This window comes from Pseudomonas sp. LTGT-11-2Z, from assembly GCF_003691445.1.
GTDB classification, from domain to species: domain Bacteria; phylum Pseudomonadota; class Gammaproteobacteria; order Pseudomonadales; family Pseudomonadaceae; genus Aquipseudomonas; species Aquipseudomonas monteilii.
This window is the reverse complement of record NZ_CP033104.1, coordinates 2,525,121-2,983,139: the sequence shown is the minus strand read 5'-3', so window position 1 is coordinate 2,983,139 and position 458,019 is coordinate 2,525,121. Positions and strand designations below refer to the sequence as shown.

The 458,019-nt window shown below is 62.2% G+C and carries 402 protein-coding genes, 1 tRNA gene, 26 pseudogenes and 1 riboswitch (2 of these 430 running past the window's edge); of the genes and pseudogenes, 230 read left to right on the top strand and 199 right to left on the bottom strand.

From position 1 onward, the window contains the following. The 4 genes from D8767_RS13910 to D8767_RS13895 all read left to right on the top strand — a co-directional run. A protein-coding gene (locus D8767_RS13910; RefSeq protein ID WP_016714007.1) for an efflux RND transporter permease subunit crosses the window boundary here: on the top strand, window positions 1-2,252 show its 3' portion. The gene continues 928 nt to the left of window position 1, outside the view; only the last 2,252 of its 3,180 coding nucleotides appear in the window; its start codon lies beyond the left edge, outside the window; it ends in the stop codon at window positions 2,250-2,252. Continuing rightward, window positions 2,249-3,664, top strand: a complete 1,416-nt coding sequence (locus D8767_RS13905) for an efflux transporter outer membrane subunit (protein WP_016714006.1) — start codon at window positions 2,249-2,251, stop codon at window positions 3,662-3,664. The genes D8767_RS13910 and D8767_RS13905 overlap by 4 nt, the downstream gene beginning before the upstream one ends. 188 nt (window positions 3,665-3,852) lie before the next feature. After that, a complete protein-coding gene (locus D8767_RS13900) occupies window positions 3,853-4,908 on the top strand; it encodes a tetratricopeptide repeat protein (protein ID WP_016714005.1) in 1,056 nt (351 codons plus the stop codon). Window positions 4,909-4,987: 79 nt separating this feature from the next. Beyond that, window positions 4,988-6,604, top strand: coding sequence for a response regulator (locus tag D8767_RS13895; protein WP_122048307.1), 1,617 nt, complete (start codon window positions 4,988-4,990; stop codon window positions 6,602-6,604). A 6-nt stretch (window positions 6,605-6,610) separates the two neighbouring features. Here the strand turns inward: D8767_RS13895 and D8767_RS13890 are convergent, their stop codons facing one another. Then, window positions 6,611-8,674, bottom strand: coding sequence for an ATP-binding protein (locus D8767_RS13890; protein WP_016714003.1), 2,064 nt, complete (start codon window positions 8,672-8,674; stop codon window positions 6,611-6,613). Between the two features lie 194 nt (window positions 8,675-8,868). On the opposite strand from D8767_RS13890, the gene D8767_RS13885 reads away from it, so the two are divergent. Next, window positions 8,869-9,555: a type 1 glutamine amidotransferase domain-containing protein gene (locus tag D8767_RS13885; protein WP_016714002.1), complete on the top strand. Its 687-nt coding sequence runs from the start codon at window positions 8,869-8,871 to the stop codon at window positions 9,553-9,555. A 133-nt stretch (window positions 9,556-9,688) separates the two neighbouring features. Next, complete coding sequence (locus D8767_RS13880; RefSeq protein ID WP_016714001.1) at window positions 9,689-10,495, top strand: CSS-motif domain-containing protein; 807 nt, start codon at window positions 9,689-9,691, stop codon at window positions 10,493-10,495. Between the two features lie 22 nt (window positions 10,496-10,517). Here D8767_RS13880 and hppD read toward each other — a convergent pair whose 3' ends face one another. Continuing rightward, window positions 10,518-11,594 (bottom strand): 4-hydroxyphenylpyruvate dioxygenase, encoded by a 1,077-nt coding sequence (hppD, locus tag D8767_RS13875; protein WP_016714000.1) that lies wholly within the window; start codon window positions 11,592-11,594, stop codon window positions 10,518-10,520. 299 nt (window positions 11,595-11,893) lie between these two features. On the opposite strand from hppD, the gene D8767_RS13870 reads away from it, so the two are divergent. Then, window positions 11,894-13,480, top strand: coding sequence for an EAL domain-containing protein (locus D8767_RS13870; RefSeq protein ID WP_016713999.1), 1,587 nt, complete (start codon window positions 11,894-11,896; stop codon window positions 13,478-13,480). A 33-nt stretch (window positions 13,481-13,513) separates the two neighbouring features. Further along, complete coding sequence (gene rarD / locus D8767_RS13865) at window positions 13,514-14,401, top strand: EamA family transporter RarD (RefSeq protein ID WP_028698882.1); 888 nt, start codon at window positions 13,514-13,516, stop codon at window positions 14,399-14,401. On the opposite strand, the gene D8767_RS13860 is transcribed toward rarD, so the two are convergent. After that, window positions 14,364-15,935 carry a TerC family protein gene (locus tag D8767_RS13860; RefSeq protein ID WP_016713997.1) on the bottom strand — a complete coding sequence of 524 codons (1,572 nt, stop codon included), beginning with the start codon at window positions 15,933-15,935 and terminating at the stop codon, window positions 14,364-14,366. The two genes, rarD and D8767_RS13860, sit on opposite strands and share 38 nt — an antisense overlap. Window positions 15,936-16,205: 270 nt before the next feature. On the opposite strand from D8767_RS13860, the gene D8767_RS13855 reads away from it, so the two are divergent. Beyond that, window positions 16,206-16,787 (top strand): LysE family translocator, encoded by a 582-nt coding sequence (locus D8767_RS13855; RefSeq protein WP_029380292.1) that lies wholly within the window; start codon window positions 16,206-16,208, stop codon window positions 16,785-16,787. Here D8767_RS13855 and D8767_RS13850 read toward each other — a convergent pair. The 3 genes from D8767_RS13850 to D8767_RS13840 form a co-directional block, all read right to left on the bottom strand. Beyond that, the gene (locus D8767_RS13850) at window positions 16,780-17,568 is read right to left on the bottom strand and encodes an AraC family transcriptional regulator (protein WP_028698879.1); all 789 of its coding nucleotides are present in this window, start codon (window positions 17,566-17,568) and stop codon (window positions 16,780-16,782) included. The genes D8767_RS13855 and D8767_RS13850 overlap by 8 nt on opposite strands. A gap of 42 nt (window positions 17,569-17,610) precedes the next feature. Beyond that, a complete protein-coding gene (locus D8767_RS13845) occupies window positions 17,611-18,729 on the bottom strand; it encodes a glycosyltransferase 61 family protein (RefSeq protein ID WP_016713996.1) in 1,119 nt (372 codons plus the stop codon). 73 nt (window positions 18,730-18,802) lie between these two features. Next, entirely contained in the window at window positions 18,803-19,957 is a 1,155-nt protein-coding gene (locus tag D8767_RS13840; protein ID WP_016713995.1) for a hypothetical protein, read from the bottom strand. A 457-nt stretch (window positions 19,958-20,414) separates the two neighbouring features. Between D8767_RS13840 and D8767_RS13830 the strand changes: the two genes are divergently transcribed. The 3 genes from D8767_RS13830 to D8767_RS13820 all read left to right on the top strand — a co-directional run bounded on the left by D8767_RS13830 (window position 20,415) and on the right by D8767_RS13820 (window position 23,857). Next, window positions 20,415-22,034 carry an NADP-dependent glyceraldehyde-3-phosphate dehydrogenase gene (locus tag D8767_RS13830; protein WP_016713994.1) on the top strand — a complete coding sequence of 540 codons (1,620 nt, stop codon included), beginning with the start codon at window positions 20,415-20,417 and terminating at the stop codon, window positions 22,032-22,034. Between the two features lie 110 nt (window positions 22,035-22,144). Further along, window positions 22,145-22,612, top strand: coding sequence for a VOC family protein (locus D8767_RS13825; protein WP_016713993.1), 468 nt, complete (start codon window positions 22,145-22,147; stop codon window positions 22,610-22,612). A 63-nt stretch (window positions 22,613-22,675) separates the two neighbouring features. Further along, window positions 22,676-23,857 (top strand): hypothetical protein, encoded by a 1,182-nt coding sequence (locus tag D8767_RS13820; protein ID WP_028698876.1) that lies wholly within the window; start codon window positions 22,676-22,678, stop codon window positions 23,855-23,857. A gap of 109 nt (window positions 23,858-23,966) precedes the next feature. Here the strand turns inward: D8767_RS13820 and ilvA are convergent, their stop codons facing one another. Then, window positions 23,967-25,526: a threonine ammonia-lyase, biosynthetic gene (gene ilvA, locus D8767_RS13815; protein WP_016713991.1), complete on the bottom strand. Its 1,560-nt coding sequence runs from the start codon at window positions 25,524-25,526 to the stop codon at window positions 23,967-23,969. A gap of 181 nt (window positions 25,527-25,707) precedes the next feature. Continuing rightward, window positions 25,708-26,139, bottom strand: coding sequence for a PACE efflux transporter (locus D8767_RS13810; protein ID WP_016713990.1), 432 nt, complete (start codon window positions 26,137-26,139; stop codon window positions 25,708-25,710). Between the two features lie 193 nt (window positions 26,140-26,332). Here D8767_RS13810 and D8767_RS13805 point away from each other — a divergent pair. The 3 pseudogenes from D8767_RS13805 to D8767_RS13795 form a co-directional block, all read left to right on the top strand. After that, window positions 26,333-26,760: pseudogene (locus D8767_RS13805) on the top strand (glycosyltransferase); the annotation flags it as partial. 148 nt (window positions 26,761-26,908) lie between these two features. Further along, a pseudogene (locus tag D8767_RS13800) lies at window positions 26,909-27,592 on the top strand (DUF4434 domain-containing protein). Window positions 27,593-27,597: 5 nt separating this feature from the next. Continuing rightward, window positions 27,598-27,798, top strand: a pseudogene (locus tag D8767_RS13795) (GGDEF domain-containing protein); the annotation flags it as partial. Here D8767_RS13795 and D8767_RS13790 read toward each other — a convergent pair. Further along, window positions 27,773-29,071, bottom strand: coding sequence for an ATP-binding protein (locus tag D8767_RS13790; RefSeq protein ID WP_016713987.1), 1,299 nt, complete (start codon window positions 29,069-29,071; stop codon window positions 27,773-27,775). The pseudogene D8767_RS13795 and the gene D8767_RS13790 sit on opposite strands and share 26 nt — an antisense overlap. 6 nt (window positions 29,072-29,077) lie before the next feature. After that, a complete protein-coding gene (locus tag D8767_RS13785) occupies window positions 29,078-29,779 on the bottom strand; it encodes a response regulator transcription factor (protein WP_016713986.1) in 702 nt (233 codons plus the stop codon). 159 nt (window positions 29,780-29,938) lie between these two features. On the opposite strand from D8767_RS13785, the gene D8767_RS13780 reads away from it, so the two are divergent. The 5 genes and pseudogenes from D8767_RS13780 to mobA all read left to right on the top strand — a co-directional run bounded on the left by D8767_RS13780 (window position 29,939) and on the right by mobA (window position 35,868). Then, a complete protein-coding gene (locus D8767_RS13780) occupies window positions 29,939-31,114 on the top strand; it encodes an efflux RND transporter periplasmic adaptor subunit (protein ID WP_122048306.1) in 1,176 nt (391 codons plus the stop codon). A gap of 11 nt (window positions 31,115-31,125) precedes the next feature. After that, window positions 31,126-34,272 (top strand): efflux RND transporter permease subunit, encoded by a 3,147-nt coding sequence (locus D8767_RS13775; RefSeq protein WP_016713984.1) that lies wholly within the window; start codon window positions 31,126-31,128, stop codon window positions 34,270-34,272. A 43-nt stretch (window positions 34,273-34,315) separates the two neighbouring features. Beyond that, entirely contained in the window at window positions 34,316-34,585 is a 270-nt protein-coding gene (locus tag D8767_RS13770; RefSeq protein ID WP_016713983.1) for a hypothetical protein, read from the top strand. Continuing rightward, window positions 34,582-35,022 (top strand): annotated as a pseudogene (locus tag D8767_RS29455) (Fic family protein); the annotation flags it as partial. The gene D8767_RS13770 and the pseudogene D8767_RS29455, both read left to right, overlap by 4 nt. Window positions 35,023-35,283: 261 nt before the next feature. Next, on the top strand, window positions 35,284-35,868 hold the full coding sequence (mobA, locus tag D8767_RS28925) for a molybdenum cofactor guanylyltransferase MobA (protein ID WP_033740241.1): 585 nt from the start codon (window positions 35,284-35,286) through the stop codon (window positions 35,866-35,868). A 67-nt stretch (window positions 35,869-35,935) separates the two neighbouring features. Here mobA and D8767_RS13760 read toward each other — a convergent pair whose 3' ends face one another. The 5 genes from D8767_RS13760 to peaA form a co-directional block, all read right to left on the bottom strand. Further along, window positions 35,936-37,609: a fatty acid CoA ligase family protein gene (locus tag D8767_RS13760; RefSeq protein ID WP_028698872.1), complete on the bottom strand. Its 1,674-nt coding sequence runs from the start codon at window positions 37,607-37,609 to the stop codon at window positions 35,936-35,938. Between the two features lie 139 nt (window positions 37,610-37,748). Further along, entirely contained in the window at window positions 37,749-38,870 is a 1,122-nt protein-coding gene (gene peaD, locus D8767_RS13755; RefSeq protein WP_016713981.1) for a quinohemoprotein amine dehydrogenase subunit beta, read from the bottom strand. Window positions 38,871-38,902: 32 nt separating this feature from the next. Continuing rightward, window positions 38,903-39,226: a quinohemoprotein amine dehydrogenase subunit gamma gene (gene qhpC / locus D8767_RS13750; protein WP_016713980.1), complete on the bottom strand. Its 324-nt coding sequence runs from the start codon at window positions 39,224-39,226 to the stop codon at window positions 38,903-38,905. 1 nt (window position 39,227) lies between these two features. Further along, entirely contained in the window at window positions 39,228-40,658 is a 1,431-nt protein-coding gene (gene peaB, locus D8767_RS13745; protein ID WP_016713979.1) for a quinohemoprotein amine dehydrogenase maturation protein, read from the bottom strand. A 48-nt stretch (window positions 40,659-40,706) separates the two neighbouring features. Beyond that, window positions 40,707-42,272, bottom strand: coding sequence for a quinohemoprotein amine dehydrogenase subunit alpha (peaA, locus tag D8767_RS13740; RefSeq protein ID WP_028698870.1), 1,566 nt, complete (start codon window positions 42,270-42,272; stop codon window positions 40,707-40,709). 448 nt (window positions 42,273-42,720) lie between these two features. Here peaA and D8767_RS13735 point away from each other — a divergent pair, with 448 nt between their 5' ends. Together D8767_RS13735 and D8767_RS13730 are read left to right on the top strand one after the other, a co-directional pair. Continuing rightward, a complete protein-coding gene (locus D8767_RS13735; protein ID WP_016713977.1) occupies window positions 42,721-44,214 on the top strand; it encodes an aldehyde dehydrogenase in 1,494 nt (497 codons plus the stop codon). A gap of 92 nt (window positions 44,215-44,306) precedes the next feature. Continuing rightward, window positions 44,307-45,620: a hypothetical protein gene (locus tag D8767_RS13730; protein ID WP_016713976.1), complete on the top strand. Its 1,314-nt coding sequence runs from the start codon at window positions 44,307-44,309 to the stop codon at window positions 45,618-45,620. Window positions 45,621-45,726: 106 nt separating this feature from the next. On the opposite strand, the gene D8767_RS13725 is transcribed toward D8767_RS13730, so the two are convergent. The 34 genes from D8767_RS13725 to mdcA form a co-directional block, all read right to left on the bottom strand. Continuing rightward, window positions 45,727-47,019, bottom strand: coding sequence for an NAD(P)/FAD-dependent oxidoreductase (locus D8767_RS13725; RefSeq protein ID WP_029380291.1), 1,293 nt, complete (start codon window positions 47,017-47,019; stop codon window positions 45,727-45,729). Then, the gene (locus D8767_RS13720; protein WP_016713974.1) at window positions 47,012-47,689 is read right to left on the bottom strand and encodes a peptidase S8; all 678 of its coding nucleotides are present in this window, start codon (window positions 47,687-47,689) and stop codon (window positions 47,012-47,014) included. Before D8767_RS13720 ends, D8767_RS13725 begins: the two co-directional genes overlap by 8 nt. Next, window positions 47,679-49,412: an ABC transporter ATP-binding protein gene (locus D8767_RS13715; protein ID WP_016713973.1), complete on the bottom strand. Its 1,734-nt coding sequence runs from the start codon at window positions 49,410-49,412 to the stop codon at window positions 47,679-47,681. The genes D8767_RS13720 and D8767_RS13715 overlap by 11 nt, the downstream gene beginning before the upstream one ends. 3 nt (window positions 49,413-49,415) lie before the next feature. Further along, a complete protein-coding gene (locus D8767_RS13710; protein WP_016713972.1) occupies window positions 49,416-51,326 on the bottom strand; it encodes a sigma-54-dependent Fis family transcriptional regulator in 1,911 nt (636 codons plus the stop codon). 218 nt (window positions 51,327-51,544) lie between these two features. Then, window positions 51,545-52,396, bottom strand: coding sequence for a CsgG/HfaB family protein (locus D8767_RS13705; protein WP_016713971.1), 852 nt, complete (start codon window positions 52,394-52,396; stop codon window positions 51,545-51,547). Window positions 52,397-52,430: 34 nt separating this feature from the next. Next, window positions 52,431-52,844 carry a curli assembly protein CsgF gene (locus D8767_RS13700; RefSeq protein ID WP_016713970.1) on the bottom strand — a complete coding sequence of 138 codons (414 nt, stop codon included), beginning with the start codon at window positions 52,842-52,844 and terminating at the stop codon, window positions 52,431-52,433. Continuing rightward, window positions 52,841-53,236 (bottom strand): curli production assembly/transport protein CsgE, encoded by a 396-nt coding sequence (gene csgE / locus D8767_RS13695; protein WP_122048305.1) that lies wholly within the window; start codon window positions 53,234-53,236, stop codon window positions 52,841-52,843. The genes D8767_RS13700 and csgE overlap by 4 nt, the downstream gene beginning before the upstream one ends. Then, complete coding sequence (locus D8767_RS13690) at window positions 53,233-53,760, bottom strand: type II secretion system protein (protein ID WP_016713968.1); 528 nt, start codon at window positions 53,758-53,760, stop codon at window positions 53,233-53,235. Before D8767_RS13690 ends, csgE begins: the two co-directional genes overlap by 4 nt. Further along, window positions 53,735-54,109 (bottom strand): type II secretion system protein, encoded by a 375-nt coding sequence (locus D8767_RS13685; RefSeq protein WP_016713967.1) that lies wholly within the window; start codon window positions 54,107-54,109, stop codon window positions 53,735-53,737. Before D8767_RS13685 ends, D8767_RS13690 begins: the two co-directional genes overlap by 26 nt. A 5-nt stretch (window positions 54,110-54,114) precedes the next feature. Next, on the bottom strand, window positions 54,115-54,594 hold the full coding sequence (locus tag D8767_RS13680; RefSeq protein WP_016713966.1) for a type II secretion system protein: 480 nt from the start codon (window positions 54,592-54,594) through the stop codon (window positions 54,115-54,117). After that, a complete protein-coding gene (locus D8767_RS13675) occupies window positions 54,591-56,456 on the bottom strand; it encodes a secretin N-terminal domain-containing protein (RefSeq protein WP_016713965.1) in 1,866 nt (621 codons plus the stop codon). Before D8767_RS13675 ends, D8767_RS13680 begins: the two co-directional genes overlap by 4 nt. Next, complete coding sequence (locus D8767_RS13670; RefSeq protein ID WP_016713964.1) at window positions 56,453-56,962, bottom strand: hypothetical protein; 510 nt, start codon at window positions 56,960-56,962, stop codon at window positions 56,453-56,455. Before D8767_RS13670 ends, D8767_RS13675 begins: the two co-directional genes overlap by 4 nt. Next, on the bottom strand, window positions 56,962-57,522 hold the full coding sequence (pilO, locus tag D8767_RS13665) for a type 4a pilus biogenesis protein PilO (RefSeq protein WP_016713963.1): 561 nt from the start codon (window positions 57,520-57,522) through the stop codon (window positions 56,962-56,964). The genes D8767_RS13670 and pilO overlap by 1 nt, the downstream gene beginning before the upstream one ends. Next, the gene (locus D8767_RS13660; RefSeq protein WP_016713962.1) at window positions 57,509-58,051 is read right to left on the bottom strand and encodes a PilN domain-containing protein; all 543 of its coding nucleotides are present in this window, start codon (window positions 58,049-58,051) and stop codon (window positions 57,509-57,511) included. Before D8767_RS13660 ends, pilO begins: the two co-directional genes overlap by 14 nt. 1 nt (window position 58,052) lies before the next feature. After that, window positions 58,053-58,832 (bottom strand): hypothetical protein, encoded by a 780-nt coding sequence (locus tag D8767_RS13655; protein ID WP_016713961.1) that lies wholly within the window; start codon window positions 58,830-58,832, stop codon window positions 58,053-58,055. Continuing rightward, a complete protein-coding gene (locus tag D8767_RS13650; RefSeq protein ID WP_016713960.1) occupies window positions 58,816-60,489 on the bottom strand; it encodes a GspE/PulE family protein in 1,674 nt (557 codons plus the stop codon). Before D8767_RS13650 ends, D8767_RS13655 begins: the two co-directional genes overlap by 17 nt. 60 nt (window positions 60,490-60,549) lie before the next feature. Then, a complete protein-coding gene (locus D8767_RS13645) occupies window positions 60,550-61,083 on the bottom strand; it encodes a response regulator (protein WP_016713959.1) in 534 nt (177 codons plus the stop codon). 249 nt (window positions 61,084-61,332) lie between these two features. Next, a complete protein-coding gene (locus tag D8767_RS13640) occupies window positions 61,333-61,974 on the bottom strand; it encodes a SurA N-terminal domain-containing protein (protein WP_016713958.1) in 642 nt (213 codons plus the stop codon). A 12-nt stretch (window positions 61,975-61,986) separates the two neighbouring features. Next, window positions 61,987-63,504, bottom strand: coding sequence for an ABC transporter substrate-binding protein (locus D8767_RS13635; RefSeq protein WP_230852984.1), 1,518 nt, complete (start codon window positions 63,502-63,504; stop codon window positions 61,987-61,989). A 5-nt stretch (window positions 63,505-63,509) separates the two neighbouring features. After that, a complete protein-coding gene (locus tag D8767_RS13630; protein ID WP_016713956.1) occupies window positions 63,510-64,175 on the bottom strand; it encodes an SCO family protein in 666 nt (221 codons plus the stop codon). Further along, window positions 64,172-64,828 (bottom strand): SCO family protein, encoded by a 657-nt coding sequence (locus D8767_RS13625; RefSeq protein WP_016713955.1) that lies wholly within the window; start codon window positions 64,826-64,828, stop codon window positions 64,172-64,174. Before D8767_RS13625 ends, D8767_RS13630 begins: the two co-directional genes overlap by 4 nt. Then, entirely contained in the window at window positions 64,825-66,801 is a 1,977-nt protein-coding gene (locus D8767_RS13620; protein ID WP_016713954.1) for a cytochrome D1 domain-containing protein, read from the bottom strand. The genes D8767_RS13625 and D8767_RS13620 overlap by 4 nt, the downstream gene beginning before the upstream one ends. Window positions 66,802-66,819: 18 nt before the next feature. Further along, window positions 66,820-72,675: a manganese-oxidizing multicopper oxidase MnxG gene (mnxG, locus tag D8767_RS13615; protein WP_122048304.1), complete on the bottom strand. Its 5,856-nt coding sequence runs from the start codon at window positions 72,673-72,675 to the stop codon at window positions 66,820-66,822. Window positions 72,676-72,951: 276 nt separating this feature from the next. After that, complete coding sequence (locus D8767_RS13610; RefSeq protein ID WP_016713952.1) at window positions 72,952-73,167, bottom strand: DUF6708 domain-containing protein; 216 nt, start codon at window positions 73,165-73,167, stop codon at window positions 72,952-72,954. Then, window positions 73,100-73,291, bottom strand: a complete 192-nt coding sequence (locus D8767_RS29640; RefSeq protein ID WP_085985037.1) for a toxin VasX — start codon at window positions 73,289-73,291, stop codon at window positions 73,100-73,102. Before D8767_RS29640 ends, D8767_RS13610 begins: the two co-directional genes overlap by 68 nt. Window positions 73,292-73,722: 431 nt before the next feature. After that, a complete protein-coding gene (gene madM, locus D8767_RS13600; RefSeq protein WP_016713951.1) occupies window positions 73,723-74,487 on the bottom strand; it encodes a malonate transporter subunit MadM in 765 nt (254 codons plus the stop codon). Window positions 74,488-74,489: 2 nt separating this feature from the next. Continuing rightward, a complete protein-coding gene (gene madL, locus D8767_RS13595) occupies window positions 74,490-74,912 on the bottom strand; it encodes a malonate transporter subunit MadL (protein ID WP_016713950.1) in 423 nt (140 codons plus the stop codon). A 65-nt stretch (window positions 74,913-74,977) separates the two neighbouring features. After that, complete coding sequence (gene mdcH / locus D8767_RS13590; protein ID WP_016713949.1) at window positions 74,978-75,898, bottom strand: malonate decarboxylase subunit epsilon; 921 nt, start codon at window positions 75,896-75,898, stop codon at window positions 74,978-74,980. Next, window positions 75,895-76,509, bottom strand: a complete 615-nt coding sequence (locus tag D8767_RS13585) for a malonate decarboxylase holo-ACP synthase (protein ID WP_016713948.1) — start codon at window positions 76,507-76,509, stop codon at window positions 75,895-75,897. Before D8767_RS13585 ends, mdcH begins: the two co-directional genes overlap by 4 nt. A 1-nt stretch (window position 76,510) precedes the next feature. Next, entirely contained in the window at window positions 76,511-77,302 is a 792-nt protein-coding gene (gene mdcE / locus D8767_RS13580) for a biotin-independent malonate decarboxylase subunit gamma (protein ID WP_016713947.1), read from the bottom strand. Continuing rightward, a complete protein-coding gene (locus D8767_RS13575) occupies window positions 77,299-78,147 on the bottom strand; it encodes a biotin-independent malonate decarboxylase subunit beta (protein ID WP_016713946.1) in 849 nt (282 codons plus the stop codon). Before D8767_RS13575 ends, mdcE begins: the two co-directional genes overlap by 4 nt. After that, the gene (locus D8767_RS13570) at window positions 78,140-78,439 is read right to left on the bottom strand and encodes a malonate decarboxylase subunit delta (protein ID WP_016713945.1); all 300 of its coding nucleotides are present in this window, start codon (window positions 78,437-78,439) and stop codon (window positions 78,140-78,142) included. Before D8767_RS13570 ends, D8767_RS13575 begins: the two co-directional genes overlap by 8 nt. A 1-nt stretch (window position 78,440) precedes the next feature. Then, window positions 78,441-79,346 carry a triphosphoribosyl-dephospho-CoA synthase gene (locus tag D8767_RS13565; RefSeq protein WP_016713944.1) on the bottom strand — a complete coding sequence of 302 codons (906 nt, stop codon included), beginning with the start codon at window positions 79,344-79,346 and terminating at the stop codon, window positions 78,441-78,443. After that, entirely contained in the window at window positions 79,346-81,007 is a 1,662-nt protein-coding gene (mdcA, locus tag D8767_RS13560) for a malonate decarboxylase subunit alpha (RefSeq protein WP_028698856.1), read from the bottom strand. Before mdcA ends, D8767_RS13565 begins: the two co-directional genes overlap by 1 nt. Window positions 81,008-81,261: 254 nt before the next feature. Here mdcA and D8767_RS13555 point away from each other — a divergent pair, with 254 nt between their 5' ends. Then, on the top strand, window positions 81,262-82,332 hold the full coding sequence (locus tag D8767_RS13555) for an enoyl-CoA hydratase/isomerase family protein (RefSeq protein ID WP_016713942.1): 1,071 nt from the start codon (window positions 81,262-81,264) through the stop codon (window positions 82,330-82,332). A 16-nt stretch (window positions 82,333-82,348) separates the two neighbouring features. After that, window positions 82,349-83,500: an acyl-CoA dehydrogenase family protein gene (locus D8767_RS13550; protein ID WP_016713941.1), complete on the top strand. Its 1,152-nt coding sequence runs from the start codon at window positions 82,349-82,351 to the stop codon at window positions 83,498-83,500. A 139-nt stretch (window positions 83,501-83,639) separates the two neighbouring features. On the opposite strand, the gene D8767_RS13540 is transcribed toward D8767_RS13550, so the two are convergent. Next, on the bottom strand, window positions 83,640-84,572 hold the full coding sequence (locus D8767_RS13540) for a LysR family transcriptional regulator (protein ID WP_016713940.1): 933 nt from the start codon (window positions 84,570-84,572) through the stop codon (window positions 83,640-83,642). Between the two features lie 126 nt (window positions 84,573-84,698). Between D8767_RS13540 and D8767_RS13535 the strand changes: the two genes are divergently transcribed. Continuing rightward, window positions 84,699-84,959, top strand: a complete 261-nt coding sequence (locus D8767_RS13535; protein WP_016713939.1) for a DUF2790 domain-containing protein — start codon at window positions 84,699-84,701, stop codon at window positions 84,957-84,959. A gap of 1 nt (window position 84,960) precedes the next feature. Here D8767_RS13535 and D8767_RS13530 read toward each other — a convergent pair whose 3' ends face one another. Then, window positions 84,961-85,653, bottom strand: a complete 693-nt coding sequence (locus tag D8767_RS13530) for a tRNA (adenine(22)-N(1))-methyltransferase TrmK (RefSeq protein WP_025752497.1) — start codon at window positions 85,651-85,653, stop codon at window positions 84,961-84,963. Between the two features lie 137 nt (window positions 85,654-85,790). Here D8767_RS13530 and D8767_RS13525 point away from each other — a divergent pair, with 137 nt between their 5' ends. Then, window positions 85,791-86,171 carry a RidA family protein gene (locus D8767_RS13525; protein ID WP_016713937.1) on the top strand — a complete coding sequence of 127 codons (381 nt, stop codon included), beginning with the start codon at window positions 85,791-85,793 and terminating at the stop codon, window positions 86,169-86,171. Window positions 86,172-86,292: 121 nt separating this feature from the next. Continuing rightward, window positions 86,293-88,293 (top strand): U32 family peptidase, encoded by a 2,001-nt coding sequence (locus D8767_RS13520; protein WP_016713936.1) that lies wholly within the window; start codon window positions 86,293-86,295, stop codon window positions 88,291-88,293. Window positions 88,294-88,439: 146 nt separating this feature from the next. Here the strand turns inward: D8767_RS13520 and D8767_RS13515 are convergent, their stop codons facing one another. Beyond that, on the bottom strand, window positions 88,440-89,765 hold the full coding sequence (locus D8767_RS13515) for a sigma-54 dependent transcriptional regulator (RefSeq protein ID WP_016713935.1): 1,326 nt from the start codon (window positions 89,763-89,765) through the stop codon (window positions 88,440-88,442). Between the two features lie 342 nt (window positions 89,766-90,107). On the opposite strand from D8767_RS13515, the gene D8767_RS13510 reads away from it, so the two are divergent. Continuing rightward, window positions 90,108-90,374, top strand: a complete 267-nt coding sequence (locus D8767_RS13510) for a hypothetical protein (RefSeq protein ID WP_013972506.1) — start codon at window positions 90,108-90,110, stop codon at window positions 90,372-90,374. A gap of 100 nt (window positions 90,375-90,474) precedes the next feature. Here the strand turns inward: D8767_RS13510 and D8767_RS13505 are convergent, their stop codons facing one another. The 4 genes from D8767_RS13505 to cobW all read right to left on the bottom strand — a co-directional run bounded on the left by D8767_RS13505 (window position 90,475) and on the right by cobW (window position 96,987). Beyond that, on the bottom strand, window positions 90,475-91,041 hold the full coding sequence (locus D8767_RS13505) for a VWA domain-containing protein (RefSeq protein WP_016713934.1): 567 nt from the start codon (window positions 91,039-91,041) through the stop codon (window positions 90,475-90,477). A 101-nt stretch (window positions 91,042-91,142) separates the two neighbouring features. Further along, complete coding sequence (locus D8767_RS13500) at window positions 91,143-92,153, bottom strand: ATP-binding protein (RefSeq protein ID WP_016713933.1); 1,011 nt, start codon at window positions 92,151-92,153, stop codon at window positions 91,143-91,145. Window position 92,154: 1 nt separating this feature from the next. Beyond that, a complete protein-coding gene (gene cobN, locus D8767_RS13495; protein ID WP_063977482.1) occupies window positions 92,155-95,916 on the bottom strand; it encodes a cobaltochelatase subunit CobN in 3,762 nt (1,253 codons plus the stop codon). A gap of 3 nt (window positions 95,917-95,919) precedes the next feature. Continuing rightward, the gene (cobW, locus tag D8767_RS13490) at window positions 95,920-96,987 is read right to left on the bottom strand and encodes a cobalamin biosynthesis protein CobW (RefSeq protein ID WP_003247913.1); all 1,068 of its coding nucleotides are present in this window, start codon (window positions 96,985-96,987) and stop codon (window positions 95,920-95,922) included. Window positions 96,988-97,086: 99 nt separating this feature from the next. Continuing rightward, a riboswitch (cobalamin riboswitch) is annotated at window positions 97,087-97,301 on the bottom strand. A 100-nt stretch (window positions 97,302-97,401) separates the two neighbouring features. On the opposite strand from cobW, the gene D8767_RS28740 reads away from it, so the two are divergent. The 3 genes from D8767_RS28740 to D8767_RS13480 all read left to right on the top strand — a co-directional run bounded on the left by D8767_RS28740 (window position 97,402) and on the right by D8767_RS13480 (window position 99,111). Beyond that, window positions 97,402-97,578, top strand: a complete 177-nt coding sequence (locus tag D8767_RS28740) for a glyoxalase superfamily protein (RefSeq protein ID WP_162998273.1) — start codon at window positions 97,402-97,404, stop codon at window positions 97,576-97,578. Then, window positions 97,575-97,937 carry a hypothetical protein gene (locus D8767_RS13485; RefSeq protein ID WP_016713930.1) on the top strand — a complete coding sequence of 121 codons (363 nt, stop codon included), beginning with the start codon at window positions 97,575-97,577 and terminating at the stop codon, window positions 97,935-97,937. Before D8767_RS28740 ends, D8767_RS13485 begins: the two co-directional genes overlap by 4 nt. A gap of 154 nt (window positions 97,938-98,091) precedes the next feature. Beyond that, window positions 98,092-99,111: a branched-chain amino acid aminotransferase gene (locus D8767_RS13480; protein ID WP_016713929.1), complete on the top strand. Its 1,020-nt coding sequence runs from the start codon at window positions 98,092-98,094 to the stop codon at window positions 99,109-99,111. 80 nt (window positions 99,112-99,191) lie between these two features. On the opposite strand, the gene D8767_RS13475 is transcribed toward D8767_RS13480, so the two are convergent. Continuing rightward, complete coding sequence (locus D8767_RS13475; RefSeq protein ID WP_016713928.1) at window positions 99,192-99,620, bottom strand: multidrug/biocide efflux PACE transporter; 429 nt, start codon at window positions 99,618-99,620, stop codon at window positions 99,192-99,194. A gap of 92 nt (window positions 99,621-99,712) precedes the next feature. Here D8767_RS13475 and D8767_RS13470 point away from each other — a divergent pair, with 92 nt between their 5' ends. Then, window positions 99,713-100,567, top strand: a complete 855-nt coding sequence (locus tag D8767_RS13470) for a LysR family transcriptional regulator (protein WP_028698851.1) — start codon at window positions 99,713-99,715, stop codon at window positions 100,565-100,567. Between the two features lie 157 nt (window positions 100,568-100,724). On the opposite strand, the gene D8767_RS13465 is transcribed toward D8767_RS13470, so the two are convergent. Further along, the gene (locus D8767_RS13465; protein ID WP_080578110.1) at window positions 100,725-101,771 is read right to left on the bottom strand and encodes an RHS repeat-associated core domain-containing protein; all 1,047 of its coding nucleotides are present in this window, start codon (window positions 101,769-101,771) and stop codon (window positions 100,725-100,727) included. Window positions 101,772-101,999: 228 nt separating this feature from the next. On the opposite strand from D8767_RS13465, the gene D8767_RS13460 reads away from it, so the two are divergent. The 3 genes from D8767_RS13460 (at window position 102,000) to D8767_RS13450 (ending at window position 106,948) form a co-directional block, all read left to right on the top strand. Then, complete coding sequence (locus tag D8767_RS13460; RefSeq protein ID WP_027614937.1) at window positions 102,000-103,745, top strand: hydantoinase B/oxoprolinase family protein; 1,746 nt, start codon at window positions 102,000-102,002, stop codon at window positions 103,743-103,745. A 13-nt stretch (window positions 103,746-103,758) separates the two neighbouring features. Beyond that, on the top strand, window positions 103,759-105,843 hold the full coding sequence (locus D8767_RS13455) for a hydantoinase/oxoprolinase family protein (RefSeq protein WP_016713924.1): 2,085 nt from the start codon (window positions 103,759-103,761) through the stop codon (window positions 105,841-105,843). A 148-nt stretch (window positions 105,844-105,991) separates the two neighbouring features. Further along, window positions 105,992-106,948, top strand: coding sequence for a helix-turn-helix domain-containing protein (locus tag D8767_RS13450; RefSeq protein ID WP_016713923.1), 957 nt, complete (start codon window positions 105,992-105,994; stop codon window positions 106,946-106,948). A gap of 33 nt (window positions 106,949-106,981) precedes the next feature. On the opposite strand, the gene D8767_RS13445 is transcribed toward D8767_RS13450, so the two are convergent. From D8767_RS13445 to D8767_RS13435, 3 genes are all read right to left on the bottom strand, one after another. Beyond that, a complete protein-coding gene (locus tag D8767_RS13445; protein WP_016713922.1) occupies window positions 106,982-107,875 on the bottom strand; it encodes a DUF2950 domain-containing protein in 894 nt (297 codons plus the stop codon). Beyond that, window positions 107,872-109,251 carry a DUF3300 domain-containing protein gene (locus tag D8767_RS13440; protein WP_028698848.1) on the bottom strand — a complete coding sequence of 460 codons (1,380 nt, stop codon included), beginning with the start codon at window positions 109,249-109,251 and terminating at the stop codon, window positions 107,872-107,874. The genes D8767_RS13445 and D8767_RS13440 overlap by 4 nt, the downstream gene beginning before the upstream one ends. Window positions 109,252-109,399: 148 nt before the next feature. Beyond that, on the bottom strand, window positions 109,400-110,059 hold the full coding sequence (locus D8767_RS13435; RefSeq protein ID WP_016713920.1) for a VIT1/CCC1 transporter family protein: 660 nt from the start codon (window positions 110,057-110,059) through the stop codon (window positions 109,400-109,402). A 120-nt stretch (window positions 110,060-110,179) separates the two neighbouring features. Here D8767_RS13435 and D8767_RS13430 point away from each other — a divergent pair, with 120 nt between their 5' ends. Both D8767_RS13430 and D8767_RS13425 read left to right on the top strand, forming a co-directional pair. After that, a complete protein-coding gene (locus tag D8767_RS13430) occupies window positions 110,180-110,431 on the top strand; it encodes a hypothetical protein (protein WP_016713919.1) in 252 nt (83 codons plus the stop codon). 81 nt (window positions 110,432-110,512) lie between these two features. Then, window positions 110,513-111,232 (top strand): TorF family putative porin, encoded by a 720-nt coding sequence (locus D8767_RS13425; RefSeq protein ID WP_016713918.1) that lies wholly within the window; start codon window positions 110,513-110,515, stop codon window positions 111,230-111,232. Here the strand turns inward: D8767_RS13425 and D8767_RS13420 are convergent. Both D8767_RS13420 and D8767_RS13415 read right to left on the bottom strand, forming a co-directional pair. Continuing rightward, window positions 111,229-111,371 (bottom strand): annotated as a pseudogene (locus D8767_RS13420) (EamA family transporter); the annotation flags it as partial. The gene D8767_RS13425 and the pseudogene D8767_RS13420 sit on opposite strands and share 4 nt — an antisense overlap. Window positions 111,372-111,400: 29 nt before the next feature. Continuing rightward, window positions 111,401-111,814, bottom strand: a complete 414-nt coding sequence (locus tag D8767_RS13415) for a RidA family protein (protein ID WP_016713916.1) — start codon at window positions 111,812-111,814, stop codon at window positions 111,401-111,403. 189 nt (window positions 111,815-112,003) lie between these two features. Between D8767_RS13415 and D8767_RS13410 the strand changes: the two genes are divergently transcribed. Continuing rightward, window positions 112,004-112,327, top strand: coding sequence for a hypothetical protein (locus D8767_RS13410; protein WP_063977449.1), 324 nt, complete (start codon window positions 112,004-112,006; stop codon window positions 112,325-112,327). 44 nt (window positions 112,328-112,371) lie between these two features. On the opposite strand, the gene D8767_RS13405 is transcribed toward D8767_RS13410, so the two are convergent. Both D8767_RS13405 and D8767_RS13400 read right to left on the bottom strand, forming a co-directional pair. Next, entirely contained in the window at window positions 112,372-112,584 is a 213-nt protein-coding gene (locus tag D8767_RS13405) for a PLDc N-terminal domain-containing protein (RefSeq protein WP_016713914.1), read from the bottom strand. A gap of 88 nt (window positions 112,585-112,672) precedes the next feature. Then, window positions 112,673-113,140, bottom strand: a complete 468-nt coding sequence (locus tag D8767_RS13400; protein ID WP_016713913.1) for a hypothetical protein — start codon at window positions 113,138-113,140, stop codon at window positions 112,673-112,675. 157 nt (window positions 113,141-113,297) lie between these two features. Here D8767_RS13400 and D8767_RS13395 point away from each other — a divergent pair, with 157 nt between their 5' ends. Then, a complete protein-coding gene (locus tag D8767_RS13395; protein WP_016713912.1) occupies window positions 113,298-114,305 on the top strand; it encodes a GlxA family transcriptional regulator in 1,008 nt (335 codons plus the stop codon). Between the two features lie 7 nt (window positions 114,306-114,312). Here the strand turns inward: D8767_RS13395 and D8767_RS13390 are convergent, their stop codons facing one another. Further along, window positions 114,313-114,984 carry a TetR/AcrR family transcriptional regulator gene (locus tag D8767_RS13390; protein ID WP_016713911.1) on the bottom strand — a complete coding sequence of 224 codons (672 nt, stop codon included), beginning with the start codon at window positions 114,982-114,984 and terminating at the stop codon, window positions 114,313-114,315. 138 nt (window positions 114,985-115,122) lie between these two features. Further along, entirely contained in the window at window positions 115,123-116,004 is an 882-nt protein-coding gene (locus tag D8767_RS13385; protein WP_121757675.1) for a hypothetical protein, read from the bottom strand. A gap of 197 nt (window positions 116,005-116,201) precedes the next feature. Here D8767_RS13385 and D8767_RS13380 point away from each other — a divergent pair, with 197 nt between their 5' ends. From D8767_RS13380 to D8767_RS13365, 4 genes are all read left to right on the top strand, one after another. After that, window positions 116,202-117,182 (top strand): aliphatic sulfonate ABC transporter substrate-binding protein, encoded by a 981-nt coding sequence (locus D8767_RS13380; RefSeq protein WP_016713910.1) that lies wholly within the window; start codon window positions 116,202-116,204, stop codon window positions 117,180-117,182. Between the two features lie 16 nt (window positions 117,183-117,198). Then, window positions 117,199-118,590, top strand: a complete 1,392-nt coding sequence (locus D8767_RS13375; RefSeq protein WP_016713909.1) for an LLM class flavin-dependent oxidoreductase — start codon at window positions 117,199-117,201, stop codon at window positions 118,588-118,590. 106 nt (window positions 118,591-118,696) lie between these two features. Next, a complete protein-coding gene (locus tag D8767_RS13370; protein WP_013972924.1) occupies window positions 118,697-119,533 on the top strand; it encodes a bifunctional allantoicase/(S)-ureidoglycine aminohydrolase in 837 nt (278 codons plus the stop codon). Between the two features lie 90 nt (window positions 119,534-119,623). Beyond that, the gene (locus tag D8767_RS13365; protein WP_016713908.1) at window positions 119,624-120,223 is read left to right on the top strand and encodes an START domain-containing protein; all 600 of its coding nucleotides are present in this window, start codon (window positions 119,624-119,626) and stop codon (window positions 120,221-120,223) included. Between the two features lie 443 nt (window positions 120,224-120,666). Here the strand turns inward: D8767_RS13365 and D8767_RS13360 are convergent, their stop codons facing one another. Beyond that, window positions 120,667-121,089 carry an Lrp/AsnC family transcriptional regulator gene (locus D8767_RS13360; protein WP_016713907.1) on the bottom strand — a complete coding sequence of 141 codons (423 nt, stop codon included), beginning with the start codon at window positions 121,087-121,089 and terminating at the stop codon, window positions 120,667-120,669. Between the two features lie 183 nt (window positions 121,090-121,272). Here D8767_RS13360 and D8767_RS13355 point away from each other — a divergent pair, with 183 nt between their 5' ends. Beyond that, on the top strand, window positions 121,273-122,325 hold the full coding sequence (locus tag D8767_RS13355) for an ornithine cyclodeaminase (RefSeq protein ID WP_016713906.1): 1,053 nt from the start codon (window positions 121,273-121,275) through the stop codon (window positions 122,323-122,325). A gap of 242 nt (window positions 122,326-122,567) precedes the next feature. Here D8767_RS13355 and D8767_RS13350 read toward each other — a convergent pair whose 3' ends face one another. From D8767_RS13350 to pobA, 3 genes are all read right to left on the bottom strand, one after another. Further along, window positions 122,568-123,449 carry a LysR substrate-binding domain-containing protein gene (locus D8767_RS13350; RefSeq protein ID WP_025752552.1) on the bottom strand — a complete coding sequence of 294 codons (882 nt, stop codon included), beginning with the start codon at window positions 123,447-123,449 and terminating at the stop codon, window positions 122,568-122,570. Window positions 123,450-123,493: 44 nt separating this feature from the next. Next, window positions 123,494-125,284 (bottom strand): gamma-glutamyltransferase, encoded by a 1,791-nt coding sequence (ggt, locus tag D8767_RS13345; RefSeq protein ID WP_028698841.1) that lies wholly within the window; start codon window positions 125,282-125,284, stop codon window positions 123,494-123,496. A 61-nt stretch (window positions 125,285-125,345) separates the two neighbouring features. Further along, window positions 125,346-126,533: a 4-hydroxybenzoate 3-monooxygenase gene (pobA, locus tag D8767_RS13340; protein ID WP_016713903.1), complete on the bottom strand. Its 1,188-nt coding sequence runs from the start codon at window positions 126,531-126,533 to the stop codon at window positions 125,346-125,348. Between the two features lie 172 nt (window positions 126,534-126,705). Between pobA and D8767_RS13335 the strand changes: the two genes are divergently transcribed. The 7 genes from D8767_RS13335 (at window position 126,706) to D8767_RS13305 (ending at window position 135,024) form a co-directional block, all read left to right on the top strand. Continuing rightward, window positions 126,706-127,584, top strand: a complete 879-nt coding sequence (locus tag D8767_RS13335; protein ID WP_016713902.1) for a helix-turn-helix domain-containing protein — start codon at window positions 126,706-126,708, stop codon at window positions 127,582-127,584. 72 nt (window positions 127,585-127,656) lie between these two features. Then, entirely contained in the window at window positions 127,657-128,055 is a 399-nt protein-coding gene (locus D8767_RS13330) for a MerR family DNA-binding transcriptional regulator (RefSeq protein WP_016713901.1), read from the top strand. A 19-nt stretch (window positions 128,056-128,074) separates the two neighbouring features. Next, on the top strand, window positions 128,075-128,974 hold the full coding sequence (locus tag D8767_RS13325) for a hydroxymethylglutaryl-CoA lyase (protein ID WP_016713900.1): 900 nt from the start codon (window positions 128,075-128,077) through the stop codon (window positions 128,972-128,974). A 636-nt stretch (window positions 128,975-129,610) separates the two neighbouring features. Continuing rightward, on the top strand, window positions 129,611-129,850 hold the full coding sequence (locus tag D8767_RS13320) for a DUF3203 family protein (protein WP_016713899.1): 240 nt from the start codon (window positions 129,611-129,613) through the stop codon (window positions 129,848-129,850). 121 nt (window positions 129,851-129,971) lie between these two features. Next, complete coding sequence (ccoG, locus tag D8767_RS13315; protein ID WP_016713898.1) at window positions 129,972-131,375, top strand: cytochrome c oxidase accessory protein CcoG; 1,404 nt, start codon at window positions 129,972-129,974, stop codon at window positions 131,373-131,375. Between the two features lie 50 nt (window positions 131,376-131,425). Continuing rightward, entirely contained in the window at window positions 131,426-132,835 is a 1,410-nt protein-coding gene (mapR, locus tag D8767_RS13310) for a GntR family transcriptional regulator MpaR (RefSeq protein WP_016713897.1), read from the top strand. A 122-nt stretch (window positions 132,836-132,957) separates the two neighbouring features. Beyond that, window positions 132,958-135,024, top strand: a complete 2,067-nt coding sequence (locus D8767_RS13305) for a PAS domain-containing sensor histidine kinase (RefSeq protein ID WP_016713896.1) — start codon at window positions 132,958-132,960, stop codon at window positions 135,022-135,024. A 9-nt stretch (window positions 135,025-135,033) separates the two neighbouring features. Here the strand turns inward: D8767_RS13305 and D8767_RS13300 are convergent, their stop codons facing one another. Both D8767_RS13300 and D8767_RS13295 read right to left on the bottom strand, forming a co-directional pair. Beyond that, entirely contained in the window at window positions 135,034-135,780 is a 747-nt protein-coding gene (locus tag D8767_RS13300; RefSeq protein ID WP_016713895.1) for an SDR family oxidoreductase, read from the bottom strand. Window positions 135,781-135,898: 118 nt separating this feature from the next. Then, entirely contained in the window at window positions 135,899-136,816 is a 918-nt protein-coding gene (locus tag D8767_RS13295; protein ID WP_016713894.1) for a LysR substrate-binding domain-containing protein, read from the bottom strand. A gap of 194 nt (window positions 136,817-137,010) precedes the next feature. On the opposite strand from D8767_RS13295, the gene D8767_RS13290 reads away from it, so the two are divergent. The 4 genes from D8767_RS13290 (at window position 137,011) to D8767_RS13275 (ending at window position 141,030) form a co-directional block, all read left to right on the top strand. Further along, window positions 137,011-137,760 carry an SDR family NAD(P)-dependent oxidoreductase gene (locus tag D8767_RS13290; RefSeq protein ID WP_016713893.1) on the top strand — a complete coding sequence of 250 codons (750 nt, stop codon included), beginning with the start codon at window positions 137,011-137,013 and terminating at the stop codon, window positions 137,758-137,760. Between the two features lie 99 nt (window positions 137,761-137,859). After that, window positions 137,860-139,158 carry an MFS transporter gene (locus D8767_RS13285; RefSeq protein ID WP_016713892.1) on the top strand — a complete coding sequence of 433 codons (1,299 nt, stop codon included), beginning with the start codon at window positions 137,860-137,862 and terminating at the stop codon, window positions 139,156-139,158. A 19-nt stretch (window positions 139,159-139,177) separates the two neighbouring features. Then, window positions 139,178-140,026, top strand: coding sequence for a transketolase (locus D8767_RS13280; RefSeq protein ID WP_016713891.1), 849 nt, complete (start codon window positions 139,178-139,180; stop codon window positions 140,024-140,026). Further along, window positions 140,023-141,030, top strand: coding sequence for a transketolase family protein (locus tag D8767_RS13275; protein WP_016713890.1), 1,008 nt, complete (start codon window positions 140,023-140,025; stop codon window positions 141,028-141,030). The genes D8767_RS13280 and D8767_RS13275 overlap by 4 nt, the downstream gene beginning before the upstream one ends. A gap of 64 nt (window positions 141,031-141,094) precedes the next feature. Here D8767_RS13275 and D8767_RS13270 read toward each other — a convergent pair whose 3' ends face one another. The 5 genes from D8767_RS13270 to D8767_RS13250 all read right to left on the bottom strand — a co-directional run bounded on the left by D8767_RS13270 (window position 141,095) and on the right by D8767_RS13250 (window position 146,510). Beyond that, a complete protein-coding gene (locus D8767_RS13270) occupies window positions 141,095-142,630 on the bottom strand; it encodes a DHA2 family efflux MFS transporter permease subunit (protein WP_016713889.1) in 1,536 nt (511 codons plus the stop codon). Continuing rightward, window positions 142,627-143,820, bottom strand: coding sequence for an HlyD family efflux transporter periplasmic adaptor subunit (locus D8767_RS13265; protein ID WP_016713888.1), 1,194 nt, complete (start codon window positions 143,818-143,820; stop codon window positions 142,627-142,629). The genes D8767_RS13270 and D8767_RS13265 overlap by 4 nt, the downstream gene beginning before the upstream one ends. A 30-nt stretch (window positions 143,821-143,850) precedes the next feature. Then, window positions 143,851-144,324, bottom strand: coding sequence for a MarR family winged helix-turn-helix transcriptional regulator (locus D8767_RS13260; RefSeq protein ID WP_016713887.1), 474 nt, complete (start codon window positions 144,322-144,324; stop codon window positions 143,851-143,853). A 136-nt stretch (window positions 144,325-144,460) separates the two neighbouring features. Beyond that, window positions 144,461-145,090: a response regulator transcription factor gene (locus D8767_RS13255; protein ID WP_016713886.1), complete on the bottom strand. Its 630-nt coding sequence runs from the start codon at window positions 145,088-145,090 to the stop codon at window positions 144,461-144,463. Between the two features lie 13 nt (window positions 145,091-145,103). Further along, window positions 145,104-146,510: a sensor histidine kinase gene (locus tag D8767_RS13250; protein WP_016713885.1), complete on the bottom strand. Its 1,407-nt coding sequence runs from the start codon at window positions 146,508-146,510 to the stop codon at window positions 145,104-145,106. Between the two features lie 195 nt (window positions 146,511-146,705). Here D8767_RS13250 and D8767_RS13245 point away from each other — a divergent pair, with 195 nt between their 5' ends. The 3 genes from D8767_RS13245 (at window position 146,706) to D8767_RS13235 (ending at window position 151,394) form a co-directional block, all read left to right on the top strand. Beyond that, complete coding sequence (locus D8767_RS13245; RefSeq protein ID WP_016713884.1) at window positions 146,706-148,328, top strand: acyl-CoA synthetase; 1,623 nt, start codon at window positions 146,706-146,708, stop codon at window positions 148,326-148,328. 72 nt (window positions 148,329-148,400) lie between these two features. Next, a complete protein-coding gene (locus D8767_RS13240; RefSeq protein WP_016713883.1) occupies window positions 148,401-150,170 on the top strand; it encodes an acyl-CoA dehydrogenase C-terminal domain-containing protein in 1,770 nt (589 codons plus the stop codon). Window positions 150,171-150,386: 216 nt separating this feature from the next. Continuing rightward, window positions 150,387-151,394, top strand: coding sequence for a FecR family protein (locus tag D8767_RS13235; protein ID WP_016713882.1), 1,008 nt, complete (start codon window positions 150,387-150,389; stop codon window positions 151,392-151,394). A 13-nt stretch (window positions 151,395-151,407) separates the two neighbouring features. Here the strand turns inward: D8767_RS13235 and D8767_RS13230 are convergent, their stop codons facing one another. Beyond that, window positions 151,408-152,727: a Na+/H+ antiporter family protein gene (locus tag D8767_RS13230; RefSeq protein WP_016713881.1), complete on the bottom strand. Its 1,320-nt coding sequence runs from the start codon at window positions 152,725-152,727 to the stop codon at window positions 151,408-151,410. Window positions 152,728-152,951: 224 nt separating this feature from the next. Here D8767_RS13230 and D8767_RS29635 point away from each other — a divergent pair. The 8 genes and pseudogenes from D8767_RS29635 to D8767_RS13190 all read left to right on the top strand — a co-directional run. Continuing rightward, window positions 152,952-154,238 (top strand): annotated as a pseudogene (locus tag D8767_RS29635) (HAMP domain-containing protein); the annotation flags it as partial. 102 nt (window positions 154,239-154,340) lie between these two features. Further along, window positions 154,341-155,096 (top strand): methyl-accepting chemotaxis protein, encoded by a 756-nt coding sequence (locus D8767_RS29630; RefSeq protein ID WP_371058886.1) that lies wholly within the window; start codon window positions 154,341-154,343, stop codon window positions 155,094-155,096. Window positions 155,097-155,191: 95 nt separating this feature from the next. Further along, window positions 155,192-156,208 (top strand): ABC transporter substrate-binding protein, encoded by a 1,017-nt coding sequence (locus tag D8767_RS13215; RefSeq protein ID WP_016713879.1) that lies wholly within the window; start codon window positions 155,192-155,194, stop codon window positions 156,206-156,208. Next, on the top strand, window positions 156,205-157,053 hold the full coding sequence (locus tag D8767_RS13210) for a proline/glycine betaine ABC transporter permease (protein ID WP_016713878.1): 849 nt from the start codon (window positions 156,205-156,207) through the stop codon (window positions 157,051-157,053). Before D8767_RS13215 ends, D8767_RS13210 begins: the two co-directional genes overlap by 4 nt. A 70-nt stretch (window positions 157,054-157,123) precedes the next feature. Next, on the top strand, window positions 157,124-157,987 hold the full coding sequence (locus tag D8767_RS13205) for a LysR family transcriptional regulator (RefSeq protein WP_016713877.1): 864 nt from the start codon (window positions 157,124-157,126) through the stop codon (window positions 157,985-157,987). 124 nt (window positions 157,988-158,111) lie between these two features. Beyond that, window positions 158,112-159,029, top strand: a complete 918-nt coding sequence (locus tag D8767_RS13200; protein ID WP_016713876.1) for an AEC family transporter — start codon at window positions 158,112-158,114, stop codon at window positions 159,027-159,029. 32 nt (window positions 159,030-159,061) lie between these two features. Beyond that, window positions 159,062-159,673 (top strand): cell wall hydrolase, encoded by a 612-nt coding sequence (locus tag D8767_RS13195; RefSeq protein ID WP_016713875.1) that lies wholly within the window; start codon window positions 159,062-159,064, stop codon window positions 159,671-159,673. Window positions 159,674-159,969: 296 nt separating this feature from the next. Beyond that, a complete protein-coding gene (locus tag D8767_RS13190; RefSeq protein ID WP_016713874.1) occupies window positions 159,970-160,821 on the top strand; it encodes a CAP domain-containing protein in 852 nt (283 codons plus the stop codon). A gap of 44 nt (window positions 160,822-160,865) precedes the next feature. Here D8767_RS13190 and D8767_RS13185 read toward each other — a convergent pair whose 3' ends face one another. Beyond that, window positions 160,866-161,840 carry a GlxA family transcriptional regulator gene (locus D8767_RS13185; protein ID WP_020371274.1) on the bottom strand — a complete coding sequence of 325 codons (975 nt, stop codon included), beginning with the start codon at window positions 161,838-161,840 and terminating at the stop codon, window positions 160,866-160,868. A gap of 105 nt (window positions 161,841-161,945) precedes the next feature. On the opposite strand from D8767_RS13185, the gene D8767_RS13180 reads away from it, so the two are divergent. Beyond that, window positions 161,946-162,557, top strand: coding sequence for a LysE family translocator (locus D8767_RS13180; protein ID WP_016713873.1), 612 nt, complete (start codon window positions 161,946-161,948; stop codon window positions 162,555-162,557). A 9-nt stretch (window positions 162,558-162,566) separates the two neighbouring features. Here D8767_RS13180 and D8767_RS13175 read toward each other — a convergent pair whose 3' ends face one another. Both D8767_RS13175 and D8767_RS13170 read right to left on the bottom strand, forming a co-directional pair. After that, window positions 162,567-163,766 carry an MFS transporter gene (locus D8767_RS13175; RefSeq protein ID WP_016713872.1) on the bottom strand — a complete coding sequence of 400 codons (1,200 nt, stop codon included), beginning with the start codon at window positions 163,764-163,766 and terminating at the stop codon, window positions 162,567-162,569. A gap of 111 nt (window positions 163,767-163,877) precedes the next feature. Further along, window positions 163,878-164,777: a LysR family transcriptional regulator gene (locus tag D8767_RS13170; protein WP_025752583.1), complete on the bottom strand. Its 900-nt coding sequence runs from the start codon at window positions 164,775-164,777 to the stop codon at window positions 163,878-163,880. A 117-nt stretch (window positions 164,778-164,894) separates the two neighbouring features. Here D8767_RS13170 and D8767_RS13165 point away from each other — a divergent pair, with 117 nt between their 5' ends. From D8767_RS13165 to D8767_RS13155, 3 genes are all read left to right on the top strand, one after another. Then, window positions 164,895-165,245: a cupin domain-containing protein gene (locus tag D8767_RS13165; RefSeq protein ID WP_016713870.1), complete on the top strand. Its 351-nt coding sequence runs from the start codon at window positions 164,895-164,897 to the stop codon at window positions 165,243-165,245. A 219-nt stretch (window positions 165,246-165,464) separates the two neighbouring features. After that, window positions 165,465-167,882 carry a glucose/quinate/shikimate family membrane-bound PQQ-dependent dehydrogenase gene (locus D8767_RS13160; protein WP_016713869.1) on the top strand — a complete coding sequence of 806 codons (2,418 nt, stop codon included), beginning with the start codon at window positions 165,465-165,467 and terminating at the stop codon, window positions 167,880-167,882. Window positions 167,883-168,007: 125 nt separating this feature from the next. Beyond that, window positions 168,008-169,276 carry a carbohydrate porin gene (locus tag D8767_RS13155; protein ID WP_016713868.1) on the top strand — a complete coding sequence of 423 codons (1,269 nt, stop codon included), beginning with the start codon at window positions 168,008-168,010 and terminating at the stop codon, window positions 169,274-169,276. Between the two features lie 33 nt (window positions 169,277-169,309). Here D8767_RS13155 and argE read toward each other — a convergent pair whose 3' ends face one another. Further along, window positions 169,310-170,470, bottom strand: a complete 1,161-nt coding sequence (argE, locus tag D8767_RS13150) for an acetylornithine deacetylase (RefSeq protein WP_016713867.1) — start codon at window positions 170,468-170,470, stop codon at window positions 169,310-169,312. Then, window positions 170,463-171,140, bottom strand: coding sequence for a DUF1028 domain-containing protein (locus D8767_RS13145; protein ID WP_016713866.1), 678 nt, complete (start codon window positions 171,138-171,140; stop codon window positions 170,463-170,465). Before D8767_RS13145 ends, argE begins: the two co-directional genes overlap by 8 nt. 339 nt (window positions 171,141-171,479) lie before the next feature. On the opposite strand from D8767_RS13145, the gene D8767_RS13140 reads away from it, so the two are divergent. Both D8767_RS13140 and D8767_RS13135 read left to right on the top strand, forming a co-directional pair. Further along, complete coding sequence (locus D8767_RS13140) at window positions 171,480-172,799, top strand: NAD(P)/FAD-dependent oxidoreductase (protein ID WP_016713865.1); 1,320 nt, start codon at window positions 171,480-171,482, stop codon at window positions 172,797-172,799. After that, the gene (locus tag D8767_RS13135; protein WP_016713864.1) at window positions 172,799-173,215 is read left to right on the top strand and encodes a RidA family protein; all 417 of its coding nucleotides are present in this window, start codon (window positions 172,799-172,801) and stop codon (window positions 173,213-173,215) included. Before D8767_RS13140 ends, D8767_RS13135 begins: the two co-directional genes overlap by 1 nt. Here the strand turns inward: D8767_RS13135 and D8767_RS13130 are convergent. Genes D8767_RS13130 through D8767_RS13115 form a run of 4 tightly spaced genes read right to left on the bottom strand, consistent with a single transcriptional unit; the run spans window position 173,206 to window position 176,985 of the window. Then, window positions 173,206-174,033, bottom strand: coding sequence for a sugar phosphate isomerase/epimerase (locus D8767_RS13130; RefSeq protein ID WP_016713863.1), 828 nt, complete (start codon window positions 174,031-174,033; stop codon window positions 173,206-173,208). The two genes, D8767_RS13135 and D8767_RS13130, sit on opposite strands and share 10 nt — an antisense overlap. Further along, a complete protein-coding gene (locus D8767_RS13125) occupies window positions 174,030-174,770 on the bottom strand; it encodes an SDR family NAD(P)-dependent oxidoreductase (RefSeq protein WP_016713862.1) in 741 nt (246 codons plus the stop codon). The genes D8767_RS13130 and D8767_RS13125 overlap by 4 nt, the downstream gene beginning before the upstream one ends. Then, a complete protein-coding gene (locus D8767_RS13120; RefSeq protein ID WP_016713861.1) occupies window positions 174,767-176,116 on the bottom strand; it encodes an MFS transporter in 1,350 nt (449 codons plus the stop codon). Before D8767_RS13120 ends, D8767_RS13125 begins: the two co-directional genes overlap by 4 nt. Before the next feature lie 41 nt (window positions 176,117-176,157). Beyond that, window positions 176,158-176,985 carry an amidohydrolase gene (locus D8767_RS13115; protein WP_016713860.1) on the bottom strand — a complete coding sequence of 276 codons (828 nt, stop codon included), beginning with the start codon at window positions 176,983-176,985 and terminating at the stop codon, window positions 176,158-176,160. A 147-nt stretch (window positions 176,986-177,132) separates the two neighbouring features. On the opposite strand from D8767_RS13115, the gene D8767_RS13110 reads away from it, so the two are divergent. After that, window positions 177,133-178,071 carry a LysR family transcriptional regulator gene (locus D8767_RS13110; protein ID WP_016713859.1) on the top strand — a complete coding sequence of 313 codons (939 nt, stop codon included), beginning with the start codon at window positions 177,133-177,135 and terminating at the stop codon, window positions 178,069-178,071. Window positions 178,072-178,110: 39 nt separating this feature from the next. Here the strand turns inward: D8767_RS13110 and D8767_RS13105 are convergent, their stop codons facing one another. The 4 genes from D8767_RS13105 to pgm all read right to left on the bottom strand — a co-directional run bounded on the left by D8767_RS13105 (window position 178,111) and on the right by pgm (window position 183,752). Then, window positions 178,111-180,516 carry a TonB-dependent receptor gene (locus D8767_RS13105; RefSeq protein WP_029380289.1) on the bottom strand — a complete coding sequence of 802 codons (2,406 nt, stop codon included), beginning with the start codon at window positions 180,514-180,516 and terminating at the stop codon, window positions 178,111-178,113. Between the two features lie 66 nt (window positions 180,517-180,582). After that, entirely contained in the window at window positions 180,583-181,527 is a 945-nt protein-coding gene (locus tag D8767_RS13100) for a FecR domain-containing protein (protein WP_016713857.1), read from the bottom strand. Continuing rightward, window positions 181,524-182,036, bottom strand: a complete 513-nt coding sequence (locus D8767_RS13095) for a sigma-70 family RNA polymerase sigma factor (protein ID WP_016713856.1) — start codon at window positions 182,034-182,036, stop codon at window positions 181,524-181,526. The genes D8767_RS13100 and D8767_RS13095 overlap by 4 nt, the downstream gene beginning before the upstream one ends. Window positions 182,037-182,114: 78 nt before the next feature. Continuing rightward, window positions 182,115-183,752 carry a phosphoglucomutase (alpha-D-glucose-1,6-bisphosphate-dependent) gene (gene pgm / locus D8767_RS13090; protein ID WP_016713855.1) on the bottom strand — a complete coding sequence of 546 codons (1,638 nt, stop codon included), beginning with the start codon at window positions 183,750-183,752 and terminating at the stop codon, window positions 182,115-182,117. A 129-nt stretch (window positions 183,753-183,881) separates the two neighbouring features. On the opposite strand from pgm, the gene D8767_RS13085 reads away from it, so the two are divergent. The 3 genes from D8767_RS13085 (at window position 183,882) to D8767_RS13075 (ending at window position 185,956) form a co-directional block, all read left to right on the top strand. Continuing rightward, window positions 183,882-184,529: a DUF1345 domain-containing protein gene (locus D8767_RS13085; protein ID WP_016713854.1), complete on the top strand. Its 648-nt coding sequence runs from the start codon at window positions 183,882-183,884 to the stop codon at window positions 184,527-184,529. A 163-nt stretch (window positions 184,530-184,692) separates the two neighbouring features. Beyond that, window positions 184,693-185,403, top strand: a complete 711-nt coding sequence (locus D8767_RS29625; RefSeq protein ID WP_080578109.1) for an RHS repeat-associated core domain-containing protein — start codon at window positions 184,693-184,695, stop codon at window positions 185,401-185,403. Between the two features lie 292 nt (window positions 185,404-185,695). After that, window positions 185,696-185,956: a DUF1652 domain-containing protein gene (locus D8767_RS13075; protein ID WP_016499326.1), complete on the top strand. Its 261-nt coding sequence runs from the start codon at window positions 185,696-185,698 to the stop codon at window positions 185,954-185,956. Here the strand turns inward: D8767_RS13075 and D8767_RS13070 are convergent. The 9 genes from D8767_RS13070 to D8767_RS13030 all read right to left on the bottom strand — a co-directional run bounded on the left by D8767_RS13070 (window position 185,953) and on the right by D8767_RS13030 (window position 202,013). After that, entirely contained in the window at window positions 185,953-188,040 is a 2,088-nt protein-coding gene (locus tag D8767_RS13070) for a bifunctional diguanylate cyclase/phosphodiesterase (RefSeq protein ID WP_063977420.1), read from the bottom strand. The genes D8767_RS13075 and D8767_RS13070 overlap by 4 nt on opposite strands. 150 nt (window positions 188,041-188,190) lie before the next feature. Next, window positions 188,191-189,681, bottom strand: coding sequence for an efflux transporter outer membrane subunit (locus tag D8767_RS13065; protein WP_016713852.1), 1,491 nt, complete (start codon window positions 189,679-189,681; stop codon window positions 188,191-188,193). Then, window positions 189,678-192,785 carry an efflux RND transporter permease subunit gene (locus D8767_RS13060; protein ID WP_019098361.1) on the bottom strand — a complete coding sequence of 1,036 codons (3,108 nt, stop codon included), beginning with the start codon at window positions 192,783-192,785 and terminating at the stop codon, window positions 189,678-189,680. The genes D8767_RS13065 and D8767_RS13060 overlap by 4 nt, the downstream gene beginning before the upstream one ends. Further along, window positions 192,782-195,880 (bottom strand): MdtB/MuxB family multidrug efflux RND transporter permease subunit, encoded by a 3,099-nt coding sequence (locus D8767_RS13055; protein WP_063977421.1) that lies wholly within the window; start codon window positions 195,878-195,880, stop codon window positions 192,782-192,784. The genes D8767_RS13060 and D8767_RS13055 overlap by 4 nt, the downstream gene beginning before the upstream one ends. After that, window positions 195,877-197,187, bottom strand: coding sequence for an MdtA/MuxA family multidrug efflux RND transporter periplasmic adaptor subunit (locus D8767_RS13050; protein ID WP_016713848.1), 1,311 nt, complete (start codon window positions 197,185-197,187; stop codon window positions 195,877-195,879). Before D8767_RS13050 ends, D8767_RS13055 begins: the two co-directional genes overlap by 4 nt. Before the next feature lie 260 nt (window positions 197,188-197,447). Next, window positions 197,448-197,948 carry a thiol peroxidase gene (gene tpx, locus D8767_RS13045; RefSeq protein WP_016713847.1) on the bottom strand — a complete coding sequence of 167 codons (501 nt, stop codon included), beginning with the start codon at window positions 197,946-197,948 and terminating at the stop codon, window positions 197,448-197,450. A gap of 166 nt (window positions 197,949-198,114) precedes the next feature. After that, entirely contained in the window at window positions 198,115-199,395 is a 1,281-nt protein-coding gene (locus D8767_RS13040; RefSeq protein ID WP_016713846.1) for a serine/threonine transporter, read from the bottom strand. Window positions 199,396-199,602: 207 nt separating this feature from the next. Further along, entirely contained in the window at window positions 199,603-200,799 is a 1,197-nt protein-coding gene (locus tag D8767_RS13035) for an amino acid aminotransferase (RefSeq protein WP_016713845.1), read from the bottom strand. A 188-nt stretch (window positions 200,800-200,987) separates the two neighbouring features. Continuing rightward, window positions 200,988-202,013, bottom strand: a complete 1,026-nt coding sequence (locus D8767_RS13030; protein WP_016713844.1) for an Ldh family oxidoreductase — start codon at window positions 202,011-202,013, stop codon at window positions 200,988-200,990. A 142-nt stretch (window positions 202,014-202,155) separates the two neighbouring features. On the opposite strand from D8767_RS13030, the gene D8767_RS13025 reads away from it, so the two are divergent. The 11 genes from D8767_RS13025 (at window position 202,156) to D8767_RS12975 (ending at window position 214,552) form a co-directional block, all read left to right on the top strand. Next, window positions 202,156-203,028 (top strand): MurR/RpiR family transcriptional regulator, encoded by an 873-nt coding sequence (locus D8767_RS13025; protein WP_016713843.1) that lies wholly within the window; start codon window positions 202,156-202,158, stop codon window positions 203,026-203,028. A 22-nt stretch (window positions 203,029-203,050) separates the two neighbouring features. Continuing rightward, window positions 203,051-203,803 carry a transporter substrate-binding domain-containing protein gene (locus D8767_RS13020; RefSeq protein WP_028698823.1) on the top strand — a complete coding sequence of 251 codons (753 nt, stop codon included), beginning with the start codon at window positions 203,051-203,053 and terminating at the stop codon, window positions 203,801-203,803. Window positions 203,804-203,888: 85 nt separating this feature from the next. Beyond that, window positions 203,889-204,608 (top strand): ABC transporter permease, encoded by a 720-nt coding sequence (locus D8767_RS13015; protein WP_016713841.1) that lies wholly within the window; start codon window positions 203,889-203,891, stop codon window positions 204,606-204,608. Beyond that, complete coding sequence (locus tag D8767_RS13010) at window positions 204,605-205,315, top strand: ABC transporter permease (RefSeq protein ID WP_016713840.1); 711 nt, start codon at window positions 204,605-204,607, stop codon at window positions 205,313-205,315. Before D8767_RS13015 ends, D8767_RS13010 begins: the two co-directional genes overlap by 4 nt. A 16-nt stretch (window positions 205,316-205,331) precedes the next feature. Next, window positions 205,332-206,576 carry an FAD-binding oxidoreductase gene (locus D8767_RS13005; protein WP_016713839.1) on the top strand — a complete coding sequence of 415 codons (1,245 nt, stop codon included), beginning with the start codon at window positions 205,332-205,334 and terminating at the stop codon, window positions 206,574-206,576. Window positions 206,577-206,598: 22 nt separating this feature from the next. After that, window positions 206,599-207,381 (top strand): amino acid ABC transporter ATP-binding protein, encoded by a 783-nt coding sequence (locus D8767_RS13000; RefSeq protein WP_016713838.1) that lies wholly within the window; start codon window positions 206,599-206,601, stop codon window positions 207,379-207,381. Between the two features lie 357 nt (window positions 207,382-207,738). Further along, window positions 207,739-208,548, top strand: coding sequence for a gamma-glutamyl-gamma-aminobutyrate hydrolase family protein (locus D8767_RS12995; RefSeq protein ID WP_016713837.1), 810 nt, complete (start codon window positions 207,739-207,741; stop codon window positions 208,546-208,548). A gap of 360 nt (window positions 208,549-208,908) precedes the next feature. Next, window positions 208,909-209,820, top strand: coding sequence for a 5-dehydro-4-deoxyglucarate dehydratase (kdgD, locus tag D8767_RS12990; RefSeq protein WP_016713836.1), 912 nt, complete (start codon window positions 208,909-208,911; stop codon window positions 209,818-209,820). A gap of 103 nt (window positions 209,821-209,923) precedes the next feature. Then, on the top strand, window positions 209,924-211,288 hold the full coding sequence (locus tag D8767_RS12985; protein ID WP_016713835.1) for an MFS transporter: 1,365 nt from the start codon (window positions 209,924-209,926) through the stop codon (window positions 211,286-211,288). Window positions 211,289-211,366: 78 nt separating this feature from the next. After that, window positions 211,367-212,920, top strand: a complete 1,554-nt coding sequence (gene garD, locus D8767_RS12980) for a galactarate dehydratase (protein ID WP_016713834.1) — start codon at window positions 211,367-211,369, stop codon at window positions 212,918-212,920. A gap of 51 nt (window positions 212,921-212,971) precedes the next feature. Then, window positions 212,972-214,552: an aldehyde dehydrogenase (NADP(+)) gene (locus D8767_RS12975; RefSeq protein ID WP_016713833.1), complete on the top strand. Its 1,581-nt coding sequence runs from the start codon at window positions 212,972-212,974 to the stop codon at window positions 214,550-214,552. 74 nt (window positions 214,553-214,626) lie between these two features. Here D8767_RS12975 and D8767_RS12970 read toward each other — a convergent pair whose 3' ends face one another. Beyond that, window positions 214,627-215,376 carry a FadR/GntR family transcriptional regulator gene (locus D8767_RS12970; RefSeq protein WP_016713832.1) on the bottom strand — a complete coding sequence of 250 codons (750 nt, stop codon included), beginning with the start codon at window positions 215,374-215,376 and terminating at the stop codon, window positions 214,627-214,629. A 185-nt stretch (window positions 215,377-215,561) separates the two neighbouring features. On the opposite strand from D8767_RS12970, the pseudogene D8767_RS12965 reads away from it, so the two are divergent. Both D8767_RS12965 and D8767_RS12960 read left to right on the top strand, forming a co-directional pair. Beyond that, window positions 215,562-215,696, top strand: a pseudogene (locus D8767_RS12965) (DUF998 domain-containing protein); the annotation flags it as partial. 140 nt (window positions 215,697-215,836) lie between these two features. Then, on the top strand, window positions 215,837-216,166 hold the full coding sequence (locus D8767_RS12960) for a hypothetical protein (RefSeq protein WP_016713830.1): 330 nt from the start codon (window positions 215,837-215,839) through the stop codon (window positions 216,164-216,166). A 65-nt stretch (window positions 216,167-216,231) separates the two neighbouring features. Here the strand turns inward: D8767_RS12960 and D8767_RS12955 are convergent. After that, window positions 216,232-216,384 (bottom strand): annotated as a pseudogene (locus D8767_RS12955) (LysR family transcriptional regulator); the annotation flags it as partial. Between the two features lie 58 nt (window positions 216,385-216,442). On the opposite strand from D8767_RS12955, the gene D8767_RS12950 reads away from it, so the two are divergent. Then, window positions 216,443-217,351, top strand: coding sequence for a LysR family transcriptional regulator (locus D8767_RS12950; RefSeq protein WP_016713828.1), 909 nt, complete (start codon window positions 216,443-216,445; stop codon window positions 217,349-217,351). Here the strand turns inward: D8767_RS12950 and D8767_RS12945 are convergent, their stop codons facing one another. Next, on the bottom strand, window positions 217,352-217,870 hold the full coding sequence (locus D8767_RS12945; protein WP_016713827.1) for a DMT family transporter: 519 nt from the start codon (window positions 217,868-217,870) through the stop codon (window positions 217,352-217,354). Window positions 217,871-218,095: 225 nt separating this feature from the next. Between D8767_RS12945 and D8767_RS12940 the strand changes: the two genes are divergently transcribed. The 9 genes from D8767_RS12940 to D8767_RS12900 are packed head-to-tail and all read left to right on the top strand — an operon-like array spanning window position 218,096 to window position 228,085. After that, on the top strand, window positions 218,096-218,575 hold the full coding sequence (locus D8767_RS12940) for a MarR family winged helix-turn-helix transcriptional regulator (RefSeq protein ID WP_177412721.1): 480 nt from the start codon (window positions 218,096-218,098) through the stop codon (window positions 218,573-218,575). A 36-nt stretch (window positions 218,576-218,611) separates the two neighbouring features. After that, complete coding sequence (locus D8767_RS12935; RefSeq protein WP_016713825.1) at window positions 218,612-219,541, top strand: GNAT family N-acetyltransferase; 930 nt, start codon at window positions 218,612-218,614, stop codon at window positions 219,539-219,541. A gap of 50 nt (window positions 219,542-219,591) precedes the next feature. Further along, window positions 219,592-220,458, top strand: a complete 867-nt coding sequence (locus D8767_RS12930; RefSeq protein WP_016713824.1) for a class I SAM-dependent methyltransferase — start codon at window positions 219,592-219,594, stop codon at window positions 220,456-220,458. Further along, window positions 220,448-222,085, top strand: coding sequence for an FAD-binding oxidoreductase (locus D8767_RS12925; RefSeq protein WP_016713823.1), 1,638 nt, complete (start codon window positions 220,448-220,450; stop codon window positions 222,083-222,085). The genes D8767_RS12930 and D8767_RS12925 overlap by 11 nt, the downstream gene beginning before the upstream one ends. Further along, window positions 222,082-222,846 carry a hypothetical protein gene (locus tag D8767_RS12920; protein WP_016713822.1) on the top strand — a complete coding sequence of 255 codons (765 nt, stop codon included), beginning with the start codon at window positions 222,082-222,084 and terminating at the stop codon, window positions 222,844-222,846. Before D8767_RS12925 ends, D8767_RS12920 begins: the two co-directional genes overlap by 4 nt. Before the next feature lie 20 nt (window positions 222,847-222,866). Then, a complete protein-coding gene (locus tag D8767_RS12915; protein WP_016713821.1) occupies window positions 222,867-223,505 on the top strand; it encodes a peroxiredoxin-like family protein in 639 nt (212 codons plus the stop codon). Window positions 223,506-223,560: 55 nt separating this feature from the next. Further along, on the top strand, window positions 223,561-225,225 hold the full coding sequence (locus D8767_RS12910; RefSeq protein ID WP_016713820.1) for an NAD(P)/FAD-dependent oxidoreductase: 1,665 nt from the start codon (window positions 223,561-223,563) through the stop codon (window positions 225,223-225,225). Continuing rightward, entirely contained in the window at window positions 225,225-226,712 is a 1,488-nt protein-coding gene (locus D8767_RS12905; RefSeq protein WP_063977423.1) for an amidase, read from the top strand. Before D8767_RS12910 ends, D8767_RS12905 begins: the two co-directional genes overlap by 1 nt. A 23-nt stretch (window positions 226,713-226,735) precedes the next feature. After that, entirely contained in the window at window positions 226,736-228,085 is a 1,350-nt protein-coding gene (locus tag D8767_RS12900; protein ID WP_016713817.1) for a cation:proton antiporter, read from the top strand. Between the two features lie 2 nt (window positions 228,086-228,087). Here D8767_RS12900 and D8767_RS12895 read toward each other — a convergent pair whose 3' ends face one another. Then, window positions 228,088-228,669: a hypothetical protein gene (locus D8767_RS12895; RefSeq protein ID WP_016713816.1), complete on the bottom strand. Its 582-nt coding sequence runs from the start codon at window positions 228,667-228,669 to the stop codon at window positions 228,088-228,090. Between the two features lie 215 nt (window positions 228,670-228,884). Between D8767_RS12895 and D8767_RS12890 the strand changes: the two genes are divergently transcribed. From D8767_RS12890 to D8767_RS12845, 10 genes and pseudogenes are all read left to right on the top strand, one after another. Then, a complete protein-coding gene (locus tag D8767_RS12890) occupies window positions 228,885-231,017 on the top strand; it encodes a TonB-dependent siderophore receptor (RefSeq protein ID WP_029380286.1) in 2,133 nt (710 codons plus the stop codon). 200 nt (window positions 231,018-231,217) lie between these two features. Further along, window positions 231,218-231,517, top strand: a complete 300-nt coding sequence (locus tag D8767_RS29210) for a hypothetical protein (RefSeq protein WP_016713814.1) — start codon at window positions 231,218-231,220, stop codon at window positions 231,515-231,517. Between the two features lie 291 nt (window positions 231,518-231,808). Continuing rightward, window positions 231,809-234,799, top strand: coding sequence for a T6SS effector BTH_I2691 family protein (locus D8767_RS12880; protein WP_121757676.1), 2,991 nt, complete (start codon window positions 231,809-231,811; stop codon window positions 234,797-234,799). Between the two features lie 2 nt (window positions 234,800-234,801). Then, the gene (locus D8767_RS12875) at window positions 234,802-235,692 is read left to right on the top strand and encodes a DUF6708 domain-containing protein (protein WP_122048303.1); all 891 of its coding nucleotides are present in this window, start codon (window positions 234,802-234,804) and stop codon (window positions 235,690-235,692) included. Between the two features lie 74 nt (window positions 235,693-235,766). Further along, window positions 235,767-237,206 (top strand): annotated as a pseudogene (locus D8767_RS12870) (hypothetical protein); the annotation flags it as partial. A 4-nt stretch (window positions 237,207-237,210) separates the two neighbouring features. Further along, window positions 237,211-238,104 (top strand): DUF6708 domain-containing protein, encoded by an 894-nt coding sequence (locus tag D8767_RS12865; RefSeq protein ID WP_122048302.1) that lies wholly within the window; start codon window positions 237,211-237,213, stop codon window positions 238,102-238,104. Between the two features lie 74 nt (window positions 238,105-238,178). Then, a pseudogene (locus tag D8767_RS12860) lies at window positions 238,179-239,660 on the top strand (hypothetical protein); the annotation flags it as partial. Window positions 239,661-239,662: 2 nt separating this feature from the next. Further along, window positions 239,663-240,553, top strand: a complete 891-nt coding sequence (locus D8767_RS12855; protein WP_122048301.1) for a DUF6708 domain-containing protein — start codon at window positions 239,663-239,665, stop codon at window positions 240,551-240,553. Continuing rightward, on the top strand, window positions 240,550-240,807 hold the full coding sequence (locus tag D8767_RS12850) for a PAAR domain-containing protein (protein WP_016711089.1): 258 nt from the start codon (window positions 240,550-240,552) through the stop codon (window positions 240,805-240,807). The genes D8767_RS12855 and D8767_RS12850 overlap by 4 nt, the downstream gene beginning before the upstream one ends. 231 nt (window positions 240,808-241,038) lie before the next feature. Beyond that, complete coding sequence (locus D8767_RS12845; protein WP_371059045.1) at window positions 241,039-242,328, top strand: MFS transporter; 1,290 nt, start codon at window positions 241,039-241,041, stop codon at window positions 242,326-242,328. 106 nt (window positions 242,329-242,434) lie between these two features. On the opposite strand, the gene D8767_RS12840 is transcribed toward D8767_RS12845, so the two are convergent. The 3 genes from D8767_RS12840 to D8767_RS12830 all read right to left on the bottom strand — a co-directional run bounded on the left by D8767_RS12840 (window position 242,435) and on the right by D8767_RS12830 (window position 245,248). After that, window positions 242,435-243,250, bottom strand: a complete 816-nt coding sequence (locus D8767_RS12840) for a sugar phosphate isomerase/epimerase (RefSeq protein ID WP_016711091.1) — start codon at window positions 243,248-243,250, stop codon at window positions 242,435-242,437. Window positions 243,251-243,279: 29 nt separating this feature from the next. Further along, window positions 243,280-244,332 (bottom strand): Gfo/Idh/MocA family protein, encoded by a 1,053-nt coding sequence (locus tag D8767_RS12835; RefSeq protein WP_016711092.1) that lies wholly within the window; start codon window positions 244,330-244,332, stop codon window positions 243,280-243,282. A 139-nt stretch (window positions 244,333-244,471) separates the two neighbouring features. After that, window positions 244,472-245,248 carry an IclR family transcriptional regulator gene (locus D8767_RS12830; RefSeq protein ID WP_016711093.1) on the bottom strand — a complete coding sequence of 259 codons (777 nt, stop codon included), beginning with the start codon at window positions 245,246-245,248 and terminating at the stop codon, window positions 244,472-244,474. A gap of 195 nt (window positions 245,249-245,443) precedes the next feature. Between D8767_RS12830 and D8767_RS12825 the strand changes: the two genes are divergently transcribed. The 3 genes and pseudogenes from D8767_RS12825 (at window position 245,444) to D8767_RS29200 (ending at window position 247,951) form a co-directional block, all read left to right on the top strand. Beyond that, window positions 245,444-247,156: an FAD-dependent oxidoreductase gene (locus D8767_RS12825; protein ID WP_016711094.1), complete on the top strand. Its 1,713-nt coding sequence runs from the start codon at window positions 245,444-245,446 to the stop codon at window positions 247,154-247,156. A gap of 15 nt (window positions 247,157-247,171) precedes the next feature. Beyond that, window positions 247,172-247,579: pseudogene (locus D8767_RS29205) on the top strand (sigma 54-interacting transcriptional regulator); the annotation flags it as partial. 144 nt (window positions 247,580-247,723) lie between these two features. Then, window positions 247,724-247,951, top strand: coding sequence for a helix-turn-helix domain-containing protein (locus D8767_RS29200; protein WP_256127568.1), 228 nt, complete (start codon window positions 247,724-247,726; stop codon window positions 247,949-247,951). 3 nt (window positions 247,952-247,954) lie between these two features. Here D8767_RS29200 and D8767_RS12815 read toward each other — a convergent pair whose 3' ends face one another. The 9 genes from D8767_RS12815 to D8767_RS12775 all read right to left on the bottom strand — a co-directional run bounded on the left by D8767_RS12815 (window position 247,955) and on the right by D8767_RS12775 (window position 261,612). Further along, entirely contained in the window at window positions 247,955-250,840 is a 2,886-nt protein-coding gene (locus D8767_RS12815; protein WP_121757681.1) for an HD domain-containing phosphohydrolase, read from the bottom strand. Window positions 250,841-251,193: 353 nt separating this feature from the next. Continuing rightward, on the bottom strand, window positions 251,194-252,879 hold the full coding sequence (locus tag D8767_RS12810; protein ID WP_016711098.1) for a thiamine pyrophosphate-binding protein: 1,686 nt from the start codon (window positions 252,877-252,879) through the stop codon (window positions 251,194-251,196). A 25-nt stretch (window positions 252,880-252,904) separates the two neighbouring features. After that, the gene (locus tag D8767_RS12805; RefSeq protein ID WP_016711099.1) at window positions 252,905-254,101 is read right to left on the bottom strand and encodes an FAD-binding oxidoreductase; all 1,197 of its coding nucleotides are present in this window, start codon (window positions 254,099-254,101) and stop codon (window positions 252,905-252,907) included. Window positions 254,102-254,128: 27 nt separating this feature from the next. Then, a complete protein-coding gene (locus D8767_RS12800; protein ID WP_016711100.1) occupies window positions 254,129-254,941 on the bottom strand; it encodes an NAD(P)-dependent oxidoreductase in 813 nt (270 codons plus the stop codon). Window positions 254,942-254,966: 25 nt separating this feature from the next. Then, window positions 254,967-256,169, bottom strand: a complete 1,203-nt coding sequence (locus D8767_RS12795; protein WP_016711101.1) for a pyridoxal phosphate-dependent aminotransferase — start codon at window positions 256,167-256,169, stop codon at window positions 254,967-254,969. 3 nt (window positions 256,170-256,172) lie between these two features. Next, complete coding sequence (locus tag D8767_RS12790; protein WP_016711102.1) at window positions 256,173-257,837, bottom strand: hydantoinase B/oxoprolinase family protein; 1,665 nt, start codon at window positions 257,835-257,837, stop codon at window positions 256,173-256,175. Window positions 257,838-257,861: 24 nt separating this feature from the next. Further along, window positions 257,862-259,937 (bottom strand): hydantoinase/oxoprolinase family protein, encoded by a 2,076-nt coding sequence (locus tag D8767_RS12785; protein ID WP_085985027.1) that lies wholly within the window; start codon window positions 259,935-259,937, stop codon window positions 257,862-257,864. Between the two features lie 177 nt (window positions 259,938-260,114). Next, a complete protein-coding gene (locus tag D8767_RS12780; RefSeq protein WP_016711104.1) occupies window positions 260,115-260,870 on the bottom strand; it encodes an SDR family oxidoreductase in 756 nt (251 codons plus the stop codon). Continuing rightward, entirely contained in the window at window positions 260,863-261,612 is a 750-nt protein-coding gene (locus D8767_RS12775) for an SDR family NAD(P)-dependent oxidoreductase (RefSeq protein WP_016711105.1), read from the bottom strand. The genes D8767_RS12780 and D8767_RS12775 overlap by 8 nt, the downstream gene beginning before the upstream one ends. An 84-nt stretch (window positions 261,613-261,696) precedes the next feature. Here D8767_RS12775 and D8767_RS12770 point away from each other — a divergent pair, with 84 nt between their 5' ends. From D8767_RS12770 to sfnR, 4 genes are all read left to right on the top strand, one after another. Further along, entirely contained in the window at window positions 261,697-262,287 is a 591-nt protein-coding gene (locus tag D8767_RS12770) for a TetR/AcrR family transcriptional regulator (protein WP_016711106.1), read from the top strand. 250 nt (window positions 262,288-262,537) lie between these two features. After that, window positions 262,538-263,098 (top strand): FMN reductase, encoded by a 561-nt coding sequence (msuE, locus tag D8767_RS12765; protein WP_016711107.1) that lies wholly within the window; start codon window positions 262,538-262,540, stop codon window positions 263,096-263,098. 9 nt (window positions 263,099-263,107) lie between these two features. After that, a complete protein-coding gene (locus D8767_RS12760) occupies window positions 263,108-264,295 on the top strand; it encodes an acyl-CoA dehydrogenase family protein (protein ID WP_016711108.1) in 1,188 nt (395 codons plus the stop codon). A 9-nt stretch (window positions 264,296-264,304) separates the two neighbouring features. Continuing rightward, on the top strand, window positions 264,305-265,405 hold the full coding sequence (gene sfnR, locus D8767_RS12755) for a sigma54-dependent transcriptional activator SfnR (RefSeq protein ID WP_016711109.1): 1,101 nt from the start codon (window positions 264,305-264,307) through the stop codon (window positions 265,403-265,405). A gap of 22 nt (window positions 265,406-265,427) precedes the next feature. Here sfnR and D8767_RS12750 read toward each other — a convergent pair whose 3' ends face one another. Beyond that, window positions 265,428-266,054, bottom strand: a complete 627-nt coding sequence (locus D8767_RS12750; protein ID WP_016711110.1) for a glutathione S-transferase family protein — start codon at window positions 266,052-266,054, stop codon at window positions 265,428-265,430. Window positions 266,055-266,347: 293 nt separating this feature from the next. Here D8767_RS12750 and D8767_RS12745 point away from each other — a divergent pair, with 293 nt between their 5' ends. Then, window positions 266,348-266,665, top strand: coding sequence for a DUF2388 domain-containing protein (locus D8767_RS12745; RefSeq protein ID WP_016711111.1), 318 nt, complete (start codon window positions 266,348-266,350; stop codon window positions 266,663-266,665). Between the two features lie 61 nt (window positions 266,666-266,726). Here D8767_RS12745 and glcC read toward each other — a convergent pair whose 3' ends face one another. Beyond that, window positions 266,727-267,491: a transcriptional regulator GlcC gene (gene glcC / locus D8767_RS12740; RefSeq protein WP_016711112.1), complete on the bottom strand. Its 765-nt coding sequence runs from the start codon at window positions 267,489-267,491 to the stop codon at window positions 266,727-266,729. Window positions 267,492-267,685: 194 nt separating this feature from the next. On the opposite strand from glcC, the gene glcD reads away from it, so the two are divergent. The 7 genes and pseudogenes from glcD to D8767_RS12705 all read left to right on the top strand — a co-directional run. Beyond that, entirely contained in the window at window positions 267,686-269,185 is a 1,500-nt protein-coding gene (gene glcD / locus D8767_RS12735) for a glycolate oxidase subunit GlcD (protein ID WP_016711113.1), read from the top strand. Then, window positions 269,185-270,237, top strand: a complete 1,053-nt coding sequence (glcE, locus tag D8767_RS12730; protein ID WP_016711114.1) for a glycolate oxidase subunit GlcE — start codon at window positions 269,185-269,187, stop codon at window positions 270,235-270,237. Before glcD ends, glcE begins: the two co-directional genes overlap by 1 nt. A 9-nt stretch (window positions 270,238-270,246) precedes the next feature. After that, window positions 270,247-271,482, top strand: coding sequence for a glycolate oxidase subunit GlcF (glcF, locus tag D8767_RS12725; protein ID WP_016711115.1), 1,236 nt, complete (start codon window positions 270,247-270,249; stop codon window positions 271,480-271,482). Further along, window positions 271,475-271,873 carry a heme-binding protein gene (locus D8767_RS12720; RefSeq protein ID WP_016711116.1) on the top strand — a complete coding sequence of 133 codons (399 nt, stop codon included), beginning with the start codon at window positions 271,475-271,477 and terminating at the stop codon, window positions 271,871-271,873. The genes glcF and D8767_RS12720 overlap by 8 nt, the downstream gene beginning before the upstream one ends. 52 nt (window positions 271,874-271,925) lie before the next feature. Further along, window positions 271,926-274,097 (top strand): malate synthase G, encoded by a 2,172-nt coding sequence (locus D8767_RS12715; protein WP_016711117.1) that lies wholly within the window; start codon window positions 271,926-271,928, stop codon window positions 274,095-274,097. 203 nt (window positions 274,098-274,300) lie between these two features. After that, on the top strand, window positions 274,301-274,639 hold the full coding sequence (locus D8767_RS12710; RefSeq protein WP_016711118.1) for a hypothetical protein: 339 nt from the start codon (window positions 274,301-274,303) through the stop codon (window positions 274,637-274,639). Window positions 274,640-274,775: 136 nt separating this feature from the next. After that, a pseudogene (locus tag D8767_RS12705) lies at window positions 274,776-275,063 on the top strand (PLP-dependent aminotransferase family protein); the annotation flags it as partial. Here the strand turns inward: D8767_RS12705 and D8767_RS12700 are convergent. Both D8767_RS12700 and D8767_RS12695 read right to left on the bottom strand, forming a co-directional pair. After that, window positions 275,056-276,252, bottom strand: a complete 1,197-nt coding sequence (locus D8767_RS12700) for a cyanate transporter (protein WP_016711120.1) — start codon at window positions 276,250-276,252, stop codon at window positions 275,056-275,058. The pseudogene D8767_RS12705 and the gene D8767_RS12700 sit on opposite strands and share 8 nt — an antisense overlap. Window positions 276,253-276,466: 214 nt before the next feature. Further along, window positions 276,467-277,477: an AraC family transcriptional regulator gene (locus D8767_RS12695; protein ID WP_016711121.1), complete on the bottom strand. Its 1,011-nt coding sequence runs from the start codon at window positions 277,475-277,477 to the stop codon at window positions 276,467-276,469. A gap of 168 nt (window positions 277,478-277,645) precedes the next feature. On the opposite strand from D8767_RS12695, the gene D8767_RS12690 reads away from it, so the two are divergent. Genes D8767_RS12690 through D8767_RS12680 form a run of 3 tightly spaced genes read left to right on the top strand, consistent with a single transcriptional unit; the run spans window position 277,646 to window position 280,286 of the window. Then, complete coding sequence (locus D8767_RS12690) at window positions 277,646-278,830, top strand: acetyl-CoA C-acyltransferase family protein (RefSeq protein ID WP_016711122.1); 1,185 nt, start codon at window positions 277,646-277,648, stop codon at window positions 278,828-278,830. Window positions 278,831-278,843: 13 nt separating this feature from the next. Beyond that, complete coding sequence (locus D8767_RS12685; RefSeq protein WP_016711123.1) at window positions 278,844-279,692, top strand: 3-hydroxybutyryl-CoA dehydrogenase; 849 nt, start codon at window positions 278,844-278,846, stop codon at window positions 279,690-279,692. A gap of 12 nt (window positions 279,693-279,704) precedes the next feature. Next, entirely contained in the window at window positions 279,705-280,286 is a 582-nt protein-coding gene (locus tag D8767_RS12680; protein ID WP_016711124.1) for a TetR/AcrR family transcriptional regulator, read from the top strand. Window positions 280,287-280,334: 48 nt separating this feature from the next. Here the strand turns inward: D8767_RS12680 and D8767_RS12675 are convergent, their stop codons facing one another. Genes D8767_RS12675 through D8767_RS12655 form a run of 5 tightly spaced genes read right to left on the bottom strand, consistent with a single transcriptional unit; the run spans window position 280,335 to window position 286,822 of the window. Next, window positions 280,335-280,712: a response regulator gene (locus tag D8767_RS12675; protein WP_016711125.1), complete on the bottom strand. Its 378-nt coding sequence runs from the start codon at window positions 280,710-280,712 to the stop codon at window positions 280,335-280,337. A 44-nt stretch (window positions 280,713-280,756) separates the two neighbouring features. Beyond that, a complete protein-coding gene (locus D8767_RS12670) occupies window positions 280,757-281,983 on the bottom strand; it encodes a hybrid sensor histidine kinase/response regulator (protein WP_016711126.1) in 1,227 nt (408 codons plus the stop codon). Continuing rightward, complete coding sequence (locus tag D8767_RS12665) at window positions 281,977-282,552, bottom strand: chemotaxis protein CheB (protein ID WP_016711127.1); 576 nt, start codon at window positions 282,550-282,552, stop codon at window positions 281,977-281,979. The genes D8767_RS12670 and D8767_RS12665 overlap by 7 nt, the downstream gene beginning before the upstream one ends. After that, complete coding sequence (locus D8767_RS12660; RefSeq protein ID WP_016711128.1) at window positions 282,549-283,370, bottom strand: protein-glutamate O-methyltransferase CheR; 822 nt, start codon at window positions 283,368-283,370, stop codon at window positions 282,549-282,551. The genes D8767_RS12665 and D8767_RS12660 overlap by 4 nt, the downstream gene beginning before the upstream one ends. Further along, window positions 283,367-286,822 (bottom strand): response regulator, encoded by a 3,456-nt coding sequence (locus tag D8767_RS12655; protein ID WP_029380178.1) that lies wholly within the window; start codon window positions 286,820-286,822, stop codon window positions 283,367-283,369. Before D8767_RS12655 ends, D8767_RS12660 begins: the two co-directional genes overlap by 4 nt. Before the next feature lie 247 nt (window positions 286,823-287,069). Between D8767_RS12655 and D8767_RS12650 the strand changes: the two genes are divergently transcribed. Beyond that, window positions 287,070-287,420, top strand: coding sequence for a response regulator (locus D8767_RS12650; protein ID WP_016711130.1), 351 nt, complete (start codon window positions 287,070-287,072; stop codon window positions 287,418-287,420). A 15-nt stretch (window positions 287,421-287,435) separates the two neighbouring features. Here D8767_RS12650 and cobF read toward each other — a convergent pair whose 3' ends face one another. Beyond that, window positions 287,436-288,188, bottom strand: coding sequence for a precorrin-6A synthase (deacetylating) (gene cobF, locus D8767_RS12645; protein ID WP_016711131.1), 753 nt, complete (start codon window positions 288,186-288,188; stop codon window positions 287,436-287,438). 134 nt (window positions 288,189-288,322) lie between these two features. On the opposite strand from cobF, the gene D8767_RS12640 reads away from it, so the two are divergent. Continuing rightward, the gene (locus D8767_RS12640; protein ID WP_016711132.1) at window positions 288,323-289,933 is read left to right on the top strand and encodes a metallophosphoesterase; all 1,611 of its coding nucleotides are present in this window, start codon (window positions 288,323-288,325) and stop codon (window positions 289,931-289,933) included. A gap of 42 nt (window positions 289,934-289,975) precedes the next feature. Here the strand turns inward: D8767_RS12640 and D8767_RS12635 are convergent, their stop codons facing one another. Further along, the gene (locus D8767_RS12635) at window positions 289,976-291,265 is read right to left on the bottom strand and encodes an OprD family porin (protein ID WP_016711133.1); all 1,290 of its coding nucleotides are present in this window, start codon (window positions 291,263-291,265) and stop codon (window positions 289,976-289,978) included. Between the two features lie 361 nt (window positions 291,266-291,626). Between D8767_RS12635 and D8767_RS12630 the strand changes: the two genes are divergently transcribed. The 3 genes from D8767_RS12630 (at window position 291,627) to D8767_RS12620 (ending at window position 293,079) form a co-directional block, all read left to right on the top strand. Continuing rightward, complete coding sequence (locus tag D8767_RS12630; RefSeq protein WP_016711134.1) at window positions 291,627-291,986, top strand: histone-like nucleoid-structuring protein, MvaT/MvaU family; 360 nt, start codon at window positions 291,627-291,629, stop codon at window positions 291,984-291,986. Window positions 291,987-292,211: 225 nt separating this feature from the next. Then, window positions 292,212-292,739 (top strand): lactoylglutathione lyase, encoded by a 528-nt coding sequence (gene gloA / locus D8767_RS12625; protein WP_016711135.1) that lies wholly within the window; start codon window positions 292,212-292,214, stop codon window positions 292,737-292,739. A gap of 97 nt (window positions 292,740-292,836) precedes the next feature. Beyond that, window positions 292,837-293,079, top strand: coding sequence for a hypothetical protein (locus D8767_RS12620; RefSeq protein WP_016711136.1), 243 nt, complete (start codon window positions 292,837-292,839; stop codon window positions 293,077-293,079). A gap of 56 nt (window positions 293,080-293,135) precedes the next feature. On the opposite strand, the gene D8767_RS12615 is transcribed toward D8767_RS12620, so the two are convergent. Continuing rightward, entirely contained in the window at window positions 293,136-293,957 is an 822-nt protein-coding gene (locus D8767_RS12615) for a shikimate 5-dehydrogenase (protein WP_016711137.1), read from the bottom strand. A 161-nt stretch (window positions 293,958-294,118) separates the two neighbouring features. Here D8767_RS12615 and D8767_RS12610 point away from each other — a divergent pair, with 161 nt between their 5' ends. Together D8767_RS12610 and D8767_RS12605 are read left to right on the top strand one after the other, a co-directional pair. Continuing rightward, complete coding sequence (locus tag D8767_RS12610) at window positions 294,119-294,463, top strand: hypothetical protein (protein ID WP_029380179.1); 345 nt, start codon at window positions 294,119-294,121, stop codon at window positions 294,461-294,463. Between the two features lie 94 nt (window positions 294,464-294,557). Beyond that, window positions 294,558-294,740, top strand: coding sequence for a hypothetical protein (locus D8767_RS12605; protein WP_016711139.1), 183 nt, complete (start codon window positions 294,558-294,560; stop codon window positions 294,738-294,740). Between the two features lie 75 nt (window positions 294,741-294,815). Here D8767_RS12605 and D8767_RS12600 read toward each other — a convergent pair whose 3' ends face one another. Further along, on the bottom strand, window positions 294,816-295,130 hold the full coding sequence (locus D8767_RS12600) for a hypothetical protein (RefSeq protein ID WP_016711140.1): 315 nt from the start codon (window positions 295,128-295,130) through the stop codon (window positions 294,816-294,818). 164 nt (window positions 295,131-295,294) lie between these two features. Between D8767_RS12600 and D8767_RS12595 the strand changes: the two genes are divergently transcribed. Beyond that, window positions 295,295-296,119: a S24 family peptidase gene (locus D8767_RS12595; protein ID WP_016711141.1), complete on the top strand. Its 825-nt coding sequence runs from the start codon at window positions 295,295-295,297 to the stop codon at window positions 296,117-296,119. A 37-nt stretch (window positions 296,120-296,156) separates the two neighbouring features. Here D8767_RS12595 and D8767_RS12590 read toward each other — a convergent pair whose 3' ends face one another. Next, entirely contained in the window at window positions 296,157-296,483 is a 327-nt protein-coding gene (locus D8767_RS12590; protein WP_016711142.1) for a DUF1654 domain-containing protein, read from the bottom strand. Window positions 296,484-296,721: 238 nt separating this feature from the next. Here D8767_RS12590 and D8767_RS12585 point away from each other — a divergent pair, with 238 nt between their 5' ends. After that, window positions 296,722-297,396, top strand: a complete 675-nt coding sequence (locus D8767_RS12585; protein ID WP_016711143.1) for a polysaccharide lyase family 7 protein — start codon at window positions 296,722-296,724, stop codon at window positions 297,394-297,396. 392 nt (window positions 297,397-297,788) lie between these two features. After that, complete coding sequence (gene pbpG / locus D8767_RS12580; RefSeq protein WP_016711144.1) at window positions 297,789-298,715, top strand: D-alanyl-D-alanine endopeptidase; 927 nt, start codon at window positions 297,789-297,791, stop codon at window positions 298,713-298,715. Window positions 298,716-298,757: 42 nt separating this feature from the next. Here pbpG and D8767_RS12575 read toward each other — a convergent pair whose 3' ends face one another. Beyond that, entirely contained in the window at window positions 298,758-299,192 is a 435-nt protein-coding gene (locus D8767_RS12575) for a hypothetical protein (protein ID WP_016711145.1), read from the bottom strand. A gap of 201 nt (window positions 299,193-299,393) precedes the next feature. On the opposite strand from D8767_RS12575, the gene D8767_RS12570 reads away from it, so the two are divergent. From D8767_RS12570 to D8767_RS12530, 9 genes are all read left to right on the top strand, one after another. Then, window positions 299,394-300,728, top strand: a complete 1,335-nt coding sequence (locus D8767_RS12570) for a lysine N(6)-hydroxylase/L-ornithine N(5)-oxygenase family protein (protein WP_016711146.1) — start codon at window positions 299,394-299,396, stop codon at window positions 300,726-300,728. 177 nt (window positions 300,729-300,905) lie between these two features. After that, complete coding sequence (locus D8767_RS12565) at window positions 300,906-302,099, top strand: PepSY domain-containing protein (protein ID WP_016711147.1); 1,194 nt, start codon at window positions 300,906-300,908, stop codon at window positions 302,097-302,099. After that, window positions 302,096-302,635 (top strand): hypothetical protein, encoded by a 540-nt coding sequence (locus D8767_RS12560; RefSeq protein WP_016711148.1) that lies wholly within the window; start codon window positions 302,096-302,098, stop codon window positions 302,633-302,635. The genes D8767_RS12565 and D8767_RS12560 overlap by 4 nt, the downstream gene beginning before the upstream one ends. After that, window positions 302,632-302,952: a hypothetical protein gene (locus D8767_RS12555; protein ID WP_016711149.1), complete on the top strand. Its 321-nt coding sequence runs from the start codon at window positions 302,632-302,634 to the stop codon at window positions 302,950-302,952. Before D8767_RS12560 ends, D8767_RS12555 begins: the two co-directional genes overlap by 4 nt. After that, window positions 302,949-303,518 carry a DUF6162 family protein gene (locus D8767_RS12550; protein WP_016711150.1) on the top strand — a complete coding sequence of 190 codons (570 nt, stop codon included), beginning with the start codon at window positions 302,949-302,951 and terminating at the stop codon, window positions 303,516-303,518. Before D8767_RS12555 ends, D8767_RS12550 begins: the two co-directional genes overlap by 4 nt. Window positions 303,519-303,536: 18 nt before the next feature. Beyond that, window positions 303,537-304,439 (top strand): metal ABC transporter substrate-binding protein, encoded by a 903-nt coding sequence (locus D8767_RS12545; RefSeq protein ID WP_016711151.1) that lies wholly within the window; start codon window positions 303,537-303,539, stop codon window positions 304,437-304,439. Further along, window positions 304,436-305,185 carry a metal ABC transporter ATP-binding protein gene (locus tag D8767_RS12540; protein WP_016711152.1) on the top strand — a complete coding sequence of 250 codons (750 nt, stop codon included), beginning with the start codon at window positions 304,436-304,438 and terminating at the stop codon, window positions 305,183-305,185. Before D8767_RS12545 ends, D8767_RS12540 begins: the two co-directional genes overlap by 4 nt. After that, window positions 305,182-306,081 (top strand): metal ABC transporter permease, encoded by a 900-nt coding sequence (locus tag D8767_RS12535; RefSeq protein ID WP_016711153.1) that lies wholly within the window; start codon window positions 305,182-305,184, stop codon window positions 306,079-306,081. The genes D8767_RS12540 and D8767_RS12535 overlap by 4 nt, the downstream gene beginning before the upstream one ends. Further along, a complete protein-coding gene (locus D8767_RS12530) occupies window positions 306,078-306,941 on the top strand; it encodes a metal ABC transporter solute-binding protein, Zn/Mn family (RefSeq protein WP_016711154.1) in 864 nt (287 codons plus the stop codon). Before D8767_RS12535 ends, D8767_RS12530 begins: the two co-directional genes overlap by 4 nt. 15 nt (window positions 306,942-306,956) lie before the next feature. Here D8767_RS12530 and D8767_RS12525 read toward each other — a convergent pair whose 3' ends face one another. From D8767_RS12525 to D8767_RS12510, 4 genes are all read right to left on the bottom strand, one after another. After that, window positions 306,957-308,009, bottom strand: a complete 1,053-nt coding sequence (locus D8767_RS12525) for a DUF1615 domain-containing protein (RefSeq protein WP_016711155.1) — start codon at window positions 308,007-308,009, stop codon at window positions 306,957-306,959. 134 nt (window positions 308,010-308,143) lie between these two features. After that, on the bottom strand, window positions 308,144-308,863 hold the full coding sequence (locus D8767_RS12520) for a thioesterase II family protein (protein ID WP_016711156.1): 720 nt from the start codon (window positions 308,861-308,863) through the stop codon (window positions 308,144-308,146). After that, complete coding sequence (locus D8767_RS12515; protein WP_016711157.1) at window positions 308,860-309,081, bottom strand: MbtH family protein; 222 nt, start codon at window positions 309,079-309,081, stop codon at window positions 308,860-308,862. The genes D8767_RS12520 and D8767_RS12515 overlap by 4 nt, the downstream gene beginning before the upstream one ends. 90 nt (window positions 309,082-309,171) lie before the next feature. Further along, a complete protein-coding gene (locus tag D8767_RS12510) occupies window positions 309,172-309,573 on the bottom strand; it encodes a hypothetical protein (RefSeq protein WP_016711158.1) in 402 nt (133 codons plus the stop codon). Window positions 309,574-309,784: 211 nt separating this feature from the next. On the opposite strand from D8767_RS12510, the gene purU reads away from it, so the two are divergent. The 10 genes and pseudogenes from purU to D8767_RS12460 form a co-directional block, all read left to right on the top strand. After that, entirely contained in the window at window positions 309,785-310,651 is an 867-nt protein-coding gene (gene purU, locus D8767_RS12505) for a formyltetrahydrofolate deformylase (RefSeq protein ID WP_016711159.1), read from the top strand. Then, complete coding sequence (gene folD / locus D8767_RS12500) at window positions 310,648-311,559, top strand: bifunctional methylenetetrahydrofolate dehydrogenase/methenyltetrahydrofolate cyclohydrolase FolD (RefSeq protein WP_016711160.1); 912 nt, start codon at window positions 310,648-310,650, stop codon at window positions 311,557-311,559. Before purU ends, folD begins: the two co-directional genes overlap by 4 nt. Then, the gene (locus D8767_RS12495) at window positions 311,541-312,782 is read left to right on the top strand and encodes an FAD-dependent oxidoreductase (RefSeq protein ID WP_016711161.1); all 1,242 of its coding nucleotides are present in this window, start codon (window positions 311,541-311,543) and stop codon (window positions 312,780-312,782) included. The genes folD and D8767_RS12495 overlap by 19 nt, the downstream gene beginning before the upstream one ends. Window positions 312,783-312,794: 12 nt before the next feature. After that, window positions 312,795-313,100 (top strand): sarcosine oxidase subunit delta, encoded by a 306-nt coding sequence (locus D8767_RS12490; protein ID WP_016711162.1) that lies wholly within the window; start codon window positions 312,795-312,797, stop codon window positions 313,098-313,100. Further along, the gene (locus D8767_RS12485) at window positions 313,097-316,000 is read left to right on the top strand and encodes a 2Fe-2S iron-sulfur cluster-binding protein (RefSeq protein WP_121757683.1); all 2,904 of its coding nucleotides are present in this window, start codon (window positions 313,097-313,099) and stop codon (window positions 315,998-316,000) included. Before D8767_RS12490 ends, D8767_RS12485 begins: the two co-directional genes overlap by 4 nt. Before the next feature lie 3 nt (window positions 316,001-316,003). Then, window positions 316,004-316,609, top strand: coding sequence for a sarcosine oxidase (locus D8767_RS12480; RefSeq protein ID WP_016711164.1), 606 nt, complete (start codon window positions 316,004-316,006; stop codon window positions 316,607-316,609). A 115-nt stretch (window positions 316,610-316,724) separates the two neighbouring features. After that, window positions 316,725-317,147 carry a nuclear transport factor 2 family protein gene (locus D8767_RS12475; RefSeq protein ID WP_016711165.1) on the top strand — a complete coding sequence of 141 codons (423 nt, stop codon included), beginning with the start codon at window positions 316,725-316,727 and terminating at the stop codon, window positions 317,145-317,147. After that, window positions 317,144-317,230, top strand: a pseudogene (locus D8767_RS12470) (short-chain dehydrogenase); the annotation flags it as partial. The gene D8767_RS12475 and the pseudogene D8767_RS12470, both read left to right, overlap by 4 nt. 21 nt (window positions 317,231-317,251) lie before the next feature. Beyond that, window positions 317,252-317,482, top strand: a pseudogene (locus D8767_RS29195) (FAD-dependent oxidoreductase); the annotation flags it as partial. Between the two features lie 139 nt (window positions 317,483-317,621). Further along, a pseudogene (locus D8767_RS12460) lies at window positions 317,622-318,098 on the top strand (DUF1365 domain-containing protein); the annotation flags it as partial. Between the two features lie 123 nt (window positions 318,099-318,221). Here the strand turns inward: D8767_RS12460 and D8767_RS12455 are convergent. Further along, window positions 318,222-319,106: a LysR family transcriptional regulator gene (locus tag D8767_RS12455; RefSeq protein ID WP_033723881.1), complete on the bottom strand. Its 885-nt coding sequence runs from the start codon at window positions 319,104-319,106 to the stop codon at window positions 318,222-318,224. 146 nt (window positions 319,107-319,252) lie between these two features. Between D8767_RS12455 and D8767_RS12450 the strand changes: the two genes are divergently transcribed. Continuing rightward, window positions 319,253-320,272: an alpha/beta hydrolase gene (locus D8767_RS12450; RefSeq protein ID WP_016711170.1), complete on the top strand. Its 1,020-nt coding sequence runs from the start codon at window positions 319,253-319,255 to the stop codon at window positions 320,270-320,272. 40 nt (window positions 320,273-320,312) lie between these two features. Here the strand turns inward: D8767_RS12450 and D8767_RS12445 are convergent, their stop codons facing one another. The 3 genes from D8767_RS12445 to D8767_RS12435 form a co-directional block, all read right to left on the bottom strand. After that, window positions 320,313-320,705, bottom strand: coding sequence for a hypothetical protein (locus tag D8767_RS12445; protein ID WP_231115689.1), 393 nt, complete (start codon window positions 320,703-320,705; stop codon window positions 320,313-320,315). 135 nt (window positions 320,706-320,840) lie between these two features. Next, on the bottom strand, window positions 320,841-321,227 hold the full coding sequence (locus D8767_RS12440) for a hypothetical protein (protein WP_231115690.1): 387 nt from the start codon (window positions 321,225-321,227) through the stop codon (window positions 320,841-320,843). Next, complete coding sequence (locus D8767_RS12435; protein WP_016711172.1) at window positions 321,214-322,278, bottom strand: polymorphic toxin type 44 domain-containing protein; 1,065 nt, start codon at window positions 322,276-322,278, stop codon at window positions 321,214-321,216. Before D8767_RS12435 ends, D8767_RS12440 begins: the two co-directional genes overlap by 14 nt. Window positions 322,279-322,505: 227 nt before the next feature. Between D8767_RS12435 and D8767_RS12430 the strand changes: the two genes are divergently transcribed. Further along, window positions 322,506-323,228, top strand: coding sequence for a pirin family protein (locus D8767_RS12430; RefSeq protein WP_016711173.1), 723 nt, complete (start codon window positions 322,506-322,508; stop codon window positions 323,226-323,228). Between the two features lie 52 nt (window positions 323,229-323,280). Here the strand turns inward: D8767_RS12430 and D8767_RS12425 are convergent, their stop codons facing one another. Further along, the gene (locus tag D8767_RS12425; RefSeq protein ID WP_016711174.1) at window positions 323,281-323,574 is read right to left on the bottom strand and encodes a DUF1330 domain-containing protein; all 294 of its coding nucleotides are present in this window, start codon (window positions 323,572-323,574) and stop codon (window positions 323,281-323,283) included. 78 nt (window positions 323,575-323,652) lie between these two features. Between D8767_RS12425 and ribBA the strand changes: the two genes are divergently transcribed. From ribBA to D8767_RS12385, 8 genes are all read left to right on the top strand, one after another. Then, the gene (gene ribBA / locus D8767_RS12420; protein ID WP_016711175.1) at window positions 323,653-324,774 is read left to right on the top strand and encodes a bifunctional 3,4-dihydroxy-2-butanone-4-phosphate synthase/GTP cyclohydrolase II; all 1,122 of its coding nucleotides are present in this window, start codon (window positions 323,653-323,655) and stop codon (window positions 324,772-324,774) included. A gap of 263 nt (window positions 324,775-325,037) precedes the next feature. Beyond that, a complete protein-coding gene (locus tag D8767_RS12415; RefSeq protein WP_016711176.1) occupies window positions 325,038-326,063 on the top strand; it encodes an ABC transporter substrate-binding protein in 1,026 nt (341 codons plus the stop codon). Beyond that, window positions 326,060-326,977 (top strand): ABC transporter permease, encoded by a 918-nt coding sequence (locus tag D8767_RS12410; RefSeq protein WP_016711177.1) that lies wholly within the window; start codon window positions 326,060-326,062, stop codon window positions 326,975-326,977. Before D8767_RS12415 ends, D8767_RS12410 begins: the two co-directional genes overlap by 4 nt. A gap of 5 nt (window positions 326,978-326,982) precedes the next feature. Continuing rightward, window positions 326,983-327,792 carry an ABC transporter permease gene (locus D8767_RS12405; RefSeq protein WP_016711178.1) on the top strand — a complete coding sequence of 270 codons (810 nt, stop codon included), beginning with the start codon at window positions 326,983-326,985 and terminating at the stop codon, window positions 327,790-327,792. 19 nt (window positions 327,793-327,811) lie between these two features. After that, window positions 327,812-328,960 (top strand): ABC transporter ATP-binding protein, encoded by a 1,149-nt coding sequence (locus D8767_RS12400; protein WP_016711179.1) that lies wholly within the window; start codon window positions 327,812-327,814, stop codon window positions 328,958-328,960. Between the two features lie 98 nt (window positions 328,961-329,058). Next, window positions 329,059-330,366, top strand: a complete 1,308-nt coding sequence (locus tag D8767_RS12395) for a substrate-binding domain-containing protein (protein ID WP_016711180.1) — start codon at window positions 329,059-329,061, stop codon at window positions 330,364-330,366. Window positions 330,367-330,532: 166 nt separating this feature from the next. Further along, a complete protein-coding gene (locus D8767_RS12390) occupies window positions 330,533-331,594 on the top strand; it encodes a TerC family protein (RefSeq protein ID WP_016711181.1) in 1,062 nt (353 codons plus the stop codon). Window positions 331,595-331,736: 142 nt separating this feature from the next. Beyond that, the gene (locus D8767_RS12385; RefSeq protein ID WP_016711182.1) at window positions 331,737-333,089 is read left to right on the top strand and encodes an SPFH domain-containing protein; all 1,353 of its coding nucleotides are present in this window, start codon (window positions 331,737-331,739) and stop codon (window positions 333,087-333,089) included. 69 nt (window positions 333,090-333,158) lie between these two features. Here the strand turns inward: D8767_RS12385 and D8767_RS12380 are convergent, their stop codons facing one another. After that, window positions 333,159-334,391, bottom strand: a complete 1,233-nt coding sequence (locus tag D8767_RS12380) for an acyl-CoA dehydrogenase (protein WP_016711183.1) — start codon at window positions 334,389-334,391, stop codon at window positions 333,159-333,161. A 140-nt stretch (window positions 334,392-334,531) separates the two neighbouring features. Between D8767_RS12380 and D8767_RS12375 the strand changes: the two genes are divergently transcribed. Together D8767_RS12375 and D8767_RS12370 are read left to right on the top strand one after the other, a co-directional pair. Next, on the top strand, window positions 334,532-335,458 hold the full coding sequence (locus D8767_RS12375; RefSeq protein ID WP_016711184.1) for a LysR family transcriptional regulator: 927 nt from the start codon (window positions 334,532-334,534) through the stop codon (window positions 335,456-335,458). 187 nt (window positions 335,459-335,645) lie between these two features. Then, on the top strand, window positions 335,646-336,800 hold the full coding sequence (locus tag D8767_RS12370) for a cysteine desulfurase family protein (RefSeq protein WP_016711185.1): 1,155 nt from the start codon (window positions 335,646-335,648) through the stop codon (window positions 336,798-336,800). Between the two features lie 60 nt (window positions 336,801-336,860). On the opposite strand, the gene D8767_RS12365 is transcribed toward D8767_RS12370, so the two are convergent. After that, complete coding sequence (locus D8767_RS12365) at window positions 336,861-337,514, bottom strand: oxygen-insensitive NAD(P)H-dependent nitroreductase NfsB (RefSeq protein ID WP_016711186.1); 654 nt, start codon at window positions 337,512-337,514, stop codon at window positions 336,861-336,863. Window positions 337,515-337,617: 103 nt separating this feature from the next. Here D8767_RS12365 and D8767_RS12360 point away from each other — a divergent pair, with 103 nt between their 5' ends. Together D8767_RS12360 and D8767_RS29185 are read left to right on the top strand one after the other, a co-directional pair. Then, the gene (locus D8767_RS12360; protein ID WP_016711187.1) at window positions 337,618-338,541 is read left to right on the top strand and encodes a LysR family transcriptional regulator; all 924 of its coding nucleotides are present in this window, start codon (window positions 337,618-337,620) and stop codon (window positions 338,539-338,541) included. Window positions 338,542-338,653: 112 nt separating this feature from the next. After that, window positions 338,654-339,706 (top strand): annotated as a pseudogene (locus tag D8767_RS29185) (TonB-dependent receptor plug domain-containing protein); the annotation flags it as partial. A gap of 81 nt (window positions 339,707-339,787) precedes the next feature. On the opposite strand, the gene D8767_RS12350 reads toward D8767_RS29185, so the two are convergent. Then, complete coding sequence (locus D8767_RS12350; protein WP_177412720.1) at window positions 339,788-340,747, bottom strand: hypothetical protein; 960 nt, start codon at window positions 340,745-340,747, stop codon at window positions 339,788-339,790. A 71-nt stretch (window positions 340,748-340,818) separates the two neighbouring features. On the opposite strand from D8767_RS12350, the gene D8767_RS12345 reads away from it, so the two are divergent. Continuing rightward, a complete protein-coding gene (locus D8767_RS12345; RefSeq protein WP_121757667.1) occupies window positions 340,819-341,802 on the top strand; it encodes an IS5-like element IS2000 family transposase in 984 nt (327 codons plus the stop codon). Between the two features lie 27 nt (window positions 341,803-341,829). Here D8767_RS12345 and D8767_RS12340 read toward each other — a convergent pair whose 3' ends face one another. Further along, window positions 341,830-343,314: a hypothetical protein gene (locus D8767_RS12340; protein WP_256658607.1), complete on the bottom strand. Its 1,485-nt coding sequence runs from the start codon at window positions 343,312-343,314 to the stop codon at window positions 341,830-341,832. Between the two features lie 737 nt (window positions 343,315-344,051). Between D8767_RS12340 and D8767_RS12330 the strand changes: the two genes are divergently transcribed. Continuing rightward, a complete protein-coding gene (locus tag D8767_RS12330; RefSeq protein WP_016711191.1) occupies window positions 344,052-344,348 on the top strand; it encodes a chorismate mutase in 297 nt (98 codons plus the stop codon). 56 nt (window positions 344,349-344,404) lie between these two features. Here the strand turns inward: D8767_RS12330 and D8767_RS12325 are convergent, their stop codons facing one another. Continuing rightward, window positions 344,405-345,052, bottom strand: a complete 648-nt coding sequence (locus D8767_RS12325) for a calcium-binding protein (RefSeq protein ID WP_016711192.1) — start codon at window positions 345,050-345,052, stop codon at window positions 344,405-344,407. Continuing rightward, window positions 344,947-356,016, bottom strand: coding sequence for a peroxidase family protein (locus D8767_RS12320; protein ID WP_163002507.1), 11,070 nt, complete (start codon window positions 356,014-356,016; stop codon window positions 344,947-344,949). Before D8767_RS12320 ends, D8767_RS12325 begins: the two co-directional genes overlap by 106 nt. 543 nt (window positions 356,017-356,559) lie before the next feature. On the opposite strand from D8767_RS12320, the gene D8767_RS12315 reads away from it, so the two are divergent. The 5 genes and pseudogenes from D8767_RS12315 (at window position 356,560) to D8767_RS12295 (ending at window position 361,874) form a co-directional block, all read left to right on the top strand. Next, complete coding sequence (locus D8767_RS12315) at window positions 356,560-358,296, top strand: type I secretion system permease/ATPase (RefSeq protein ID WP_016711194.1); 1,737 nt, start codon at window positions 356,560-356,562, stop codon at window positions 358,294-358,296. 6 nt (window positions 358,297-358,302) lie between these two features. Beyond that, a complete protein-coding gene (locus D8767_RS12310) occupies window positions 358,303-359,643 on the top strand; it encodes an HlyD family type I secretion periplasmic adaptor subunit (RefSeq protein WP_016711195.1) in 1,341 nt (446 codons plus the stop codon). Between the two features lies 1 nt (window position 359,644). Next, a complete protein-coding gene (locus D8767_RS12305) occupies window positions 359,645-360,973 on the top strand; it encodes a TolC family outer membrane protein (RefSeq protein WP_016711196.1) in 1,329 nt (442 codons plus the stop codon). 49 nt (window positions 360,974-361,022) lie between these two features. Continuing rightward, window positions 361,023-361,118, top strand: a pseudogene (locus D8767_RS29180) (diguanylate cyclase); the annotation flags it as partial. Window positions 361,119-361,205: 87 nt separating this feature from the next. Then, entirely contained in the window at window positions 361,206-361,874 is a 669-nt protein-coding gene (locus tag D8767_RS12295) for a bifunctional 2-polyprenyl-6-hydroxyphenol methylase/3-demethylubiquinol 3-O-methyltransferase UbiG (RefSeq protein ID WP_016711197.1), read from the top strand. Between the two features lie 29 nt (window positions 361,875-361,903). On the opposite strand, the gene quiC is transcribed toward D8767_RS12295, so the two are convergent. Then, window positions 361,904-363,811: a 3-dehydroshikimate dehydratase QuiC gene (quiC, locus tag D8767_RS12290; RefSeq protein ID WP_016711198.1), complete on the bottom strand. Its 1,908-nt coding sequence runs from the start codon at window positions 363,809-363,811 to the stop codon at window positions 361,904-361,906. 288 nt (window positions 363,812-364,099) lie between these two features. Here quiC and D8767_RS12285 point away from each other — a divergent pair, with 288 nt between their 5' ends. After that, window positions 364,100-365,473, top strand: coding sequence for an MFS transporter (locus D8767_RS12285; protein ID WP_016711199.1), 1,374 nt, complete (start codon window positions 364,100-364,102; stop codon window positions 365,471-365,473). Window positions 365,474-365,508: 35 nt separating this feature from the next. Here D8767_RS12285 and D8767_RS12280 read toward each other — a convergent pair whose 3' ends face one another. From D8767_RS12280 to D8767_RS12260, 5 genes are all read right to left on the bottom strand, one after another. Beyond that, window positions 365,509-366,921, bottom strand: a complete 1,413-nt coding sequence (locus D8767_RS12280) for a DOPA decarboxylase (RefSeq protein WP_028699883.1) — start codon at window positions 366,919-366,921, stop codon at window positions 365,509-365,511. Window positions 366,922-367,002: 81 nt separating this feature from the next. Further along, window positions 367,003-367,947, bottom strand: coding sequence for a LysR family transcriptional regulator (locus D8767_RS12275; protein ID WP_016711201.1), 945 nt, complete (start codon window positions 367,945-367,947; stop codon window positions 367,003-367,005). A 96-nt stretch (window positions 367,948-368,043) separates the two neighbouring features. Continuing rightward, on the bottom strand, window positions 368,044-368,754 hold the full coding sequence (locus D8767_RS12270; RefSeq protein WP_016711202.1) for a YebC/PmpR family DNA-binding transcriptional regulator: 711 nt from the start codon (window positions 368,752-368,754) through the stop codon (window positions 368,044-368,046). A gap of 97 nt (window positions 368,755-368,851) precedes the next feature. Further along, entirely contained in the window at window positions 368,852-370,243 is a 1,392-nt protein-coding gene (locus tag D8767_RS12265) for an FAD-dependent oxidoreductase (protein ID WP_016711203.1), read from the bottom strand. Window positions 370,244-370,257: 14 nt separating this feature from the next. Further along, a complete protein-coding gene (locus D8767_RS12260) occupies window positions 370,258-371,574 on the bottom strand; it encodes an MFS transporter (RefSeq protein WP_016711204.1) in 1,317 nt (438 codons plus the stop codon). 243 nt (window positions 371,575-371,817) lie between these two features. On the opposite strand from D8767_RS12260, the gene D8767_RS12255 reads away from it, so the two are divergent. Continuing rightward, complete coding sequence (locus tag D8767_RS12255; protein ID WP_028699885.1) at window positions 371,818-372,687, top strand: LysR substrate-binding domain-containing protein; 870 nt, start codon at window positions 371,818-371,820, stop codon at window positions 372,685-372,687. A 76-nt stretch (window positions 372,688-372,763) separates the two neighbouring features. Continuing rightward, the gene (locus D8767_RS12250) at window positions 372,764-373,135 is read left to right on the top strand and encodes a DUF2784 domain-containing protein (protein WP_016711205.1); all 372 of its coding nucleotides are present in this window, start codon (window positions 372,764-372,766) and stop codon (window positions 373,133-373,135) included. Here the strand turns inward: D8767_RS12250 and tam are convergent. Further along, a complete protein-coding gene (tam, locus tag D8767_RS12245) occupies window positions 373,125-373,907 on the bottom strand; it encodes a trans-aconitate 2-methyltransferase (protein ID WP_016711206.1) in 783 nt (260 codons plus the stop codon). The genes D8767_RS12250 and tam overlap by 11 nt on opposite strands. Before the next feature lie 182 nt (window positions 373,908-374,089). Between tam and D8767_RS12240 the strand changes: the two genes are divergently transcribed. Continuing rightward, window positions 374,090-374,269, top strand: a complete 180-nt coding sequence (locus tag D8767_RS12240) for a hypothetical protein (protein ID WP_028699887.1) — start codon at window positions 374,090-374,092, stop codon at window positions 374,267-374,269. A gap of 3 nt (window positions 374,270-374,272) precedes the next feature. Here the strand turns inward: D8767_RS12240 and D8767_RS12235 are convergent, their stop codons facing one another. Beyond that, window positions 374,273-375,685, bottom strand: a complete 1,413-nt coding sequence (locus D8767_RS12235; RefSeq protein WP_016711208.1) for an amino acid permease — start codon at window positions 375,683-375,685, stop codon at window positions 374,273-374,275. Between the two features lie 325 nt (window positions 375,686-376,010). Between D8767_RS12235 and D8767_RS12230 the strand changes: the two genes are divergently transcribed. Then, the gene (locus D8767_RS12230; protein WP_028699888.1) at window positions 376,011-377,435 is read left to right on the top strand and encodes a PLP-dependent aminotransferase family protein; all 1,425 of its coding nucleotides are present in this window, start codon (window positions 376,011-376,013) and stop codon (window positions 377,433-377,435) included. Between the two features lie 46 nt (window positions 377,436-377,481). On the opposite strand, the gene D8767_RS12225 is transcribed toward D8767_RS12230, so the two are convergent. Then, a complete protein-coding gene (locus D8767_RS12225; protein ID WP_029380183.1) occupies window positions 377,482-377,766 on the bottom strand; it encodes a type II toxin-antitoxin system RelE/ParE family toxin in 285 nt (94 codons plus the stop codon). 119 nt (window positions 377,767-377,885) lie between these two features. Between D8767_RS12225 and D8767_RS12220 the strand changes: the two genes are divergently transcribed. Next, complete coding sequence (locus D8767_RS12220) at window positions 377,886-378,428, top strand: WYL domain-containing protein (RefSeq protein ID WP_016711211.1); 543 nt, start codon at window positions 377,886-377,888, stop codon at window positions 378,426-378,428. Between the two features lie 9 nt (window positions 378,429-378,437). Here D8767_RS12220 and D8767_RS12215 read toward each other — a convergent pair whose 3' ends face one another. Together D8767_RS12215 and D8767_RS12210 are read right to left on the bottom strand one after the other, a co-directional pair. Continuing rightward, the gene (locus D8767_RS12215; protein WP_016711212.1) at window positions 378,438-379,160 is read right to left on the bottom strand and encodes a hypothetical protein; all 723 of its coding nucleotides are present in this window, start codon (window positions 379,158-379,160) and stop codon (window positions 378,438-378,440) included. A 77-nt stretch (window positions 379,161-379,237) separates the two neighbouring features. Beyond that, on the bottom strand, window positions 379,238-379,540 hold the full coding sequence (locus D8767_RS12210) for a DUF3077 domain-containing protein (RefSeq protein ID WP_016711213.1): 303 nt from the start codon (window positions 379,538-379,540) through the stop codon (window positions 379,238-379,240). Window positions 379,541-379,738: 198 nt separating this feature from the next. Here D8767_RS12210 and D8767_RS12205 point away from each other — a divergent pair, with 198 nt between their 5' ends. Beyond that, the gene (locus D8767_RS12205; protein ID WP_016711214.1) at window positions 379,739-380,362 is read left to right on the top strand and encodes a glutathione S-transferase family protein; all 624 of its coding nucleotides are present in this window, start codon (window positions 379,739-379,741) and stop codon (window positions 380,360-380,362) included. Window positions 380,363-380,414: 52 nt separating this feature from the next. On the opposite strand, the gene D8767_RS12200 is transcribed toward D8767_RS12205, so the two are convergent. Next, window positions 380,415-381,584 (bottom strand): MFS transporter, encoded by a 1,170-nt coding sequence (locus tag D8767_RS12200; RefSeq protein ID WP_016711215.1) that lies wholly within the window; start codon window positions 381,582-381,584, stop codon window positions 380,415-380,417. A 94-nt stretch (window positions 381,585-381,678) separates the two neighbouring features. Here D8767_RS12200 and D8767_RS12195 point away from each other — a divergent pair, with 94 nt between their 5' ends. Next, on the top strand, window positions 381,679-382,590 hold the full coding sequence (locus tag D8767_RS12195) for a LysR family transcriptional regulator (protein ID WP_016711216.1): 912 nt from the start codon (window positions 381,679-381,681) through the stop codon (window positions 382,588-382,590). 6 nt (window positions 382,591-382,596) lie between these two features. Here D8767_RS12195 and D8767_RS12190 read toward each other — a convergent pair whose 3' ends face one another. Beyond that, window positions 382,597-383,082 carry a hypothetical protein gene (locus D8767_RS12190; protein WP_016711217.1) on the bottom strand — a complete coding sequence of 162 codons (486 nt, stop codon included), beginning with the start codon at window positions 383,080-383,082 and terminating at the stop codon, window positions 382,597-382,599. Window positions 383,083-383,491: 409 nt separating this feature from the next. On the opposite strand from D8767_RS12190, the gene D8767_RS12185 reads away from it, so the two are divergent. From D8767_RS12185 to D8767_RS12165, 5 genes are all read left to right on the top strand, one after another. Beyond that, on the top strand, window positions 383,492-383,737 hold the full coding sequence (locus D8767_RS12185) for a hypothetical protein (protein WP_016711218.1): 246 nt from the start codon (window positions 383,492-383,494) through the stop codon (window positions 383,735-383,737). Between the two features lie 58 nt (window positions 383,738-383,795). After that, window positions 383,796-384,827: a 5'-nucleotidase gene (locus tag D8767_RS12180; protein WP_016711219.1), complete on the top strand. Its 1,032-nt coding sequence runs from the start codon at window positions 383,796-383,798 to the stop codon at window positions 384,825-384,827. 120 nt (window positions 384,828-384,947) lie between these two features. Further along, window positions 384,948-385,718 (top strand): SDR family NAD(P)-dependent oxidoreductase, encoded by a 771-nt coding sequence (locus tag D8767_RS12175; RefSeq protein ID WP_016711220.1) that lies wholly within the window; start codon window positions 384,948-384,950, stop codon window positions 385,716-385,718. A gap of 284 nt (window positions 385,719-386,002) precedes the next feature. Continuing rightward, window positions 386,003-387,280 carry a bifunctional O-acetylhomoserine aminocarboxypropyltransferase/cysteine synthase gene (locus tag D8767_RS12170; protein ID WP_016711221.1) on the top strand — a complete coding sequence of 426 codons (1,278 nt, stop codon included), beginning with the start codon at window positions 386,003-386,005 and terminating at the stop codon, window positions 387,278-387,280. 64 nt (window positions 387,281-387,344) lie between these two features. After that, window positions 387,345-388,109 carry a hypothetical protein gene (locus D8767_RS12165; RefSeq protein WP_016711222.1) on the top strand — a complete coding sequence of 255 codons (765 nt, stop codon included), beginning with the start codon at window positions 387,345-387,347 and terminating at the stop codon, window positions 388,107-388,109. Window positions 388,110-388,138: 29 nt separating this feature from the next. Here the strand turns inward: D8767_RS12165 and D8767_RS12160 are convergent, their stop codons facing one another. Further along, the gene (locus D8767_RS12160; RefSeq protein ID WP_016711223.1) at window positions 388,139-388,594 is read right to left on the bottom strand and encodes an anti-virulence regulator CigR family protein; all 456 of its coding nucleotides are present in this window, start codon (window positions 388,592-388,594) and stop codon (window positions 388,139-388,141) included. 142 nt (window positions 388,595-388,736) lie between these two features. Then, window positions 388,737-389,645, bottom strand: a complete 909-nt coding sequence (gene glsB / locus D8767_RS12155) for a glutaminase B (protein WP_016711224.1) — start codon at window positions 389,643-389,645, stop codon at window positions 388,737-388,739. Window positions 389,646-389,857: 212 nt separating this feature from the next. Between glsB and D8767_RS12150 the strand changes: the two genes are divergently transcribed. Then, window positions 389,858-390,895 (top strand): sensor domain-containing diguanylate cyclase, encoded by a 1,038-nt coding sequence (locus D8767_RS12150; RefSeq protein WP_016711225.1) that lies wholly within the window; start codon window positions 389,858-389,860, stop codon window positions 390,893-390,895. A gap of 66 nt (window positions 390,896-390,961) precedes the next feature. On the opposite strand, the gene D8767_RS12145 is transcribed toward D8767_RS12150, so the two are convergent. Further along, window positions 390,962-391,831, bottom strand: coding sequence for a DMT family transporter (locus D8767_RS12145; RefSeq protein ID WP_016711226.1), 870 nt, complete (start codon window positions 391,829-391,831; stop codon window positions 390,962-390,964). Between the two features lie 121 nt (window positions 391,832-391,952). Here D8767_RS12145 and D8767_RS12140 point away from each other — a divergent pair, with 121 nt between their 5' ends. Continuing rightward, window positions 391,953-393,335, top strand: coding sequence for a PLP-dependent aminotransferase family protein (locus D8767_RS12140; RefSeq protein WP_016711227.1), 1,383 nt, complete (start codon window positions 391,953-391,955; stop codon window positions 393,333-393,335). An 8-nt stretch (window positions 393,336-393,343) separates the two neighbouring features. Here D8767_RS12140 and D8767_RS12135 read toward each other — a convergent pair whose 3' ends face one another. From D8767_RS12135 to D8767_RS12115, 4 genes are all read right to left on the bottom strand, one after another. Then, entirely contained in the window at window positions 393,344-395,467 is a 2,124-nt protein-coding gene (locus tag D8767_RS12135; protein ID WP_016711228.1) for a PAS domain-containing sensor histidine kinase, read from the bottom strand. Window positions 395,468-395,980: 513 nt separating this feature from the next. After that, window positions 395,981-397,555, bottom strand: coding sequence for an aldehyde dehydrogenase (NADP(+)) (locus tag D8767_RS12125; RefSeq protein WP_016711230.1), 1,575 nt, complete (start codon window positions 397,553-397,555; stop codon window positions 395,981-395,983). Window positions 397,556-397,644: 89 nt separating this feature from the next. After that, on the bottom strand, window positions 397,645-398,634 hold the full coding sequence (gene araD1, locus D8767_RS12120; protein ID WP_016711231.1) for an AraD1 family protein: 990 nt from the start codon (window positions 398,632-398,634) through the stop codon (window positions 397,645-397,647). A 40-nt stretch (window positions 398,635-398,674) separates the two neighbouring features. Further along, window positions 398,675-399,970: an MFS transporter gene (locus D8767_RS12115; RefSeq protein WP_016711232.1), complete on the bottom strand. Its 1,296-nt coding sequence runs from the start codon at window positions 399,968-399,970 to the stop codon at window positions 398,675-398,677. A 185-nt stretch (window positions 399,971-400,155) separates the two neighbouring features. Between D8767_RS12115 and D8767_RS12110 the strand changes: the two genes are divergently transcribed. After that, window positions 400,156-401,889, top strand: coding sequence for an IlvD/Edd family dehydratase (locus D8767_RS12110; RefSeq protein WP_063977621.1), 1,734 nt, complete (start codon window positions 400,156-400,158; stop codon window positions 401,887-401,889). Window positions 401,890-402,304: 415 nt separating this feature from the next. Further along, a complete protein-coding gene (locus D8767_RS12105) occupies window positions 402,305-403,027 on the top strand; it encodes a FadR/GntR family transcriptional regulator (protein ID WP_016711234.1) in 723 nt (240 codons plus the stop codon). Between the two features lie 452 nt (window positions 403,028-403,479). Here the strand turns inward: D8767_RS12105 and D8767_RS12100 are convergent, their stop codons facing one another. Continuing rightward, the gene (locus tag D8767_RS12100) at window positions 403,480-404,142 is read right to left on the bottom strand and encodes an HD domain-containing protein (protein WP_016711235.1); all 663 of its coding nucleotides are present in this window, start codon (window positions 404,140-404,142) and stop codon (window positions 403,480-403,482) included. A gap of 395 nt (window positions 404,143-404,537) precedes the next feature. On the opposite strand from D8767_RS12100, the gene D8767_RS12095 reads away from it, so the two are divergent. The 7 genes and pseudogenes from D8767_RS12095 to D8767_RS29620 all read left to right on the top strand — a co-directional run. Next, window positions 404,538-404,894: a metalloregulator ArsR/SmtB family transcription factor gene (locus tag D8767_RS12095; protein ID WP_016711236.1), complete on the top strand. Its 357-nt coding sequence runs from the start codon at window positions 404,538-404,540 to the stop codon at window positions 404,892-404,894. A 29-nt stretch (window positions 404,895-404,923) separates the two neighbouring features. Next, window positions 404,924-406,207 (top strand): arsenic transporter, encoded by a 1,284-nt coding sequence (locus D8767_RS12090; RefSeq protein WP_016711237.1) that lies wholly within the window; start codon window positions 404,924-404,926, stop codon window positions 406,205-406,207. Window positions 406,208-406,221: 14 nt separating this feature from the next. Then, window positions 406,222-406,692, top strand: coding sequence for an arsenate reductase ArsC (locus tag D8767_RS12085; RefSeq protein WP_016711238.1), 471 nt, complete (start codon window positions 406,222-406,224; stop codon window positions 406,690-406,692). A 23-nt stretch (window positions 406,693-406,715) separates the two neighbouring features. Continuing rightward, on the top strand, window positions 406,716-407,429 hold the full coding sequence (gene arsH, locus D8767_RS12080; protein ID WP_016711239.1) for an arsenical resistance protein ArsH: 714 nt from the start codon (window positions 406,716-406,718) through the stop codon (window positions 407,427-407,429). 4 nt (window positions 407,430-407,433) lie between these two features. Next, the gene (locus tag D8767_RS12075) at window positions 407,434-407,937 is read left to right on the top strand and encodes a dual specificity protein phosphatase family protein (RefSeq protein ID WP_029380184.1); all 504 of its coding nucleotides are present in this window, start codon (window positions 407,434-407,436) and stop codon (window positions 407,935-407,937) included. Between the two features lie 25 nt (window positions 407,938-407,962). Further along, entirely contained in the window at window positions 407,963-409,045 is a 1,083-nt protein-coding gene (locus tag D8767_RS12070) for an ArsO family NAD(P)H-dependent flavin-containing monooxygenase (protein ID WP_016711241.1), read from the top strand. A gap of 118 nt (window positions 409,046-409,163) precedes the next feature. After that, window positions 409,164-409,277 (top strand): annotated as a pseudogene (locus D8767_RS29620) (GFA family protein); the annotation flags it as partial. Window positions 409,278-409,312: 35 nt separating this feature from the next. Here D8767_RS29620 and D8767_RS29175 read toward each other — a convergent pair. Next, window positions 409,313-409,501: pseudogene (locus tag D8767_RS29175) on the bottom strand (hypothetical protein); the annotation flags it as partial. 83 nt (window positions 409,502-409,584) lie between these two features. On the opposite strand from D8767_RS29175, the gene D8767_RS12055 reads away from it, so the two are divergent. Further along, window positions 409,585-410,070, top strand: a complete 486-nt coding sequence (locus D8767_RS12055; RefSeq protein WP_016711244.1) for a GNAT family N-acetyltransferase — start codon at window positions 409,585-409,587, stop codon at window positions 410,068-410,070. A 3-nt stretch (window positions 410,071-410,073) separates the two neighbouring features. Here the strand turns inward: D8767_RS12055 and D8767_RS12050 are convergent, their stop codons facing one another. Beyond that, window positions 410,074-410,265 (bottom strand): hypothetical protein, encoded by a 192-nt coding sequence (locus tag D8767_RS12050; protein ID WP_016711245.1) that lies wholly within the window; start codon window positions 410,263-410,265, stop codon window positions 410,074-410,076. Between the two features lie 252 nt (window positions 410,266-410,517). On the opposite strand from D8767_RS12050, the gene D8767_RS12045 reads away from it, so the two are divergent. Then, window positions 410,518-411,111, top strand: coding sequence for a hypothetical protein (locus D8767_RS12045; protein ID WP_016711246.1), 594 nt, complete (start codon window positions 410,518-410,520; stop codon window positions 411,109-411,111). 366 nt (window positions 411,112-411,477) lie between these two features. Here D8767_RS12045 and D8767_RS12040 read toward each other — a convergent pair whose 3' ends face one another. Beyond that, a complete protein-coding gene (locus D8767_RS12040) occupies window positions 411,478-411,774 on the bottom strand; it encodes a hypothetical protein (protein WP_026020376.1) in 297 nt (98 codons plus the stop codon). Window positions 411,775-411,884: 110 nt separating this feature from the next. Between D8767_RS12040 and D8767_RS12035 the strand changes: the two are divergent. After that, window positions 411,885-413,408, top strand: a pseudogene (locus D8767_RS12035) (DNA cytosine methyltransferase). A 30-nt stretch (window positions 413,409-413,438) separates the two neighbouring features. On the opposite strand, the gene D8767_RS12030 reads toward D8767_RS12035, so the two are convergent. The 3 genes and pseudogenes from D8767_RS12030 to D8767_RS29610 all read right to left on the bottom strand — a co-directional run. Then, window positions 413,439-413,618 (bottom strand): hypothetical protein, encoded by a 180-nt coding sequence (locus D8767_RS12030; protein WP_016711251.1) that lies wholly within the window; start codon window positions 413,616-413,618, stop codon window positions 413,439-413,441. Between the two features lie 135 nt (window positions 413,619-413,753). After that, window positions 413,754-414,185, bottom strand: a pseudogene (locus D8767_RS29615) (methyl-accepting chemotaxis protein); the annotation flags it as partial. Between the two features lie 105 nt (window positions 414,186-414,290). Continuing rightward, window positions 414,291-415,067: pseudogene (locus D8767_RS29610) on the bottom strand (PAS domain-containing protein); the annotation flags it as partial. Between the two features lie 780 nt (window positions 415,068-415,847). Here D8767_RS29610 and D8767_RS12015 point away from each other — a divergent pair. Further along, a pseudogene (locus D8767_RS12015) lies at window positions 415,848-416,273 on the top strand (site-specific integrase); the annotation flags it as partial. A 181-nt stretch (window positions 416,274-416,454) separates the two neighbouring features. Here the strand turns inward: D8767_RS12015 and D8767_RS12010 are convergent. The 9 genes from D8767_RS12010 to thrS form a co-directional block, all read right to left on the bottom strand. Further along, window positions 416,455-416,531, bottom strand: a tRNA-Pro gene (locus D8767_RS12010). A 105-nt stretch (window positions 416,532-416,636) separates the two neighbouring features. Continuing rightward, window positions 416,637-416,993 (bottom strand): MerR family transcriptional regulator, encoded by a 357-nt coding sequence (locus tag D8767_RS12005; RefSeq protein ID WP_003250681.1) that lies wholly within the window; start codon window positions 416,991-416,993, stop codon window positions 416,637-416,639. Beyond that, window positions 416,974-417,276 (bottom strand): integration host factor subunit alpha, encoded by a 303-nt coding sequence (ihfA, locus tag D8767_RS12000; protein ID WP_003250679.1) that lies wholly within the window; start codon window positions 417,274-417,276, stop codon window positions 416,974-416,976. The genes D8767_RS12005 and ihfA overlap by 20 nt, the downstream gene beginning before the upstream one ends. A gap of 4 nt (window positions 417,277-417,280) precedes the next feature. Then, entirely contained in the window at window positions 417,281-419,662 is a 2,382-nt protein-coding gene (gene pheT / locus D8767_RS11995) for a phenylalanine--tRNA ligase subunit beta (protein ID WP_016711337.1), read from the bottom strand. Window positions 419,663-419,695: 33 nt separating this feature from the next. After that, on the bottom strand, window positions 419,696-420,712 hold the full coding sequence (pheS, locus tag D8767_RS11990) for a phenylalanine--tRNA ligase subunit alpha (RefSeq protein ID WP_003250674.1): 1,017 nt from the start codon (window positions 420,710-420,712) through the stop codon (window positions 419,696-419,698). Window positions 420,713-420,821: 109 nt separating this feature from the next. Beyond that, window positions 420,822-421,178 (bottom strand): 50S ribosomal protein L20, encoded by a 357-nt coding sequence (rplT, locus tag D8767_RS11985; RefSeq protein ID WP_003250671.1) that lies wholly within the window; start codon window positions 421,176-421,178, stop codon window positions 420,822-420,824. Between the two features lie 27 nt (window positions 421,179-421,205). Continuing rightward, window positions 421,206-421,400, bottom strand: coding sequence for a 50S ribosomal protein L35 (gene rpmI, locus D8767_RS11980; RefSeq protein ID WP_003250667.1), 195 nt, complete (start codon window positions 421,398-421,400; stop codon window positions 421,206-421,208). Between the two features lie 62 nt (window positions 421,401-421,462). After that, window positions 421,463-422,014, bottom strand: a complete 552-nt coding sequence (gene infC / locus D8767_RS11975; RefSeq protein ID WP_016711338.1) for a translation initiation factor IF-3 — start codon at window positions 422,012-422,014, stop codon at window positions 421,463-421,465. Beyond that, a complete protein-coding gene (thrS, locus tag D8767_RS11970; protein ID WP_016711339.1) occupies window positions 422,014-423,936 on the bottom strand; it encodes a threonine--tRNA ligase in 1,923 nt (640 codons plus the stop codon). The genes infC and thrS overlap by 1 nt, the downstream gene beginning before the upstream one ends. A gap of 336 nt (window positions 423,937-424,272) precedes the next feature. Between thrS and D8767_RS11965 the strand changes: the two genes are divergently transcribed. Then, window positions 424,273-424,578, top strand: a complete 306-nt coding sequence (locus D8767_RS11965) for a hypothetical protein (RefSeq protein WP_016711340.1) — start codon at window positions 424,273-424,275, stop codon at window positions 424,576-424,578. A 162-nt stretch (window positions 424,579-424,740) separates the two neighbouring features. Further along, complete coding sequence (locus tag D8767_RS11960) at window positions 424,741-424,953, top strand: cold-shock protein (RefSeq protein ID WP_003250656.1); 213 nt, start codon at window positions 424,741-424,743, stop codon at window positions 424,951-424,953. A gap of 77 nt (window positions 424,954-425,030) precedes the next feature. Here D8767_RS11960 and D8767_RS11955 read toward each other — a convergent pair whose 3' ends face one another. Further along, window positions 425,031-425,351 carry an I78 family peptidase inhibitor gene (locus tag D8767_RS11955; RefSeq protein ID WP_016711341.1) on the bottom strand — a complete coding sequence of 107 codons (321 nt, stop codon included), beginning with the start codon at window positions 425,349-425,351 and terminating at the stop codon, window positions 425,031-425,033. 257 nt (window positions 425,352-425,608) lie between these two features. On the opposite strand from D8767_RS11955, the gene D8767_RS11950 reads away from it, so the two are divergent. Next, a complete protein-coding gene (locus tag D8767_RS11950) occupies window positions 425,609-425,821 on the top strand; it encodes a hypothetical protein (RefSeq protein ID WP_016711342.1) in 213 nt (70 codons plus the stop codon). Here D8767_RS11950 and D8767_RS11945 read toward each other — a convergent pair. The 7 genes from D8767_RS11945 to D8767_RS11915 form a co-directional block, all read right to left on the bottom strand. After that, window positions 425,793-426,794, bottom strand: a complete 1,002-nt coding sequence (locus tag D8767_RS11945; protein ID WP_016711343.1) for a nucleoside hydrolase — start codon at window positions 426,792-426,794, stop codon at window positions 425,793-425,795. The genes D8767_RS11950 and D8767_RS11945 overlap by 29 nt on opposite strands. 154 nt (window positions 426,795-426,948) lie before the next feature. Next, window positions 426,949-427,347 carry a D-ribose pyranase gene (rbsD, locus tag D8767_RS11940; protein ID WP_016711344.1) on the bottom strand — a complete coding sequence of 133 codons (399 nt, stop codon included), beginning with the start codon at window positions 427,345-427,347 and terminating at the stop codon, window positions 426,949-426,951. Then, a complete protein-coding gene (rbsK, locus tag D8767_RS11935) occupies window positions 427,344-428,252 on the bottom strand; it encodes a ribokinase (RefSeq protein ID WP_016711345.1) in 909 nt (302 codons plus the stop codon). The genes rbsD and rbsK overlap by 4 nt, the downstream gene beginning before the upstream one ends. Before the next feature lie 15 nt (window positions 428,253-428,267). Beyond that, window positions 428,268-429,290 (bottom strand): LacI family DNA-binding transcriptional regulator, encoded by a 1,023-nt coding sequence (locus tag D8767_RS11930; protein WP_016711346.1) that lies wholly within the window; start codon window positions 429,288-429,290, stop codon window positions 428,268-428,270. 4 nt (window positions 429,291-429,294) lie between these two features. Further along, a complete protein-coding gene (locus D8767_RS11925) occupies window positions 429,295-430,290 on the bottom strand; it encodes an ABC transporter permease (protein WP_016711347.1) in 996 nt (331 codons plus the stop codon). Then, window positions 430,287-431,840: a sugar ABC transporter ATP-binding protein gene (locus tag D8767_RS11920; protein ID WP_016711348.1), complete on the bottom strand. Its 1,554-nt coding sequence runs from the start codon at window positions 431,838-431,840 to the stop codon at window positions 430,287-430,289. Before D8767_RS11920 ends, D8767_RS11925 begins: the two co-directional genes overlap by 4 nt. A gap of 21 nt (window positions 431,841-431,861) precedes the next feature. Beyond that, window positions 431,862-432,818 (bottom strand): sugar ABC transporter substrate-binding protein, encoded by a 957-nt coding sequence (locus tag D8767_RS11915; RefSeq protein ID WP_016711349.1) that lies wholly within the window; start codon window positions 432,816-432,818, stop codon window positions 431,862-431,864. 314 nt (window positions 432,819-433,132) lie between these two features. Here D8767_RS11915 and D8767_RS11910 point away from each other — a divergent pair, with 314 nt between their 5' ends. Next, window positions 433,133-434,221 carry an asparaginase gene (locus tag D8767_RS11910; RefSeq protein WP_016711350.1) on the top strand — a complete coding sequence of 363 codons (1,089 nt, stop codon included), beginning with the start codon at window positions 433,133-433,135 and terminating at the stop codon, window positions 434,219-434,221. A gap of 61 nt (window positions 434,222-434,282) precedes the next feature. On the opposite strand, the gene hpaR is transcribed toward D8767_RS11910, so the two are convergent. Next, window positions 434,283-434,711: a homoprotocatechuate degradation operon regulator HpaR gene (gene hpaR / locus D8767_RS11905; RefSeq protein ID WP_100213974.1), complete on the bottom strand. Its 429-nt coding sequence runs from the start codon at window positions 434,709-434,711 to the stop codon at window positions 434,283-434,285. A 201-nt stretch (window positions 434,712-434,912) separates the two neighbouring features. On the opposite strand from hpaR, the pseudogene D8767_RS11900 reads away from it, so the two are divergent. From D8767_RS11900 to D8767_RS11845, 11 genes and pseudogenes are all read left to right on the top strand, one after another. Further along, window positions 434,913-435,212, top strand: a pseudogene (locus D8767_RS11900) (NAD(P)/FAD-dependent oxidoreductase); the annotation flags it as partial. A 105-nt stretch (window positions 435,213-435,317) separates the two neighbouring features. After that, window positions 435,318-435,560: a DUF1654 domain-containing protein gene (locus D8767_RS11895; RefSeq protein ID WP_016711353.1), complete on the top strand. Its 243-nt coding sequence runs from the start codon at window positions 435,318-435,320 to the stop codon at window positions 435,558-435,560. 6 nt (window positions 435,561-435,566) lie between these two features. Beyond that, window positions 435,567-435,938: pseudogene (locus D8767_RS11890) on the top strand (endonuclease); the annotation flags it as partial. 129 nt (window positions 435,939-436,067) lie between these two features. Then, the gene (locus D8767_RS11885; RefSeq protein WP_016711355.1) at window positions 436,068-437,219 is read left to right on the top strand and encodes a site-specific integrase; all 1,152 of its coding nucleotides are present in this window, start codon (window positions 436,068-436,070) and stop codon (window positions 437,217-437,219) included. Beyond that, a complete protein-coding gene (locus D8767_RS11880; RefSeq protein ID WP_020371259.1) occupies window positions 437,203-439,371 on the top strand; it encodes a hypothetical protein in 2,169 nt (722 codons plus the stop codon). Before D8767_RS11885 ends, D8767_RS11880 begins: the two co-directional genes overlap by 17 nt. Before the next feature lie 43 nt (window positions 439,372-439,414). Then, on the top strand, window positions 439,415-441,340 hold the full coding sequence (locus D8767_RS11875; protein WP_157782262.1) for a tyrosine-type recombinase/integrase: 1,926 nt from the start codon (window positions 439,415-439,417) through the stop codon (window positions 441,338-441,340). Then, window positions 441,337-441,906 (top strand): hypothetical protein, encoded by a 570-nt coding sequence (locus tag D8767_RS11870; protein ID WP_016711358.1) that lies wholly within the window; start codon window positions 441,337-441,339, stop codon window positions 441,904-441,906. Before D8767_RS11875 ends, D8767_RS11870 begins: the two co-directional genes overlap by 4 nt. A gap of 531 nt (window positions 441,907-442,437) precedes the next feature. Continuing rightward, window positions 442,438-442,911 carry a hypothetical protein gene (locus tag D8767_RS28730; protein WP_155738438.1) on the top strand — a complete coding sequence of 158 codons (474 nt, stop codon included), beginning with the start codon at window positions 442,438-442,440 and terminating at the stop codon, window positions 442,909-442,911. Between the two features lie 476 nt (window positions 442,912-443,387). Further along, complete coding sequence (locus D8767_RS28725; protein ID WP_155738439.1) at window positions 443,388-443,624, top strand: hypothetical protein; 237 nt, start codon at window positions 443,388-443,390, stop codon at window positions 443,622-443,624. 582 nt (window positions 443,625-444,206) lie between these two features. Beyond that, on the top strand, window positions 444,207-445,187 hold the full coding sequence (locus D8767_RS11850; protein ID WP_003117291.1) for an IS5-like element ISPa41 family transposase: 981 nt from the start codon (window positions 444,207-444,209) through the stop codon (window positions 445,185-445,187). An 89-nt stretch (window positions 445,188-445,276) separates the two neighbouring features. After that, a complete protein-coding gene (locus D8767_RS11845; RefSeq protein WP_016711364.1) occupies window positions 445,277-445,951 on the top strand; it encodes a sensor histidine kinase KdpD in 675 nt (224 codons plus the stop codon). Between the two features lie 193 nt (window positions 445,952-446,144). Here D8767_RS11845 and D8767_RS11840 read toward each other — a convergent pair whose 3' ends face one another. The 4 genes and pseudogenes from D8767_RS11840 to D8767_RS11825 all read right to left on the bottom strand — a co-directional run bounded on the left by D8767_RS11840 (window position 446,145) and on the right by D8767_RS11825 (window position 447,919). Then, a complete protein-coding gene (locus tag D8767_RS11840; protein ID WP_029380190.1) occupies window positions 446,145-446,417 on the bottom strand; it encodes a PepSY domain-containing protein in 273 nt (90 codons plus the stop codon). Between the two features lie 57 nt (window positions 446,418-446,474). Then, complete coding sequence (locus D8767_RS29605) at window positions 446,475-446,909, bottom strand: NUDIX domain-containing protein (RefSeq protein WP_016711366.1); 435 nt, start codon at window positions 446,907-446,909, stop codon at window positions 446,475-446,477. Window positions 446,910-447,131: 222 nt separating this feature from the next. Then, window positions 447,132-447,359: pseudogene (locus D8767_RS11830) on the bottom strand (hypothetical protein); the annotation flags it as partial. 239 nt (window positions 447,360-447,598) lie between these two features. Continuing rightward, on the bottom strand, window positions 447,599-447,919 hold the full coding sequence (locus D8767_RS11825) for an NUDIX domain-containing protein (protein WP_016711368.1): 321 nt from the start codon (window positions 447,917-447,919) through the stop codon (window positions 447,599-447,601). A 127-nt stretch (window positions 447,920-448,046) separates the two neighbouring features. Here D8767_RS11825 and D8767_RS11820 point away from each other — a divergent pair, with 127 nt between their 5' ends. From D8767_RS11820 to D8767_RS11810, 3 genes are read left to right on the top strand one after another with little or no spacing between them, the layout of a single operon-like run. Further along, window positions 448,047-448,364, top strand: coding sequence for a transposase (locus D8767_RS11820; RefSeq protein ID WP_009405708.1), 318 nt, complete (start codon window positions 448,047-448,049; stop codon window positions 448,362-448,364). Next, entirely contained in the window at window positions 448,361-448,696 is a 336-nt protein-coding gene (tnpB, locus tag D8767_RS29170) for an IS66 family insertion sequence element accessory protein TnpB (RefSeq protein ID WP_009405710.1), read from the top strand. Before D8767_RS11820 ends, tnpB begins: the two co-directional genes overlap by 4 nt. A 49-nt stretch (window positions 448,697-448,745) precedes the next feature. Then, window positions 448,746-450,308 carry an IS66 family transposase gene (locus tag D8767_RS11810; protein WP_009405712.1) on the top strand — a complete coding sequence of 521 codons (1,563 nt, stop codon included), beginning with the start codon at window positions 448,746-448,748 and terminating at the stop codon, window positions 450,306-450,308. A 333-nt stretch (window positions 450,309-450,641) separates the two neighbouring features. Here the strand turns inward: D8767_RS11810 and D8767_RS11800 are convergent, their stop codons facing one another. After that, window positions 450,642-450,947, bottom strand: coding sequence for a PadR family transcriptional regulator (locus tag D8767_RS11800; protein WP_009405714.1), 306 nt, complete (start codon window positions 450,945-450,947; stop codon window positions 450,642-450,644). A 10-nt stretch (window positions 450,948-450,957) separates the two neighbouring features. Beyond that, window positions 450,958-452,163: a chromate efflux transporter gene (gene chrA, locus D8767_RS11795; RefSeq protein WP_029380191.1), complete on the bottom strand. Its 1,206-nt coding sequence runs from the start codon at window positions 452,161-452,163 to the stop codon at window positions 450,958-450,960. An 80-nt stretch (window positions 452,164-452,243) separates the two neighbouring features. Between chrA and D8767_RS29165 the strand changes: the two genes are divergently transcribed. The 4 genes from D8767_RS29165 (at window position 452,244) to D8767_RS11770 (ending at window position 454,928) form a co-directional block, all read left to right on the top strand. After that, window positions 452,244-452,609 (top strand): hypothetical protein, encoded by a 366-nt coding sequence (locus D8767_RS29165; RefSeq protein WP_013970866.1) that lies wholly within the window; start codon window positions 452,244-452,246, stop codon window positions 452,607-452,609. Continuing rightward, entirely contained in the window at window positions 452,609-452,809 is a 201-nt protein-coding gene (locus D8767_RS11785; protein WP_016711371.1) for a hypothetical protein, read from the top strand. Before D8767_RS29165 ends, D8767_RS11785 begins: the two co-directional genes overlap by 1 nt. 479 nt (window positions 452,810-453,288) lie before the next feature. Further along, window positions 453,289-454,227, top strand: a complete 939-nt coding sequence (locus D8767_RS11775; protein WP_016711372.1) for a bestrophin family protein — start codon at window positions 453,289-453,291, stop codon at window positions 454,225-454,227. Window positions 454,228-454,544: 317 nt separating this feature from the next. After that, window positions 454,545-454,928, top strand: a complete 384-nt coding sequence (locus D8767_RS11770; RefSeq protein WP_016711373.1) for an NUDIX domain-containing protein — start codon at window positions 454,545-454,547, stop codon at window positions 454,926-454,928. A gap of 126 nt (window positions 454,929-455,054) precedes the next feature. Here D8767_RS11770 and D8767_RS29160 read toward each other — a convergent pair whose 3' ends face one another. Beyond that, window positions 455,055-455,366 carry a hypothetical protein gene (locus D8767_RS29160; protein ID WP_016711374.1) on the bottom strand — a complete coding sequence of 104 codons (312 nt, stop codon included), beginning with the start codon at window positions 455,364-455,366 and terminating at the stop codon, window positions 455,055-455,057. Between the two features lie 280 nt (window positions 455,367-455,646). Between D8767_RS29160 and D8767_RS11760 the strand changes: the two genes are divergently transcribed. The 3 genes in view from D8767_RS11760 to D8767_RS11750 are tightly spaced (at most 32 nt apart) and all read left to right on the top strand, a layout consistent with a single transcriptional unit that may run on beyond the window. Continuing rightward, window positions 455,647-456,849 carry a zinc-dependent alcohol dehydrogenase gene (locus D8767_RS11760; RefSeq protein WP_016711375.1) on the top strand — a complete coding sequence of 401 codons (1,203 nt, stop codon included), beginning with the start codon at window positions 455,647-455,649 and terminating at the stop codon, window positions 456,847-456,849. A gap of 12 nt (window positions 456,850-456,861) precedes the next feature. Beyond that, a complete protein-coding gene (locus tag D8767_RS11755; RefSeq protein WP_014859183.1) occupies window positions 456,862-457,095 on the top strand; it encodes a PLD nuclease N-terminal domain-containing protein in 234 nt (77 codons plus the stop codon). Window positions 457,096-457,127: 32 nt separating this feature from the next. Further along, window positions 457,128-458,019, top strand: partial view of an SDR family oxidoreductase gene (locus tag D8767_RS11750; RefSeq protein WP_016711376.1) — the 5' portion only. Its footprint extends 434 nt past the window's final position; 892 of the gene's 1,326 nt are visible here — the first part of the coding sequence; its start codon is at window positions 457,128-457,130; its stop codon lies off the right edge, out of view.

The following is a 458,019-nucleotide window of genomic DNA, read 5'->3' as shown; positions in this document are numbered from 1 at the left end:
GGGCGAAAATGGCCGAGCTGAAGAAGGACTTCCCGGAAGGGATGGACTACAGCATCGTCTATGACCCGACCATCTTCGTGCGCGGTTCCATCGAAGCGGTGGTACATACCCTGTTCGAAGCACTGGTGCTGGTGGTGCTGGTGGTGATCCTGTTCCTGCAAACCTGGCGTGCCTCGATCATCCCGCTGCTGGCTGTGCCGGTGTCGTTGATCGGTACCTTTGCAGTCATGCACCTGTTCGGCTTCTCGCTCAACGCCTTGTCGTTATTCGGCCTGGTGCTGGCCATCGGGATCGTGGTGGACGACGCCATCGTCGTGGTGGAAAACGTCGAACGTAATATCGGGCTGGGCCTGAAACCGCTGGAAGCCACGCAAAAGGCCATGAGCGAAGTGACCGGGCCGATCATCGCCACGGCGCTGGTGCTGTGCGCCGTGTTCGTGCCGGCCGCGTTCATTTCCGGCCTTACCGGGCAGTTCTACAAGCAATTCGCCCTGACCATTGCCATTTCCACGGTGATTTCGGCCTTCAACTCGCTGACCCTGTCGCCGGCCCTGGCTGCGGTGCTGCTCAAGGACCACCACGCACCCAAGGACCGTTTCTCGCGCATCCTGGAAAAACTGCTGGGCAGCTGGCTGTTCGCGCCGTTCAACCGCTTCTTCGACCGTGCCTCGAACCGCTACGTCGGTGGCGTACGCCGGGTCATCCGCTCCAGCGGCATCGCGCTGTTCGTGTACGCCGGCCTGATGGGCCTGACCTACCTGGGCTTCTCGTCCACCCCGACCGGTTTCGTGCCGGCGCAGGACAAGCAGTACCTGGTGGCCTTCGCCCAACTGCCTGACGCCGCCAGCCTTGACCGCACCGAGGCGGTGATCAAGCGCATGAGCGAAATTGCCCTGAAACAACCCGGTGTTGCCGACTCGGTAGCCTTCCCGGGCCTGTCGATCAACGGTTTCACCAACAGCCCGAACAGCGGCATCGTATTCACCCCGCTCAAGCCGTTCGATGAGCGCAAAGACCCGAGCCAATCGGCGGCAGCCATCGCGGCTGCACTGAATGCACAGTTTGCCGACATTCAGGATGCCTACATCGCCATCTTCCCACCGCCGCCGGTACAGGGCCTGGGTACCATTGGTGGCTTCCGCCTGCAAATCGAAGACCGTGGCAACCTGGGTTACGAAGCGCTGTACAAGGAAACCCAGAACATCATCGCCAAAAGCCACAACGTGCCAGAGCTGGCAGGCCTGTTCACCAGCTACCAGGTCAACGTGCCGCAAGTCGATGCCGCCATCGACCGGGAAAAGGCCAAGACCCATGGCGTGGCGATCACCGACATCTTCGACACCCTGCAGGTTTACCTGGGTTCGCTGTACACCAACGACTTCAACCGCTTTGGCCGCACCTACCAGGTCAACGTCCAGGCCGAGCAGCAGTTCCGCCTCGATGCCGAGCAGATCGGCCAGTTGAAGGTGCGTAACAACCTGGGCGAGATGATCCCGCTGGCGACCTTCCTCAAGGTCAGCGACACCTCCGGGCCAGACCGGGTCATGCACTACAACGGCTTCATTACCGCAGAAATCAACGGTGCCGCCGCCCCGGGCTACAGCTCTGGCCAAGCCGAAGCTGCGATCGAGAAACTGCTGAAAGAGGAACTGCCCAACGGCATGACCTTCGAGTGGACCGACCTGACCTACCAGCAGATCCTCTCGGGCAATACCGCACTGCTGGTATTCCCGCTGTGCGTACTGCTGGCGTTCCTGGTACTGGCTGCCCAGTACGAAAGCTGGAGCCTGCCACTGGCGGTGATCCTGATCGTGCCGATGACCCTGCTGTCGGCCATAACCGGTGTGATCGTGTCGGGTGGCGACAACAACATCTTCACCCAGATCGGTTTGATCGTACTGGTGGGCCTGGCGTGCAAGAACGCGATCCTGATCGTCGAGTTCGCCAAGGATGAACAGGCCAAAGGCCTCGACCCGCTGGCTGCGGTGCTGGAAGCCTGCCGCCTGCGTCTGCGGCCGATCCTGATGACCTCGATCGCCTTCATCATGGGTGTGGTGCCACTGGTGTTCAGCTCCGGTGCAGGTTCCGAAATGCGCCATGCCATGGGTGTGGCAGTGTTCTCGGGGATGATCGGCGTGACCGTGTTCGGCCTGTTCCTGACCCCGGTGTTCTTCTTCCTGATTCGCCGTTTCGTCGAGCGTCGCCAGGCCCGCAAGGCCGAACACGTTCAAGTGCTGGAGAACCATGCATGAACCTGCTCAAACCCCTGACCCCAAGCCTGCTGGCACTGGCCCTCGCGGCCTGTGCGGTAGGCCCGGACTACCAGGCCCCGGCCACCGAACCTGCGCAACTGAACAGCGACGTGCAGGCCAAGGCCTACGACCGTAGCCGCTTCGAAAGCCTGTGGTGGAAGCAGTTCGATGACCCGGTGCTGAACCAGCTGGTGCAGGCCTCGCTCGACGGCAACCGTGATTTGCGCGTGGCCTTCGCCCGTTTGAGATCGGCGCGTTCGATCCGTGAAGACGCCGAGAACGATCAGTTCCCGGTGGTCACCAGCCGCGCCAGCAGCGACATTGGCAAGGGCCAGATCCCTGGCCAGACCACGCAGCGGGTGAACAGCGAGCGCTATGACCTGGGCCTGGACATGGCCTGGGAGCTTGACCTGTTCGGCCGCATCCAGCGCCAGATCGAGGCCAGCGAAGCCCAGGAAGCGGCGGCCGCCGCCGACCTGCAGCAGTTGCAGGTGAGCCTGATCGCCGAGCTGGTCGATGCCTACGGGCAGCTACGCGGTGCCCAGTTGCGCGAGAAGATCGCCCTGGCCAACCTCAAGACCCAGCAAGAATCGCGGACCATTACCGAAACCCTGCGCGATGCCGGTGTGGGCAACGACCTCGACGTGGTGCGTGCCGATGCACGCCTGGCCGGGGTCGAGGCCACTGTGCCGCAACTGCAAGCTGAACAGGCTCGGGCGCGTCATCGCATTGCCACCCTGCTCGGCCAGCGCCCAGAGGCACTCAGCGTAGACCTGTCGCCCAAGGCCCTGCCGGCCATCGCCAAGGCGTTGCCGGTAGGCGATCCGGGGGAACTGCTGCGCCGCCGCCCGGATATCCGCAGCGCCGAACGCCAACTGGCGGCCGCCACCGCCAACGTAGGCGTAGCCACGGCAGACCTGTTCCCCCGCGTCAGCCTCAGCGGCTTCCTGGGCTTTACCGCCGCGCGTGGCTCGCAGATAGGCTCCTCGGCTGCCAATGCCTGGGCACTGGGCCCAAGCATTACCTGGGCGGCCTTCGACCTGGGCAGCGTGCGGGCCCGCCTGCGCGGCGCCAAGGCCGATGCCGAAGGGGCGCTGGCCAATTACGAGCAGCAGGTATTGCTGGCTCTGGAAGAGTCGGCCAATGCCTTCAGCGATTACGACAAGACCCAGCAGCGGCTGCTGTCGCTGATGCGCCAGAGCGATGCCAGCCGCAAGGCGGCAGAGCTGGCCTCGATCCGCTATCGCGAAGGGACGGTCGACTACCTGGTGCTGCTCGATGCCGAGCGTGAGCGGTTGAGCGCAGAAGATGCGCAGGCTCAGGGCGAAGTCGAGCTGTACCGCGGCATTGTCTCGATCTACAAGGCCCTGGGCGGCGGCTGGCAACCGGAAACCGTGGCCAGCGCACACTGATACCCCCTGTTTCAACGACTCCTTTGGTTGGCTCCTCCCCCAACCGTTTGCCCCGCTGGCCCTGGTCTGCGGGGCTTTTTTATTGTGGATAAGCATTGGCGCCGTTTTGCCGCCAAACTACAAGGGCGTGGTTGCATTTACCCCCCGTCTGGCCCAAGCTCTGCCCCTTCGCCGCCACGGATCGTCCGATGCCCAGACGCAACCGCTACCTGATCGCCTTGCTGTTGTTGATCCTGGTATCGGCCCTGTTCGGCTACCTGTGGCGCGACACCCCACCAGCCGCACCGACCTTGCCGGCGCACAGCTACGCCAAGGCACTGCGCCAGGCCCACGACGGCCAGCCCGGTGCGGCACGGGTGCTGTACCAGCAATTGCAACGTAACGACTTGCCCGCCATCCGGCGTGCGGCACTGTACGCCGAGTTGCCCAACTACCCCTCGCCACTGGCATTGAAGCTCGCCCGCCAGGACCTGGAGCATGCCGACCCACTGGTGCGCCGAGCGGCCATTGCCGGTATCCGCCGCCTGTTACCGGCGGCGCAGCGTAGCCTGGTGCTCGGCCCGCTGCTGGACGACGACGAGCAAAGCGTGCGTTTTGCCGCCGTGGATGCCCTGCTGGGCCTCGACCCCGACGCCATTGGCCTGTATTTCGGCCCGCTGCAAGCAGCCCTCGAGCAATACCAGCAAGCGCTGGAGCAACAGCCCGAGGATGCCGATGCCCAAGTGCACCTGGCACGTCTTTATCTGCATGAAAACGACTACACCCAGGCCGCCACAGCCCTGCAACGAGCGCTGGCGGTCGCCCCTGGCAACCTTGACGCCCTGGCTACTCAGGTACGCCTGCTCGAGCGCCAGGGGCATCACGATGCCTCGCGCCAGGTGCTGGGCCAAGCCTTGGCGCTAAGCCCCGACTCGTCCTTTCTGCAGTACGAGCTAGGGCTTTGGCTGAACCGCCACGAACAGCGCGAATATGCCTTGCTGGCCCTGTCCCGCGCCGTCGAGCTGGAGCCGGACAACGCCGACTACCGCTATACCCTGGCAGTTACCCTGCACGAGCTGGGCCAACTCGACGCCGCACAGAAGCAACTGGAAACCGTGCTCAATCGCCAGCCTGCCAACCGCCGGGCGCGGGTGCTGCTGATTCAGTACTGGAAAGAGTCCGGCCAGCTGCAGAACGTGCAGGTGCTGCTGGCCGAGCTGGAGCGGCAAAACCCTGACGACCCCGTGCTGCAACAGGGCTTGTAGGTAACGACTGACTTTTGTTGAACCCTGAGTCTGTGCCCAGTGTCCAGTGAATATCAGGTCACCCTACAGGAGAGTCGTGTTGGCCAATTCATTGGCGCTGGACGAACGTGCCTTGATCCTGGCACCCCCGACGCTGGCGGCGGATACCTCGCGTCTACTCGCCTCCGCCGGCATCGATAGCCTGTGCGCAGTCGACCTGGCCAACCTGCAGGCGCGCCTGGCCGAAGGTGCAGGGTTGGCGATCATCGCCGAACAAGCGTTCAGCCAAGGCCCGAGCGCATCGCTGCAGGCCTTCATCGACCAACAACCGAGCTGGTCGGATTTGCCTATCGTACTGGTTACCGAGGGCGCCTGGTCGGCCAGTGGCGTTAGCAACCATCCAGTGGGCAACCTGGTATTGCTGGTGGCACCCTTTGAAAACGCCCAGCTGTTGCACATGACCCAGTCCGCCCTGCGCAATCGGCGCAGGCAGTACCTCACACGCGACCAGTTGCACGGCCTGCAGCAACGCCTGGACACCCGACGTCCGCCACCAGACGACGAACCGGAACGCGGCGAGTTCGCCCGCTACCAGGCACGCAAGATGGAAGCCATCGGCCAACTGGCCGGCGGCGTTGCTCACGACTTCAACAACCTGCTCACCAGCATTGGCGGCAGCTTTGAACTGATCGACCGACGCCTGCGACAGGGCCGTAGCGACGGTCTGGACGGGGTGCTGCGCATGGGCCACGAGGCCGTATCACGGGCCGCGCGCCTGACCCACCGCCTGCTGGCTTTCTCGTCGCGGCAATCGCTGCACAGCCAACGCATAGACCTGCATACCCTGCTACAGGCCAAACGCCTGAAAGCCTGCCTTAACCCGGCGGTATCCCTTCAGGTACACATGGCCAAAGGCCTCTGGGCCGTGCAGGCTGATAACCAGCAGCTGCACGAAGCCCTGGACAACCTGACGGCCAATGCCTGCGAGGCCATGCCCAGCGGCGGCCTTTTGCGCATCGAAGCAAGTAACCTGCACGTCACCTCTGGCCAGCTCGCCAGCGGCGCCCTGGCCAATGGCGATTACGTGCGGCTGCGTATCATCGACGACGGCCAAGGCATGGCGCAAAGCACACTGGAACATGCATTCGAGCCATTTTTCAGCACCAAAGCGATAGGCCAAGGCATCGGTCTTGGCCTATCGATGGTGTACGGTTTCAGCAAGCAGTCACATGGGCATGTGACCCTGCACAGCCAGATCGGCCAGGGTACCCGGGTAGACCTTTACCTGCCGCGTCATACCGGCCCGGCCAGGCAATCGTGCCAGCCGGCGCAACCTGCGTACCCTGACGGCGGCCGACATGTACTGGTCGTCGAGGACGACCCGCATGTGCGCCACTTGCTGTGCCAAGCGCTGCGCGACGACGGCTTCACCTGCCACAGTGCCGCTAACGGCAACGAGGGGCTGAAGGTGCTGCGCTCGGCGCAAAGGGTAAATTTACTGATCAGCGATGTCGGCTTACCCGCTATGAACGGCCGGCAACTGGCCGAGATAGCCCGCACCCTGCGCCCACAGCTGCCGGTGCTGTTCATCACCGGGTACGCCGAAACGGCCATGGCCCGAGCCGACTTTCTGGGGGCAGGCATGCACTTGATCTGCAAGCCATTCGAGCTGAAGCAGCTGCAAGCACAAGTGACGCAGATTCTTGGCAAACCGTAATGGGCACTATGCATCAAGCATGCGCAGTGCCTGGTCAGCAAGCTCTGCCAGCAGGAACGGCTTGTTCATCAACGCGGTGCCCGCTTGATCAAGCAATTGCGCTTCGATGGGCTGGTCCCCATAACCGGTGATGAACAGGATTTTCTGTTGCGCAATCTGCATGCGCATGGCCCTGGCCACTTGCCGGCCACTGAAGCCACCCGGCAAGCCGATGTCGGTGATCACCAGGTCGAAGGGGCCATCATGGCGGAAGCGTTCCAGGGCAGTATTCGCATCGCCTGCTACCGTCACGTCGAAACCACGCTCGGCCAGGTACTCATGCATGACCGCGCGCAAATTCACCTCGTCATCCACCAGCAGCAGGCGTTCGCCCCGGGCCACGCGCTGCGGTGGCGGTAAGGGTTTGGGCTCTTCAAGGACCCGCTCATGGCACCTTGGGAAAAGCATGGAAACCGTCGTGCCCTGCTCCGGGACAGACTCGATCCAGACATACCCGCCCGATTGGCTGACGAAACCATACACCATTGACAACCCCAGCCCGGCCCCACGCCCGACGGGTTTGGTGGTGAAGAACGGTTCAAAGGCCCTGGCTATGTCCGCTGCCGACATGCCATGGCCGTCATCCTCGACATACAAGGCTACGTAGTCGCCAGGTGGCAGGCCTCGCGCATCCGGAAAAGCACTGGTCAAGCGCTTGTTGACGGTACGCAACGTGACACTGCCCTGCGTCAGGCACGCTTCCCGGGCATTGGTGCAAAGGCTGATCAAGGCATTTTCAAGCTCACGAACGTCCAGTTTTACCGCCCACGGCACGACATCCAGCTGCCAGTGCAAGCCAACCTCCGCGCCCAACGTCTTCAGCAGCAGTGGCTCGCAAAGGCGTAATTGCCGATTGAAGTCCAGCGGCCGGGTGGCCAAGGGTTGAAGGCGCGAGAGCGCCAGCAGGCGGTGGGTCAGTTCCATGGCGCGTTGCACCGACTCGCGGGCTACTTCCGCGTAGGCCTCCACGCGCTCCAGCCGCCCCTCTCGTAGGCGTCTTTGCAACAACTCAAGGCTGCCGCCAACGCCGGACAGCAGGTTATTCATTTCGTGGCCCATGCCCCCCGCCAACTGGCCTACCACCTGCATACGCTCGCTGTTGCGCATCAGCGCCCTGGACTGACGTGCAGCCTCCTCGCGGTCTTCGGTAATGTCCCGGCCAACCGCCGTCAGCAGGCTGCCATCAAACCGCGCGCTCCAGCGAAACCAGTGGTAGTGACCATCACGGTGCCGCAGGCGGGTCTCGATCTGTTCCGTGTTGCTGTCTTGCAACAGCCCGGACACTGCCACCTGCACGTCCGCGCGATCGGCCGGGTGCACCAGTTCCATTACCGGCATATCCTGCACCTGCTCTTGGGTCCAGCCCAGAATGCGGTACCAGGCCGGGTTGACGGCATGCAGTTTCAGTTCCGCAGTCACCGTCATCATCGCGTCGCGCGACAGTTGCCAGAACTGTTCGCGTTCAGCCACATGGCGTTCGATCTGCTGCTCAAACCCCAGCGCCTGCGCGCGCCAATGGCGGTGCGCCTCGACACTGGCCGTCGTTTCGATCACCGTATGCAGAAAACCCGCCACATTGCCAAGCTCATCATGCAACGGTGCAAAACCGAACGCGCACCATATCGGCTCTTCGTCCTCGACGCCGGGAACACTCAGGGGGGGATCCTCGACAAAACTCGAGCGCCCCTCCAATGCCTGGAACACACGGGGTCCCACTGCCGGCCAGACATCGTGCCAAAGCCTATCGAACGCTGTACCCAAGGCATCCGGCACTGCCCGCAGCGCCCTGTAGCCTTCGTTGTGCACCACAAAAAGGTCAGCCCCCCAGACCACGGCACAAGGGAACGGTGACAAATGCATCATGTCGACGGCAATACGCAAGGAAGCCGGCCAGCGCGGCAATGGCCCGAGCGAAGTACGCCCCCAGTCGAACCGTGCAATCCGTTGCGCCATCAACTCGACCGGCTGCGAAACAGACGGCTGCAGCATGACCGGCTGCGAAGGCCCGCGTGGCGTACTGTTTGCGACCAATATCGTGACTCCAGCAATGTTACGGGTTGGCCACAGTGCTACCTGAACAGACAGGGTCACTCGTGGAATGTGTTCAAGTTAGCACAGTACGCACCACGTACCATGGCGCACCTGCAGGGGGCAGCTATGCTGATTAGGTTTTCCCTTGGGCCAGGGAGCATCGGCCTATCCAGGTTGCCGACAGGAGCACGGTCATGAGCAAGAAAATGCTGGTAGTGCTGACCAATACAGCTAAGTACCCAGCCCTCAAGCGGGCGACCGGGTTGTGGCTGGGAGAGGCCGTGCACTTTGTCGAGAAAGTCGAAAAGGCCGGCTACAGAGTCGATTATGTCAGCCCACAGGGCGGCTACGTCCCCATCGACCCGCACAGCCTGCAGATGGCGCCGGACCTGGACTGGCAATGGTATGACGACAAGCGCTTCATGACGCGCCTGGGCACCACCTTGAGCCCTGGTCAGGTAAAGGCCGACGACTACGGCGTCATCTACTACACCGGTGGCCATGGTGTGATGTACGACTTTGTCGATAACCCGCCACTGCAGGAGCTGGCACGCGAGGTCTACGAAAAAGGCGGCATTGTAGCGGCGGTCTGCCACGGCGTGGTTGGCCTGCTGAACATCAAACTCAGCGACAACTGCCTGTTGCTCAAAGGCCGTAAAGTGACCGGCTTTTCCAATATCGAGGAAAAACTGGTTGAGCTGGACACCGTGGTGCCTTTCCTGACGGAAAACGAACTGGGTGGCCGCGGCGGCGAGTACAGCAAGCATGATGATCCGTGGATGCCGCACGTGGTCGAGGATGGTCGATTGATCACTGGGCAGAACCCGGCCTCGACCGCCCTGCTCGCCGAACACGTGCTGGCAAAACTCAAGGCGAGCTAAAGCCTGACATCAGCCTTGTAGTTTTCCTCTACCGCACGCTGCACAAGGACTACAGCCGACCGGTCATTGAGTGCATAGGCTCAGGGTTCAGTTGTTCACCCCGAACAGCTTCGGCCCGGAGAGCGATTGCCCTATGTTGAAAATCCTGAACTCAGGACACCGCCCGCGAGAGCTGCTGCTGCTCTGCACGGTGTGCCTCGTGCCTGTGATTTCCGGTTTGCTGGTAATGGTTGTTCAACTGGAAATGAAACTCGCGGAAAACGCAAACATCTCAGTGCAGGAAGCGGTTTTCAGTGTCGATCAGGCGCTGAACCGAATCCATGAGGCTGCCCAACGCGCTATGCCGCTTGCAGGCAAACCCTGCGAAAATGTCAAAGACGTTCTACAGGACCAGGTTGTGAGCCGCTCCATGCTCAGGTCGTTGACCTTGGTAGAGGGCAGCGAAGCCTACTGCAGCAGCGCCTCGGACTCTCTGGAGTACTTGTCATCTTTCGCGTTGTCGGGCCAACAGGTCGAACTGTCTCATGGACAACCCGATAGCCGCCCCAAACTGCTGGTCAACTTCTACCTGCAAGGCAAAGGGGTCGGTGTAATCGTGACGGCGTATGCCATTCAGTTGCGCAACGAACTGGATGGTTTCCAGGATGGGCTGACACTGCTGCTGGAGTTCGATGACCGCTATATCTGGAGCAATGGCGATAGCCGTGACGCACAACGCCCATCGCAGTCAGAGTTCCTGGCACATGCCTTCTCGGCCAGGTACGGGTACCGGGTTAAAGGCGGATATGCGCAGGGTTTCACCGCTCAGGAAATCCGCCAGTCCATACTGCAAATCCTGCCGTCGCTGGTGCTGGTAGGGATCGTGACGGCATCGATCGTTTATCTGGCTTTGCTCAGGGCACGCTCCCACGGGCGTGAAAACGCCGCCGCGCGTGCATGACGGCGGCGGCGTCCAGGCCGCATCAATCGGTGCTCAGCACACCACGGCGTACCTGGTCACGTTCGATGGATTCGAACAACGCCTTGAAGTTGCCTTCACCAAAGCCATCATCACCCTTGCGCTGGATGAACTCGAAGAACACCGGGCCAAGCAGGGTTTCCGAGAAGATCTGCAGCAGCAGGCGCTTATCTTCAGGCTGCGAAGCGCCATCGAGCAGGATGCCACGCGCTTGCAACTGATCCACCGGCTCGCCGTGGCCAGGCAGGCGCTCTTCGAGCATTTCGTAATAGGTCTGCGGTGGCGCCGTCATGAAGCGCATGCCGAAGCCCTTCAGGGCGTCCCAGGTCTTGAGCAAGTCGTCGGTGAGGAAGGCTACGTGCTGGATGCCTTCACCGTTGAACTGCATCAGGAACTCTTCGATCTGCCCGGCACCCTTGGACGACTCTTCGTTGAGCGGGATGCGGATCATGCCATCGGGCGCAGTCATGGCCTTGGACGTCAGGCCGGTGTACTCACCCTTGATATCGAAGTAGCGGATCTCACGGAAGTTGAACAGTTTCTCGTAGAAGCCGGCCCAGTAAGCCATGCGCCCGCGGTAAACGTTATGGGTGAGGTGGTCGATGATTTTCAGGCCGGCACCTACCGGGTTGCGATCCACGCCTTCGATAAAGTTGAAGTCGATGTCGTAGATCGAACTGCCTTCGTCGAAACGGTCGATCAGGTACAACGGCGCACCGCCAATGCCTTTGATTGCCGGCAGGCGCAACTCCATCGGGCCGGTTTCGATTTCTACCGGCTGGGCACCCAGTTCCAGGGCACGGGCATAGGCTTCATGGGCATTGCGCACGCGGAACGCCATGCCGCACACCGAAGGGCCGTGTTCCGCCGCGAAGTACGAGGCGATGCTCTTGGGTTCGTTGTTCAGGATCAGGTTGATGCCACCCTGGCGATACAGGTGCACATCCTTGGAGCGGTGGGTAGCCACCTTGGTGAAACCGAGTATCTGGAAGACCGGCTCGAGTACGCCAGGCGTAGGCGAAGCCAGCTCAATGAACTCGAAGCCCATCAGGCCCATTGGATTGTCGAAGATATCAGCCATGTTCGTGTCCTCATCTGCAGCGAAAAATTATTGATTGCGTGGGATGTGGAACAGAAACGGCGGTGAGCACGGGATGCCCCGCACGCTGCGGGCGAGGAAGTCACCTATGATCAGCTTGAACCCATGGTATGTCATATGGACCCATTCTCGGCGGGCTTGATCCTTCGGAGTTGAAGGACCTTATTGTTGTATTCGTAAACGGATTCTACATTGCGTAAAATGGTTTGTCGCGTTTTAGTTGGTCGTGAGCGCCGACAAACGGCTATTCTCTCGGTATCACTCATCGTAGCCAGATCAGCATGCCCCTTACCGTAAAACGCCGCGCCGCATTCAGCTGGCGTACCCTGTTGCCCTGGGGCGTCGGTGTGCTGCCAGTGGTGTGCGGCCTGGCCATCATGAACTGGCAGGTCGAGCGCGAGATGCAGGCCAGCAGCCAGGCCACCACCCGCCAGGCGGTGGAGCACGTCGAGCGCATCCTCGACAACCTCTCCAGTGCTGCCAATGCGCTGCTGCCCTTGGCAGGCAGCCCCTGCGACCAGGCCCAGCTTACGCTGCGTGCCCAGGTGACCCGCAACGCCTTCGTACGCTCGACCAACCTGTTCAGGCACAACAACCTGTATTGCACCTCGCTGTTCGGCGAGTTCGACGAACCGGTCAACGCCAGCGACTATACCGACGGCAAACTGTGGCTGATGGACGGCAACTCGGTCACCCCGGGGCACGCGCTGCTGGTGTACCGTGCCAGCGAGGGCGACAAAGGGGCAATCACCACGGTGGATGGCGACCACCTGCTAACGGCACTGCGCCTGATCGGCCCTGACGAAGACTTGCAAATCCGCGTGGGCGATGCCTGGATGGGCAAGGACGGTGTCGTGTACAAAGGCGTACCACCTGCCGCCGCCAGCGCCAACGTACTGCTGGGTTCGACTCGTTACCCATTCAGCGTGCAGGGCGGCTACAGCACCGGCAAACAGGGCCAGCTGTTACGCAGCCACTACCCTGCCCTTATCAGCTTGCTGCTGGTGCTGGGTGCCGTGGCGGCGCTGGTATGCCGCTGGCAGATTCGCCGTGCCACCTCACCCCGGGCCGAGCTGGACCGGGCGCTGCAGGCGGACGAGTTTCTGCCGTATTTCCAGCCTGTGGTACGCAAGGGCGACTACCGCTGGGCCGGTGCCGAAGTGCTGATGCGCTGGAACCACCCGCGCGAGGGCCTGGTAAGGCCCGACCTGTTCATCCCTTATGCCGAGCACAGCGGGCAGATCGTCGCCATGACCCGGGCGCTGATGATGAATACCGCGCAAAGCCTGGCACCCTATGCCGGGCTGCTGGAGGACGGGTTCCATATCGGTGTCAACATCACCGCCGATCATTGCCGCGACCTCAGCCTGCTGGACGACTGCCGCACCTTCCTGCAGCACTTTCCGCCGGGCCGGGTGGTGCTGACCCTGGAACTGACCGAGCGCAAACTCATCGAGCCTACCCCGGTGACCCTGGAACTGTTCGAAAAGCTCCACGCCATGGGCGTGATGATTGCCCTCGACGACTTCGGCACCGGCCAGTCGAGCCTCAACTACCTGCGCCAGTTCCAGGTCGACTACCTGAAGATCGACCAGAGCTTTGTCGCCATGATCGGCGGCGATGCGCTGTCCGTGCACATTCTGGAAAGCATCATCGACCTGTCGGCCAAGCTGGGCCTGGGTATCGTGGCCGAAGGTGTGGAAACGAACACCCAGCGCGACTACCTGGCCTGCCATGGGGTGGACTTCCAGCAGGGCTACCTGTTTGCCAGGCCCATGCCGGCCGCCCAGTTCCTGGAGGCACTGGCCACACGCCCGGGCGCTGCGCAGTTGCCGCAAGGCGCGGCCCCTGAGATCATGCGCGGCTGATCCACCCGCTCAACTCCCCTATTCGAGGCACTCGTGTCAAAAGGCATCGTTTCATCGGTCATGGCGTCCTGTCTGTTCGCTGTGATGTACTTCTATACCTCGCTGCTCAAGCCACTGGATGGCGAAGAGATCTTTGGCTGGCGCACCCTGCTGACGCTGCCCTGCCTCACCTTGTTCATGCTGGTCTCGAAAGACTGGAAGCGGGTGGGCGAGCTGCTGGCCCGGGTAAAGCGCACGCCTGTGCTGTTGCTGGGCATGGTCGGCACGTCGTGGCTGATGGGCGTACAGTTGTGGCTGTTCCTCTGGGCCCCCTTGCATGGGCGCAGCCTGGAAGTGTCGATGGGCTATTTCCTGCTGCCATTGGCCATGGTCCTGACCGGGCGGCTGGTGTACGGCGAACGCCTGTCACGCCTGCAAAAGGTGGCCGTGGCCTGTGCCGCACTGGGCGTGGGCCACGAGCTGTACCAAAACGGCAGTTTTGCCTGGGAAACCCTGTTGGTGACGATCGGCTACCCGATCTATTTCGTGCTGCGCCGACGCTGCCGCACCGACCACCTGGGCGGCCTGTGGTGCGACATGTGCCTGCTGCTACCGTGGGCGTTGTACTTCGTTATCCAGGGCCCGCTTTCCAGCGCTGACCTGCAAGCCCACCCAGGGCTGTATGCGTTGATCCCGATCCTTGGGGCGATCAGCGCCTCGGCCCTGATCGCCTACGTGCTGGCCAGCCGAATGCTGCCATTCAGCCTGTTCGGCCTGCTCAGCTACGTCGAGCCCGTGCTGCTGGTGGGCGTGGCGTTGCTGCTGGGCGAAACCATCGGCCCGGATCAGTGGCTGACCTACCTGCCGATCTGGGCCGCGGTGCTGGTGCTGGTGCTCGAGGGTTTCAAGCACCTGCTGCGTCAACGTCGCCGTTCGGTGTAAGCCGAACCTGGCGCACCCGCCGCTCTTCCACCGCCTCCACGGTCAGCATCCAGCCATTCCAGGCCAGGCGGTCACCCACAATCGGCAGGCGGTCGAGCAAGCTCATCACCAGGCCCGCGAGGGTCTGGTAATCCTCGGTAGCACGGGCACTGAAGCCGGTACGCGCCTGGACCTGGCTCAGGTTCAGTGCACCACTGACCACGAAGCCCTCGCCCTCCTGGACGATGCCGGGGCCTTCAACCTCGCTCGCATCCGGCAGTTCACCGGCAATCGACTCAAGGATGTCGGTCATGGTCAGCAGGCCGGTGAAGTCACCGAACTCGTTGACCACGAAGGCGATGTGAGTCGACTGGCCACGCATCTGCTCCAGGGCGTTGAGAATGCTGAAGCTCTCCAGCAAATTCAGCGGCACACGCGCCATGCCTTCCAGGTCCGGCTGGCTGCCCGACAGCAGCTCCTTGAGCAGTTCCTTCTTGTGCACGAAGCCCAGAGGCTCGTCGACACGGCCATTGCGGATCAACGGCAGGCGCGAGTACGGCGAGTTGGCCAGGGCCTGGGTAATGGCGTCGGCCGGTTGCGCCAGGTCGATCATGTCGACCTCGGTGCGGGCGGTCATCACCGTACGGATAGGCCGCTCGGCCAGGTTCAGCACGCCACTGATCATCACCCGCTCACGGCGGTCGAACAGCACCTGCTCCTCACCACCCTCGACCAAGTCGGCGATTTCCTCACCCACTTCGTCAGCCTCGACACGGCGGCCACCCAGCAGGCGTAGCACGGCATGGGCAGTGCGCTCACGCAACGGCCGGTGCTGCTGCAAGCTGCGCTTGCGGCGGGCACGGGCCAGCTGGTTGAACAGCTCGATAAGGATCGAGAAGCCGATGGCCGCGTACAGGTAGCCCTTCGGGATATGGAAGCCCAAACCTTCGGCGGTCAGGCTGAAACCGATCATCATCAGGAAGCCCAGGCACAGCATGATTACCGTGGGGTGGGCGTTGACGAAGCGGGTCAGCGGTTTGCTGGCAACGATCATGATACCGATCGAGAAGATCACTGCGATCATCATTACCGACAGATGCTCGACCATGCCCACCGCCGTGATCACAGCGTCCAGCGAAAACACCGCGTCAAGCACCACGATCTGCGCAACGATCGGCCAGAACGCCGCATGACGTACCGCGCCACTGGCCTGGGTTACATGGCCCTCAAGGCGTTCATGCAGTTCCATGGTGGCCTTGAACAGCAGGAACACACCACCAAACAGCATGATCAGGTCACGGCCAGAGAAGCTCTTTTCGAACACTTCGAACAGTGGCGCGGTGAGGGTGACCATCCACGAGATGCTCGCCAACAAGCCCAGTCGCATGATCAAGGCCAGGCTCAGGCCAATCACCCGCGCGCGGTCACGCTGATGCGGCGGCAGTTTGTCTGCCAGGATGGCGATGAACACCAGGTTGTCGATACCCAGCACCAGCTCAAGGACGATAAGCGTCAACAGGCCTAGCCAGGCCGTGGGATCGGCTAGCCATTCCATTAGCGGGTACTCACCGGGGAAGCGTCACGAGGACGGGGGAAGGATGGCCAGAACGGCCGAAAACTGGGGGGCTCCGCGAAGGTGCTCATATAGACCTTGTTAACAAATTGGGAAAATGATCCTACAAGCAGCACTGGTTTCTCTGATAGCGCAAAACTATTACAAAACCTGTATCAGGTGTGAGGTGGCATTTGGGGGGTACTTTTCTTCAATACCCTCGACAGCCAACGGCTGAAAATCACGGTTTCTTCCAGCCACCGGATCTTTCTCATGAGCCTGTCCCTGTCCATGGCCGCCTTCGCACTGGCGGCGTCGATTTCCCCCGGCCCGGTCAACATCATTGCCCTGAGCAGCGGCGCCAACCATGGCTTACGCGCCAGCCTGGCGCATGTGGCCGGCGCCACGCTGGGCTTCTGCCTGTTGCTGGTGCTGGTCGGGCTGGGCCTGCATCAACTGCTGCTGCGCTGGCCGCTACTGGGCATGCTGTTGCACTGGAGCGGGGTCGCATTTCTGCTGTACATGGCGTGGAAGCTGGCCAGCGATAACGGCCGGCTGACCAACACACACTCGACAACAGCGCCTTCAGCCTGGCACGGCGTGGCGATGCAATGGTTAAACCCCAAGGCTTGGCTGGCAGCAGTGGCCGGGGTCGGCGCTTACACGGGGGGTGAGCAGCACCTGCTGTGGCTCTTTGCCTGGATATATGGCCCGATCTGTTTTGTTTCGGTCGCGTGCTGGGCATGGGCCGGGAGCATGATTCGCCAGTATCTGGGCAACCCACGGCACGTGCGCTTGCTCAATCGAGGGTTGGCGGTATTGCTGGTGGGCAGTGCGGGCTACCTGGTTATCTGACGCCAGCGGCATTGCGGTAATGCCCCGGTGTCGCCGCCAGGTGCTGCTTGAATGCCCGCTGCAGGTGCGCCTGGTCGGCAAACCCGGCCTCCTGCGCAACCTCGGCAATCGCGCGGCCTTGGCGCAGCTGCGCCCTGGCCAGCTGTACGCGCTGGTCGAGCAGGTAGCCATGCGGCGTCAGCCCGAAGCGTTGGCCAAATGCACGAATCAGGTAGGAACGTGACAGGCCGCAGGCGGTGCAGATGTCTTCCAGGCTCAGCGGATCGCTACGATGGGCACGTATGAAGGCTGCCGCCGCGTCCAGCCGTGGGTTACCTGCTTCACCCGCGCCAGTTTCACCCGAGAGAAAGCCCGGCAATGCACTAAACAGGGTCGCCAGGCGCGCCTCCCTGTCAGGCACGCTGGCGTCGAACAGGTCGGCAAAGGCCTGCATCAAACGTTGGTACAACGCAGGCGAGCTACTCCAGGTTTGCGTCGGCAAGGTGAAACCCAGCGCCTGTAGCCAGGGCAAGTCGACGAACAGCATCAGGTAGGACCAAGGCTCGCCATCGATGGGATTGCAGGTATGCACCACGCCCGGGTTCATCAGCACCGTGGTGCCGGCCCCCACCTCAATGCGCAGGCCCCCGTTCAGGTAAGTGCTGCGCCCACCGGTGATCACACCGATGGAAAAGCTCTCGTGGGAATGTGCGGCATAACACACCTGCCGCCCGTCCCCTACCCGCCGGGCTTCGACAAAGGGCAAAGCAGGGTCACGCCAGAACCGTGATACCTCGATCATCCCCTCGCCCACACGTTGCTCAGATGCCCCGATACTACACGGTTATCGCGCAAACAGATCGAGCGTGCGTTCCACTTCACCAATATCGATCCTGAAACCATCGCCCTCCGGTATCCCCACCACAAAGCCGAACTGCTGGTGGTCGCGGTCCGTCAGGTATTTGTAGTAACTGACAAACCGGTTAGGCGGCTGCAAGGTCAGCAGGCTACCGCCAGGCTGCAACACATTCACACCATGCACCAGTTGGCTACCCTCTACGCCAATGACCACGTTTGCCCCGGCACAGGCTGCGACAATACTCGGTACATCAGACTTCAGCGGGTTGACCACGCGAAACCCACGGGTAACCCGCAAATGCTCGGCAAGCTCCAGCTCATTGCGCAGCAGGCGCAGGTCGCCGTCGCCGCCCCGCAGCAGGAACACGCCTGGGTGTGGGGCGTGCGACACATGCGACAGCAGCTTGTCCCCCATGGCCCTGTAGCGGGCGTGACGGCTACGGTTGTTGCTCTGATCGTCGAACAGCACCAGCTCACGGAAAAACGCACTGCGCAGGCGCAGCGGCTTCATGTCCAGCCAGTCTTCATAGGCGGGGGCCTGGGTAAACAGCGGGTACTTGGCCGAGGGGGCGGTGGTCACGGGGATGCCTTCATTACAGGCCAGCGCATAGGTCGGGCAATCTTCCATCAGCCAGGTGCCAAACCAGGAATTGCCGTTTTGCGTGCAATAAATAGCTGCACGGTCAATTTCGTTGTCCACGATGATGCCCGGAAAGGTGCTGGGTTTCAGTGACAACCAATGGCTGGCCTTGCCCTTGTACAACGCACCATCGACCAACCACACATTCTTGATCAGGTAGCCCCGGGTTGGCCCTTGCACCGTACTGATGCCGCCCTCCATGGTGCGCGCAGGGTGTACGTAGGGGTAAAAACGCTTGCCCTCCCAGCCCGTCACCCGCTCCAGCTGGCCGGGCAGGTAGATGGCCGGTGGCGACACCGTGGTCTCGCCCGGCGCAATGTCCCAGCTCTTGGTGGCCACACTCTTGAGGTCGATGGCCGTGTTCTTGCCTAGGCGCTTGCGGGCCATGTAGCGGTAGGCAGCCAGTGTCCAGGTGTGCTGCCTGGCTGCAAGCGATGCAATGAACTGCGAGATGTCGCTTCCCATGAAGCGTCCTCCCTTGGTAACGAAATCAGAAACCGGGCGCATCGCGCCCTCTCTACGCATCCCTGGCTAACACTCAGTTGGACATCACCCTTTCCATCGCGGGAGGGGATTGCAGGTTGGCATACCGGCTGCGCAGCGCTTCCACGAACGGTTCGCCTGCGCCGTTGCCGCCATACAGGTAAATCTTGTGCAGCCCGCCAAACACCATTTCATGGTAGCGGCTGGCAAATTCTTCTTCACTCGGCCCCTCGGGCAACCCCAGGTGCAACGTGAGCTTATCGCCTTCGACCGCGAACATCGGCGTGTCCCACAAAAACTTCGCCGTGCCGGCCTTGGGCAAGCGAACGAACAGGTAGGCATGGTTGCCCAACGAGTCGATATCGCCGCCACGCCGGCGCTTCCACTTCAACAGCCCGTCATCTGGCCGCGCCAGGCACAGGCCAATGTCGTAATAATCGAAGCCCTGTTCCAGCGCCCACTCAAGGGCCATGAACGTGGTGATGGAGTTCACTTCGCGCAACTTCTTGGCATCGGAAAACACCGCTTCGCAATAGCCAAAGCGCAAGGTGCTCCAGTAGCGCTTGCCGCCGCGCACCACTTCGCACCCCAAGTGGCAACCGATTACCTCATCGCCCAAGGTAATCAGGTCGAGCCGGCCAACGCTCTTGGCAATCCGGAACACTTCGTCCGTGGGGAACTGTGCCGCATGTATGCCTTGCCTGGCCGTGGCATAGGGGCGCAGCAGGTCCCGGTCAGCCATGGCGATCTCGTCGTCCGAGAGGGTTTTACGCATCTGGTAAAGCGGGCGGTTCTTGCGGATGCTGCGGCGCAGTTCGCTGTCGTAGCGGGCCGTGATGTCTTCCAGCGGCCGCCCCAGCGGAACCACGGCACTCAGGTAATGCGGCACCGACAACGCGCCCGTCGTGGGCATTTCGCTAATCACCACAACATGGTTGGCCGCCGCAGTCGCGCTTGCACCCTCCACGACCGATGCGCTGCCCTGACCCTTGCCGCCAATCAGCAGTTTGGCCATTTCCCGTTGCTGCTTGCGCCCTATGTAGAGGATTTCGTACGGGCTTTCCTGCTGCATCCGGAACCTGGCAACTTCCCAACGCCAGAAACAGGCACGCGCCAACACTTCACGCACCTTGCTGGCCAGCAGCCTCATTTCGTAGCGCATGGAGGGCGACAGGAATTTTCGCGCCACAGCCGTCAAGGTCTCTTTCATTTCTTCTTCGACGCCCTTTGAAGTGCTCTATGGTCTATCGGAAAAAGAGAAAAAATCAGCAAAAACACCTAACGTCTTGATTTTTATAGTATGAACTCAAACTTCTTTATCACATTCAGTAACAATTTAAGATGCCTGCAAACGCTTTGGCAAGCGGTTCCCCGCTAACTTTAGATCAAGTTTAATGGCGTCAAAATTCCTGCATGAAGTGCATGCCCAACAAGCACTTTGCTATAACCGTGCCCGGCGCGCGCCGCTGCAATTATCACTTCGCTATCAATCGATAACCCTTGATGCCGTCTTTGCATAACAGTCCTTGAACCCTAAGGTGACCTGTCGACAAGCACGAGGGGCCACGTTGAGCCAGACTGGTGTTTTTTCGGCAGCCGGTGCATGCTCGCAGCTGAAGCGATTCACCCGGCTTGAAAACCGCCCTGCCAAGTGAGGTGCAGTACCCATGGACCGTCTGCTCGATTCACTCTTCCCCAACGCCGAAAGCATCCCGCAAATCTGGCGCCTGGAAGCCCCCCTGGAACAACGTGATTACCTGGTGAACGGCGAGCTCAGGCGCTGGGACGGCGCCCTGGCCACGGTACGCAGCCCGGTCTGGCTCAAAGAAGGCGGCGAAGAACGCCAAGTGGTGCTGGGCAGCACCCCACTGCTTGATGCCGACACCGCCCTTACCGCGCTCGACGCTGCGGTTCAGGCCTACGACAAGGGCCGTGGTGCCTGGCCGAACATGCGTGTGGCCGAGCGTATCCAGCACGTCGAAACCTTCCTGGCACGCATGCACGAGCAGCGCCAGGCCGTGGTCAAGTTGCTGATGTGGGAGATTGGCAAAAACCTCAAGGACTCGGAAAAGGAATTCGACCGCACCTGCGACTACATCGTCGACACCATCAACGCCCTCAAGGATCTCGACCGCCGCTCCAGCCGCTTCGAGCTTGAACAAGGCACGCTGGGCCAGATCCGCCGGGCGCCGCTGGGTGTCGCCCTGTGCATGGGCCCCTACAACTACCCGCTCAATGAAACCTTCACCACGCTGATCCCCGCGCTGATCATGGGCAATACCGTGGTATTCAAGCCCGCCAAGTTCGGTGTGCTGTTGATCCGCCCGCTGCTCGAAGCCTTCCGTGACAGCTTCCCGCCCGGGGTGATCAACGTCATCTATGGTCGAGGCCGGGAAACCGTGAGCGCGCTGATGGCCAGCGGCAACGTCGATGTGTTCGCCTTCATCGGTACCCACAAGGCCGCCAGCGACCTGAAAAAGTTGCACCCACGCCCTCACCGCCTGCGCGCCGCGCTGGGGCTGGATGCCAAGAACCCGGGTATCGTGCTGCCCCAGGTCGACCTCGACAACGCCGTAGAAGAAGCGGTCACCGGTGCACTGTCGTTCAACGGCCAGCGCTGCACGGCACTGAAAATCCTGTTTGTCCACGAGGATGTGGTCGACGCCTTCCTGGACAAGTTCCAGCGCAAACTGGCCGCGCTCAAACCTGGCATGCCGTGGGAGCCGGGTGTAGCACTGACACCGCTGCCCGAGCCTGGCAAGGTCGACTACCTCGACGGCCTGGTCGCCGATGCCACGGTCAAGGGCGCACGCGTGTTCAACGAAGGTGGCGGGCAGAGCCGCGGCTCATTCTTCTACCCGGCCTTGCTGTACCCGGTTAACCACGAAATGCGCGTATACCATGAAGAGCAATTCGGCCCCCTGGTGCCTGTAGTACCCTACCGCGACCTGCAAACCGTGATCGACTACGTGCTGGACTCCGATTACGGCCAGCAACTGAGCCTGTTCGGCAACGACCCGGCAACCATTGGCAGCCTGGTCGACACCTTCGCCAACCAGGTCGGGCGCATCAACATCAATGCGCAGTGCCAACGTGGCCCGGACACCTACCCGTTCAACGGCCGCAAGAACAGCGCCGAAGGCACCCTGTCGGTGCATGACGCCTTGCGTGTGTTCTCCATCCGCACACTGGTCGCCACCCGCTTCCAGGAGGCCAACAAGGAGCTGATCAGCGAAATCATCCGCAACCGCCAGTCGAGCTTCCTGACCACCGACTATATCTTCTGACGGCCGCGCTTATAGGAAATTGATCTAGCGCCAATGTCGATTTTCCCTCTGTGCAAACGACTCTAAGCAACAGGGCGCCCTCCGGCGCCCACTGCGAAGGAGAGTCGAACATGGCAGCCAAACCCATCCCCGAAGGCCAGCACAGCCTTACCCCGTACCTGGCCATCAACGATGCCGCCAAGGCCATCGAGTTCTACAAGCAGGCCTTTGGTGCGGTCGAGATGTTCCGCCTCGATGCCCCAGGTGGCCGTGTGGGCCATGCCGAGCTGAAAATCGGTGATTCCTCGCTGATGCTGGGCGACCCCTGCGACATGGAGGGCGGCCTTACCGCCAGCCAGAAACTCAGCGGCGCAGCCGTGGGCCTGCACTTGTATGTCGAGAACTGCGACAAGGTCTACGCCCAAGCATTGGCGGCCGGCGGCACCCAGTTGCATCCGTTGACGGACCAGTTCTACGGCGACCGCAGCGGCACCCTGAAAGACCCGTTCGGCAACATCTGGTTCGTCTCCACCCACAAGGAGGACCTCACCCCGGACGAAATTCGTGCCCGCGCCGCGAAGATGTTTGGCGGCAACTGAGCGGCAAGTTGAAAGCGGCGCGACTTTGCTTGAAGCTTGAGGCTCGTAGCTCGGAGCTGCTTCATGCGAATCATCGACAAATCCGCCGCACAGGTGCGCAGCCTGACCCCCGCCGAAGAAGAGCTGCTGGTCGGCTTTGCCACCGGCAGCCTCGGCGGCCCACGCCTGCTGCAGGCCAACCAGCTGCTGATGAAAGTGCGCAATGCAAACCAGTGGCTGGCCTGTGACTGCCGCAGCGACGCCTTGCCGGTGCTCAATGTCACCCTCAACGGCAGCACCGGCACGCTGTTTCTCAAAAACAACCCGGGCACGGCAGAACACACACCCGGCTGCCCGTTCACCAAGGACGAGCGTGAGGCCGACGAGCGTGAAAACGACCCTGCCCCCCCTGCAGCCTGGCTGCCGCCCGACACGCCACTGCGCCTGATCGGCGACTTTCGCAGCGCCACCAGCAGTGCCAGCGGCGATAGCAACGACCGCCGCGAACAACAGCGCCTGCTGTCACTGCTGCTGACCTGGATCGAAACCAGCGGCCTCAATCTTTACGCCACCCACCTGAAAAAGGACCTGACCACCCAGTTTGCTGAATTGCGCAGCGTGGCCAGCCGCTACCCGCTGCTGGAGCGGGTGCCCGCCAGCAATTACCTGGAAACCCGCCTGGACATGAAGCACATGATGATGCTCAAGTCCCGACTTCGCGAAGCCACGGTGTTCGGTAACCACCGCCGCCACGGCTTGCTGCTGGACTGTGTCGACCAGATCAAAGGGCGCAAGCTGTTCAACAACCGCAGTGAAGATGGTTTCGACTTCCAGGGGCACCACCTGTATTGGGGCGGTAGCCGTACCACCGGGCCATTACTGGCGCTGATGATCTACTCACCCACCAGCGCCGGTAGCCATTTCTATGAGCTGATCCATGTGGCCAGCGTACCGGTGCTGTCCCGTGCCCACTTGTTCCCTGTGTATCGCGATGAAGAGCGTGAGCCGCTCAAGGCGCTGGTGTCGTTGATTGACTGGATGGCCAGCAAAGGTGTGAAAGTGCAAATGCGCCGGCCGGTCATCGGCGGGCAGGTCATGGATGAACTGGTGCTGACCTCGGACCAGGACCGCGTGCTGTCGGTGTCATTGCTGGAGCAGCCGATCGGTCCCGAGCCAGATGCCGAGAACTTCAAGCGCTATGCCGACTTCAAGAGCCTGGAAACCTTCCGCAAGTTCGTTGCCGGCTTTTTCATGCGTGAACGCTGAAATCCTAGGGCCGCTTCGCGGCCCAGCGCCGGCAAGCCAGCTCCCACAGGGACCGCGCAATGCTGAATAGCTACGCAGTACTCAGTACAGGCAGCCCCAAGCTTTCAGGTCACCCTAGGAACAGCTTGTAAGCCGGGTTATCCGTCTCATCCCAATACCGATACCCCATCTCATCCAGCGCCAACGGCAACCCCGCTACCTCGTCCCCCGGCACCTCCAACGCCGCGAATACCCGGGCCTCCGCCGCCCCATGGTTGCGGTAGTGGAACAGGCTGATGTTCCAGCGCTTGCCCAGCCGCTCCAAAAAGCCCAACAATGCCCCGGGCCGCTCGGGGAACTCGAAACGCATGACCCGCTCATCCGCACCCGGCGCGGCGTGGCCACCCACGGTATGACGCACATGCAGCTTGGCCAGCTCGTTTTCGGTCAGGTCCAGCACGCTGTAACCCTGCTCGCGCAGGTTGGCCAGCAACTGCTCGCGCGGGTCGTGCAGCGGATGGGTCTGCACACCCACAAACAGGCGAGCTTCCTTACCCGGGTAATAGCGATAGTTGAACTCGGTGATCTGCCGCTTGCCCAGCGCCTGGCAAAACGCGCGGAAGCTGCCCGGCTGTTCCGGAATGGTCACAGCGATGATCGCCTCGCGCTGTTCCCCCAGCTCGGCCCGCTCGGCCACATGGCGCAGGCGGTCGAAGTTGACGTTCGCCCCGGAATCGATGGCCACCAGCGTCTGCCCCTGTACGCCGTCGCGTACCACGTACTTTTTGATCCCGGCCACCGCCAAGGCGCCGGACGGCTCGGTGATCGAACGGGTATCGTCGTAGATGTCCTTGATCGCCGCACACAGCTCATCGCTGCTCACGGTCACCACCTCGTCGACGAAGTGCCGGCACAGCTCGAAGCAATGGGCGCCGATCTGCGCCACCGCTACACCATCGGCGAACGTACCGACCTGCGGCAGGATCACCCGCTCACCAGCAGCCATGGCAGCCTGCAGGCAGTTGGAGTCTTCCGGCTCCACGCCGATCACCTTCACCTCCGGGCGCAGGTACTTCACATAGGCAGCAATGCCAGCGATCAAGCCGCCACCACCGACCGGTACGAAGATGGCATCCAGCGCCCCCGGGCGCTGGCGCAGGATTTCCATGGCCACCGTGCCCTGCCCGGCGATCACGTCCGGGTCATCGAACGGTGGCACGAAGGTGGCCCCTTCACTGTCGGCCAGCTTCAACGCGTGCGCCAAGGCGTGCGGAAAGCTTTCACCGTGCAGCACCACATGGCCGCCACGCGAACGCACCCCCTCTACCTTCAGCGATGGCGTGGTGGTTGGCATGACGATGGTGGCCTTCATGCCCAGGTGCGAGGCTGCCATGGCCACGCCTTGGGCATGGTTGCCGGCCGAAGCGGTAATGACCCCGCGCTCACGCTGCGCACGGGTCAGGCGCGACAGCCGGGTGTAGGCACCACGGATCTTGAACGAGAAGGTCGGCTGCAGGTCTTCGCGCTTGAGCAATACCTGGTTACCCAGGCTCGCAGACAAGGCAGGCGCGGCTTGCAGGGGCGTTTCGATGGCCAGGTCGTACACCGGGGCGGCAAGAATGCGCCGCACCTGTTCCGACAGCAGTTGCTGGGGGGTGACAGCAGTACGCGGGACGCTGAAGCTGGTCATCGATGACTCCTTGGCTTTTTTCAGTGTGCCCAGGAGTCAGAGAGAAGAAACCCGCCTCCAGGGCGGGTTCGGTGCACGTACGCGCTAGCCCGCCAAGCTGATAATGGCGGTAATAATAATGGCGTTCACGTGCGGGAATGTATTCATGGGATAGGAACTTAGCCGGTAGCGCGGCACAAAGTCAACACTTGGCTTGCTGCGCCGAAAGCGGCACATCGAACACCTTGTCGAACCCCCACTGGAAGACAAAGGCGTAAACGAAGAAGAACACGAACAACGCCAGGTTGGTCAGCAGCGCCGCCCACAGGCTGACGTCCAGCCAGTACGCCACCAGCGGCAGCAAAATCACCACCAGACCACCCTCGAAACCCAGCGCATGCAGCAAGCGCCGCATGAAGGTGCGCTCACGCTGATGCTGGCGCGCTTCCCAACGCTCGAACACCCAGTTGTAGCCCATGTTCCAGCTCATCGCGATGCCCGACATCAGCACCGACAGCACGGTCGACTGCGCCATGCCGGCACCGAACGCCAGCTCCAGTGCAGGCGCCACGCAGGCCACAGCGATGGCCTCGTAAAGAATGGCCTGGACGATCTTGCGCGCCTTGCCTTGCATGTTCAGCTCCCTGGGTAAACGACCTGTAAAACTACAAGATGTGGCCCACAAGAAAAAGCCCGAATTTTGGACAACCTCGTATTCGGCTGCTTGTATCTATCCCGTACAAACGGCGACATGTCGTACAACTTCGTCGAGGGAACCGAGCGAGGATACAGACGATGGCCTACTCCACCCTGCCGGTGACTGCCACATGAGCCTGGCATTCATCGATTTTCTCACCTATGTGCTGTTCGGCCTGAAGATCCTGGCGATCACCCTCGCCTTGTTGATGTTCCTGCTGGGCCTGGACGACCTGTTCATCGACCTGTGCTACTGGGGGCGAAAGCTGATCCGGCGTTTTCGCATCTACGACAAGTTTGAGAAAGCCGACGAGAAACGCCTGTACGAAGTCCCGGAAAAACCTTTGGCCATCATGGTCCCGGCCTGGAATGTAGTGGGCGTGGTCGGTGAAATGGCGCACCTGGCGGCTTCCACCATCGACTACGAGAACTACCAGATCTTTGTCGGCACCTACCCGAACGACCCGCAACCCAGGCCGACGTCGACGCGGTGTGCCTGCACTACCCCAACGCGCACAAGGTGGTGTGCGCCCGCCCCGGCCCCACCAGCAAGGCCGAAGATCCTCGCCTTCTGCCTGCTTGCCCTGTGTTTGCCGGCCACAGCTGACCAGCGCCTGTTCTACCAACCCCTGAACCGCGATGCCAGTATCACCCCTGCCCAGTGGCAACAGCTGTGGCACGCCACCGTGGCGTAGGGTGGCAAGACCTTGATCGTGCAGTGGAGCGCGTATGGTGACAGCGATTTTGGCGGTGCCCAGGGCTGGCTGGCAAACAGCCTGCGCTCGGCGCATGCCCAAGGGCTGCAACTGGTCTTGGGGTTGTACATGGACCCGGCCTATTACCAACGCCTTGAAGCGTTGGATGGCGAAGGTCAGAACAGCTACTGGAAAGCGCAGTTGGGCCGCTCGCTCAGCCAATACCAGCAACTGCGCAACGCCTGGCAGTTGCCGGTGGATGGCTGGTACCTCCCCATGGAGCTGGACGACCAGCATTTTCGCGAGGCTGAACGGCGCGATGCGCTGTACATCCAGTTGCAGGCCTTCAACCGCCAGCTGGACAAACCGTTGCATATCAGTGCGTTCAGCGCGGGCAAATTGTCGCCAGGAATCAACGCTGCGTGGCTGGAGCAACTGGCCGGGTTGGGCTTGACTGTCTGGTGGCAGGATGGCGCCGGGACCGGGCGTTTGTCCGCGTTGGTGCGCCAAGGCTACGAATAGGCTTTGCCGTGCCGGGTGGGCGTGGTGCGCGAGGCGTTCCGCCAGGTGAGCGGGCCAGGGCAGGCATTCAGGGCTGAGCCTGCCGAACCGAAGCTGGGTAGTGGGTGCCATGCCGAGGCGGTGTTTGCCTTGCGCTACCGGCCCTGGGCCCGAGGCGTGTTGCCACAGAATTGAGTCACCAGGTGGAGGCATTGGTACGCAGAGTGCGTGAAGATGCAGGCACACACCCGGTAACCATCAGTATCGGCCTGGCGCAGCTGTCCCCAGGCGATACGTTGACCATGGCGCCGATCAAGGCTGACCAGGCGCTGTATGAAGCCAAGCACACGGGCAAAGACCGGTTTGTGTTGTGGACTACCCGGCTGGCAGCCGAATCCTGAACTGCGCACCGCCCAGTGCCGATTGCGCGACCGTCAAGGTCCCGCCCTGCCCCTCGATCGCTCGCCGGCTGATCGCCAACCCAAGGCCAAACCCGCCGGTGTTGCGATCGCGGCTGCGGTCCAGGCGGTAGAACGGTTGGAAAATCCGCTCGCGCTCCTCAACCGGTATGCCAATGCCGTCATCCTCCACTGTCAGCAGGCAGGCACCATCGCCCTCCAGCCGCAGGCGCAGCAACAGGCTTTCATCGCAATAACGCATGGCATTGCGCACCAGGTTCTGCACCGCACGCGCCGTCAAGCGCGGGTCCAGCACGAACCGGGGCAGATTACCCTCGGCCTGCACTTCCCAACGGATACCCCGGCCATCGAGTTCCTCGGCAAAACCACCGAGCACGCTGTCGACCAGCTCCAGCAACGATACTTCAACCCGCTCGCGGGCCTGGTCGGCATTGTACAGCCGGCTGTAGGACAGCAGTTCCAGCACCAGTTCATCCAGCTCACGCACATGCCCCACCAGTTCCAGCAGACGTTTGCGGCTGGCCGGCGGTACTTCGTCGAACAGCAATACCAAGCCGAAATCCAGCCGGGTCAGGGGTGTGCGCAATTCGTGCGACACTGCATTCAGCAGCTCGCGCTGCTGGTTGACGTGGCGCTCCAGGTCGCTGGCCATGGTGTCGAACACGCCGGCCAGCTCACCAATGTTGGAATGCGGTGAAATGTGCGTACGTTCGGCCATCTGCCCCTGACCCAGGCGCCGGGCGGTTTCCTTCAGGCGCTCCAGGTCGCGCCAGTGCGGCCATACCCACAGCAGCAGGCACCCCAGCATGGCCGCACCGATCAGTACGGTCACCCCCCACGACAACACGTTGATGTCCAGCGGGTCTGGCGGTGAGTGCAGGCGCACCAGCCATTCCTTGTCCAGCGGTGCCAGCACCGTTTCGTAGTAGCCCCACTCGGCAATGCGCACCGCGTACAAACCATGCTCCAGGCGCGCCTGTTCCTCATCGCTCAGGCCGGCTTGGTCCATGCGCAGCAGTTGCAACTCCAGCGGCGCGAAATCGCTGGCCAGTTCTTGCGCCACGGCTGGCCACTGCTCGCGCGGGGCCTGGCGGAACTGGCGCACGATCAACGCCTGCACGCCCTTGGCCTGGTCCAGGTTGTAGGCCATGAAGCGGTCGCGGAACAGGCCGACAATGGTGTCGGGGATGAACAGCAACGCACCGGCGTAGGCAACGATGATCACCAGGTACAGCCGCACCAGGATCTTGAGCATGGCCGATCAGCACTCCCACTCGACGCGGCTGAACAGGTAACCCTTGCCCCACACGGTCTTGATCTTGCGCGCTTCGCCGGCGTTGTCGTCGAACTTGCGCCTCAGTTTGGAGATGGCCACGTCCACGGAACGATCGGTGCCATTGAACTCGATACCCCGCAGTTGTTGCAGGATTCGGTCGCGGTTCATCACCTCGCCCGCATTGCGTGCCAGCACCACCAGCAGGTTGTACTCACCACTGGACAGCTCCACTTCTTCGCCACGCCAACTGACCGTGCGCTCGGCCAGGTCGATGCGCAACCCCCCGATCAGGATCAGGTCGTTGTCCAGGCGCGGCTCATTGATGCTGCTACGACGCAGCAGCGTACGCACCCGGGCCAGCAGCACGCGTGGTTCACAGGGTTTGGTCACGTAATCATCGGCCCCCATTTCCAGGCCCAGTACCTGGTCATGGCTGTCATCACGCGCAGTCAGCATCAGGATGGGCAGGCTCTGCGACTCCTGGCGCAACAGGCGGCACAGTTGCAAGCCGTCGATGCCCGGCAGCATCAGGTCGAGGATGACCAGGTCCGGTTTTTGCCGGCGGAACTCGTCCAGCACATGGTCTCCCCGGGCGATCACCTGGACATGAAAGTCGTTGCGTTGCAGGTAGCTGGCGATCAGTTCGGACAGGGCGCTGTCGTCTTCGACCAGGAAAATATTCGGCATAGGTGCTAGAGAATCCGGGTGCAGGTGTACGCAGAATATATAACCCTACCGGCCCAGAGGATTGATCTTCACACTTTTTCACACTCACCCTACAGGTATTAACAGCCGCCAGTGCAACAGCTGCCGTAGCATATACCCGGTCATCATCGGAAGATCCGCATGCCTACTACCTTCCCCCCTCGCCTGCGCCCAGTGGCGCTTCTGGCGTTTATGAGCTTGTCCCTGGCTGGCTGTGGCGACAGCGCCGAGCAAGACGAAAAGGCCCCTACCCCGCAGGTGCGGGTGGAAACCCTGCAATTGCAGCCCTTGGCGATAAGCAGCGAGCTCAGTGGCCGCATTCTCGCCCCGCGCACCGCCGAAGTGCGCGCACGGGTCGCGGGCGTGGTACTCAAACGCGTGTACCGCGAAGGCAGTGACGTCAAGCAAGGCGATGTGCTGTTCCTGATCGACCCGGCGCCATTCAAGGCCGACCATGACAGTGCCCGCGCCACCTTGGCCAAGGCCGAGGCCACCCTGTACCAGGCACGCCTGCAAGAGCAGCGCTACCGCAAGCTGGTCGACGACAAGGCCGTCAGCCGCCAGGAATACGACAACGCCAAAGCGAGCTTCCTGCAGGCCGACGCCGACGTGGCCGCCGCCAAGGCCGCCCTGGAGCGCACCCGCCTGAACCTCGGCTACGCCACGGTAACCGCGCCGATTTCCGGCCGTATCGGCCGCGCCCAGGTCACCGAAGGCGCCCTGGTCGGGCAAAACGAAAGCACGCCGCTGGCGACCATCCAGCAGCTGGACCCGATCCACGCCGACGTCACCCAGTCCACCCGCGAGCTCAACGCCTTGCGCCGCGCCTTGCGCGCAGGCGAGCTGCAGCAGGTGGGCGACGGCCAGGCCCGCGCCACGCTGATCCAGGACGATGGCAGTGCCTACCCGCTGCCAGGCAAGCTGCTGTTCTCCGACATCAGCGTCGACCCCAGCACCAACCAGATCACCCTGCGCAGCGAGTTCCCCAACCCGGACCTCGACCTGCTGCCCGGCAGCTATGTGCGTGTGCGCCTGGAGCAAGCCGTACAGCCCAAAGGCCTGAGCGTGCCGCAGCGGGCCATCCTGCGCGACAGTGCTGGCGTGCCCAAGGTGCTGGTGGTCGACGCACAGGCCCGGGTCAGCGACCGCCAGGTGGTACTGGGCAGCGCCCAGGGTGATCGCTGGGTCGTCAGCGAAGGCCTGACGCCAGGCGAGCAGGTGGTGGTCGAAGGCCTGCAACACGTCAAGGCCGGTGACCAGGTGCAGGTCGACAACGCAACGGGCACAGCGCCCATCGCACAGCACACCGGCCAGTGAGGGCCTGATTCATGCCGCAATTCTTCATCGACCGCCCGGTGTTCGCCTGGGTGGTCGCACTGTTCATCCTGTTGGCCGGCGCGCTGGCCATCCCGCAGCTGCCGGTAGCCCAGTACCCGAACGTGGCCCCGCCGCAGGTGGAAATCTACGCCGTATACCCAGGCGCCTCCGCCGCGACCATGGACGAAAGCGTGGTCAGCCTGATCGAGCAGGAGCTCAACGGCGCCGACAACCTGCTGTACTTCGAGTCGCAAAGCAGCCTAGGCAGCGCCACCATCACCGCCACCTTCGCCCCGGGCACCAACCCGGACCTGGCCCAGGTTGACGTGCAGAACCGCCTGAAGGTGGTCGAGTCGCGCCTGCCGCGCCCGGTCACCCAGCAGGGTCTGCAGGTAGAAAAGGTGTCTACCGGGTTCCTGCTGCTGGCCACCCTCACCTCTGAAGATGGCAAACTCGACGAAACCGCGCTGTCGGACATTCTCGCGCGCAATGTGATGGACGAAATCCGCCGCCTCAAGGGCGTCGGTAAAGCCCAGCTGTACGGTTCGGAACGCGCCATGCGCATCTGGATCGACCCGCGCAAGCTGATCGGCTTCAACCTCACGCCCAACGATGTGGCCGAGGCCATTGCCGCGCAGAACGCCCAGGTCGCGCCCGGCAGCATTGGCGACCTGCCCAGCCGTGGCACCCAGGAAATCACCGCTAACGTGGTGGTCAAGGGTCAACTGAGCACGCCCGAAGAGTTCGCCGCCATCGTCCTGCGGGCCAACCCGGACGGTTCCACGGTCACTATCGGTGACGTTGCCAGGGTCGAGATCGGCGCCCAGGAATACCAGTACGGCACCCGCCTGAACGGCAAGCCGGCCACCGCGTTCAGTGTGCAGCTGTCGCCGGGGGCCAACGCCATGGAAACCGCCACCCTGGTGCGGGCGAAAATGCAGGACCTGGCGCGCTACTTCCCGGAAGGCGTCACGTACGACATCCCCTACGACACTTCGCCGTTCGTCAAGGTGTCGATCGAGCAGGTCATCAACACCCTGTTCGAAGCCATGCTGCTGGTGTTCGCAGTGATGTTCCTGTTCCTGCAGAACCTGCGCTACACCCTGATCCCGACCCTGGTGGTGCCAGTGGCCCTGATGGGCACCTTCGCGGTCATGCTGGCGATGGGCTTTTCGGTCAACGTGCTGACCCTGTTCGGCATGGTGCTGGCCATCGGTATCCTGGTCGACGATGCGATCGTGGTGGTGGAAAACGTCGAACGCATCATGGCCGAAGAGGGCCTGCCGCCCAAAGAGGCCACGCGCAAGGCCATGGGCCAGATCAGCGGCGCGATCGTCGGCATCACCCTGGTGCTGGTGGCGGTGTTCCTGCCCATGGCTTTCATGCAAGGTTCGGTGGGGGTGATCTACCAGCAGTTCTCGGTGTCGATGGCGGTATCGATCCTGTTCTCGGCATTCCTGGCTCTCAGCCTGACCCCGGCGCTGTGCGCCACCTTGCTCAAACCGGTCGCCAAGGGTGAGCTGCATGAACGCAAGGGCTTCTTCGGCTGGTTCAACCGCCGCTTCGAAAGCCTAAGCAATGGCTACCAGGGCTGGGTGATGCAGGCGCTCAAGCGCAGCGGCCGCTACCTGCTGGTGTACGCGGTGCTGCTGGCGGTGCTGGGCTACGGTTTCAGTCAGTTGCCCACAGCGTTCCTGCCCACCGAAGACCAGGGCTACACCATTACCGACATTCAGCTGCCACCCGGCGCCAGCCGCATGCGCACCGAACAGGTGGCCGCGCAGATCGAGGCGCATAACGCCGAGGAAGCGGGCGTAGGCAACACCACGCTGATCCTGGGTTTCAGCTTCTCGGGTAGCGGGCAGAACGCAGCACTGGCATTCACCACGCTCAAGGACTGGTCCGAGCGTGGTGCCGACGACAGCGCCCAGTCGATTGCCGACCGCGCGACCATGGCCTTCACTCAGCTCAAGGATGCCGTGGCCTATACCGTGCTGCCGCCGCCTATCGACGGCCTGGGCGAGTCCACCGGCTTCGAATTCCGCCTGCAGGACCGTGGCGGCATGGGGCACGCCGCGTTGATGGCTGCCCGCGACACGCTGCTGGCCAGTGCCGGCAAAAGCAAGGTATTGACCAACGTGCGTGAAGCATCGCTGGCCGAAAGCCCGCAGGTGCAACTGGAAATCGACCGCCGCCAGGCCAATGCCCTGGGCGTTTCGTTTGCCGATATCGGCTCGGTGCTGGACGTGGCGGTGGGCTCCAGCTATGTCAACGACTTCCCCAACCAGGGCCGCATGCAGCGGGTGGTGGTGCAGGCCGAAGGCGACCAGCGTAGCCAGGTCGAAGACTTGCTGAAAATCCACGTGCGTAATAGCAGCGGCAAGATGGTGCCACTGGGCGCGTTCGTCCAGGCCAAGTGGGTCAGCGGGCCAGTGCAGCTGACCCGTTACAACGGCTACCCGGCGGTGTCGATTTCCGGCGAACCGGCAGCAGGCTACAGCTCGGGCGAGGCGATGGCGGAAGTCGAGCGCCTGGTCGCCCAACTGCCGCCTGGCGCCGGCCTGGAATGGACGGGGCTGTCGCTGCAGGAACGCTTGTCCGGCAGCCAGGCACCGATGCTGATGGCGCTGTCGTTGCTGGTGGTGTTCCTGTGCCTGGCGGCGCTGTACGAAAGCTGGTCGATTCCCACCGCCGTGCTGCTGGTAGTGCCCCTAGGCGTACTGGGTGCGGTGCTGGCCGTGACCCTGCGCGGCATGCCCAACGACGTGTTCTTCAAGGTTGGGCTGATTACCCTGATCGGTCTGTCGGCAAAAAACGCCATCCTGATCATCGAGTTCGCCAAGCACCTGGTCGACCAGGGCGTGGATGCCGTCGACGCTGCGGTGCAGGCCGCCCGCCTGCGCCTGCGCCCCATCGTGATGACCTCGCTGGCATTCATCCTCGGCGTGGTACCGCTGGCCATTGCCAGCGGCGCCAGCTCGGCCAGCCAGCAGGCCATCGGTACCGGGGTGATCGGCGGCATGCTCAGCGCCACCTTGGCGGTAGTGTTTGTGCCGGTGTTCTTCGTGGTGGTGATGCGGCTGGCGGGGCGTGGCAAAGCTGCTATTGAGCATGAAGGCGTGGTGAGCGTCGGCCAGGCCGAGCAGCCGCACGGGTAAAAGTGGGTATGTTAATATTGCTGGCATCGGTGGAGGAGCTGAAATGACACAAGCCCGCGATGCCAGCATCAAATGCCAGGTCCTGGAACTTGCCAAACAGCAGGGTGTTACCAGCGAGAAGGACCGTTTCAGTGATCTGGCAACGACCATTACCAACCTGTCGGGTGATGTCGTCAACCTTGATGACATCGAGAGAATGCTGGTAGCGCTCAAGAAGAAAGGCATTCTCACCAAGCGACAGATACTTGAGCTGGAAGCATGCTATCTGAACGAGTTGTCTGGCCATGACGATGGGCAAAAGATCAGCGCATGATGTTCGATCCATTCGACGATTTTGAAACCGCAGGCTACTTGCGCAATGTCTTCAAGCTGAAAGACCCCGCGCAAATCAAGAAAATGGAGCATCTGGCGTTTGAATCCAGCCTGGAAGACGCCATTTCCCTGCTGTCGAGCTGTCGGCACATTACCTACCAAACCCTGCTTGAGCTGCATCATCTCCTGTTTGCGGATTTCTACCCCTGGGCTGGTAAGGACCGCGCCGAGCTGGCACCGAGGCTTGCGGTATTCAAGGGAACGGATAGCGATCCTCGCCATACTGTTTTCTGTCCACCCGACCAGATCCGGCACTGGACATCCCACGCACTGATATTGGGCCAAGACCAGCAAAGGCTCAAGCAGCACCCAGGTGAGGTACTTGGGTTGCTGGCAGATGCTCACCCCTTTCTGGATGGTAACGGCCGAACGATACTGCTGGTTTTCATGGAGCTATGTCATCGGGCCGGCTTTGCCATCGATTGGTCTCGTACCACCAAGGACGACTACCTCGCAGCCCTGAGTACTGAAATCAATCAGCCCTCGAAGGGCCATCTTGATCAGTATCTGAAACCGTTTTTGGTGAAGCTCTCTAACAGAAAGCAATGGCCAGACGTTCTGGGCGCTATCAATGGGCTGGATGGACTGGATAAAGAGAACATCAGGCATGAAAGCCTGGACGACCCAGGGGTACAAGCGTTGTATCGTGGCTATCGCTCACTCCCCCCCTGCTCCACCCTCATCCTTGCCGGTGGCCGTGGCCAGCGCATGGGCGGCCGTGACAAGGGGCTGATCGAATGGAAGGGCGAACCGCTGGTGGCGCATGTGCAGCGGGTGGTGCGGCCACTGAGCGATGACTTGGTGATTTCCTGCAACCGCAACCAGGAGGCCTACCGGGCGTATGCCGACCAATTGGTCGGCGATGCCGAGGCGGACTTCCCCGGTCCGCTGGCGGGGGTGATTGCCGGGCTCAAGGTGGCGCGGTATGAGTGGGTTGTGCTGCTGGCATGCGATGCGCCGCTGGTTGACCGGGTGTTGATCGAGGATCTGCTGCGGTTGGCAGTGGCGAATGACAGTGCGGCGATGGTGCGCCAGGGTGGGTATTGGCAGCCGATGTTCAGCGTGCTGCCACGGCGGGTGCTGCCGAGGCTGGAGCAGGCTTGGGCACAGGGTGAGCGGAGTTTGCAGAGGGCCTTGCTGCGCGAGTCGGTTCAGGGGTTGGAATGTACCGAAAATGATTCCCGGTTGAGCAACTTCAATAGCCCGGAGTTGCTGAAAGGCTGAAGGCATCTCCCGCCTGTTCCGGCCTCTTTGCGGGCTTGCCCGCGAAGAGGCCGGAACAGGCAGTAAGTCATCCGGCAGACAATTCCTCGACACTGATCTCTCGCATCCTGAACTTCTGTACCTTGCCAGTCACCGTCATCGGAAACTCGTCGACAAAGCGGAAGTACCGGGGCACCTTGAAGTGCGCAATCCGCGCCCTCGCCCACTCACGCAGTTCATCCTCAGTGGCGGTATGCCCCGGGTGCAGCCGCACCCAGGCCACGATCTCCTCACCATACTTGCTGCACGGCACGCCAATCACCTGCACATCGGCCACCGCCGGGTGGGTGAAGAAGAACTCTTCCAGCTCGCGCGGGTAGATGTTTTCCCCGCCACGAATGATCATGTCCTTGCTGCGCCCGACAATGCGCACATAGCCCTGCTCGTCCATCACCGCCAAGTCGCCGGTGTGCATCCAGCCTTCACCATCAATGCTTTCTGCGGTGGCCTTGGGGTTGTTCCAGTAACCGAGCATCACGCTGTAGCCACGGGTACACAGCTCGCCTATCTCGCCACGCGGTACGGTGTTGCCGTCAACGTCGACCACCTTGTTCTCCAGCCGTGGCTGGGTACGGCCGACACTGGTCACACGGCGCTCCAGGTCATCGTCCGGCCCGGTCTGCAATGACACCGGGCTGGTCTCGGTCATGCCGTAGGCAATCTGCACCTCGGCCATGTGCATTTCGCCAATCACCCGGCGCATCACCTCAATCGGGCAGGTGGCACCGGCCATGATCCCGGTGCGCAGGCTCGACAGGTCGAATTCCGCGCGTTGCGGGTGGTCCAGTTCGGCGATGAACATGGTCGGCACGCCATACAGCGCGGTCGCCTTTTCCTCTGCCACAGCGCGTAGCGTGGCCAGTGGGTCGAAGGCATCGTTGGGGTAGATCAGGGTGCTGCCGTGGGTCATGCAGCCAAGGTTGGCCATGACCATGCCAAAGCAGTGGTACAGCGGCACCGGCACCACCAGCCGGTCGTGCTCGGTCAGGCCCAGGCTTTCGCCGACCATGTAGCCGTTGTTGAGGATGTTGCTGTGGCTGAGGGTCGCGCCCTTGGGGAAACCGGTGGTACCCGAGGTGTACTGGATGTTGATCGGGTCGTCGCAGCACAGTTGCGCCTGGCGCTCGGTCAGGGCCTCACGTCTGATTGCGTCGGCACGGGCCTGCAATTCATGCCAGGCCAGAAAACCTGATGGTGGTGCGGCCGCCAGGCTGACCACGCCGCGCAGCTCCGGAAAGCGCTCGCAGATCAGCTCCCCCGGCTGGCCTGTACTCAGGCCCGGTACCAGGCCCAGCAGCATGGCGTGGTAGTCGGAGGTCTTGAACGCGTCGGCGCAGATCACCCAGCGGCAGCCCGACTGGCCCAGGGCGTAGTCCAGCTCGCTGGAGCGGTAGGCCGGGTTGATGTTGACCAGGATCGCGCCAACCTTGGCACTGGCGAACTGGGTGATGCACCACTCGGCGCAGTTGGGTGCCCAGATGCCCAGGCGGTCGCCGGGTTGCACGCCCAAGGCCATTAGGGCGCGGGCGTGCTGGTCGACTGCAGCGGCCAGTTGGCGCCAGGTGTAGCGCAGGGCTTGGTGGCGGACTACCAAGGCTTCGCGATCGGGGAAGCGAGCGACGGTGGTGTCGAAGGCATCGCCGATGCATTGGCTGAGCAGGGCTTTGTCGGGGTTGCCCTGGGAGTAGCTTGGCTGGGGCATGGGCGCTCTCTTGTTGTTCTTGTATTGTTTTGACTGGCCTCTTCGCGGGACAAGCCCGCTCCCACAAAGAACCCACAAGATCCGAATGCGGTGCAGTCTTGTGGGAGCGGGCTTGCCCCGCGAAGGATCCAGCACTGAACTACCTGATGAACACCTGCGGCGTCGTAGTCGACATGTCACCACCCGGCAACTTGATGTTCTTCACTTTCTCCAGCGTATCCGGGTTGAACACCGCCAGGTCGTTGAAGGTGCCGCCCAGGTACAGTTTGTCGCCCTTCTTGTCGAACGTGACGCAGTAATAGGTGTGCTCCAGATTAGCCGCCTTGATCAGCTTGCGCTGCTTGATGTCGTATTTGGCCAGGCGGTTGAGCACGCCGTAGATCTGGTTCGGGTCCTTGGGCGAGCGCAGGCCGGTGAAGTACAGCTCGGTCAGGTCGGCGAACTCCTGGGTATGGGTCTTGCCGGTCTTCAGGTCGACGCTCAGGTAGCCGTACAACAGCTCAGCCTCGTTCGGGTCCTGCTTGGCATCCTTGAACTTGGCAATGGTGTACAACATCGAGAACTCGTGGCGCGGGTTCTGGTGCGGCCAGAAGTACAGCACGTCCGGGGCACTGTAGCCTTTGCGGTTCCAGTTGCGCAGCGGCAAGGCCACCGTGTACTTGCCGGTCTTTACGTCCATCTTGTAGATATCCGGCCCGGCAAAATACAGGGTGCCATCGTCGGCGGTGCGCATCAGGTATACCTGGCGCGGCATCGGGAAGGTACGTATCGGCTTGGCCTGCAGGCCATCGCCGGTACTGAACACCTCAAGCCGTGGTGGCTTGACCACGTAGTGGTCGTTCAGCATCTGGGTCGGGTTGACCGTGGCGTACACTTCCTTGCCGTCGGGGCTGATGGCGAACGAGTAGATCGACCGGCCCACTTCGCCTGCCACGCTGGACAGGTTGGCGTGGAAGGTGTTCTTGCAGGTGTCCAGGTCGATGCCGTAGATGTCACCGTAGTGGTTGTTCAACACGTAGGCAGTGCGGTTGTCCGGCGCCATCATTGCGGTGCCGGGGCCGAACTTGTCGGGCATGACGCAGCTCTTGTACACCGTATCAGTGGCCACATCGACCACATGCAGGTTGTTCGGGTAGTTGGTCACGATCATGTATTCGTGGCCAGCCTTCAGTGCCGGCCCGGTATCGTCGGCCTGTGCCAGGCCGGTACACGCCATGGCGGCGATGGTGAGCGCGAGTGACGCGCAGCGTCCAGCTTTCATGCGGTTTCCCCTTGTCATTCTTGTTGGGCCGGTCACTTGTCTTTCGGGAACACAGTGCCGAGGTTGCGCCAGTCATCCGCCGAGTTGGTGGCCTGGGCGTTCCAGTTCTGATAGGTGCTCATCATGTCCGGCACCTGGGCCGGCCACCAGCAAGGGTCGGAGCAGCCATACAGGTCGGCTTCCATCGGCTGGCAAAGCGAGCTCACGCCACCAAAGGCGTCCACTTCCCAACCCGGGTCGGTGGTGGCCGTACAGCCGGCCACTGCACTCATGGCCATGACTTCTTCGACGCGGTCTTCGGCAGCGGCCTGTTCGAGGATGCGCGCCTTGTTGTTCAGGGGCTTCAAGTGCTTCATGTCAGTGCGCCTTCCGCGGAGTGATGTAGCGATCGATGAAGGCCGGGTTGGCGGCCATGATGCGACTGTAGACTTCGATGCCGAAGTCGACCCAGTCGCGCATCAGTTCGCAGTAGTGATACGTCGGGTGCTGCGGGTCGCCGTAGCGCGCATAGCTTTCGTGGTAGCAGCCGCCAGAGCACAGGTTGCGGATACGGCAGCTCTCGCAGCCGGTGTTGCTGCGGTCCAGGCGCTGCGACAGGAAGTCGTTGAGCTGCGCCTGCTTCACGCCCTGGTGCACGTTGCCGAAGGTCGGCAGGCTAGAGCCGGTGAAGCGGTGGCACAGGTTCAGCTCGCCTTCGTGGTCCACCGCCAGCATCTTCAACCCGGCGCCGCACGGCAGCGCCTTCTTGTGGCCTTCGTGGATGTCGGTGATCAGCTGGTGCAGGTTGGAGAACCCGATGTTGCGGTGCTCCAGCGCGGCTTCCAGGTAACGGCGGCCCAGCGCCTTCATATTGGCGAACACCTCGATCAGTTCGTCGCCGGTGAGGTTGAAGTCCGCCATATCGCCGGAGGTGACCGGGGCAAACCCAACCTCGGCAAAACCCATTTCGTTGAACAGGTGGTTCCAGATGGTTTCGACATCGGTGATGCCGCGGGTCAAGGTCACCCGCGCCCCTACCGGGCGGCTGGTGTAGCGCGACAGCAGCAGGTCGGCCTTGCGCCGCACCACGTCATAGGTGCCCTGCCCGCCCACGGTGATGCGGTTGCGGTCGTGCACGGTCTTCGGGCCGTCGATGCTGATAGACAGGCCAAAGCGGTGGGCATTGAGCCAGTCGATGATTTCTTCGGTCAGCAACGTGGCGTTGGTGGTCATGATGAACTCCACCGCCTTGCCCGCCTCGGCGAAACGCCGCTCGCAGTAAGCCACCATGTGCTCGATCAACGGCCGGTTGGACAGCGGTTCGCCACCGAAGAACACCACGCTGTAGCGCTCCTCGTTGGGCGATTCCTTGAGCAGCATCTCCACCGAGGCTTCGGCGGTGGCGGTGCTCATCTTCTTGCCGGCGGACGGTTTATCCAGGTCTTCCTTGTAGCAATAGGTGCAGCTAAGGTTGCAGCCGGTGTTGACGTTGAGCACCACGGTATTCAGCGCAGTGCGCTCGACCTGCCTGAGGGCGATTTCCGGGGTCAGCGGCGAGCCGTCGCTGACCAGCTCCAGCGCGATCAGCTCGCGCAGGGTGTCCTGGATATCGTCGCCGGCAAACTGCTGGCCCAGGCGCTGCATCAGCTCCTCGGCCGAACAACCTTGCTGGCGCAAGGCGTCGATGATGCTACCGGTCACGGCATCTGTGGCAAACAGCGAGCTGCTGGGAATATGGAACAGCATGCGGTCGGCATCGACCTGCACTTCATGCAGGTTGCGTTCGACCAGGTTCAGTAGTGCGCCCATGGCGACCTCCCGATAATCGATCCGTTGGAAAACCGTTGCGCCGTGCCGTTACGGCAGCGGCGGGTTGTTCCAGCGCTGAACGGTGACGATCATGTGCCCTTCGCCAGTCTGGCCACCGTCGGCCAGGGTGGCGATGACCTTCAGGTTACCGGCGTTGTTGGTCATCATCTTGCGCTCAGGGTTGGGGCCGGCACCGCCTGGCACGAACACGCCATCGGCCTGCATCCTGCCAGCGAACTTCACGTCCTCATCCTCGACCGCACGTTCGTTGAACGGCTCGACTTTCCAGGTGGCTGGCAGGTAGCCGATGCGCAGTGGCTGGCCGCTGGCGTCTTTACCCCAGGCCTCGGCTTCGAAACGGCCCTGCACTTTCGGTACCGAAGCACCGTTCTCGCCAATGCGGGCAATGGAGAATGCCGGCACGACCTTCACTTCCTCGACCTTGTCGTATACCGCCAGGTTTGCACCTTTGAGCGCGCCCACTGCCACCTCGCGCTGGCCAGGCTTGGCATCGGCGGCTGCGCGGGCCTTGACCCGCACCAGGGTCGGGGTTTGCTCCAGCACTTCGGTCACCTCCACCCCGGCACCCAGGTCGGGCTTGCCGTCCAGGCCGCTGCCTACCAGGGTGATCTCGCTTTCGCCGCCCGCCTTGATAAATGCCGGCTGTACGGCAAGCAGGCGTGCCTTGCCTTCCTTCACCGCAGTGAAGTCCAGGCCACGTTCATCGTGCTCGGCCTCGAACATGCGGCCTTTCATTTCGCCATCGAGTGCCGCGAACACCTGACGCAGGTTGGCGTCGCCCACCTTGACGTTGCCGCGCCATTCATAGCCGTTGTACAGGATTGCCGTGCCGCTGCCGTTGAACGGCGTGCCATCGGCATAAGCGCCCTTGACCTCCACCTTGAAGGTATCGCCCTGGTCGGCGGTGACGCTCATCACCCCGCGCACATCGCCCTTGGCCAGCATGTGCCCGCTGAAGGCCCATTGCCCCGGCAGCACATCGGCGCTCGGCTTGGCCTTCTGCCACTCGGCCCAGGCCGGGTTGTCCAGCGGGTAACGCTTGGCAAGTTCCGGTACCACCTGTTGCAGGGCAATCGGCAGCCAGTCGCGGTCACGCGCCTGGGCCTGGTATTCGAGGGACGGCCATTGGCCGAGGTGGAAGTTGACCAGGTGCTCCCATTCCTTGGCCGGGCGGCGCTGCAAGGCCACGCGGGCACCGGAGTGACAACGGCCACAGGTTTCGCTGAGCTGGGTATCGAAGTGCTCGACGGTGTTCAGCCGGCGTTCCATGGCGTAGCGCACACCATCGGTTTCGCTGGGCGCCAGACCCTGCTTGTCGGCCAGGTACTTGACCAGCGTGCGACGGTCGTCGTCGCTGATCTGCAGGCCGTGCATCACCTGCATGCGGGCGATGCTCATCAGCCAGCCTTCCGGCGTTTTTCGCTGGTGGCTGATGCGGCTGTAGTTATCGTTACCTTCGGGGATATGGCACCCCATACACTTGTTCTGCAACAGGCTCGGGCCCTGCTCGGCCGCCATGGCCTGGGTGCTCAGCAGCGCGGCGGCGACCAGCGCCAGTTTGCCCGCATGCCGCCGGAGTCGAGTCGTCTTCAAGGTCAGACCTCCACGGTTGTTGTTCTTATCGTTTTTCGCACGCTTTGGTACAGCAGGTGTGCATGTGGCAGTTGTGATACAGGAACTGTGCCAGATGCTGCAAAAGCGTTGTCTTTCAGGCTTTTAGGCCGTTTTCTGGTCTTGGCCAGCATCCAGGATGGCTAATTGCAGCGTGCCATTTCGCGACAGGGTGTTTCATCCTGAGACAGGGCCTGCTGCACAGGCCTTCGCGGGCTCGCCCGCTCCCACAGCAATTGCGAAATGCCTGAGTACAGCCACTGTTTCACCACCGTCTCACAGCGTCTCAATGTGCAACAGCGCACACCTGCAATCACAGCCTTGCACCCAGGCAAAACCCAATGCCTTCAACACCTTGCGACCAATTGCCCACCTTGGCACGGCCATTGCGCCTGTGCCCGTCACACCCAATGACAAGAGGCACAGCCCCATGCTTTCTGAACTGCCCATCCTGCCCGCCACCCGCGCCTTTCTCGAACGCAAGCTGAAGATGCGCATCGGCGCCGACTGGCAGGAGGCCGCCAGCGGTCGCACCCTGTCGTTCCGTAACCCGGCCACTGGCGAAGTGCTGGGTGAAGTGCCCGCCGCCGAGGCCAAAGACGTCGACCGCGCCGTGCGCGCCGCACGCCAGGCCTTCGACGACTCGCCATGGAGCCGCCTGCGCCCGCGTGAACGGCAAAACCTGCTGTGGCGCCTGGCCGACCTGATGGAGCGCGACGCCCGCCAGCTGGCCGAGCTGGAATGCCTGAACAATGGCAAGAGCGCCGCCGTGGCTCAGGTGATGGACGTGCAGTTGGCCATCGATTTCCTGCGTTACATGGCCGGCTGGGCCACCAAGATCGAGGGTAGCACTGTCGAAGCCTCCATGCCGTTGATGCCCAACGACCAGTTCCACGGCTTCGTGCGCCGTGAGGCCGTCGGCGTGGTTGGCGCCATCGTCGCGTGGAACTTCCCGCTGCTGCTGGCCTGCTGGAAGCTCGGCCCGGCCCTGGCCACCGGCTGCACCGTGGTGCTCAAGCCAGCAGATGAAACCCCACTGAGCGTGCTCAAGCTGGCCGAACTGGTCGACGAAGCCGGTTACCCGGCGGGCGTGTTCAACGTGATCACCGGTACCGGCCTTAATGCCGGTGCCGCGCTCAGCCGCCACCCCGGCGTGGACAAGCTGACCTTCACCGGCTCTACCGAAGTCGGCAAACTGATCGGCAAGGCGGCCATGGACAACATGACCCGCGTCACCCTGGAGCTCGGCGGCAAATCGCCAACCATCGTCATGCCCGACGCCAACCTGCAGGACGCGGCTGCGGGTGCGGCCACGGCAATCTTCTTCAACCAGGGCCAGGTGTGCTGCGCAGGCTCGCGCCTGTATGTACACCGCAAGCACTTCGACAACGTGGTGGCCGACATCGCCGGCATCGCCAATGGCATGAAACTGGGTAGCGGCCTGGACCCGGCCGTGCAAATGGGGCCGCTGATTTCGGCCAAACAGCAAGACCGCGTCACCGGCTACATCGAGCTGGGTCGCGAGCTGGGCGCGACCATCGCCTGCGGTGGCGAAAGCTTCGGCCCGGGCTACTTCGTCAAGCCGACGGTGATTGTCGATGTCGACCAGCGCCACCGCCTGGTGCAGGAAGAAATCTTCGGGCCGGTGCTGGTGGCGATGCCGTTCGATGACATCGACGAAGTGATCGGCATGGCCAACGACAACCCCTATGGCCTGGGCGCTAGCATCTGGTCCAACGACCTGGCAGCGGTGCATCGGATGATCCCGCGTATCAAGTCGGGGTCGGTCTGGGTCAACTGCCACAGCGCGCTGGACCCGGCATTGCCATTTGGTGGCTACAAGATGTCTGGCGTCGGCCGTGAGATGGGCGCAGCGGCCATCGAGCATTACACCGAGCTCAAATCGGTGTTGATCAAGCTCTGACCTCCTGCCTGTGCCGGCCCTTCGGGTTCACCCGCGAAAGGGCCGGCACAGGCAGCCCCAAAACAACAAAAAAAAAAACCATGGAGCACACCATGAGGCACACTCTCGCCTGCACGCTGACCCTGCTGATCACCGCCCCCCTCACCCAGGCCCACGAGCTGTACAACCACAACGGCACCACCCTCAACGCCGACCTCGAAGCCCTGTTTGGCGTGTTCCACAGCGACGAAAGTTTCAACCAAGCCGGCAACCGCCAGCCCGGCAGCACCGCCTGGCAAGAGGGCTACGTCAAATACGGCCTCAGCGGCAGCCAGGCCCTGCCCGATGCAGGCGCATTCTACGGCGCGTTCAACCTGCTCAGCTCCGCCACCTGGGGCGACGGCGACGCCGCCGGCCTGACCCTGGGCGACGAACGCCGCACCGCCATCGAAGACCTTTACCTGGGCTGGCGCTCGGCCAACCTGTTCCCGGCTTTGGGCGAAGATGGCGTAGACATTTCTGGCGGCCGCCAGGTGGTGACACTGGGTGACGGCTTCCTCATTCAGGGCGACCCGGTGAACCTGGGCAAGGTCGACCTGGGCGCCAACTTCGACCGTGGCGGCGCTTACTACCTGGCCGCCCGTAAAGCCTTCGACCGCACCGCAGTCCTGCGCCTGGGCGGCAAACAAGGCTGGCGTAGCGACCTGATGTGGCTGAAGTCCGACAACCACTACCAGGCCGACACGTCGCTGGCAGTAGCCAACCTGGAACACGTCGCCGACGCCGGCACCGTGGGCCTCAGTTGGATACGCGGGCTGGACGTTGACCAGCGCTACGCGCAGATCATGGGCCTGGAGCACCGCGACGGCATGGACACCGCCAGCCTGCGCGGGCGCGGTAACCTGGGCGTGAAAGACCTGGAACTGGCCGCCGAATACGTGACCCAGGACAAGACCGGCGGGCGCGAGAATGCCTGGTACCTGGAGGGCAACTGGACGTTCTCCGAGCGCCCCTGGTCGCCTACCGCCACCTACCGCTACAGCCGCTTTTCCGAAGGTTTCGACCCACTGTTCTATGGACTGAGCCGGGGTTATGGCACCTGGTTCCAGGGTGAAGTGGCGGCCAACTATGCCGGACCGTTCAACAAGAACAGCCAGGTGCACCACGTGGCGCTCAAAGGCAAGCCACGGGATAACCTGACCGTGGGCGCGCTGTACTTCGACTTCGACACGCAGGACACCGACCAGGGCAACCTCGGCGGGCGGGAGCTGGACCTGTATGTGGAATGGATGGTCAACGACCACCTGCTGATCAGCCCACTGGTGGGGTTCTACAAGCCGGAGCGCAGTGCGGACAATGGCGGCACGCAGCTGAGTAGCCGGGATACCGGCGCCTATATGCAACTGATTGTCGGCACCTTCTTCTGACTCAAGGCCCTATCGCAGGCAAGCCAGCTACCACAGGTACTGCACAAAGCCTGAGCCTTGTGCAGTACCTGTGGTAGCTGGCTTGCCTGCGATAGGGCCGGCGACCTCACGCGAAACCTTGCTCTCGCAGCCAGTGCCGCACCATCACTTGCTGTTCATCCAGAAGACCTGGCAACACTACCTCAAGTGCTTGCCCGCCATGTAGCCTCTGCACGATAGGCGCCAACTCCACCCCCTGCAAATGCCAAACCCCCAACGGCTGATCCGCCGTCACCACCACCTTAGCCTCATCCACCCACCCATCACGCAGTACTGGCCGCCGCTCGACCCGCACTGCGCTCCAATCCGCAGGCACATGCAACGGCTGCGCATCCGGCCAACCTTGCCGCCGCGCCCAAAACGGCTGCCCTGCGCGCCCCTGCTCCTGCCCATAGAAATCCCGCCCGATCCGGGCAAAGCGCAAGAACAGCTGCTCGACCCGCTGCTGGTGAAACTGCCGCGCCAGCCCTGCGCGCTCGGGCTTGCGCAACAACGTATTGATAACCACCGGCGCCTGCAACGCCGAAGACAGTGACTGGAAAATCCCGTTACCCGACAGCGGGTCAACGGCCATCGCCGCATCGCCGACCCGTATCCAGTCCTGCCCGACACATTCGCCGGCCAGAATTGCCGTGCTGCTGCGTGCATGCACCTGTGCCGGAACCAGCGCCTGGCCATCAAACAACTCGGCAACCAGCGCGCTGCAGGCTCGCCGCGCCACGCAGTATTCCGCCAACCCGGCCTTGCCCGGTAGCCCCGCCGCGTCAAGGGTGACTTGCCAGTAACAGCGGCCATCCTCCAACCGCGCCATCCACGCCCAGCCATCCTCCAGGCTTTCCACTGCCGACGCAGGCGCCCCCGGGCTACCCTGCCACACATTGAGCAGGCTGACCGTTTCCGGTCCGCGCAGCCGGTCCGGCGCCAGTGGTGCCTGACGGCCTCGGGCTTCGACGAGGAAGTCAGCCATCAGCACCTGCCCATCGTCCAGGCGCACGTGATGACCGCCCTCGTGCATAACCTCGCGCACCCGCCCCTCGACCACACTCACGCCAGCACGCTGAAGATCGTCGCGCAGCACCCGGTCAAAACGCTGTCGATCCAGCAAGAACTCCTGGTTCATTTGCAGGTGCTGGCCGTTCCAGTGCACCTGCCGGGTAGCCGGCATGGCCGCCTGGCTCAAGGCCCCACCAAGGCCTGCATGTCGCAAGCCCTCCAGCACCCGCTGAGAAACCCCTTCAACTGCCGCGAAACGGCGCCACTCCGACACCACCGCCACTGAGTAGCCCAGCCGGCGCAGGCCTATGGCCGTGGCAGCACCCGCTGGGCCAGCACCCAGCACCACAATGCGTGGTTCAGGCATGGCCAACACCTCGTCGCTCGGGGCCGGTATACGCCGCATTGCTGCGCAGCCAGTCATAAACCTGCTGGCGATCCATGCCCGGTTCGTCGCGCAACAACGCTGCAATCCTTCCGCTCAAGGCCGCGCAGCCCAGGCTAGCGCCCGCCCTGCCGCCCGTGCCCACGTAACCGCCAAAGTCCGCCTGCCGCGTACCCAGCCACGACCACTCGCCCGGAGCGCAGCGGGCATCGCCGGTCACCCGAATCACCCCGCTGTAGCTGGCCGGGTACACCGCCCCGCCTTGCGCCGGGCTGGATGCGCACAACAGCACACCCGCTGCCAACGCTTCGGCGCAAGCCTGGTGCAGCACAGGGCGGTCCTGCTGCAGGCCAAGGCTAAGGTTGACCAAGGTAACCCCCGCCTCCACCAGCCACAGCAGCGCGGCAGCCACCTGCAAGGCGCTGGTACTGGCCTGAGCACTGAACACCTGGGCCACCAACAGCGGCACCGGCCCAGCCTCACGCTGCACACCGGCAAACACCTCGCTGCCATGCCCCAGTTGGTCGGGCAGCAGCTCTCCTTCACGCAACTGGCCGTCTTCCAGCCAGAAACGGCGGGCAGCCAGCAAACCGTTGGCCTGCTCCGGCGAGCAGCCGCTGTCGATGATGCCAACACGCACGTCAGTGCCCATGTTTGATTGCCTCCTGCGCCAGCACCTGCAACTGGCCATCATGCAGTTGCAAGTGCAGGTCGGCATCGGCCAGTGTCGAAGCTCGGTGGCTGATCAGGATGCGCGTGCGGCCAGCGAAAAGCTGGTCGATGGCCGCGATCACTTCGCGCTCGGTGGCTTCGTCCACTGCGGATGTTGCTTCGTCCAGTACCAATATCGCCGGAGCCTGCAACACTGCCCGGGCGATGGCGATGCGTTGTTTCTGCCCGCCGGACAACTGCTGGCCACGTTCGCCCAGAAGGCCGTCCAGGCCCAGTGGCAGGCTTTCGACCAGGCTGTCCAGCCGCGCCAGGCGCACTACCCGTTCCAGCTCTGCACGGCTGGCCTCAGGTACGCCGTAGGCCAGGTTCTGCGCCAGGGTGCCACGGAACAGCACGATGTCCTGGCTGACCACCGCAATGCGCCGACGCAACGCGGCCAGGTCCAGGTCACGCAGGTCGGTGCCATCCAGCAGAATGCGCCCGGCGTCAGGGTCGTAGAAGCGCTGTAACAGGTCGATCAGGGTAGACTTGCCCACCCCCGAGGCACCGCTGATGGCCACCTTCAGGCCACCCGGCACACACACCTGCACGTTGGTCAGTACGGCACCTTCGCGCCCTTCATGGGCAAAACTCAGGCCTTCAAGGCGCAGCTCACCGGGGCCATCGGGTATCGGCTTCGGGTTGCTCGCCGGGCGCACGGCCACAACCTCCTGCTTCAGCTCCATCACCCGCCCCAGGCTCACGGCCATGCGCTGTACCGCTACGTACAGGCCCAGCAAGCTCTGCACCGGGCCTACTGCCATGCCCATGTAGGTGGAAAAAGCGATCAGCGCGCCCAACTGCCAAGTGCCCTGGATCACCCACCAGCCGCCGACCAGGAACGCACAAGCGCGGCACCAGGAGGTGAGCGTGCCGGGGATGGCCTGGGTGAAGAACTCGGTCACCTGCACTTTCAGCAACTGGCGCATGTAGCCTTGCCCAAGCTGGTCCAGGCGCCCTGCCTCGCGGCCTTGCTGCCCGGACGCCTGAATGAACTTCATCGCCGGCAAGGTCTCGACCAGGAACGACGACACATCCGCCGAACACTCACGCAGGTTGCGCACTTCGCGCTCTACCTTGCGCCGCATCCAGCGCAGCCACAGCACTTCGATCGGTACCAACAGCGCCAACAGCAACGACAGTTGCCACGACAGCATCAGCATCAGCGCCACCGCGCCCACCAGGCCGATTACCGCCGACACCGCCGAGAACAGTGAATCCACGGCAAAGCGCTGGATCTCCGCCACGTCGCCGTCCAGCCGCGAAAGGATGTCGCCCATGCGCCGCCGCCCGTAGAACGTTGGCGACAATTGTTGCAGGTGGCGATAAAGGTCATCGCGCAGGGCGAACAGGATGCGCCCCGACAGGCGCGTGTGCAGGTAACGGTTGACCCCGGCCAGCACCGTGCCCAGCAGGCCTGCGCCGATCATGATCGCCGCCATATGCCAGAGGGTCTGGTAATCCTTGGCCAGCAGCCCCTCGTCGATCAGCGTCTTGACCAGCCAGGGCTGCGCCAACGCCAGCAGCGATGCGCCCAGTGACAGGCCCAGCAACAGGCCGATGGCGCGCCGGTGCGGGCGCACGAAACCATACAGCCAGGCCAATGCCTGGCGCATGAGTACAGGGTCGCTGGACTCCACCAGCCTTGCGAACAGGGGGCCCATGGTTCAGCCGCGCAACTGTTTGAGCTTGCGGTACAACGTTGCCCGGCTGATGCCCAGGGCCTCGGCGGCGGCCGACACGTTACCCTGGTGGCGCGCCAGCGCACCGCGAATCAATTCCAGTTCGTTGTCCTTGAGGCTGCCGGAAGGCGCCGTGCCACTGGCCAGTTCTTCCAGCAAGCAGTCTGTAAGGTGGTCCAGAGTCAGCACCTGCTCGCCGTCCTCACGCATCGCCAGCGCCGTGCGTACTACCATTTCCAGTTGGCGGATGTTGCCCGGCCAGTCGAAGCCTTCCAGCAAGGCGGCCAATGCCGGGTCCAGCGTAACGCCACGGGCATCGGACTTGTCCAGCAACCCCTGAATGATCGCGGCCAGGTCATCCCGCTCGCGCAGGGCCGGCAAGCGCAGCGACACGCCGTTAACCCGGTAGTACAGGTCTTCGCGGAAGTGTTGCTCTTGTACCAGGCGCTTGAGATCACGGTGAGTGGCGCAGATCAGCGCCACATCGATGTCCTGCTCGTCACCCGCGCCCAGCGGTGCTACACGGCGCTCCTGCAATACCCGCAACAGGCGCGCTTGCAAGGCCAGCGGCATGTCGCCGATTTCGTCCAGGAACAGCGTGCCGCCATGGGCCTGCATCAACCGCCCGACCATGCCGCCCCGGCGGGAACCTGTGAAGGCGCCCTCGCGGTAGCCGAACAGTTCTGACTCGATCAAGCCTTCAGGGATGGCTGCGCAGTTGACGGCCACGAACGGTTTGTCGGCACGCGGGCTGGCCTGGTGCAAGGCCCGGGCGACCACTTCCTTACCGGTACCGGTCTCGCCCAGCAGCAGCACTGGCAGGCCATTGCCCAGCCCTTGACGGGCCATGCGCAGGTTGCGCGCCAGGCGTGGATCGCCGCCGGCCAATGCATCGAGCGCGGGCGACGGCTTGCCGAGCGTCGGTTTGCTGCCTGGCGTACCACCATTTACCCGGCCATGGCGCGGCAACTGCAATGCGCGGAAGTAGAACTCGCCCTTGGCCGTTTGAACGCTACTCACCCCGCCCTGCCACAGGCGTGCAATAAACGCAGGTGAACGTTCGCCAAGCAGGTCTGTGCTGCGCCGGCCAATCAGCTGATGGCGCGGCACCTGAAGCAGTTGGCAGGCACTGTCGTTGGCGGCCAGCACTTCACCGTCCAGGCTCAGCGCCAGCAGGCCGTGCCATGCGCTGTTGAGGTATTGCGGTCGGCTGTGGAAGGCCAGCACCAGTTGCTCCGGGTGGCACAGGCCGAACATTCGGCTTTCGATGTTGCCGGCCGCCAGCATCAGCGTCGAGAGGCTGTCTTGTGGCTGCGCCATCACTCCTTCGCGGGTGATGTCCAGCACACCGATCACCTCGCCACGCGGGTCGCGCAGGGGCACCGATGTGCAGGAAAACGGGCTGAGGCGGTCGAGGTAATGTTCACCGCAGTTGATCAATGTCGGCCGGCCTTCCACCACGGCGGTGCCGATGGCATTGGTGCCACGCAGCGATTCGCTCCAGCAACTGCCCGGGTGCAGATCACGCAGGCCCTCGCGGCTGAGCACGTGGGTCTGGCCTTCGATGGCCAGCACGTTGGCCTGGGCGTCACCGAGGATGACGATACCAGCTTTACCCTGGCGTGCGACCAGGTAGTCCAGTTCGGGGGTAACGGCGTCGACCAGCAGCCGGTTGCGCTCCAGCAGCATGCGCAAGTCGTGGCCCTGCTCCAGGCCCAGGCCGACTTGCTCGCCTTGCAGGCAATCCAGGCCATGGCCCAGGCTGCGGCGCCAGGAGGCATCGATTTCGTCGCGCAGCATGCCCAGCGGCAGCTCGCCCTCGCTGGCCAGCTTGAGGCGGGCCTGGCGGGATTCGTGCAGCGGGTCGTGGGCGTTTGTTATGAGTTGTCGCGCCATTTTCTACTCCGGCTGTGCCCCGCGAAGGTGGCGGGGAACGGGCTTGGGAATTTTCCGCAGTGTGCGGGAGAAATTCCTGGCCGTCATCAGGCTGGGGTAGAAGGTGGCATATGGTGACGTTAACGTAAAGGGACAGGAGGGGTGGGGGGGAGATGGACATTATATAGCCCGTACCGGCCTCTTCGCGGGCAAGCCCGCGAAGAGGCCCTCAAGGTGAATCACGGCTGCTGATTCTGGCTCAGGTACTTGTCCACCGTCCCCTTGCCCTCCCCCGCATCCCCCGCCACCTGCCACAACCGCCGCTCAATCCCCTGCGCCAGCAAATGCCCCACCGCCGCCTCGATAGCCGACAGCACGCACAGCTGCGCCGGTTCGTTGGTGGTGTACCCCACCTCGGCTTCCAGCAGCTTCTTGAACTCGATGAACTTGAACACCCCGGCACTGCGGCCAACCGAGTAGATGGTCTTGCTGGTCATCACGTTGGCCAGCACCTGCCCGGTGCGCACGTCTACCGCTCGCAGGTTCACGGTCACCTGGTCCACCCGGTACTCGCGTGAGATGTCTATCCCCAGGTAGCGGGCGCCCTCCCCGCCGCTGCGTACGTTTGTGTCGTAGGCGATGATGCCGCCCTCCAGCATCAGGTTGGCGGCCTGCAGCGGTGGCAGCTCGCCCATGATGTTTTCCGGTACATCCGGTTTTTTCTGCGAAGCACGGATGATCTTGCGCTCGGTCAGCAGGTTCTGCAGCCCTTCACGCTCCAGCACCACAAACCAGCCGCTGGCGCTCAGGGCGTCCATCAGCATGCTGGCTGCGCCCTGGGTGACACTGGTGGAGAACGAGCTGGCCGGGGTGGGCTTGTACTGGCCGGTCTGGTCGCGGAAGCCGTACACCACGGCCATCAGCCGGCCTTTGGGCCGTGGCATGTTGATCAGGTCGTAGTAGGTCGAGGCGCGCGGGGTCAGGGTCGGGGTTTCCGAGTCCTGTTCAGCCGACATGGGTTCTCGCAGGCTGCAACCACTTTGCAGGCCCAGGGCGGTGAGGATCAGCAGCGTGCTCAGCAGACGTTTCATGGTGTTCTCTCCCCAACATAAAAGCCCTTCCCTCTCAGGGGTTCAGGCCGCTGACCTCAATGATCGAAATTTCTCCTGTGACGCGATCGGTGACCTTGATACTCAAGGCCCCGGAGTCGTCGATGACGTCGATGAGAAACGCATCGGTCGCCATGCTGCCGGTGTTGCCATTGCTGATGTTGTCCAGCAACTGCGACAACATCCGCGACTCCAGCTGGTTGCTGAAGCGCTCCAGTGCCGTGGTGCCGGTAAAGGCCGAGGCACGGTCCTTGAGGTCGGGGTCGTCGTAGTCGTTCTGCGCCTGGGCGTTGTTCAGCAGCCAGGTGCCGTTGAGCGGGTTGCCGCCAAAGGCCGGGTTGACCGGGGTGTACACCAGCTCGGTGGCCTGGGCAGCACAGGCGCTGGCCAGCAGGCAGGCGGCGATGCAACGGGGTATGCAGTGCTTCATAGCTCGTCCCTCTCCAAGTCGGTGGTGTCCTGTAGCAGGCGTTGCAGCTTGCGTTGAATGATCTGCTGCTTGACCAGGTCGGCGGCTGCAACGGCCTCGTCTTTGAGCTCGGTGGTGTTCGGGGGCAGGAAGCGGCGGTACATGACCTCACGTTCGAACTCCACGGTGACCAGGCTGCCCCAGCGCGCATCCGGGCGTTCGCGTACCACCAGGTTGAAGTCCAGGCGGCTGGTGGCCCGCAGGCGGTCGGCGAAGTAGTAGTAAAAGTCGTGGCCGATGTGCGAGATGGTGTTGTCGACGATGAAGCCCTGCATCTCGTCCTCGCTCGAGGCATTGGCCGAAGTGGCCATACCCAGCAGCATGCTCAGGTAGAGTGCGGCCAGGGTATTCATGGCGTGTCTCCCGGGCCGCTGTGGGTTTGCACACCATCGGCGCCTTCGCTGAAGGCCTGCTCGGCGACGAACTGCCAGTCGCTGTAGTGTTCCAACCCTTCGAAACCGGTCCACTCGGCGCTGAAGCCACTGCGCTTGAACGGGGTAGCGTCCGAGCGGCTGTGCACACCCGTGATGCGGCCGTCGATCGAGCGCAGCAGGCCCCACTCGTCGCTGTTGGTAATGGGGTCGGGGTACAACCTGCGAATGTGCCGCTTGGCCTGCGGAAAGCGGTTGTCCTGCAGCAAGTCGGCCAGGTCTTGCGGGTACTGGGTCAGGCCCGGCGAGGCGCGGTAGTAGCTGCGCAGGGCCTGGGCGTACTGGCTGCCCACCCACAGCAGTTGGCGTTCGCGGTCGCGCTGGGCGGCGCTGGCCCAGAGCGTACCGGTGGCGGCCAGCGCCACGCTGCTGACGGCAATCAGCAGCAGCACGCCCAGGTAGGTGAAGCCGCCGTTGGCCTTACCATTCAGCAAAGAGGCTGCCATCACGCGCCCTCCCTGTGGCACCGCTCTTGATATCCGCCACGCCGCCAGCCACGCCTTCAGGCGGTGGCACCAGCTGCCAGGCGTCGCTGCGCTCGGTGATCGGGTCGACCGGGGTGTTGCGCAGGTAGCGCTGTTCTACCAACTGCTCCAGCGAATCCGGGTAATGGCCTGTGTCGCCGTAGTAGTGGTCCAGCGCCTCGCGCAGCACCGCCAGGCTCTGGCGCAGGGTGGCCTCGCGGGAGCTTTCCAGGCTGTTGAAGTAGCGCGGCATGGCGATGGTCAGCAGCGTGGCGATGATCGCCATCACCACCAGCAGCTCGATCAGGGTGAAGCCTTTGCTGCGTTTCATGGCTGTCACCATTGCCCGTAAGGGATGTTGTTGAGGCCTTTGCCGCGGGCCTTGGAGTACACATCGAACACGTCTTCGCCTTCGCGCGGGTTGTCGGGGCTGCTGTCGTATGCGCGCAGCCCCCAAGCGCCTTCGTCCCTGTCCTTGGCCGCCACCAGTGGGTCGTGCGGGATGCGCCGCAGGAAGTAGAACTTCGCGCCCTTGGCACTGCGCACGTCACGCACGCCGTCAACCAGCACCTGCAGGTTTGGCGGGTAACCGCTGGCGTCCAGGCGCTTCTCGATGTAGCCGGCGTCAAAAGCCCGCTTGTAGGCGTCTATGGCATCGCGAATCTGGTACAGCGCTTCACGCAGTTGCTGCTCCTTGCCGCGGCGCACCACGGTTTCGGTCAGCGGCGCTGCCATGCTGGCCAGCAGCCCTAGCAGTGCTAGGGTCAGCACCACCTCGATCAGGCTGAAACCCTGCATGCGGCGCTGCGCTTTCATGGGCGTGGGCTCCCGTTGGCCGGGACGACCGCCATCTGGCTGTCCACCACTGGCGCGTCGGTGGTCGGCGCATTGCCGGGTACATCCATGGGTGGCAGCGGTGCCATCTGGCGTACCTGCATGGCCGACTCGGTACCGGTGGAAAACTCCATGTCCGACGGGCTCTGGTACGGCAGGTTGCGCACGATGCGGGGGGTAATCGCCAGCACCAGCTCGCTTTTGCTCATGTCGTCCTTGTTGCTGCCGAACAGCCGGCCCAGGCCCGGGATATCGCCGAGCCCCGGGATCTTGTTGCCGCTGGCGTTGTGGTCGTTGCGCACCAGGCCGGCCAGTACCTGGGTCTCGCCATCGTGCAGGCGCAGGCTGGTCTGGGCGTTACGGGTGTCGACCTGGACCGGGATGGTGCCTTGGCGGGTGGCCTCCAGCGGGGTAGCGTTGCTCACTTCCAGCGCCACCTTGATCGCCACCTCGTTGTTCAGGTGCACGGTGGGCTGTACTTCGAGCTTCAGACCGACGTCCAGGTAGGTGACGCTTTCGGTGATCACCGGGCCCTGAGTGGACGGTACCGAGGTGGCGCTGATGATCGGTACGCGCTGGCCAATGTGGATACGTGCCTGCTCGCGGTTGCTGACGCGGATCACCGGGCTGGCCAGGGTGTTGATGTCCTTGTCCTGGGCGTTGATCTTGGCCTGCGGCGCCGGCGAAATGCTGATGCGGCTGGAATCGATGCCACGCAACTGGTCGAGCACGCTCACCGGTTTGCCATCGTTGCTCAACACGCCGAAGGTATTGGGCCATTGCAGGCCGAGGTCGAGGATGCGCGAGGTGGCCACTTCCATCACCTCCACTTCCAGCACCACCTCGGGGTTGGACTGGTCCTGCGACTGCAGCAGCTTCTCGGCCATGCGCACGGCGTCCGGGGTGTCGCGCATGGTCAGGGTGTTGAGGCGCTCGTCAACGAACACGTCGCGGGTCTTGAGCATGGTCTTGACCATGTTCAGCGCGGTGTTGGCATCGATACTGGTCAGGTAGAAGGTGCGCATGACCAGTTCCTGGTAGTCCTTGGTCTTCTGCGGCGAGTCGGGGTACACCATCACGGTGTTGTCGTTGACGATCTTCTGGCGCAGCTGGTTCTGCTCCAGCAGCAGCGCTACGGCGTCCTCGATGCGCACCTCACGCACGAAGATGGTGGCCTTCATGTCCGGGCGCATGTCCTTGTCGAAGATGAAGTTGATGCCGGCGACCTGGGACAGCACTTCGAAGATGGTCTTCAGGTTGGCATCGCGAAATTCCAGGGTGACCGGCCGCTCCAGCTTGCTGCGCAGCTGTGGGTAGGGCTGAGCGGTGCGCGCCTGGACGTTTTCGATGTCGCTGCGCAGGGTCATGCCCTTCTGGTTTTGCGGGTCCAGGCGCAGCACTTCGCGCATGTAGCGCTCGGCGCCGAACAGGTCGCCCTGGCGCAGTGCGGCCTGGCCCAGCGCTACACGCTCGTCGAGGGTGCGAATCAGCTCCAGTTGGCGGATGCCTTCCTGGGCGCGGCGGTTGTTCGGCTCCAGGGTCAGCACCCGACCGTAGCCCATGCGGGCATTGGCGAAGTCATGGCGGATACGGTCGGCATCGGCCTGGGTGATCAGCGCCTCGACTGCGGCCTGACGGCTATGGGCCAGGGCGATGTTCAGCTCGGTATCGCGCGGGTCGTCGCGCAAGGCCTCTTCCAGCCGGGCGATGCCGGCTTCGTACTGGCCCTCCTTCATCAACTGGTCGCTGTCCTTGCGTACCGCACTGGAACCGCAACCGGCTATGGCCACGCACAACGCCAAAAGCAGGAACGGAGCAGGCTTGCACAGCTTTGACGACTTCATGGTGCGCTCCCTACAGACAAAGTCTGCGACTGATGCAAAGGCAGGTAGACCAGGCTCAGCTCTTCGGCCGATACCCGATCGAGGCGATAGGTGTCTTCGATCACGTCGCCCTGGCGCACGACGTAGAGTTTTTCGCCGCTCTGCAAAAAGATTTGCAGGTCGTCGTTGGTCCCCATGCGGCCAATGAACTGGAACGGCAGCTCAGGAGCGGTCGGGGCTGCCGCCGCGACCGGCGCGGCTACCACGGGTTGTTCGGTGACGGTGGCCAGGGCCTGGGGTTTGCTCCACTGCTGCTTGGGGAACAGGTCTCTGGAGGCCTGTTCCGGCCCTTTCGCGGCTAAAGCCGCTACCACCGGTTCGGCGGCGCCCACAGTCCCTGTAAGAACGGGTTTACCCGATAAGGCCGCGACGCCGTCGTCCTGGCCAAACCAGTGTCCCGGTGCCCAGGCCAACGCCGCGCTCACCCCGAGGAAGCCGGCCCAGATGACTGCACGTTGTGTGTTCATCACGACCTCGACAAGTAAAGGGTCATGCGCAGGCGGGCATTCAGCTCGCTATCGCCGATGCGTTTGCGTTGCAGCTCAAGGTCTTCCAGCACCAGGGTCGGCAGTTGCTTGAGCAGGCCCTTGAGGAAGCCGCGAATCTGGGGGTAGCTACCACGCACCGGCAGCACGATCTGGTAGCGCGCCAGCTGGGTCTTGGGGTCGATGCCCAGGGCATACTCGCCACGGGCCAGGCTGATGTGCTCGGCATTGGCCAGGTGGTAAAGGCGCTCGATCAGTTCGCTGGCCTGGGGCTGGCCCGGCAACTGCTGGCGCAGGCTGTCGAGCGCCTGCTGCTCGGGCTTGACGGCGATTTTCAGCTCGCCACGCTTGACCCGCTCCACCTGTACGCTGGCATCCGCCTCGGTTGCACGCAGCTCGCGCACGTTCTGCCACTGCGGCAGCACCCCGGCGCACACCACGCCCACGGCCAGCAGGCCAACCGCCACCGCCGCCAGACCAACCGGGCCAACGCGACGCAGGCGCTCCTGGAGGATCAGGCTGTTCAGCTCAAGGGCGCGCATGGCCGGTCTCCCAGGTGGCGGTGAGGGTGAAGCGCACCGGCTGTTCAGGCTGCGCGGCCAGCACCTCGTGGTTGAGCAGCGACACATCGCTGAGCTCGTCGCTGGCTTCCAGGCGCTGGTGGTACTGCAGCATCGCCTCCAGGTTGCGTGCCTCGGCGGAAATGCGGACCTGGCCCTTGCGCGCGTCCGGAGTCAGGCCCAGCAGTGCGACATCGTCCTGCGGCATGGCTTCGAGCATGGCGAACAACTGCTGCCACGGGCGTTGCAATTGCTGCGACACACTGCGCATCTGCGCCAGGCGCTCGGCCTGCTCACGGCTGGCAGCCGTGCTTGGCGCGGCGGCAGTGGCCGGGCGGCGTCCCAGTTGCAGCTCCAGGCTGTGCACGCTGTCTTCCAGCTCGACCTGCTCGTTCTGCAAGGTGTACTGAAGCAATACCAGGCCTGCGACCACGGCACTGCCCAAGGCCAGCAGCGACCAGGCCAACGGGCCGCTGCGCCGGGGTTGGAATTCAAGTTCGAGGCGGCGCATGTCAGGCCACCGCCCGCCACATGGCGCACAACGGGTCGGCTTCGCTGGCCGGCTGGCACAGCTGCACCGCCGCCAGTTGCGGCACGTCGCCCCGGCCTGGGGCATGCAGGTACACCCGGGGCAGGTGCTCGCCATACAGCTCGCAGGTGCGCTCAATCAGCGCTTGCAGGGCTTGGTCACTGTCAGCGCAACCTTGCGCCAGCACTTGCTGCCAGGCGCCACCCGCAGCCAGCAGCAGCACGCTGCGGCGCGGCTCGGCCAGCACGAACAGGAAGTCACCCTGCGCCAGTTGTGACGAGCAGCGGTTGTAGGCGGCCATCAGGTACGGTTGCACCGAGCGCAGGCTCAGGCGGCTTTCCCGGCCCAGCCCCTGCAACCGTTGCAGCAGGGCATCAGGCAGCGCCGTGGCGATGCGGGCGGCACCGGCAGGCTCGGGCGACAACACGATGCGCCAGTCGTCCAGCGGCTGCCCGTAGAGGTTTTCGAAGCAGGCCCGGGCGTAGGCGTCCAGCTCGCGCGGGTGGCCGATGGCATCACTCCAGGGCACCAGGCAGAAGCGGCTGTAGCGGGCCGACAGCAGCACCCGCAGTTGAGCACCACGTACAGCATGCTCGGCCAGGAGCGCGGCCAATGCGTCAACGGCAGCTTCCCAGGCCGGTTGGACGGCGTCGCAGCTGAACTCGCGGCTGCCCAGCCACTGGTGTTGGTGTTTGTGCCAGCAACCCAAGCCGACACCCTCGGCGCCGAGTACAGCGCAGAAACGATCAGATGAATGTGACACGGTTGATCTCCTCGAGGGTGGTGCGGCCATCACGGACCAGGTCCAGGGCCGAAGTGCGCAGCAGGCGCAGGCCGCGCTGGCAGGCGAGTGTCTTGATTTGCGACAGGGGGCGGCGCTCGACGATCATCTGGCGCAGGTCGTCGTCCAGGTGCAGCAGTTCGGCGATGGCGCTGCGGCCGCGGTAGCCACTGCCACGGCACTGGCCGCAGCCCTGCACGCGGACGAACTTCCAGCCGGCCACGCCTTCGCGGGTCAGGCCCGAGCCATACAGCGTGTCGTCATCGTGTTCGCAGGGCGTGGCGCAGTGCGGGCAGGCCAGACGGATCAGGCGCTGGGCCAGCACGGCGTTCAGCGCGGAAACGAAGCTGTAGGGGTCGACCTGCATCTGGCTGAAGCGGCCAATCACATCGAACACGTTGTTGGCATGGATGGTGGTGAACACCAGGTGGCCGGTGAGTGCCGACTGCACAGCGATCTGGGCAGTGTCCGGGTCGCGGATTTCACCCACCAGGATCTTGTCCGGGTCGTGGCGCAAAATCGAGCGCAGGCCACGGGCGAAGGTCAGGCCCTTCTTCTCGTTCACCGGAATCTGCAACACGCCGGGCAACTGGTACTCGACCGGGTCTTCGATGGTGATGATCTTGTCCACGCCGTGGTTGATCTCGCTGATCATGGCGTACAGGGTGGTGGTCTTGCCGCTGCCGGTGGGGCCGGTGACCAGGATCATGCCGTAGGGTTCGGCGGCCAGCCGGCGCAGGGCGCGCAGGGTCTCGTCGGCAAAGCCCAGGGCCTGCAACTGCACGCCGCTGACCCGGTCGGACAAGTCCTGCTTGTCGAGCACCCGCAGCACGGCGTCTTCGCCAAAGATGCTGGGCATGATCGATACGCGGAAGTCGATTTGCCGGTCACCCACGGCGACCTTGAAGCGGCCGTCCTGTGGGACGCGCTTTTCACCGATGTCCAGTTCGGCCATGACCTTGATGCGCGAGATCACCTGGTCGGCAAACGCGCTGCCACTGGCCTTGCCAGCGCCGTTGAGCACACCGTCGATGCGGTACTTGATGGTCAGGCCCTGGCCGGTCATGCTCAGGTGGATGTCGCTGGCGTGCAGCTTCAGGGCGTCGTACAGGGTGGAGTTGACCAGCTTGACCACGCGGCTCTGATCTTCGCTGATGCTGGCCAGCGACAGGCGTTGCAGCGGGTCGCCTTCGCTGCTGGCCTCGGCGTCATGGTCGAGGGCATCGACGGCGTGGAAGCTTTCTTCGTGGCGGGCCAGGAAGGTGGCCAGTTCGGCGGCGTGGGCCAGGTAGAGTGGCGCGCCTTGCAGCACATCGTCGATCCAGGCCAGGCGGGCGGGGTCGAAGGGGTCGGCGAACACGCCCAGCAGTTGGCCGCCCTGCTCGATCAGCACGAATTCGCGTTTCAGGCACTGGGCCAGGGCCACCTTGTCGAAGCGCGGGGTGCTGGCCAGCAGGCTGTGGCTGTCCAGCACCGGGTAGTGCAGGGTCAGGCCGAGGCGCTGGGTGAAGGTGGCCGGGGTGTCGCAGGCCAGGCGTTCCAGGCAGTTGAGCAGGCGCTCGTCGCTGGCTTGCAGGCGGGCCTGGGCCAGCAGGTCGCGGGGGTAGGCTGAGACTGTTGCATCACGTGCTTGCGGCATGGCCTGCGACTCCGCTCAGGGGCGCGTCGCAGGCTGGCTCGGCCAGGGGTGCGGGCGCCGCTATTCCCCTGCGAGCAGTTGTTCGTCGTCGGGCCCTGGGGGCTTGGCGCCATTACGGCGGCGGTCGGCCAACACCCAGCTTCCATCGTACAACTGCAGGGGGAACGATTCGTTCCTGTTCTGGCGTCGTTCGACGAACCCTTCAGCCGGGTTGTCCGTGGCCCTGCGCCGGCGCTCGATGCCCATCAGGTCGAAGATCGCACGCGCCAGCTCCACCAATGGGAACGGCTTGAACAGGACATGGCTCACACCGAGTTCGGCGGCCCGCTCACGCACTTCGACAGTGGGGTGGGCGGTGATCAGCACGAAGTGGCACTGCCTGTTCTTGCGTACGGCCTCCAGAACCTGAAAACCCTCCATATCGGGCAAGCGGTAATCCAGCACGATCACTTGCGGTGCCAGGCTTGCAGCCTGTTGGATACCACTGGCACCGTCGTGGGCAACATGAGCTTCCAGGCCTTGCGCCTGCAGGTACGCTTGCAGGTTTTGCGCAAGGGTCTGTTCGTCATCGACTACCAATACTCTGTTCACCAAGGTCGACTCCCAAGTACTGCCCGGTTACCCGGTCTGCGAAGTGCGCCCTTGTACAGGCTTGAGCAGGCTTCGTGCCAGGCGTGAATAGTCATGTTGCACCGCTGTAAGTGTCTGATTTGCCAAGGGTGCCGGCCAACACCCGAAACGCGCCGGGCAGGCACACCCGCCCGGTTCCCCACATGCGGGGGAACTGATAGCACATTGCCAAACCTTAATTCCCCAGCATTGGGGGAAACGCCATCAGGGGCCTCAGTCTGCAACCTCCACGTTAGCGGCGTCGCGCAAACGTTGGCGCACGGACCTGCGCGCATCGGCCTCTCGCTTGCCGATAAGCGCCGCCCTGGCCAAGACCAGGCCCTGTTCACGTATGACCGAAGGGTTATCACTTTGGTTCTGCGCTCCTTGCAGTGTTTCCCGGTTGGCAGCATAGAAAGCCTCCACTTCGACCTGGCTCGGCGCGTCGACTGCACTGAGCTGGGCATACACCTGCTGGGCCGCCATGTCTTGCCGGGTGTACTCAGTGTACTGTGCCCTATCGAAACCCGCCTCCGCCAGACGCCGCTCGAAAATTGCCGGGCTGCCGAACGCCGCTTCGACCTCGTCCACATGCGCCGACACCTGCGCGTCACTGATGGCGATGCCTTGGCGCCGAGCTTCCTGCCATAGCAGCTCTTTGTCGATCAGCTCGTCCAGCGCTTGATCGCGCAGGCGCTTGTACAGGCCCGGGTTGCGAATGCTGGTCAACGCACGGCCCTGGGCGCTCAGGTATTCGCTGAAGTAACGCTCCAGGCGCGTCACGCCGATTTCCACGCCATTGACCCGCGCCGCAGGCACATCGGCCCAGCTCGCCTTGGCCAGCACCAACAGCAGGCACAGCAACACGATACGCATGGCAGCCTCCGCTCAAGGGGTATCCGGCACCGGCCGGTACGGGGTAACCGAGGTGAAACGCGGCCCAGGTAGCGCCACTGCTACCACATGGGCGCCCGCCATGCCCTGGCGGCGGCCTGGGCCAAAGCCCAAGGCCGGGGTCAGGCCGGTGGCCACATCGTGCAGGCCTTCCAGCGCGGCAATCAGTTGCTCGCGGCTGGCGTCACGGCCTATCTGCTTCAGCGCTTCGCTCAGCAACCGTAGCGCGCACAGGGTGTTGACCTGCAACGATGCCTGGCGTGGGTCGAGGCCCTGGCGCTGCTGCAGGCCGGCCAAGGTCGCCAACCCCTGCTCTGTCCAGTCTTCCGGCACATAGGGATACGCCAGGAACACCCGTTGCGACCACTGCTCGGGCAAGCGCGCCACCGCACCGGCCACCTGGTTGGAGGCGGCGAACAGGTAGGGCTGACGGCCTGCCGCCTGCAACGCGGCGGCCAATTCGGCAAAGGCCTGGGCACGGCCAAGGAAGACGATGCCCTGCCCGTCCACGGCCTGGCCGTCGAAGGCCTGGATGGCAGGCGCCCAGCCTTGCTGCTGCAGGCGCTCGCGGACCTGTTCAGCCAATGCGGCCTGCTCGTTGCCGGCATACACCACACGCAAGTCACCCGAGGCCAGGCCGAGCGCAGCACGGGCATGGGCGGCCAGGCTAAGCAATTGCACGGGCAGGCCGGGCAGCGGGTCGAAGATCTGTGGGCTGCCGCCGCTACGTGGCGTGCTGCCGATCAGGGGCACATTCTGTGGCGCCAGCAAGGTTGCCAGGCGTTGGTCGAGCATGGGTGCCAGGGGCGAGATCAACGCGAACACGCGCGCCTGCTGCAGCAACTGCTGCAAGGCTTGCTCGGCGCTGGCGGGGTCTAAGCCCGGATCAAGCACGACCAGCTCCAGGCGGCGCCCGTGTATGCCGCCTTGCTGGTTGAGTTGTGCCATGCCGTCTTCCAGCACCGCACGCACCACCTGCCCGGCTTCGGCCAAGGGGCCGCTCGCGGGCAGCAAGGTGCCCAAGCGCAATACGCCCTCCTCTACACCGGGGTCGCGTTCCTCGGCCAGGCGCTTGAGGTAGGCGGCGAGGTTGCGCTGGTCGGCCAGGGTCAGCTCGAAGCGTGGCATGGCCGGGTCCAGGCGGTTGCCGGCCGGGTCCACGCCATGCTGAATGGCCCGGGCCAGGCTGCTGTCGGTATAAGCCGGGTAGCTGCGGCCATTGGCCTCGCGCGTGCCTTGGCCGAGTGCCAGGCGTTGCCAGTCGAGGCTGGGCGGGCGCACCCCACCTTCCGCGCGACCACGGCCGTCGTTGCCGTGGCAACTGGCACAGGGCAACACGCTGGCGGGCACCGTCATGTCGCTGGCACCAACCCGGGCTTGCAGTTGGGCGTCACTGCTGGAGACGCCTTCGCGGTAGAGGCGTTTGCCGGCTCGCTCGTGGTCGGTCAGGTCCAGCGCAAAGGCCGAAGTACCGCATGCCAAACCAATAAGCAAAACCGCCCAGTTATGCATGATGCTCACCGGCCTGCCAGTGGCTGGGTCAGCAGTTGGATGCGCTGGGCAATGGCCATGGCTGGCGCATCCGGGCGGATCTTGCTCCAGCGTTTGCCCGCCACATCACCGGCAATCAACTGCGTCGAATGCTGCTCGGGGCTGGGCAGAAACTGGCCGATACGCCCGAGCACCAGGTCGACATTGGCCTTGTCACCGGTCAGGAACAACCAGTTCGGCCCATCCACCCCCTGTTTCTCGGCAAACGCCTTGAGCGCCTGCGGGGTATCGTTCAGCGGGTCGCTGCTGATCGAGACGAAGGTCGCCTGGCTGGCCAGCTGCGGCCCCATGGCTTCGCGCACTTCACGCAGTTTGCGGGTGATCAGCGGGCACGCGTCGGTGCAGTGGGTGAAGATCACGTTGAGCATCACCACCTTGTCCTTGAGCACATCGCTGTAAAAGCGCAGTTCGCGGCCGTTCTGGTCCTTCAGCACGGTGTCGGTGAACCAGGCCTGGGCATCGCGGGTGCCGCCGCCGCTGGTCATCGCCTGGGGCGCCAGCTGTGGCGCTGGCGCTTGCGGCGCATGGCCCTCGTGGGCGAACGCCACCGAGGCGAGGATCCACAGGCAGCCGCCCAGTACCAGCCAGTCGAACGCGCGCATGCCAGCGCGACGGGAAGTGACAGTGCTCATGGTTGCACCTCGTGATGGTCGGCGATGGCCGTGCTCTTGGCATGCACCCGGCGGGCGCTGAGGCGGTTGATTTCTTCGATCAGTACCGCCGGGTCGGTGAAGCCGTAATAACGCGTCCAGTGCCCGCTACGCCCGTCACCGACCAGAATCAGCGGCGGATGCTGGCTGAGGTCGGCGCTGAAGCTGCCTAGGCCCTTGAGGGTTTCGGTGATGGCGTACGGGGTGCCGGTCAGCCAGCTCCAGCCCGGCCCCTTCTGGAAGGCCTTGGCGTAATCTTGCAGGCGCTTGGCGTCGTCACGCTGCGGGTCCACACTGATCGACACCATGTGGATTTCCTCGCCTACACGGCCACCCAGTTGTTGCTGGACCTTGCCCATGATCGACGACACCACCGGGCACACCGTGGTGCAGCTGGTGTAGATGAAGCCCATGACCACCAGGTGGTCGCCTACCAGGTCTTTCTCCAGCCGTACCGGCATGCCGTCCTGGTTCAGCAGCGAAACGTCGGCAAAGCGCACGCTGGTCTTTTCCTGGCTCGCCGCCGGAGGCTGCTCGGCATGGCCTTTGTGATCGTGTCCGGCGTGGGCCAGGGCCAGGTTGCTGGCCAGTGCCAGGCTCAGGGCCAACAGTGTGAAAGCATGCTGGTTGTTCATCGCACATTCCTCACATCAGTCTGGGAAGCGTTGGTCGCTGCAGCCGGCAGGACGCGCAGGCTGGTGTAGTTTTCTTCGGCAAACTTGCGCCCCAGCGAGGGCGACTGCACATGCAGGTACCAAGCGCCAGCCTCGGGCAGGTTCAGGGCCGCCTGGTACACGCCCTCGCCCACCTCCTGCAGTTGCAGGTTGCGTGGCATCGACGACGGTGCCAGGAAGTAGCGCAAGCTCAGGTCGTTCAGGCCCAAGCGTGGCTGGCCGTCGTCGCCGACGATGCGCACGCGCGCGTTAATGGCGCTGTGCTGCGACATCGGCTGGTCCAGGCCAATGAACTCGGCGTGCGCGCCCTTGCGCTTGCGGGTATTGGGGGCTTCGGCCACGTCGGTACTGAAGCAGTGGATGATTTGCGGCTGGTTGAGCAGGAAGGCCACGTCGAACTTGCCGGCGGCGGGCAACTTCACCGTCGAGCCGTACACCCCAGGCGCCACCTCACGCAGGCTGCGGTCGACGACGAGGGCGGCGCGGGCCTGGTGGCCACGGTTGTTGTAACCGGACATCGGCGCGTTCATGCCTTCGGCGTAGAAGTAGGTGGTGTTGTCCACCGGGTTGACCACGAACACCGAATTGTCGTCACGCGATACCGACAACCCCTGGGCCAGCGGCAGGTCACCGGCCTGGCGCGGCGCCGCCGGGCCGGCCTCGAAGCCCTGGACAATGGGCGAGCGCCCCTCACCGAGGCTGGACAGGTTGATCATGGTCACCTTAGGCGAAGCCAGGCCACGGACGTAGGCATAGCCCTTGGTGAAGGTGAGCTGGTACGGTTCGGCCGCCACCGGGATGTGGTGGATCAGCTTGTCGGTACTGGCGTCGATCACCAGCGCCTGGTTTTCCAGGGTGTTGAGCACGATGCCGTAGCGGCCATCGCTGCTGAAGCGCATGGGGCCCAGGCCCTGCTCGGCCTTGACCGTATGGCGCAGCTGGTGGCTCCGGGCATCGAACACCCGCACGCTGCCCTCTTTGCCATCGACCACGTACACCGCCTGGGACAGCGCCGAATAGCTGACCGACAGCGGGTGCGGGCCCACCTTGATGGTTGTAGCCAGGCGCATTTGCGGGATATCGATCACGCTCAGGGTGCCACTGTCACGGTTGCTGACATAGGCAAAGCGCGAGTCGGCGCTGAAGGCGATTTCATGGTGCCCGGTGCCGGTGTTGAAGCTTTTCAGGGTGGTGCGCCCCGGTACGTCGATCACCGTAACCCCACCCTTGGCCGGGTCACGGCTGTTGTTGCCCACCCACAGCCGGTGCTGATCGGGTTGCAGGGCCACACGCAACGGCTGGTCGCCAGCGTCCAGGTCGGCCACGCGGGTAAAGGTCTCGGTATCGATCACCGCCACCTTGCCGCGCTCGGGGATCGACACGAATACCTGCTTATCGTCGCTGGTGGCCGCCCAGTCCATGGGCCGCCCGGGCAGGTCGATGCGCGCCATGGTGCTGGTCACGCCGCCTACCGAGACGGTGGGGTCGATCACCGTCAGGCTGGCGTCGTTGTTCAGCATCAACAGGAAGTAGCTGTTCAGGTCGAGCAGCGGTCGGGCACCGATGCTGCTCTTGAGAAACAACGCAACCCGCGCTTTGCAGCTCTGGTCACGGTCGCCCACCGGGGCCGACTGCGCCGGGTCGATCCACGCCCCCGGCGCCATACCCGATAGCGGCTGGCCACTGGTCTGGTCGCTGAGTTTGAAGCGGATGTTGGCGAAGCCGCCTTCCTTCAGCTCGCCCCCGGCCAGCGGCCGGGCCTCGAACTCCACGGTTACGCCATCTCGAATGAGCCGGTGCGGGGCCTGCGGTTCGGCAGTCTCCTGCAACAGCTCGCGGGGATCGCACCAGAGCTTTTCATACGCCACACCCAGGCCGATCAGCGCCACGCCCAGCACTACCCCCAAGTAAGCAGGGCGAGTCTTCTTGTTCATGCTCGCGCTCCCCTTCCGTCACTGCGCCGGGGCCGTTGCCGGCGGCGCTTCGTTGGTCACCCGCAAAATCCCCCACAACCCCGAGAGGTTGCCGTAGGCGGCGTAGTCGCGGAACAGGTAATCACCCGCCACCGCGTTGGCACCGCCGGCACTGGGCAGCATGAAGCTGAAGTGTGCCGCTGGCAGTACGCTTTCCTGGGCGCCGATGTACATGGCCATCGGGTTGTAGCCGAAGCGCACCGAGCCGATGCCGGGCAGGCTCATCGGGTAGCCCTCCGCGTCGCTCTTCTCGGCCTGGTAGTTGTGCAGCGGCCACAGGTGCCCATCGAGCTGGTAGGTGATGCCGCGGCTGCCACCGCTGGGCATCAGCACATGGCTGCGCACAGGCTGGCCGGGCTTGGCATACAGCACCGGGGTTTGCGGGTCACCGCCGACCAGGGCGTTGCTGTAGGCCATGTGCGCGTTGGGCACATCGGCAAAGCCGAAGCCGTCGGCATGGCCGAAGGGTGCATCCGGTGCCAGGCCAAAGCGCAGCCACAGCGGTTCGGTCTTGTAGTTCATGGCCATGTTGCCGTTGTCTTTCGGGTCGCCCGGCACGCCATTGCCTTCGGTGGCGATACCTTCGACCGGACGGCCGTCAGCCCAACGCATGTTCATCGAACGCTGCCACACCGTGACCAGGTCGCGGTAGTCGGGCTGGCCGGTGACCTTGACCGTGGCCTGGGCCCGGCTGGCGGTGTCCTCGGTCCAGGTTGCGGTTTGCGGCAAGATACTCATGGCGCCCACCAGGCCTTTCTGCGGCTGCTTGATGAAGTCTGACGGCGCCAGGTTCAGGCCACCGAACTCGATGGCGGTGGTGTTGATGTTGTCTACCGTGCGGCCCAGTTGCAGCACCGGCTTGCCTTCGCGCTCCAGGTGCCCGGCGTAGTACTGGTACACCCGGCTTGGGTAGGCCCCACTGTTGCCCGCCCGGGGTGGCACGGTTTGCACCGGGTTGGCGCCCACGTTGGTACCGTCGGACTTGGTGATGTCGTAGGCCAGCAACTGGGCATGCAGGCCCACATGGCTGGACGGCCGCATCAGGTTGTTGTTAAAGGCGGTGGAGCCTTCGCTGTCGAAGCGGTCACGCTTGACCACGTTCTGCATCACGGCAGTACTGGGCAGGTCTGGCATGACCGACGGCAGGCGGTTCTCCAGGGTAATGCTGATGCAGTCCCCGGCATTGGCGCGCAGCACCAGCGGCTCCACCGGCACACCAGCCTTGAGCTTGCCGGTGGTGGCGTCCAGGTCAGCCTTGCGCACGTACAGCACGGCGGTCGGGTCATGCAGCGGTGCGCTGTGGCCGCCGACGGTGAAGGTGGTGCCGTCCTCTTCGTCCACCACCGTGACCTGCGGGATGCTGGCCATGCGGCTGTTGAACACCAGGGTGCCGCCATTGGCCTTCAGTGGCCCGCCGACATGCTGGCCCGCGCCGGCCGGGTCGTTGATGCTGACACCGTTGCGGTTTTCGAGAATGTCGTTGGCCAGCGCCGCGACAATCTCGTAGCTGCGTTTGACCGTGGTGCGGGTACCGATGCCGTTGGGGTTGGCTGTGGTTTTCGGGCAAATGCCGTCAAAGTTCACGGTATTGCGCATGGCCACCGGCTGGGTGTTGTTCGGCAGCGGGAACAGGTCGGCGCGTTGAGCGGTGTAGTTGCGCATCACCCCCCAGATACCGTTCCAGTAGCCTTCCAGGGCGGCGTCCATGGAGTACAGGTAATCACCATTGGTAGCGGCGGAACTGGAAATCATCGACACCGGTGCCATGAAGCCCATCTGTTCGGAGATACCGATCATCTGCGAGGCCTTCCAGCCCGAGTTGGAACTGTTACCGAAGCCCGAGCCATTCTGCAGCCACTTCACGCCGTGCAGGGTGACGTTGTGCTCCTCTTCATGGCCACCGGCGTGCAGGCGCAGGCGCACGTTGTCGCCAGAGTAGGTGCGCAGCATGGGCGTGAACGGGTCGCCCGGCTCGCTGCCGGCCTTGTTGATGTTCGGTGGGAACAGCGTGGTCCCGCCGGTTGGGCCAACGGCCGAGGTGATCGCCGACGGCGCCATGTTCATGGCCGGGATCGCACGGTCGGTACGGCTTTGCAAGGCGTAGCTCAGGTCGCCGGCCAGGCCATCCGCCTGCATGCCGCGTTTGCCGTCGGGGCCGACCTTGTTAGGGTCGAACACGCGCAGGGCCAGCGGCTCGTTGCGGTAGTTGACGACGAACATGCCCGGGTCATCCACCGAAATCGCCTGTGGGCAAGGCCGGCTAGGGCAACCAGGGGCCAGGCCACCGCGCGATTCGACCACCGACTCCAGCAGGTTGGATGCCTTCTGCCGGACCGGCGGGTTGATGGCATAGCGGAAGCTGTCGGCCGTGGCCGGGTAGGACTGGCCATTGGGGATGCCGTCTGGGCCTGCGCCCACATACACGCCGGCTTCATAGGCATGCTGGAAGTCGCTGTACTCCAGGAAGAACTCACGGTAGCTGTCGTTCTTGCCGTCGCCATCGTGGTCGCCGGTCTTGATCACCGCCTGCCACGAAGTCGGCCCGCCGTCCTGGCGTGTGGCCGGGTTGTACAGTTGTTCGCCGGTTTCGGCATGATACCAGGTGGAGCCAGCAGGCTCGGCCAACACGGTGGCGTACAGCCCGAGCTGCTGGTGGGTCGATGGGCCGAGGTGGTCGTGGGTAAAGATGGTGCCCAGCCCACGGTCGACGTTGTTCACGTTTACCAGCGGGTCGGCAAACCAGCGCTGCATGGCCGTGCGCGCGCCCAGCCAGTCAGCCCGGCCAAAGCGGCCGAAGTACGGGTGCTGCTTGGCTTTCGGGCAGGCAGCAGTGCCGTCGCGGCTGTCGCCTTCGGTGCAGCCGTTGTAGGCACGAATGGCATGCACACGTTCTACCACGCTGCCGGGCGAGAGAATGCCGTCTTCGTAGTTCCAGCCGTTGGCCGAGCCGTCAGCGGCGGTCAGGTCCCACTTGGGCAGATGAATGTGCTGGCCGATCACGTCGGTGGGAGTACGCACCTGGTAGTCGTCCATTTCGTAGTACGACGGGATCAGGTTGGTCTGGGTGTACATGGTGCAGTCAAACGTGTTCATGCGCATCACCAGCGGCTCTGGCGGGCGCTGCTTGGTGATCACCGGCCAGGCGTCTTCCCACAGCGCCAGAATGCGCGCCTGCGGGAAGTGGTAGCCAACCTTGTTGTACACCGCGTCGAACTGGATGTTGGCGCCTTTGTAGATGCGCGGGCGGTCGGCGGTGAAGGTGGACGAACCCCGGAAGTTCATGCCGGTGAGGCTCTCGCCGCTGACGTACTCGCCTACCCCCGAGGTTTGGGTCAGGCGCTTGCCGCGGTCATCCATGCAAGGCTCGTAGAACGGCGCACCGGCCGTGGGCAAGGCACCGTTGGTGCGGAACGCCTTGGCAACGGGTTGGCTGCCGGGCACCAGGGCAAAGCTTGGGTGCTCGGCCTTGGCGTGGAACTGCATGGCGGCCTGCTCGACATCGGTGCCTTCTTCGGGCAGGTAGATGGGCTTGGCCTTACGCACCACCTTGGAGAAGTCCAGCTTGGTGGTGGTGGTCACCGCTTCGCCGCCTGCAGACACGCCGTCCAGCGCGTGCCGGCCCAGGCCGCCATCCCAGCCATCGACCTGGTTGGGGTCCAGGTTTGCCCAAAGGGCTTTGCCGCTGTCTTTCAGCTGCCGGGCCAGGGCCGGGTCGAGCATGTCCAGTGGCGGGGTTGGCGGGCGGTTGCCCACGCTGCTTTCCATGCCGCCGATCCAGAACGGGTAGCCTGGGTTTTTCAGGGTGCCATCGGCGTTGCGGTTGGCATCGGTGCGGTCGACCAGTGCCAGCGAACCAACTGCCTTGCGCGCTGGCGTTTCGTTGGCGTGATCGTCGTCGCCCTCTTCTTCGTCGTCATCGTCATTGGCAGCGACCAGTTCTTCGGACAGCTTGGGCACCACCACTACCTTGCCCGGCATCGGCGCCATGGCCTTGCCAGGCAGCGGCACGATGGCAGGAATCGGCGTACCGGCAACGATCTCGCCATCAGGCAATGCCCGAGCACCAACGGCTGGCTTGCCGCTGCGCAGGGCGAACGGCGTGCTGTGGAAGCCATTTTCGCCCTGCCCGCTCACTTCCAGCCGGGTGCCTTCTTCGAACACGTCATGTACCCGCCACATGGCCCACATGCCTTGGGCGAAGTGCGGGTAGAAGTGGCAGTGGTAAATCGCATCGCCCGCCACGCGGTTGCGGTTGCCCGAGCCACCGTTGGCGATTTCGTAGGTGTAGCCGATGCCAGGGCCGATGCCTTGGGCGTCGATGTAGTCGGAGTTGTCGTCGTTGGGGTTGAACAGCCACTGGTGGCCATGCAGGTGGAAGATGTGCTGTTCGTGGCCATTGTGAGTGTTGCGGAACTTGGTGAAGTCGCCGATGTAGCTGTGGTGCACGTTGGCAGGTTCTGCCGGGTACAGGGCCATGTTGGCCTTGACCCCCACGGCGCTGGCCGGCGGCGTTTCGCCTGGGCGAATGTTTTCCAGGCCGACGTTGGCTGGCACGTCCACCAGGGTGCCGATATCACCCACGGTGTGCGCGCTGAGGAAGAATTCCTCGTAGGCGCACGAAAGGCAGTCATGCATCGGCCCCACACCCAGGCGGTTGGCAACCACTTCGGCGCCCATACCGCCAGAGCCGTAGTTGATCATGAACGAATCGCGGGTTGGTTCCAGCACATGGCCCATCACCGGGTCCGCCCAGTAGCCCGGGAAGGCCTGGGTGGCAGCCACCTCATCGGCAAACTGCGAAGCGAAATCGCGGAACGCTTCCAGACGGTTGGGCAAGGCGGGGTTGCGTTTGTTGACGCTTTCCAGCGGGTAGGTCGAACGCGGGAAGCTGCCATCGGGGTTCGGCCCCATGACGATGGCGTCGGTTTCACTGTTGAGAATTTCATTGCCGTCGACCATGGCAATGATCGGCTTGCCGGCCTTGCCCTCGGTGAGCCACGGTTCGGCCTGCGGGTAGCGGGCCTGGTAATCGATCACCGGCTGGCCGGTGGCGGTACGGCCGGTGGTAGCCAGGCGCATTTCTTCTTCGGTCAGGGTGTTGCGGTAGGTTCGCCCACCTTTGGGTACAACCACCACCTGGCCGAACAGGCCGTTGGCAACGTTACCCGCCCCGCCCTGGCCACCAAAGGTCGCACCCTGGCTGGTGGCCGCAAAGGCCCCCTCGCGCTCGGCGTACAGGGTGTAGCTGCGGGTGTTGCCGGGCGACACCAGGAAGTTGCCATTGCGGCCCGTGTTGGCGGCGATGTCGCCAATGCTGTTGACCGCCTGCATGCCGTTCACCTGGAAGCCGACATGCCGGTCATTGACTTGCTCGTCGGCAACGAAATGTTCACCACCTTCGTTTTCGACCTCGGTTTCCGGGCCTTCCTCCTCGCCTTCGACCTCATTTTCTTCGGGGTCGATACCGTGTTTGTTGGGGTTGGCCTGGTACGCCAGCAGGTTGGTCAGGTTGACCGTGAGGCAGTCACCAGCGGCCACCCGCAGCACGATCGGCCTTGGGCGCTTGTCCGGGCGCAAGGTGACCTTGCCCGGGACAGCGGCCCCGCCCTTGCTAAGGGGGACCTGCTTGTCGTCCACCACATCTTCACGAAGGGCGAACATCATGCCGTTGGCGTTTTGCGCGCCAAGGCGGTTGAACATCAGTGGCTGGTCCAGCGCCACCACGTTGGCAACCAAGGTGCGCTGGCACTGCACGGCCGCCTCGCTGGTCGTTTGCCAGCCGAGCAGGGCCAGAACGAGTGATGACAGAAGGGGGCCTTTGCGTGGCGTGGGCATGCTGCACCTCCGGGGCACGGGGACTCTGCGGAGGTGTGGAGCAAGGTGTGTGCCAGAAGAATATTTATATTCTTTTCAGTTGGTTACGGTAGCAACCGAAACAGATTGGGGAGGATCACCCGGCAGCATTCCCCCGAAGTGGGGGTACCTCGCTGGATTTCTTGAAGACGACGTGATCACTGTGGGAACGGGCATGCCCGAATTCCCAAACCGCCGCACCTTCGACCAGGAAATGCTTAACCCGCTCTCTATCTCTGCGCCACAGGTAGTCCCCGCTCATTGGGCCTCTGCGTCAGACGGTGCAGTACGGGATTCACGGTCGATGTCCGCTGGCCATTCAACCTTTGGTGCCAGGCAATGCATGTGGCTCAGGCCATCGTCGTCGTTCCAGTCGCGGGGTGGGTGCACGAATTTGAGCAGGGCTTCAGGGCCTTGTTGCATGAACAGACGGGTAATGGCCCAGTAGGCCTCGCCCTGACGCAGGGTAGGCATGCCAGACCTGCTGGTCGAGCAGCACGTACAGGTAGCCCATGCGTAAGGTGCGCACCCCTAGCTTCGCCGAGACATGCAGGCTGCCGGCCACGGTGCTGAGGCCCTGTGGGCGTGTGTCCGGCACCAGGGCGCGACGCAGGGGCAGGATCGGCAGGCCTTGGCGATACGTTGACTAAGGGTCATGAGCGCCTCCCGATTTTTCGAAGGGAATCGATCAGGCAGCCCCAGTTCGCCTCGAAATAGAGAGCAAGCAACGGAGAGGTATTGGTTGGGCCGGGCATGAAGTGGTCCTTGTCCTCCAGCAGGCTGAAGACACGAACACTATCGGGGAATCAATTCTTCAAGGAGTCTTGGGCTTCCTAAACAGCTGTAGGATCTGTCTCTTCGAAAAATTACCAGACATTTCCTGGGCAATTGATAAATACTGGCCTCGTGCAGTGGCCGTCAGCAAGTTACACCCTCTTTGGGAGCAACTGTCTTGCACAAAACCTGTAAGCTGGCGCGATCGCTGTGGGAGGGTCGTACCCGCTTCCCAAGCGATCGCGCCAGCTTCCTTCAGCCGACCAGACCGCGTATGCAGAAGTACAGGATCGAAGGCCCCATCAGGCACCCCAACCCCGTATGGAAGGTGGCCGTCAACGCCCCATACGGCACCAACCGCCGATCCGTCGCCGCCAGCCCCGCCGTCACCCCCGACACGGTCCCGGCCAAACCACCAAACACCATCGCCGAACGCGGGTTGTCCAGCGCCAACAGGCGCGCCGACACCGGTGTGAACACCATCACCAGGATCGCCTTGATCAGCCCGGTAGCGATCGAAAGCGCCATCACATCCGAGCTCGCACCGAGCGCCGCCCCGGTCACCGGCCCGACGATGTAAGTCACCGCGCCCGCACCGATGGTGGTCATGCTCACGGCATCGCGGTAGCCGAAGGCATAGGCCACCGCCGCGCCGACAATGAATGGCAGCACTGTGCCCAACAGCAGCGCGACTGCGCCAATCATGCCGGCTTTGCGCGCTTCGGTGGCCTGCACCTCGAAGGCCGTGGCAACGATGGCGAAGTCGCGCAGCATGGCCCCGCCCATCAGGCCGATACCGGAGAACAGCGCCATGTCGGCCAGGCCCTTCTGCCCTCCGGTGACAGTGCCACCTACCCAGGCCAGCACCAGGCCGATGACGATGGCGATGGCCGAGCCATGCACCCGGCCGAAGGTGAGGTATTTAGACAGCAACACCGACAACCACATGATGGCGCCCACCACGGCAAAAGCGGTGATCAGGCCGTTGTGTTCGAGGGCATTTTCAATGATCGGCCACATGTTCAACGACCTCCTGCAGGGGCAACCTGCGCCTGGGTTTCGGGGCTGGGCTCAAGCGCGGGCAGTGGCTCACCCCGGTGGCTGCGGCTGATCAGGGCGATGGTCAAGCCGCACACCAATACCGCACCTACCGCGGCCAGCAGCGCAACCGGCCCACCGTGCAGGGCGGTGACCACGTTCTGCTGGGCAGCCATGGCCACCACGACCGGGATGTACATCGCACCCCAGAAGCCCACCCCGAATTCACATTCCTTGCTCATGCCGCCGTTGCGGTGCATGTACAGCCGCGCACAGATCAGCAGGATCATGGCAATGCCGACCCCGCCCACATTGGATTTGACGCCCAGCAGCACGCCCAGGAAGTCGCCGACGATAACGCCGGCCAGCGTGCAGACCGCCAGCAGTGCCACACCATAGATGATCATTGTTGTTGTCCTCAGGTAGTGTCGAAGTTGCTTGTTGTTGTTCTTCGCCATCCGCAAACCCGCCATCATCGGTCGCCGGCCACCTCCTGGCGCAACAGCGCATCCAGGGTGTCCCAACGGGTGCCCTCCACCGCCACCACCCTGCCCTGTTCGAACACTGGCCGGGCCAGCCCGCTGAGCACGCTGCCGGGTGGCATCTCAAGGTGCAGGCGCACGCCGCGTTCATAGGCGTTGCGCAACGTAGCACGCCAGTCGACCACCCTTGCCATGTTGCCGGCCAGGTCGTCGCGCAGGTGCTGCGGGTCGAACACCGGTCGTGCGCTGCTGCCGCTGAGGTAGGTAATGCGTGGCCGCTGAAGCTCGACCGACGCGAATGCACTGGCCAATTGCGCAGCCGGGCCGTCGAGCAACCGGCAATGCGACGGCACGCTGACCGCCAAGCGCCTTGCCACACCTTGGCCCAGGCGACGAGCCCTGGCCGCCACCTCAGCCATCGCCGTATCGCTACCGGCAATCACAATCTGGTTATCACTGTTGAGGTTGGCGACGTATACCTCACCGCCCACCTCAATCAACAGGCGCTCGACACTGGCCAGGTCCAGGCCACTGAGCGCGGTCATGCCGTAACCTTGCGGATAAGCACCTTGCATCAGCTCGCCACGCAAGGCGACCAGGCGCACGGCATCGGCAAAGCCCAAGGCGCCCGCCACGACCGCTGCCGGATAAGCGCCAATCGACAAGCCCGCCACATAATCCGGTGCCGGGCTGCGTTGCATCAGCCAGCGCGCCCAGGCCACGCCGCCCAGCAGCAGGCACAACTGCACGGCGCGGGTGTTTTGCAGGGCTTGCTGGCTGTCCATCTCAAGCACCTGCTGGCCGAGGGCATCACTGGCCTCTTCCAGCAGTTGCCCGCAACCTTCAGGCAGGCGTTGCAGCATGCCCACCTGCTGGGCACCTTGGCCGGGGAAGGCGAACAGGCTGCTCATGCGGCACGCTCCATCACGGCCCAAGGGTCGCTGACCAGACGCGGGCCATAGGGCGACTTGAGCAGCACGCGGGGGGCAAAGCTGGCCCACTCGCGCAGGGCAACCGCACCCGCCGGGGTTTCCAGTTGCACATCGATACGGCACGGCGCGCAGTCGAGAATATCCAGCAGCTCCCGCGCCTGGGCGCGGGCCAGCGGTCGTGGCGTGCGCAGCTGCAGGTCCAGGTCACTGTCGGCGTGTACCACTTCAATCCCGGTCGCAAGCTGGTACCCCACCCCACCCGTCGGCCCCCAGGCCAAGCCACGGGCCTGCAATACCGGGGTGACCGAAGCCAGTGCCTGCAATGCAGGCCATGGGCTTTGCTCATGCACGCGCAGGGCTTCAGGGCCTTGCTGACGCTGGATATCGGTCAGGCGCATCAAGGCACCCAATCGCTGCGCCCGGCCGTGACCGCGAAGCCCCACCGCCACCCAGCCCGCTTCGCAGGTGGCACGGCGCACCACCACCGGCTGACCGCTTGCCAACACCTCCAGCGCCCACTGAGGCGCGTCCGTGGGCAAAACCGACACGGGCATCCCCCACAGCAGGTCGTGCGGCCTTGGCGCGTTCATCTCAAGCGCCCTGCCACTGGCGGCGCAGCTGTTCACGTACTTGACGCGAGGCACTGCGGTTTTCACCCGCCAGCCGCGACGACAGGTCGGTCGAACTGCCAATGTCGCGCACGGCTTCGGTCAGGCAGGCACGTACTTGGGCAATGTCGGCGCTGCTCGGGGCTTCGGCGTTGTCCACGGTCAAGCGGCGCCACAGCAGGCCCAGCGAGGCGTAATTATCCAGGTCGTAGGCCATGGGCGGCACTTCGGCGGCCAGGGCCTCCAGTTGCTCGACGCTGCGCAGGGTAATCCGCGCCGCCGCTGCCTTGCCCATGGCGTGCACCATCACCCCGGCATCGTCCAGAGCGATCAGACGCTGGGCCTGATAGCCATGAGCCAGGAAGGCACCGGACATGGCCTTGCCAACCAGCAAACCGATCACCGGGTGCCCGGCCAGCCGCGCCTGGGCATAGGCCTGCACGGCACCGGCCAAGGCCTGGTGGATACCCAAGGCCTCCTCACGGCGGCCATAGGCCTGGCTGGGTACATCGATCACCGCGACAATGGCCCGCTTCTGTCCGTTGCGGTCAGCCGCCACCGCCTCGCTCACGGCCTTGGCCAGGCCCCAGCCTTCCAGCAAACCGACCTCGCCCGAGCGTGCGCGGGGGAACGGGTTTTCAGCATCAGGCACCACGGCGATGAAGCGCACCAGGCGGTTGTCCAGTTCGCCGTCGATCACCCGCAACGACGCGGGGTAACCGGGCAAAGCTTGCCCGCCGGCCAGGCCCGACAGCCAGTTCAAGGCACGGTTCATTGGGCTTCTCCTTGATAAAGGGCGCGTACGGCAGCGGCATCCAGTTGCGGGCAGTCATCGCCTAGCCGGGCCAGCCTGTCCAGGAACCAGGCATGCTGGCTGGCGCGATCTCTGGAAGGTGCGTCCAGCAATTGCAGCAAGCGTTCGCGCAGTGCATCGATGTCGTCGGCCACATAGCCGTCCACCAATCCGCTGGCATGGCGCTGCTCGCCACCGCTCAGGCTCCAGATGAAGGGGCGGTCCTTGGCGTCGTACTCGCCGATGCCGGCCTCCTGCTCGATCACTTGCGGGCCGTTTAGGCCCAAGCGGGCTTCGCGGGTGACCAGCAAGTGACTGCACAGGCCTGCGGCGATGGACATGCCACCAAAGCAACCGACCGAACCCGCAATCAGACCCACCACAGGTTGCCAGGTACGGAGTTCGACAATGGCGGCCTGAATCTCGGCAATGGCTGCCAGGCCCAGGTTGGCCTCTTGCAGGCGCACCCCGCCCGTTTCCAGTAACAACACGGCGCACGTGGGGATGCCGTTGCGGTTGTCTTCGATGGCCAGCTCCAGCGCACCGGCGATCTTTGCACCGCCCACCTCACCCATGCTGCCGCCCTGGAAGCCACCTTCGATGGCAGCAACCACAGCATTGCGCCCGTTCAGCCGACCTTTGGCGATCACCACGCCATCATCAGCCTGGGGCACGATGCCTTGGCGCGGCAGCCAGGGTGACATCAGCCGGTCGAACGGCCCCAGCAGTTCACGGAAGCTGCCCGGATCGAGCATGGCGCGCGCACGTTGGCGGGCGCCCAGTTCGACAAAGCTGCGGCTCTGCAGCAAGCGTTCGGTGTCAGTCATGGGCAATCTCCTCGAAGCCTTGCTCAAGGCGTAGGCGCACCACACCAGGGGTGGCGCCAAAGTCATGGATGTCGATGTTCACAGCCGGCCAGGCGCGGCCCTCGAACAGGCGCTGGAACAGTTGCGCCCAGCGGGCAGCGCTGCCGTTGACCGAGGTGACCACCTGGATCTGCAGGCTGCCGGCAGTGCCAGGTTCGATCAGCACCTCCAGATCGCCGGAGCTGACGCAGCCCACCAGCGTGCGGCCACGGCCCGGTTCAGCGGCGGGGAATTGAAAATTCAGGGTCTCCATGTCACACGCTCCCGGCTTTATCGAGGAACAGGCAGGCGGCCAGCAAATCGGCGGCGCCGCCCGGTGAGGCGTTCAGGTACAGCAGGTGCTGGTCCAGCTGGCGCAGTTGCCGGCGCCCGGCCAGAGTGGCGCTGCCGCCTTCGGCCAGTACGGCCAGCGCACCTTGCTGCACGGTGGCCAGGCCGGAGGGGCCGCTGCGCCAGAGCACACAGGTGTCGCTGAGTACGGCCATGATCGCCAGCAGCGCGTCGAGCCGGGCGTGTTGCTCGCTGGCACCGGCTGCGCGGCTGCGTTGCAGTTGCGGCAGGCCATGGCCGATGACGGCGGGGAAGCCTTGTTGCGCCTGCTCGCGGGCGCCGCCGGTGCCGTAGCGGCGGCGGACCTGCTGACCGTGGCTGTCTTGCGGGACCATGGCCGGGTCGTCCAGCAAGGCGAGGCGCCCGGCGCGAACGGCAAGGGTGTTGGCGTCCGCAAGGGGATCGAGGGCCGTGACCGCTACCAGCAGGCCGAGGGCCCAGATTGCGCCGCGATGGGTGTTTACCCCCCCGGTGGTGGCGAGCATGGCGGCCTCGCCTTCACGACCGAGCTGACCGAGCGAGGCACGCAGGGGTTGGCAGACTTCACCGAAGGATTGCGCGGCTTCGGCCATTTGCCGCAGGCAGGGCCACAGTGACAGCGCCGAAGCGTGCATCAGAGGCAGCGACATGTCGGGGTGGGCGCCGTTGCTGCGGCGGTCGACCAGGCCGGGTTTTGGGGACAGGTCGGCTTCGTCGATCAGGGCTTCTACGGCTAGGTCGGCCAGGTGGTCGGCTAGGGAGATTTTGGTTGGCTGGGCGGGCCTCATCGCGAGCAAGCTCGCTCCTACAGGGACCGCGCCAGCTTCGGGGCTCAGGTTGTGTGCGTTCATCACCAGCTCCTGAACCGTGCAGGCGGGTTGTAGAGGCCGCCGGACCACTCGACCAGGTCGGCGATGCTGCGCGCGGCCAGCAGTTCGCGGCTGGCGTCGGTGCGACGGATGCCGAGGTCTTCGGGCAAGGCGATCAGGCCCTGTTGGCGCATGCGCAAGGTATCTTTCGGGTCATGCCGCAGGCCGATGGCGGTGACCCCGGCCACGGCGGCGATCATCTGCTGGCGTTCTTGCAGGCTGCGGGCCTTGTACAGGTAGGCAATGCCCTCCTCGGTCAGCAAGTGGGTGACGTCGTCGCCATAGATCATTACCGGTGCCAACGGCATCCCGGCCTTCTTGGCCACTTCCACGGCATCGAGGGTTTCCACGAAGGTGGGCTTGCCGCCTTCCTGATAGGTCTCGACCATTTGCACCACCAGCTTGCGGCCGCGTTCGAGCATGGTGTCCGGCACCGTCATGTCGAGCCAGGCCGGGGTAGCGTGGCGTCGGCCGCGCGGGTCGTGCCCCATGTTCGGTGCACCGCCAAAACCGGCCAGGCGGCCGCGGGTGACGGTGGAAGAATGGCCATCGCCATCCACCTGCAAGGTGGCGCCGATGAACAGGTCGACAGCGTACTGCCCCGCCAGCTGGCACATCATGCGGTTGGAACGCATCGAGCCATCGCGGCCAGTGAAGAACACGTCCGGGCGCTGGGCGATGTAGTCCTCCATGCCCAGCTCGGTGCCGAAGCAATGCACGCTTTGCACCCAGCCGGTCTCGATAGCCGGAATCAAGGTTGGGTGCGGGTTGAGCGTCCAGTTGCGGCAGATCTTGCCCTTCAGGCCCAGCGACTCGCCGTAGGTGGGCAGGATCAGTTCAATGGCGGCGGTGTTGAAGCCAATGCCATGGTTCAGCGACTGCACCTGGTGTTTTTCGTAAATGCCACGGATCGCCATCATCGCCATCAGCACATGCACCGGCTTGATATGGCGCGGGTCGCGGGTGAAAAGCGGTTCTATGTAGAAGGGCTGGTCGGCGACCACCACGAAATCGACCCAGGAGGCCGGGATGTCCACCCGTGGCAGGTCGTCCACGCGGTCCACCAGCTGGTTGACCTGGGCAATGACGATGCCGTCGCTGAAGGCGGCCGGCTCTACCAGTGCCGGCGTGTCTTCAGTGCTGGGGCCGGTGTACAGGTTACCGTCACGGTCGGCCATGAAGCCGGCCACCAGGGTGACGTTGGGGATCAGGTCGACCAGCAGCCGCGAGTAAAGCTCGATGTAGGTGTGGATGGCGCCGACTTCGAGCAGGCCATCTTCCAGCAGTTGGCCGATGCGCAGGCTCTGCGGGCCGGCAAAGGAAAAGTCGAGCTTGCGGGCGATGCCGCGTTCGAACAGGTCCAGGTGCTCGGCGCGGCTAACGCTGGGCATGATCATGTGCAGGTCGTGCAGGCGCCCGGGGTCGACCTTGGCCAGCGAGCGTGAGAGGAAGTCTGCCTGCTTCTGGTTGTTGCCTTCCAGCACTACCCGGTCGCCAGGGGCCAGCAACAGTTCCAGGGCTTCGACCATACGTGCGGTGGGCAGCACCACGCCGTCGGCGAGGTGGCGTACCCGATCAAGGCGGCGCTGCTTTTCGGCACGCCGCCGCGACCATTGCGGCGGTGGATTCTGCGTTATTGTCATGGTGACTCCACGGGTTCGCTGTCGTGGGGTCACCTTAGGGCCGTGCTGCCTGACGGATCAATCAAGCTACCGGTGGGTTCGTTACGCTCAGATTAATGATTTCCCTGGCTGGGCGACTGGCTAACAGCAAAAATGCACGATGCCCCTGCATAATTGTCGATTGTGCAAGGCAAATTCGCATGACAGGATCCTGCGATCCTCCAGCGAACTCCAGACTTCACTTGGAAAATCAATAACAAAGCAGGGAGAACGCAATGACTGCGCACGCTCAAGCCTCGGTAACCGAGCATGTACTGGCCGAGGTCCGCAACCAGATCGGCCACCTGACCCTGAACCGCCCCGCCGGCCTCAATGCCCTGACCCTGAATATGGTCCGCAGCCTGCGCCAGCACCTGGACCAGTGGGCCGAAGACCCGCATGTGCGCGCGGTGGTACTGCGCGGCGAAGGCCCAAAGGGCTTCTGTGCCGGTGGTGACATCCGCTCGCTGCACGACAGCTTCAAAGCTGGCGACACGCTGCATGAAACCTTCTTCGTCGAAGAATACGCCCTCGATCTGGTCATCCACCGCTACCGCAAGCCGGTGCTGGTGCTGATGGACGGCTTTACCCTGGGTGGTGGCATGGGCCTGGCCCAGGGCTGCGACCTGCGCGTGGTTACCGAGCGCAGCCGCCTCGGCATGCCCGAAGTCGGCATCGGTTATTTCCCGGATGTGGGTGGCAGCTACTTCCTGTCGCGTATCCCTGGCGAGCTGGGCATCTACCTGGGCGTCAGCGGCGCACAAATCCAGGCGGCCGACGCGTTGTACTGCGGCCTGGCCGACTGGTACCTGGCCAGCGACCAACTCGCCGCCCTTGACCAAGGCCTGGACCAGTTGAGCTTTGGCGACAACCCGCTCAAAAACCTGCAAAACCTGCTGGCCAAGCTGGGCATGCAGGTGCTGGACGATGCGCCACTGGAAAAACTGCGCCCGGCCATCGACCACTTCTTCGCCCAGCCTACCGTGCAGGCCATCGTCGAGCAGCTGCGTGCCGTCAGCATCGGCGACAGCCATGCCTGGGCCGTCGCCACTGCCGACCAGCTGGAAAGCCGCTCGCCGCTGGCCATGGCGGTTACGCTGGAGATGCTGCGCCGTGGCCGCCACCTGGGCCTGGACGACTGCTTCGCCATGGAACTGCACCTGGACCGCCAGTGGTTCCGGCACGGCGACATCATCGAAGGCGTGCGCGCGCTGATCATCGACAAAGACAAGCAGCCCCGCTGGAACCCGCCGACCCTGGCCGCGCTGCAGCAACAGCGGGTCGACCAATTCTTCGAAGGCCTGTGAGCCCGGGAGTACACAGATGCAAGACCTGGAACTGAGCGAAGAACAAATCATGATCCGCGACATGGCCCGGGACTTTGCCCGTGGCGAAATCGCCCCGCATGCCCAGGCTTGGGAAAAAGCCGGCTGGATCGATGATGGCGTGGTGCGCAAAATGGGCGAACTGGGCCTGCTGGGCATGGTGGTGCCAGAGGACTTCGGTGGCAGCTACACCGACTACGTGGCCTACGCCCTGGCCGTGGAAGAAATTGCCGCAGCCTGCGGCGCCACCGGGGCGATGATGAGCATTCACAACTCGGTAGGCTGCGGCCCGCTGCTGGCTTACGGTACTGGCGACCAGCAACAGCAATGGCTGCCGCGCCTGGCCAGTGGCGAAGTGATCGGCTGCTTCTGCCTGACCGAACCGCAAGCAGGTTCCGAGGCACACAACCTGCGCACCCGCGCCGAGCTGGTCGATGGCGAGTGGGTCATCAATGGCGCCAAACAGTTCGTCAGTAATGCCCGCCGCGCCGGCCTGGCCATCGTCTTCGCAGTCACCGACCCGGAGCTGGGCAAGAAAGGGTTGTCGGCGTTCCTGGTGCCCACCGACAACCCGGGGTTCAAGGTTGACCGCAGCGAGCACAAGATGGGCATCCGTGCCTCGGATACCTGCGCAGTTACCTTCGACAACTGCCGCATTCCTGCCGCCAATATCCTGGGCGAGCGTGGCAAGGGCCTGGCCATCGCCCTGTCCAACCTGGAAGGCGGCCGTATCGGTATCGCCGCCCAGGCCTTGGGCATCGCCCGCGCCGCGTTCGAAGCGGCACTGGTGTACTCACGTGACCGCGTGCAGTTCGGCAAGCCGATCAACGAACACCAGAGCATCGCCAACCTGCTGGCCGACATGCAGGTGCAGGTGAACGCCGCACGCTTGCTGATCCTGCATGCCGCCCGCCTGCGCAGCGCCGGCAAGCCGTGCCTGTCGGAGGCGTCACAGGCCAAGCTGTTCGCTTCGGAAATGGCCGAGCGGGTGTGCTCGATGGCGATCCAGGTGCATGGCGGGTATGGCTACCTGGAGGACTACCCGGTGGAGCGCTACTACCGGGATGCGCGGATTACGCAGATTTATGAAGGGTCGAGCGAGATTCAGCGCATGCTGATTGCGCGGGAGTTGAAGCACTATCCCCTGTAATTGAACTGCAACAGGCCCTTTGTGGGATCGGGCGTGCCCGCGAAGCAGGCGATGCGGTGGATGGCACCGGCTTCGGCGGTGTTCGCGGGCACGCCCGCTCCCACAGGATTGGCGAGTGGCTTAAGAAAGCATCAGTCGCCTACCGCCAATACCGCGCATCATCCACCACCTTCGCATGCCCCTCGAACAGCGCCGGCAGTTGCTCCTTGAGGTAGTCGATCCAGGTCCGCACCTTGGCATCCAGGTAATGCCGTGACGGGTACATCGCATACAGCGCACTTTCGCGCAGGCGGTACGGCGCCAGCAGCCGGCACAAGCGCCCCTGCTCGATGGCCTGGCTGGCGGTATAGAACGGCAGCAGGCCGATCCCCATGCCCAGCTCACTGGCCACCAGCATGGCATCGGCCACGTTGGTGGAAAAATTGTCACGCGGTGCGATCACGCACTGATCCACACCCTGGGGGAATACCCAGTCGCCTTCATACATGGGATAAGCCATGCGCAGGCAGCGATGCGCATGCAGGTCCTCGGGGCGTTCAGGCACGCCATGTCGCTCCAGGTAGCTGGGTGCTGCGCAGGGGATACTGAAGATATCGCCAAGCGGTACAGCGATCAGCTGTGAGTCCGGCAGCGCACCGTCCACGGTGATCACCACGTCATGGCCTTCGGCCAACGGGTCAGGGTTGCGCTGGGACAGCGTCAGCTCGATCACCACTTCCGGGCACAACGCGTTGTAGCCGGCCACCAGCGGCATCAGCAACAGCCCAAGGCCGTGCGGGCAATGCAAACGCAGGTGGCCGCGAGGCGTGAGGTGCGCGCCACGCGCCTCACCCACCGCTTCTTCGGTCAGCAGCATGATCTGCCGCGCCCGCTCCAGAAACCGCTCGCCGGCCTCGCTCATGCGCAGGCGCCGGGTGGTGCGGTGCAGCAGGCGGGTCTGCAGCTGGTTTTCCAGCTCGGCAACAATGCGCGAAACCTGCGCCGCAGAGATGTCCAGGGCATTGGCGGCTGCAGCGAAGCTGCCGCATTCCACCACACGGGCGAAGGTACGCATGGCATGCAGCATGTCCATGACAATGTGCTCCTTGTTCAGTCTTATTCTTGCGTTACAGGCAGGAATCTATCACGACTTAGCCCATTTATTGTGGATCACCAATGAATACATCATTAGCCATACATTGAACACAAGGAGCCTGTCATGAAACGTTCGATCGCTGTCATTGCCGTTGCCGCTGCCCTCAGCACGTTCGGTGCCTTCGCCGATAGCGCCAAAAACCAGCCTGTGAGCAGCAATTACGAGTACGGCATGCCGCTGGATGTGGCCAAAGTGATCTCCATCACCCCGGCCAGCAATGCCGCCGACTGCCAGGTTGGCACGGCGCACATGGTGTACGTCGACCATCAAGGCCAGAAACACGAAGTGGACTACCGCGAAATGGGCAACTGCTCGCAGCAGTGAGTCAGGCCAGCACCTGGGTGATCCAGCCCACCTGCCGATTGAAGTCGTCGATCTTTACCTGAGGCACCGCATCGCGGGCACGTTCGAAGTTGGCCAGGGTTTGCTGCTTCTGTTTCAGCATACGCCGCCACTTCACCCGAAACGCCTCGCTTTTCTCCTGCAACAGCACCGGGCCGAAGTACAGCTGTTCAGCGGTGTACGCAGCCTCGCCGGGCTCGGCAACGATGATTTCGTAGTCGAAGCGGTTTTCGCGCAGCAGTTCTTCGTTGACGATGCGGTAACCGTTACCCGCCAGCCACTCGCGCAGCTCGCGCTCAGCGCCATTGGGCTGCAACACCAGGCGCATGACGCCAGCAAGGCGCTGCTTGCCGGCCTGCAGAATGTCGCACATGGTGTCGCCCCCCATGCCGCAGATGCTGATCACCGAAATACGGTCGTTTGCCTCCACTGCGGCCAGGCCATCGGCCAGGCGCACGGTGATGCAGTCTTCCAGGCCGTTCCTGCGTACATTGCGCTGGGCCGAGGCGAACGGCGTCTGGGCCACCTCCCCCGCTACCCCGGCCTCGATCACACCCCGCAGCATCAAGGCCACCGGCAGGTAGCCGTGGTCCGAGCCAATGTCGGCCAGGCGCGCGCCCTGTGGTACATGGGCGGCCACGCGCTCCAGGCGCCTGGACAAAGTCTGTTCGTTCACCGTAAACCCCCGGTTTTACAATGGGGCGCGATTCTGACTGTGAACGCCGCGCATTTCAAACACCTGGGCACCCTCGACCCGCCAGCCCCGCTCGCGTAGGCTTGCCGCTTTCCTTCCGTTGCAAGGCAAGACACACCATGGCAAACGCAGACATCATCTACATCCCGGACCCGGACGCCGAGTCGATTTCGTCCGACGTCGCCGAATACAACGGCGTGCTGGTCACCACCCAGATCCCGACCCACGCCGATGGCAGCCTGGAACTGGGCGGCATCGTCGAACAAAGCGAATGCACCCTGCAGGCGCTGAAAGTGGCGCTGGAAAAAGCCGGCAGCGGCATGGACCGCGTGCTGCACCTGACCATCTACCTGACCGACATGGCCGACCGGGCCGCATTCAACGAGGTGTATCAGCGTTTCTTCTGCAAGCCCTGGCCAGTGCGTGCGGCCGTGGGTGTCGCATCCCTGGCGTTCGAAGGTATGCGCGTTGAAGTGACAGCGATGGCCGCCAAGCGCTGACCTGCTCTTTGTGGGAGCGGCCTGCGCTCCCACCTTGCACCTCCCAGCACCCCGATGATGCCGCCAGCCCGTTTCGCCGCTACAATGCCCGCCTACCGTGACAGCCCGAAAATATAACGACATGTCCCTTCCAAAGAATCACCTGGAACTGCTCAGCCCTGCCCGTGACGTGGCCATCGCCCGTGAAGCGATCCTGCACGGCGCTGATGCCATCTACATCGGCGGCCCGAGCTTTGGCGCGCGCCATAACGCCCGCAACGAAGTCAGCGATATCGCCGAACTGGTCGAGTTCGCCCATCGCTACCACGCACGCGTGTTCACCACCATCAACACCATCCTCCACGACAACGAGCTGGAGCCGGCGCGCAAGCTGATCCACCAGCTGTACGACGCCGGTGTCGACGCACTGATCGTGCAGGACCTGGGGGTGATGGAGCTGGACATTCCGCCGATCGAGCTGCACGCCAGTACGCAGACCGACATCCGTACCCTGGAGCGGGCCAAGTTTCTCGACCAGGCCGGTTTTTCGCAACTGGTACTGGCCCGTGAGCTGAACCTGCAGCAAATCCGCGCCATTGCCGCCGAAACCGACGCCGCCATCGAGTTCTTCATCCACGGCGCGCTGTGCGTGGCCTTCTCCGGCCAGTGCAACATTTCCCACGCGCAAACCGGCCGCAGCGCCAACCGGGGCGATTGCTCACAGGCCTGCCGCCTGCCGTACACCCTGAAAGATGACCAAGGCCGCGTGGTGGCGTTCGAAAAACACCTGCTGTCGATGAAGGACAACAACCAGACTGCCAACCTGGCCGACCTGGTCGATGCCGGCGTGCGCTCGTTCAAGATCGAGGGCCGCTACAAGGACATGGGTTATGTGAAGAACATCACGGCCCACTACCGCAAAGAGCTCGACGCCATCCTCGAAGGCCGCCCGGCCTATGCCCGTGCATCCAGCGGCCGCACCGAGCACTTCTTCCTGCCCGACCCGGACAAGACCTTCCACCGTGGCAGTACCGACTACTTCGTCACCGACCGCAAAGTCGACATCGGCGCCTTCGACTCGCCAACCTTCACCGGCCTGCCGGTGGGCGTGGTGGAAAAGGTGGGCAAGCGTGACATGCAAGTGGTTACCGACGTACCGCTGACCAACGGCGACGGCCTAAACGTGCTGGTCAAGCGCGAAGTGGTGGGCTTCCGTGCCAACATCGCCGAGCCGCGCGGCGAATTCGTGGAAGACGGCCACACGCGCTACCGCTACCGTGTCGAGCCCAACGAAATGCCAGAGGGCCTCTACAAGCTGCGGCCCAACCACCCGCTGTCGCGCAACCTCGACCACAACTGGCAGCAGGCCCTACAACGCACCTCGTCCGAGCGCCGGGTCGGCGTGGAGTGGCACGCGGTACTGCGCGAGCAGCGCCTGATGCTGACCCTGAGCAGCGAAGAAGGCGTGAGCGTGCAGGTGGCCCTGGATGGCCCGTTCGGCGCGGCCAACAAACCGCAGCAGGCGCTGGACCAGTTGCATGACCTGCTCGGCCAGCTGGGTACCACGATGTACCACGCCGACAGCATCCAGCTGGACGCCCCGCAGGCGTACTTCATCCCTAACTCGCAGCTCAAGGCCCTGCGCCGCGAAGCCATCGAGGCACTGACCGAAGCGCGTATCAAGGCGCACCCGCGTGGCGCGCGCAAGGCCGAGACCACGCCGCCACCGGTGTACCCCGAGTCGCACCTGTCGTTCCTGGCCAACGTGTACAACCAGAAGGCCCGCGACTTCTACCACCGCCACGGCGTGCAACTGATCGACGCAGCCTACGAGGCCCATGAAGAGCATGGCGAAGTGCCGGTGATGATCACCAAGCATTGCCTGCGCTTCTCCTTCAACCTGTGCCCCAAGCAGGCCAAGGGCGTAACCGGCGTGCGCACCAAGGTCGCACCGATGCAGCTGATCCAGGGTGACGAAGTGCTGACCCTGAAGTTCGACTGCAAACCGTGCGAAATGCATGTGATCGGCAAGATGAAGAGCCACATCATCGACCTGCCTACCCCAGGCAGCGCGGCGGCCCAGGTGGTGGGGCACATCAGCCCGGAAGACCTGCTGAAAACCATCCCGCGCGGGCCGCATTGATCTTCAATCTGTACGGGCCTCTTCGCGGCTTAAGCCGCTCCCACAGGGAAATCACAGCATTCGAAGCGGTGAAAATCCCTGTAGGAGCGGCTTAAGCCGCGAACACCGGCTTAGCCGGTGCCAGCCAACAAAATCCTCGGTTCCAGTCAGCGAATCTGATGCTTGTGCAGCAGCCGGTAAAACGTCGGCCGTGAAATCCCCAGCACCTTGGCCGCCACACTCAGGTTGTCACTGTGCCGGTTCAGCACGTCGCACAGTGCTTGGTGCTCGGCCCGGTGCTTGTACTCTTCCAGCGTACCCAGCGGCTGTTGCTCCTGGTCGAGCAGCTGCAGCCCCAGGTCCTGCGCCTCGATCTGCCGCCCTTCGGCTAGCACCAGGCCACGGCGCACGCGGTTGGCCAGCTCGCGCACATTGCCCGGCCAGTCATGCCGACCCATCGCCGCCAAGGCATGGTCGCTGAACGAGCGCGGCCGGCGGCCGGTTTCCAGGCTGTAGAAATGAGCAAAGTGGTTGGCCAGCATCGAGAGGTCGCCATGCCGGTCGCGCAACGGCGCGGTCACCACCTGCAACACGTTCAGGCGGTAATACAGGTCTTCACGAAAGCGCCCTTGCTCGATGGCCCGTTCCAGGTCCACGTGGGTGGCCGCCAGCACGCGCACATCCACCGGGATTGGCTGGCTACCGCCCACCCGCTCAATGTGCTTTTCCTGCAGAAAGCGCAGCAGGTTGGCCTGCAACTCCAACGGCAAGTCACCGATTTCATCAAGAAACAAGGTGCCCCCATGGGCCGCTTCGATGCGCCCGGCCTTGCGCTGGTGCGCACCGGTGAAGGCGCCCTTCTCATGGCCGAACAGTTCGGACTGGATCAGGTGCTCGGGAATAGCCCCGCAGTTGATGGCAACGAAGGGCTGCTCGCTGCGTTGCGACTGGCGGTGCAGGGTGCGCGCCACCAGCTCCTTGCCGGTACCGCTTTCGCCTCGGATCAGCACCGGCGACTCGGTGGGCGCCAGTTTGCCCAGCAACTTGCGCAACTCACGGATGGGCCGGCTTTCACCGAGCAGTTCGTGGGTGGCTTCATCCACCTTCACCGCCCCTTTGCCACGCAAGCGCGCCATGCCGAACGCCCGGCCAAGGGTGACCTGTACGCGGGAGACGTCGAATGGCAGGGTGTGGAAGTCGAAGAACCATTCGCAGACAAAATCGCCGACGGCCGGCATGCGCAGTTGTTCGGCACTGAGCACGGCAATCCATTCGGTATTGCTGCGTTTGATCATGTCCTTGACCGCATCAGGGTGCCTGAGGTGCGAAGCCTGCAAGCGCAGCAGGCCTACATCACAAGGGTGATCCAGCGCCCCGCCGAGCACGCAGCTGTCTACATCCCAGCCTGCGCTGCGCAGGCCAGGTAACAATCGGTGGCAGTCGTCGCAGGGGTCGACGATAAGCAAACGGCGTTGGGCGGCAAGCTGTTGCATGACCGATCCTTGGCGCCAGTTTTTGGTTTTATGAAGTAAAACAGCAAGTTGTGGCGCCCGTTTAACAGTAGCAACGAAGTTGACGGTTCCCAGTACCGTCTGTCTGCCGACGCATTTTTTTACAAAGCGTCATGGGAATTTTCGCGTTTTATCGACATCACATGGCGGCGCAGGCAAGAACGGATTCGGCCCTGACAAAAAATTTTACATCCATTGTGTGACTTGCCCCCGGACAACGAGCATCAGTACACATAACCCCGCGCTGCACTTCGCGATGATTGAGGCGACTTTGAAGCAACGCGGACTTAACTTCGCTGTTTGGGACCATAGAGAGACCGAACCATGAATGCCCCGCTCCGTGTCAACGAAGCACTGCTGATTGCCGACCACGCCTTCGAACCTTTCCAGTGCGTAGCCTGGGATGCACCCAACGGTACTGGTGAACTGAGCCTGGCAGTGATCGACCGGACCAGCACCCGCATCGGCAGCAAACAAGTGTCTTCGCGCATCTATTCCGACCCGGCCCAATGGGCCAGCCTGATCGAGGAAGTGCGCGCCGAACTGTGCGAAAAAGGGTACGACCTGCAACCGTGGTCGATGCCGAAGTAATAACGCCCGGCAATGCAAGTGCGTGCAACGTCACGCACTTGATTGCATGCAAAGTTGCTGTTCTGGCAACTTTTTCTATGGCGACATAGTGTCGCGCCAATCAGTCCAAGATTTTGAAGTGCTGCAAGTGCTGGTAATCGGCCTGCAATTGCTCAGCCAGACGCTGTGCGCGCCCAAGACGAACGGGGGCAAGTTCCATATCCACCAATAACGTTGCACAAGGCATGGGCTGCACGGCGTTGCAGTGCTGCAGGCGACCGTCGGTAAAGACCAGGCAGCGCATGGCTTCAGTCGGATGGGCGCGCTGGCGCGCCAGAAGCCAGTGCCGAGCCTGTTCCAACGCGGCGATCAGGGGCGTACCGCCACCGGCCCCCAAGGCCTGCAGCCAGGGCTGCAAGGCCGCCGAGGCTTTCAGGCCGTGGCGTTGCCATTGTGGCGTTTGCCCGCTGGCGGTGAGCAGGGCCAACCGGGCGCGCTGGCGGTAAGCCTGGTCGAACAGGGCTGCCAGCAGCCCTTTGGTTTGCGCCAGCGCCTGATGGCGACGGGTGGAGGCCGAGGCATCGACAATCACCAGCCACAGCTCTGCGGGCCTGGCCTGGCGCTGCTGCCAGCACAGGTCCTGGGGCAACCGTGGCCGCCCCTTGAGCAAAGTTGGCAGCCAGGCCACCCGACCGGTCGCCGCACTGCGTGCCCGGCCACGGCTGGCCCCGCCCTGCTTGCCCGCGCCAGGTCTGGCATCCGCCCCTTTGGCAGGTGGCTGGCGAATGCTCAGGGCTTTTTTGCCCAGTTCGGCACCTCGCGGCGGGCACCGCTGGCCACCGGCTGCGCCGGCAACGCCCCCCAGTCACCCTGCCCGCCCTGTTCGCCAGGGTGACTGGCACCCTGCTGATCGGGCTGCGGCGGTGCCGACGGCGCAGGGGCCTGGGGCGCCACTTGGCGACGATGGCGCAAGGCAAACTCGGCCACCGCGTCGACATCTGCTTCTTCAATAGCCGCCCCCCCGCGCCAGGCGCAGTGGGCGCGTGCAGCGCGCAGCCACACCAGGTCGGCGCGCAGGCCGTCGACGCCAGCGGTATAGCAGCGCTCGGTGATCCACGACAGCGCCTGGTCGTCCAGCGCTATGCTGGTCAAGGCCCGGCGCGCCGCCTGGCAGCGTTCGCGCAACTGCGCCTGGGCCGCATCCCAGTGGGCACAGAAGGCGTGCGGGTCGCTGTCGAAGGCCAGACGACGCCGAATGATCTGCTGACGCGCCTCAGGCTCGGGCGAACCTTCCAGGGCCACGTTCAGGCCAAAACGGTCGAGCAGTTGCGGGCGCAGCTCGCCTTCTTCCGGGTTCATGGTGCCGATCAGTACGAAACGGGCACTGTGCCGGTGCGAGATGCCGTCACGCTCGATACGGTTGGTGCCACTGGCCGCCACGTCGAGCAACAGGTCGACCAGGGTGTCGGGCAGCAGGTTGACCTCATCGACATACAGCACGCCACCGTCAGCCTGGGCCAGCACGCCCGGGGAGAACTGCGCCTTGCCCTGCCCAAGCGCGGCGCCCAGGTCCAGGGTGCCGACCAGCCGCTCCTCGCTGGCACCCAGCGGCAAGGTGACGAATGGCCCCTCGCCTAGCAGGTCGGCCAGGCCACGGGCCAGCGTACTCTTGGCCATGCCGCGCGGCCCTTCGATCAGCACACCGCCGATTTTCGGGTCGATGGCCGTCAGGCACAGCGCCAGCTTCAGGTCGTCGGCACCAACCACCGCGGCCAGCGGGAATTGTACGGGTTCACTCATTTCAAGCCTGTTCCTCGCCGTCGAGCAATTGCGCCTCAAGGGCCTCTCGGTAGTCGCCTGGCGCCTGCCACAGCCCGCGCTGCTGGGCCTCCAGCAGGCGCTCGGTCAGGTCGCGCAGGGCCTCGGGGTTGTGCTCGCGCATGAAGTCGCGGGTCGCCGGGTCGAGCACGTAGGCATCGGCGAGCCCCTGGTAATGATGGTCGTCGATCAGGTGCGTGGTGGCGTCGAAGGCGAACAGGTTGTCGACCGTCGCCGCCATCTCGAAGGCGCCTTTGTAACCGTGGCGCTTCACCCCGTCGATCCACTTGGGGTTCAGCGCACGGGCGCGGATAACCCGGTTCAACTCTTCCTTGAGGGTACGGATGCGCGGCCGGTCGGCCTGGCTGTGGTCGCCGTGGTAGCTGGCCACGGTAGCACCGGCCAGGGTTTCCGACGCGGCCAGCATACCGCCCTGGAACTGGTAGTAATCGTTGGAGTCGAGCAGGTCGTGCTCGTGGTTGTCCTGGTTCTGCAGCACCGCCTGCACCTTGGCCAGGCGTTGGGCGAACTGGGCGCGGGCCGGGGTGCCGTCGTCACGGGCGCCGTAAGCGTAACCGCCGTGGTTGAGGTACACCTCGGCCAGGTCGTCGCGGCTATGCCACAGACGCCCGTCGATGGCGTTCTGCACCCCGGCGCCGTAGGCCCCAGGCTTTGCCCCAAACACCCGCCAGCCGGCCTGGCGGGCAGCCTGCTCGGCGTCCACACCTTGCGCTTGCAGCGCTGCGCGCTCGGTGCGCACCCTAGCGGCCAGGGGGTTGAGGTCGTCGGGTTCATCCAGCCCAGCGACGGCCTGCACCGCCGCATCGAACAGGCGGATAAGGTTACCGAAGGCATCGCGGAAAAAGCCCGAAACGCGCAAGGTCACATCCACCCGAGGGCGGTCGAGCAGGCTCAACGGCAGGATTTCGAAGTCGTCGACACGCTGGCTGCCAGTGGCCCACACCGGCCGCACGCCCATCAATGCCATGGCCTGGGCGATGTCGTCGCCGCCCGTACGCATGGTCGCCGTGCCCCACACCGACAGGCCGAGCTGGCGCAGGTGGTCGCCGTGGTCCTGCAGGTGCCGCTCAAGGATAAGGTTCGCCGAGGCGAAGCCCAGGCGCCAGGCCGTGGTAGTGGGCAGGTTGCGCACGTCCACGGTGTAGAAGTTGCGGCCGGTGGGCAGCACGTCGAGGCGCCCACGGCTCGGCGCACCGCTGGGGCCTGCGGGCACGAAGCGCCCGGCCAGCGCTGCCAGCAGGCCATTCATTTCGGCTGCGCCGCACGCGTCCAGGCTAGGGGCTACCGCTTCGCGCAAGGCCTGCACCACGTCGTGTACAGGCTGCCATTCGTTCTGCTCGGGTAGCGGTACCGTGCCAGCCAAGGCCTGACCGATCACCTGAAGTGCCAACAGTTCAAGGCGCTCGCGGGTATCTCCGCAGGTGCGCCACGGTTCGCTGCTCATGGCCTGCAATTGCGCTGGGCGTGCGCCCTGCCACGGCTGCCCAAGCTCGCAATCGAGCGGATCGAAGCCCGGCACCAGGGCTTTGGCCAGGGCACGCAACAGGCTGGCATTGCCGCCGCGCCCGTCGCCCCGCTCAACCCGCAACAGCGCCAGCAAGGTATCCAGCCGCAAGCGGCCTTCGGGCGACTGGCCGAACACGTGCAGGCCGTCGCGAATCTGCGATTCCTTCAGGTCGCACAGGTAGGTGTCCAGGCGCGGCAGCCATATGGCGGCATCGTCCAGCTGCCCTTCCAGCTGCAGCTCGCGGTCGATGTGGTTGGCCTTGACCAACTCCAGGATGTCGCGCTGCAACTCGCGGGCACGCCGTGGGTCGAGCATCTGCGCTTCATAGAACTCGTCGGCCAGCTGTTCCAGGTGGCGCAACGGGCCATAGGTCTCGGCGCGGGTCAGCGGCGGCATCAGGTGGTCGATGATCACTGCCTGGGTACGGCGTTTGGCCTGGGCGCCCTCGCCAGGGTCATTGACGATGAACGGGTAGATGTTCGGCAACGGGCCGAGCAAGGCGTCTGGCCAGCACTGCGCCGACAAGCCGACGCCCTTGCCGGGCAGCCATTCGAGGTTACCGTGCTTGCCGACGTGGATCACTGCATCGGCCGCAAAGGCATGGCGTAGCCAGAAGTGAAACGCCAGGTAGCCATGCGGCGGCACCAGGTCGGGGTCGTGGTAGACCGCGCTCGGGTCTACCTGGTAGCCCCGGGCCGGCTGAATGCCGACAAAGGTCAGGCCATAACGCAGGCCGGCCACCATCAACCGTCCGCTGCGGTACATCGGGTCCTGCTCGGGCGGCCCCCAGCGTTCCAGCACGGCCTGGCGGTTGGCATCGGGCAGGCGGTCGAAGGCGGCCAGGTAGTCGGCCAGGCTCAGGCTCTGAGCGCAGGGGCGCACGTCGAGGTGGTCGAGGTCGTTGGTTACCCCGCCAAGCAGTTGGTGGATCAGTTGTGTGCCGCTGTCCGGCAATTCGGCCAGCGGATAGCCCTCGGCCTGCAGTGCCTTGAGAATGTTCAAGGCAGCGGCAGGGGTGTCCAGGCCGACGCCATTGCCAATGCGGCCATCGCGGGTTGGGTAGTTGGCCAGCACCAGGGCCACGCGCTTCTGCGCATTAGGCAGGCGCGCCAGCTCAACCCAGCGCCGGGCCAGCTCGGCAACGAAGTCCATGCGTTCGGGGTGGGCGCGGTAGCACACCACGTCGGACTGGCTGCGCTCGCTGCGCCAGGCCATGTCCTTGAAACTGACCGGCCGGGTGATAATGCGCCCGTCCAGCTCAGGCAAGGCAATGTGCATGGCCAGGTCGCGCGCGCCCAGGCCCTGCTCGCTGGCTTCCCAACCCGGCTGGTTGTCCTGTGCGCAAATGGCCTGCAATACCGGGATGTCGCGGCGGAACGGGCGCAGGTTGGGGCGCTCGGGGCTGGACAGGGCAAAGCCTGTGGTATTGACCAGCACTTCGGCGCCGACCTCGTCCAGCCAGGCTTCGACCTGCTCCAGGCAGGCGCTTTCCTTGAGGCTGGCCACCGCGATCGGTAACGGGTTCAGCCCGGCAGCCTGCAGGCGCTGGCAGAACACGTCGATGAATGCGGTGTTAGCCGCTTGCAAGTGCGAGCGATAAAACAGCAGCGGCGCTACCGGGTGCTCGGGGTGCCAATGCGGGTACCAGTCTTCCAGCGTGGTGCTGCCCTTGGCCGGGTGATACACCGCCGTGCGCGGCAAGGGCTGCGGCTCCTCCCAGGCATAGTCACGGCCCAGCCACTGGCTGGCCAGGCAGTTGAACAGGTTGATGGCGTTGACCTTGCCGCCTTGGCGCAAGTAGTGCCAGAGGCGCTCGGCCTGCTCGCCAGCGACAGTGCCCAGGGAGGTCAGCTCCGGGTCCGGGCGGTCATCGCCGGGCACCAGAATCAGCTGCACGCCACGGGCGGCCAGCTCGACCAGTTGCTCGACGCCATAGCGCCAGTAACCGACGCCGCCGTGCAGCGACACCAGGATGACTTTGGCATGGCGCAGCACCTGGTCGACATACAGGTCGACCGACGCGTGGTTTTGCACCTGCATCGGGTTGGCCAAACGCAGGCTGGGGAAGTCGTCTGGCAATTGCTCGGCGGTATCGGCGAGCAGTGCCAGGTGTGAATCGCCGCTGCAGAGAATCACCAGCTCGGCGGGTGTCTGGCCGAGGTCGGCAATGCTGTCATCCGGCACGAAGCCGCCGGGCTGGGTCCGCAGCAGGTGCATGGCTCAGGCGCCCAGGGCCTGGCGCAGGCGCGCTTCCAGCTGGGCAGCGTCAAGGTCCTGGCCAATCAGCACCAGGCGGGTAATGCGCGGCTCGTCAGCACGCCAGGCGCGGTCGAAGTGTTTGTCGAAACGGGTACCCACGCCTTGCACCAGCAGGCGCATCGGCTTGCCCGGGATGGCGGCGAAGCCTTTGGCGCGCAGGATGCCGAACTCCACCACCAGTTGGGTCAGGGCATCGAGCAGCAGGCTTTCGTCGGCTTCTGGCAGGTCGATGGAGATAGAGTCGAAGGCATCGTGGTCATGATCATCATGGTCGTCACCGTCGTGGTGCGAGTCATGGTGGGTACGGCGGCCATCGATGTGCGCCTCGGACTCGGCGCCCACGCCCAGCAGCACCTCCAGCGGCAGCTTACCGCTGCTGGCTTCGATCACCTTGACGGCTGGCGGCAGCTCTTCAGCCACTTCGGCACGGACCTTGGCCAGGCCTTCGGCGTCGATCAGGTCAGCCTTGTTCAGTACCACCAGGTCGGCGCTGGCCAGCTGGTCGGCGAACAGTTCGTGCAGGGGCGATTCGTGGTCCAGGTTAGGGTCGAGCTTGCGCTGGGCATCGACCTGGTCCGGGTAGGCAGCGAAAGTACCGGCCGCCACGGCCGGGCTGTCGACTACGGTGATGACCGCATCGACGGTGCAGGCATTGCGGATTTCCGGCCACTGGAAGGCTTGCACCAGCGGTTTGGGCAGGGCCAGGCCGCTGGTTTCGATCAGGATGTGGTCCAGGTCGCCACGGCGTGCCACCAGCTCGCGCATCACCGGGAAGAATTCTTCCTGCACGGTGCAGCACAGGCAGCCGTTGGCCAACTCGTAGACACGGCCACTGGCTTCTTCTTCGGTGCAGCCGATGCTGCACTGCTTGAGGATCTCGCCGTCGATGCCCAGTTCGCCGAATTCGTTGACGATGACCGCAATGCGACGGCCCTGGGCGTTGTCGAGCATGTGGCGCAGCAAGGTGGTCTTGCCCGAGCCGAGGAAGCCGGTGACGATGGTGACGGGGAGCTTGGCCAGTGTTTTCATGTCGCAGTGCCCTTGGCAGTGTGGCGCGGGCATGCAGGACGACAGCCAAGGGCCAGGCCGGCCGGGCTTGTTCGCCACCGGATCACCCCGCCCGGTTTAAAGTCGAAAACGTGACGAGGCAGGTCTCCTGGCTCGCACCGTTCCATAGGCCTGGCAAACAGCAGGCGGTGGCGGGATGACGCCTTCCCGCGCGCGGGCGCAGTGGCTGTGTCGATCCGTTATCGGTGCTTACAGTTGCGGGGGCAGCCGCGGCTTGTACCGCGTTCCCGTCTTAGCTTCGGCCTGGCCGAAGAACCTCGAAGTGGCAAGGCTACGCAGTGGCTGGCGGGTGGTCAACCGTTGCGCAGCGCTGGCTGACCACAAGGCACCCAACTGCGTTACAGTGGCGCCTTCACCCACGGTCAAGGACGCCCCATGCACCTCGCCCCCGCCATACCGGTACTGCGCATCTTCTCGGTCGACAAGGCCAAGGAGTTCTACCTTGATTTCCTCGGTTTCAGCGTGGACCGGAGCCTGCAGATGCAGGTGTATGACCCGTTTGGCAACCGCCTGCGCCTTTGCCAGCAGGTCGATGACGAGGCCAACCCTTGAAAGCGTTGAGCAAGCGCGAAATGGCCAGGCTGGAGCGGGAACTGGTGGTGTGCCTGACCGAAGCCTGCGAAACCGCCAAGGCGGAAATTGTCGGTTTCAGCTGGCTTACCCACCGGCTCGATCCCGAGGATGTTCCGGGCAGCCTGCGCGTTACCTGGGTGTTCGAGCAAGAGGCCGACAAAACCGCTGCCGTGGCAGGCCAGGCGAAGGTGCGCATGCTGACATTGACCAGCCAGGCGTTGGAGCAGGCCGGTATCCAGCTAGACCACCCGGCTTGGCATGTGCGTTTCGACAGTGAAGAAGCTTGCGTCAAGAGCCACGGCGGCGACTGGGCAAAGCGCTTGCATAAGCAGCGCTGAGGTTATTTCGCTGAATGGCGCCTTCAAAAGATACATCGCAGGCTATCAATTCGTGACTGGCCGTTCCCGATCTGCCACGGATGTATTATGGTGGCGTGGTGCGCATATAACAGCAGCCCGAGCGATCGGGCACTTGCAAGACAATGAGGGTGTCATGAGCAACGAAAGCATTAATTGGGACAAGCTGGGTTTCGACTACATCAAGACCGACAAACGCTACCTGTCCGTATGGCGCAATGGCGAGTGGGACAAAGGCACCCTGACCGAAGACAACGTACTGCACATCAGTGAAGGCTCCACTGCCCTGCACTATGGCCAGCAATGCTTCGAAGGCCTGAAGGCCTACCGCTGCAAGGACGGCTCGATCAACCTGTTCCGCCCGGACCAGAACGCCGCCCGCATGCAGCGCAGCTGCGCCCGCCTGCTGATGCCGCACGTGCCCACCGATGTGTTCATCGAAGCGTGCAAGCAAGTGGTCAAGGCCAACGAAAAGTTCGTGCCACCGCACGGCAAAGGCGCCCTCTACCTGCGCCCGTTCGTGATCGGCACCGGTGACAACATTGGCGTGCGCACCGCCCCCGAGTTCATCTTCTCGGTATTCGCCATCCCGGTTGGCTCGTACTTCAAGGGCGGCATGAAGCCGCACAACTTCCAGATCTCCAGCTTCGACCGCGCCGCCCCACAAGGCACCGGTGCGGCCAAGGTCGGTGGCAACTACGCCGCCAGCCTGCAGCCGGGCGCTGAAGCCAAGAAGGCCAACTTCGCCGACGCCATCTACCTCGACCCACTGACCCACACCAAGATCGAAGAAGTCGGTTCGGCCAACTTCTTCGGCATCACCGCCAACAACGAGTTCGTGACCCCGAAATCGGCCTCGGTGCTGCCAGGCATCACCCGCCTGTCGCTGATGGAACTGGCACAATCGCGCCTGGGCCTGACCGTGATCGAAGGTGATGTCGAAATCAACAAGCTGGACCGCTTCATTGAAGCCGGCGCTTGCGGTACCGCGGCGGTGATCACCCCGATCGGCGGTATCGAGTACAACGGCAAGCTGCACGTGTTCCACGACCTGGAAAAGGTCGGCCCGGTTACCCAGAAGCTCTACAACGAGCTGACCGGTATCCAGAACGGTGACGTTGAAGCCCCGGCAGGCTGGATCGTCAAAGTCGCCTGAGGCGCTTAAGCAGTATGAAAAACGGGGCATGCCAGCAATGGCATGCCCCGTTTTTATTGGCTAACGCTCGCACGGGTAACTCATGCAAGGCGACGCTGCATGAGCAAATGCCGGGCTTTGTCGAAGGTCCAGTTGTACAGCACGGTGTAGGGCAGGATGATCACGAAGAAGCCCAGTTCCACCATGAACGCCTGCAGCAGCGAGATATCCAGCATCCACGCCGCCACCGGCAAGCACCACACCACCAGCCCGGCCTCGAAGCCCAGACCGTGTACAAAACGCGCACTGGCCTTCCAGTGGATACGCTCGGTTTGTACCCAGCGATCGACCAGCGCGTTGTAGACCATGTTCCACAGCATGGCGATCACCGACAGGGTGACCGCCAAGGCCCCCGCGGTCGCCAGCGATTTGCCCATTACCCAGGACAACAGCGGCGCACACAACAATACCGCGAACACTTCGTAACCCACGGCGTGAACCAGGCGCTCGGTGAAAGACACGTTTTTCATTGCAAAATCCATCCATTGCGTAAGTCGTGCTTTCCATTTTCTTTGGTAAAACTGATACTCGCGACATAGCTACCATCGGTTTTATCAATACCATGCGCTACTCACCCGAAGCTCTGGTTGCCTTTGTCGAAGCCGCATCGCTCGGTTCGTTCTCCGCTGCGGCGCGCAAACTGCGCAAAAGCCAGTCCACCGTCAGCATTGCCATTGCCAATTTCGAGGCGGATATCGGCTGCCCGCTGTTCGACCGGGGTGGCCGCCACCCCATGCTGAATGAGGCGGGCCGACAGGTGCTGAGCCATGTGGAGGCCATTCTTGATGCCAGCGCCCAGCTCGATGCCTTGGCGGTGCGGCTGGCGGAAAACGTGGAGCCGCTGGTGTCGGTGGTGATGTCGGACAGCTACAGCGTCACCTTCCAGGGCGCGGTAATGGCCCGCTTCGCCCAGCAGTACCCGCATACCGAGCTGCGTTGCGGCCCGGCGGAGGACGCTGATGTGATCGACATGATCCAGCAGGGCCTGGCGCATGTCGGCATCCTTGCCACGCAACCCGGCTACCCCGCCGACGTTGCCGTTGCCCGCTTGCCCGAACAGGCGGAGTTTGGTGTGTACGTGGCCAGCGGGCACCCGCTGGCGGGCCTTGGGAAGGTGCAAACGCAATACCTCGAAAACGCGCGGCAGCTGTACATCAAGACCTACGCCCCCAGCCTGCATCACGGCCGTGGTCAGGCTTGGTCGGCACCGGATTACCTCACGTTGCTGGAGTTCGCCGTGCGCGGGTTTGGCTGGGCCGAGCTGCCCAGGGCGCTGGTGGCAAGGTTTGGCGCTGAGTTGGTGGAGTTGCAGATAGCGGGTTACCCGCGCCGTGTCGATATGGATGTGGCCTGGTCTAGCCGGCGGGCGTTGGGGCCGGCGGGGCAATGGCTGGTGCGGCAGATGCTGGAGCAGTAGGCTTCGTCTAATCAAACGGTGAGCGGGTAACACGAATTACTAACGCAGTCATGGGCTTAACAAGCTATAAATCAGTACGCCCCTATGATGACAATAGAGCCCCAACTCACAAACGCCCTCACGCTCATGAGACAAGCTCAAACCAAATAAGCAAGCATTATGCACCCCGCCAATAAGCAAGCATTCCATTGAGGCTAGTTTTAACACGCCTTATTTGAGGACCCGTAAGTTTAAACCGACTATCTCCAAACGCTAATTTTAGGTCCTGCCCAATACGCAAAGCATCGATTGCGACTTGGCGAATCTCCCTAGAATCAGCCACACTCCGACCGAGCAGTTCGAAATTGTTTCCAGCATTAGCACGCACAAGTAAGTTGAACTCCTCGTCGTTTACATTTTTGCGAACTTTTCTCAACGCCCCCCATACCCTTCCCCCTGCTGATGCTGTCGGTGCAGGTAATCGCGCTTCAGGGCCGGCAGCACTCGTAGCGGGTACAGGCTGTGCTTGAGCAGCGTTTAATGTCAGAGTACGCTGCTGACCGACTTGCCCTGGGGTGGCAACCGGATTCAAATCCGGAACACCTTCCATTGCCTCTGCAATCATGGTCGCGGGAGACGGTGACCTGCTTCTTCCACCTGCACCAATAACTTTCCATCCTTGACCCGCGTTCATTTCTTCCAATTGGCGAGTAAAGGGCGAAGGTGACCTACTTCCAACTGTGACAGGTGACCTCGATCTCGCTCTGAGCATATGCCCACTGGGGTCACTGAAATTAATCGGATCACCCGCACAATAGGCATAACAGTTCAAACCACCCGCAGCAAATGGGCTGAGGCTGTCCGGGCTATGGAAGCGCATCAATACAGGGTTATAACCACGATAGCCATTACCCAGCAGATAAAGATGACTCACCAGCAAGTGCCCATTGAATGCAGGGCGCTGAGCAGGAATATCATTTGGGCTATGTAAGCCATATGCATTGTAAGCAACCGACTCAGGTAGTGCCTGAGACTTGACTCGCAATACCGAATCCCCGCTGTCTGCAGCCAGTAATGCTGACCAGTTTGTTTCTTCCGTTACCCTGGTTTCTGCCAAAACACCTGATTGCGCTCTCATGCAAACCACCGCAGCGCTGCCCGTCAAGGCTGTATGCACCCTATCCCGCTGTAAGAAAAAGCACGTGGTGTTCTTCGAGTCGTTCATGCGCTGGCTCCAGTCTGTGAGGCTTTAATGCTTTCGTGCCAGGGCAATTTGAGCAACTGTTAAAAATGCCAGGGGGTAGTAGCTCTCCTTCGCGCCCCTTGTGCACCAGAACGCAAGATCCAGTACACCCAGCGACAAGCCTTCCCCCCACCCTCCCCCGTAGCCTGTCACCACGCGCCGCCCCGCTGCGGCACGCACCCAAAGCACAAGAACAAACGTTGGTGACCTATGCAGACAGTTGATCCGATCACCCTTGCGGTTGTCCGGGGTGCGCTGGAAACAGCGCAACGCGAAATGACCCTGACCCTGGAAAAGACCGGCCGGTCCAGTGTGTTCAACCTGGCCCACGACTATTCCAACTCGCTGTTCGACCACCTGCCGGAAATGATCCTGCAGGGCCAGGACATCCCCATTCACCTGGGCTCGCTGATCCCAGCCATGAAGTGCGTGGCCGAATTCTTTGGCGACGACATCGCCGAAGGCGATGTGATCTACCACAACGACCCGGCCTACAAGGGCAGCCATATTCTCGACTGCTGCATGTACAAACCGGTGTACTACCAGGGCGAGCTGGTGTTCTGGACCGTGTGCAAGGGCCACCTGACCGACATCGGCGGCCCGGTGCCCGCCGGCTACAACCCCGATGCCAAGGAGATCTACGCCGAGGGCCTGCGCATTCCACCCGTCAAGCTGTGGGAAAAAGGCAAGCGCCGCGAAGACGTGATCAACTTCATGCTCACCAACATGCGCGCACGCCCCTACCAGGAAGGCGACCTCAATGCCCAGTACGGCGCCTGCAAAGTGGGCGAGCGGCACTTGCTGGAGCTGCTCGACAAGTACGGCGTGGCCCAGGTGCGTGCCTGCATCGCCGAGCTGAAGAACATGGCCGACCGGCACATGCGCGCGCTGTTGCGCGACGTGCCGGACGGTGATTACAGCGGCACCGCCGTGCTCGAAGATGCCGGCCACGGCCTGGGCGAGCTGGCCATCACCGCCCATGTGCAGATCCGCGGTGACCAGGCCCATGTGCGCATCGACAGCCCGCCACAAGTGCCCTACTTCATCAACTCCTACGAGGGCAACTCGGTGTCAGGCGTGTACCTGGGGCTGATGATGTTCGCTCAGGTAGCGCCGCCCTACAACGAAGGCCTGTACCGCTGCGTCACGGTCGATGTCGGGCCCAAGGGTACCCTGTGCAACGCCGAAGAACCGGCGCCCCACGTCAACTGCACCACCACGCCGATGGAAACCCTGGCCGATGCCGTGCGTACTGCGCTGGAGCAAGCCTCGCCACAACGGGTTACGGCCTCCTGGGGGCATACCAGCGGTATCAACATCGCCGGCCATGACCCGCGCAACGGCAACAGCGAGTACGTGACCATGGTGCTGGCCTCGATCATTGCCGGTGCCGGTGCCAACAAGGTGATGGATGGCTGGCACGCGTGCGGCCCGCTGTGCTGTTTCGGCGCGCTGATGAGTGGCGACATCGAGCTGCTGGAACATGCCTACCCGGTGCTCATCCACCGTTACAGCCTGATGGCCGACAGTGGCGGCGCTGGCGAGTTTCGCGGTGGTTCGGGCACCCGGCTGGAGATCGAGCCGCTGGACCACGCCATGACCGTGGTCGGCTTCGGCGAAGGCCGGCAACTGCCCACCGCCGGTGCCGCCGGGGCACGCAATGCGTTGCTGGAGCCCAAGCTGGGCCGGCTGATCCACCGCCACGCCGATGGCAGCGAAGACCACTACACGCAAAACCCGATGCTCACCCTGCAGCCCGGCGAGCGAATCATCAACATCAACCCCGGTGGCGGTGGCTACGGCGACCCGCTTCGCCGACCGATTGCCGCAGTCCTGCAAGACCTGCGCAACGGCCTGGTCTCGCCCCAGGGCGCAGCCCTGGAATACGGAGTGGTCGTCGATGCCGATGGCCAGCTGGATGAACCCGCAACCCGCCTTGCCCGCGCCCCGCACTGACCGGAGACCCATCATGCGCAACCAATATCGCCTGGGCATCGACGCCGGCGGCACCTTCACCGATTTCATCCTGGCCGACCGCGACGGCGGCGTGCAGCTGTTCAAGGCCCCGTCCACGCCGCAGGACGGCACCCTGGCCATTCGTGCCGGGCTGGCGCAGATCGCCGACGCCACCGGCCGCACCCCGGCCGAGCTGATCGCCAACTGTGACCTGTGCATCAACGGCACCACCGTAGCGCTCAACGCGCTGATCGAGCGTACCGGGGTCAAGGTGGGCCTGCTATGCACCGAGGGCCACGAAGACAGCCTGGAAATCCGCCTGGGGCACAAGGAAGAAGGCCACCGCTACGACGCCCACTACCCGCCAGCGCACATGCTCGCCCCCCGCCACCTGCGCCGTCCGATTGGTGGCCGCATCCTCGGCGATGGCCGTGAACACAGCCCGCTGGACGAACGCGCCATCCACGCCGCCATCGACTACTTCCGCGCCGAAGGCGTAGAGGCCGTGGCCATTTCCTTCCTGTGGTCGGTGCGCAACCCCAGCCACGAGCAGCGTGCCGCCGAGCTGGTGCGGGCAGCCCTGCCCGGGGTATTCGTCTGCACAGGCTGCGAGGTGTTTCCGCAGATTCGCGAGTACACCCGCACCTCCACCACGGTGGTCAACGCCTACCTCAGCCCGGTGATGGCGCGCTATGTGGCGCGCATCGACAGCCTGTTCCACGAGCTTGGCGTGCAACAACCGGTGCGTTACTTCCAGTCCAACGGTGGCCTGGCGCCCGGGCACCTGATGCGTGAGCGCGCGGTCAATGCCATCAACTCCGGCCCCGCCTCGGCGCCCCAGGCCGGGCTGGCGGTGGCACGGCCGTTCGGTATCGACAACGTCATTACCGTGGACATGGGGGGCACTTCGTTCGACATCACCCTCACCAACGCCGGGCGCACCAACTTCAGCAAGGATGTGGACTTCCTGCGCCAGCGCATTGGCGTGCCGATGATCCAGGTTGAGACGCTGGGTGCTGGCGGCGGCTCCATCGCCCACCTGGACGAGTTCGGTATGCTGCAGGTCGGCCCGCGCAGCGCCGGTGCCATGCCGGGGCCCGTGTGCTACGGCAAAGGCGGCAGTGAGCCCACGGTAACCGACGCCAACCTGGCGCTGGGTTACCTCCCGGATGGTGCATTGTTGGGCGGCAGCATCCGCCTGAACCGCCAGGCCGCGCTGGATGCCATTCGCAGCAAGATCGCCGAGCCACTGGGCATCAGCGTGGAGCGGGCGGCGTTCGGCATCACCACATTAGTCAACCTGAACATGGTCAACGGTATTCGCCGCGTGTCCATCGAACGCGGCCATGACCCGCGCGACTTCGCCCTGATTGGCGCAGGCGGTGCGGCGGGCATGCACGTGGTGCGCCTGGCCGAGGAAATCGGCATGCAGACCGTGCTGATCCCCAAGGTGGCCTCGGGCTTGTGTGCGTTCGGCCAGATCCTGTCCGATGTACGTTACGACCAGCTCACCAGCCTGTCGATGCGCCTGGACGCCGGGCACGTGAACCTGGAGCAGCTCAACCAGGCCCTGGCCGAACTGCGCCAGCAAGGCCTGGCCAACTTGCGCGAAGACGGCTTTGGCGACCAGGCCAGCAGTTGCCACTACACCCTGGAAATGCGCTACCAGGGGCAGATTCATGAATGCAGCGTGGAGCTGGCGCAGCATGACCTGGATGAAGCAGGCCTGGCCGCGCTGATCAGCCGATTCCACAGCCGCCACCAGACCCTGTACTCGTACAGCGAACCCGACAGCCCGGTAGAACTGGTGAACCTGGAGTGCTCGGTGATCGGCCACCTGCCACGCCCACCGCAACCTGAGTTGCAGGGCCCGGCCGAACCGCCGGCAGCTACCCCGCAAAGCGTCCGGCCGATGCTGTTCAGCGCCGACGGCGCGTGGCAACCCACGCCCGTGTTCAACGGCAATCGCCTATTGCCGGGGCAGACCGTGCAGGGGCCCTGCGTGATCGAGGAAGACACCACCAACATCGTCTTGCCGCCGGGCTGGCAGGCGCGCCTTGAGCCTTCGGCCACCTACCGGGTGACACGCGGGGCTTGATCAAACGGTCGGCGTGCGCCGATCATGGGCCTGAAAGCCGCCTGGCAGCCTTGCGCTGCCGGGCGGTTTGCACAATAACAAGAGCTGCTTGAGTAGCTTGCCTGCAGTTCCTTTTTTCAATGCTGCCCTCTTTGAAAAAGGACCCACCATGCCCACAGAACTCTCGACCCACGGCTGGGCTCAGCCGGAGCGCCAGGCGCGCTGGGCCGAAGCCATCAGTGACACCTATTTCCCATTGAGCCTGCAGTTTGCCGCCGAACAGCCGTTCAATGGCCACCTGCAGCGCTGGAGCACGCCCAGCACGCCGCTCAGCCTGTCGCGCCTGCGCTCCAGCCCGCTGGGCTACTCGCGCAGCAAGGCGCACATCGGCCAGGACCATGAAGCGTTCTACCTGGTGACCGTGCCGCACAGCAGCGAGGTGTACTTCGAACAGGACGGTCACCCGATCAGTTGTCGCCCGGGTGGTTTCATCGTCGAGCGCGGCGACGCCCCCTACCGCTTCCATTACGGTACACAGAACGACCTGTGGGTGCTCAAACTGCCTGAGCAGGCTCTCAAAGCCAACTTGCTGGGGCACAAACGCTATACCCGGCATTGCTTCGATGCCAGCCAAGGCCTGGGGCGCATCTTCGTCGAACAACTGGACCTGTGCGCCCGCCATTTCGATGCCAGCCCCGTGGCTGCCCGACATTTGCTGCTGGAGCAGGCCTCGGCCACCCTGTTGCTGGCCCTGCAACAGGACGAACGCGTACTGGGCAGTGAAGGCAGCAACCTCAGCACGCTGCACCTGACACGGGTGGAGCAGTACGTGCTGCAACATCTGGGCGACCCCGAACTCACGCCACGAACCATCGCCAGCGCCTGCGGGCTGTCGTTGCGTTACCTGCACAAGCTGTTCGCGATCACGCCCTATACCCTTGGCGAGTGGGTGCGCCTGCAACGCCTGGAGGCTGTGCACCGGCAACTGCGCGACCCGTATTGCCACCTGACCATTGGCGAACTGGCGTTTCGCTGGGGCTTTGCCGATCAGGCACAGTTCACCCGCGCGTTTCGCCAGCAATATGGGTGCACGGCACGGGAGGTCAGGGCTGCGCGTACGCACTGAACGGTGCAAGCGGCGGTCACTGCGCGACCGGGATCAGTCTTCGGCCGCCACGTCCACCACCTGCCAACTGTCATCCGGATCGAAGCGTTTCATCGCCTTGGCCAGCCTGTCGCCCTGTGGCCCGAGGTCTTTTTCGAACACCTGGCCGTCATGGCTGATCATGAAGCTCATCACACCGGTATCGTCGTACCTGGCCGGCCAGGCGACCATGGCGAAACCACGGCTCATCTGGTTGCCTATCAGGTAGCTGTAGGCGCCGCCAGGGGCGGAGGGGCCTTGTGCATCGAGGATGCGGAAGTGGTAGCCGTACCAGTCATCACCGACCACATCCAGGCCGAACAACGGGCCCAACGGGCTTACCTCGCCGTCGCCATCCTCGTCCCAGTACAGCCCGTCATGTTTGCCGGGCTCGCTGAAGATTTTCCGCGCGTACTCCAGCGCACCGTTACCGTTGTGGTCCTCGGTGGCGTAGTCCATTTGCGCGTCGTGATAAGCCAGCAACGACTGCAACACCCCCAGTTCGTTGCGGCCGATGCGCCGGGCGCGGATTTCGGCGCTGCCGGCCTTGAGGTCGAACCGCCAACCCTGGCTGCTTTTGGTCAAAGGAATGGGCAAGGTCCAGTGATCACTGCCCACCGCCAGAATGGCCTTGCCCTCGCCCGTCATGTCGATGGTGTGCTGCGCACGGTACTGCGCCAGGAAGGTGTCCACGTCGCTACGTTGCACACCGCCGCGCGGTATGTAGATACGCCAGTCATCGCCCAGCAATTGGGCCAGGCGGGCTTCATCCGGTTTCTCCGCGCCCAATGCCGTAACGAAGGACTCCACAGCCTTCTCCGGCGTTGGAAAGGTTTCTTGAGCAGCCGCCAGGCAGGACCAGGCCAGGCTCACAATGAACAGGAACCCTGCAAATGCTGGACGGTTCATCGACGGCCACCTCCGCCGCGACGCATGGGCGCACTGGGTCGGGAGATCGGGTGTCCGGCGGCACGTGAGGTGTTCGGGCGCTGAGCGAAGGACTGGCTGGTGCGACCACGGTTAGCCTGCAGGTTGGTACGCGAAGGCGAGCGTACGCCGTCAAACGCATTGTTACGTGCCCGGCCGGCGGTATTGGCGGGTCGGTTCTGGGCCACTTGCCGGCCTTGGGCTGTGCGAGGTTCCTGCCGACGCTCGGCGACCCTCGGGTTGTCGGCACGCGATTGCATACGGTTACCCACCGCGTTGCCCGTCTGCGCCTCGCGCATTTGCTGACGCGCCTGGCGATTGCTGGTGGCGGGCCGTTCGATACCGGCCCGGTCCATCGAGGCCCTGGCCTTGTCCCGTGCCTGGGCACGCTGTACGTCGTCGCCACGGAAGGCCGTGCGCTGGGTGGCGCCGTCCAGCTGGCGGCCATACTGCTGACGGCTGCGGGCATCACGGTAAGGCACGCCATCGCGGTTGGCCGCGTTGTGCTGCCATTTGTTCTGGTTGTTGGTGATGCGGTTGTTGGCGTTGATGTTGTTGTAACGGTTGACGTCGATATCGATGTCATTGTTGCCCCAGTCACAGTCACCCCAGAGCGAAGCCACAATTGCCACGCCGGTACCGAAGGCCAGGCCCGCCACCAACGCGGAGCCGGGGTAGTACATCGGCGGTGGCGGGTAGTACACCGGCGGCGAGGCCGGATAGGCCCAGGTGCCATACACCGTGGTCGGGTTGTAGCTGGGCACGTACACCACCTGCGGGTCGGCCGGCTGGATGACGATGGTGGACGGCGCGCTGCTGGCCGCCTGTGTCGACGGGGCGGCCTGCACGGTCACGTTCTGGTACTGGTTGCTTTGCAGGTTGCCGGCAGCCTGTGCCTGGTGGCGCAAGCGCTGCACGGCGCCCATGACATCGTCGGGCTGCGCCAGGAAGGCGTCACCCAGGCGCTGCACCCACACCGGGTCCTGGCCGAGGGTCGCCAGCAGCTGCGGGAAAGCCACCAGCGCTTGCACACTCGGGTCCCAGGGCTGCTTCGCCACTTGTTTGACCGCGTCGTCACCCGAGGCTTTGGGGTTGGCCTTGGACCAGGTCACGGCTTCACTCACCTGCCCTGGGTAAGTGGCCGCCATCAATACCTGGGCCAGCAGCGCATCGGGGTACAAGGCAACCGGCGCCAGCATCTGGTCCAGTTGCTCCTGGGTGAACACCGGGTCCTTGGCCGTGACCGTGTCAGCTTGCGGGGCTGGGTCAGGCGCGGGTACGTCTTGCGCCAGCGCCGGGCCGGTTGCCGCGAGCAGGCACAGAAGCACCGACAGCAAAGCAAACAATGGCATACGCATCGCTTTTCCCCATGAGGTCAGACCGCGTGGGTTAAGGGTAGCAATGACGATGCTTTTGACCAGAAGTGGCGCGCAAACTTTTCGCACTCCAAGGAGGATGAGCTGCTACTTCTGGCTCTATAGCACAACCTGGGCGGTGAGGGGCTGCTCACCCCCCTAAAGCAATGATCGCCAGGATCAACAACGCCCCGAGGCCCGCCAGTACCACACCGGTCAATTGGGTGCGGCCACCGGAGTAGCGCGCCAGCAGCCAGCCCGCCAGGTAAAGCATGGCCAGGGCGACAAGGTGCGACACACGGATCGCTGTGGCGGTGGTGTCGATCAGCAGGAACGGGATGACCATCGGGAACGTCGCCAGCACCACCAGCAGGAACGTGGCCAAGGCGGCTTTGAAATCATCCAGGCCCAGGCGTGGCGGCATCGGCCGGGCGACATCGCGCAGCATGCGGTCACGCAGCATCTCCAGCCCGTCTTCATCCAGTGCCAGGCTGACGCGTTCGGGCAGCGCATCGCTAATCAATTTGCGCCCTTGGCTGCTTGGCGCAGCCTGCAGGCGGGTCAACAAGGTACGGCTGCGGGTGCGCTCGGTCCAGGTGCGTAACAGGTAGATGACCGCATCGGCCAGGCCCCAGGCCAGGTTGCAACCGAACGCGGCAACCAACATCAGCCGGGCATCTTCGCGCCCTGCCGTAGCCACACTCAGCGAGCCAATGAAGGTCATGGCCATCAACAAGCCGAAGATGACTTCAGTAATGCGGTCGATCGGCTCCAGAACGCCCCATTTACGCGGTTGCTCATCTCGGCCCATCACGCCCTCTCCTCCGTCGATAGTCACTATCGAGAATGGCAATTTCTACCAGGCACCGTGGCCGAATAACCTTGCTCCATCGACTCGCCGCCCACGACCCTGGCCCCTGGAGCTACCCCAATGAACACCTTGGCTCGCCTGCTGACCGCCACGTTTGCCGTTTTATCCATCGCTGTCATCAGCGGCTGTGCCAGCCACCCTGAATTGCGCCCGTATACAGCCGAAGAAACTCGCCAACTGCAGTTGGAATCGTTGCAACGCCGCAGCCTTTCCCTGGACGACTACGAGCAGCAACGGCGGGTGATTCAGCGTGCTGGCAACCTGCCAGTGGTCACCGAAGCCGCCGATGCAGACCGTTCGACCAAAGGCTGAGTCGGGAAGGCTGCGGTTCCCTGTGCCCACACGCGCAGGTATGCTCTACCGCTCAACCGCAAGCCTTCCAGGACGGAGACCATGACCAGGCCCCTTCTGTTGCTGAGCGCTTTACTGCTGTTTAGCCCTGTTCTACTGGCACAGCAGATCAAACGCGAACTGGGCAGCTTCGACTTCACACTCGGCACCACGCCCTCGCGCACCATGGCCCAAGGCCTTATCTCACCCAGTGCCGTCGGCGCCTTCCATGGTGGGCTGGACTTAAGCCACCCCAATGGCTGGTACCTGGGCCAGTACGCGCCCAGCATGGGCGTTGCCCCCAACTCGACCCTGCGCCTGGACAGCTACCTGGGCTACAAGCACCATTTCGACAGCACCTTGGGCTACGAGATGGGGTTGATTCATTATAGTCAGCCGAATATCGCAGGGCCCGACAGTTATGCCCTGTACGGTGGCATCTCGGTGTTCGGCAGCCGCTTCGGCGGCGCGTTGCGCGATAACCCCGACAACCGCACCGGCACGCTGTTCGCCGATTTTGGCCAATTGCCGCTGTTCGATGTCGACCTGACCGTAAAGCTTGCCCACCACCAACTGGGTACGCCGTTCACCATTGGCGACGGCGGCCAGGTGACTGCTTTTTCCGATTGGTCGCTGGAGCTGTCGCGGCCTTGGCTTGGCATCGACCTGAACCTGGTCTACAGCAACTCCAACCTCAGTGGCGGCGGTTGCGATGCGTATTCGGGCATGAACACCTATTGCGACAGCGTGGTCACGCTCAAGGCACAGCGCAGTTTCTTCTAGCGCCGTGGCGCCAGCGCCAAGACTAGCCGCCCAGCACCACCACGCACGCAATCAGCAAGCGCAGCGTCAACGGCTCACCAATCAGAGCAACACCGCCCAGAGCGGCAATCACGGGCACACTGAGTTGCAAGGTTGCAGCCCAATGTTCGCGCAGCGCCTGCTGGCGCGTCATTGCAGTGCTGCCACAGCCTCGATTTCCACCAGCATGCCGTCCAGTGCCAGCCGTGGCACCGGGATCAGGGTGCAGGTCGGTTTCATATGCGGCCCCCATGCCCTGTCAGCCTCCGCTACCCATTGGCGCAGGCGCGCGTCGGAATGTTCGACTATCAGCAAGGTCAGCTTGAACACCTGGGCCAGGCTGGCGCCTTTCGATGCCAACGCCAACTCCAGGTTGGCCAGCGCTTGGCGGGCCTGTTCGGCAAACAGGGGCGACAGCTGGCCATCACTGTCCTCTGCGCCCTGACCGGCGATGAACAACAGCCGGCTGTCGGCGCGTACCTCGGCGACGTGGGAATAGGCATTGCCACTGGGATCGTACAGGCCCTCAGGGTTGCTCAACTGGAACACGGCTGGATGGGTCACGACATGCCCTCGATCGGATGGAAGAGTGGCGGAGTATCGGACCTTAAGTTAACTCGAGGTCAAGCGCAGTGTAGGATGTTTCGCACAGAAGGCAAACTGATGTGAACCACGCGTCTGTTTGCGCGGCGGCCATCACGCGCTAGATTGCCAGACCCGGCACGGAGGCCTGAATCCAACAAGGAAAAGCGCATGAGTAATTTTGATTTCCAGCTGGCCTATACCATCAAGCCGCACACCGCACGCAATGACGCCGATGCCGCCCAGGCACGGGTGCATCTGCGGGAAAATCTCGGCCTGGGCACCGTTGAGCACATTGAAACCACCTTGCTTGGTACGGTCGAACTCAAGGGTTCCACCCTCGCAGAGCGCAAGCTCGAGGCTGAGAAACTGATTCATGAATACATTCATAAAGCGCTCAAGCAGCTGCGTGTGCTGTCGACCGTAAGGTTCTACGGCTGCCTGATGGTGAACGGGCTAGGCCCCGCCATACGCTTCGACATCCTGCCCAAGTGAGCCTCGCCGGCATCAGGCGCCCCCGCGCCTGATGCCCGCCACCGTCACTTTTCCTGCAATACCGCCCTGCCCTTCACCGCCCTGGGCCCGCGCCATGCCCAGAACAGCAACCCGGGGAATGGCGCGTACACCACGAAGACGACCCACAGCATCTTGCGTTCGGCGCGCCGCTCACTGCCGATGATGTGCCAGATCGCCCAGACCTCCAGCAGGATGACGAAGGCCGCGATGATGATCCAGATCGTTCCGATTTCCATGAGCGCTCTCCCATTTGGCATGTAATGGGTTGGGTTTCAGCAAGCGCCGAGGGTTCAGATTGTTTTGTCTGGCGCCAGGGCAGCCCATTCAGTGCGGTGCTTTTTCCAGCGCCGACTTCAGCGCCGCCGCATCGGTAAACGCCCGCTGGCCCACCAGCACTCCCTGCTCCAGTTGCAACCACTGTACCTGGCCATCCTGCCCGGAATAGCGGCTGGCAACGCGCCCTTCACGGTCAAGCAGCACGCGGTAGTTGTATGCGCGCATGGCGGGGATGGCGAACAGCTTGCTGATGATCGCCGGCATGCGCTGGATGTCGGCAACAAACACAGCATGACGCGCCTCGAGGTAGCCCTTGGGCTGCTCGGCCAGCGCAGCCTTTACCATCTTTGCGCCGTCCATGTCGCGCGCCACCAGCAGGATCTGCGTGCCAGCATCAAGCCTGTAGGCGTGGTCATACTGGTCAAGCAGCGTGAACGGTGCCAGCTTGTCGCCCGGCTCCAGGGCATTGGCCAGCAACGGCAACAGACTGCACAACAGGGCAATGACGTACTTCATCAAGAATATCCTCGGTAACAGGGCGCGGCATGGCCGAAGGGCCAAGCCAGGTAGGTTGCCTGAACGCGACCTGAAATACGACACACCCACCCGGGAGATTGTCTTTCCCCCGGCCAGCCGCCACACTCTGCGGGCCAGCCAGGAAGCGGAGACCAGAGTGCCCACGCCACGTCAGTTCAGCAAGAAGACCAGTACCAGCAACATGCTGCGGCTGAAATCCACGAGCGCCAATGCCCAGGCCCCGTACAGGGTCGACTTCGTTCTGCTTGAACATTTCTCGATGGCCAGCTTTACCGTCGCCATGGATGTGTTGGTCACCGCCAACCTGCTGCGCGCGGACAGCTTCCGGTTCACCCCGCTGTCGATGGATGGCGACCGAGTGCTCAGCGACCTGGGGCTGGAGCTGGTGGCCACTGAGCTGTCCGCCGAGGCGCTGAAGGAGCTGGACTTGCTGGTGATCTGCGGCGGCCTGCGCACGCCCCTGAAGTACCCGGAACTCGACCGCCTACTGGACGACTGCGCTGCCCACGGCATGGCCCTGGGTGGCCTGTGGAACGGCGCCTGGTTCCTTGGCCGCGCCGGGGTGCTGGACGACTACGGTTGCAGCATCCACCCCGAACAGCGCGCCAGCCTGTCCGAACGCAGCCCGCAAACGCGCATCACCCCGGCCAGCTTTACCCTCGACCGCGACCGCCTCAGCGCCGCCAGCCCCAATGGCGCCATGGAGCTGATGCTGGGCCTGGTGCGCCGGCTGTATGGAGATGGCCTGGCCGAAGGCGTGGAGGAAATCCTGTCATTCTCCGGAGCGCGTTACCGTCAGGTTGGGCCGGGGGCGAAGAAGTCCATGAGCCTGCACCTGCGCACCATCGTCGAACTGATGGAAAACAACCTGGAGGAAACCCTCAGCCTCGACCAACTGGCCGCCTACAGCGGGCGCTCGCGACGGCAGATCGACCGGCTGTTCCAGGCCCAGCTGGGCACATCGCCGCGGCGCTACTACATGGAGCTGCGCATCACCAAAAGCCGCCGCCTGCTGCAGTACTCCGACCTGTCGGTGATGGAAGTGGCAGTGGCCTGCGGGTTTGTTTCGGTGTCGCATTTCAGCAAGTGCTATGCGGCTTACTTCGGCTACCCGCCTTCGCGGGAGCAGCGGCTGGGCGAGTGAGCGCCGTTCAGGCGCGTATGTAACGCAGCACGGCGTCGCAGATCATGGCTTTGTGGCGCAGCTTGATCTCGTCATCGGACAGGTCGATCTGGAAGATCTCGCCAAAGGTGTGGCGGTTCGACACCCGGTAGAAGCAGAACGAGCTCATCAGCATGTGCAGGTCGATCACTTCGATGCCGCCACGGAAAACCCCTTCCTGCACACCACGGCGCAGGGTGTTGCCCAACGCTTCGAGCACCAGGCTGCTCATTTCACGAATGGCCGGCGACTGCTTGACGTACTCGCCATAGTGGATGTTTTCAGTGCAGATGATGCGCACGAAATCGACGTTGCGATCGTGGTGATCGAAGGTGAACTCCACCAGACGACGAATCGCCTGCTCGGCCGGCAGCGACTCCAGGTCCAGGCTTTGCTCGGTCTTGCGGATGTCGCCATACAGCTTGATCAGGCACTCGCAGTACAACTGCTCCTTGCTGCCGAAGTAGTAGTAGATCATGCGCTTGGAGGTGGCAGTGCGTTCGGCGATGGCGTCGACGCGGGCGCCGGCCAGCCCTTGCTGGACGAACTCGTTGATGGCCGCCTGGAGGATATCCTCGCGCGTTTTCTCGGGGTTGTTCTTGCGCGTTCTGCGCCCCCCTTCGGTTTCAGGCTGGCCGAGGCCAACTACGGAATCACTCATACCCACTCACAGGCTATTTATTGGAATGAGGGGGATTATCCGTGAGCGCGGCCATGCAGGGAAGCGCGCTGTTGGTCGGGTAGCCATAAAGCCTCACGGGGGGCTGGCCGTGAAATCATTCACGGCAAGCCGCTGGCATCACTCCCGCTGGGCAGTATTGCGCTCCAGCGGCGGGGTCAGGTGCAGCACGCGGTTGCGCCCGCCTTCGGCCAGCAAGTAACCGCCTTTGCCATCCGCCACGATCGACTGTGGCGCCTTGAGGAAGGTCAGCACGGTGTGCTGAACGCCATCGGCGTCAACACGCAGCAGCCGGGCACGGTGGGTGTTGTCTTCGCTGATCCACAGGCCGCGCTGGTCACAGTACAGGAACGTCGGGTTGCGCAGGCCTTCGACCACCACCGGGTCGCTGCCATCGTCGGACACGGCGCGGACCTTGCCATTGGCCTTTTCGGTGTACAGCAAACGGCCCGCGCAGCGGGTGAGCCCTTCGGTTTCGGTCAGGCCGGAGCGCAGCACATCGAGCTGGCCGCTGTTCCAGTCGTAACGCATCAAGCGACCATTGCCTTTGCGGTCTTCGATGGCATACAGGTGGTCGCCGTCATTCCACAAGCCTTGCACGCTATCGCCGTCGAACAGGGGGGTCACCTGGCCATCGCGGGCCAGGCTGACAGGTGCCCGGCCGCCTTCCTGACTGAACACCCCCCCCCCGTGAGCCGCCGCCATGCCGTCGGGCTTGGACAGGTTGTCGATCACCACGACCCGGTCGCCAGTCGCGGTGATCTTGAGGATGCTGCCACGGCCATCATCCAGCTCGCGGCTGACCAGCAGGCTGCCATCGGCTTGCGGCAGCAGCGAGGCGGCTTTGGTCACATCGCGGAGCAGTACCTCGACATCCCAGCCTGAGGCAGCCTGAACCGGGTAGAAACTCTGCCAGGCGAAAAAGCCCAAGGTGGCGGTAAGCAGGCCGGTGGTGGCAGTCAGGGCGATGCGGGTGCTGCGCCTGCGCAGGATGTGCGGCATGTAGGGGCTCCTCGGGATTGCCGCGATGCTAGCAAGCGAATGTGAAAAAAATGTCGAAGATTGCAGAGCATTACAAAAACAAAAGGATATAAAAATAACTAAACATTCTAACAAACAGGAATATAAAAATTGAAAGCCAAACGCCACCTCCTTAGGCTGGGTACATCGTTTCCCACTCTGTTTCAAGGAGCAAACCCATGCCAACCCGTGCTTTCTCTCCCCTGCGCCGGCTGCTGATCGGCGGCCTGCTGGCCAGTGTCGCCAGCGCCCTGCTGCCTTGGTCCGAAGTTCTGGCCGACGATGCCAAGACCCTGCGCATCGGCTACCAGAAGTTCAACAGCATCAACATCCTCAAAGGCAGCCGCGCCCTGGAAAAAGCGCTGGCACCGCAAGGTGTAACCGTAAGCTGGCACGAATTTGCCGCCGGCCCGCAGTTGCTCGAAGCCCTGAGCACGGGCGCCATCGACCTGGGTCATGCCGCCGATGCGCCGTCTGTGTTCGCCCAGGCCGCCGGTAAGCCGGTGGTGTACCTGGCCGCCGAACAACCCTACCCGCGCGGCATCGGCCTGGTGGTGCGCGAGCAGGACCACCTGGCCAGCGTGCAAGACCTGAAAGGCAAGCGCGTGGCCACCGGCCGCGGCTGGAACGCCCAGTACCTGCTGGCCGTAGCGCTGGAGCAAGCTGGCCTTACCTACAAGGACATCACCCCCGCCTACGTCAACAACGCCGCCGACGCCGTGGCTGCCCTGCAGTCCGGCAGTGTCCAGGCCGTCACCCTGTGGGACCCGTTCCTCGCCGCAGCAGAAAGCCAGCCTGGCCTGAAGAACCTGCGTGACGGCAGCGGCCTGTCCAACAACCGGACGTTCTACCTGTCCACCGCCAGCTATGCCGATCAGCACCGTGCGCTGCTGAAAACCTTCTTCAGCGAACTGGGCAAGGTCAGCCAGTGGGCCAACGCCAAGCCTGCCGAGGTTGCCGCGCTGCTGGCGCCGCAACTGGGCATCAGCGCCAACGTGCTGGAAGTGGCCAGCGAACGGCGTAACTACAATGCCGTGGCCATCACCCCGCAGATCATTGCCGAACAACAGAAACTGGCCGATACCTTCCAAGGCCTGGGCCTGATTCCACGCAAGCTCCAGGTGGCCGACGCGGTCTACCCGGCTTCCGTGTTGCCTTGAGCGGAGCGCAGCCACCATGCCCCGCCCGATCCGCTTCAACGCCTTCAGCATGAACGCCGCCAGCCACCAGTCCCCCGGCCTGTGGCGCCACCCGCGCAACACCAGCGTGGCATTCAACCGCCTGAGCTACTGGACCGACCTGGCTCGCCTGCTGGAGCGCGGCCTGTTCGACGCCGTGTTCATCGCCGATGTGCTGGGCATCTACGATGTCTACCAAGGCGGGCCCGACGCCGCCTTGCGCGGCGGTGTGCAGGTGCCGGTCAACGACCCACTGCTGCTGGTACCGGCCATGGCCGGGGTCACCGAGCACCTCGGTTTCGGCGTTACCTTTTCGCTGACCTACGAACACCCCTACCCCTTTGCCCGGCGTATGTCCACGCTCGACCACCTGAGCAATGGCCGGGTTGGCTGGAACATCGTCACCGGCTACCTCGACAGCGCCGCACGCAACCTCGGCCTGGCGCGCCAGCTGGGCCACGACCAGCGCTACGACCTTGCCGAAGAGTACCTGCAGGTGCTGTACAAGCTATGGGAAAAAAGCTGGGACGACGACGCCGTGCTGCTGGAGCGTGACAGTGGGCGCTATATCGAACCTTCGCGGGTGCACCCTATCAACCATGTGGGCGAGCACTTCCAGGTGCCCGGCATGCACCTGTGCCAGCCCTCGCCACAACGCACGCCGGTGCTGTTCCAGGCCGGTGCTTCGGCACGTGGCCAGCAGTTTGCCGCGCGACATGCCGAATGCGTGTTCATCAGCGGCCCGACGCCCACGGTATTGCGCCGCTACGCCGACGGCATCCGCCAGGCGAGCGAGGCCGCCGGGCGGGATCGTGATGAGGTGCTGATCTACGCCCAGGCGCTGTTGATCGTCGCCCCCACCCGGGAAGAAGCCGAGGCCCGCTTCGCCGAATATCGTCGCTACGTCGACCTGGACGCTGCCCTGGCACTGCTGTCGGGCTGGACCGGCATCGACTTTGCCGGCCTCGACCCCGACGCGCCGATCGAGTATGTCGAAAACGATGCCGGTCGCGCCGCGCTGGCCGCGTTCACCGCCGCCGACCCCAAGCGCCGCTGGACCGTGCGCGAGGCCGCCGAATTCGTTGGCCTGGGTGGTCGCGGGCCGGTGCTGGTCGGCTCAGCCAGCGAGGTCGCCGACCAGTTGGAAAACTGGCTGGACCAGACCGGCATCGACGGCTTCAACCTGACCTATGCCGTGCAGCCGGACGACCTTACCCATGTCGTCGATTTGCTGGTGCCCGAACTGCAACGCCGTGGCCGCTACCCTTCGCGCTACACCGAGGGCACCTTGCGCCACAAGCTGTTCGGCCAAGGCGACCAGCTGCCGGCACAGCACGTTGGGCGTCAGGTTGACATTCAGATATCAAATACCGGGTATTCCAACATTTAATTTGTGGATGCCACGCGCTCGACCCTATTCTGTCGCCACATCCCCTGCGCCGCACCGGCCGGTGCGGTTCACGGCATGGGGAGAGAACAACAAGTCGAGACCGTCCATGTCGAACCATTCGTACTTCGCCCCCCACGGTGGGCACCCGGCTCAAACCGAGCTGCTGACTGACCGTGCCATGTTCACCGAAGCCTATGCCGTTATCCCTAAAGGCGTGATGCGTGACATCGTCACCAGCCACCTGCCGTTCTGGGACAAGATGCGCATGTGGGTCATTGCCCGCCCACTGACCGGTTTTGCCGAAACCTTCTCCCAGTACATCGTCGAAGTGGCCCCGGAAGGCGGCAGCGAGCGCCCAGAGCTGGACCCGAACGCCGAAGCCGTGGTGTTCATCGTCGAAGGCGAGCTGGACATCACCGTCGAAGGCAAGCATCACACCCTGGTACCGGGCGGCTACGCCTTCCTGGCCCCGGGCGCCGAGTGGAGCCTGCGCAACAACAGCAAGTCCAACGTCACCTTCCACTGGCTGCGCAAGCACTACCAGAAGGTTGAAGGCCTGGACGTACCTGAGTCGTTCGTTACCCACCGCGACAACGCCACCGTCATCGAAATGCCGGGCACCGAAGGCCGCTGGGTCACTACCCGCTTCGTCGACATGGCCGACATGCGCCACGACATGCACGTGAACATCGTCACCTTCCAGCCGGGCGGCGTCATCCCGTTCGCGGAAACCCACGTGATGGAACACGGCCTGTACGTGCTGGAAGGCAAGGCGGTGTACCGCCTGAACCAGGACTGGGTCGAAGTCGAAGCCGGCGACTTCATGTGGCTGCGCGCCTTCTGCCCGCAAGCCTGCTACGCCGGCGGCCCAGGCAAGTTCAGCTACCTGCTGTACAAGGACGTGAACCGTCATGTGCATTTGACGCTGAATCCTAAGCGCTAAGCATCAGGCTGATGCCCTAAGCCCGCCAATCTGGCGGGCTTTCTGTTTGCCGCGCATACTGAAACACCCATCCCCCGCACGGTACCGGCTATGCCCCGCGGCCTGCTGCTTACCCTCCTGTTGCTCTGCCCCCCTGCCCTGGCCGCCGATGCCTGGAACCTCGCCTACGACCGCGAAGGCATCCGCGTGTACCTCAGTGGCGTGCCCGACTCGCCCTACCAGCAGTTTCGCGGTGTGAGCACCATGAAAGCCAGCGTGCGCACACTCACCGACCTGCAGGAGAACCTGCGGGTGGCCTGCAAGTGGCTGTATGCCTGTGACCAGATGCGCCTGCTGGACGTGGACGGTGCCAATACCTGGGTGTACCTGACCACCAACCTGCCCTGGCCGACGATGCCACGGGACATTGTGTTGAAGGTGAGCAGCGAACGCCTGGATGACGGTACGCTGTTGCGGCACCTGAGCGCTGAGCCCGACAGGATTCCCAAGGTTGACGGGTTGATCCGTGTGCAGCGCCTGAGTGGTGAATGGCGAATGAAACCGTTGGGTGAGCGGTTGACCGAAGTGACGTACCAGTTGCAAGCCGACCCGGCCGGAGATGTGCCGGGCTGGCTTGCCAATCGGTTCGTGGTGGATGCGCCGGTGGTGACGTTGCGTACGTTGCGGGCTGTTGCTGAGCGCCAGCCCTGAGATGTCACCGGGCCTGAGCGAGCCCTTGTAGGAGCGCGTTAACGCTTGAGCACTCGGCCCTCTTCCGGCGCAGTGCTTTACGCGTTGCACGTTTGATGAATCGTCAATCTCTTATTCTTTTTTTGTAAAACTTCCACACCCCGCAGCGCACCAACAAGTGGGTGCCAAGGTGCAGGTTTGATGGCATTTAAATGATGAGAGCGCAGGCAATAACAAAAAATCAAACTAACGCCCGATGCAACTTCGCAGCGGACTTTCTTATTGTTTGAACGCACCTTCAGAACGTGCGCCTGAAACCATCCCGCGAAAGCCGTTTCATTCTGCCAGCGGCCCAGGTCAAGCGAAACGCTACAGAATGCACACCGGCAAAGGGATTTTTTGCAGAGTGAAAAGCTTGGGTGACAGTTTGCGCAGTGCGCCTGTCAAAAGGCCTGACCCAGCGGTCACATCTTGTAGCTCGAGAGCAGGATGCTGGTCTCGGTATTCTCGATGTGCGGGATTGACCGAATGGTGTTGAGCGCCCGGTCGAAGGCTTCGAGGGTGTCGGCGCGCAGCTCTGCCATCAGGTCCCAGCGGCCATTGGTGGTATGGATGGCCACCACGTTGGGGTGCCCGCGCAGCGCGTGCTTGACCTCTGCGGCGTGGTGGCCGCTGATGCCGATGCTGGTGATTGCCCGCACGCCCTGCTCCAGCACGTCGGAGCGCAGGCGTACCGTGTAGCCAATGATCACGCCCTGCTCTTCGAGCCGGGTAATGCGGTTTTGCACGGTTGCCCTGGCCACCTTGAGCTTCTTCGCCAGGGTCAACACAGGAGTACGTGCATTGTCCCGCAACAGCGCAATCAGTTCCCGATCGATCGTATCCATAACGCCTGCCAATAGTCAGATTGCTACTTTGGGGTAGCAGATTGTCTAGAAAGTTGATGAAACTGGCAACCTGCATTCTTCCGATTGACGCAACCTTTCATCAAAATGTTCATGCCACTTCAACAATTTAAGCGTGCCGCCTGCCGTGACCGGGGCGACCGCACAATAACAAGGTGCAAGAGCATGACGTATTTCATTGATGTTCCAACCATGTCGGACTTGGTACATGACATTGGCGTAGCGCCGTTCATAGGTGAACTGGCTGAGGCCATGCGTGAAGACTTCAAACGCTGGCAAGAGTTTGATAAGTCTGCGCGTGTTGCCAGCCATTCGGAAGTGGGTGTTATCGAATTGATGCCGGTTGCCGACAACAGCCGCTATGCCTTCAAATACGTTAACGGCCACCCGGCCAATACTGCCCGTGACCTGCATACGGTAATGGCCTTTGGCGTGCTGGCCGATGTCGACACCGGCTACCCAGTGCTGCTGTCCGAACTGACCATCGCCACCGCCTTGCGCACCGCCGCCACCTCGTTGATGGCCGCGCAGGCACTGGCGCGGCCGAACGCGCGCAAGATGGCGCTGATAGGCAACGGCGCACAAAGCGAATTCCAGGCGCTTGCCTTCCATAAGCACTTGGGCATCGAAGAAATCGTTGCGTACGACACCGACCCGCTGGCCACCGCCAAGCTGATTGCCAACCTCAAGGAATACAGCGGCCTCACGATCCGCCGGGCCGGCTCGGTAGCCGAAGCCGTGAAAGGCGCGGATATCATCACCACTGTTACCGCCGACAAGGCCTACGCCACCATCATCACCCCCGACATGCTCGAACCCGGCATGCACCTGAATGCCGTGGGCGGCGACTGCCCGGGCAAGACCGAGCTGCACGCTGATGTACTGCGCAACGCCCGCGTGTTCGTCGAGTACGAACCACAAACCCGTGTTGAAGGCGACATCCAGCAACTGCCGGCGGACTTCCCTGTCGTCGACCTGTGGCGTGTACTGCGCGGCGAAACCGAGGGGCGCCAGAGTGACAGCCAGGTCACCGTGTTCGATTCGGTGGGCTTCGCCCTGGAAGATTACACCGTACTACGTTACGTACTACAGCAAGCTGAAAAACGCGGCATGGGCTCGAAGATCGACCTGGTGCCGTGGGTGGAAAACGACCCGAAAGACCTGTTCAGCCACACCCGTGGCCGCGCTGGCAAAAACCGCATCCGACGCGTTGCCTAACCCAAACTCGGTATTCCCCAACAACGGGTTCTCCACCCACCCCGGGGGGCACATCGTGATTTACTCAGCAGATCTGTCAGTCTGCCGGTAACGCCATCGAGCTGTCCGGGCGTGACGGGCGTATTCTGGCGCTATCACGCAAGGCCGTCGACAGGACGATCGCGGGCATTCACCTGTCGGCGAGAAGGCTGCGGCCTGACCACTGACGCGGTCGGTGTAGGAGCGCCATGTCGTCAGACACGCTATATCCCACCGCCCGCCAGCAGTTGCGTCATCACCTCGGCCAACGCCTTGACCATCACATCCGCCGTCGGCCGATGCACGATGACGATTTCATAACTGTCGACCTCCGGCAGCCCCTGCCCCAACCCCAGCACCCGATGCTCGCCAGTGGCCGCCCTTGGCGGTAGCAGGCTGACGCCCATGCCATCGGCCACTGCCGCCTGGATACCGCTGAGGCTGGAACTGGTGAAACTGATGCGCCAGCGCCGCCCCATGCCTTCGATGGCGTTGATCATGTCCTCGCGGTACAGCCCACGCGGCGGGAAGGTCACCAAAGGGATCGGGTCCAGCTCGAAGGCGGGGGTGCGCGCACTGTCGATCCATTGCAGGCGCTCGGGCCAGCAGGCCACGCCCTCGCGGGTGTTGCGCCGCTGCTTGAGCAACACCAGGTCGAGCTCACCGTTGTCGTAGGCCTGGCTGAGGTCGCGGCACAGACCACTGGTCACTTCCAGCTTCACCTGCGGGTGCAGGCGGCTGAAGGCCGACAGCGCATTGGTGGTGCGCCCGCCAACGAAGTCTTCGGGCACACCAAGGCGCACGGTGGTGCCCACCATCGCCCCGGCCAGGGCTTCGAGCATCTGGTCGTTCAAGGCCAGCATGTGCCGGGCGTAGCCGAGCAAGGTTTGCCCGGCATCGGTGGGCAGCACATCGCGGTTGCCCCGCACCAGCAAACGGTGGCCGACCATGTCTTCCAGGCGGCGTACCTTCTGGCTGATGGTCGACTGTGTCGAGTGCAGGCGAGCGGCAGCGGTGGTGAAGCTGCCGCAATCGGCCACCACCACAATGGCGCGTAGCAGGTCGAGGTCGAACAGCGCCCTATTCGATTTCACGCTAATGGACATCTGGGTATTCAACTACTGAATGGCAAGACTGCGTTCTATCACGGCTAGTCGCCAAGGGCCACACCTTCACGCCGCGGGTCAGCCCCGCCCGACCAACCCTCGCCACTGCGCTGGATGATCTGCATACCGCTGGTCATGGTCATGGGCGTTACCTCGTGCCCCCAGGCTGCCAACTGCCGGATCAGCGCCGGGCTGCTCAGCCCCGCTTCCACCTCGGTGCCAGCATTGCGGCTGCCAAAGTTGGGCAAGCCTGCGGCCTGTTGCGGGTCGAGCTGCCAATCCAGCAAGCCAACCAACGCCTTGTTCACATAGCCGATGATCTGCGAGCCGCCCGGTGACCCCAGGCTGGCCACCAGATCGCCCGAGGCTCGCGAGAACACCAGCGTGGGTGCCATGGCCGACAGCGGCCGCTTGCCCGGCTGTACCCGGTTGGCCACGGGTTTGCCATGCTCCTGCGCAATGAACGAGAAGTCAGTGAGGTGGTTGTTGAGCAGGAAGCCCTTGACCATCAGGTGCGAGCCGAACGCCGCCTCCACCGAGGTGGTCATGGCCAGGGCCTGGCCGCTGTCATCCACCGCGCTGAGGTGCGAGGTGGAAATGCGCAATGGCGAGCGATCCGGGGCCAGGGCCAAGTCGGCGCCCTGGGGTTGGCCCGGGCGAGCCCGTTTCATGCTGTGTTCGCCAATCTGCGCTGCACGGCTGGCCAGGTAGTTGGCGTCGGTAAGCGCCTTGACCGGGACCGGCACGTAATCGCTGTCGGCCAGGTATTGTGCGCGGTCGGCATAGGCCAAACGCTCAGCCTCGGCGATCAGGTGCACGGCCAGTGGTAATGCCTCCAGGCCAGCCGGGGATGCATTCGCAAGCGGGCGCAACACTGCCAGATCGCGCTGCGGCGTGGCGCGCTGTACGGCTTCGAGAATGCCCAGGGTCTGCAACACCGTCACCCCGCCCGAAGACGGCGGCGGCATGCCGCAGATGCGCCAGGCCTTATAGGGGCCGCACACGGGCTCGCGCTCTTTGGCCTGGTACTGCTGCAAGTCCTGCAACGAGAGGTAACCGGCATTGGCATGGCTGCGCACCGTGACCACGATGGCTTCGGCAATCTCGCCGGTATAGAACGCGTCAGGGCCTTGCGCGGCAATCTGATCGAAAGCCTGCGCAAGCTCGGGGTTGCGCAGGATCGTTCCCACCGCCAGCGGCCTGCCCTGCTCATCCAGGAAGTAGCGGGCCATGGCCGGTGACCGGGCAATGAACGGGTCTCCGGCCAGCAGGGTGTGAAGGCGCTCGGACACCGGGAAACCGTTGCGTGCCAGCGCGATGGCCGGCGCGAACAGATCGCGCCAGGGCAGCTTGCCGTGCTGATCGTGGGCCAGTTTCAAAGCACGCAGAACACCCGGCACGCCAACCGAGCGCCCGCCAATCTGCGCCGCCCTGAATGGCATCGGTGTGCCGTCGGCTTGCAGAAACAGCGTTTGCGTCACAGCCGCCGGTGCGGCCTCGCGGCCATCGAACGCCTGCACGCGCTTCCCGTCCCAATAGAGGATGAATGCCCCGCCGCCAATACCGCTGGATTGCGGCTCGACCAAGGTCAGCACCATCTGCATCGCAATGGCCGCATCGATGGCGCTGCCACCGGCACGCAACATTGCCCGCCCCGCTTCGCTGGCCAACGGGTTGGCTGCAGCAACCATATGGCGGCTGGCCTGCACGGGCCGCAAGCCTGTGCGGTAGCCAGAGGCCAGCTCGGGAGGTGCGGGCAGCACCTGGTCGGCACAGGCCAGGCCACTGGCGGCTACCAGGCAAAGGGCGCTGATCAGGGGTGGAAAGAAGTACATCGGCATGCTTCCTGCGAACTTCAAAAGCCCCGAAGATACCCTGTCGTACCCCTGAAAAAAACTAAACCACTTCCTCGAACGGCAAGCCCACGTAGTTCTCGGCAATGTTCACCAGCCCGGCTGGCGACGTCAGGAAGTACTCGCGGTCGGCCTCTTGCATCTTCTGGTCCCAGGCGTCTTTGTGGCTGCCGAAGTCGTGCAACAACTGGGTCATGAACCAGCTGAAGCGCTCGCCTTTCCACACCCGGCGCAGGGCCAGCGGGGAGTATTGCTGCAGCAGGTCGGTGCGCCCTTCGCGGTAAACCTTGACCAGAATGCGATACAGGTAATTCACGTCCGACGCTGCCAGGTTCAGGCCCTTGGCACCGGTAGGCGGGACGATGTGCGCCGCGTCACCCACCAGGAACAGGTGACCATACTGCATCGGTTCTACCACCAGGCTGCGCAGCGGGGCGATGCTTTTTTCCAAAGCCGGGCCTGTGACCAGGTCAGCCGCTACGTCGGCGGGCAAACGGGCTTTCAGCTCGTTCCAGAATCGCTCGTCCGACCACGCTTCGACCCGGTCCTGCAAGGGTACCTGCAGGTAGTAGCGGCTGCGTGTTTGCGAGCGCTGGCTACACAACGCGAAACCACGCTCGTGGTGGGCATAGATCAACTCGTGATTGACCGGCGGCGTGTCCGAAAGCAGGCCCAGCCAGCCAAACGGATAGACCCGCTCGTACTGCTTCAACACACCTTCGGGAATGCTCTGGCGCGATACACCGTGGAAGCCGTCACACCCGGCGATGTAGTCGCAATCCACCCGGTGCGACTGGCCGTCCTTCTCAAACGTGAGGTAGGGCTTCTCGCCCTTCAGCTCATGTGGCTGAACATTGCTGGCGGAATAGATGATCGGCGCGCCACTGGCTTCACGGGCCTGCATCAAGTCACGGGTGACTTCGGTCTGGCCGTATACCATGACGGTCTTGCCGCCGGTCAGGGCTTTCAGGTCCAGGCGTTGGCGGCGCCCGCCGACCAGCAACTCGACCCCTTCGTGCACCAGGCCCTCACGGTCCATGCGCTCGGCCACACCGGCTTCGCGCAGCAGGTCGACAGTGCCTTGCTCCAGCACCCCGGCACGGATGCGGCCAAGTACGTATTCAGGCGTCTGGCGCTCGACGATGACGTTATCGATGCCGGCCTTGTGCAGCAGTTGGCCAAGCAGCAGGCCAGACGGACCTGCACCAATAATTGCAACCTGAGTTTTCATTGTTGTTGTCTCTGTTCGGACGATGCCGGCCCTGGACTGGCAGTGGGGCGGCATCTGCTGTTAGGGTTTGCCCTTGCATTTTTACTGGCAAAAAAAGCTACCGAAGTGTGCTATTCCATCTAAAACCTGCACTTTTATAAAAAACGTTCGATTAACGGACAGGCTACCCCTGATGAAATCCACCCTCCCCGGCGTTCCGTTGTTCAAGCTGTATGGCGAAAACCAGGCCTGGCCCGGCACCGACCTGCTGCACTGCGAATCGATCCCTGCGCGCAGCCGCCTGCACCACTGGGAGATCAAGCCACACCAGCATGCCGAGCTGTTCCAGTTGCTGTATGTACAGCGCGGCCAGGCTCAGGTGGAGATCGAAGGGTTGCGCAGCGCCATCGGCGAAGCGGCGATCCAGGTGGTGCCGCCGATGACCGTGCATGGCTTTCGCTTCAGCGCCGATATCCAGGGCTATGTGCTCACCTTCGGCACCGCGCTGGTGGCGAACCTGGAGCAGCGCCTGGGCATGCCGCTGGCGGTGCTGGCGCAACCTGCGTGCTACCCGCTTGGGCATGACCGTGTGCATCTGCGCAGCCTGATCGACACCTTGCAGCAGGAGTACCAAGGCAATGCCCCGGCGCGCGCGGCCATGCTTGAAGCGCTGGTGACCGCGCTGATGGTGTGGATCAACCGCCGCCAGCAACTGGGGCAGGCACCGCGTAACCGCGATGAACGCGACCGGCAGTTACTGGGGCAGTACCTGCGGCTGGTCGAGGCGCATTACCGCGAGCATCTGTCAGTAGAAGCTTTTGCCGCACGGCTGAACGTTCCAAGCCTGCAACTGAACCAGCTGTGCAGGGCTTTGAGCGGGCAGACTGCGTTGCAGGTGGTACACCAACGGTTGCTGCTGGAGGCGCGGCGTAACCTGATTTATACGCGGATGAGTATCGGGCAGTTGTCGGATAGCCTGGGATTCACCGACCCGACGTACTTTGCCCGGTGGTTCAAGCGGTTGACCGGGGAGACCCCTAACGGGTACCGACGCGCTGCGCAGCCGGACTGATTGCGGCAGGCTGCTTGACGTAAACGTCAACCTGCCTTCAGGATACCCGCATACCCCACGCCGAGCCCCAGCATGAGCAACCAGACCTACAGCATCTCCGACCTGTCCCGCGAGCTGGACATCACCACCCGGGCCATCCGCTTCTATGAAGAGCAGGGCCTGCTGAGCCCCGAACGCCGCGGCCTGGAGCGAATCTATTCGGCCCGCGACAAGGTCAGCCTCAAGCTCATCCTGCGCGGCAAGCGCATCGGCTTTTCACTGGCCGAGTGCCGCGAGCTGATCGAGCTGTACGACCCCACCAGCGGCAACCTCAAGCAGCTCAACAGCATGCTGGCAAAAATCGCCGAGCGCCGCGCCCAGCTGGAGCAGCAGATGCTCGATATCCACCAGATGCAACTGGAACTGGACACCGCCCAGGAGCGTTGCGAACAAGCCCTGGCCGCCACCCTGAACAACAAAGACAACCGCTGAACCCCACAGGAATCCCGCCATGTCCTTGCCCAAACACGTCCGCCTGGTCGAAGTCGGCCCCCGCGACGGCCTGCAGAACGAAGCCCAGCCCATCAGCGTTGCCGACAAGGTGCGCCTGGTCAACGACCTTACCGAAGCGGGCCTTGCCTATATAGAAGTGGGCAGCTTCGTCTCGCCCAAGTGGGTGCCGCAAATGGCCGGCTCTGCCGAGGTGTTCGCCGGTATCGACCAGCGCCCCGGTGTTACTTATGCAGCGCTGGCACCCAACCTGCGCGGTTTCGAGGACGCGCTGGCTGCCGGGGTGAAGGAAGTGGCAGTGTTCGCGGCCGCCTCCGAAGCGTTTTCGCAGCGCAACATCAACTGCTCTATCAGCGACAGCCTCAAGCGCTTCGAGCCGATCATGGAAGCTGCGCGCAACCACGGTGTACGCGTGCGTGGCTATGTGTCATGCGTACTCGGCTGCCCTTATGAAGGCAAGGTCAGCGCTGAACAGGTGGCCCCGGTGGCCCGCGCACTGCACGACATGGGCTGCTACGAAGTATCGCTGGGTGACACCATCGGCACCGGCACTGCCGGCGATACCCGGCGCCTGTTCGAGGTGGTCTCTGCCCAGGTGCCGCGCGAGCAACTGGCCGGGCACTTCCACGACACCTATGGCCAGGCCCTGGCCAACGTCTATGCCAGCCTGCTCGAAGGCATCAGCGTATTCGACAGCTCGGTGGCCGGGCTGGGCGGCTGCCCTTACGCCAAAGGGGCTACCGGCAACATCGCCAGCGAAGATGTGGTGTACCTGCTGCAAGGGCTGGGCATTGAAACCGGCATCGACCTCGACCGGCTGATCGCCGCCGGCCAACGCATCAGTAGCGTGCTGGGCCGCGGCAATGGGTCGCGGGTAGCGCGGGCGCGCAGCGCGCAGTAAGTCATACGGGTGTCACACAGGTGTGGGTGAAGTGTTACCGACCCCACATTTCACAGCAAAAAATCGGGTAACAGGGAAACAAATCGGCAGAATCTCAGGCCAAGCACTTTTGACGAAAACCGCTAAGCCACTGATTTTAAAAGACTTTCAAAAGTTGGCACGCACCCTGCTATATCTTTGGTACAAGAACAAAAAAAATGTGACACCCAATAAAAACAACAGGTAACGGCTCTGACATAACAAGAACAACACGGCAGAGGCGTAGCAAGCAGATTTTTTTGGAGTAGACACGCTTTTCAGGGGTACGCCCCGCGGTCTGGCACAGAACAATAAAACTACCTCAAGGTAGCGGCAGCCAGGTTCGGATCAGCCATGATGAAAGCAGGTCAGCGCTCAAAAAAATACGTTTGCTCTTGACCCCGCATGGGGGTCGCCCGCAACACCAGGACAGGCTGACAAAAACAACGAAAGGCCGGTCCCAATAATAAAAAAAGAGCAAGCAACAACGCTTTGAGGGGAGCTTCGGCTCCCCTCAGTGCTTCCCGCCCTCCTCCTTTCTTCTCCTTTCAGCCCCCTGATGCAGCAACCCGCCTTGCATTGTGGTCCACCCTGTAACCCTACAAGGAGGACAACGCCATGCCCGTTGAAATCGACGAAACCACCCGCCGCTGCACCCTGATCGGCGAGAACCTGCGCATCGAAGGCGATGGCCCTGCTATCGAAATCGTCACCGACGAACACCTGCGCATGTCAGTGGCCCTGCTGGCAGGCCAGCGCGTCCCCATTACCGAAGCCGAGGCCGATGCGTTGACCGTAGCGGGTGCGGTGGATAGCCGCAGGCATCTGAAGGCCAGCGTGCCAGGCTCGGTAATTTAAGGCCTGGCGGTCGAAGCCGGGTAATCTGATATGGTTTTTATCGCAAAATCTGAGCCTGTGCTGATAACAGCCTCAGGGCCATAGTGCTCATGCCTGATCGAGGCCTGATGAGCACCGAGCCATGAACAATAGAATCCCTTTCACAGAGATCGCCCCCACCCCAGCCAGCCCCCGACCGCGACACACCGACAGCGGCATTCACACCCGCAGCTTCAGCGGGCTGTACCGCAACCTGCGCATCGGCTTTGCCGGTGCCCTGTTCGTGCTGTTCTTCGGCACCGCTTGGCTGAACTGGAACGGACGCCAGGCCGTGTTGTGGGACCTGGCCAACAGCAAATTCCACATCTTTGGCGCGACCTTCTGGCCACAGGACTTCATCCTGTTGTCAGCGCTGCTGATCATTTGCGCCTTCGGTCTGTTCGCCATCACCGTGTACGCCGGCCGCGTGTGGTGTGGCTACAGCTGCCCGCAGAGCACCTGGACGTGGCTGTTCATGTGGTGCGAAAAGGTCACCGAAGGTGACCGCAACCAGCGCATCAAACTGGCCGCCGCGCCCTGGAGCCTGAACAAACTGGGGCGCCGCACCCTGAAACACAGCCTGTGGCTGGTCATCGGTATCCTCACCGGGCTGACCTTCGTCGGCTATTTCACACCGATTCGCCCACTGGCCGCAGAACTGTTCACCTTGCAACTGGGCGGCGTGGCGCTGTTCTGGGTGCTGTTCTTCACCGCCGCCACTTACATCAATGCCGGCCTGCTGCGTGAAGCGGTGTGCCTGCACATGTGCCCGTATGCGCGCTTCCAGAGTGTGATGTTCGACAAGGACACCCTGGCCGTCGCCTATGACCCACGGCGCGGTGAGGCCCGTGGCCCGCGCAAGAAGGGCAGCGACGTCCAGGCCCAAGGCCTGGGCGACTGCATCGACTGCACGCTGTGTGTGCAGGTGTGCCCCACCGGCATTGATATCCGCGATGGCTTGCAAATGGCCTGCATCGGTTGCGCAGCGTGCATCGACGCCTGCGACGGGGTGATGGACAAGATGGGTTATGCTCGCGGGCTGATTGGCTACAAGTCCGAACACAGCCTGCAGGGCGGTACTACTCACTGGCTGCGCCCACGCCTGCTCGGCTATGCCGCTGCGCTGGTGGTGATGATCGCGGCGCTGGTGGTGGCCTTGCAACTGCGCCCGATGGTGTCGCTGGATGTGATCAAGGACCGTGGCCTGTTCCGTGAAAATGCCTTGGGCCAGATCGAGAACATCTACCTGCTCAAGGTCATCAACAAGACCGAGCGCACCCAGCACTATGCGTTGCGCCTGCTGGACGCCGACGGCTTCACCTTGCAGGGCAACACCGCATTGGTCATCCCGGCGGGCGAAATGAGTGAACTGCCGGTGTCGGTGGCGATGCTCGCCGAGCGCCCGACCAGCAGCTCGCAAACACTCAGCTTCGAAATCAGCGAGCGTGACGACCCCGCCATCCGCAGCGTGGCCCACAGCCGCTTCGTCGCCCCCATGAACCGTTGATCCCTTACACTGACGCCACCTTGCCTGCCAGGCTTCGACAGAAGGCCAGAATGAAACGCTACGAACGCTTTGCCGACGACATTGCCGAACTGATCCGCTCCGGGGTACTGGGCCCCGGCCAGCGCGTGCCCTCGGTTCGCTACGCCAGCCAGACCCACGGGGTCAGCCCTTCTACCGTTTTCCAGGCCTATTACCTGCTGGAGCGGCGCGGGCTGATCCGCGCCCGGCCGCGCTCGGGGTATTTTGTCAACGCCCACGCCCCACGCCAGTTCAGCGAACCTCAAGCGCTGCAGCCGGTCAGCGAGTCTACCGATGTCGACGTCAGCGCCTTGGTGTTTTCGATCCTCGACTCGATCAAGGACCCCAACACCATACCGTTCGGTTCGGCCTTCCCCAGCCCCGAACTGTTCCCGCTGCAACGCCTGTCGCGCTCGCTGGCCAGCGCCAGCCGCAGCATGGACCCGCGCATGGTGGTCACCGACCTGTCGCCCGGCAACCCGCAACTGCGCCGGCAGATTGCCCTGCGCTACATGGTTGGCGGGTTGATGCTGCCCATGGAAGAACTGCTGATCACCAACGGCGCACTGGAGGCCCTGAACCTGTGCCTGCAGGCAGTGACTCAGCCCGGCGACCTGGTAGCCATCGAGGCCCCGGCCTTCTATGCCTGCCTGCAGGTACTGGAGCGGCTCAAGCTCAAGGCGGTGGAAATCCCGGTGCACCCGCGCGAAGGCATGGACCTGGGCGTGCTGGCACAAACCCTGGAGAAGCACCCGGTCAAGGCCGTGTGGTGCATGACCAACTTCCAGAACCCGGTGGGCGCCAGCATGCCGGAAGCCAAGAAACAGGCCCTGGTGGAGTTGCTGGCGCGCCATGAGGTGCCGTTGATCGAAGACGACGTGTACGCCGAGCTGTACTACTCGCAACAGGCGCCCAAACCGGCCAAGGCCTTCGACACCCAGGGCCTGGTGATGCACTGCGGCTCGTTCGCCAAAAGCCTGGCACCGGGCTACCGCATCGGCTGGGTCGCCGCCGGGCGCTTTGCGCAGAAGATCGAACGGCTGAAACTGATGACCTCGCTGTGTGCCTCGATGCCGGCCCAGGCGGCAATTGCCGACTACCTGCAGCACGGCGGCTACGACCGCCACCTGCGCAAGCTGCGCTACGCGCTGGAAGGCCAGCAGGCCAACATGCTGGCGGCCATCGCTCGCCACTTTCCGGCGCAGACGCGGGTCAGCCAGCCTTCCGGTGGCTACTTCCTGTGGCTGGAACTGCCCGAACAAATGGACGCCCTCAAGCTGTTCCACATGGCCCTGGCGCAAGGCATCAGCATCGCCCCCGGGCCGATCTTCTCGCCCACCCGGCGCTTCGGCAATTGCATCCGCCTGAACTACGGAAGCCCCTGGCATGACGGCGCCGAACGGGCCATGGAAACCCTCGGGCGGATCATCCGCTCCTTCTGACCATCGAACACTCGGCGGCCGAACGACGGCTGCCGGGCATCGCCCGCCAACTGTGCTGACCCGCTATTCGCATGCAGATGAACACGCTAAAGTCAGAGCCTCCCCTTTTGTCGGACGTCGGCATGCCCTCCCGCGACCTGCGCTCACTGCGCCAACACGTCGAAGCCCTTCAGCGGCAGAACGCGCAACTGGAATCCCAGCTTGCCAGCCTCCAGGACCACGATCAGAACTTCTACCGTTCGTTGTTCGACACCATGGACGAAGGCTTCTGCATCATCGAGTTCTTCGACGGCCCGCACGGCCCGCTCAGTGATTACGTGCATGTACTGGCCAACGCGGCCTACGCCAAGCACGCCGGCATCCCCAACGTGGTCGGGCAAAAGCTGCGCGAGATGGTGCCCGATGAAGCCGATGACTGGGTAGCCCGCTATGGCGCAGTGCTGCGCACTGGCGAACCCCTGCATTTCGAGCAGGAACTGGTCGCCACCGGCCATGTGCTGTCTGTTACCACTTTCCGCGTGGAGCCTGCCGAGAAACGCCAGGTAGCGGTGTTGTTCAAGGACGTTACCGAACGCCGTCGGGCAGAGCAGGCCCTGCAACGCCTGAACGAAGAACTGGAGCAACGGGTAAGCGCTGCACTGGCAGAGCGACAGCTGTTCGCCGAGCTGGTCGACCACAGCGTGGTCAATGTGCATGTGGTCGACAAAGACATGCGTTGGCTGGCCATCAATCGCCAGGCGAAACATGACTTTCAACGGTTGTTCGGGCGTACGCCTGAAATTGGCGATTACTTGCCAGACCTGATCGACGATGAGCCAAACGTTCGGACATTAAGCTTGTCCATGTGGCAGCGTGCCTTGGCAGGCGAGCAATTCGTCGAGATCGGTACATTCGGCAAGGCGCCCGAGCAATACCATTACGAACTGCGTTTCAATGCCTTGCGCGACCATGATGGCGAAATACAAGGCGCTTTTCTGTTTGCCTATGACATCAGCGAGCGCGTACAGGAGCAGAAGCGCCTGGCCAAAGCCGAGGAAGCCCTGCGCCAGGCGCAGAAGATGGAAGCCGTGGGCCAGCTCAGTGGTGGCATCGCCCACGATTTCAACAACCTGCTGGGCGGTATTCTGGGCGCGCAAGAGCTGATGCGCCAACGCCTGAACCAGTCACGCTTCGACGCCATCGAGCCATTGCTGGAGCTCTCCAGCGGCTCGGCTCAACGGGCTTCTTCGCTGGTGCACCGTTTGCTGGCGTTCTCACGCCAGCAGACCCTGCAGCCCTGCTCAACGCAAGTGGCAACATTGGTGGCTGGCATGGAAGAGCTGTTACGCCGCACCATTGGCCCGGCCATCACCCTGAGCAGCCGGTTTGCCTGCGAGCTATGGCCAACGTTCATCGACCCACCCCAACTGGAAAGCGCCCTGCTCAACGTGTGCATCAACGCGCGCGACGCCATGCCAGGGGGCGGCGTTATCGATATCGTCGGCGACAACCTGCTGCTTGACGCGGTACAGGCCCAGGCGCTGGAACTGCCCGCCGGCGAATACGTGCGGCTGAGCATCATCGACAACGGCAAGGGCATGTCGGCGGAGGTGGCCAAGCGTGCCGTAGACCCCTTCTTCACCACCAAGCCCATGGGCCAGGGCACTGGCCTGGGTTTGTCGATGACTTACGGGTTCGTGCGCCAATCGGGTGGGCAACTGCGCGTACTTTCGACGCTGGGTGAAGGCACGCGCCTCGAGCTGCTTTTGCCCCGCCACTATGAGCAACCCAAGCCGCCTGCCCCCAAACCGCAGCGCAAGGTACTGGAAAAAGACAGTGCAGTGGCGCGGCGTATCCTGTTGATCGAAGACCAGACGGCCTTGCGCCTGGTGGTTTGCGAAGTGCTGGAAGAGCTGGGTTACCGGGTTGATGCATTCGAGGACGGCCCAACTGCCTTGGCCTACCTGCAAAACGGCGAACGGCCAGACCTGTTACTGAGCGATATCGGCTTGCCCGGCGGCCTGAATGGCCGCCAGGTGGCTGAGCGCTGCCGCGAGCGCTACCCGGACCTCAAAGTGCTGTTCATCACCGGCTACGATGAAAGCGCGGCGCTCAGTGACGGCCAGTTGCTACAAGGCACGCTGGTGCTGACCAAGCCGTTTGAACTGGAGGCGCTGGCCGAGCGGGTCAGTACCCTGCTTGAGGATTGAGGGGCGCGCTCAGCGCCCGCCGCCCAGGTCGATGAAGCTGCCCGTGGAGTAGGATGCCTTGTCAGACAGCAACCAGAGAATGGCCTCGGCCACTTCTTCAGGGCGCCCGCCCCGGCCCATGGGCAAGCCGGGTTCCAGCTTGCTGACGCGGTCCGGATCACCGGACAGCGCATGGAAGCCAGTGTGAATGTAGCCCGGGCGTACGCCATTGACCCGCACCCCCTCGCCAGCCACCTCTTTGGACAGACCAATGGTGAAGGTATCGAGTGCGCCCTTGGAGGCGGCATAGTCGACATATTCGTTGGGCGAACCCAGGCGTGCAGCCACCGATGACACGTTGACGATGGCCCCGCCCTGCCCGCCATGCCGACGTGCCATGCGCAGCAGGGCGTGCTTGGCGCAGAGCATGGGGCCGACGACATTGGTTTTCATAACCTTGAGCAGGCGAAACTCGGACATATCCTCCACCCGGCTTTGCTGGCCGATGGTGCCGGCGTTGTTGACCAATGCGGTGACCGGGCCAAGTTCATCATCAACGCGCTGGAACAGCTGGATGATTTCATCCTCGACGCTGACGTCGGCGCGCACGGCAATGGCCTCGGCGCCCAAGGCGCGGACCTGGCCCAGGATACCTTCGGCGGCCTGCTCGTCGGTGTGGTAGTTGATGCAGATGCGGTAGCCCTGACGGGCGGCCAGCAACGCCGTGGCGGCGCCGATGCCACGGCTGCCGCCGGTGATGACGATGACTTTTTCCATGGATCTGCCATTCGTTCCGGGGAGGGAGAGCCGACAATAGGCGAAATAGCTGTGCGTGGGAATGACCAAGGTCAGGTCAACCCACTCCTATGTTCGCAGCCGTCTTCGGCACCAAGCACTAGAAAGCGAAGCCCTGCCCCAACTCGCTCTCCATCCACTCCAGAAACCGCCGCACTCGCGGGAAGCTGGAATGAGCCCTTGGGAAAACGAGATGGTGCGCTGCCACAGGGACTCGCAACGCATCGGGTGCGACTTCGACCAGCGCGCCAGAGAGAAGATACTTGTGAGCGAGAATTGAACTTTCGAGCGCGAAACCAAGGCCGTGGCTCGCGGCCTCCAAGGTCATGTAAGAGCGGTCAAAACTCAATGCATAAGGTTTCTCAGGGCGCTCCAACCCATGTTGAGCGAACCATTGCGGCCATTTGAGCAGGGTGGCCTCAGACAGAATAAGGTCTTGGCTCAGCAGGTCGCGTGGATGTGAGACAGCACGCTTGGCAAGCAGGCCCGGTGACGCCAGAACAGTGAACGTCTCATCGCGTATCGTGCGGACTTCATAACTTGGCCAGTTCGGTGTGCCGTGGCGGATATCAACATCAATCTTGTCCCGGCTGAAATGCAAGGACTCGTACGAACAGGAGAGGTTGATCTGGATATCAGGATGCGCCAGTCGAAACGCCTCCAGCCTCGGCATGATCCACAAAAGACCAAAACTGGGTGACGAGTGCAGCCGCAGGCAATCAAGGCTGACGTCGCTCGCTGCACGCTCGGTGGCAATTGCCAGGCTATGGAGCACACCCGAAATTTCTTTCAAGTACTGCTCGCCTACCGGTGTAAGCCTCACACCGCGAGCCTCTCGAATGAACAACTGGCGACCGATCATTCCCTCTAGATTGGCGAGTTGATGGCTGACAGCTGAAGGCGTCAAGTCGAGTGTCTCGGCAGCCCGCGCTACATTGCCGAAACGTGCAGTCTGTTCAAAGCACTGAATTGCCCTCAACGGTGGAATGACGGGTATCGCATCGGCAGTGACTTTCATGCATCGGCTTCCGCTGTAGATATTGACCTTGCTTGGAAGACGCATTCAATCATTGGCCATCGCGCAATGCGAGCCATGAATTTTCTTCAGCAACGAGTGATTTTTACCTTATTGCTCGGCCTGTACCTGAAGAACAAGCTGCGCCTATCGATTCAGGTGAATCGAACCCATAAAAATAATCAGAGGTTTCACTCATGCTTCTTCAAGGAAAAGTCGCCATCATCACAGGCGCAGCATCGGCACGTGGTATCGGACGAGCCACTGCCACCACGTTCGCACAACAGGGTGCCCGCGTGGTTATCCTGGACCTGGATGAATCCGCCGCTCGCGACGCTGCCGCCGCGCTTGGCGAAGGGCATCTGGGGCTCGCTGCCAACGTCGCCGACGAAGCTCAAGTGCAGCATGCCGTAGCGCAAATCATTGAGCACTTCGGCCGCATCGACGTGCTGGTCAACAACGCAGGCATCACCCAACCGTTGAAGATTCTGGACATCAAGCACAGCGACTATGACAAAGTGCTGGACGTAAGCCTGCGCGGCACATTGCTGATGTCGCAGGCAGTGATCCCGCACATGCGCCAACAGCAATCCGGCAGCATCATTTGCATGTCGTCGGTATCGGCGCAGCGCGGCGGTGGCATCTTCGGTGGCCCACACTACAGCGCAGCGAAAGCCGGCGTGCTGGGGCTGGGTAAAGCCATGGCCCGTGAGCTGGGCCCTGACAACGTGCGGGTAAACTCGATTGCACCCGGCCTGATCCACACCGACATCACAGGCGGCCTCATGCAGGACGAGCGCCGCCACGCGATCATCGATGGCATCCCGCTGGGTCGCCTGGGTGAAGCACAGGACGTTGCCAACGCTGCGCTGTTTCTGGCCAGCGACCTGTCCTCCTACCTGACAGGCATTACCCTGGATGTGAACGGCGGCATGTTGATCCACTGATGACCGGCCGGATGTAGTTGCGCTGGCCTGTCGGCTGGCGCTGTTCTGAATCGACGTTACAGCCGTTAGCTGTCAATAAAAACAAGAGATCAGACCATCATGACAACCCTGTCTCTGGAGGCGGTCGTCAGCGTCCGCGCCAACGCGTATCGCAAAACTGCCTGGCGATTGATGCCGTTCCTGATGCTGTGCTACCTGTGTGCTTATCTGGACCGCGTCAACGTTGGCTTCGCCAAGCTGCAAATGATGAACGACCTGTCATTGAGCGAGGCCGTCTACGGCCTTGGTGCGGGCATGTTCTTCCTGGGTTATTTTCTCTGCGAGGTGCCCAGCAACCTGATCCTGCATCGGGTTGGCGCTCGGCGTTGGATCGCTCGTATCATGATTTCCTGGGGCATCATCTCTGCCCTGTTCGCCTTCGTCGAAACGGCCTGGCAGTTCTATGCGTTGCGCTTTTTGCTCGGCATTGCCGAAGCGGGCTTGGCACCAGGGCTGTTGCTGTACCTGACCTACTGGTTTCCCTCCTACCGCCGCGCAAGAATGACGGTGCTGTGGTTCGTGGCGATCCCCCTGTCGGGCATGGTTGGGGGGCCGATCTCCGGCTGGATCATGAACAGCTTTGCAGGCTTCCATGGCTGGGCCGGCTGGCAGTGGATGTTCGTTCTCGAAGCCATTCCGACTGTCATCGTTGGCCTGTTGGTGCTGGCCTATCTGAAGGACGGCGTGCATCAGGCAACCTGGCTCACGGATGATGAAAAGGCGCTGGTCAACAAAGAGTTGGCCGAAGACAACAGCTGCAAGGTCACCCACGCCTCACCTCGTGAGTTCATCCGGGATCGCCGCTTGTGGCTGCTGGCGTGCATCTACTTCTGTGTCGTGATGGGCCAGTACGCTATCACCTTCTGGCTGCCGACACTGGTGCGCAACGCAGGCGTATCCGACCCCTTGCACATCGGCCTTCTGACCAGCCTGCCGTACATCTGTGCAATTGCTGCCATGTTGCTCATGGGCCGCAGTGGCGACAAACACCGCGAGCGCCGCTGGCACCTCGTCGTACCGATGATCGCCGGTGCAATCGGCCTGACGCTGGCAACACTGATGGGCGGCAACCTGTTGCTTTCGATACTGAGCCTGTGCCTGGCGGCTTCAGGCGTGCTGTCGGCTTCCTCGCTGTTCTGGATGCTGCCCACCACGCTGCTGGGCGGCGTGTCGGCGGCGGCCGGTATTGCCGGAATCAACAGCTTCGCCAACCTCGCCGGGTTCTGCTCGCCTTACCTGATCGGCTGGATTACGACCACAACCGGGTCCAGTGCCATCGGCATGTACCTCATCACCGCCGTACTGCTGGTAGGTGCCTGCCTGGTGTTGCGCATCCCTGCCGCTTCGGTCAATCGCTGAGTTAATTGGAGTTTCCCGAATGACTGCTCAACCCTCACCCACCACACTGGCGGCGCTGACAGAGCGCGCCTACAACATTCGTCACCATGCCCTGCGCATGGGCCAGGTTCAGGGCCAGGGCTATGTCGGCCAGGCGCTAGGCGCGGCCGATCTGCTTGCGGTGTCTTACTTTCACGCACTGCGCTACCAGCCTCATAACCCGGAATGGGAACAGCGTGATCGCTTCTATCTGTCCATTGGTCACTACGCGATAGCCTTGTACGCGGCGTTGATCGAAGCCGAAGTTATCCCGCTCGAAGAGCTGGAAACCTACGGCTCCGACGACAGCCGCTTGCCGATGTCGGGCATGGCGGCCTACACACCGGGAATGGAAATCACCGGCGGCTCTTTGGGCCACGGGCTGGGCATCGCGGTCGGCGCTTGCCTGGGCCTCAAGCGCAAGAAGTCGGATTCATTCGTCTACAACCTGTTGTCCGACGGAGAGTTGAACGAGGGTTCGACCTGGGAGGCAGCGATGTCGGCCTCGCACTGGAAGCTCGACAACCTGATCGCAATCATCGACGTCAACAACCAACAGGCTGACGGCCACTCAAGCGAAGTACTGGCTTTTGAACCCATCGTGGATCGCTGGCAGGCCTTCGGCTGGTTCACGCAGCGTGTAGACGGCAATGATCTGCAAGCGCTGGTCACCGCATTCGACGCTGCCCGACAACACCAAGGGGAGCAACCAAGAGTGATCATCTGCGACACCAAGATGGGCAAGGGCGTGGACTTCCTGGAGGGTCGCGAGAAAACTCACTTCATCCGCGTTGATGAACACGAATGGGATCTGGCGCTTGAAAACCTTCAGCTCGGGAGCAGCAAATGAGTAGTGTAAATAACCCGGCAACGGGCAAAAAACGTTTGACCACTTCGGCGATGATTGCCTCGATCGCTTCTGAAGGTCAGACGACACGCCCTGCGCCGTTTGGGCATGCACTGGCGACACTGGCCGAGCAACGTCAGGACATCGTCGGGCTGTCTGCAGACCTCTCGAAGTACACAGACCTGCACATCTTCGCCAAGGCCCACCCGGATCGTTTCTATCAGATGGGCATGGCCGAACAGTTGCTGATGAGCGCAGCTGCCGGTATGGCCCGGGAAGGCTTCACGCCGTTCGCGACCACCTATGCGGTATTCGCCTCACGCCGCGCGTACGACTTCATCTGCATGGCGATTGCAGAGGAAAACCTCAACGTCAAGATCGTATGCGGCCTGCCAGGGCTGACTACCGGCTACGGCCCGAGCCACCAGGCGACGGACGACCTTGCGATCTTCCGCGCCATGCCAAATCTGATGATCGTAGACCCCTGCGATGCGCTGGAAATCGAACAAGCCGTTCCAGCGATTGCAGCGCACCAAGGGCCAGTGTACATGCGCCTGCTCCGGGGCAATGTGCCAGTAGTGCTTGACGAATACGGCTACAAGTTTGAAATCGGCAAAGCCAAGAACCTGCGCACGGGCAACGATGTACTGATCATTTCCACAGGCCTGATGACCATGCGCGCCCTCGAAGCTGCCGAGAAACTGAAGGCGGATGGTGTCGACGTTGCGGTGCTGCACGTACCGACCGTCAAGCCGCTGGACGAGCAAACGATTCTGGCTGAAGCGCGCAAACCCGGACGCCTGGTGGTCACGGCAGAAAACGCTTCGATCATTGGCGGCTTGGGTGAAGCTGTGGCCGGGTTGTTGATGCGCAATAGCGTAACGCCGACATTCCGCCAGATCGCGCTGCCAGATGCCTTCCTGGATGCCGGCGCTTTGCCGACTTTGCACGACCGCTATGGCATCTCAACGCAAGCAGTCAGCGCTCAAATCAAGGCTTGGCTTTAAAAGTAGGCCTGACACGGCCACAGCACTGGGGGTAACCCAGGGTTGTGGCCGTGATACTGCGGCTTCAATGCCCTGCCGAAGCCGGTCCCGCCTTGGCGATGAACGGTGGCTTGGCAAACCACACCAGCAAGATCAACCCGGCAAACACCCAGGTCATCAAGGTGAAGTAATCCACCGTCGACATCATGTACGCCTGCCCATTGAGTATCTGCTCAAGTTGCGCATAGCTCTGCGGGTTAGCCCCACCCAGTTGCTCAAGCGTATGCCGCGTAGCCGGGTCGAACTGGCTGATATTCTCGCTCAGGTAAGCATGGTGCTGATCCGCCCGACGAATCCAGATCCAGGTCGTCAACGACGCGGCAAAACTCCCCCCCAGCGTACGCAGGAAGGTCGCCAGCCCCGACCCGTCGGCGATCTGGTGCGGCGGCAGGTCAGACAGCAGGATGCTCAAGGTCGGCATGAAGAACAGCGCCACACCAATACCCATGAACAACTGCACCAGGGCCACATGCTGGAAGTCCACCTCACTGGTGAAGCCCGCACGCATATAGCAGCTGGTACCGATCGCCAGGAACGCCAGCCCCGCCAGCACCCGCAGGTCGAACCGGTGCGCATACTTGCCCACGAACGGCGACATGATCACCGGCAGCAAGCCGATTGGCGCCACCGCCAGGCCCGCCCAGGTCGCGGTGTAGCCCATCTGCGTCTGCAACCATTGCGGCAGGATCAGGTTGATGCCGAAGAACCCCGCATACCCCCCGACCAGCACAAGGGTGCCAACCCGGAAGTTGCGGTGCACGAACAGGCGCAAGTTCACCACAGGGTGGCGGTCGGTCAGTTCCCAGATCACGAACACGGCCAGAAACACCACCGAAATCAGGCTACCGACGATGATGAACGAAGACTCGAACCAATCCAGGTCATTGCCTTTGTCCAGCACCACCTGCAACGCGCCGACACCGATGATCAACGTGAGCAAACCGATGTAATCCATCGGCTGGCGGCTGGTGACCACAGGCCGCGAACGCATCTGCTGACGCACGACGGCGGCGGCGAACAGGCCGATGGGCACGTTGATGAAGAAGATCCATGGCCAACTGTAGCTGTCGGTAATCCAGCCCCCCAGAATCGGCCCGGCAATCGGCGCCACCACCGTGACCATCGCCAGCAGCGCCAACGCCATCCCCCGCTTGGCCGGGGGGTACACGGCAATCAGCAAGGTCTGGGTCATCGGGTACAACGGCCCGGCAACCACCCCTTGCAACACGCGAAAGCCGACCAGCTCCGGCATCGACTGGGCGATACCGCACAGGAACGAGGCCAGCACGAACAGCAGCGTGGCCCAGATGAACAGTTTCACTTCACCAAACCGCCGGCTCAGCCAGCCGGTCAGCGGCAAGGCGATGGCGTTGCTCACCGCGAACGACGTGATGACCCAGGTGCCCTGCTCGTAACTCACCCCCAGGTTGCCGGAAATGGTCGGCAACGCCACGTTGGCGATGGTGGTGTCGAGCACCTGCATGAACGTCGCCAGCGACAGGCCGATGGTGGTCAGCAGCAGGCTCGGCGGCGTGAACTGGGCAGCGGCGTTGTTGCTCATCGCTGGGCCGTCTTGCCGGTTGCGCTGTTTTCGTGAATCAGCCGGGCAATCAGGTCGTCTGCCTCGACCAGTTGGCGGTCGTACACCTGGGTGGTGTAGCTGGCCTGCTGCGGCGGCTGCTGGGCCAGGGCCGGGCCACTCTGGTCGTGCAGGTCGACTTCCACCACCGTGGAAAGGCCGATGCGCAACGGGTGGTCCTTGAGCTGGTCAGGGCTGAGGTGAATACGCACCGGCACCCGCTGCACGATCTTGATCCAGTTGCCAGTGGCGTTTTGTGCAGGCAACAACGCGAATGCGCTACCGGTACCGGCCCCCAGGCTGTCCACCGTGCCGCTGTACTTGACCTCGCTGCCGTACAGGTCGGCGCTGATCTGCACCGGCTGGCCGATGCGCATGTCACGCAGCTGGGTTTCCTTGAAGTTGGCATCGATCCACACCTGGTCCAGCGGGATCACCGCCATGGTCGCAGTGCCCGGTTGCAGGCGCTGGCCCAATTGCACGGTGCGCTTGGCAACGTAGCCGGTTACCGGTGCCACCAAGGTGGTACGGGCATGATCGAGGTAGGCCTGACGCAGGTCGGCAGCAGCAGCCATCACCTCGGGATGCGAAGACACCACGGTGTCATCGACCAGCGCGCTGCTGGTGCTGAGTTGCTGGCGGGCACTGTTGACAGCAGCCTGGGCCACACTCAGGTCGTCGCGGGCATGAGACAGCTCTTCTGCGGCAATGGCACCGCTGTCGGCGAGCACCTTGCGCCGGTTGAAGTCCTGCTGTGCCTTGCGCAATTCGGCCTGGCGGGTTTCCAGCTGAGCCTTGAGCGAGTCGACGTTGCTGTACAGCCCGCGTACCTGCCGCACACTGCGCGCCAGCTTGGCCTCGGCGGACTGCAAGGCCACCTCGCTGTCGGCCGGGTCGAATTGCAGCAACACCTGGCCGGCGTGGACCAGGTCGCCGTCATCGGCACCAATGCTGGTGACGGTGCCGGTGACCAGCGGGGTGATCTCCACCACGTTGCCGTTGACGTAGGCATCGTCGGTGCTTTCGTGCCAGCGCCCGACCAGGCTGTACCAGGCCCAGGTGCCGATACCGGCAAGGATCAGCAACAACACCAGGCCAAGCAGCCAGGCCTTGCGCTTGCGCGACGGCTCGGGCGCGGCGGAGGGAGTCGGGGTGTCTGCGGGAGTGGCCATGACAATACCTTGGATAATTCGTGACAGGGTTCAACGGTCGCCAAAACGGCGGATCGTCAACGGGTCGCCAGCACTGAGCAGCACCTTGGCCAGCAGGCCTTCCAGGGCCTTGAGCTCGTCAGGTGCCAGCACGCCGCACAACTCGTTCATGGCGGCGGCGCCAATTTCCGGCAGGCGGTCGGCCAGGCGCTGGCCGTCGGCGGTGAGCGCCAGGCGCACCTGGCGGCGGTCGTCGGCGCAGCGGTTGCGCACGATCAGGTCCTTCTGTTCGAGGCGGTCGAGCATGCGGGTCATCGAACCGCTGTCCAGGCCCAGGTAGCGGCACAGCTCGGCCGGGGTGTCTACCTGGTACTGAGTGACGATGATCAGCACCTTGAACTGCGCGGCGGTGACGCCCTCTGATTCAAGGTGCCAGTCGAGAATGCGGTCCTTCAGGATCGCTGCGCGGCCGAGCAACATGCCGATGGCGCAGGTCTGGAAGTTTTCGGGGGAAAAATGGGCCATCGGGGATTGCTCGGGTAATTGTGTGAAAATATTACTGCCTAGGCAGTGAATGTCAAAGCCTTGATTAGGTAGCTATGCAAAATTTCATATTTCTGGCTGAAATGCCGCTTCTGTTAGGGGTGGGGCGCCAAGGCGGCTAGCGCGCTCGCAAGCCCAATGCCTCCACAGCCCCACAGGCAATCGCCATGCCCACCAGTTCTGCCAGGCTGCCCGCCTGCAAACGCTTCATCACCCGCCCCCGGTACAGGTCCACGGTCTTTACGCTGATGCCCAGTTGCTCGGCAATCTCTCGGTTGTTCAACCCCTGGGCCAGCGGCACGAACACATCACGCTCACGCGGCGTCAGGCCGTCGATACGCGCCTGCACCTGGGCCAATGCCTGATCGCCCTGCCGCGCACGCGTGGCATGCTCCAGCGCGGCCTGCACGCTGTCGAGCAGCAACTGGTCGTTGTAAGGCTTTTCGATGAAGTCGCAGGCGCCAGCCTTGAACGCGCGCACCACGATCGGTACATCGGCATGGCCACTGACGAAGATCACCGGCAGCGCCAGGCCGCGCTCGCGCATCGCCTGCTGTACCGCAAGCCCGCCCAGCCCCGGCATGCGCACATCCAGCAGCACACAGGCAGGCCTATCGTCGACGCAGGCATCGAGAAATGCCTGCCCACTGGCAAACGGCAACGCCTGCAAACCCACCGACTCCAGCAGCCACACCGTCGAGTCGCGCATCCCTTGGTCGTCATCGACCACATACACCTTCGCTTGCACCCTCAACTCCCCCTTATCCCCTGCTGACCGCCAGGCGGCAGCACAATACCAGACCGCCGTTGTCACCCGCCCGCGCCCACAGGCTGCCGCCAAAGCCTTCGATCAGGCTGCGGCTCATGCTCAAACCCAGGCCCAGGCCGTCGGCCTTGCTGGTGGTGAACGGCGTGAAGATTTCGTCCAGGCGCTCGGGGTCCACACCCGGGCCCTGGTCAGCCACCTCCACCAGCACGCCGTCGCCATCACGCACAGCGCCGAGCAGGATACGTGACGGCCGCTCGCCCTGCTGCTCGCGGTTGGCATCGATGGCATTGCGCAACAGGTTGAGCAGGACCTGTTCCAGCAACACCCGGTCGGCGTACACCAAGGGCAGTTGCGTACTCATGCGCAGCTCCACCGTCACGTGGTCGCGCGCGGCCTCCCAAGCGCACAAGCGCATGGCCTCCTCGGCGACCTCGGTCACGTCCAGCGCCTGCAGGTTTCGTGGCCCCTTGCGCAGGAAAGCGCGCAAGCGGCGGATCACTTCAGCGGCGTGGGTGGCCTGTTCGCTGATGCGTTGCAACCCCTGCCCTACACGCTCACGGGCCTGCGGGTCGCGCTCGATGCTCGACAGGTAGCGCAAGCTGGCGTTGGCGTAATTGACCACCGCAGCCAACGGCTGGTTGATCTCGTGGGCAATGCCCGAGGCCAGTTCGCCGAGGGTGGCCAGCCGGGCACTGTGCGCCAGGCTTTCCTGGGCTTCGATGCGCAAGGTGATGTCGCGGGACACGCTGACCACCTCCACCACCGTGCCGGTGTAGGTTTCGCGGATGGCCCGGCTGGCGATTTCGAACCAACGGTAACCGCCCGCAGCCTGGCGTACCCGGCAGGTCATGGTGTGGTAGCCATCCTGGTCCAGCGCCGCTGCCGCCTGGCGCAGCACCTGGCGCCGCTCGCGCGGGTGCAGCAAGCTGTGCACGGGCATGCCGCGCAGTTGCTCGGGCCACAACCCGAGCAGGCGGAATGCGGCCGGAGAAGCATCGAGAAAGCGGCCATCGGGGCTGTGCCGGGAGATCAGGTCGGTGGTGTTCTCGATGATCAGCCGATACAAGCGCCGTGCGCGGCTGGCCTCTCGCGCCCCCTGGCGCTCTTCGCTGGCGTCACGGCAGCGCCCTAGCACCTGCTGCCCCTGGTCATCAGGAATGAACGTCCACAGCACGATGCGCTCACCCACCTGCACCTCGACATCGGCAATCGCCCGATGCTGGCGCAGGCAGGCACGTACCAGCGCGGCGCAGTTGGCCGGCAGCCAGCTGGCCAACCCCGGGCCTTCATCTACCCAGGCTTGCAGCGCGGGGTTGAGCGCCAGCGGCCTGGCGTCATCGGCCAGCAGCAGGCTGGGTTGAGGGTCCTTGTCGAGCAAGGGATAAGCGGTCTTGTCCACGGTAGGCGGCTCGTTGTTATAGTAGTTTTACTATATTGCTATAGTCGATATTCCTACTACCATATCGGTTCGCGTAAAACTGCGACAGAGGAAGGCGACCTACCGTACGCCTCCCCGCACCCTGAACAGAGCTAACAATCAGCCACCGGGGGCCAAGCGCACAGGCTGCGCCTGCCTCCCTTACAGGATTACCGCATGTCGATCTATGCCCAGGGCCTGATGCCCGCTGCCGTCAACCATGTCGCCCTCACCCCGCTGAGTTTCATCGAACGCACCGCTGCCGTGTACGGCCAGTATCCAGCCGTGATTCACGGCGCCATCCGCCGTAACTGGCAAGACACCTACCAACGCTGCCGCCGCCTGGCCAGTGCCCTGGCGGGCCGCGGCATCGGCCGTGGCGACACCGTGGCAGTGATGCTGCCCAACACCCCCGCCATGCTCGAAGCCCACTTTGGCGTGCCCATGACCGGTGCCGTGCTCAATACCCTGAACGTACGCCTGGACGCCGAGGCCATCGCCTTCATGCTGCAGCACGGCGAAGCCAAGGTGCTGATTACCGACCGCGAGTTCCATGCGGTGATTGAAGCCGCCCTGGCGCTGCTCGAACATCCGCCATTGGTAGTGGACGTGGATGACCCCGAGTACGGCGAAGGCCGTGCGGTCAGCGAGCTGGACTACGAGGCCCTGCTCGCCGAGGGCGACCCAGAATATGCCTGGGAGTGGCCGGATGACGAGTGGCAGGCCATTTCGCTCAACTACACCTCCGGCACCACCGGCAACCCAAAAGGTGTGGTCTACCACCACCGCGGCGCCTACCTGAACGCCTTGGGTAACCAGATGACCTGGGCCATGGGGCATCGCCCGGTGTACCTGTGGACCTTGCCGATGTTCCACTGCAACGGCTGGTGCTACCCCTGGACCATCACCGCCCTGGCCGGTACGCATGTTTTCCTGCGCCGGGTCGACCCGCAGAAGATCCTTAACCTTATCCGCGAACACCGGGTCAGCCACCTGTGCGGCGCACCGATCGTGCTCAACGCCTTGGTCAACATGCCGGAAGCCGCCAAGGCCGCCATCGAGCACCCGGTACAGGCCATGGTGGCCGGCGCCGCACCACCGGCCAAGGTGATCGGTGCCGTGGAAGAAATGGGTATCCAGGTCACCCACACCTACGGCCTGACCGAAGTCTACGGCCCGGTGACCGTGTGTGCCTGGCATGACGCGTGGGACGAACTGACGCTGGAAGAACGCGCGCGCATCAAGTCACGCCAAGGTGTGCGTTACCCGACCCTCGACGGCCTGATGGTCGCCGACCCGCAAACCCTCGAGCCGGTGCCGCGCGATGGCAACACGCTGGGCGAGATTTTCATGCGCGGCAACACGGTGATGAAGGGCTACCTGAAAAACCCCGAGGCCACCGCCGAAGCCTTCCGTGGCGGCTGGTTCCACACCGGCGACCTGGCCGTGTGGCATGCGGACGGTTATGTGGAGATCAAGGACCGGCTCAAGGACATCATCATTTCCGGTGGCGAGAACATTTCCACCATCGAGGTCGAGGACGCCCTGTACAAACACCCGGCGGTGCTCGAGGCCGCCGTGGTGGCGCGCCCGGATGAAAAATGGGGAGAAACCCCATGCGCCTTCGTAGCCCTGAAGCCTGGCAGGGAAGACACCCGCGAAGCCGACATCACCAGCTGGTGCCGCGAGCACCTGGCCGGGTTCAAGGTGCCCAAGACCGTGGTGTTTGGCGAGCTGCCCAAAACCTCCACCGGCAAGATCCAGAAGTACGTGCTGCGCGACCGGGCCAAAGCCCTCTGATCCCGTAGCGGCCTCTTCGCGGGCATGCCCGCGAAGAGGCCGCACCTGATTTCTCCCCTTCAAGAGCCAACGATGACTACCTATTCAGCCCCACTGCGCGACATGCGCTTCGTCCTGCATGACGTATTCAACGCCCCGGCCCTGTGGGCCCGCCTGCCCGCCCTGGCCGAGCGCATCGACGCCGACACCGCCGACGCCATCCTCGAAGAAGCCGCCAAAGTCACCGGCCAGCTGATCGCTCCGCTCAGCCGCAACGGCGACGAACAAGGCGTGCACTTCGAAGCAGGCCAGGTCACCACACCAGACGGTTTCCGCGAAGCCTGGCACACCTACCGCGAAGGCGGCTGGGTCGGCTTGGGCGGCAACCCGGCGTATGGCGGCATGGGCATGCCGAAAATGCTGGGCGTGCTGTTCGAAGAAATGCTCTACGCCGCCGATTGCAGCTTCAGCCTGTATTCGGCCTTGAGTGCTGGCAGCTGCCTGGCCATCGATGCCCACGCCAGCGAAACGCTCAAGGCCACTTACTTGCCGCCCCTGTACGAAGGCCGCTGGGCGGGCACCATGTGCCTCACCGAACCCCATGCCGGCACCGATCTGGGGCTGATCCGCACGCGTGCCGAACCCCAGGCCGATGGCAGCTATCACATCAGTGGCAGCAAGATTTTCATTACCGGTGGCGAGCAGGACCTGACCGAGAACATCGTCCACCTGGTCCTGGCCAAGCTGCCGGATGCACCTGCTGGCGCCAAAGGCATCTCGCTGTTTCTGGTGCCCAAGTACCTGGTCGAGGCCGACGGCAGCCTGGGCGCACGCAACGCCGCCCATTGCGGCTCGATCGAGCACAAGATGGGCATCAAGGCATCGGCCACCTGTGTGATGAACTTCGATGGCGCCATCGGTTACCTGGTGGGCGAGCCGAACAAGGGCCTGGCAGCCATGTTCACCATGATGAACTACGAGCGCCTGTCCATCGGTATCCAGGGCATCGGCTGCGCCGAAGCCTCTTATCAAAGCGCCGCCCGTTACGCCAACGAGCGCCTGCAAAGCCGCGCCGCCAGCGGCCCGCAGGCGCAGGACAAGGCGGCCGACCCCATCATCCACCACGGCGATGTTCGGCGCATGCTGCTGACCATGCGCACCCTCACCGAAGGTGGCCGGGCGTTTGCCGCCTACGTTGGCCAGCAGCTGGACCTGGCCCGTTACGCTGAAGACACCGGCGAACGCGAACATGCCCAGCGCCTGGTGGCACTGTTGACGCCAGTGGCCAAGGCGTTCTTCACCGACAACGGCCTGGAAAGCTGCGTGCTTGGCCAGCAGGTGTATGGCGGCCATGGGTATATCCGCGAGTGGGGGCAAGAGCAGCGGGTGCGTGACGTGCGCATTGCGCAGATTTATGAAGGTACCAACGGTATTCAGGCTCTGGACCTGCTCGGCCGCAAGGTACTGGCCGACGGCGGCCACGCGCTGGCCAGCTTTGCCGCCGAAGTGCGGAGTTTCAGCGTGGATGCCCCGTTGCACCGCGAAGCCCTGCAGGCAAGCCTGGCGCGGTTGGAGGCGACCAGTGCGTGGCTGCGGGCACGTGTCGGCGAGGATGCCAATCTGGTCAGCTCGGTGGCGGTAGAGTACCTGCAGCTGTTCGGGCTGACGGCATATGCCTACATGTGGGCGCGGATGGCCGCGGCGGCGGTGGCCAAGCAGGACGAGGACGCTGACTTTTACGGTGCCAAGCTGGCGTGTGCGGCGTTCTTCTTCCAACGTATTTTGCCGCGTGGGTTGGGGCTTGAGGCCAGTATTCGGGCCGGTAGTGACAGCCTTTATGGGCTGGAGGCGGCGCAATTCTGATAGGACGTTGGGGGCGCTTTGCGCCCCTTGTGTCGCGATGGGCTGCGCAGCAGCCCCAAGGATCTCAGCCTGCATTTACTTGCGCGAAGGGTTCTCAAACGCTGAAAAACCGTTGCAAATCCGACGAAAAAACGGCACAACTGATAGTCATTCGCCATTACATCGGTTCTCGGGAGCCCTCTAGCAAGGGTAGAATGCGCAAAACCCGGAGCCGCAATGAACCACGACCGCCTCAATCCCAGCCCAGACGATGCCATGACCGACGCCGCCGCGCATTGGTGCATGCGCCTGCACGCCGAAGACTGCACGGCTGGCGAGCGCGAGGCTTTCGCCCGCTGGCTTGCGGCAGATCCGCGGCATGCCGAGGAATACGAGGCAATGCTGGAAATCTGGCAAACCGCCGACCTGTTGCCACGCACCGCCACTGTCGTCGAGTTCAACCCGCCTGCCCGACACCCTGCGCGTCCACGCAGCTGGCGCCCGCTGGCGTCTGCCGCAGCCATCGCCCTGGCGGTACTGCCGCTGGCCGGTTGGGTGGGCTGGGAACAAGGTTGGCTGCCCAACCACTACCAGCACTTCGAAGCCAGTGACCGCATGCAGACCGTGGAGCTGAGCGACGGCAGCACGGTGCAGCTCAACCTCAATACCGAGCTCACCTACCTCAACTACAAGGACCAGCGCCAGGTCATGCTCAAGCGCGGCGAGGCGTTCTTCAAGGTTCAGCACGACAGCAACCACCCGTTCATCGTGCGCGCCGGTCGCGGCCAGACACGGGTCACCGGCACCCAGTTCAACGTGTGGAAGTACCAGGACCAGGTCAAGGTCACCCTGGTGGAAGGCTCGGTACTGGTGTCCAGCGATGGCAGCACCGGCGGTTATCGCCTTGGGCCAGGCATGCAGGCCAGCTACCACCAGGGCGATTTCGAGCCCCAACTGGAGCAGAGCGACGACTACGGCAACAGCCTGGCCTGGCGCAGCGGCAAGCTGGTGCTCGACAACCTGAGCCTGGAACAGGCGCTGCCGGTGATCAACCGCTACCTCGACGCGCCGCTGCTGCTGGCCGATGCCAGCACCGGTCGCATCCGCATCAGCGGCATTTACAACACCCGTGAAGTGGGCCGCCTGGTCAACAACCTGCCCAAGGTGCTGCCGGTCTACCTGACCCGCAGCAAGGACGGCAGCACCGTGCTCAACCGCATCTCGCCGCCGCCCGACAAGGGCTGACGCCCTCCCCGCCTTACAAGGTCATCGCAGCCAACCAGCCGAACGCCAGCAGCGGCAGGTTGTAGTGGATGAAGGTCGGCACCACGGTGTCCCAGATATGGTGATGCTGGCCGTCGACGTTCAGGCCCGAGGTTGGGCCCAGGGTCGAGTCCGAAGCCGGCGAGCCCGCATCTCCCAAGGCACCGGCAGTACCAACGATGCACACCGTGGCTACCGGGTCGAAGCCCAGTTGCACGCACAGCGGCACGAAGATCGCGGCCAGGATCGGCACAGTGGAGAACGACGAGCCGATACCCATGGTCACCAGCAGGCCCACCAGCAGCATCAGCAAGGCGCCGATGCCCTTGCTGTGGTCGATCCACTGGGCCGAGGTTTCCACCAGGCTTTTAACCTCACCGGTAGCCTTCATCACATCGGCAAACCCCGAAGCGGCAATCATGATGAAGCCGATCATGGCCATCATCTTCATGCCCTCGGTGAACAGGTCATCGGTGTCCTTCCATTTGACGATGCCCGACAGCGAGAAAATCAGGAAGCCGACCATGGCCCCGATGATCATCGAATCCAGCAACAACTGGACGATGAACGCGGCGGCAATTGCCAGCCCGGCCACCAGCAGTGTCAGCGGGTTGTACTGCACGCTCACCTGTTCCACCTGCTCGATGCGGGCCAGGTCGTAGTCACGCTTCTTTCGGTAGCTGATGAAGACCGCCAGCAACAGGCCTGCGAGCATGCCTGCCGCCGGGATGGCCATGGCCTGGGTCACATTGACGCCACTCACATCGACACCAGCACGGGCAACGTTGGCCAGCAGGATTTCGTTGAGGAAGATGTTGCCAAACCCCACCGGCAGGAACATGTACGGGGTAATCAGACCGAAGGTGATGACGCAGGCGATCAGCCGACGGTCGATGCGCAAACGGGTCAGCACATACAAAAGCGGCGGCACCAGCAGCGGGATGAAGGCAATGTGGATGGGCAGGATATTCTGCGACGACACCGCCACCACCAGCATCAGGCCAATCATCAGCCATTTGACCTTGCCGCCATTGGCGTGGCCCTGGCGATCGATCATGGCCAGTGCACGGTCAGCCAAGGCATGGGCCAGGCCGGACTTGGCGATGGCCACGGCAAAAGCGCCCAACAGTGCATAGGACAAGGCCACCGTGGCCCCCCCGCCCAGGCCGCCGTTGAAGGCCTTGAGCGTGCCTTCGACGCCCAGGCCGCCCACCAGCCCACCGACCAGGGCGCCAATGATCAGGGCGATGACCACGTGCACGCGGGACAGGCTGAGTATCAGCATGATGCCGACCGCGGCGATCACTGCATTCATGGTTGGCTTACCTCATTACGACAGAAAAAAGCGCGAACTCTGAAGCAGTGGGCGGCAGATGTCAAAAGCGCCATGTTGCGGCGCATTAGCAACTCCTAAAGGATCACGCTCCCACAGGGGGTCGCAAGCGACCTCAACAATTAAATTGAACGTTTGAATAAAGAAAAAACGGCGCCCGCCGACACAGTCGCTAGCCACACTCTTATTACAAGGGATTCGACCCCATGCCTTTGCGACAACTTTCCATCCAGTGGAAAATCACCCTGCTCGCCGGTCTCTGCCTGGCCGGCATCGTCACCTTGCTCGTTGGCCTGTCGCTGTACCGCATGGACCACAGCTCGGACCTGGTCAAAGCCAGCAGCATGCAGATGCTGACCGAGGCGGCGCAATCGCGCATCGAGTCGCAGGGTGAGGTGCAAGCCCTGAATATCCGCCGCCAGTTCATGGACGCCTATCAGTACGGTGCAGGCTTCGCCCGCCAGGTGCTGTTCCTGCGTGAGCAGGCGGAAAAACGCTATCTAGATGCCTTCGACCTGCGCGAGGACATGACCCGCCAAGTGCGCGCCGCACTGCAGGCCAACCCCGACCTGCTTGGCCTCTCGCTGGTGTTCGAACCCAACGCACTGGACAACAAGGACAGCCTGTTTGCCGGCAAGGCGGAGCTGGGCAGCAACGAAACCGGGCGTTTTGCCCTGTACTGGTCGCAACCGCGCGCCGGCCAGCTGACCGCCATGGCGCTGCCCGAGCATGACATGGCCAACACCGAGATCGGCCCCAGCGGCCAGCCGGCCAACACCTGGTGGGTGTGCCCGCGCACCACCGGCAAGGTGTGCGTGGTGGAGCCGTACTTTTACGACATCGATGGCCAGCAGGTGCTGATGACCAGCATCGTCTTCCCGCTGGCGGTCAACGGCAAGATCATTGCCACCCTGTCCATCGACATCAACCTCAACAGCCTGCAGGCCCTGAGCCAGGACGCCAGCCGCAGCCTGTACGAAGGCCGCACCACGGTCGGCATCCTCAGCCCGGTCGGCCTGCTGGCCGGCTACAGCGCCGATGCCAGCAAGCTGGCCCAGCGCTTCGATCAGGTGGACCCTACCAACGGCGCCGAACTGGTGCGCAAGCTGGCCGATGGCAAGATGACCATCCTGCACGACCAACAGCGCCTGAAAGTGCTGGCCGCGTTCCGGCCGATCCCCGACGCCCAACCTTGGGGCGTGCTGCTGGATGTGCCGGAAAACGCTCTGACAGGGCCTGCCGAAAAGCTGAAGCAGGAACTGGACACGCTGAACACCAGCGGCACCCTGCTTGAACTGGGCCTGGGCCTGGCTGCAGCCATTGCCGGCCTGCTGATGGTGTGGCTGATGGCCCGTGGCGTTACCCGGCCCATCCTTGGCGTGGCCGCCATGCTCAAGGACATTGCCAGTGGTGAGGGCGACCTGACCCGCCGCCTGGCCTACCAGAAACAGGACGAACTGGGCGAACTGGCCGGCTGGTTCAACCGCTTCCTCGACAAGCTGCAGCCGACCATCGCCGAGGTCAAACGCTCGGTGCAGGCCGCCCGAGGTACCGCCGACCAGTCCTCGGCCATTGCCAGTGAAACCAGCGCCGGCATGGAACAGCAGTACCGCCAGGTCGACCAGGTGGTCACCGCCTCGCACGAAATGAGCGCCACCGCCCAGGACGTGGCCCGCAGCGCGGCCCAGGCCGCGCAGGCTGCCCGTGATGCCGATCAGGCCACCCGTGAAGGCCTGGCGGTGATCGACCACACCACCACCAGCATCGATGCCCTGGCCGCCAACATGAGCGACGCCATGGCCGAGGTCCAGGGCCTGGCGCAAAACAGCGAGAAGATCGGCTCGGTGCTGGAGGTGATCCGCTCGATTGCCGAGCAGACCAACCTGCTGGCCCTCAACGCGGCCATCGAGGCTGCCCGCGCCGGTGAAGCCGGCCGTGGCTTTGCCGTGGTGGCCGATGAAGTGCGCAACCTGGCCCGGCGTACCCAGGAGTCGGTGGAAGAAACCCGCCAGGTGATAGAAGCCTTGCAGGCAGGCACCCGCGAGGTGGTCGACGCCATGGACAACAGCCATCGCCAGGCCCAGGGCGGCGTCGAGCAGGTTGGCCAGGCCGTGACGGCGTTGCAGCGTATCGGCCAGGCGGTGACCGTGATTACCGACATGAACCTGCAGATCGCCTCCGCCGCCGAAGAGCAAAGCGCGGTGGCTGAAGAAATCAACAGCAACGTGGCGACGATCCGCGACGTCACGGAGTCGCTGTCGGGCCAGGCCAACGAGTCGGCGCGGGTCAGCCAGTCGCTGAACAGCCTGGCCAACCAGCAGCAGGCGCTGATGGACCAGTTCCGCGTCTGAGGCAGGCTGGGCCGCCTCGTGCGGCCCTGAATACCGCTCAAACCTCGTCGTCTACACTTGCCTGCACCCAAGGCGCGGCAAACGACGAGGTCTGGATGAAGAAGCTTTCAACACTGCTGGCGGGCCTGCTGCTGGCCGTAGGCCTGGCAAGCACTGACAGTGCCGCTTCGGCAGAACAACGCCCACCCATCCATTTTGGTGCCATCGGCTGGGAAAGCGGCGCCCTCACTACCGAAATCCTGCGGCTGATCGTGGAGCGCGGTTATGGCTACCCTACAGACACCCTGCCCGGCAGCACGGTCAGCATGGAGGTGGCCCTGGCCCGCAACGACCTGCAAGTGATCGCCGAAGAGTGGGCCGGACGCAGCCCGGCCTGGGTCAAAGCCGAGCAGGCAGGCCAGGTATTCGCACTGGGTGATACGGTGAAGAACGCCGAAGAAGGCTGGTGGGTGCCTGCGTATGTGATCGAGGGCGACGCCGCTCGCAAACTGAAGCCCATGGCGCCCGAATTGCGCCATGTCGACGACCTCAAGCGTTACCCGCAGGTATTTCGTGACCCCGAGTCGCCCGACAAAGGTCGCTTCCTGAACAGCCCCACTGGCTGGACATCGGAAACGGTCAACAGCCAGAAGCTCAAGGCATACGGCCTGGACAACCTGTACACCAACTTCCGCAGTGGCTCCGGTGCTGCGATGGATGCCGAAATCGGCTCAGCCTTCCGCCGTGGCCAGCCGGTGTTGTTCTACTACTGGAACCCGACCCCATTGATGGGGCGCTACAAGCTCATACGGCTTGAAGAACCACCGTTCGATGCCCAGGCCTGGGCCACCCTCACCGATGCCAGCAACCCCAACCCGCAGGGCAGCCGTTCGCTGCCGGCAAAGTTGTCGATTGGTGTGTCCAAAGCCTTCCGTGAAGGCTACCCGGACCTGGTGACGGTGTTCGAACAGGTCGACTTGCCGATCGACCGGCTCAACAAGGCGCTGGCCGACATGAGCGAAAAACGCACGCCGCCGCGCGATGCCGCCCTCGCCTTCCTGCGTGACAACCGTGCCGTCTGGAAGGCCTGGCTACCCAGTGAAGTCGCCGCCAGGGTCGAGGGCAGCCTGTGAGCAACGGCTTCCCGCAAGCCTTGCAGTTTTCCTTTGCCGACAGCGTCAACCGGTTGGTCGATTGGCTGGTACTGAACTACGGCGATCATTTGCGTAGCGTTTCCGACCAGTTGCTGCAACTGCTGGTAGCCCTGGAAAACCTGCTGCGCCTGTTGCCGTGGTGGCTGTTGTTGCTGCTGGTAGGCGTGCTGGCCTGGCACGCCAGCCGAAGCCTGCTGCGCAGTGCGGTACTGGTGTCGCTGCTGGCCCTGATCGGCATGCTCGGGCTGTGGGACAAACTGCTGCAAACCTTGGCCTTGGTGCTGGTGAGTACCGGCCTGTGCGTGCTGGTGGGCGTGCCGCTGGGCATTCTGCTGGCTGCCCGGCCACTGGCGAAGCGGCTGTTGTTGCCAGTGCTGGATGTGATGCAGACGCTGCCTGCTTTCGTTTACCTGATCCCGGTGCTGATGCTGTTCGGCCTGGGCAAGGTGCCCGCCGTGTTTGCCACACTGATCTACGCCCTGCCGCCGTTGGTGCGATTGACCGAACTGGGCCTGAGCCAGATCGACCCCTCGCTGCTACAGGCCGCGCACGGTCTGGGGGCCAGCCGCTGGCAACGCTTGCGGCGCATTGCCCTTCCGCTGGCGCTGCCGAGCATCATGGCCGGGCTGAACCAGTCGGTAATGATGGCCCTGTCAATGGTGGTGATGGCTTCGATGATCGGCGCCCGCGGGTTGGGTGAGGATGTACTGATGGGGATCCAGACGCTGAATGTGGGGCAAGGTGTGGAGGCCGGGCTGGCAATTGTCGCGTTGGCCATGGTGATTGACCGGATCAGCCAGGCGTACGGGCGCAACGGGCACTGAACAGTGTTGCCGGCGATAGGGCCGGGCCTGACAATGCAGCTCTGTCAGCTTGAAACCGGACCTCATCCGCATGTCCCTCAAAGCCCTGCGCACCCTGGTAACCATCGCCCGCCATGGCACCTTTGCCCGCGCCGCCGACCTGCTCAGCCTCACACCTTCGGCAGTGAGCCTGCACATCAAAACCCTTGAAGACGAATTGCAGGTGACCTTGTTCGACCGCAGCCGTCGGCAGGTGGTACTGACCGAGGCCGGCCAGTTGGCCGTGGCGCGTGCCGAAACCATCCTGGGCGCCTATGACGAACTGGCCGACGCCCTGGCCAGTGGCCCTGGCCTGCGTGGCCGCCTGCGCCTGGGGGCCATCCACACGGTGCTGGCGCGGCGCCTGCCCAAGGCGCTGGTCTGGATCAAGACCCACCATCCGCAATTGCATATCAGCGTGGCGTCGGGGATGTCGGCGGAACTGGCGCGGCGCGTGGAGGACGGCGAACTCGATGCAGCGATCACCACCGAGCCGGTCAGCCCCTACCCGCAAAGCCTGGACTTCACACCGTTGTTCGAGGACCGCTTCTGGGCCATCGCCAGCCCGGAACTGGCCGGGCACGGTGTAGCCGAGTTGCTGGCCAGCCAACCGTTCCTGCGCTTCGACAAACGCGCCTGGGCCGGGCGGCAGATCGAGCAGGAACTGCGCCGCCAGCATCTGCAGGTGAGCGAGCAAATGGAGCTGGACAGCCAGGAGGCCCTGGCGCGCATGGCCGTGATGGGCCTGGGCGTGGCGATCATCCCCATGGCGGATGACGACCTGCAACGCCTGCCACCCGCCACCTGCCTGCCGTTTGGCGAACCGCAACTGACCCGGCGGGTGGTGTTGCTGGAGCATGAGAAAAGCCAGCGGCGGCATTTAAGTGCGGTGTTGAAGACGGCCTTGGAAGCGTGAGCGCCAACGGGCGCCGTCGCCTCAACAATGCATTTTTTCTCGACAGTCAGTGCAGAAAACAACGTTTTTACAAACCCTTTCTCACCCGTAGTCTGTGCGCGTACCCGACCACGGAACGTCGAACATGCTCCCGTTGCTGCTGACCACCCTGCTACCGATCATCCTGCTGATTGCCCTGGGCACCTTCCTGCGCCTTCGCGGCTTTTTGGTCGAAAGCTTCTGGCCGGGTGCCGAACGCCTGAGCTACTACGTATTGCTTCCCTCGTTGTTCCTGCACGGCCTGGCCACGGCCAACCTCGACGGCGTGCCAGTGCTGGGGATGGTCGGTGTGCTGATGCTGTCGACCCTGGCCGGGGCGCTGCTACTGGTGCTGTACCAAGGCGCTGTGAGCCACGATGGCGCCGATTTCACGTCGGTCTTCCAGGGCGGTATCCGCTTCAACAACTACATTGGCGCCACACTGGCCGCCGGCATCTACGGCAGCGCCGGCATCGCCCTGGCCGCAGTGGCCAATGCCGCCATCGTGCCCTTGGTCAACCTGCTGTGCGTGCTGGTGTTCGCCCGCTTCAGCGCCCGCCACAGTTCACCGGCCACGGTGCTGAGGGCGATTTTCGCCAACCCTTTGATCGTCGGTTGCGCGGGCGGCTTACTGCTGCGGGTGACGGGGCTGGGCCTGCCGCCCGGCATCGAACCCACGATCAAGGCGCTGGGCCAGGCCGCCCTGCCGATGGGTCTGCTGTGCGTTGGCGCGGCACTGGGTGGCGCCAGCCTGGGCCAGCAGGTGCGACCGTTGATGGCGGCCTCGGCGTTCAAGTTTCTGATCATGCCGCTGACCACCTGGGGCTTGTGTCGCCTGGTTGGCCTGAGTGGCCAAGCAGCGGTCGTGGCGGTGCTGTTCCAGGCCCTGCCTACCGCCTCTTCGTCCTACGTGATGGCACGGCAAATGGGTGGCAACGCCCCGCTGATGGCCACCATCATTGCCCTGCAGACCGTGGCCGCCGCAGCCACCCTGCCTTTGGTACTAATGCTTACGCTTGGCTAGACTGGTATCAGCCCTCTTTCGGAAGCTTGCCCATGCGCCTTGCCTGGATCCTGATCGGCTTGACCTCGGCCCTGCTCGCAGGCCCCTTGCAAGCAGCCGACACTGCCAAGGCCGCAGTGGCTGAAGACAAAGCCGAAGTGCTTGAAGAAAAGGTGGTGGAAGACGCCCCTCCTCCCAAGAAAGCAGAAAAACTGACCCCAGGTGAAGCCCAGGCGGTCGATCCCGCCGGCCAGGCACCGCTGGACGACAGCATCACCTGCCTGGCCCGCACCATCTACTGGGAAGCCAAGGGCGCCGACGCCGAAGACATGTCGGCTGTGGCCAGTGTGGTGCTCAACCGCCTGGGCCACGATGGCTTCCCCGATACCATCTGCGGCGTGGTCAAACAGGGCGTGGAAACCAAGGCGTGCCAGTTTTCCTGGTGGTGCGACGGGCGCCCGGACCAGGTCGAGGAAGCGCAACGCTACGATGTGGCCAAGGAAATCGCGCGCAAGGCGCTCAACCAACAGTTGAAAGACCCCACCGGCGGCGCCCTGTACTTCCACGACCGCACCGTGCACCCTGACTGGGCCAAAACCTACCGCAAGACGGCGCAGACCACGCATTTCCTGTTCTATAAGCCGAATCAGGCGTTGGCCCGTTGATGCGGTACCGACCAATCAGAAACCGATGCTACCTGAAAACTTGACCAGCCGTGGGTCACCCTGCGCTACCTGGAAGGTTGGGAACAGTTGGCGTTTGAGTATTGTTTCTGGCCGATGTTACGAATGATTACCAAGTAATCGCACTTTTGTGCCGACCAGTGGTCTACTCCCTCTTTTGCCGCCCGCAACGATTGCCGGCGGTTTCATTGCTTTGCACCCGCCAGGGGCCAAAAGCCCCGGGCTTGTGTAGGATGAGCAGCGCATACCACGACGCTGCCAGTCATAGGGAGATCCACATGCGCGTCCTGTCATCCGTTGCCGCCTTGTCACTGGGCCTGGTCGTCTCGACCGGGGCACTGGCTGTCACCGGCGAAGAGGCGCAACTGATCGATTCGATCAATGTCTACCGCAGCCAGGCCCAGCCCTGCGGTGGCGAGGCGTCGCTGGAGCTGCCGCCGCTCAACAGCGACACCCGCCTGGCGCTGTCGCCAGAAGGCACCCGTGACCTGCAGCAGGCCATGACTCGCGCCGCCTACCCCATGGTCAACGTTCAGGCCATCAGCCTGTCGGGGCCACGCGATGCGCGCGCTGCCATGCACGCCATCGAAGAAAGCTTTTGCCAGGTGGTGCTCGACCCGCAGTTCGTCGATATCGGCGTCAGCCAGGAAGGCCGCGACTGGCGCATCGTGCTGGCCCGCCCACTGCTCAGCGGCCGCCTGGGTGACTGGCAGGTCGAAGGGCAGAAGGTGCTGCAGGAAATCAACGCCGCGCGCAAAGTGCCGCGCCAATGCGGTGGCCAACCCTTCGCCGCCGCCCCCGCCCTGAGCTGGAGCACCGCACTGGCCGGCGTAGCCGCCAACCACACGCGTGCCATGGCCAACCAGAACTTCTTCGACCACATCGACAAGGAAGGCCGTACCCCGGGTGACCGGGCGGAACTGGCGGGTTACCTGTACCAGCAGATTGGAGAGAACATTGCGGCCGGGCGTGATACCGCGCAAAAGGTAGTCGAAGGCTGGCTGGAGAGCCCTGGTCATTGCGCCACGCTGATGAACCCGGACTTCCGTGAAATGGGTGCGGCTTATGCGGTGGACCCAAAGAGTGACGCAGGGATCTACTGGACGGGGTTGTTCGGGACGCCGCAGTAACTTTGCAACGACTTGCCCGCTCCCACTGAAATCTGCGCCAGGCTTCAGCCCTGGAGGTTACCTGCGCGTAACTCAAGGGCAGTACACCCAAACCGCCGTCGTACGCATTTCCCCAGGTAACTGGCATCGCCCAGCCCTACTTCATCGGCAATCTGCGCCAGGCTGTGGCTGGAATTGAGCAAGCGCCAGCGCGCCTGCTGCAAGCGCATCTCCAGCCACCAGGCCTTGGCGCTCATGCCATGGCTGGCCTGAAATTGCCGGTCGAGCTGGCGCCGGCTGATGCCCAGTTCAGCCGCCAATTGCTCCAATGCCAGCGGCGTAGCCAGGTGATGGCGCATCAACGCCTGTGCCCGCTGCACCTGCCGCCCCTGCCCGGCGGCCAGCTCAAGCGAGCGTAGCGCATGGCGGCTGTCGCGGGTTTCGTCCACCAGCATGTCGGCCAGCCCTTTGAGCGCCCGGGTTCGCCCGCAGGCCTGTGACAACAATGCCACCGCCAGGTCGATAGCCGCCGTACCACCTGCGCAGGTGATACGGCTGCCGTCGATGCAATACAGCTGCTCACGCAGCACCTGCAACTGCGGGAATGCTGCACGAAACTCGGCTTCGTGGCGCCAGTGCACCACCACCTTGTGCCCTTGCAACAGCCCGCAGGCAGCCAGCAGGAAGGCGCCGTTGTCGACCCCTACCAGCTTGACCCCGGCTTTGCCGGCCCGCTTGAGCAAGGCCTGGTAGCGCGGCGCCAACGCGGCAGTGGCCATGGCATTGCGCCCGCCGAACACGACCAGATAGTCGAAACGGGTCAGATCGACCTGGCCGGCATCGGCCTCGACCTGCACCACCGCGCCACTGCTCGATGGCACCGGGTCGAGGCTGAGCCCTGCCACGGTCCAGCTGCAGTAGCGCTGCTGACTGTAGTCTTCGTCATCGGCGCTGAAGCGCAACTTGTCGAGAAAGGCGCCGAACGGCAACAGGGCAAAATCCGGTAACGGCAGGATCAGCAAACGGATATCAGGCAGCATGGTGTTGCGTCCAGAAACGACTGTTCAATGTCCAGATACTACCCTTCATGGGTGCAGTTCGCGCCATAAACTGGCCCCCTCCACACCAACAAGGCACTTGCGCAAATGGCACTCGACACCTGGCTGATCTACCTGCTGGCCAGCATTGGCCTGTCACTGACCCCAGGCCCCAACAGCTTGCTGGCCCTGACCCATGGTGCCCTGTACGGCGCCCGGCGAACGTTGTTCACGATCGTTGGCGGGGTGTTCGGCTTCAGCGCCCTCATCGCCCTGGCGATGTTCGGCCTCAGTGCCTTGCTGCAAACCTCGGCCTCGGTGCTGAGCGTGTTGAAATGGGTGGGGGGTGCTTATCTGGTCTGGTTGGGTATCCAGCTGTGGCGCAGCCCGGGGCTGCACCTGGAACTGAACGAGCGCAGCGCTCGGCTTGGCAATGCCGGCCTGTTCCGCCAAGGCCTGTTGTCGGCCATGGCCAACCCCAAGGTGCTGCTGTTCTATGGGGCCTTTCTGCCGCAGTTCATCGACCCGCAACGCGGCTTGATGCTGCAGTTCGTGGTGATGGCAACGACCTTCGCCAGCGTCGAGTTCCTGGTCGAGTACCTGCTGGCGCGGTTGGCATTTCGTATTCGGCCTTGGCTGGCCAAGGGGGGGAAGGGTTTCAACCGTTGCTGCGGCAGCCTGTTTGCCCTGATCGGTGTGGCGCTGCCGCTTGGCCGATGACGCCCCTTGTCAGTTGCCCCGGGCCTTGAACAGGAACACCAGCAATGCGAGGCAGGGCAAGCCTGCGCCCACCAGTGCCACCCCCTGCCAGCCGAGCTGGCTGAACAGCGCACTGGCTACCGCCGAACCCAGTGCCCCGCCCAGGAAGATGCTGGTCATGTACACCGCGTTCAATCGCCCCCGGCTGGCCGGGTCCAGGGCATACACTTCGCGCTGGCCAATGACCATGTTCATCTGCACCGCAAAATCCAGCAGCACACCGGTAAGCCCCAGGCCAATCACGCTGTAACCCGGCGCCGTCAGCCCCAGCAACAAGGCCGCCGGAGCCAGCAGCAGGGCCAGCAGCGAGCCGGCCCGAGCGTGCCCGGCATCGGCCAGGCGGCCAGCCAAGGGCGCGGCAACGGCCCCCACCGCCCCCACCAGGGCAAACACGGCAATCTGGCTCTGCGACAGGCCATGCTCACCCGCCAACGCCATCGGCACGGCTGTCCAGTACAGGCTGAACGCTGCAAACATCAGTGCCTGGTACAACGAGCGTTGGCGCAGCAGCGGATAACGGCGCAGCAGGGTAAGCAGCGATAGCATCAGCCCGGCATAGCTGGCCTTGTGCGCAGGCCGACGCTGCGGCAGGGTCAGCGCCAGCAGCAGGATGATCGCCAGCATCACCCCGGCGGCGCCAATGAACACGGCGCGCCAGCCGAAGTGGTCGGCCACCAGGCTGGACAACGGCCGCGCCAGCAGGATACCCAGCAACAGGCCGCCCATGATGTTGCCCACTACCCGGCCACGCTGCGCCTCTGGCGCCAAGTGCGCTGCCAGTGGAATGAGCATCTGCACCGCCACTGAGCTGAACCCGATCAACAGCGCATAGCCCAGGAACAGCTGGCCCTGGCCGCTGCTGCTGGTGCCCGCCAACAGCAGGCTGACGCAAGCCAGCACAGCGGTGCCGACCATCAACCGGCGGTTTTCCAAGAGGTCGGCCAGCGGCACCAGCAACAGCAGGCCCAGGGCGTAACCCAACTGGGTGAGAGACACGATCAGGCTGGCATGTTCGGTGGACAGCCCAAGGTCCGGTGCGATCAAGCCGACAATGGGCTGGGCGTAATAGATGTTGGCAACGATTGCGCCACAGCAGAACGCCAGCAGCACGACCAGGGCCCGGCTCAGGCCGGTGGCTGCGGGCTGCGCGGCGGCAAGGGAGGGATTCATGCGAGGTTCCTCGGCAAGGAGTGGAGTATGCCGGCTACCTTACCCAGACGTCTCAGTGCAGAGAATCCGCTGCTGGCGCAACGCGGCTTTGCACACCGCGCAATGCCGCGCCTACCGCTCCATCAACGCTGCGCAAAAGTCGATGAACGCATTCACCCGCCGCGAGCCACGGTGGTTGGGCAGGTACAGGGCGTTGATGCTGTTGTTGGCCATGCCTGGGCTGACCTGCCAGTCGGGCAACACCCGCTGCAAACGCCCGGCCTGCACATCCTCGTGTACCAGCCAATCGGCCAGCAGTGCGATGCCGCTGCCCGCCAGCGCGGTTTCACGCAACATGTCGGCATTGGCGCTGCGCAACGGCCCGGTTACGTTCAGCTCCAGGCTGTCCTGCCCGCGCGCCAGGCGCCAGGGCCGTGCCTTTTGCCCATAACGGAAGCGCAGGCAGGCGTGCTCCAACAGTTGCCGGGGGTGATGCAGCGGGTCACGCCCGGCCAGGTATGCCGGGCTGGCCACCAGCCACCGCTCGAAGCGGCCAAGTTGGCGACACACCAGTTCGTCATTGGGCGAGGGGTCGCCCAGGCGAATCGACAGGTCATAACGGCCGTCCAGCAGGTCATCCAGCCGGTCGCTGAGGTCGATATCCAGCTCCAACGCCGGGTGCCGCGCCAGAAACGGCCCCAGGTGCGGGGCGATGACCCGCCTGCCGAACTCCACCGGCAGGCACAGCCTCAAGACACCGACAGGCTCCTCGCCACGGTCGGCAACACTGGCATCGGCCTCGTCCAGCGCCTCGAAAATGCTGCGGGCCCGCTCATAGTACCGGGCTCCGGCCTCGGTCAGGCTGACCTGGCGCGTCGAGCGATTGAGCAACGAAGCACCCACGGCCGTTTCCAGGGCATCAACCAGGCGGGTTACCGACGACGTCGCCAACCCAAGCCTGCGTGCAGCCGCAGAAAAGCCCTGAGCATCGACGGTAGCTACGAACATTTTCATCGCCAGGAGTTTGTCCATCTGCTGCACGTCTTCCAAAACTCAGAAAGTTCTTACAAACCGCAGGGCGGGTCAAGAAACGCGCTACGCGGCGATAGCGTCCATAGTGGAACAACTCCCATTCAAGCGAGGCTTCCCATGACACCCGGTAACCTGCTGACTGCCCTGCCACCGTGCGACCCTACCAGCGCCGAATGTATCGATGAACTGCTCAGCCGCCCAGGCCTGCGCGTGGAGCGTATCGTCTCCAGCGGCCAGGCCAGCCCGCCCGGGTTCTGGTACGACCAGGCCGAAGGCGAGTGGATCGTGCTGCTCAGTGGTGCTGCCGGCCTGCGTTTCGAACATGAGCAGCACACCCGCCTGCTGAAGCCGGGCGATTGCCTGGACATCCCGCCGCACTACCGCCACCGCGTGGAGTGGACTACACCCGGAATGGCGACTGTCTGGCTCGCCGTTTTTTACAGCAGCGGCGCGCCTTGGCCGGTGTGACTACGGCCAAACGCCAACTCGACCAACGTATGAATGCAAAATTATTAGCCAACCTGAACATATCGTTTAATGCATTTTTAAGCACATGTTCTAGACTTTTAGCCACATCTTCGCAAGTTCAGCCCTGCGACAATCAGCCTCACAAAATTATGTACCAACTTGTTAATTAGCAAGCTAAGGGCTTAGACTGCGCGCATTCCACCTGCTGAGATCCCTGGCATGAACGAAACACCGCGCGCCTCTGGCGCTACAAATATCCTCTTGGTTGGCCTGGGCGTAATCATCGCCCTGCTCGGCCTCCTCCTTGCTGCTGGCGGCGTCAAGCTGGCTGGCCTGGGCGGTTCCTGGTACTTCCTGATCGGCGGCCTGGCCATGGCCATCGCCGGTGTGCTGATTGCCCGGCGCAAGCAGGCCGGTGCCTGGCTGTACGCGGCATTCCTGGTGGGTACCGCCGCCTGGGCGCTGATCGACGCCGGCCTGGTGTTCTGGCCGCTGTTCTCGCGCCTGTTCATGTTCGGCGCAATCGGCATGGTCGTAGCGTTGGTCTACCCGCTGCTGGCGCGTGCCAACGGCGCCAGCGCCGGCCGTGGTGCCTACGGCGTTGCCGGGGTGATGGCCGTGGTGCTGGTGATCGCCGCCGGCAACATGTTCGTTGCCCACCCAAGCGTTGCCCCCACTGGCAACGGCCCGGGCATGACCCCGGTCGAAGATGGCAAGCAGCAGAAAGACTGGGCCCACTACGGCAACACCGAAGGTGGCAGCCGCTTCGCCGCGCTGGACCAGATCAACCGCGACAACGTCAACAAGCTGAAAGTGGCCTGGACCTACCGCACCGGTGACGTGGCCATCAGTGACGGCAACGGTGCCGAAGACCAGCTGACCCCGCTGCAGATCGGCAACAAGGTGTTCATCTGCACCCCGCACAACAACCTGATCGCCCTGGATGCCGACACCGGCAAAGAGCTGTGGAAGAACGCAATCAACGCCCAGTCCAAGGTCTGGCAGCGTTGCCGTGGCATGGCATACTTCGATGCCACGGTCGCCATCGCCCAGCCGACCCAGCCGAACAGCTCGCCGATCACGGTGGCAAGCGTGCCGGCCGGTGCCAACTGCCAGCGTCGCCTGCTGACCAACACCATCGACGGCCGACTGATTGCTGTGGACGCCGACAACGGCGAGTTCTGCCAAGGCTTCGGCAACAACGGCCAGGTGGACCTGAAAGCGGGCCTGGGCAACGTACCGGACTCTTACTACCAGCTGTCCTCGGCACCGCTGATGGCCGGCACTACCGTGGTGGTCGGCGGCCGTGTAGCCGACAACGTCCAGACGGACATGCCAGGCGGCGTGATCCGTGGTTTCGACGTAATCACCGGTGAAATGCGCTGGGCCTTCGACCCGGGCAACCCGGAAGATCGCCAGGCCCCCCAGGGCGACAGCACCTACGTGCGCAGCACCCCGAACAGCTGGGCACCGATGTCCTACGACCCGGCGATGAACACCGTGTTCCTGCCGATGGGCTCGTCGTCCACCGACATCTATGGCGTTGAACGCAGCAAACTGGACCACACCTACGGCGCTTCGGTGCTGGCCCTGGACGCCACCACCGGCAACCAGAAGTGGGTATTCCAGACCGTTCACAACGACCTGTGGGACTTCGACCTGCCCATGCAGCCGAGCTTGATCGACTTCACCAAGGACGACGGCCAGTCGGTACCTGCGGTGGTGATCGGCACCAAGGCCGGGCAGATCTACGTGCTCGACCGCGCCACCGGCAAGCCGCTGACCCAGGTCGACGAAGTACCGGTCAAGCCAAGCAACATTCCGAACGAGCCGTACTCCCCGACCCAGCCAAAATCGGTGGGTATGCCGCAGATCGGCGCACAAACCCTGACCGAGTCGGACATGTGGGGCGCCACCCCGTATGACCAGCTGCTGTGCCGCATCGACTTCAAGAAAATGCGCTACGACGGCCTGTACACCGCGCCAGGCACCGACCTGTCGCTGAGTTTCCCGGGTTCGCTGGGTGGCATGAACTGGGGCAGCATCTCCACCGACCCGGTGCATGGCTTCATCTTCGTCAACGACATGCGCCTGGGCCTGTGGATCCAGATGATCCCGTCGCAGAACAAGGGTGGCGCGGCGTCCGGTGGCGAAGCACTGAACACTGGCATGGGCGCTGTACCGCTCAAGGGCACCCCGTATGCGGTGAACAAGAACCGCTTCCTGTCGGTCGCCGGCATTCCGTGCCAGGCCCCGCCGTTCGGCACCCTGACCGCTATCGACATGAAGACCCGTCAGGTGGCCTGGCAGGTTCCGGTGGGCACTGTTGAAGACACCGGCCCGCTCGGCATCCGCATGCACCTGCCGATCAAGATCGGCCTGCCAACCCTGGGCGGCACCCTGTCGACCCAAGGCGGCCTGGTGTTCATCGCCGGTACCCAGGACTTCTACCTGCGCGCCTACGACAGCAGCAACGGTAACGAAATCTGGAAGGCCCGCCTGCCAGTGGGCAGCCAGGGCGGCCCGATGACCTACGTCTCGCCGAAGACCGGCAAGCAGTATGTGGTGATCACTGCTGGCGGTGCGCGCCAGTCGACTGACCGTGGCGACTACGTGATTTCTTACGCACTGCCGTAAGACCGCGTCGCCTGCATCGCCGGCAAGCCAGCTCCCACAGGATCGCGCCACCTGCAAATAGGGTGGGGACCTGTGGGAGCTGGCTTGCCGGCGATGAGGCCCTGAATAACAACCGAGATTTAGCAATGCCATCCGCAATCCGCATCACCCCCACCCTGCTGCTGGCCCTGGCCAGCACCACCGCCCTGGCCGACGGCGACCTCATGACCCGCAGCACCCTGACCGGTGACTGGGGTGGCCTGCGCCATCAGCTGGAAGACGACGGCGTCAAGTTCACCGGCGACTACAGCGGCGAAACCGCCTACAACGCTCACGGTGGCCTGCACCGCTCGGCGCGTTACTCGCAGAACCTGAAGCTGGGTGTGCAGTTTGACCTGTCCAAATTGTATGGCCTGGACAACGGTGGCAAGGTCCAGCTGACCATCAACGACCGTCGCGGCAACAGCGCCTCGGAAGACCTGGTCGGCAACCGCCTGCCAATCCAGGAAAACTTCGGTGGCCTGTATACCCGCCTGACCGAGCTGAGTTACGAGCGCACCCTGTTCACCCCGGCACTCAACGTCAAACTGGGCTACATGGCCATGGGTAACGACCTGGGCGGCCTGGACAGCGGTATCCTGTGCAACTTCATGAACGCCGGCTTCTGCGGCCACCCGCTGAACATGTCGGGTGGCAGTGGCTGGACCAACTACCCCAATGCCCACCTGGGCGTGCGGGTGAAGTATGACCTCTCGCCTGCCTGGCAACTGCGCGTGGCAGCGTTCAACGTCGACCCCGAGAGCAATGGCAACTCCAGCCGTGCCTGGCACCTTGGCCCCAAGCACACCACGGGCACCGTGGTGCCGGTGGAGCTGGTGTACAAGCTGCAGGGTGAACTGCCGGGCGAGTACAAGCTGGGCTACTACTACGACAGCTCCGACGTGAAACGCATCGGCAGCGATGATGAAGTGTCCGGCCGTGGCGGCCATTACCTGCTGGTTGACCAGGCGGTGTGGAACGACCAAGGCTCGCCAGGGCGCAGCCTGCATGCCTTCGGCCAGTACTCGGCGTCGAGCAAGGCTGCCTCGCCGTTCACCAAGTGGTATGGCGCCGGCGTGGTGCTGTACAAGCCGTTCGAAGGCCGCCCGAAAGACACCCTGGCGCTGGGTTATGGCCGTGCCGTGCCCAACCCGCGCAGCCGCGATGTGCTGGAGGATGCCGCCTTCAATGCCGGCCAGCAGTTCCCCGACATCGACAGCGCCGAGCAACTGATCGAACTGAGCTACGGCTACCAGGCCACACCTTGGCTGAACCTGCGCCCGGATGTGCAATACATCATCGAGCCTGGGGCGTTTTCCGGGAAGGACATCGACAACGCGTTGGTGGTTGGCCTGCAGGTCAAGGCCAGTTTCTAACTTGAAAAGGGCCGCGTTGCGGCCCATTTTCGGTCAATGCTGCCTGAGGTAATCCACCAACCTCAGCAGCATGGCATCACAGCCCTGCAACTGCTCGACACTGACAAACTCATCCGGCTTGTGCCCCTGGTCCATGCTGCCAGGCCCGCACACCACGGTCGGGATACCTGCCTGGTTGAACAACCCGCCTTCGGTACCAAACGCCACCGTACCGAATTCATCGGTACCACTGAGCAACGCCACCAGCTGCGCCGCCTCACTGTCGGCAGGTGTCGCCAGCCCCGGATAGGCGCTCAGCGGCGCCAGGCGAATATCACTGGCCGCATTGACCTTGCGCATACGTGGCAGCAACTCGGCTTCTGCATAAGACTGCAACTGGTCGGCCACTGCCTGCGCCTCGAACCCCGGCAAGGCCCGCACTTCGAAGTCGAACTCGCACTCCGCCGGCACGATGTTCAGTGCCCTGCCCCCTTTGATCACCCCGGTCTGCACCGTCGAGAAAGGCGGGTCGAAGCGCTCGTCGCGATGCTGCGGCAAGGCCAGGGCGTCACCGATGTCAGCCAGTTTGCCAATCAGCTTCGCCGCATACTCGATGGCATTCACGCCATAGGGCGCATAGGCCGAGTGGCAGGCCGCGCCATGGACTTGGCAGCGCATCGCCAACTTGCCCTTGTGCCCCAGTACCGGCTTGAGCTCGGTGGGTTCGCCAATCAGGCACAGCCGTGGGGTGTGCGGGCGCTGCGCCAACGCGGCCAGCATCGAGCGTACCCCCAGGCAGCCCACTTCCTCGTCATAGGAGAATGCCAGGTGCACCGGCATGCGCAGAGGCTGGGCGAGGAACGCGGGCACGGCGGCCAGCACCGAAGCGATGAAGCCTTTCATGTCGGCCGTGCCACGGCCATACAGGCGCCCGTCACGTTCGCTCAGGGCAAACGGCTCGACGGTCCAGGCCTGCCCATCCACCGGTACCACATCGGTGTGCCCCGACAACACCACGCCGCCAACGTTTTGGGGGCCGATGGTGGCGAACAGGTTGGCCTTGGTGCCCTCCGGGTTGTGAAACAGCTCGCACTCCACCCCCAGCTCGGCCAGGTAATCGCGGATGAAGCCGATCAACTCAAGGTTGGAGTCCCGGCTGACCGTAGCAAAGCCGATCAGCCGGGCCAGTAGCGCGCGGCTGGCAAATTCACTCATCGCCCGGCACCCCATAGCTGGGTGCAGCGGTCGGGTTAAGGGCACGGGTGACGTAATCCTGCATCTGTGGGCGATAGGCCTGCCAAAGGCCGTCGAGCACGCCGATCGGGTCGGTATCAGCCCAGTCCACGCGCAGGTCCACCAATGGCCAGGTCAACTCGCCGGCAATTTTCAACGCCGCCGAGTGCACCGGCCCAGCTTCTCCACCCGCAGCCATCGCCGCGTGCATGGCTGCCAGCAAGCGGTCTGCCAGGTGGCCGCCAGCCTGCTCGAACGCCACGACCATTGCTTCGATCACCTGGGTCGAGGACAGCAGGTTACCCGCCGCCGCGCACTGTTCACCGGCAACGGCGTTGTACGTGCCCAATGCCTCTCGCCCGGTAAACAGCGCCACCTGCCCTTGGCTGTCGATCACGGTGACCTGGCGGTACTCGCTCCAGCCATTGGCGCTGAGCACCCGGTCCAGCGCGGCGGCGGGTGGCAACTGGCCCTGTTCAAGGGCATCGAGAATCTGCGGGCCCAGTGCCGGCAAGGTGATGTTCTGGGTGGAAACGGCGCCAACACCGGCACGCACCCAAGGGCAACGGGCACCCACGGCAATGCTCGAAGAACTGATGGCGATGCCGACCTGGCCGGTTTCCTGGCAGCGGCCAATGATGGAGAAGGTCATGGTGATGCTCCTGTTGTCCTGTGCGATGCAGGGCATTCTGGGTGGAACCTTCCGGTAGGCGAAACCAACTTTTTCCGAGGGGTTAGGCAGGAAAAAACTTGGCTGAGGCAGAGATCGAGCGCCGCCCGCGCGGCGCATCGCGAGCTGCGCTCGCTCCTACGTTTGTTTCGGGCCAGTTTCTCCTGTGCGAGGCCACAGAACTCGGGGCCTTCGCCGTTTTATCGGCAAGCACCAGCTAAATACTATTTTCGCCATTTGCATCGCATCCCTAGTCTGGCCCCAGGCAACGGCGGTCCTCCAAACCGACCTGACAAAAACCGCCTGAACAAGGGCTCGGACATGACACTGAACAACCTCGAAATCGACACCCTCGTCGTCGGCGCCGGCCAGGCCGGCGTGGCCATGAGCGAACACCTGAACAAGCTTGGCGTGCCGCACCTGGTGCTGGAGCGTAACCGCATCGCCGAAGCGTGGCGCACTGGCCGCTGGGACTCGCTGGTCGCCAACGGCCCGGTCTGGCACGACCGCTTCCCGGGCCTTGAATTCAACCTCGACGCTGACGCCTTCGCCGGCAAGGACCAGGTGGCTGACTACTTCGAGCAGTACGTACGCAAGTACAACCTGCCTGTGCGCACCGGTATTGAAGTAAAGCGCGTGGTGCGCAACAGCGACCGCCCTGGCTTTACCATCGAAACCAATGAAGGCGTGATTCGCGCCAACCGTGTGGTTGCTGCAACCGGCCCGTTCCAGAAGCCGGTGATCCCCGCCATTGCGCCAAAGGACAGCAACCTGCACCAGATCCATTCCGCCGCCTACTACAACCCTCAGCAACTGCCAGAAGGCGCAGTGCTGGTGGTAGGGGCCGGCTCCTCTGGCGTGCAAATCGCCGAAGAGCTGATGCGTGCGGGCCGTCAGGTGTACCTGTCGGTCGGTGCCCACGACCGCCCACCGCGTGCCTACCGAAACCGCGACTTCTGCTGGTGGCTGGGCGTGCTGGGTGAGTGGGACGCAGAAATCGCCAAGCCCGGCCGCGAGCACGTGACCATTGCCGTCAGCGGCGCCCGTGGCGGCCACACCGTAGACTTCCGCGCCCTCGCCCATCAAGGCATGACCCTGGTCGGCCTGACCCAGTCGTTCGAAAACGGCGTGGCACGCTTCCAGGACAACCTGGTCGAGAACATCAACCGTGGCGACGAAAACTACCTGGCCCTGCTGGATGCCGCCGATGCCTACATCGAACGCAACGGCCTGGACCTGCCGCAAGAGCCCGAAGCCCGCCAGCGCCTGGCCGACCCGGAATGCATGGTCAACCCGCTGCAGCAGCTGGACCTGGCCAAGGCCGGTGTCAGCAGCATCATCTGGGCCACCGGTTACGGTGTGGATTTCAGCTGGCTGCAGGTAGACACCTTCGACGCCAACGGCAAACCCCAGCACCAGCGCGGCGTAGCCCGTGAGCCCGGCGTGTACTTCCTGGGCCTGCCGTGGCTGTCGCGCCGTGGCTCGTCGTTCATCTGGGGCGTGTGGCACGACGCCAAGCACGTCGCCGGCCACATCGCCACGCAACGCACCTACCTGGCCTACCGCGACCGCGAACAGCGCGACGCGGATGAGCAGCAAGACAACACCATCAGCAACGTCAGCACCCTCGGAGCCCACTGATGCCTACTCATACCCGCATCCGCATGTTCAACACCAAGGAAACCTACCCCAACCAGACCCTGGACAACGACCTGTGCCAGGCCGTGCGGGCCGGTAACACCATTTATGTGCGCGGCCAGGTCGGTACCGACTTCGAAGGCAAGCTGGTGGGCCTGGGCGACCCTCGGGCGCAGACCGAGCAGGCGATGAAAAACGTCAAGCAACTGCTTGAAGAAGCCGGCTCGGACCTGTCGCATATCGTCAAGACCACCACTTACATCACCGACCCGCGCTTCCGCGAGCCGGTGTACAAGGAAGTGGGCAAGTGGCTCAAGGGGGTGTTCCCGATTTCCACCGGGCTGGTGGTGGCCGGGTTGGCCCAGGCCGAGTGGCTGATGGAAATCGATGTGATCGCCGTGGTGCCGGATCAGGCGTGACCGGCAACCTGCACGGCAGGTAACCCACGCCTGTCATGCAACCAGGCGTGGGTTACCTGTGCCGCCGCTTGCAGCCGCTGTGTTGCGGGCAAGCCGGCGGACGGCACCTCCACGCTGATACACAGGTCGCCGGGCAACGCCGCAAGCAACTGCGCCAGCGGCAGTTGCCCCTCCCCCGGCAACAGGCGGCCCTCACGCGCTTCCTGAATGATCAGATCGTCCGCAGGCCCCAGCAGCGGTGCATCGCACAATTGCACGGCCCGCAGCAGGTGTGGGTTGACCCGCATGATGTCAGCCACCTGGCCACCCGAGCGGAACAGGTGCAAGGCATCGACCAGCACGCCTCCGTTGTCCTGCCCCGCCCCCATCACCACCGCGCACGCCTGTTGCAAAGTCGCCACCGGCCGCCAGCGCATGAACTCCAGGTCCACCCGCAGCCCGTGATCACGCGCCAGTTGGCACAGCGCTGCAAAGTTGCCGGTCAGGCGTGCAACATCCCGGTCGTCCCCCGACACCGTAAGGCTCGTCGCCCCCAGTTCGGCACCGGCGGCCAACAGCGCCTGGTAATCGGCAACCCGGGTTTGCGCCGTCAGCGAGACGAACTCGATGTCCGTCACACGCACGCCTTCCCCTGCCATCACTGCCCGCAGTTCACGCATGGCCTGGCTACCGGCCGCAACCGGATAAGCCTGCGCCCCCGGCATCACCGGGTGCAGGCGCAGGCCCACGGCACTGAAGCCAGCGCGCCGCGCCTCGCGCACCAAACTCACTGGCGCCAGCTCCAGCGCCGTCAGGTGCGCCACGCCCAGGCCATTCAATAGGTCGCCCTCCCACCACTGAGGTCGAACACGAAGCCGGTGGTAAAGCTGCATTCGGGGCCGGCGATCCAGCTGACCATGTTGGCAATCTCCTCGGCCTTGAGGAAGCGCCCCATGGGGATTTTGGCCTTGCTCGCGGCAATGTGCTCCGCTGTCATTTCGGCCATCAGTGGTGTCTCGACCATGGCCGGTGCCACACAGTTGAGCAGTACGCCGTCCTGCGCCAGCTCCTTGGCCGCCGCCTTGGTGAAGGCGATGACCCCGGCCTTGGCTGCCGAATAGGCCGAGATGTACTGCACGCCATCCTTCCCGGCCATGGAGGCAATGTTGACGATGCGTCCGTAGCGGTTTTCACGCATGTGCGCGATGGCGGTGCGGCAGCAATAGAACACGCCGTTCAGGTCGATGGCGATGACTTTGTCCCAGGCCTCTGGCGGGTACTCCCATGACGCCACCACCGGGCCGTTGATGCCGGCATTGTTGACCAGAATCTGCACCTGCCCCAAGCGTGCCAGCGTCTCGGCGAACGCTGCCTCTACCGAGGCCAGCGATGACACATCCACCGCCTGGCGCAGCACCGGCTCAAAGCCCTTTTCAAGGCTGTTCCAGCCATCGACAGCGAGGTCCCAGATCACCACCTGGGCGCCCGCTGCATGCAAGCGCTGGGCGATCGCCAGGCCGATGCCACGCATGCCGCCGGTGACGATTGCGGTCTGGCCTTGCAGGTACTGGCTCATTGTTTTGCTCCATTTTCGACAGTTGGAATATCCGGCAAGCGACGCAGGTCGCTGACCATGAACAGGTAGCACAGCGCCCCCAGCACGGTGATCGACGACACGAACGCCAAAGCCCAGACGAACGAGCCGGTGAGCGAAACGATGATGCCGATGGTCAGGGGCGTAACGATGCCCGCCGCGTTGGCGAACAAGTTGAACAAGCCACCACTGAGGCCCAGCAGGCCTTTCGGGGCGATATCGGAAACGATCATCCAGGCCAGCGCAGACATCCCTTGGGCGAAGTAGGCGATGCACAGAATGGTGATCACCAGTGCATCCGACTCGACGTAGTTGGCCAACACGATCACCGACGCGGTGAGCAGCCCGGCGATCACCGGCAGCTTGCGCGCCACATTCAGCGAATAGCCACGGCGCAGCAAGGCGTCGGACAGCCAGCCGCCGACCAGCGTGCCCAGCGAGGCGGCAATGAACGGCAGCACCGCTACCCAGCCGACCTTGAGCCAGGGCATGTGCCGCTCGGTCACCAGGTAAGTGGGGAACCAGGTGAGGAAAAACACGTTGGTGGAGTTGCAGGCGAACTGCCCCAGGCAGATGCCCAGCATGTTGCGGTGCTTGAGCAGCGCCGGAATCTGCGACCAGCGGAACACTGTGGCTTTCTGCCCGCCATCGACTACCCCGCCACCCGCGGCGATGTAGTCCAGCTCGGCCTGGTTGGCCGTGGTGGACTGGTGCGGCTCATGGTATTTGCGCCACCACACCAGGCCATAGAGGATGCCCATCAGGCCCACGGCCATCAGCAGAAAGCGCCAGCCATAGGCATGCAGCACCCAGAACAGCAACGGCGTCAGGAACGCCAGACCGGTGTACTCGGCAAAGGTGTAGATACCCGTTGCCCTGGCCCGCTCGCTCTGCGGGAACCAAGTGGCCACTACCCGGCTGTTGGTAGGGAAGCACGGTGCTTCGGTTACTCCCACCAGAAAGCGCATGCCCAGCAAAGACAGAAAGCCCTGCGCCAGCCCTTGCAGGCCGGTGAACAGCGACCACAGCGTCAGCGCCAGCCAGTAGGTGAGCTTGGTGCCCAACCGGTCGATGAGGATGCCACCCGGGATCTGCGCGGCGGCGTAAGTCCACGAAAAGGCGGAAAAGACCACCCCCATCATCGCTGCGTTCAAGCCCAGGTCGGCACTGATGCTGGGCGCCGCAATGCCCATCACGCTGCGGTCGAGGTAGTTGATCATGGTGCCGCCGGAGATCAGCGCCAGGATCGTGAAGCGGGTGCGGGTGCGTTGCTGCGCGCGCGCCGGGGTGTCGAACACCCCGAGGCTGGCGTTCTGTTCAGTGTTCATGACGGTTGCTCTCTTGTTATTGGAATGGCAAAACCTGGGTTCTAGGCGAACCCGAACAGACGGCGGGGTGTGTCCCACATCACTGCACGGCGCATGCGGGCATCCGGCATCAGGCATTCGGCCAGTTTCAGCAACGGGCCGTAGTCCACCCGCGAGCGCTGGCGAATGAACGGCCAGTCCGAACCCCATACGCAGGCCTCGGGGCCAAAGGCTTCGAGCAGGGCATGGACGTAGGCACTGCTCTGCTCCTGCAAGGCATCGGCGGCGGCGAATTTCTGCATGCCCGACAGTTTCACGCTGGTCCGGCCACTGTCGGCCAGCCGCAGCAAGGCCTGGAAGCCAGCTTGTTGCACCCCGGCGGCGACATCCGGGCGGCCACAGTGATCGATCAACAGACGCGCTCGGGAGCCTTGCAGCAGGCCATGCAGGTCCAGCAACTGGTCTTCGCATACCTGCACCTGGGCGAACAGGCCAAGCTCGGCGACCTTGCCGAACAGCCCGTTAACGTCCTTGAGGCTGGCCACCCCGTACAACGCGGGGTTGAAGGCGATACCGACCACCCCTTGCGCCTGCAGCGCAGCCAGCGCATCGAGAGGGATACTTGCCTCGACCACCGCCACGCCCTTGAAACGCCCTTGCCCGGTGGCCAAGGCGTGCAGCAGGCAACGGTTGTCGGTGTGGTAGCCGCTGTTGGGGCCGACGAGCAAGGCATGATGTACACCGTAGGCGTTCATCACCCGGGTGAACTGCTCCTGGGTCGCCACCTCCTGGCCAGAGGGCGCATAAGGTGCCTCGGGGTGGTAAGGGAAACGGGCGGGGTCAAACAAATGGTTATGGCAATCGATCTTCGGTTCGTCAAAGATGTTCACGCAGCACTCCCGGCAAGCACCGCTGCGCTTGCCTGCAGATCTTGTTATTGTGCGCCGCAAAGGCGATTTGGCTGTGTTCAAGATACTGCGTGGGCGGGTTTGACGCTCATACCCAGATGGCGAAAACCATAACCGAAGGTAATACACATGCTGCTTGGCAACGAAGGCGCAGACGCAAGCCCCATGGTGTTCAAACTGCGGCACATGGAAGTGTTCCGTGCGGTGATGCTGACCGGCTCGATCAGCGCGGCGGCCAAGCTGCTGTACGTGTCACAGCCGGCCGTGAGCAAGCTGATCCAGTACATCGAGGGGCGCCTGGCCTATCGCTTGTTCGAGCGCATCAACAACCGCCTGGTGCCCACCGCCGAGGCGCAGGTGCTGTTCCGTGAAGTCGAGCGGGTGTACCAGGCGGCGCTGGAGGTGAATGAATGTGCGCTGTCATTGGGTGCCGGCGGCCACCGCAAGCTGCGTATCTCTTGCAGCGCCTCGCTGTCGACGGTGGTCATCCCGATTGCCCTGGCGCAGCTCAAGCGCGAGGCGCCTTCGCTGGACATCGAGTGGCAAACCTCGCTGATGGGCGAAATGCCCAACCAGATCCTGTCGAAAAAGGTCGACCTGTCAATTGCCGCCCTGCCCGTGGTGCACGATCACCTGCATTCGCAGGCCTTCATGCGCGGGCGCATGGTGGTGGTGATGCCACCCGACCACGCCTTGGCCGGGCATGGCTCGCTGACCTTGCAGCAGCTGGAAGGCCATGCGCTGTTGCTGTTCAGGCCCGACATGCCGTTTGGCAAACTGCTGGCCGGGCACATCGAGCGGCGCGGGCTGCAATTGAAATCACTGTTGTCGTTCACCAACGCCAACGAAGCAGTGGCCCTGGTGAAGCAAGGCATGGGCATCAGTGTGATCGACGAATTCGTGGCGCAGGACAGTGGGTTGGCGGCGGTGCCGCTGGCCGATGAAATTCACTTTGATATCAGCTTTGTCTATTCGCGGTTCGAGCCGCCGTCGCATGCGGCGATGCATTTGATGCGGGTGTTGCAGGGGCAGGCGCAGAAACTGGGCCGGGCGATTGCGCCAGCATGATTCAACAGGCCGGCGCAATACCGTGTAGGAGCGCACGGGTTAGAAGCCTATGGTTGCCGACAACAAGTAAGTACGCGGCGTGGAAAGGGTCAACCCCGGCTCACTGTCATCCGAAGCCCCCGCCGAGCTCCAGTAACGATCATCCAGCACATTCTCGACACTGGCCCGCAAGGTAACCTCGGTAGCATCTACCTTGAAGGCATAGCGCGTGCCCAGATCGTAACGCTCCCAGCCATCGATCTGCTTGCTGTTGTTCTGGTCCAGGTACTGCGAGCTGGAATGAATGCCCCGCGCCGTCAGGGTAAGCCGGTTCACACCCGGCACGTCCCATTCGGCGCCGAGGTTGACGTTGTACTCGGGCGTGGCCGGCGCGCGATTGCCATCGTAGGCGCCACCCACGGTGTCGGTCAGCTCGCTGTCGATGTACATGACCCCACCCAGCACCCGCACGCCTTGCACGGGTTCGCCGAATACGCTCAACTCGATACCACGGTTGTCACGCTTGCCATTAGGCCCGAACACCCGCGAGGTGGCGTTGGTCTCGTAGGCCGGCTGGCGAATGCGGAATGCGCTGGCCGTGAACGCTACCTGGCCCAGGTCGTACTTGGCCCCTACCTCAACCTGGCGGCTGGTGAACGGCGGGAAAATCTGGTCTTCGTTGATCGACGTCGACGGCGCGATCTTGCCCTGGCTCAGGCCTTCCATGTAGTTGGCGTACAACGACAGCTGGTCAGTGACCTTGAGCAGCACGCCGCCCGAGGGCGAGACCTTTTCTTCGTCGTAGGCGGTCTCGCCTTTGACGCCGTCGCTCCAGTCATCCACCTGCACCCGCTGCCAGCGCGCGCCCAAGGTCAGCAGCAGGCGGTCGTCGAAAAACCCGAGGGTGTCGGCCAGGGCCACACCGGAGAAGCGGTTTTCTGTGTAGACCTGGGGATCGATGCGGGTGGGTGTGCCCGGGGTCGGGGTCGCTACCGGGTTGTAGAGGTTGCTGGGCGCCGAAGCATAGCGGGCGCCGCCGTTGGTGAAGTCCATGTAGAAGTAGGTGGCGGCCAGGTTCAACTCGTGGCTGACCGGCCCGGTGTGAAACCAGTTGCGAAGGCCTGCCATGGCGGTACGCACCGACTCATCGCGGGTGAAGTCCCGCGGCTGCACGGTGAAGTCGCCGGCATCGTTGGTGATGGACACGTTGTGCCGCAGGAAATCATGGTTGCTTTCACGCGCACCGACCGCGCCATAGGCCAGCAGCGACTCACTGACGTCGTATTCGGCATGCAACGCACCAAAGGTGTCGTTGGTGCGCGCCTTGCTCCAGGCCTGGGCATAGTTGTGGCGAACATCATTGGCATCCGGCACCTTGGCGTTGGCGCCGATCAGCACACGCTCCTGCGGTGCATCGGTGTCACGCTCGGTGTGGCCGAGGTCTGCCGACAGGCGCAGGCGCTCGCCGCGAAAATCCAGGCCCAGTACCGCCATTTCACGCTCGACACGCTGGTGGTCCCATTCGGTATCGCCGGCCTGCTTCACAGCATTCAAACGCACGCCGAACTGCTGGCCTTCGCCAAAACGCCGGCCAACATCCACCGCGCCACCTGCCTGGCCCGCCGACGCATAGCTGCCGGTAAACTCGGTGATCGGCTTGTCTGTGGCCCGCTTGGGCTGCACGTTGATACCGCCGCCCACGCTACCACGCGGCGAAATGCCATTAATCAACTGGCTGGGGCCTTTGATGATATCGACCCGGTCGGCCATTTCCATGTCGATCGAGTAAGTCGGCAAGATACCGTACAGGCCGTTGTAGGCCACATCGCTGTTGAACAGGCTGAAGCCGCGAATGGTGAACTGCTCGAAACGCCCGCCTGCCGGATTGGTGGCCCGGACTGAAGGGTCGGTGGCGATCAGTTCGCCCAAGGTTCGCGCCTGCTGGTTCTTCACCAGTTCGCTGGTGTAGCTGGTGATGCTGAATGGGGTTTCCATGAAATCACGCGACCCCAGCAGGCCTTGCGCGCCCCGCCGAGCCACTTGGCCGCCAGCATAGGGCTGCGTTTCGTTGCTTGCGACCAGCCCGCCAACGATGCTGGTCGGGGCGATTTCCAAAGCGCCACCGGCCTCGGGTGCCGGCATCAGGGTGAAGGCCCCCTCACCCACCGGCAGCAACTGCAAGCCGCTGCCGCGCAGCAGCTGCATGAAACCTTCTTCGACACTGTAGCTACCAGACAGGCCATTGCTCTGCCGGCCCTGGACCAGTGCCGGGTCCAGCGAAAGGCTGACGCCGGCCTGGTCGGCAAACCGGCTGAGCACGGCGCCCAGGCTGGCGGCCGGCACCTGATAGGCACGGCGCGCCGGCTCATCAGCCCAGGCGGGTACGGACAACAACAAGCTCATGGCGAACAACGGGCGCACTGCGCGCACCAGTGGGCGCAGGCGGCAAGACATTACTGCTGACATTGAAAATGGCTCCCCTTTATTTTCTTCTACCGGTAATGACCGGCGAGTGAAAAAAAGGGGACAGCCTCAAGCACGATTTTCTCGTGCAGCAAGGCTGACCCAGTAGCGCGTGCGTGTTTGTACCTGCAACGGCAGGCTGGCGGCGAGCAGGGCAAGAATCCGGTCGGTATCATCAAGACGGAAAGTGCCAGTTACCCGCAGGCGCTCCAGTTCCGGCGCCCAACGCAGCACGCCGGGGCGGTACCTGCGCAGCTCGTGCAACAAGTCGCCCAAGGGGCGGTCATCCAGCCGCAGTACGCCCTCACGCCAGCCCAGCCGCCATTCATCCAGACCTGTCACCGGACCGACACCTGCCACCTGCAAGCTGGCCTGCTGCCCGGCGTGCAGTACGTGTGCCGGGCCGCGCAGTGGCTGCAGGCTGGCTACGCCATCGGCCACCAATACCCGGCAGGCCTCATCGACCAGCCGCAGGCAAACTTCACCACCGCCGAGCACCACCTGGCCATAGGGCACCTGCAACGTCAGGTTCAGGTTGGCGGGCACCTTCACTGCCACTTCACCGCGAAGCAACGTCAGGCGGCGTGCATTCATGTCGATATCCATCGCACTGTCGGTGTTCAACTGCACGAATGTGCCATCGCTCAACAGCACCTGCCGACGTTCGCCTACCGAGGTGTGCATGTCGGCAGTCCAGGCATCCAGAGGCAGCTCACGGCTGACCAGCCAGGCTGTCGGCAACAGCGCGGCGATAGCCAAGGCTTGCTTGAGCAGTGCGCGGCGGCCGGCGTCCGGGCGGTCCAGGGTGGCCATGGCCAAGGCGCCGGGTAAAGCGGTAAAGCGCTGACGCAACAATGATGCCTTTTGCCAGGCGTCTTCATGCAGGCGGCTGCTGGCCCGCCATTGCGCCAGGCGCAGCAAGTCGCCCTCACTGGCGTCGCCAGAATCCAGCAGCGCCAGCCAGCGGGCGGCAGCACGCACAGCTTCGCGGATTTCGGGGGAATGGGGGGTCATTGCAATTCGGCCAGCAGGCAATGTTCGTAAGCCTGTGCCATGTAGCGTTTCACCGAGCGCTCGCAAACGCCCAGGCGCTTGCCGATTTCGGCGTAACCCACACCTTCGAGCTGGCTCCAGAGAAAGGCCTTGCGCACTGGTGCCTTCAGGCCATCGAGCAATTCGTCGAGTGCTTGAAGGGTTTCCAGCAATATCCAGCGTTTTTCTGGCGAGGGCACATGCTGCTCGGGCAAGGTGGCCAAAGCATCGAGATAAGCCTGTTCCAGGCTCCGTCGCTGGTGGAAGTTGCTCAGCAGGCGCTTGCCGACTGTCAGCAGGTAGGCCCTTGGCTCGCGTATGTCTGCCAATGGTTGGGCACTGGTCAGTACCCGCAGAAAAGTATCCTGGCTGAGATCGGCGGCATCCCAGGCATTGCCCAGGCGCCGGCGTAGCCAGGTTTCGAGCCAGCTGCGGTGCTCCCGGTACAGGGCAGGCAGGCTAGGTTCCGTTGGCGGCGCGGCGTCGATCATGAGGATGGCCCTGCGGCGGCGTAAATAGGATTCATTCTAATTTACGTTGCGGCGCAGGGCCAAGCGGTTTGTTACCGGTCAGGCAATCGCTGCATCCACCAGCACCTGCGCTTCCTGCACCAGGCGCTGCAGGTGCGCCTCGTCGATGAAGCTTTCGGCGTAGATCTTGTAGATGTCCTCGGTGCCCGACGGCCGTGCGGCGAACCATCCGTTGGCGGTCATCACCTTCAGCCCGCCAATCGCCTGGCCATTGCCCGGCGCGTGGCTGAGGATCTGCACGATAGGCTCACCGGCCAGTTCGGTCGACTTGACCTGCTCCGGCGCCAGCTTGCTCAGCAGCGCTTTCTGCCGCGCATCGGCCTTGGCTTCGACCCGGGTAGCGTACGGTTTGCCCAAGGCTTCGGTCAGGTCCGCGTAGGCCTGGCTCGGGTTACGGCCGGTACGGGCGGTCATCTCGGCAGCCAGCAAGGCCGGGATCAGCCCGTCTTTGTCGGTCGCCCACACCGAGCCATCGCGGCGCAGGAACGACGCACCGGCACTCTCTTCGCCGCCAAAGCCCAGCGAGCCGTCGAACAACCCTTGGGCAAAGAACTTGAAGCCCACCGGCACTTCGTACAGCTCACGGCCCAGACGCTGGGTAACGCGGTCGATCAGGCCGCTGGACACCACGGTTTTGCCAACGGCAGCATCGCTACGCCATTGCGGGCGGTGGCGGTACAGATAGTCGATGGCCACGGCCAGGTAGTTGTTCGGTTGCAGCAGGCCGTCCGGGGTAACGATGCCGTGGCGGTCGTGGTCCGGATCGCAGGCGAAGGCCACATCGAAGCGCTCGCGCAGGCCGATCAGGCCCTGCATGGCGTATGGCGAGGACGGGTCCATGCGGATCTGGCCGTCCCAGTCGACGGTCATGAAGCGGAAGGTGGGGTCTACCTCGGTGTTCACCACTTCCAGGTCCAGCTTGTAGTGTTCGGCAATGGCCGACCAGTAGCGCACCCCTGCCCCGCCCAGCGGGTCGACGCCCAGGCGCAGTTTGGCGCCACGGATGACATCGAAGTCGATGACGTTTTCCAGGTCCGCCACATAGCTGCTCACGTAATCGTGGCGCTGGGTGGTCGGGGCCTGCAGCGCCTGGGCATGGTCCATGCGCTTGACGCCTGCCAGGTTCGCCGCCAGCAGTTCGTTGGCCTTGGCCTCGACCCACTTGGTCACATCGCTGTCGGCCGGGCCGCCATTGGGCGGGTTGTACTTGAAGCCACCGCTCTGCGGCGGGTTGTGCGACGGGGTGATGACGATGCCGTCGGCCAGGCCCTGCTGGCGGCCACGGTTGTGGCAGAGGATGGCGTGGGACACAGCCGGCGTGGGCGTGTATTCGTCGTCCTTCGACAACCTGACTTGCACGCCGTTGGCCGCCAGCACTTCCAGCGCGCTGGCCGTGGCCGGGGCCGACAGGGCGTGAGTGTCGGCGCCGATGAACAGCGGGCCATCGATGCCCTTTTCCTGGCGGTACAGGCAGATGGCCTGGGTGATGGCCAGCACGTGGTATTCGTTGAAACTCAATTCAAGCGAAGTGCCCCGGTGCCCCGAGGTGCCGAAGGCCACACGCTGGGCCGCCACGGCAGCGTCTGGGCGGCCGGTGTAATAGGCGGTGAGCAGTCGGGGAATATCGACCAGCACGCTGGCCGGAGCCGGCTTGCCTGCCAAAGGACTGAGCGTCATGCAAAAACCTCGAGTTCAACAGATGTTGGTGTTGGAACGTGCAGTGTACTGAGAGTTGCAAGGGTGTGCGATGGGTGCCGGCAAAGAACAAGCTAGAGTAGAGACCACACCCACCGTGAATGAGGCCCCATGGCTTTCCACCGCCTGACCCGTACCCACCCCCGCCTGAGCTTCGCCGCAGCGGCAGGCCTGATTGGCGCCTGGCTGATCCCTGCCGGTGATGCCGTGCAACACATCCTCGCTGGCTGGAACCTGGGCGTGTGGCTGTACCTGGCGCTGGTGCTGCACCTGAGCTGGGGTGCCCGCCCGGAAAAGGTCCGCAAGATGGCCCGCGTCGAAGACGAAAACGCAGGCCTGGTCCTGCTCACCGTGTGCATCGCCGCCATCGCCAGCCTCGCCGCAGTCACCCTGCAACTGGTGTCCAGCCGTGGGCTGCAAGGCTTAGACATGGCGCTGCACTACCTCTACACCGGCCTGACCGTGGCCGGTTCCTGGCTGCTGATTGGTTGCATCTTCAGCCTGCATTACGCACGTTTGTTCTATACCGGGCAAAACCACGAACCACCCTTGCGTTTCGCCGACGGCGAGCGCAACCCGGACTATTGGGACTTCCACTACTTCTCGTTCACCATAAGTGTGGCCGTGCAAACTTCGGACATAGGCGTCGCCGGCAGGCAACTGCGGCGGGTGGTGCTGGCGCATTCGCTGGTGGGTTTCGTGTTCAATACGGCGATTCTGGGGTTCACCATCAACATTGCCGCAGGACTCCTAGGTTAAGCCCGAAACACCAATGCCCCACACGCAAAAAAACTGGTATTTCTATCAGTAGATCCAAAGGCACATCTGACTTACATTCTTCCGACGCAGAGCAGCGTGTATTTCCGCCTGCGACCACGGCCAACCTTTGATAAAGAACACATTTACATGTTGAGGATGAGGCATGCCCGGTAATGAAATATGTAAATATTCAGCCTACGGTTTTCATCATACACAGGCAAACACTCCCTCCCTTGGCTATTCCGGCCAATGCCAGGATAGCGTCACCGGATACTACGGCCTGGGTAACGGCCATAGGTTCTATGCCCCTGCTCTGATGCGTTTCATTCAGGGTGATGAGTTATCACCCTTTTCCAAAGGAGGAATAAGTGCATACGCCTATTGCGAAGGGGATCCCATCAATCGCCATGATCCAACTGGACGGTATTTAGAGTGGCTGAGAAGGGGCGTAGCCAGGCTGAATAGGTGGCTTTCTCCTGAGACACCGCCACCATCAAGACGAAACTCCTTACCGCCCCAAACCATGATAGAAATTGAACCGCAGCTTCCGCGCGCCCTTAACTTGCTTGGTGACGCAGCCATTAGGACTGCCGATCACATACTGGCGGAAACCACGAATGACGTGGTGCGGGCTTTTACTACAGCCCGAAGAACAGTTAGACGGCAGTGGAACAGGCTTCCGGAGCAAGTCCGATCAACAATTATAATCGGCGGTTTTTTTGCTGTTGTTCCTCCTGCAGCTACAACCCTGATGGCCGCTGCAAGAACTGGCTCCTTTCTGCCTTTGTCACCCAACGAGTTCTACAGCATGCTCATCTATGGACCGACAGACACTCAACGTAGCGCACTCGCCCTCCGTCGAAACTCTTTTTAACCAACGTGCTAACTCACAGTGCTCACGACGACCACTTGTCCGAAAAAGCAATGGGGTTAAAGCAGCCGTACTCATCGGCCTGAACGCCGCTATCATCCTTGGCAAACGTTTGCTAGACCAACAGCTGCGAAAACCATCCTGGACAAGGATGTGACCGCCGTCATGCATTAGCACATTTTGCGTACTTACAGCCGAGAATCGCCCGTGACAGCTGCTATCTTTACATTCCCGGCAGCCGCCATTCGTGTGGCTGACCATTCACCATGTCCAGGCGCGGACAAAGGAGGCAGGCATGAACAAGATGACGTTCCCCAACGCCTGCCAGGTGATGCGCTGGCATTTCCACCCTTTGGGTTTCGAAGCCACCATGGATGCGCCCCGCAGCATGATCGCGCGGCTGTTCGACCGCGCCACCGGCGAAACCCTGATGGCCATCGCCGGCATCCCGTGTGCGGCAATCATGGCTGCAGCCGATGTAGAGCGCATCATCGAAGCCGTCGAAGCGGAAATGGACGCTTTCATCCCCGCCTTCACCCTGCGCAACGCTGTCTAGATTACGGCGCTCTTCTCCTGGTGCAAGGCCTGTAACTTGTCCATGAACTGCTCGGCCGGTACCGGCTGCCCCAGCAGGTAACCTTGCAGCGAATCACACCCCAGTCGGGTCAGGAAGTCTTGCTGCTTGTCGGTCTCTACACCTTCGGCAACGATGCGCAGGCCCAGCGCCTGGCCCAGTGCGACGATGGCCGAGACAATCGCTGCATCATCGCTGTCCTGTTCCAGGTCACGCACGAAGCCACGGTCGATCTTCAGCTCGTTGGCCGGCAGGCGTTTGAGGTACATCAGGCTGGAGTAGCCGGTGCCAAAATCATCGATGGACAGGTCCACACCCATGTCGGACAGGCGTTGCAGCACGGTCAGGCTGGCATCGGCATCGTGCATGGCGGTGGTTTCGGTAATTTCCAGTGTCAGGCAGTTGGCCGGCAGGCCGTTCTGTTGCAGGGCCCGGGCCACGCTCTCGACCAGCCCGGCATGGCAGAACTGGATGGCCGACAGGTTCACGGCCATGCGCCAACCTTGATGCCCTTGGTCCAGCCACTGGCGCATCTGCCGGCAGGCTTCGTCCAGCACCCATTCACCGATAGGAATGATCAGGCCGGTTTTCTCTGCCAGGCCAATGAAGCGGTCAGGCAGCAGTAGCCCTTGCTGCGGGTGTTCCCAGCGCAGCAAGGCCTCGGCACCGATCGGCTGACAGGCCTGGGCGTCGAACTTGGGCTGGTAGTGCAACCGGAACTGGCGCTGCTCCAGCGCCTGGCGCAGGTCCTGCAGCAGTTGCAGTTGCTGGCGGGCGTTGCTGTTCATCGACACGTCGAAGAAGCTGTAGCCGTTCTTGCCGGCGCTCTTGGCGTGGTACATGGCAGCGTCGGCATTGCGCAACAGCTCGTGCTGGTCCTGGCCGTTGCCCGGATACAGGACAATGCCCAGGCTCGCCGACAGTTGCAGGTCGTGTTCGGCCACGCGGAATGGTCGCGACACCAGGTTGACCTGCTTGACCGCCACGTCCATGGCATCGTTCGGCTCCTGCAATTCCACCAGCAGCACGAACTCGTCACCGCCGATGCGCGCCAACGTGTCCTGGCTGTGCAAGTGGCCGCGCAGCCGCCCCGCCACGGCCTTGAGAAGCAGGTCGCCAATGTGGTGACCGAAGGCATCGTTGACCGGTTTGAAACCGTCCAGATCAATGAACATCAGGGCAAAACAGCCGCCCTGCTCCGCCACCTTGGCAATGGCCTGCTCGATGCGGTCGGCCAGCAACGTGCGGTTGGGCAGATCGGTCAGGGTATCGTGCAGGGCCAGCTGGGTGAGCTCCTGGTTGGCCAGGGTCAGCGAACGGGCCAGTTCGGCGGTGCGCGCCTCCAGGCGCGCGTCCAGCACCGAGGTGAGCAAGGCCACGGCCAACACCGCCAAGGTAGTGATCAACACCAGGTAAACCAGGCTGTCGCCCTGCAACCCACCTGCCAGCGCACCGCAGAAACTGCCTTCGGGGAAGTTCGCCGCCGCCATGCCGGTGTAATGCATGCCGACGATGGCAAACCCCATGACCACTGCCGCCAGCCCGCGGATCTGCCGCACGTAGGGGGTGTGTTTGCGCAGACGGAAGGCGATCCATAACGCCGCCGCAGACGCACCCACGGCAATCAGCAGCGAAGCGCCAAACAGCGTCGGGTCATAGTCGATGCCCGGCAGCATGCGCAGCGCGGCCATGCCGGTATAGTGCATGCAGGCGATGCCGGCGCCCATGATCAGCGCGCCGAAGCCCAGTTGCAGGCACGGCAGGCTCGGCTGGCTCACCAGCCACAGGGCAAAGCCCGAGGACAGCACGGCGATCAGCAGCGAGAACGCGGTAAGCGCCAGGTCATAACCCAGGTCGATAGGCAGGCTGAACGCGAGCATGCCGATAAAGTGCATCGACCACACGCCGATGCCCATGGCCAACGCGCCGCCCCCCATCCACAAGTAGGCAGCCCGGCCCTTGGCCGTGGCGATGCGGCCGGTCAGGTCAAGGGCGGTATAAGACGCCAGAATCGCCACGCACAGCGAAATCAGCACCAGCGAAGAGGAGTAGCTACCGGTCAGCATTGGAGTTCCAGCGACGGGACAGGGGGCCCGGCAAAAGCTGACGATTGTACTCAAGCTTAGGCGAAACGCACGGGGTTTCTGCGAATGGGAATGGATCCAATGCACTCTCTGCGGGAGAATGTCCAGCCCCTTTGGAACGCAGAGAGCAGGTCAATCCTGCTCGGCAAATGCCTGTTCCGCATCCCAGCCGCCACCCAGCGCAGCCACCAGTTGCACACTGGCCACCAAGCGACCTTGCAACAGGTTCAACACACTGCGCTCGTTGCTCAATGCCGTGGTCTGCACGTTCACCACATCCAGGTAGCCGATCAACCCTGCGCGGTACTGGTTCTCGGTCAGGCGCAGCGACTCGCGGGCGGCATCCAGCGCTTCCTGGCGCACCACCGCTTCATCGCCGTACACCTTCAACTGCACCAGCAGGTTCTCCACTTCCTTGAAGCCGTCGAGCACGGTCTGGCGGTATTGCGCCACGGTCTGGTCATACGCGGCCACCGTGCGGTCCACCTCGGCGCTGCGCTTGCCAGCGTCGAACAGGGTCAGCGCCAGTTGCGGGCCTACCGACCAGTAGCGGTTGGGCAGCTCGATCCAGTTGCTGAAGCTGCTGCTGGAATAGCCGCCGCTCATGCTCAGGCTCAGATCGGGGAAATACGCCGCCCGTGACACGCCGATGTTGGCATTGGCGGCCATCACGTTACGCTCGGCAGCAGCAATATCCGGGCGCCGCTCCAGCAGCTGCGAAGGCAGGGATACCGGGATTTGCGGCAGCGCAGGAATGTCCTTGCTGTCGGCCAGAGCAAAGTCGGCCGGGGTTTTGCCCAACAGCACGGCAATGGCGTTTTCGAACTGCGCACGCTGCCAGATCAGGTCGATCAGGTCAGCCTGGGTGCTCTTGAGCTGGGTGCGCGCCTGGGCCACCGCATCCGGCCCCGCAACGCCGGCGCGATACTGGTTTTCGTTCATCCGCAACGAGCGCTCGTAGGCCGCCACAGTGGCTTCCAGCAGACGCTTTTGCTCGTCTATTACCCGCAGTTGCAGGTAGTTCTGCACCAGCTCGGATTGCTGGCTCAAGCGGATCGACGCGAGGTCGGCGAAGCTGGCTTCGGCACTGGCCTCGTTGGCATTCATGGTTTCGCGCAGCTTGCCCCACAGGTCGATTTCCCAGCTCACACCCAACTGCGCGTTGTAGGTGTTGCGAATGCCGCTGCTGTTGTTGGACAGGCTCGAACTGGAACTGCCGGTGCCCTGGGCCGAGCGGTTCTTGCTGGTGCTCAGGTCCAGGCTCGGGAACAACGCCGCGCGGCTGCTGCGCACCAGCGCCTGGGCCTGGCGGTACTGGGCTTCTGATTGCGCTACGGTCTGGTTGCTACGGTTCAGTTCCTCAACCAGCGCATTGAGCCCGGCATCGCCGTAGATTTCCCACCAGGCGCCGCGGGCGATGGCGTCGGATGGGGCGGCCTGGGTCCAGCCTTCGGCGTGCTTGAACTGCGCCGCCGAGCTGTTAAGTTCGGGGCGATGGTAGTCCGGGCTCAAGGTACAGGCACTGAGCAGGGCCACGCACAACCCGGCGCCGAGCAGGCGCGAGCCACGCCCACGGGTCAGCGTTTGCAGGGCACGATGAAGTGGGGTCTGGGCAAAAGTCATAGCGGGTTTTCCAGGGCGGCGTCGGTGCGCACGCCGCGCCAACGGTTGAAACGGTGGCGCAGGCGGTCCAGGTACAGGTAGACCACCGGCGTCGTGTAAAGGGTGAGGATCTGGCTGAACACCAGGCCACCAATGATGGTCAGGCCCAGCGGCTGGCGCATTTCTGCACCTTCTGCATGGCTCAACAGCAGCGGCAAGGCGCCAAGAATGGCCGCCAGGGTGGTCATCAGGATCGGCCGCAGGCGCAGCAGGCACGCCCGGCGAATCGACTCCTCCGGCGACAGCCCTTGGTGACGCTCCAGTTGCAAGGCCAGGTCGATCATCAGGATGGCGTTTTTCTTCACCACGCCAATCAGCAGGAACAGCCCCAGCAGCGAGATCAGACTGAACTCGCCCCCCGTGACGTACAACGCGAGCAAGGCCCCGACACCGGCTGAAGGCAGTGTCGAAAGAATGGTCAGCGGGTGAATGTAGCTTTCGTACAAGATGCCCAGCACCAGGTACACCAGCACCAGCGCACCGAGGATCATGAACGGTTGGCCCTCCTGCGTCTTGGCAAAGGCGTCGGCAGTGCCACCCAGCTTGGCGATCACTTCCTCAGGCAAGCCCAACTTGGCCACTGCGCGCTCCAGCGCTGCCATGGCCTGGTCGGGGCTGTAGCCTTCCGCGACGTCGAAGGCGATGTCTTCCGAGGCGAACTGGCCTTCGTGGCTGACGCGGTCGTTGGCCAGGCTGTTTTCGTAGTGGGCGATGGTGGATAGCGGCACGCGGGCGCCCTCGGCGGTGATCACCTGCACTTGCTCCAGGGTGCTTGGGTCCCAGGCGTATTTCGGGTTGATCTCCAGCACCACCTGGTACTGGTTGAGGCTGTCGTAGATGGTAGAAATCTGCCGCTGGCTGTAGGCGTTGTTCAACACCGTGGTAACCATGTCCATGTCGATGCCCAGGCGCTTGGCTTGGTCGCGGTCGACCACCAGGGTCACCTGCTGGGTGCCGGCACCGTCACGCGCATCGATAGCAGTGAGTTCCGGCAGTGCACGTACAGCAGCGACCACTTTCGGGAACCACTCACGCAGCGCTGCCAGGTCGCCACTCTGCAGGGTATACAGGTACTGCGACGACGTCTGGTCACGGCCACCGCCGCCCAGTTGCAGGTCCTGGTCGGCCATCAGGAACAGGCGCCCGCCAGGCACTTTGGGCATTTCCTTGCGCAGGCGCTCGATCACCTTCTGCGCATCGATCTTGCGCTCGCTGATCGGTTTCAGCCGCACCAGCACCATGGCGTTGTTGGTACCGCTGTTGCCACCGATGAAACCTGCAACGCTCTGCACTGCCGGGTCGGCGAGCAATGCACGGCGGTAGATTTCCATCTTCGGCTGCATCACGGTGAACGACAGCCCGTCGTCGCCGCGGATAAAGCCCATCAGCTGCCCGGTATCCTGCTGCGGGATCAACGTCTTGGGCACCACTACGTACAGCGCGATGTTGATACCGATGGTGGCCAACAGGCTGAGCAGCGTCAGGCGATTGTGGCGCAGGGCCCAGCCCAGGCTGCGGTCGTAGGCGTTGACCATGCGCTGGTGCAGTTTGTCGCTCCAGCGTTGCAGGCGTGTCTGCTCGGCCTGATGCGGTTTGAGCCAGCGGGCGCAGAGCATGGGCGTCAGGGTCAGCGACACCACCAGCGACACGATGATCGCCGCCGCCAAGGTGATGGAGAACTCCTGGAACAGGTTGCGCACGATGCCACCCATGAACAGGATGGAGACGAATACCGCCACCAGCGACACGTTCATCGACAGCAAGGTGAAGCCTACTTCCTTGGCGCCGAGGAAGGCCGCCTTCATCGGCGGCTGGCCGTCCTCGATGTGCCGCGAGATGTTTTCCAGCACCACGATGGCGTCGTCCACCACCAGGCCGGTAGCCAGAATCAGCGCCATCAGCGACAGGTTGTTCAGCGAGAACCCGCACAGGTACATGACCGCGAAGGTGCCCACCAGCGACACCGGCACGGCCAGGCTGGGGATCAGCGAGGCGCGCAGGCTGCCGAGGAACAGGTAAACCACCAGGATCACCAGCACCACGGCAATCAGCAGGGTGTGCTCGGCCTCTTTCAGGGTGGCCTTGATCACGGGCGAGCGGTCCATGGCCACGTTCAGTTGCACGCTGGCTGGCAGCAACGACTGCAGGGCCGGCAGCTGTGCCTTGATCTGGTCAACCGTTTCGATGATGTTGGCGCCGGTCTGGCGGTTGACCACCAGCAGCACGGCCGCCTGGTCATTGAAGAAGCCGCTGTTGTACCGGTTCTCGACGCCATCGGTGATGGTCGCCACGTCGGACAGGCGCAGGATGGTACCGTTTTGCTGGCGGATCACCACCGGCTCGTAGTCCTTGGCGCTTTCCAGCTGGTCGTTGGCGCGCACCTGCCAGTTGCGCTCGGCGTCCTCGACAAAGCCCATGGGCCTACGCTGGTTGGCGTTGGACACCGCCGTGCGCACTTCGTCCAGCGACAGGTTGTACTGGTTGAGCAGTTGCGGCTCGACGGCGATGCGCACCGCCGGCAGCGAGCTGCCGCCGATCTGCACCTCCCCTACCCCCGACACCTGGGCCAGGCTCTGCGACAGGATGGTGTCGGCCAGGTCGTACAGCTGGCCTTTCTGCAGCACATCCGAGGTCAGCGACAGCACCATGATCGGCGCCTGGGACGGGTTGATCTTTTTGTAGGTGGGCATGCTGCGCATGCCGCTGGGCAGCAGGTTACGGGTGGCGTTGATCGCCGCCTGCACCTCGCGCGCCGCACCGTCGATGTCGCGGCCCATCTCGAAGCCGATGATCACCCGTGTGGAGCCTTGGTTGGAGCTGCTGGTCAGGGTGGTCACGCCAGCAATGCTGCCCAGCTTGCGCTCCAGCGGCGTGGCCACAGTGGAGGCCATCACTTCCGGGCTGGCGCCGGACAGGTTGGCCGACACCACGATCACCGGGAAGTCCATCTGCGGCAGCGGCGCCACCGGCAGCAAGCCGAAGCTGACCCCACCCAGCAGCATGATCGCCAGGCTCAACAGCATGGTCGCCACCGGGCGACGGATGAAAGGACCGGACAGGTTCATGCCTCGGCCTGCTTCACATCAGTGGCCGGGCGCCAGCGGCGAGCCAGGCGGTCGAAGTAGAGGTAGATGACCGGGGTGGTGAACAGCGTCAGCACCTGGCTGACCAGCAAACCGCCCACCATCACCAGGCCCAGTGGCTGACGCAGCTCGGCGCCGGAACCGGTGGCGAGCATCAGCGGCACGGCACCGAACAGCGCGGCCAGGGTGGTCATCAGGATCGGCCGGAAGCGCAGCAGCGCGGCCTGGTAGATGGCATCGCGCGGGCTCATGCTTTGGTTACGCTCGGCCTCCAGGGCGAAGTCGATCATCATGATGGCATTCTTCTTGACGATACCGATCAGCAGGATGATACCGATGATGGCGATCATGCCCAGGTCGTTGCCGCTAATGAGCAGCGCCAGCAAAGCGCCCACTGCTGCCGACGGCAAGGTCGAGAGGATGGTCACCGGGTGAATGTAGCTTTCGTACAGCACCCCCAGCACGATGTACATGGTCACCACCGCCGCCAGGATCAGCAGCAAGGTGCTCGACAGCGATGCCTGGAAGGCCTGCGCCGCACCCTGGAAGCGGGTTTGCACGCCCAGCGGCATGCCGATGTCCTTCTGTACCTGCTCGATCACCTGAACGGCTTCGCCCAGCGATGCACCGTGGGCCAGGTTGAACGACAGGGTGACTGCCGGGAACTGGCCGATGTGGGAAATGGCCAACTGGGCCTGGCGCTGCTCAATACGCGCCAGCGCCGACAGGCGCACCTGGCCGCCATCGGTGGCCTTGACGTGAATCGACTCCAGCGCTCGCGGGCCGATAAGTGCCGCGTCCTGCGACTGCAGTACCACACGGTACTGGCTGGCCTGGGTGTAGATGGTGGAGATCTGCCGTTGGCCAAAGGCGTCATACAGGGCGTTGGTGATCTGCGACACCGTGATGCCCAGGCGGCTGGCCATGTCACGGTCAATCACCAGGTAGACCTGCAAGCCTTTGTCCTGCAGGTCGCTGGCCACGTCGGCCAGTTCCGGGCGCTGCTGCAGCGCCTGTACCAGCTTGCTGCTCCATTGGGCCAACAGGTCGGCGTCGGGCGACGACAGGCTGAACTGGTACTGGGTGCGGCTGACACGGTCTTCGATACTCAGGTCTTGCACCGGCTGCATGAACAGGCGGATACCCACCAGCCGGTCGAGTTGCGGCTGCAGGCGGCTGATGACCTCGCTGGCGGTGACATCCCGTTCGCCATGGGGCTTGAGGTTGATCAGCAGGCGGCCACTGTTGAGCGTGGCGTTGTCGCCGTCTACACCGATATAGGACGACAGACTTTGAACCGCCGGGTCCTGCAGGATGACCTTGCTCAGGGCCTGCTGGCGCTCGCTCATGGCGGCAAACGAGGTGGACTGCGGCGCTTCGGAAATGCCCTGGATTACCCCGGTGTCCTGCACCGGGAAGAAGCCCTTGGGCACCACCATGTACAAGAGCACCGTCAGCGCCAGGCTGGCCACGGCGACCAGCAGGGTCAGCGGCTGGTGCTTCAGCACCCATTGCAGGGCACTGCCGTAGTGCTTGATCAGCCAGTCGATCCAGGCACCACTGGCACGGTAGAAGCGCCCCTGCTCTTCTTCCTTGGGCTCGCGCTTGAGCAGCCGGGCGCACATCATCGGCGTCAGGGTCAGCGACACCACCAGGGAAATCAGGATGGCCACCGCCAGGGTAATGGCGAACTCGCGGAACAGCCGGCCAACCACGTCAGCCATGAACAGCAGCGGGATCAGTACCGCGATCAGCGAGAAGGTCAGGGAAATCAAGGTGAAGCCGATTTGCCGGGCGCCCTTGAGCGCCGCCTGCATGGGCGTCTCGCCCTCTTCGATATGCCGCGAGATGTTTTCCAGCATCACGATGGCATCATCGACCACGAAGCCGGTGGCGATGGTCAGCGCCATCAGCGTCAGGTTGTTGACCGAAAAACCGGCCAGGTACATGACGCCGAAGGTGCCGATCAGCGACAAAGGCACGGCAATCGAAGGGATAATGGTGGCACTGAAGCGGCGCAGAAAGAGGAAGGTGACCATCACCACCAGGGCGATGGCGATCAGCAGTTCGTGCTGTACGTCCTTCACGGCTGCGCGAATGGTCTGGGTACGGTCGGTCAACACCGACACATCCAGCCCAGCCGGCAGGTTGTCGGTGATCGAAGGCAACAAGTCCTTGATGCGGTCGACCACTTCGATCACGTTGGCGCCCGGCTGACGCTGGATATTCAACAGCACTGCATGATTTTCGTTGGCCCAGGCGGCCAGGCGCTCGTTCTCCGCGCCGTCGACAATTTCGGCCACGTCTTTCAAGCGCAGCGGCGCACCGTTGTTGTAGGCCAGGATCAGGTTGGCGTATTCCTCGGGGGAACGCAGCTGGTCGTTGGCATCGAGCATCGACACCCGGGTCGGGCCGTCGAAGTTGCCCTTGGGCTGGTTGACGTTGGACGCGCCAATCAGCGTGCGCACGTCATCCAGGTTCAGGCCGTTGGCGGCCAAGGCATCGACGTTGACCTTGATGCGCACTGCCTGGCGCTGGCCGCCGGCAATGCTGACCATGCCCACGCCACTGATCTGGGCGAGCTTTTGCGCCACGCGGGTGTCGACCAGGTCGTTGAGCTTGGGCAGCGGCATGGTCTTGCTGGAGATGGCCAAGGTCAGCACCGGGGTGTCGGCCGGGTTGACCTTGTTGTACACCGGTGGCGCTGGCAGGTCGCTGGGCAGCAGGTTGCTGGCGGCGTTGATCGCGGCCTGCACCTGTTGCTCGGCAACGTCCATGTTCATGTCGAGGTTGAAGCGCAAGGTCAGCACCGACGCGCCGCCGGAGCTGGTCGAGGCCATTTGCTCAAGGCCAGGCATCTGGCCGAACTGGCGCTCTAGCGGTGCGGTGACTGCACTGGTCATGACCTGCGGGCTGGCGCCGGGGTACAGGGTCATGACGCGGATGGTCGGGTAATCCACCTGCGGCAAGGCAGAAACCGGCAGCAGCTTGTAGGCGATCAGGCCGGCCAGGACGATGGCCAGCATGCTCAGCGTGGTGGCGACCGGCCGCAGAATGAACAGACGCGAGAGGTTCATGCGCCCGCCTTGCCTGCTGCTTTGCCAGGTTGTGCTTCACCGGTTTGCGCCGAACCTTTGGCCTCTTGCCCTTGCAGGTGCTGGCCCGGGGTGGTCGGCACTTGCGAGCTGTCTTCGACCACTTCAACCTTGGTGCCTTCGCGCAGGCGGTCGGTACCTTCCAGCACCAGCCGGTCACCGGCCTTCAGGCCGTCGAGAATGACGCTGTTCTCGCCATCACTGGCGCCCACCTTGACCTTGCGCACGTTAACGGTGTTCTCGGCATTGACCACGTAGGCGAAGCTACCGTCATTGCCGAACTGGATGGCCGCCGCCGGGGCCATGACCACCTGCTTGAGGGTATCGGCCAGCAAACGCACGTTGACGAACTGGTTGGGGAACAGGGCCAGGTCCTTGTTCTCGAAGCGGCCTTTGAATTTGAGGGTGCCAGTGGTGGTGTCGATCTGGTTGTCGATGCTGCCCAGCACGCCGGTAGATTGCAATTTGCTGTCACTGCGGTCCCAGGCCTCGACCGGCAGGCTGGCGCCACTGCGATAACGCTCCAGCACGGTGCTCAGCTGGGTTTCCGGCAGGGTGAAGGCGACGTTGATCGGCTCGGTCTGGGTGATGACCACCAGTGCGGTGGTGTCGTTGGCCGCCACCAGGTTGCCCAGGTCAAGCTGACGCAGGCCGACACGGCCGCTGATCGGCGCACGGATCTGGGTGAAGTCGAGGTTCAGGCGGGCATCGTTGACCTGGGCCTGGTTGGTCTTGACCAGCCCCTGGAATTGCGCCACCTGTGCTTCGGCGGTGTCGAGGGTTTGCTTGGCGATGCTGTCTTCGGCGTACAGGCCTTTGTAACGGGCCAGGTCGACCTGGGCGTTCTTCAACTGCGCCTGGTTCTGCGCCAAGGTGCCTTCGGCTTGCTGCAAGGCGATGCGGTACGAGCGCGGGTCGATTTCGGCGAGCAAGTCGCCGGCCTTGACCTGCTGGCCTTCCTTGAAGTGGATTTTCACCAGTTCGCCAGCCACGCGGCTGCGTACGTTGACGGTGTTGGTCGCGGTGACCGTGCCAAGGGCCTTGTAGTACAGCGGGAAATCACCCACTCGCACGGGCTCGACGCGCACGGGTACCGCTTCGCTGGAGCCGCCAAAGCCCGGGCGACCGCCCATCATGCCCATGCCCTTGCCGCCGCGCCCGCCGCCACTGGCTTCTTTATGCGCAGGCGTTGCTGCAGGCCACAGCCACCAGGCCAGTGCAGCCACCAGCAGCAGGATCAGCAGGCCGACGAGCCAGCGACGGGGGGAACGGGAATTGGACGCTTGCATGGGTTGAACGAACCTTGTTCGGAATGGCGACTTGGGGAGGGTGAACGATAAGCAATGGCATCGTTTAAGCAAAGGGCCTTTACCAGAGGTTTACCTTAGGCTGACGTTGCCAAGACGCGGAATTTTAAATGAAAACGGCCCGGAGAGCGTTCCGGGCCGTTACAGGGTGTTGCCTGGAGCGGTGGCGGGCTTGAGGGTTCCGCTGCGTGTGCTGGCACTATCGCCGGCACAGGACTCCACCGCCCTGCCCCACGCAATCCTTACTTCAGTACAGCCAGGGCTGCATCGTAGTTCGGCTCGTCAGCGATTTCGCCAACCAGCTCGCTGTGCAGCACCTTGTCGTTCTCGTCCAGCACTACCACAGCACGGGCAGCCAGGCCGGCCAGCGGGCCGTCGGCGATGGCGACGCCGTAGTTTTCGAGGAACTCGCGGCCACGCAGGGTCGACAGGTTCTTCACGTTTTCCAGGCCTTCAGCACCGCAGAAGCGTGCCTGGGCGAACGGCAGGTCGGCGGAGATGCACAGCACGACAGTGTTGGCGACATCGTTGGCCTGGGCGTTGAACTTGCGCACGGAGGTAGCGCAGGTTGGGGTGTCGACGCTCGGGAAAATGTTCAGCACTTTGCGCTTGCCGGCGAAGTCTTTCAGCGACTTGTCAGCCAGGCCTTCACCGAGCAGGGAGAAAGCCGGAGCCTGGGCGCCGACCTGTGGCAGGTTGCCGTTAACCTGAACCGGGCCGCCTTTGAGAGTCACTTGAGCCATGACGAAATCCTTATGCTGGGTTTGAAAAGGACACTGAGTTAAGCATGAAGCCGGCCGGGTGCCTATGGGTCAGGTGAAATCGTTCTATTTCCTGACACTTTTTGTGGACAAAAAAATGCCCGGATTGCGACAAGCAACCCGGGCATTCCTCATTGCAGGGGGCGAATCAGCCCAGCAGGCCGTACACCACCGAAGTCAACGCAACCAGGCCGACCACCACGACGAACACGTTGGAGGCCGCACCGCTGTACTTGCGCATCGACGGTACGCGGCGAATGGCATACATCGGCATCAGGAACAGCAGCACCGCCAGGATCGGGCCGCCGAGCGACTCGATCATGCCGAGGATGCTCGGGTTGAGGGTGGCAACGATCCAGCACACCACCAGCATCAGCGCAGCAACCACGCGGTCCAGGGTTTTTGCACCCGGGCGCACGCCAGCCTTGGTGATGATGCCCTTCAAGCCCTCGCTGGCGCCGATGTAGTGGCCCAGGAACGACTTGGCGATAGCCACGAAGGCGATCAGCGGTGCAGCGAACGCGATGGTCGGGTTGCTGAAGTGGTTGGCCAGGTACGACAGGATAGACAGGTTCTGTGCCTTGGCTTCGGCCAGCTGGGCGCTGCTGAGGGTGAGCACGCAGCTGAACACGAAGAACAGCACCATCACCACCATCAGCAGGTGGGCACGGCGCAGGATCTGGCCGCTGCGCTCATCGGCGTGCTCGCCGTAACGGCGCTTCTGGTCCACCGCGAAGGCCGAGATGATCGGCGAGTGGTTGAACGAGAACACCATCACCGGAATGGCCAGCCACAGGGTGTGCAGGAACGCCGAAGCCGGCGGCACTTGGGTGGCGCTGTCGAGGATGCCACCGGTCCAGTGCGGCACCAGGTACAGGCCAAGCAGCGCCAGGGCGACGATGAACGGGTACACCAGCAGGCTCATGACCTTGACCGTGGCCTGCTCGCCGCAACGCACGATGGCCAGCAGGCCGAGGATCAGCACGAACGACAGGATGGCCCGCGGTGGCGGCGCCATGTGCAGCTGGTGCTCCATGAAGCTGGACACGGTGTTGGTCAGCGCCACGCTATAGATAAGCAGGATGGGGAAGATTGCGAAGAAATACAGCACGGTGATCGAGGCACCGGCGGTGCTGCCGAAGTGCTCCTTGACCACCTCGGTGATGTCGCCACCGTTGCGCCCCGACAGGACGAACCGGGTCAGACCACGGTGGGCAAAGTACGTCATCGGGAAGGCCAGGATGGCCAGGATCAGCAGCGGCCAGAAACCGCCAAGGCCAGCGTTGATCGGCAGGAACAGAGTTCCGGCGCCAATCGCTGTGCCGAACAGGCCCAGCATCCAGGTAGTGTCGTGACGCGCCCAGCTGCCAAGGGTGGCGGGGGTCGATTCTGCAAAGCGTTGTTCAACGCTTGGGGCCTGCTCATTCATTCCGGGTGAAGCTCCACTCGCAAGACTGCAACAGGCTGAGAATGGCGAAATAGTGCCTTCGCCCAACTCAACCGGAAAAGAGGGGCGCGATTGTGCACGGAAAGGTTGCACTTGCGAAGCCCCTTTCCGAGGGGCGGTTGCACTTGTCTTTACAAGCGGGTTGTGCCGACAGGAAATGCAAGGGGCCGCGCAGGCCCCTTGGCGGTGTTACTTCTGGACGGCAGCGAACGCTTCGGCAACCCGTTGCAGGTTGGCCGGGCGCAGGCCGGACATGCACACGCGGCCACTGTCGATCAGGTACACCCCGAATTCGTCCCGCAGGCGGCGCACCTGCTCGACGCTGAAGCCGGTGTAGCTGAACATGCCGCGCTGGCGCAGGAAGAACTGGAAGTCCTGGCCTGGCAGCAGCTTCGCCAGGGCATCGACCAGCGCCTGGCGCATGTCGAGGATACGCTTGCGCATCACTTCGACTTCTTCGGCCCATTGGGCATTGAGGCCGGCATCGCTCAGCACGCCAGCGACCAGCTGGGCACCGAAGTTGGGCGGGCTGGAATAGTTGCGGCGTACGGTGGCCTTGAGCTGGCCAAGGACGCTCTGGGCAGTGGCGTCGTCGTCGCACACCACCGACAAGCCCCCTACCCGCTCGCCATACAGCGAGAAGATTTTCGAGAACGAGTTGCTGACCAGGCACGGCACACCGGCACGGGCCATTTCGCGGATGGCGTAGGCGTCTTCCACCAGGCCTTCGGCGAAGCCTTGGTAGGCGATGTCGAGGAACGGGATCAGCTGGCGTGCCTTGACCACTTCGACCACTTGTTGCCACTGGTGTTGTTCCAGGTCGGCGCCGGTGGGGTTGTGGCAGCAGGGGTGCAGCAGTACCACGCTGTTGGCCGGCAGGGTCTGCAGGGTGGCCAGCATGCCGTCGAAGTCCACGCCACGGGTGGCCTGGTCGAAGTACGGGTAGGTGTGGACCTTGAAGCCGGCGCCTTCGAAGATGGCGCGGTGGTTGTCCCAGGTCGGGTTGCTGACCCAGACTTCGGACTGCGGGAAATAGCGCTTGAGGAAGTCGGCACCGACTTTCAGGGCGCCGGAGCCACCCACGGTCTGCACAGTGGCCACGCGGCCGCCGGTCACAGCCGGGTGATCGGCACCGAACAGCAGTGCCTGGATCGCCTGGCGGTAGCTGGCCAGGCCTTCCATCGGCAGGTACAGGGAAGCTTCGTGGTCCTGGCCGGCGATGCGTTTTTCCACCGCATCCACAGCCGCCAGTTGCGGCACCACGCCAGCCTCATCGTAGTACAGGCCGATACTCAGGTTGACCTTGTCGGCGCGCGGATCGGCCTTGAAGGTTTCCATCAACGAGAGGATCGGGTCGCCGGCATAGGCATCGACATGTTTGAACACAGCGTGCAGCTCCTTGGATCAGGACAGTACGAAAAGTCAGCGTTGAGCATACCCGGAGTGCGGGTTCAGGAACATCCACTATTGTGCAAGGTTGTCTATGCAACATTGCATGGCTGGGAATTTGTGCTGGATTCTTCGCAGGCACACCCGCTCACACAGGCTCAGCGCGTGCCCGCGAAAGGGCCGGGTCAGCCAAGCAAGTCTTTCAGGCCCTGCAACTCCTGCTCGGTCACCGCCACCCCCTCCTCCTCAGCCACCTCACGCTCGCGGTATCGCCGCTCACCCGGCATGCGCGTCAACCCCACCACCTGCATCTGTTCCACCAGCTCGCGGCTGCGCTGGGCAAAGCGCTCGCCCTCGGCCTTGTGCGGGTCGATGACGATGATCAGTTGCCCGGTCCATGGCGTTTTCGCCCCTGGGTGCCCCGACCAGTCGAACTCCCAGGAGAAATGCCCACCGGTCAGCGCCGCCGCCAGCAACTCGACCATCATCGACAGCGCCGAGCCCTTGTGCCCGCCAAACGGTAGCAAGGCGCCACCCTCCAGAATCGCCAGCGGGTCGGTGGTCGGCTCGCCATTGGCATCCACACCCATGCCTTCTGGTAATTGCTGGCCGGCACGCGCAGCAATCTGCACGTCACCGTGGGCCATGGCGCTGGTGGCCATGTCGAAGACGATCGGGTCGTGTTCGGCGCATGGCGCAGCAAACGCGATGGGGTTGGTGCCGAACAGTGGCTTGCGGGCGCCATGCGGTACCACGCAGGTCATGCTGTTGACCACGCTCAGGGCCACCAGGCCCTCTTCGGCAAACGGCTCTACATCCGGCCACAGAGCCGCGAAGTGGTGCGAGTTGTGGATTGCCAACACGGCAATGCCGGCATTGCGCGCTTTGGCCACCAACAACTCGCGGGCCGCAGCCAGCGCCGGCTGGGCGAAGCCGCCGGCTGCATCGACACTGACATAGCCGGCAGCTACATCACTGACCTTAGGTATGGCCTGGCCGTCGACCCAGCCACTGGCCAGGGTCGAAACATACCCGGGCATGCGGAATACCCCATGGCTGTGCGCGCCATCACGCTGGGCGCTGGCACAGTTGTAAGCCAGCACCCGAGCCACGCGCTCGCTGCAGCCATGGCGTTGGAAGATGGCCTGCAACAGGCCCTGCAGCTCGGTAAAAGGCACACGCACGACAGTGTCGGTAGAAGGTGCGGACATCTGAAGCTCCTTGTTGGTATTGGAATGGGTACAGCGTTGCAACGACAAAAACTTTCCTGCATGTGACAGCAATCTGTCAAATGTTGACTTGATGACAGAAAACATTCATTTTCTTCCCACGCCTCACCCCTGGAGCCGCAGCATGAGCCAACCGATCAAGCAACGCCTGGAAAACAGCCTCGAAGGGGCCGCTGCCTCGGGCCGCAAGATCGCCACCTACATGCTCGCCAACCTGCACGAACTGCCGTTCCAGACTTCGGCCAGCATTGCCGCCAAGCTGGGCGTCAGCGAATCCAGCGTCGGGCGCTTCTGCCGTTCATTGGGTTATGCCCACCTCAAGGCATTAAAACAAGACCTGCAGAACGACCTGGGCGATGGCCCGTGGCTGGTGGGGGACCGCCTGCAAGATTACCGCCAGAACCAGGACGCCAGCGACAACGCCGGCAGCCTGGAGCTGGAAATCGCCGCCCTGGTGCGCGTGCACGAGTACCGCCAGAGCCCGGCCTGGCACAGCGTGGCGCAACGCCTGGCCAGCAAGCCACGGGTGTTCATCGCCGGCTTCCAGACCGAGCGCGGCGTGGCCATGTGCATGAGCCACTTGCTGCAATACCTGCGCGATGGCGTACAGCTGGTCGATATCAGCGCCGGGCACTTCGGCGAAGTGTTGCTGGGCCGCGCCGAAGACAGCGCCCTGGTGGTGTTCGAAGCGCGCCGTTATTCCCGCCATGCCTTGATGCTGTGCCAGAAGGCGCGCGAGGCGGGCATCGCGGTCACCCTGGTGACCGACACTTTCTGTGACTGGGCCGATGCCAACGCCGACGAGGTGTTCCGCATCCCCACCGAGTTCAATCTGTTCTGGGAATCCACCTCGACGATGCTGTCGTGGGTTCACCTGATGGTCAACGAGGTCTGCAAGAAACTCGGGCCTGATGTTGAAAAACGCTTGGAAGCAACTGCCGCTCTACATAACGAGTTCGTCGGCTACACCTCGTGGTCGGCGGGAAAACAACAATAGCAAGAGTGCAATGAGGTGCGAGATGAACAAGACCATGGCCTTGGTAGGTGCGTGCGCCCTGCTGCTGACGGGTGCCGCCAGTGCCGAAACCCTGCGTTTTGCCACCGAGGGCGCGTACCCGCCCTTCAACTATGTCGATGCCGATAACAAACTGCACGGCTTCGACATCGACATCACCCACGCCCTGTGCGAACAGATGAAAGTCGAGTGCACGCTGGTGGCCCAGGATTGGGAGGGCATCATCCCGGCCCTGATGGCACGCAAGTACGACGCTATTGTCGCCTCGATGATCGACACCGAAGAACGTCGCAAGAAAATCGCCTTCACCGACCATTACTACCGCACCCCGCTGACCGTTGCCGTCGCCAAGGACAGCAAGATCGACAGCGCCCAGACCGACTTTGTCGGCTACACCGTTGGCGCCCAGTCGTCGTCCACCCAGGCCATCTACGCCGAAGACGTTTATGGCAAAGCCGGTGCCGACGTGAAGCTGTACCCGACCATGGACGAAGCCAACGCCGACTTGGCCGCCGGGCGCCTGGACGGGGTGATTGCCGACAAATTCCCGCTGCACGAGTGGATGACCAAGAACGGTGGGGATTGCTGCAAGATCCTCGGCGACGTGGCAAACACCAAAGCCGATGCTGCCATTGCCGTGCGCAAGGACGACGAGGCCCTGCGCCAGCGCCTGAACGTTGCACTGCAACAGATCGTGGCCAACGGCACCTACCAGAAGATCGCCAGCAAGTACTTCGCTTTCGATATCTACAACTGATCTTCAGGAAGTCTAGCGAAATCTCTGTGGTAACGGCGTTGCGTCGCTCCCACAGAGACCGCACTACCCGTCCAAGGGGTTTGTCATGCTCGATCAATTGTCCTTGCTGTCCTTCGCCAGCGGAGGCTGGGGCCAGGCGCTGCTGGCCGGCGCGCTGGTTACGGTTTCCCTCGCCCTGGCCTGCCTGCCCATCGGCCTGCCGCTGGGCCTGGTAGTCGCCCTGGCCGCACGTTCGCGAAAACGCCTGCCACGGGCCTGGGCCACCACGTTCTCTACCGTGTTCCGCGGCCTGCCAGAGCTGCTGACGTTGCTCATCATTTATTACGGCTGCCAGATTGCCGCGCAGAAGATCCTTGCCGCCATGGGCTACGAGGGTGAGTTCCTGATCAACACCTTCCTTGCCGCGATGATTGCCTTCAGCCTGGTGTTCGCCGCGTTTTCCAGCGAGATCTGGCTGGCAGCCTTCAAGACCCTGCCCAAAGGCCAGCTGGAAGCCTGCTCGGCACTGGGCCTGAGCAAGCGCACCGGCTTCTTCAAGGTGCTGTTGCCGCAACTGACCCGCATCGCCCTGCCCGGCTTGTCGAACAACTGGCTGTCGCTGCTCAAGGACACCTCGCTGGTGTCGACCATTTCGCTGGTCGACCTGATGCGCCAGACCAACCTGGCGGTCAGCGTGACCAAGGAGCCGATGTTCTTCTACGGCGTCGCCTGCCTGGGTTACCTGCTGTTCGCGGCACTTTCCGGGCGCGTGTTCGCCTACATCGAACGGCGCAGCAACCGTCACCTGCAAGGAGCACGCGCATGAGCTTCGAACAACTGCTGGCACTGGTGCTCGACCCCGACCTGCTGGAACGTTACGGCCCACGCTTTCTCGATGGCCTGCTGGTAACCGCCAAGCTGGTGGCCATTTCCTTCAGCCTTGGCGCCGTGCTCGGCCTGTTGCTGGCCCTGGCACGCATGTCGCGCAGCCTGGTGCTGCAGCGTATGGCCGCCGGTTATGTGTACTTCTTCCGTGGCTCGCCGCTGCTGGCCCAACTGTTTCTGCTGTATTACGGCCTGGGCTCGCTCAAGGGCTTCTGGCAGGACGTGGGTCTGTGGTGGTTCTTCCGCGAGGCGTGGTTCTGCACCTTGCTGGCATTCACCCTGAACACCGCCGCCTACCAGGCCGAGATCTTCCGCGGCAGCCTGATGGCCGTGGCCCCCGGCCAGCATGAGGCAGCTCGGGCGCTGAACCTGAAACGCTCGACCACCTTCTTCAAGGTGATCCTGCCGCAGTCGCTGCTGGTGGCCATCGGCCCGCTGGGCAACGAACTGATCCTGATGATCAAGGCCAGCGCGATTGCCTCACTGGTGACCATCTACGACCTCATGGGCGTGACCAAACTGGCCTTCTCGCGCAGTTTCGACTTCCAGATCTACTTGTGGGCCGCTGTGCTCTACCTGGTGATCGTGGAACTGGTGCGGCGCCTGCTGAAACACCTGGAAGCCCGCCTGGGCCGCCACCTGAACTGACCGAAGGATACGTTCCATGCATTGCCAGACCCTTGTCCTCGGCGCCGGCATCGTCGGCGTCAGCACCGCGCTGCACCTGCAGGCCCGCGGACGCCAGGTGATCCTGATCGACCGCGACGAACCGGGCAGCGGTACCAGCCACGGCAACGCCGGGTTGATCGAACGCTCCAGCGTCATCCCCTATGCCTTTCCCCGGCAACTGGGCGCATTACTGCGCTACGGCCTGAACCGCCAGCCCGATGTGCGCTACAGCCTGGCGCACCTGCCCAAGGCCGCGCCGTGGCTGTGGCGCTACTGGCGTCATTCAGCCCCTGGCCGGCTGGCCGGCGCCGCCGCTGACATGCTGCCGCTGGTGCAGCGCTGCGTCGAAGAACACGACGCGCTGATCGCTGCTGCCGGCCTTGAAGGGCTGGTGCAGGCCAAAGGCTGGATCGAAGTGTTCCGCGACCCGGCCCTGTTCGAGCAGGCCAAGGCCGATGCCAAAGGCCTGAGCCGCTATGGCTTGCAATTTGAAATCCTTGAATGCGGGCAACTGCAGGCCCGCGAGCACCAGCTGGACGCCACCGTGGTCGGCGGCATCCACTGGCTCGACCCGAAGACCGTGAACAACCCCGGCGCCCTCACCCGTGGCTACGCGGCGCTGTTTCAGCAGCGCGGCGGGCAGTTCCTGCATGGTGATGCGCGCAGCCTGCGCCAAGCCAACGGCCAATGGCGGGTCGAGAGCCGCCGCGGCCCGATTACCGCCGACGAGGTGGTGGCCTGCCTAGGCCCACAGTCGGCCGAACTGTTCAGCGGCCTGGGCTACCAGATCCCGCTGGCGATCAAGCGCGGCTACCACATGCACTACAGCACTCGTGACGGTGCGCAACTGGAGCACTCCATTTGCGATACCCAGGGCGGCTACGTGCTGGCACCGATGGCGCGCGGCGTGCGACTGACGACCGGCATCGAGTTCGACGCAGCCAGCGCGCCCGGCAACCAGATCCAGCTGGGCCGCTGCGAGGCCCTGGCGCGCAAGCTGTTCCCTGCCTTGGGCGAACGCCTGGATGACACGCCGTGGCTGGGCCGTCGCCCGTGCCTGCCCGACATGCGCCCGGTGATCGGCCCTGCACCGCGCCACCCGGGGCTGTGGTTCAACTTCGGCCACGCCCACCACGGCCTCACCCTGGGCCCGGTCAGCGGTCGGCTGGTGGCCGAGCTGATCACCGGCGAACACCCCTTCACCGACCCCGCGCCCTACAGCGCGACCCGTTTCGACTGAACCCACGCGGGAGAAAAACAACATGACCGCACCACTGAGCCTTGCCTGCCTTGCCCCCGAGCCCGACCCACGCCAGGTGCTGATACGCATCGAAGGCCTGAACAAGCACTACGGCGCGTACCACGTGCTGCACGACATCGACCTGCAGGTGCGCGAAGGCGAACGCATCGTGCTGTGCGGGCCTTCCGGCTCGGGCAAATCGACGCTGATCCGCTGCATCAACCGCCTGGAGGTGGCCCAGCAGGGCAGCATAAAGGTCGACGGCATCGACTTGGCCGCCACCACCCGGGAAGCGGCGCAGGTGCGCAGCGATATCGGCATGGTGTTCCAGCATTTCAACCTGTTCCCGCACATGAGCGTACTGGACAACTGCCTGCTGGCCCCTACCAGCGTGCGCGGGCTGTCGCGCAAGGACGCCGAGGAACGGGCGCGCATGTACCTGAAGAAGGTGGGTATCGAAAGCCAGGCGCACAAGTACCCCAGCCAGCTATCCGGTGGCCAGCAGCAGCGCGTGGCGATCGCCCGGGCGCTGTGCATGAAGCCGAGGATCATGCTGTTTGACGAGCCAACCTCGGCGTTGGACCCAGAAATGGTTGCCGAGGTGCTGGATGTGCTGGTGCAGCTGGCCGGCACGGGCATGACCATGCTGTGCGTGACCCACGAAATGGGCTTTGCCCGGCAAGTGGCCGAGCGGGTGCTGTTCCTTGAGGGTGGGCAAATCATCGAGGACAGCCCGCCGCAGGTGTTCTTCAACCAGCCGCGTACCGACCGGGCCAAGGCGTTTCTGGCGCAGATACTGCACTGAAAACTGCTCAGGCCTCTTCGCGGGGTTGCCCGCGAAGAGGCCGGCACAAGCAACACTTTATTGCACCGCTGCAAAGACCCAACTGCATCGTTAAATATTATTGACCGGCATCCCCGCCAAACCCACGCCACCACAGGCCCGCATCGGTTTCAGCCCCCAAAAACCGGTGCATTCCCCGCGTTAAAGCCCTCTTCAGTCGTTTGACATATCGAACGGCTCTGGCAAGCTATCTACATGCCCCGACCGGAATCGTCGCCTCTGACGAGCCGGCAGTGCTCGGGGCTACAGGCTGCACCCAAGGCTCCGCGCCGTGCGCCTGCACAACAACGACAGGCTGAACCTGTCCCAAGGTGACATATGTCCAACAGCAACATTGGCAACAAGCAACCTTCCCTGCGCAAACCCGTCGTCCTGATGACCATGGGCAGCCAAGAGCGCAAAGGCCATGACTATCAGGTCATGACCCACAAATACATCACGCCGCTGGTCGAGTTCTCCGATTGCGTTCCGGTACTGGTGCCCACCTGCTGCGGCACTGAAGACCTCGAGACCTACCTGGACATGGCCGACGGCGTGTACCTGACCGGCGCTGGCAGCAACATCGACCCGGCCCTGTATGGCCAGGAAAACCAGACCCCAGGCAAGGGCCAGGACCAGAACCGCGACCTGTTCGACATCCCGCTGGTCAAGGCGGCGATCAAGCGTGGCCTGCCAATCTTCGGCATCTGCCGTGGCATGCAGGAAATCAACGTCGCCCTGGGCGGCGACATCTACCAGAAGGTGTACGCCGAGCCGGGCTTCAACGACCACCGGGAAAACCCGGAAGACCCGGTTGAAGTGCAATACGCTCAGGTTCATGGCGTAAAAATCCAGCCGGGCAGCTGGCTGCAGGACACCCTGGGTACCGACGAGATTCGCGTCAACTCGTTGCATGGCCAAGGCCTGCGCAAGCTCGGCGCTGGCATCGAAGCCATCGCCCACGCCGAAGACGGCCTGGTCGAGGCCATTCACGCCCCGAGCATTTCGCCGTTCCTGTTCGCCGTGCAGTGGCACCCGGAATGGCAAGCGGCGAAAAACCCTGATTCGATCAAGATCTTCCAGGCGTTCGGCGATGCTTGCCGTGCCCAGGTACGCAAGGCGCAGATCAAGCGCCAGCACGCTGCCTGACCTACCGTTTCCTCTGCTTTGATCGCGGGGTGGCGCAAGGCCGCCCCCGTTTCCCCGGTCACCCTCTGCTGGTCCCAGAACACTTCCCGTGGAAGCGGGCGGCGGGCGTGTGCCTGTCTCCGCGATCGTTTTTCCCTCCCCCTCAAGAGATACGATGACTGATTGTGATTGGTCTGCCATCGGTGTCTTCGGCTCCTTCTTCTATAACCCGCGAAGAGGCAAGCACAGGGTTAACCCCTCCCTCCTGCACCACCGCAAAAAAATCTCGCAAAGGGACTAGTCATCGTACAAGTTGTACGATAACTTACCTCCAACGCAGAACAACACCCTTCACCCAAGCGCCACAGGATGCCAACAACAATGACGCCACAAGAACTGAAATCCATCCTCTCCCACGGCCTGCTGTCTTTCCCGGTCACCGACTTCAACGCCCAGGGCGATTTCAACCAGGCTGGCTACATCAAACGCCTGGAATGGCTGGCCCCGTATGGCGCCAGTGCCCTGTTCGCCGCTGGCGGCACCGGTGAGTTCTTCTCCCTGGCTGCCAGCGAATACAGCCAGGTGATCAAGACCGCCGTCGACACCTGTGCTACTTCGGTACCGATTCTCGCCGGCGTGGGTGGCTCCACCCGCCAGGCCATTGAATACGCCCAGGAAGCCGAGCGCCTGGGTGCCAAAGGCCTGCTGCTGCTGCCGCACTACCTGACCGAAGCCAGCCAGGATGGCGTTGCCGCCCACGTAGAAGCGGTGTGCAAATCGGTAAAAATCGGCGTGGTGGTGTACAACCGCAACGTCTGCCGCCTGAACGCCGACCTGCTGGAAAAACTGGCCGAGCGCTGCCCGAACCTGATCGGTTACAAAGACGGCCTGGGTGATATCGAGCTGATGGTGTCGATCCGTCGCCGCCTGGGCGATCGCTTCAGCTACCTGGGTGGCCTGCCGACCGCCGAAGTGTATGCTGCTGCCTACAAGGCCCTGGGCGTACCGGTGTACTCCTCCGCCGTGTTCAACTTCGTGCCGAAGACCGCCATGGACTTCTACAACGCCATCGCCCGTGACGACCACGCCGCCGTGGCCAAGCTGATTGACGATTTCTTCCTGCCATACCTGGACATCCGTAACCGCAAAGCCGGCTACGCCGTCAGCATCGTCAAGGCCGGCGCCAAAATTGCCGGTTACGACGCAGGCCCGGTGCGCACCCCGCTGACCGACCTGACTGCCGAAGAGTACGAAATGCTCGCTGCCCTGATGGACAAGATGGGTCCGCAATAAGCGCCCACCTGCGGCCTGCCCTTGCCGCACCCGGAGTGGGAAGCCCCACTCCGGTTACAATTCGTGAGCCCGCACAAAAATAACTAGTGGGAGTATTACCAGCATGCAAGCGACTAAGAAGACGCATGTGCGCTACCTGATCCTGTTCATGCTGTTTCTGGTGACCACGATCAACTATGCCGACCGCGCGACCATTGCAATCGCAGGTTCCAGCCTGCAGAAAGACCTCGGCATTGACGCCGTAACCCTCGGTTATATCTTCTCCGCCTTCGGATGGGCTTACGTGGCTGGCCAGATTCCTGGTGGCTGGCTGCTCGATCGTTTCGGTTCCAAGAACGTCTACGCCTTCAGCATCTTCACCTGGTCGCTGTTCACCCTGTTGCAGGGTTTTGTCGGTGGCCTTCCGGTTGCCTGGGCCGTAGTGACCCTTTTCACCCTGCGCTTCCTGGTAGGTTTCGCCGAAGCCCCGTCGTTCCCAGGTAACGCGCGCATCGTCGCCGCCTGGTTCCCCACACAGGAACGTGGCACGGCCTCGGCCATCTTCAACTCGGCACAGTACTTCGCCACTGCACTGTTCGCGCCGATCATGGGCTGGATCGTGTTCAGCTTCGGCTGGGAGCATGTGTTCGTGGTCATGGGCGCACTGGGCATCGTGTTCTCCATGGTATGGCTGAAGACCATCCACAACCCGCGCCAACACCCCCGCATCAGCCAAAGCGAGCTTGAACACATCGAGCAGAACGGCGGCCTGGTGGACATGGACCAGAAGCGCGGCAACGACGGCCCGAAATGGGGCTACATCAAGCAGCTACTGACCAGCCGCATGCTGCTGGGCGTGTACCTGGGCCAATACTGCATCAACGCCATCACCTATTTCTTCCTCACTTGGTTCCCGGTGTACCTGGTGCAGGAGCGCGGCATGACCATCCTCAAGGCGGGCTTCATCGCCTCGCTGCCGGCGGTCTGCGGCTTCATTGGTGGCGTGCTGGGTGGCGTGATCTCGGACTGGCTGCTGCGCCGAGGCAACTCGCTGACCTTCTCGCGCAAACTGCCGATCGTCTGCGGCCTGTTGCTGTCGACCACCATGGTGTTCTGCAACTACGTCGACGCCGAATGGATGGTGGTCGGTTTCATGACCCTGGCGTTCTTCGGCAAGGGCATTGGCGCGCTGGGCTGGGCGGTGGTGGCAGACACCTCGCCCAAGCAGATCGCCGGGCTTTCCGGTGGCCTGTTCAACACCTTCGGCAACATCGCCTCGATCACCACCCCGATCGTGATCGGCTACATCATCAGCGCCACCGGCTCGTTCAAGTGGGCGCTGGTGTACGTGGGTGCAAACGCCCTGGTGGCCGTGTTCAGCTACCTGGTGATCGTCGGCCCGATCAAGCGTATCGAGCTGCGCGACGATGCCCCAAAGCCACAGGCTGAGCCTGCCGCCAACGGCGAACTGGCCAGCACGCGCCACTGAGTGAACACGCCCGCGCCGGGTTACCCGGTGCGGGCGGATGTACAAAAAGCCTGAGAACCTGACAAGTAGGGCCAAAACATGCAGTTGATCGAACATTCCGAATCGCCCCGCTACGTCCGCCTGCACGACGACGATAACGTCGTGGTGGTTGTAAACGACGGCGGCCTGGGCGAAGGCGCCCGCTTCGCCGACGGCCTGACCCTGATCGAAGGCGTGCCGCAGAGCCACAAGGTGGCCACCGTGGCCATCGCCAAGGGCGACCCCGTGCGCCGCTATGGGCAAATCATCGGCTACGCGCTGGAAGACCTGCGCCAGGGCAGCTGGGTGCAGGAAAGCCAGCTGGCCATGCCGGCCGCCCCAGCGCTGGACAGCCTGCCGCGCTGTGACGCTGTCCCACAGCCTTTGCCCCCCCTTGAGGGCTTCACCTTCGAAGGCTACCGCAACGCAGACGGCACCGTCGGTACCCGCAACATCCTCGGCATTACCACCACCGTGCAATGCGTGACCGGCGTGCTCGAACACGCAGTGAAGCGCATTCGCACCGAACTACTGCCCAAATACCCCAACGTCGATGACGTGGTGGCCATCACCCACAGCTACGGCTGCGGCGTGGCGATCAACGCACGCGACGCCTACATCCCGATCCGCACCGTGCGCAACCTGGCGCGCAACCCCAACCTGGGCGGCGAGGCGCTGGTCATCAGCCTGGGCTGCGAAAAACTGCAGGCCGGCCAGGTGATGCACGACAACGACCCATCGGTGGACCTCAGCGACCCGTGGCTGTACCGCCTGCAGGACGCCAGCCTGGGCTTTATGGAAATGATCGAACAGATCATGGAACTGGCCGAAACCCGACTGAAGAAACTCGACCAGCGCCGACGCGAAACCGTACCCGCCAGCGAGCTGATCCTTGGCATGCAGTGCGGCGGCAGCGACGCCTTCTCGGGCATTACCGCCAACCCAGCACTGGGCTACGCGTCCGACCTGCTGGTACGCGCCGGCGCCACCGTGCTGTTCTCGGAGGTGACCGAAGTACGCGACGCCATTTACATGCTGACCTCACGCGCCGAAAACCAGGACGTCGCCGAAGCCTTGGTGCGCGAGATGGACTGGTACGACCGCTATTTGCAGCAAGGCGCCGCCGACCGCAGTGCCAACACCACGCCGGGCAACAAGAAAGGCGGCCTGTCCAATATCGTCGAGAAGTCGCTGGGTTCGATCGTCAAGTCCGGCAGCGGCGCCATCCAGGGCGTGCTTGGCCCTGGCGAGCGGGTAAACCGCAAAGGCCTGATCTTCTGCGCCACCCCGGCCAGCGACTTCGTGTGCGGCACCCTGCAACTGGCCGCCGGCATGAACCTGCACGTATTCACCACCGGCCGCGGCACTCCGTATGGCCTGGCCATGGCGCCGGTGGTCAAAGTATGCACCCGCAGCGAACTGGCGCAGCGCTGGCCCGACCTGATCGACATCGACGCGGGGCGCATCGCCACAGGCCGTTCGACCATCGAAGAGCTGGGTTGGGAGCTGTTCCATTACTACCTGGACGTGGCCAGCGGCCGCAAGCAGACCTGGGCCGAACAGCACCGGTTGCACAACGACATCACCCTGTTCAACCCGGCACCGATTACCTGATGCCCAAGGTGGCAATCCATCGGACGTTTTCTCAACCTACAGGAGTACTCCATGCCTGAAATCCTCGGCCACAACTTCATCGCCGGCCAGCGTAGCGCCGCCGGCCAACAGCGCCTGCAGAGCCTGGACGCCAGCACTGGCGAGGCCCTGCCCTACAGCTTTGCCCAGGCCACTGAAACCGAAGTGGACCAGGCCGCCACAGCCGCCGCCGCTGCCTTCGCCGAATTCCGCCAACTGGCCCCGGCGCGCCGCGCCGAATTCCTTGAAGCCATCGCTGCGGAACTGGACGAACTGGACGACGCCTTCGTCGCCATCGTCTGCCGCGAAACCGCCCTGCCCGCCGCCCGCATTCAAGGCGAGCGTGGCCGCACCAGCGGCCAGATGCGCCTGTTCGCCCAGGTGCTGCGCCGGGGTGATTTCCTGGGCGCCCGTATCGACCTGGCCCTGCCCGAGCGCCAGCCACTGCCGCGTGTAGACCTGCGCCAGATGCGCATCGGCGTTGGCCCGGTCGCCGTGTTCGGCGCCAGCAACTTCCCGCTGGCCTTCTCCACCGCCGGTGGCGACACCGCCGCCGCCCTGGCTGCCGGTTGCCCGGTGGTGTTCAAGGCACACAGCGGCCACATGGCCACCGCCGACCTGGTCGGCTGCGCCATCGTACGTGCCGCCGAGCGTACCGGTATGCCCAAGGGCGTGTTCAACATGGTATTCGGTGGCGGTGTGGGCGAGTGGCTGGTCAAGCACCCGGCCATCCAGGCTGTCGGCTTCACCGGTTCACTCAAAGGTGGCGACGCCCTGTGCCGCATGGCTGCCGAGCGCCCGCAACCCATCCCTGTGTTCGCCGAGATGTCCAGCATCAACCCGGTGATCGTCCTTCCGGGCGCCCTCGCCAAACGCGGCGAGGCCATCGCCCGCGAACTGGCCGGCTCCGTGTGCATGGGCGCCGGCCAGTTCTGCACCAACCCGGGCATGGTCATCGGCTTGCAATCGCCTCGGTTCAGCCAACTGCTGGCCGACCTTGGCCAGCACCTGAACGCCCAGGCCGGCCAGACCATGCTCAACGCCGGCGGCCTGCGCAGCTACGTCGGCGGTCTGGAGCACCTGCACGCCCACGCGGGTATCGAGCACCTGGCTGGCCAGCCACAGGAAGGCAGCCAGGCCCGCGCCCAGCTGTTCAAGGCCGACGCCAGCCTGCTGGTGAATGCCGACCCGCTGCTGCAGGAAGAAGTGTTCGGCCCAACCACCGTAGCGGTCGAAGTGCAGGACAACGACCAGCTGCGCGCCGCCCTGCTCGGCCTGCGTGGCCAGCTGACCGCGACGCTGATCGGTGAGCAGGAGGACTTCGAGGCCTTTGCCTGGCTGGTGCCGCTGCTGGAGGAGAAGGTCGGGCGCATTCTGGTCAACGGTTACCCGACTGGTGTCGAAGTGTGTGATGCGATGGTCCACGGCGGGCCCTACCCGGCCACCTCAGACGCCCGTGGCACCTCGGTTGGCACCTTGGCTATCGACCGCTTCCTGCGCCCGGTGTGCTACCAGAACTACCCGCAGGCGTTGCTGCCTGAAGCCTTGCGCGACGGCAACCCATTGGGTCTGCGCCGCCTGGTAAATGGTCAGTGGAGTGACGGAACAATCTGAGTGATTGCCTGAAACAAGAAAGCCCCGCGCATGGCGGGGCTTTTTTTTAGCAGTGTCGGCTGGCAAGAGAAACGTCAGGCCCCTTGCGCCTCAACCTCTTCATGCACCTGACGCAAACGCTCCCGGCTATTGCTCAGGTGCATACGCATGGCCATCTTCGCCCCTTCGCTGTCACGCCGGGCAATGGCTTCGTAGATCGCTTCGTGCTCATGCATCAACCGGCTCATGTAATGCGCCTGGTCATCATGGGCCAACCGCGCCGAATTCAGCCGGGTACGCGGGATGATGCTGGTACCCAGGTGGTTGATGATGTCGGCGAAGTAATGGTTGCCGCTGGCCTGTGCAATGCGCAGGTGAAACTGGAAGTCTGCCGATACCGCATCGTTGGCATGGGCCGCCCCTTCGTTGAGTTCGTCCAGCGCCGCGCGCATGCCTGCCAGCTCTTCATCGCTGCGCCGCTGTGCCGCCAGGCCTGCCGACTCGATCTCCAGGGCAATGCGCAATTCCAGCACTGCCAGCACTTCACGCAGGGTGACCACGGTGGCCGGGTCGATGCGAAAGCCCCCGGTGGCCGGCGCGTCCAGCACGAAGGTACCGATGCCATGACGGGTCTCGACCTGCCCGGCGGCCTGTAGCCGCGAGATCGCCTCACGCACCACGGTGCGGCTGACGCCCTCCTCAGCCATGATCTGCGATTCGGTCGGAAGCTTGTCGCCACGCTTGAGCTGGCCACTGCGAATGCGCTCGGTCAGCACCGTGACCAGTTCCTGGGCCAGACTACGCGGCTTGCGCCGGGTCCTTGCCTGTACCTGCTGCTCTGTCATTGCCCTGTGTTTCACCTTGAAAGACAGCGCTCATCATAGCGCATGCAGTTGTACGATCACATACACCCGGTGCGGTATTTATTGCACATCCCTGCCGCCCCACCTTGGGAAAAGCTGGCCCAAAGCCAGTGCAAGCCTGTACTGTGCGCCTTTGCGCTCACTCATCCATGGAAGGAAGACCCGGCATGAAAGCCCACGACCGCCTGCTGCTCGCCAGCGGCCTGCTGATCCCCCTCTGGCTGCTGGCCGGTGTATGGCTCACTGCCCAGGCCTACCCCGGCTACGACCACCTGCAACAGGCCATGAGCCAACTCGGCGCCGTTTGATCTGGGTCGCCGGCCTGGCCTGGGCCAGCCTCCAGCCCCCTGCGCATTGCGGTGATCTGACGGCAAACTGCTGGCCCCCGGTCTTGAAAAGCGAAGGCAAACTTCCTTCCTCTTCAGATGCTTAGGACAGCAACATGCGAGTACTTCTAGCAACGTTGGCCGGTTGCCTGCTGGCCACGCTCGCTTTCGGCGCCCAAGCCCGGGCGCCAAGCCAGAACGATCGCCACACCTGCACCTGGGGTGCGCAGATAGCCGCCGAAGCCCAACAGGCCAAGCTTTCCGGAGTAACGCTGTATGCCACGCGAAAGAAGCTGCAGGTACGCAAATTCCCCAAACCTTGGATGCGCATGACCGCCTTCGGTATCACCGAGCAGACCTACAACAGCCGCTCGCGGCTAAAGCCGTCGGCAATCAGGCAGACTTACTATGAGCAGTGCGTTCAGCACGCTGTAGCAAGAAGATAATTTGTTATTTATCAAATGGTTATGCAATAAACTTTAGAGCCAGTCTTGAGTAACGACAGGCCGCTTCAAGGCCGCCAAGGGGCTCCGGCCTTGAAGCGGTCTTCCAGCCAGGCCTTGAATACCCCAAGTGCCGCTGTATTCAGGCGCGCGGTCGGCCGCACCAGGTGAATGCCCGCTGCCACATCCAGTTGCCACTGCGGCAACACCCGCACCAGGCGGTGCTTGCATTTGTTAATCTGATAAAGACATTTGAATAGTGATAAAGCCATTCACCCCATGGATGAACTGCGCAAGATCGACCTCAACCTGCTGCTGGCCCTTCACGCGCTGCTCAGCGAGAAACACGTGACCCGCGCCGCCCTGCGCCTGCACCGCAGCCAACCGGCGGTAAGCCACGCCCTGGCGCAGTTGCGCAAACACTTCGACGACCCCTTGCTGGTTCGCCAGAACGGCCGCATGGCGCTCACCACACTCGCCCAGTCGCTGGCCACCCCGCTGCAGGATGCGCTGGGTAGCCTCAATGGCCTGCTCGCCACCCCCCAGTTCGACCCAGCCAAGGCCCAGCGCCGCTTCAGGCTGTCGCTGTCCGACTACTCGTCGCGCATTATCCTGCCACCCCTGATGCGCCATCTGCGCCAGGTCGCCCCCGGGGTAGACCTGGCCATCAGCCAGGCCAGCCGCGAAACCATGCTGGCCCAACTGCTCGATGGCGAACTGGACCTGGCCTTGGGCATCTTCCCGGACCGGTCCCAAGGCATCACTACCCAGCCGCTGTTTGCCGACAGCTTCATCAGCGTCGCCGACCGCCAGGTCCTGCCAGCCAGCGGCGGCTTGGCGCTGGAAGACTGGCTGGCGCGCCCGCATGTACTGATGGCCATGCGCCCGGACGCCTTCGATGAGATTGAACGTGCGCTGGCGGCCCAAGGCTTGCGCCGTCGAATTGCCCTGGCCTTGCCGCACTGGAGCGCAGCGGTGGAGGTACTGGCCGGTACCGACCTGATCCTTACCGTGGCCAGCCGCGCCGTAGGCTCGCTGCACCCGCATTCGGCGTTACGCCAGTTCGAGCCGCCGCTGGCAATCCCCTCGTTCGACTACCAGCAAGCCTGGCACAGCCGCAAGGACAACGACCCCGGGCATCGCTGGCTACGCGAAACCGTGTGGGCCTGCAGCCAACCGGGGTGCTGATCAACCTTCTGGCTGCTTCACCACCGCTGCGGCACTGGCCGGTGTCGCCGTCGCCCAGGTGCCCTGCACCAGCAGCACGCCACATAAAATCAGCACCACGCCCGCCAGCCTGGCCAGGTTGAGTGGCTTGCCAGCCAACCCCATTACCCCAAAATGGTCGGCCAGCACTGCGGTGATGATCTGCCCTGCCACGACCAGTACCAGGAAGCCCGCAGCCCCCAGCCTTGGGGTAAGTGCAGCAGCACCGGCCACATACAGTGCCCCCAGAACACCCCCTACCCACAGCCACCAGGGCCCCTGCAGCGCCTTGCCCATGTCCGGTGCAGGCACCCTCAGAACCAGCAGGGCAAGAATCACCACCAGCGAACTCACCGTCAACGAGGTGAACGCCCCCCATAACCAGTGCCCCAATGCCCGGCCTACGGCAGCGTTAGCGGTGGCCTGAAAGGGCAGTACGGCACCGGCAAACAACGCCAGGGCAAGCGGCAGAACCAACAGAAGCATGGATTTACTGAACATGGCCGTGCCTTTTCAACGTGTTGATGACCGCCATCATCGTGCAATGCACCAAGCTGATGGAAATCAAAATCATGCACATGAACTATTCGTAGCATGTATGAAAACCAGACATGCAACGCACTAATTCAACAGCTGTCGCAGCCCTGTAACGCAAGCACTGTTGACTTACTAAGGCACCAAGATAAACTGCGCCTTATGAATATTCTTGAGAACAAGCATCACATCATGCTCGACGCACTGGCAGAGGCCCCTGCCGACGCCAGGCAAAGCGTGCGCCTGTGTTTCGAACTGCTGTCCGCGGCTGCAGCAATCAACCGCGTGTGCGCGGTTCGCCTGGCTCGCCATAACTTGTCGGAGGGGCGTTTCGCCATCTTGCTGACGTTGCAAGCGGCTGGCGGACGCTTGTCGCCACTGGAACTGGCGACGCGTCTGGCGATCACTTCGGGCACCGTCACCGGTCTGCTCGACGGCCTGCAAGGCGACGGCTTCATCAAGCGCCGCAAGGATGCCCACGACCGTCGCAAACTGAGCATCAGCCTTACCCCGGCAGGTGTTTCTGTCCTGGACGCGGTATTCGCCGAACACACCGACTGGATCGGCACGATCATGCACACGCTGAACAACACACAACGGGAAGCCCTTTCCGCCGCGCTACAGGCACTTTCGGCGAGCCCTGCCCTGGCATTGCCACCCGACAAGGACTGAAGCCAATACACCCGTCAAACCACAAGGAGGTGGATGATGTTGCAGAATCAGAGCGTACTGGCACGAATCGGCAGGAAGCCGCGCGTGCACAGCGAGCGCGACCAGGTAAGGCGGCGCCAGGCCTGGCTTGAAGCCTGCCTGCCAGCAGCACTCTACCGGCGGCTGTTCATTCGCCGCCTCTGCAGCCAGCCGCTAGCCATTGAAGGCTTCAGCTTTCGACCGGTGCAGAATCTGTATGAACTCGAGCAGGCCCTGCGCCTGGTCAACGACAGCTATGCCCGTCGCGGCATTGCTACTGTGTGCCGCGCCGGCATGCGCTTCTCACCTTTTCACCTGCTACCTGGCACCACCACGTTCGTGGCACTGAAAGGTGACCAGGTGGTGGGGACCGTGTCACTGATCGAAGACTCGCCGCTCGGTTTGCCGCTCGAAGACGTGCATGTCAACGAAGCGGTGTTGCAACGCCTGGGCGGTGGCCGCCTGGCCGAAGTCGGCACCCTGGCGGTCTGTAGCCACTACAAAGGCAAAGGCGTGCCCCTCATGCTGTACAACGCCATGTTCCGTTGGGCCATGGATCATCGCCGGGTAAGTAGCCTGCTGATTGCCGTGCACCCTCGCGCCGCCGGCTTCTACCGCAACGTGCTGTTCTTTTCGCCCATTGGCCCCGTTCAGACCTACACCAAGCTCAACAATGCCCTGTCGCTACCCCTGGCCTTGAACCTGAACCAGGCACGCCAGGTGTTCGCCAAGGTCTACCAGCACCCAGGGCTGGGCTTTACCGTCGAGCAGCAGCACACCGACCTTTTCGACTTCTTCTGCGCACGGCATTTCCCGCACATCCAGTTGCCCGTCGCGCGGCCTCAAACCCACTGGAGCACTGACGAAGTGCTCACCCACATGGCGCGTTGCGGCACCTCACCGCGCCATCTGACGCCGCGGGTACGGCGGGTTCTGCAACTGGATTGAGCAGCCCGCACCGCGCTCCACACCACACGACTTTCATGGAGGATACGTTCATGGACATGGGATTGCTGCGCGCGATCTACAGGGAAATTACCCTAAGGCACCCGCTGGTGCGCACGCCTGAGCCTGATCTGGTAATGGCCGACGACGCCTGTGTCTCGGCTTACGCCGACAGTGCAGGCCAAGGCCAGGCGCTGTCCGGTACGTACCTGTACCACTGCGCCCAGATGTGTGCACTGATCAAACCCGGAGATGTCGTGCTGGACATCGGCTGTGGCCCGGCCAGCCTGTTGCTGCAACTGGCCCGTCTGAACCCGAGAGCCGAATTCATCGGCACCGACCTGTCGGCCACCATGCTCGAGGTGGGCCAGGCCTCGATTCGCCAGCAAGGCATCGACAACGTCGAACTGCGTGAGGAAGACATGACTCGCCTGGCCGGTATCGCCGACCGTAGCGTTGACGTGGTGATCTCTTCGATGGCGCTGCATCACCTGGCCGATCTCGCTCAACTGGAAGCTACGTTTCGCAACATCGCACGCGTGCTCCGCAATGACCGGGCCATCTACCTGAACGACTTTGGCCGGCTCAAGTCGGTCGAGTCGGTGGACTATTTTGTCAGCCGCGCCAGTGATGGAGCCGACCAGGCCACACTGCTCGACTACCGCAACTCGCTGTTGGCTGCTTTCTCTCTGGAAGAGTTCCAGACCCTTGCCGCCAGCTACCTGGGCCCCTGTGCCAAGGTTTACAGCACGGCGGTCAGCCCGCTGATGATGGTGATCCGCACCCCCAAGCGGCGCTGTGTGGCAGCGATGAAGGGCGAATTTCGGCGACGCTACCGCGATTTGCCACGCAGCCGCCGGGCCGATGTCGACCAACTGCGCCTGTTCCTTGGCATGGGAGGCCTGGCAAGTGCGTTCTGAGCCGCAGGGGCTGCAAGCCGCCTTGGCAGCCTGGCGCGCGGTGCTGGGTGACGCCCATGTACAGAGTGACGCCAGCACGCTGTGCCAGCTGAGCCAGGACACCATGCGCTCGCCCGCCCATGCCAGTGCCAGGCTCAGGCCAGCCAACAGCGAGCAGGTAGCTGCCTGCCTGGCCATTGCACACCTGCACGGTGTCGCGGTGCAGCCGGTAAGCACAGGCCACAACTGGGGCTATGGCGGCGTGGCAACGCTTCACGAGCGCTGCGTGCAACTTGACCTGTCGCGCATGGACAAGATCCTTGCCTTCGACGAGGCTCTGGGTGTGATCACCCTTGAACCAGGCGTTACCCAGGCCGCGCTGGCCGATTACCTGGCCAGTCGCAACCTGCCATTCCTTACGCCAGTCACCGGCGCAGGGCCCACCTGCAGTGTGTTGGCCAACGCGCTGGAACGCGGCTTTGGCATCACACCGTTAACGGACCACTGGCAAGCCGTCATGGGCCTTGAAGCCATTCTGCCCGATGGCCAACGCTATCGCTCGCCGATGTGGGCAACGGGCACCACCGCCTGCTTCAAGTGGGGCATCGGCCCTTACCTGGACGGCCTGTTCAGCCAGAGCGGGCTGGGGGTGGTGACACACATGTCGATCGCCTTGGTCAAGCGCCCACAGGTCGTGCAACCGTTCTATTTCTGGGTGGATTCGGCGGCACAGCTCCCGGCCGCCCTCGATGGCGTCAAGCGTATTCTGGAACGTTGCGGCAGCCAGGTGGGCGGCATCAACCTGATGAACAGCACGCGCCTGCTAAGCATGGCCTACGACACCCGGCCCCTTACCCAACTGGATCAGGCCGAACGCAACGCCGCCGCGCAATCGCTCGCATTGCCCGCCTGGATGGGGGTAGGTTCGATCTACTGCGAACGGGCGCAGCTGGCTTCGCTCAAGGGCATCATCCGCAGCGAACTGCGGCGGTTTTGCAGCCGTTACCTGTTCCGCAGCCAACGCCAGCTGGCGCTGGCTGAGCGCGCCTTGCGTCTGCTGCCGGGGGCCTGGTCCAAACGTTGGCAACTGACCCTGAGCAAACTGCGCATGGGCGTTGAACTGATGGAAGGCCAGCCGAACCAGGTGGCACTGCCGCTGGCTTACGCCGCAGGTGCGCAACCGCAGCAAGGCGCCTTGCTCGACCCGGCCCGGGACAACTGCGGCCTGATCTGGTACGCGCCTATCCTGCCTCTGCGCAGCCAGCAGGTAGCCACCTTCGTCTCGCACATGGAACAGGCTTGCGAAACCCATCGCATGCCCTGCCCGGTTACCCTCACCACCTTGTCAGGCCGCGCAATCGACTGCACCGTGCCGTTACTGTTCGACCGCAACGATGCCCCCGCCAGCAGCCGCGCCGAAGACTGCTACCGACAGTTGTTCCGCACAGGTAAACAGCAAGGCGTACTGCCCTATCGGCTTCCCCTGGCCTTCATGGGCTTGCTGAGCGAAACACAAGCGCCTGCCTGGCAACTCGGGCAGCGCATCAAGGATGCGCTGGACCCAGAGCACCTGCTCGCGCCAGGGCGTTATTGCCCGTTGGCGTCCGCCCCCTACTGCCAACCTGCTGTCCTGGAGCCTCAGCAATGACTGATGATCGCAAGTCCCTGATCGACCTTGGCCAACTGCCAACCCGCAACCTGGCCGAATGCCTGGCCGTGGATCAGGTGACACTGGCCAATGCCCTGGCCACCCGGTTACCTGCGGCGCTGGTCGAGCAACTGGCTGCCTGCGCTGACCAGGTTCAGACGCTGGGCCTGTCAAAGAAGGTTGCAGCCATCGGCCTGGCGCTGGGCCAATGGCTGGAACATGCACCCGCCCCCCTGCGCCAGGAGGTGTTCGAGCAATGCTGTGCGCACCCGTCCGACACCGTACGCAGCTGGGCAGCCTTCGCTCAGGCACACCTTTCACGCACGCTGCCTGCACAAGACGCCCTGTTGGCGCAGTTGCGCTTCGCCCGCGATGAGCATTTTGGTGTACGCGAATGGGCCTGGATTGCCCTGCGCCCACGCCTGGCACAGCAGCTGGACACCGCCCTGCCGTTGCTCAGCCGCTACGCAGGCGACGCAGACCCGCTGGTGCGACGCTTTTGTATCGAAATCCTGCGCCCACGTGGCGTCTGGTGTGAGCACATAGCCGCGCTCAAAGAACAACCGGAAGTGGCCGAGCCGTTGCTGGTGCCGCTCTTGGCCGAGGCTGAAAAGTACGCCCAGGACTCGGTCGCCAACTGGCTTAACGATGCCAGCAAAACCCGCCCCGATTGGGTACTCCAGCTGTTCCAGCGCTACCCCCCCGGCTGCAAGGCCTCGCAGCGAATCCACGCCCGGGCAACCCGAAGCCTGCCCCAGTGAATCACCACAAGGAGAGAAGCATGTCACTCAAGGAAAAACTCGACGCCATCAAACAGCAGATGGGCCAACTGCCCGCCGACGTGCTGGAAAAATTCAGCACGTCGCTACAGGCCTTGATCGCACGCCACCCCGAAGCCCATGCGCTGAAAGCCGGCGACCGCGCACCACTGGCCGTATTGGAGGATGCCGATGGCAAGGCGGTAGACCTGCATGCCTTGCTGGCACGCGGCCCATTGGTGCTGGTTTTCTATCGCGGCCTGTGGTGCCCGTTCTGCAATGCCGCGCTTGGCGAGTACCAGCAGATGGTGGGTGACCTGGCCGTCAGCGGTGCCACCTTGGTGGCTGTCTCCGCCCAGAGCCCTGCCGCCACCCAAAAAACCCGCGAAGCCCTGGGGGTGCGCTATCAACTGTTGAGCGACCCCGGCAACCAGCTGGCACGTCAGTACGGCATCGTCTTCGAACTGGAACCGGAGCTCGAGGCGGTGTACCGCTCACTCGGTGCAGACCTCAAGGCCCTCAATGCCAGCGACGACCTCAGTTTGCCGATGGCCAGCGCATTCGTCATCGGCCAGGACGGCCGCATACGCCGGGCGTTCATCAATGTCGACTATTCCGAGCGCGCCGAACCCCAGGCGCTGATCGAAGCCGCCAGCCACTGAGTGCCACCCCCGGCACCGGGTTTCCCGGTGCCCCACCCCATCACGGACTGATGACATGAAACGTATCGCTATCATGGGGGCCGGCGTGGCCGGCCACCTGGCTGCCCTGTACCTGCGCAAGCGCTTGCCTGGTGTAGAAGTGACGCTGATCGGCCGCCCGGACCGCAAGCGGCCGATCGTCGGTGAGTCGACGGTCGAGCTGACCACGCATTTTTTCAAAGGTATCGGCCTGGGCAGCCTGCTTGAAGAAAAGCATTACCACAAATACGGCCTGACCTATTACCTGAAACTGCGCAACAACCCGGAGTGCCGTAACTACGTGGTCCATGAGGCACCTGGGGTGATCCGCATGCCCGCCTACAACCTCAACCGCTTCAGCTTCGACAAAGACCTGCGTGCCATCGTGGCCGACCACCAGGTGCAATTGATCGAGGCCGACGTGGCTGCGGTCGACCTGCACGAAGGCGAGCATACCCGTCACCGCCTGACCCTGCGCAGTGAAGCGCAAACCTGGCAAATGGACGCCGACTGGGTGGTCGACGCCACCGGCCGCAACCGTTTCATGGCCAAGAAGCTGAAGCTGCACAAGGAGCCGACCTACCAGCGCAGCACGTTCTGGTTCCGCCTTCGCCAGTTTGACCGCAACATCCTGCACAGCATCAACACCCACAAGGACAAGCATCACTGTTTCGACCCGTATTACGTCACCCATCACTTCTACGGCAAGGGCTACTGGATCTGGCTCATACCCATGCGCAGCGAAGACGGTGCCGACATGATCAGCATCGGCATCACCTACCGCCCGGACATGATCAACGAACGGATTGGCACGCTGGAAGCCTTCAAGGAAAGGGTCATGGCAGACCACCCGGTGATCACTGAGCTGATGGCGTCGGGCGAAGTCATCGACCAGCACGCCATGTACAACTACATGTACGAGGCCAACCAGTACTACTCCACCGATGGCTGGTTCCTGATCGGCGATGCAGCGTTCACCTTCGACCCGGCCAACAGTGCCGGGCTGGCCTATGTAGCCCAGCAGATACCGCAAGTGGCCGCCATGATCGAGAAAGACATCCAGGGCACGTTGACGCCCGCCTATGTCAATTGCCTGGAATCGCACATCCAGGCGCAACTGGCGCTTCAGGACACCTGGAGCAAGTGGTACGAGGTAATGGACGACCCGTTCCTGATGGGCTGGACGCTGCTGTTCGCCAACATGGCGTACTTCCATGTGGTGTTGCCCATGTATGTCAGCGGCGATTTTCTCGACGGCCATCAGGCCCAGCAATTCGCCGATTTGTTGCCACGCTACACGCGGGAACTGCAGCCATCACCGCTGCCCTTTGCCTGCCTGTTACGTGAAGTACGCCGTTCCAATCCGGGCATCAGCCCGCAGATGATCCCCAACCTGTATTCGCGCACCATCAACTTCGCTCTGTACAAGGCCGACAACCAGGCCCGGCCGCGATACGCCGCCAGCTACTTCCTGCGCTCGGCGCTGCTGCGCTTACGCTTGATGCGCATGGTGCGCTGGAGCGTGGCGCCTCGCCACCTGAAACTGCTGGCGCGGCATAGCCTGGGCACGCTGCAGGACTTGGGACGCGCCACCAGCCTGCGGCTGATGCCTTCACTGTTCTACAAGTACGGCGAGGCGCCCGAGCTGCTCAAGTCGCCGTTCGGCAGCGACGGCGGCTTCCTCGACCTGGCGCGCCACTGATGGGCATGCCCATGGCCGAAGCCGGCAGCGACGCACTGCTGGCTCATAGCGGTGTGCGCCTGGCTGCCGGGGTCCGCGATGGCACGCTGTCGCCGGTAGCACTGGTCGAACACAGCATCCGCCGCTGCCAAACCGTGCAACGGCGCTGCAACGCGGTGGCAGTGGCGCTGTACGACCAGGCGCGGCGGGCCGCCGAAGTTGCCGAACGCCAGCGAGACCAAGGCGCCCCGCTGGGTCGACTGCATGGTGTGCCCTTCAGCTTCAAGGAGGGCCTGGGGCTGGCCGATGCGCCCAAAACGTGCGGCTCACGGCGCCGACAGCACAAGGTTGCCGGGTTTACCGCCACCGCCGCGCAACGCCTGATCGATGCGGGCGCCATTCCGGTCGCGCTGGGTAACCAGGCCGAGATGGCGCTATGGCCAGAAACCGATAACCCGGTCTACGGCCGCACCTGCAGCCCCTACCGGAACGACCGGAGTGCCGGTGGCAGCAGTGGCGGTGATGCCGTGCTGGTAGCCAGCGCTTGCGTGCCATTCGCGCTGGGTACCGACGGCGGTGGTTCGGTGCGAATCCCGGCTGCCTGCAACGGCATTTTCGGCCTCAAGCCGTCACGGGGGTTGGTGCCACTGACCGGGCATCTCCCCTTGGACGAACGCGGCCTGGGGCAGCCGAATGCCATGGCCATCGCTAGGCACTTTGCTGCCGGCCCATTGTGTCGCCATGCCGAAGACCTGCCCGTGCTCCTGGAGATCATTGCCGGGCCCGACCAACTGGACCGCAATATCCTCGACAGCTACGTACACCGCCCGCCGCCTGCAGCATTGCAACGCCTGTACCTGTGCCAGCCCGAGCGCCTGGGCTGGGGGAGCCGGATTTCGCCGGCCGTGGCTCTGGCGCTGGATGACGTGGCCCACCACTATCAAAGCCAAGGCACCCATGTCGAGCGCTGGCTACCCCACGCACTGAACAATGCGTTCGCCATCTGGTTGGCCGTGCTCAAGCAGGAAACCGGCGTGCGCCTGGCCGACATTCTCGGTGACGGCCAGCCTGTGGCGCATTTGGCTCATGCCTGGCAAGCACTGCTCGGCCAACCGCAGCATGCCACCGGACCTTGGCTGGCAACCGTGCTCGACAGCCTGGGCGAATGCCTGGGTAACCCCGGCCTTGCAAGGCAGCTACCCAAACGCGATGCCCTGTTACACGCGCTGACCGAACGGCTGGATGGCAACAGTGTACTGGCCCTGCCGGCGTTGCCCGGCACCTCGCCCGAGCATGGCCATGCCCTGCGCTACCCGGGGGATATCGGCTACACCGCGTTGTTCAACGTACTAGGCCTGCCGGCCCTGACGGTACCCATGGGGCGCCTCGATCAAGGCTGCCCGGTGGCCCTGCAGCTGGTGGCCGGCCCTGGCCAGGAGCCTGTGCTGCTCGACGCAGCCCGTTCACTGGAGCTCGCATTCGGTGGCTGGATCGCACCGCCCTTCTGACCCAACACATTCGGGACACCATCATGCCCAATACCCTTCACGCCAGTACCGTGCAGCTCGCGCCAACGGCGCCGGCACAGTCAGCCGTTGGCTCCCAGGCCGAACACCTGACCCTGATGTTTCTGCTGCAGCTCATCGTGATCTTCAGTGTTTCGCGGCTGATCGCCTGGTTCAGTACCCGCCGCTTGGGCCAAACGCCAGTCGCTGGCGAAATCCTTGCCGGGCTGGTGCTAGGCCCAAGCCTGCTCGGCTACTTTTTTCCTGAGCAACTGGCTGCGCTGTTCGTACCGCAAACGGCCACTGCCTTCGTGGTAACAGCACAAATCGGCCTTATCCTGCTGATGTTCCAGGTCGGCCTGGAGTTCGAGTTCGGTGCACACCTCAAGGGCCGCAAGCGTTCGGTCATCATCATCAGCATGGGTGGGCTGCTGGTACCCTTTGCCAGCGGCATGCTCACTGCCGAATACTTCTGGCAGCAAATCAGCGGGGACAGGCCGCCCCTACTGGCGTTCCAGCTGTTCTTCGCCACGGCACTGTCAATTACCGCTCTGCCCATCCTCGGGCGCATCTTCATGGAACTGGGCCTTTCGCGCTCGCGAGTCGCCACCCTTACCATCGGTGCGGCGGCAATAGACGATGTCTGCGGCTGGCTCATCCTTGGTGGCGTTACATCGCTGATCGCCTCGCAGTTCAACCCTTGGGCTTCGTTGGCCCGGGTGCTGGCGCTGGGCTTGTTCATTGTGCTGGTGATCGGCCTGGTGCGACCACTGATCATGCGCTGGATCCTCGGCGACCTGGAGCGCCGACCGCTGACGGCTCAAGGCATATCCCTGATGCTGATCATCCTGCTGGCCAGCGCGACCGTGACCAACCTGATCGGCGTTTTCTCGATCATCGGCGGTTTCATTCTCGGCGTTGCCCTGCACACTGAACGCCGCTTCGTCCAGCAGTGGAATGCCAAGGTCAGTGGCGTGGTCAACGCATTCTTCTTGCCGATATTCTTCGCCTACACCGGCCTGCGCACGGATGTGGGTGCCCTGGAAGGCACGACCGCACTGTGGAATTGCCTGCTGATCTGCCTGGTGGCCTTCGCCAGCAAGTTTTTCGGTGCCTACGGAGCCAGCCGCCTGCTAGGCGAAAACCGCCGTGATGCGGCGCTGATAGGCGTGTGCATGAATACCCGGGCGCTGATGGAGCTGGTCGTGCTGAATGTCGGCTATGACCTGGGCGTACTTCCCAAGGAGTACTTTACCCTGCTGGTGATCATGGCCATCATCAGTACCTTCATCGCCTCGCCCTTGATCCGGCTGCTCACAGCACATGCCCGCCCACCACGTTCGACCTCGGAGGCAACCGAGGTCGGCAGCGGCTGAAATCAGCGTGAGGTTTCGACGCGCAGCACTTCGGTGTAGATCGCGTCGACGGTCTGACCGACCTTGAGGTTTTTCATGCGCGCCTGCAGGTCCGGGTTCTCGACCTTGACCACCTGCAGCTTGCCCTCTGGCGGCAGCAGGCTTACTTCATGCTTGGCGAGGTCAATCTTCTTGATCTGCGAGGTGACCCTGACCTGGCGGAAGGCCTCGCCGCCCGGGTTGGGGTTTTGCGCCGTGGCGCGAATGGTGCCGGACTCCTCACTGGCCTTCGGCGCCCCGCCCACATCCGTGTTGAGCACATAGGCCACGGCACGGGTCACGAAGATGTCGACCTGGTCCCCCACCTTGAGGTTGGGAAGGGCCTTGGCCTTTTCAGTCAGCTGGAACGTCACATCCTTCTTGTTATCTGGGCCCTTCACCGTGACCTGGCGGTTGGCCAGGTCGATGGCGGTGACCTGCGTGGTCACGTGACTTTCCAGCGCCTCGCTGGCAATCGGGATATCTGCAGCGTGCACGGTGAGGCTGGTAGCGGATACCAGCGTGGCCAAAGCAACAGCATGCGCAAGTGAGCGGATCGGGTTCATAGGCCTGCTTCCATGTGATCAAGACCGGATAGGGGCGCGAAATGCTCGCGCGCCAACAAGCATAGACCCTGTCCGCCACCCTGCAGGCGCGACGTATTTCGTCCTGTTTTCGTCATGCCAACCCTTGTAATAGCAAATGCGAACTCTTTACACTTGATTTACATTTACAAATCATTACTATTCGTGACCTTCAAAACAACAAAGAGTCACCTGTAATGGCAAAAAGGTCTGTTGCTCCAGCATCCATTTCCATGCTGGGCCTGCTAGTAGTGCCTGCTGTTCACGCCGCCGTTCAACCCGATGCTCAGGGCTCACTCGCCCTGCCTGCCACTGCCGTCACCAGCGCCTACGAGCAACAAAGCTACAAGGCCAGTGATAGCCGCAGCGCCATGAAGATCGACGCCCCTCTGCGCGACATCCCGCAAACCGTCAACGTCGTACCTGAAAGCGTGATCAAGGACCAAGGCGCGCAATCCATGGAGGACGTGCTGAAAAACGTGCCCGGCATCGGCCTGTCCAACGGCGACGGCCAGCGCGACCAGGTGACCATCCGTGGCTTCAGCGCCATTGGTGACATGTACATCGACGGCGTACGGGATGACGCCCTGTACTTCCGCGACCTGTCCAACATCGAGCGTGTCGAGGTCATCAAGGGCCCTGCTGCCGTGCTGTATGGCCGCGGCTCTTCCGGCGGGCTGATCAACAGCATCAGCAAGAAACCAAGCTTTACGCCCAAGCGCGAGGTCGGCATGAGTTTCGACAGCGAAGGCAAGCGCCGCACGCAGTTCGACACCGGCTGGGCCGACCCGCAAAGCCACCAGGCTTACCGTGTCACCGGCGCCTTCGAAGACAGCGACACCTTCCGCGACGATGGCTACATCGACCGCAAGGCCATTGCACCGTCGGCCTACTTCCGCCTGTCCGACGACCTGGAACTGAACCTGGGTGCCACCTACCTGTACGACAAGCGCCTGATCGACTTCGGCATCCCGGCCCTGGGCAATCGCCCTGTGGATGTGGACCGCGACAAGCGCTTCGGCTCTGGCGATGCCGACCAGGACTACGCCCGCAGCGAAGTGTTCTCGTTGACGGCGAGCCTGGACTACCGCATCAACGACAACTTCACCCTGACCAACACCAGCCGCTACTACCGCTACGACCTGGACCGCAACAACACCCTGGCTGACAGCAGCCCGACACGCTTCGTCACTGCACCCAACGGCGAACTGCTGGTCAAGCTCAACCGCGGTAACGTAGCCCGTGACGAATACGGCGTATTCAACCAGACCGAGCTCAAACAACAGGCGCAACTGGCCGGCATGCAGCACAACCTGCTGTACGGCGTGGAAGTGGGCTTCCAGGACAAGTACCAGCGCGTGTTGAGCCAGAACAACGTGGCCCAGGTGCCGGTGTACCGCGATGCCCTGGTATCGGTACCCGAGCACGCTGCCAACCTCTCCTCCAAAGGCACCAACTTCCAGCAAACCACCGGCCTGTACCTGCAGGACATGATCGAGCTGAACGAGCACTGGAAGGCCCTGGTCGGCGTGCGTTATGACATCTTTGGCCAGGAGTACGACGACGACCGCGTGCAGAACGTCGACCTCGACCGTACCGACAAGACCTGGAGCCCGCGTGCCGGCCTGGTCTACCAGCCAGACGCCATCCAGTCCTACTACGTGTCGGTCAGCCGCAGCTACCAGCCTTCGGGCGAGGTGTTCGCGGTCAGCCCGACCAACCAGCACCTGGAGCCGGAAGAAACCACCAACTACGAAATCGGGGCCAAGTGGGACCTGCTCGACAGCCGCCTGTCGCTGACAGCGGCGGTGTTCCGCCTGGAACGCACCAACATGAAGACCGCCGACCCGGCAAACCCCAACTTGACCGTGCTGGCCGGCGAACAACGCACCGACGGCTTCGAGGCCACCGTCAGCGGGCAGCTTACGGACAAGTGGCAGATCTACGCCGGCTACGCCTACCTGGATGCCGAGATCACCAAGTCCAACAGCAAGACCAACGGCGTGGCCAACGAAGGCCAGACCCCTACCCTGACGCCGCGTAACAGCGCCAACGTCTGGCTGGTACGCACCCTGACCCCGGAGTGGCGCGTGGCCGCAGGTGCCAATTACGTGGACGAACGCTACACCGCGCTCGACAACGTGGTGGTGATGCCGGGCTACACCACCTTCGACGCTGCGCTGCTGTACAGCGTGCCGCAGTGGGATGCGGCGCTGCGCCTGAAGAACGTGTTCGATCGGGATTACTATGCCTCGGCACATGGCTCGGTAGACCTGGTTACCCCAGGGGCACCGCGTACGCTGGAAGCCAGCTTCAACTACCGCTTTTGACCTTCGGAACACACTCAAGCCTTGCATGCCCCTTATGAGCGGGGCCTTCCGTCACGAAAGGGGCGCGCAGCGCCCCGCCTGTTTGCAGCTTCGCCGATGTCTGCACATACGAATGAGCCCGCTACTGCGCCGCAACAGTTCACCGCTTCGCTTGAATGAAATATCCTGCAAGGTATTCAACACATGAAGCCGGAGTAAACATGAGCAGTAGCACGAAGGCCCCCCACACCGCCTTGGCGCTGACTACCCTGCTCGCCCTCAGCCTGGCGCTCTCTGCTGGCTGCTCCAGCAAAAACAGCAAGCCACGTTATGCAGCGTCTACCGTAGGCTCAAACTGCTTTGCCAAAGCAGTCCCCTCAACCGGAGAAGGTGGTTTGGCGTGGGGGAATACCCTGAGCATTGCCCGGCAGAAGTCGCTGAACAACTGCGTGCGCTATGCCACCCGGTCAGGAGGCACGCCTAGAACGTGTCAAGTGGTGATGGCCAAGTGCAAGAACTAGTTGTTTATGCACTACGAATAAAAACGGAAACTTCCTACAAATATAAACAAGCTGCCTTACTGCATTAAACACCACAACTATCAGACTCAAAATCCGACAACATATTCTTACACTTCCCGCCTCGACGTTCCTGCCTTAATCAAGGCAATGTCCTGCACTTTAAGATCAACTGAAGATTCATTCACCACACTTCATTGATCAAGAAAGCTTCATTCTCCAACCCTCTCGAAGCCAAAGTAGTGCGCAGCTTGTGCACGACCTGTAACGGCAAGTGCTGAACAAGGAGTTCACATGACTGATGCTTCCGTCAGCAGCGCCACTTCCGGCCCTGCCTGCAGCGCACGCGTCCCCATTCTGCCCATCCGCTATGCCATCGTGCCGCGCACCGCTGACGCACCCGCCTGCCGTTACGCCGACTCAGGCTTCAACCTGGAACAAGGCTTCGCCCCGCTGCAGCACTGCGCCTATACCCTTCGCGCACTGCGCCCGGGTTATGTCTACGTGTTCATGAAAGGCGTTCTGGGCCAGAAGCTGGTCATCCATGAGTACGTCGGCGCGGGCCTCTACAAGGAACTGCTCTACAAGGGGCTGGATGGCTACCACCGGCGTGACCGCTACCTCTCCAGCCGCCCCATGGGCTGGGTGTGGGCCGACACCTGCCCCGATACCGCCAAGGAGGTGTGGATCGGCTACAGCCCGCACCTGTGGACCAACGCCATGACCGCCCGCATCACCGGCTCGTCCGCCCTGCGTAAACGGCACATGCGCCGGCTGGACATGGCCGAACTGATAGCCGGCAACCGGGCACCTTCGACCCAGCCCCATGTCTTGCCGGTCAGTGCCCTGCAAACCTGGGTCGAAGACTTCAAGCCCACCGAGCGGCGCATGCCGTTGAGCTGGAGCAGCGACCCGATCACCGACACCTTGCCCATCGGCAACCTCGTCGCCGTGGCCCGGCACTATCCCTGGACCCAACCCAAAGTGCCGGTGGTGGTCGCCCTCGCCGACGCCGAAGGCATGGCCCTGGACCTGAGCCTGTCGGTGTCGGCCTACCAGCACCAGCTGCGCGACCTGATGCCCGCCGAGCAGCTGCAACACACCAAACCCGCCCAACCGCCCGAGCACGAACGCGTGCCGGCGTGCTTCCAGCTGGATGCCGAACAGTTGAGCACGCAGAGCCGTGATTTTCACCATCGCAACCTGGTGGCCATGCTGCTGAACAAGACGCTGGAGAGTATGTACCCGGCCGACGCTGCCTCGCCCGAACTCGCCGCGTTCCGGCTGGGCACGGAGCGCCGGGGCCCCGCCCTGTCGCCCGCCGAGTCACATTTCCAGGCCCTCACCCACAAGGACTACTCCCCCCACGGCGCGCGCCTGGCACAGCGCCTCGATCTGGACAAATACCGGCGTTTCCTCGCCGAACGCGACGAGCTGGGACGCCGGATGGCCGCCCTGCGCAACCAGGCCTTGCACGCCAGCAACGACCATGACGCCTGGCTGGCGACGGCCGAGCCCGAGCATATCGACAACCCCTACAGCCTGGCCGCCGCCCTGGCCTGCTACGACCGCGACGAAATCGTGTCCGCCCGTGGCCTGGAAATCTCCCTGGCGCTGCTGATCCACCCGATGGGCCAACCGACGCCGGGCGCCGAAGCGCTGGACCGGCGCTTCAAACGCCTGGAACAGTGGCTGGACCGGGACGACAGCCCGCTGTACACCGCCCTTGCGCCGTTCAACCCGTTCAAGGACAAGGCCGATTCGATCGGCAGCCTGTTCGGCGCCAGCGACAATGTGATCGAAGGGTTGGCCGGTCGCTTCCCGGCCATGGCCGACATCACCGACCTCACCGCCCAGTCGGTCAATACCGTGGTGCTCAAACGCCTGCGCGGGCAAACCCGCTGGGATGCCAGCCATGGCCTGCGCCAGCAAGTGTTGTTGGCGGCGCGTGAAGCGAATGCAGAGAAAGCGCTGGGGTTGTTGGCAGCGCGTTACGGGATCACCGGGCAGGCCATCAAGAACAACCCGTTCAGCCAGGAGGTGGAGAAGTACCTGAAGAGTGGCATGGCGCAGGTTGAGGAGATGAAGCAGTTGCGCATTTCGGGGAGCCGGACGGTCTCGATAGAACTGACCACCACTGCGCGAGTGAAACCCAACTTTCTCGGGATGCTCACCTCGGGCGGAGGCGGTGGTTTGAACGCAGGGATGCTGTGGTACAACATCATATCGCTCCAGACGGCCTACAACAGCCTGCAAAAGAGCAATGCTCCGGAATACACCTTGGGTTTTGCTTCGTCGATTTTCGGGGTGATCGGTGCAGCAGCGGCGACGCTGGTCAGCGTAAGGGCGACGCAGAAGGCCGTGATGCTGCGGTTAAGTTCGACAGCACCGGGGATGGCGTTTGGCAACGGAATTATCAAGTTCTTAAGTAGCAACCTGTTTGCACGCTTGGTTGGTTATCCGGCAATAGCATTTGGTTTCTTCGCGGACGGTGCTAAGGCGCTGCGACAGTACAGCAACGGTGATCTAACTACAGCCGGTTACACTGCGGTTGGTGGATTCACCATGGCCATTGGCTCTGCTGTCACCCTTGAAGCAGGTCTTGCCGTTGCGGGCGCGACAACATTGGTACCCTTTGCCGGATGGGCGGCAGCTGCCCTGGTCCTGGTAGGCGTAGCCATCATTGCAGGGGGCCTCTATCTACATGTCAAGGCACATGAACGCCTTCACAGCCCCATTGAGCTTTGGGCTGCACGCAGCATCTTCGGCAATCGCATCAATGATGGAGAGGTGCGTACTGACATTGCCTTAAACTATGAGAAAAAACTTCCTGCTTACGCCTCACTACAAGCCGAGGTCAAAGCGTGGCACAACGAACATTACGGGGCCAAGCTACTATCCGCCGAGCAGGCTGTATCACTCGGCATAACTAAAGTCGACACCCGATGGCATCAGAACGATCACTGGTCCCCACCAAACTGGACAGCCATTACACATAATGAAGTAGCCACACCTCAACCAACCGTTGAGTTCACCGTACTGCTACCAGGCTTTGTTCTAGGCGTAAGCGAATGGTCAGGAAGCTTGGGCGCCCTCCGTGATGACCAAGGAATGGACGTGTTTCCAATCGTCCCGACCGGCCACATCACAAGTGCTGGTTTGGTTCTACATTTCGAGAACACACTAGCCAACCAAAATCATGTCTCACTGCATCTAACTTACAGTGCCAATCAAGGCCTGAGCGAAGACAATGAGGCCCAATCAATCTTTCGTCTGGAGCGCTGATTATGGCAACCCTCTGGATATTCAATTCAACGTCAGACTCTGGGCACAAGCCTGCAATTGGGGGGCAACTGGCAAGCTTATCCGAGAATACTTTATGCCTGCGAAACCCATGGGTAACAGACTCCGTATTTATGGGAAAACTGTACTGCGCAATAACAGTCATATCACTCATTGGATTTTACCCTCAAATACTCCCAATCATCTTGGACCTATACAATGAGAGCATTGCATTAATGATCATATTTTTAATCTTTCCATTTGCCTTCACTCCTTTCCTAGCTTATCGGATTTTCTTTATAAAAGGCTTATCAACCATTTGCCTCAACCGCTCAACTCAAAAAATCTACTATCAACGCTTGAGCAAGGTATTCGTCTTTGAGTGGAGCAATACCGGCGGTGGCCTTTTCAAACGCACCGAAAGCGGCGGCTCATCCTTCAGCACCAGCTACGCCCTCGCCTTCGCCCCGCGCCGTGCGGACGGCAGCCTCCACCAAAAAGACTGCCTCTGGGTCGACAGTAACGAACCCACCGAGCCCGACGTCAAACACGTCGCCGAAGTCTGGGAATACCTGCGCCACTTCATGGCCCATGGCCCCGACAAACTCCCCCCACCCGGCGAACCCAACTGGTGGCACAAGCCCCTGCATGCCATCTGCCTGACCCCGGCTGAAGCCTGGCGCCACTACGCCCCTTGGCGAACCGGCGAACCTGGTGAAATGCAGGGCAAGAAGAATTGGCAACTGCCCTTCTGGGCCGTGCTGTTCCCCTACAACCTCACCGTCGCCATCTGTTGGTACTTCATCTGCAAGCTCTTCAATGTTCGCGCAGCACCACCACCGCCTGAAGCGTTTGAGGAACTGCCGGCACGTGCAAGCAAAAGGAGGCGTGCATGACTAACGCCTCCGTCAGCAGCGCCACCTCCGGCCCCGCCTGCAGCACACGCGTCCCCATTCTGCCCATTCGTTATCTTACCGCCCAGTCGGTCAATACCGTGGTGCTCAAACGCCTGCGCGGGCAAACCCGCTGGGATGCCAGCCATGGCCTGCGCCAGCAAGTGTTGTTGGCGGCGCGTGAAGCGAATGCAGAGAAAGCGCTGGGGTTGTTGGCAGCGCGTTACGGGATCACCGGGCAGGCCATCAAGAACAACCCGTTCAGCCAGGAGGTGGAGAAGTACCTGAAGAGTGGCATGGCGCAGGTTGAGGAGATGAAGCAGTTGCGCATTTCGGGGAGCCGGACGGTCTCGATAGAACTGACCACCACTGCGCGAGTGAAACCCAACTTTCTCGGGATGCTCACCTCGGGCGGAGGCGGTGGTTTGAACGCAGGGATGCTGTGGTACAACATCATATCGCTCCAGACGGCCTACAACAGCCTGCAAAAGAGCAATGCTCCGGAATACACCTTGGGTTTTGCTTCGTCGATTTTCGGGGTGATCGGTGCAGCAGCGGCGACGCTGGTCAGCGTAAGGGCCACGCAGAAGGCCGTGATGCTGAGATTAAGTTCGACAGCGCCGGGGATGGCGTTTGGCAACGGAATTATAAAACACTTAGGCAGCAATTTATTCGCGCGCGCTTCTGGCTACCCGGCGATTATACTGGGATTAACTTCAGACCTGTTAAAAGGGTATCGGCAGTCACAAAACGGCAACGCCATATCAGGTGCTTACACTGCTGCCGCTGGTTTCACCTCTGCCGCAGGGGCCACTCTGATGCTTGAGGCTAGCCTCGCCATCGCTGGCCCAACGTTTTTAATTCCCTTTACGGGTTGGACCGCAGCGAGCCTAGTGCTTGTCGGTGCCATCGTGCTTGCTGGGGGGCTTTACCTACACGCTAAAGCGCATGAGCGCCTTCATAGCCCGATAGAACTATGGGCAAGCAGAAGTATTTTTGGCACAAAAGAAAACGATGGAGAGATCCGCGCCGGGATAATATTAAATTACCAAGGCTTTCTCCCAGGCTTCGCCAACATCAACGAAGAGCTTGAGTCTTGGCATGCTCAAGTTTACGCCCCCGTTGCACTGACAGCTGAGCAAGCAGCATTGCTGAATCTTGAAGGATTGACTACAAGATTGAGCTCAGAAAGTCACTGGCCAACACCGGATTGGGCAACAATCATTCACAGCCATGTGGATGAAGCCATGGCCACTATAGAATTCACCCTACTGCTAAAAAACTTTATTATAGGGCAAAGCCAATGGCATGGCACCTTGACAGCCAAGGACCTCGACAACACTTCAAAAACCTTGCGAGCAGAACCGACTTGCCATTTGAATTCAACAGGGCTTATTTTGCATTACAAAATAGATAGTGCCAGAGCAAAAAGCGCCACACTAACAATAGAATACCAACCAAATCAAGGATTATCCAAAAACACTGACTCATCCTCAAGCCTGCACATTGAAAGGTAGTACCATGACAACAACATGGCTATTCAGCCCAAACAAAAAAACGGATATTAAACCAAAAATTCACGGACAGATTTCCAGCTTGACCGACACAGTAATACAGTTAAGAAACCCGTGGGTTTCTGACTCAGTTTTCATGGCCAAGATGTATACTGGCACGATCTTAGCCATAGCCATGACATCCTATGCAGGATCTTTGATCTACACGATCAATTATGAACAGAAAGGCGCCCTCGCTTTCATTGCAATACAAATATTTGGACCGCTCATTTTTACGCCATTTCTCGCCTATCGAATTTTCTTTATAAAGAAACTCTCCAGCATCTATCTGAATAGAACAACCCAAAAAATCTATTACAAAAGAATAAATAAACTTATGGTCTTTGATTGGAGCAATACAGGAGGCGGCGTATTCAAACGCACCGAATTTGGTGGCTCATCCTTCAGCACCAGCTACGCCCTCGCCTTCGCCCCCCGCCGTGCGGACGGCAGCCTCCACCAAAAAGACTGCCTCTGGGTCGACAGTAACGAACCCACCGAGCCCGACGTCAAACACGTCGCCGAAGTCTGGGAATACCTGCGCCACTTCATGGCCCATGGCCCCGACAAACTCCCCCCACCCGGCGAACCCAACTGGTGGCACAAGCCCCTGCATGCCATCTGCCTGACCCCGGCTGAAGCCTGGCGCCACTACGCCCCTTGGCGAACCGGAGAACCTGGTGAAATGCAGGGCAAGAAGAATTGGCAACTGCCCTTCTGGGCCGTGCTGTTCCCCTACAACCTCACCGTCGCCATCTGTTGGTACTTCATCTGCAAGCTCTTCAATGTTCGCGCAGCACCACCACCGCCTGAAGCGTTTGAGGAACTGCCGGCACGTGCAAGCAAAAGGAGGCGTGCATGACTAACGCCTCCGTCAGCAGCGCCACCTCCGGCCCCGCCTGCAGCACACGCGTCCCCATTCTGCCCATTCGTTATCTTACCGCCCAGTCGGTCAATACCGTGGTGCTCAAACGCCTGCGCGGGCAAACCCGCTGGGGTGCCAGGCATGGCCTGCGCCAGCAGGTGTTGTTGGCGGCGCGTGAAGCGAATGCAGAGAAAGCGCTGGGGTTGTTGGCAGCGCGTGAAGCGAATGCAGAGAAAGCGCTGGGGTTGTTGGCAGCGCGTTACGGGATCACCGGGCAGGCCATCAAGAACAACCCGTTCAGCCAGGAGGTGGAGAAGTACCTGAAGAGTGGCATGGCGCAGGTTGAGGAGATGAAGCAGTTGCGCATTTCGGGGAGCCGGACGGTCTCGATAGAACTGACCACCACTGCGCGAGTGAAACCCAACTTTCTCGGGATGCTCACCTCGGGCGGAGGCGGTGGTTTGAACGCAGGGATGCTGTGGTACAACATCATATCGCTCCAGACGGCCTACAACAGCCTGCAAAAGAGCAATGCTCCGGAATACACCTTGGGTTTTGCTTCGTCGATTTTCGGGGTGATCGGTGCAGCAGCGGCGACGCTGGTCAGCGTAAGGGCGACGCAGAAGGCCGTGATGCTGCGGTTAAGTTCGACAGCACCAGGGATCGCGTTTGGCAACGGAATTATCAAGTTCTTAAGCAGTAATCTGTTTGCGCGTTTAGCTGGATATCCTGCGATAGCGTTCGGCCTGCTCTCAGATTTGTCAAAGGGATCACGCCAGTTCGATAACGGTAACTCTACAGCTGGCAGATACACAATTGCTGGTGGGTTTACCATGGCCATTGGCTCTGCTGTCACCCTTGAAGCAGGTCTTGCCGTTGCGGGCGCGACAACATTGGTACCCTTTGCCGGATGGGCCGCAGCCGCCCTGGTCCTGGTAGGCGTAGCCATCATTGCAGGAGGCCTGTACCTGCACGCCAAGGCACACGAGCACCTTCACAGCCCCATTGAGCTTTGGGCCGCACGCAGCATTTTCGGTAATCGCATCAATGACGGAGAGGTGCGTCCTGATATTACCTTGGACTATGAGAAAAAACTGCCTGCTTACGCCTCACTAAAAGCTGAGGTCAAAGCCTGGCACAACGAGCATTACGGCCCCAAACTACTGTCCGCTGAGCAGGCCCTATCACTCGGTATAACTAAGGTCGACACGAAATGGCATCGAAATGATCACTGGTCTCCGCCCAACTGGACCGCTATCACACACAACGAAGTAGCCACACCTCAAACAACCGTTGAATTCACCGTGCTGCTGCCTGGCTTTAGGCTAGGCGTAAGCGAATGGTCAGGAAGCTTGAGTACCCTCCGTGACGACCAAGGAATGGACGTATTCCCTATCGCCCCGACCAGCCACATCGTAAGTGCGGGCTTGGTCCTGCATTTCGAGAACACACTGGCCAACCAAAATCATGTCTCACTGCATCTAACTTACAGCGCCAATCAAGGATTGGATCAAGACAATGAGGTTTTTTCAATTTTTCGCCTGGAGCACTGATCATGGCAACCTTCTGGATATTCAACTCATTGTCGGACTCTGGGCACAACCCTGCAATTAGGGGACAATTGGCAAATATATCCGATAACACCTTATGCCTGAGAAACCCATGGGTAACAGACTCCGTGCTTATGGGGAAATTATATTGCGCAATGACGATCACCCTACTAATGGGCACTTACCCTTACCTCTACCCCAGCTTCTTGGACATCTACAACGAAGACATCATATTATTGATCTTGTTTCTAATAACGCCCTTTGTATTCACTCCATTCCTTGCTTATCGAATTTTCTTTATAAAAGGCTTATCAACCATTTGCCTCAACCGCTCAACTCAAAAAATCTACTATCAACGCTTGAGCAAGGTATTCGTCTTTGAGTGGAGCAATACCGGCGGTGGCCTTTTCAAACGCACCGAAAGCGGCGGCTCATCCTTCAGCACCAGCTACGCCCTCGCCTTCGCCCCGCGCCGTGCGGACGGCAGCCTCCACCAAAAAGACTGCCTCTGGGTCGACAGTAACGAACCCACCGAGCCCGACGTCAAACACGTCGCCGAAGTCTGGGAATACCTGCGCCACTTCATGGCCCATGGCCCCGACAAACTCCCCCCACCCGGCGAACCCAACTGGTGGCACAAGCCACTGCATGCCATCTGCCTGACCCCGGCTGAAGCCTGGCGCCACTACGCCCCTTGGCGAACCGGAGAACCTGGTGAAATGCAGGGCAAGAAGAATTGGCAACTGCCCTTCTGGGCCGTGCTGTTCCCCTACAACCTCACCGTCGCCATCTGCTGGTACGGCATCTGCCGCCTCTTCAACGTTAGAGCCGCGCCACCGCCCCCAGCTGCCTTCGAAGAAGCCCCTGCTAGACTCAACAAAAGGAAGCGCAAATGAGACCCATCGTATTGGTAGGCCATCGCCACAGCTGCCCGATCCATGGCGAAGGCACGGTGCAGACCGGTGCAAGCGCAACCTTCGTGGATGGCAGAGCCGTGGCGCGTGTGGGCGACCGCATCAGTTGTGGCGCCGTCATCGAAACCGGCGCAGCTTGCACGATCATCGAGGGCCAACCCGCGGCAAGGGAGGGGGACACCACCAGCCATGGAGGCACGCTAGTCGAGGGTGACCCGGGTTGGCTCATTGACTGACTACGACTATCAGCACGTTAGCCACTCTCTTTTGCACCTCGCAACCGTTCGATAACCGAACAGTAGCCCGTCTCGTGAATTGACGCTGCCATCTTCACTGCGCACCATGCACCGGCCTTGCGTGCCCCCTGCCTGGGAACCGGCCACGTATCCGTCGTACCGCAGCTGAATACAATTTCAAGAAACGAGCAGTTTATGAACCACTCCAAGATCACCCCCGCCGCACCCCGGATGCACCCGGGTTCGATCGGCGACAAGCTTCGCGGCGCGTTCGGCGTCGGCAAAACCCGTTGGGGCATGCTTGCCCTGGTGTTCTTCGCCACCACCCTGAACTACATCGACCGTGCCGCGCTCGGCATCATGCAACCCGTGCTGGCCAAGGAAATGAGCTGGACGGCGATGGACTACGCCAACATCAACTTCTGGTTCCAGGTCGGCTACGCGATCGGCTTTCTGCTGCAGGGCCGGCTGATCGACAAGGTGGGGGTAAAACGGGCCTTCTTCTTCGCCGTGCTGCTGTGGAGCCTGGCCACCGGTGCTCATGGCCTGGCGACTTCGGCCGCCGGCTTCATGGTCTGCCGCTTCATCCTGGGCCTGACCGAGGCCGCCAACTACCCGGCCTGCGTCAAGACTGTACGGCTGTGGTTCCCAGCGGGTGAACGGGCGATTGCCACCGGGCTGTTCAACGCCGGCACCAACGTCGGCGCCATGGTTACCCCGGCCCTGCTGCCGCTGATTCTGGCCGTGTGGGGCTGGCAGGCCGCATTCATCGCCATGGGTAGCCTGGGCCTGGTGTGGGTGGTGCTGTGGCTGCTGAAGTACTACAACCCTGAAGACCACCCCAGCGTGCGCCAGAGCGAGGTGCAGTACATCCAGCAGGATGACGAGCCCGAGCCGACCCGCGTGCCGTTCAGCCGCATCCTGCGCCTGCGCGGGACCTGGGCTTTTGCGGTGGCCTATGCGATTACCGCGCCGGTGTTCTGGTTCTACCTGTATTGGCTGCCGCCGTTTCTTAACCAGCAGTACAGCCTGGGCATCAACGTGACCCAGATGGGTATCCCGCTGATCATCATCTGGCTGACGGCGGACTTTGGCAGCATCGGCGGCGGCATTCTGTCGTCGTGGCTGATCGGACGCGGCGTGCGCGCCACCACGGCGCGGCTGGTATCCATGTTGATCTTTGCCTGCACCATGCTCAGCGTCATCTTTGCCGCCAACGCCAGTGGCCTGTGGGTCGCGGTGGCGGCCATCTCGCTGGCGGTGGGCGCGCACCAGGCGTGGACGGCGAATATCTGGAGCCTGGTGATGGACTACACGCCAAAGCACCTGGTGAGCACGGTGTTCGGCTTTGGCAGCATGTGTGCGGCAATTGGCGGAATGTTCATGACGCAGATTGTCGGTAGCGTGCTGACCGCTACCCACAACAACTATGCCGTGCTGTTCACCATGATTCCGGCCATGTACTTCCTGGCGCTGGTGTGGATGTACTTCATGGCACCGCGCAAGGTCGAAAGCGCCTGAGTGCGCTAGCCACTTTCCTCTACGGGGCCCTTGCGGGCCCTTTTTTTGGTCTTGTGATCAGGCCATTACAGCGCGCCGTCGGTATGAGCGCGCTGCTTGTTCGAAGTCAGACTGCGGCCAACACAGCCTTGGCCTTCTCCAGTGCCATACGTGCCCGCTGCTCGCCGCTGATGCCTTGTTCCAGCAACTGCCGCGTGGGAATTTCCAGGCTTAGCGGTACGTTCGACGGCAAGGCGCGCAGCAAGCCTGCAAGGTCGGCATCACCCTCACCCGGGAAGCGTCGCTCGTTACGTGCCTGGCGCAGGATCTCATCCATGTCGGCCGGTACCGGACCGGCAACGTCGCACAGCTGGGCATAACGCATGCGCTGCGGTGCCAACTGCGCCAGGTCATCCAGTGAAGACCGGGAGCGGTTGAAGTGGAAGGCGTCCACCAGCACGCAGCCATTGCCAAGGTCGGCGTTGGCCACCACCCGCATGGCCTGGCGCAGGTCACGTACGTCGGTCCAGGGCATGAATTCCAGGTGTGGGTGAATACCATAGCCCGCCGCCAGCTCGCACAGGGCAGCAAAACGCTCGGTCAGGCGTGCTTCATCGGGGTCGTTGCCAGCCACCAGCAGTTCAGTGCCACCCAGTTCGGCGCCCACCGCAAGGATCGGCTCGAAATCAGCCACACAGGTCTCCGGCTTCAGGCGCAGGATTTCCAGGTCGAGCACCTTGATGCCGGTGTCGCGCAGGCGCGCCTGGGTCTGCCGGCGCAGCTCGGCATCAGCCACCAGCGGGAAGTGCTGTTCCTGCTCGGTGGCGGGTACCAGGCGCAGGCCAACGTGGCTGTAACCGGCACGGGCTGCCGCCTCTACCATCTCTGGCGGGGACAGTTCGAGTACCGTCAGGGCGGCAAGGGAGAAAATACGGTCAGTCATTTATCGTCACCAAAAGAGTAGAGGTTGCGTCAGGCGATGTGCTCGGGCGCGCAAGCCCGGCCCGTTTCCGCCGCCTGGCGGATCGCTTCGATCAGCGCCAGCGTGCGGCCACCGTCGGCGGCATCGATCAGCGGCGCCTGTTCGCCCCGGGCAACCCGCACGAAGTGCTGCAACTGCAGGGTCAAGGCCTCGCCGGCGGGAATGCTCTCCTCGCTTTGAAGCAGCGGCGTGTGCCAGCCCGAGCCCGCTTCGGCGTAGTGCCAACGCTTGAGCTGGGGAATGCTCAGCGCCCCTTGAGTGCCGGCCAGCAGGTAGCACGGCTGGCCATCCTGGCGCGGGTACACCGGGCTTTCGCCAGCGTCCAGCTCCCAGCTCCACGGCGCCGCCACCGCGTCGGAGCCGGTCAGGCTACCCAGCGCGCCGTTGGCGAACTGCAGCAGCACCGCCGCGCTGTCTTCATTGGCAAAACCACGTACATCGTTACGGGTGAATGCCTGCACCTGTACCACCTCGCCGCACAGATGGCGCAGCAGGTCGAGGTCGTGGATCAGGTTGGTCAGCAGGAAGCCGGCGCCCGGTTCGCGGCGCCATGGCGTTTCGAAATAGCTGTCGGGTTTTTGCAGTTGCCACAGCGCGGTGACATTGATCAGCCGGCCCAGCTTGCCGTCGGCAATCACCTGGTGCGCCTTGGCGATCAGCGGGTTGTGCCGCCGGTGATGGCCGACCAATACGGGCACGCCACAACGGCGCGATGCTTCTACCAAGGCGCGAACCTCATCCAGGTGCACGCCCACCGGTTTTTCGACCAGCACCGGCACGCCGGCTTCGACGCAATCCAAGGCGGTCGCCACATGCAGGTTGTTCGGGTTGGCAACGATTACTGCCTCGGGGCGTGCGCGCTCCAGCATCTGCCGGTGGTCGGCAAAACAGGGCACGCCGCATTCAGCGGCAAAAGCCTCGGCCTGCGGGCCGGGGTCGGCCACCGCGCACAGCTGGGCGTGCGGCACATTGCGCAGGTGCTGGTAGTGCTGGCGGCCCATGATGCCGGCGCCGATCAAGGCAATACGAAGGGGTTCGTTCAACAGCCTGTCCTCTTGTCATTGTTGTTGTATGAATTATGGAACCCTATTCCAAAACTCATACAGCACAATTTAGAACCAAGTTCAGCCTTTCAGAAGAACCCGCAGGACGAGCTGTTCGGTAATCGACCGGAAATGCGCGTCAGGCAAACAATTCGCTTGCCCGGCTGGCCGCCGACAGCTCTTGTGCAGCAGCCAGCAGTAGTGGCGCCAGCTCTGCCAGGCGGCTTTGCGCCATCCGTGCACTGGGCCCGGCAATGCTCAATACGCCGATCACCTCGTCAGTGTGCGGGCGGCGCACCACAGCAGCCAGGGCCGAGGTGCCGATGGCCGAGGTTTCCTCGACCCAGGCATAACCACGCTCGCGGGCACGGTGCAGATAGGCGAGCAGCTCGTCGGTAGAGCGCGGTGCGTTGGGGCCGAACTGCGCAGGGTCGGCAATACCTTGGCGCAACACCATCTGCAGCGCCTGCTCATCGTCCAGGCTGGCCAGCCAGGCATGCCCGGACGCTGTATAGAACAGCGGCGCATCGCGGCCCATGTCGGGGTCGTAGCGCAGTCCGGAACGAGCGCCCTGAGACTTGGCGATCCAGGTCTGGCGGGCACCGTCGATCACGCCAAGACGCACCAGCTCACCACTGTCCTGGGCCAGGCGGTCAAGAATCGGCTGAATGATGTCGGCACCGTTGCTCGACAGGTAGCGAAACCCCAAGGCCACCAGTTTGGCCGACAGTTGGTAACGGCTGTTGTCGCGGTTCTGCCGCACGTAGCCCAGCCGCACCAGCTCGGTGAGCATGCGGTGGGTGGCGCTTTTGGGAATGTCCAGGCGCTCGGCCAGGGTTTGCAACGGCAGCCCCGAGGGTTCGCCGGTAAGGGTTTCTACAAGACTGAAGGCGCGTTCGATCTGACTACCAGCCATGACTACAGGTCCCTGATTTTTTTGCCGATTCTAGAAGATGATTCCACATGAGCGGTAGCGGCCGCAGCGAAGTCGCGCTGAAGTGTCCGGTTATCGCCCAGTTGTTGCCTGCGCGGGCTGCCATACCCTTGCGGGCAAAGACGCCGCTGATAAAAATATGGAACATTGTTCTAATATCAACACAGGAACACCGCGATGCCCTCAGCTGCTCTGGATACCGAATACGATGTACTGGTCATAGGCTCCGGCGCCGCCGGGCTGGCTGCGGCCGTGACGGCGGCCTGGCATGGGCAGAGGGTGATCGTGGTAGAGAAGGAGCCCGTGTTTGGCGGTGCCACCGCCTGGTCCGGCGGCTGGGCCTGGGTGCCACGTAACCCGCTGGCACAGCGGGCTGGCATCGTGGAGGACGTCGAGCAGCCGCGAACTTACCTGCGCCATGAACTGGGAACCCACTACAACGCCGAGCGCGTCGAAGCCTTCCTTGAGGCTTGCCCGCACATGGTGGCGTTCTTCGAGAAACATACGGCGTTGCAGTTTGCCGATGGCAACGGCATCCCGGACATGCATGGCGACACGCCGGGCGCAGCCCAGGGCGGGCACCAGGTGATCGCGGCGCCGTATGATGCCCGCGAGGTGGGTGCCTTGCTGCCACGCCTGCGCAAGACCCTGCGCGAAACCTCGTTCATGGGCATGCCGATCATGGCCGGTGCCGACCTGGCGGCCTTCCTCAACATGACCCGTTCGCCCAAGGCATTGCTGCACGTATGCAAGCGTTTTGGCCGTCACCTGTATCACCTGGCGCGGTATGGTCGGGCGATGCACCTGGTCAACGGCGTGGCACTGGTGGCGCGGCTGGCCAAATCGGCACAGGACCTGGGTGTGCATCTGCAGGAATCGGCGCCGGCCAAAAGCCTGCTGGTCGAAGATGGCCGGGTGTGCGGGGCTCGGGTGGCCACGCCGCAGGGCGAGCGACAGATACGCGCCAAGGCCGTGGTGCTTGCAGCAGGTGGCTTCCCCAACGACAGCGCCCGGCGCCAGCAGCTGTTCCCGCGCGATGCCAGCGGCCACGACAACCTGGCCCTGCAGCCACAGGGGTGTTCCGGTGACGGGCTGCGCCTTGGCGAGGCGGCCGGCGGCGTGGTGGCCACCAACCTGAAATCGCCGGTGGCCTGGGCGCCGGTTTCGCGCGTGCCGCATCGCGATGGCAGCATCGGCCACTTCCCACACATTATCGAGCGCGGCAAGCCAGGCATCATCGGCGTGCTGGCCAACGGCAAGCGCTTTGTCAATGAAGCGCATGGCTATTACGACTATGTATCAGCCATGGTCGCGGCAGTCCCGCAGGGTGAGGAAGTGTGCTCGTGGTTGGTGTGCGATCATCGCTTCTTGCGCCGCTTTGGCCTGGGCTATGCCCGCCCGGCACCGCTGCCGGTGTGGCCGCATGTACGCAGCGGTTATCTCAAGCGGGGTGTCACGCTTGAAGCGCTGGCGGACGCCTGTGGCATTGAACCGGCCGGGTTGCGTGCCACGGTCAGCGACTTCAACAAACATGCACGAGATGGCCAGGACCCGGCATTTGGCCGTGGCTCCACGCCGTTCAACCGCAAACAGGGTGACCCGCAGCACAAGGGCCCCAACCCGTGCGTGGCGCCCATCGAACACGGGCCGTTCTATGCAGTGAAGGTGCAACCCGGCTGCTTTGGTACCTTTGCCGGGTTGCGCACCGACGGCAGTGCCCGGGTGCTGAATGAAGCCGGGCAACCCATCGCAGGCCTGTATGCGGCGGGTACCGACATGGCCAGTGTGTTTGGTGGCTGGTACCCGTCGGGCGGCATCAACCTGGGGCCAGCGCTGACCTTTGGCTATGTGGCCGGGCGGCACATTGCCGGGGTGCAGGCGTATGAGTGAGGTGGGCCAACCGGTTCCGGCAAGGAAGTGTTCGCCAAAGCCCTGCATGCCCACTGCTGCCCTCAGGCCCCGTTCGTTGCGATCAACTGCGCGGCCCTGCCCGAAAGCCTGATCGAAGCCGAGCTGTTCGGCTATACCGAAGGCAGCTTCACTGGCGCCCGCAAAGGGGGTGCCATGGGCCTGCTGGAGTCAGCCGGGGACGGTATCCTGCTGCTCGACGAAATTGGCGACATGCCGCTGGCCCTGCAAAGCCGGTTGCTGCGGGCACTGCAGGAACGGCAGGTCACCCGCATTGGCAGCACCACGGCAGCGCCCTTCAAGGCACACATTGTCGCAGCCACCCACAAAGACCTTGGCGCGCTGGTAGCCAACGGGGGTTTTCGCGAAGACCTGTTCTACCGCCTGGACGGCCTGCGTGTCAGCCTGCCCGGTTTGGAACAGCGCCTGGATAAACAACAACTGATCGAAGCCTTTTTCCAGCGTCCGGGCTTTGCGCCGCTGCAGGCCGAGGCCAGGCGCCGGCTGCTGGCCTACCACTGGCCGGGCAACCTGCGGCAACTGGAGAACGTGGCGCGGCTGGTCGGGGTGCTGGCCGCGGGTGAGCCCAGCATAGGTGTGCAGCACCTGCCAGAAGACCTGCAAGGCCAGCCGGTCGCGGCGCCGCGCTCGCTTTCAGAAGCCACCCACGACGTGATCGAACGCGCCTTGCTGGCCCATGAGGGCAATGTCAGTGCTGCCGCCAAGGCGCTGGGTATTTCCCGTACCACCATGTACAAGCGCCTGGGTTCGCGCTAGCACTCAGGCCGGGCAGCGCATCTGCGCCAGCCAGTACGGCACATCCACCTCGTCGATCTGCTCGGCACGCAGGAACTGCTCGGCATACTGGCGGTACACTCCGGTGCTGAGGAACACCTCCAGCAGTTGCCCGTCGATGTGCCGGTCACGGGCCATGAACACCAGGATCTTCACCGATTCGGACAACGTCTTCGGCGGCTTGTAAGGCCGGTCGGCCGCCGTCAGTGCTTCAAATATGTCGGCAATGGCCATTACCCGCTCGGCAATGCCCAGGTCATGCTCACCCAGCCGGCGTGGGTAGCCGCTACCATCCAGCTTTTCATGGTGGTTGCCGGCGATGGCCGGTACGCGTCTCATCTGACGTGGAAACGGCAGCGAGCTGAGCATGATGATGGTTTGCACGATGTGCTCGTTGATCTTGAAACGCTCCTCGTCATTCAGCGTGCCACGCCGGATCGACAGGTTATACAGCTCACCGTGGTTGCTGGCGTGGGCTGGCAGGCGCATGTCGAAGCCCCATCGGTTACACGGGTCGCCCTTGGTCACCGGGGGTTTGCGCTCGCCCCAGGGCACACGATGCTCGGGGCGGTCGGCCAGCAGCGGTTCTTCTACCGGCAGCGCGGGTTGCGGTACGCCGGTATAGCGCTGCGCCTCATCGCGGGAGATGCCCAGGCGGTTGTCGAAGTGGCGCTGCCAGCGCTGCTGGCTGATCTGCTGCAGGCGTTCGATATCGGCATCCTGCATGGACTCGCCGCCGATGTTGGCCTGGGCGACAAAGGCGAAGTCATCCTGCAGCTGGGCCTGGCTATGGACTAGCGCGGCTTGCAGCACCTGCGGGTCGGCGCCGCTGGCCAGGCCTCGCCAGTAGGCCAGCTCGGCATCACGCCACAGCACTTCAAAACGCATGCGTACTTCATGAATACGGTTGTACAGGGTCTCCAGCTTGGTCGGCTTGTCCACCACGTACTCAGGGCTGGTGACCTTGCCGCAGTCGTGCAGCCAGGCCGCTACGCGAAATTCGTAGCGTTCGGCTTCAGTCATGCTGAAGCTGGCATAGGGGCCGCTGTCGGCATTCACCACCTGGTCCAGCAGCATCTGCGCCAGTTGCGGCACACGCTCGCAGTGGCCGCCGGTATAGGGACTTTTGGCATCGATGGCGTCGGCCAGCAACTTGATCATGGCATCCATCAGGCGTTGCTGGGCTTCGGCAAGCTGGCGTGTCTCGATGGCCACTGCCGCCACGCCAGAAAGCTCTTCGACAAATTGCCGGAACGGTTGGCCCAGCTGGTCGCGCGCCTGCGCCTCATCCAGCTGCAGCACCAGAATGCCCAGCAGCGCCTGGCTACGGTCTTTCAGCACCACGGCCTGGCTGCGCTCGTCCAGGCCGAGGGCCTGCGTCACCGCAGCGGCCAGCGTGCGCCGGGCACCTTCATCCACGGCAAGCTCTCCGGGGTATTGCTCACCCCGGCAGGCGGCGGCCAGGCGCAGCAGCGTGTGCTCGGCGTCGAACAAATACACCACACCGGCCTCGACCCCGGCAGCGTGCACCAGGTGATCCAGGACGCCGTCGAGCATACGCGCCAGGTCGCGCTCGCGGCTGAGCGTGAGGGTAATGGCCTGGAAACCGCGAATGGTGCCGGCCATGCGGCTCAATACATGGCTCAGCTCTCGTACTTCGGACACCTGCGATTTCACCCCCACTTCGCGGCTGAAATCAAAGCTGGCCAAGCCCTGCACCTGTTCAGCCAGCACCTTCAGCGGGCGGACGATACGCCGGCCGAGCACACCGCCAAGCACCAGCAGCACGGCCATCAACGCCAAGGTCCAGAGCAACTGCTCGAACAACACCTTGCGCGCACCGGCCAGCAGCTCATGGCCCGGCACGGCAATCAACACCTGCAGATCCTGCCCGGCCAGGCTGGTCAGCGGAATGCGCATGCCATACCAGGTCTGGCCGTCCACCTGGTATGGCTGTGCCTGCGTGCCTGACGGCAGGTCAGCGTACAGGTGCTGCAGGCTTGCGATGTCCAGCTCGCTGAGTCGCGACAGGCGCACGCCCTGCCCTTCATGCACGATCACCCGCTGCAAGTCCGGGTAGGCCACAACATTGCCCTGGTCGTCGAGCACGGCAATTTCGGTGCCGGGGGTGATGCGCAAGCCCTGGGTTTCGCTGGCCAGGTCGTTGACCGAAACATCCATGCCGATCACCGTTTCTCCGTCAACGCTGCGCTGCGCCAGGGTCACGCCTATTTCGCGGGTAGTGAAGAACACGTACGGCGGCGTCAGCACAGTGGCGGGCTGCGCACTGGCTTCGGCGAACCACGGGCGTGTGCGCGGGTCGTAGCGGTATTCGGGTTTGGCCTGGGCCTGCAACAGGTTCAACGCCTGGTCGTAGTAGCGCCACTCGCCCTGCACCACCCCGCCCTCGCCACGGCTGACACGCTGCACCAGAAACGCCGTGCCCGGCGGCGCGGCGAAACGCTGCAGCAGCTGCGGGTCACGCAGCCGGCGCACCAACAGGAAATCGCCGCTGGGGTAGCCCATGTAGGCGGCACTGAGCATGCGGTTGGCATTTAGCGTTTCGACCAGTTGCGGCAGCCTATCCAGGCGCTGCGCCTGGGTATGCGCAGCAGGGTTGTGGGCAAGCAGGCGGATGCTGCTTTGCACCGGGTCGATCAGGCGCCGGGCGCGTTCGTCGATGGTCTTGCCCACCTGCTGGGCTGTATCGCCGGCGGCGGCTACCAGGGTCTGGCGGATACCGCGATAACCCTGCCAGGCCAGGGCGGCACCCAGCAGCATGCCCAGCACGATGGCCAACGCCACCAGCCATTGCAGTGAAATGCCACGCCCGGTCCTACCGGTATCACGCCCCGTCGACACGCAGCCCATCCCAGGTACTCCATGTGAGGCAAATTGAGGGAGCAGCCAGAACGATCATGCGGGCCGAAGCCATTCGCAGGCAGCGAGATGGGCCGAATGGTGGCCAATAGCCCCGGTCCATCTTGGCAGGAGTGTAGAGTGCGGCGCGGGGTTCTGCCGGGTTGGCAGAAAAAATTAACGTGGCTGGTCACAATGCCCTCAGGTAGACGCCCGCTGCTCCAGCATCACCAGCGTGCCGACATCACCTTGCAGCGCCTGCGCCGGCCATTTCGCGGGTAAATCACGATCGGCAAGGTTCATGTCGATTGGCTCGTTCGAAGAATGAAAAAGGTGGGGCCGGACCGCGCCCCACCTGAGGTGAGTCAGCGTTTGGCCTGCAGGGCCTTTTCGCGGATCTGACTGAGGGTCATGCGCGGGGTCAGGGCTTCAGGGTCGACCTGCACCTCGATCAGCGCCGGCTTGCCGGACGCCTGGCAACGCTCGAAGGCGGCGGCGAAGTCCTCAGTGCGAGTGACCGTTTCACCGTGCAGCCCATAGGCGCGCGCCAGGGCGGCAAAGTCCGGATTATGCAGTTCGGTGCCAGACACCCGGCCCGGGTAAGTACGCTCCTGGTGCATGCGGATGGTGCCGTACATGCCGTTGTTGACCACCACCGTGATCACCCGGGCGTCGTAGTGCGCCGCCGTGGCCAGCTCCTGGCCATTCATCAGGAAGCAACCGTCGCCGGCAAACGCCACTACCGTGCGCTGCGGGTAGGTCAACTTGGCTGCTACTGCTGCCGGCACGCCGTACCCCATGGATCCGTTGGTAGGCCCGAGCAGCGTACGGAATACGCGGTGCTGGTAGCCACGGTGCACCCAACCGGTGTAGTTACCAGCACCGCAGGTAAGGATGCTATCGGCCGGCAAGGTCTTGTTCAGCCAGGCGATCACTTCGCTCATCTGCACATCACCCGGCGAACGCGGAGTTTCGAAGTTGCCCCGGTAGCCGCTGTTCAGGCTGGCGACCCAGTCGGTGAACGCCGCCGGGCGCACGGTGGGCAAGGTGGCGGCCTGGTTCAGGAAGCTCGCCGGGCCGGCATTGATGCCCAGGGTCGGTTGGTAGACGCGGCCAATTTCTTCGGTGCTGGCGTGCACATGCACCAGTGCCTGTTTTGGTGTCGGGATGTCGACCAGCGCGTAACCGCCCGTGGTCATTTCGCCCAGACGTGCGCCTACCACGATCAATAAGTCAGATCGCTTCACTGCATCGACCAATACCGGGCCGGCAGCCAGGCCAAGGTCGCCGGCATAGTGCGGGTCGGTGTTGTCGAACAGGTCCTGGCAGCGGAATGACGCTGCCAGCGGCAAATGCTGCGCCTGCACGAAGCGCTTCAGGTCGGCCACCGCCTGGGCGTTCCAACCACCGCCACCGGCAATTACCAGTGGCCGCTTGGCCTTGGCCAGCAGCGCCTGCAGTTCGCCCAGCGCCTGCGGTGCCGGGGCGGCTTCGACACGCTGGGCCGGACGGGCATCGGCTACCTGTACCACGTCCGTCAGCATGTCTTCCGGCAAGGCGATCACCACAGGCCCAGGGCGGCCGCTGATGGCGCGCTGGAAGGCCTGGTTGACCAGTTCGGGAATGCGTGCGGCATCGTCGATCTGCACCACCCACTTGGCCATCTGGCCGAACATGCGCCGGTAGTCCACTTCCTGGAAGGCTTCGCGTTCGATCTGGTCGCGGGCCACCTGGCCGATGAACAGCAGCATCGGCGTGGAGTCCTGGAAGGCGGTGTGCACGCCCACAGAGGCGTTGGTGGCGCCTGGGCCACGGGTAACGAAGCAGATGCCCGGCTTGCCGGTCAACTTGCCGTAGGCCTCGGCCATGTAGGCGGCACCACCCTCCTGGCGACAGACGATGAGGTCGATTTCGTCCTGCACATCATGCAGCGCATCGAGCACCGCCAGGTAGCTTTCACCCGGCACACAGAACGCACGCTCGACACCATTCACCCGCAGGGCATCGACCAGTACCTGGCCGCCACTGCGCTTCACTTCGGAGTTGCTCATTGTTGTTCTCCCTCAGGCGCTGCGGTCAGATAACCGAGTCTTCCAGGAACGGCTTGTTGTCGATCACCCGCTGGTAGCTCAGCGCGCCCAGGTCGAGCGAGCGGTAGCCGCCATAGGTGATAAGCTCGGACAGCCCGCGGCCAATGGCCGGTGCCTGCTGCAGGCCGTGCCCGCTGAAGCCGTTGCAGAACAGGAAGTTGCTCACTTCGTTATGCGGGCCCACGATGGCGTTGTGGTCGAGCACACAGAAGTCGTAGTGCCCGGCCCAATAGTTGACCACTTTGATGCCCTCGAACGCGGGCACCCGCTCGGCAAGAATCGGCCACACCTCTTCGTCAAACTCCTCGTGCAACACGTCGAAGTCTTCAAAGTCCACTTTCGGGTCGTTTTTGGGGTAGGTGCCGCCCAGGTAGAACTTGCCTTCGGGGCGGAAGAACACCCCGGTCGGGTCGATGGTCAGTGGCACGGTGCCTTCCAGCGGGGTACGGCAGTCGAACACGAACAGCGAGCGGCGCCGTGGCTCGACCGGAATATCCAGGCCCGCCATGCGCGCGACCTTGGTGCCGCGAGTACCGGCACAGTTCACCAACAGGCCGCAGCCGATACGCTCGCCGCTGGCCAGTTGAACGCCGGTAATGCGATCACCTTCGCGCTGGATACCCGCCACCTCGTTCTCGATGTACTCGATGCCCATGGAACGCGCCTTGCGGCGGAAGCCGTTGAGCATGCCAAGGCTGTCGAACCAGCCTTCTCCACTCTGGCCATAACTGGCGCCAGCGAGGCGGTCGATGTTCACCCAGGGAAACTTGCGCTGGAGCTGCTCGGGGTCGAGCAGGTGCACATCCGCGCCGTGAGACACCTGGGTATCGTGCAGGCGGCGCAGCACTTCATAGCCCTTGTCGTCGCCAAGGAACAGGTAGCCATTCTCGTGAAAGGCCAGATCCGGGCGGTCGCCATCCACTTCCATCACGTCGGGGAAGTTGCGCACGAATTCGGCGCCGAACCTGGAGATTTCAATGTTGATCGGGTTGGAAAACTGCTGACGGATCGAACTGCTGGACAACGCGGTGGCCGACTTGTTGTAGGTCCAGTCGCGCTCGATGACCAGCACCGCCCCCTTGAAGTCCGGGTTGTTGGCCAGGAAGTAGGCGGTGGCGCTGCCGTTGACCGCGCCGCCGACGATCACCACATCGTAATTTTGTTGTTTAGCGGTGGAAGCCATGGAATTAGCTCTCTTCTGATGTGGGCGTTACTTCGGGTCTTCGAAATGGCCGGCGCCGGCGAAGTTGCCGCCGTGGTAGCGTGCAGCGGGTTCATTCGGGTGCAGTGGCGGGTGCTCGGCCAGGACCTTGTCGCGGTAGTCGTCGGCGCTGTCCTTGGGCACATAGCCGATCGATGAGGCCAGGCGGTTGTCCCACAGGCTTTCGCGGTTGGCCGACATGCCATAGACGATCATGTGTCCGACCCGTGGCGCCAACAGTGAGCGCTCGGTGAGCTGGGCGAAGTCGTCGAACGATAGCCAGGTGGCGAGCATGCGCCGGTCCAGCGGCTCGGGGAACGACGAGCCGATGCGCAGGTTGACCGACTCGATGGCGAACTTGTCCCAGTAGTAGCGGCCCAGGTCTTCGGCAAAGCACTTGCTGACGCCATACAGGCTGTCGGGGCGATGCGCGGCGGTGGCATCGATGGTCTCGGTGCGGTCATAGAAGCCGATGGCGTGGTTGGAGCTGGTGTACACCACACGCTTCACACCGTTGCGCCGCGCGGCTTCGTAAATGTTGTAGGTGCCGACGATGTTGCCGTTGAGGATTTTCTCGAAGGTGTCCTCCACCGGTACGCCACCGGCATGCACGATGGCGTCAACCCCTTCGGGCAGCGGCAGCACATCGTTGAAGTTGGCCAGGTCGCAGCGCACCAACTGTTCATGGGGCGCAGCGTGGCCCATGTCGGCGATGTCGGTCAGGCGCAACTCGTCGGCGAAGGCGGCCAGGTGCTTGCGCAGCACGCTGCCCAGGCGCCCGGCGGCGCCGGTGATCAGCAGGCGTTTGAAAGGCTTGCTCATGTGTTACCTCGATTGCTTGATGGGCTCAGGACAGCGCCGCGAACGCGTCGCGCAACTGCCCCAGGGCTTGTTCCAGTTCCTGCCGCGACGTGGCGAACGACAGACGAATGTAGGGCTCCAGGCCAAACGCCGAGCCCGGCACGGTCGCGACTTTGCCGACACGCAACAGGTAGGCCGACAGGTCGGCGTCATTGCCAATGACCTGGCCATCCGGGGTGCGCTTGCCGATGAAGGCACTGACCTCGGGGAAGGCATAGAACGCGCCCTGCGGCATCTGCAGCTGCAAGCCCGGGATCTGCGCCAAGCCTTGCACCACCAGCGCGCCACGCGCCTGGTATTCACGGTTGGCCTCCCGCACGAAGTCCTGCGGCCCGTTCAGCGCCGCCACGGCGGCCAGCTGCGAAATGCTCGACGGGCAGGTGGTGGTCTGTGACTGGGTCTTGTTCATGGCCACGACCAGGTCTTTCGGCCCGGCGGCGTAACCCAGGCGGTAGCCGGTCATGGCATACGCCTTGGACACGCCGTTGATCAGCAAGGTGCGCTCACGCAGTTGCGGGCAAGCAGTGACGAACGACACGAACGGCTGATCGCCCAGCACGATGTGCTCGTAGATCTCGTCGGAGATGATCAGCACGTTCGGGTGGCGCGCCAGCACCTTGCCCAACGCGGCGAACTCTTCACGGGTGAAGATCGCCCCGCTCGGGTTGTTCGGCGAGTTGAGCATCACCCAGCGTGTGCGCGGGGTAATGGCCGCTTCCAGCTGCTCGGGCTTGAGCTTGAACCCCTGCTCGGCGCCGCAAGGGATAACCTTGGGCACACCGTCGTTGAGCATGGCCATGTCGGTGTACGACACCCAGTACGGCGCCGGGGTGATGACCTCGTCGCCAGGTTCGAGCGTGGCCAGAAAGGCGTTGAACAACAGCTGCTTGGCACCGTTGCCTACGCAGATTTCGTCCAGGCCGTAGACCAGGTCGTTTTCCCGGGCAAACTTGTCGACGATGGCCTGGCGCAACACCTTCAGACCGTTGGGCCCGGTGTAGTGGTTGTTACCCGCAAGCATCGCCTGGTAGGCGGCTTCGATCACGTGGGCCGGTACGTTGTAATCCGGCTCGCCGAGTGCCAGGTTGATGACCGGTTCGCCCTTGGCCAGCATCTGCTTGGCCAGTACCGACACGGCCATGCTTGGCGAGCTTTTTACCGCGCGCACGCGGCTGCTTTGCACGTCCATCCTCTAGCGCTCCTGAGCGGCGTCAAAGCCGTAGTCGTTACGTGCCTGCTCGGCGCTGATGTAACCGGCACGTACATCGCGCTCAACCTGCTTGCGGTCGCGCTGGCGCGGGTCGCCATAACCACCGCCCCCGGGCAGGCGCAGCACCAGGCGGCGCTCAGCGGGTACGAATTGCTGGCCTTTGCCGCGCAGCACGCTGCCGTCATCCAGGCCAACGAAGCCTTGGGCGCCCTCCTTGCCACCCTCCAGGCCGCGTGCCGGGTACTGGATACGGTCGAACATGGCACTGAAGCGCAAGCTGTAGCCTTCGGCCGCCGACACTTCGATTTCCTGGCCCAGGCCACCGCGCAACTGGCCAGCACCACCGGAGCCTTCACGCAGTTCCTTGCGCCATACCACGACCGGGCCGGCGTGTTCGGTGGCTTCCACCGGCATGGTGTGTACGCCGCTGGGGAACGCCGTGGCGCTCAGGCCATCCATCGTCGAGCGGGCACCCATGCCGCCGCTGTTGAACATCAGCATCTCGGCATTGCGGCCGTTGGGGTTGCTCTCCAGCGGACGCACGCTCAGGTGCAGGTTCCACAGGGCGCTGGCACCCTCGGCCGGCACTTTGCCTGGCAGGCACTTGTGCAGCGCGCCGAGCACCAGGTCGGGCACGAAATGGCCCAGCACATGGCGCACCGACACCGGCGCCGGGTGCTTGGCATTGAGGATGCAGCCTTCAGGCGCGGTGACTTCGAAGGGCGCCAGCGAAGCGGTGTTGTTCGGGATTTCCGGTGCGACGATGCACTTGAGGCCATAGCAGGCATAAGCCTTGGCGTAGCCCAGCGGCACGTTGATGCCGAACTGGCTCATGCCCGAAGTGCCGGTAAAGTCGCTCTTGATACCGTCGGGGCCAACAGTGATGGTGACCGCCAGGGTTACCGGCACATCGTAGCCGTCGAGGGTCATGCTGTTGCTGTAGGTGCCGTGGGGCAGCGACTTGAAGCACTCCAGGGTAGCGCGACGGCTGTGTTCGAGGATGAACCCGCCGATGTACTCCAGGTCGTCCAGCTTGAACTCTTCGAGCATGTCCAGCAGGCGCTTGTGGCCAGTTTCGTTGCACGCCGACAACGCATAGAAGTCGCCCACTACCCGGTCGTTCTCACGCACGTTGTTGCGCAGGATGTTGATCAGGTCGCGGTTGACCTTGCCGCGCTCGAACAACTTCATGATCGGAATGAACAGGCCTTCTTCGTACACTTCGCGGGCATCGGGGCCGAAGCCCCGGCCACCGATATCGACCACGTGGGCAGTACTGGCGAAATAGCCGATCAGCTTGCCCTTGTAGAAGGACGGCGAAACGATGGTGATGTCATGCAGGTGGCCAGTGCCCTTCCACGGGTCGTTGGTCACGTAGACATCGCCTTCGAAAATGTTGTCCTCGCCGATGTCATTGATGAAGTGCACCACCGCCTCGGCCATGGTGTTCACATGGCCAGGGGTGCCGGTGACAGCCTGGGCCAGCATGTTGCCGGCGCGGTCGAACACCCCGGCGGACAGGTCGCCGGCTTCGCGCACACTGGTGGAGAAGGCCGTGCGAATCAGGGTCAGGGCCTGCTCTTCGACCACCGAGACCAGGCGGTTCCACATCACCTGCATTTGAATGTCGATCAACGTATCGCTCATGGTTCTGGCTTCCGAATTCAGGCGTTAGCGGCGCACGACCAGCAGGCAGCCGTCTGGCTGGACCGTGGCGGTGAAATTGGAGGTGACGAAGGTCGAGGTTTCGCGCTCGACGATGACCGCCGGGCCGTCGACACGGGCACCGACTTGCAGCTCTTCGCGTGGGTGGATGCCGGCTTCGACAAAACCACCGGCGGCCACGTCGAACACCTGGCGGCGGGAAATTTCATGGGCGCGGTAGGCGGCGCCCACTTCCTCAATCTGCGTGACGGGTGGCAGGGGCGAACTGGCCTTGACCGACCAGCTGACGATCTCGATGTCCGGCCCTTCGATGGGGCGGCCAAAGAAGCGGGTGTAGGCTGCTTCGAAACGGGCCTTGAACTCTAGCGTGTCGGCAGCGCTGAAGGCTTTGAATGGCAAGGCAACCGGGATTTCCCAGCCCTGGCCCACATAACGCATGAACGCGGTGCAGTCCATTTCCGGCTCACCGATCGGCATGCCCTGGCGGAGAAAGCCCAGCGATTCGGCTTTCATCTCGTCGATCAGGTCATTGACCTGCGCGGCCTCGAACTCGGACAAGCGTACGAACGCACTGCGTACGGCCTCGTAACCGAATGGCGCACGCAGGAAGCCGATCGCCGAGCCCACGCCAGCACCCGCCGGGACGATAAAGCGTGCCACACCCATCTTCTCGCACAGCCGTGCAGCGTGCAGCGGGCCGCCACCGCCAAAGGTGATCATGGTGTAGTCGGCAATGTCCTTGCCGCTTTCCACCGCATGCACACGGCCGGCGTTGGCCATGTTCTCGTCAACCACTTCGCACACGCCAAACGCTGCGGTGACGGCCTGCATGCCCAACGGCTGGCCGATGACCCGGGCCATGGCGTTGGCCGCGTTGTCGGTGGACAAACGCAGCGCGCCACCGGCGAAGTTGTCTGCATCCAGGCGGCCGAGCAGCAGGTTGGCGTCGGTGATGGTCGGCTCCAGGCCACCACGGCCGTAACAGGCCGGGCCAGGCTCGGAGGCCGCACTGTGCGGGCCCACGCGGATCTGGCGCATGCTGTCGATGCTGGCGATGGAGCCGCCGCCAGCACCGATTTCGACCATTTCCACCACCGGGATGGAAATCGGCATGCCGCTGCCCTTCTTGAAGCGGTAGGTACGGGCAACCTCGAAGGTTTTCGCGGTTTTCGGTACCTGGTCGTCGATCAGGCAGATTTTCGCCGTGGTGCCACCCATGTCGAACGACAGCACGTTCTCCAGCTGGTAGCGGCGGGCGATGTCGGCCGCAAAGATGGCGCCACCAGCCGGGCCGGACTCCACCAGACGGACCGGGAACTCAGCGGCGCTTTGCACCGAGATGATGCCACCACCGGAGTGAATCATGAACACCGGGCAATGGGCGCCTTCCTGTTTGAGGGTCACCACCAGGCGGTCCAGGTAAGACTTGATCAGCGGTTTGACGTAAGCATTGGCACACACGGTGTTGAAGCGCTCGAACTCACGCATCTGCGGCGAGACTTCGCTGGAAATGGAAATCGACAACTGCGGCAGTCGCGCCTGCAGGGCATCGCGCAACTGGCGTTCGTGAGCACCGTTGACGTAGCTGTGAATGAAGCCAATGGCCACGCTTTCGTAGTTGCCTTCGGCAATGCGCTCGACCAGGGCATCGATCTCGGCCTGCGCAGGGGCGATCAGCACCTGGCCTTTGACATTCAGGCGCTCACGCAGGGTGTAGCGGTGTTCACGATCGATCAGTGGCGGCGGCAAGGCGATGTTGATGTCGTACTGCTCGAAACGATTTTCGGTGCGCATTTCCAGTGTGTCCCGGAAGCCTTCGGTAGTGATGAAGGCGGTGCGCGCGCCACGGCGCTCGATCAGGGCGTTGGTGGCCAAGGTGGTGCCATGGATCAACTGGTCGATGTCCGACAGGGCCAGGCCCGCCTGCTCCACCACCTGGCGCACGCCGGTGAGGATGGCCCGTTCAGGCAGCTCGTAGTCGGTCAGGATCTTGGTCGAATGCAGCACGCCATTCACGTCCAGCGCGATATCGGTGAAGGTGCCGCCTATGTCCACGCCGACCCGGCATGATGTCGCAGTCATCGTCATATCCCCTGCAATGCTTTGTAGTTGTCTCGACCGGCTGAAGCAGTCTTGATGTAAGTTATATGTTGTCTTACATGTGGTCAAGCACCTATTTACTCAAATCTGCATTGCCTGTACCGGCCTCTTCGCGGGCGTGCCCGCGAAGAGGCCGGTACAGGCGATAGAACCGTCGGATCAACCCGCGGTCTTGACCATCCGCCCGCCCCCCACCGCCTGCGCTGTGGGGAACACTTCCAACCGCGAGACATCCACCTGCCGCGGCATCTTTAGCGCCGCCAGCAATAGCTGGGCGATATCTTCCGGCTGGATCGACTCATAACCGTCATACAGTTCACTGCCCGCCGCCTGCATGCCCATGGCGGTCTTGTACAGCTGGGTCTGCACCCGGCCCGGGGCTATCTCGGTCACCCGTACGCCACTGCCCAGCAGGTCGCAGCGCAAGGCATCGCAGAACAGGCTAACCCCGGCCTTGGACGCGCCGTACACCGCTGCGCCCGGGTGCGGCGCTCGGCCAGCACTGGAGCCAATGAAGAACAGGTGCCCCCTGCCCCGCTCGACCATACCTGGCAGCACCTGGCGCGCCAGGTGTAACGGCGCCTTGAGGTTGATGTCGAGCATGTTGTCGATTTCGGCGTCGTCGATGTCCTGGAATGCAGCCCGGGTGGACAGAATGCCCGCGTTGTTGACCAGCACATCCACCGCTTGCCCTTCCAGCGCGGCAGCCAGCGAACCGTAATCACGCACATCCGCCTGCAAGGTGGTCACACCCGGCTCGCCAGCCAGCTCGGCCAACGCCTCAGCGCTGCGCCCCACGGCAATCACTTGCAGGCCGGCATCACGCAGCGCCAGGACGATGGCCTTGCCGATACCGCTGGTAGCCCCGGTCACCAGCGCGCACTGGTAGCCCTCGGGAAATGCGACTTCAGGCATAGATGTAGCCCCCGCTGACAATCACGTTTTCACCGGTGGCGTAGCTGTTGCGGCTGCTGCCCATCATCACGATCCACTCGGCGATTTCTGCCGGTTCCGCAGCACGGCCCAGCGGGTTGGCTGCCGCCAGCTCGCCGAGGAAGCCCAGCTGCTTGGCGCGCTCGGTGGCAAAACCGGCCGGGGCTACCGAGTTGACCAGGATCTGGTCCTTGGCACAGGCCTGGGCAAACGATTTGGTCAGGCTTACCACCGCTGCCTTGGTGGCGGCATAGTGGGCGTTTTGCGGGTGGGCCTTGAAGGCGTCCACCGACGTCACGTTGACGATACGCCCGGTCACCGCCGGGGCCGCCACGTACTGCTGCATGTGGCGCACTGCGGCGACCATCATGTGGTAGGTGCCCTTGATGTTGACGGCGTTCTCCAGGTCCCACTCGTCGTCAGTGATCTCGAAGATGTCCTTACGCGGGTAGATGGCCGCACTGTTGACCAGGCAATGCACCCGCCCCAAGCCTTCGACGATCTGGGCGAAGGCTGCATGGGCGGTGTCCTTGCGGGCAATGTCGCCTACCGCGATTACCACGTCTACACCCTGCCCGCGCAGCTCTTCTGCAGCTTGTACCAGCAATTGCTCGTTGCGGTCGATCAGGCCGATTTTGCCGGCACCACGTTCTACCATCAGCCGAGCTGTTTCCAGGCCCAGACCCGAGGCACCACCTACGATCACCACCGTTTGATTTTCCACAGAACACCTCCGCGATTGAGTCTTTACGTAAGATGCCTGTTGTCTTACATTTGGTCAAACATCAATTCGCCGACAGGTGCTTCCATGCCCGCTTCCAGCGTCTCGCCTGTACCCACCCCGCACGCTCGGGACCGCCTGCTGGAGGCGGCCAGCGCCTTGTTTGCCAGCCATGGCTACCAGGCCATAGGCCTGCGTGACCTGGCCAGCCACCTGGGCCTGCACGCCGGCTCGCTGTACCACCACATCGAGAGCAAACAGGGGCTGCTGTTCGAACTGATCGAGTCGAGCCTGACCGACCTGCTGTACGAAACCCGACAATGCGTCAAAGGCGCCCGTACCACCAGTGAACGCTTGCCGCGCTTTGTGCAGGCTTTCGTGACGTATAGCCAGGCCAACCCCGACAAACTGGTGTTGCTGACGCGGGAAGCCATGAACCTGAACACAGAGCAACTGTTGCAAATCGAACAGTTGAAAACGCAATACAGCGGGCTGCTCAGTGACATTGTCGCCGCAGAGTGCGGGCTGCCGGCACTCCGAGCGCGGTCGATTGCCCATGCCGTACTGGGTTTGCTGTGCGGGCAGGCGCAATGGGGAAGCGTGATCACCGCGAGGGATCAACTGGTGACGTTCGTACAGGGCATTGTCGGTACCGGCAAGACGGCGGCCCATCTATAAAATGCATAACAATATGAATTCTTATTCTTTTTTAATGCACGATAATCCTCTATAACGTTCTCCACTGCACAGCCGCCAACACCTGGCCAACTGTTCGCAGCGCAACACCCAATCAACACGAAACGCCCGCCCGGCAACAGCGACGCAAACCTGCTAACGCGATACCTTGTTGATTTAGAAGAACATCAGAACCCGGCACGACGATTGCTCAAGCAAAGTCCCCCGCTCAACCCGAACCGGAGACCTGCCCATGAGCACCCCACTGAATGTCGTAGCCCTGTCCGGCGGCACTTCCCGCCCTTCACGCACCCTGGCCCTGACCGAGGCGATCCTCGCTGAGCTGGCTGAACACCTGCACATCAAGCCGCACCTGATCGAACTGGGCGACATCGCCCGCCCACTGGGCAGCGCCCTGTGGCGCAGCGAACTGCCCGACACCGTCGAGCAGCAACTGCGTCTGGTGGAAAAAGCCGACCTGCTGGTGGTGACCACCCCCGTGTACCGCGGCAGCTTTACTGGCCACTTCAAGCACCTGTTCGACCTGATCGGCCAGGATGCCCTGGTCGACACCCCGGTTCTGCTCGCCGCCACCGGCGGCAGCGAACGCCATGCGCTGGTGCTCGACCATCAGTTGCGCCCGCTGTTCAGCTTCCTGCAAGCCCTGACCCTGCCAATCGGCGTGTTCGCCAGCCAGGCAGAACTGGCCGACTATCGCGTGTCCAGCGATGCCCTCGCCGCCCGCATCCGCCTGGCTGCAGAGCGTGCCGTGCCGCTGTTCGGCGCTCACCACGCACTGCGTAAAAGCGCCTGAGGAGCGGTCATGAATGCACCTGTGAATACCCCGCTGCGCCCGGCCTTGGCCATCGCCCGCGAACTGGCCGGGCAGTTTGCCCAGACCGCCGTAGAACGCGACGAGCGCGGCGGCACCCCGAAAGCCGAGCGCGATGCCCTGCGTGACAGCGGCCTGCTGTCGCTGGTGATCCCGCAGGCCTTCGGTGGCCAGGGTGCCAACTGGCACGACACGTTCGCGGTGGTGCGCGAGTTCGCCCGGGTCGACAGCTCCATTGCCCATGTGTTCGGCTTTCACCACCTGATGCTGGCCACCGTGCGCCTGTTCTCACGCCCCGACCAATGGCAGCCCTGGTTCGAACAGACCGCCCGCAAACAGTGGTTTTGGGGCAATGCCCTGAACCCGCTGGACACCCGCACCGTGGTCAAGCACTTCGATGGCTGGTGCGAATTTTCGGGCAAGAAAAGCTTCTGCTCCGGCGCCAGCGACTCGGAAATGCTCATCGCCTCGGCGGTGGACGAACGTGCCGGCGGCAAGCTGCTGATTGCCGCCATCCCCAGTGGCCGCACCGGCATCAGCCTGCATAGCGACTGGAACAACATCGGTCAACGCCAGACCGACAGTGGCAGCGCCACGTTCGAGCGGGTGCGGGTAGAGCACAACGAACTGCTACTCGACCCAGGCCCGCTGAGCACTCCGTTCGCCGCCCTGCGCCCGCTGATTGCCCAGCTGCACTTCGCCAACCTGTTCCTCGGCATTGCCGAAGGCGCCTTCGAAGAAGCCCGCCAGTACACCCTCAAGGAAGGCCGGCCGTGGTTCCGCTCCAGCGCCGCCAGCAGTGCCGAAGACCCTTATGTGCTGCGCCATTACGGCGAGTTCTGGGTTGGCCTTGAAAGCGTGCGTCTGCTGATCGAACGGGCCACACGCCAGCTGGATGCCGCCTGGGCCAAGGAACATGCCCTCACGGCAGAAGAGCGCGGCGACCTGGCCCTGGCCATCGGCACCGCCAAGGTCGCCGCCAGCCGCCACGGCCTGGACATCTGCAACCGCCTGTTCGAGGTCACCGGCGCACGCGCCACCCATGCCTCGCTGCGCTTCGATCGCCATTGGCGCAACCTGCGCACACAAACCCTGCACGATCCGGTGGACTACCGCATCCACGAACTCGGCGAGTGGGCTCTCAACGACAAGCGCCCTGCCCCATCCTTCTATTCCTGAGGATTGCCCATGCAACTGCTGACCCTTCCCCCGTCACCGACACTGGCTACCTCGATCAGGGCGACCGCACAGGTTTTCGAAGACCCAAGGTCGCAGGCGCTGCTCGCCCACTTGCAACAGGTCGCCCCCAGCGAGGCCAGCGTCCTGATCATCGGCGAAACCGGTACGGGCAAGGAGCTGGTCGCACGCCACATCCACAACCTCAGCGGCCGGCGCAACGGCCCATTCGTCGCAGTCAACTGCGGGGCGTTCTCCGAGTCGCTGGTGGAGGCCGAACTGTTCGGTCATGAGAAAGGCGCCTTCACAGGCGCGCTGGCGGCCAAGGCCGGCTGGTTCGAGGAAGCCAATGGCGGCACGCTGTTCCTCGACGAAATCGGCGACCTGCCCCTGCCTATCCAGGTCAAGTTGCTGCGCGTGCTGCAAGAGCGCGAGGTGGTGCGGCTAGGGTCGCGCAAGAGCATCCCGATCAATGTGCGGGTCCTGGCCGCAACCAACGTGCAGCTGGAAAAGGCCATCAACGCCGGGCATTTTCGTGAAGACCTGTACTACCGGCTCAACGTGGTGACCTTACAGTTGCACCCGCTGCGCGACCGCCCGGGTGACATCCTGCCACTGGCCCGGCACTTCATTCGCAGCTACAGCGACCGGCTGGGCTACGGCCCGGTGGAGCTCAGCGCCAAAGCCCAGGCCAAGCTGGTGGAATACAGCTGGCCGGGCAATATCCGCGAGCTGGAGAACGTGATTCATCACAGCTTGCTCACTTGCGGCGACGGCACGGTGCAGGCGCAGGACCTGCGCCTGTCCAACCTGCGCATCGAGCGGCAAGAGGAAGAGACGGCTGGCAATGGTGTAGACGACTTGTTGCAGCGGGCGTTCAGCCAGCTGTACGAGGAGCAGCCGGGCGACCTGTACGAGAAGGTGGAAAACGCCTTGCTGCGCTCGGCCTACCGGTTCTGCCACTACAACCAGGTGCATACCGCGCAGTTGCTGGGGTTGTCGCGCAACATCACGCGCACGCGGCTGATTGCCATTGGCGAGCTGGTGGTGAACAAGCGGCGGGGGCAAGAACAGCAAGTGCTGGACAACCGGGTGGTACGGTTGTCCATCTGAGCCTTACAGTGCCGCGAAGGCCTCAGGATGCCGTACGCGGCATCAGCTCATACGGATGCTTCCACCCCGGCTGCGCCTGGATTCGCGCCTTCCAAGCCTCGATATGAGTGAACTCTACCAGCGGGATCCCTGTATCTTCAGGCATGAACACATACCCCGCCAACGACAGGTCGGCGATGGTCAGCCGGCCGCCAACCATGAACGGCGTTTTTGCCAGGTGTGCGTCGACAATACGGTAAGCCGCCGTGGCACGCTCACGCAGGAATCGCGTCACGTCCGTTTCCCCCGTTTTCTTCAGGCAGAACAGAAAACGCAGCGCGGCGTAATAGCTGGTGAACTTGTGGTTGTCGAACAGCATCCAGCGCCAGATCTCGCGTTTTTCGTCTTCATCACGCGGGCCGAACTGGCCGGTCTGTTCGGCAAGGTATTCCAGGATCAGCGCAGACTGGGTGAAGGTTTTGCCCGCGTGCTCCAGCACCGGCACCTCGCCCTGCTCGTTCACCTCATCGCGCCAGCCTGGCTCGCGGGTCTGGCCGTTGAAGAAGTCGACGAAAACCGGCTGCCAGGCCTGGCCAGTGAGTTCAAGCATAAGCGCGGCCTTGTAGGCGTTGCCGGATTCGGCGAAGCAATGCAGCGTGTAGTCGGACATCGGCGAACCTTCATTTTCCTTTGAATGATCGTGTCGGGCCATTCACGGGTTCACCCGCGAAGAAGCCGTAGCGCCGAGCAAATCACGCCCGGCCCGCCACGGTCAATCTATCTTCAGGCAATCTGGACGGCGGTTGTTCGCCTGCAGCCAGAACATCCCATTCCCCGTCCCTCCCGTCATAGCCCCCACACAAACCATTTCGTGGCCCCCCAAGGGAACTACCACCTCCTGCGTGCTCTCTTAATCGTTGAGTGGTTTATTACCTTGGGCTTCACGCTACTGGAGAACACGACATGCGCCACCTACTCCTCGCTCCTGCGCTGCTGCTCCTGCTGCCTGCCGGTGCTGCCCTGGCCCGCGTCGATGCGGGCGACGTCGCCACCTCGGCCGGTATCTCCGCCTCGCTTTACTCGACCTTCAAGGACGATAAACGGATCATCCCGGCACGCGATGAACTTTCTGCCTTCGTTGCCAGTGGCGGTGCAATCCGTGGTGCCTATGTGGAGTCGGCGCTGGAACAAGCCCGCAAGGACCACCCTGGGCTGCAAGCCAATGATGAAGAGCTGGCCCGGGCCATTCTGTCGCAGGATGACCGTATAGCCGATCATTGAAGTCAGCCTGTACCGGCCCTTTCGCGGGCTCGCCCGCGAAAGGGCCGGTACAGGCATACATTCACCCCCAACCATCCATACGCATGGTCGCCCTGACCAGGCGCTGTTCCTCCTGCTCGATTTCCCGCAAACTGTCGCGAATCCCGTTGATATGCTCGCGCGCCGCCCGCTGCGCCTGCTCCGGCAACTGCTCCATCACCGCCTGATACAAGCGTGCATGCTGGCGGTCGATCTGGCGCTTCTGCGCCGGCCGGCAATACAGGTTGTTGACCGAGGCAAACACCGTGCTCAAGGTCAGGTCGCTGAGCGATTGCAAGGTATGCACCAGCACCGGGTTGTGTGACGCCTCACTGATCGCCCGGTGGAAAGCGTGGTCGCGACGTGCGTGTTCACGGGCATCGATCGCGTCTGGTGCCTCGTGCGCGGCCAGCATCTCTTCGTAGCGCCGCCGAATCAGCAAGCGGTCAACCTCGGTGGCCCGTAACGCCGCCAGCCGCGCCGACTCTGCTTCCAGCAGCGCCCGCACTTCCAGCAAGTCGAACAGCGTACGCGGCTGCGAGCCAAACAAATGCATCAACGGTGTGGCACCCGACTGCCCTGTCAGGTCGGCGACGAACGAGCCCCGCCCCTGTTCGGTATCGATGATGCCGCGCCCCCGCAAAATGCGTAGCCCTTCGCGCAGTGCCGAGCGTGAACACCCCAGCTTCTCCACCAACCGCCGCTCCGACGGCAAGGCCTGGCCCACCTTGAGTACGCCGTCAACGATCAGGCGCTCCACACGCTCGGCCACCTGGTCGGCGACCTTGACCTTGCCCTCAGCACCCATCACGCCTTCTCCTACTGGTAGGACCACCTCAACCGATGGCTCCAATCTAGCCAGGCAAAGCCGTCAATAACCAGCCCTTTGCAGAAAAACTGGTAGGACCAGTGAGGGACACACTCGACCAAGGCCGCTGGCACGTGCAGGCTGCAACGGTGACCGCTTTGCCAACAACAACAAAAACGTTGCCGAGTGAGCCGATGAATATCCTGTACGACGAACGCGTCGATGGCGCGCTGCCCACCGTAGACCAGGCGGACCTGTTGCAGGCGCTGCGCAAGGCCCTGCCAGACCTCGATATCCTGTACCGCGAAGAAGACCTCAAACCCTACGAATGTGACGGCCTGTCGGCCTATCGCACGGTACCGCTGCTGGTGGTGCTGCCCGAGCGCCTGGAGCAGGTGCAGGCCTTGCTCAGGCTCTGCCACCAGCGCGGCGTACCCGTGGTAGCCCGTGGCGCCGGCACCGGCCTGTCGGGCGGCGCCCTGCCGCTGGCCAAGGGGATCCTGCTGGTAATGGCGCGCTTCAACCGCATTCTAGAGGTCAATCCACAGGGCCGTTACGCCCGTGTGCAACCCGGCGTGCGCAACCTGGCCATCTCCCAGGCGGCCGCCCCGCACGGTATGTACTACGCACCAGACCCGTCCTCGCAAATTGCCTGCTCCATCGGTGGCAACGTCGCCGAAAACGCCGGAGGCGTGCACTGCCTGAAATACGGCCTGACCGTGCACAACCTGCTCAAGGTGGAAATCCTCACGGTGGAAGGAGAACGCCTGACCCTCGGCAGCGATGCGCTGGACAGCCCGGGCTTCGACCTGCTGGCGCTGTTCACCGGATCCGAAGGCATGCTCGGCATCGTCACGGAAGTGACCGTCAAGCTGCTCCCCAAGCCCCAGGTGGCGCGGGTGCTGCTGGCCAGTTTCGACAGTGTTGAGGACGCCGGCCGGGCAGTCGCCGAAATCATCGCTGCCGGTATCATTCCCGGCGGCCTGGAGATGATGGACAACCTGGCCATCCGCGCCGCCGAAGACTTCATTCATGCCGGGTACCCGGTGGACGCGGCAGCCATCCTGTTGTGCGAACTGGATGGCGTCGAGGCCGATGTGCATGACGATTGTGAACGGGTGGCCGCCGTCCTGGCGCACGCCGGGGCCCGCGAGGTACGGCTGGCCCGCGACGAAGCGGAGCGCGTGCTTTTCTGGGCCGGGCGCAAGAACGCCTTCCCGGCGGTGGGGCGCATCTCGCCGGATTACTACTGCATGGACGGCACCATCCCGCGCCGCGAACTGCCACGGGTACTCAAGGGCATCAGTGACCTGTCCGCGGAATACGGCCTGCGCGTGGCCAACGTGTTCCATGCCGGCGACGGCAACATGCACCCGCTGATCCTGTTCGATGCCAACCTGCCAGGTGAACTGGAGCGCGCCGAAGCCATCGGCGGCAAGATCCTCGAACTGTGCGTGGCGGTAGGCGGCAGCATTACGGGCGAGCACGGCGTAGGCCGCGAGAAAATCAACCAGATGTGCGCGCAGTTCAACAGCGACGAAATCACCCTGTTCCACGCGGTGAAGGCCGCCTTCGACCCGCAGGGCCTGCTCAACCCCGGTAAGAACATTCCCACGCTGCACCGCTGCGCCGAGTTCGGCGCCATGCATGTGCACCATGGGCAACTGCCCTTCCCCGAGCTGGAGCGCTTCTGATGAGCATGGACCGCGACAACAGCCAGGCCCTGCTGGAGCAGGTCGGCCAGGCGCTGAACCAAGGCACACCGCTGCGTATCCAGGGCAGTAACAGCAAAGCCAGGCTGGGCAACCTTGTAGCTGGCGAAGTACTCGACACCCGCAGCCACCGTGGCATCGTCAGCTACGACCCGACCGAACTGGTGCTCACCGCCCGCGCCGGCACACCGCTGCGCGAGATCGAAGCGGCGCTGCACGAAGCCGGCCAGATGCTTCCCTGTGAACCGCCACACCTGGGCCCGGACGCCACCTTGGGCGGCATGGTCGCCGCCGGCTTGTCTGGCCCCCGGCGGCCATGGGCCGGGTCGGTACGTGATTATGTACTTGGCACGCGGGTGATCACCGGCCACGGCAAGTTGCTGCGCTTTGGTGGCGAAGTGATGAAGAACGTGGCCGGTTACGATGTATCACGGCTGATGGCGGGCAGCTTCGGTTGCCTGGGGTTGCTGACCGAGGTTTCGTTGAAAGTACTGCCCCGGCCGCGCCAGTGCTTGAGCCTGCGCCTGCCAATGGGCCGGCATGAGGCGCTGGCCGAGTTGGCCGAATGGGGCCAGCAGCCTCTGCCGATCAGCGCGGCTTGCCATGACGGCGAAGCGCTGTACCTGCGCCTGGAAGGCGGCGAAGGTTCGGTTCAGTCGGCACGTCAGCGACTGGGCGGCGCAACCCTCGACAGCGGGTTCTGGAGCGACCTGCGCGAGCAGCGCCTGGCATTCTTCAACAGCCCTGCACCGCTGTGGCGCCTGTCACTGCCCAACGCCATCGGCGAGCTGGACCTGCCCGGCCAGCAACTGATCGACTGGGGTGGAGCGCAACGCTGGCTCACGTCCAGCGCACCGGCACAGGCCATTCGCGACCTGGTCGCCAACGTGGGCGGCCACGCCACCTGCTACACCGCTGGAGCGGACAGTAGCCCGCCGCTGCCGGCTGCACTGATGCGCTACCACCAGACGCTCAAGCAACAGCTCGACCCCCAGGGCGTGTTCAACCCTGGCCGCCTGTACCCAAACCTGTGAGGCCAGACCATGCAAACCAACCTGAGTGAAGCCTCCCGACGCCTGGCCCGCGCCGACGAGGCGCAAAGCATCCTGCGCTCCTGCGTGCACTGCGGTTTCTGCACCGCCACCTGCCCCACCTACCAGTTGCTGGGCGATGAGCTGGACGGCCCGCGCGGGCGCATCTACCTGATCAAGCAACTGCTCGAAGGCGAGCCGATCACGGCCAGCACGCAACTGCACCTGGACCGTTGCCTGTCCTGCCGCAACTGCGAAACCACTTGCCCCTCAGGGGTGAAGTACCACGACCTGCTGGACATCGGCCGCGCCGTTGTCGAACAACAGGTGCCGCGCCCGCTCGGTCAGCGCCTGCTGCGCCAGGGCCTGCGAGCCGTGGTGCCACGCCCGGCGCTGTTCAAGGCCCTGACCCGTGGCGGCCAGGCCTTGCGCCCGCTGCTGCCGGCCACACTCAAGCGCAAACTGCCGGCACGGGTGGTCGCCCCTGGCCAGCGCCCGGCACCGCGCCATGCACGCCGGGTGTTGATGCTGGAAGGCTGCGTGCAGCCGGCCTTGTCGCCCAACACCAACGCCGCCGCCGCGCGCCTGCTGGACCGCCTGGGCATCAGCGTGCAGCCGATCCACCAGGCCGGCTGCTGTGGCGCGGTGGACTACCACCTCAATGCCCAAGAACAAGGCCTGCATCGTGCACGGCGCAATATCGACGCGTGGTGGCCTGCCATCGAAGCGGGGGCCGAGGCCATTGTGCAAACCGCCAGCGGCTGCGGCGCGTTCGTGCGTGATTACGGCCACCTGCTGGAAAAAGACCCCCATTACGCCGCCAAAGCCGCGCGGGTCAGCGCCCTGTCCCGCGATCTGGTAGAAGTGCTGCGCGATGAGCCGGTCGAGCAACTGGGCCTGTGCGCCGAACAGCGCCTGGCCTTCCATTGCCCTTGTACCTTGCAACATGCCCTGAAGCTGGGCGGCACGGTGGAAGCGCTGCTGACGCGCCTGGGCTTTACCCTCACCGCTGTGCCGGACGGCCATCTATGCTGCGGCTCGGCGGGCACCTATTCGCTGACGCAACCCGAATTGTCGCTGCAACTGCGTGACAACCGCCTCAACGCACTGGAAAGCGGCAAACCGCACGTCATCGCCACCGCCAACATCGGCTGTCAGGCCCACCTCGACGGGGCCGGGCGTACGCCGGTACGGCACTGGATAGAAATTGTCGAAGCAGCCTTGAACCCGGAGAACCCCCATGCATAGCAAGTTCGTGATCGGCCAGGCCGAAGTCGCCCGCGTATTGGCCGCCGCCCGCCAGGAAGCCTTGACCCAACACTGGAACGTCACCATTGCCGTGGTTGACGACGGTGGTCACCCGCTAGCCCTGGAGCGCATGGACGGCTGTGCGCCAGCCAGTGCCTACATTGCCGTGGAAAAGGCCCGGACCTCTGCGCTGGGGCGCAAGGAAACACGAGATTACGAAGAGATGGTCAATGGTGGCCGTACTGCCTTCGTCACCGCACCGCTGCTCACCAGTCTGGAAGGTGGCGTGCCGTTGCGGGTGGAGGGCCAGGTGGTGGGTGCCATCGGTGTGTCCGGGGTCAAGTCCGAACAGGATGCCCAGGTGGCCAAGGCTGGGGCGGCTTCACTTTGAGTCCAGCACAGGCAACACATATCCAGAAGACTGAACTTCGAGCGGACAGACAATGCCAAACCATCAACTCCAGATAGCCCCCATCCTCCAGCGCTTCATCGAAGACGAAGTGCTCCCCGGCACCGGCATCGAAGCCGCCCCCTTCTGGCAAGGCTTCAGCACCCTGGTCCACGACCTCGCCCCGCAAAACCGTGCCCTGCTCGCCGAACGCGAGCGTCTGCAGGCCGAACTGGACAACTGGCACCGCCAGCACCCCGGCCCGATCCGCGACATGGCCGCCTACCAGCACTTCCTGCAAGGCATCGGCTACCTCGTGGATGCACCCGAAGACGTGCAAATCAGCACCCACAACGTCGACGGCGAGATCGCCGTACAAGCCGGCCCGCAACTGGTCGTGCCGCTGAGTAATGCCCGCTACGCCCTCAACGCCGCCAACGCCCGCTGGGGTTCACTGTACGATGCCCTCTACGGCACCGATGCCATCGCCGAAACCGCGGGTGCCGAGCGCGGCCAAGGCTACAATCCGGTGCGCGGCGCCAAGGTGATTGCCTATGGCCGGCAATTCCTCGATACCTCAGCCCCGCTTGCCGGCGCCTCACACAGCGACGCCAAGGCCTACGCGATCAACCAGGGCGCACTGCTGGTCACCCTGGCCGATGGCCGCCAGGTTGGCTTGCAAAACCCCGCGCAAATGCGTGGCTACCAAGGCGAGCCAAACACGCCAACTGCGATCCTGCTGCAGCACCACCAACTGCATTTCGAAATCCGGATCGACCCGGCCAACATCATCGGCCAGCAGGACCTGGCCGGGGTCAAGGACATCCTGCTGGAAGCCGCACTGACCACCATCATCGACTGCGAAGACTCAGTGGCGGCCGTCGATGCCGACGACAAGGTCAATGTCTATCGCAACTGGCTGGGACTGATGAAAGGCGACCTCAGCGAACAGGTCAGCAAGGGCGGCAAAACCTTCAGCCGCACCTTGGCCGCCGACCGCCAGTATCACGGTGCAAACGGCCAGCCACTGACCTTGCCAGGCCGTTCGCTGCTGTTCATTCGCACCGTTGGCCACCTGATGACCAACCCGGCGATCCACGACCGCGATGGCCGGGAAATCCCGGAAGGCATCCTCGATGCCGTGGTCACCAGCCTGATCGGCCTGCACGACCTCAAGCGCCGAGGCAACTCGCGCGAAGGCAGCCTGTACATCGTCAAGCCGAAAATGCACGGGCCGGCCGAAGTGGCCTTTGCCGACCAGCTGTTCGGCCGCGTCGAGGCCCTGTTGGGCTTACCCGCGCATACCCTGAAGATGGGCATCATGGACGAAGAGCGGCGCACCAGCGTCAACCTCAAAGCCTGCATCGCCAGTGCTGCATCACGGGTGGTGTTCATCAACACCGGTTTCCTCGACCGCACCGGGGACGAGATGCACAGCGCCATGGAAGCCGGTGCCATGCTGCGCAAGGGCGACATGAAAGGCAGTGCCTGGATCCAGGCCTACGAACGCAGCAACGTGCTGGTGGGGCTGGCCTGCGGATTACGCGGCAAGGCGCAGATCGGTAAGGGCATGTGGGCCATGCCCGACCTGATGGCGGCCATGCTCGAACAGAAAATTGCCCAGCCCAAGGCCGGGGCCAACACCGCTTGGGTGCCCTCGCCGACGGCCGCAACGCTGCATGCGCTGCATTACCATGAGGTAGACGTGGCAGTGGTGCAGCAGGCGCTGGAAGCAGTCGATCTGAACGCCCAGCGCCACGCATTGCTGAACGACCTGCTCAGCGTACCGGTCAGCCCAGAGCGGCCCTGGAGTGCCGACGATATCCAGGCTGAACTGGACAACAACTGCCAAGGCATCCTCGGTTACGTGGTGCGCTGGGTCGAACAAGGTGTCGGCTGCTCCAAGGTACCGGATATCCACGATGTGGGCCTGATGGAGGACCGCGCCACCCTGCGCATTTCAGCGCAGCACATCGCCAACTGGCTGCACCATGGCGTGGTGGGTGCCGAGCAGGTCGAGGCGACTCTGCAACGCATGGCCAAGGTGGTAGACCAACAGAATGTCGGAGACCCGGCGTACCGGCCAATGGCGGCCAACTTCGAGGCATCGCATGCGTTTCGCGCCGCCCGAGAGCTGGTGTTCAAAGGGCGCGAACAGCCAAGTGGCTATACCGAGCCGTTGCTGCATGGCTGGCGGTTGCGGTTCAAGCAGCAGGTTCAACGCTAGCCCAAGCTGCGCGGTGGTGCTGCCGGCGCGGGCTTGTGTCGCGCCGGCAGCAAACATCTGCCGCCGGCCCGTCAGGGGTGGTATTCCGGCGCCCTCAGAAATTTCCCACAACGTTTTCGGAAGCATCCTGCTTGCTGCCTCTGCACGCAAAAAACAAGATCGGCACTGGAAACCGCAAGGTCGCGATCCAGAGGAGGCTCCGTATGCACCATTACGCCCGCTCCATTGCCGAACTGCGCAGGAGCTTGTGCGAAATGCTGGCCCATGACATCTGCAACCCCGAAGAGGATCCGCACCTGTCGGGGGTGATGTTCTTCTGCGCCACCGACGAACACTCCCGGCAACTGGTCGAGCGAATCGAGTTGCTGGCCAGCGAGGTGTTCTTCGACCAGAACGGGCGGGCCATCGCGGAACACCTGAAAGCGGCCGCAGTCGACGGCGTGCGCATCAAGCGCAACCGCAAGGCGCCAGCGGATGAAACGGTGATACGCATCGCAGTCGCCGACAAGGGCTATATCACGGTGAGTACGGCCCGGCTCTGAGATTATGGGGGCCGCTTTGCGGCTCCATGCCCCTGTCTGGCCAATCCGCTATCCTGAGCACTCCCCCGCTCCGGACCGCCCCATGGAACTGCACATTCGCCTGGAAGGCCGCAAAGGCCTGGCCGACCAGCTCTACCTGCTGCAGTGGGCACTGGCGGGCTTTTTGGGCGAAGGCCACCTGAACAAGCACATCCGCCGCTGCCACGAGGTTTACAGCGCCTGCCGCGAACGTATCCTGGCGCGCCTGGGCGGCGACCCGTCACTGTGGTTCAGCAAGGTGGAGGTGGGCCTGTATTCGCTGGCACCGTTGTTCAGCAAAGCCCCGGTACGCCCGGGGCTGTTGCTGGGCTTTGGCGCTATCGAGCTGCTGGACATCGACCCGGCACTGGACCGGGTGCGCGATACCCTTAAACGCCTCAGCTGACCGGCGCGGCCCTGCCCGTCGCGGGAGGGCGCGCGATGGCCGCAGCATAGCCACGCGGGTTGAAACAGGCGGTTACCAGCAACATCGCCATCACGGTCACGGTCAGCAGCGTCCACGATGCTTGGAAGTCGCCACTCACGTCACGCAACCAGCCGGTGATGTACGGCACGATACCGGTGATGATAAAGCCGATCCCCTGTACGAATGCCGCCAGGCTGCCGGCCTCGGCAGGCGTCTTGAGGTGCTCCAGGGTCAGCGTCAGGCTCTGGCTGAAGCAGGCACCCAAGCCAAAGCCGATCATGGCGACCCACAGTCCTGCAGCCACCGTGGGTGCCAGCAGCAGGCCGAGGAAGCCCGCCAGCTGAATCGCCAGTGCCAGCCAAAGGCCTGGGCGTCGGTCTGCCCAGCGCCGCAGCAGCAGTGGCAGGCCGAGCGCACCGGCCACCTGGAAAATGGTCATCAGGCCGACCAGGTCGGCGCCGCCCTGGGCACTGCCTCCGTGCTCGATATGGTAGGCCGGCAACCAGGCCACCATGCTGGTGTAGCCGCCATTGATCAGGCCGAAGTACAAGGCCAGCAACCACGCCCGGCGAGTGCCAAACCAGTGTCCACCCGCAGCACCCGTCAGCCTCGGTACTTCCTGACGTGGCCGCAGCACGGCCCAGGCCAGCACCGCCAGCACGGCCGGGGCTGCCCAAAGGCCCAGGCCGGCCTGCCAGTGGCCGAAGTGGCCGCTGACATGTGGCCCAAGCACGGCCGCCAGGCCACCGCCCGTCATCAGTGCCGCCGAATACAGGCCCATCGCCCCGGCCAGCCGCCCGGGGAACCATCGATTGACCAACCCTGGCATCATACCTTGCACCACCGCCACGCCCAGGCCAGCGACCACTGCACTGGCAATCAACGCCCACGCGCTGTCCAGTTGCAGCCGCCACAGGCAGCCCAGGGCAATCGCAGCCAGGCCACCGAGCATGCCGCCATGCTCGCTGATCCAGCGCCGCAGCCAGGGTTGCTGCAACGGTACCAGCCCCATGCACAGCACCGGCAACGCCGTCAGCAAGGCGGCCTGCTGGTAGCCTAGGCCAGTGCTGGCACGCATAGGTTCGAGTAACGGGCCGATACTGGTCAGGATCGGCCGCAAGTTCAGCGCCAGCAGAATCACCAGCAACAGGTTCAACGCAGCTCTCATTGTGAATCGGTTCTCTTGTAGCAAGACCCGGCCATTATCCCGGCTCGGTCAGCCTGGCAGAAATGAAGAGATTGGATGCCTGTCAGTGGCCACCTGAATGGTCGATTGGCCTCCTGCCTATGCGCAGGATTGGCTATCGGGGTGGCCAAAGGGCACTGGCCTGGGTCGAGAGCCTGACCCGCTTACCTGAGCGTAGGGCGCCGCAGGTGATACATCAACGCCCAGCCAACCGCGCCCGATAGCTCCCTGGGCTCTGCCCGGTCCACTTCTTGAACGCCCGGTGAAACGCACTGGGCTCCTGGAACCCGGCCTGCTCGGCGATTTCGGCGATGCTCAACACCCCTTCACGCAAGCGCTCGAAGGCCATCGCCCGGCGCACCTCATCCTTGATCTGCTGGTATGACCGCCCCTCCCGGTCCAACTGCCTGCGAAAGGTACTGGCGCTAACCCCCTGCTGCTGCGCCAGCGCCGCCAATGTCGGCCACTGGCCGTAACGCAGTGCGCGCAAGCGCCGGTACACCTCGGCCACCAGCCCGTTCTGGTTCCGAAAGCGAATCACCAGCCCCTGTGGCGCAGTGCGCAGGAAGGTTTTCAAGGCTGGCAGGTCCTGTACCACCGGCAACCGCAGGTAGGCACTGTCGAATTCCACCTCGGTACGGCCGCTGCCCAGGCGCAGGTCTGGCCCCCACAGCAGCAGGTCGTCCTCCTGGGCCGGGCGCGACACCGCCAGCTCGGTACGGTCGATGGCAATGCGCCGCCCGGCCAGCCAGCACAGCATGCCAATCATCAGCACCAAATACGTTTCCTCGGCATACACCCGGGTCAGCGGGTCGGCAATGTTCGACTGCACACTGATCTGCGCCCGGCCACCACGTACCGTCAGGCTGCCACGCAGGTCGCGCAGGAACAGGCCGAAGCCGCCCATGCATTGGCGCAAGGCCTTTTCCAAGTTCGGTTCAAGTATCAAGCCCCGGCAGATCAGGGCAAAGCTGCCCAGCGGCATGCCATGGCTGTCGAGGCAGAAAAACTCGTCGTCCAGCCGTTGAATCATCGCCAGCCAGAGCTGGGCGAAGGCCCTGGCCGGCACGCGTGCCTGGGGCTGCTCCAGCAGCTGAGGGTCGATGCCCACGGCACGCAGCTGTGCATCACGCTCGGCGGGGCTGTCGCGCAGGGCATGGAGCATGGCGTTGAGAAAGTACACGGCGACCGAATCGCTATCGCGCATGGCGGTTTTCGCTGTCTATGCTGAGTGGCAAAAAGTGCCAGGTTGTTTGAACAGTTCCGGCATAGGCTGCAACAGAGCCTTTGCCTAGACTCGATCCCACTCCGGGACCGCCGGCCATTCTCGCAGAGCCTGGCCCGGTCCCGCCATGCCTTCGCAATCGGAGCCCCTATGAGCAACGCAGAAATCTACGTCGTCAGTGCCGTCCGTTCAGCCATTGGTGGCTTTGGCGGCTCCCTCAAGGACCTGCCGCTGGCCGACCTGGCCAGCACCATTACCCGTGCTGCCATCGAGCGTTCGGGCCTGGCCGCCGATCAAATTGGCCATCTGGTGATGGGTACGGTAATCCCCACTGAGCCGCGTGACGCCTACCTGGCCCGTGTGGCAGCGATGAACGCCGGCATCCCCAAGGAAACCCCGGCGTTCAACGTCAACCGCCTGTGCGGCTCGGGCCTGCAGGCCATCGTTTCGGCGGCCCAGGGGCTGTTGCTGGGGGACACCGACGTGGCCGTTGCAGCGGGTGCAGAATCCATGAGCCGTGGTCCATACCTGCTGCCACAGGCACGCTGGGGCGCGCGCATGGGTGACCTGCAAGGCATCGACTACACCGTTGGCGTGCTGCAGGACCCGTTCCAGCATTTCCACATGGGCATCACCGCCGAAAACGTCTCGGCCAAACACGGCATCACCCGCGAAATGCAGGACGAACTGGCCCTGACCAGCCAGCGCCGCGCCGCCCGCGCCATTGCCGAAGGCCGCTTCGACAGCCAGATCGTGCCGCTTGAACTGAAAACCCGTAAAGGCAGCGTGCAGTTCAGTGTCGACGAGCATGTACGTGGCGAAGTGACCGCTGAACAACTGGCCGGCATGAAGCCGGTGTTCAAGAAAGACGGCACCGTCACCGCCGGCAACGCCAGCGGCATCAACGACGGCGCCGCCGGCCTGGTGCTGGCGACGGGCGACGCCGTGCGCCGCCTGGGCCTGAAGCCGCTGGCCCGCCTGGTGGGTTACGCCCACGCCGGTGTCGAGCCTGAACTGATGGGCCTGGGCCCGATTCCGGCCACCCGCAAGGTGCTGGAAAAGACCGGGCTGAAGGTGCAGGACCTGGACGTGATCGAGTCCAACGAAGCGTTCGCCGCCCAGGCCTGCGCCGTGGCCCGCGAGCTGGGCTTCGACCCGGAAAAGGTCAACCCCAACGGTTCGGGCATTTCCCTGGGCCACCCGGTGGGCGCCACGGGCGCGATCATCGCCACCAAGGCCATCCATGAGCTGCAGCGCATCCAGGGCCGCTACGCGCTGGCCACCATGTGCATCGGTGGTGGCCAAGGCATCGCCTTGGTCTTCGAACGCGTTTGAGGGAGGCCGACACATGAGCATTGAACAGATCGCCGTGATCGGCGCCGGCACCATGGGCAACGGTATTGCCCAAGTGTGTGCAGTGGCCGGCTACCAGGTGTTGCTGGTGGACGTGTCCGACGCGGCACTGGAGCGTGGCGTGGCCACCTTGAGTAAAAACCTCGAACGCCAGGTCAACAAAGGCACCCTGGAGACGGACAAGGCCGCAGCCGCCAAAGCCCGCATTCGCACCAGCACCGACTACGCCCAGCTCAGCGGTGCGCAGCTGGTGATCGAGGCCGCCACCGAGAACCTGCAGCTCAAGCAGCGCATCCTGCAGCAAGTGGCCGCCAACGTCGCCGCCGACTGCCTGATCGCCACCAACACCTCGTCGCTGTCGGTCACCCAGCTGGCCGCCAGCATTGAGCACCCCGAGCGTTTCATTGGTGTGCATTTCTTCAACCCAGTGCCGATGATGGCGCTGGTGGAGATCATTCGCGGCCTGCAGACCAGCGACAGCACCTATGCCCAGGCGTTGGTGGTGACCGAAAAGGTCGGCAAGACACCGATCACCGCCGGCAACCGTCCGGGCTTTGTGGTCAACCGCATCCTCGTGCCGATGATCAACGAAGCGATCTTCGTGCGCCAGGAAGGCCTGGCCAGCGCCGAGGACATCGACACCGGCATGCGCCTGGGCTGCAACCAGCCCATCGGCCCACTGGCCCTGGCCGACCTGATTGGCCTGGACACGCTGTTGGCGATCATGGAGGCCTTCCATGAGGGCTTCAACGACAGCAAGTACCGCCCTGCCCCGCTGCTCAAGGAAATGGTCGCGGCCGGTTGGCTGGGGCGCAAGAGTGGTCGCGGCTTCTTCACCTATTGAGGACCCTGCGCCATGCCCCCGGTCAATGCCGCAATGCGCTGTGCCAATTTTGAAGAGCGACGTGACCGGGCCATGGCGCTGTTTGCCGAAAAGGGCTTTGGCCAGGTCAGCATGCGCGAGCTGGCGGCCCATGTGGGGCTGACCGCAGGCTCGCTGTACCATCACTTCCCGAGCAAGCAGGACTTGCTGTACGACCTGATCGAGGAGTTGTACGAAGAACTGCAGGCCACCCTGGACCAGGGCCGCCGGGCCATGGCGCGCGGGGCCTCGGCGTTGAGTTGCCTGATTACGGCGCACTGGCAGTTGCATGCCGAGCGGCCCATGCAGTTTCGGCTGGCCGAGCGGGATTTGTGCTGCCTGAGTGACGAGCAGCGGGCGCGTTTGGCGTTGTTGCGTTCGCGTTACGAGGCCGGGCTGCTGAGGCTGATTGCGCCGCAGGCGAAGCTGCAAGGGGAAGCCCTGGTGGCGACGGCGCATGTGGTGGCGACGCTGCTTAACCAGTTGCCGGGGATGTTGAAGGCACTGCCTGAGGAACAGGGAGTGGGGTTGATGGAGAGTATATTAATAGGGGGTATTGAGCGGACCCTGAGGTAGCCTGTTCCGGCCTCTTCGCGGGTAAAACCGCCAAGAGGCCGGAACAGGTTAACGCAGCAGGCTCTGGATCTGCTCATGCAAGGTATCCAGGTCAAACGGCTTGGCCAGGATCGGTGCCTTGCGGGTGATCGGGCTGCCCGATTCCAGAATCTCCGCCGGGTAGCCACTGATGAAGATCACCTTCAGGTCCGGCCGTAACTTCACCGCAGGCTCGGCAATCTCCACCCCGGAGATGCCACCCGGCAGGCGGAAGTCCGTCACCATCAGGTCCAGGTGCGGTTTGCTGGCCAGGATGGCAAACGCCTGCTCGCCATCTTCGGCCACCAGCACGTGATACCCCTCGCCCGCCAGGTAGTCACGCAGAATCATGCGAATCGCCGGTTCATCCTCGACGATCAGCACCACATCTTGTGCATCTTCACTCATGTTAACGCCTTGAAATGCTTACAGTTGGCCATCAGACCGCAGGCTCATGCAGAGGTTGCCCGCGCCTGGTCGTTTTGTTGTTGGTAGGTTGCCAGCGGCAGTTGCAAGGTAAAAGTGGCACCCTTGCCCTCTTCACTGTCGACCCGGATGCACCCGCCATGGGCCTGCACGATCTGTTCCGATATATACAACCCCAAGCCCAATCCGCCGCTGGCTTGCTGGGTAGCCACCCGCTCGAACTGCTGGAAAATGCGCTGCTGGTTGGCCGCACCAATGCCGATACCCTGGTCCTGCACTTGCACGCACGCCAGGCCGTCCTGTTCGAACACCCGTACCTGCACCGGCTTGCGCTCACCATATCGCAAGGCATTGGACAACAGGTTGACCACCACTTGTTCAATGCGAAATTCGTCCCACTCACCGTGCAGCGGTTCGCACCGTTGAAACTCGATACGCGTGTCCAACGCAGTGGCCTGGGCAGCGAAATTCTCCACCAGGCCACCTACCAGCTGGCTCAAGTCGAAGGCCTTGGGCCGTAGCGACAGCTTGCCGGTGCGGATACGCGACACATCGAGCATGTCTTCGATCAGGCGGATCAGGCTGTTGATCTGCCGTTCATCGCGCTCGACCATCGCCTGCAGCTTCTGGCCACTGAACGCGGCAAGGTTGCCGCGTGCCAGGTGCATCTTGCGCAGCTGGGTTTCCAGGATCAACCCATTGAGCGGCGTGCGAACCTCGTGGGCGACGATCGACATGAAGTCATCACGCATTCGCACGGCATGTTCCAGCTCGCCTCGCGCCGTCTGCAACTGGGTCAACAACAGTTCCTGCTCCTGGCGGCTGCGCTCCAGCGCCTGCAACTGGCGGTCGAGCACCTTGCGCTGGCGGTACAAGTCGACGAACACCGACACCTTGCTCTTCACCGCCAGGGTGTCGAGCGGCTTGTGCAGGAAGTCCACCGCCCCGCTTTCGTAGCCCTTGAAGGCATAGTTCATCTCGCGTCCGGCCGCGGTTACGAAGACGATGGGAATGTTGCGGGTCTTTTCCGTGCCACGCATCAGCTCAGCCAGCTCGAAGCCGTTCATGCCTGGCATTTGCACATCGAGAATGGCCAAGGCGAACTCGTGTTCGAGCAGCAGCGACAACGCGGCTTCTGCCGACTGAGCCTGATGCACCTCGCGGTCTTCGCCCTGAATCAGGGCATCCAGGGCCAGCAGGTTCTCCGGCAGATCGTCGACGATCAGCAGTTTGGCGATGGTGTGGCTTAGCATGCGCTGGGTTCCAGGGCGGCGAGCAACTGCTCGATGCCACTCAGAGAAAGTATATGGTCAGGCTGGTGCAAGGCCAGGGCGGCCTCAGGCATCAGCGCAACCTGTGCGTCACGGGGGTCCTGCACGATGGTCCGGCCCCCGCTGTTCTTGATGTAGGCCAGCCCTTCGGCGCCATCTTCATTGGCACCGGTAAGCAGCACGCCAAGCAGGCCGTCACCGTAGGCGTCTGCCGCCGACATGAACAGAAAATCGATCGATGGCCGGGAAAAATGCCGCGGTGGCTCCTGGCTCAGCGACAGGGTGAAGTCGCGTTCCACCGACAAGTGGTAGCCAGGCCCGGCTACATACACCTGCCCGGGCTTCAGCGGCTGCTTGTCGCGCGCCTCGCACACCGGGCGCTGCAAACGCCGTTGCATCACCTCGGCCAACTGACTGTGGCGGTCATCCGGCAGGTGCAGCACGCACACCACCGGGATGCCATAGCCGGCGGGCAACGCGCCGAGCACGGTGAACAACGCCGTCACGCCGCCTGCCGAGGCGCCAATCACCACTGCGCGTACGCCCTTCATGATTTACGGTAGATCCGTTCAGGCTTGACCAGCGGCTCGAACCGGTCGCTGTAGGCCGAAAAGTCCACCGACTCCTTGCTGCCCAGCACCAGGAAGCCGCGGTGGCACAGGGATTCATGGAACAGGCCCAGGGCGCGGTCTTGCAATTCCTTGTTGAAATAGATGAGTACGTTGCGGCACGACACCAGCTGGGTTTCGGAAAACACGCTGTCGGTGGCCAGGCTATGGTCGGCGAAGGTCACGTTGTCGCGCAGGGTGCTGTCCATGATGGCGTTGCCGTAGGCCGACGTGTAGTACTCGGAAAAGTCCCTGCGCCCGCCCGCGATGCGATAGTTTTCGGCGTACTCGCGCATGCTCTGCATCGAGTAAATACCCTGCTTGGCCTTGTCCAGCGAATGCGGGTTGATGTCGGTGGCATAGATGATGGTGCGCTCCAACAGGCCTTCCTCGCGCAGCAGGATGGCCATGGAGTACACCTCCTCACCCGTGCTGCAACCCGCAATCCACACTTTGATCGAAGGCCAGGTGCGCAGCAGCGGCACCACTTCGTTGCGCAGCGCCAGGCAGTGCCCCGGGTCGCGGAACATTTCGCTGACCGGGATCGTCAGGTACTGCAGCAACTGCATGAACATGCCCGGGTCGTGCAGCACACGCTCCTGCAGCGCCGACACTGTCAGGCAGTCGAACTGGCGCAGCGCGTGCAGGATCCGGCGCTTGATCGAAGCGCCGGAATAGTTGCGGAAATCGTAGCTGTACTTGAGGTAGATGGCCTCGATCAGCAAGCGGATCTCAATGTCGGTGTTACGTTCGCTAGTCAAATTCGCTCCAGTTGCGGCAGCCATACACGGATCAGCGAGAACAGGCGGTCCAGGTCGATCGGTTTGGCCAGGTAATCATTGGCCCCGGCCTGCAGGCAACGCTGCTGGTCATCCTTCATGGCCTTGGCGGTCACGGCGATGATCGGCAGCTTGCGCCAGCGCGGTTGCTGGCGGATCAGACGGGTGGCTTCGAAGCCGTCCATTTCCGGCATCATCACGTCCATCAGCACCAGGTCGATGTCGTCATCCTGCTCCAGGCGCTCGATGGCTTCACGCCCGTTGCGGCCGATTTCCACAATCGCGCCCTTGTGCTCCAAGGCACTGGTGAGGGCAAAGATGTTACGCACATCATCGTCCACCAGCAGTATCTTACGGCCTTCGAACACCTTGTCGCGGCTGCGTGCGGTCTTGAGCATGCGCTGGCGTTCATTGGACAACTGCGACTCCACCTTGTGCAGGAACAGCGTGACTTCGTCCAGCAGGCGCTCCGGCGAGCGTGCGCCCTTGATGATGATCGAACGCGAATACTTGAGCAGGTCGGCTTCTTCTTCGCGGGTCAGGTTGCGACCGGTATACACGATCACCGGCGGGAAGGAACGGATATCCTCGGCGGTCATGCGCTTGAGCAGCTCGTTACCGAGCATGTCGGGCAACTTGAGGTCGATGATCATGCAGTCGTAGATGTTCTCGCGCAGCAGTTCCAGGGCGTCCTGGGCCATGGCCACGGCAGTGATTTCCACGTCGTCGTCACCAATCAGGCGGGCAATGCTTTCGCGCTGCAGGTCGTCGTCTTCCACCAGCAGGATGTGCTTGAGCTTCTGGGTCAGCTTGGCCTCCAGGCGGGCGAACACTTCTTTCAGCTCGTCACGGCTGGTGGGCTTGACCGCGTAGCCGACAGCGCCCATATGCATGGCGGCCTCGACCCGGTCTTCGACAGAAATGATGTGCACCGGAATGTGCCGGGTGCTGGCCTGCTCCTTTAGGCGCTGCAGCACCGTCAGGCCGGAATGGTCGGGCAGGCGCATGTCCAGAAGGATCGCATCGGGGATGTACTGGGCGGCCAGCTCGAACCCTTCGTCGGCGCCCTGCGCCACCAGGCAGCTGTAACCCAGTTCATGGGCCAGGTCGAAGAGGATGCGGGCGAAGTTGGGTTCGTCTTCGATCACCAGGATGCAGCGGTTGCCGAACGGCGCGCGCTCACGGTCGTCGTCAAACGCCGGCAGCGGGCGTTTTGGCGCAGCCGCCACCGGCACCTGGGGGGCGGGCGGCAGGGTGTCGACCGCCGGGCGCAGGCTGAGGGGCTCCACACTTTCGTAGTGCTCTGGCAGGATCAGGCTGAACACACTGCCTTTGCCAGGGCTGCTGTCAACGCTGATCTGCCCGCCCAGCAAATGCGCCAGGTCGCGCGAGATCGACAGGCCCAGGCCAGTGCCGCCGTAACGGCGGTTGCTGGTACCGTCGACCTGATGGAAGGCACCGAAAATGGCCTGCTGCTGGTCGGCGGCAATGCCAATCCCGGTATCGCGCACAGCGAAGACAATGCCAGTGCCAGCCTGGTAGCCGATGTTCAGGCTGACCTGGCCACGCTCGGTGAACTTGACGGCATTGGACAGCAGGTTCTTGAGGATCTGCTCCAGGCGCTGGCGGTCGGTGAACAGGGTGGCGGGTACATTCGGTTCAGCGTTTACCTCGAAGGCCAACCCCTTGTGCCCGGCCAGCGGTTCGAACATGCCGCGCAGGCCTTCGACCAGGCGTTCCACCTGGGTACTTTCAGGGCGCACCTCGAGTTTGCCGGCCTCGACCTTGGCAATGTCGAGAATGTCGTTGATCAGGTTGAGCAGGTCATTGCCGGCCGAATAGATCGAATCTGCGAACTTGACCTGTTCTTCGCTCAAGTTGCCTTCGGCGTTTTCCGACAGCAGTTTGGCCAGAATCAGCGAGCTGTTCAGCGGCGTGCGCAGCTCGTGGGACATATTGGCCAGGAACTCGGACTTGTACTTGCTCGAGCGCTGCAGCTCGTCAGCGCGCGCCTGCAGCTCGTGCTGAGCCTGCATCAGCTCGTCGTTTTTCAGGTCCAGCGCCTCTGTGCGTTCGGATAACTGCTCGTTGGTCTGCTCCAGCTCCGCCTGCTGGGTTTCAAGGTGGGCCTGAGACTCCTTGAGCACACGGGATTGTTCTTCCAGCTCTTCGTTGGCGGTTTTCAGCTCTTCCTGCTGCACTTGCAGCTCTTCGTTCAACTGCTGGGTTTCGGCCAGCACTTCCTGCAGGCGTTGGCGGTAGCGGGCACTTTCGATGGAAATGCCGAGATTGCCGGCAATGCGTTCCAGCATTTCGGCGTCGCGGTCGTCCAATGGGCGCAGGAAGCCCAGTTCCAGCACGCCATTGATCTGCCCGTCGTCACTGACTGGCAGCAACACGGCGCTGCGTGGCAGGCCACTGCCCAGGCCGGAACTCAGCTGGTAATACCCTTGCGGCAGGTCTTCCAGATGCAGCAGGCGCCCTTCACGTACGGCCTGAGCCAGCAGGCCGTCGTGATCGCCCTTTACCTGCTCCCGGGCTTGCTCTTCTGCACTCAGGCCATAGGTGGCCACGCGCACCAGGCGGCCATGCTCATCGCGTACATACACCGCCCCCACCACACTTTCCAGGTAGTCGGCAAAGAAGCGCAGGATGTTGTCACCCAACATGGACAGGGTCAGTTGCCCCAGCACCTGCTCGGCCAGTCGGGTCTGGCCATTGCGCAGCCAGGCCTGGTGCTCCAGGCGCTCGGCCGCACGCTGCTGGGCCTTGAAGTTTTCTTCGTAACTGCCCGACAACGCCAGCAGGTCACGCCGGCCCAGATAGGCCAACATAGCGCTGAGGCCGACGATGAACAGCACGAACACCGAGATGGCAGTGACGGTAACGCTGCTGACTTTCTCGTTGCGGGCCATGCGTAACTGCTGTTCGGTGCCGATCAGGCCGTCGAATTCCTTGCGGATCTCGTCGGTCAGGCGCTTGCCCCGGCCATTGCCGATCGACGCCTGGTAATCGCCCTGGCTGCGGCGCAGGGCGATCATCTCGCTGCCGAAATTGTTCCAGGCTTGCTGCAGGGCAACCAGCCGGTCGATGCGGTCGACCTGCTGCGGGTTGTCCTCGACCAGGCCGCGCAGGCTTTGCAAGCTGCCGAGAATACGTGGTTTTGCCACCTCATAGGGGTCAAGGAAGCGCTCGTCGCCGGTGATCAGGAAGCCGCGCATGCCGGTTTCCATGTCGATCGACAGCTTGAGCGTCTCGTTGGCATTGCCGATCACCCGGTCGGTGTGCTCGACCCACTGCATGGCAGACAGCAGGTAGTTGATCACCGCGACAAAGGCCACGGCGCCCAACAGGCCAACCCCCAGAGGAAGAGCGATGTTACGGCTCAACAGCTTGCGAAAGCTTCGTTGGTCCATCGAGGCTGATTGCATCATGTGAAAGGGCCCGAGCAAGAAAAGTCCATTGAAAAGCGTGGCGGATCTACCGCTATCGTTATCTGCCACTGCACCGTCCTGTTAAGCGAGTCTAACCAGCTTTGGCGGGTCTGGCAGGGCATTTAGCCAGTATTTGAAGGTGGCGTGCGCCAATCGTTCCATCTGATTGCATGGATCGGTATCCTCGGGAACTTCTGGTGCCGACCGGAGCACAGATTAAAGACATTCATTGCACAGGACCTGAAACATGCACCTTCTGGTAGTCGAAGACGACGACATCGTACGTATGCTGATGGTCGAAGTGCTCGAAGAGTTGGGCTACGAAGTGATCCAGGCAGAAGATGCCGCGGCCGCCCTGCGGGTGCTCGAAGATCCGAGCCAGGCGCTGGCACTGATGATGACCGATGTGGGTTTGCCGGACATGCGTGGCGAAGCACTGGCGGGTAAAGCGCGCGAATTGCGGCCGCTGCTGCCTGTGCTGTTTGCCAGTGGTTATGCAGACAGCCTCAATGTGCCCGAGGGCATGCACATGATCGGCAAGCCGTTCAGTATCGATCAGTTGCGGGACAAGGTGGTGGCTATTCTGGGTAACACTTGAAATCGCAGTCGCCAACTACACTTCCCTGCGCAAGAGGTAGGTATCCATGATCCACCCCTTGCGACGCCTCTCCTGCTCGCGCACCTCCATAATGCGCGCCTTCACCACCTGCAACGGTCCGGATATCAGTACTTCGTCCTCCGTCCCCAGGTAGGCGCCCCAATAGATCATCAAAGCCGGGTCATCGAGCTGGGCAAACGCACCCTGCCCATCGAGCATGACCACCACATTGTCGATACGGCCCTGCCCGGCCAAGCGCCGCCCTGGCAGCACGGTGAGCGGCTCGCCGATGCGATTGAGCGGAATCTGATGGCGTGCCGCCAATGCCTGAACGCTGCTGATGCCGGGGATCACCTGCAGCTGCAGCGCCACCCCCCGTTCGCGGACCAGATCGAGGATCCGAAGGGTGCTGTCGTATAGACAGGGGTCGCCCCATAACAGGAAAGCGCCAATATCCCCAGGTTTCATTTCTTCGTCGATCAGCCGGGCATAAAGGGCAGCGCGTTGGCGATGCCAGGCGTGGACGGCGCCCACATAGTCTTTAGCCTGGCTCTCACGTCTCGGGTCCGCCACCTGCACCAAACGATAGCCGCCTTCGGGTCGGTACCGCTCAAGGATGACCTTGCGTAACCGCACCAGCTCGTCCTTGTCCAAGCCCTTGTCCAGCAGGAAGAAGTGCGTGGCCCGGCGCAACGCCTCGACCGCTTCATAGGTAACTTGGCACGGATCACCTGCTCCGATGCCTATCAACAGTATTGTGGCGACCATGCGCCTACCTCTTGTATAAACAAGCTGCCCTTCATGATAGCGTGAGCCTCTACAGCTGGTAGCTCTGCTAGTACATTCAATAAAGCGAAAGCCTTACGCTCGGGTTCCTTATGTAAATCAGGAACACCCCTGTCATGATGCTCATCACTCACACGGTCCGGGCGACGCTAATTGCGGCGGCCTTGTCTACGGTCGCGCACGCTGCACTAGCGGCGCCGACAGCGCTCAACACATCAAGCCCTCAAGACGAAGTTCAGCGCTTCGTAATACGCGCCGATACGCAATACCCCCGCGGGCCAGACTCCGCCAACCAGCCGAAAGAATCCGCCCGATTGATGACAGAACAGGACAATGCGATCAACCGATGGCGAAATTCATTTGGCGGCAATATTCCCGTTTTCCTGAATGGCGACGTCACCGAGTTCGGCCATGGCCGCGAATGGCGCAAGATGTTCGAACACCTGGCACGGGTGCCCGGCACCTATTGGGGCTTGGGGAACCACGACTATGAGAACAATGTCGATGACTGCGCCAACAACGGCTGCGCGCGAGATTCCATACAGCACCTTGAGGCAGCGGTAGCCGGGTGGCAGGTTGATTCATTCCATATAGCCAAACAGGACAAACGGGATTATTCACGCTGGACGGGTAGCTTCGGCTACAGCAAGACCATTGGCAGCATCACGTTCATCCAGCTCAACAACCACTACAACTATACAAAAAGCTTCTCAAGTAACGGCGGCTTGATTTTCCCCCAAAAGATCTATTTTGACATTACCGGTTCACTTGCCTGGCTTGAACAGCAGATGGAGGTCGCAACCAAAAATGGCAAGTATATTATTATCAATCTGCATCGCCCGCCTGCAGACTCGTCGCTTGGCTCTGAATCTGATCGCAACCGCTTTTACAACCTGGTCAACCAATACCGCGTCCTGAGTATATTCCATGGTCACACTCATAATGCCGGGCGCAGGGCAGCTATTGGCGACACGCCTGTCTATGACGCGGGATCAAGCTTCCGAAGAGGATTCCTGACAGCCGAGCTGGATGAAGGACGGGACAACCTTGTTGTTCGTGTTGCAACCAACAACGACACCGATAGCGCCAAGGCATACACCACGCCATTGCACCTGCTCCCGCCTCTTCCAACGTTCAAGTTCAGCACCCAACCAGGTGGCGATGCAATCAACGGCCTTCTGATGTACAACAACAGGCCGCGTGACACACGGCTGCCATTTGTGGATATCTCGCTCGACGGCCTCCCCTTCAAGCGCTTCGACATATCCAACAACGCCGCGGTGCTCTATGACCTGCGACCAAACACGCAGTACCGCTACACGATCAAAATTTATCGGGCCGAAGGCCAGGCGCCCGCCCGTGAAGACAAAGGCACATTCACAACACCCGCGCTTGCAAAAGCCCCTACTGACTTGTGCGCCGACTACATGGATGGAGAGGCGGGTACCCTGAGGCTGAAATGGAAAAACCCGTCTCCTAACTTCCGAATGCCTTATTACATTCAGGTGGAGGCGACCGAACCCGGTAAACCGCTATGGGTGCTGCGAAGCGTGGCGGCCGATCGCCGTAGCACAACGGAGACCGTTAACTACCAGTATCATGGCCGAGACCCCTTCGCGATGACCTACCACGTGTTCTATTGGAGTGCGAGTGAGGGACACAGTGGCAGGGCCCAACTGGCCGGCAAGGATATCTGGACATCTGGCTGCCAATATCGCACGGATTGAAGGCGGCCAGTGCAACCTGCGCAGGGCGCCTCCCTGCAACGCTCAGAAGATTGAGAAGGTATAGCTTACGATCACCCGCGTCTCGTCCATGTCCCGTGCCCACTTCTCGAAATTGCTGCGGTACGTGGAATTACGCAGCCGTACGCTGACATCCTTGAACGTACCACTTTGCACTTGGTACTTGAACTCGGTGTCGCGTTCCCATTCCTTGCCTTCGGCCGTGCTGCCCGGCACCTTGATATTGTCGCCGTTGATGTAACGGGTGAAGAAGGTCAGGCCGGGCACACCCAGCGCCTTGAAGTCATAGTCATAGCGCACCTGCCAGGAACGCTCCTGGGCGGCAGCGAAGTCGTTGACCTGCGCGTAGTTGACCAGGTACGGGTTGCTGCCATCCAGGTACGGCATGGCGCTGTCGCCATACATGCGTTGCCAGCCGGCACTGACCTTGTGGCCACCCAGGCTGTAGCCGAGCATGCCACTGAAAGCGCGGTGGTCGATTGTCCCGGCGCGGGCATTGCCGATGTCGTCACTCTTGATCAGCCGCAGGTCGGCCGACAGGCTACCCACTGCCAACGGCTGGCTGGCCACCAGGCCGAGGAAGTGCTGGCGGTAGATATTCTCCAGCTTGGCCACCTGGTACTGGGCGCTGAAGCGCTCGTTGAAACGGTAATCGACACCGGCCAAGTCGAAGTGGTCGGCTTCGATATCGCAGGCATAGCGCTTGTTCTTGCAGTGCACGCGAATGTCCTGGCGGTCGGTGGAATCCCGAGCGGTGTATTTGTCCAGGCGAGCCAGGGTGAACTTCAGATCGTGCAGTTCTTCAGAGGTGAGCATGGCTCCATGGAACATGGTCGGCAGCAGGCGGCCATCGTTGTACTTGAGTAACGGCACATCCGGCATCATCGAACCGTACTTGAGCACGGTGTTGGAGACCTTGACCTTTGCCGCCAGGCCCATCTTCGCGTACTGGTCGGCCGAGTGCCGTGGGTCGTGGCCGGAAGACGGCAGCAAACCACTGTTACTGTCGGCCGGGCTGGAATCCAGTTTGAAGCCGACCATACCCAGTGCATCCACACCAAAACCTACCGGGCCCTGGGTATAACCCGACTGCACATTGAGGATGAAGCCTTGTGCCCACTCTTCGCGCTTGGACGCACCCTGGCTGGAACTGCTGTGGCCGTCACGGAAATCCCGGTTGAAATAGACATTGCGCGCTTCAAGCTTCGCACTGCTGTCTTCCAGAAAACCGGCGGCCTGGGCATTGACGCCGGTACACAACAGGAACAGGCCGGCAACACGGCGCCCGGGGGCGAGAGGGAAAGGGGCAAACATGCGAGGAAACATCCAGAATGAAAACGGGTTAACAACCTATGGCACGTGTTGGCCACGGTACTGCGACAGGCCAGAACAATAGCCGACCATCATCTGAAATGATCGCGTAAAGGCTCTGGAACGGGCCATTGGACCATGGTCTAAGCGCCCCGGCAGGCCACCACGGAAAACCGGCGAAATAACGCACGCAAAACTAGGAAAGTTCCCAACTTACTTACAAAAAGTTAGCAGTTTACCCAGTACCCATGAATGACTACACTCGATATCAGCGAACAGCAGAACCCACCCGCGTGGCCGGCGTTTTCATTCTTCTTCAATGTTCGTCACGCCCTGCCACGACCGACGTACAGGAGTGATTACAGTGTCCAGACTTGCAGAGTTTCGTGCTGCCGAAAAAGCGCTCCAGGAACAGATGGCGCAACTGGAAGCGTTGAAAAAGGATGCCGGCCTAAAACGCGAAATCGAATTCGAGCAGAAACTAGTCGGCCTGATGAAAAGCTATGACAAGAACCTGCGCGATATCATCGCCATCCTCGACCCGAAAGCCGTGACCCGGGTATCCGGCGCCGCGCCCAAGCAACAGCGCCGCCCTCGCGTGGTGAAGGTGTATCAAAACCCGCACACCGGAGAGCGAATCGAGACCAAAGGCGGCAACCATCGCGGGCTCAAGGCCTGGAAAGAACAGTACGGCGCCGCGACGGTAGAAAGCTGGGTACGCTGATGAAACGTCCACTCGTACTTCACACTTTTTTCACAAGGGCTGGCTCAGTATCGAGACAGCTAAAGGACTAGCGACCCCATCACGCGCCCGCACATGCGGGCCTCTAATTCCAGCGCCCTGCCTTGTGCAGGGCGCTTTCATTTGCGCTATTGGCGCACTGCCGTATCATGGCCAGCCTGTCCGTTTTGCCGGCGCCCTGCGCCCGGCCCCGTCTCAGGAGTTCCCATGAGCCTGCACGATCTGCAAACCCTGCCTGGCGTCACCGCCCAGCCAGACACCGCCACCGCCCAGTTCGTCTTCAACCACACCATGCTGCGGGTCAAGGACATCGAGAAATCGCTGGACTTCTACACCCGCGTGCTGGGCTTTCGCCTGGTAGACAAGCGCGACTTCCCCGAAGCCGCTTTCAGCCTGTACTTCCTGGCCCTGGTAGACCCGGCGCAGATCCCTGCCGATGACGCCGCACGCCACCAGTGGATGAAGTCGATCCCTGGCGTACTGGAGCTGACCCACAACCACGGCACCGAAAACGATGCCGAGTTTGCTTACCACAACGGCAACACCGACCCACGCGGGTTTGGCCACATCTGCATTTCGGTGCCGGACGTGCGCGCCGCCTGTGCGCGCTTCGAAGCACTGGACGTACCGTTCCAGAAACGCCTGCAGGACGGGCGCATGAACCACCTGGCCTTCGTCAAAGACCCGGACGGTTACTGGGTGGAAGTGATCCAGCCAACCGAGCTCAAAGGCTAAGCGTTCATCGCCGTGCGCTCGTCGGGCCGGGAACTCCCGGCCCCTTGCTGTGGTATATGAAGGTAACTGCTTCACATGCCACAGCGAGGTAAGGACGATGCAATCTCTTCACTGTGAATACCGCAAGCACACCATCACCGCCAGCGTGATGCCGCACCCCGACTCCCCCCTGCCCTATGCCGCCGGCTGCCTGATCACTACCCCTGACGGGCACACCAGCAGGCGCATGTCGATGCCGATGAAGTTTTTCTCGGACCTTGAGAATGCGCAGCATGTGTCACTGGCCCACGGCCGGGCTTTGGTTGACCAGCAACTGGATGAGGGGCACAAGGTGTTCTGACCCTGCCTTGAACCTGTACCGGCCCTCTAGCTGCGCAAGGGCCGGCACAGCAGCCACTAGATATCCCGCGCGTACGCCACTGCCGCATCCACCTGCGCCCGTGTCGGCCTTACCCCGGTGTACAGCACAAACTGCTCCAGCGCCTGCAACGCAATCACCTCCAGGCCGGTGATGACCGGCTTGCCCAACGCCTGCGCACGACGGATCAACGGCGTCTGCGCCGGCATCGCCACCACATCGAACACCCGCTCAGCCGCTGCAATGGCAAGCTCGGAAAACGCCAGTTCTCCAGCCTCCGGTCCTCCCGCCATCCCGATCGGCGTCACGTTCACCAGCATCGGCGGGCAGATGTCTCCCAGGTCCGGTACCCAGCGATAGCCACAAGCATCCGCCAACTGGCGCCCGGCTTGCTCGTTGCGCGCAACGATCATGCCCTCGGCAAAGCCGGCATCGCGCAAGGCACTGGCCACGGCCTTGGCCATGCCACCACTGCCGCGCAGGGCAAAGGCAGTCCCCGGGTCGACCTGATGCTGTGCCAGTAACTGACGAACAGCCAGGTAGTCGGTGTTGTAGGCCTTCAGGTGCCCATCGGTGTTGACCAAGGTATTCACCGATTCAATGGCCGCAGCCGACGGGTCGATTTCGTCGACCAGGGCCATGCAGGCCTCCTTGTACGGCATCGACACACCGCAACCGCGGATACCCAACGCTCGGATACCTGCCACCGCCGCGGGCAGGTCATCCGTGCGCATGGCCTTGTAATAGAAGTCCAGGCCCAACTGCTGGTACAGGTGGTTGTGAAAACGCACGCCGAAGGTGCCGGGGCGCCCGGCCAGGGAGATGCACAATACCGTGTCCCTGCTGGGAGTTGTCGACATAACCTGCTCCTTTGTCATAACTGAAACGTTTATTCAGCGTACCAGAGCCAACCACTGGTCGTCCCTTACATAACCTTTACCGTTTCCCTGTGCTCAGCTGACGGAGACCGGAGTCATAGTAGTAAGGCCCCGAACGAGGGGCTTCCCTGCGAGGTTGCGTTATGAACCGTCTCATTCCCGGAATTGCCTTGCTGATCGGTGCCTTGGCCGTCAGCGGGCCTGCTGCTGCGCATGGCGGCCATGGCGGCGGCGGTTGGTATGGGCCGGGCCCACTGCTGGGCGCGGCGGTGGTCGGCGCGGTGGTCGGGGCAACGGTGTATGGCGGACGTGACCGTACCGTGTATGTCGAACGCCAGCCGGTCTACTACGGGCCGCCGCCAGTTTATGTGCAACCGCCACCGCAGCCGGTGTACTACCAGCCGTACTACGCCCCAGCACCACCGCCCCCGGGCTACCGCACCTACTACGGCCCGCCGCCGGCGTATTACGGTCCGCCGCGCTGGTAATGGTTGATAGAACTAATGACCACTATTGAGCACGTTGATTTCAAACCGCCCCGGCTGCTGCGTATGGTAGGGCCATGTCTTGCAGGAGGTCCCCATGGCCACTATCCATATCATGTCCGTCGTCGGCAGCGCCGTTCCCGCCTCACTGCGTGAGCAGGGCCTGCTGGCTTGCTGGTACCTGGTACGCAACGGTGAAGCCGTGAGCGGCCCGATGCCGACACTGGCCTCGGCCCAGGCACTGGTTGAACAGTTGCAACCCGGCACCCTGGTTGCCTGACCCGAATGTGTTGTGCGTTGCTCCCTACGCCCTTATGGCCCGCCAAGATGGTGGGCTTTTTTTTGCCTGGGCCCCTCAGCGTTGCGAGCTACGACTCAACTGGCTGCTCAGCACCATGATCTTGCCCTGAAGCCGCCCTACCGTCAGCACCAGCTCGTTGCGCTCCCTGGCCAGCTGGTCCGCTTTGGTTTCTGCCTCTCGGCGGGCATCCCGCTCAATGTCCAGCAGCTCGGTCAGGCGGCGAATGACTGCAACATCCGCGCTGTCCATCGCACGCTCGGCCGCATCCTTGGACAACCACTTGCGCAGCCACAGAAACGCACCTAGCAGCACAGTGCCCGTACCGCTCAGCCAAGTGACTGTGCCCGGGCCGAGGTCGGTCGGATCCATGTGAACCTCATTACCAATGATGATGTGATGAGCCCTAGAGAAAAGTGTCTCGCTGGCTTTCCTTGTTTGCCGCTTTAATTTAGCCTGCAGCTAATTTCACCACAAGAGGCAATTTAGCCATGCGCACATTTAGCAGCGAGCTAAACACTGGCATGCTTTGCCCTATGGACATCTACGGCATTCGCAAACACAACCTGGTCAAGTTGATCGGCAGCCAGAGAAAGGGATCCTGCGCAGAGCGCTGGGGGATGGCGCCTGCACACCTGAGCCAGATCCTTTCTGACAAGACCGCAAAAAACCTGGGCGATGACGTGGCCCGCCGAATCGAGGGCATCGAAGGGCTGCCACGCGGGTGGTTCGACGCACTGTCGACAGGTGACTCGGTACAGTTGCCGGTCGAAACCGGCGACGGCAAGCTTTCTGCGGCCGACCTGGTCAAGCAGATGCTTGCCAGAAGTGGCAAAGGCATCCCCGAAGAAACCCGGCAGCGGTTGCTGGCCGCAGCTGAAGAGCCGCTGGACGCCACACGGGTGAAAGCTGAGCTTGTCCGCCCTGGCCTGGTGGGTGATGAAGTATGGATTGCCCACTACGACGTGCGGGCTGCCATGGGCGGTGGCCAGATCCCCCACGATTACCCGGAAATGTTCAAGGACGTTCGCGTCAGTCCCAGCCATCTTCGCGAGCTGGGCGTGGAATTCACTGAACACCACCACCTCAAGATGGTGACCGGCTGGGGCCAATCAATGGAGCCGACCATCAAGCACCGTGACCCACTGATCGTGGACGTGAGCATCCGGGATTTCGTGGGCGACGGGATCTACTTCTTTTCCTGGGGCGATCACATCTACATCAAGCGGCTGCAAATCGCGGATGAGGACCACTTCGAGATGATCTCAGACAACTCACGGCACAAGGACCGCATGATTCGCCGCGAAGAAACCTACATCCAGGCCCGGGTGCTGCTGGTGTGGAATGCACACTTGGTATAACGCCCAAGCCCGCCCCCAGGCGGGCTCTTCATGAGGCTCAGAACGGCGCCTGCGCTTCGACCTCCTCCGCCTTGCTGTCCTGCTCAACGATGAAATCATCGCGCTCCTCCACACTGCTGCGCGCCCAACGTACGGTAACGCTCTCGTCATCGTTGAACGTAAGGTCCAACTCGGACGTTTCGGACAACAGGCCCATCACCTCTTCCCACTCCGCATCACCGTCGGTATCCAGGCGATGCACCACAACCCAGCGTTGGGTCTGCGCGACCGGGTGGTTGATCATCGACGACACCCGCAGGCTAAGACGCTCGATTCCGGTCATTGCCTGACGCTGCCGGGAAGTTGACTGCATGTGCATAGACATATTCTCACCCTGAAAGCTGTATATCTGTACAGTATCCGAGAAAAGCTTATCTCACCGCCAAATCCAGCGTAAAGCCCCTCGCTGAAAATTTTCCCGAGTGGGTAATTTTGCGCAAAGCGAAATTTATTTAGCTTTAAGCGATTGACTTAAATTTAGCCTAGCGCTAATTTTTATCCCGCAGCCGCAAACGCGGCCGCCAGAGCCCCCAGCCAATCCTCGCTTTGCGTCAGGAGTTCACATGACCGTAGACATCAGCAACCTCATCATCGCTACGCCGGTAGCCGTATCCTCGACCAACCCCGTTGCACTCGAACTCAACGGTGCCGAAGCGATTGCCAGCTACCCGAGCATCGTCAAGGTCCTCAGCGATGGTTCGATCCAGTTCTCAGCCCCCACTAAAGGCGCCTCAAGCAAAAGCACCCGCAGGACCCGCTGCGAGTGGACGGAAACTGAGGATTGGACGCTGGCCAGTGCCCAGGATCACTGGAACTACCAAACCATGACGCTGACCAAGGTCAACGCTGCGCAGAAGGTGGTCATCGCCCAGATGCACGTACGTGGGGACGATAGCCCGCCGGTGAAGGTGTTCTGGAACAAGGGCAACATCACGCTGGGTTTTCGGCGCACCTACAACCAGGCCGACCCGGTGAACTCGACAGTGCTGAAAGGCGTGCCGCTGGGGGGCAGGTTCATCGTCAGCATCCACACCACGTCTGCCGGCGTGGTCAACGTGACGGCCAAATACAATGGTGTTTCCGGCTCGTCAGGTAATTTGCAACTCGACAGTACCTGGGCGCCACGGTTGTTCGAATTCCACGGCGGCATCTACAACCAGGTTGACTACACCGATACAACACCGGCCGATGACGGCTCGATCTGCATCATCAGCGAACTGTCGCTGATCCACCGCTGAACGATGCAAGCCCGAAAGGCATCCCGGTGCCCTGCCCAACACGGGTTGCGCCGGGATCGCCGTGACACGCCGAGCCAGTGATATGTCAACAAGTCCGAAGCGGCGGCCGCGTGTACATTGATGAACGCAGAATCACGCAACCCAAAAGAGCTGTTTCCCATCCTGCGTACAGACTGATTTGCTATCCGACCTGATCAAGGCCGCGCCGAGCGGCCATCGCGGCCGTACGCCTGAAATCAGGCACTGCTCCGCTACAGGATTAAATTTCCTTCACCTTGCGCCCTTTAGTCATAAGGCATTCGACAGCGTTTGGGCCATACTCCACAATGCAGCGGTTTAGGGGGAAAACCCTTGCACAGCCAACGACATACCAACTTTTAGTGAGCCTCAACGTGAAAACATCCCTGTCTATCCTCAGCCTGCTGCTGTTGCTCACAGGAACCGCGACCCTTCCGTCGACCGCTGCTGCACAACCCCCGGCCCAGGTTCAACGCGACCCGTCCAAGCTGCACCTGGCTTCAGGCAGCGCCTTGCTGATCGACCTGACCACCAACCAGGAGCTGTACGCCAGCCATGCCGACCGCGTGGTGCCGATTGCCTCGGTGACCAAACTAATGACCGCGATGGTGGTGCTGGATGCCAAACTGCCCATGGATGAGATGCTCACCATGACCATTGCCAACAACCCGGAAATGAAAGGCGTGTATTCGCGCGTGCGCCTGGGCAGCCAGCTTGACCGCCGCGAAACCCTGCTGATTACCCTGATGTCATCGGAAAACCGTGCCGCCAACTCCTTGGCCAACGCCTACCCAGGTGGCTATCCGGCGTTCATCAAGGCGATGAATGCCAAGGCCCGCAGCCTGGGCATGGCACATACCCGGTATGTCGAGCCGACCGGCCTGTCGACGCAGAACGTGTCCACCGCCCGTGACCTGGCCAAGCTGCTGATGGCCTCGCGCAAGTACCCGATGCTGAGCGAGCTGTCGACCACCCGCGAAAAAACCGTGGCCTTCCGCAAGCCCAACTACACACTGGGCTTCCGTAACACCGACCACCTGGTGAACAAGAGCAACTGGGACATCAAGCTGACCAAGACCGGCTTCACCAACGAAGCCGGGCACTGCCTGGTGCTGCTGACCCGCATGGACAACCGCCCGGTGGCCATGGTCATCCTGGATGCGTTCGGCAAGTACACCCACTTCGCCGATGCCAGCCGCATGCGTCAGTGGCTGGAAACCGGTGCCGCCAAACCGGCACCCGCAGTGGCCATGCAGTACAAGGCGGACCGGCAGAACAAGGGGCGCCTGGTTTCCGAGTAAACGCTAACGGTCTCGCTGGGGCCTTTGCGGGCCCCAGTCGCATCAGGCCTGCGTATTGACCATCCCCCCTGCACTGCTGCCACCTGACGTCTGCAGCGCTTCGAGCAACTGTGCGGTTGCCTGCAGGATCTCACCATTGAGGGTCGCGATGCTCGCCTGCTTGGCACTCACAGCGGCCATCTTGGCGGTTTCTTCCATCTTCTGCGCCATCAGCTGGGCCAGTTGTTTCTGTTCGTCGGCCAATTGCTTTTGCAGCTTCTTGATCATCTCGCGCAATTGATTGATGTGCGCAGGCTCCGAGCTTTCACTGCTGCCCTGGGCGCCTTGGGCCTGGCCGCCACCGTTCGCCCTGGAGGCGTCGGTCTGAGCGACTGTTCCACCCTCTTCAGCCTTTTGCGCGTCCTGGCTGTCGGCAGCCTGAGTCGTGCTCAACGCCTGGGCCGTGGTGCTGATGCTGACTGCTGCAATACCTGTCATGTCTGTCTCCCTGCGTCGCAAAATGGGTCCTTGCATGGTTCTGCCTATCGGCCTCAGCGCGCAGGTCTTTAGCCCGTGTAGCAGTGGGTCGGCCGCCCGCCAGTAAATTCCCCATCATTTGGCTCGTTCCACCCAATGTACAAACGCAAGCGCCGGCCCCTCCCGGCGGCGTCCACATTCGACCATTATGGAACCGCAGCCATGAGCCAGTCTGCAAACCCGGAAACTATCAAGGACCTGATCGGCGTGGGCTTCGGCCCTTCCAACCTGGCCCTGGCCATCGCCCTGGAAGAACTCGCCGAGTCCCAGGGCCATGCCCTCGATGCGCAGTTCATCGACAAGCAACAGGACTACCGCTGGCACGGCGAAACCCTGGCAACCCAGAGTGAGCTGCAGATCTCGTTCCTGAAAGACCTGGTGTCGCTGCGCAACCCCACCAGCCCCTACAGCTTCGTCAACTACCTGCACCAGAAGCAGCGCCTGGCCGACTTCATCAACCTCGGCACCTTCTACCCTTGCCGCCTGGAGTACAACGACTACCTGCGCTGGGCCGCCGAACACTTCGCCACCCAGGCCGTGTATGGCCAGGAAGTGCTGCGTATCGAACCGGAACTGCAGGATGGCCGGGTAAACCACCTGCGCGTAATCGCACGCGACGCACAGGGCCGCGAATACAGCCGCCGCACCCGCTCGGTGGTGGTCGGCAGCGGCGGCACGCCGAAAATTCCGGAAAAGTTCGGCGCCTTCAAGGATGACCCACGGGTGTTCCACCACTCCCAATACCTGAGCAGCCTGAACAAGCTGCCGTGCACCGACGGCAAACCGATGCGCATCGCCGTGATCGGTTCGGGCCAGAGCGCCGCCGAGGCGTTTATCGACCTGAACGACAGCTACCCGTCCGTCAAGGTCGACATGGTCCTGCGCGGTTCAGCCCTCAAACCGGCCGACGACAGCCCGTTCGTCAACGAGATTTTCTCGCCGGACTACACCGACCTGGTCTACAACGAACCCGCCGACCAGCGCAGCAAGTTGCTGGGCGAGTACCACAACACCAACTATTCAGTGGTCGACCTGAACCTGATCGAACGCATCTACGGCATCCTCTACCGGCAGAAAGTCGCCCACCAGCACCGCCACAACGTGCTGTGCCGGCGCCAGGTGGAAGCCGTGGTGGCCACTCGCGAAGGCCTGGAGCTGACCCTGCGCGACCTCGCTACTGGCCAGCAGCAAACCCACCGCTACGACGCCGTGATCCTTGCCACCGGCTACGAGCGCCGCTCGCACCGTGACTTGCTGGCGCCATTGGCCGGCTACCTGGACGACTTCAGCGTCGACCGCAACTACCGCGTGCTGGCCAGCCCCGACCTGCAGGCCTCGGTGTACTTGCAGGGCTTCTGCGAAAACAGCCACGGCCTGAGTGACACCCTGCTCTCGGTACTGCCGGCCCGTGCCGCAGAAATTGGCCGCGCCCTGTATCAGGACCTGGCGCAATTGCACGGCAAAGCACATCCAGCCGCGGCCCTGACCCGCGCCTGACCCCTGTGCTACGCACCCTCAAGGCCGGCCTGTCGCTTCGCGCGCAGCTCGGCCTTGTGCTTTCTGAAACATTTGCTTGCATTTAAAGCGGCAGGTTTTCGATTCTCATTCGTCCTTATCAGTACAGCCCTCTTTGGTTGGGCACACGCTCGACCACCCATTGCAGAAGACCGTCTGATGGCCAAATCACCGAAAAAATCCAAATCCAGGCTGTGGTTCCTGGTGCATAGCTGGCTCGCCTTGCCGATCTGGTTCTTTGTGCTGATCGTGTGCTTCACCGGCATGCTCGCCGTGGTCAGCCAGGAAATCGTCTGGCTGGCCAACCCGGATGTCCGCGCGAGCAAGCCCGACGGTGATGCCGAGCGCCTGAGCTTCCAGCAGGTACTGGACGCCATGCGCAAAGCCGAGCCAGACATGTTCGTGGAGTCGCTCAGGCAGCCCGACGGCTCGCACTTTGCCCTGCTGGCCGATGTCACGTACCCCGACGGCACCAGCCCGACGCTGTACGTCAACCCCTACACCGGCGTCATCCAGGGCAAGTCCCCTGACTTCAACTTCGAAGCCTTTACCCGTGCATTGCACGGCTGGTGGCTGGTGCCGTTCACCAATGGTTTCAGCTGGGGCTGGTACCTGGTTTCGCTTCTCGGCCTGCCCATGCTGGCCTCTCTGGTCACCGGGCTGGTGGTGTACAAGAAGTTCTGGAAAGGCTTCTTCAAACCGGTGCGCACCGGGCACGGCTCACGCATCTTCTGGGGCGACCTGCATCGCCTGGCGGGGGTGTGGTCGATCTGGTTCATCGCGGTCATTTCCATCACCGGCACCTGGTTCCTGATCCAGGCACTGCTTTCAGACAACCACATCACTATTTCCAGCCGGCCTATCGTGCCGGTGATCGCCCGTGAAGATGTGCCGCAAATGCCGGATGGCACCCCTGCCCCGCGCATTGACCTTGATGAGGCGGCACGTATCGCCGGCCTGGCGATTCCAGGCCTGGACATTACCTTCATTTCGTTGCCGGCGACCGCCTACAGCCACGTTTCCATGGGCGGGCGCGGCTGGTATCCGCTGATGTTCCAGAGTGCAGCGGTCAACCCTTACACAAGCAACGTCGACAGCCAGTTCCTGCTCAGCGACCGCTCCACGCTGGAATTCGTCACCGAGTCCATGCGCCCCTTGCACACCGGTGACTTTGGCGGTTTGCCCATCAAGCTGATCTGGTTCTTCTTCGGCCTGGTACTCACCTTGATGGTGCTCAGCGGCTTGCTGATCTGGACCAAGCGTACCGCCCAGGCCACCGCAGCCGCCCTCAAGCGCAGCGACCGTGCTCCCCGTGCCGCACGCCGCCAGACCACACTGGAGACCCAACCATGAGCCACGCCCAGGCCGTGCCCGCCAGCCCGCTGAAGCAGTGGTGGCTGAAGTGGCGCTTTCATCTGAACATCCTGCTGATCCTCGTCCCGCTGGGCTTCATGCCCAAGTATTTCAGCGACGCCAAGCTGTTTCGTGGTGACGCGGGCCTGGGGGCGAACGTGGTCAGTGGCATCCAGGCCGGCCCTTACACGCTGGACTTGGCTGAATTGCGTGACGAAGCGCCACGCGAAGACGGCCCCGCCGGCCACTTCAAGTCCTTCAGCGCGTCCCTGTGCAAAGCCTGCATGAAAGACGTCAAGGCCGTTTACCTGCGCATCGGCAAACCCCGCAGCCTGCGCGCTGCCGGCACCATCTTCTTTGGCGCCCCCTACCGCATGGGCACCAACCTGCCCATCCCGCCGCGTACCAAACCCGACGCGCAAATCTGGATCACCCTGGAAGGTTGGGACGGCAGCATGCACCAGGCATCCGTCCCCCTGGCCAAGGCATCGCCTGCCACCGTGGCCTGGCTCGAGAAACAAGGAGGCAAGAAATGAAACACCTGATGCGCACCCTCGCCCTGCCCTTGCTGGTACTGGCCGCTGGCCCTGCCCTGGCACACAACCCGATGTGCGAATGCGAAGAACTGGCCAGCGGCCAGGTCAAATGCACCGGTGGCTTCTCGGACGGCAGCGGTGCCGCTGGGGTGACCCTGGACGTGATCGGCTATGACGAGCAAGTACTGGTCGGCGGCAAGCTGGGCGACGACTCCACGCTCACCTTCAAGCGCCCGGAAGGCGAATTCTACGTGCTGTTCGATGCCGGCCCCGGGCACGTGGTGGAAGTCGACTACGCCGATATCGCCCAGCCATGAGCCGCGCTCAAGTGATTCACCCGGCCGGCGCCGGGCACGAAACCCTGTACGTGCTGCTGGCCAGCCTGCTGATCGTGGTGCTCGCCGCCAGTGTGGTGCTGTTGCGTGGCGAGCGCGAAGACGAACAGGCCATCGCCAGCCACCAGATTGACGCCCGCCGCGACCTCACCGCTGCCGAGCAAGGCCTGTACACCGACTTGCGGGTGGCCTTCGACGAGATCCAGGCGCTGCGTGAAGAAAACGCCGCCGTGCCGAGCGTGCAGGCACTGGCCGAAGAAGGCCTGCCGCCATTCGTGGTGGATGCCGGCAGCCAGAGCCGTGGCAGTCATCAGTGGTCGTGGCTGGAATCCGGCGCCTACCTGGGCCGCAGTCAGGCCCCTGAAGTCGCCGGCAGCCTGCTGCTGATCCTGCCGACGGACAGCACCGGCCAAGCCGATGTCTGGTTGCGCCGCGACAGCGCTGCCGTCTTCCCGGACGATCTCGGCCAGGCGGCCTTGATCGCTGCGGGCTGGCAACAGGTGGTCAGCCACTACGACGCCGGGGTTACCCGCGAACACCGTCACTGAACCCAAGGACTCCCGCCCATGTTCCGCTCCGCCCTCGCCCTGCTCCTGGCCTTTGCCCTGCCGGCACTGGCCCTGGCCGATAACGGCAAGCCGCTGCGTATTGGTATCACCCTGCACCCCTACTACAGCTATGTGACCAACATCGTCGGCGACAAGGCCGAAGTGGTGCCGCTGATTCCCGCGGGCTTCAACCCGCATGCCTACGAGCCACGGGCCGAGGACATCAAGCGCATCGGCACGCTGGACGTGGTGGTGCTCAACGGCGTCGGCCATGACGACTTCGCCGACCGCATGATCGCCGCCAGCGAAAAGCCCGGCATCGCCACCATCGAGGCCAACCAGAACGTGCCGTTGCTGGCGGCCACGGGCATTGCAGCGCGCGGCGCCGGCAAGGTGGTCAACCCGCACACCTTCCTGTCGATCAGCACCACCATCGCCCAGGTCAACAACATCGCCCGCGAACTGGGCAAGCTCGACCCGGACAACGCCAAGTTGTACACGCAAAACGCCCGTGCCTACGCCAAGCGCCTGCGCACCCTGCGTGCCGAGGCGCTGGCCAAGGTAACCGCAGCACCCAGCGCCACCTTTCGGGTTGCCACCATCCATGCTGCCTACGACTACCTGGTGCGCGACTTCGGCCTGGAGGTGACCGCCGTGGTCGAACCGGCCCACGGCATCGAGCCCAGCCCGGCCCAGCTGAAAAAGACCATCGACCAGCTCAAAGCCCTGCATGTGAAGGTGATCTTCTCGGAAATGGACTTCCCGTCCGCCTATGTCGAAACCATCCAGCGTGAATCCGGCGTGCGCCTGTACCCGCTGACGCACATTTCCTACGGTGAATACACCAAAGAGAAGTACGAAGTGGAGATGAAGCGCAACCTCGACACCGTGGTGCGCGCCATCCAGGAGAACTGCGCATGACCGCCGCCGCCAACCTGGTGAAGGCCTGTGGGCCACGCATCGAGTTCGCCGACGTCGACCTCACCCTGGGCCGCACCCGCATCCTTGAACACGTCAGTTTTGGCGTTGCTGCTGGCAGCGTGCATGCCATCGTCGGCCCCAACGGCGGTGGCAAGAGTTCGCTGATCAAGACCCTGCTCGGGCAAATGCCACACCAGGGCCAGCTGACCCTGCATTGGCCAGGCGAGCGCGAGGTGATCGGTTATGTGCCGCAAGCGCTGGAGTTTGACCGTGGGTTGCCAATGACCGTTGATGACTTCATGGCTGCCATGTGCCAGCGGCGCCCGGCTTTTCTCGGCTTGTCGCGCCGCGTGCAGCCGGCCATCGATGCGGCCTTGGCGCGGGTCGGCATGCTCGACAAGCGCAAACGGCGCATGGGCGCATTGTCTGGTGGCGAACGCCAGCGTGTGCTGTTGGCCCAAGGTCTGATCCCCGAGCCGCAGTTGCTGGTATTGGACGAGCCCATGTCGGCCCTCGATGAAGCCGGTATCCAGGTGTTCGAGCAGTTACTGCAGGGCTGGCGCCAGGCCGGCACCACGGTGCTGTGGATAGAACACGACCTGGAGGCCGTGCTGCGCCTGGCCGACCGGGTCACTGGCCTGAGCCGCCAGGTGCTGTTCGATGCCCCACCGGCCCAGGCCCTCACACCAGAGCGCCTGCTTGGCCTGTTCTCTGTTCACCCGCGTAGCGAGAGCCTTGCCTCATGAGTTTTGAAGCATTTCGCCAACTGGTCCAGGACTGGGCCACGGCTGGTTACTTGCCTGAGGCACTGGCCTACGGCTTCGTGGTCAATGCCTTGCTGGCTGGCCTGATGATTGGCCCGGTACTGGGCGGCCTGGGCACCCTGGTGGTGGTCAAGCGCTTTGCGTTCTTTTCCGAAGCCGTGGGCCATGCTGCACTGACCGGGGTAGCCATCGGCATCCTGCTCGGTGAGCCCTACACCGGCCCTTATGGCAGCCTGTTCGGCTACTGCCTGCTGTTCGGCATCTTGCTCAACTTCCTGCGCAACCGCACGGGTCTTTCACCGGACACGCTGATCGGCGTGTTCCTGTCGGTGTCGCTGGCGCTGGGTGCCAGCCTGCTGCTGATGCTGGCCGGCAAGATCAATGTGCACATCCTCGAAAACGTGCTGTTCGGCTCGGTGCTGACCGTCAGCGGCCAGGACCTGGTGGTGCTGGGTATCGTCGCGGTGCTGGTGCTGGCCCTGGCTGTGCCACTGTACAACCGCATCATGCTGGCCAGTTTCAACCCGCAACTGGCAGCCGTGCGCGGGGTGGCGGTGAAAACCCTGGATTACCTGTTCGTGGTGCTGGTAACCCTTGTAACCGTGGCTGCCGTGAAGGTAATCGGCGCCATCCTGGTCGGAGCACTGCTGGTCATCCCCGCTGCGGCTGCACGCCTGGTCAGCCAGTCGCTCAAGGGGTTCTTCTTCGTCTCGGTACTGATCGCCACCTTGAGCACCCTGCTTGGCATTCTGCTGCCAATCGTCTTCGACCTGCCCGTGCCGTCGGGCGCCGCGATCATCCTGGTCGCCGGCATCTGCTTTGCCCTGGCCGCCCTGGCCCGCGCCCTCGTCCCACGCCTGCAAGGAAACCCGGCATGAACCTGAAACGCCTGACTCTGGCACTGGCCTTGGCCGGCCTGCCGTCGCTGTCTTTTGCCACGCAAGTGCTGACCACCCTGCCCATCACCCACAGCCTGGCCAGCGCCCTGCTCGACGGCACGGCGGTGCAACTCAAACGTGCGGCACCGGCCAACCTGCCGGCCAGCCGCCAGCCGTCGTATTTCAGCTCGCGCGGTGGCCCCAGCCTGGAGAAAGCCGCACAGCAGGCCGACGCGGTGATCGGTGTACGCTCGATCTGGCGTGACGACCCGCTGTACCCGATGGCCCGACGCAGCAACATCCGCATCGTCGAAATCGATGCCGCACGGCCGGTGGATGGCGCGCTGCCCGGCATTGCGGTCACAGGTGACGATGCCTACGGCGCCTACCCCTGGCTCAACCCGACCAACCTCGGGCGCATGGCCGATGTGGTGGCCAATGATCTGGAGCGGCTGGCACCGGATGACAAAGCGAAGATCCAGGGCAACCTGGCAGGGCTCAAGCGTCAGTTGCTTGAATTATCGGCCAGCAGCCAGACACGTCTGGCCAAGGTCGACAACCTGACGGTGGTGAGCTTGTCCGGGCGGTTGGGTTACCTGGCCAGCGGCTTGAACCTGGATGTGGTAGAGCAGCCGCTGCCGACCGAATGGGACGCTGCCGCGCTCAAGGCGCTGGAGGAAAACCTGAAAGCGCAGGATGTGGCACTGGTGCTGGACCATCGGCAGCCGGACGCGGCGGTAGCCGAGGTGATCAAGGCAGCCGGGGCGAAACTGGTGGTGGTGGAGAGCGACCCTGAGGATGCGTTTGCCGGGTTGAAGGCCAGCGTCGACCAAGTGGTTGGGGCCTTGGGCGAAAGCTGATGTTGCCTGTACCGGCTACCGCTTCATGCACCGCTGGTAGCGCTCATCCACCCGCCCGGCAAACCACGCCGTGGTCAGCTTTCGGGTGATCTTCGGGCTCTTCAGCTCGATCCCCGGCAGCACCGCCCGTGGCACCGGCTTGCCAGCCTTGGCATCTGCCAAGGCAAACACCCCGCTGTACAGCTTGCCGTCCTCGAACGCCAAACTGTCGCCCTCCTCCAGCTGGCTGTGAATCTGCGGGTTGCGCAGCCCCAGCTTCCCGCCCAGCTTGCGCGCGGCCAGTTCGGTGGCCCCGGGCATGATCGCACCCGGCGCAATCAGGTCGCCATCCAAGGCAAGCGTCACACCAGTCGCCTTGTTCAGTGCGGCCTGGAATGCGGCGTTGCGGCTGGCGTACCAACCAGCATTGAAATCGGCAAAGCGGTACAGCTGGCGCTCGTAGTTGACCGGGTAGCCCAACAGGTGGGCAATACCGAAGTACATGCCGCCGCGCCGGCTGAATACCTCCTGGCGAATGCTGCCATCGTGGCTGTAGGGGTAACCCTGCGCATGCTTTTCGGCAAAGTCGATGCTGACCTGCATCGGCCCGCCGGTGTGCACCGGATTGAGCCCGCCCAGTAACGTCTTGCCCAGTGGCACGCGGGCAATGACCTCGTCGTACAGCTCACTCAATTGCTTCTCGCTGCGCACCGCCTGCAAGCGCTGCTGGTAGCTCTGGCCGTTGCCCGAAGGCGTCTTCAGCGCACCGTCAACCAACAGCCTGGGGATATGCAGACGTGCCGCACGCCGGTCGATTTCCTCGCGGGCGATCCGCCCCAGGTTGGGTACCTGCGGGTCGGCGCTGAAAGTGGATTCCTGTTCAGTCACGGCCAGCACCGCGCACAGGTTGCTTTTGCTTGGGGTAATGCGCTGGGTTTCGAACGCCACCTGAATGTCCCTGGCCCAGCCCTCGCGGTCCTTGGTCTGGGCCGGCAATAGCCGCAACAGTTGCGCACGGACCTTGGCCGGGTCCGCCTCGGGTGCTTCGTCACGGTGCCCGACGCAGCCTTGCAGCAGCGCCAACGCCATCAACCCGACAGCCAGTAACCGGCCGTTCAGGGCTGTTCACCGACCAGCAGTGCGGCCTTGTGTGGATCGATCAACATTGTCTGCCCCTTGCCTGGAAAAAGGCCTAGCCTCCCTCAGGCAAGAGGTGGCGTCAATCAGGCAGACAGCCGAAGCGGCTGCAATGATCCGGTCAGCGCATCGAGCACGGCGTTTTCGTGCTCATGGATGAAGAAGTGGCCACCCGGGAACATCAGCAGCGAGAAGTCACCCTGGGTTTCCTTGCGCCAGGCCTGCAACTGCTCTTCGCTGGCCCGATCGTCCACGCCGCCCAGCACGTGCAGCGGGCACTGCAGGGCCGGCCGCTGACGGTAGGCGTAAGTGCCACAGAGCAGAAAATCCGCGCGCAAGGTCGGCAAGGTCAGGCTCATCAGTTCGGCGTTGGCCAGCACTTCTTCAGGCGTGCCCTGAAGCTCGCGCAACTCGCTGATCAGCTCGGCGTCGCTTTTGGGCTCGCGCCAGTCTTTGCCATCGTAATCCTCGCGCCGGGTTGGCGCTGCGGTACCGCAGGCAAACAGTGCCAGTGGTGACGGGCAGCCCAGCGCCTGCAGTTCATGGGCCAGCTCGAAGGCCAGCAACGCCCCCAGGCTATGGCCGAGCAACGCATAGGGCCCATTGGCCGCCAGGCGTTGCTCGGCGGCCAGTTGCCGGGCCAGCGCCTGCATGTCGGTGTGCAACGGCTCGGCCATGCGTGCGCCACGCCCGGGCAGCTCTACCGGGCGCACCTGCAGCCACGCCGGCAGCTTGCGCCGCCAGCGGCTGTAGACCATGGCGCTGGCCCCAGAATACGGCAGGCACAGCAGGTTCAGTGCGGTCACTGGGCGGCGGCTTCGGCCATTTTCTGGCGCAGGCTCAGTGGGCGCATGTCGGTCCAGACCTCATCGATATAGGCCAGGCATTCCTTCTTCAGGCCGCTCTTGCCCACGGCACGCCAACCGTTGGGGATGGCCTTGTAGTCGGGCCAGATCGAGTATTGCTCTTCGTGGTTGACCACTACCTGGAACTGGATATCGTCGCGGTCGAATACGGAAGTCATTGCCTGTCTCCTTGAATGATGAATGCCGCTATGCGCGTGGCGCAGGGGGGCTTTCAAGTAGACGTAACCGGCCGCTGAAAAATTAACGTTTCAGGCATCACGCAACAGGTCGTGTGCATCGAGCAGGCGGAACGCCACCTGCGGATTACGCTCCAGCCCGCGCCGGATGGCCGCCGGGATCGATTGCCGGGTCCTGCGGCACAATCCTGGCTGGTCATCCAGCTCGATGACAATGCCGCGCATGGTGCGCACTTCGTTGAACCCGGGGGCGATGTGCACGCGGATGCCGAGATTGTCGTACATCCGTTGCTGCAGGCGTTGCAGGTCCTCCAGGTCCTTGAGGTTTTCCAGGCGTTCGAGCAGGCGTTTCTCTTCCTGACGGGTCAGTAGCAGGATGCGCTGTGCGGCCTGCGGATGCTCGCCCAGATGTTCGCGGCCGCAGTCGCAGGCACCAGGGGGGCATGGTTGGCGCAAGGGGGGTGGTGTGGTCATGGTGCAAGCATAGCCCTACAAAGCGCCCTCAAAAAACTTTCCTGTCAGGATAAAAAATTTCACAAACCCCCTAGACCGACACCCCTCACTTCGCCTATAAATCGCCTAAAGGAAATTTATATTCCTATCAAGAAACACCCTTCGCCTGCTCGCGAAGCTTCTTTTGCCCTTGTGCCCGATCTGCCCCACCCCCTCACGAGGCCTATCCGACATGCACCCCGCTCCCGATCACTTCATCCTGCGCGTCAGTTGCCCGGCCGTGTCCGGCATCGTCGCTGCGGTGACCACCTACCTGGCCGAGCACGGTTGCTACATCAGCGAGATGGCGCAGTTCGACGACGAGGACAATGGGCGCTTTTTCATGCGCGCAGTGTTCCGCTACAACACCGGTACCACAGGAGACACACCGCAGTTGGAGGCGGGCTTTGCCGACGTGGCCCAACGCTTCGACATGCAGTGGAGCCTGCACAGCAGCGCCCGGCCGATGCGCGTGCTGCTGATGGTGAGCAAGTTCGACCACTGCCTGTCCGACCTGCTGTACCGGCATGCCAAGGGCGAGCTCGACATGCAGATCACCGCCGTGGTGTCCAACCACCTGGACCTGCGCCCCATGGCCGAGCGCCAGGGCATCCGTTTCGTCTACCTGCCCGTTACCAAGGAAACCAAGGCCGAACAGGAAGCCGCACTGTTGCGCATTGTCGAAGACACCGGCACTGAGCTCGTGGTGCTGGCGCGCTACATGCAAATTCTGTCCGACGACCTGTGCCGCCAACTGTCAGGCCGGGCGATCAACATCCATCACTCGTTCCTGCCCGGCTTCAAAGGTGCCAAGCCCTACCACCAGGCCTACCAGCGCGGGGTCAAGCTGATCGGCGCCACCGCCCACTACGTGACCAGCGACCTGGACGAAGGCCCGATCATCGAGCAGGAAGTGCAGCGCGTGGACCACGCCTATGCCCCGGACGACCTGGTGGCCATCGGCCGCGACACCGAAACCATTGCCCTGTCCCGCGCGGTGAAGTACCACCTTGAGCACCGGGTGTTCCTTAACCACGACCGCACGGTGATCTTCAAATGAACGCCATTCCCAGCGTCAAGCTGATCGACGGCAAGGCCACTGCCGCGCGTGTACTGGCCGAGGTGTGCGAGCAGGTGCAGGAGCTGCGTCAGGGCGGCGTGCAACCGGGCTTGGCTGTGGTGCTGGTGGGCGCCGATGCCGCCAGCCAGGTGTACGTGCGCAATAAAGTGCTGCGCGCCGACGAAGTAGGCATCCGCTCGCTGGAGCATCGCCTGCCCGCCGACACCACCCAGGGCGAACTGCTGACCCTGATCGATCGCCTGAACCGCGATACCGAGGTGAACGGCATCCTCGTGCAACTGCCGCTGCCCGCGCACATCGACGCGCACCGCGTGCTGCAGGCCATCAACCCGCTGAAAGACGTGGACGGTTTCCACAGCGAAAACGTCGGTGGCCTGGCCCAGGGCCGCGATGTGCTCACCCCGTGCACACCCAGCGGCTGCATGCGACTGCTGCGTGACACCTGTGGCGAACTGCGCGGCAAGCACGCGGTGGTGGTGGGCCGCTCGAACATCGTCGGCAAACCCATGGCTGCCCTGCTGCTGCAGGCCGACTGCACAGTGACGGTGGTGCATTCGCGCAGCCACGACCTGCCGGCGCTGTGCCGCCAGGCCGACATTCTGGTGGCAGCCGTAGGCAAACCGCGCTTGATCGGTGCCGACTGGCTGAAACCAGGCGCAGTGGTGATCGACGTCGGTATCAACCGCATCGATGAAGGCGGCCACAGCCGCCTGGTCGGCGATGTCGACTTCGCTGCCGCCCTGCCCCAGGTGGCCGGCATTACCCCGGTGCCCGGTGGCGTCGGCCCGATGACCATCGCCTATTTGATGAAAAACACCCTGCTCGCCCTCGACCTGCAGCAACAGGCCGCCCACCAGGAGCGCACCGTATGCCTTTCGCCCTGCTGAAATACGGCCTGAGCGCCGACTACCCGGTGGAGGTCGACCTGCCGCCACCGTGCGAACTCAAACCAGGCTATGACGTGGTGATCATCGGCGGCGGCGGCCACGGCCTGGCCATCGCCTACTACCTGGCCAAGTATCACGGCATCACCAATGTCGCCGTGCTGGAAAAGGCCTACCTGGGCGGCGGCAATACCGCGCGCAACACGGCGGTAATCCGCTCCAACTACCTCACCAGCGAGGGCGTGCGCTTTTATGCAGAATCGGTGCGCATGTTCCAGAACCTGTCGAACGAGTTCGACTTCAACATCATGTATTCCGAGCGCGGCCAGCTCACCCTGGCGCACACCGACGCTACCGTGCGCGCCTTCCGCCAGCGCGCCGAGGTCAACAAGCACTTCGGCGGTCGTACCGAAATGATCGACCGCCAACAGATTCGTGAACTGGTGCCCAGCCTCAACCTCGACCCCGGTCACTTGCCGGTGCTGGCGGGCCTATGGCACTTCGACGGCGCTACCGCACGCCACGACGCGGTGGCCTGGGGCTACGCCAAGCAGGCGGCTAAGCGCGGCGTGGAAATCCACCAGTTGACCGAAGTGCAGGACCTGCTGATTCGCAATGGCCGCATCGAAGCGGTGAAGACCAACCGTGGCACCGTGCAGTGCGGCTGCGTGGTCCAGGCCGTGGCCGGTGCCAGTTCGGTGCTGATGGCCAAGGCCGGTATTCGCGCGCCGATCCACACCTACCCGTTGCAAGCCATGGTCACCCAGCCGTTCAAACCGTTCCTCGACCCGCTGGTCAGTTCGTCGGCGCTGCATTGTTATGTACAGCAGACCAGCCGTGGCGAGATCGTCTTCGGCGGTGGCTCCGACCCGTACCCGCTGTACAACACCCGCTCCACCCTCGACCTCAAGGAAAGCCTGCTGGCCCACGCCATCGAGATGTTCCCGTTCATGGCCAACGCCAAGCTGATGCGCCAGTGGGCCGGGATGACCGACATGACCCCGGACTACAGCCCGATCATGGGCCTGTCGCCGGTCGACAACTACTACCTGGACGCCGGTTGGGGCACCTGGGGTTTCAAGGCCACGCCCATCTGCGGCAAGACCATGGCCGAGCTTGTCGCCAGCGGCGGCAAAGTACCCGAAATGATCGCGCCCTTCGCCCTGGAGCGCTTCAGCCGCTTCCAGCAAGTGAACGAAATGGGCGCCACGGCGGCCAGCCATTAGGAGCACACGACGATGAAGATCCTGACCTGCCCCTTGAACGGCCCGCGCAACATCAGCGAGTTCACCTACGGCGGCGAGTTCAAGCACATGCCCGACCCGGCCAGTTGCAGCGATGCCGAGTGGGCCGACTATGTGTTCAACACCGACAACCTGGCCGGGGTGGTGACCGAGTGGTGGCTGCACAACGCCTCCAGCTACTGGTTCCTGGCCGAGCGTCACACAGTAAGCGACCAGGTGCTGCGCACCTTCGACCCGAAAGCACTGTTCGACCGTCGCGTCGACTTCACCCCCGCCGCCAGCCCGGAGATTACCGGATGAACAGCCACACTCGCCTCCCCGCGCCCATGGGCCTGCTGATCGACCGCGAGCGGCCCGTGCGCTTCCAGTTCGACGGCCAGGCCTGCGAGGGCTTTGCCGGTGACACCATTGCCAGCGCCCTGCTCGGCAATGGCCGCTGGCTGCTGTCGCGCTCGTTCAAATACCATCGCCCACGCGGCCCGCTGAGCATGGCCGGGCAGGATGCCAACACGTTGGTGCAGTTGCCTGAAGAACCCAACGTACTGGCCGACCTGGAGGCCGTCCGCGAAGGCCAGGTGGTCGAAGGGCAGAACTTCAACGGCAGCCTGCAGCATGACCGCGACGCCTACCTGGGCAAGTTCTCGCGCTTCATGCCGGTGGGCTTCTACTACCGCTCGTTCTACAAGCCCAAGGGCATGTGGAAAGTGTGGGAGCCGCTGATCCGCAAGAAAGCCGGCCTGGGCGTGCTCGACCTGGGTTTCAAACCGCACTACTACGACAAAGCCTATCTGTTCGTTGACGTGGCCGTTATCGGCGCCGGCCCTGCTGGCCTGCGTGCGGCCCTGGACGCAGCCAACGCCGGGGCCAAAGTGCTGCTGATCGAACAACAACCGGTGCTTGGCGGCTCGCTCACCTACGCCCGCTTCGACATCGCCGGCACCCGCGCCGCCAGCCTGCGTCAAGAGCTGCTGGCCGCCGTCGAGGGCCACCCGAACATTCAGGTGCTGCTGGAGGCTACCTGCAACGGCTGGTTCACCGACAACTACCTGCCGATAATCCAGCACAAGCGTCTGTACAAGGTGCGCGCCACCCGTTGCCTGGTGGCAGCCGGCTCGTTCGACCAGCCGGTGGTGTTTCGCAACAACGACCTGCCGGGCGTGATGCTGACCAGCGCTGCCCAGCGGCTGATGAAACTGTACGCGGTCAAACCGGGCCAGCGCGCGGTCATCCTCACCGGCCACGATGACGGCTACCTCGCCGCCCTCGACCTGCAGGAGCAAGGCGTGGCCGTAGGCGCCGTGGTCGACATGCGCGCCGCGCCGGCCGATGCCGCACTGGCTGCCGAGCTGAAGCGCCGCGATATTCCCGTACACCTGGGCAGCACCGTGTATGAAGCCCTGCATGAAGCGGGCATGCGCCATGTCAGTGGCGTGGACATTCGCCCGATCACCGGCCAGGGCAAGGTCGGCCCGCACGGGCTGCGCCTGGCGTGCGACCTGCTGTGCATGTCGGCGGGCTACATGCCGGTATACCAGTTGCTGTGCCAAGCCGGTGGCAAGCTGGCCTATGACGTCAACCGCGACGAATTCGCCATCAGCCATTTGCCGGCCGGGCTGGATATCGCCGGCTCCGTGAACGGCCGCCACGCGCTGGCCAACGTGCTGGCCGATACCACACGCGGGGCCGCCGACGCAGTGACAGCGCTGGGCCTGCAAGCACCAGCCCTGTCGGCGTTCGGCGCCGAAGCCAAGGTCAACTTCCCTTGGCCGATCTTCCCCCACCCCAAAGGCAAAGATTTCGTCGACTTCGACGAAGACCTGCAAGTGCGCGACATCGTCAACGCTACCCGCAGCGGCTACCGTGACGTGCAACTGGTCAAGCGTTTTTCCACGGTCGGCATGGGCCCTTCCCAGGGCCGCCACTCGGCGCTGCCCACGGCGCGCCTGGTGGCCCAGGCCACCGGCCGCAGCATCAGCGAGACCGGAGTGACTACCGCCCGCCCACCGTTCCAGGCAGAAAAGCTGGCACATGTCGCCGGCCGTGCCTTCGACCCCTATCGGCAAACGCCCATGCACCGCCGTCACCTGCAAGCCGGGGCGAAGATGATGCCGGCCGGTATCTGGCAGCGCCCGGCTTATTACGGCAAACCCGAAGACCGCGAGCGCTGCATGCAGGAAGAAGCCCGCCATGTGCGCGAGAAGGTCGGCCTGATCGACGTGTCCACACTGGGTGGCCTGGACGTACGCGGCCCGGACGCCGCCGAGCTGCTGGAACGCCTGTACACCTTCGGCTTTGCCAAACTGGCCATCGGTCGCACCCGCTACGCGCTGATGACCAACGAACACGGTGTGGTGATCGACGATGGCGTTTGTGCGCGCCTGGGCGAGCAGCACTTTTATGTCACCGCCACCACCAGCGGCGTCGACCGCATCTACCAGCAGATGCTGAAGTGGAATGCGCAGTGGCGCCTGGACGTGGACATCACCAACGTCACCGCCGCCCTGGCTGCCGTCAACTTGGCCGGGCCGCTATCGCGCCAGGTGCTGGCCAAGGTGTGTGACGATGTCGAGCTTTCGGCCGAGGCCTTCCCGTACCTGGGCGTACGGCAGGGCAAGGTGGCCGGCATCCCGGCGCGCATCCTGCGGGTCGGTTTCGTCGGTGAGCTGGGCTATGAAGTGCATGTGCCGGCGCGCCATGCCGAGCGCCTGTGGGACGCCCTGATGCAGGCCGGCGCGGGCCTGGGCATTCGCCCGTTTGGCGTCGAGACCCAACGCCTGCTACGCCTGGAAAAAGGCCATGTGATCATCAGCCAGGACACCGACGGCATGACCCACCCCGCAGAAATCGACATGCAGTGGGCCATTGGCCGCAAGAAGCCGTTCTTCGTCGGCAAGCGCTCCATCGAAATCCTCGAAGCACAGCCGCTCAAGCGCAAGCTGGTCGGCTTCACCCTGCCCAAAGGCAGCACGCAGCCGCTGGAGGGCCACTTGGTGCTGGACGGACCGGACATCAGCGGCAACGTCACCTCCTGCGAGTATTCGCAAACCCTGGGGCAGATCATCGGCCTGGCCTATGCCGGCGCCCACCAGGCCACCCCCGGCATGCACATCCCGATCCGCGTGGAGGGCGGCGCGATGGTGCATGCCAAGGTAGTGCAACTGCCGTTCCACGACCCCGACAACCTGCGCCAGGAGCTCTGAACCATGACCCGTTTGCAAGCCAAAGCGTTTATCCCTCGCAGCCCGCGGGCCGAGCTGTTGCACGCCTGCGCGTTGACCGACCTGACCGAGGTGGCGCGGGCCGGCTTTCGCGGCCTCGACAGCGCCGCCTACCTGCAACAACGTGGCTACCGATTACCGCAGCAGCCGAACCAGGCCGTGCGCCAGGACGACGGCGGCTGGGTAGCGCGGTTGTCACAGACCGAGTACCTGCTGCTGGGCAGCCTGGCTGACGAAGGCACGCGAGTGGCCGCCACAGAGGCCGAGTGGGCGCAGGATGCCCAGCGTAACTACCTGCTGCCGCGCCAGGACAGCCATGCCTGGTTGCAGCTGTCGGGGGCGCATGGCAGTACGGTCATGGCCAAGTTGTGCGGAGTCGACCTGCGTTTGCAGGCATTTCCCATCGGTGCCGTGGCGCAAACCTCTGCGGCGCGGATCAATGTGATCGTGGTGAATGTGGGGAGTGATGAACAGCCGGCCTTGCAGTTGTTGTTCGATCGGGCGTCGTTAGCGTACTTCCGTGAGGCGGTGCTGGATGCGATGGATGAGTTCGATGGCGGGTTGGTCGAGTTGGGCGCATTACTGGGTTGATAGCAGTCTGACCCAGTAGCCCTGCAGAATTGTACGAAAATTTATTTTGTATAGCTTTACACAGCGACCTGCACTATACCTTGTACAACAACTTAGTTTTGTACAGGTATTGTGCATGTCCACCTACCTCCAGTACTTCGCCGAACGCTTTGCCACGCTCAATTCGCATAACCTCGACCTGTTGAACGACCTGTACAGCGAGGATGTCGCGTTCCGCGACCCACTGCACCAGCTTACTGGCCTTCGCGCATTGCGGGCCTACTTCGCCCAGCTGTACGCGAAGGTGCCTGACGTGCATTACCGGTTCGAAGGCACCGACGAACTGGCGCCGGGCCATGGCTACATCCGCTGGACCCTGCACTATCGCCACCCGCAGCTTGCCCGTGGACAACTGATCAGCCTGCAAGGTTGCAGCCACCTGCGCTGGCAGGAGCGGGTGCACTTTCACCAGGATTACTTCGATGCCGGCGCCCTGCTTTACGAGCATGTGCCCGTCATGGGCAGCGCGATTCGCTGGCTCAAAGGCAGGCTGGCATGAGCCGCTGCTGGCTCACCGGCGCCAGCAGCGGCATCGGCGCGGCACTGGCGTTGCACTTGCTGGAGCAAGGCCGCCATCTGGCGCGCCCCTCACAGGGCTGACCCATGCGCATCGCGATCATCGGCACCGGCATTGCCGGCCTCACCTGCGCCCACCTGCTGTCACGCCGAAACGAGGTCACGGTGTTCGAGGCAGCGCAGCGGGTTGGCGGGCATACCCATACCGTGGATGTGCACTGGCAGGGCCAACACTATGCCGTCGATACCGGCTTCATCGTGTTCAACGACTGGACCTACCCGCACTTCATCCGCCTGCTCACGCATACAGCCTGGCCGCGTTGGCGGCACAGGCCCGCCAGCACGAACTGCAAGGACCATTGCACAGCTATTACTGCGGCGCTTACTGGGCCAACGGCTTTCACGAAGACGGTGTGCTGAGCGCGCTGAACGTGGCCCGGCATTTTGGAGAGCAGCTGTGAACAGCAGCCTGTGCCATGGGTGGGTCAGCCACAAGCGCCTGAGCCCGAGGCCGCATGCGTTTCGCTACCGGATCGGCATGCTCTACCTGGACCTGAACGAACAACAGCAGTTGACGAACCTGTGCCGCTGGCTTGGGCCCTCACGGCTGGCCCCCCTGTGCTGGCGCGAAACCGACTACCTGCCAGCGCTGACCCGCCAAGGTAAGCCCTTGGTCGAAGCCGCCCGGCAACTGGTCGGCCAAGCGATTGGCCAGGTGCCCGAAGGCGCCGTGCACCTGCTTACCCAACCGCGCTGCTGGGGGTTGTCCTTCAACCCGGTGAGCACCTACTTATGCCATGACCGACAGGGCCAGCTGGTAGCCGTGCTGCTGGAGGTACGCAACACCCCATGGCGTGAACGCTTCCACTATGTGCTCCCCGTGGACGGCGACCTGGCCCGGGCATTTTCCGTGGCCAAGGCTTTCCATTCCAGCGCTTGTGGGAGTTCTACCTGTGCTATTGCCAGGGCGGTTTCGAGGAGCGGACCATCGGCGTGGCTCAATTGCTCTGGGCCGCACCGCAGGCGCGTCGGGCACCGCTGCTGGACCGGTGCAAGCCTACAGCTGCACCAGCCGCTCACGCAGAAAATCGACAAAGCCCTGTACCGGCCGGGCCACCTGACGGTGTTGCGGATACACCGCCGATAGCTGCAATGCCGGCGGCGTCCAGTCCTCAAGCACACTCACCAGCCGCCCCGCCGCCAACGCCTGCCCCACAATGAAGGTCGGCAGATACGTCACCCCCATCCCGGCGATGGCTGCATCCCGGAGCAACTCACCGTTGTTCGCACGCATCCGCCCTGCCACCTGAATCGCCTGCGCCTTGCCGCCCTGGCGGAACTGCCACTGCACCTGACGCGAATGCCCATAAGGCAGGCAGTCATGCCCTGCCAGTTCGTCCGGTGCTGTCGGCACGCCCCGCGCTCGCAGGTAATCCGGGCTCGCGCAGTACACCCGCTCGACACGGGCAATACGCCGTGCAATCAGGCTGGAATCCTCCAGCGCGCCAATGCGCAGTGCCAGGTCGTAACCCTCGCCGATCAGGTCTACGGCCCGGTCACTCAGGTCTACCTCCACATCCACCTGAGGGTGCAATTGCAGGAACTCGGTCAGCAGGCAACCCAGGTGTGCCATGGCAAATGACAGTGGCGCGCTCAGGCGCAAGGTGCCGCGCAAGGCCTGGGCCTGGCCGCTGATGTCGTGCTCCACCTGCTGCACTTCACCCAGCAAACGCAGCGCCGACTGGTAGTAGTGCTGGCCTAGCGGCGTGGCGTCCAGGCGCCGGGTGGAGCGGTTGAGCAGGCGCACGCCAAGACGCTCTTCAAGCTGCATCAGGCGCCGGCTGACCGATTGCTTGGACATCCCCAGGCGATCGGCGGCGGCGGTGAAACTGCCGGCTTCCATGACCTGGGCAAAAATGCGCATGTCTTCGTAGGGGTTCATTGTCTCGCTCATAGTGACAGTCAAACGCTTTATAGCGGCTTTTTCCCGCGAATGCATCTGCCTAATCTACGCACAAGTCGCAGCGATGGCCCGGCAGGCCAGGCAAGACGCCCATTACCAACACTTGCATAGAAAAGGATTCGCTCATGAACATTGTCCACAAAGTCCTCACCGCTTCCCTTCTGACCCTGTCCGTCTCCAGCGCCTTCGCCGCTGGCAGCCCAGGTGTCGAGCAACACACCCTGGCCTTCCTCCAAGCCCTGGAACAAGGCGGTGGCAAGCCACTGGAGCAACTCAGCCCGAAAGACGCCCGCGCAGTGCTCAGCGGCGCCCAGGCTTCGGTCAAAGTCGACCTCTCCGGTATCGAGGTAAAAGAGCGCACCATTCAAGCCAACGGCGAGTCGATCAAGCTGCAAGTGGTACGCCCGGCCAACGTCAAGGGCGACCTGCCGGTGTTCATGTTCTTCCACGGCGGCGGCTGGGTGCTGGGCGACTTCCCGACCCACCAGCGGCTGATCCGCGACCTGGTGGTCGGCTCGGGTGCGGTAGCGGTCTACGTGGACTATGCCCCCTCGCCAGAAGCGCACTACCCGACGGCGATCAACCAGGCCTATGCCGCTACCCGCTGGGTGGCCGAGCATGGCAAGGAAATCGGCGTTGACGGCAAACGTCTGGCCGTAGCCGGCAACAGCGTGGGCGGTAACATGGCTGCGGTGGTAGCACTCAAGGCCAAAGAAGCCGGCACCCCTGCCCTGCGCTTCCAGTTGCTGCTGTGGCCGGTGACCGATGCCAGCTTCGAGACGGCATCGTACAAACAGTTTGCCGAAGGGCACTTCCTGACCACGCGGATGATGAAGTGGTTCTGGGACAACTACACCACCGATGCCAAGGCACGGAACCAGATCTACGCCTCGCCGCTGCGGGCCAGCAGTGAACAGCTGAAAGGGTTGCCGCCAGCACTGGTGCAGACCGCCGAATTCGATGTGCTGCGCGATGAAGGTGAGGCGTATGCCCGCAAGCTGAATGCGGCCGGCGTGACCGTGACTTCGGTGCGCTACAACGGGATGATTCATGACTATGGGCTGTTGAACCCGTTGAGCCAGGTGCCGGCGGTAAAGGCGGCGATGAGGCAGGCGGGTACCGAACTTAAAGAGCATCTGCAGTGAGTCGATAATCAAAAGACCCGCCTAGGCGGGTCTTTTGCTTCTATTGCGGAAATGGCCCGCAGGCTTCAATGAATCTGCCATCGGTGCGGCTATCTATGCCACCGTCCGCCCCGATGTAGATATCGATACTTGGCCATCTGGGTTTGGCACGGATGCAGTGCGATTTCCCACGGTTGTTCCAATACAACTCCATGAAAAACTGGTCGTTCGGGAAAATGTGGCCAGCGCCGCCGGTGGCTTCACCCGGGTAGATCTCGCCTTTTGATATGTCGTGCTGGACATTCAAGATGTAGCCGAGGCGCCCTTGGCCTTTGTCAGAAAAATGAAAACTCACCTGAGGTGTGGCGAAATACCAAAAAATGATAGGCGAAAGCAATATCACCACTACCCAGCGCCAGATATGCCGTTTCGGCTTATTCGCAGGCGTGATCAACTATGGCACCTCCCCAGCTTGAGCGTGGCAATGCTAACACTCCGGCCATGAGCATCTTTGCCGTAATCCCACCATTTTGGTGCAGCTTGTGCAGAGTCGATGACCAAAAGACCCGTCCAGGCAGGTCTTTTGCTTCTATGGCGGAAATGGCCCGCAGGCTTCAATGAATCTGCTATCAGTGCGGCTATCTATGCCACCGTCCGCCCCGATGTAGATATCGATCCTGGGCCACTTGGGTTTGGCCCGAATACAGTGCCACTTTCCACGATTGTTCCAATCGAGTTGCATGAAAAATTGGTCGTTCGGGAAAATATGCCCTGCGCCGCCTGTGGCTTCACCTGGGTATATTTCACCTTTTGAAATGTTATCTTGAACATTCAAGATATAGCCGAGACGCCCTTGGCCTTTGTCAGAAAAATGAAAGCTTACCCAAGGTGTAGCGACATACCAAAAGACGATTGGGACGAGCATTATCGCGACCACCCAGCGCCAGAAATGCCGTTTCGGTTTAGTTGCAGACATGATCACGTACGCTGCCTCCCCAACTTGAAAGTGGTAATGCTAATACCTCGTCCATGAGCACCTTTGCCGTAATCCCACCGTTTGATTGCTGCTTATACAGTTTGATGCCAATATTGATAGAGACACGATCGCCTATATCATCCCAAGCCCGCATCCCGTCGATGTCTGCGTAGCGACGAGGTCCATCTTGCTCATCCCAATCTTGAACCTTCCGAATGGTGTCTGATGCAACCTGCTCAAGTCCGGCACCGTCCAGAAGAACGCTTTCAGACAGGCCACCAGCCCGCCCTACATAGCCGTAGTGGATGTTTGACCAGATGTCGTAGTAGTAGTCAACTTCACCTTGTTTATGCCAAACCCCACTGAATTGTTGCCTGATGGCCTTTTTATGATCCCATGGTCTGTTCTGACCCACCCGCTCTGTCCAAAGCGCCATCGCGGCAGCAGTGTTGCCAATCATCATTGCTTGAAAGTCAGGCGGTAAAAGACGTGCATACCAAGGCAGTTTTTGAAATTTTGCATGTTTCTCTGTCGCGTCAAAGCTGGTTAGCTTCCGCATTTTCAGCACGGATGGGTGTGTGATGTTGCGATTCATTTCTCCAGCAATGTAGCTGGCAACCTGCTCCATCATGTCAGGATGTTTGCAGATTACGGGCTGCGGTTTTGCTTCTGATAGCGAAGCTTTCAAGGGGGAAGTGGAGCCGGCTTGGCCTGATGTTGCCGCCTGGCTTGTCTGCTGTGCCGCCGAGGGGCTTGCCGCCAAGCCACGTCCCCCCATGGCCACGACACCGTTACTACCCTCTGGACAGCCACACTTGACCAGCGCCCCATCTACCACAGCTGGTTTTCCTTCGATGTTGAAGAACGGGACTCCCTCAACAATGACGCCGGGCCTCTTGCAATTCGGGCACTCAGTGGTGATATCTCCCAGCCTCAGCGCCCGCTGGTTGTTCGCGCGGTAGTGGGTGCTGCTGGCAATGCACACCGCACCGGTGGTGGTGAGGTCGCCATCGAGTGCCTGTCCTTTGCCGTGTATCGATACACGTGTCATAAGTAGCTCCCTGCATGGAAAGTCTGGAAGCTATCACCCATGCAATGGACGGGAACCGATCAGTCCCCAAAACAGAAATGTCCTACAAAAGGCCATGTCCGACTGTCACTTGTCACGAGACAGTAATTCAACACCAACACCGTTTTTCCAACATTCAGGTGACAGTAAAGTTATCTCCATCAACAGCACGGCAGCCCTCCCGGCCCCGGCTTTCAAGGAGAATCACCATGCTCACCCTACGCAACGCCCAAGACCGTGGCCTGGCCTTCCACGGCTGGCTGAAGTCCTTCCACACCTTCTCGTTCGGCCATTACCGCAACCCGGACGAGCAAGGTTTCTCCGACCTGCTGGTGATCAACGACGACCGCGTCATCGCTGGCAAGGGCTTTGGCCAACACCCTCACCGCGACATGGAAATTTTCAGCTACGTGCTGGAAGGCGCGTTGGAGCACAAGGACACGCTGGGTACCGGCTCGGTGATACGCCCGGGCGATGTGCAACTGATGAGCGCAGGCCACGGCGTGGCCCATAGCGAGTTCAACCACAGCCAGGCGCAGCCGGTGCACTTTCTGCAGATCTGGATCGTGCCGAACGTGAAAGGCGCAACACCGCGTTACCAGCAACAGCATTTCAGTGCCGAGGAAAAGCGCGGCAAGCTACGCCTGATCATCTCGCCGGACGGTGCCGAGGGGTCGTTGCAGGTCAGGCAGAATGCGCGGGTGTATGCCGGTTTGTTCGACGGCGACGAACGCGCCACGCTGACCTTGCCGGAAAACCGCCATGCCTATGTGCATGTGGCCCGGGGCAGCATCGAGCTCAATGGGCAACTGCTGAATGAAGGGGATGGCGTGCGGGTCAGGCAGGAACAGGTACTTGAGCTGGGCAATGGGGTAGATGCCGAGGTGCTGGTGTTTGACCTGCGTCCGCATGAATTGCCAGGTATGCCTTGAACCGAGTCAGCCCTTTCGCGGGTAAAACTGCGAAAGGGCCGACAAATGCAACTCAAGCCTCGAACCCCTCCACAATGATCACCTCGGCCTTGGCCACGCCCTGGCGATGGCTGCAGGCCTCCTGATACAGCTCAGACCGGTAGCACGCCACCGCCTGCTCGTACGAATCGAACTCGATCACCACGCTACGCTGAGGGGTAGGCCGCCCTTCCATCGCCTCGCTGCGCCCGCCACGGGCCAGGAATCGGCCGCCGAACGCCTTGAAGGCAGCCGGGGCGCGCTGGGTGTACTGCTGGTATTGCTCGGGGTCGGTCACGTCCACATGGGCGATCCAATAGGCCTTCATGCGCTGCTCTCCTGTTACGGCGATATTTGTGTATGATGGTATACCATAAAAATCACCCCACCACAGTGAGCGTGCAACATGGCTTTCAATACCATCGAGGAACTTCTCGAGGACTACCGGCAAGGCAAGATGGTCCTGCTGGTGGATGACGAGGACCGGGAAAACGAAGGCGACCTGCTGATCGCGGCCGAGCGTTGCGACGCCCAGGCCATCAATTTCATGGCCCGCGAAGCGCGTGGCCTGATCTGCCTCACCCTGACCGATGAACATTGCCAACGCCTGGGGCTGGAACAGATGGTGCCCGCCAACGGCAGCGTGTTCAGCACGGCGTTTACCGTGTCGATCGAAGCAGCCACTGGCGTCACTACCGGCATCTCCGCCGCCGACCGGGCACGCACCGTGGCCGCGGCCATGGCCCCTGACGCTCGCCCGGAAGACCTGGTGCAACCCGGCCACATTTTCCCCCTGCGCGCCCGCGAAGGCGGCGTGCTGACCCGTGCCGGCCACACCGAAGCCGGCTGCGACCTGGCCCGCCTGGCCGGCTTCAGCCCGGCCTCGGTGATTGTCGAAGTGCTCAACGACGACGGTACCATGGCCCGCCGCCCGGACCTTGAAGTATTCGCCGCGCAGCATGGCATCAAGATCGGCACCATCGCCGACCTGATCCACTACCGCCTGAGCACCGAGCAGACCATCAAGCGCATCGGCGAACGCGAACTGCCGACCGTGCATGGCACCTTCCGCCTGGTCACCTATGAAGACCGCATCGAAGGCGGCGTGCACATGGCCATGGTCATGGGTGATATCCGCCGCGAGCAGCCGACCTTGGTGCGAGTGCATGTGATCGACCCGCTGCGCGACCTCGTAGGTGCCGAATACGCTGGGCCAGCCAACTGGACGTTATGGGCGGCCTTGCAGAAGGTGGCCGAGGAAGGGGCTGGTGTAGTGGTGATCCTGGCCAACCATGAATCCTCCCAAGCCCTGCTGGAGCGCGTGCCGCAGCTGACCCAGCCGTTGCGCCCTTATCAGCGCGGGCAATCGAAGGTGTACTCCGAAGTGGGCACCGGGGCACAGATTCTGCAGGACCTAGGCGTGGGCAAGCTTCGCCATCTGGGGCCTCCGCTGAAGTATGCCGGGCTGGCGGGGTATGAACTGGAGGTGGTGCAGAGCATTCCCTTCGAGCCCGGGATGCTCGGCTGAAAACACATAAGCATCTGATTTGGCGGGGCCCTGCGGGGCCCCGCAGCGTTTCTGAACGGGCGGAGTGATGGCCGGTCGCCTCATACCTCTTGCCAAAAGTTTGGAATACCATAATATGATATCCCGTAGACCTTGAATCTGCAGGCCGGCACCTACAATCACAAACGGCCACCCAGACACTTTGTTTTAGCTGCTCCCCGAACACTGTTGGCGGGCGCACCACAAGCCCCGCCTCGAATAACAAAAGCAACGAGGGCGTAACCATGCTGTTGAGCAAACGTGTAACCGCAGTGCTGTCCGCCAGCCTGCTGACCCTGGCCTGTGAAGCCGCAGTGGCCGCAGACAGCCTGAATTTCGTCAGCTGGGGCGGTACCACCCAGGACGCCCAGAAAGAAGCGTGGGCCGTCCCCTTCACCAAAGCCACCGACATCAAAGTCGTCCAGGACGGCCCAACCGACTACGGCAAGCTCAAGGCCATGGTCGAAAGCGGCAACGTGCAGTGGGACGTGGTCGACGTCGAAGCCGACTTTGCCCTGCGTGCCGCCAGCGAAGGCCTGCTGGAACCCCTCGACTTCAACCAGATCAAACGTGACAAGATCGACCCGCGTTTCGTTTCCGACCACGGCGTTGGCTCGTTCTTCTTCTCCTTCGTGCTGGGCTACAACGAAGGCAAGCTCGGTGCCAACAAGCCGGTTGACTGGACCGCGCTGTTCGACACCAAGACCTACCCCGGCAAACGCGCCCTGTACAAATGGCCGAGCCCCGGCGTGCTGGAACTGGCCCTGCTGGCCGACGGCGTAGCGCCCGACAAGCTGTACCCGCTGGACCTGGACCGCGCCTTCAAGAAACTCGACACCATCAAGAAAGACATCGTCTGGTGGGGCGGTGGCGCCCAGTCGCAACAGCTGCTGGCCTCGGGTGAGGCTTCGCTCGGCCAGTTCTGGAACGGCCGCGTCTACGCCCTGCAGCAAGATGGCGCGCCAGTGGGCGTGAGCTGGAAACAGAACCTGGTCATGGCCGACTTCCTGGTCATCCCCAAAGGCGCCAAGAACAAGGACGCGGCCATGAAGTTCCTGGCCAACGCCAGCAGCGCCGAAGGCCAGGCCGAGTTTGCCAACAAGACTGCCTACGCACCGGTGAATGTCGACAGCGTGTCCAAGCTCGACAAAAACCTGGCACCCAACCTGCCGACCGCCTACGCCCAGGACCAGGTCACCCTGGACTTCGCCTACTGGGCCAAGAACGGTCAGGCCATCGCCGCGCGCTGGAATGAGTGGTTGGTCAAATGAAAGTCGCCATCAACGCCCTGCATAACGCGCAAGGTGCCCCCACGGGTACCGGCGCCTCGGGTACCGCCCCACGCCGCGCCAGCCTGAGCCAGCGCTGGAAAGGCAGCCGCAACCTGCTGCCGGCCCTGCTGTTCCTTGGCCTGTTCTTCTTCGCCCCGCTGGTCGGCCTGTTGCTGCGCGGGGTGCTGGAGCCAACGCCGGGGCTGGGCAACTACGAGCAGTTGTTCGCCAACTCGGCCTACGCACGGGTGCTGTTCAACACCTTCTCGGTGGCCGGCGTGGTCACCCTGATCAGCGTGCTGCTGGGCTTCCCGCTGGCCTGGGCAATCACCCTGGTGCCCAAGGGCTGGGGCCGCTGGTTGCTGAACATCGTGCTGCTGTCGATGTGGACCAGCCTGCTGGCGCGTACCTACTCGTGGCTGGTGCTGCTGCAAAGCTCGGGGGTGATCAACAAGGCGTTGATGGCCATGGGTATCATCGATACCCCGCTGGAAATGGTGCACAACCTCACCGGCGTGGTGATCGGCATGAGCTACATCATGATCCCGTTCATCGTGCTACCGCTGCAAGCGACCATGCACGCCATCGACCCGATGGTGCTGCAGGCCGGTTCCATCTGCGGCGCCAGCCCATGGACCAACTTCTGGAAGGTGTTCCTGCCGCTGTGCCGCTCGGGGTTGTTCTCCGGGGCGCTGATGGTGTTCGTGATGTCGCTCGGTTACTACGTCACCCCGGCGCTGCTGGGCGGGGCACAGAACATGATGCTGCCCGAATTCATCATCCAGCAGGTGCAGTCGTTCCTCAACTGGGGCCTGGCCAGCGCCGCCGCCGCACTGCTGGTGGTGATCACCCTGGTGCTCTTCTACCTGTACCTGAAGCTGCAGCCGGAATCCCCGGTTGGCAACGCGAGGTAACCGCCATGCTCCTGTCTCCCAATGCCATGGGCCGCCCGCTGCGCACGGGCCTGTACCTGACCACCGGGGTCATTGCGGCCTTCCTGCTGCTGCCGGTGGTGTTCATCGTGTTGCTGTCGTTCGGCTCGTCCCAGTGGCTGGTGTTTCCGCCACCGGGCTGGACCTTCAAGTGGTACGACCAGTTCTTCTCCAACCCGGAGTGGATGGACGCCGCGCTGGCCAGCCTCAAGGTGGCCGTGCTGACCACCATTGCCGCCGTGCTGCTGGGCCTGCCCAGTGCATTCGCTTTGGTACGGGGCCGCTTCCCGGGCCGCGAGCTGCTGTACGGGCTGTTCACCATGCCGATGATCGTGCCACTGGTGATCATCGCCGTGGCGGTGTACGCCCTGTTCCTCAAGCTCGGCTACACCGGCACGCTGTTCGCCTTCGTGGTCAGCCATGTGATCGTTGCCCTGCCCTTCACCATCATCTCGATCATCAACTCGCTGAAACTGTTCGACCAGTCGATCGAGGATGCCGCGGTGATCTGCGGCGCCTCGCGCCTGCAGGCCATCTTCAAGGTCACCTTCCCGGCCATTCGCCCGGGGATGATCGCCGGCGGCCTGTTCGCCTTCCTGGTGTCGTGGGATGAAGTGGTGCTGAGTGTGATGATGGCCAGCCCCGACCTGCAGACCCTGCCAGTGAAGATGTGGACCACCCTGCGCCAGGACCTCAGCCCGGTCATCGCCGTGGCCTCGACCCTGCTGATCGGCTTATCGCTGCTTGTGATGTTCATTGCCGCCGCCTTGCGCCGGCGCACCGAAACAAACGCCTGAGCGCGCGGAGAAAACAACAATGAGTGCAGTGATCAAAGACAACGCGCCCGGCAAGACCCTGGTCAGCCTGCGCGGCCTGAACAAACACTACGGCGATTTCACCGCCGTGGACAACCTCGACCTGGAAATCCAGGACGGCGAGTTCCTGACCTTCCTCGGCTCCAGCGGCTCGGGCAAATCCACCACCCTTTCGATGCTGGCCGGCTTCGAAACGCCCAGCAGTGGCGAGATCCTGGTCGATGGCCAGTCGCTGGTGAACGTGCCGCCACACAAGCGTGATATCGGCATGGTGTTCCAGCGCTACTCGCTGTTCCCGCACCTGAACGTGCGCGACAACATTGCCTTCCCGCTGGCCATTCGCAAGCTCAACGCGGCCGAAACCGTCAAGCGCGTCGATGCCATGCTCAAGCTGGTACAGCTGGAAAAGTTCGCCCACCGCAAGCCTTCGCAAATGTCCGGAGGCCAGCAACAGCGTGTGGCCATTGCCCGGGCGCTGGTGTACGAGCCGCGCATCCTGTTGATGGACGAACCGCTCGGTGCGCTGGACAAGAAACTGCGCGAAGACCTGCAGGACGAGCTGCGCCAGCTGCACCGTCGGCTCGGCATCACCATCGTCTACGTCACCCACGACCAGGAAGAAGCCATGCGCCTGTCCCAGCGCATCGCCATTTTCAGCCATGGCAAGATCGTCGGCCTGGGCACCGGTTACGACCTGTACCAGAACCCGCCGAATGCCTTTGTCGCGTCGTTCCTGGGCAACTCCAACTTCCTGCGTATCAAGGCCAGCAGCAATGGCGCGGGCAGTTTCGAGGGCCAGCCGGTGGCCATTCGCCTGACCCCGGGCCTCACTGCCTCGCAGGATGCCCTGATCATGGTGCGCCCGGAAAAAGCCCTGGCCCTGACCGCCGAACAGGCTGCACGCGAGCCGCTGCCGGCGGGCTGGAACGAAGTCAGTGCCAAGGTTGGCGAAGTGCTGTTCCTGGGTGAGAGCCAGACCTGCCATGTGGTGACGGCGGGTGGTACCGAACTGACGGTGAAGGCGCTGTCGGCTGCGGGTATGCCTATGCAACCTGGCGATAGCGTGAAAGTGCGCTGGGCGGTGGCGGATGCATGTATCTATACCGAGTGGGCCGAAAGTGATTTGAGCAAGTCGGCCGGGGCGCATTGAGATCGCGGGGGCCGCTTTGCGGCCCCTACCGACTGTCACATTATCATCACGCCACTGTCGTAATCTGCCGGCCAACTCTATGCCATAGGTCACCCGGCATGCTGCGCCTGCTTGTCTTGCTGCTCACCCTGCTACCGCTAGCGACCCCGGCCGAGCCCGCTCACCTGCGCGTCCAGGGCTCCAACACCATCGGCGCCGCCTTGCTGCCGGCACTGGTGCAGGGGCAATTGCGTGCGCAGCGAGCCACCGCCATCCAACAGCAACCGGGCAACGTCGCCAACGAGACCGTAATCACCGCGCAGGACGATCATGGCCAGCCAATACGCATCGATGTTGCCGCTCACGGGTCCAGCACCGGTTTCATCGCCCTCGGCCGTGGCGACGCCGACCTGGCGGCCGCCTCGCGGCCGATCAACGACAGCGAATTGCATCAGTTACGTGCTCTGGGCGACCTGCGCGCTGCCAGCGCCGAACAAATCATCGGCCTGGACGGCGTGGCGGTCATCGTCCACCCTGACAACCCGCTGCCACAACTGAACACCCAGCAACTGGCGCAGATTTTTTCCGGGCAGATCCAGCGCTGGGAACAATTGGGCATTGCTGGCGGCGCCATCCACCTCTATGCCCGTGACGACCGCTCCGGCACGTACGAGACGTTCAAGGCGCTTGTGCTGGAGCCGCTGCACGACGAACTATCAGCCAAGGCGCGGCGCTTCGAGTCCAGCGACGAGCTGGCTTCGCAAGTAGCCACCGACCGTCAGGCCATCGGCTTCAGTAGCCTGGCCGCAGTGCATGGTGCCAAGGTGCTAGCGGTGGCCGAAGGCGACGCACCCGCCATGCTGCCAGAGCGCGCGCTGGTGGCCAGCGAAGACTACCCGCTGTCACGGCGCCTTTACTTCTATCTGCCGGCCAACCCCAAGCCACAGGCCAAGGCCCTGGCCGATTTCGCCCAAAGCCCGGCTGGCCAGGCGATCGTTGCCCAGCAGGGTTTCGTGTCACAGCAGATCAAGGCTCAGCCGGTTCCGCCCCTGGCCGACATGCCGCCACGCTATCGCACCCTGGCCCAGAAAGCGCAGCGGCTGAGCGTGAACTTCCGCTTTCAGGAAGGCAGTGCCAGCCTCGACAACAAGGCCCTGCGCGATGTGCAGCGGGTGGTCGAATACCTGCGCCAGGCCGGCAAGTTGCAGAGCAAGGCCGTGCTGGTAGGGTTTGGCGACCCCAAGGAAACGCCCGGGCGCGCTGCCCTGCTCTCCCGCCTTCGCGCCCAGGCCGTGCGCCGCGAGCTGGCACGCGATGGTGTCGAGGTGCTTGAGGTAACAGGCATGGGCGATGAACTGCCAGTGGCCGGCAATGAACTGGAGCAAGGGCGCCTGCGTAACCGTCGGGTAGAGGTGTGGGTGTATTGAAGCCGTGATTGCGGCCCTGGCAAAGAAATGTAACAGCTCCCCATTCGGCACCCATGGCAAACGGGTCTAGGCTCTAGCCCATGTGATACCGGGCCCCTCTGACGGCTGCCAAGCCGCCATGTCGGATCACTGTTGCCTTGCAACGTCGACATTCAAGGAGGGGCTCATGACAGCTCTGCACGCATTCCTCACCACCCCCGTTCTCGGTACCAGCGCCTGGTTGTGGCTGGTGTTCATGGCCATCGTCATCGGTTTGCTGGTGCTCGACCTGGGCGTGCTGCACCGGCACGACCGGGAAATCGAAATGCGCGAAAGCCTGCTGCTGTATTCGGGCTATTTCAGCGTCGGTGTACTGTTCGGCGCCGGCGTCTGGTACCAGCTGGGCGCCCAGTCGGCGCTGGAGTTCTACACCGGCTTCCTGGTCGAGCAGTCGCTGTCGATGGACAACGTGTTCGTCATGGCGATGATCTTCAGCTACTTCGCCATCCCCCGCCGCTACCAGCACCGCGTACTGTTCTGGGGCATCCTGGGGGTGGTGTTCCTGCGGGCGATCATGATCGGCGTGGGCGCGGCGCTGGTGCAGAACTTTGCCTGGGTGCTGTACCTGTTCGGCGCCTTCCTGCTGTTCACCGGGGTGAAGATGGCGCTGTCAAAAGAAGACAGCCACCCGGACTTGGCCAACAACCCGATCATCAAGTTCGTACGCCGGCACATGCGGGTCACCGACCAGATCCACGGCTCGCACTTCTTCGTGCGCAAGACCCCGCCTGGGCACAGTAAGGCCCTGCGCTATGCCACCCCATTGTTTCTGGCGCTGGTGCTGATCGAACTGGCCGACCTGGTGTTCGCCGTCGACAGCGTGCCGGCGATCTTCGCCATTACCCAGGACCCGTTCATTGTCTACACCTCCAACATCTTCGCCATCCTTGGGCTGCGCTCGCTGTACTTCGCGCTGTCGGCGCTGATGCACCGGTTCGTTTACCTCAAGTACGCGCTGGCGTTGGTGTTGATCTTTATTGGCTGCAAGATTTTCTACCACGGCATGGTGAGCAAGGTGCCGGCGTTGCTGTCGTTAGGGGTGACATTCGGGTTGCTGCTGGGTGGGGTGGTGGTTTCGTTGGTCAAGACCAGAGGACAGAAAGTGGCGGCCGAGTTTGAGCAACCGAATCCTGTTTCGAATGCGACCATGGCACGAGAAAAAGACGAAGACCCGCAACTGCGGGTCTGAGTTGCTGTGATGCAGCCTAACCAGGGTGGATTTTTTCCTAATCAATCCAACGATTTTTCCTACGCAAGGTATGCGAGTGGTCTGATTGTGAACACAGGAACAGCTTCGCCAGCATGGTGACTTTCCGCACAAGGAGTGCTCCATGCAAAAGCTGTCTATTCCTGACCTTTCCCAATTTCGTATCAACCGCAAGCTGGTTACAGTCGTTGGCATCCCGATCCTGGCCGCTGGCGTACTCGCAGCAATGTTCAATGAAGTGTTTTTCTATAACGAAGCGGGTCAGATGACCCATGTACGTACGATCTTTGGCGAAGAGAAAGTGGTTGAAGACGTTGGCTACGCCACAAAATGGTTTGGCCGCAGTACAGCCTGGCGCCGTACCATCGGCGTCCAATCTTCCTTGCGCATGGACAACCCGGAAGACACTCGCGGCGGCCATCCGTCCATCACACTGGACAATCTGCCCATCGTGTTTCTGGGCAATGTCGATGCGAAGGCAGAATTCAGTACCCAGTTTCGCCTGCCTTCGGGTGAAGCCTTCTTGAAAATCGCCCAAGAGTACCGCACGCCAGACAACTTCCTGCAACGTGCATTATTGCCGGCGGTAAAGGAAACACTGCAAGCCACGGCCTCACTGATGAGTGCCGACGATTACTATGCGGGTAACCGTAGTCACTTCGGTGCCGAGTTCGAGAATCAGCTGCGCAACGGCCTGTACTTGACCAGTCGCAAGGAGATCCGCGTTCAACGTGATAACCATCCGGCCCAAACCGCGATTCTGCAGGCTGGCACCGAACAGGGTAGTTTTGGCGACAACAGCGCTACGCGTTTCGTCATCGAAAAGAAGCTCGACAAAGATGGTCGGGAGTTGCGTAAGCAACAGCAATTCCGCCTGTTTGGCGTCGAAGTAGTCGACGCGCGTGTCACTCATATCGACCCCAACCCGCAGTATCAGCAACGTATGGTCCGCGTACAACAGGCGCTGGCCGAACTGGCCGTGGCTCGTCAAAACCGGCTCAAGGAAGAAGAAGAGAAGGAACTGGTCTCTGCTCGTGGTGCCAAGGACGTCGAGGCCAAACGTCAGGAAAGCCTGCGCCAGCAGATTGAACGTACCACCGAAGCCGAGACCGAAAAACAGCTTGCGCTAATCAACGCGGAACGGGAGAAGCGGCGCGCCGAGATCGACAAACAGACGGCCGAGTTGCTTCGGGACAAGGCCCGTGTCACTGCAGAAGCGACCAAGATCACGGCCGATGACGAAGCCTACGCCCGTGAGGCCACGCTCAAGGCGGATGGAGCCCTGCAAACCAAACTGGATGCGATGGTGAAGATCAACCGGGCCTGGGCAGAGGCTGCTGCAAGGGCGCCAGTGCCGAGCGTGATGATGGGGGGCCCCGAATCAGGCGTTGGGCGGCAGGATGAAATGAGCAAGCTCATGAGTGTACTGGCTACGAAGGCCGCCAAAGATCTGGTGATTGACCTGAAAACCAAGTAAGCCCTCACCGGCCTCTTCGCGGCTAAAGCCGCGAAGAGGCCGGTACAGGCTAACAACAATCAACGCCTGTCACCGCCCGCTGGTACGCAACATCTCCACCGGCACATACTTGCCAATCTCATATTTGCCAATTGCCGCCCGGTGCACTTCATCCGGCCCGTCAGCCAGACGCAGGGTGCGTTGCATGGCGTACATGTAGGCCAGTGGGAAATCGCCGCTCACCCCTGCCCCGCCATGTATCTGGATCGCCCGGTCGATCACTTTCAAGGCCACGTTCGGCGCCACCACCTTGATCTGCGCGATCTCGCTGCGGGCCACTTTGTTGCCGACGGTGTCCATCATGTAGGCCGCTTTCAGCGTCAGCAGCCGGGCCATGTCGATCTCCATACGCGAGTCGGCAATCTTGTCGACGTTGCCACCCAGCCGTGCCAGCGGCCGACCAAAGGCAGTGCGTTCCACCGAGCGCTTGCACATCAGTTCCAACGCACGTTCGGCCATGCCGATCGAACGCATGCAGTGGTGGATACGGCCCGGGCCAAGGCGACCCTGGGCAATCTCGAAACCGCGGCCCTCACCAAGGATTACGTTTTCATACGGCACCCGCACGTTTTCGAAGAGCACTTCGGCGTGACCATGCGGGGCATCGTCATAGCCAAACACCGGCAGCGGGCGGACGATCTTCACACCGGGCGCATCGGTGGGCACCAGTACCATCGAGTGCTGCTGGTGGCGCGGCCCCTCGGGATCGGACAGGCCCATGAAGATCATCACCTTGCAACGCGGGTCGCAGGCGCCGGAGGTCCACCACTTGCGGCCGTTGATCACCCACTCGTCACCGTCACGCATTGCCGTGGCGGCCATGTTGGTGGCGTCCGAGGAGGCCACGTCCGGCTCGGTCATGGCGAACGCCGAGCGGATCTCGCCACGCAGCAGCGGCTCCAGCCATTGGCGTTTCTGCGCTTCACTGCCGTAACGCACCAGCACTTCCATGTTGCCGGTATCCGGCGCCGAGCAGTTGAACGGCTCCGGGCCAAGCAACGAGCGGCCCATGATTTCCGCCAGCGGGGCGTATTCCAGGTTGCTCAGGCCGGCGCCGTATTCCGATTCAGGCAAGAACAGGTTCCATAGCCCTTCGGCGCGGGCCTTGGCCTTGAGCTCCTCCATGATTGCAGTGGGCTGCCAGCGGTCGCCCTCGGCGACCTGGCGCTCGAACACCGCTTCGGCGGGGTAGACATAGGCGTCCATGAACGCAGTGACGCGCTCGCGCAGTGCCTGGACCTTGGGCGAATAGGCGAAATCCATCGGGGCTACCTTCACGGTTCGGGGTACATGGGCCAGAGCCTAGAGCAGCATGCGCCCATCCATCTAGTCTATTTTCCGCGTGTATAAACATTCATAACCGATATATGATCCGCCAATAACTCCAACAAAGAGCGGCGCCCATGAACCTCAGCAAGGTCGACCTCAACCTGTTCATCGTGTTCGATGCGATCTACACCGAAGCCAACCTGACCCGCGCCGGGCAGATTGTAGGTATCACGCAGCCAGCGGTGTCCAACGCCCTTTCGCGGTTGCGCGAAACCTTCAACGACCCGCTGTTCGTGCGCACCGCGCAGGGCATGGTGCCCACGCCCATGGCACAGAACATCATCGGCCCGGTGCGCAACGCCCTGGCGCTGTTGCGTACGTCGGTGCAGGAAAGCCGTATCTTCAACCCGCAACAAGCCAACAAGACCTTCCGCATCAGCATGACCGACCTGACCGAGGCGGTAATCCTGCCCCCACTGTTCCAGCGCCTGCGCCGCCTGGCGCCGGCGGTGCTGATCGAGAGTTTCCTGTGCAAGCGCCGCGAAACCACCAAGGAGCTCGCCGCCGGCCGCCTGGACTTCGCCATCGATGCCCCCCTGAACACCGACCCGCAGGTACGCCACGTCAAGCTGATGCAAGACCATTATGTCTGTGCCTTGCGCCAGGGCCACCCGCTGGCCGACAGCAAGCTGACCCTCGACAGCTACCTGGGCATGACCCACATCCATATCTCCAGCCGCCGTAACGGCCTGGGCTATGTCGACCTGGCGCTGGGCAAGATGGGCGTACAGCGCAAAGTGGCCTTGCGCTCCCAGCACTACCTGATGGCTTCGCAGGTATTGCAGCAAACCGACATGACGATGACCGTACCCGAGCGCTTCGCCCGCCGCCATCAGCTGCGCTATCACCCCCTGCCAGTGGAAGTACCCGCGCTCGAAACGCACCTGTACTGGCATGAAAGCACCGACCAAGACCCGGCCAACCGGTGGATGCGTGAGCAAATCACCGAACTGTGCGAACGCGTGGTAGCTGAGGAAGAAAGCGCCTCGGAGCCCGCCTGAAGATACGCACAAGGGATCGCTCATGACCACCAAGGAGGAAAAAATCCTACAAAGCTACAAATAAATAGAAAATCTATGTGGCAGCACCCAAAGACGCACTGTGGGAAGTAAAAAATTTCTCTCGGATGGCGGATACGCTTACTCCATCAATCGCCGATTTCACGGCGACAGACATGGACCTGCCTCAATGCCTAGCGCCCCGCTCTACTTTGATTACGCCGCCACCACTCCAGTCGACGACCGGGTCATCGAAACCATGCTCGCCAGCCTTGGCAGCCAAGCCAACTTCGGCAACCCGGCGTCCAGTGGTCATGCCTTCGGCCAGGCTGCCCGACAAGCCGTGGAGCAAGCCCGCCAGCAAGTGGCCGAGCGCGTCGGCGCAAACGTCGAGCGCCTGGTCTGGACCTCGGGCGCGACCGAGTCCAACAACCTGGCGCTAAAAGGCATTGCTCAAGGCGCCGGCCAGCCTGGGCACCTGATCACCAGCCAACTTGAACACAAAGCCGTGCTCGACACCGTGGCCGAACTGGAGCGCCAAGGCTGGGCCGTTACCCGCCTGGCCCCGGATGCCGCCGGCCTGATCCAGCCCGCCAGCGTACAGGCCGCACTGCGCCCCGATACCCGCCTGGTATCGTTGATGGCAGTCAACAATGAGCTGGGCACGGTCACCGACTTTGCCGCCATTGGTGAGCAGGTGCGTGCCCACGGTGCCTTGCTGCACGTGGACGCAGCGCAGGCCGTGGGCAAGCTGGCCATCGACCTGAACACGATGGCCGTGGACCTGATGTCGTTTTCGGCGCACAAGGTTTACGGGCCAAAAGGCATCGGCGCGCTGTACGTCGGGTCACGCGCCCGTGCGCTGATGCGTGCGCAAATGCACGGCGGCGGCCATGAACAGGGCCTGCGCTCCGGCACCCTGGCGACCCACCAGATCGCGGGCATGGGTAGCGCTTTTGCCTTGGCCGGCCAACCCGGTGACAGTGAGTACCAGCACCTGGAACAACTGGCAAAGCGTCTGCGCGAAGGCCTGCTGGCCTTGCCCGGCGTCAGCCTGAACGGCTGCGCCAGCCAACGCATTCCCCATACCCTGAACCTGTGCATCGACAGCAAGGGCTTCAACAGTGCGGCGCTGGCCAGCGAGTTGGCGTTATCGACCACCTCGGCCTGCAACTCGGCCAGCCATGCAGCCTCACATGTGCTGATGGCGCTGGGGCTGGACGAGCACCAGGCACGCAACAGTGTGCGCTTGAGCATCGGGCGCTTCAGCACCGAGGCCGAAGTGGACAAAGCGATCGACGTATTTGCCCGGGTACTGACAGCAGCATCCGCAGCGTTGTGGTAAGCCGCGCCCTGGCGCGGCCTGCCGCACGGCGTCACCGTGGCACCCAGCGCCCCGGTGACCTCACAGGAAAGTGAACACCTGCGACGCCGGCAAGCGTGACTTGTTCAGCCCGGCGTTAAAGTCCGTTTCAGCACGATAGCCCAGGCTGAGGATCACCACGCTAGTGAAACCACGTTCACGCAGCCCCAGCTCGGCATCCAGGATCTTGCTGTCGAAGCCCTCGATGGGCGTGGCGTCCAGGCCATGTGCCGCAGCCCCCAGTAATGCAGTACCCAATGCCAGATAGGTCTGTTTCTCCATCCAGTGCTGCACGTCCTTCTGGTCATGACGGTGCAGGTCGACGTAGTGACGGCGGCTCTGGTTCTGCGCGGCTCGCGCCTGCTCATCGCGGAAACGGCCATCGGCAGCTTCCTGCTCGAGCACGGCATTGAGGTGCGCCTCGGGCATTTCGGTACGGGTGCAGAACACAATCACGTGCGAAGCATCGAGCAGTTTCGGCGTGTTGTAAGCAAAGCGCTCCGTGGTGCTCTTGGCCAGGCGGGCCTTGCCTTCGGCCGTGTCGGCGACGATGAAGTGCCAGGGTTGGGAGTTGACCGAGGACGGGCTGTGGCGCAGTTGCTCGAGCAAGGCGTCGACAGTGGCCTGGGGAATGCGGCGCGAGGCATCGTAGGCTTTGGTGGTGTAGCGGCGCTTGGCCAGCGAGACGGTATCCATGCAACAACTCCGGAATGTACAGGGGATTTGCCGGGCATCTTATCTTTCCTGCAGCAAAGAAAAACCGGCACAATGCAGCAACACTTTCACACCTGGAGTGAAGATGCTGCGCATCACCGACCTCGAACTGTTCGTGCGCAGCAGCGTACTGGGCAGCTTCACGGCCGCCGCTCATGAAGCCGGTCTGCTGCCGGGGCAAGTGGCTGCTGCGATCAAACGCCTCGAACGCGACCTCGATGTGCGCCTGTTTGCCCGTACCACCCGTAGCCTGCGCCTTACCGCCGAAGGCGAGCGCTACTTGCCGACCGCCCTGAACGTGCTGGATAGCCTTCGCCAGGGGCGCGAAGACCTGCATGGCAACGCCGGCACCCTGCGTGGCACCCTGCAGGTGTCGGCGCCTTCCGACCTGGGCCGCAACATGCTGTTGCCCTGGCTGAGCGCCTTTCGCCGGGAGCACCCGGCCCTGCACCTGCGCTTCTTTCTGTCCGACCAGATTGCCGACCTGAATCGTGACCCGGTGGATGTGGCCATCCGCTATGGCCTCAACCAGGACGCCAACTACATCGCCCTGCCCTTGGCCAGCTGGAATCGCCGGGTGCTGGTGGCATCGCCCGAGTACCTGGCCCGCCACGGCCACCCGATCACGCCCGAAGCCCTGCAAGAGCATGCCTGCCTGCTGTACATGCAGCACAACCGGGTCTACGACAAGTGGCGGGTGGGCAACCGTACCGTGCAGGTCAGCGGGCCGCTGGTCAGCGACGATGCCGACGTAATCCGCCGTCTGGCCCTGCAAGGTGAAGGCATCGTCTACAAATCGTGGCTGGATGTAAGCGCCAATATTGCAGCCGGCGAACTGCAGATCATCCTGCCCGAATACCTGGGTGAATCCGTGCCTGTAACCCTGGTTTGCCCACACCGCAAACAACTCACGCCTGCGGTGTCGCAACTGCACCTGTGCCTGCGCGACCACTTCGAGGCCCTGCGTGCTCGCGCACTGAACAACGGTTGCACAATCGTCCCGGACTGAGTGCCAGCAGGCAGCGAGCAGAGCGCAAAAATGCTCGCGACAGGTTGCACGCCACCACTGCTGCCCCAGCAGCACCCGCCCAGCACCCGACTGCTGCCCAACCTGCAACACCGCCGATGCCGTGCGCTCGATGGGCGACATCACCACCTTCGTGCCCAACGCCTCGGCCAACAACCCCGACGGCGACGGCCGCCCTCGTTGGTATATCCGCGGCCTGGGCACCGGCGATACCGGTGCGACAACCGTATTCCCGTTGGGCATCTACGCGGACGATGTCTACCTCAACGCGCCCATCGCCGGTGGCGGGCCGCTGTTCGACCTGGAACGCATCGAAATCCTGCGCGGGCCGCAAGGCACCCTGTATGGCAAGAACACCACGGCCGGCGCAGTGAACGTGATCTCGAAGAAGCCCACCTTCGACACCGACGGCTATGGCACTGTCGGCTTCGGCAGCAAGAACGAGCGTATTGTCACCGGTGCCATCGGCGGTGCGCTGGTCGATGAAAGACTGGCCGGGCGAGTAGCGCTGTATTCCGAAGAGCGTGACGGTTTCCAGAGCAACGACTTCGACGGCAACACCTACGGTGATGTGAACAAGAAAGCTATCCGTCTGCAGTTCCTGGCCCAGCTCAACCCCGACCTGGACGCCCTGCTCAAACTGCACAGCCGCCGGTTCAAAGGCGATGGCAGCAACGGCTCGCTGCCGGTTGGCCGCTACTACAACGTCGGCTACGCGCGCAAAAACACTCGTATAACCGGGCTGGATGATGTGGGCAGCATCCCCGGCAACCAGATCATCGGCCGCAACACCCAGGGGCTGATCGAAGATGGTACCCCCGAAGACAAGCTGACCCTCAGTGCCAACTGGCTGTATGACGGCTGGAGCGTCACCGTGGCCCAGCGCCGTTATGGGGAGTGGAAGAACCGCAACGCCGCCAACCCGACGCTGGACCAGACCTTCAGCCCGCAGTGGGTGACCGACCTGGACGTGTCGTACCGCTTCGACCTGGGCCTGACCTTGTCGGCGGGTGCGATCAACCTGTTCGACAGCCACCCGGACAAAGCGAAGGGTGCGCAGCTGTACGGCGTGCCCAAGTACTCCATCACCAGCCCGGAAGGCGCGCAGGGGGCGTTCTACTACACCAGCGTGAGTTACGACTTCTGATAGGAGATCCTGTGACGACCTCCTCGGGCATGGGCTGCACAACAGCCCTCCCCGTGCAGGTTGTCATTATCTGCCAATGGCTTAGTCTGACTGAACCGTCGTGATGTCCCGATGTTCGGCAAGTGGCAAGGCCAGCAGGGCGTACCCTTCGAAAATACCGAGGTCACCGCTGTCGTAGGTTGCGCTGATCAATGCAAAGCGGGCTGTATCGCCATTGCCCGGTGTGTAGACGCCAGCCGGGGCTTCACCGGGGCCGTAGAGCACGGCCCAATCGATCTTGTCCGGCGCGACCAGGTTTCCATTGACCCTCGCCTCCAGCACCGCCTTTGCACCTGCCGTGTCGACATTGGCGCTTACAGCCATGGGTATTTTCCTCGCCATCTCGGTGACCAGCACACACTTACTGGTCTGTTGGCTTTCAGGGTCTTTCACCTGGACTTCCTCGACGACAAAGGCAACCGTGCCAGGGTCGGCTGGGCAGGTGACCGTCACGGCTTGGCCCTTGCCCAAAGGTTTGTCCTGATATTGCCATTCCAATGCAGCGGGGTTGCCGATTGCCCAGGAGTTGAAATTGACCTTGCTGCCTGGCTGGGCAACCACGACCGAGGGGCTGGCCATCAACGTTTCGCGAACCACGGTGATCAAGGCCCTGCTTTGAATTGCCGGGAATAAAATACTGGTGGCCGTTACCAGCACTTGCGCGTACGACTTCGTCATATCGCTGGCCCTCGGCGCGGTAAAGACCCCGTTGGTGATAGAGAGGCGTACACCGTACGCCAGGCCGGACACTGCTTTAACGGACCAGAGCACAAGAGGCGCAGCGGGCTCCGTCACAAATGTCCTGGTTTCACCTGCAAGCAGCAAAGTTTCCATCGGGCTGATGGTGAAGTAGTTGGTAGCAGGGTTTACCTTGCCGAAATAAGCTATGTCGAGCGGGGCCTCGAGTTTTGTACCGATGAGGGTGCGATGAAAATTGAGCCTCAGGACATCGCTTGCTATTTTTGATGTGCCAGTCAATAAAACTAGGGATTCTCCGATCAAGTCAGCACAGGCCGTCTGACCTGTGCTGAAATAGCCCTCCGTCCAACTGCCTTCTACAAGTCCGCCATCCCATGAGTCAGATGAGCTTTTCCGATTTCGAGTACGCCGGCAAGCGCAAGCAAACCCGTCGCGAGCGTTTCCTGGCCGAGATGGAGCAGGTGGTTCCGTGGAGTGGACTGGTGGCGTTGATCGAGCCTCACTACCCAAAGGCTGGCGGTGGCCGCAAGCCTTATCCTCTGGAAACCATGCTGCGCATTCACCTGCTGCAGAATTGGTTCTCTTTGAGCGATCCCGCCATGGAAGAGGCGCTGTACGAGATCACTTCGATGCGCCAGTTCGCTCGTCTGACGCTCAGCGCTCCGATCCCCGAAGACACGACGATCATGAACTTCCGGCACCTGCTGGAGAAGCATCAGTTGGCAGCCGGCATTCTGGAAACCATCAACAATTACCTGCAAGACAAGGGCCTGTCGTTGCGCCAGGGCACCATTGTCGACGCGACCATCATCCACGCGCCCAGTTCGACCAAGAACAAGGAAGGCAAGCGCGATCCTGAAATGCATCAAACGAAGAAGGGCAACCAGTACTATTTCGGCATGAAGGCCCACATCGGCGCGGATGCTGAATCGGGTCTGGTGCATCACGTTCATGGCACCGCCGCGAACGTAGCTGACGTGACGGAGGTCGCTCAGCTATTGCATGGCGACGAGAATGTCGTGTGTGCGGATGCGGGTTACACAGGCGTGGAAAAGCGGCCAGAACACGAGGGACGGCAGGTGATATGGCAGGTCGCTGCCCGCCGCAGCACCTACAAACACTTGAACAAACGCAGCGTGCTCTACCAAACCAAGCGCAAGATCGAAAAGGCCAAGGCGCAAGTGCGTGCGAAGGTGGAGCACCCGTTCCGGGTGATCAAACGCCAGTTCGGCTATGTAAAGACTCGTTTTCGCGGCTTGGCCAAGAACACGGCGCAACTGACCACGCTGTTTGCCCTGTCGAATCTGTGGATGGTGCGCCGGCAATTATTGCCTGCTGCGGGAGAGGTGCGCCCGTGAGTCCAGATAACCAAGGCTTTGCCTTGGTTATCCAATAATCAGCGGCTGAAAATCGGGTTTTTCGGCATCCCCAAGCCGTCCATTTCCGGCTGATGGGCAACTTGCTCGGAGTTTCCCTAGGTTTTTGTTCAGTTTTCTTACCAGTACATCCTGCAAAGTGGTGAACCCCGAAACACCGGGACTGCGAACTCGCGTCCCGAGACTGGTGGTCAGCCTGGCGATCGCCGGGTTCACCAACTGCGCGAGAAAATCGTTTGCAGGCACGCTGGAGTCACTTGCACGGGGAGGCTTTATTGCGCCGAAAACCGGTTGAAAACCAGTCCGCTGGTTAAACCCATAGGATTCGTTAACCAGTTGTACTTCACCCTCGCGAGTAAACCTGTAGACCAACTCTGCGTCATACTGAAAACCTGCCTGCACTGGCTTCAGGAAATCAGCCATGGAGTAGTCTTCTCTGACCAGCCTCTCGCGTATTTCGCCTGTGGTGTCATTGATATCATTGAACCTGACCGTCAGACTGCCACGTAAAGACAGGTTCATCTTCCACTGGTTACCCACCTTGCTGATGGATAACGCATCGCGCATGTCTATTCTGGCCTCATCAAACTCAAAGTTCCCCGAAACCTCCCAGTAGCTGCCAAATGCAGAGACAATCGCTATCTCTTTCGCCCATTGCCTCGGCAATGAAATATAGCCAGCCTTGCAAGAAACCGACGGCGGCTCGCCATTGCGCCGGCGCCATTCATATTCAGCACCCGTGACCACGCCGCTCAAAGCGCTTACCAGCTGGGCAAGCAACAGCCGCTCCGTATCGAACAGGATGGTTGCCGAATAGTTTCCATCATTGGGTATCGCGTACTTGTAATCCGCGCCCGGGTAGGCTCCTCCCGCCCCATCCTCCATGTCGACAAGCAGCACTACAGCACCTTCCACATCGGTTGGCGTCCTTCCCCTGGCCTGGGTACGCAGGCCGAACGAGACCGGTTGGTGCAACTCGACATTGCGCTTTGCCAACTGGCCAATCGGAAACTGACGCTGTTCATCGGTCAGCGCCGAAAATTTCTGCCTGAAAAACTCGGTCAGCAGGCGCGTTTCGCCGGTGTAGCACGGCATGGAAAAGTTCTCGGTTTTACTGAGGTCAAGTTTTATCGAGTCATCTTCATCTACGTAGCTGCCCGATTCCTCCAGGTCGATATCCAGGCTCAGGGAGGCTTCTTGCAAGGGGCCCATCACATCCAGCTGACGCACATACCACTGATTGCCCTTGTTCATCAGCGAATACGCATTGGCTTCGGCAATGACCATTGGCATGTGCGCCTTGTGCCCGGCAAGCGCCACATCGAAAACCAGTCTCGGCAAAGCCAGACTGCATCTGGACAAGGCAAAACGGTAGTCAGCCCCATTGCTGATATGCCCGGAAATCAGTGGCACATCGCTCGCCGTACCGAAGCGCCTGAACGACTCTTGCTTCAACACCGCATTGATCTTGCTGCCATCAATGAAAAGCACCATATCCCAGCCCAGCAGACGTGTTTCCTCAGCTAACCAGGTGACCAGTTAGGCGGTTGAATGATCGATGACTTTCTCCAGAGGGTGCTCTTTCGGGGCCAGAATGCCGACCAAGGGTTCGGGGCGACAGTGCTTCATTTCAAGCACATACGGCCTTTGCCACAACTGGCAGTTCTGCCAGGTGCGTTGCCCTACGACAGTCGCCAAACTGCTGCCGCGCTGCTGCTGTAGCAGCACTTCGTTGTTGCCCCAGCACCAGCGCTTCCTGCCGGCTCCGCAATCCGGGGGGCGGCCCCTTGGCACAGCTCTTGCGATACAGCTCTGTCCCCTTCATTTCCAAGGCCAGCCATGCGCGCGCTCCTCCCTTTCCTGGTTCCTCTCGCCCTTGGCCCTACTCGGCCTCTGGGCGGTGGTCGCCAATGCCGGGCTGTTTTCCGCCAACGTGTTGATCCCGCCACAAGAGGTCTGGCTCAGCCTTACCGAATTGCTGAACACCGGCGAATTGCAGGAACACCTGGCAGCGCTTGCTATGGGAACTTGTGGGGCATTGACGGGCTGTGAACTGCAAGGCAGGGCTTGCCAATGGCTGGCAGCTGAAACTGGCGGCGCTTGGGAGCAGGCCTTGCGGGGAACTATGGGCATTACGGGGCCCCCAGGAACGCTATGTTGAACGTGCGCTACGACTTCTGAGCCTCAGCACCTGTGGTACTGTCCCGCAACCCCCTCAAGGAGCTTCACACATGGACGTACGCTGCACATCGATCGAAGACGTTCGCACGCGCATCGATCACATCGATCAGAACCTGGTCGCCCTGCTCGCCCAGCGCGGCCAACTGGTAGCCCAGGCGGCCGCTTTCAAAAAGACCACCGATGACGTTCGCGCACCGGCACGGGTCGAGCAAGTGATTGCCAAGGTGCGAGGGATTGCCGAAGAAACGGGGGCTTCGCCAGAGGTGGTGGAGCGGGTTTATCGGGCGATGATTGCAGCGTTCATCGATGAAGAGTTGAGCGTGCATGCCGGTTTGGCCGGCAAATAAACCGGGACTGCGCAGCAGCCCCGGTATTTGAAGCCAACAACCTACCCTGGGGCTCCTCAACTGGCCAGGGTGAAGTCCGCTGCCGTTACGGTGGTTGCATCCACCACCCCTACCAGGCGGATGGAGTCGGTAGCACCGATGCTGACCAGCGTATCGTCGCCAACATCGGCGATGGTGACGCTGGCGGCAAAGGTCGCCGCAGTGATGTTGAAGGCCGTGATATCCAGCAGGTCCTGGCCACCGGTCGCGTTGCTGTCGAAGTTGATGATCAGGTCATTGCCGAAACCGGCGGCGAACTGGAAGACATCATTGCCATCAGTGGCCATCATCGTGTCATCGCCGGCACCGCCGTTGACCGTGTCGTCGCCAACATCACCGTTGAGGAAGTCGTTGCCACTGCCACCGGACAGGATATCGTTGCCAGCATCACCGAACAGCGTGTCGCTGCCTGTGCCACCGTTCAGAATGTCGTTGCCAAGGCCACCATCGAGGCTGTCGTTGTCGTCACCGCCGTTCAAGGTATCGTTGCCGATGCCTCCCAGCAGTTGGTCGTTACCCGTGCCACCGTTGAGCTGGTCGTTGCCCGCACCTCCGTTGATCAGGTCGTTGCCAGCGCCTCCGTTGATGATGTTGGCCTGCGTGTTACCAGTACCGCTGAAGTTGCCCACTCCGGTGTAGACCAGGTTCTCGATGTTGCTGCCCATCCTGTAACTATCCAATGTGGTACGCACGGTATCCCCCCCCCCCCCGAGGTCTCGATCACCAGATCCCCAGCGTTATCCACCAGGTAAGTATCGTTGCCGAGACCACCCACCAGGCGGTCGGCACCCTCACCGCCATTGAGCAAGTCATTACCAGCGCCGCCGAACATCATGTTGTCCAGCGTGTTACCACCACCGATGAAGTTGCCCACCCCGGTGTAGACCACGTTCTCGATGTTGTTGCTCATCCTGTAACTGTCCAGTGTGGTACGCACGGTATCCGTACCACCGCCCGTGGCCTCAATCACTAGATCCCCAGCGTTATCCACCAGGTAGGTATCGTTGCCGAGACCACCCACCAGGCGGTCGGCACCCTCACCACCATTGAGCAAGTCATTGCCAACGCCGCCGAACATCATGTTGTCCAAGGTGTTACCACCTGCGATGAAGTTGCCCACCCCGGTATAGACAAGGTTCTCGATGTTGCTACTCATCTTGTAACTGTCCAGTGTGGTACGCACGGTATCCATACCACCGCCCGTAGCCTCAACCACCAGATCCCCAGCGTTATCCACCAGGTAGGTATCGTTGCCGAGGCCACCCACCAGGCGGTCGGCACCTTCACCACCATTGAGCAAGTCATTGCCAGCCCCGCCGAACATCATGTTGTCCAGCGTGTTACCACCAGCGATGAAGTCGCCCACCCCGGTGTAGACCAGGTTTTCGATGTTGCTGCCCATCCTGTAACTGTTAAGTGTGGTACGCACGGTATCCGTACCACCGCCCGTGGCCTCAATCACCAGATCCCCAGCGTTATCCACCAGGTAGGTATCGTTGCCGAGACCACCCACCAGGCGGTCGGCACCTTCACCGCCATTGAGCAAGTCGTTGCCAGCCCCGCCGAACATCATGTTGTCCAGCGTGTTACCACCACCGATGAAGTTGCCCACCCCGGTGTAAACCACATTCTCGATGTTACTACTCATCCTGTAACTGTCCAGTGTGGTACGCACGGTATCCGAACCGCCCGCCGTAGCCTCGATCACCAGATCCCCAGCGTTATCCACCAGGTAGGTATCGTTGCCGAGACCACCCACCAGGCGGTCAGCACCTGCACCGCCATTGAGCAGGTCGTTGCCACCGCCGCCAGTAATGGTGTTGGCCAGCGCGTTACCACCACCGATGAAGTTGCCCGCGCCGGTATAGGTCAGGTTTTCGACGTTGGCACCCAGGATGTAACTGGCCAGGTTAGTCTGCACCAGGTCGACGCCGCCATTGAGCGCTTCGCTCACCGTGTCGCCGACGTTGTCGACCACAAAGGTGTCGTTGCCACCACCGCCGGTCATGGCATCCGCGCCAAGCCCGCCGTCAAGAACGTCATTGCCAAGCCCGCCAAACAGCTGGTCGGCGCCGTCCAGGCCCGAGATCACGTCATTGCCTGCACTCCCAATCAGGATATCGGCACCGTTGGTGCCGACCAGCGTCAACCCTGGTACTGCAGCAGTCGCCGCCGAGGTGAGTGTCTCCACGGTGCCGAAGGCATCGGTGTAGCGCACGATCACCTGCAATTGCTGGCCTCCCTGGTTGAGGCCTGGCGTGAAGGTGGCCGCAGTGGCGCCAACGATGTCGGTGAAGACGCCACCGGTACCTTGCTGCCACTGGAAGCTGAACGCCCCCAGCCCGTCAATGTCGGCAATACTGCCGGTGAGTGCCGTCAGCGTCTGCCCGATGTCTGGCGTGGTGTCGCTGATCAGCAGCGCACCAGTCGGGGCATCATTGACGTTGGCCACAGGGTCGAGGATGTCGGAGGCGATGCTTTCCTGCACACCAAAGTCATCCACGTAGCTGACCACCACCCGCATGTTCTGCCCCACTTGCGCCTGGGTCAGGACAAAGGTGCTGCTGATGGCGCCAACAATGTTGACCCAGCCCAGACCCCGGTTGGACTGCCACTGGAAGGTGAACTGCGGGTTGCTCAGGCCGTCGGCATCGACGATGGTTGCCGTGTTGGCCGTCAGTGTCTGGTTCTGCACCAGCAACCCGGTCACGGTCGGGCCAGCACTCGGCGCGCTGTTCGCCGACGAGTCGACGATTTCCAGCGTGCCCTTGGCGTCCTGATACACCGCGCGAACGCGGATGCTCAGGCCGGCCACGTCGTCCGTTACGCGGTAAGTGGTGCCAATGGCCCGCGAGACCTCGCCTGCGGCAACGAAGGTGATGTCTTCGTAAACCCCCGAACCCGGCAGCGTTTCGACTTGCCAGTAGTACGCTACCGGGCCGTTGACTGCACCGGTAGGGTTGGCCGCACTGACGTTGTCCGCATCGCGCACGGCTAGCGGTGTTACACGCAGCAGCTGACCACTGACGGGGGTATCGTCACGCAAACCGGTGGCCGCATCGAGAATCGCCAGGTGCCCCGTAGGGCCGGCGTTCACGGCAGTGCCCACACCCGACGCCTGCGAGCGGTCAGAGAACTGCAGCCGCTCGATACCGGTCAGGCGGTCGACACCATCACGCCCGGCCACCAGGTCGGTGACGATCACCGCGTTGCCATCGACCACCACGCTGTAGTCGGTGGCCACCCCCGAGAACACCGCCGTGTCGTAGCTGTCGGTGCCATTGAGGATCTCCCGGGTGATCACCAGCTGGCCCGGGTTGTAGGTGCCATTGAGCATGAACGGCACCATCGGCTCCATGCTGTCGAAACTGGCGATTTCCGGGCCGGTGCCGTCGCTGTTGGCGCGCACGCTGATGCGCACGTTCAGCCACTTGTCACCGTCGAGGATGTCGTCGCCACCACGGCCTTCGATCAGGTCGCTGCCGCTGCCGCCGAGGATGATGTTGCCGCCATCGTAGAACGTCGCCCCGGCAGCCAGCAGGCTGGACAGGCCGTTGATCAGGTTGATGTTGGTCAGCACGCTGCCCGTGGCGCCATTGGTCGGCAGGCTGGCGGCGTCTTCGTTGTCACCGCGCAGGAAGTCGCCATGGGACGAGCCGGAAAGGCCTTCCATGATGTCGAAGCGCACCAGCGCCGACGCGCCCGAGCCCGGTACCGGCGGCACATCGAAGAAGCGGTCGCTGTAGTCGACGGTCACGCCCTGGGCCAGGTCCTTGAAGGTTGCCCAGTCGTAGCCCGAACCACCGATGTAGCGGTCACCAAAGCCCAGGCTGCCGACCATGATGTCGTCGCCGCCTTCACCGTTGAACTTGTCGTTCTCGTTGCCGCCGATGAACACGTCGTGGCCGATGATCGGGTCGTTGCCGAGTGGGTCGAAGTTGTCGCCAGGCGCACCGTCCGAGGTGCCCTTCTCGATCCAGTCGTCGCCTTCGTTACCCATATCCTGTTCGTTGGCCTTGCTGCCCAGGATAAAGTCGTTGCCCTGGCCGCCAATGGCTTCGGAAGCGTCCTCACCGGTGACGATGAAGTCGTTGCCGAAACCGCCGATGATCAGGTTGACGCCATTACCGCCGTGCAGCACATCGTTGCCGTCGCCGCCCTGGATGTTGTCGTCACCGCCCATGTCGCTGATGATGTCGTCGCCGGCGCCACCGCGCAGCTGGTCGTTGCCGTCGCCACCCTCGATGCGGTCGTTGCCGCCATCGCCCCAGACCGTGTCGTCACCCTCGCTGGACACCAGGATGTCGTCACCGTTGGTGCCGCCCAGCACGATGTGCTCGACACCGGCATAGCGGATGTAGTTGGTGTCCGGGCCAACCGTCAGCGGGCTGTCGCGGAACACCACCTGCTCGCCGTTCTCGCCCAGCGGGTCGGCATTGCCCAAGCCGTCGTTGTATTGCTTGCTCTGGTCCAGTTCCAGGTAGAAGCCCGGGTCGGAGAACACCAGGCCCGGCAGGTGGGTGGCCGAGGTGTTGGCCATGATCAGCTTGGCGAACGAGTTGCTCTCCAGCTCGGCGTTCATCGACAGGCCAGAGGTGCGCTCCAGGTAGTAGAAGCGGTCACCGTCCTGCAGTTTCTCCATCTGGTTTTCGAACACGAAGTTGAAGGTACTGCCGAGCATGCCGCCGAACGGGGTTTTCGCCTCGGCCAGGCCGCCGATCCACAGGTCGATGGCATCGACACCGGTCACGGTCACAGCCTTCAGGTCATCGGCCGTACCCAGCACGCCATCCTTGCCCGGCAGGGTCACATTGGCCCAGGCACCACTGCTGTTGAGGAAGTCCAGGCGATCGGCCGGCGCACCATCGCCGCCGAACACCAGGGCCATGGCCGCAGCGCGTTTTTCGAGCAGGGTGGTGGCACCGGTGATGCTGCTGTGGGTGCCGTAAGCCGCGATGAAGTTGATCAGCGACTCGGGGTGCTTCAGGTGCTGCACCAGGTCGACCCAGCTGGTGTACGGTTTGAGCTGGGTGTCGCCGGTTTGCCCGAAGATGTCGCGGCGCACAGCATTCAGCGAGGGGATGCCGACATCACGGCCACGGGCGATGTTGATCGCCGGCAGGTCGAGCGGCAGGCCAAGCAGGTTGTTGCGCAGCGCCTCGGTGACGAACTCGTCGATTTCGTTACCGGCCTGGCGAGTAACCCCGCGCACGATGGCGCTGGTGGCATCCTCGGGGGTGACGCCACTGGCGGCATACGCCAGCGGGTTGAGGAACGCCGCGATCAAGCCCAGTTGCTGTTCGGGGTTTGCGCTGGCCGGGTCCTGGATGACGTTGAAGTCGACGTCAAAGCGGTCGACAGTCTCGGTCAGCATCGAGTGGCCAAAGCGGTACACGGTGTGGGCGAACTCGGCCACGATCGACGCATCGAGGTCCACGTCATACACCTGGGTCGGGGCGAAGAACAGGTCGACCCGTGGTTGCACGGTACGGGCGAACTCTTCGAACACCAGGTGCTGATACTGCATCTCGGTACCGAACTTGGCCGCTTGGAACAGGCGTTCGCCGTTCCATACCAGGGCATCGATCTCGGCCGGGGTGACCGGCAAAGCGGTGACCGGGTTGAGCAGCCACTCATTGAGGAAGGCCAGGTCGCCCGAGTCGAGCACGGTGTCCATGGTCTGCGCCACCAGCCGGTTGTGCTCGGCGTGGAAGACGGCATGCACGGCGGTCAGGCCGATGTTCTCGTTGACCCGGCCGTCGCCGGCAATGTAGTGCGCATCCAGCAGTTCGTTGTCGTAGGCCAGGTTGGCCCCGGTCTGCGGGTTGACGGGCACAGCGTTGCCGGCCACGTCGTCGGCATCCGGCGCCAGCACACCACCGCTGAACACCGGCACGGCATTGTGTGCAATGTCGGCGAGGAACTGGTGCCCCGTGCGCACGGCATTGGTCAGGTCGAGCGGCGCCAGCGGGTTGCCTTCGACCTGCTGGTCATCGGCCGTGCCGGCAATGCCGTCCAGGCCCTTCATCACCACCATCGGGTAGCCGTTCGGCCCCTTGATGAAGTTGCCGTAGGCGTCGGTGGCGAGCAAAGGCACGTTGTCGACGTCGGCGTCGGTCAGGTTGATGCCGAGCAGGTCGCGGGCCTGGGCCTTGACCACCTTCCAGGTGGCCATGCCACCGATTTCGGTGTCGTCGCCGGTGCCGAACTTGCCATCGGCGCCCAGGTCACGGTTGGTGATCAGGCGGCCTGTAGCGACAGGGCCATCATCGGTCATGATGTAGGCGCGCAGGAACACTTGGTGCGAGGGGTGCGAGCTGTAGGTCTGGTTCTGGTCCACGAACGGCGTGGTGGTGTTGGTGTGCTCGTGAATGTCATCGGCGTTGCCGAGGATGCCATCCGGCCCTGGCAGGTTGGTGGCACGGGTTACCACCATGAAGTTGGTGAAACCACCCTCCACGTACAGCGGGTCATCCGGCTGCAGCGGGATGTAGATGGTACCCGAGCCGCCCTTGGTGACCAGGTCCAGACCATGGTCGAAGAACTGTCCGAAGAAGGTCATCCACGCGTTGAACGGCGCGGACAACCCGGCATCGGCTGCAGTGTTTTCGAACAGGTACACATCGTGGTCGTCGGTGGTGCCGAACTGGCCATCCATGCCGGGGCTGGCAACGATGCGCACGCCGTCCTTGAGCACGTCGTCGTTGCCTGGCGTGCCGAAGTTGAGCACGCCGTCCGCGCCCGGGTCATACGCGGTGGCATAAGCCGCCGGGTTGTTGGAGGTCTGGTCGACCACCAGGTTACTGATAGTACGCGGCTGCGAGTCGAACACCGGGCCGCTGGTTTGCTGGTACGACGTCCCCGGAATGGCTGGCGAGCCAGGCCCGAAGAAGCCAGCCGGGGCACCCTCTGCCGGGTTGAATACCGGGTCGGTCACGCGTGGGAAGACGTTGTCGGCGGCACCGAACTGGGTGTTGTTGGTGCCGTTGAGGTTCATCAGGTTGTTGTTCGAGCCATCTACCGCACGTAGCCCCAAGGGCGCGCGGATGTTGGGGATCAACGAAAGGATGTCCTGCCCGGCGGCATCGGCTTCGGCGATCTTGATCTGGGCCAGGATGAAGTTGAGGTCGGAGCGCACCATGTGCAGCCCTTGCCCCCCAGCGGTGGCATCCACGACCGGGGTGGCCGGCGTCGGCACCACCGGTGCGCCCGGCTGTACCACGGCCGTGGGCTGCGAGAAGAGCACTTCGGTAGTGCCATGGGCGTCCTGGTAGATCGCCTTGACCCGCAGGCTTAGCCCGGCCAGGTCTGGCGATACCTTGAACGACGTACCGTCGGCGCTCTGGAACGCCAGGTCGCCGGCCGGCAGCAGGATGATGTCCTGGAACACACCACTGCCCGGGTCGGCCTCGAACTGCCAGTAGTACGACACCGAACGGTCGGCAAGTGTGCCGGTCGGGTTGCCCGCGCTGACGTTGTCGGCGTCGAGCACGCCCGCCACGCTCACTGTCAGCATGTCACCCACAGTGATCGCACCGCCGTTGCCATCGAGCACGGTCGGGCTGCCGGTGGGTTGCGCGTTCACCCCTTCCACCAGCACGCGCTGGCTGTCGGCGAACTGCAGGCGTTCGATGTGCAGGAGGGTATCCACGCCATCGCGGCCGGCCACGGTATCGGTCACCGTCCACACGTCATCGGCAACGTCAGCCGTGCCTTTGGTGTTCTGGGTCACCACATATTCGCTCTGCACCCCCGCGTATATGGCAGTGTCAAAGGCCGCGCCGCCGGTCGAGGTACCCGGCAGGATTTCCCGCACGGCTTTGAGCTGACCTGGGTTGTAAGTGCGGTCGAGCATGAACGGGATCATGTCGACCATGCTGTCGAAGCTGGCGATCTCTGGCCCGGTGTGGTTGACGTCGCCTGGGGCATACACCGCAATGCGCACGTTCAGCCATTTATCGCCATCGATCAGGTCATCGCCGCCACGGCCTTCGATCAGGTCGCTACCATTGCCGCCGAGCATGATGTTGCCGGTGGCAAAGCCGGTGGTCGGCAACCCGGCATCGGCCAGGAACTGCTGCAGGCCGCGGATCAATGCCACGTTGGTCAGTGCGCTGCCGGTGGCACCGCCATGGTTGAGGATGGTCACGGCATCGACGTCATCGCCCTTGAGCACATCGGCGTAGTTCGAGCCGGACACCCCTTCCACCTCGGCGAAGCGGTCGAGGATGCTGGCCGGCGAGGCGCCGACCGGGTTGAATACCCCGGCGTTCTGGTTTGGTGCATTGCCATGGGGCTGGGCCAGCGCGGCCAGGCTCAGGTCAACGGTAACGCCGACCTTGTCGTTCTTGTTGGTGATCCAGTCGAAGCCGGACATGCCGTCCATCTTGTCCTGGGCATCGCTGCCGACAAAGATGTCGTCGCCGCCTTCACCGATCATTTCATCAAAACCACCGCCCCCGACGAAGATGTCGTTGCCGACCACCTCATCACCCAGCAGCGGCGCAAAGTTGTCACCTGGCGAACCGTCCTGGGTGCCCTTCTCGATCCAGTCATCCCCCTCGTTGCCGGTGGGCGGCAGGTTGGTCTTGGCACCGAGGATGAAGTCATCACCCTGGCCGCCGAAGGTGGTGGAAATATCCTCGGTGGTGATGATGAAGTCCTGACCGTCGCCGCCCAGAATCAGGTTGCCGGCCACCAGCATGCTGCCAGCGACGATCACGTCGTTACCGGCGTTGCCCTCCAGGCGGTTGTCGCCGAACGAGTCGGTGATGATGTCGTCACCTGCACCGCCCAGCACGGCATCGTTGCCAGCACCACCTTCAAGCACGTCGTCGCCGGCATCGCCGTAAACGGTATCGTCACCTTCGCCGGAAATGATGATGTCGTTGCCGGCAGTGCCGCCGAGCACCACATGGTCTTCACCGGTGTAGTGCAGGAAGTTGCTGTCGGGCCCAACCGTGTCAGGGTTGTCGCGAATCACCAGCGGTACGATTTCCACGCCGTTGATTTCGATGCCGCCCGTTGGGTCGGCCTTGCCGTCGGCCCCCAGCCCGGTGAACTGGTTGGCCTGGTTCACTTCCAGGGTGAAGGTGGGCGTGAGGAACACGGTGTTGGACAGGTGGGTGACGTCGGAGTTGGCCATGATCAGCTTGGCAAAGGAGTTGTTCTCCAGTTCCGTGCCGAAGTTCATGCCCGCCGTGCGCGACAGGTAGTAGAAGCGGTCGCCGTTCTGCAACGCTTCCAGCTGGGTTTCGAAGACAAAGTTGAAGCTGGAACCCAGCATGCCGCCGAAGGGCATTTTTTTCTCGGCCAGGCCGCCGACCCAGAAGTCGATGGCATCGACACCTGTCACCGTCACGCCGGCAATGTCGTCGGCCGTGCCGGCGATACCGTCTTTGCCGGCCAGCGTCACGTTGGCATAGGCGCCGGTGCTGTTGAGGAAGTCCAGGCGATCGGCAGGCGCGCCGTCGCCGCCAAGCACCAGCGCCACTGCGGCGGCGCGCTTGGCCGATTCGGTGGTGGCCCCGGTGATGGTGGCGTGGGTGCCGTAGGCGGCGATGAAGTTGATCAGCGACGCCGGATGCTTGAGGTGGTCGGCAAAATCGACCCAGCTGATGTAGGCCTTGAGCTGGCTGTCACCGGTTGCGGCATAGAACTCGCGGCGCGCCTCGTTCAGGCTGGGGATACCGGTGTCACGGCCACGGGCGATGTTCAGCGCGGGCAGGTCCAGCGGCAGGCCAAGCAGGTTGTTGCGCAGCGCCTCGGTGACGAACTCGTCGATTTCGTTGCCCAGCTGGCGGGTCACGCCGCGAATGATCGCACCGGCTGCTTCATCGGCGGTGGCACCGCTGCCGGCGAAGGCCAGCGGGTTGAGGAAGGCGGCAATCAGGCCCAGTTGCTGATCCGGGTTGGCGGGGTCGCCCGACACCGGGTTGAAGTCGGGGTCGAAGCGGTCGACGGTTTCGGTCAGCATCGAGTGGCCGAAGCGGTACACCACATGGGCGAACTCGGCGAGGATGGCCGGGTTGATCGACGTGTCGTAGCCGTTGGGGGCGAGGAACTCGTCGATCTGCGGCTGAATGGTGCGCGCGAACTCTTCGAACACCAGGTGCTGGTACTGCATTTCGGTGCCGAACTTGGCGGCCTGGAACAACCGCTCGCCGTCCCATACCAGTGCGGCGATGCCGGCTGGCGTGGTGGGGATGGCAGTGACATCGTCGATCAGCCACTCGTTGAGGAACGCCAGGTCACCGGCGGCCAGCAAGGTGTCCTTGGTCTGCTGCACCAGGCGGTTGTGCTCGGAGTGGAACACATGGTGCACGGCAGTAAGGCCGATGTTTTCGTTCACCCGGCCGTCACCGGCGATGTAGTGGGCGTCGAGCAGTTCGTTGTCGTAGGTCAGGTTGTTGCCGCCTGGGCCAACTGGCTGGGCGTTGCCTACTGCGGTGTCGGCATCGGCCTGCAACACACCGCCCACCACCACGGGCGCGGCGTTGTGGGCAATGTCGTCAAGGAAGCCATGCCCGGTGCTCACGGCGTTGGCCAGGCTGATCGGCGCGTTGCGGTCGCCTTCGACCAGTTGGGTGACGTCGTCGGCCGTTCCGGCAATACCATCGGCGCCATTGTTCACCCGCATCACCACTTGCGGCATGCCGTTGGGCCCACGCAGGAAGTTGCCATAGGCATCGGTGGCCAGCAGCGGCACGCTGTGCACGTCGGCGTCGGTCAGGTTGATACCCAGCATGTCACGGGCCTGAGCCTTGACCACCGCCCAGGTGGCCATGCCGCCATTCTCGCTGTTGCCATCGTCAGCCGTGCCGAACTTGCCGTCCGCGCCCAGGTCGCGGTTGGTGATCAACCGCCCGGTGGCCACCGGGTCGCCAGCGGCATTCAGCGCATATTCGCGCAGAAACACCTGATGCGAGGGGTGCGAGCTGTAGGTCTGGCTCTGGTCGACGAACGGCGAGGTGGTGTTGGGCTGGCTATCGTCGGCCGTGCCCACCACGCCGTCAGCGCCGGCGGTGCGTACGGCGCGTGACAGCACCATGAAGTTGGTCGGGCTGCCGGCCACGAACAGCGGGTCGTCGGGGCGCAGCGGAATGAACACGATATCGGTGCTGCTCTTGCTCACCAGGTCAAGACCGTGGTCAAAGAACTGGCCGAAGAAGGTCATCCAGGCGTTGAAGCCAGCCGTCAGGCCCACGTCGGGCGAGACGTTGGGGATGAAGAACACGGGCTTGTCATCAGCGGTGCCGAACACCCCGTCGATCCCCGGGCTCATCACCGGGGCGGCACCGCCATTGGCCTCGACCGCAGCCGGGTTGTTCGCCGTCTGGTCGACGATCAGGTTACTGATGGTGCGCGGTTGTGAATCGACGACATTGCCGGTGCCCACATAGTTGGCGCGGTAGGAGGCATCGAGCAGGCGCAGGAACGCGTTGTCAGAGGCGCCGAACTCGCTTTGCCCGGCGACCAGGTTGTTGAAGCTGCCATCCACGGTGCGCAGGCCGAACGGCACCTGACTGTTGGGCAGCAGGTCGATCAGGCTGGCGCCATCTGCGTGGGCTTCGGCGATGAAGATCTGTTTGAGGATGAATTCCAGGTCTGACTTGCTGAAATTGGCCATTTCAATTGCCCTCGATCATTCAAGAGAAATCACAGGGCAACAGGGTCCATCCCGCGCCCAGTCAGTGTTGACGTGCGCAGTATCTGGTTCTTTTTTAAGGGCTCGGCGGCTCAACGCTGTTGTGTTGGCGCCTCAGCCTCATTACTCGAAAGCCGGCCCCACCGCTCCGGGGGGACCTGTTAATCGTGCGATACAGGTGTAACGCACGTGCATCGATCCCAGCTCGCACAGGGCCCGAATACTTCAGACTAAAGTCGTACGGCAAAAGCTTGTCAATATTTCGTCAAAAAAATCGTTCGATGATGATAATGCGATGCAAATAGCTGTTTTTCTGGCACTTATGAAAAGTTCAAAGTCTTTATAGAGCAAAATGATATTACCGAATGTTTCGTTGCAACCTACGCTCGTGCATGTGGGAGCAACGCAGCGTTTTGGACTATTCGCCATAAGAGCGACCCGCCTGCGAGCCGACCAAGAAGCCACAACTACCGTTGTACGGGGCGCCGCAAGGGCTTCCCGACTTGTAACGAAGGGAGGCCCCCGATGCCTAAGCCACCACGCACCCGCTCCGAGCTGGCCGACGTGCTCTTTCGCTTGCGCCGCAGCTTCTATGCCCTGGCCGCCTTCAGCGGCGTGATAAACGTCATGATGTTGACGCCAGCTATTTATATGCTGCAGGTGTACGACCGCGCGCTGGTCAGCCGCAACGTCACCACGCTGGGCATGCTCACGCTGCTGGTGGTCGGGTTGTTCCTGTTGATGTCGGCCTTGGAGATGACCCGTACCCGCGTGCTGATCCGGGTGGGCAACTGCCTGGACATGGACCTCAACCGGCGCATCTTCAGCGCCGCGTTCGAGCGCAACCTGAGCCGCGCCGGCGGCAACCCGGCCCAGGCCCTGCAGGACCTGGCGCAAGTGCGGCAGTTTCTGACCGGCAACGGTTTGTTCGCCTTTTTCGATGCACCATGGACGCCGATCTACCTGATGGTCTGCTACCTGATCCACCCTTGGCTCGGGCTGGTCACGATGATTGGCTCGCTGATCCTGGTGGGCCTGGCCTACCTCACCGAGAAGGCTACGCAAAAGCCACTGGCCGAAGCCAATCAGGCCGCCATGACGTCGGCCAGCTACGCCAACAACAACCTGCGCAACGCCGAAGTGATCGAGGCCATGGGCATGCTGCCGTCAATCGGCAAGCGCTGGTACCAAGGGCACTTGCGCATCCTGCAGATGCAGACCCTGGCCTCCGACCGCGCGGCCCTGATCAGCAGCACCGGGCGTTTCGTGCGCATCACCTTGCAGTCGTTGATCCTCGGTACCGGTGCGTTGCTGGCAATAGAGGGCAAGATCACCCCCGGCATGATGATCGCGTGTTCGATCCTGACCGGCCGCGCCCTCGGCCCGGTGGAACAGGTGATTGCCTCCTGGAAGCAGTTGCTCGGTTGCCGCTTGGCCTGGGGCCGGCTCAACGACCTGCTGCAAGACTATCCGCAGCGGCCACCGAGCATGTCGCTGCAGCGGCCGATGGGCATGCTGGCCGTGGAAAACGTGATCGCCGGTGCCCCCGGCACCACCACCAGCATCGTGCGCGGGGTCAGCTTCAGCCTGGTGCCGGGTGAAAGCTTAGGCATCATCGGCCCTTCGGCTTCGGGCAAGTCTACCCTCGCCCGCCTGCTGGTGGGTGTGTGGCCGGCACAGGCCGGCAAGGTGCGCCTGGATGGTGCCGACATCTTCACCTGGAACAAGGCCGAACTCGGCCCTTGGCTGGGCTACCTGCCGCAAGACGTGGAGCTGTTCGAGGGCACCATCGCCGAAAACATCGCGCGCTTTGCCGAGGTGGACAGCGATGCGGTGATCCGTGCTGCCCGCAGCAGCGGCGTACACGACATGATCCTGCACTTCCCGCAGGGCTACGACACGCGCCTGGCCGCCGACGGCACCCCACTGTCCGGCGGCCAGAAGCAGCGTATCGCCCTGGCCCGCGCCCTGTATGGCGAGCCCAACCTGGTCGTGCTGGACGAACCCAACGCCAACCTCGATGACGTCGGCGAGAAGGCCCTGGTGGATGCGCTGGCCGAGTTGAAGGCGCGCGGCGCCACGGTGATCCTGATTTCCCATCGGCCCAATGTGCTGTGTGCAGTCGACAAGATACTCATGTTGCGCGACGGCGCTGTGCACATGCTCGGCAGCCGCGACGAAGTATTCGCGGCGCTGCGCAAGGCTGCCGTGATTCCAGCGGCCGGTGCGGCACCGCTGGCTTCGGTCAAAGTAAGGGAGTAGCCGATCATGCAGATGACTCAACACGCTGAGTTGATCCCCGCCGAAGCCAAGAACCTGATCGACCTGGATGCGGCCCGGCCAGTACGCTGGGGCGTATGGATGGTGATTGCCGGTTTTGGCGGTTTCTTGCTGTGGTCTTGCCTGGCGCCACTGGACGCAGGCGTGGTAGCCACCGGCACGGTCAAGGTCACCAGCAACCGCAAGGCGGTACAGCACCTGACCGGCGGCACGGTCGAGGCGATCCTGGTGCGCGAAGGCGATCTGGTAAAAAAAGGCCAGGAAGTGGTGCGGCTCGACGCCCTGCGCGCAGTCGCTGAGCAAGGCGCGCTCAGCGCCCAGTACATCGTCAGCAAAACCGTGGAAAACCGCCTGGAAGCCGAACGCGACGGCCGCGACACGGTCACCTTCGACCCTGCCCTGCTCCAGCACTACGCCAATGACCCTCGCTTGCTGGCCGCCATGGACTTGCAACAGCGCCTGCTCGACACCCGCCGCGCCGGCCTGGCGGGGGAACTGAGCATCCTTGAGGAAAACCTCACCGCTTCGGCGGTGCAGCTCAAGGGCCTGCAGCAGGTGTACGGTGCCCGCGCCTCACAGATCGGCTTCCTCAACCAGGAACTGCAAGGCACCCGGGTGCTGGCCGCCGAAGGTTACGTACCGCGCAATCGCCTGCTGGAGCTGGAGCGCAGCAATGCCGACCTGTCCGCCGGCCAGGCAGAAAACCTCAACAACATAGCCCGGGCACGCAGCCAGGCCACCGAGATCAAGCTGCGCATCCTGCAGCGCCAGCACGACTACCTGAAAGAAGTGGAATCGCAACTGACCGACACCGCCAAGGAAAACACCACCCTGGCCGACCGCTTGCGCGCACTGGACTACGAAGTGACCCACACGGTGATCCGCTCGCCGATCGATGGCATGGTCCAGGGCCTGAGCATTGCCACGGTCGGCGGCATCATCCAGCCCGGTGCCAAGATCATGGAGGTGGTGCCACTCGACCAGCCCCTGCAGGTAGACGCAATGATCCCGGTGCAGGCTATCGACAAGATGGTGCCGGGCCTGGACGTGGACATCGCCTTCCCGGCCTTCAACCACGCACAGACGCCGAACATTCCGGGGCGGGTGAAGACCATTTCCGCCGACCGCCTGCTCGACGAAGAAAGCAAGCAGCCGTTCTACCTGGCCCAGGTGGAAGTGACGCCCGCCGGCATGGGCCTGCTGGGCAGCAACCACATCCGCCCCGGCATGCCCGCCACCGTCACCATCAAGACCGGCGAGCGCAACCTGCTCAGCTACCTGCTCAAACCCATGCTCGAACGCGTCGACGCCGCGTTCAAGGAGCAATGACATGAAACACCCGTGCCTGATGTTGTGCCTGCTGGGGGTTGCCGAACAGGCCAGTGCCATGGACCTGAAGCAAGCCTGGGACCTGTTGCAGTACCAGGGCCCGATCTACCAGGCCGCCGTGCATGAGAAACAGGCCGGCAGCGAAAACCGCGCTATCGGCGAAGCTGGCTTGCTGCCCCAGATCAACGCTTCAGCCTATTTCAACAGGGTCAATGGCAGCCAGCGCCAGAATGGCCAGGACAACGACCTGGACTATGACTCCAAAGGTGCCAACGTGCGCCTGCGCCAACCGCTGTTCAACAAACAGAAGATGGCCGAGTACCGCCAGGGCCAGCAACGGGCCGACTACAGCGTGGCGGTGTTCGATGCCAAGAGCCAGGACGCCGCGGTACGTCTGGCCGACGCCTACTTCGACGTGCTGCTGGCCAGCGAAACCATCACCCTGGCCAAAGCCAAGCTGAACGCTTTCGAAGAGCAACTGGCTTCGGCGAAGCGCCGCAAGGAACTGGGCGCTGGCACCATCACCGATGTCGACGAGTCGGTCGCTCGCCGCGACCTGGCCGAGGCCGACCTGATCGACGCCCAGGACAACCTGGTCAATACCCGGCGCAAGCTGGAGGAGTACATTGGTGAAACCCCACAGTCGCTGACCACCTTGCAGCCAGGCTTCAGTACACCGCCGCTGATGCCAGGCAACCTGCAGGACTGGCTGGTCAAGGCCCAGGCAGACAGCCCGTTGATTCATGCACGCCGGCACAGCTACGAGCTGGCCGAAGAAGAAGTGAAACGTGCCCGCGCCGGGCACTGGCCAACACTGGATTTCGTGGCCGGCTACACCGCCGGCAGCAGCCAGTCGATTTCCGAGATCAACCAGCGTAACCACTACAGCTCGATCGGGCTGGAGCTGAACATTCCGCTGTACAGCGGTGGCAGCACCAGCGCCCTTACTCGCCAGGCCAGCGCCAACAGCTCGAAGGCCCTGGACGAGCTGGACGCCACGCGCCAGGAGGTGATTTCCGACACCACCCGCGAGTACCGCGGTGTGCAGAGTGGTGCCTTGCGCATTCAGGCGCTGGAAAAGGCCGTGGCTTCCAACGAGCGTTCGCTGTCCTCCACCCGCAAGGGCTTCAAGGAAGGCGGTACCAGCACCAACTCGGATGTACTCAATGCCGAAGAGTTGCTGTACGACGCCCGTCACGACCTGTTCGAGGCGAAGCTGAACTACCTGATGTCGCGGCTGCGGCTGGCCTCGTCGGTGGGTAGCCTGGGTGATGACGACATCGAACAGATCAACAATTACCTGGGGCCGGAACTGATGGTAAGCAATTGATCGGAGCACACACGGTAGCGGTGGCCGGTTTATTGACGTCAGGCTATTCACCGACTGCATGCACCCGGACGACCTGGCCATCACCCGCTCGTCGCTTGCAAGGGTGATGAACGGGCAGCCACATTACGACTCCCGCAATCGCCATGCCTGTTGCTGAGGCACGCGGATGAAAACAGGTACCAGGTCAAGCGACAGAGGACCGCAGCCGGCTGATCAAGAAAGGATCATCATCATGCTCAACCCTGAAAACGCGTTGCTCGACAGTTGGCAGCACAACGCGCAAGCCTGGATCGGCGCCGTGCGCAGCGGCGCCATCGAAAGCCGCCGCCAGGTCACCGACCAGGCGATCCTGCTGGCCATTCTTGGCCGCCAGCCCGAACGGGTGCTGGACCTGGGCTGCGGTGAGGGCTGGCTGCTGCGCGCCCTGGGTGATCGCGGGATCGAAGCCGTAGGCGTCGACGGTGACAGGACATTGGTGGATGCCGCGCAGGCTGCGGGCTCGGCCGAGGTGCACCTGGCCAGCTATGCGCAGTTGGCCGAGGGCCACGTTTACGTAGGCAAAGGTTATGACCTGATCTGCGCCAATTTTGCGTTGTTGCACCAGGACATCATTCCGCTACTGGCGGCGATGCACGACCTACTGGTGCCTGGCGGTGCGCTGGTGATCCAGACGCTGCACCCTTGGAGCATGGCGGGTGGGGATTATCAGGATGGCTGGCGGGAGGAGTCATTTGCCGGGTTCACCGGGGACTGGCAGCCAATGCCCTGGTATTTTCGTACCCTGGCCAGCTGGCTGAATGCACTGGACATGACGGGGTTGCGGCTGGTCAGCCTGCAGGAGCCGCAGCACCCGCAGAGTGCGATGCCGCAGTCGTTGTTGATGGTGGCTGAGCGCCCTTGAGGCGCTCAAGCCCCCACACAGCTCAAGCTTCAGAGCACAGGCTTGCGCGCCACCCCGCTGCGGGCTTTGGCCATGGCGGCCAGACGCACCGCGACGTTGGCCGCGCCGTAACCGGCATAGCCACCCTTGCGCTGGATGATCTCGAAGAAGAATCGCTCCTCGAACGGTTCGGTGTACACGTGGAACAGCTCGCCGCCCTGGGCATCGCGGTCGTACAGCACGTTGTAATACGCCAACTCGCTGAGGAACTCGTCGTCGAAATCGAAGCGTGCTGCCAGGTCGTCGTAGTAGTTCAGCGGGATTTCCAGCAACGGCACACCAGCCAGCTTGGCGCGCGCCACTTCGCGGAAGATATCGTCGCAATCGAAGGCGATGTGATGCACGCCCGAACCGCGGTAGCTGGACAGCGCATGAGCGATGGCGGTGTTGCGGTTTTCCGAAATGTTCAGCGGCAGGCGCAAGGTGCCACACTGGCTACGCAGCGCGCGGCTCTTGACCAGGCCGTACGGGTCTGGCAGCACCACTTCGTCATCCGCGGCGAAATCGAACAGGGTCTTGTAGAACAGCACCCAGCTGTCCAGCGACTCGGCCGGCAAGGCCAGGGCCATGTGATCGATGCGGCGCAGGCCACCGGTGGCGGTGGCGCTCTTGTCCAGGCTGAAATCGGTATCGTACAGCGTCTGCCCAGCGGTGCCCTGCTCCACTAGGTACAGCAAGCTACCATCCGGGGCACGCACCGCCGGTACTTCACATTCGTTAGGGCCGACCAAGCCCCGGAACGGCTGGCCACGGTAGGCAGTCGCGCGCTTCAGGGCTGCTTGCTGGTCCTTGACCCGCAGCGCGGTGGCGCACAGCGACGGGCCGTGGGCCTCGAAGAAGTTGTGGCCGAAGGAATACGGTTCGGCGTTCAACACAATGTTGATATCGCCCTGGCGCAGCAACTGCACTTCTTTGCTGCGGTGTTTGCCAGCTTCGGCAAAACCCAGGCGCTTCAGCCAGCTGGCCAGACGCGCGCCAACAGCTTCGTCAACCGCGAATTCGAGGAACTCCACACCGTCATAGGTGCTCGCCGCTGGCGGGGTGAACAGCACGCCAGGTTCGATCGGCGTGTTTTCCTGTTCCAGGCGCAGGCGGGTCTGCTCTTCGAGGTACAACAGCGAGCGCAGGCCATCAGCGGCATTTTGCCGTGGCGGCGCAGCGCGGAACCCGTCATTGAAGATTTCCAGCGATAGCGGGCCACGGTAACCGGTGGCGAGGATCGGCGCCAGAAAGCCGGCCATGTCCATTTCACCCTGCCCCGGGAAGCACCGGAAGTGGCGGCTCCACTCCAGCACATCCATGGCCAGAATCGGCGCGTCGGCCATCTGCACGAAGAAAATCTTGTCACCGGGGATGTCGCGGATCGCGCTGGGGTCACCCTTCAGGGACAAGGTATGGAAACTGTCGAGGATCACCCCGAGGGCCGGGTGGTCGGCCTGGCGCACCAGGTTCCACACTTGCTGGTAGGTGTTGACGTGGCGGCCCCAGGCCAGCGCTTCGTAACCAATGCGCAGGCCGCGCTTGCCGGCGTGCTCGGCCAGCAGGCGCAGGTCATCGACCAGCAACTGTTCTTCGCCCAGAGCATCGGCCTGGACGTTACTGCACACCAGCACCAGGTCGGTGCCCAGCTCCTGCATCAGGTCGAACTTGCGTTCGGCGCGGTCGAGGTTTTTCTGCAGCCGGTCGCGGCGGCAGCCTTCAAAGTCGCGAAACGGCTGGAACAGGGTAATGGCAATGCCAAGATCAGCGCACATCTGGCGCACCTGGCGAGGGCTGCCGGCGTAATAGAGCAGGTCGTTTTCGAAGATCTCGACGCCGTCAAAACCGGCGGCGGCGATGGCTTCGAGCTTTTCCGGCAGGGTGCCGCTCAAGGACACGGTAGCGATCGAACGCTGCATGGCGGGAGTTCCTTGTTGTTAGAAAATGACGGTGCCAGTCAGGTAAAAACCACTGTCACAGTTTATGGCACGATCGATTATTCGCAGGTAAAGTCGCCGCTTCAATCTCTTTGTACGGAACGGTTAGTTTTGCGTTCGATTATCGCACAAAACCCAATTTAGCGAATTGCTAGACCGCTGGCCCTGCGGTCAACATGAGACCCAGACGCAGGCACACCGACCACTGCCTCCTGCCTTGGTGAACCGATGGCGGAACCTGCGCAAACAACAATAACAACGGAGACAACGATGGCTCACTCCAGCTCGCAAGCCAAAAAAGCGACCGCCAGTGGATGGATAGGCTCGGCACTCGAGTACTACGACTTCTTCATCTACGCCCAGGCCGCTGCGCTGATTTTCCCGCAGATCTTCTTCCCCAATACCGACCCAAAAATGGCCATCATTGCCTCGTTGGCCACGTACGGCGTGGGCTACCTGGCGCGCCCGGTCGGTGCCTTCGTACTGGGCCACTGGGGTGACACTCGCGGGCGCAAGAACGTCCTGCTGCTGTGCATGTTCCTGATGGGCTTGTCGACCATGGCCGTCGGCCTGCTGCCCACCTACCACGACATCGGTTACCTCGCCCCGGCCTTGCTGGTGGTGCTGCGCCTGATCCAGGGCTTTGCCGTGGCCGGGGAAATTTCCGGTGCCAGTTCCATGATCATGGAGCACGCGCCATTCGGCCGAAGAGGCTATTACGCCAGCTTTACCCTGCAAGGCGTGCAGGCTGGCCAGGTGCTGGCCGCGGCGGTGTTCCTGCCACTGGCCTACTTCATGCCTAGCGAAGCCTTCACCGAATGGGGCTGGCGCATTCCGTTCCTGATGAGCGCCATCGTGCTGATTGCCGGTTTCATCATCCGTAAGGAAGTGCACGAAACCCCGGCGTTCGTGAAGGAAGAGAAGCAGGACAAGGTTGCCAAGTCGCCCATCAGCGAGGCCTTCCGCCACAGCTGGAAGCACATGGTGCTGGTGATGTTCATGGCCCTGATGAACGTGATCCCGGTGGTGGCCACCATCTTCGGTGCGGCCTACGCGGTGCAGCCAGCCTATGGCATCGGCTTCGACAAGAGCGTGTACCTGTGGATCCCGGTGGTCGGCAACATCGTCGCGGTGCTGGTGATTCCGTTCGTGGGTAACCTGTCGGACAAGATCGGCCGTCGCCCGACCATGATCGCCGGTTGCCTGGGCTCTGGCCTGCTGGCGTTCGTCTACCTGTACGCAATCAGCATCCAGAACGTGCCCATGGCGTTTGCCGCATCGATCATCATGTGGGGCATGGTCTACCAGGGTTACAACGCGGTGTTCCCAAGCTTCTACCCAGAGCTGTTCCACACCCGCTACCGCGTATCGGCCATGGCCATCGCACAGAACATCGGCACCATGCTGACCGCCATGCTGCCAGCGCTGTTCGCCCTGGTCGCACCGCCTGGCTCGGACAACATCCCGCTGGTGGTGGGTAGCCTGGCGTTCTTCATTACCTGCGTGTGCGCCCTGGCGGCCTACATTGCCCCGGAAACCCATCGCCTGGCGATGGAAGACCTGGGTAACCCGGACGCCAAGCCGATGGAAAAGGATGCTTACGAGGCTAGCCGTAAAGGTAGCTTTCAGGCAGTGAGCCACTGACAGATTGTCGGGGCCGCGTTGCGGCCCCGGCAGTTTCAACCTTCAACCACTTCCTGCAAGCGCGCCCACAGTCGCTCGACATCCCCTCGCTCAGTCGGCAGCGCACCAATCGAAACCCGCACCATCCACCGCCCATCCAGTGTCGCTGGCGTCACATAGGCATCGCCAGAAGCATTCAGTCGGTCGGCCCACCCCTTGGTATGCGCATCCAGCGCCTCCCCTTCCAGCCCTGCCGGCCGATGGCGAATGCACAGGGTCTGCAACTGCACCGGCGCCAACACCTCCCACTCAGCCGCCTCCCCAACCTGCCCCGCCAACCATCGGGCATTGTCCAGATCGCGCCGCAACCGCGCCTGCAATGCGTCAACGCCCTCGCTGCGCAGCATGAACCACAGCTTCAACGCGCGGAACCGTCGGCCCAGCGGGATGCCCCAGTCACGCAGGTTCTTCACCTCGCCATCCACCGCCGATTGCAGATAGCTGGGGTTGGTGCTCATCACCCGAATCAGGTGCTGCGGATCGCGCACGTAATAGATCGAGCAATCGAAGGCCACACCCAGCCACTTGTGCGCATTGACCACCACCGAATCGGCCAGCTCGATGCCATCCCACATCCAGCGGCACTCAGGCAGGATCATCGCGGAACCGGCCATGGCCGAGTCCACATGCAGCCACAAACCATGGGCCTGGGCGACTTCACCGATCGGGCGCAGCGGGTCAAGGGCGGTGGTGGCCGTGGTGCCAGTGGTGGCCACGACCGCGCAAGGTTGGTTGCCTGCAGCCAGGTCCTGCTCGATCGCCGCCCGCAAGGCCTCTGGGCGCAAGGCGTAATGTTCGTCTGTGGGGATGAGGCGGATATTGTCGCGGCCAAAACCTGCCAGCAGCGCGGCCTTGTCTACCGAGCTGTGGGCATGGGCACTGACATACACGATCAAAGGTCTGGCTTCGGCCTGCAGGCCGCCGCGTACCAAGGCGTAGTCGGTCGCGCGTTCACGGGCACTGATCAGCGCCACCAGGGTGCTGGTCGACGCGGTGTCCTGGATCACCCCGCTCCACTGGCCAGACAGGCCCAGCAGCTGACGCAGCCAGTCGAGGGTGGTTTCTTCCAGCTCGCTCAGTGCCGGGCTGGATTGCCAAGACAGACCCAGCACGCCCAGACCGGTGCTGAGGAAATCGCCCAATACGGAAGACAGGGTGCCATTGGAGGGGAAGTAGCCGTAGAAGTCCGGGTGCTGCCAATGGGACAGGCCGGGCATGACCAGCTGGTTGACGTCATCGAGGATGGCCTCGAAGGGTTCGCCTTGCCGAGGCGCAGTTGCGGGTAAGGCAGCCTTGAGGTAGCCGGGTTCAACCTGGGCCATGACCGGGCGCTCGCCGACGGTTTGGCGGTAGTCGGCGATCAGGTCGATCAATTGATGGCCGTACTGACGAAATTGTTCGGGGGTCACGTGGGGGCTCCTGTGGTTTTTCCACTGCCCCCAGTCTAGGCACCTGTGCCGAAGCGAATAACCCCGCCTTGCGCATACCAGCTATGGCAAACCCGCATGCCCACCCTGCACGCCAAACTGCGACTGTCGCCACAGCTCGAACACCCGGTTGCGCAACCAGCGGTGCTCGGCCGAGGCCTGCAGGCGCTGGTGCCACACCACCCAGTAGCGCTGGCTGTGGTCGATAAAACCCAGCGGCCGCCAGGCCAGATCATGCAAGCGGCACAGTTGCCGGGCAATGTGCTCGGGCACGGTTGCCACGGCCTGGCTGTTGGCGATCACCTGCACAGTGGCGGAGAAAAACGGCACTTCCAGGCTGACCCGCCGCTGCAAGCCTTGGGCGCGCAGGTGGCGGTCGATGAAGCTGTCCTTGTCGCCGCCGCCGGAAATACGCACATGCTTGTGCGCCAGGTAATCGGCCTGGCTGAGTGCGGCATGGGCAGCTAGCGGGTGGTCGTGACGCATCAGGCACACGGCGCGGTCCTCGCCCAGCAGACGCCCGTGCAGATTGGGCGGCGACTCGTCGAACAGGGTGGTGGCCAGGTCAATCTCGCCGCTGGCCAGCAAGGCGTACTGGCCGGCCTGCCAGGTACGGTACTCCAGCGATACGCCCGGTGCTTCGCGCTCCAGCGCGGCCACCAGTAGCGGCAACATGTGCTCGGCCACGTAGTCCGAAGCAGCCAAGCAGAAACGCCGCTCGCAGCGTACCGGGTCGAACACCGCGGGCTGACGCAGAGCCTGTAGTTCTTCGAGCACCTGGCGAAGGGGTTCGACAAGGGCTTCGGCGTGTTCGCTCAATACGTAGCCGCGGCCTTGGCGTACCAGCAGCGGATCGTCGAAGGCTTCGCGCAGGAGGGCCAGCTGGCGGCTCAGGGCCGACTGGCTGACGCCCAGGCGCTCGGCGGCGTGGCTGAGGTTTTTCAGCTGTAGCAGGTGGTCGAGGGTGCGCAGGTGGGCGAGGCTGAGGGAGGCGAAGGTGGGGTTCATGCAGGCTGCCTGCGGTGGCATTCAAGGGCCTATTCGCGGGCAAGTCGGTGCGCCGAACCGCCGCGAAGGGCCGCAAAGCGGCCCCGGATACACAAATTAGTCAGTCAAACCGACGTACACGTTCTGCACATCATCATTCTCGTCGATCGCCTCGAGGAACGCTTCCACCTCAGCCAATGCTTCAGCGCTCAGGCTGGCCGCACTCACCGGGTTTTTCGGGGTGTAGCCAATCTTCGCCGAGGTCACGGTAAAGCCATGCTCCGGCAGGGCCTTCTGTACCGCGTCCAGGTCGGTGGTGTCGGTAATGAACAGGGTCGAACCCTCTTCTTCACCTTCCTCGAAATCCTGGGCGCCGGCTTCGATGGCTGCCATTTCCGGGTCGGCATCGCCTTCCGGAGTAGCTTCGATCAGGCCGACGTGGTTGAAGTCCCAGGCCACCGAACCGCTGGCACCCAGCTGGCCTTTGCGGAACAGTACGCGGATTTGCGCGACGGTACGGTTGACGTTGTCGGTCAGGCACTCGACGATCAGTGGCACCTGGTGCGGTGCAAAGCCTTCGTAGCTGACGGCGTGGTACTGCACGGCATCACCGTCCAGGCCCGCGCCCTTGCGAATCGCACGCTCCAGCGTCTCGCGGGTCATCGAGGCCTTTTTGGCTTGCACGATGGCCAGGCGCAGGCGCGGGTTCATATCAGGATCGGCGCCCGACTTGGCCGCGATCTGGATTTCCTTGGACAGCTTGCCCATGACCTTGCCTTTGGCATTGGCCGCTGTTTCTCTATGTTTGGCTTTCCACTGTGCGCCCATGTCGACTCTCTTGTTTCAGCGGCCGGTTCAGGAAGCGACCGGCCAAAAGTGGGTGCATTTTATACGCCCTCATGCATGGGATCGACAAGAAATCTCATCAGCTTTTATCGGCCTTGCCCGCTGCCGCGGCAAACCGTGCCAGACACACATCCAGCCGTCGCGGCCGCATGCCGAGGTCTTCGGCGCGCTCCTTGCGGCGGATGGCATTGCGCACCATCAGCGAACCCAGGTAGCGCACAGGCTCGGGCGGGAACAGCCCCAGCGGCCCCTTGACCAGCGGCGAACGGGTCCATGGGTTGTCGAGCCCCAGCGCCAGCGACGACAGAATCTGCCCGCCCATATGGCAAGGCCCCACACCACTGCCCGAATAGCCAAAGCCATAGAAAACGTTGCCCTGCCCGTCCAGCAGGCCAAAAAACGGCAAGCCGGTCACCGAGCGGTCCGACGGCCCGTTCCAGCTGGCCGCCAGCGGCACTTCGGCCAAGGCCGGGAAAAACCCGCCCAGGCTTTCGCGCAGCAGCGGCCGGTATGGCGACGGCTGGTCGAACACCGGCAGCATGCGCCCGCCATAGGCAAAGGTATTGCCGCCTTTGCCAAGCATCAGCCGGCCATCGGAGGTGTTGTGGTAGTAGTGCACGAAAATGCGCGAGTCGAGCACGCTGATGCCGCTGTCCAGGCCGATCTCGCGCAGCAGCTCGGGGCACGGCTCGGTGATTACCATGTCACTGGATACGATCGCCACGCTGCGCTCGAACTGCGGGAAAGCCCGCGCCATCCAGGCGTTGAGGCCCAACACCACGCGGTCGGCGCGCACCGTGCCATGGGCCGTGCGCACCTGCACCGGGGCGCCGTGCTCCAGGCCACTCATGGCCGTGCCTTCATGAATGCGCACGCCGCGCTGTAACGCCACCCGGCGCAGGCCACGCACCAGCCTGCCCGGCTGCACCGTGGCGGCAGCTGGCGAGAACCAGCCCTCCAAGTGCCTTGCCGAACCCGCCAGACGCTGGACTAGGTCCAGCGGCAGGCGGCGAAACGAGTTGATGCCCTTCTGCTCCAGCGCCGCGATCACTGCATCGGTGGCGCCGACCTGAGCGGCGTTGGTGGCGGTGTACAATGTGCCATCCAGGCGGTAGTCGCAGTCGATGCCATTGGCCGCGCAGAACGTACCGATATCACCGATGCTGCGCTCCGACTCGCGCACCAGGCGTACCGCCTCGGCCACCCCGAACAGGCGTTCGAGGGTGAAGTACTTGGCCGACCAGGACAATGCGCAACCGCCGTTGCGGCCACTGGCGCCGGCGCCGCAGATATCGGCTTCGATCAGCACGATATCCAGCGCCGGCACCGCCTCCTTGAGCATCAGTGCTGTCCACAGGCCGGTGTAGCCGCCGCCGACGATGCACACATCGCAACGGGTATCGCCTTGCAGCGGTGGGCACACCGCCTCCTGCGCCGAATCCAGGGCCTGTTGCAGCCAGAAGGGTCTCATTCGCTTGCTTTCCTTTAGGTACGCAGTGGCTTGATTGCCATGCTGGTATTCGGTGCCACGTCAGCGCTTTGCGGGGTGCTGGCCGGGCGGCTGTTCCAGTGCGGCAGCAGCACCAACGCCGAGAACAGCGCGCAGCCGGCGAACACGATGAACACCGTGACACCATCGAAGTACCCCGGCAGGAGCCCACCCAGCACCGCCCCCACCGAGCCACAGCCGTTGACGAAGCCCGCGGCAGTCGCACCGGCCTTGGCAGTACCGAAGTCGATGGCCGCCGCGCCGCTGATCATCGAATCTGGCCCGTACAGGGTCAGGCCCATGACGAAAAGCAACGCCACCACCAGCATCACGCTGCCGGTGTGCATGGCCGCCATGAAGGCCGCCAGGGTCACCGTCAGCAACACCAGGCTGATCACGCAAGCCGGCATGCGGCGGGCGCCGAACAGTTTGTCGGAGGCCAGGCCAATGATGATCGGGCCCAGCAGCCCGGCCAGTTCAAAGGCGGTCGGGATGATTGCCGCACCCACCTTGCCCACCGAAGGCATCTGCTCGAAGACGATCACTGGCCCCCACAGCAGGATGGCGTAGCGCGCGGGTTTGAGCAGGAAGTACGCCAGGCCTAGCGTCAGCACGGTACGGTTGCGCAGGATCTCTTTCAGCGGCGCCCACACGCTGCAAAGGTTGCCGGCCAGGGCCATGCTCTGCGGCTCGGGCTCTACCGCCGGCAGGCCGACATCTTCAGGTTTGTTGCGCTGCAGGATGAAGAACAGCACGGCCACCAGCGCCACCACGGCGGCACTGGAGAAGAACGCCGCGTGCCAGGTGCCGACCAGTGTGTAGGCCCACCAACCCGCGAACGGCGAAGCCACCAGGCCGCCGAAGGCATAGCAGGAACTCCACAAACCCAGTACTCGCCCGCGCTGCGAAGCCGGGAAGAAGCTGCCGATGTTCTTGCACAACCCGGCCCAACCGGTGGATTGCGCCAGGCCTTGCACCAGCATGCAGGTGGCAAAGATCGGGAAGGTGGCGTAACTGCCCATCACCACCGCCGCCACGGCGGAAATCAGCAACCCGCCCAGCACCACCACACGCGGGCCAAAGCGGTCGGCGAGCATGCCCCAGGTGAACTGGCCAACGGCGTAAGCGGCCAGGTAGATGGCGTCGAGGTTGGCCATGGCGGCCTTGTCGAGCATGAAGTTGGGGTCTTCGGCGATGCCCAGCTTGGCCACCGAGAAGGCTTTGCGGGTGAAGTAGAAGGCGGCGTAGGCCAGCCAGGTGATGGCGAAAATCTGGATGCGCCAGCGTTTGAACGCGGCTAGTGATTGATTCATGTACGTCTGACCTCTTGCTCAAGTGTGCCGGCAGAATGTGAAGAAACGCCTGTCTTGTTCTTGTGTTACGCACAGCGATGACGAGGCTGTCATCGGGTCAGATGGCACCGTGTGGGCACCATGGCCCTGGCGGCATTCGTGGTGCCAGCGTCGGGCTGACAGGCATGGAAACAGTTGCGCTAAGATAAATAAAATCGATTTATCGTATTTCACACATAAGCTCAGCTTGTTACTGAGGTGGTCATGTCGGTTTCCCACGCACAACTCAAGGCCTTCCATGCGGTGGCCGTGCACGGCAGCTTTACCCGCGCGGCAGAAAAGCTGTTTCTTACCCAGCCTGCGGTGTCGGACCAGGTGCGCAAGCTGGAGGAACGCTTCGGCGTTTTGCTGTTCCACCGCAACAAGCGTTCGGTGCAGTTGACCGACCTCGGTGAGCGCTTGCTGGGCATCAGCCAGCGCCTGTTCGCCTGCGAAGCCCAAGCCCATGACCTGCTGCAGGATTCGCGTGCCCTGCACACCGGCAGCCTGGTGCTGGCGGTGGATGCGCCGGTGCACGTGCTGCCGCAGATCGCTCGCTTCTGCCAGCGCTACCCGGGCATCCAGGTGAAGATCGAGACCGGCAACACCGATGAGTCACTGGCCCGGCTGTTCAGCTACCAGGCCGACCTGGCGCTGCTGGGCCGGGATGTGGACGATGAGCGGCTGCATTGCCTGCCCCTGCGCCGCGACCCGATGGTGGCATTCGTTTCCCACCACCACCCGTGGGCCAGCCGTGGTTCGATCAGCCTGGCCGACCTGGACGACACACCGCTGGTGCTGCGCGAGCCTGGCTCGGTGACGCGCCAGACCCTGGAAGAAGAAATGCAGCGGGCCGGGCTGCGGATTCGCCCGGCGATCCAGGTGGAAGGCCGCGAGGCGGCGCGGGAAGCGGTGGTGGTGGGGATTGGCGTGGGGGTGGTGTCGGCGGCGGAGTTTGGCGCCGATGCGCGGGTGTGTGCGCTGCCGATTGTGGACTGCCAGCGGCATTTGACCGAGACGTTGGTTTGCCTGAGCGAGCAGCGCACGCGACGGGTCGTGGCGACCTTTTTGCAGATGGTCGAGGAAGGGATGTAAGCCCGCGAAGAGGCCAGCACGGGCAACCCAACTATGCTGGGATAACCTCTAATCTCTTACCACGAATTCATCACCCATGCTTTACCGCCTTGCCGCCGACACCCTGGTCCTGCTGCACCTGGCCTTCATCCTGCTGGTGCTGTTCGGCGGCCTGCTGGTGCTCACGTGGCGCCCCGCCCTGCTCGTCCATTTGCCAGCCCTGGCCTGGGGCCTTGCGGTGGAATGCCTGCACCTGGGCTGCCCGCTCACCACCTGGGAAAACCACATGCGTAGCGCGGCCGGTGACGCCGGCTACCAAGGCGGTTTCGTCGAGCACTATATCTGGCCGCTGATCTACCCCGCCGGGCTGACGCCGCACCTCCAGCTGCTGCTGGGTTGCGTTGTGCTGCTGCTCAACCTCGGCGTTTACAGTTACGTGGCCTGGCGCTGGCGCCACCCTAGCGGGTAGCGATCACGAACAACCGCGGGAACGGCAGCAGTACCTTGCCATCGGTGGCCGGTGGGTAGTCTCGCTGCATGGCCTGCAGGTACATCTGCAGGAAGTCGGCCTGCTCCTGTTCATCAAGCTTGGCCAGATAAGGCCGCAGGGCCGAACCCTTGAACCACTCCACCACCGCTTCGGCGCCACCCGGCAGCGGGTGGTGATAGGTGGTGCGCCACACATCCACCCTCGCGCACAATGGGCTGAGCAGGTCGTAGTAGAACGCTGCGCTGTGCCGTGGTGGCAGCTGGAAATCGGCGAACTTCGCCGCCCAGGGGCCTTGGCTGGCAATCTCGCGCAATTGCCGGTGGGCCGGTTCGTCAAGGTTGTCCGGGGTCTGCACGGCCAGGCTAGCGCCTCCGCTCAGCTGGCGCACCAGGTGCGGGTACAGCGACGCGTGGTCGGGTACCCACTGCAGCGAGGCATTGGCCAGGATCAGGTCTTGCGGTTCCGGGGCGGACCAGCCGGCAATGTCCGCGACGGCCGTGCGTACCCGGGGGATGCACAACCGTTTGCGCTCACGGGCCTTGTCGATCATGTCCGGGTCGCTGTCCAGGGCGGTTACCTGGGCATCGGGGTAACGTTGCAGCAGCACTTCGGTGGAGTTGCCCGGGCCGCAGCCCAGGTCGGTAGCGTGGCGCACCGGACGCGGCGGAGTCGGGATGGCAGCAAGCAGGTCGCGCACAGCGCGGGTACGTTCATCTTCGAACAGGGAATACTGGGTGGCGGACCAAGCCATGTCGGGCTCCTTGGGCGGGCGATGTGTCTAGCATATGCCATCTGCCGACTGTAGGAGCCCTATCGCCGGCAAGCCAGCTTCCAGGTACGGCGCAGAGCCTGATGTTGGTGCAGTATCCGTGGGAGCTGGATTGCCGGCGATGAGGCCGGAACTGACCACCTAGGCTTGAAGTCAGTCCATTTATGCGCACACCCATGAAAACCTACATCGCCCTCGCCATCCTGGCCCTGATCGCCGCCGCCGCCCTGCTCGGCTCGCCCTGGATGAACCAGCGCTTCCACATGCCCGCAGAAAAAGCCCAGGCCCAGCAACGCGAAACGGCCGGGTCCCCAAGGGAGCCGGCCGTTTCGAAAAGCGAGTGACGCTTAGTGCTGCTTGCTGCCAGACCGGATCTGGTGCACCACACCCATCGCCACTACGATCGCCGCAGCGATACCGGTGGAGATCACCAGGATCTGGTAGTCAGGCATGAAGGCCATGGTCACCAGGGCTGCCACGATGAACGCGATCACCAGGTAGGTCAGCCACGGGAACAGCCACATCTTCAGGCGCACTTCCTTGCCTTCGGCAATCAGCTTGCGGCGCATGCGCAGCTGCGAGAAGGCGATGACCAGGTACACCAACAGGGCGATCATGCCGGTGGTGTTCATCAGGGTTTCCAGTACGTCTTTCGGGCGCAGGGTCTCGCTGAAGTTGATCAGCGCACACACCACGGCCACGGCGCACGAACCCATGATCGCGTATACCGGTACACCGGTGCCGGCGCGGGTAATCTTGAAGAACGACGGCGCATCGCCACGCTGGGCCAGGGAGAACAGCATGCGCGAAGCGGTGTAGTGGCCGGAGATCAAGCAGCTGCTCACCGAGGTCAGCACCACGAAGTTCATCAGCAGCTCGGCATACGGCACGCCCAGCAGCTCCAGGGTACGGCGGTAGGCGCCATAGCCGGAAACGCCCAGGTGCGGGTCGTTCCACGGTACCAGGCAGACGATCAGGAAGATCGAGCCCACGTAGAACAGGCACACACGCCAGACTACCGAGTTGGTGGCCTTGACGATCTGCGCAGCCGGGTCTTTGGCTTCGGAAGCAGCGATGGTAACGATTTCAGCACCCAGGAAGGCAAACATCACCCCGAGCAAGGCACCGATCACGGTGGTGATGCCATTGGGCATGAAGCCTTCGGCGGTAAGGTGGCTGATGCCACGCACTTCACCGAACTGCCAGATGTTCAGCACGGCAGCGGTACACACGATCAGGAAGCAGACGATCGCAATCACCTTGATCAAGGCGAACCAGAACTCGAACTCACCGTAGTGTTTGACGTTGAAGAAGTTGACGGTGATCAGCAGCAGGGTCGTGGCCAGCACGAACACGTTGACGCTGACGTCGGGGAAGAAGCCATGCAGGATCTTGCCCGCCACATAGGCTTCCCAGGCCATGAGGATGACCCAGTACCACCAGTACAGCCAGCCGATGGTGAAGCCGGCCCAGCGGCCGATGGCGCGGTCGGCGTAGGTGGAAAACGAGCCGGTGTCTGGCGAGGAAGTCGCCATTTCACCCAGCATGCGCATGATCAGTACCACCAGGATGCCGCCCGCCAGGTAGGCCAGGACAGCGGCTGGGCCGGCGCTGTGGATCACGCTGCCGGAACCGACGAACAAGGCGCCGCCAATAACCCCGGCGATGGACATCATCGTCAGGTGGCGCGACTTCAGCGAGGCACTGAGCTTGCTCTCGTGCCCGCTTTTCGCGGTGGTGGTTGTGGATGTTGCGTCCATCAGTTGTGTACCCCGTGCTTCTTTTTATCCAAGGAAAACCGTGAAACCCCGATGGCTGGCGGTTTCACCTGTACATCAGTGCTAATGCGGGCAGGAAGGTGTGAACGAACACACGCAGGCCTTCCATGGCGGCCTGCTGACGCGCCCCAGGGCGGCTGCCTAGGGCGAACTGAACATGCTTTATGTGGCGATATCCGACACCTAATGTAAAAATGTCCGACGCAGAGAGCCATGCACAGTGGCATGAAACTCGCACTGCACTGTACAGGTCGCCCATGCAGTACACCCTGCAAACGCCAGGCGATACGCACCCTGAAGGCCCCGAATGTTCGAATTACATCCAGACTCCTCAACCCCGCTGGTCAACCAGATCATTGACGGGCTGCGCGAGCTGATCGATAACCAGACCCTCAAGCCAGGCGCCAAGGTGCCGTCGATCCGCGCCTTTGCCGCGAGCTATTCGGTGAGCACCTTCACCGTGGTCGAGGCCTACGACCGCCTGGTCGCCCAAGGGCTGCTGGTAAGCCGTGGCAATGCGGGGTTCTTCGTCAACCGCGCGGCGGGCGAACTGCTGGACACGCACAACGCCGAGGCTGATACCAGTCGACCAACGTTCAACTCCGAGTGGTACCTGCAGCAGATCTTCGAAATCCGCCAGTTGCCGTACAAACCGGGGTGCGGGTGGCTGCCCAACGACTGGATGTACGAAGACGGCCTGCGTCGCGGCCTGCGCCAGGTGGCCGGCAGCCCGCTGGAATTGTCAGGCTACGGCGACCCCATGGGCCTGATGGAGCTGCGTGCACTGACCGCGCAAAACCTGCAGCAAGAGCTATCGATCGTCGCCAACCCTGCGCAACTGATGCTCACTCACGGCGCCAGCCAGGCCCTGGACCTGGCCGCCCGCACGCTGGTGCGCCCAGGCGATGTGGTGCTGGTGGACGACCCTGGCTACCCCAACCTGATGAGCATTCTGCGCACCCAGGGCGCAACACTGGTCGGCGTGCCACGCACCCCGGCCGGTTACGACCTGAACCAACTGGAGCAGTTGCTCACCCACCACCGCCCGACCGCGTTCTTCACCCAGCCGCACCTGCACAGCCCGACCTGCTCCCGCACCCCGCTGCCGCAGTTGCACCGTTTGCTGCAACTGGCCAGCCAGCACGGCTTCCGCTTGGTGGAAAACAACCTGTACGCCGACATGGTCGCCGAACCGCAGCCCTGCTTGGCCAGCCTCGACCACCTGCAGCAGGTGGTGTACGTGGGCAGCTACTCCAAGAGCATTTCGCCCAACGTGCGGGTCGGCTACATGCTGGCCAACCCCGAGCTGATGCAGAAACTGTTGCACCTGAAGATGCGTTCGGGCCTGACCACCTCACAGGTGATGGAGCGCGTGGTGTACGCCGCGATCATCGACGGCCGCTGGCGCAAACACCTCAAGCGCCTGCGCCAACGCCTGGCCGAGGCGCATCAGGAAGTTGGCCGGCATTTGCATCGATTGGGCTTTGAACTGTTCATCGAATCGGATGAAGGCATGTACATCTGGACCCGCCACCCGGCCATTCCGGACAGCGCGGCGCTGCTGGATGATGCGCTGGAGAAAGGCATCATGCTTGGGCCTGGGCAGTTGTTCATGGTGGATGCCAAGGCGACCGGGTGGATGCGGTTCAATGTGGCGTTCAGCACGGAGCCTGCGATGTGGGAGCTGCTGGAGAAGGTGCTGGTGAAGCATGTGCGACGGGGTGGGGTGTAGTGTGTATGGCGGGCGCTGAGCATATTGTGAATGCACCAGCGTGCCATCACCTAACGCTTTGAGCCGCAGGGTAGATCCCACTGCGCTCGCGCTTACCAACCGAAACCACTACGACAACGATTCGCTCGTCCTCAACCCGATACACCAGACGATACCCGGAGGCCCTGAGCTTGATTGTGTAGTGGTTCGGCAAGTCACGCAGCGCATCGGCCTGTACCTTGGGCGATTGTAAACGCTCGCCGAGTTTTTTCTTGATCTGCTCACGCACAGTGTGGCCAAGCTTGCTCCACTCCTTTAATGCCAAAGGCAGAAAATCTAGCTTATAGGTCATCCAGAGACACTGAATGCCTCGACCGAAAACTTGGATCCCATTCAGCAAAAGGGTATGCTGAGGCAATAGCCATACGCCATCACTCGACAGGTTTGGCGCCTGCTTCAAGGACGAGCCCTTTGCCCAGCCACCCCACCCGCCATACCATCGCCCGCCAGTGGCAGCTCCTCAAGTTACTGCCCGGCCGCCACCCGGGAATGAGCTCCACCCAGTTGCAGGCCGCCCTGAAGACCGTGGGGCATACCACCAGCAAACGCACTGTTGAGCGCGACCTGGTCGAGCTCGCTGCGCTGTTCCCACTGCAATGCAACAGCAAAGGCATACCTTACGGCTGGTACTGGCAACCGGGCCTGGACCTGAACGAAGCACAACAGTTGCAGCCCGACGTACTTGTTCCGCCGCCGCGCATTGAACTGCACGCCTGGGTCGATGACGTACTGGCCCGGCGCCTGGAAGCGCAGCCACTGTCTACGGATATGCAACTGACGCCACAAGAAAATGGCGGTGCCACGCTGCAGGCGAGCGTCGACGACAACCGCGCGCTGATGACCTGGCTGCTGTCCCAGGCCGGTTCGATCCGGGTGCATGCGCCCCACGTGCTGCGCGTGGCCATGCTGGAACAGTTGCGCCAGAGCTTGGCGCTGCACGATGGCGAATGTTGACCGGCGCAGTCAAACCGCGCGACGTCGCGAGAGGCAGGCATACCCAAGGCCCAACACACTGAGCCCCAACACCCCCAGCAACACCATCAGCTCACGGCTGTAGCGGGCCACCGTGGCAGGGAAACCGATGACCTCGTGGTACACCTGTACATTGGCTACACCGTCGGCGTGGCTGATGCTGACCCCGCCTTGGCGGATCTGCGAAAAGTCGGCGTCGAAATACACCCATACCTTGCAGGTGCCACCAGGTTCGATGGCCGGGATATCTACCTGCGCGGTGGCGTTTTCCAGCAGCGTGTCGTTACCGGCAGCATCGCGCACTTGCACCAGCCCTTTGGCTGGCAAGCGAATGCGCACCTGACGTACCTGAGCGTCTCCACTGTTGAGCAACTCGATGAGCAACCCCGTACGGTGATCGACCAGCCCGGCCTCGAACGGTTTGGCGAACAGCTGGGCATAAGGTGCCTGGGCCATTTCGATCAGCCGCTCGACCTGATCATGGCTCAGCCCGCCTTGGTCGATGCTGTTGATACGCCCCTGCAACTGCTCGTACTTGAGCTGTTCGCTGGCCTTGCTGATACGCTCGCTGAACTGGCTGGGGTAAGTGAGGTAAGCATAGGTCAGTGACGCCTCCAGGCGCGGGTTGCCCCTGAGCAGCGCGTAGGCGGCCAACAGGACCATCAGGCCAATCAGCACGGCGACGAGAAGCTTCCCCACCTTGTCCCAGCTCAATGCATGCTTCCTTCTGTGGTGATACGCGTTTCAAACCGCTCAAGGTTGCCAAGTTCGTGGCCCCCAGGCAAGCCTGGCTAGGCGTCACCTTCGCCTTCGCGCGCCTGACGCATCTGCAGCAACTGGCCATCGATCAGTGCCTTGGCCATGCCTGCCAGATAGAACGTGGCTTGCATCATCGCTTTGCGATCACCTGGCCTGTCGATGGCCTTGCGGGTGATTTCGGTGATGCAACCCATGATGCTGGAAGCTTCCATCAGTGCGGTGCGCAATGGCAGCTGAGGTTTCATTTGCACCAGTTCGGCATTGGCATTGCCAAACCGGCTTGCCGCGCACACGACATTGAGCTTGCTGCTGTTTTGGGGCGTGTCGTTTTCCATGTCCATTCCTCGGGGTTACGAGCGTGCCGAGACTAGGGGGCTGCCGGCGCGACCACAATGGCCAATGGGGTGGAAAGGGTTACTTTCGGAAATGGACTACAAGAACTCGGCTAAAGGGGCGCTCAGTCGCTGATCTGCCCCTTGACCAGCCCTGGGCAGTGGCGGACGATCAACTCCCCCTCTACAAGGACGAACACCATGCTACGGATACTGGGCAGAGCCTCTTCCATCAACGTGCGGAAAGTCCTGTGGGCCTGTGCCGAGTTCGAAGTCGCGTTCGAGCGTGAAGACTGGGGCTCGGGCTTCCAGCCTACCGACCATGCCGAGTTCCTAGCACTTAACCCCAACGCCATGATCCCGGTGATCCAGGATGGCGACTTTACGCTGTGGGAGTCCAACAGCATCATCCGCTACCTGGCCAACCGCTACGGTGCCACCGCGTTCTACCCGAGCGAGGCGCAGGCACGGGCCAGGATCGACCAGTGGATGGACTGGCAGGCCTCGGACCTGAACCGCTCCTGGAGCTATGCATTCATGTCGCTGGTCAGGCATTCGCCCGCCCACCAGGACCCACAGGCGCTTGCCGCCGGCTGCGCCGAGTGGTCACGTTACATGCACATCCTCGACCGCCAGCTGGCCAGCACCGGTGCCTATGTGGCCGGCAGCCAGTTCACCCTGGCCGACATCCCTGTTGGCCTGTCGGTCAACCGCTGGTTCGAAACACCGTTCGAGCACCCGCACTTGCCGGCCGTACGTGATTACTACGAGCGCCTGAGCGAGCGCCCGGCCTATCACCTGCATGGTCGCAACGGCACGCCCTAACAGCAAAAAGGAAGACGCCGGGGCTACCTGTAGCCCCGGCGATACCCGCTTGTTACACCGCAACCTGGGCCGCCACCCCCCGACCACGCCAGGCAAACAGCAGCACCATCACCAACCCCAAAGCCGCCATCGCCGCCCCTGCCAGGGCAATCGCCGAGTAACCCAACCCTGCATTGATCACCGCGCCACCGAGCGCCGCGCCAATCGCATTGCCCAGGTTGAACGCGCCGATGTTCACCGCCGACGCCAGGTTGGGCGCATCCTTGGCCGCTTCCATCACCCGCATCTGCAACGGCGGCACCAGGGCAAAGCTGGCGCCCCCCCAGACCAGCACCGCCAAAGCCGTCGGCAGTGGCCAGGCCAGAACCAGCGGAAACACCAGCAGCACCGCAATCAGCACCGCCAACGACAGCATCAGCGTGCGATCGATAGAGCGGTCCGCCGCCTTGCCACCCCACATATTCCCCAAGGTCAGGCCCACCCCGAACAGCACCAGCATGACTGTCACGAAGGTGGTAGACGCCGCCGCCTCGTTCTGCAGGATTGGCGCGATGTAGGTGAACACAGTAAACATTGCACTGGAACCCACCACGGTCAGCAGCAAGGCCGCCAATACCGGGCCGCGGCCCAACACGCGGATTTCTGCCATGGCCCCATCACCCTTGGGCAATGCAACATTGGGCAGCGCATACCAGAGCGTGGTCATCGCCACCAGGCCAAGCCCGGCAATACCCCAGAACGCTGTGCGCCAGCCCAGCATTTCACCAAACCAGGTCGCCAGCGGCACCCCTCCGATGGTGGCCAGGGTCAAGCCCATGAACATCGCCGCCACGGCACCAGCCCGCTTTTCGGGCGGCACCACACTGGCCGCAACGATCGAGCCGATGCCGAAAAATGCGCCGTGGTTCAACGAAGTGACCACCCGGGCCACCAGCAGGCTGGCGTAGTCACTGGCCAGCGCGGACATCAGGTTGCCCAAGGTGAAAATGGCCATCAGCCCGATCAACAGGTAACGTCGCGGGATCTTCACCGTGGCCAGGGTCATCAGCGGCGCGCCAATCAGCACACCGATGGCATAGGCACTGACCAACAGCCCTGCAGCAGGAATGGAAACGCCAAGGTCGGTGGCGATACTGGGCAACATGCCCATGGGGGCGAACTCGGTGACACCGATGCCGAAGGCACCGATGGCGAGTGCGACCAGAGGTGGATTGATACGCATGGCAAGCTCCTTATCTATGCCGCAAATGCTACAAAGTGTTTAAAAACCGCACTAGACTGCGTTTTTGCGAATCACCTTTGCCTGCGAGACACAAATGGACTTCAGTGGAAGATCCGGAGAGATGGAGATTTTTGCCAGGGTGGCGCAAGAAGGCAGCCTGTCCGCCGCCGCCCGGGCACTGGGCCTGACACCTTCTGCTGTCAGCCGCATCCTCGCCCGCACCGAACAGCGCCTGGGCACGCGCCTGCTGCTGCGCACCACCCGGGCGATCACCCTCACCCCCGAGGGTGAGGCCTACCTGCGCGGTGCGCGGCGGGTGCTGGCCGACATGCTGGAGCTAGAGGACGCCATCACCGACCAAGGCGTGCCACGCGGACGTTTGCGGGTCAGCGCGGCGCTTGGCCATGGCCGCCTGACCGTGGTGCCGCTGCTGGCAGCGTTCAGCGCGCGTTATCCTCAAGTGCTGGTCGACCTGACCCTCAGCGACGAGGTTGCCGACATTCTCGGCGGCCAGACCGACGTGGCGCTGCGCTTCGGTCACCTGCCAGACAGCTCGTTGAGTGCGCGTGCCATTGGCGAAACCGGCCAGGTAGTGGTCGCCTCGCCCGAGTACCTGCAACGCTGCGGTACCCCATTGGTGCCTGAGGACCTGGCCCGGCACAACTGCCTGCGCTTCAACTTTCGCCGCGCCGCGCCCGACTGGCCGTTTCGCCGCAATGGCGAAGTGTTTTCACTGAAGGTGACCGGCAATATCGAATGCAGCAGCGGTGAAGCCCTGGCGCAACTGGCCAGGCTGGGGGCTGGCATAGCGCGCATCGGTACCTTCACCGTGGTCGATGACCTGGCCAGCGGGCAGCTGGTACCGCTGCTGGAGGCGTACAACCCTGACGATCGCGAGCCGATTCATGCGGTGTTCGTTGGCGGCTCTGCGATGCCGGCGCGGGTGCGGGTGTTTGTGGACTTTCTGGTAGAGCAGCTGTCGTGCAGCGTGCGCAGGCCCCTGTAGCGGGCATTAACCAAGCACGTGCAGCCCCAGCGTGAACACCGCCACAGCCAAGGCCACCAACGACACCGCATGACGCTCCAGGTACGCTGGCCAACCGTTCGCTCGCTGGCTCTCGCACTCACACTGGCGTTCGGCCAGGCTGGCCAACCGCACCTCCACGCTGTCCACGCGGTCTGCCTGGGTGTTGGTCGCCTGTGCGAGCTTCTTCAGCGCCGTGGTCACCGTGTTCGACAGGCCCTCCCTGGCCAGGTTGCCTTCTGCCAGTTGCTGCTGGTGCTGTTCAAGGCGCTTGCGGATAACCCCTTCCTTCTGCACCCGGACCAGGGTACTGGCCACAAGCTTCTGGTTCAGTGCATCGATACTGGCCTGCAACGTGCCTTGCTCAGCGGCCTGCTGAGGCGAAGTGTCTGCCTGAGCGGTGCTTTCGATCACCTTGTCCACCGTCGGCTTCGCGAGCGGGGTCAAAGTGCTGTGTTCGTGTGGCTGGTTCATCAATTCCTGTCCGGATACAGCGGTAATGGGCGGCAAGCTATCAAAATGGCATCACCGGATCCACTGATGCGTCGCGCATTTGAGTGGTTGGTCAGCATCTAAGAAGCCTGACCGGCTTGCTCAAAGCCACGTAAAGCCTCCTGTATATGTCAACTAACCAGCCATATTTGGGCAAAACTGCCCTTCTTCTGCCAACAACAGGCCGATTGCAAGCAAAGCCTTGCCAGAATGGCGCTGCATCCATAGCGTGATATCAGATTGCTTTGATCCTGCAGGCTGCCGCACCCAACAAGCCCCTCGGAACCTGCACCATTCCTTTACCTGTACAAGTCACCAATATCGACATGTATTAATAATAGACATATCGTCTCGCTTACCGGCTTGTTGCCACGTCCCAAGGAAACATTAAATGGAAGCGCTGGAAATCTCCCTGTTGTGCGTCTGCGGCATCACCCTGCTGCTTGTATGCCTGCAATCCGTCCGCCAAGGCGAGATGTGGAACTTGCTGCAGAGCGACCGTGAACTGGAGCAAACCGCCCGCCTTCACAAACAGGAGAACAGTAAGTTGCACGCGGCCCTGCGCGCAGAGCGCGAACATGTGAGCCAGTTGCAGTACCAGATTCAAGTGCTGCTCGGGCTGACGCCGCAGGCCTGAGGGCTTTACACACAGCGTACGCGTACACTTGCCCCAGGCCACTTGCAGGAGCAGCTTCATGCCTTACCCCATTGAACAGAAACTGGTCATCGGCGTTGCCTCGAGTGCGCTGTTCGACCTCACCGTCTCGGACGACATCTACAAGACCCGAGGGGTCGAGGCCTACCGTCAGCACCAGGAAGACAACCTGGACGAACCGTTTCCCAGGGGAGTGGCGTTCCCGTTCATTCGCCGCTTCCTGAGCATCAACCAGGCCTTCCCCGACCAATTGCCAGTGGAAGTGGTATTGCTCTCACGCAACTCGCCGGCAACCGGCCTGCGGGTGTTTCGCTCGATAAGCCACTACCAGCTGGACATTACCCGCGCGGCGTTCATGTCGGGCCGCTCGCCCTATGAATACATCCCGGCGTTCAATGCCTCGCTGTTCCTCAGTGCCAACGAAGAAGATGTGCAAAAGGCTATCGACGCCAACTACCCGGCTGGGCGGGTGCTGCCCACACGCATCTACGACGATGAAATAGACACAGAGCTACGGGTGGCCTTCGACTTCGATGGCGTGATTGCCGATGACGAGGCAGAGAGCGTGTACAAGCGCAACGACAACCTGAACGACTTTCAGGAACATGAGCGCGTACACAAAGGCACCCCGCACTCGCCAGGGCCCTTGGCAGACTTGTACCGCAAACTTTCACTGATTCGCATGCTGGAGGATCGCAAGCTGGCAGAAGACCCAAACTACAAGCGGATTTTGCGCATCGCCATCGTCACGGCGCGCAACGCACCCTCGCATGAGCGTGTGGTGACGACCTTGAAGGATTGGGGCGTGTCGCCGGATGAATGCTTCTTTCTAGGCGGGATGGAAAAGCCCAGGGTGCTGTCGATCCTCAAGCCGCATGTGTTCTTTGACGACCAGCGCACTCACTTGCAATCGCCTGCCGGGAATCTGCCAATGGTGCATGTGCCATTCGGGGTGGCCAACAGGCACGCGACGCCGAAGCTTTCTCACCCAATCACGGCACCTGCTGAAACTGTGCAAACTGAACACTCAGCGCAAGATGCGACAGTAGCCACTATTTTGCCCGCAACGTAGACTAGCTGTGCTGCGCTACGCAGCCCTCACAACCTCGGATCCGGAAAGGCAGAACTCCAATAGCAGGACTGTGAAACGAACCTGCAAGGGTGATCAAAAGTGTCTCACGAAGCGCGCTCAATGGCTTTGATCCCCGGACTGACCGGCAAAGCCAGTGTGTTGGTCTGCGGTGCAAGCCGAGGCATAGGCCTGGCGCTGTGCACGGCATTGCTGGCCCGCGACGATGTTAGCCGGGTCTGGGCCGTGGCGCGGCACGCCAGCGCCGCTGACGGGCTGCTTGCACTTGCCCAGGCACATGGCGAACGCGTGGTACTCCTGGACTACGATGCGCGCGACGAGCTGGCACTTACCGCGCTTGCAAGCGAGGTGGGCATTGCCTGCACGCACCTTCATCTGGTGATCAGCACACTCGGCCTCCTCCACAAGGAGGGGGCCAAAGCCGAGAAGTCGCTGGGCCAATTGAACCTCGCCAGTTTGCAGGCCAGCTTCGCCACCAATGCGTTCGCCCCCATCTTGTTGCTCAAGCACCTGCTGCCATTGCTGCGCAAACAGCCCGCAACCTTTGCAGCGCTGTCGGCCAGGGTTGGCTCGATCGGCGACAACCGACTGGGTGGCTGGTACAGCTATCGTGCGAGCAAGGCGGCGCTGAATCAGCTACTGCACACGGCAAGCATCGAGCTGAAACGCCTCAACCCTGCGGCTACCGTGTTGGCACTGCATCCGGGAACCACCGATACCGAACTGTCGCGACCGTTTCAAGGGAACGTGCCGGAGGGGAAGCTGTTTGAGCCGGCATTTGCCGCACAGTGCGTGATCGAGCAGGTGGGGCGGCTTGGGCCGGCAGAGAGTGGAAGCTTTTGGGGGTGGGACGGCGAGCGGATCGTGTGGTGAGTGCACTCGCGCCGGGTGCACTGTTGCAGCCCGGCCGAGGCAGTGCGTTCCGCGGAAAAGGTGTTTCGACTTCATTGGAACGCTCCACAAGGCTAGATCTGCCGCCCACCGTGGGCCGGTGCGGCAGCGGGCGGATTCTAGAGCGGCGGCATGATGGCCCGGGGAATCTTTGCCTATCTTTACAATCTGCCCAGACCCAGTGAGCGCCGGCACGACGCCCTTGACCCGCGCCCTCGCACCACCGCATGCTCGAACGCTTCCACCCACGCTCAAGGAACGATTGCATGAAGCTGGAAACCCTCGCCGTCCATGCGGGCTTCAGCCCCGACCCGACCACCCGGGCGGTGGCCGTACCCATTTACCAGACCACCTCCTTCGCCTTCGACGACACCCAGCACGGTGCCGACCTGTTCGACCTGAAGGTGGCCGGCAACATCTACTCGCGCATCATGAACCCCACCAACGACGTGCTGGAGCAGCGCATGGCCGCCCTCGAAGGCGGGGTTGGCGCGCTGGCGGTGGCCTCGGGCATGGCAGCCATCACCTACACCATCCAGACGGTCGCCGAGGCCGGCGACAATATTGTCTCGGTGGCCAAGCTGTACGGTGGTACCTACAACTTGCTGGCCCATACCCTGCCACGCATGGGTATCCATACCCGCTTCGCCGCCCATGACGACATCGCGGGCCTCGAAGCATTGATTGACCCACGCACCAAGGCGGTGTTCTGCGAGTCCATCGGCAACCCCGCCGGCAATATCGTCGATATCGCTGCACTGGCCGAAGCCGCCCACCGCCATGGTGTGCCCCTGATCGTCGACAACACCGTGGCCACCCCAGTGCTGTGCCGCCCATTCGAACATGGTGCGGACATTGTCGTGCATTCGCTGACCAAGTACATCGGCGGCCACGGCACCAGCATCGGCGGCATCGTCATCGACTCCGGCAAGTTCCCCTGGGCGGACAACAAAGAACGTTTCGCCCTGCTCAATACGCCCGACCCTTCCTACCACGGCGTCACCTATACCGAGGCCTTTGGCCCCGCCGCCTTCATCGGCCGCTGCCGCGTGGTGCCGTTGCGCAACACCGGCGCCGCGCTGTCGCCGTTCAACGCCTTCCTGATCCTGCAAGGCCTGGAAACGTTGGCCCTGCGCATGGAACGCCACACCGAAAACGCCCTGAAGGTCGCCCATTACCTGCAGGCTCACGAACAGGTGGCCTGGGTGAAGTATGCCGGGCTGCCGGACCACCCCGAGCATGAACTGGCCCAGCGTTACACCGGTGGCAAGCCCGCTTCGATCTTGTCATTTGGCATCAAGGGAGGCCAGGCGGCCGGTGCACGCTTCATCGATGCGCTGCAACTGGTGGTGCGCCTGGTGAACATCGGCGACGCCAAGTCGCTGGCCTGCCACCCCGCCTCCACCACCCACCGCCAGCTCAACGATGAAGAGCTGGAAAGGGCCGGCGTGCCACGGGACATGGTGCGTTTGTCGATCGGCATCGAGCACAGTGACGACATCATCGCCGACCTGGCCCAGGCACTGGAGGCCAGCCGCACCTAATGCATCCGCGCCCCACCCAATACTGACGGCGGGCGCACCTTCTCTGAGCCTGGACACCCCCGCAATGACCCTGTTCTACGTTAAGCTGATTGTCACGCCCCTGCTGATGTGGGCCATTTCCCTTGCCTCGCGGCGCTGGGGCGGCCTGCTGGGTGGGCTGCTGTCCGGCCTGCCGATCACCTCCGCGCTAGTGATGACCTTTCTGTGCCTGGAACAGGGCACAGCCTTCGCCTTGGGCGCATTGCCCGGCGCGCTGGGCGGCCTGGCGGCGGTGCAAGCCACCTATATGTTTTACCTGTTGGCCACACGCAGGCTCGGCCTCGCCCAGGCCGTGCCGCTGGCTTTGCTGTTTTACGGGTTGGCTGCCTATGCGTTTACGCACTGGGGCAACCTGTACCTGTCGATTGCCGTGGCGCTGGTGCTGATCGGTGTGCTGATACGCGCCAGCGGTCACGAGCCCAAACCCGATACCCTAGCCCGCCCCCGGCACCGGTACTGGGAGATCCCGCTGCGAATGGTAGCTGCCACGTCCCTGCTGCTGATCACCACCCGCCTGGCCAGCTGGCTGGGCCCGGCAACCAGCGGGATGCTGGCGCCGATTCCAGTGATTGCCTGGCCGCTGGTGGTGTTCGCCCATGTGCAGAATGGCCGGGCCGGCATGGCGGCCATGGTGCGGGGCAATGCGATTGGGGCGGTGGGCGTAATTGCGTTTTACCTGGTGCTGGCAGCATTGCTCGACACGTGGGGCGTTACCGTCGCCATCAGCCTGGCCATGCTCTGCGCCGTGGCGCTGACCGTTGGGCTGGCCACGGTATTGCGGCGGCGCTGACTAGCCTGCGCGGGGTGGCTCAGCACTGCTCAGTCGAACGCCCCGTTCAACACTTCGTAAATAATCCCGGTTGCCGCAGCGACAAGTATCAGGTCCGCACCCGCCTGCATCCACTCATAGCCATCGTAGTGAGGCAACTGTCCCAGCAAGCGACCGTCCAGCTTCTTGGCGATGCCGGGCGGCAGCGGCTTGCCACGCGCCAGGTTTTTCTGAATGCCGGGCGACAATGCAGGCCCTGGGCTCCAGTAACTGCGGTGACCGCCAAGAATAGCCAGCACATCGCCGCGGTCGATGGACGGGCCACCATGCCAATCGTTACCGCCCTTCCCCTGCTTGTGGCTACCTGCATTGCCCTGGCCTTGAGCATGCTTTGCCTTGCCGTGACCCTGCCCTTTGCCGTTACCTGGGTCGGCAAAGGTCGGGCCAGCGGCGAATGCCACTGCCAACGCAGTCAGCAGGGCTGTCAGGTGTGATGTTTTGGCCATGGGAGCATCCTTCGCAAATGAGCGTTGCCCAAACTATAGACGGTGAACAGCGCTAACCGGCACTGCTCGCCCACATCGAACTCCGCACAACCGGGCCTCGTCACGCATGGCTACGGGGTTGCCCTGCGCATCCGCCCACTGATCAAAACACCGACCAGCCAATCCGCGAACTCAGCAACTCCAGCGCCGCCATCCCGGCGAGGGAGTTGCCCGCCGCATTCAACTCCGGCGACCACACGCACACCGTGAATTGCCCCGGCACGATCGCCACAATCCCGCCCCCCACGCCACTCTTGCCAGGCAACCCCACCCGATAGGCGAAATTCCCTGCTTCGTCATACAGTCCGCTGGTGGCCATGATCGAGTTCACCTGTTGCGTCTGGCGTCGGGTCAGAATCTGCTCACCGCTGTGCTTGCAGAACCCATCGTTGGCCAGGAAGCAGAACGCCCGGGCCAGATCCAGGCAGTTCATTTGCAGCGCGCAGTAGCTGAAATAACTGCGCAGCACAGCCTCCACCTCGTTATGGAAGTTGCCAAAGGACTGCATCAGGTAAGCCATGGCCGCGTTGCGCGCGCGGAATTGATATTCAGAATCTGCAACACGGGCATCGATCGAGATGTGGGGGTTGCCCGAGAGCCGTCGTACGAAATCGCGCATCGACAACGTGGGTGCTGCAAAGCGCGACTGGTTGATATCACAGATCACCAACGCACCCGCATTGATGAAGGGGTTGCGTGGGCGACCGCGCTCGAACTCCAGCTGTACCAGCGAGTTGAACGGCTGCCCCGACGGCTCATGGCCAAGCCGCTCCCAAATGGCTTCACCCGAGTGCCCGATCGCCTGAACCAGGCTGAACACCTTGGAAATACTCTGCACCGAAAATGGCACCAGGGCGTCGCCCGCGCAGTGATAGCTGCCATCATTGCCGTAGACTGCGATGCCCAACTGGTTCGCCGGCACATCGGCCAGCGCAGGAATGTAGTCCGCCACTTTGCCCTTGCCGATCAAGGGACGTACTTCTTCAAGAATCTCATTCAACAGCGTTTGCATGGAAAGCCCTGTTTCAGTCCCCAGACGACGGCTAAGGGGTAGCCTTCTTGACGAAGGTCGAGCGGAAGAAATCACACATTCGGCAAGAAATGCCGCTTTACCCTGTGGCCTATGGCTCGATGCCCTAACCTATGCTGTGCTTGGTTCGCCGATGCACAGAACGTGCAACCGCCAGGTGCAGTGGCCGCTAACCAAGGAATGGAGGACCAACGATGCCAGCTTGCCCCCTACCCGCTGACGAAGTGCTTCGCCAGCGCACGCTCGATGACATGAACCTGGTCGATACACCCGCCGAGCATTACCTCGATACCTTGGTACGGCTCACCCAGGACCTGGCCCATGTGGACACCGTGCTTATCAGCCTCATCGACCAGGACCGGCAGTGGTTCAAGGCCCGGATAGGGCTTGAGGCAAGTGAGACGACGCGCAGTGTTTCATTCTGCGGCTACGCCATTCTCGGTTACGATACGTTGATGGTCCCCGATGCCACGTGCGATACGCGATTCGTCGACAATCCGCTCGTGCTCAACGCACCCTATATCCGCTTTTACGCCGGCCACCCGTTGCGCGCCGGCAACGGCAAAGCCATCGGTACGCTGTGCATGTTCGACCCCCAGCCACGCGTGCTCAGCGAGGCGCAACAAGCGAACTTCAGGGACCTGGCCACGCTTGCCGAGGGATATCTGCAGCTGCGCACCCTGGCACAGGTGAACCGCGACCTGCGCCTTGAAATGGATCGCGAGCAGCGCAAAGCCCTGCTCGACCCTTTGACACAACTCTGGAACCGCGGCGCGTTGTCCGCGTTTGAAGCACATGAACGGCGCTTGGCCGAGGTGAACGGCTTACAGTTGGGGGCGGTTTATGCCGACCTCGATCATTTCAAAGCCATCAACGACAAGCACGGCCATGGCGGTGGTGACAAGGTGCTGTGCGAAACTGCCCGCCGCCTGCGCGCTGCACTGCGCCCCGATGACCTGCTCGTGCGCCATGGGGGTGAGGAGTTCGTCGCGATTTTGCAGGTCAAGGACAGCGAAGAGCTGCAGCGGATTGCTGAGCGCATTCGGGAACAGGTGGGTGCAGGCGCGATGCAGTTGCCCAGTGGTCAATTGAAGGTAAGCCTAAGCATAGGGTGTACCCTGTTTGCCAAAGGTGAAACGCTGAATGATGCACTGGAGCGCGCCGATAAGGGGCTCTATACCGCCAAACAGAACGGGCGTGATCGGGTTGTTTATGTAGCGCCGCCTTGTTGAGACGAGCACGATCCGGGCTGTGTTGCGGTATGCTCGCCCTGCTTGCAACGACCCAGGCGTAATCACTTATTGGGCGTACTTCCTGGCCCCGGCCACGCAGATCACAGCCCCCAGCGTCACCACCAGCATCAACCAGCTGACCTGCTCGTGCAGCAGCAACGCCGCCAGCCCAAGCCCCATGAACGGCTGAAACAGTTGCAGCTGCCCCACAGCCGCAATGCCCCCCTGGACAAGCCCCCGGTACCAGAACACAAAGCCAATCAGCATGCTGAACAGCGAAACGTAGCCAAAGCTGAACCACGCCGGCGCACTTACCTTGGCAAAGGCATCAGGTGCCGGAAAATTAACGACCGTCAGCAGCAGCATGAACGGCAACGCCACCAGTAATGCCCAACTGATCACCTGCCACCCGCCCAATGTGCGCGACAGCCGCGCCCCTTCTGCATACCCCAAGCCACACACCACCACCGCTGCCGTCATCAGCAGGTCGCCCACCAACGACCCTTCGCCGCCATTCATCAACGCATAGCCCGCGACCAGCCCGGCCCCCATGAACGAGAACAGCCAGAACAACGGCCGAGGCCGCTCACCGCCCCGCAAAACGGCAAACCCAGCGGTACACAGCGGCAGCAGCCCGACAAAAACAATGGAATGGGCAGAGGTGACATGCTGGAGCGCCAGTGCCGTCAGCAACGGGAACCCGATGACAACGCCCAGCGCTGTTACCGCCAATGACGCCAAATCACCCCGCTTCGGCCGAGGCTGGCGCAGCACGATCAAGAACAGCGCACCCAACAAGGCGGCAATGGTGGCCCTGGCACAGGTCAGAAACGTCGGTTCAAAGTCCGCCACGGCCACGCGGGTTGCCGGCAACGAGCCCGCAAAAATGGCGACGCCTATGAAGCCATTGATCCACCCGCTTGTTGATCTTTCCATCGTTCATTCCTCGATAAGCCAGGCGTCAGTACATCACTGACGGGCTCACCCAGGCCATGTACAATCCAATACAGTTAAACCGAACTGTTATGCATATTAATCCAGCACAGTTGAGGGTGCGATGAAACGCAGCGGCACGCGAATTCGAACGGTCATGGCCGAGATCCAGTCCAGGATCGCCTCTCGCACCTACACCCCCGGCGCAAGAATTCCATCCGTCCGCGCCATGGCCCAGACCATGCAGGTGTCGGTTTCTACCGTGCTTGAGGCCTATGAACGGTTAATGGCCGAGGGTGTACTCAGCGCTCGCCCAGGCTCCGGCTTTTACGTCGCAGGGCCAGTGGCGCCATTGGCGCTGACCGAACTTGGCCCCAAACTGGATCGTGTCGTCGACCCGCTGTGGATCTCGCGCCAATCACTTGAAACCTCCCTCGATGCGTTGAAACCAGGGTGCGGGTGGCTACCGCCTTCCTGGATGTACGAAGCGGGTGTGCGTAAAGCGCTTCGCATGGTTGCCCGTTCTGACGCGTCAAAACTGACGGAGTACGCTTCACCGCTTGGCTATCCACCGCTCCGGCAGTTCTTGTCGCGGCGGCTGTCAGGCATCGGGGTCGAAGCCCCGCTTGAACAGATCATGCTCACCGAGTCCGGCACCCATGCCATCGACCTGATTTGCCGTTTTCTGCTGGAGCCGGGCGACACGGTGCTGGTGGACGACCCCTGCTATTTCAACTTTCACGCACTGCTGAAAGCACACCGGGTGAACGTTGTGGGCGTGCCTTACACGCCGACCGGCCCGGACATCGCTGCATTCGGCGCTGCCCTGCTCGCGCATGCGCCCCGGTTGTACATCACAAATTCCGGCATCCACAACCCGACCGGGGCCACCCTGTCGCCGGTCACGGCACACAGGCTGCTGAAGCTGGCCGACACCTACAACCTGGTGATTGTCGAGGACGACATTTTCGGCGACTTCGAACATACACCCGCGCCACGCCTGTCTGCGTTCGATGGCCTCTCACGTGTCATCCAGATCGGCAGCTTTTCCAAAACCATTTCCGCTTCAATCCGCTGCGGCTACATTGCTGCGCGCGGTGAATGGATCGAGGGCCTGGTCGACCTCAAGATTGCGACCACCTTCGGCGGTGGGCGCCTGGCGGCCGACATCATCCACCACGCGATTACCGATAGCGGGTACCGAAAGCACATGGAGAGCGTGCGCGTTCGGTTGGCCGAGCAAATGGACAAAACGGTAGCCAGGCTTCAGGCGCTTGGTATCAAGCCCTGGATCATTCCCCAGGCGGGCCTGTACGCCTGGTGCCAGCTGCCGCAAGGCAAGGATGCAGCAACGCTGGCCAGGGCTTGTTTGAATGAGGGTGTAGTGCTGGCGCCCGGGAATGCCTTTAGCCAGTCCATGACTGCGGGGGATTTTCTGCGGTTCAACGTTGCGCAGTCGGGGGACGCCAGAATCTATGACGTGTTGAAACGGGCACTGGGTGCCTAGTGGCCCGATCAATCCATCTCGCTACCTCGGTCAGCCGCTACCGAAGGCCTGCCCAGATTGATTCGAGCGCCAAACATCGCGTGAACGTTGGCGATCAAATCCTCCATCGCGAATGGCTTGATCAACACGGCCGATGCGTTGCGCAATACCTCATCCTCAAACACTGAAGGGCTGGCGTAACCGGTCATGAAAATGACCGGTAACCCTACACGCGTTTGTCGCCCGAATTTCGCCATCTCCCGGCCGTCGAGCCCTCCCGGCAGTCCGATATCAGTCACCAGCAAATCGATGCGAGTGTCAGAAGCCAGCAGTTGCTGCCCGGCCTGGCTATCAGCGGCCTCGATAACCGTGCACCCCAAACCGCTGAGCACTTCACTGACAAACAATCGCACAGAGGGCTCGTCATCCACAATCAGCACATTGCGGTCAGACCATTGGGGTGAAAAATCGGGGTGGGTCTCTGCCGGGCCGATGTTTTCAGGCTGCCCTTGATCGATTGGCAGAAAAAGCTGCACCCGGGTTCCTGCCCCTTCTTCGGAAGCAATCCTGACTTGCCCGCCCGACTGCTTGGCAAAGCCATATACCATCGACAACCCCAGCCCTGTGCCTTCGCCCATCGCTTTGGTAGTGAAGAACGGCTCGCACGCTTTCGACAGTGTTTCGGCCGACATTCCCATGCCATTGTCCGCCACACTGATGGCGAGGTACGAACCCGGCTGCAGCTCGGCATCCAGGCCCGGGCCTGCCTCAAGGGCCTCGTTTGCAGTAGTGATGGTGATATTGCCTGCACGCTTGCCAATGGCATCCCGTGCATTGATGCAGAGGTTCAGCAGCGAGTTCTCGACCTGAACCGGGTCTACCAGGCAGGTGGAAAGCTGCGCTTTCAAATCGACTTTCAGAAGAATCATTGGTCCGACGGTGCGCCGCACAAGGTCCTCCAGGCCGCCTATCAGGCCATTGACCTCGGTACGGGTGGCCTGCAAAGGCTGCCGGCGTGAAAATGCCAGCAACCGATGGGTCAGGGCCGCCGCCTTGTGCGCCGCCCGGTGCGCGACCTCAATGTAGCGCTCGACGTCCGCCAACCGCCCTTGCTTGCCCCGCAGCCTGGCCAGGTCCAGGCTGCCGGTGATGCCTGCCAGCAGATTATTGAAGTCGTGTGCGATACCGCCCGTGAGCTGGCCTATCGCTTCCATTTTTTGCGATTGGCGCAGCGCCTCTTGCGCGGCCTCACGCTGGGCCACGGCTTCGCTGATGCGCTCTTCCAGCGTGCGGTTGAGGTTCAAAAGCGCGGCCTCGGCCTGTTTTCTTGCGGTAACGTCTATGGAAGAACCGATGAGCCCTATGACGTTTCCCGCCTCATCGAGCAAGGGGGCCTTGACGGAGAGCCATGTCGTTGCAGAACCGTCCGGCATGTCGACCCGCTCCTCGACCTGCACAGCCTTGCCGCCACGCATGATCTGCTGGTCGGTCTGCATCACCTGGCGCGCCTGCGCCTTGTCTTCGAGGAATTCGAGGTCCGTCTTGCCCAGGTAGAATTCTGGCGGTTTGCCGATCAGTTGCGTTGCCCCATGGTTGGCAATGAGCATCCTGCCTTCCAGGTCTTTTGCATACACAACCCCAGGCACTGCGGCAGTAAAGGTACGCAACAACGCCGATACGCGGTCTCGCTCAGCCTCAGCTGCCCTTCGCGACTCGATGTCCATGAGCACGCCAGGGAAGCGTATGGCCTGCCCTTCGGCATCCAGCTCGGCATGCCCGTTGGCCTCGATCCAGTGATACAGCCCGGCTTCGTTACGAACGCGATATTCACAACGGAACGTACCACCTCGAGACATCGCTTCATGGATATCCCGGGAAACGCGCTCACGATCACCCGGGTAGATCGAGTTGAAGGCTTCGGCGATTGGAATGCCCGCTTCACACTTTTGAGCAGGAATGCCGAAGGACCGGGAGAAACGTTCGTCTGCCGTTACCCGGTCGTTCGGAATATCCCAGACCCACGTACCCACGACTGCAGCGGCGTCCAGCACCAGACGCAGTTGTTCGGACGAATGTTCCGTAACAACCTCGTTCGCAGACCGCACACCTGCTGCTGGCAGTGGGCCCAGCGGGTCGATCCCATCTTTATCCATGACTCACCTCTGTCGCTTGCTCCACATCATAGTCTCACGGGCGACAGAAACCGAATTGAACAGCCTGCCCGGTCACACGCGACGGCTGAGCCTTGGGGCACACGTAAAAGGCCCGCGCCAAGGACGCGGGCCGTTCAGCGAAATGCCAGGCCGGTGAACAGTGGAGTAATCGCCTTCATCCCCAATTTCCTTTTGCTGTGAAGGTGAACATGCGACGCTGCAGGAAGAAACCTGCTTGCCGCTTAGCGATGCCCAGTTTCTGGGCCATCACGTGCTTCAAGCAGAAGAGCACTGGGTGTACCGGATGGCTGTACCCTCGTCCCGGGTTCCCCAGCCATCACACGAGACAGTGGAGTGTCGCGGGTTTCTGATTCAGGAGGTGTCGCAACTCCAGGTAAAACCGAGCAACGTCGAGCTGCTCCGGCGTGAAGGTTTCATCGCTGTCGAAGGGTGATTCATCGGTCGCCCCCCCGCCGGGCTGGGCCCGACAGGTATACCGCGATAGCGCCTGCGTCAGGCAAGCGCCTCACGGCTGTGTTGACCGTCTACCAACCGCTGCAGGCCTAGTGGGTTAGCGTTTTTCAGGGCATCGGGCAGCAGCGCGTCCGGGTAGTCCTGGTAGCACACCGGGCGCAGGAACCGGTCGATGGCCAGGGTGCCGACTGAGGTACCGCGGGCATCGGAAGTGGCTGGGTAAGGCCCGCCATGTACCATCGCATCGCATACTTCGACACCGGTCGGGTAGCCGTTGACCAACAGGCGCCCCGCCTTGCGCTGCAGAACCGGCACCAGCGCAGCAAAGCGCTGGAAGTCTTCCGGCTCGGCAATGAGGGTGGCGGTCAGTTGCCCGTGCAGGGCTTGCAGAGCGCGGCGCAGGTCGGCTTCGTCGGCCACTTCGACCACCACCGTGGCAGGCCCGAATACCTCCTCCTGAAGCAACGCATCGCCGTTGAGCAGCAGGCTCACATCGGCCTGGAACAGCTGGGCGTGGGCCTGGTCGCCGGCCTGTTCGGCGCCGGCCAGGTGGCGTACGCCCGGGTGCTGGTGCAGGCGCTGCACACCGCTGGCATAACTGCGCAAGGTACCGGCATTGAGCATGGTCTGCGCGGGCTGGTCTGCCAGTTGCGCGCCCAGTACCGCAACGAAGGCGCTGAACGCTTCGCCAGCGATGCCGATGACCAGCCCGGGGTTGGTGCAGAACTGCCCGCAACCCAGCACCACCGAGGCGGCCAGTTCCTTGGCCACCTGGTCGCCACGGGCCTGCAACGCCGCGGGCAACACCAGCACCGGGTTGATGCTGCTCATTTCAGCGAACACCGGGATCGGTTGCGGGCGCGCCGCCGCCAGGTCGCACAGGGCACGGCCTCCCTTGAGCGAACCGGTAAAGCCCACGGCCTGGATCGCCGGGTGGCGTACCAGCGCTTCGCCGACACCGGCACCGTAGATCATGTTGAACACACCAGCTGGCATGCCGGTGGCTACCGCTGCACGCTCGACGGCCTCGGCCACCCGCTCGGCAGTGGCCATATGGCCGCTGTGCGCCTTGACCACGACCGGGCAGCCGGCAGCCAGCGCTGCTGCGGTGTCACCGCCGGCGGTGGAGAAGGCCAGTGGGAAGTTGCTGGCGCCGAACACGGCCACCGGACCAACACCGGTACGGTACTGGCGCAGGTCAGGGCGTGGCAGCGGTTGGCGCTGTGGCTGCGCGCGATCAATGCGCGCCCCCAGGTAGTCGCCACGGCGCAGCACCTTGGCGAACAGGCGCATCTGGTTGCTGGTACGGCCACGCTCGCCCTGAATGCGCCCAGCCGGCAACGCGGTCTCGCGGCACACGGTGGCGACGAAGGTATCGTCCAGCGCATCCAGCTGGTCGGCAATGGCATCAAGAAACTGCGCGCGGCGCTCTGGCACCAAGGCGTTGTACTCGGCAAATGCCGCTTCGGCGGCCTGTGCCGCGGCAGCCACTTCCTCAGGGGTGGCCTGGGCAAAGGCTATAGGCAATGCTTCGCCGGTGCGCGCATCGAGGCTGTGCAGGCGCACACTGCCGGCAGCACTGCGCTGGCCGCCAATGAAGTTGCTTCCAGACATGGTTGACTCCTGTAACAAAAGAAAGAGGGCGCAAGGGCGCATGGCAGTCGGTCAGCGATCCCAGCTTCATTGACTGACCGGCGACTCGTTCAAAGGCTTTTCACCAGGCCCGGGCGAACCTGCCCGGACGCTGCTGCAATGCCGTTGCGCAGCGGCTGGCCAAAGGCGTCAAGGCTGACCTCGAAGGTATCGCCCGGGCGGGCCTGGATGCCGTCGGCAAACGACAGCGTGGCGGTGCCAAAATAATGCACATGGATATCGCCAGCACGCAGGAACTGGGCGTACTTGAAATGATGGAACTCAAGGTTCTCGAAGCTGTGGCACATGTTCTGCTCGCCCGAAAGAAACGGCTTGCTCCACAGTTCCTGGCCATCTCGCAAGATGCGGCTGGTGCCTTCCAGATGGGCCGGTAAAGCACCCAGGCGCAGCTCTGGGCCGAAGCTGCAGGCGCGCAGCTTGGAGTGTGCCAGGTACAGGTAATTGCGCCGTTCCATGACATGGTCGGAGAACTCGTTGCCCAGGGCGTAGCCGAGGCGGTAAGGCGTGCCGTCGGCACCGATCAGGTACAGCCCGACCAGCTCTGGCTCCTCGCCCGCATCTTCGGCAAAGGCCGGCAGCGGCAGGTCGGCGCCGGGGCGCACGACGATGCCGCCATCGCCTTTGTAGAACCACTCCGGCTGCGCCCCCTCTTCACCCGCTGGCGGTCGCCCGCCCTCCAGGCCCCACTGGAACATGCGCATACTGTCGGTCACGGCACCTTCGGCTTGCTGCTGGTGCATCTTGTCGCGCGTGGCGGCGCTGCCCAGATGGGTAAGCCCGGTACCGGTCACCAGGCAGTGAGCCGGGTCCGGATGGTCCAGCGGTGGCAACACACGGCCTTCGGCCAACAGGGCCAAGTAGTCGTGGCGCTCGCCCAGGCCTGCGGCCTGTACTTCGCTGGCCAGGTCACGGCCGGCGGCAATGGCCTGCAACGCCAGTTCACGTGTGCTGTTGGCGCCCAATACTTCAAGGGCGTACTCGCCTTCCACCACGCCCACACGGCGCTGGCCGCCAGCGGTTTCGAATTGAATCAGTCGCATGCTTGTGCTCGCTTATCGGTTGCAAGGATTAGCGGGAGGCCTAGGCCGCCCGCGTGGAAGCCAGGCGCTGGCGGCGCTCCAGGCGGTTGTAGACCACGCCCGTGAGCAACACCCCGCACAGCATCACCAGCGCCAGAAAATACAGGCCCGACGACAGCTGCCCGGTGTATTCCTTGAGCGCGCCGATGCCGAACGGGCCAAGGTAGCCGCCGAGGTTGCCGATCGAGTTGATCAAGGCGATGCCCGCCGCCGCGCTGGCACCGGAGAAGAACCGCCCCGGCAGCGTCCAGAAGATGGCCGTGCAGGAGAACAGCGCGAACGCCACCAGGCACAGCGCGGCCAACTGCAGCACAGGCATGGTCAGCCAGGCGCTGAAGAACAGGCCGATGGCACCCAGTGCGTACAGCAGGCCAAGGTGGCCGTAGCGATCGTTCAGGCGGTCGGAGCTGCGCGGCACGATCAGCAGGCCGATGATGCCGAACAGGTAGGGCACCGCCGAGACAAAACCGGTGACCAGGTCACTGCCGCCAAACTGGTGGATCAGCGTGGGCAGCCACAGGCCCAGGCCATAAATGCTCAGGGTCATCGGCAAGTAGAACAGCGCCAGCAACAGCACCCGGCCATCTTTCAGGGCATGCAGCGGGTTGCCATGACGGGTCTGGCCGAACTCGCGCAGGTCGTTGGCCAACTGCTCCTGCAGCCAGTTGCGTTGCTCGTCGCTGAGCCAGCGCACCTTGGCAGGCCCGTCCGGTAGCAGGCGCAGTGTGGGCCATGCCAACAACACCGCCGGCGTGCCGATGCAGATGAACAGCCACTGCCAGCCATGCAGGCCGTAGATGCCCTCAAGCCCCAACAGCGCGCCGGACAACGGCCCGGTGATCAGCATGGCCAGTGGCTGCGAGAGAATGAAGAAGCCCAGGACCTTGCCGCGATGGCGCACCGGGTACCACTGGGTGATGTAGTACAGCACGCCAGGGAAGAAGCCCGCCTCGGCGGCGCCCAGCAAGAAACGCATCACGTAGAAGCCGTTAGGCCCGGTGACAAACGCCATGCCAACGGTGATCGCGCCCCAGGTTACCAGGATGCGGGCGAACCAACGACGTGCGCCAAAGCGGTCGAGCAACAGGTTGCTCGGCACCTCGAACAGAAAATAACCGATGAAGAACAGCCCGGCGCCAAGGCCATAGGCAGCGTCACCCAGGCCGATGTCGGCGCCCATGTGCAGCTTGGCAAAGCCCACCGCCGAGCGATCGACATAGGCCACCAGGTAAAGCAGAACCAGAAAAGGGATGAGTTTCAGTGTGATCAGGCGGACGAGCCGCTGCTCCTGAATCATGGCGATGTCTCCAATTGTTCTTGTAATGGGCACAGCACCTGGCCGGGGCTTTATGGCAGACCTCCAACCTGGCGAAACGATCATATAGTATTACTATTTAGAACAACAAGCCTTCACAGATGCCTTTTTAGCCGGTAGAGTCAGCCACATAACGACAATTAGTAATACTAATTAGGTGTCCCGCCATGTCTGATAAACAACACCCCCTGCGCTCTGCCCAATGGTTTGGTACCGCCGACAAGAACGGCTTCATGTACCGCAGCTGGATGAAGAACCAGGGCATCCCGGACCACGAATTCCAGGGCAAGCCGATCATCGGCATCTGCAACACCTGGTCGGAGCTGACCCCGTGCAACGCCCACTTCCGCAAGATTGCCGAGCACGTAAAAAAGGGCGTGCTGGAGGCTGGCGGCTTCCCGGTGGAGTTCCCGGTGTTCTCCAGCGGCGAGTCCAACCTGCGCCCCACTGCCATGCTCACCCGCAACCTGGCGAGCATGGATGTGGAAGAAGCGATTCGCGGCAACCCGGTAGACGCCGTGGTGCTGCTGACCGGCTGCGACAAGACCACCCCGGCGCTGCTGATGGGCGCTGCGAGCTGCGACGTGCCAGCGATCGTGGTCACCGGTGGGCCGATGCTCAACGGCAAGCACAAAGGCAAGGACATTGGCGCCGGCACCATCGTCTGGCAGATGCACGAGGCCTATAAAGCCGGCCAGATCGACCTCAACGAGTTCCTCTCGGCCGAGGCCGGCATGTCGCGCTCGGCGGGCACCTGCAACACCATGGGCACCGCGTCGACCATGGCCTGCATGGCCGAGGCGCTGGGCACTTCGCTGCCGCACAACGCCGCCATCCCGGCGGTGGATTCACGGCGCTATGTACTCGCCCACCTGTCGGGCATGCGCATTGTCGACATGGTCCGCGAAGACCTGCGCCTGTCGAAGATCCTCACCCGCGAAGCTTTTGAGAACGCCATCCGCGTCAACGCCGCCATTGGTGGTTCGACCAACGCCGTGATCCACCTGAAGGCGATTGCCGGGCGCATTGGCGTAGACCTGCAACTGGAAGACTGGACCCGCGTCGGCCGTGGCACCCCGACCTTGGTCGACCTGCAGCCCTCGGGCCGCTTCCTGATGGAAGAGTTCTACTACGCTGGCGGCCTGCCGGCGGTCATCCGCCGCCTGGGCGAACATGGCCTGCTGCCCAACCCAACCGCGCTGACCGCCAATGGCAAGAGCCTGTGGGACAACTGCCAGGCCGCGCCGCTGTATGACGAAGAAGTCATCCGCCCGATCGACAAACCGCTGGTGGCCGATGGCGGCATCTGCATCCTGCGCGGCAACCTGGCGCCCAAGGGCGCGGTACTCAAGCCATCGGCGGCAACACCGGCACTGATGCAGCACCGTGGCCGCGCCGTAGTGTTTGAAAACTTCGAGGACTACAAGGCACGCATCAACGACCCTGAGCTGGAGGTGGACGCCAACTCGGTGCTGGTGATGAAGTACTGCGGGCCCAAGGGCTACCCGGGCATGGCCGAGGTCGGCAACATGGGTTTGCCCGCCAAGCTGCTGGCCCAGGGCGTGACCGACATGGTGCGTATTTCCGACGCCCGCATGAGCGGCACCGCCTACGGCACCGTGGTGCTGCACGTCGCGCCCGAGGCGGCGGCGGGCGGGCCATTGGCAGTGGTACGCGAAGGTGACTGGATCGAGCTGGATTGCAAGGAAGGCCGGCTGCACCTGGACATTTCCGCCGAGGAACTGGCCGGCCGCCTGGCCGACCTGCAAACCCCGCCACAGTTGATCAGCGGCGGTTATGCGAAGCTGTACCTGGACCACGTGATGCAGGCTGATGAAGGGTGCGACTTCGACTTCCTGGTCGGTTGCCGCGGAGCGGCAGTGCCCAAGCATTCACACTGAGGCTGAGGGTGGTGGGGGCTTCAAAGGGTTTGGCTGTGGATGCTTTGCGCCTGTGAGATCGAGCGCCGTCCGCGCGGCGCATCGCGAGCTGCGCTCGCTCCTACGTTTGTTTCGGGCCAATTAGTCCTGTGGGATTTGCGCGCGTACGCCTTGGCGCATGGCTCGATATCACGTCGTACAAATAAGGCGGTCGCGCGCGCCTGTCACAGGCGTTACTGGCCCGAAACAAACGTAGGAGCGAGCGCAGCTCGCGATGCGCCGCGCGGGCGGCGCTCGATCTCATCTGCGCTGCACATGCCACGTCGAACCACCTGCCGCCCAAACATCTCAAAACAGCGCCCCCCCGAACAAAGGCCGCCACTCAACCACTAATGCTATGATGCCCACCCCGCCCGAAGGACCACCCGCGCCCCACATGAACTACCGCCAGCCCACCACGCGCAAAAGCATGCATGCCACCCTGGTCCAGGACCTCGGCCTGCAAATCGTATCCGGCCAACTCGCACCTGGGCAAAAGCTGCCCTCCGAAGCCAGCCTGTGCGAAAGCTACGCGATCAGCCGGCCGGTGTTTCGCGAAGCGATGCGCGCCCTTACCGCCAAGGGCCTGGTCGAAGCTCGCCCGCGAGTCGGCACCCTGGTGCGGCCCCGCCATGACTGGCACATGCTCGACCCCGACGTGCTGCACTGGCTGATGCAGGCCACCCCGCAGAAAGACTTCTTCAACACCTTGTCCAGCGTACGCTGGGTCATCGAACCCGCCGCCGCCGCACTGGCCGCCACCAACGCCACTGCCGAGGATGTCGAGTCGATCGGCGAGGCCTACCAGCGCATGGAAGCCGCGCGCACCCATGAAGAGCGCCTGCAACCCGACCTGGACTTCCACGCCCGCATCGCCGACGCCACCCACAACGACTTGCTGGCCTACCTGTGCAACATGCTGTCGATGGCCCTGCGCGAATCGGTGCGCTATTCCAACCAGCGGCCGAACTTTGATCAGCTCGCCCTGCCCCGGCACAAGGCGATTCTTACGGCTATCCAGAACGGCGACGCGCTCGGGGCGCGGCATGCATCGCTGGTACAGCTTGAAGATGCACGCGTGGCGTTGAGCAAGGTGTTGGGGCAAGACCCTACGAGTTGAAATTCAACCTGTAGCCCACGGGATCGGCGGCTCCCCACGCGTGGGATGGATCGATGGGCGCTGGCGGTCCTTGTAGCAGGCAATCTTCTGCACGAAGACTTCCGGCGCGGGTCAGTTTCGAGGCCTGTCATGTTCGGCACGTTGCAACAAATGTGGGAGCGAGTTTGCCCCGCGAAGCGCCGTGAGGGCGGCGCTAGATGTCAGCAGCCCCACACGACTCAAGGCAGGCGCATGCAGGCCACTGATCAATCCCCGAAAGCCCTCTGGAAACTGAAGAAAAAGTCGGCGTAATCGTCAGATCTCAAGATTTTGTGAGCTCAGTGAAGAAAATCTCGTCGCTCAAGATAAAACTGAAGGAAATGGCCTTTCTGGAAAACCATGACGCCGTCTACAAGGCCGTGGAGCAAGCACGTTCCAGAGGCACATCAAAATCCACAGGAACTCACGCACGTCTAGCCATATCCCCCAGTTCCGACCTCCTCCATGAAGTCCGCAAGATACGCCTCAACCCGCGCATGCCGCTCAGCCGCAAGGCGAGCGCCTTCACAGGTTTTAAAGCCTGAAGCAAGCTTGAGCAGCTTGGTATGGAAGTGCTCGATCGCATAAGTCGTGTCCTGATATTCCCGACCCAGTGCAGCGGGGTTCTCGAAATCGTACAGCGCCGCCCCCGTGCGCCCGGATACGTAAAAGCACCGGGCGATACCCACTGCACCGATGGCGTCCAGGCGATCACTGTCCTGGAGAATTCTGGCCTCAAGGGTGAGTGGTTCGATGCCTGCCGAGTAGCTGTGGGTTTTGACTGCATGCGCCACTTGGTCGATGCGCTGCGTGGGCCATCCCATGTCAGCCAGGATTGACGTCGCCTTCTGTGCCGACAGCGTTGACGCCTGCCCGCGCAAGGGCGAGTTCTTTTCTACTGCGACACAGTCATGCAGCAGAACCGCTGCAAGCAGCACTTCCAGGTCGCCGCCTTCTACATGCTGTATCCGTTGCGCGTTGACCCACACGCGATGGATGTGGGACAGGTCGTGGGAGCCGTCTGAGTGGTCAGCGGGTAAATGCTTCAGTAAGTCAGCGGCCAAATGCTGGAAAGGGGCAAAAGCTTCGTTAGTCATCGTGGGTACGTTCCACTGTCATCGTGAGACATCAATTTGACACTCCCTCATCAGTTTGCAGACAAGGCGAACCGCATGGTGCGTCTGGTATGCCCAATCTTGAACGTGTTCGCTGGCATGCGGGATGGCTGGACCAGGCTTGCGCAGCAAAACCAATAAGGTACCCGCTACCTTTCAAGCCTTGCGATCAAGGCCGCATCAGAGGCTCGATCCCGATCCATTTCCTGATTGGGTGATAGCACAACTGCAACGGCGATTCAGTTCGACATCTTTCGTAGGCCGCAGTGACGTCCCGTAAGGCGCGGCAATTATAGATATCTGCTTTACCGAATATTTGAATAAGCATATATTCGGACATCCAGATATTGCCGTACACGCATTCCCCAGGAGGTCACATGCGGGAAACACTGAATCCCCCCATCGTTTTCAAATGCCTGGCTGATGACACCCGGGCCCGGATGACCCTGCTGATCGCCCGTGAAGGCGAACTCTGTGTCTGCGAACTTACCCACGCGCTGGAGCTGAGCCAGCCGAAGATCTCCCGGCATCTTGCCCAGTTGCGCGAGGCTGGAATCCTGATGGATCGCCGCAAGGGTCAATGGGTGTACTACCGACTGCATCCCGAACTGCCTCAGTGGGTGGACGCGATGCTGAAGGGAGTGGTCGATGCCAACCAGGAATGGTTGAGCCCCGATGCATTGCGCCTTGCCGAAATGGGCGAGCGGCCGCAGAGCCCTGTTGCCTGTGCTTGAGACTTCCCTTCGCTGATTGAGTTGTAGCCATGCTGATCGCATTTTTGATTTTCCTGGTCACGATCGTTCTCGTCATCTGGCAGCCCAAAGGCCTGGGCGTTGGCTGGAGCGCCGCACTGGGGGCCATCGTGGCGCTTCTGGCGGGCGTGGTGAGCCTGTCCGATATCCCCGTCGTCTGGCAGATCGTCTGGAACGCTACCGCCACTTTCATCGCCGTCATCATCATCAGCCTACTGCTGGATGAGGCGGGGTTCTTCGAGTGGGCGGCATTGCACGTGGCCCGCTGGGGCAATGGCAGCAGCCGCAAGCTGTTCGCCTTCATCATCCTGTTGGGCGCCGCCGTCTCGGCGCTGTTCGCTAACGACGGTGCGGCACTGATCCTGACCCCGATCGTCATCGCCATGTTGCTGGCCCTGCGCTTCTCTCCGGCGGCGACGCTGGCATTCGTCATGGCGGCGGGCTTCATCGCCGATACCGCGAGCTTGCCGCTGGTGGTGTCCAACTTGGTGAACATCGTTTCCGCCGACTACTTTGGCATTGGCTTCAGCGAGTACGCTTCGGTCATGGTGCCGGTGAACCTTGTCAGCATCGCCGCCACCCTGGGAATGCTGCTGTGGTTCTTCCGCAAGGACCTGCCGCGTAGCTATGAACTCGACCAACTGAAGGCTCCCGAGGCCGCTATCCGCGACAAGGCGACGTTTGTTGCCGGCTGGTGGGTGCTTGCGCTGTTGCTGGTTGGCTTCTTCGCCATCGAGCCGCTGGGCGTTCCGATCAGCGCCATCGCTGCTGCCTGTGCGCTGATCCTCTACCTGATCGCCGCGCGCGGGCACGTTATTTCTACCCGCAAGGTGCTTAAGGACGCGCCTTGGCAGGTCGTGGTGTTCTCGCTTGGCATGTACCTCGTAGTCTATGGCCTGCGTAACGCCGGCCTCACCGAATACCTGACGCAGATCCTCAATGTTTTCGCCGGCTACGGGATCTGGGGCGCATCCCTCGGGACGGGGCTGCTCGCTGCTGGCCTGTCGTCGGTCATGAACAACATGCCCACTGTGCTGGTAGGGGCCTTGTCGATCCATTCTGCCGAAGCCACCGGCATTGTGCGCGAGGCCATGATCTACGCCAACGTCATCGGCTGTGACCTCGGTCCGAAAATCACCCCCATCGGCAGCCTGGCCACCTTGCTGTGGCTGCACGTGCTGGCCCGCAAGAACATCGTCATCACCTGGGGTTACTACTTGCGCACCGGCATCGTCCTGACGCTGCCGATCCTGCTTGCCACCTTGGCCGCATTGGCCATCCGCCTGAGCTTTTGAACCGGAGATACTTGATGAAAGTCTTGTTCATGTGCACCCACAACAGCTGCCGCAGCATTCTGTCCGAGGCGCTGTTCAATCATCTGGCCCCCGAGGGTATGGATGCTGTGAGCTCGGGCAGCTTCCCAAGCGGCAAGGTCAATGAGCGGGCACTGAAAACCTTGGAAGCCGCCGGTATCCCCACCGCTGGTCTTTCAAGCAAGGCCTCGGATGCCTTCGAGAGCTCTCCTCCCGACATCGTTGTCACCGTGTGCGACCGCGCAGCCGGCGAAGCCTGCCCGATCTTCTTCGGTCCATCGCTCAAAGCCCACTGGGGCCTGGCCGACCCTTCGGCGGTCACCGGGAGTGAGGCAGAAATCGAAGAAGCCTTCCAAACCACACTTGCGAAGATCGATGAGCGCGTACGCGCCTTCCTTGCGCTGCCTTTCTCGCAACTGAGCCAGGACCAACTGAAAGCCGAACTTGCCCGCATCGGTGCGCTGTAGGCCCTGAATCAATGGAGACCGAAATGAACGACCACCTGCCAAATGTCCAACCAGAACTGATTGATCCGCCGTCGCTGGAGCGGCTGGCGCCGAAGGATCCTTCCACACACAAACCGCGCATCCTGCTGCTGTACGGATCGACCCGAGAACGCTCATTCAGTCGCTTGATGGTCCAGGAAGCTGCGCGTCTGCTGGAAGAGTTCGGCGCCGAAACCCGTATCTTCGACCCTTCCGGCCTGCCACTGCCGGATGACGCTCCGGACTCCCACGAGAAGGTGCTGGAACTGCGCGAGCTGATGCAATGGTCCGAGGGCCAGGTGTGGTGCTCGCCCGAGCGTCACGGCTCAATGAGTGCTGTCTTCAAGGCGCAGATCGATTGGGTACCGCTGGCCATGGGTGCCGTTCGCCCAACCCAGGGCAAGACACTCGCCGTGATGCAGGTTTGCGGAGGCTCGCAGTCTTTTAACGTGGTGAACCAACTGCGCGTGCTTGGCCGCTGGATGCGTATGTTTACCATCCCAAATCAGTCGTCGGTGCCGAAAGCCTTCCTGGAGTTCGATGAAGCCGGGCGCATGAAGCCGTCTTCTTTCTACGATCGACTGGTCGACGTGATGGAGGAATTGACCAAGTTCACGCTGCTGCTGCGTGATCGCCAGGATTATTTGGTAGACCGCTACTCCGAGCGCAAAGAGTCGGCGGAAGAACTATCCAAGAGAGTCAATATTCGGTCTATTTGAGGTCATGAGCATGTCGCATCCTTACTCATCGAAATCGTTGCCCCATGCTCCGGGCGTGCTGATTTTTACGCCTTGTCCGGGCACCCAGTCCAGCACTCTTGCTGAAAGCCTGGATACGATCAAGCAGGCCGGTGCCGTGGCGCTGGTTACCCTGATGTCGGATACAGAGCTTCAGGAAAACAGCGTTGCCGAGCTTGGCGTCGCGGCCAAGCAGCATGGGTTGGAGTGGTACCAGTTACCGATCGAGGATGATCAGGCCCCGGATGAAAACTTCGAGGCACGGCTGGGAGAGATCCGCCACCAGTTGGACGCTTTGCTCGCATCCAACAAGGCCCTGGCCATCCACTGCAAGGGCGGCTCCGGCCGCACCGGCCTGTTCGCTGCCCGCCTGTTGACCGAATCCGGAATGCCACGTAATGAGGCAATCAAGTGGGTCCAGGAACTGCGGCCCCGTGCGATTCAGAAGCCCGCGCACATCGACTACATCAATCAATTTGGCGAAGTCTGAGCGCTTTAACCGGAAAGGAGAAATCATGGTCAACGAAGGCGAACTACTCGATGTCATCGTGATTGGCGGTGGGCAGTCCGCACTGACGGTGGCCTATTTTCTGAAGCGGGCCAAGTTGTCGTTCCTGCTGCTCGACGCCGAAGAGGCTGCGGGCGGGGCGTGGCGCCATGGCTGGGACTCGCTGACGCTGTTCTCACCCTCCGCATGGAGCTCGATCGCGGGCTGGCCGATGCCGCTAGTCACCAAAGGTAATCCCGATAGGGATCACGTGGTCAGCTATCTGGAGCAGTACGAGGCGCGATACGGGTTCCCTATCGCTCGACCCGTTAGCGTCACGTCTGTGGAGCGGACCGGGCGTGCCCTTCGTGTACGCTCCAAGGACCGCGATTGGGAGGCTCGTGTCGTCATCAGCGCAACAGGGACCTGGAGCAACCCCTATGTTCCGGCCTATCCGGGGATAGAGCTGTTCCAGGGACAGCAGATTCACTCCGCCCATTACCAGTCACCAGAGGCTTTCGAAGGAAAGCGCGTGCTGGTCGTTGGTGGTGGCAACTCGGGAGCGCAAATCTATGCAGAGCTGTCCGAGGTCGCCGACGCAACGTGGGTAACCACGGAGGAGCCGGCGTTTCTGCCTGATGACGTCGATGGTCGGGTGTTGTTCGAACGGGCTACCGAGCGCCTCAAGGCTCAACAGGAGGGTCGTGTTATCGACGCACCGGTCGGTGGGCTTGGCGATATCGTCATGGTGCCCTCAGTAGTCCGGGCTCGCGAGCGCGGGGCCCTTCGTGCTGTAAGGCCTTTCACCTCATTCACGCCGGATGGGGTCGTCTGGCCAAATGGTGAGAAAGCCCAGGTCGATGCGGTGGTCTGGTGTACTGGATTCCGACCGGCGCTGGATCACCTGAAGGCACTGGACGTGCTGGATGACTACGGTAGGGTCGAGGTTGATGAGGGGCGCTCTATTCGCGAGCCGCGCCTCTGGCTGGTCGGATATGGCGACTGGACCGGCCTGGCCTCGGCGACGTTGATCGGCGTCACCCGTACCGCGCGCAGCACCGTAAACGAAGTAGTAGAATACCTGAACAGCTTGGGGCAGCCGGATGCATAGCGGAATCGAGATTCGTGTCGCCAGACCCGAGGATGCAGAAGAGATCCAGATCATCTACGCGCCCATCGTGCTTAACACGGCCATCTCATTCGAAGAGGCAGTGCCGAGCGTGGAGCAGATGACTCACTGCCATTGCAGCCAGTGCCGCAAAGTTCACGGGGCTGCTTTCGCATCCTACGGAAGCGTTCCGCGTAGCGACCTGCGAATTCTTCGTGGCGCCAACAGCATCAGTACGTAGCCGCCTCAGCAAACTCCAGCATGTCGGCCAACTGCCCCCTGCTTGGCGAACCCCGTCGATGCCCACAGCACCCCGACGTTGGCGTCGATGAGGTGGGTATGCTCTGGGTTATGGATGCTGCCGGTCTCTGCGAGGATCTCGCTCTGGACCCAATCCCACACACCGGTGGCAGGGCATAGTGTGAGCCACAGAGATTGGAGCAAGTCAGCTGGAGGCATTGGTCTACTCATCGGTCACCTGCAGCTTGAAATGGTGGCGCGTTGACTGTATTGGTGAGGTCAACTCACCCGCAAGGCAAATCATGCGAATACATTTCAGACGTCTCAGCGACGTCTCCATCGGGGACATCATCGCGCTCAACAATAACCCTGATGTCTTACGTCAAATGCCCTTGGGGCGTCCAGACTTTGACGAAAGCAAGTGCAAGGCATGGGTCGCTCAAAAAGAGGCCCAATGGGACCTTAATGGATACGGTCCCTGGGCATTTTTCGTGGGAGATAAATTCGCCGGCTGGGGTGGCCTGCAGCATGAAGACGGTGACGCTGATCTTGCTTTAGTGCTTCACCCGGATTACTGGGGGCTTGGCAGAATGATATTCGATGAGATAGAGCAGCGCGCTTTCCAAGAGCTGGGCTTGGAGTCAATTACCATATTGCTCCCAGCTACCAGAACTCGAATCAAAGGTGTGCTTCGCCTAGGGTTTCGCCACGACGGAGAAGTTGAAATCGACGGCACCTACTTCACACGCTATCGACTCCAGGCAAGCGCTAGCGCAAAAATCTCGTAATCTTCACCTAGCGACCATTCTATGTGACTCGCCGTGCGCGTGCCCATGCAGCAGGCCAACCAGCAGCCGCTGCGCAAGTCCGGCTTCCTTGGCAACATCAATCGCCTTGATCAGCGCGGTGTCGAGCGCATTGGTAGCGACCACCACGTCGGTCGACAGCGGCAATACGTGGCGCAGGCGTGTCACGTTGCTCATGTACACCTCCTCGCGAGAATGCTCAGGCGATTGGATCAGCTGGCTTGGCAATCGAACGCACAAACAACATGCAGAAACCCTTTCACTGGCCGTCACGAGTTTCTTGGATATCACGCCAGCGCTTCAGAAGCGCACCAAGCGTGGCGAGAGCACAAGCACCAGATAGCGCTTGCCTACGCCGAGATTCAATCGGACCCTCGTATCGCCGCAGCATTGCGGACTCGATACGCTGCCTGAACAAGGGAAATAGCCATGATCGAAGCCACCGAGAAGCAGCTTGGCCTGCTCTGGCGCACCCTGGGCCTGTGCGCTGAGCGCTCTGACCGCCGCAGCATCAGCCGCAACCACGTCCTCACTAGTCCAGGCTACGATGACTCGAACAACCTGGATTTGCTGGTGGCGGCCGGCCTGATGACACGCGGCAAGGCCCCGGCCTTCTGCTCCGAGGACGAGGTGGTGTATCGCGCCACGGACGAGGGAAAGCAGTTCGCCCTGGACAAGCTGCCACCGCCCCCTCCGCCGGCTAAGCGCACCAAGTTCCACGCCTACCTGGACGAGTGCGAGTACTACGACGGCTTCGCCCACTTCCTCGGCATCAACCAACCGCAAATCCAACAGCGCGGCAACTGGGGGAACTACGAATACCGTATGGTCCGATACCCACGCGGAAGTGCCTACTGCGAGCATCGCCGGCCTACCCGTTTCGCGCACTGGTCGCCCTACGAAACTCTTGAGGTCGCCGGTGAGTGGGCGCCGACCATGAAAGCGGCCAAGGCCAGCTACAAAGAAACGCTTCGGCTGCACCAGGCCAAGGGCCGCGCCGATAAGAAGCGCCTTGCAGCCTGACCCTCCGGCGCTGCCGGACAATCAGCGGCACAATAACGATCTACTTACACTGCAACGCCACTTCTCCCAAGGGGCCGCCAGTTCCATTTGCTGAAAATGCGACGACGCATTGCATCGCACCACAATTGCAATTGTATACGGCGTGCTTATTCGCAATCAGGTTTGCCTGGTCAGAACATCCGCAAGCACTAGGAGCAACGTTGGCCTGCGGCTGCGCCTCCACCTTTTCACCGCAGCCAACCAACTGGGCGGCTGCTAGAGCAATTCCGAAAACGATGAGAAATCTCATTAGAGTTCTCCTGGTTCAACCATATCCGAATAGCACACCCCAACTACCTGAACAAACTGGCGCTGCCCGCCAGCGCCTCAGGAGCCTTCGCTTTTCACCTGGCAAATCCCGTTGGCCCGGTTCTTCCCGGTATACGAGACATCAGGCGAGCCATCCGGGTTGATCGACAATGAGATTGTCACCCCACTGCCTTTGGCTTCGAAGTAGTTCTCGTTGAACTTCTTCAGCTTGCCTTCCTTGCCATTGATGTAAATCGGGCCGCCCTTGTCGGCGTGTACCTCGATGTTGCCTGGGCACGTGGCATTCACCAGCGGAATACCAGCCTGAGCCGCGCCCGACACCGCCAGCAAAGCACCAATCATTAGTCGCTTCATCTAACGCTCCTTGAGTGGATTGACCGAGATCGAAGCAATAGCCCAATTCGGCGCTGCCCGCCAGCGCCTTCCCCTATTCAACGATAACGCCTCTGCGGCGAGGACCGCCCATGTCTGCATTTCAGAAAAAGAACCACCTCGACTTCAAAACCCAGTACGGCCTTGGCTTCGATCCGCAAGACGATGAGAGGAACGGCCTGAAGTGGGCAGGCAAGAAGAAGCCGCGGGTGATCAGCCTGGAGAACGTGAAGCAGATTTTGTAGTGGGGCCCGCAGATGGCGAAGCGCGACAGGGCCACTGGCCGGGTGATGAAGCTGGACGGCACCGTGGCCGACATCGGCGAGCGCGTTCCAGTGCAACAGCAGTTCTTGGTGCCCGACCCGAAGCGGCGCGGCATCACTTGGCGCCGATTTATGCACCTGCTCGAAGGGATGGGTTACCAGGTGGAATGGCAGATCATCAAGGCCTGAGACTTCGGCGCGCCAACCAGCCGGGAACGCCTGTTCATGATCGCCCGCTGCGACGGCCAGCCCATCGCATGGCCTGAGCCGACCCACGCCAAGAACCCAGGCCAGCAGAAGTGGCGCACAGCCGCAGACTGCATCGACTGCAGCGTGCCGAGCAAGAGCATCTTCGGGCGCAAGAAGGCGCTGGCCGACGCCACGCTGCGCCGAGTGGCCAAGGATATGAAGAAGTTCGTGATCGACAACCCGCAGCCCTTCATCGTGCCAATTGCGAACGGGTCGGGCGAACTCGCCCAGTCGGCAGATGAGCCGCTGCACACTGTCACATCCTGGCCCCGCGGCGGATCCTTCGCCGTGGCAAGCCCAGTGATTCTTCCAGCAACGCACCAAGGCGCCGACCGAGTGAATAACCCGCGTGATCCACTGCCAACGGTAACTGCAGCCAATCGCGGCGAACTGATGGCCAGCCCAGTCATGATCGGGGCCGGTGGGCCTGTGTATGCCGGCAAGCCTGCGCCAGCTGATCAACCAATGGGCACGCTGATGACGCAGAACCACCGCGCCCTGGTCACTGCATTCATCGAGCAAGCCAACGGCGGCTTCAACACAACTCCGGCCAAGGGTGCAGACGAGCCACTGACCACGGTCACCAACACCGGCAGCCAGCAGCGCCTCGTAACGGCCAGCCTGGCCACGCTCCGCTGCAACTGCGTAGGACGGGCAGCAGATGAGCCGGTACCGACCATGACCGCCGGCGCCGAGCATCACGCCCTAGTCGAATACAAGCTGTCTCCAGAGCACGAGGAAGGCGCTCTGCGCGTCGCCGCGTTCCTGATCAGCTACTACGGCACGGAGAACATCAGCGCCTGCAATTCGCCAACGCCCACGGTGACCACCAAGGACCGCCTGGGCCTGGTCACCGTCTTCGTGAAGGCCCCCCCCTACGTCATCGTCGATATCTGCCTGCGCATGCTGCAGCCGCACGAGCGCTACCGAGCCCAGGGCTTCCCGGTCAGTTACATCATCGACAAGGGTGCCGACGGCAAGCCGTTCACCAAGACCGAGCAGGTGCATATGTGTGGCAATAGCGTTAGCCCACCGCCGATGGCTGCACTTGCTCGCTCAAACGATCCTTGGAAAGTCAAAGTTTCGGAAGCTGCTGCCGCTTGACCCACCGGCGCTGCCCGCCAGCGCCTTGCCCTATTGAACGAGAGGGTTGGCGCCCAGGCCTTTTCGGTAGCGGGCAATCGAGATGATCTGGCGCAAGCAGATGACCATGTCTTTCTTCATCTGGTCGTCCGGCAAACCGATCTTTTTCAGCATTGCCTGAGCTTCTTCCTCGATCGAGGCAAGGGCCTCAGTATCGCTTTTCAGTGTCATGGCGACCTCCACCAGGTCGAATCAGCCACGAATTGATAGCTCACCAGAACATTGCGCGCCAACTACGGCGTCTTCCCCTCTCAAACGATGAACGCATTCTCGGCGAGGACAGCGCATGCATTAAAGACCGACAGACTACCGGACCTCATTCGCAAATCGGCCTACTGCGCCAACTACCTGCTTAGCGCCCTCTTGAATCTCCATGATGACGGCACCTGCTTCGTTGGCTAATACTAAACCCTCTTCTGCTTTGCCACGGCTGTTAAACATTTCGTTCACAGCTTGATCAGCCAGCATTTGGTTTTGTTGGACAACGCCAACGATCTCCTCGGTTGCCGAGCTGGTGTGGCCCGCAAGCTTGCGCACCTCATCGGCAACTACGGCGAAACCTCGACCGTGCTCGCCGGCCCGCGCTGCCTCGATCGCCGCATTGAGGGCGAGCAGATTGGTCTGTGAAGCGATACCGCCAATAGTTTGAATAATCGAACTGATCAAAGCAGATTGCTTACCGAGAGCCTCGATGCTTTCGGAAGCTGACTTCATCTGTTCGGCGATGCTACGCATGGTATCGACAGTCCGCGTCACTACTACGGCTCCACGCTCTGCGCTCGAGTCGGTTCGCTGGGAGACATAATACGCAACGCCAGCTGCATCCTTCACTTCTTGCTCGCGGGCGACCTGGTCGGTAACCACGCTTGCGAATTTCACGACCTTAGAAAGCTTTCCCTCAGTGTCATGCACAGGGTTGTATGTCGCTTCTAGCCAAATATCGTTGCCTCGCGCGTCTACCCTCTTGAAACGATTAGCCACATACTCACCACGGTTCAGCGTCTTCCAGAAGCTTTCGTACTCATGTGATGCAGCTTCTTCCGCGGAGCAGAACAAACGATGATGCTTCCCGACGATCTGCCCCAGCGAGTAGCCCATAGCATCTAGGAACTGTTTGTTTGCCGTGATTACGGTGCCATCCAAGTTAAATTCAATGACGGCTGTGGACCGAACCAGCGCCTTAATCAGAGCCTCATTTTCCTTCGACTGCTCCACGGTACGAGTTATCTCACTGCCATAACCCTGGACATGAGCCAGGCTTCCGTCTTGGTCTCGAATAGGGAGCCAATATATTTTCAACCATGCAAGAGTACCGTCAGCGCGAAGGTAGCGATATTCGTCATTGACGGGCTCAAACCGCCCTACAGCTCGATTGAACGCGTGAAAGCAAGGAAGATCCTTAACATAAGGAGGAACGATCTCCGAAAGCGGGCGACCATGCAGATGTCCGTCGGAGTACCCCAAGGTTTCTGAGAAAAGTCGATTGAATGCGCAGATACGAAACTGTGCATCAAGTCTTATGGAAAGCATCCCTCTGTCCATTTGCTCGACCTGCTGACGTAGCAGATGCAGCTCCGCGCTCTGCTCCTGCAAAATTTTTTTGAGACTGCGGTTGAACATTTCAGGCTCCACGTGTGCTGGATGAGCAATTATCGACACAGACCTTTTTTCTAGAGTGCCCAGTCAATTTTCAATTCCATGGGGATGGGTATACGGGCGAGGCTATAAAAAATTCCCAACCAGCTACTAAATAGTTATCGAACCCGGAGCTATAAAGAATGGTCCCGCAGCTCTGCTCTGGGCGCCTCATCAAAAAAGCATACGTCTTATGCTGAAGCGAACGCCTCGGCGGTCAGATCCTCTTTGAGCGACAGTTGGCCTAACCCAGGCGGAACGCACAATACAGAAGTCGCGGACAACACCGCTGAAAATCGCAGATCCCTCTGCGGGACCTGCCTCACGCTGGTAACGGAGTCTGAGGTTGCTGGCTCAGAAAATAGACCCAGGCGTCATGAGAGTTCTTTTGGCAAAGCACGGCGTCATCCCAGATCACACCGTAGGTCTCACCAGCAGAAACCAAGTACATCAGCCTCGAATTACGAGCCTCCAAGTCAAGGAGGTGCCGATGAGCTGTAAAACGAAAATCAATGTTGTTTCGCATTTGGACGAACGTCCTAAAGGACCGGCTCGGGAATACGCGCCGATGTTCCTGTGCAGTCAATATGACATCAAACCTCGTCGACTGCATTTTTTATAGCAAAGCTACGCCCAAAGTCGCCTAACGAGTACATTTATACTCCAGCCATCGGTAAGCCCTCCCCCTCTCTATTCACTGCCGCGATATGGCGGCCAAGGAGCACCCGTGCGCCTCAAGAAAACTGAGCGCGAGCAGGTCCGCATGAAGTACGGCTGATCCACCGGCTCGAGCAGATCCGCCAGCGCAAAGTGTATGGTGTTCGGCAGGTTCGGACGTTCCGGGAGACGGCTACCAGGTACCTGCTCGAGCACAAGGATCAGCCGTCAATCAAGCTGACTGCCCTGCGCCTCCAGCAACTTGATCCATACCTCGGCGACCTGCCGCTGACGCACATCGACGACCAGGCGCTGGCCCCGTTCATTCGGGACCGGCAGACGGACGAAGATTTGCCGAATGGGAAAGTGAGGAAGGCAGTCAGCAACCGGACGGTGAACATCGCGATCGAGCGGGTGATTCACGTTCTGTCGCTGGCTTGCCGGAAATGGCGGGATGAAGAGCGCAGGCCCTGGCTCGACAGCACCCCGCTGCTGGCCAAGCTGGAGGAGAAGAGATCCAGTCGAAAGCCTTATTCTGGCGCGGAGCTGGGACAGTTGATAGAGGCGGCAAACAAAGTTTCAGCGACGGACTCGCGTGGGCCGGTGCTGACGATTTTGAAGAGGAGGCAGGCGTAAAAACCTGAGAAGCCACGCAAAAGTCACGCAAAGGAAAAAGGCCATCCCTTTCGGAAATGGCCTAAGTCCTTGGGATTATTGGTCGGGACGGAGTGATTCGAACACTCGACCCCTTGCACCCCATGCAAGTGCGCTACCGGGCTGCGCTACGCCCCGACTACATTCTCACAACCTCTGAGAACGATGAAGAATCTAACCTAACTCTCTGATAAATGAAAGCTTTTTCTCAAAAAAATTTCCATTCATCAGGAAAAGCCCAGCTCACTTCTTCAACACCACTAACACATCCTCCAATTCAACAATCATCTGCCGAATCAGCTGCTTGTACTGGCTCGATTCATCCTTAGCCTCATCACTGGAAAGCCGCAACCGCGCCCCGCCAATGGTGAACCCCTGGTCATAAAGCAGCGCACGAATCTGGCGAATCATCAGCACGTCTTGCCGCTGGTAATACCGCCGATTCCCCCGCCGCTTCACGGGGTTAAGCTGGTCGAACTCCTGCTCCCAATACCGCAGCACGTGTGGCTTTACTGCACACAGCTCGCTCACTTCACCAATGGTGAAGTAGCGTTTGCCCGGTATGGGGGGCAGTTCGTCGTTATGGCTTGGTTCCAGCATAGGCCTCAACCCGGGCCTTCAACTTCTGCCCTGGACGAAAGGTGACGACGCGCCGTGCAGTGATCGGGATTTCTTCCCCTGTCTTGGGGTTGCGGCCCGGCCGCTGGCGTTTGTCGCGGAGGTCGAAGTTGCCGAAACCGGACAGCTTCACCTGCTCGTTCTCTTCAAGTGCGTGCCGAATTTCTTCGAAAAACAGCTCGACCAGCTCCTTGGCCTCACGCTTGTTAAGCCCCAGCTCCTCGTACAGCCTTTCGGCCATCTCAGCTTTCGTCAGAGCACCCATGCCGTTATTTCCTTAACGTGGTGTTCAACCTTTGTTCGAGCGAGGTGAGGATGTTTTGCAGGGTAGTGTTCACCTCATCGTCGTTAAGAGTGCGCGATGGATGCTGCCAGGTCAAGCCGACGGCAAGGCTTTTTCTATCAGGATCAATGCCTTTACCTTGGTAGACATCAAACAGCCTGAGGTCTGTGAGCCATTCGCCTGCATTGTCACGAATTAATTCAAGCACCGCGCTAGAAGCGACATCACGTCCTGCAATCAACGCCAGGTCACGACGGGTTTCCGGGAACTTGGACAGTTCGCTGAATTTCGGCAGGCGGCCTTCGACCACATCACCCAGCACCAGCTCGAACAGGAACACCGGGCGGTCCAGGCCCAGGGCTTTGGCAAGCTCCGGGTGAATGGCGCCGAGGTAGCCGACCAGTTTGCCGTCGCGCTCGATGGCGGCGGTTTGGCCAGGGTGCAGGGCGGGGTGCTTGCCGGCGCTGAAGGTGAAGTCGCTAAGGGCGCCGGAGTAACCCAGCAGGGCTTCCACGTCGGCTTTAACGTCGAAGAAATCGACGCCATCGCGGCCGTTGGCCCAGCCTTCTGGCAGGCGGCTGCCGGTGATAACGCCAGCAATCATTGGCTGCTGTTGCAGGTCACCCAGCTGGCCGACGAAGCGCAGGCCGCTTTCGAACAGGCGCACGCGGTCTTGCTGGCGGTTCAGGTTGTGCTGCAGCGCCTTGACCAAGCCCGGCCACAGGGACGCGCGCATGGCGGCCATGTCGCTGGAGATGGGGTTGGCCAACAGCAGTGGCTCCACGCCCGGGCTGAACAGTTCGAACAGTTTCGGATCGATGAAGCTGTAGGTGATGGCTTCCTGGTAGCCGCGGGCAACCAGCAGGCGGCGCAGGGTTGGCAGGTCACCACGGGTTTCCGGCTTGCCTTGTGGGGCCAGGCGGGCTTGCGGGTAACGTACCGGCAGGTTGTTGTAACCGTACAGGCGGGCCAGCTCTTCGATCAGGTCCACTTCCAGGCTGATGTCGAAGCGGTGGCTTGGGACGGTTACGGTCCACTGCCCTTCCCCGTTCTTGGTCGTGGTCAGCTCCAGGGCGTTGAGCAGTTGCTCGACTTGGGCTGGGTCCATTTGCATGCCGAGCATCTGGGTGATGCGTTCGTCGCGCAGGGTGACCGGGGCCACACTTGGCAGGTGCTGTTCGCTAACGGCTTCGACTACCGGGCCGGCTTCACCGCCGACGATGTCCAGTACCAGCTGAGTGGCGCGTTCGAGGGCTTCGCGGGCCAGCTGCGAGTCGACGCCCCGCTCGTAGCGGTGCGAGGCATCGGTGTGCAGGCCGTAGGAACGGGCTTTACCGGCGACGGAAATCGGCTCGAAGAAGGCGCTCTCCAGGAACAGGTCGCGGGTTTTTTCGGTGTTTACACCGCTGTGCTCGCCACCCATGACGCCGGCGATGGCCAAGGCGCGGGTGTGGTCGGCGATGACCAGGGTGTCGGCGCGCAGGGCGACTTCCTGGCCGTCGAGCAGGACGAGTTTTTCGCCCTCTTCAGCCATGCGGACGCGGATGCCGCCGTTGATTTCTGCCAGGTCGAAGGCGTGCATCGGCTGGCCGAGCTCGAGCATCACGTAGTTGGTGATGTCGACGGCGGCGTCGATGCTGCGCACGTCGCTGCGGCGCAGGCGCTCGACCATCCACAATGGGGTCGGCTTGCTGAGGTCGACGTTACGAATGACGCGGCCCAGGTAGCGCGGGCAGGCAGCCGGGGCCCTGACTTCGACAGGGCGCACTTCGTCGTGGGCAGCCGGTACGGCTGGCACCACCGGGCGGGTGACCGGGGTGTCGTACAGGGCGCTGACGTCGCGGGCCAGGCCGGCGATGGACAGGCAGTCACCACGGTTCGGCGTAAGGCCGATTTCGATGCTGGCGTCGTCCAGGCTCAGGTAGGTGCGAATGTTTTCGCCAACTGGGGCGTCGCCAGCCAGTTCCAGCAGGCCGTCGTTTTCTTCGCTGATCTGCAGCTCGGCGGCCGAGCACAGCATGCCGAAGGATTCGACACCACGCAGCTTGGCCTTCTTGATCTTGAAGTCGCCTGGCAGTTCGGCGCCGATCATGGCGAACGGGATCTTGATACCTGGGCGGGCATTCGGGGCGCCGCACACGACCTGGAAGGTTTCCTGGCCGTTGCTTACCTGGCACACGCGCAGCTTGTCGGCGTCCGGGTGTTGTTCGGTGGCGAGGATTTCGCCCACGACAATGCCGCTGAACTGGCCGGCAGCGGGGGTTACGCTGTCGACTTCGAGGCCGGCCATGGACAGGCGGGCGACCAGTTCGTCACGGGAGACTTGCGGGTTTACCCAACCGCGCAGCCACTGTTCACTGAATTTCATGCTGTTCTCCTGAAAGTTGCGTCGGGCATTGACCTAGCGGAATTGCGCGAGGAAGCGCAGGTCGTTGTCGAAGAACAGACGCAAATCGTTGACGCCATAGCGCAGCATGGCCAGGCGCTCGGCGCCCATGCCGAAGGCGAAGCCCTGGAACTCTTCCGGGTCGATGCCAGACATGCGCAGCACGTTCGGGTGCACCATGCCGCAGCCCATCACTTCGAGCCAGCCGGTTTGCTTGCACACGCGGCAGCCATTGCCGGAACACATCACGCACTGGATATCGACTTCAGCGGACGGCTCGGTGAAGGGGAAGAACGATGGGCGGAAACGTACCGCCAGTTCTTTTTCGAAGAACACGCGCAGGAATTCTTCGATGGTGCCCTTGAGGTCGGCGAAGTTGATGTCGCGATCGATCAGCAGGCCTTCGACCTGGTGGAACATCGGCGAGTGGGTGATATCCGAGTCGCAGCGGTATACGCGACCCGGGCACACAATGCGGATCGGCGGCTGGGTGGACTCCATGGTCCGCACCTGCACCGGCGAGGTGTGGGTGCGCAGCAGCATGTTGGCATTGAAGTAGAAGGTGTCGTGCATCGCCCGGGCCGGGTGGTGGCCGGGGATGTTGAGCGCTTCGAAGTTGTGGTAGTCGTCTTCCACCTCTGGGCCTTCGGCAATGCCGTAGCCGATGTGGGTGAAGAACTGCTCGATGCGCTCGAGTGTACGGGTGATCGGGTGCAGGCCACCGGTGGCCTGGCCACGGCCTGGCAGGGTGACGTCAATGCATTCGGCAGCCAGGCGAGCGCTGAGCTCTGCCTCTTCGAAGGCGGCCTTGCGGGCATTGAGCACAACGGTGACGCGCTCTTTGGCGTCGTTGATCAGCGCGCCGACTTTCGGGCGCTCTTCGGCTGGCAGGTTGCCCAGGGTCTTCATCACCTGGGTCAGCTCGCCCTTCTTGCCGAGATAATTTACCCGGATCTGTTCCAGGGCATTGATGTCTTCAGCGCGCTCCACGGCCTCCAGGGCTTGAGAGACCAGCGCATCCAGGTTTTCCATGTACAGACTCCAGATACGAAAATAGGGGAAGAGCTTTGAAGGCTCTTCCCCTATCGATGACGTTCAATGCCCGACGGCGCTAGCGCCGCCGGGTGATTGCCTCGGGTACTTAAGCCAGAACGGCTTTAGCTTTCTCGACAATCGCAGCAAACGCCGCTTTTTCGTTCACTGCCAGATCGGCCAGAACCTTACGGTCGATTTCGATCGAAGCCTTTTTCAGGCCAGCAATCAGACGGCTGTAGGACAGACCGTTGGTGCGGGCACCGGCGTTGATACGAGCGATCCACAGTGCGCGGAACTGACGCTTCTTCTGACGACGGTCACGGTAGGCATATTGACCAGCCTTAATGACAGCCTGCTTGGCAACGCGGAATACGCGCGAGCGTGCACCGTAGTAGCCTTTAGCCAGTTTCAGAATTTTCTTGTGACGCTTACGAGCGATGACGCCACGCTTAACACGAGCCATGAGTAACTTCCTCTATCTAAACCAGAATTAACGTACGCGCAGCATGCGCTCGACTTTTGCCACGTCAGACGGGTGCAGCAGGCTGGCACCGCGCAGTTGACGCTTACGCTTGGTCGACATTTTGGTCAGGATGTGGCTCTTGAAAGCGTGCTTGTGCTTGAAGCCGGAAGCGGTCTTCAGGAAGCGCTTCGCAGCACCGCTCTTGGTTTTCATTTTTGGCATGTTGGAACTCCGCATTCGATAAAAATTACACAATAATCATCAGGCCTGCCGTGCCCGGGAGATTACTTCTTCTTTTTGGGGGCGATGACCATCATAAGCTGGCGTCCTTCCATCTTAGGATGCTGCTCAACGGCGCCGTATTCGGCGAGGTCAGCTTCGACCCGCTTCAACAGCTCCATGCCCAGCTCCTGGTGGGCCATCTCACGGCCGCGGAATCTCAGAGAGATCTTGGCCTTGTCCCCATCGGTAAGGAAACGTACCAGGTTGCGTAGTTTTACCTGGTAATCCCCTTCTTCCGTCCCTGGACGAAACTTGATTTCTTTGATCTGGATCTGCTTCTGGTTTTTCTTGGCTTCGTTGGCCTGCTTCTTCTTCTCGAAGAGGTGCTTGCCGTAGTCCATCACCTTGCAGACAGGCGGTACCGCGTCTGCAGAGATTTCCACCAGATCCAGCTTCGCTTCTTCAGCGATACGGAGCGCTTCATCAATCGAGACGATGCCAACCTGCTCGCCGTCTGCGCCAATTAACCGAACCTCGCGGGCCGAGATATTCTCGTTGATCGGGGCCTTCGGTACAGCACGCTTATCGTTTCTCATTTCACGCTTAATAGTCATTACTCCGATTCTTGGCGACCACGCCGGGAAACCGCTTGTGTCAGGAGCTCAGCGAACTGGGCGACGGGCATGGAGCCCAGGTCAGCGCCTTCGCGAGTACGCACAGCGACGGTTTGCGTTTCGACTTCGCGATCCCCTATAACCAAAAGGTACGGGACCTTGAGCAAAGTATGCTCGCGGATTTTAAAGCCGATCTTCTCATTTCTCAAGTCCGACTTGGCACGGAAACCGCTACCGTTCAGGGTATTTTCCACCTCAAGGGCGAAATCGGCCTGTTTGTCGGTGATGTTCATGATCACAGCCTGGGTAGGTGCCAGCCAGGCCGGGAACACGCCAGCATAGTGCTCGATCAGCATGCCGATGAAGCGCTCGAACGAACCAAGGATGGCGCGGTGCAACATGACCGGGCGAACTCGGCTGTTATCTTCGGCGATATAGCTGGCATCCAGGCGCTCTGGCAGGTTCGGGTCGTACTGCAGGGTACCGCACTGCCAGTTACGGCCGAGGCAGTCGCGAAGGGTGAACTCGATTTTCGGGCCGTAGAAGGCGCCTTCGCCTGGCTGGTATTCCCACTCCAGGCCGGATTCGTTCAGGGCGTCGGCCAGCGCACCTTCGGCACGGTCCCACAGCTCTTCGGAGCCCACACGCTTGGCCGGGCGGGTCGACAGCTTCATGGCGATGTCGGTGAAGCCGAAGTCCTTGTACACGTCCAGGGTCAGCTTGATGAAGTCGGCGGCTTCTTTCTTCACCTGTTCTTCGGTGCAGAAGATGTGCGCGTCGTCTTGCACGAAGCCACGCACGCGCATGATGCCGTGCAGGGCGCCGGACGGCTCGTTACGGTGGCAGGCACCGAACTCGGCCAGGCGCAGTGGCAGGTCGCGGTAGCTCTTCAGGCCCTGGTTGAACACCTGCACGTGGCACGGGCAGTTCATCGGTTTTACCGCGTAGTCACGGCTTTCCGACGAAGTGGTGAACATGTTTTCGGCGTAGTTGGACCAGTGGCCGGAACGCTCCCAGAGGATCCGGTCGACAACCTGCGGGGTCTTGATTTCCTGGTAGCCGTTGACGCGCTGAACCTGACGCATGTACTGCTCGAGTACCTGGTACACGGTCCAGCCGTTGGCGTGCCAGAACACCATGCCCGGGGCTTCTTCCTGCAGGTGGAACAGGTCGAGCTGCTTGCCGATCTTGCGGTGGTCGCGCTTTTCGGCTTCTTCGATGCGCTGGATGTACGCCGCCAGTTGCTTCTTGTCGGCCCAGGCAGTGCCATACACGCGTTGCAGCTGCTCGTTCTTGGCATCGCCGCGCCAATAGGCGCCAGACAGCTTGGTCAGCTTGAATGCCTTGAGGAAGCGGGTGTTCGGCACGTGCGGGCCGCGGCACATGTCGACGTATTCTTCGTGGTAGTACAGGCCCATGGCCTGTTCGTCCGGCATGTCTTCGACCAGGCGCAGCTTGTAGTCTTCGCCACGGGCGGTGAACACGTCGATGACTTCGGCACGCGGGGTCACTTTCTTGACCACGTCGTAGTCTTTGTCGATCAGCTCCATCATGCGCTTTTCGATGGCGGCCATGTCTTCTGGGGTGAAGGGGCGCTCGTAGGCGATGTCGTAGTAGAAGCCTTCATCGATGACCGGGCCGATCACCATCTTGGCCGTCGGGTACAGCTGCTTCACGGCGTGGCCAACCAGGTGGGCACACGAGTGACGAATGATCTCCAGTCCCTCTGCATCTTTAGGGGTGATGATCTGCAGGGTGGCGTCGTGGCTGATCAGGTCGCACGCGTCGACCAGCTTGCCGTCGACCTTGCCGGCCACGGTGGCCTTGGCCAGGCCGGCGCCGATGGATGCGGCGACTTCGGCTACGGATACGGCGTGATCAAACGAACGTTGACTGCCATCGGGAAGAGTAATAACGGGCATGGCGCCTCCTCTCCTAGTGGTGACCCCTACCAAAGGTCACGTGGGTTGGGATGAGCCAGTACAAGATCCGACCTGCCCTCCTTAAAGGAAGCCTGCCTCACAGTGGCAGAAGCCTTTCGGCTTGCGAGGGACGAACCAGAGTGACTGGAAAGAAAAAAGATAGCTGCAAGCTGAACGTTGTCAGCTGCAAGCCGGGCATGCTAGCACGCGGGTTGCACGCCAGGCAGAAATATTTGGAAATTACGGACTTCGGCTGAACTAACGCGGAAAAATTCCTATCAGACCTTGGGAAGCAACCTACTCTTGATGAGACCCTAACCCAAGGAGTAACTGGTTATGCGAGTTCCGTCTCTTCTGGCCCTGGCGGCCGCTGGGGCCCTGCTGCTGCCGATGGCGGCGAACGCTGGCAACTTCCCACCAGGCAAGGAAGCTGGCTACATGGCCCAGTGCACGCAAGTGGCCAGCGGCCAGGGTGTTGACGCCGCGACCGCGAAAAAACACTGCGACTGCGGCGCCCAGGCCATCAAAAAGAATTTCACCGACGCGGAGATTGCCGACCTCGACAGCAATGACGGCGTGGATGCCAAGCTGATGCAGAAGGCCCAGACGGTCGTTCAGCAGGCGTGCAAGCCGAAGAGCTGAAACCTTAAAGCCAGGGCAAGCCAGCCATTCTTTGAGCTGGATCAATATCCTGCGAAGGTAAAAGGCGCTAGATGCGCAGAATTAGACTATGATGTATCCCGTGCTCCGTAGCCTCGGCCGCATTGCACCACTGAAAAAACTAAATGTTCTGGAGATTCACCCATGTCCAATCGCCAACAAGGCACCGTCAAATGGTTCAATGATGAGAAAGGCTACGGCTTCATCACCCCAGCAGGCGGCGGCGACGACCTGTTCGTTCACTTCAAAGCCATCGAATCTGACGGCTTCAAGAGCCTGAAAGAAGGCCAGACTGTTTCCTTCGTCGCCGAGCGCGGCCAGAAGGGCATGCAGGCTGCGCAGGTTCGTCCGGAGTAATTCGGATAGCTGTAAAAAAACCCGCCCTAGTGGCGGGTTTTTTTATGGGTGTTGCACCCGCATGTACAGCCCTTGCATCAACCGCAGTTAACGCGGGTCACCTTGCCTTGCTCGTCCACATTCAGGTTCAGGCGCTCGGAGCGGTACTCCAGGGTAACCACGTCGTGCGGCTTGAGAATACGTGCCATCTGCGAGCCACTGGCCTTGCGTGCCTGCTCCAGCAGCTCGGCACTGCCCTGCTTGCCAATGGCGAAGTCGGCGCCGCTGGCTTCGCAGCGGCCATCGTTACCGGCCGCCGCCACGGGCGCCTTGCCGCCATCAGAACTACCGCCAGTGCTGCAACCAGCCAAGACAGCAGCCACCGCCAGGGTTGCCAACATTGCACGGGTACGGAACATGAAGCCTCCTAAATCGATCTGGGAACTGCCTGTTCCGACAGCTCCACCAAGAATTCGTTGCAAAACCGCGCAAGTCTGCCTGAACCGGGCGCCCCGAGCGAAAGGCAATCGTGACCGAATTTTACCAGTCAGCCGACGAGGCGCTTGGTTTGCGCTGCAAAGTCATGATTTACTTTAGGAAGTGAAGGCACAGTGCCTCCCCGAATACCAGGATCCGGTATTCGCCCCTCCGCCCCGGGCCCAAGCGAGAGCCTTTCATGAGCAGCCACAGCATCGATGCCGATATCAAGGTCAAATGGGCCGAAGGCCAAAGCGCGTACAGCCCTGGCACGCCGGAGGAGTTGCTGCTGATCGCTATCGACCTGCTGGTGCGCGACCGCGGCGCCGAAGCGGCACGCAGCTTCGTCGACCAGGTGCTTGAGCGCTTCGCGCCGCACGCGGCTATTCCAATCGCGCCAAACGGGCGCTAAGCAGGTCGAACAGGCCCTGGGCATCGCCCTGCTCCACCCACATCACATTGGCGGGCTGCTTCAGCACACCGTACCAGTCGGCAAGGGTCTGGCCGAAGGTCGGGCCTTCGCGACTGTCGATGCTCATGTGAATGCGCCGGCCGCTGAACAACTCGGGTTTTAGCAAGTAGGCGATGACGCTGGCGTCATGCACCGGGCCACCGGGCATGCCGTACAAGTCCATGTCGTGGGTGATGTAGGCGTTGAGGATATCCACCACCCGTTTACTGGCCTGATTGTTCACGGCGGCCAGTTGCTTTAAGCGAGCTTCGCTGGTCAGCAGCTTGTGGGTGACGTCCAGCGGCAGGTAGGTGAGCTGTACACCACTGGCCAGCACCACCTGGGCCGCATGCGGGTCGGCGTAGAGGTTGAATTCCGCTGCCGGGGTGATGTTGCCGCCGTTGAAATGGGCGCCGCCCATGACTACCACTTCTTTGATGCCTTTGGCGATTTCCGGGCGCTGGACCAGTGCCAGGGCCAGGTTGGTCTGTGGGCCCAGCATGGCCACGGTGATGCTGTGCGGTTTGGCGGCGCCGAGGGTGTCGACCAGATATTGCACGGCGTTGCCTTGAGCCAGGGGCTTCTTCGGTTCGTGTACGGGGACGCCGGTCAGGCCTTCTTCGCCGTGGACGTCGGCAGCGTAGATGGGCGTGCGTACCAGCGGGCGGGCGGCACCGTCGTAGACGGGGATGTCTTCACGGCCGGCCCATTCACGGGCCAGGCGCGCGTTGCGCGAGGTTTTGTCCAGCCGCACGTTGCCGGCCACGGTGGTGATGGCGCGGATGCTGAGTTCGTCGGGCGAGGCCATGGCCAGGAACAGCGCAACCACGTCGTCGGCGCCAGGGTCGGTGTCGATGATAAGGTCGATCGGGGCGGCCTGGAGGGTGGTGGCGGTGGCCATGAGGGCGAGTCCTTGTAGCAGCGGTTTGAGCATGGGGTGGCACTCCTTGTTGCCTGAACAAATATTCCTGAATTACCGCAGTACCTTGTACTCGCGAAGAGTCCAGCGCGGTGGATGGCACCGGCTTCGCCGGTGTTCGCGGGTGAACCCGCCTCCCACAGGGATCTTCTCGGGCCAGGACGATAAGTTAGAACGTAACACCGGAGATCAGGGCGATGTTGCTGTAGGGTTGGCACTCTCCCGTACGCACCACAGCGCGGGCACTGCGAGACAGCACCTTGAAATCTTCGTGGCTCAGCCATTCCCGCTTGCCCAGCTTGCCTTTCAACCGCTCGATCTCGACCAGTGCCGGTGGCACCACTTTCTGCATTTCTTCGGCCAGTACATGCCGCTCTACCTGCAGCTCGCTCAGCACCGCCCGCAAGACACTGGCGAAATCCGGCAGGCCTGGCGTAACGGCCAGGTCGATCAGCTCCACACCTGGCGGTACCGGCAGCCCGGCATCGCCGATCACCAGAATGTCGCCATGCCCCATGCCCGCAATGGTCCGCGACAGGGCAACGTTTAGCAGCGGGGTTTTCTTCATGGCGTAAGCTCCGCCAGATAGGGAATCGATGGCTGTGCACCGGCGCGGGTAACCGATAATGCCGCCGCACGCTGGCCAAAGGCGATGGCCTCGCCCTCCCCCAAGCCCCGAACCAGACCGGCGGCGAAACCACCGATGAAGGTGTCGCCGGCGGCAGTAGTATCCAGCGGCTGCACCACAGTCGCCGGGAAATGCTGGTGGCCCTGTTCAGTCACCAGCAAGGCCCCTTGAGCCCCCAAGGTGATGATCACTTTACCTGCCCCCATCTGCCGCAAGCGTTCGCCTGCGCGCCGGGCACTGTCCTGGTCGGTTACCGGCATGCCAGTCAGGGTTTCAGCCTCGCTTTCGTTGGGCGTGAGGTAATCGATGCGGGCGAACCACTCCGCCGGCAAGGGGCCAGTGGCAGGCGCCGGGTTAAGGATGACCTGCTTGCCCAGCTCACGCGCCCTGGCCAAGGTCCAGGCCACGGTGTCCACCGGCACCTCAAGCTGGCAGATGACCACCTCGGCCGCTTGCAACAGTGCATCGAAGCGCTGTACCGACTGTGGCGTCAACAGGCCGTTGCCGCCGGGGATGATGACGATGCAGTTCTGGCTGGCCGCATCCACGGTAATCAGCGCCACACCACTGGATACCCCAGGGCAGGTACTGACACCCTGGCAGTCGATGCCCTCGACATACAAGGCGCGGTGCAACTGCCGGCCATAGTCATCGTCACCCACGTTGCCGATCATGGCCACGCTGCCGCCCAGCCGCGCCACGGCCACAGCCTGGTTGGCGCCCTTGCCGCCCGGCACGGTGAAAAAGCTCTCGCCGGGAAGGGTCTCGCCGGCCCGGGGCAAGCGCTGGGCGCGGGCCACCAGGTCCATATTCAGGCTACCCACCACCACGACCTTGGCACTCATGACATTTCCTTAGCGTTAGCGGTAATCGTTGAACAGGTCCGAGCGTGGCCCGGTGGATTCGCGCAGTATGATGCGCGGGGCGACGATGCGTTGCTCTGCCGCGCCTTGCCGGGGTGCCGCGATGCGTGCCAGCAACAGCGACGCGGCATTTTCGCCCAGCTCTCGGATGGACTGGCCCACGGTGGTCAGCGGCGGGTACACGTAGCGGCTGAGCTCGATATCGTCGAAGCCGATCACCGACAGCTCACCGGGTACATTGATATTGCGCTCGGCGGCAGCACGCAGCACACCAAAACCGATCATGTCGTTGCCGGCAAAAATCGCCGTGGGCGGCTTGCCTTCCAGCACCTGCGCCGCCGCCGCATGGCCGCCGGGGCTGGTGAAGTCGCAGTGCAGCACACGATTGCCCTGCACCTGTGCCCCGGCCTCGGCCATGGCCCGACGGAAGCCGCTCAGGCGCAGCTGGGTAACCCCGGTTTCGGCGGGGCCGCCGATGTAGGCGATATCTCGATGCCCCAGTTCCAGTAAATGCTGGGTAGCCAGATAGGCGCCCTGCTCGTGGTCGATGCGTACCAGGTCGGCATCGACGCCCTCCAGCTCGCGGTCGACGATCACCATTGGCGTGCGCACGCTGGCCAGGCTTTGCAGCAGGTCACTGTCCTGGCCTACCGACGCCACCACCAGGCCGTCGATGCGCTTTTCCAGCAGCACGCGCAGATAACTGCGTTGCTTCTGCGGGTCGTCGTCGGAGTTACACAGGATCACGCAGTAGCCGTTGCGCTCGCAGGCGTCTTCGATACCCCGTGCCAGCTCGGCGAAGTACGGGTTGACGCTGTTGGGCACCAACAGGCCGATGGTGGCCGTGCTGCGCGCCTTGAGCGAACGCGCCACGGCGCTGGGCACGTAGTCCAGTTCGAGGATGGCGGCTTCGACCTTCTGCCGCACGTGTTCGCTGACGGGTCGAGTCTTGTTCAGCACATGGGACACGGTGGTGTAGGAAATGCCCGCCAGTGCCGCGACGTCTTTGATGGTTGCCATGTTGTCAGTTCCGCCGGCCTGCGCGCCGGCTACGGTAAGTGTCGAGCACCACGGCGATGACGATCACCGCCCCGGTGATGATGCGTTTGGTCGGTTCGCTGGCACCGATCTGCGCCAGCCCGGCGGCCAGCACCGAAATGATCAGTACGCCAAAGAAGGTGCTGATGACCGAGCCGCGCCCGCCCATCAGGCTGGTGCCGCCGATGACCACGGCTGCGATCACCTGCAGCTCCAGGCCTGAGCCGGCATTGGGGTCGGCCGCCTCCAGTCGAGAAATCTGGAACAGGGCAGCCAGGCCGGCGAGCAGGCCCATCAGGGCAAATACCAGCACCTTGTACGGGCGTGGGTCGATACCGGCCAGGCGCACGGCCTCTTCGTTGGTGCCGATGCCGATCAGGTAGCGGCCGAACACGGTACGGGTCAGCACCAGCTGGGCTAGCACGGTGACCAGCAAGGCAATGATGAACGCCGGCGAAATGCCAAAGGCGACCGGATTGGAGAACCAGGCGTAGGCATCGCCGATATAGGCGGTGCGCGAGTCGGTGAACTGGTAGGCCAGGCCACGGGCCATCTCCAGCACGCCAAGCGAGACGATGAACGACGGAATGCGCCAGGCTACGGTGACGCCACCGGTGATGCTACCGGCCAGCGCGGCCACGGCCATGCCCAGCAGCGCCGAGGGCAAAACGCCCCAGCCCCAGCCAAGAATCGCCACGCTCACCGTGGAAGCCGCCAGCGCCAGCACCGAGCCCACCGACAGGTCGATGCCGCCGATGATCAGCACGAAAGTCATGCCCACCGCCAGTACCATCAGGTCGGGAATCTGGTTGGCCAGGGTGCTGAAGGTGTTGTACGACCAGAAGTGGCTGCTGAGGAACGAGAACAACACGATCATCGCCAGCAAGGCGCCGGCCAGGCCCAGGTAGGTGCCCAGGCCAAAATAGGTGCCACTGCGGCGCACAGGGGCGGCGCCCTGGCTGTTTAGCGGGGTGGTTTTCATGCATCCATCCTGGGGGCTGCATCGTGCAGCAGTGCGTCACGTTTCTGATAACCGGCAAAGGCGGCGGCCAACAGCTGGTCCTGGCTCCAATGATCGCGGTCGAAGGTGTCGATCAGGCGACCGGCAGACAGCACGGCGATGCGGTCGCAAATCAGCATCAGCTCGCGCAGGTCGCTGGACACCACCACCAAAGCCTTGCCCTGACGTGCCAGTTCGGCCAGCAGGCCGTAGATGTCGAACTTGGCGCCGACGTCGATGCCACGGGTGGGCTCGTCGAACAGCAGCACCTGGCAGTCGCGCTCCAGCCAGCGGCCGATCACCACCTTCTGCTGGTTGCCGCCCGACAGCTCGCCCACCACTTGCTGCGCGCCGGCACTGCGAATGCGCATGGCCTGGATCTGGCGCTCGGCCAGGGCCTTTTCTGCCTCGCCATCGAGTATGCCGGCCCGCGATACCGCGCCCAGGTTGCCCAAGGCGATATTGGCGCTGATCGACTGTGTCAGCAGCAGGCCTTCGCCTTTGCGATCTTCAGTAATCAGCGCGATACCCGCCCGCACAGCCGCCTTGGGCGAATCGATGTTAACGGCCTGGGGTGGCTGGCCTAGCGCAATGCTGCCGCTGTCGGCGCGGTCGGCACCGTAGATCAGGCGCAACAGCTCGGTGCGGCCGGCACCTATCAGGCCGGAGATACCGAAGATCTCCCCTGCCCTGACTTCGAACGACACGTCGCGCACCTTGTCGGCGCGGCTAAGCTTGTCGACCTTGAGCAAGGGCGCGCCAATCTGCCTGCGGCCCAGGTCGATATGCTCGCCCAGCTCGCGGCCGACCATCAGGTTGACCAGCTCGGCGCTGCTGTAGCGCTGGATCGGCTCGTCACACACCAGCTTGCCGTCACGCAGCACGACGATGCGCTGGGCCACCCGCTGCAGCTCTTCGAGGCGGTGCGAAATGTAGACAATGGCCACGCCACGTTTACGCAGACGCTCGATCTGGGTGAACAGCAGCTCCACCTCGCGGGCGGTGAGCATGGCGGTGGGTTCGTCGAAAATCAGCACACGGCAGTCGCCGATCAGGTTACGGGCGATCTCGACCATCTGCTGGTGGCCGATGCCCAGCTCACCGACCGGCGTATCCGGGTCGATGGCATCGAGCCCGACCTGCGCCATGGCAGCCGTGGCCAGCTGGCGCAGGCGCTTTTGGCTGATCCAGCCGAAGCGGCTGGGCAGGTTATCGAGGAACAGGTTTTCCGCCACGGTCAGCGTGGGCAGCAGGTTCAGCTCCTGCATGACCATACGCACACCCAGGCGCTCGGCCTCGCTGCGGCTGCCGGGCGCGTAGGCCTGGCCGCGGTAGGTCATGTGCCCGGTGGTCGGGGTTTCCAGGCCACTGATGAGCTTGGACAGGGTGCTCTTGCCCGCACCGTTTTCACCGGTCAGGGCCAGCACTTCGCCGGCCCGCAGGTTCAGGCTGACCTCGCCGAGCACGGGCTGGGCGTAGGTCTTGCCCAACCCGCTGGCGGCGAGTACCACTTCGTTGGCCGATGCAGGCATGGCCGTTTCTCCTGCCAGCAATCAGGGCTTGGTGATGAGTTGGACCGGGGTCTGGATGACGTTGTCGGCACCCACGTCCAGCTTCTCGCCCTTGACCATTTTCAACGCCGCCTGAATGCCGTACACCGCCTGCTGGCTGGCCGCCTGATCGAGGGTGGCGAGCACGCGGCCATCCTTGAGCATGGGTTTGATGGCGTTGATGTTGTCGTAGCCCACCACTTGCACTTGGCCAGTCTTGCCGGCCGCGCGCACGGCCGACACAGCGCCCAGGGCCATGCTGTCGTTGCCGGCCAGCAGGGCTTTCAGGTCGGGGTATTCGTTGAGCATTGAGGCAGCGACGGCATTGCCCTTGTCGATCTCCCAGTTGCCGCTTTGCACCGAGACGATCTTCATCTGTGCGGCGTCCATGGCGTCCTTGAAGCCGGCGGTGCGCTGCTGGGCATTGGTGGTGGTCGGCACGCCTTCGATGATGCCGACCTGGTCACCGGCCTTGAGTTTCTCGTTGGCCAGGTAGTCACCGACCAGGCGCGCGCCCTTGCGGTTATCGGGGCCAACGAAGGGCACACTGATGCCTTTGCTCTTGAGCAGTTCGGGGTCCAGGCGGTTGTCGATATTGATCACCACCACGCCCTGGTCCATGGCCTTTTTCACTGCGGAGACCAGTGCCTTGGAATCCGCCGGGGCGATCACCAGCGCCTTGGCGCCGGCATTGACCATTTGCTCGACGATGCGGATCTGCTCGCCGGTATCGGTCTCGTTCTTGATGCCGTTGGCGATCAGGTCGAATTCATCCGAGTGGGTTTTCTGGTAGTCCTTGGCGCCGTCTTCCATGGTGCGGAAGAATTCGTTGGCCAGTGACTTCATCACCAGGGCGACCTTGGGCTTGTCTTCGGCGTGGGCGGCGGAAAACGGCAGGGCGAGGGACAAGGTGGAAACGACAGCGAGGGCCAGCAGACGACCGGGGAACGGCAGTTTCATGGACGATGACTCCGAATCTTGTGTTTTTTATCGGATCGCAAACGTTTGCGTTGCCTAACTATGGAAACAAGACCGGAGTTTGTCAAATCCGTTTGGCGTTCGGTGGGCTGAGTGCTGCTGGTGCCGATTATCCAGAATTTTTCCGGAAAACCGAACACCTTTTCCTACGCCTGTTCGGAATTTCGAATGGAATACTGTCCCCGTTCGCGGCACAAGGCCGCGCCATCACTCATTCGCACAAGCTGGTATGAAACATGCCTTGAGTACTGTGCGACATACAAAAAATCTCACTAGGAAGAGAGAGAACAATAACGATGAATGCTGTACTTAAAACCTTCGCCCCCAGCGCCCTCGCCCTGCTGCTGATCCTGCCCACCACCGCCTCGGCCAAAGAAGCCGAAACCCAGCAGAAGCTGGCCAACGTGGTCATCCTTGCCACCGGCGGCACCATTGCCGGTGCCGGTGCCAGCGCCGCCAACAGTGCCACCTACCAGGCCGCCAAGCTGGGCGTCGACAAGCTGATTGCCGGTGTGCCTGAATTGGCCGACCTGGCCAACGTACGCGGCGAGCAAGTGATGCAGATTGCATCCGAGAGCATCACCAACGAAGACCTGCTGAAGCTGGGCAAGCGCGTTGCCGAACTGGCCGAAAGCAAAGACGTCGACGGCATTGTCATCACCCACGGCACCGACACTCTCGAAGAAACCGCCTACTTCCTCAACCTGGTGGAAAAGACCGACAAGCCGATCGTGGTAGTCGGCTCGATGCGCCCGGGCACGGCCATGTCTGCCGACGGCATGCTCAACCTGTACAACGCCGTGGCCGTGGCCAGCGACAAGCAATCGCGCGGCAAGGGCGTGCTGGTGACCATGAACGACGAAATCCAGTCCGGCCGTGACGTGAGCAAGTCTGTCAACATCAAGACCGAAGCCTTCAAGAGCGCCTGGGGCCCGATGGGCATGGTAGTGGAAGGCAAGTCGTACTGGTTCCGCCTCCCGGCCAAGCGCCATACGGTCAATTCCGAGTTCGACATCAAGCAGATCAGCAGCCTGCCGCAGGTAGACATCGCCTATGGCTATGGCAACGTGACCGACACGGCCTACAAGGCGCTGGCGCAGAACGGTGCCAAGGCGCTGATCCATGCCGGTACCGGCAACGGCTCGGTATCGTCGCGCGTAGTGCCGGCGCTGCAGGAGCTGCGCAAGAATGGCGTGCAGATCATCCGCTCGTCGCACGTCAACCAGGGTGGTTTCGTGCTGCGCAACGCCGAACAGCCGGATGACAAGAACGACTGGGTCGTGGCCCATGACCTGAACCCGCAAAAAGCGCGGATTCTGGCGATGGTGGCGATGACCAAGACCCAGGACAGCAAAGAGCTGCAGCGGATCTTCTGGGAGTATTGATCGTTCCGCCCTCAGGGCCGGTTCGCCGGCTCTGGGGGGTATTACGCTGCCTTGGGAGGGCTCAGGGCGCGATGCGTTTCAGGTCATTCAACAACCCCATCAGCTGCTGCAGTTTCTCTTCGCCAAACTGCGCCTGAATCTTCTGGTAATTGGCTTCCATCCCCTCCTTCATCGAGGCAAAGCACGCCTCCCCGCGCTCGGTCAGCGTCACGAAAACACGTCGCTGGTCCCGCGCGGCCTTCTGCCGCCGCACCAGCCCGTCGCGCTCCAGCCGCCCCAGCACCCCGGTCATGCTCGGTTTGAGGATGCAGGCCAGCTCTGCCAGTTGGTAATTCTCCAGCTCACCATGCTGCTTGAGGATTCGGATCACCCGCCATTGTTGCTCGGTCAGGTCGTGCTCGTTCAACAACGGCCTGAAAAATGCCATTGCGGCTTCCCGGGCCTGCAGAAGGCTCAGCGTGAGCGAAGGTTGCGTCTTGGTCGTGGTCAAGCCTGTGGTTTTTCTCTGTTCACGAATTTAAGGGCATGCACGATGGAAAGTGCAATCTGTTCCACGGAAAACCCATTCAAGCCTGGCGCGCGGGCTGCGACCATCCGCTGCAAACAACAACACATCCCGGGTACGCTGCCATGGCCCCTTCACTGCAAGCCCACCTGCCGCTGGCGGTACTCCCCGGGGGTGAGCTTGGCGCAAGACCCGCTCGCCAACCCGGCACTCAACGACGAAGCCATGCGCAACCTCAAGGCGGCCTGGCCCGTGTTCGAACAGGCACGTATCGCCAGCGCCTGGGCCGGGACCATCGACGTCACCCCCGACTCCAACCCGGTGATCGGCCCGGTGGCCAGTCTTCCGGGCCTGACCCTGGCCACCGGTTTTTCCGGGCATGGCTTCGGCACCTCGCCTGCGGCCGGCCAGCTGGCAGCAGACCTGGTGTCCCAGGCAACTCCGCTGATAGACCCAGCGCCTTACCGTTTCGAACGCTTTACCTGACGTCATAGCCATGACTGGCCAAGAAAGGATTTCCCCCGACAAGCTGTTGCGAATTTACTTACAGTGAAATACTGTATGTGCATACAGCAAAACAAGGAAATGCCTGTGTCCAGCACCGCCTCCGCCACCCCGAGCAGCTATGAACAGCTGGGTGTACGCATCCAAAAGATCATCAACAGCCCTACCGCCCAGCGTAGCCGAGCGGCGCTGATCTTCCGCCTGGAACAGGAAAGCCCGGAAGACTGGGAAACCTTGCTGGAGGAGATCGCAGAAAACGACAACGTCACCCTCGCTCACCGCGACGATGGCGGCGTACAGGTTTTCTGGACCGTACCGAAGGAAGACTGACCCCGCATGAGAGTTTCGTTTTTTGCCGCAGCCTGCCTGTTACTGACCGCTTCACTAGCCCAAGCCGATGCCCCACGCACCTTTCAGGAGGCCAAGAAGGTCGCCTGGAAGCTGTATGCGCGGCAATCGACCGAGTTTTATTGCGGCTGCAAATACAAAGGCAACAAGGTCGACCTGGCGTCCTGCGGCTATGCCCCGCGCAAGAACGCCCAGCGCGCGTCACGTATCGAGTGGGAGCACATCGTGCCCGCCTGGCAGATCGGCCATCAGCGCCAGTGCTGGCAGGACGGCGGGCGCAAGCAGTGCTCGCAGCATGACGAGGTGTACAAACGTGCCGAGGCTGACCTGCATAACCTTGTACCGAGCATCGGCGAGGTTTATCCGAGAGAGCACCGTTTTTCAAGAAACATTGACACCTTGTCGTAGGTGCGTTGACATCGACGTAACCTACTGATTAGCCTAGGGTTAGTGAGCAATCTTGGCCTGTAGATCTCGAGGTAGGGTACGGTGAAGGTCAAATACGTAGAGGGCGTCAGCTGGTCAGGGGGCCCCCTAAGCACCTACGTGATTCTTGAAAACGGGCCGCTGGGCGAACAGAGCATCGTTCCAGCTCCTACCCTCTACCTCGTACATCTGGCTCAGGGCGGCCAGCGGCCGAATTCCATCCGCTCCTCGGCCCATGACCTTCGAAGCTTTTTCGAGGTACTCCAAACGCACGGACAGGATTGGAGGCACCTCACCAACGACGACATGTCTGGCTATCTATACGGGTATCTGAAAAAGGCCAGGTCGTGTGTCGATAAATCGATCAAGCGCCATATTTCAACGCTCAGATCGTTCTATGCGCATGCTTGGCAGACTGGAATGCTCAATGCCCCTGCGTCCTTTACTTACCAGTACGTCAGCACCGCACAGAAACATCAAGGTGACGCGAAAAAGAAGGTCAATTTTGATCTGTTTAATAAGTACATTGAAAAAAAGATATTCACTCACTTGCTGAGCAGCGTCAAAGCTCAATGTGCATTTACTAAAGAAAGAGATGAGTTGGTTCTGCATCTTGGATTTCATTGCGGACTACGGTGCGCTGAAATTACTGACTCAAGGAACTTGCAAACTCCAGATTTAAGAGCGCGCATTTTTCGGGCGGGGCAGAGGGACGAAAAAACAATTACTATCCCCATAATTGGCAAGGGAGATAAGCTTCGCCAAGTCGACGTGCCACCGAAAGCTTTCAGGAAGATAAAAGCCTTCATGGAAGGAAGACGCAAGCCAGGAGCAATTGCAGATGGATCACTGATTTGCAAAAGAGATGGTTCCCCTCTATTTGAAGGACACGCCACAAACACCTTCAAATCAGCGAGAGTCATAGCCAGCGCTAAAATCGATGATATCCTAGATGAGATCCATGTCGACGAACCTCATTTATATTTTCTGACAAAGCCAAATTTTCTGAAGCTCACCTTCCATGCGCTAAGGCATACGTACGCCACGAACCTGGTTGATTTCTGCTACAAACATGGGTATGACCCGTGGCAATATGTACCTGAGCAAATGGGACATGAAGATAAAGCCACAACTCAAGACTATATTGTCTTTGATGGCAAGCTTAACCGTAGAGAAAAGATAAGGCGCGAACTTAGTAATGAGCACGATGACTGATAACGAGACCGTAGATGAGAACCCAGTAACGCTTTCCTCGATGGCTCCTACACCAATCGTCGATTTCAGCCCATCAAATGTTTTCGCAATTGTCTCAATGCAAGTAGATAAGGGCAAAAAAGTTGAGCAGCGCCGCGTTGAAATCCCCGAACAATTTAGAGATTGTCCTATCTTTCTATCTCTGCTGCAGTATTTCAACAGCGGAGAAAGCAAGTCCAACTCGCTTACCGATGCATACTCGAGAATCCTAAGGTTCAATATACTTGCAAAATGGGCGGTAGTAGAGTACCCAGATGCGCAGAGATTACCAGCGGCGGTTATGCAAGATTTCGCCAGGCACTTGCGCACGGTGAAAAACTCCAACCTGAATTCTGTTTGTGTTTACATGTCAAATTACCGGACGGCTTTCGACGCTTTCCTCAACAAGGCATATGGTAACCCAGCCCTGGCTGAAGCTGCGGCTGCTGTCCGAGAAGCCTTAGCATTTATCCCTTCAGTCTCTAATCGTAAAGGACAAGCAACTCCCAGCTTAGGACAGATCACCAACCAACCTGAAAAAGACGAATTGAAGATTGTTAGATCTACTATTCGTTTTTGCTGTGAATTCCTTAACGAGATGAACGAGCAGCGCTTAGAGTTACTTAGCAATAAAAACGTGATGGAACAGCTTGCCGTTATGCTCCACCGATACGGCAGTAACTACGAACGCCTTAGATACAGCACCAACCAGAGCGATCGTAGTACAGCTTATAAAGCTATCGCGGGCGCCATCCTAGAAAGCGAGAATATCTCATTAAAGGAGAGGCTTCTGCATAACCGCGTAGACTTTGCATACGGACAAATCGAAAGCAACTCAAGCTTAACTATTGAAGAAGCTAACCGCCTAATTAAGCTGGGCCTCCGCAGCACTGGCACGCTAGACATTTATCCAGAAAATAACGATCATAAGCTCTACTTTCACAATATAGATTACCTGTTCTTATTAAAGCATACGCCTAGCGAAGAAATTGCTTTTGCATGGCTACTAGCTACCGATAGGGTTCAACTATCCGGCATTACCGATATGCGGCATGGAGATCTCAGGATCACACCTAGCGTAGCATCTGCCGTTTACACAAAGAACCGGAGCTCCCAGGTAATACGCGACGTACCAATGCATTACTCTAAGTCCATACAGTATAATGCCTATGCTATTTTTAATGAGCTAAAGTGCAGTTTCCAGAGACGCTTTCCGGAGACTGGGGATTTATTATTTGACTTGCCAGTGACGTCAAACCTTCAAAGCATTGACTGCGTTCCATATAGGCCTTTAGTCATGGCCGCCTTTCAACACACACACCAATATCAGTCCCTATACAAAGCCAACTCTGAGATAGAAATATTTGCAGACATTATCCGTCGCGTTGCGATGAATAACCGCACGAACTGGAATAACAAAAAGCGGCGTCGCGAAAATGCTGATTCCGGAATTATCAGCAAAAATCCTGCCCCACATAAACGGCAGACAATTACAATTACCTCAATCGCCCAGTCGCGTGCAATCTTAGATACCGACGGCGGCAACCCAGAGAATGAGGCTTTTGAGAAATACTCACAAGAAGTCGTAGGGGCTGATGCAACAGCGCACTCGCCTGGCGTAAAACAGGTAGTATATATGAACGCTAGCGAAACCAAATACCGCTTGAATAAGAGAGCGTTATTTGCGTCCAATGTTGGCCATTTAATGGTAGAAGACGCACGTAAAGTACAAGAAGCTATTCGCAGCGAGACGTTGATCAGCATTGCCGATCTGAAAGTGATGCTTGGTTGGGCGCAGGCGAAAGATGACGTCGGCGAACTGGAAGAATTTGACGCATTGCTCATGTCTGCCCAAAACGCCGGCTTTACCATCTCTCCTTTCGGACAACTCGAAAAGGATAGCAAGACATTCATCATCACTAATGGTATTACAGCTGCGCTAATGATGGGCTATCGGGATGAGTGCATAAGTAAAATTAAGGAATTGTCGGTCGAAGATGAATTAAAAGCATTCGCAATCGCCATGCAGGCTGCATACATAGAAGATGCACTTGAGCAGTTCGACCAAAAAACTATTGCACAGGGGAAGGATATGCTTAAGAATTACACCTTCCCCGCCCCGATCATCAGGTAAACAACTCGTGCAGAATACCGCAGCCCCCTCAGCCTTGTTTGCCATGACCACTGAAGACCCAAAGATCCTTAATCAGTATGGTGATGAGTTATTTCAAATTCAAGATCCAATGACGGGACACTTCTATTCTGTTAGCTTCGCCTGGAACTGTTCCATGGCGAAACGTCTATACGCGCAAATGTATTTCTTAGCCGGAGATATTTCACGGGGGTATGCTGACGACAGGGGGCGCATTGTTGTCAGCAGCCTTTCAAGCGCGCGGCAGGAGCTCGCTTATCTACGTGAACTGTGCGAATATTGGGAGCTTCACTATACCGACCGGGCACTTCAGTCTCTTTCCAGGGTCGAAATCCAGGTTATGCTCCGATTTTTCATGATGAAAAAAGAGCAAAATAGCGGGGAATGCCATATTCTAGGTGTTTCGATGCTCTCGATGATGTGCAGAATCCTAGACAAGACCCACAACCACCTCCACTGTGGAACTCTGGTCGACGGCGTGATTCACCGCATGACCCCCGCATTCAAAAAGAGTACGATGGAGCCTCTACTTCAGGGCTCTGATATGGATTACGCGACGTGGAGTAGAGGGGGCAGTTACGGCTCTATACCTATGACCTGCGCCTCATTAATGCTTGCTGAAGCAATCACACTAATCGAGTCCGATGAAGCGCAGATTGCGGCAATATTTTTTACGCAATGGCGTCGCGAAAAAACCAAGGTCACGAGCTGGTTTGGCGAAAAAGATCGATTAGCTCTCTATCGAAGAATGCAATCTCCGCAGTATGTATTATCTCGATTTGAACGAGGGTGGGCAGCATCCGCAACAGAACTTGGAAATGCCGTTGATAGCGCGACGAAATTTTCTCACGCCGCTTTACCCTGGAAAACTCAAGGTGAACTGAGCGATTTCTGTAGCGAGCTGACTAAAGCTGCTTTGACCGTCATCACACTGCTGAGCGGTTTTCGTATCTCCGAGATCAATGGAATGCGTATCCAAGATTACCACCAGGAGCCTGACGGTTCTTGGTGGTTTATCTCCGAAAACTATAAGACAGAATCTGGATTCGCTCACCCGAGGTCGTTGCATGGGCTTGCCGCAGATGCAGCAACGCTTATGAAAAATCTATCGGCAGTGAGTACGACTGATTTTAATCTTCCGTTGCTACACAGAGCTTACAGAAGTGAAGCTTTCTTAGTAGCACGCGGTGTAGGCAAATTCAGTAATGAGCAATGGTTAGCAGACGCAGGGTATTCCACTCTAGCCTTAAGAGCTTGGTTTAAAGCCTTTTACAAAATTAACGTTGTAGAAAAATATCCTGAAGCGGGAAAGATCCATAGTGAAGTCTCGCCTCACCAAGCGCGCCACACATTTGCGGAATTTGCCCTGCGAAGATTTGATGGAAACGTCATGGATAAAATTCGTGAACACTTTCGGCACTCCCAAGGCTCATTCCACACCCGACGTTATACACGCGAAAAACTAAGTGAATCTGTCAGAATTAGCCTTGAGCGTGATTACGCCAAAGAAGTCATAGGCCGAATTGCGCATGGTAGGTTGGACGACCGTTTCTATGGCCCTGCTGCAAAACGTATCGAAAAAGACATGGCAGCAATTTCGATTCTTACTGGAGCAGAATTCGATGATTACATCAGTGAGTTGGCGAATGAATTTGTGCGGTTTACCGCGTTTGAATGGGGCTATTGCGCCCTTCGTGGAAACGAGCAACATTTGGCGAAATGTCATGATTCCAAAGCTGGAACTCCTAATGTTGATCAGCGGAGCAAGCCGGAGATTTGTGCAGGATGCCCTCATAGCATGAACAATAATCTGCAAAAGCAAGAGCTAGAACGCACTGCTATTGCGCATCAATTTATCGCAGAGAGCCACCCTCTCAAGGTTATAGGAAACATCAGCGCTCAAGTAGTTAGGCAACTTGAGCGCCGCTTGGAAGGAAAAGTATCAGCATGAAATTTAGCCTAGAGCAATATTCAAACGTAGTGAATGCTACAGAAGAACCTAAATGGGTGAACTCGCCAACAAAGCGAAATCTTTATCGAGAAGTCCACAAGGCGTTCAATCGCATCAAGACCCTAATGGAGGCTGGCACTGTTCTCGGAGTAAAAGATCGAAGAATCGTCGCTCGCAATATCGCTAAAGAAAGCGGTGTCCATGACAGCTTATTGAACAAGCGCCGTCAGCCAGAAATTCATGAGCTAATCACCAACAAAAATTCCGAACTTGAAGATCTGTGGGAAAGTTTGTCAGCAACGAAATACAGCGCAAGTAAAAAGCCCACAAAGGAAGAAATCAAAAAAGAACTCCGCTCTCAGACATCTGAGATTGATCGCCTAACTAACCTCCGCCTTGCAGAGGCTCTCACTGCAGCTATCAGCAACCAAATGATCGACAGCCACAGAACTTTAATTGCCACTATCGAACATCTTAAAGCTGAAAACGCCGAACTTCAGATTCGCAATGAGGAACTCAGCAAACAGCTCCGTCAAATGATGAAGACCGTAACCATGATAAAGTAAAAATAACCACCAGCGCACCTACACCGGCTCGCTAATATTGCTGCACCGCCTTATGCTTTATTCCCCGCCCCTCCCTACCATTTGAAATTATCACTTGGTCACCTGTACCTGTTAGCGGCGCATGTAAAAATTGAGCTTCATCAGCCTCCTCAGCCATTAAGCAATTTTCTGCTCCCTTTGTATGCCACTGATTGTAGAGCCTGAGAGCATTCTAAATACGAAGTTATCGATAAGTATCGTATACAAACGACAACTTGGCGCAATTCATATCCCAACGCGTTGTCCCCTATACTTTCCTCCATCACCAAATCAAATTTTGGATAGTATATTCTGACCAGCCTGTCATCTCAGCAGATTATGCACTTGACTTGAGCCTGTACAATCGAATCAGTGAGGGACTAGCAAAATTGCCAGCGACGACTCAGCTCTCTGGCTCACATCACTCCGAGATGCTATGATCGCGCATGATTCCCACGTATACATTAGCGGGCTATCTATGCTCTGTGTACCTTGTACCTATCGAGGAAAGAAATGGCTGATCAGTCCTGTCTCTTAATGCCTTTGCAGCCTCAACGAGCGCGGCCACGTCCTAATCGCCCCCTTCCACTCGATGAATATGAAAATTATTGCGACTTCCCACCAGATGACTTGGAGCTCGAGGAAGTAGAGTTTATCTGGTGGGTGGTAGCTTCTCGAATAAGCAAAAAAGAGCTTAGAAAGAGGTTGAATAACGCCGTGGCTAGCTATAGTCATAGCGGTTGCTTTCATTATGCCGCTGTGGCAGATCAGAAAGGACGTGGACGCTACCCTCGGGGAGTGATCAACACACTTTACCAAGTTCTTAAGGGGCGCAAGCTTATGGGAAGATCTCCTGAAACAGGAATCTTTTATATCCAAGTCGACATTTGGCATCTTTGCATACAAGCAGCCTTTGATTGGTGTCCACCAAAAGCATTAACTAAAAGGCTGCGCGGCATGAAAATTGAGTACGAGCTAGGATTATAATTGCACACGCTGCAGATTCAAGCGACCGATACCCTTGTGCTGGCCCGTTTCACAGATCATCAAATCTCAGCTCGGGCCATGAGCCCATCAATACCACCTCCAAGAATTACATCGATATAGCCCGGGCAATCATGCTGTCCTAAATGGGGCATTCGCTCAAGCTGGTTTACAATCATGAGCTCCACTTAACGAAACTGCTGGAGAAGTCGGGCATGTACAACAACGTTGAGGGAAGTATGACGAGGCACCGGCTCCGTCAGCACCTGCTTGACACGCGTAGCTCCTGATTCGGAGCATAGGTGGGATCAAGATCACAACTTGCCCAAGGCACGCTCTTTGTGACCGCCCTCGCCTCGCTGTGGAAATGGCTTTTCAGAGATAAGCGCTCGGTTTGGGAGATCAAGCAGGAACGATAGTTCATCGAGGCAGCGAATGGGCTGAGAAATTACACCGTGACGGATTGCGGTGGGGTCTCGATGGATCCAGAGGAAATCAAGGATTACGTCATAGCTCGTCAGCAGGAGCTCAGCCACCTGGTTGACCCTAAATGTCGGGAAACTCCTTCCCGAGGACTTTCAGGACTTAGTGCCGAGGCGTATGTGGAAGAAGATAGTTGGATTGCCAGGAGGTTGATTGGTGTGGCCGGCGAACTGCCTCTGGAGTGGCATCCTACGCTTGAAGCAGCCCTAGATGATCATGATGAGGCAATTTGAGCCTTAAATTATGGTCGCGCCCGGTGGGCCGGTTGTCGTGAACCAAGCCGCCTGCCGTTGGCCGCGTCTTGGCCCTGTCGGGCTTCCATCCTCGCGCCTACGCCATCATGGCTGCGCGCTCTGCTTGCTCATGAAAAGCGTAGCGAGGAAGCTGAGGCTTTTTTAGACAATCCGATGGCGCTTGCCACCGGACTGGCGATCTTCACTTCGTCGCGTAAAGGCTAGTGGGTAGCGCCTTGTAGACGCCTTCTACTTTTTTAACTACTCGGCTTAAGACACTATCGTTACCCAATTGAGCAACGTAGTAAATTTCCTTGAGCCTCAAACTTTGCGCTGCATTACACAGCGTGCTTTCCAGATAGAGTCGAATTGCCTTCATGTTCTCCTCTGAGTCGTGATTGAAATCTGGGTAGGTTAGCGTCCAAACGGTGTCGACATCCTTTGTCTTCATCCAATTTTTCGCTGCCAAAAGCCCATAAAGGTCATTGCGTTGCTCTTTGGATGCATCGTTGAGGTCTAGGGAATCTCCGAACAAGCCTTCAGTTATGCGAGAATCCCCGCAACACCTGATCCGAGCCGCCCATGAGCCAGATGAGCTTTTCCGACTTTGAGTACGCCGGCAAGCGCAAGCAAACCCGCCGAGAGCGCTTCCTCGCCGAAATGGATCAGGTGGTGCCCTGGGCAGGCCTGCTGGAGCTGATCGAACCGTTCTACCCCAAGGCCGGCGGCGGTAGAAAACCCTATCCTCTGGAAACCATGCTGCGCATCCATCTGTTGCAGAACTGGTTCTCCCTGAGCGACCCGGCCATGGAGGAAGCGCTCTACGAAATCACGCCCATGCGCCAGTTCGCACGCCTGACGCTGAGCGCGCCAATCCCCGAAGACACCACGATCATGAACTTCCGGCACTTGCTGGAGAAGCATCAGCTCGCACCGGCAATCCTTGCGGTCATCAATGGTTATCTGCAGGAAAAAGGCCTGTCGCTGCGCCAAGGCACCATCGTCGATGCCACCATTATTCATGCCCCCAGCTCGACCAAAAATAAAGAAGGCAAGCGTGATCCCGAGATGCACCAGACCAAGAAAGGCGGTCAGTATTTCTTCGGGATGAAGGCGCACATCGGTGCCGATGTCGAGTCCGGCCTGGTGCATCACGTCCATGGCACCGCTGCCAATGTGGCCGATGTCACGCAGGTGGCTGAACTGCTGCATGGCGAAGAAAACGCCGTGTATGCAGATGCCGGTTACACCGGTGTCGAAAGGCGCGAAGAGCATGAAAATCGGGGGGTGATCTGGCAGATTGCAGCGCGTCGCAGCACCTATTCCAAGCTGAACCAGCGCAGCGTACTGTACAAAGCCAAGCGCAAGATCGAGTTCTGCAAGGCTCAGACACGGGCCAAGGTCGAGCATCCGTTTCGCGTGATCAAGCGGCAGTTTGGTTACGTGAAAATACGTTTTCGTGGGCTGATGAAAAACACGGCTCAGTTGACCACGCTGTTCGCCCTGGCAAACCTGTGGAGGGTTCGAAAACAGCTCATGGGTATGGGTGAGGTTCGCGTTTAACACGGAGAACCGGTCGAAAAAGCTCTCCGTACATGATTTTTCGGTCACTTTTCGTCCAATGACGCTGTAGGTGCCTGGAAAATTGCAACTTGCCGCGGCTGCACGACAAGTTGATCGGAGCATCCCTAACGGCCATCAAGATGGGAGCGGCGCTGCTTACCAAAGCGAAGCAGTGGGGAGAGCGTGAACAGAGCTTGGCGGTGCAGATCGACACCAGTGCCGAGCGCGTCAATCAGTTGGTGATCGATCTGCTGGATCTCGCCAGATGCAACCTGGGCCTGGGCATCACGGTTCAACGTCAGGATATCGACCTGACTTCGTTGTGTGCCAGGGTGGTACAAGAGGTCTGCTTCGCCCATCCACAGATTAACGTTGTTTTCGAACGTACCGATGCACTGCCGGCGAGCGTCGATCCGCTACGCATGAGCCAGGTGATATCCAATCTGATGGTAAATGCCATACGACACGGGGATATTGAGCGGCCAATCCGAGTAGGTGCTACCTGCGTTGAGAACATGGCCGTAATTGAGGTACACAACTGGGGAAAACCAATCTCTGCCGACCAGATCACTTACCTATTTGATCCTGAAGCACGCTTAACACGCGCAAGTCGTGCTGATGGTGCGGAGAGCCAAGGTCTAGGGCTAGGGTTGTTCATAGCCAAGGAAATCACAGCCAGCCATGCCGGCAGCATTCATGTCGTATCTAGCCCTGAGCAAGGCACGACTTTTCGGGTCAGTTTTCCGAGACAGCCAACGATATAAGCCCTGCCATTTTAACGAAAGAAAGCTTGCTCTTTGACCTTGAGGGGAAACCTGAAGGTTAGCTGGGTCGATAGCCGCCGCTCGCTTCCGTTGCTTGGAGACTGGCCCAGAAACGCCGAAATCTATTTGGAGACCAATGAAAAAAAGCCCGCGCTTTGGGCACGGGACGCTCAGAGAGCAACACCCGCCCTGATCAGTTATCCAGTTCGTCTTTGATAATCTTGCTATCGTGCGGATCAACCTGGAATTCATATTGCTTGCCATCCGCCTTGATACCCTCGCCTTCCCAGTGACCATCGTCGGCTTCGATCTTGGTAATCTGGGTGTAGCCTGCGCCTTTCAAGGTGGCCTCAGCCTGATCCTTATTCACCTTCCAATCAGCACCGGGCGTATCAGCCCATGCAGAAGTAGCCCCCATAGCACCAACTAATGCCAGGCCAGTGAACACTCGAGTTATCGCTTTCATCGCTAACATCCTTTTTCATGACAGTTAACGATCCGACCCGAACGCTGATCTTGACGTTCATTTTGTGTTAAAAGCCGACACTGATTGCGGGCGCCCATCATGGTGAACGAGCTCCTGCAGGTCTCGTGAAAGCAAAGCAGCGGCTGTGGGCTTCAGCATGCTTGAGCTCAAGTCCTCCCAACAAATCCACTTACAGGCGACGATGCCTCTGCCAAGCGCGACGCAGCGACTGGCGGGTATGTCAGTCGTAAAAATGTGGTGGAGAACGTGGCCTACCTCGACAGTGCCCACAGGGTTCAAGCCTGAGCAATGAAGCGTCAGAGCCTTCCAAAGCTCGCGAGCAGCGGCAACGATTGGCGCCTCACCGGGCGCAAGCACGCCGCTTGGAAACTTCCATTTAGAACCCTTCCTGCGGACAAGCAGAATCTTGTCATTTCGTGAGCAGATGATCGTGGCCTTAGCTCTGAGCGGGTGATGCTTGGCGACGCTCATGAGGGATCGCACCTGAAGAATTCGCGACATCCTGAACGCAGGGGCGGGCTTCCGTATGCTGATGACACCGACGTTCGGAAACGAGTTCAGATCATCCGTCCGCCCTCGGAAATGGGGGCTAGAGATCGTAGTGCTTGGACTCAGTACGAAGCTTCAGCCATAGCCTACATACCTGGATCCAGCTCCTTCAGAGCGCAACTCGCGCCCGATATACCTTGAGTCACCTTCTATAAAGGTTGATCCACTCGCGCCGCATTGGTTGTTGCGACGGTCACATTCGTAATCCGCCTCGGCACGAGTAGGGAAATTCAAAATCAACCTGGTTTTGCTGTGGTTATCGTAGAGGTCGAAGCCTGCCCCAGAAGCACTGGGAACTCCGATGCGGCGAGGAAAAATCTCCTTTTCCGTGGGTACAGCGGGAACCACAACAAAGCGCATCTGCATGATCATCCCTCATCCGGCATGACCTAAGTATTAGTCTGATTGTCTAGAAACCTCAAGGCTACTCATGCTGCGTGGCTGAGGTCGCCGGCAAGTATCCGCTGGAGGCGTCGAACTTGAGGAATTAGGACAGGCACGGCTCGTGGGAGTGACCATGCGCATGAGCTATTGGGATAGTTCCAGGCTGGATAGCCCCCTGAAAACCATGGCGCGCTCGCTATTAGCGAGCGCCGAGCGACATCGCTCCGCTAAACGATCAGGGCCGGCAGGTGGGTCGCTATAAGGCCCGCAGCCGTGGCCTTGAGCAAGGAAGGTTTCAGCTTGGCGCGCGGTAACCATTTGCACGCCGCAATCTCATTGCAGGCTACGGCTTTATCGCCGGCGTGAAAGTGGGTGGTGTAAATATGGTGAATGGTCGATTCCACAGTGATGGTGCACAGGTGAAGCAAGTCATGACCGGTGATGCTCGTCTCTTCCTCTAGTTCTCGAGCAGCCGCTGCAAAAGGCGTTTCGCCTGCTTCAATCGAACCACCAGGGAAATTCCATTTGCCGCCTTTCTTGCGCACCATCAGCACCCTACCGCTGCGCAGGCAGATGGTAAGCGGCCAGAGAACACACCTTCAGAAATCCGGAATTAAGGGCGATGGTGTCCGCCTATTTTAAGCGGACGCGATCACCCTTATCGCTAGGATTTCCATGCGCCAACGAAGCTCCTATCCCAAACCCTTTAAGGCCCAGGTCGTGCAGGAATGCCTGAAACCCGGTGCCTCAGTTTCCAGCGTCGCCATCAGCCACGGCATCAATGCCAACGTGATTCGCAAGTGGCTGCCGATTTACCGTGATAAACCCGTCGCGCCACTTCCCGCGTTTGTACCGCTGCAACCGATTCCTAAACGGCAAGCTGATGAAGCCGTGGTCATCGCACTGTCGCTGGGCGACAAATCCATCACGGTAAAATGGCCCATCTCCGACCCGGACGGCTGCGCACGTTTTATCCGCAGCCTCTCGCAATGATGCGCATCGACGCCATCTGGCTAGCCACCGAGCCCATGGACATGCGCGCCGGCACCGAAACTGCGTTGGCCCGCGTGGTCGCTGTGTTCGGTGCGGCGAAGCCGCACTGCGCTTATCTGTTCGCCAACCGCCGGGCCAACCGGATGAAGGTGCTGGTGCACGATGGCGTGGGCATCTGGCTTGCCGCGAGGCGTTTGAACCAAGGCAAGTTTCACTGGCCTGGCACTCATCGCGGCTTGGAAGTTGGGCTCGACGCTGAACAACTTCAAGCGCTGGTGCTCGGTTTGCCATGGCAGCGAGTTGGCGCTAACGGCGCAATCACAGTGATTTAGCCTTGCTTTTCAGCTGTGGCAGGTGGATCGCTTTGGTAAAATCCACGGCATGACTTCCTCGCCCAATCTCGCCCAAATGACACCCGAACAACTGCGCGCACTCGCTGCGCAGTTGCTGTCGAAGGTCGACACCATGGCGCGAAAAATCCATCGTGACGAGACGATCATTGAGCAGCTCTCTCACGAGATTGCCATCCTCAAGCGCCACAAGTTCGCCAAGCGCAGCGAGCAGATCAGCCCAGCGCAAGGCAGCTTGCTGGATGACTTGCTCAACACCGACCTTGAGGCTATCGAGGCAGAACTGAACGCGCTTCGTCCCGCCCCAACGTCGGACGAACCCCGCCAAAAGCCCAAGCGCGCGCCGCTACCGCCGCAGTTCCCACGTACCGTCATTCGTCACGAGCCAGAGAACACCCAGTGTGTCTGCGGGTGCCAGCTTCAGCGCATCGGCGAAGACGTTAGCGAGAAGCTGGATTACACACCTGGCGTGTTTACCGTTGAGCAGCATGTACGTGGAAAGTGGGCCTGCCGCCAGTGCGAAACACTGATCCAAGCACCGGTGCCGGCCCAGGTGATCGACAAGGGCATCCCGACCGCAGGCCTACTGGCGCATGTGATGGTAGCCAAATTCGCTGACCATCTGCCGCTGTACCGGCAAGAAAAGATCTTTGGCCGTGCAGGCCTGGCGATCCCGCGTTCAACGCTGGCTCAATGGGTGGGCCAAACTGGCGTACAGCTACAACCGCTGGTGGATGCACTGCGCGAAGCGGTGCTGGCTCAGCGAGTCGTGCATGCCGATGAAACTCCGGTGCAGATGCTGGCTCCCGGAGAGAAGAAAACGCATCGAGCTTATGTCTGGGCTTATTGCACGACGCCTTACTCGGCCCTCAAGGCGGTGGTCTACGACTTCAGCCCCAGCCGCGCCGGCGAACATGCGCGCAACTTCCTGGGCACCTGGAACGGCAAGCTGGTCTGTGATGACTTCGCGGGTTACAAGGCCAGCTTCGACCTGGATATCACCGAAATCGGCTGCATGGCGCATGCCCGCCGTAAGTTCTTCGACCTGCATGCAGCGAACAAAAGCCAGTTGGCCGAACAAGCGCTGCACTCAATCGGCGGGCTGTACGAAGTCGAACGGCAGGCCAAAGACATGTGCGATGAAGAACGATGGCGATTACGCCAAGAAATAGCGGCGCCCATTGCACAGAAGTTACATGAATGGATGCTGGCTCAGCGCGACCTCGTGCCCGAGGGGTCGGCCACGGCCAAGGCTCTGGATTACAGCTTGAAACGCTGGGTAGCGCTGATGCGCTACCTGGATGATGGTGCCGTACCCATCGACAACAACCCGGTGGAGAACACGATCAGACCATGGGCGCTTGGGCGCTCCAATTGGTTGTTCGCCGGGTCTCTGCGCAGTGGCAAACGAGCGGCAGCGATCATGAGTTTGATCCAGTCGGCACGCATGAACGGGCATGATCCGTACGCATATCTCAAGGATGTACTGACGCGATTGCCGACGCAGAAAGCTAGTGAGATCGAACATCTACTGCCGCATCAGTGGATGCTGCGTAATTGCATGGACTTGACCACCCGTTTGCACTCGACTTGACCAGTTGTTTGCATCGAATTTGAACCGCGCACGGGTACGCCCTGACCGGCAGAAATCGACCGACTCTGTTGAAAAAGTCGGTTCGCCCAAACAGCCCGGTCATTGACTGGTTAAAACGCCTTTTTTGCACACTGCTACGTGAAATCTGAGTCCGGAAGCCTCTGCCGAAAGTAAAGATTTCAATCTCGGACGCATACTTTTCTGCTGCGGAAACCATGGTCGACTTTTTCAACAGAATCGGCCAAAAGCGGACGTAGCTAATAGACCACTGCTTTCGGTCAGTGCGCGGTCATGAAAGCAAGTAGCTGGCCGCAGGCACTCCGGATAAGGCCATCAGCGCCCTTCGATTAACTCTCCGAACAACTCCCTGACCTTGACTTTGGCATCCGCCAACGCGACTCGGCCTTCATCGGTAATCTCGTACATGCGTCGCTCACGGCGCCCGGTACGCTCATGGTGCGAGCGCAGATAACCTTTCTTTTCCAGACCGTGCAGCATCGGATACAGCGTGCCCGCGCTAAGCTCGTAGCCGTGGTGTCGCAACTCTTCGATGATGGCCAGCCCGAAGATGGGAGCCTCGGCGGCGTGGTGCAGGATGTGCAGGCGGATCAACCCGCCGTAGAGGTCTTTGTCGGTCATTCGCCGCCTCTCACAGGGCAATGCTCAACAGCCCGCCTAGGATACCGCTGCCCAGCACGACCAGCCACGGCGGCAGCTTCCAGAACATCAACGCCACCAGTGCCACAAGGGCCAGGCCGAAGTCTTGCGGGCCATGAATCGCACTCGTCCACACGGGCTGGTAGAGAGCAGCCAGCAGCAGGCCGACCACGGCCGCATTGATGCCGAGCAGTGCAGCCTGCGTGCGCAGGTTACGGCGCAGGTGTTCCCAGAACGGCAGGGCACCCACCACCAGCAGGAAAGACGGCGCAAAGATCGCCAGAAGGCAGATCAGGCCGCCAAGCCAGCCAGTTGGTGCTTGGTTCATCGAGGCGCCGAGAAAGGCTGCAAAGGTGAACAGAGGCCCCGGCACGGCCTGCGCCGCACCATAGCCCGCGAGGAATGCATCATTGTCGACCCAGCCTGTTGGTACGACCTCAGCTTGCAACAGCGGCAGCACGACATGCCCGCCACCGAATACCAGCGAGCCGGCGCGGTAGAAGGCATCCACCATCGCCAATGTCTGATTCGGGAACACAGCTGCTAGCAACGGCAGCCCCAGCAGAAGAGCAAAGAACAGCGCCAGCCAGAACAGGCCAACGCGACGCCGCACGCTGATCGGCAGTGGATCATGGGCCTCTCCCTGTTGCGGTTTGAACAGCAGCAGGCCGACGATGGCTGCAAGGATGATGACACTCACTTGCCCCCAGGCAGAGGGTATGAGCAGCACGAAGCAGGTCGCCGCCGCCATGATGGAAATACGCGGTGCATCGGGACACAGATTGCGCGCCATGCCCCAGACCGCCTGGGCGACCACTGCCACGGCCACCACCTTCAAACCGTGCAGCACGCCAGCAGGCATGGCATCACCATAACTGGCGATGCCGAGTGCGAAGAGGATCAGGGCAATTGCGGAGGGCAAGGTGAAGCCCAGCCACGCGGCCAGCGCGCCGCGATAGCCAGAGCGCGACAGACCGAGCGCGATACCGACCTGGCTGCTGGCCGGCCCTGGCAGAAACTGGCAAAGGGCGACAAGATCCGCATAGCTGCGCTCGCTCAACCATTGTCTACGCACCACGAACTCATCGCGGAAATAGCCCAGGTGTGCGATTGGGCCGCCGAAGGAGGTGAGCCCCAAGCAGAGGAAGATCAAAAAAACAGCCCAAGGGCTACGGTCAGTCTTGGTGATCTCAGTCATGGTCATTACTTGATCTGTGACAGGGTTGGATGAAATTATCGATGTACGATAGCGTAAATCGATAATTGAGGTCGACCATCATGGAACTCATTCTGATCGGCTTTGCGGCACTGCTGGCTTCAGGGCTGACGTTGCTCTCTGGCTTCGGTCAAGGGACAGCGCTGATGCCAGTATTTGCCCTTTTCTTCCCCTTGCAGCTCGCTATTGCGGCCACCGCCGTGGTGCACTTCGCCAACAATCTTTTTAAGCTCGGGCTGATGGCCCAGCAGACTGATTGGTCGGTTGTGGTGAAGTTCAGCTTGCCGGCTGCCTTCACGGCAACCCTGGGCGCAGGCTCACTGGCGTTCTTCGACCAACTGCCGCGCGTCGGCCCATCTGGACACCATGGTCTTTCAGCATCCGGAACGACGCGGAAAGAACTCCTTGGAAGCTACGCACCAGACTGATGTGCGAACTTCTGGCCGGCGATGTGGGGGTAGATGTTATGCACGCGATGCGGCCGCAGTTCGCACTGCAGATCGACATAGGGCAGATCGCCGCCGATTTGGTGAAAGAGTTCAACAAGACGCCAGCACTCAAAACCTGGGGCTGGATGTGCATCATTGATGGCACGCCGCAGATGATGCCGCCCACATCGTTTTTGTAGCTATTCAGTTACGCCGTGCTTTGAGTGGTCAGATCCAATGCAATTGGCTGGTCAAATCCGATGCCAACAGGTGGTCAAGTGCAATGCAAACGCTTGGTCAAGAGAGGTGCAATTTCCCAGGATGCCTGGCTGATCTACGCAAGGCGTATTCCCCGTACGCTTACGGCAGATGATTGTGGCTCTCGCTTTAAGACTTCTATTTTTCCTGTCTGGCATCCGCAGGCTCAGCTGTTCAAATCAGGGTCTAGTCCAACTCACTGTGGCTTTGAGAAGGGGTTCTCCCTAAGAGACTCCTAGATATGACGACTTGTTCAAGGAATTGGACACAGAGTGGCCGTCTATGACTCTCGAGCTAACCATTCAGTCTCTTACCACCCAACGAGACACCCTTTGGGATTAAGTTCCTGTTAAGGATCGCGTCGTAATCTCCTCCGTCAGGCCATGAGCCCCAGCGCCCGATTACTAAGGAGAGATGCGATATGGAAGCTGCACTGGCGACGAAGTGGAAATGCCTGGCTCGGACAATCACCTATGTCGGATGGGCGCTGTTCTGGCTACTCCTTTGGGACGTTGCCGTCACCCTGGACGCGATGCTCGTGGCGGGATACGGATTTGAGCTGCCTCTGATGCCGCTGACACTGCTGTGTTCAGCGCTGGTAGTGCTAATCAGTTTCCGTAACTCCAGCGCTTACAACCGCTGGTGGGAAGCACGGACATTGTGGGGGGCGATGGTCAATAGCTCGAGAAGTTTTGGTCGCCAGGTACTTACGCTGATCGACGATGACAAGGACGCTAATCCGGTCAAGGCTCGACTCATTCAGCGTCACTTGGCCTACCTCCAGGCCTTGCGAATGCAGCTGAAAGGGAAACGGGACACCTCTCCACTAGCGCCGCTGCTGACCAACCACGACCTGCAACTGCTCACCACAGCTAGCAACTTGCCAAACGACATCCTCAGCGGCTCCGCTGAGATCATTGCGAGGGAGTTCCAGGAAGGCCGCCTCGACAGCATCCGACTTGCCCGCCTCGAGTCCACGCTGGTCGACATTTCGAACTGGCAAGGCGGGATGGAGAGGATTGCCAACACCCCACTTCCCTACCCTTACACCTACTTCCCCAGGATATTCAGCACCCTCTTTTGCGTGATCATGCCGCTCAGCCTGGTACCCTCTTTGGGCTGGTTCACCCCGGTCGTCTCCACAGTGGTAGGTTGCATGCTGTTGGCGATGGAGCGAATCGGCACCGACCTACAAGCACCATTCGGGCACAGCCAACACAGCATTCGTACCGATGAGCTCTGCCGAAACATCGAAAAGAATCTTCAGTCGATGTTCAACTCCCCGGAGCGTGGTGCCTTGTCGCTGACACCATGTGTTGCAATCGAAGGGCGTTCGTCTGCCTTAGAAGTCACGGCCTAGATGGGTTCGGCTCTCCCGCATTGGGGACACGCAGTTGTTCATCGGGATCTACGGGCGCTCAGGTTTGCGCCAGGATTGAAGTAGCCTATGCAAAACGCCCTGATGAATCGGTGACTCGCGCCATGGCGTGAGGTGCTGGCCGGGGTCGTGTTCTGGCTCTATCCGCCTTGGAACATAAGCAGCACATGGGGGTAGGAGGACGAGACAATGACTGATCAGCTAGCCCAACTGGACGCTGAGATCGCGTTCCTACCTTTTGACACATGAAGTGAACTCCGCCTCAACAAGACGGCCTTCCGTCAAAGGGAGGACAACTGATGAATCAGTCGAGAGAGCTTCATTCCACCGTCATCTGCCTGCAGGCAGGAAAGGTATTGCTTGTACGCAAGGAGGCACCTCAGTGGTCACTCCCTGGCGGCAAAATCGATCCTGGCGAAACGCAGCTTGAAGCGGCACGTCGTGAACTACGGGAAGAAACGTGCCTAGAACTGACTGACGCTCAGTTTTTGGGGCATCACGTGCTCCAAGCGGAAGAGCACTGGCTGTACCGAATGGCCGTTCCGGCCAGCATGATGCCTCGACCTTCGCACGAGATAGTGGAGTGTCGCTGGTTCTCGATCCAGGAAATCACCAAAACCTCAGTCAAGCCAACCAACGTAGATCTGCTAAGACGAGAAGGAATAATCACCGCTAACGAATAGCCTGAATCAGCCAAGGAGCTTGATGTTCGATAGGCAGCAGCACTAATGAGTATCGATCAGAAAACTTGCCCGTCCCAAGAAAAGTATCGGTACGAGGAGAAATTTTCTGGCTTTGGCTGGGCTTGCCTACTCCGCCATCGTACTGAATGGCGGTCGCTTAATGGCTTTCCTATTTGGCTCATTGGCAAGGCTTTTGGCCCGTCCTATCCCCCAAGCCAGCGCACGATTCATCGATTCGCCCGGCATGGCAGCAAACGCCTCTTCGTGAAGGGGCATTCCACTCGCGGCATAAACCCCGAGAAAAACCTGGGTGGCTCCGGTTCGTGACAACCTCGTCTGGACTTCTATAGCGGTTCCGTCGTCCAGCGTTTCATCATAACTGCGGTGGGCAAGCGCGGGGGCAGCCCACTTCCAGAAGACATCACCACGTATTCGCATGCCAGCCCCCTTTAGCTTTAAAGCGGAACGGTTGGAGCCCCCGAGCTTGGGATTCTCTCAGCTAGCCCTTGCGAACAGCCGATTATGATGGATGGCCACCGATTCGTCCCAGCAGCTCCATTTGGATCGCTCTGATATCGATGTGATCCGATTGGTTCAGCCAACTTTCGGATAGGCAGCGAATCAGTACCGCCTGCCTTGTTGGTCTGAACTTTGCTGTCCGCCATGGCTTCCCCTGCATACCGATCACGAAATTACGCGGCTGCAGGAGCTGACATTCATGAGAGCACTGACCTACCACGGAGCACACGACGTCAGGGTCGATAACGTCCCTGACCCGATCATCGAGCAAGAAGACGACATTATCCTCAGGGTCACCGCCACAGCCATTTGCGGCTCTGACCTGCACCTTTACCGAGGCAAAATTCCAGAAACCGAAGCGGGCGATATCTTCGGCCATGAGTTCATGGGCATCGTCGAAGACACCGGGAATGCAGTCACCAATCTCCAGATCGGCGACCGCGTGGTGATTCCCTTTGTGATTGCGTGCGGCAGCTGCTTCTTCTGTCAGCACGATCTGTTTGCTGCCTGCGAAACCACCAACACAGGTCGTGGCTCGATCATCAACAAAAAGGGCATTCCACCGGGCGCCGCTTTGTTCGGATACAGCCATCTCTATGGCGGTATCCCTGGCGGCCAAGCGGACTACGTCAGGGTGCCCAAGGGCAACGTCGGCCCGTTCAAAGTGCCCACCACGCTGGCCGACGACAAGGTGCTGTTCCTCTCGGAAATTCTGCCAACCGCCTGGCAGGCGGTCATCAATGCCGAGATTGGCCAGGGCTCATCGCTGGCGATTTATGGTGCCGGGCCTGTGGGCTTGCTGAGCGCCGCCTGTGCGCGAATGCTCGGCGCTCAGACCATCTTCATGGTCGACGACAACGATTATCGCCTGGCCTACGCACAAGAGGCCTATGGGGTCATACCGATCAATTTCGAGCAAGACGACGATCCCGCCGACAGCATAATCCGCCAGACGCCAGGCATGCGCGGCGTCGATGCGGTGATCGATGCGGTCGGTTTCGAGGCCAAAGGCAGCACCGCCGAAACGGTAATGACGGCGCTGAAGATCGAAGGCAGCAGTGGCAAGGCGCTGCGCCAGAGCATTGCTGCGGTGCGACGCGGTGGGATTGTCAGCGTTCCAGGTGTGTACGCCGGCTTCATCCACGCCTTCATGTTCGGCGATGCCTTCGACAAGGGGCTCACCTTCAAAATGGGCCAGACCCATGTGCAGAAATACTTGCCTGAACGTCTTGAACACATCGAAGCAGGTCGCCTGCAACCAGAGCTGATCGTCACCCACCGCCTGGCCCTCGAAGAAGCGGCCATGGGCTACAAGATGTTCGATCAGAAGCAGGACAACTGCCGCAAGGTCATCCTCGTGCCAGGCGCGGCAGCAGGCACCTTGGGCCCTGACTACGTGTAAGGAGGCAAGCACATGAACGGTCTCGCCAGCTACTTCTGGATTGCCGTGGCGGCAATCCTCTTGCTCATCGATCTATGGGCCATCGTCAGCGTATTCAGAAGCGACAAGTCAGATGCAGTGAAAGCGGCCTGGGCCCTGCTGATCGTCGCGCTACCGCTGGTTGGCCTGGGTATCTGGGGCGTTGCTGGCCCGCGCGGTATCAAGCGAGGTACCGGGCCCACTTCCGACGAGCACAGCAAAGGCTGACATCTCCGAGCTCCACTTACAGGGGTTTCAACATGATCGATCAAGCGACAGGCATGAAATCAGGCGAACGCTATCGCGTGGAAAACGTGGAGCGCGCTCATCAGTTTCCAGGCTTCTTTCAAGACGGGAAGTATTATCTCGGCCCTGAACTTCTCACCGCCGTGGGCTGGCTCGAAGGTACGCGCTTCATCTACGACAGCCTGGATGCCGAAGGTGAGCCCGTATTTCCAAACCGGGAGGCAGGCACGGTGGAAGGGCTGACGTTGACCCTGATCGATGGCACCTCTCTTGAGCTCTCGCGGATCGAGGCCAGCGAAACCGTTGCCCCCCTTGACCTCAGCGCCTCGGGTGCGCAACGAGAAGCGCCTGTCCGTGGCGCTCCGCTCAAAGGGCCTCTGCGCGGCAAGGTCGTGGTCATCACCGGCGCATCCAGCGGCATAGGCCGAGCCGCCGCGCATGCCTTTGCGTGCAAAGGTGCTCGCCTGGTACTCGCCGCACGCGATGAAGAGGCGTTGTTCGACGTGCTGGATGAATGCACCGATTGCGGTACGGATGCCATAGCGATCACGACCGACGTTACCCACAGCGACCAAGTTCAAGCGCTTGCCGTTCAGGCCGCAGACTTTGGACATGGACGGATCGATATCTGGGTCAACAATGCCGGGGTCGGCGCGGTCGGCAATTTCGAAGAAACGCCGTTGGAGGCGCACGAGCAGGTCATCCAGACTGACCTGATCGGTTACCTGCTAGGTGCCTACGTCGCCCTTCCCTTCTTCAAGGCACAGGGCAGCGGCATTCTGATCAACACGCTGTCGCTGGGCAGCTGGGTGGCCCAGCCCTACGCCGCCGCTTATTCGGCGAGCAAATTCGGCTTACGTGGACTGACCGAGGCATTGCGAGGCGAGCTGACTGAATATCCCAACA

Excerpts from the sequence above, each read along its gene's own strand:
- D8767_RS13905 (WP_016714006.1), top strand. The coding sequence starts at position 2,249 with ATGAACCTGCTCAAACCCCTGACCCCAAGCCTGCTGGCACTGGCCCTC.
- D8767_RS13900 (WP_016714005.1), top strand. The coding sequence starts at position 3,853 with ATGCCCAGACGCAACCGCTACCTGATCGCCTTGCTGTTGTTGATCCTG.
- D8767_RS13885 (WP_016714002.1), top strand. The coding sequence starts at position 8,869 with ATGAGCAAGAAAATGCTGGTAGTGCTGACCAATACAGCTAAGTACCCA.
- D8767_RS13880 (WP_016714001.1), top strand. The coding sequence starts at position 9,689 with ATGTTGAAAATCCTGAACTCAGGACACCGCCCGCGAGAGCTGCTGCTG.
- hppD (WP_016714000.1), bottom strand. The coding sequence starts at position 11,594 with ATGGCTGATATCTTCGACAATCCAATGGGCCTGATGGGCTTCGAGTTC.
- D8767_RS13870 (WP_016713999.1), top strand. The coding sequence starts at position 11,894 with ATGCCCCTTACCGTAAAACGCCGCGCCGCATTCAGCTGGCGTACCCTG.
- D8767_RS13860 (WP_016713997.1), bottom strand. The coding sequence starts at position 15,935 with ATGGAATGGCTAGCCGATCCCACGGCCTGGCTAGGCCTGTTGACGCTT.
- D8767_RS13855 (WP_029380292.1), top strand. The coding sequence starts at position 16,206 with ATGAGCCTGTCCCTGTCCATGGCCGCCTTCGCACTGGCGGCGTCGATT.
- D8767_RS13850 (WP_028698879.1), bottom strand. The coding sequence starts at position 17,568 with ATGATCGAGGTATCACGGTTCTGGCGTGACCCTGCTTTGCCCTTTGTC.
- D8767_RS13845 (WP_016713996.1), bottom strand. The coding sequence starts at position 18,729 with ATGGGAAGCGACATCTCGCAGTTCATTGCATCGCTTGCAGCCAGGCAG.
- D8767_RS13840 (WP_016713995.1), bottom strand. The coding sequence starts at position 19,957 with ATGAAAGAGACCTTGACGGCTGTGGCGCGAAAATTCCTGTCGCCCTCC.
- D8767_RS13830 (WP_016713994.1), top strand. The coding sequence starts at position 20,415 with ATGGACCGTCTGCTCGATTCACTCTTCCCCAACGCCGAAAGCATCCCG.
- D8767_RS13825 (WP_016713993.1), top strand. The coding sequence starts at position 22,145 with ATGGCAGCCAAACCCATCCCCGAAGGCCAGCACAGCCTTACCCCGTAC.
- D8767_RS13820 (WP_028698876.1), top strand. The coding sequence starts at position 22,676 with ATGCGAATCATCGACAAATCCGCCGCACAGGTGCGCAGCCTGACCCCC.
- ilvA (WP_016713991.1), bottom strand. The coding sequence starts at position 25,526 with ATGACCAGCTTCAGCGTCCCGCGTACTGCTGTCACCCCCCAGCAACTG.
- D8767_RS13810 (WP_016713990.1), bottom strand. The coding sequence starts at position 26,139 with ATGCAAGGCAAGGCGCGCAAGATCGTCCAGGCCATTCTTTACGAGGCC.
- D8767_RS13790 (WP_016713987.1), bottom strand. The coding sequence starts at position 29,071 with ATGCTCAAGATCCTGGTGCGGCTGTACCTGGTGATCATCGTTGCCTAC.
- D8767_RS13785 (WP_016713986.1), bottom strand. The coding sequence starts at position 29,779 with ATGCCGAATATTTTCCTGGTCGAAGACGACAGCGCCCTGTCCGAACTG.
- D8767_RS13780 (WP_122048306.1), top strand. The coding sequence starts at position 29,939 with ATGCCTACTACCTTCCCCCCTCGCCTGCGCCCAGTGGCGCTTCTGGCG.
- D8767_RS13775 (WP_016713984.1), top strand. The coding sequence starts at position 31,126 with ATGCCGCAATTCTTCATCGACCGCCCGGTGTTCGCCTGGGTGGTCGCA.
- D8767_RS13770 (WP_016713983.1), top strand. The coding sequence starts at position 34,316 with ATGACACAAGCCCGCGATGCCAGCATCAAATGCCAGGTCCTGGAACTT.
- D8767_RS13760 (WP_028698872.1), bottom strand. The coding sequence starts at position 37,609 with ATGCCCCAGCCAAGCTACTCCCAGGGCAACCCCGACAAAGCCCTGCTC.
- peaD (WP_016713981.1), bottom strand. The coding sequence starts at position 38,870 with ATGAAAGCTGGACGCTGCGCGTCACTCGCGCTCACCATCGCCGCCATG.
- qhpC (WP_016713980.1), bottom strand. The coding sequence starts at position 39,226 with ATGAAGCACTTGAAGCCCCTGAACAACAAGGCGCGCATCCTCGAACAG.
- peaB (WP_016713979.1), bottom strand. The coding sequence starts at position 40,658 with ATGGGCGCACTACTGAACCTGGTCGAACGCAACCTGCATGAAGTGCAG.
- D8767_RS13735 (WP_016713977.1), top strand. The coding sequence starts at position 42,721 with ATGCTTTCTGAACTGCCCATCCTGCCCGCCACCCGCGCCTTTCTCGAA.
- D8767_RS13730 (WP_016713976.1), top strand. The coding sequence starts at position 44,307 with ATGAGGCACACTCTCGCCTGCACGCTGACCCTGCTGATCACCGCCCCC.
- D8767_RS13725 (WP_029380291.1), bottom strand. The coding sequence starts at position 47,019 with ATGCCTGAACCACGCATTGTGGTGCTGGGTGCTGGCCCAGCGGGTGCT.
- D8767_RS13720 (WP_016713974.1), bottom strand. The coding sequence starts at position 47,689 with ATGGGCACTGACGTGCGTGTTGGCATCATCGACAGCGGCTGCTCGCCG.
- D8767_RS13715 (WP_016713973.1), bottom strand. The coding sequence starts at position 49,412 with ATGGGCCCCCTGTTCGCAAGGCTGGTGGAGTCCAGCGACCCTGTACTC.
- D8767_RS13710 (WP_016713972.1), bottom strand. The coding sequence starts at position 51,326 with ATGGCGCGACAACTCATAACAAACGCCCACGACCCGCTGCACGAATCC.
- D8767_RS13705 (WP_016713971.1), bottom strand. The coding sequence starts at position 52,396 with ATGAAACGTCTGCTGAGCACGCTGCTGATCCTCACCGCCCTGGGCCTG.
- D8767_RS13700 (WP_016713970.1), bottom strand. The coding sequence starts at position 52,844 with ATGAAGCACTGCATACCCCGTTGCATCGCCGCCTGCCTGCTGGCCAGC.
- csgE (WP_122048305.1), bottom strand. The coding sequence starts at position 53,236 with ATGAATACCCTGGCCGCACTCTACCTGAGCATGCTGCTGGGTATGGCC.
- D8767_RS13690 (WP_016713968.1), bottom strand. The coding sequence starts at position 53,760 with ATGGCAGCCTCTTTGCTGAATGGTAAGGCCAACGGCGGCTTCACCTAC.
- D8767_RS13685 (WP_016713967.1), bottom strand. The coding sequence starts at position 54,109 with ATGAAACGCAGCAAAGGCTTCACCCTGATCGAGCTGCTGGTGGTGATG.
- D8767_RS13680 (WP_016713966.1), bottom strand. The coding sequence starts at position 54,594 with ATGAAAGCGCAGCGCCGCATGCAGGGTTTCAGCCTGATCGAGGTGGTG.
- D8767_RS13675 (WP_016713965.1), bottom strand. The coding sequence starts at position 56,456 with ATGAAGTCGTCAAAGCTGTGCAAGCCTGCTCCGTTCCTGCTTTTGGCG.
- D8767_RS13670 (WP_016713964.1), bottom strand. The coding sequence starts at position 56,962 with ATGAACACACAACGTGCAGTCATCTGGGCCGGCTTCCTCGGGGTGAGC.
- pilO (WP_016713963.1), bottom strand. The coding sequence starts at position 57,522 with ATGCGCGCCCTTGAGCTGAACAGCCTGATCCTCCAGGAGCGCCTGCGT.
- D8767_RS13660 (WP_016713962.1), bottom strand. The coding sequence starts at position 58,051 with ATGCGCCGCCTCGAACTTGAATTCCAACCCCGGCGCAGCGGCCCGTTG.
- D8767_RS13650 (WP_016713960.1), bottom strand. The coding sequence starts at position 60,489 with ATGCCGCAAGCACGTGATGCAACAGTCTCAGCCTACCCCCGCGACCTG.
- D8767_RS13640 (WP_016713958.1), bottom strand. The coding sequence starts at position 61,974 with ATGCGTATCGTGTTGCTGTGCCTGCTGTTGGTGCTGGCCAAGGCGAGC.
- D8767_RS13635 (WP_230852984.1), bottom strand. The coding sequence starts at position 63,504 with ATGCATAACTGGGCGGTTTTGCTTATTGGTTTGGCATGCGGTACTTCG.
- D8767_RS13630 (WP_016713956.1), bottom strand. The coding sequence starts at position 64,175 with ATGAGCACTGTCACTTCCCGTCGCGCTGGCATGCGCGCGTTCGACTGG.
- D8767_RS13625 (WP_016713955.1), bottom strand. The coding sequence starts at position 64,828 with ATGAACAACCAGCATGCTTTCACACTGTTGGCCCTGAGCCTGGCACTG.
- D8767_RS13620 (WP_016713954.1), bottom strand. The coding sequence starts at position 66,801 with ATGAACAAGAAGACTCGCCCTGCTTACTTGGGGGTAGTGCTGGGCGTG.
- mnxG (WP_122048304.1), bottom strand. The coding sequence starts at position 72,675 with ATGCCCACGCCACGCAAAGGCCCCCTTCTGTCATCACTCGTTCTGGCC.
- D8767_RS13610 (WP_016713952.1), bottom strand. The coding sequence starts at position 73,167 with ATGCCTACCCTGCGTCAGGGCGAGGCCTACTGGGCCATTACCCGTCTG.
- madM (WP_016713951.1), bottom strand. The coding sequence starts at position 74,487 with ATGTGGCCGATCATTGAAAATGCCCTCGAACACAACGGCCTGATCACC.
- madL (WP_016713950.1), bottom strand. The coding sequence starts at position 74,912 with ATGATCATCTATGGTGTGGCACTGCTGGCGGTCTGCACGCTGGCCGGC.
- mdcH (WP_016713949.1), bottom strand. The coding sequence starts at position 75,898 with ATGAGCAGCCTGTTCGCCTTCCCCGGCCAAGGTGCCCAGCAGGTGGGC.
- D8767_RS13585 (WP_016713948.1), bottom strand. The coding sequence starts at position 76,509 with ATGAACGCGCCAAGGCCGCACGACCTGCTGTGGGGGATGCCCGTGTCG.
- mdcE (WP_016713947.1), bottom strand. The coding sequence starts at position 77,302 with ATGAACCGTGCCTTGAACTGGCTGTCGGGCCTGGCCGGCGGGCAAGCT.
- D8767_RS13575 (WP_016713946.1), bottom strand. The coding sequence starts at position 78,147 with ATGACTGACACCGAACGCTTGCTGCAGAGCCGCAGCTTTGTCGAACTG.
- D8767_RS13570 (WP_016713945.1), bottom strand. The coding sequence starts at position 78,439 with ATGGAGACCCTGAATTTTCAATTCCCCGCCGCTGAACCGGGCCGTGGC.
- D8767_RS13565 (WP_016713944.1), bottom strand. The coding sequence starts at position 79,346 with ATGAACGCACACAACCTGAGCCCCGAAGCTGGCGCGGTCCCTGTAGGA.
- mdcA (WP_028698856.1), bottom strand. The coding sequence starts at position 81,007 with ATGACAATAACGCAGAATCCACCGCCGCAATGGTCGCGGCGGCGTGCC.
- D8767_RS13555 (WP_016713942.1), top strand. The coding sequence starts at position 81,262 with ATGACTGCGCACGCTCAAGCCTCGGTAACCGAGCATGTACTGGCCGAG.
- D8767_RS13550 (WP_016713941.1), top strand. The coding sequence starts at position 82,349 with ATGCAAGACCTGGAACTGAGCGAAGAACAAATCATGATCCGCGACATG.
- D8767_RS13540 (WP_016713940.1), bottom strand. The coding sequence starts at position 84,572 with ATGGACATGCTGCATGCCATGCGTACCTTCGCCCGTGTGGTGGAATGC.
- D8767_RS13535 (WP_016713939.1), top strand. The coding sequence starts at position 84,699 with ATGAAACGTTCGATCGCTGTCATTGCCGTTGCCGCTGCCCTCAGCACG.
- D8767_RS13525 (WP_016713937.1), top strand. The coding sequence starts at position 85,791 with ATGGCAAACGCAGACATCATCTACATCCCGGACCCGGACGCCGAGTCG.
- D8767_RS13520 (WP_016713936.1), top strand. The coding sequence starts at position 86,293 with ATGTCCCTTCCAAAGAATCACCTGGAACTGCTCAGCCCTGCCCGTGAC.
- D8767_RS13515 (WP_016713935.1), bottom strand. The coding sequence starts at position 89,765 with ATGCAACAGCTTGCCGCCCAACGCCGTTTGCTTATCGTCGACCCCTGC.
- D8767_RS13510 (WP_013972506.1), top strand. The coding sequence starts at position 90,108 with ATGAATGCCCCGCTCCGTGTCAACGAAGCACTGCTGATTGCCGACCAC.
- D8767_RS13500 (WP_016713933.1), bottom strand. The coding sequence starts at position 92,153 with ATGAGTGAACCCGTACAATTCCCGCTGGCCGCGGTGGTTGGTGCCGAC.
- cobN (WP_063977482.1), bottom strand. The coding sequence starts at position 95,916 with ATGCACCTGCTGCGGACCCAGCCCGGCGGCTTCGTGCCGGATGACAGC.
- cobW (WP_003247913.1), bottom strand. The coding sequence starts at position 96,987 with ATGAAAACACTGGCCAAGCTCCCCGTCACCATCGTCACCGGCTTCCTC.
- D8767_RS28740 (WP_162998273.1), top strand. The coding sequence starts at position 97,402 with ATGCACCTCGCCCCCGCCATACCGGTACTGCGCATCTTCTCGGTCGAC.
- D8767_RS13480 (WP_016713929.1), top strand. The coding sequence starts at position 98,092 with ATGAGCAACGAAAGCATTAATTGGGACAAGCTGGGTTTCGACTACATC.
- D8767_RS13475 (WP_016713928.1), bottom strand. The coding sequence starts at position 99,620 with ATGAAAAACGTGTCTTTCACCGAGCGCCTGGTTCACGCCGTGGGTTAC.
- D8767_RS13470 (WP_028698851.1), top strand. The coding sequence starts at position 99,713 with ATGCGCTACTCACCCGAAGCTCTGGTTGCCTTTGTCGAAGCCGCATCG.
- D8767_RS13465 (WP_080578110.1), bottom strand. The coding sequence starts at position 101,771 with ATGAACGACTCGAAGAACACCACGTGCTTTTTCTTACAGCGGGATAGG.
- D8767_RS13460 (WP_027614937.1), top strand. The coding sequence starts at position 102,000 with ATGCAGACAGTTGATCCGATCACCCTTGCGGTTGTCCGGGGTGCGCTG.
- D8767_RS13455 (WP_016713924.1), top strand. The coding sequence starts at position 103,759 with ATGCGCAACCAATATCGCCTGGGCATCGACGCCGGCGGCACCTTCACC.
- D8767_RS13450 (WP_016713923.1), top strand. The coding sequence starts at position 105,992 with ATGCCCACAGAACTCTCGACCCACGGCTGGGCTCAGCCGGAGCGCCAG.
- D8767_RS13445 (WP_016713922.1), bottom strand. The coding sequence starts at position 107,875 with ATGAACCGTCCAGCATTTGCAGGGTTCCTGTTCATTGTGAGCCTGGCC.
- D8767_RS13440 (WP_028698848.1), bottom strand. The coding sequence starts at position 109,251 with ATGCGTATGCCATTGTTTGCTTTGCTGTCGGTGCTTCTGTGCCTGCTC.
- D8767_RS13435 (WP_016713920.1), bottom strand. The coding sequence starts at position 110,059 with ATGGGCCGAGATGAGCAACCGCGTAAATGGGGCGTTCTGGAGCCGATC.
- D8767_RS13430 (WP_016713919.1), top strand. The coding sequence starts at position 110,180 with ATGAACACCTTGGCTCGCCTGCTGACCGCCACGTTTGCCGTTTTATCC.
- D8767_RS13425 (WP_016713918.1), top strand. The coding sequence starts at position 110,513 with ATGACCAGGCCCCTTCTGTTGCTGAGCGCTTTACTGCTGTTTAGCCCT.
- D8767_RS13410 (WP_063977449.1), top strand. The coding sequence starts at position 112,004 with ATGAGTAATTTTGATTTCCAGCTGGCCTATACCATCAAGCCGCACACC.
- D8767_RS13405 (WP_016713914.1), bottom strand. The coding sequence starts at position 112,584 with ATGGAAATCGGAACGATCTGGATCATCATCGCGGCCTTCGTCATCCTG.
- D8767_RS13400 (WP_016713913.1), bottom strand. The coding sequence starts at position 113,140 with ATGAAGTACGTCATTGCCCTGTTGTGCAGTCTGTTGCCGTTGCTGGCC.
- D8767_RS13390 (WP_016713911.1), bottom strand. The coding sequence starts at position 114,984 with ATGAGTGATTCCGTAGTTGGCCTCGGCCAGCCTGAAACCGAAGGGGGG.
- D8767_RS13385 (WP_121757675.1), bottom strand. The coding sequence starts at position 116,004 with ATGCCGCACATCCTGCGCAGGCGCAGCACCCGCATCGCCCTGACTGCC.
- D8767_RS13380 (WP_016713910.1), top strand. The coding sequence starts at position 116,202 with ATGCCAACCCGTGCTTTCTCTCCCCTGCGCCGGCTGCTGATCGGCGGC.
- D8767_RS13375 (WP_016713909.1), top strand. The coding sequence starts at position 117,199 with ATGCCCCGCCCGATCCGCTTCAACGCCTTCAGCATGAACGCCGCCAGC.
- D8767_RS13370 (WP_013972924.1), top strand. The coding sequence starts at position 118,697 with ATGTCGAACCATTCGTACTTCGCCCCCCACGGTGGGCACCCGGCTCAA.
- D8767_RS13365 (WP_016713908.1), top strand. The coding sequence starts at position 119,624 with ATGCCCCGCGGCCTGCTGCTTACCCTCCTGTTGCTCTGCCCCCCTGCC.
- D8767_RS13360 (WP_016713907.1), bottom strand. The coding sequence starts at position 121,089 with ATGGATACGATCGATCGGGAACTGATTGCGCTGTTGCGGGACAATGCA.
- D8767_RS13355 (WP_016713906.1), top strand. The coding sequence starts at position 121,273 with ATGACGTATTTCATTGATGTTCCAACCATGTCGGACTTGGTACATGAC.
- D8767_RS13350 (WP_025752552.1), bottom strand. The coding sequence starts at position 123,449 with ATGTCCATTAGCGTGAAATCGAATAGGGCGCTGTTCGACCTCGACCTG.
- ggt (WP_028698841.1), bottom strand. The coding sequence starts at position 125,284 with ATGTACTTCTTTCCACCCCTGATCAGCGCCCTTTGCCTGGTAGCCGCC.
- pobA (WP_016713903.1), bottom strand. The coding sequence starts at position 126,533 with ATGAAAACTCAGGTTGCAATTATTGGTGCAGGTCCGTCTGGCCTGCTG.
- D8767_RS13335 (WP_016713902.1), top strand. The coding sequence starts at position 126,706 with ATGAAATCCACCCTCCCCGGCGTTCCGTTGTTCAAGCTGTATGGCGAA.
- D8767_RS13330 (WP_016713901.1), top strand. The coding sequence starts at position 127,657 with ATGAGCAACCAGACCTACAGCATCTCCGACCTGTCCCGCGAGCTGGAC.
- D8767_RS13325 (WP_016713900.1), top strand. The coding sequence starts at position 128,075 with ATGTCCTTGCCCAAACACGTCCGCCTGGTCGAAGTCGGCCCCCGCGAC.
- D8767_RS13320 (WP_016713899.1), top strand. The coding sequence starts at position 129,611 with ATGCCCGTTGAAATCGACGAAACCACCCGCCGCTGCACCCTGATCGGC.
- ccoG (WP_016713898.1), top strand. The coding sequence starts at position 129,972 with ATGAACAATAGAATCCCTTTCACAGAGATCGCCCCCACCCCAGCCAGC.
- mapR (WP_016713897.1), top strand. The coding sequence starts at position 131,426 with ATGAAACGCTACGAACGCTTTGCCGACGACATTGCCGAACTGATCCGC.
- D8767_RS13305 (WP_016713896.1), top strand. The coding sequence starts at position 132,958 with ATGCCCTCCCGCGACCTGCGCTCACTGCGCCAACACGTCGAAGCCCTT.
- D8767_RS13300 (WP_016713895.1), bottom strand. The coding sequence starts at position 135,780 with ATGGAAAAAGTCATCGTCATCACCGGCGGCAGCCGTGGCATCGGCGCC.
- D8767_RS13295 (WP_016713894.1), bottom strand. The coding sequence starts at position 136,816 with ATGAAAGTCACTGCCGATGCGATACCCGTCATTCCACCGTTGAGGGCA.
- D8767_RS13290 (WP_016713893.1), top strand. The coding sequence starts at position 137,011 with ATGCTTCTTCAAGGAAAAGTCGCCATCATCACAGGCGCAGCATCGGCA.
- D8767_RS13285 (WP_016713892.1), top strand. The coding sequence starts at position 137,860 with ATGACAACCCTGTCTCTGGAGGCGGTCGTCAGCGTCCGCGCCAACGCG.
- D8767_RS13280 (WP_016713891.1), top strand. The coding sequence starts at position 139,178 with ATGACTGCTCAACCCTCACCCACCACACTGGCGGCGCTGACAGAGCGC.
- D8767_RS13275 (WP_016713890.1), top strand. The coding sequence starts at position 140,023 with ATGAGTAGTGTAAATAACCCGGCAACGGGCAAAAAACGTTTGACCACT.
- D8767_RS13270 (WP_016713889.1), bottom strand. The coding sequence starts at position 142,630 with ATGAGCAACAACGCCGCTGCCCAGTTCACGCCGCCGAGCCTGCTGCTG.
- D8767_RS13265 (WP_016713888.1), bottom strand. The coding sequence starts at position 143,820 with ATGGCCACTCCCGCAGACACCCCGACTCCCTCCGCCGCGCCCGAGCCG.
- D8767_RS13260 (WP_016713887.1), bottom strand. The coding sequence starts at position 144,324 with ATGGCCCATTTTTCCCCCGAAAACTTCCAGACCTGCGCCATCGGCATG.
- D8767_RS13245 (WP_016713884.1), top strand. The coding sequence starts at position 146,706 with ATGTCGATCTATGCCCAGGGCCTGATGCCCGCTGCCGTCAACCATGTC.
- D8767_RS13240 (WP_016713883.1), top strand. The coding sequence starts at position 148,401 with ATGACTACCTATTCAGCCCCACTGCGCGACATGCGCTTCGTCCTGCAT.
- D8767_RS13235 (WP_016713882.1), top strand. The coding sequence starts at position 150,387 with ATGAACCACGACCGCCTCAATCCCAGCCCAGACGATGCCATGACCGAC.
- D8767_RS13230 (WP_016713881.1), bottom strand. The coding sequence starts at position 152,727 with ATGAATGCAGTGATCGCCGCGGTCGGCATCATGCTGATACTCAGCCTG.
- D8767_RS29630 (WP_371058886.1), top strand. The coding sequence starts at position 154,341 with ATGGAACAGCAGTACCGCCAGGTCGACCAGGTGGTCACCGCCTCGCAC.
- D8767_RS13215 (WP_016713879.1), top strand. The coding sequence starts at position 155,192 with ATGAAGAAGCTTTCAACACTGCTGGCGGGCCTGCTGCTGGCCGTAGGC.
- D8767_RS13205 (WP_016713877.1), top strand. The coding sequence starts at position 157,124 with ATGTCCCTCAAAGCCCTGCGCACCCTGGTAACCATCGCCCGCCATGGC.
- D8767_RS13200 (WP_016713876.1), top strand. The coding sequence starts at position 158,112 with ATGCTCCCGTTGCTGCTGACCACCCTGCTACCGATCATCCTGCTGATT.
- D8767_RS13195 (WP_016713875.1), top strand. The coding sequence starts at position 159,062 with ATGCGCCTTGCCTGGATCCTGATCGGCTTGACCTCGGCCCTGCTCGCA.
- D8767_RS13190 (WP_016713874.1), top strand. The coding sequence starts at position 159,970 with ATGCGCGTCCTGTCATCCGTTGCCGCCTTGTCACTGGGCCTGGTCGTC.
- D8767_RS13185 (WP_020371274.1), bottom strand. The coding sequence starts at position 161,840 with ATGCTGCCTGATATCCGTTTGCTGATCCTGCCGTTACCGGATTTTGCC.
- D8767_RS13180 (WP_016713873.1), top strand. The coding sequence starts at position 161,946 with ATGGCACTCGACACCTGGCTGATCTACCTGCTGGCCAGCATTGGCCTG.
- D8767_RS13175 (WP_016713872.1), bottom strand. The coding sequence starts at position 163,766 with ATGAATCCCTCCCTTGCCGCCGCGCAGCCCGCAGCCACCGGCCTGAGC.
- D8767_RS13170 (WP_025752583.1), bottom strand. The coding sequence starts at position 164,777 with ATGGACAAACTCCTGGCGATGAAAATGTTCGTAGCTACCGTCGATGCT.
- D8767_RS13165 (WP_016713870.1), top strand. The coding sequence starts at position 164,895 with ATGACACCCGGTAACCTGCTGACTGCCCTGCCACCGTGCGACCCTACC.
- D8767_RS13160 (WP_016713869.1), top strand. The coding sequence starts at position 165,465 with ATGAACGAAACACCGCGCGCCTCTGGCGCTACAAATATCCTCTTGGTT.
- D8767_RS13155 (WP_016713868.1), top strand. The coding sequence starts at position 168,008 with ATGCCATCCGCAATCCGCATCACCCCCACCCTGCTGCTGGCCCTGGCC.
- argE (WP_016713867.1), bottom strand. The coding sequence starts at position 170,470 with ATGAGTGAATTTGCCAGCCGCGCGCTACTGGCCCGGCTGATCGGCTTT.
- D8767_RS13145 (WP_016713866.1), bottom strand. The coding sequence starts at position 171,140 with ATGACCTTCTCCATCATTGGCCGCTGCCAGGAAACCGGCCAGGTCGGC.
- D8767_RS13140 (WP_016713865.1), top strand. The coding sequence starts at position 171,480 with ATGACACTGAACAACCTCGAAATCGACACCCTCGTCGTCGGCGCCGGC.
- D8767_RS13135 (WP_016713864.1), top strand. The coding sequence starts at position 172,799 with ATGCCTACTCATACCCGCATCCGCATGTTCAACACCAAGGAAACCTAC.
- D8767_RS13125 (WP_016713862.1), bottom strand. The coding sequence starts at position 174,770 with ATGAGCCAGTACCTGCAAGGCCAGACCGCAATCGTCACCGGCGGCATG.
- D8767_RS13120 (WP_016713861.1), bottom strand. The coding sequence starts at position 176,116 with ATGAACACTGAACAGAACGCCAGCCTCGGGGTGTTCGACACCCCGGCG.
- D8767_RS13110 (WP_016713859.1), top strand. The coding sequence starts at position 177,133 with ATGCTGCTTGGCAACGAAGGCGCAGACGCAAGCCCCATGGTGTTCAAA.
- D8767_RS13105 (WP_029380289.1), bottom strand. The coding sequence starts at position 180,516 with ATGTCAGCAGTAATGTCTTGCCGCCTGCGCCCACTGGTGCGCGCAGTG.
- D8767_RS13100 (WP_016713857.1), bottom strand. The coding sequence starts at position 181,527 with ATGACCCCCCATTCCCCCGAAATCCGCGAAGCTGTGCGTGCTGCCGCC.
- D8767_RS13095 (WP_016713856.1), bottom strand. The coding sequence starts at position 182,036 with ATGATCGACGCCGCGCCGCCAACGGAACCTAGCCTGCCTGCCCTGTAC.
- pgm (WP_016713855.1), bottom strand. The coding sequence starts at position 183,752 with ATGACGCTCAGTCCTTTGGCAGGCAAGCCGGCTCCGGCCAGCGTGCTG.
- D8767_RS13085 (WP_016713854.1), top strand. The coding sequence starts at position 183,882 with ATGGCTTTCCACCGCCTGACCCGTACCCACCCCCGCCTGAGCTTCGCC.
- D8767_RS29625 (WP_080578109.1), top strand. The coding sequence starts at position 184,693 with ATGCCCGGTAATGAAATATGTAAATATTCAGCCTACGGTTTTCATCAT.
- D8767_RS13075 (WP_016499326.1), top strand. The coding sequence starts at position 185,696 with ATGAACAAGATGACGTTCCCCAACGCCTGCCAGGTGATGCGCTGGCAT.
- D8767_RS13070 (WP_063977420.1), bottom strand. The coding sequence starts at position 188,040 with ATGCTGACCGGTAGCTACTCCTCTTCGCTGGTGCTGATTTCGCTGTGC.
- D8767_RS13065 (WP_016713852.1), bottom strand. The coding sequence starts at position 189,681 with ATGACTTTTGCCCAGACCCCACTTCATCGTGCCCTGCAAACGCTGACC.
- D8767_RS13060 (WP_019098361.1), bottom strand. The coding sequence starts at position 192,785 with ATGAACCTGTCCGGTCCTTTCATCCGTCGCCCGGTGGCGACCATGCTG.
- D8767_RS13055 (WP_063977421.1), bottom strand. The coding sequence starts at position 195,880 with ATGAACCTCTCGCGTCTGTTCATTCTGCGGCCGGTCGCCACCACGCTG.
- D8767_RS13050 (WP_016713848.1), bottom strand. The coding sequence starts at position 197,187 with ATGCAAGCGTCCAATTCCCGTTCCCCCCGTCGCTGGCTCGTCGGCCTG.
- tpx (WP_016713847.1), bottom strand. The coding sequence starts at position 197,948 with ATGGCTCAAGTGACTCTCAAAGGCGGCCCGGTTCAGGTTAACGGCAAC.
- D8767_RS13040 (WP_016713846.1), bottom strand. The coding sequence starts at position 199,395 with ATGAATGAGCAGGCCCCAAGCGTTGAACAACGCTTTGCAGAATCGACC.
- D8767_RS13030 (WP_016713844.1), bottom strand. The coding sequence starts at position 202,013 with ATGTCCGCACCTTCTACCGACACTGTCGTGCGTGTGCCTTTTACCGAG.
- D8767_RS13025 (WP_016713843.1), top strand. The coding sequence starts at position 202,156 with ATGAGCCAACCGATCAAGCAACGCCTGGAAAACAGCCTCGAAGGGGCC.
- D8767_RS13020 (WP_028698823.1), top strand. The coding sequence starts at position 203,051 with ATGAACAAGACCATGGCCTTGGTAGGTGCGTGCGCCCTGCTGCTGACG.
- D8767_RS13015 (WP_016713841.1), top strand. The coding sequence starts at position 203,889 with ATGCTCGATCAATTGTCCTTGCTGTCCTTCGCCAGCGGAGGCTGGGGC.
- D8767_RS13010 (WP_016713840.1), top strand. The coding sequence starts at position 204,605 with ATGAGCTTCGAACAACTGCTGGCACTGGTGCTCGACCCCGACCTGCTG.
- D8767_RS13005 (WP_016713839.1), top strand. The coding sequence starts at position 205,332 with ATGCATTGCCAGACCCTTGTCCTCGGCGCCGGCATCGTCGGCGTCAGC.
- D8767_RS13000 (WP_016713838.1), top strand. The coding sequence starts at position 206,599 with ATGACCGCACCACTGAGCCTTGCCTGCCTTGCCCCCGAGCCCGACCCA.
- D8767_RS12995 (WP_016713837.1), top strand. The coding sequence starts at position 207,739 with ATGTCCAACAGCAACATTGGCAACAAGCAACCTTCCCTGCGCAAACCC.
- kdgD (WP_016713836.1), top strand. The coding sequence starts at position 208,909 with ATGACGCCACAAGAACTGAAATCCATCCTCTCCCACGGCCTGCTGTCT.
- D8767_RS12985 (WP_016713835.1), top strand. The coding sequence starts at position 209,924 with ATGCAAGCGACTAAGAAGACGCATGTGCGCTACCTGATCCTGTTCATG.
- garD (WP_016713834.1), top strand. The coding sequence starts at position 211,367 with ATGCAGTTGATCGAACATTCCGAATCGCCCCGCTACGTCCGCCTGCAC.
- D8767_RS12975 (WP_016713833.1), top strand. The coding sequence starts at position 212,972 with ATGCCTGAAATCCTCGGCCACAACTTCATCGCCGGCCAGCGTAGCGCC.
- D8767_RS12970 (WP_016713832.1), bottom strand. The coding sequence starts at position 215,376 with ATGACAGAGCAGCAGGTACAGGCAAGGACCCGGCGCAAGCCGCGTAGT.
- D8767_RS12960 (WP_016713830.1), top strand. The coding sequence starts at position 215,837 with ATGCGAGTACTTCTAGCAACGTTGGCCGGTTGCCTGCTGGCCACGCTC.
- D8767_RS12950 (WP_016713828.1), top strand. The coding sequence starts at position 216,443 with ATGGATGAACTGCGCAAGATCGACCTCAACCTGCTGCTGGCCCTTCAC.
- D8767_RS12945 (WP_016713827.1), bottom strand. The coding sequence starts at position 217,870 with ATGTTCAGTAAATCCATGCTTCTGTTGGTTCTGCCGCTTGCCCTGGCG.
- D8767_RS12940 (WP_177412721.1), top strand. The coding sequence starts at position 218,096 with ATGCTCGACGCACTGGCAGAGGCCCCTGCCGACGCCAGGCAAAGCGTG.
- D8767_RS12935 (WP_016713825.1), top strand. The coding sequence starts at position 218,612 with ATGTTGCAGAATCAGAGCGTACTGGCACGAATCGGCAGGAAGCCGCGC.
- D8767_RS12930 (WP_016713824.1), top strand. The coding sequence starts at position 219,592 with ATGGACATGGGATTGCTGCGCGCGATCTACAGGGAAATTACCCTAAGG.
- D8767_RS12920 (WP_016713822.1), top strand. The coding sequence starts at position 222,082 with ATGACTGATGATCGCAAGTCCCTGATCGACCTTGGCCAACTGCCAACC.
- D8767_RS12915 (WP_016713821.1), top strand. The coding sequence starts at position 222,867 with ATGTCACTCAAGGAAAAACTCGACGCCATCAAACAGCAGATGGGCCAA.
- D8767_RS12910 (WP_016713820.1), top strand. The coding sequence starts at position 223,561 with ATGAAACGTATCGCTATCATGGGGGCCGGCGTGGCCGGCCACCTGGCT.
- D8767_RS12905 (WP_063977423.1), top strand. The coding sequence starts at position 225,225 with ATGGGCATGCCCATGGCCGAAGCCGGCAGCGACGCACTGCTGGCTCAT.
- D8767_RS12900 (WP_016713817.1), top strand. The coding sequence starts at position 226,736 with ATGCCCAATACCCTTCACGCCAGTACCGTGCAGCTCGCGCCAACGGCG.
- D8767_RS12895 (WP_016713816.1), bottom strand. The coding sequence starts at position 228,669 with ATGAACCCGATCCGCTCACTTGCGCATGCTGTTGCTTTGGCCACGCTG.
- D8767_RS12890 (WP_029380286.1), top strand. The coding sequence starts at position 228,885 with ATGGCAAAAAGGTCTGTTGCTCCAGCATCCATTTCCATGCTGGGCCTG.
- D8767_RS29210 (WP_016713814.1), top strand. The coding sequence starts at position 231,218 with ATGAGCAGTAGCACGAAGGCCCCCCACACCGCCTTGGCGCTGACTACC.
- D8767_RS12880 (WP_121757676.1), top strand. The coding sequence starts at position 231,809 with ATGACTGATGCTTCCGTCAGCAGCGCCACTTCCGGCCCTGCCTGCAGC.
- D8767_RS12875 (WP_122048303.1), top strand. The coding sequence starts at position 234,802 with ATGGCAACCCTCTGGATATTCAATTCAACGTCAGACTCTGGGCACAAG.
- D8767_RS12865 (WP_122048302.1), top strand. The coding sequence starts at position 237,211 with ATGACAACAACATGGCTATTCAGCCCAAACAAAAAAACGGATATTAAA.
- D8767_RS12855 (WP_122048301.1), top strand. The coding sequence starts at position 239,663 with ATGGCAACCTTCTGGATATTCAACTCATTGTCGGACTCTGGGCACAAC.
- D8767_RS12850 (WP_016711089.1), top strand. The coding sequence starts at position 240,550 with ATGAGACCCATCGTATTGGTAGGCCATCGCCACAGCTGCCCGATCCAT.
- D8767_RS12845 (WP_371059045.1), top strand. The coding sequence starts at position 241,039 with ATGCACCCGGGTTCGATCGGCGACAAGCTTCGCGGCGCGTTCGGCGTC.
- D8767_RS12840 (WP_016711091.1), bottom strand. The coding sequence starts at position 243,250 with ATGACTGACCGTATTTTCTCCCTTGCCGCCCTGACGGTACTCGAACTG.
- D8767_RS12830 (WP_016711093.1), bottom strand. The coding sequence starts at position 245,248 with ATGGCTGGTAGTCAGATCGAACGCGCCTTCAGTCTTGTAGAAACCCTT.
- D8767_RS12825 (WP_016711094.1), top strand. The coding sequence starts at position 245,444 with ATGCCCTCAGCTGCTCTGGATACCGAATACGATGTACTGGTCATAGGC.
- D8767_RS12815 (WP_121757681.1), bottom strand. The coding sequence starts at position 250,840 with ATGGGCTGCGTGTCGACGGGGCGTGATACCGGTAGGACCGGGCGTGGC.
- D8767_RS12810 (WP_016711098.1), bottom strand. The coding sequence starts at position 252,879 with ATGAGCAACTCCGAAGTGAAGCGCAGTGGCGGCCAGGTACTGGTCGAT.
- D8767_RS12805 (WP_016711099.1), bottom strand. The coding sequence starts at position 254,101 with ATGGCTTCCACCGCTAAACAACAAAATTACGATGTGGTGATCGTCGGC.
- D8767_RS12800 (WP_016711100.1), bottom strand. The coding sequence starts at position 254,941 with ATGAGCAAGCCTTTCAAACGCCTGCTGATCACCGGCGCCGCCGGGCGC.
- D8767_RS12795 (WP_016711101.1), bottom strand. The coding sequence starts at position 256,169 with ATGGACGTGCAAAGCAGCCGCGTGCGCGCGGTAAAAAGCTCGCCAAGC.
- D8767_RS12790 (WP_016711102.1), bottom strand. The coding sequence starts at position 257,837 with ATGAGCGATACGTTGATCGACATTCAAATGCAGGTGATGTGGAACCGC.
- D8767_RS12785 (WP_085985027.1), bottom strand. The coding sequence starts at position 259,937 with ATGACTGCGACATCATGCCGGGTCGGCGTGGACATAGGCGGCACCTTC.
- D8767_RS12780 (WP_016711104.1), bottom strand. The coding sequence starts at position 260,870 with ATGCCTGAAGTCGCATTTCCCGAGGGCTACCAGTGCGCGCTGGTGACC.
- D8767_RS12770 (WP_016711106.1), top strand. The coding sequence starts at position 261,697 with ATGCCCGCTTCCAGCGTCTCGCCTGTACCCACCCCGCACGCTCGGGAC.
- msuE (WP_016711107.1), top strand. The coding sequence starts at position 262,538 with ATGAGCACCCCACTGAATGTCGTAGCCCTGTCCGGCGGCACTTCCCGC.
- D8767_RS12760 (WP_016711108.1), top strand. The coding sequence starts at position 263,108 with ATGAATGCACCTGTGAATACCCCGCTGCGCCCGGCCTTGGCCATCGCC.
- sfnR (WP_016711109.1), top strand. The coding sequence starts at position 264,305 with ATGCAACTGCTGACCCTTCCCCCGTCACCGACACTGGCTACCTCGATC.
- D8767_RS12750 (WP_016711110.1), bottom strand. The coding sequence starts at position 266,054 with ATGTCCGACTACACGCTGCATTGCTTCGCCGAATCCGGCAACGCCTAC.
- D8767_RS12745 (WP_016711111.1), top strand. The coding sequence starts at position 266,348 with ATGCGCCACCTACTCCTCGCTCCTGCGCTGCTGCTCCTGCTGCCTGCC.
- glcC (WP_016711112.1), bottom strand. The coding sequence starts at position 267,491 with ATGGGTGCTGAGGGCAAGGTCAAGGTCGCCGACCAGGTGGCCGAGCGT.
- glcD (WP_016711113.1), top strand. The coding sequence starts at position 267,686 with ATGAATATCCTGTACGACGAACGCGTCGATGGCGCGCTGCCCACCGTA.
- glcE (WP_016711114.1), top strand. The coding sequence starts at position 269,185 with ATGAGCATGGACCGCGACAACAGCCAGGCCCTGCTGGAGCAGGTCGGC.
- glcF (WP_016711115.1), top strand. The coding sequence starts at position 270,247 with ATGCAAACCAACCTGAGTGAAGCCTCCCGACGCCTGGCCCGCGCCGAC.
- D8767_RS12720 (WP_016711116.1), top strand. The coding sequence starts at position 271,475 with ATGCATAGCAAGTTCGTGATCGGCCAGGCCGAAGTCGCCCGCGTATTG.
- D8767_RS12715 (WP_016711117.1), top strand. The coding sequence starts at position 271,926 with ATGCCAAACCATCAACTCCAGATAGCCCCCATCCTCCAGCGCTTCATC.
- D8767_RS12710 (WP_016711118.1), top strand. The coding sequence starts at position 274,301 with ATGCACCATTACGCCCGCTCCATTGCCGAACTGCGCAGGAGCTTGTGC.
- D8767_RS12700 (WP_016711120.1), bottom strand. The coding sequence starts at position 276,252 with ATGAGAGCTGCGTTGAACCTGTTGCTGGTGATTCTGCTGGCGCTGAAC.
- D8767_RS12695 (WP_016711121.1), bottom strand. The coding sequence starts at position 277,477 with ATGCGCGATAGCGATTCGGTCGCCGTGTACTTTCTCAACGCCATGCTC.
- D8767_RS12690 (WP_016711122.1), top strand. The coding sequence starts at position 277,646 with ATGAGCAACGCAGAAATCTACGTCGTCAGTGCCGTCCGTTCAGCCATT.
- D8767_RS12685 (WP_016711123.1), top strand. The coding sequence starts at position 278,844 with ATGAGCATTGAACAGATCGCCGTGATCGGCGCCGGCACCATGGGCAAC.
- D8767_RS12680 (WP_016711124.1), top strand. The coding sequence starts at position 279,705 with ATGCCCCCGGTCAATGCCGCAATGCGCTGTGCCAATTTTGAAGAGCGA.
- D8767_RS12675 (WP_016711125.1), bottom strand. The coding sequence starts at position 280,712 with ATGAGTGAAGATGCACAAGATGTGGTGCTGATCGTCGAGGATGAACCG.
- D8767_RS12670 (WP_016711126.1), bottom strand. The coding sequence starts at position 281,983 with ATGCTAAGCCACACCATCGCCAAACTGCTGATCGTCGACGATCTGCCG.
- D8767_RS12665 (WP_016711127.1), bottom strand. The coding sequence starts at position 282,552 with ATGAAGGGCGTACGCGCAGTGGTGATTGGCGCCTCGGCAGGCGGCGTG.
- D8767_RS12655 (WP_029380178.1), bottom strand. The coding sequence starts at position 286,822 with ATGATGCAATCAGCCTCGATGGACCAACGAAGCTTTCGCAAGCTGTTG.
- D8767_RS12650 (WP_016711130.1), top strand. The coding sequence starts at position 287,070 with ATGCACCTTCTGGTAGTCGAAGACGACGACATCGTACGTATGCTGATG.
- cobF (WP_016711131.1), bottom strand. The coding sequence starts at position 288,188 with ATGGTCGCCACAATACTGTTGATAGGCATCGGAGCAGGTGATCCGTGC.
- D8767_RS12640 (WP_016711132.1), top strand. The coding sequence starts at position 288,323 with ATGATGCTCATCACTCACACGGTCCGGGCGACGCTAATTGCGGCGGCC.
- D8767_RS12635 (WP_016711133.1), bottom strand. The coding sequence starts at position 291,265 with ATGTTTGCCCCTTTCCCTCTCGCCCCCGGGCGCCGTGTTGCCGGCCTG.
- gloA (WP_016711135.1), top strand. The coding sequence starts at position 292,212 with ATGAGCCTGCACGATCTGCAAACCCTGCCTGGCGTCACCGCCCAGCCA.
- D8767_RS12620 (WP_016711136.1), top strand. The coding sequence starts at position 292,837 with ATGCAATCTCTTCACTGTGAATACCGCAAGCACACCATCACCGCCAGC.
- D8767_RS12615 (WP_016711137.1), bottom strand. The coding sequence starts at position 293,957 with ATGTCGACAACTCCCAGCAGGGACACGGTATTGTGCATCTCCCTGGCC.
- D8767_RS12610 (WP_029380179.1), top strand. The coding sequence starts at position 294,119 with ATGAACCGTCTCATTCCCGGAATTGCCTTGCTGATCGGTGCCTTGGCC.
- D8767_RS12605 (WP_016711139.1), top strand. The coding sequence starts at position 294,558 with ATGGCCACTATCCATATCATGTCCGTCGTCGGCAGCGCCGTTCCCGCC.
- D8767_RS12600 (WP_016711140.1), bottom strand. The coding sequence starts at position 295,130 with ATGGATCCGACCGACCTCGGCCCGGGCACAGTCACTTGGCTGAGCGGT.
- D8767_RS12595 (WP_016711141.1), top strand. The coding sequence starts at position 295,295 with ATGGACATCTACGGCATTCGCAAACACAACCTGGTCAAGTTGATCGGC.
- D8767_RS12590 (WP_016711142.1), bottom strand. The coding sequence starts at position 296,483 with ATGTCTATGCACATGCAGTCAACTTCCCGGCAGCGTCAGGCAATGACC.
- D8767_RS12585 (WP_016711143.1), top strand. The coding sequence starts at position 296,722 with ATGACCGTAGACATCAGCAACCTCATCATCGCTACGCCGGTAGCCGTA.
- D8767_RS12575 (WP_016711145.1), bottom strand. The coding sequence starts at position 299,192 with ATGACAGGTATTGCAGCAGTCAGCATCAGCACCACGGCCCAGGCGTTG.
- D8767_RS12570 (WP_016711146.1), top strand. The coding sequence starts at position 299,394 with ATGAGCCAGTCTGCAAACCCGGAAACTATCAAGGACCTGATCGGCGTG.
- D8767_RS12565 (WP_016711147.1), top strand. The coding sequence starts at position 300,906 with ATGGCCAAATCACCGAAAAAATCCAAATCCAGGCTGTGGTTCCTGGTG.
- D8767_RS12560 (WP_016711148.1), top strand. The coding sequence starts at position 302,096 with ATGAGCCACGCCCAGGCCGTGCCCGCCAGCCCGCTGAAGCAGTGGTGG.
- D8767_RS12555 (WP_016711149.1), top strand. The coding sequence starts at position 302,632 with ATGAAACACCTGATGCGCACCCTCGCCCTGCCCTTGCTGGTACTGGCC.
- D8767_RS12550 (WP_016711150.1), top strand. The coding sequence starts at position 302,949 with ATGAGCCGCGCTCAAGTGATTCACCCGGCCGGCGCCGGGCACGAAACC.
- D8767_RS12545 (WP_016711151.1), top strand. The coding sequence starts at position 303,537 with ATGTTCCGCTCCGCCCTCGCCCTGCTCCTGGCCTTTGCCCTGCCGGCA.
- D8767_RS12540 (WP_016711152.1), top strand. The coding sequence starts at position 304,436 with ATGACCGCCGCCGCCAACCTGGTGAAGGCCTGTGGGCCACGCATCGAG.
- D8767_RS12535 (WP_016711153.1), top strand. The coding sequence starts at position 305,182 with ATGAGTTTTGAAGCATTTCGCCAACTGGTCCAGGACTGGGCCACGGCT.
- D8767_RS12530 (WP_016711154.1), top strand. The coding sequence starts at position 306,078 with ATGAACCTGAAACGCCTGACTCTGGCACTGGCCTTGGCCGGCCTGCCG.
- D8767_RS12525 (WP_016711155.1), bottom strand. The coding sequence starts at position 308,009 with ATGGCGTTGGCGCTGCTGCAAGGCTGCGTCGGGCACCGTGACGAAGCA.
- D8767_RS12515 (WP_016711157.1), bottom strand. The coding sequence starts at position 309,081 with ATGACTTCCGTATTCGACCGCGACGATATCCAGTTCCAGGTAGTGGTC.
- D8767_RS12510 (WP_016711158.1), bottom strand. The coding sequence starts at position 309,573 with ATGACCACACCACCCCCCTTGCGCCAACCATGCCCCCCTGGTGCCTGC.
- purU (WP_016711159.1), top strand. The coding sequence starts at position 309,785 with ATGCACCCCGCTCCCGATCACTTCATCCTGCGCGTCAGTTGCCCGGCC.
- folD (WP_016711160.1), top strand. The coding sequence starts at position 310,648 with ATGAACGCCATTCCCAGCGTCAAGCTGATCGACGGCAAGGCCACTGCC.
- D8767_RS12495 (WP_016711161.1), top strand. The coding sequence starts at position 311,541 with ATGCCTTTCGCCCTGCTGAAATACGGCCTGAGCGCCGACTACCCGGTG.
- D8767_RS12490 (WP_016711162.1), top strand. The coding sequence starts at position 312,795 with ATGAAGATCCTGACCTGCCCCTTGAACGGCCCGCGCAACATCAGCGAG.
- D8767_RS12485 (WP_121757683.1), top strand. The coding sequence starts at position 313,097 with ATGAACAGCCACACTCGCCTCCCCGCGCCCATGGGCCTGCTGATCGAC.
- D8767_RS12480 (WP_016711164.1), top strand. The coding sequence starts at position 316,004 with ATGACCCGTTTGCAAGCCAAAGCGTTTATCCCTCGCAGCCCGCGGGCC.
- D8767_RS12475 (WP_016711165.1), top strand. The coding sequence starts at position 316,725 with ATGTCCACCTACCTCCAGTACTTCGCCGAACGCTTTGCCACGCTCAAT.
- D8767_RS12455 (WP_033723881.1), bottom strand. The coding sequence starts at position 319,106 with ATGAACCCCTACGAAGACATGCGCATTTTTGCCCAGGTCATGGAAGCC.
- D8767_RS12450 (WP_016711170.1), top strand. The coding sequence starts at position 319,253 with ATGAACATTGTCCACAAAGTCCTCACCGCTTCCCTTCTGACCCTGTCC.
- D8767_RS12440 (WP_231115690.1), bottom strand. The coding sequence starts at position 321,227 with ATGTCTGCAACTAAACCGAAACGGCATTTCTGGCGCTGGGTGGTCGCG.
- D8767_RS12435 (WP_016711172.1), bottom strand. The coding sequence starts at position 322,278 with ATGACACGTGTATCGATACACGGCAAAGGACAGGCACTCGATGGCGAC.
- D8767_RS12430 (WP_016711173.1), top strand. The coding sequence starts at position 322,506 with ATGCTCACCCTACGCAACGCCCAAGACCGTGGCCTGGCCTTCCACGGC.
- D8767_RS12425 (WP_016711174.1), bottom strand. The coding sequence starts at position 323,574 with ATGAAGGCCTATTGGATCGCCCATGTGGACGTGACCGACCCCGAGCAA.
- ribBA (WP_016711175.1), top strand. The coding sequence starts at position 323,653 with ATGGCTTTCAATACCATCGAGGAACTTCTCGAGGACTACCGGCAAGGC.
- D8767_RS12415 (WP_016711176.1), top strand. The coding sequence starts at position 325,038 with ATGCTGTTGAGCAAACGTGTAACCGCAGTGCTGTCCGCCAGCCTGCTG.
- D8767_RS12410 (WP_016711177.1), top strand. The coding sequence starts at position 326,060 with ATGAAAGTCGCCATCAACGCCCTGCATAACGCGCAAGGTGCCCCCACG.
- D8767_RS12405 (WP_016711178.1), top strand. The coding sequence starts at position 326,983 with ATGCTCCTGTCTCCCAATGCCATGGGCCGCCCGCTGCGCACGGGCCTG.
- D8767_RS12400 (WP_016711179.1), top strand. The coding sequence starts at position 327,812 with ATGAGTGCAGTGATCAAAGACAACGCGCCCGGCAAGACCCTGGTCAGC.
- D8767_RS12395 (WP_016711180.1), top strand. The coding sequence starts at position 329,059 with ATGCTGCGCCTGCTTGTCTTGCTGCTCACCCTGCTACCGCTAGCGACC.
- D8767_RS12390 (WP_016711181.1), top strand. The coding sequence starts at position 330,533 with ATGACAGCTCTGCACGCATTCCTCACCACCCCCGTTCTCGGTACCAGC.
- D8767_RS12385 (WP_016711182.1), top strand. The coding sequence starts at position 331,737 with ATGCAAAAGCTGTCTATTCCTGACCTTTCCCAATTTCGTATCAACCGC.
- D8767_RS12380 (WP_016711183.1), bottom strand. The coding sequence starts at position 334,391 with ATGGATTTCGCCTATTCGCCCAAGGTCCAGGCACTGCGCGAGCGCGTC.
- D8767_RS12375 (WP_016711184.1), top strand. The coding sequence starts at position 334,532 with ATGAACCTCAGCAAGGTCGACCTCAACCTGTTCATCGTGTTCGATGCG.
- D8767_RS12370 (WP_016711185.1), top strand. The coding sequence starts at position 335,646 with ATGCCTAGCGCCCCGCTCTACTTTGATTACGCCGCCACCACTCCAGTC.
- D8767_RS12365 (WP_016711186.1), bottom strand. The coding sequence starts at position 337,514 with ATGGATACCGTCTCGCTGGCCAAGCGCCGCTACACCACCAAAGCCTAC.
- D8767_RS12360 (WP_016711187.1), top strand. The coding sequence starts at position 337,618 with ATGCTGCGCATCACCGACCTCGAACTGTTCGTGCGCAGCAGCGTACTG.
- D8767_RS12345 (WP_121757667.1), top strand. The coding sequence starts at position 340,819 with ATGAGTCAGATGAGCTTTTCCGATTTCGAGTACGCCGGCAAGCGCAAG.
- D8767_RS12340 (WP_256658607.1), bottom strand. The coding sequence starts at position 343,314 with ATGGTGCTTTTCATTGATGGCAGCAAGATCAATGCGGTGTTGAAGCAA.
- D8767_RS12330 (WP_016711191.1), top strand. The coding sequence starts at position 344,052 with ATGGACGTACGCTGCACATCGATCGAAGACGTTCGCACGCGCATCGAT.
- D8767_RS12325 (WP_016711192.1), bottom strand. The coding sequence starts at position 345,052 with ATGGGCAGCAACATCGAGAACCTGGTCTACACCGGAGTGGGCAACTTC.
- D8767_RS12320 (WP_163002507.1), bottom strand. The coding sequence starts at position 356,016 with ATGGCCAATTTCAGCAAGTCAGACCTGGAATTCATCCTCAAACAGATC.
- D8767_RS12315 (WP_016711194.1), top strand. The coding sequence starts at position 356,560 with ATGCCTAAGCCACCACGCACCCGCTCCGAGCTGGCCGACGTGCTCTTT.
- D8767_RS12310 (WP_016711195.1), top strand. The coding sequence starts at position 358,303 with ATGCAGATGACTCAACACGCTGAGTTGATCCCCGCCGAAGCCAAGAAC.
- D8767_RS12305 (WP_016711196.1), top strand. The coding sequence starts at position 359,645 with ATGAAACACCCGTGCCTGATGTTGTGCCTGCTGGGGGTTGCCGAACAG.
- D8767_RS12295 (WP_016711197.1), top strand. The coding sequence starts at position 361,206 with ATGCTCAACCCTGAAAACGCGTTGCTCGACAGTTGGCAGCACAACGCG.
- quiC (WP_016711198.1), bottom strand. The coding sequence starts at position 363,811 with ATGCAGCGTTCGATCGCTACCGTGTCCTTGAGCGGCACCCTGCCGGAA.
- D8767_RS12285 (WP_016711199.1), top strand. The coding sequence starts at position 364,100 with ATGGCTCACTCCAGCTCGCAAGCCAAAAAAGCGACCGCCAGTGGATGG.
- D8767_RS12275 (WP_016711201.1), bottom strand. The coding sequence starts at position 367,947 with ATGAACCCCACCTTCGCCTCCCTCAGCCTCGCCCACCTGCGCACCCTC.
- D8767_RS12270 (WP_016711202.1), bottom strand. The coding sequence starts at position 368,754 with ATGGGCGCACAGTGGAAAGCCAAACATAGAGAAACAGCGGCCAATGCC.
- D8767_RS12265 (WP_016711203.1), bottom strand. The coding sequence starts at position 370,243 with ATGAGACCCTTCTGGCTGCAACAGGCCCTGGATTCGGCGCAGGAGGCG.
- D8767_RS12260 (WP_016711204.1), bottom strand. The coding sequence starts at position 371,574 with ATGAATCAATCACTAGCCGCGTTCAAACGCTGGCGCATCCAGATTTTC.
- D8767_RS12255 (WP_028699885.1), top strand. The coding sequence starts at position 371,818 with ATGTCGGTTTCCCACGCACAACTCAAGGCCTTCCATGCGGTGGCCGTG.
- D8767_RS12250 (WP_016711205.1), top strand. The coding sequence starts at position 372,764 with ATGCTTTACCGCCTTGCCGCCGACACCCTGGTCCTGCTGCACCTGGCC.
- tam (WP_016711206.1), bottom strand. The coding sequence starts at position 373,907 with ATGGCTTGGTCCGCCACCCAGTATTCCCTGTTCGAAGATGAACGTACC.
- D8767_RS12240 (WP_028699887.1), top strand. The coding sequence starts at position 374,090 with ATGCGCACACCCATGAAAACCTACATCGCCCTCGCCATCCTGGCCCTG.
- D8767_RS12235 (WP_016711208.1), bottom strand. The coding sequence starts at position 375,685 with ATGGACGCAACATCCACAACCACCACCGCGAAAAGCGGGCACGAGAGC.
- D8767_RS12230 (WP_028699888.1), top strand. The coding sequence starts at position 376,011 with ATGTTCGAATTACATCCAGACTCCTCAACCCCGCTGGTCAACCAGATC.
- D8767_RS12225 (WP_029380183.1), bottom strand. The coding sequence starts at position 377,766 with ATGACCTATAAGCTAGATTTTCTGCCTTTGGCATTAAAGGAGTGGAGC.
- D8767_RS12210 (WP_016711213.1), bottom strand. The coding sequence starts at position 379,540 with ATGGAAAACGACACGCCCCAAAACAGCAGCAAGCTCAATGTCGTGTGC.
- D8767_RS12205 (WP_016711214.1), top strand. The coding sequence starts at position 379,739 with ATGCTACGGATACTGGGCAGAGCCTCTTCCATCAACGTGCGGAAAGTC.
- D8767_RS12200 (WP_016711215.1), bottom strand. The coding sequence starts at position 381,584 with ATGCGTATCAATCCACCTCTGGTCGCACTCGCCATCGGTGCCTTCGGC.
- D8767_RS12195 (WP_016711216.1), top strand. The coding sequence starts at position 381,679 with ATGGACTTCAGTGGAAGATCCGGAGAGATGGAGATTTTTGCCAGGGTG.
- D8767_RS12190 (WP_016711217.1), bottom strand. The coding sequence starts at position 383,082 with ATGAACCAGCCACACGAACACAGCACTTTGACCCCGCTCGCGAAGCCG.
- D8767_RS12185 (WP_016711218.1), top strand. The coding sequence starts at position 383,492 with ATGGAAGCGCTGGAAATCTCCCTGTTGTGCGTCTGCGGCATCACCCTG.
- D8767_RS12180 (WP_016711219.1), top strand. The coding sequence starts at position 383,796 with ATGCCTTACCCCATTGAACAGAAACTGGTCATCGGCGTTGCCTCGAGT.
- D8767_RS12175 (WP_016711220.1), top strand. The coding sequence starts at position 384,948 with ATGGCTTTGATCCCCGGACTGACCGGCAAAGCCAGTGTGTTGGTCTGC.
- D8767_RS12170 (WP_016711221.1), top strand. The coding sequence starts at position 386,003 with ATGAAGCTGGAAACCCTCGCCGTCCATGCGGGCTTCAGCCCCGACCCG.
- D8767_RS12165 (WP_016711222.1), top strand. The coding sequence starts at position 387,345 with ATGACCCTGTTCTACGTTAAGCTGATTGTCACGCCCCTGCTGATGTGG.
- D8767_RS12160 (WP_016711223.1), bottom strand. The coding sequence starts at position 388,594 with ATGGCCAAAACATCACACCTGACAGCCCTGCTGACTGCGTTGGCAGTG.
- glsB (WP_016711224.1), bottom strand. The coding sequence starts at position 389,645 with ATGCAAACGCTGTTGAATGAGATTCTTGAAGAAGTACGTCCCTTGATC.
- D8767_RS12150 (WP_016711225.1), top strand. The coding sequence starts at position 389,858 with ATGCCAGCTTGCCCCCTACCCGCTGACGAAGTGCTTCGCCAGCGCACG.
- D8767_RS12145 (WP_016711226.1), bottom strand. The coding sequence starts at position 391,831 with ATGGAAAGATCAACAAGCGGGTGGATCAATGGCTTCATAGGCGTCGCC.
- D8767_RS12140 (WP_016711227.1), top strand. The coding sequence starts at position 391,953 with ATGAAACGCAGCGGCACGCGAATTCGAACGGTCATGGCCGAGATCCAG.
- D8767_RS12135 (WP_016711228.1), bottom strand. The coding sequence starts at position 395,467 with ATGGATAAAGATGGGATCGACCCGCTGGGCCCACTGCCAGCAGCAGGT.
- D8767_RS12125 (WP_016711230.1), bottom strand. The coding sequence starts at position 397,555 with ATGTCTGGAAGCAACTTCATTGGCGGCCAGCGCAGTGCTGCCGGCAGT.
- araD1 (WP_016711231.1), bottom strand. The coding sequence starts at position 398,634 with ATGCGACTGATTCAATTCGAAACCGCTGGCGGCCAGCGCCGTGTGGGC.
- D8767_RS12115 (WP_016711232.1), bottom strand. The coding sequence starts at position 399,970 with ATGATTCAGGAGCAGCGGCTCGTCCGCCTGATCACACTGAAACTCATC.
- D8767_RS12110 (WP_063977621.1), top strand. The coding sequence starts at position 400,156 with ATGTCTGATAAACAACACCCCCTGCGCTCTGCCCAATGGTTTGGTACC.
- D8767_RS12105 (WP_016711234.1), top strand. The coding sequence starts at position 402,305 with ATGAACTACCGCCAGCCCACCACGCGCAAAAGCATGCATGCCACCCTG.
- D8767_RS12100 (WP_016711235.1), bottom strand. The coding sequence starts at position 404,142 with ATGACTAACGAAGCTTTTGCCCCTTTCCAGCATTTGGCCGCTGACTTA.
- D8767_RS12095 (WP_016711236.1), top strand. The coding sequence starts at position 404,538 with ATGCGGGAAACACTGAATCCCCCCATCGTTTTCAAATGCCTGGCTGAT.
- D8767_RS12090 (WP_016711237.1), top strand. The coding sequence starts at position 404,924 with ATGCTGATCGCATTTTTGATTTTCCTGGTCACGATCGTTCTCGTCATC.
- D8767_RS12085 (WP_016711238.1), top strand. The coding sequence starts at position 406,222 with ATGAAAGTCTTGTTCATGTGCACCCACAACAGCTGCCGCAGCATTCTG.
- arsH (WP_016711239.1), top strand. The coding sequence starts at position 406,716 with ATGAACGACCACCTGCCAAATGTCCAACCAGAACTGATTGATCCGCCG.
- D8767_RS12075 (WP_029380184.1), top strand. The coding sequence starts at position 407,434 with ATGAGCATGTCGCATCCTTACTCATCGAAATCGTTGCCCCATGCTCCG.
- D8767_RS12070 (WP_016711241.1), top strand. The coding sequence starts at position 407,963 with ATGGTCAACGAAGGCGAACTACTCGATGTCATCGTGATTGGCGGTGGG.
- D8767_RS12055 (WP_016711244.1), top strand. The coding sequence starts at position 409,585 with ATGCGAATACATTTCAGACGTCTCAGCGACGTCTCCATCGGGGACATC.
- D8767_RS12050 (WP_016711245.1), bottom strand. The coding sequence starts at position 410,265 with ATGAGCAACGTGACACGCCTGCGCCACGTATTGCCGCTGTCGACCGAC.
- D8767_RS12045 (WP_016711246.1), top strand. The coding sequence starts at position 410,518 with ATGATCGAAGCCACCGAGAAGCAGCTTGGCCTGCTCTGGCGCACCCTG.
- D8767_RS12040 (WP_026020376.1), bottom strand. The coding sequence starts at position 411,774 with ATGAAGCGACTAATGATTGGTGCTTTGCTGGCGGTGTCGGGCGCGGCT.
- D8767_RS12030 (WP_016711251.1), bottom strand. The coding sequence starts at position 413,618 with ATGACACTGAAAAGCGATACTGAGGCCCTTGCCTCGATCGAGGAAGAA.
- D8767_RS12005 (WP_003250681.1), bottom strand. The coding sequence starts at position 416,993 with ATGCTGGAACCAAGCCATAACGACGAACTGCCCCCCATACCGGGCAAA.
- ihfA (WP_003250679.1), bottom strand. The coding sequence starts at position 417,276 with ATGGGTGCTCTGACGAAAGCTGAGATGGCCGAAAGGCTGTACGAGGAG.
- pheT (WP_016711337.1), bottom strand. The coding sequence starts at position 419,662 with ATGAAATTCAGTGAACAGTGGCTGCGCGGTTGGGTAAACCCGCAAGTC.
- pheS (WP_003250674.1), bottom strand. The coding sequence starts at position 420,712 with ATGGAAAACCTGGATGCGCTGGTCTCTCAAGCCCTGGAGGCCGTGGAG.
- rplT (WP_003250671.1), bottom strand. The coding sequence starts at position 421,178 with ATGGCTCGTGTTAAGCGTGGCGTCATCGCTCGTAAGCGTCACAAGAAA.
- rpmI (WP_003250667.1), bottom strand. The coding sequence starts at position 421,400 with ATGCCAAAAATGAAAACCAAGAGCGGTGCTGCGAAGCGCTTCCTGAAG.
- infC (WP_016711338.1), bottom strand. The coding sequence starts at position 422,014 with ATGACTATTAAGCGTGAAATGAGAAACGATAAGCGTGCTGTACCGAAG.
- thrS (WP_016711339.1), bottom strand. The coding sequence starts at position 423,936 with ATGCCCGTTATTACTCTTCCCGATGGCAGTCAACGTTCGTTTGATCAC.
- D8767_RS11965 (WP_016711340.1), top strand. The coding sequence starts at position 424,273 with ATGCGAGTTCCGTCTCTTCTGGCCCTGGCGGCCGCTGGGGCCCTGCTG.
- D8767_RS11960 (WP_003250656.1), top strand. The coding sequence starts at position 424,741 with ATGTCCAATCGCCAACAAGGCACCGTCAAATGGTTCAATGATGAGAAA.
- D8767_RS11955 (WP_016711341.1), bottom strand. The coding sequence starts at position 425,351 with ATGTTCCGTACCCGTGCAATGTTGGCAACCCTGGCGGTGGCTGCTGTC.
- D8767_RS11950 (WP_016711342.1), top strand. The coding sequence starts at position 425,609 with ATGAGCAGCCACAGCATCGATGCCGATATCAAGGTCAAATGGGCCGAA.
- D8767_RS11945 (WP_016711343.1), bottom strand. The coding sequence starts at position 426,794 with ATGCTCAAACCGCTGCTACAAGGACTCGCCCTCATGGCCACCGCCACC.
- rbsD (WP_016711344.1), bottom strand. The coding sequence starts at position 427,347 with ATGAAGAAAACCCCGCTGCTAAACGTTGCCCTGTCGCGGACCATTGCG.
- rbsK (WP_016711345.1), bottom strand. The coding sequence starts at position 428,252 with ATGAGTGCCAAGGTCGTGGTGGTGGGTAGCCTGAATATGGACCTGGTG.
- D8767_RS11930 (WP_016711346.1), bottom strand. The coding sequence starts at position 429,290 with ATGGCAACCATCAAAGACGTCGCGGCACTGGCGGGCATTTCCTACACC.
- D8767_RS11925 (WP_016711347.1), bottom strand. The coding sequence starts at position 430,290 with ATGAAAACCACCCCGCTAAACAGCCAGGGCGCCGCCCCTGTGCGCCGC.
- D8767_RS11920 (WP_016711348.1), bottom strand. The coding sequence starts at position 431,840 with ATGCCTGCATCGGCCAACGAAGTGGTACTCGCCGCCAGCGGGTTGGGC.
- D8767_RS11915 (WP_016711349.1), bottom strand. The coding sequence starts at position 432,818 with ATGAAACTGCCGTTCCCCGGTCGTCTGCTGGCCCTCGCTGTCGTTTCC.
- D8767_RS11910 (WP_016711350.1), top strand. The coding sequence starts at position 433,133 with ATGAATGCTGTACTTAAAACCTTCGCCCCCAGCGCCCTCGCCCTGCTG.
- D8767_RS11880 (WP_020371259.1), top strand. The coding sequence starts at position 437,203 with ATGAGCACGATGACTGATAACGAGACCGTAGATGAGAACCCAGTAACG.
- D8767_RS11875 (WP_157782262.1), top strand. The coding sequence starts at position 439,415 with ATGACCACTGAAGACCCAAAGATCCTTAATCAGTATGGTGATGAGTTA.
- D8767_RS11870 (WP_016711358.1), top strand. The coding sequence starts at position 441,337 with ATGAAATTTAGCCTAGAGCAATATTCAAACGTAGTGAATGCTACAGAA.
- D8767_RS28730 (WP_155738438.1), top strand. The coding sequence starts at position 442,438 with ATGGCTGATCAGTCCTGTCTCTTAATGCCTTTGCAGCCTCAACGAGCG.
- D8767_RS28725 (WP_155738439.1), top strand. The coding sequence starts at position 443,388 with ATGGATCCAGAGGAAATCAAGGATTACGTCATAGCTCGTCAGCAGGAG.
- D8767_RS11850 (WP_003117291.1), top strand. The coding sequence starts at position 444,207 with ATGAGCCAGATGAGCTTTTCCGACTTTGAGTACGCCGGCAAGCGCAAG.
- D8767_RS11840 (WP_029380190.1), bottom strand. The coding sequence starts at position 446,417 with ATGAAAGCGATAACTCGAGTGTTCACTGGCCTGGCATTAGTTGGTGCT.
- D8767_RS29605 (WP_016711366.1), bottom strand. The coding sequence starts at position 446,909 with ATGAGCGTCGCCAAGCATCACCCGCTCAGAGCTAAGGCCACGATCATC.
- D8767_RS11825 (WP_016711368.1), bottom strand. The coding sequence starts at position 447,919 with ATGGTGCGCAAGAAAGGCGGCAAATGGAATTTCCCTGGTGGTTCGATT.
- D8767_RS11820 (WP_009405708.1), top strand. The coding sequence starts at position 448,047 with ATGCGCCAACGAAGCTCCTATCCCAAACCCTTTAAGGCCCAGGTCGTG.
- tnpB (WP_009405710.1), top strand. The coding sequence starts at position 448,361 with ATGATGCGCATCGACGCCATCTGGCTAGCCACCGAGCCCATGGACATG.
- D8767_RS11810 (WP_009405712.1), top strand. The coding sequence starts at position 448,746 with ATGACTTCCTCGCCCAATCTCGCCCAAATGACACCCGAACAACTGCGC.
- D8767_RS11800 (WP_009405714.1), bottom strand. The coding sequence starts at position 450,947 with ATGACCGACAAAGACCTCTACGGCGGGTTGATCCGCCTGCACATCCTG.
- chrA (WP_029380191.1), bottom strand. The coding sequence starts at position 452,163 with ATGACTGAGATCACCAAGACTGACCGTAGCCCTTGGGCTGTTTTTTTG.
- D8767_RS29165 (WP_013970866.1), top strand. The coding sequence starts at position 452,244 with ATGGAACTCATTCTGATCGGCTTTGCGGCACTGCTGGCTTCAGGGCTG.
- D8767_RS11785 (WP_016711371.1), top strand. The coding sequence starts at position 452,609 with ATGTGCGAACTTCTGGCCGGCGATGTGGGGGTAGATGTTATGCACGCG.
- D8767_RS11775 (WP_016711372.1), top strand. The coding sequence starts at position 453,289 with ATGGAAGCTGCACTGGCGACGAAGTGGAAATGCCTGGCTCGGACAATC.
- D8767_RS11770 (WP_016711373.1), top strand. The coding sequence starts at position 454,545 with ATGAATCAGTCGAGAGAGCTTCATTCCACCGTCATCTGCCTGCAGGCA.
- D8767_RS29160 (WP_016711374.1), bottom strand. The coding sequence starts at position 455,366 with ATGCGAATACGTGGTGATGTCTTCTGGAAGTGGGCTGCCCCCGCGCTT.
- D8767_RS11760 (WP_016711375.1), top strand. The coding sequence starts at position 455,647 with ATGAGAGCACTGACCTACCACGGAGCACACGACGTCAGGGTCGATAAC.
- D8767_RS11755 (WP_014859183.1), top strand. The coding sequence starts at position 456,862 with ATGAACGGTCTCGCCAGCTACTTCTGGATTGCCGTGGCGGCAATCCTC.